The following is a 461,373-nucleotide window of genomic DNA, read 5'->3' as shown; positions in this document are numbered from 1 at the left end:
ATACGTTTTGAATCGGTTTTGAGTAAGTCTTCATTGGTATAGTCATAATCATAATTGCTTTTAAATCAATCAGAACGGCAGAGGATTCAAATATAGTGCTGCTACTGCAATTAAGATTTTAATACCAAGGGATTCTGAAAGGAAGTGATATATGTAAAAATTATAAGTTTTATATTTTGTTGGGAATGCATACCGTAAAAGTTGTTCCCATGTCGACTTCGGAATCGATATCCATCTGAGCACCTAATTTGTCCAGCGCATTTTTTACATTATATAAGCCAATGCCAGATCCCGTTCCGTGGGTAGTAACTTTAGAAAATAGATTGAAAATTTCATTAAAGTGACTTTTAGGGATTCCTATGCCCGTATCCTTAATGATGATTGTGACTTTTTCAACAAGAACCTGAACGGAAAGGGTGATGCTTTTATGCATTGAATCCTTTTTCTGATATTTAATAGCATTTGTGATCAAGTTATTTAAAATCATCTTGATCAAGGATAAGTCAGATCGAAACGGAAGTGTTTGATCCACCTTACAATCAAAACTAATTTTGTTAGTGGTCAGATAAATCTGGAAAAGAGAGCTTAATTCTTCCACCAAAACCTTAAAATCAATCTGTTCGATTTTGAGAGCCCCTTGGTGGAATCTGTAATAATCATGCATGCCAGCAATATAATCCTCCAGCTTAAATATGGATTTTTCAATTAAAAGCAGCATTTCCATGATTTCCGTCAAATCGGTCATTTGGGTCATTGCATCCACCGCTCCCAGAATGCCAGAAAGGGGACTACGCAGATCATGACTGACGCTATAAGCGAATTTATCCAGTTCTTTATAAGCCTGTTGCAATTCCTTGTTTTTTAAATGCAACTGGGAGCTGGCTAAAAAGAACTTATTCGCTTCCTCAATAGCGGAAAATATTTCTACTTCCACCCAGGGCTTTCGGATAAACCTAAAAATATGACTGTTATTTATGGCGTTAATCACCACATCAATATCGGTATATGCAGTAATTAAGATTCTAATAGGCAAAGGAAATTGCTCTTTAATCTCCTCAAAAAAGACAACACCCGTTTTACCCGGCATGCGTTGGTCACAGAAAATTATTCGAATATCTGAATTATCCTTTAAAATAGTGGTCGCCTGCGCTGTATTTATAGCTGTAAAGATTTCATATTGCTTACGAAAAGAAGCTTTAAATCCAAAAAGATTATCTTGTTCATCATCGATATAAAGAATTTTAATCTTGTTGTCACACATCAGTTGGGTTATTTTAAGTTCAAACTTTGTTTTAAGGGTTTTATCGCATTAAGTAGGGGTGTCTTGTCGCAGTGGCAAATTTATTATAAATCTGGCACCATCACCAGGACTGGATTTAATTTGAATAATTCCATTATGCTTCATAATAATGGTGTGGCTAATTGACATCCCCAGTCCAGTTCCCTCACCCACTTCTTTGGTGGTAAAAAAAGGATTGAAGATCTTATTGCGAGTATCTTCATCCATGCCAATTCCATTGTCTTCTATAATTATCTCCACATAATTGGCTTGGTGCAGGCAGGTGGTAATGGTGATTTGACCTCCAGGCCTTTTATCAAAACTTTTGTCAATCGCAAAAATTGCATTAGACAAGATATTCAGGAAAACTTGATTAAGTTTACCTGGATAACATTCAATAAGAGGAAGCGTACTATAATTCTTTACCACTTTTATATTCCCTAATTGATTGCTAATAATGATCATGGCAGAATCTATACCCTCATTTATAGAGGCATATTTTAGGCTATCTTCGTCCAAACGGGAAAATAACTTAAGTCCTTTAACAATTTCTGCAGTTCTAGAAGCCCCATTATGGATACCGCTAATGAGATATGCAATTTCTTCACGTAAATAGTCAGTCTCTTCCTTTTATGATGCAGTTCGATTTTAGCCAGCTTTTCTTCCTTTGGCAGCTCAGAGAGAGCAATTTGTTCAATATAGTTCAAGGTATTATAAAGGGCATCAATATCGCGCCTCAAAGGAGAAATATTAGAAGTAACAAAATTAATTGGATTATTGATCTCGTGGGCAATACCAGCAGTCAGTTGTCCAAGTGTTGCCATTTTTTCAGACTCAACCAATTGCGTTTCAGTTAGCTTAAGATCTTCTAATGCCGCGTTAAGGTCAGAAGTTCTTTGCTCTACCATTATTTCAAGTGTTTTATTTTGTTCCCGAATAATACGTTCATTCTCATGGGCAATTTTAATGGCTTTGGCCTGCGAGAGCTCCTTTTCTCTTTTAAGCACAGTAATGCGATCAGCAAGTGCGATTGACAATAGCGTAAGTTCAATGGCAGTTCCCAGACCCATGGTATATGACGTAAAGGCATTATAAGGTAAAAGACCTAAATTACGTAAAGAATAAAGGATGATGCCCACAAAAAATATAGTCCAGGCAATTAAAAAGTACTTTGCGGGTCTAAAACCTTGAAAAGATATTTTAATAGCTACAATATACATCAATAGGGTTGTAGCTAGTGCGGAAATATCTATCATTCTAAAACTAATCTCATCAAAGCCCGCCAAACGAAAGACTATAGCAAGCAAATATAAAGTTGCTGGGTAAGGAAAGAGCTTATGTAAAGTGGGCGTTCTGTTTTTCGTTTCTAAAAATTTTCTCACAAACAACATTGCAGTAATGCCAGCTAGTGCAGGGAATATAATAATAACTTTATTAATAAGCCAAGGATAGCCCCCAAATAAATAATGATACGTATAACCATTTAAGGTGGTTTGAGTAAGACCAATGAATAAACAATACAGTACATACCATAAATAGCTTTTATCCTTGGTAAAAAGAAAGAGTAAAAAGTTATAAGCTGCCATAACAGCTATAATGCCAATGAAAATGCCCCATAAAACTTGAGCATTCATTTTAGAACGTATTATATCCAGTCGACTACCCAAAATCAAAGGGATAATTAGCTGCTCTGAGCCTTTAATCTTCATATAAAATGTAGCCGTACTGTCGGGTTTAAGCTTAATATCAAAAAGGAAATCGGGTTGCTGATATTTGCGCTGACTAATCGGCCACCGATTGGACAAATATATAGATTTATATACGCCATCTTCAGGAAAATAAAAATGACAGTCCGTAACTGTTGGATTTTCCAGATCAAGAATTAACTGACTCAGTTGCGAAGCATTATTAATAGTAAATTTAATCCAAAAGTTGGATTTGCTTAAACCCAGATCAGGATTGGCCTGTTTTGAAGGCACAAATTTACCTGACGCTCTCACATAAGAAAAGTCAAGTTTACCTGACGGATCTTCAAAAATGCCTATATCCTTTCCAATTACTTCCGTCTTACCAGTGAATTGTATATTGTGTTGACCAAAAATTTTGGAACCTGCAACAGACAAAAGACAAAAGATCAGATAAAAAATTGATTTCATATAAGAAAAGGGTCACTTACAATTACTATAATAAGATGATAATATTAATTTTTGAGTATCACCTATTTATGCCAAAATTAAGGTTTCTTTGAGCGGTAAACGCAGACTTTTTATAGTTGGCTCAGGCGCAATAGCCATTTTTGCCAGAAAAACGCCCATCTCATATACATCGATACCCGTAATTTCAAGGAATCTTTTATGCTGGCGCCCTAATTGTTCAATAAACGCAGGGTCGAGTCCTTCCCCCTGGCCATTAATTAATCTTGAAAATAAATATAACGGAGAAATTAATGGATGTATTGCGATATTTAGACGAGTAGCGTCCAGCCAAAAACGTTCCATTGCCCGACCACCCATAAAGTAGCTAAACAAGTCCACATCCAATTTTGTATCATTATTTTGAACAGGCACAGTAATTAAACAAAGGGCAGAAGCGGACTTAACTGTTCGATCAGCAAGCATCTCCATGGCCTTACCACCATTTAGTGCATTCAAAGTTTTGATCACCTCTTCGCTTTTAATCACATTGAGTGCTGCTAATTGAGCACCTGTGAGTCCAAGTGTTTGAATATCAATGCCATCGCGCATCTGCTTAGTTTGCTCCTCTGTCCAGCGCATTTCCCTGTGGACAAAATCGAAATGACCATTTACATCTAATAACCGAACGCGGTCACAAAAGCCAATTACTTGCCCCAAAGAATGGATATCGTGTTCCTCTGTAAAAAAACGCACTTTAGCACCCTTGATAGTTTCTCCCATTTTACTCAAACCATTCAATAAGGATTCATCTAGTTTTATTTTAGTTGATTGGGTGCGGTTGGTGAAGCGCTGATTGATAAAACCGTCCAGAGATTGCAGCAGCTGATTTTCTTTAGACAATTGTTCATTAAGGTGACTGAAATAAATAAAGGCAACAAGAGGTGAATCTTTTTGATCCTGGTATTGCAAATGAGCTTTAAGCCCCATTTTTAAAGCGTGAATATTAAGATTTTCATAGGCGGCACCAAAAGAAATAAAAGAGGCTGTGCCCCGGAAATCTCCGAAAGAAAATGAACGATGGCGGTCATGAAATAAAAATAGAATGCCTTTATGATACAGCCACTTCCAGGGCTGATCGTTGCCAGTAGAAGGAGCTGCACATGCAGCCGAGACCAATTGCTCAATCTGTTCATCCGTTAATTTGATGTTCGTTAAGTCATTAATTGTACTTATATGATCAGCATCAACAGAGTTTGATATTCTAGTTACCAATTCGTGCGCAATACCCAACATTTGTATGGAATCTAACGGGGAATATGGATTGATATCAACTTTTCTTTCAGAAGAATCAGAACTTGACTGCTTTATTAATTTAACTGATACAGGATCTTGAATAATCTGCTCAAAATCAATATAGAACCTTCCAGAAACGTGAAGTTGATCCAGTAATATGCGTCTGCAAGTATCCGCACCTGCCGCTCCACCTAAAGCGACCGAACTGGCTAATTGAGGCCACGTATTAATGCTTTGTTCCACCTCAATCATGGAAGCTTTTGCTCTGACGGAAATATTGCCAACTCCCAACATCTGAAGCACAATAGGTACTTTATCTTCGTTGGATATTTTCTTGATATTCAATGGATTTAATCCCTCGGCCATACCGTGTAATATTGGACGCTCAGGTTCTAAATCAAACCTTTCAATATCAAGCATCCCCCTGTCGCTGGTATCCATGATAACCGGGATGCCAAGTTCCCTTGCCTTAAATCTGGCCAAAATTTTCACATCCAAACCATCACATTCATCGACTACTATATCCAGCTTTCCATCATTTGAAAAAAAATTGTCCATGTTACTTTCGGTAAGCCCCTCGAAAAAGCAAGTCACTTTTATAAAAGGATCCATTTCAGCAATTTCTCTAGCAGCAATCACGACTTTAGGCACTCCAAGATTATGGACACCGGTTCTAATACGGTTCAGATTACTTAATTCAAGGCTATCAAAGTCTGCCAGGCGTAGTTCACCGCATCCTCTTTCCATAGCCAAAGTTAGGGCAATTGACTGGCCAACAGAAAGACCGATAATACCAATTTTTTTGGTGGATAAAATCTCTCTTTCACGATTAGTTATTTTATATTGATTTCGGTTGGTGCGCACTGCAATGAATTCCTCCTTATCCAATAAATGCACCAACCGTTTATTCCAGGGATAATACACCCAAACGCCATAGTCATGAATATTCACACCATTTAAATGTTGATTGATGGCAGCTTCGTACATTTCAGGTTTTAATTTGACCGAAGGGTGCTGACTTTTAATAAGTTCCGACAATTGCCCTTTGATTTCATTAAAAACAAAGGGGTCTTCGTTTACAATCTGAGAAAATTTTTCTCTATCAGATTGATTATTAAGTCTAAGCAAAACGGGCTTATAGACTTCATTATTGTTTAATGGTGGATTAATGGTCGTGTCCATAATTAAGGATGAGTGAAAATTTGTTTCAAAATAATAAAAATGAAGTATTTACAGCAAGTAATTATCAAGATTGCCCAGAAAAAAGGTTTAAATCATGATTCTTCCAACCTTTTTTCAGGTATTTTCTTTTCGCGTGGTCAATTGTTTCCTTAATATTCCAATTTTCTAAATGTGGAATACTTAAATTGTAATGAATTTCAATAGACTTCTTACGCAATGTTTCAGATCTGACGTTATTAAAACTTTGACGAAGATTGAGAATTGCATGGCGATTCTCAGTGTCAGCAGAACTTAACTCCTTAATATCCAAATGTATCATGGCTGTAGCCAAAAGATCCATTTTTGGATAATAAAAGGTTCCATTATTACCAATTGTGGTCAATTTATGATAACCTACATTTTCGGCCATTACAATTGTATAGGGAGCGCATAACGCGAATAAAGAAGTAAGGCCAATTTGAGAGGAAATTGCAACCGCCGCTCTTGTCAGAAAGATACTGCCTATACCATAACCAGCTATTTCCCTTGAATTCCAAAGGCCGCATATTTCCCCGGTTCCTTGTTCAGCATATTGCCAAACAATGTCCGTTACCTTAGAATCCATTGCCACTGTAGCCTGTTCAATTGGCAAAGGTTCACTTCCTCCTGCTATATGTACCCGGGCGCCACCGTAGACCTTTTGCCCATCCATGGATTCCACTATTATGACAAATGCTGCGGGATTTTCTGTCCATCCATGTTTAGAGGAGGTGACATTGGTTACTCCAATGCTTGTTAGTACTTGCGTATGCCCCTCAACAAACCGTTCACAGGTAACCGGATCATCAACCGCTCTAAACGCCCTCAATCTTACGACTGGATTCTCTTTACTTAATTCTTGGTGCATTTTATATAAGATCCTTTTTTAATATTATTTGGTTAGTTTTTTATCATTTCAATTTCCATAATCAGGTGAGCATAGGCATCACCTAAAAAACTCATAATTCATCAATAAATCCAATCTTTAGCGATTTGTCCACAAATGTAATGCATAATCAAACATTCAATTGATCAAAATAGTATGGATGCGTCAGATTTTTATAGGCCGGGTCGCTTTCCTTACACTGGTTACTTAATAATGCAAGCATTGCAACCATAAATGGCCTATGTTACACAAGCCGGCCTACTTTAATGATAAAGATAGCACTCATGTTAGATCCGGGTCTAAGGATAGGAAGCCAGTTCTTGGGAGTACCTTAGTAAATTAAGCCTAGCCTTATAAAACTACGGATCCTGGAACATTTTGGTGATATTTACCGTCAACTGTTCAATAAAACGATTAAAATAGTTCTGATCCATCCGAACCTATACCTAAATTCCGCAAAACTAGGAAACCTATCCAAAGCATACAACCGATTAATCCGCCTTTTTAAAGAACTCTTTGCGTAAGCAGTAAAATCATACCCATAAATATCCAACAGATCATTTAATATAATACTGAGCTGCAGATCCCTGATCGGTGTTTCCATCTGTGACAAGTTTTGTTTAAGAAAACCACCAGTAATCCCCCAGTAAATCTACATCAATCGGCTTAGAAACATATGCATTGGCCCCTGCTGCCAGACATTTCTCCGCATCCCCAGGAATAGCCTGGGCAGTTACCGCAATAATCGGCAAGCTTTCATGTCCAAGAACCTTGCTAAGCAAATCGATGGCTATGAGGCCATCGACTTAGGAACTATCATGACAAGAAGTACAACAGTGAATCCCCGTCCATTTTATTTAAGGCCTGTCTGATACTATACATTGATAGTCAATACGTTCATTTGGGGATTATGGGAGAGTTTTGGGCTCGTAAAATAATAACAGTAACCTAAATATGGTTCAAACTTAATGCAATTGATATCAGCAATCAACAATGCTCCGTTTCGGTAAATAGTCGTGTTCCCCTTCGGCAATATTGAGCAATATCGGCTTTAGGAATTTCACTCTCAATAAATTGTAGGTCTAAGTCAAAACCTGGGTCAAATCCAAACTAGCATAGAGCCCATTAGCTACAATATGCTATTGGTACTAGAAGGACTGCTATGGGCGACTGTTTTTGTTTCAGCTTTTTGGGTACCTTGCTTTATGTAAGTGAGCAGATTGGATATCAATCTATAAGGTCAAAAACCAATTAATCAATACTGTGGTAATTGGCAGTCGTTATGTCAATGATTTAGCTTTTGGCTAGGTTTCTAATGGCCCTACTTGTCGTGAAGCATACTGGTAATTTTTGAATAAGCTTGATTGCAGATTACTGTTTAAATAAAGGGAAAGTAAATCAAAAATCTACATCCATGTTAATAGTGGTAATATTATAGTGCCTTGCAAGATTAAAAAGTTCAATTAAGTTATTAACGTCTAGTTTATTATAAATTCGTACCCGATAGGTACTGGCAGTTGATATTTTTAAATCGGTCATGGAAGCAATTTCTTTAATACCAATTCCTTTTAGCAAAAGAAGGAGAACCGAAAACTCTTGCTTTGATAAAAGGTTGAAGGGATTTTGAATATTTTTTTTGTCATTGTTTCCCATAGAACTGTCCAATAGGCATTGAGGGACAAATCGTTTGCCTAAATAGATCTGACTAATAGCCCTTTTAAATTCCTTTTCGCCTTCCGTGGTCCGTATAAAACCGTATGCACCCGCTTCCATAAACCTAGGAGCGAATATATAGCTCTGATTCAAGCTTATAAATAGAATTCGTAGATCAGGGGATAATAACAATGCTCTTTCAATCATGGTAAAGCTATCCATTCCTTCCATTGTCAAATCACTAATGAGCATGTTAAACTCTTTGGTTCCAATCTTATGGATAACTTCAATGAAATTTTGTGCTCGTTCTATTTTAGCCTTAATGCCTAAAATAGAACGAGCAAGTGCGTCCATCCCGTTAGCTATAGGGAAATGCTTACTTGCGATTAAAATATTGAAAGACATAATAGTATGGTTTGGCCAAGATTCTTATTGGTTGATAATCATTCATTAATTTTCAAAGAAACCATTTAAATGATTGATCTCTTCAGAAAATAATTGCCTAAAATTCGTGAATAATTAATCAAATTCCTATTTAAGGCTCAAATTAAATTTAAGCTGACGATTTTAGGATTAGTTTATCGAAGATGAATAATTGGTGAGCCCTTACTGGCATAATTATAATCGATTTAAAGTGATCTAATATTTCTTCAAAAAATTGTAGTAATAATACTATAATAAATTAAAATTGAATTTAATACTTTTGGACCATTAAATTAACTGGTATTTAAGAAGATGGCGGGTTGCCATTATTTTGTTATTAAGATAACGAAATATGGAATCTTCTGTTTTTAATAATTGGAATTTCGGGTGGCATTATTTTTTATTTAAAGTTTATGAGTCATAGTGATTGGTGATTTTGTTAGAATAGTCTTTGTTATATTTCAAAACATAAATGTGCTTAATATTGTCGTATCATAAAATGAAATTCTAATTGGATTTTCTAATATGAAGATTTAAAAATTAAATTGTGAACCATTTTACGAGTTTATCCGCAATTATCATTTATATAGCCGTATTTATTATTAATCTATTAGTTGTGTCATTTATTATACGGCAAATCTTGATTATGGATTTAAAGAAGCATATTTTTAAAAAGAAAAGCCATTATCATGGAGACACGGTCGTTTCTAATTTGGGCGGAATGGCTATTTTGGGTGTTTTTTCTTTTTGAATACTATTTTGAATCAATGGTTTAAAATAGCAGAGTGGCACTTGATATTAGCTGCTACTTGTTTTATGTTCTTTACGGGCTTAAGAGATGATCTTGTTAAATGGAAACCATTGACATTAACAATTATGGAATCGATACCCTTGTTAATGATTGTTTGGATGGCTCAACTTAAAGTGGTTTCATTAGGCGGGCTATTGGATATTTATGAAATACCAACATTAGGAGGCTACTTTTTGTCCTTTATTATAATTTACATAACGGTAAGGCTTGCCAACCGCCTTGATCAATTGGATGGACTTTTGGCTCCCATAGCAGGATTTACTTTTTTGATTTTCGGTCTTGCTTCGGCTTTATTAAATTTACATGGTTATGCAATTTTGTGCTTTGGAATGGTGGGTAGCCTCTTTGGCTATTTCAAATTTCAAAGTGCAAAATGTAAAATTGTTATTGGAAAGAATGGCTGTTTATTGATTGGTTTTTTATTAGGATTTATGAGTCTATATTTATTTAATGTAGCTATCATGAAGCAAGATCATGGTTATGGAGGTTTTAGAAATTTGCTTATAAATATTCCAGTAACGCTTTCATTTTTGCTATTTCCATTGTTCTATTATTTAAGGAGAATGATATTGTTTGTGTTTTTCAGAATTCCCTGGAATCATAATATTGGTTTTCAGCAGCTTTTATTAGAAAAAGGAATTAAAAAATCGCTTATTCCTTATTTGTTGGTAATGGTCCAAGCGGTTTTAATAGGCTTGGTTATAATATTTGTTTATTTGCATATTGGTATTAATTTGATTTTGGGCATACTTTTCCTGTTTTCACTATTAGTGATTTGGCTAATTGGATATGGATTATCTAAAACGAAATTTAAAGATAGAATAAAAATTAATTTATAAATTAAATACTGTTTTTTGGTTATGGCAAAATTTAATCAACTACCTGCTTTTTTGTATAGCCCTGTGGAAGTGTCTGGCTATAGTGATAATAAGGACACTGGCAATAATTTTAGAAACCCTTTTGTGAACCTGGGAGATAAAATTAAATTACATTCTAAATCAGGAACATATAAAATAGTAGAACTTGATGATTGGTCTTTTACTGTGACAGATATCAATCATAAATGGTTTATAAAAAGAATGAAACAATATAAATGTACATGGGATGATTTTAGATGTTGGGCCAGGAAAGTATAATACATGGTTTCCTAATATAATATATTAGTTTTATATCTGGAGGAAGTGTGGTTTGTTTTATGCAATCATTATTCAGAAATTAAGATGGTATACATTTTTTTGTAATTGGTAATGGTGACGCCATTCGTGTGTGAGTTGTTAAAGCTATTGTTTATAGTGGTTAAACAAAAATTGTTGAAATAAATTACTCTAATTTACATTTTGTCCCAAATGAATCTCCCCATCATTCAGAATAAAAGACTGAAAGATGGGGATTAGTCTTTAAGGAGCTTCAAATCTTTGTAATTCAACTTGTTTATAATTGAAAAGAGAGTTATTTTTGCCCAAATTTAGAATATGTCTAGAGTTCGTTTCCAGTATTTAACGCTTATATGTTCCATAGTTTTAATATTTTCTAGTTGTGCAACTAAAAGGAATTTGGTTTATTTCAGCAATTTACCTGATAGCGTATACCAGGAAGCGATAAACAATGCCGTAGAACCTCGTATTCAGCCAGGAGATGCGCTGGCGATAAAGATCACGACTTTGAATGCCGATGCAAATATTTTGTTAAATAGTGGATCTTTACCTTTAAATAACAACAATAATTTAAATGGTGTTAGCACATCTTCTGGGCTACCTGTAGGAGCGAGCCAAAGTGCCACCTTGCCCAATGGGTATATTGTAGACAAAGATGGTAATATTGAATATCCTTTGTTAGGCAAGATCGCGCTAGGGGGGCTGACGATTGAAGCTGCCCGGCAGAAGATTGTAGAACTAGCTGCCCAGACGACTAAGGAGCCCATTGTGAATATTAGCGTGCTAAATTTTAAGGTGACTGTGATAGGAGAGGTGGCGCATCCGGGTTCTTTTATCATTAACAACAATAAAGTAAATGTCTTGGAAGCCTTAGGGTTGGCAGGAGATATGACGCCTTATGCCATCAGAAATGATGTCTTGGTGATCAGGGAACGCAATGGAATTCGTTCTATAGATCATTTAAATTTAAATGATCGTAAAGTATTGAACTCTCCCTATTATAATTTGGAGCAAAATGATGTTGTCTATGTGCAACCAGAAAATAAATTGAAAGCGGCGCAGGCCGATACGCGTTATATCCGTTTGATTCCTATTATTACTGCAACGATTTCAGCGTTAGCTATTGTATTATCGCGTGTACTTTAATTTTATTAAAAGACAATCTCTGCATTAGACCTTATTTTACGTATATGAATGAACAAAGTTTTTCCGCCCAACCAGAATCCAGTTTTGATCTCAAGGCTGAGATTGGCAAATATACACGGAACTGGTACTGGTTTTTAGCTGGTATCATTGTGTGTTTGGCCTTGGCTTTTATTTACCTACGCTATGCAACGCCTATGTACCAGGTAAGTACAGAATTGTTGATTAGAGATGATAAAAAGGGTCCAGATATGGGTACATCCGGTGGGGCTGCAAGTGCTTTTGCAGACCTGGATATCTTTAAATCACATCAAAACATTGATAATGAGCTGGAAGTGCTTAAAAGTAAAAGTTTGTTACAGCGAACTTTTCAGGAAATGCCGCAACTCCAAACCTCAATCTTTATAAAAGGGACCATTAAAACTTCAGAAGTTTACGGAGATGATGCTCCCATAAAGGTAGAAGTCCTAAAGTTAGACTCCTCTGCCTTCCATTTAAAAGAGCTGGTCAACCTGGAATTGAAAAATACCAATAGTTTTGTTTTGACCGATGGATTTGAGACCAAGACTTTTCAGTTCGGGCAACCTGTTGTGCGTCCCTATGGAACTTTTATTATTAATTTAAATAAGCAGGTTGAATTTCACCGTGGTCTGGGGATCGTTTTAGTTTTCCATGATCTTCGCAAATATGCGGATGAAATAAATAGCAAAATGTCCATTGCTGCGGTAAATAAGGATGCGAGTGCCCTTACGATCTCCATGCAAAGTGCGGTCCCTAATAAAGGGATTGATATTATCAATAAACTGGTTAAAGTATATAATAAGGAAGCGATCAATGATAAAAACCAGATAGCCAGCAATACCATAGCTTTTATAGATAACCGCTTAGTAGGCCTAGTTGAGGAGCTAAGTGGTGTCGAAAAGAAAGTGGCGACCTTTAAGGAAAATAATCAAATCACGGATGTATCTGCTGATATTCAACAATATTTTGACCAGGCTTCAGATCTGTATAAGCAATCCGAAGCGTCAAAGCTGCAGTTAGAAGTGCTTCAATCGATCCAGAAGTATATAAATGCACCTGGTAATGAATATACTTTGGTACCCAGTTCTCTAGGTATCGAAGATCCTACTTTAAATGGGCTTGTCGCGAAATTTAATGAGTTGCAGCTAAAGCGTAAACAATTATTATTGAGTGTTGAACCAAGTAACATTCTAGTTAAGGGGATAGATTCAGATATTTTGAATGTGCGTAATAGTATCAAAGAGAATTTGAACAACTTGGAGCAAAGTATGAAGATGGCCAAAGCTAATTTGAGCCAGAATTATGCCCAGTTCCAGTCCCGAATACAAAATACCCCTGAGGTTGAGCGCCAATTACTTGAGATTAAACGCCAGCAAGGCATTAAAGAAGGGTTGTATAGCTATTTGCTCCAAAAGAAGGAGGAAGCGCAATTATCACTAGCCGCAACGATTGCTAATTCCCGTACGATCCAGGATACTATGTCTTCTGATAAGCCAGTGAGCCCTAAAAAAATGCTGGTTTATCTGGCCGCGGCTATTTTAGGGGTATTAATACCGTTTGGGGGTATTTATGCTAAGGATCTATTAGATGACAAAGTACGCCTACAGAAGGATATCACCGACAAGACAGATACACCAATATTAGGGGAAATTGCTCACTCAGATGACAGCAACCAGGAACATAGCCTAGTTATCAAGGATAAGGCGAGGACACCGGTGGCAGAAATGTTCCGGCTCATGCGCAGTAATTTGCAGTTTGCCTCTATCGATACCCAAAATCAGGTGATATTGACAACCTCCAGTATGAGTGGAGAAGGGAAAACCTTTTTCTGTACCAACCTGGGCGCCAGTATCGCATTAACTGGTAAAAAGGTGGTTATATTAGAATTTGACATTCGCAAGCCAAAGCTATTAAAAGGCTTAAATATGACCTCCAATAAGGGTATAACCAACTATGTTATTGATAAGAGTTTGACTTCTAAGGATTTAGTTGTACCGGTAGATGAAGTGGATAACTTATATGTAATTGGTGCTGGTCCCATACCACCGAATCCTGCAGAGTTAATACTGAGTCCGAGGATAAAGACCTTATTGGAGGAGTTAAGGACTAGTTTTGATTATGTTATCTTGGACACCTCTCCAATTGGGCAGGTAGCCGATGCCTTCTCTTTAAATCAGTTGGTCGACAGTTGTTTATATGTGGTTCGCTACAATTATACCTTTAAGGAGCAGATGCATATTATTAATGACATTTATATTAATAAGAAACTTAATCATATTATGGTTGTATTAAATGATGCCAAGAAGAAAAACACCTATGGGTATGGTTATGGATATGGGTATGGTTACGGCTATGGAGAGCATATTAAAAAGGGATTCTGGAAAAAGCTGAAAAGTTGATTTTCGAAAAGAACATAATCAAAAATTAAATAGAAAATAGATAAATAATGCAATCAATATTAATTACAGGGGGAGCCGGTTTTATTGGCTCCAATTTGGTGGAACATTTTTTAAATAAGGGATGTAGTGTTCGTGTTTTAGATAATTTCTCTACAGGCCATCGACATAATATTGAATTATATATGTCAAATGAATCGTTTGAATTAATTGAAGGTGATATAAGAGATCTGGAGACATGCCATAATGCATGTAAAAATGTGGATTTTGTATTGCACGAAGCTGCTTTAGGATCTGTTCCAAGATCAATAAATGACCCTATTACAACAAATGAAGTGAATATTTCTGGGTTTTTAAATATGTTAGTAGCAGCTAGGGATGCGAAAGTGAAAAGATTTGTTTATGCAGCGTCCTCCTCAACTTATGGTGACTCCCAAGGCTTACCTAAGGTTGAAGAAATAATAGGCAATCCACTGTCTCCATATGCTATTACTAAGTACGTAAACGAATTATATGCTGGTATTTTCAGTAAAACATATGGTTTAGAGACGATTGGATTGAGGTATTTTAATGTTTTTGGTAGGAGGCAAGATCCTAATGGAGCTTACGCTGCTGTTATACCAAAATTTGTAATGCAATTAATGGCTCATGAAAGCCCCATTATTAATGGAGATGGAAATTATTCAAGAGATTTTACTTACATCGATAATGTGATACAAATGAATGAATTAGCGATTTCTGTTGTTGATAATAATGATGCAGTTAATACTGTTTACAATACGGCTGTTGGTGACCGAACAACATTGAATGATTTAGTTGGTTATTTAAAAGATTTTTTATCCAGCTATGATGATAAAATAGGCAATGTGGAAATAAAATACGGCCCTAATCGCAATGGAGATATTCCTCATTCTCTGGCAAGCATAGAAAAGGCTAAGAGTCTCTTGGGGTACCAACCCTCACAGCAATTCAGAGTCAAATTTCTTTTTACTGGTAGCGTAGCTTTCAGAGGTCGGTAAAAATATTTTTCGCACTAATTTTATTTTGTTTCTTTGTATGGTCAGCAAATCGCAATGGCAGGGCTAGGCGTGTAAATTATGCATTAAAATAAATATTATATAATAGACACAGCATCGCCTAGGCGATGCCTCAATATTCTCCATAATTTTTATTGTTTATCAACATTCAGTTGACAGCCCGTTCCCTAGACGGGCCTTTTTTTACGTTAAGAGCTGCTACAAATATACAATATATATAAATTATAAACAAATAATAATCATTTAATTACAATTTTTCTTCACTGTTTTTGGCACTTTTTTTGCATAGGAGAATTTTCAAGATTTAAGCACCGCTGATTTGATTTATCAGCTAAATAAAGTGAGCCATCATTTCTTTCCTGAGTTGTCGGACTGGCTTGGCGAGGTGAAGGACCACCGGATTGATAACTGTTGTAAATATAGCATGTCTAACCTATTGACCCAGGTCATTCACATGTTTCAGGTTCAGGGTTCAACCCGTAATAACATGAACCAACTAAGGAAAGATGGGAGCTATTTTAAGGATAATTTTGAAGCATTACACGGCGACATGCAATTAGCGCACTTTGACACGGTGAACAATGTAATTAAAACAGTAGATGCTGGAGACCTGATATTGGTATTAGGCAAGATGATTAACGCTTTAATCCGATCCAAAGTGATTAATCCGGCAGAAGGTTATTATCATATTGTAATGGATGCTACTGGAGTTGCGAGTTATCACACCCCACCATTGGATGGAGCGCTTTCCAAGAAAAAAAATAATACAACTACTTATTATGCCAGTGTACTAGAAGCTAAAATCATAACGGATAATGGCCTTTGCCTGTCTGTGGCCAGTGAATTACTTAGTAATGAAGGAAAAGGGTTTTATGACAAGCAGGACTGTGAACTGGCTGCCTTCTCCAGGCTCGCAGACCAGTTACACAAACTGTTTCCCCGGCTGCCTATCTGTTTGCATTTAGATGGGCTCTATGCCAATGCAACGGTTATGAAAAAATGCGAGCAATATGGCTGGAAATATATAATTACTCGTAAAGACGGTAACCTTCCAAAACTGGACGAGCAGATTAAGGACACCCTAGAAAAAGTTAGTTTTGTGTACCCGGAAGTGCTGAATCCAGGGCAAAAGGAAGCAAACCTAGGAGATGTTCAATATCTATGGGCTGCTAACCTCCAACACCAAAACCACCAGTTAAACTATATGGAGGGGAGATTCCCAAAGCATAACAGTCAAGCAGTGACCAAGTTCGCCTATATTACCAACCTAAACATTAATTTAGATAGCCCACAGCTTCAATCAATTGTCAGACGTTTTATGTCTTCTGGCCGCAGCAGATGGCTAATAGAAAACAAAGGATTCAATGATCAGAAGAATAACGGGTTCAATATGGAGCACAAATTTGTTCGCAAAAGCATCATGAACCTGTATAAATACTATATACTGCTGCAAATAGCCCATATAATTCATCAATTAACTATAAAGTCAAAGGCGGTGGTTAAGCTTGTCAAACAGTCAAAGGTTACCATAAAAATGCTGTGGGACCGGCTTAAATCTGTTTTATTGGAACGGGTCTTATGCAAAGAAACGATCATGCAAAACAGGCAACGGTGCCAAATCCGCCTGGAATAGATAAAGAGGCGGGAGGATAAGCCCATAAACCTTACGAAACCAATTTCTTAACTCCAACTAAAACCAAACCTAAACCTACTAACTACGCTACTAAATTGACTCAGCTTGCTGGGCTGGCGGAGCTATGCCTAGTCTTGGAAATTAGCACAGTAACGGAAATTTTACTTAAATTGACTCTGAATTGCTGAACCCTCACACAATATTGAAACTGGATTAAAAGAAGCTGTAAATTGGTATTGGCAATATTTTAAGTCATAATATATATGTCAAATATAGAAAATTTTAAAAAATTAAAAGAATTTATTTATGCCGATTTATTTAGGTATACAGGTAGGCCCAAATGCACAAAACTTCTTTTAGAATGCTATCTTAGAAAGCCTGGATTTAAGTTTTTATTTTGGATGAGGTGTTGTGCATATTATTCAAAACACAAGTCACCTGTTTTTTATTATTGTAAATGGAGATATTTGCATTATAGTTATAAATTTGGATTACAGATTCCTTATATAACATTTATTGATAAAGGATTTTATATTGGTCATTTTGGAAACATTATTATAAATCAAAGAGCGATAATAGGTAAAAATTGTAATATCTCTCCTGGGGTGGTTATAGGCCAAAGTAACAGAGGTGTGAAGTTAGGTGTGCCAACACTAAAAGAGAACGTATATGTTGGCCCTGGTGCGAAGCTATTTGGTGAAATAACAATAGGAGAAAATGTTGCAATTGGCGCTAATGCTGTAGTTGTAAAAGATGTGCCCGATTGTGGAGTTGTTGTGGGAGTACCCGCAAAGGTAGTTTCTTTTTTGGGTTCGTTTGAATATATTAATAAAAAAATTTAATTTTATATGAAAATTGTAGTGATTGGTTTAGGTTATGTTGGTTTGCCATTAGCGAGGTTATTTGCGACTAAATACTCGGTGGTAGGGTATGACATTAATGTTAATAGGGTAAGAGCTTTAAATGAAGGAAGGGATGATACTCTTGAAATTGAGAAAGAAGCTCTTTCAAATGTACTGTCTAAGGTCAACCCATTTGAATCGAACCGTAATGGATTATACTGCACAACCGAAATTAACGAAATTGAAAACGGAGAAATTTATGTGGTAACTGTCCCTACGCCAGTAGATAAAAATAATCGGCCTGATTTAACGCCATTGTGGAAAGCTAGTGAGACAGTTGGGAAGGTTCTTAAGAAAGGCAATATTGTTATATATGAATCTACAGTTTACCCAGGTGTGACGGAAGAAGAATGTGTTCCAGTACTTGAAAGAATTTCAGGTTTGAAATTTAACAATGACTTTTTTGCAGGTTATTCACCTGAGCGAATTAATCCAGGTGATAAAACACATACGGTTGAAAATATAAAGAAAATTACCTCTGGAAGCACTCAGGAAATTGGAATAGTAGTAGACAATTTGTACAAATCTGTAATTACAGCGGGGACTCACATGGCTCCTAATATTAAAGTTGCAGAGGCTGCGAAAGTAATTGAAAATTCTCAGCGTGATATTAATATTGCTTTTGTAAACGAATTGTCAAAAATATTTAATTTGATGAATATTTCGACTCAAGATGTATTAGCTGCCGCTGGGACTAAATGGAATTTTTTGCCATTTAAACCGGGATTAGTGGGGGACATTGCATTGGTGTTGATCCGTATTATCTTGCACAAAAGGCACAAGAATTTGGGTACCACCCTGAAATTATCCTCTCTGGTAGGCGTATAAATGATAGTATGGGAGAGTATATTGCCAACGAGTTTGTTCGCTTATTAATTAAAAATGAAATTTTGGTGAAAAATTGTCGAGTACTTATTCTGGGAATAACGTTTAAAGAGGATTGCCCTGATGTAAGAAACACTAAGGTAGTTGACATTTTAAAATGCTTAAGTACTTTTGGGGTAGATTTGACTATTTTTGATCCATGGGCAGATCCAAAAGAAGTTAAGCGTGAATATAATATTGATTCAGAGAATTCAATAAATAAAATTGATGCGAATTATGATGGGATTATTCTAGCGGTTGCACATGCTGATTTTCATAATTTGGATTTTGGTACGCTTCTTAAAGAGAATGGTGTATTATATGACGTTAAGGGATTATTGAATAATAATAATTTAGTTTCTGGGATGCTATAGTTTTAAATTTATATTGTGAGCTTAAAAAAGAAAGCTATTAATGGAATTGCTTGGACATTTGGACAACAAGTCAGTGTTCAAGCAATTAATTTTTTAATTCAAATTGTATTAGCAAGGATATTGGTGCCCGAAATGTTTGGCATTATTGCCTTGTTGCAGGTTTTTATTGCTGTTGGCAATTCTCTTTTAGATGGCGGGATGACTTCTTCATTAATTAGGACGAAATCACCGACGCAGTCGGATTATTCAACTGTATTTATAATGAATTTGGCCTTTAGCGTTGCTATTTATATAATTGTATTTTGCATCTCACCGCTGGTTGCGAAATTCTATCATCAAAACATTTTAAAATCGATAATAAGAATCTATACCTTGGGATTTATTATCCAGGCTCTTGTTGCTGTCCAAACGACGAAATTGACTGTTGAATTAAATTTTAAATTACAAATGTTGATGGAATTACCTGCCATAATTATTGGTGGTATTGTAGGAGTCGTTTTAGCTGAATTTGGATATGGCGTCTGGAGCTTAGTTTATCTTTACCTTATAAGGACTTCCGTTTTTATGCTTTTGCATTGGTTTTGGTCCAATTGGAGACCTAATTTGAGTGCGTTTAAATTTGAAAGGTTTAAATTTCACTTTCATTTTGGTTATAAATTGACATTATCAAGTTTAATTACTAATATTTATTTAAATATCTACCCACTTATTATCGGTAAATATTTTACAATAACACAATTGGGGTATTATCAGCAGGCGAATAGTATTAGTTATTTCCCTGTTTCAAATTTTTCGGCTGCGTTATCAAAGGTCACATTCCCTCTATTTACATCAATTAATGAAGACTTAATAAAAGTTAGGCAATTATTTCTAAAATTTTCTATGCTAACTTTTTTCATTACTTGTCCGATTATGTTTATACTCTCCTTAAATAGCCAAATGTTGTTTCGTGTTGTATTGACTGATAAATGGGCGCAATCTGCTCCTTATTTTAAATTTCTTTCATTAGGGTATATTTTTTATCCATTTAGTTTATTTTCTATGAGTATTCTGCTTTCGAAAGGTAGAAGTGATTTACACTTTAAAGCCGAAGTAATTAAAAAAACTATTTCTTTGATTATGGTGATAGGCCTTGTAGTTGCGTATAGGAATATGTGGGCAATTATAATTGGGGCAATTTTTAGTTTATTATTGTTTTCTTTTGTGAATTCGGTATTTTGTTGTCGCTTAATTAATTTATCACTTTTGAAATTATTTAAGTCTATACTTCCACCATTTTTATATTGTATTATTGCGTATTTCATTGTTCAGTATGGTTTAGATTATTTAAGTGTTAGATATTTAATTTTAGGAATTATAGTAAATAGTTTGAGTTTTTTAATTATTTATTTTATTTTATGTTATATTTTTAAAAATAAGAGCCTTGAATATTGTGTAATACAAATAAAATCTTTTATAAAAAATAAGAAATGAATAATGTAATCAACTTGACTATTTCAGGGGATCTTGTTCCTAATGGTAGACTGCTTAAGGCAGATGATTTTGAATCTCTTGCAAATATTGTATTTGCTCAAATTGATCCATTTTTGATTGGTAATGATTTGAACATTGTAAATTTAGAATGTCCATTAACGGAATCTAATAAATCGATAGTAAAAACAGGTCCATTATTGAAAGCACCATTAAGTGCAATCAATTTATTGAAGAATAGATTTAATTTGGTGACTCTTGCTAATAATCATATTTTAGATTACGGTATAGATGGACTACAGGATACAATTAATATGTGCGAAAATCATAATATTGAATTTGTAGGAGCAGGGGTCCAATGTCCGGAAAATATTTTTTATTTTGAAAAAAATGGATTTAAACTGGGTATTATTAATATATGTGAAAATGAGTTTTCGACTGTGGAAGGTGGCAAAGTTGGAGCCAATGGTTTAGATTTAATTCGTAATACGAGGTTGATCAATGAGGCTAAAGATAAGGCTGATTTTTTAATACTAATTTTTCATGGAGGGAATGAATATTTTGAATATCCTAATCCGAGAATGGTTGATAATTGTAGATTTTTTATTGAACAAGGAGTAGATTTAATTGTTTGTCATCATCAGCATTGCTTTAGTGGATTTGAAAAGTATTGCAATGGTATGATATTTTATGGTATTGGCAATTTTTTGTTCGATAATGCAAATAAGCGTGAACAAGAATGGAATTATGGTTATTCTCTTAAAGTAGGAATAAAAAATGATAAATCTTTTGATTTTGAGATTATTCCTTTCAATCAATGTGATAAAGCAGCTATTATAAAATTATTAGATGATACAGAGTTGGCTAACTTTAATTTAAAATTGACTGAATTGAATAATGTTATTAAGGATACTGTATTGCTTAAACAAAAATGGCTTTGTTTTGTTAAATCTAAAACTAGGTTATATACGGATTTTTTGGTTATGCCTTATAATCCATTTTTATATTCGTTGAAGAATAAATTTAAGATTAAAATTGGAATTGGTAAAATGAAGAGATTGTTATTGAAAAATTTAATTCGATGTGAAAGTCACAGAGATGTTTTATTGGAAATTTTAAAAAAGCATTAATTATGAAAATTGCAATTCACCATAATATTGGTAGTTTTAGCGATAGGTGGATCGAGTATTGTATTGCTCATAATATTGAATTTGTAATTATTGACGCTTATTCGTCGAATATTATTAAAGAATTGGAGGATTTTGATTATTTTTTATGGCATTGGACACACACGGATTACAGGGATCTACTTTTTGCTCGACAATTGATTCAGAGTTTGGAACAAAATGGTGTCAAAGTATTTCCTAATGTTAAAACCTGTTGGCATTTTGATGATAAAGTAGGCCAAAAGTATTTGCTAGAAGCCTTGGGGGTTCCATTGATTAGATCATATGTATTTTATACAAAAGATTCAGCTAAAAGTTGGGTTAATAGTACAATCTTTCCTAAGGTATTTAAATTGAGAGGTGGCGCTGGTTCCGTAAATGTGAAATTAGTTGAGTCGCGAAGGGAAGCAAATAATTTAATTAAGATTGCTTTTGGCAAAGGTTTTACTTCAAAAAATTTAAAATCAAGGATAAAGGATGCACTTATTAAATTTAATAAAGATAAATCGCTTAAAAATTTTGGTCGAATTGTTTTTCGTCTTAAAGAATTAATTGTTCCGAATCTGTTAAATAAAATGGGTCCTAGACAGAAAGGATATATTTATTTTCAAGATTTTATTAAAAATAATAATTTTGATATTAGAATTGTTGTTATTGGGGATAAATGTTTTGGATTAAAAAGGTTGACTAGAGATGGCGATTTTAGGGCTTCTGGAAGTGGTAAAATTATTTACGACCATTCCTTAATAGATATTAATGCAATAAAGGTTGCGTTTGAAACAACAAGTAAACTTGATGTTCAATGTTGTGCATTTGATTTCGTTTTTGACGAAGATAATCAACCATTAATAATTGAAATTAGTTTTGGATTTTCACCTTATTCGTATGATAGTTGTGATGGTTATTGGGATAGTTCTCTTAAATGGTATAATTCCAAATTTAATCCACAATTTTGGATGATAGAAAATTTGATTAATATTTAACTTTAATTTGGTTTGAATAATGCAAAATCCCAAAAAACGTCTTATTGAATTAGATGCGCTAAGAGGACTAGCGGCTAGTATGGTTGTTATTTTTCATTATACATTTCAGTTCGATAAAGTGTTCCAATCTGATTTGATGAAATCAATCGAATTCGATGTAGGTAAATATGGTGTACAATTGTTTTTTATTATTAGTGGATTTGTTATTTTATGACTGTTGAAAAGGTTAAGAATGGAGGGGATTTTGTTTTTAAGCGATTTATTCGATTGTTCCCAACTTTTTGGTTATGTTTAATTATTAGTTTTATTTTTCTTCAAGTTTAAATATTGAACCTTTTAAGCGTACATTTGTTGAGTTTTTGATTAATTTTACAATGATTCCGTCTTTATTTCATGTCAGATTGGTTGATGGAGTATATTGGTCTTTATTTCCTGAACTTGTATTTTATTGCATTATTTATTTCATACTTGTTTCTAATAAAATTAAGAATATTAAATTTTGTTATTTGTTTGGGTTATTTTAAATTTTTTAATTCATTTCTTTTTTAGGTTCACGTTTTTAAATACCATTTTAATAGTAGATTATGGTTATTTATTTATTTCAGGAATATGCTTTTTTAAGTTGTGGAAGAGGGAAAATGCCAAATCTTATTTTTTTGTTTTATTTTTGTGTTTGCTTCAATGTGTAATTTTAAAAGTGAATCAGAGTCTTTTATTACTGTTTTTTATTTTTTTCTATTTTATTTAGTAATAAAAGAAAAATGATTTTCTTTCTAAATGGAAAATAATTTGTTTTTTAGGATATATTTCCTATCCGTTATATTTGTTGCATCAGGTTATTGGACTGTCAATTATTTTCTATTTAAATAAATATTTCAATATTAATAATGTTTATATTTTAGTAATAATACCCTTTGTAATTTCAATTATTTTGGCTTGGATAATTACAAAATATTTTGAAGGTTTATTTGTTTCAAAACTTAAAAATAGTCTTGTGGGCTTGTCGGCATTTATGGCAAGATTTAATTATTTAAAAAAATATGAATAGAAAATAAGTTTTAGCCCCGGCTGGTTTGTTTTTGTACTTTCTCCGCTATTGTCGATACCTTTTATTTTGAAGGACGTATACGATAGGCGAAGGGGCTCTATTCTTTTATTTTCATTATTATTTGGAGTATTTTGTTATTTATATTTACCAGATTTATCGCAAGATGCTGCTAGAAGATATTTATTATATGACGATTTTAAGAATTTAGATATTGATGGTTTTGTTTTTGGATACCTTTCTAATAGGAGCGATTTTTTGTTTTATGTTTTGATTTATATTTTTGCTTTTTTGAACATAAAATTTCAATTTCTCCTTTTATTTGGGATTTTTTAATGTTTATGTTCCGCTATTCTTATTCGATAAAATTATTGGAAATCGAAAAATTAGTAAGTCTAAATATTTTTCTTCTTTTATACTGGTTGTATTATCATTATCGTATGTTTTTATTTTTTCTGCGGTACGAAATACAGTAGGACTTTCATTTGTTTTGTTGGGATATTATTATCTTAGCATGCATAAGAGGAAGGCCTTGGCCTATTTTTTGTTTGTTTTAGGTATTTTTACCCATTTTAGTTGTGCGCTTTATTTGCCTATTTTTCTTTTGGAAATATTATAAATAGAAAAGTTTTGATATTCTTATTTATATTATTGGCCGTTGTTAGCACAGTGATACCTAGTTCTTTTATTCAAGATATTTTTAAAGGAATTGATACCTCTTCCGAAATTTATAATAATAAAATCGATTCATATTCTAGTACAGAAATTGGAATGGGGAAGTCGATTACAAGTTTTACTATAATTGCGCGTTATTTAATGGATACTTGGTTTTATATGAGTTTTGTTTATGTTTATGCTACTTTTAATAAAGAACGAAAAAATAAATTGTTAATTAAATCTTTTTTCTTGTTTTGTCTCCCAGTAATTGCAGTCATTGTTTTTCCTGAGGTTGCTATAAGATTTAAGTTATTATTGAAATTTGTTTTTATCTATTTATTGATTGACGATTCATTTTATTTTGATAACGTTTATTGGAGAAATTTGTTTATTATTTTACTAGTATTAGATCCTCTATATGATGTGTTGCGGCTCTTAACAGATAGTTTATTTATGGGTTCTTTCATCTTGATAATATTTCTTTAATTGGAATTTTAAATCATACATATAGTTACAAGGACATGTTGCCTATAAAATAATATGAAACATAAAATAACTTTTATACTTCCTTCTTTAAGGCGTGGTGGTGCTGAAAGAGTAGTCTCTTTTGTGGTAAATAATTTGGATCAAAGACTTTTTGACGTTTTTTTAATTGTAATTGAAAAAGAAAATTCTTATGATTTTAAAATAGATGATTCGATTAAATGTGTACATCTCGGGAAAAAAAGTACTTTTTCAAGTATAATTCCTATTTTAAAGTTGATTAAGAGATTTAGAAGTGATACAATATTTACATCAATTGTTCAGTTGAATATTTTGAATGGATTGTTTTCAATTTTTACTTTTAGGAAGTGCAAGTTTATTGCAAGAGAAGCGAGTATTTCTTCACAACTTATAATGCATCGGTCTTTTAAAGAAAAGTTATTAAACAAAGCTGTTTCCTTTTTTTATAATAAACTTGATTTTATTATTTGCCAATCATTTGATATGAAATTGGATTTGTTAAATATAATGAGGGTTAGAGAGGAATCATTGGTTTTAATTAGCAATCCTATTACAAAGATTAGAATTCGATATAATCCTCCTAAAGGTGAAGTTAGACATCTAATTACTGTGGGCAGGTTAAGTAAAGAAAAAGGTTACGATAGACTTCTGGAGATTATTAGCCATTTTGATTTTGATTTTAAATATACGATTGTTGGAACTGGGCCACTTGAAGAAAATCTTCGCCAATTGATCTATAATTATAAGCTTGAAGAGAAAGTAGAATTTGTTAATTTTATTGATGATACATATTCACTATTGAAGGATTCGGATTTGTTTTTACAAGGATCCTTTGTAGAAGGTTTTCCAAATGCATTATTAGAGGCTATTTCTTTAGGTGTCCCAGCTGTTGCTTTTGATGCACCTGGTGGAACGAGAGAAATTTTGAGAGACGGATTTAATGGATTTTTAGTTACTAATAAAATTGAATTTATATCCAAAGTAAAGGAGGCTTTATTTTCGGCTAATTTTGACTCTCGGACAATTAGTGATGATGCATTTAATAGATATTCTGGTAAAAATATTGTATCTAAATATCAAAATTTATTTTTGAAAAAATGAGAATATTATATGTGATTAATTCTTTGGAAGTTGGTGGTGCAGAAAAATTGACCTTAGATTTAATTTTGGGAATGAATAAGAAATTTGAGGTTCGTGTTTTCTTGCTTAAATCAAATTCATCCTATTTGTTAGATGAATTGAAAGCGGCTAATATTGAAGTTTTTTATTTTTTTAAAGGTTTTTTAAAATTTTTGATAGTGTTTATCGATTATTTAAAGCTTTAAGTTATGCTGATATTGTTCATGTACATCTCTTTCCGTCTTTGTACATAGTTGCAATTGTTAAGTTATTGTTTAGGACGAAAACTAGAATGATATATACAGAACATAGTACTTATAATAAGCGCAGAAAATATTTTTTAACAAGGTTTGTTGATAGAATTGTATATAATCAATTTGATTGCATTGTTTGTATTTCTCAATTGGTTTTGGATAAATTAACTATACATTTATCAAATTCACATGTTAAGTTGTATGTTATTCACAATGGTGTGGATCTTGCTAAAATTAAAGCGTCGAATCCTATTGATTTAGAAGATTTAGGGATTATTAATGACCTTAAATCTAAATATATTTTGCAAGTATCTAGTTTTCGTTATCCTAAAGATCAAGAGACGGTAATTAAGGCTTTGAGAGAATTACCAATTAATGTTAAGCTAATTTTTGTTGGAGATGGGCCTAATGTTATTGAATGTAAAAGGTTAAGTAAAGAATTAAATTTAGATGATAGAATTTATTTTTGGGAATTAGGGACGATATTTTTCGGATTTTGAAAAGTGTAGATATAGTTGTATTATCTAGTTTTTATGAAGGGCTTTCTCTTTCTTCTATTGAGGGAATGGCAAGTGGGAGTCCATTTGTAGCTTCGGATGTTCCAGGTTTGAGAGATATAGTAGAAGGTGGAGGAGTACTTTTTAAATCGAAGGACTATATAAACTTGGCTATGATATTTCATAAATTATTAGAGGACAGATTTTTTATTAATGAAACAATTAATAATTGCTTAATGAAAGCTGAATCTTACAGTTTGGATTTGTGTATTGATAATTACAAATATCTTTATTTAAATATTTCAAAATGAAACTTTATTTGTTTATTTTATTTTATTTTTATTTTGTCAACTTGACATATTCACAAACAGTATGGAATTATAAGATGCCACCTGTGGCTAGTGTTCTTAAATTTAAAAATGATAGAAGTGAGTTTTCTAAAGTAATTTTTAAAGATTTAAAAAATTATAAGAATTTGACTGACTTATTGCCAAAAAATTATGTTAAATCTGGAACGGTTGATTATACTGTTTATTTACAAAAGGGACTTGATCATTTTAATGAGGTAATATTTCCTGATTTCCCAATTTTAATCAATTCTAAAGGGTTATATATAAGTAGCAATTCTAAAATTGTATTTGCTTCTAATTCTAAGATTTTAATGAAAGGGAATTCGAAAGAACTATTTGCTATTTTTAACGTTATTGATAGCAAAAATATAAGTATTTATTTTCCGAATTTAATTGGAGATAAAACAACACATACAGGAAAAAAAGGAGAATGGGGAATGGGTATTATGATCAAAGGAGGGCAGAATATTAATATTTCTATCCCGAAATTGCTAATTCTTGGGGAGATGGAATATATATTTCGGATGGTAATATTTTGAAAACGAATAATGTTTTAATTAAAAGTGCGTATTTGAATAATAATCGTAGAAATGGGATTTCAGTAATTAGTGGTAACGCAGTTATTATTGATCATCCTATTATTTCAAATACTAATGGTGTTGCTCCAATGTGTGGAATTGATATTGAACCGAATAATATTAATTGTAGGATTGAAAATTTAAGAATTATTAATCCTTATACTTATAACAATAAAGGGTATGGTATTTCAATTGGTTTATCTAAGTTGCAAAGTACTAAATTTAAGTCTGTAGGAGTTGAAATTGATAATCATTTAGATGATTTTTCTGAATGTGGATTTTATTTAGGGGGTTATAATTTAAATCTGAATTTATACCTTTGGGAGGGTATATTAAGTTATTAAATCCAGTTTGGAAGGATAATCGATTACCGATCAAATTTCAATGGAATTATGATCTTGGTCCTATTGTGCAAATTATTTCTCCTAAAGTATATACTAATAAGACGTTGAATGATTTTCCATTTTCTGCTAACCAAAATATTTTCAAAAAATATAAAAGTCGAGTCAATTTTATTAAGAATGATTAATTTTCTAATGTTTTGTAATTTAGAATGTATTTTTAATTAGTTTTTATCTTTTTTAATTATTTTGTAATGAGAATAATGTTTATTGTAAACGTAGATAATTTTTTATTTCTCATCGTTTGAATCTGGCTTTGAAGATTAAAAACTGTGGGCATGAGGTATATATATTGACCAAAGATACTGGTCGATTTAATATGTTGAGAGATTTAGGCTTAATACCTTTAAATATTAATTTTGATAGGTCGGGCACCAATTTGTTAAAAGAATTGAACTTAATTAGAAGGATAAGACGCAGTATTTTAAAGTTTCAGCCCGATTTGATTCATAATGTTACTATTAAGCCAGTCATTTATGGAACTATTGCTGCTAGAGGATTATCTACGGTGAAAATCGTTAATGCAATTAGTGGTTTAGGGTATAATTTTATTGATGGGAGAGCAGGGTTTACTCAAAAAATTATATTAAAATTGATGAAGTTTGCATTTAAAAGAAAAGTAAATTTTATATTTCAAAATCCTGATGATTTATCTTTATTTAAATATTTTGGATTTTTGATCGACAATGATTATCGGATTATTAAAGGGGCCGGAGTTGATGAAAATTTGTTTCCGTATAATGATCCTAGTCTCAATGGAAAGTTGACTGTTTTATTTTTAGGCAGGTTATTAAAAGACAAAGGAATTGTTGAATATTTTGAAGCTGCAAAGAAATTACAAGACGAATGGGTGAATAAAGTTAATTTTGTTGCTATGGGTGATGTAGATTTTGAAAATCCTGCTTCTATTAGCATTAAAGAGTTAAATAGTTTTTTGGTTCCTGATTATATTATTTGGCGTCGATTTGAAGAGAATGTTGTTGATTCTTTAATTGAGTCTGATATTGTTTGTCTTCCCTCATATAGAGAGGGACTACCAAAGTCTCTAATAGAAGCAATGGCAGTTGGTCGGCCAATAATTACGACGGATGTTCCTGGATGTCGGGAATGTGTTGAAAATGGCTATAATGGTTTTTTAGTTCCATCGAAAGACATTAATTCTTTATCTATCCAATTATCGAATTTATTAAAAAATGACAAGCTTAGACTTTCGATGGGAGTTAATTCGCGACAAAAAATGATTAATGAATTATCTTTATCTCAAGTAATTCGTGAAACTTTTGATTTTTATTCTTTCATTTTAGGAGTTGATTTGGACCAGCGGATCTGAACTATAACATTTCCGATATAAAATGGTACTTCTCTTTTTTACTCAATTTTACTAATCTCTTTTTTTATACACTCTTTGCTACAGGAGGGCTTATTTTAATTGGTTCATAATTCATTGTAAACATAATTTTAGATTTGCTACCCTTGCTTCTATAATAAAGCAAGTCAACTGTTTGCCGCCAAGACGCGCGACTTAGGTTCTTTACGTGTTGTAAATCGAACCACTGAAAATCTAAAGGAATTAGCCAAAAAAACATGCTTTAGGATAATCGTGTAGTAAGTGGTTCAGAAGAGTGTGTCCGTTTTTGCCGTTAAAGTGGTATCTTCTATACTGGTATTGAAACACTTAATTTAAAGTAAACCTCGCTGTTTTCTTCATTTTCCAATTTATCCAGAATTCATTTTGTTCAATTTTTCCTCAAGAAAAGCAATTATATTTTTCTTGTCTTTAATCGTTTCTTCCTTTTCTATAATCTGTTTTTTTAAAATAGCAATTTCATTTTTTAATTGATTAATTTCACTATCGGCAATTGCTTTCAATGGTTCACTTTCAAGGTAGTATTTAAATAGATTGACCTTAAAATATTCTGAGAGAATTTTAAGTTTATCTACATCTATAGTCTCCCTATTATAAATACTATAAATATTTGAAACAGAAGTAGATAAGTAGTTGGCTATATCTGTTGTTTCTTTATTGTTAGTTTTTGCTAACTCTTTAATGATTTCACCTATATGTACTTCCATTTTACAAAATTTCTAAATTTAATTTTGTAAAATGATTATTTGGTTGTTATTTTGTTGTAGTAAATTATAATAATATTGTAATGTAATACTATTATATTGTAATTATTAAGAGCCATTAACAGGAGAAAGTATGCCATTCAGACTATATGGTTCTTAATCGGGTATAAACTATCAATATATAAAATTCGATTTCACATTTTAAAATTGTCAAGACATATGAAAAAGCTTTTATGCCTTATAGGCGGAGCCATGCTCGCCATGAGCGCTCAATCCCAAAAAATCAGTATTAAACCCTTCGACATCAACGACCGAATCCCTGATTTACCATTAACCAACGTCATCAACTATCAGGACACCGTTGCAAGTTTATCGTCTTTCAGTAATAAACTCATTATACTGGACTTCTGGACCACACACTGTGGCCCCTGCATTGCCATGTTCCCTAAAGAAGAAGCACTACAGAAAGCCAATGCCGGGAAATTACAATTCATTTTAGTAACGTTTGATGGAACCGAAAAAGTCAATAAATTCTTCCATACCTGGGATAGCACTCACAATATGCATCTCTCCATGCCAATCGTGACACATGACCGGCTACTTCGCAGGCTATTCAAGTTTAAATACATACCCCATTACGTATGGATTTCACCAAATGGTAAGGTATTGGCCCAAACCAGTGATAAATTTATTAATCAGGCTACCATTACAGATATACTAAACCAAATAGATACCGAGCATGCCCGTATGAAAAAGCAAAACTGGCCGGCAAATATGTATGGATTCCCTAGACCGAAGTTTGATTTCCTTAAAATACTTAAAATAGCAGAGTAGGAGGGAATTAAGAATCCAAGGTAAAGAATAGGCAGCCTATTTAAGAATACTGCCAATTACATGTATAACGATATGTAAGCCAATAAACTTTGGCCAGCAGGAGATCATTCTTTTGGTAAATCGAAGTCTTCTAAAACTTGTTTTATTAATTAAATTAATTTAAATATTCATATGAAAATACTGCTATTCGTACTATTAAATTTATTGGGTATGGCCACTTTAATTGCCCAGTCAAAATCCACCATTAAAGGCCAGGTTTCAGATTCAAAAGGGCATATTTTAACTGGAGCCATTATTCAAGAGGCCTCAGGTTATGCATACACCGTAAACCAGGAGTCAGGCTTTACCATTAAGATAAATCGCCTCCCGGATACCCTTATCATATCTTATACTGGGTATTTGACACAAAAGATACCTGTAAGCAAAAGTACAGGCTATTTAAAAATTGTTTTAGAACAGTCCATTAATGGCCTCCATGATGTAGAAGTCAATACAGGGTACCAGCAGGTACCCAAAGAAAGATCCACCGGAGCTTATGACTTCATTGACAATAAAACCCTCAATTTACAGGCGGGTTCCAATATTTTGCAACGCCTAAATGGCGTTGCAAGTGGGGTACTGGTGAATCCGCCTATAACAACCACCCTTACTGTCAGAGGTATCAGCACCATCAGCGCCTCCAAGGACGTATTAATTGTGGTGGACAATTTCATTTATGAAGGGGATATCAATAACATCAACCCCAATGACGTCCAAAATATCACCGTTTTGAAGGATGCGGCAGCCACCAGTATCTGGGGAGCTCGAGCTGGTAATGGTGTCATTGTTATTACCACCAAAAAGGGCCATTTAGGACAAAAACTAAAAATTGAGGCCAGTGTCAATGCTATTATAGTCCCCAAGCCAGATCTGTACGCACAACCGACCATTTCCTCGTCAGATTACATAGATGTAGAGCAATTTTTGTACAGACAGGGCTACTTTAATGGAGCCATTACAAATTCGATCAGGCGGCATTACCCATTAACCCCTGCAGTGCAAATATTTGTAGATAAAGCTAATGGTCTTATTTCTGCGGAGGATTCTGCCAAGCAGATTAATGCACTAAAAGCAATCGATACCAGGGATGAGTATAATAAGTACTTCATTCAACCTGCACAAACACAGCAATACTCCTTAAATATCAGAGGGGGTAGACAGGATATTGCCTATAACTTCGGAGCAAGCCTGGACAAATCAATCAATACTTATGATGCACCATCTCATAAATTAAACCTGCATTTTACAAATACTTACAAACCCTTCAAAAATCTAAGTTTACAGGTAGGTGTATATTTTACGGACAGTAAGACAGAAACAGGTAAACCTACCTACAATTCAATAGCTATTAATGGTAAAAAGTGCCCTATCTTCAATTTGCCGATAAAGACGGTAATGCCTTGCCCATAGATATGGCATGGCTGGGAGCCTATACCGACACCGCAGGTGGCGGTAAACTCCTGAACTGGAAATATTACCCGTTAGAAGATTATAAACATCAATATGCTACAACCAATCGGCAAGAATTTGTGGCCAATGCTGCCATAGACTATAAATTCTACAAAGATTTAGGTATCAGCCTCAAATACCAGTACCAAAAGCAACAAACAACGCAAAATGTCATGTATGACACGGCCAGTTATCATACCAGGGATTTGATTAACACTTATACTCAAATCGATCCAGAAACTGGTAAAGTGACTCATATTGTTCCTGTTGGTAATATATTGAACACTACTGACAAATACACGACTTCCTATAATTTCAGGGCACAATTAAATTTTAACCACGATTGGGCTGATAATAGTAATATTAATGCCATTGCAGGTTGGGAGGTAAGACAGGCAGATAATCATGGTAGTGGTAATTTGTTTTATGGGTATTATGAAGATCCATTAAGCTATGAAGGAGTTGATCCTACAAACCAGTATCCCAAATATACAGGAGGTTCCGGCAGCATACCTAGCGGTGGTAGCCTTACCCATACACTAAACCGTTATGTATCTATATATGGGAATGCAGCCTACAGCTGGCGCCGCCTATATACTGTCTCAGCCAGTGTTAGAAAAGACGCCTCTAATATTTTTGGTGTATCCACCAATGATAAGTGGAGCCCTTTATGGTCCGCGGGCCTTGCATGGAATATCTCCAATGAAAAATTTTACAAATCCGAGATTTTATCTTACCTAAAATTAAGGTTGACCTACGGATTTAGCGGCAATGTAGACCTAAGTAAATCAGCTGTCCCAATCGCGAAAATGGGATCTGCTGATTATTACTATTCTTATTATGCAAATGCAAGGGTTATTACCCTCAACAACCCTTCCTTGCGTTGGGAAAAGACAGGAATGTTAAATCTAGGAGTTGATTTTAGATTGAAAAAGATCTGATTTCCGGTTCTGTTGCCTATTATCACAAAAAAGGCACAGATTTGTATGGACCATCCCCATATGATTATACTACATATGGGCATGCCAGAACCCTTACAAAAATGTGGCAAATATGATTGGTAGAGGCGTGGATTTGCAACTGCGATCTTTAAATATCAATAAAGAATTCCGGTGGACGACAGATTTCCTCTTTAACTACAACACCGATGAAGTTACCAAATATTATAATACCAGTGGGGCTGTTTATGTGCCTACTTGGGGGAGTTCTATTTCACCAAAGGAAGGGAAGCCTGTTTATGCTTTATTAAGTTACAAATGGGGCGGCTTAAATAATCAGGGGCAGCCACAAGGATATGTTAACGGGGAATTGAGTACGGATTATAATGCAATAAGCCTTAATGCGACCAGTATTGATAGCCTAGTCTATGATGGACAGTTCATGCCTAAATATTTTGGTTCCATCAATAATACGATAACCTGGAAAGGGTTTTCCCTCACCGCAGCTATCAACTATAATCTGGACTTTTTCTTCAGAAAACAGGGCCTTAGCTACGCTGCACTTTTTAAAAGTGGTACTGATTACGGACTCTACACTAAAAGGTGGCAAAAACCTGGTGATGAATTAACCACCAATATTCCTTCCATGGTTTATCCAGTAAACTCGGCAGGTGAAAATTTCTATCAAATGTCCTCCGTGAATGTGGACAAAGGTGATAATATACGGTTGCAATTTATCAATCTCTCTTATGACTTTAAAGAGAATCGCCTGATGAAACGACTCAATTTCTCCACGATGCAGCTTTATATTATTGCGAGCAATTTAGGAATCTTATGGAGAGCAAACAAAGATCATCTTGATCCTGCTAACCCAACAGGTATTCCAAGCACCTATTCTCTCACCTTCGGTTTGAGAGCAAATTTTTAATTTATTAAAACATATTATTATGTATAAGATTATGAAATTTATTGTTATTTGTATTACGCTAATGGCTTCATTTTTTGCCTCAAGTTGTAAAAAGTACCTGGAAGCCAAATCTGATGACAAATTAGTAGTACCTGACAACCTGCCAGCCTTGCAGGCAATATTGGATAATGGACAATATATGAATGGTTCAAGCCCTTCAATAGGTTTGGCTTCTGCAGATGATTACTTTCTAACGCCAGAAGAGTATAATGCCGTCTCTGTATATTGTAGGGAGGCATATATTTGGGACCTGGCGGGGCAAAGTGACTATAATTATGGATTTGATTGGCCTGATATTTATTTTTTAGTCTATAATGCCAATCTTTGTTTGGACCAATTAACAAAAATTAAAAGAACTTCGCTGAATGCTGATGCCTGGGATTATCTCAAGGGTGATGCATTATTTTTTAGAGGGTTATCATTTCTAGAACTTTCGTGGCTGTTTTCCAAAGCTTATAACAAAGAAACGGCAAAACAGGATTTAGGTATTGTTTTGAGGTTAGGTTCTGATTTTAATGTGCCCTCCAAGAGAGCAAGTGTGGAAGAATCCTATCAAAGAGTACTTCAGGATTTAAAAAGTTCACTCTCTTTTATGCCTAATACTGTTGAGTATTTAACTCGACCAACTAAAGCGGCAGTATATGGTTATTTGTCGAGGGCTTATTTGTCGATGCGACTATATGACAGTGCCTTGGCTTATGCCAATAAGTGCCTACAATTTAATAGTAAATTAATGGATTTTAATGATCCTAATGATGTGGATATGACCAATATTTACCCCATACCTGATCAAAATAAAGAAATAATACATATAAATTATATAGGTTTGAGTGCCTTTTCCTCTGTTAATAACAAGCATGCTTCCGTGGATACTTTGTTATATAACAGTTATCAAGCTAGCGATTTAAGAAAAGTGGTATATTTTTCTCCGCCAGAAGGAAATAGCGCTCATTTCTACGGTAGTTATAAAGGTCGCAGTGTTTACTTTACTGGTATTGCCACAGATGAAATGTATTTAGTAAAGGCGGAATGTGAAGCTAGAAATAACCAGGTAGAGGATGCAATGAATGATTTAAACAAGCTCCTTATCAAAAGGTGGAAAACTGGCGCTTTCAAGCCATTCACCGCTAGTTCACAAGCCGAAGCCTTGAAGCTGATATTAAAGGAGCGCAGAAAAGAACTCGTATTTAGGGGATTGAGGTGGATGGATATTAAACGCCTAAATCTTGAAGGGGCAAATATTAGTATTAGACGGCAAATAGAAGGGAAATCATATATACTGTCTCCCAATGACAATCGTTTTGCACTGCCATTAGCAACAGACCTTTTAAGCCTTACAGGCATGCAACAGAATCCACAATAAAACTACTAAAAAGCCTGCCGAGTTTAACGGCAGGCTTCTTTATTCCTGGCATCCGAGCTATTGATCCTGGTTATATATGTGTTCGTATACACCAGAAGTGGCATCAGGAACTTCAAATAAAGCCTGCGACATGGTTGTTGGCAATTGAGGCAAAATTGTTGAATCGATAATTGTCTGAGTAGCTGTTACCTCCACATAATCCGCTGCTAACTCAATCTTACAACTTTTATCCTCACCATCGCACCCCGTTCTATCTGGCGAAAGTGTCCAGTTTGAGGGGTTAGATACTTCTGTGCCCGGCACATGTTCAAAGAAATAAGTCGGATCTGGGTCTTTTGCTGTTGTAAAACCACTGGTAAGACCGGCCAGTACTGTGCCGCCCAAGATTGCAAGGACGGTCAGGAATTTAGATGAAATTGTCATAGTTGACATTGTTTTAATTTTTGAACCCAACTTTAATTTCAGGCGATGGGTTCTTTGCCTGATTTTTGCGCAAAAAATATCTTTAAAAAGGTTAGATCGCTTGTTTAATTATTTTATGTTCTGGATACTTACCAGAACGGTCTGAGGTGCCCTCATTATTTTTTCTAATCAACCACCAGCCTAAAAAGGCCAAAATGGTAAAACAAATATTAAAAACCAGATGCTCTAGCCATCCAGCACCATTTAAAATGCCGCCACAACTACATGGAACTTTACTATATACATGGGCCAATCCAAACCCCACATAAAGCGTAAATGCCACCATCAGCAGAAAAGACAGCATAAAACCTTGCTTTAAGGATTTCGGGAAACTTAAAAGCACCACCGCCAGTAATTCAACGGTTGGTATTGCCCATTGAAGTATAGGCATGGACCAGGAGGGAAGAGGCTGCTTAGCTAGCTGATAGGCAAAAACATTAAAACCATCAGCTTGCTCATAGCAGCATACACCCACAGTAGGATCAAAAGCATGCTTATTATCTTTATGGTCTGCTGTTTTTTCATTTTTAACTCGTTTGATCCCTTAATTGATTTACTGAAGTCTTCTAATTGTAATAGGCTGCTTGCCCTCTTTTTGTTGTAATACATTATTGTTGCTTAAACGTTCAAACGTTTTGATTAAAATTGCAACGGAATACCTATTAAAACTTTTTTATTCGATGCTTGCTGTCTGTCTTTTTAGTTTTTTCGGTTGTTTGGAAATTCCTTCCATTCCTCTAGCTAGCTCCTTGCTACCTGCTACTAGTAATTGTCCAAGTTATTTTCGCTTAGTGATCAATTAATCTTCGATCTGCTCGACCCGGCTTTCTTTTACCTGAGGCCCATCCCGCCATCAAAGCCTTGTTGCTTCCTTTTACCGCTACTGTGACCTTAGTTTACTGCTGCGGGGCACTTTTGTTTCGTTTATAATTGCAGTAAGATGCTTATCCCTAATTCCAATACAAATGTCCTAAAACTCCAGGAACCTAAATGATCTTAGAACTACCTCCATAGGAGTGTTTAAACAACCTTGAAAGGTGCTTTAAAAAACCAGACAAAATGATAACTAATTGAAAATCAAATTATCCTTATTGTTTTCTTAGGTTTTATTTCAACCATCAGAAAATTTAAGCTCATAACGATTAAAAAAAACGTGGATTAATAAAAACTAAAATCATATACTCAAAGCCTTGTAAAAACAGAGACATTGCCCGCATGGTAAATCCTAGCGTCCTTAAATACACTGGAATATGTACTGAAAATACTGCATAGAACATCTGAACAGCTAGCTGTTCAGATTGGATGGTATGATTTTTCTTGTGTTACTGGTATAAGTTTTATTCAATATTAAAATGCAGGACGTATTCGTATATTTTTGCAGCCTATCTTGCTAATAAAATCGCCACAATACACGTGTTGTATAGGTTAGATTTGGATAAAGCTAAGCCTTAATATAAACCTTGGAGCGGTCCTTGACTGATATTTTTGAAGCGATCTTGATTAGCGTTTTTAAAATTTATTTATTTTTTTTCCATATTTTAGAATAAATTTTATCCGAAACCCTTATCTTTATTTTCTATGAATAAAAATAAGATTTTATTATTAGCGGCTCGTATGGAGAGATTAGAATTTGTTTTATTTAGCAAAGGCAGTGAAAGCTATGAACCGTTGGCCTTTCAAAATATGGACCAGTTTCGTCAATATTTTGCAGGTGTAAGGGAATTGCTAACAGATATGCCTCCTAAGAATTTTGATGTGTATGGCCATTATTTACGAATGATGGTAATACTTAAGCCCGTTATTATTGAATTGGCTGAAGAAGACGTATTTCAAAAGCTTAAAGCCAATGCGGTAAAAGAAGAATTTGTTGAATTTGGGCTAGGTTCTCTATGTGCAGACGGAGGTCCGATGTATATTCTCAAAATGAAAAAGTCTTTTGTGGAAAACACCAGGTTATGGATCTTATGGAAGATATACAATCAACAGCAAGGGTAGGAGCAGACGGGATTATTAACGTGAATATCATTGAAGAGGCCGAAGGTGAAGGCACAATAGCTACAGAAGAACATATTAGAAAAATTTTAAAAGATCGTGGTCTGCTTTAGGGTGTTTTGTGGCGGAGGGTAAATATTAAAATGCTGTTTATTCAGCTGGGAACTTTAAATAATACCAACCTGTATTATTATATTTAGCGGGTATTTTTAAAAATCAACCGCCCTAATTTCCCTCCCCCACAAAAATTTTAAATGGAGAAACGTCAAGCATAATCAAGTCATCATCCAATACCTGATTAAGATCATTTATAATTTTAATCAGTTACTGGATGATAGCCCAGTTTCTGAGCCAGAAAAGATGTGCTACTGTAATCAATTTAAATGATCAAGCTCCATAATTATTCTTTGAACCTGAATCCGCCAAGTACCCCTTTATGAGTGCTTTAAAAAGTCTTAAAAAAAAATTTAAATCGTTGAAAATCAAATCCTACTTGTTCTTTTCTCGATTTTGCTTCAAGATATCAGCTAATTTAATACCGTAACGCTGAAAAAAGCTTTGGCTAAATACCGGCTCGAATCATATCCACAGAGATTGGCAATACCTTTGATTGTTTTCTCACGATCCTCTGTTGCCAGTTTATAAGCTTTCTCCAGTCTTTTTTCCTGTAGATAATAACGCGGTAAGCAGCCAAACAGCAGTTTAAATCCTTCCCGAAACTTAGCTGCTTTTATCTTGATTTTCTTTAATTTGTTTGAAAGCGTATCTTTTTCATCCAGGCGCATACCTAACTGTAAATAAACCAGGTGTATTTTTTCTATTTCTTCATAGGTATAATTATTATCTGGCGCTCCATTATCTTCTTCAATGACCATACAAATGAGCCGTTCAACCATTTCTATGGTGGACGGCTCATTTTCAAGGCCAGCCCTTAATGCTATTCTTATCTGGACAATCAAATGAAACATTAAAGCAGTGGTTTTTATTCTAAGTTCATTCAAATTCGCATCCTGCTTTTCTTTAAAGGCCTTTAATAACCTGGCTATTTTGGGATATTTATCGACAAGTAAAGTAAACTTAGCTTCCGGTATATGGATATCTAAAGTAGAGGCGGGTATCGTTTTAAAATAGACTTCGGAATGGACCGAAGGGACAGTAGTTAAATTATGAGATCCGGCTTTGAGTAAAGTCCAGCCAAAGCCATTAAGGTTAATTTGAACCGCTCCGGTCAAGAGAAAATGAATTTCTATACAAGACTCCTCCGACTTTGCTTCCAATTTTCCGTTACCTGCCGTCAAATAATCGCTATTAGCTATCTCCACCTCACCTACTTTAATTGTTTGAAAGAGCAGTGGCAGCTTGCCAACCATCACATGAAACTTTTCAGCGCCCGGGAAGCCTAACTTGGCCATTTCCTCTGTCGGGAATCCTGCCTTAATTTCAAGGGGCTTGTGTTGGTCGTCGTATAAATAAAATTCTTTCATATCAGGTTTTGTTTTAAGGCCTTGTTTAAATAGAAATAAGTACCTGATTCCTTTTTGATGCCTTAGTTTGGCTTACGCAGTGTTTAAAGGGCAGTTTGAACTGTAACCTAAAATGATACCCAGATGAAAAATACTGGTACTCCTCTCTTAAAGCTCTTGCAGGATACCAGAATCATAAAAAGACAGCATAGCCTGCATACTTATGCCAATATCATATAATCGGTACTTTTCAATAAAGCCTTCCCGCACATCTAAGACAGCTTTTTTAGAATCCCGCATGCAATAGTCCATGAGCTCAGTAATTTCATCTGGATATATAACCCATGTATCCAATATTTGTTTTAGGTCTTGCGCTGGAAGCGCAAGACAGGCCGGCCGGGTACTTAAAAGAAAATCTAAATATGTCTTCTTGCAATCTTTTGATACCGCATTAATAATTTTTAATGTTATTGGTACTAGAGCATGGCCTTGGGCTGGAAAAGATTGAGTCTCTTTTATGTACCGCTCGTGTACATCTTGGTGAAGCTTATAATACTTTGGTTTAAATAACGAGCTTGTGAAGCCACCTGTGCCATAAATGAACTGTTTACCTCGTATTCTATAAACAATCATATATACCATCGATATGCTGTCTTTACTCATTATTTGGTGGTTTAAGTAAAAATGTAAATAAAAATACATTGTTGAATCATCCAGATTTAGTAAGCATCTGGATGAATAATTAATAATTGCGGCTAATTTCTGTAATAATTAATAAAAAGTGGTGTCAAAAATGATATTTTTTACCTAAATTTTTTGTGAATGGAGCAAACAATTTTGTTTTAATCGATTAAGCTAGAATAATAAAGATTGAAGTAATGCTGTATACCGCTTTATCTAGCCATAGACTTAGTGTGGTTGTATGGATTATTGGGTTATTTGTAACCCATTAAACCATCCAACCGCAGACTAGCTATTTAGCTGCCTATTATTTTCGGTATATTGTAAGCATTTCAGTGGGTGTAAAGCCGTAGAAAGCCTTAAAAGCCTTGCTAAATTGATGGACATTGTAATAATTTAATAATTTGGCAACCTGTGTAATGGAATGGGTCCCTGTTTGCAATAGAAATAAGGCCTTTTCCATTACACCCTTATTGATTGTATGAAAAGGGGACTCATTGAAGACCTCAATATAGGATTGTTTAAAGGAGGTCAAATTGGTTGTGGTAGTCGTTTTCACCAAATCTGCAATATTAGTATGCCTAATTGGATTATTTTTAAGCTGATCCCCAATTTCCAGGATTTTACTTTGGTTCTGACGACTTAGTTTAGGGAAGGTCATTGTTTTTCGACGACTTAACACCCAAAATAGTAATTTTTGGACATGGCTGTCCAGCATGATGGGATCAAAGGGTCGATAATCAAAGTAGAGGTAATTAATAATTTGTATTAGGGCATACCCAATCTCTTTAGAACAGTAGGGGAAAAATAGATAGAAGTGATGCGGCCTGCCAGCGTAATAATCATTAATGAGTGGATAGAGCGTATCCGGAAAGAAATGACAGATGCTTTCTAAATATTCTATTTTAAAATAGAAATCAAGTGTAGAACCCTGGCTATTTTTATCTGTTGTTACCTTGCTTTCAACAAAAGGCAATGAGGTTAAAAAATATTGCCAGGAATTTAAGTCTACTTTGCCAATATTTTTTAAATCTAATGTGCCATTATTTCCCAGGCTAAATCCCAGTTCTACCAGAGGACCTGGGATATAGGCTTCAGTCGTAAAAGAATTCCCTTCATTTAAGTATTGACTAGTCCAGATGTCAAAATTCGGCCTTGTAATACCGATAAAATCCATATCAAATAGATGGCCCGTTAAATTATATTTAACCGCAGGTGGGCCGTGCTTTCTGATTTGGTTAATAACACTAACTTCCTGCCAGTGTGCATCCCTTTGATGTAAAAACTTAACCTGAAATAGTTCCTTATGCATACCAAATAGCCATTTAAGCCATGCTTGCAAAGTTCAGGTAGGATAGAGGGCAATACTCATTATAATAATAATACAATTCATTACATCCTACAAGAACGCCTCACAAGCAAGTGGTGATGTAATCGAATTTATATGAGATTGACTATTGCTGCATATTCAGTAATGGCAGAAAGCCAATCTCTGAGTCAAAGATAAATAAAAAATTTAAATAACAATGTAACTTATTGCAAAACAATAGTATTTAGGCTAAATAAAGATAAATGCACAACTAATCAATTTGAGCGTTCATCGCAATCATTCAGAAATCTGGAAAATGGTAACGAACTGTAGTTACGTTTATGATCCCCATTTATTTAAAATAGATGGCATGTTTTATCTGTACGTTCATCTTCCCATCTATTATTGTCGCATTCAAGTAGAACTTGAAAAGCCACTTAAATCAGTTTTTGCCGGCCGATTTGTTTGTTGCAACGTTAGTAGCAATGCTAGCAGTTATGTTCGAGGCTACCTCTGTAGTACGTCTGTAGCCCTCTTTACGACCCTTTAGTAATATTGGTAGCAGTGCCTGCTGCAACGGCTGAATCCCTGTTTTGGGCAATGCCTGAAGCGTTCTCTCGATCAAGCCGGTTTAGAATGCCTGTTTCATAATATGCGATCATCTCTTCCATACTTCTCCCAATATCGTATATCCTGTATTTTTCAAAAAAATCCTCCCGCAGGTCCATCCTTACCACTTCTTTCTTCCGAAAGTGAATCATCCTAACATAGAACGTCTCATTCGGATAGATAAATCCTTCATTTATAATCTGGTCAAATTCCTGTACAGGGAGAGCAAGACATACTGGCTGCTCGGCTAAAAAATAACCCATCTGGTTCAAGCAGACAAACTTTCCCATTTTCTCTTAAAGCCAGCAAATAAACCATCTTTTGTTTATTCTGTTTCATATATTTGTATTTTTTGTGACTGTTTTATAAATTCAGTTAAGTCTGGAAAATAGCAAGTCTAAATGCCTGGAAGCCATATTGTTTTAAACGCTTATTTCCTGATTTATTTTAACGACAGGGCTAAATTCAGCAATCATTTTTTAAAAGTGGTGTCAAAAATGATATTTGTTTGCCTAAATTTTTAACCGGTACTCATTTACTTGATTGCTGTAGGATTAATTTGGACGGATTATAGGATTAATAATGCCCTGCTGCTGGTTGTCGGTGCTGGCACCGACAACCAGCAGCAGGGCAAAAGTTTGTCTGGATTGTGAAAAAGCCGGATAAGTGAGGATTTTCTACGATGTGGCCGTTATAAACCATCATGGGTACCGCACTTTTTAATAGTAAGGCAACAGGACTAATTAGATAGGATATTAATACCAGTCAGGAACAATACCACACAGGCAAAGTGAGATTCAACTTATTTACTGGTATATCTCTAATCGGATCTTAAGTATAAATTATGTTCTGCTAGCTTTGCTTGTATTTTTTTCATAGTCATTTCTCCCATACCATGACGATTTTTTAAATAGGAAATGGGAATTTCGAGTACATCCTGAACGGTTCTCAGCCTCATTTCATGTAAGATATTTGCAGCTCTTATTGGGAAATCGAGACAGGAAAAGTCGGAACCTAAGAGCTCCAGGTTCTCGGCGGTATCATCTAATTGATTTTTCTCTTTTAAATGTGTTATCCTTTTATATAAACTGGCTTTCAATTTTGTAAGGACCTTTACTTCATCAATTAATTTATCCCGCTTAATATCTAGGTCTTTTACATAATTTCTATAAATCCCGCTCTTACGTTTAATCTGAGCAAAGGTTCTTGAAATTATATTTTTTGTAGTCTCTATACATATACCATATTTTTTTGAAAATCTTTCTACAGCTTGCTTGTTCCCAAATTCTAATAAATAGAGGTGAAGCACGTCGCATTGCTGCTGATCCAGGCCGTTTTCAAGTATAGAAATAATATACTCATTGGTCTCTCTAAGGTTATTTAATATTGACTTATCATAAACGAGTTGCTTATCCAGAAAAGGTTCTAATTCGTTTCTGAATATAAACTTTTTAGCTCCTCGAGTTGCGGTATTTGAAAAACTAGAAATTAATTTCCCATCCATTAGCTTTTTTAATGTACCATTGGATATTATTTTCTCTTTCAAAAAAGCATCTATACTAACGGGATTCTCCAGGATAATCCTGGAACATAGTTGTTCATCTTTTAGGATGTTACTTACCCCGCTAAGGGTATTTAGCTTTAATTTGTCTAAAATTACGCTGGGATCTATCATATTGTAACTATATTATTTTTTTGTTTTCTTTTTGAACATACCTAGTAGACATTATGAATGTTGTTGTGTAATATGTGTTACTTATTTGAATTCCACTTTTCCAAAGCTTGATGCGATAATTACTTAAATCACCTCCATCTGCCGTTACATGGATTTTTTTAACTTCTTTACCACCACTTTCCCTTTTTTTAATACTGTTATTTTCCAAATATAACAGATTCAGATTTGTTTCATTGTCTTGCCGCATATACCAATCCAAGTTTATTGCTTGTGTCGTAAATGCCGAAAGGCGCAGCTTTTGTAATCTGGAAATTATCTACTTTGGCTGGTCGTGGGCTTTTTTTAGCCATAGCGCCTGATCTCCATTCTTGCGTTCCGTTACCAGCTTCTTTTTCTTTGTATCTACTGAAATTATAGGTTCCCCATTCTTTATATACTTTCCGTTTATATAATTATGTACATAAATTGTCCATTGCGGTTTGGAGAATTGCCGCTTTCAAGTTTATTTGAGTGCTTGCCTTATGACTTAATGCTGAACCGGAACATTTTAGACCAAGCTTATTGCATCGATTGGATGAGGTAATTCTAACTGCCAAAGAAGTCCTAGCTGCCTTAAAATATCCTTCGGATCTCTTGGAGTCATTTTGGTTCTTTATCCATATTATGGAAATTGACTTGGTTGAAGATGAATTTGCCATCACGGTCAACTGCGAAGGAAGATTGAATGTCCTCTATTATATCTAGTGCTAAATATTTTTCTATAAACCCGTCTTTCACCCTGATATACCACATAGGCCGGTCAAATAAGGTGGGGTCTTGCGCTTTTAACATATTGTCATTTGTTTTCGCATTGGTTAAAATTGTTTCTAATTCATCCGCTGGTAACTTGACGACTGCAGGTAGAAATCTGGCTAATCTTTTACATGCTTCCGTGAATGCTAACGGGTCATTGACTGGACCTGCTGATAAGACTCGGTAGAAGTCTGATAACCCGTGCCTGACTTGTTCTAAAGATTGGAACATAACGAACATCTTTTTTCCATCGAATTCACTAGTGGCAAGAAACTCTTGCTCATTTACTCGTACTACCAAAAAGTATATATTTTCTTTTCCATATCATGAAGTTAAGCAGGTTATGTTAATTGAACAAGAATTTTGGCGCGATTTGAAAAATTGACTAATTTGTGCAATTAGCTATGACCAGGTAGTGTCGTAAACCACCTTATTCTGGTCTTTTTTTAATGTATTCTTCCGCCGTCTGTTGGTTTTGGTTTTATTTTTTCCAGGGTTATATACGTAAATTATAAGAATAGCAAGGGGCAGATTAGTACCGCTACTTTAGTACAGACGGGTGCATTTTCTTATGCAGGAGATATCGATTTAGTGACTTTTGCCTTAGTGGACCCCAAATATGACAAGACTGCTCAGCATTAGTAATGCTATTTATCCAAAATCTTCAAGTTCATCATAGAAGTTATGACTTGTTGAAAAGTAATAATATGTTATCAATTAAATTAATGGAGAATTTATTGATTACTTATCTGATATCAGAATTGTAAAAGTTAATGGCCAGTGGACTATAGAAGCATTGGTCAAGGTATAGAAGAACCTTCTTCAAAAGCCGGGTGGGATTAGATAATACTTAATTATTGAGTTATAGCTTAATGCACAACTTAAATAAAGGCTATGGATTACTGCACTATCTCAATGCCGCCTAGTATTAGTATCCAAACACGATGGTTAAAACCTGGCTTGGGTTAATGCCTACACCAGGTCTGAAAAGATACTCAAAAGGACAGGGATAGGTACAACAAGGCATTTTTTTTAGTTGAACATGTGAAAGGAGTGCTAGTGTAACCATATTTGCCTCCATTATCACTTTGGTTACAGGGGGCAGTAATGGTATTGTGGGTCTGTATTGCATAATTGGCGAATAAAAATTAGCGCACATTAATATTATTATTATTATTATTGCTAATACTACTACACCTTCTTCTTTACTTATTATTATTTATTCATCCTCCTCTTCAAAATCTGGATTAGTTTTGGCCCTTTTGTCGAGCCATGCCAGGAATTCTACCAGGGGCGGGTAGGAGGCGCTGAGCGAGTCCTGCTGTAAAATATCTGTCAGTAGTATCAATATATGCTTTGTAATATTAATGTCCAGAAGATCAATTTTTTGAAGAATAGTCAGTGTATTCAAACTATGGGACTCGGTAGGAAAATCCAGTGCCAGCTCGTCCAGGTTAGCTTGTCCACGGATATTTTCCATAACAATGCTTACCTCCTTTCTAAATTCACGCATATATTCAATATAAGTGCTTAAATCCACCTCAGGCAGCTTTCGGATAAAATCTTGCATATAGTTCAGCCAGTCAAAACCAAGCAAGATGAGCTGCTCTGCGTCCAGATCATCAAAATACTTTTTAGCTTCCTGTAAATAAAATTCCTGTTCTTCTAACTCTTCGCCAATAATTTCCCACTTAAAATCTGGCTTTATAATTAGTAGGATCACGGGATTAAGGTCAATTACCTTAAATAAGCGTTGATGAATCCTTTCAAGTTTTTGGAGCCACCTTTTAATGATCTCCGGGTCGACGACTTTTTTCAGAATGGATCTTTTACCAGGATTGTATAAAGGGATTAGTTCAGGGGCGTGTTCCATAAAAGCCGTTGTATAATGCGTCTCTATGGCTTTTAAATAGCTATTTTCCAATTCCAGTAGCGTAGCCGCATTTTCTATTGCTGCCTTGTCAAACGAAATCCCGTTATATTCCAGATGATAAATAGCTTCCTCCTTTTGAAAGCCTAAATCATCCTGATAGTATTCTTCCAGCGTCTCATTATGGAGGAACTGATGGATTTCTTCTCCCAGTGGAAGCTGCTGCAACAAATTAATTTCAGTTGTCTCGTAATACCATTGGATTACAGACTGCAGTTGTCTTTTTGACTTCGTAGTCAGGCGCGATGGCTTTAAATGATACAGTTGGTAAAGTAGCCCCAAAAGGTCCGCATGCAATTGGTTATAGGCAGTTCTAGTGACACAAGACTGCGTTGTGTAAAAAGCGCTTAACCCGTCCATTTGCGTCTTGAGCTGTCTGAACTTAAATTCTAGTTTTTTGAGCTCCTGGCTGATTTTATTAAATTGATATTTACTCGTATTATTTTGTTTTGACATAATTATTAAAATTGACCTTAATATAAAGGATTGGTTTTTAATATAGCTTACCATGGCCTTCTATTTTGGCCATTATGTTTACCAAATTACCCAAGTATTGCCACTGGTGGCGAATAGTCTTTTTTACCTTTGAAAAAATGAGCCCCAAGCGGCGTCAGTCTGCAGGCAGTAAAGCTGGTCCAGGGATAGGTCTCATTTATGGAATCGCAGTATAAATTATAATCCTTTGGATCACAGGCAAGATCCAATAGCCCAAATGTGGCGGCAGTGAGCAGCACACCGGTAATAAAAGATTTGCGCAGATATGCCATTCGCACAGCCAAGTCCCCCTCATTATACTGCTCAAAGGCTGGGTTATTCTCCGCTATTTTTACAACCCACAAGATTTCGCCACATTTTAATGGGTTAAGCTTTTTCAGTAAACCATTTATATTAAGGTAGCGCATTAACTGACCCAGTTCTATCCATTCCCCTTCTGGGAAAAGCCTGAGTAGATCAAAAGCGTCCGCCATTGCATTAAAATTGAAGTTTTCCAGTTTTAATTCACGCAGGTTATTAAAAGGGAACAAGGTCGCATTCAAGATTTGCAAGTCAGGTTGTTTTAGTTTCAGTAGCTGAGATAAGGTATCCAGCACGGGTGCCGTGCTGGAATACTTTTTAAAATCCAGATGGGAGGCCAGCAGCATTGTTTTAATAAAGCCCCTGTCATACCCTAAAGGGGACAACTTAAGTTTACCATAAGAATTTTTAATGGAGCCAATTGCTATAAAGCCGCTTTTTGTATACTTAAACTTACCAAGCTCCATATAGGCTTTAACTTTTGGCAAATCCTCATATACCGCAGCTTCTGAGAGATATATTCTGCAACGCTCTGGAAGACCTACTGGTCTAAGATAATAGTCAGCTGATTTACGAGCAGCCTCCCTAAAACCCAGCCGTAAAAACTCCGGCAGTTCAAAGATCAGTTTAGTAGGATCAGCCCATAAGCTGGGTGCCTGCCTCTTATCATCATCACTTCCACCACCATCACTACTACTATCACCACTACTACTACTACTACTACTACTACTACTTTCGCAATGATCCTTATCAGGCTTCACTCCGTCCGCTTCAACGCTGTCAGGACCTTTATAGCTCTCTTCCACCTTGCCATCTTGCTCGTTGCCCTTGCGATCGTCGTCTTCCCCATGGTCATTGTTCAAGACGTCATATGGATTATTTTCATAATAATTCTCTGTCAGAAAATCCTCCCATTTGGCATAGGCAGCTTTAAGGACAACGCCTCCATCCTGGTCGGGCGCTTTTTCAAAAAGCGCCTTGCCATATAAATTCATGGCGTCAGGGTAGGGGACGTAGGTTTGCCAAATGAGCTTATCCAAAAAAGCCCAGTCCTTATCACTCTGCCCATAATAAATATAGGAAAGGCCTAATAGCAATTTGTCAGTATATAACAACTGAAATAGCTCGTTAATCCCCTTTTTGGTACTTCTCCTTGTTAATTTCTCCAGCATATCCGCCAGCTGTTTTTCTACAGCAAGACTGGTATTTTGCTTTTTCAGCCAGTCACAAAAGTGCCGGATTTTTAAAAGCCAGCCAGAAGAATGTTCGTAATACATAGCAGCACTTTTCTTAAAGCCCTTTAGTATCTGGCGGTGTATATCTTCCGGCAGACTGATATAGTTGTCAGGATCATTTAGAACCAGTTGGATGCGTTCCGCTATCTGGTGTTCAAATGGCCGAACGGTTTTGTGTTTGAGCTCAGTACTCCTTCCCATGCTCCCGTCATTACTATCCAAAGCCGGCCCTTCACCAGTTTCCTTACCATTGCCAATTATTTCTTCTTCCATTCTCTTTACCCATTTCTCCATCGTTTTCTTCTTCACTTCTCTATAATACGTTTTTAAATACCTTAGATTTATGCCAATTAGGCTTTATAACTGCTTAATAACGATCCCTTTAGTCCTTTTTTGTCGTCAGATTTTCTGACAAACTTACCAAAACTTATGGGTTTATAGGAAATGCGCGGACTATTAGGTGTTTTTTGGAATTCTTTGCATAAGTACTTAAAGTCAGGCAGCTTTGTAAGCTGGCTGACTTAGACCGTGCTGTTTTACAAAAACTTTAATGGGCTCAATTTGATTAAAATCCTCCGGTTGAAAGAGCTCTGCCTGCTCAATTTCTTTATATATTGCTAGATATTCGTCCTTATTGTCAGTCATATTCATTTAAAATTATCTATTTGTCTTGCTGTACAACCAGATGCGTCGCAAAGTTAATTAAATAATGACCGGACATACAGTGTATCGCTATTGCATAGACATCGAGGTTGGCTTCTGTGCATAACTTGTTGATACTTTGAAGCGGCATAGATAGAAAATAGTTAGATGAGTAAATTTTAACTTATAGCGCTAAATAATACCAGCCAACAGCAAAATAGCTTGGCCCATAAATCATTTGGCAAAAGAAGTCAAGCTGGTAATGCTTATTGGCGGGTATAGCGTTGTTTTTTATTTCCTTACAGAATAAATACTGCCAGTCTATGGAAACGGCGCTTCTTCGTTGAAACCATTGGAATGCGTTTTATGCAACGGCATGTAATATAAGGACGGGATTCAGAATAGTACATGGAGCTAAACTAATCGCATTCAATCTCATATAATTTTAATGAAAATTTCCCCATGGGGTTTCCCCCTGTTTTGACGAAGATCAGAGTACATCCGGCCCTGCCCATCAACCAAATCCATGGAAAATATTTTTTTCAGTTTCTAATTATATCTAAATCACCGGGTTGCGATTTTTATTAGTTTTAAGTAATATAATTTAAAAAATTAATCCTTATTTTCGCTAGCCTTGGACAGACTACAAAATAGTTGATTGACTACACCCTTAGATTTAGATAGTTGATAATCAATTGGAAGTCTGTAGAAATTATTAATCATTACTTATTGCGCATCAAAGGAGATCATTTAAGATCATCTCTTTTCTTGCGCATTTTTATTAAATAGTCACCTTAGAAATGAATTTGAAATTCAGTCAATTATTGGAAATCATTCGTTTATCCGCTTGGATTACCACTTTTCGATATCTGTTTTACCCCTTTGATTGTCCCTTTAGTATTCCACATACTGGTCATTCTATTTTCTCTAATCTATTCGCGTCAAACCAGCCCGAATTAAACGGGCTTTGAAATAGATAGAATCACCCCATTAAAAATTAAACCTAGGAAATTTTACTGATGAAACACTTTATATGCCTTTATTTCATTCTAATTTGCGCCATACCAACCCTTATCAGGGCACAATCTTCCGAAAATTTCGATGCAATAACCGTAGATGCCAATGGATTTGATCTAAGTACCAAGAGTTCCCGAATTATTGGCAATTGGAGCTTGAGTATTTTAGATAATACAGGGAAGGTTGCCGATCCAAGTTCAAACTATCTGGACGTAACCAATCTGGTTCTTAATAATGGAGGAACAAACATGGCAAATGGCACAAATGATAACGCCCTTAATGTATATGGGGAATATCATGTAGCTAAAACCTTCGTTATGAAAAGTGCAAATTCTATGACAGAACCCTTTGCGCTGTCTTCTTTTACAATTGATGGTGGAACAACCACCTGGCTGGCAGAAGGATACTTAAGAGGTAGCCGGGTGGTCACTCAGGCAATTAAGACCACTAACCTGACCCCATTGAAGGTCAATCTAACCGATCCTCAGTGGCAATACATCGATGAATTTAGAATAGAGCAACAAAATGGGGCAGCGGATATCTATTTCTTTTTAGATGATATTAAAACCACTACCGCTACGGCTCTACCTATTACATTTACCTTATTTAAAGGGGAGGTACTGACACAAGGAGTACAGCTCAAATGGGACCTGGGGTAAAGACCGGCGTACAATCATTTACCGTACAGCGAAGCTTGGATCAAAAAAACTTTGAAGACGTTGGTTCTGTGGACATTACAGCAAACAAAGACCAGCAAGGTTATACATTTCTGGACCCAAGTGCCAAGACAGGACTCAATTATTACCGGATAAAAATTGTAAAGTCCACTAGTGGTCCAGCTATTTATAGTAAGATCATCCAGGTCAATATTGCGAATTCAAATCCAAACCCTAGTCCAAATCCAGATTCAAACTCAGCGACAATCTGGCGTCTGTATCCTAACCCTGTTCAAAATCAATTGAATATAGCAGCACCAAAAACTGTTCAAAGTCCCGTCACCCTGGACATAATAACAGCCAGTGGTCAAATGCTTAAGTCTATTATATTACCCGGACAAACCGAGAAATGGCAACTAAATGTATCTTATCTGGCCCATGGTATTTATTTTTTAAGACTTCACCAAAATGGCCAGGTAATTGCCAAATTAAAAATGATCAAACAATAAATGTATAGCTATTCCTGCCGCGTTAAATGGTTAGGATAGCCACCTTATTTTAAACATTTTAGCCTTCTTAACTATATCATTATTGGAGAAAAGGATTGTACCCCATCCTTTTCTCCAAAAAATGGCCTATTTACTGCCTGCGGCAATTCTCTTGACGCGTTAAAACAGTACATGAATTGGGGCAGACGACTGCCACTTTTGACAAAACCACTCATGACAAGGTGTTAAAATTAAAAAGCCGCTCGCTTCCTTGCCTTTTAAAGCACTAGTGTGGAGTCAATACTACCTGAGCCAATACCGGTGGCCTAATGGTGGCATAATACATGAAATTACTATTGTATCCCGCAGTTTTGAGGACGCCATGGGGCTAGAGCAGGCCATTTTAGTGGCTGGTTCAAGGATTAAATTCCTCGCCTTTAGCCGAGACTTTAGTTTAAGGATGTTCATGTATCTTTGGTTATGCAAAATTATCGGAAAACGCCACATATTACCTACGACTGTAAGTATCACCTTGTGTGGCTTACGAAGTACCGAAAGAAGGTGATGACCGGAATAATTGCAGATAGGGCCCGCGAGATCATAAGAGGTGTATGTAAAGAAAACGAGGTCGAAATAATAAAGGGGCATATATCCAAGGATCACGTTCATCTAATTGTGTCAGTACCACCGTACTTATCAATCAATAAATTGGCCCAGGATCTGAAAAGTAAAAGTTCTTATAAGATGTTACAGGAAAACCGGGAACTGTCAAAAATATTTTGGGGTCGGCATTTATGGGCACGAGGCTACTTTGTGGCAACGTATGGAAACATTACGGATGAGATGATTATGGAATACATCGAAAACCAAGATGAGGCAACGGAAAATGATGACAGCTTCACAGTAACAGACTGAACCTTGCCATACTCCCAACCAACTCTCTTTAAATCTTTCACCTTACATGTGAAAGTTTGTTTATTGGCAGGCTTTCTTTTACATTTTTCGATTATTTTTCCAGCGAATAACTCCTTTTATACAAGAAAATATACCTGAAAAAATATCCCTAACTTACTGCTATATAATTCGATGAATACTATAAGCTGCCTATTCACTTATTCTATTAAAAGAAAAATTGAATAAAAATGCAAGAAAAGTTGTTTTTATGAAAAATGATATTATATTTGCAGTAAGATATATCGTTTTTGTTTCCAAATCGGAAACAAAAACGATAAAGGGTATATAATTACTGTTTAAAACCAAAATTAACGAGCACCTTATTGCTTCACTTTAATGCACAGGTTGGGGTAGAGAAAGAATATAGATGTTTTGTGAATAGGAAAAGGAATAACACCAGGAGTAAGACCAGAACCAAATAAGTAAAGGATAGACTGCATCTCTTATTTATATTTAAAGTTAGGCGTTTAGCAGGTTCGTTTGGGATTAGTTTTGTTTTACTGAAAATGGCTTTCTCTAAAAGTCATTGGATAACTGTTTATTGAGTAATCATCCATGGATATGCTGATTTGTATCTATAACGACAGGTTATAGGCTGTGTATTTGTGTTTATTGAATTTGAAATATGAAATACCAATTATTACTAATTATGGGGCTTTTGTGGATGAGCTCGCTCGTGTTTTTTACTGCTGGGGCGCAGCGTAATAATAGTTATAAAAATGTAGAAGATATGCTGGTTGGCTACTCTTTAGGCGCACACCTGGGAACCCAGGGATTTGGACTCAATGCAGCTTATGCCACCAGTGAGGTCTTTGCTTTACGGCTGGAGGGTTCAATAGCACCACTTGGATTTAGTAAAATTAGAAGTTGGGATAACAATAAATATAATATGGATATGAAAGGCCGGTTCTATAACGGATCATTAAAGGTGGAGGTGAAACCTTTTAGACGCGCTAGCAATTCCTTATTGATGCAAAAACTAGCTGTAATCGGAGGTGCTGCTTATTTTTTCAAGGCAGAGACGGATGCCACGGCACTACTCAAAGGGGATTATCATTATGGAGACATCGTGATTCCTAATTCAGATGTGGGCAAATTTAAGGCCAATATCAAGTGGAAACCCTGGGCACCTTATATGGGGGTAGGTATTAGAAATCTATACCTGGGCAGCCTCTTTAAAGGAGGGTATCTGGGACTTAATATTGATATCGGATCTTATTATATGAGCACACCGGATGTACAGGTAACGGCAGACAAACTCTTATCTGAAAATACTTCTAACGAAGGGATTATTGAACGAAATATGAGAAGTTATAGGTGGCTGCCTGTGGTTCAGGTAGGAATTAGCTATGGATTTTTAATTATTAAAACTTAGGCACAATGAAAAGAAATACCGTCATTGGGATCTGGCTGACCAGTCTGATGCTTTGTATGGGACTATTAATGTTCCGCTGCACCAATGCATTAAAAGATGTTGAGATTGCTGTTAATGCCAGCTTATTTAAGTATAAGACCTTGTTTAATATAACGAGCAGTTCAGGTGCCAAAATGGAGGATGCTACGATTACCTTAAGCGGAGAGGACGCCTCCAGAATCTTTGATCTGAATGGTCATAAGAATTTTAAGGTTAAAGGTTCGGTCCTTGGCTTAGCGGTAGACCCGAGCAATCCGCCTACTGAGAGTCACTCAATTGAATTTAACTTGATTATTAAAAAGTCAGGCTATTCGACGATAAATTTACCGGTAGAAATAACGGTGGCCGATAGTGGCAGTGCTTCACATTATGTGTTAATGATTAACCACGCCAAGCCACCAGAGGGCGTGGAAGTCAAAAACATCACCATGAAAGTAAATGACGGCAAGGTGATAAAAGATACAGTTATATATGTGGGGCCAGGCACTTGTACCTGTACAACAGGTAAAACAACCGTTAAATTTAAGAAGGGAGCCGCCTTTAAAGGATTGGATGGTTCGGTCATTGGTGGCAATAACGGTAATCCGCTATCAAGTATTCAGATAACCTCGCTATATGTAGAGGCGTCTATGAATGATGCACTTAAGGCATTCCCGGGTGGTGATTTAACACAAAAGAAAGTCAAGGTAGAAAATGGAAGTTTTCTGGCGGGGACTTTACTGCCAGCTGGGCTGATTGAGCTTTCAATGACAGCTGCAGGAAAGGAGATAAAGGGATTTACCACACCAATTGATATTACCATTCGCCTGAATCCTGATTTTATAAACCCCCAGACTAACCAACGGGTAAAGGTAGGCGACCAGTTAAAGGTATTCAGCTATAGTACAGATAATGGCTATTTTCAATTTGAGACCACAGGTAAGGTTGAGAAATATGATGAAGACCTGTATGTTCATTTTTTAGTAGATCATTTAAGCTGGTTTATGGTAGGTGATTTTACTCCGGCTTGTAATAGTAGTATTGCTACTGAGGCATATAATAATACAGCATTATCCAACTTAATATTTAAGATAAAAGCCGCCTGGTTGGCAAAAGGAGCTACAACGCCAGTAACCCTTAAAATATATTCGACCAAAAATGGGAGTACTGGCGGTGGTACAGAGACGGATCTGCTAATCTACAGTTTGAGTGGAACCGTTAAAGATGGGCAAGAGCTGCCTGCTAGAATCATTCCAGGCATGCCAATTATAGTACAGGTCTATGACGCAAGTGGTGATCTAATGTTTTCAACAAACATAAGTGACCCTTGCAGTCTGGCCAGTGGGATTGGCGGTGATGGCAGCGGACAAGTGCTGACGCTTAATCAAACTGCAGGATCGCAGTAATGTCAGGCGCCTGCATATTGGATACCAATCACTGTTTGGCTAGAGTAACCAGGCTAGCGCTGCTTAAAGAGAAATGTAATGGGCTGTTATGATTGAGTATAAAAGGCAACCAGGGAGGTACCTTGAATTCCGTCTCAGTTTATGGTATCCTCTCTGGATTGCTACTCTCTCAAGTTGATGTATATTTTTGGGATAGCGTTAAAACGCATTAGAATGAGTTTGATCAGTAAGGAAAAGGGGGGAAGGTTAATGGGTAATGGAAGAGGTTATAAAATTGGTAAAGGTAATGGAATGAGTATTGGTAAGGGAATGAGTATTGGTAAGGGTAAGGGGCGTAGCTTTCCCATTGCCTTCTTTCCAAGAGACAAAAATACCATTTAAGGCAATGAAAAGGGTGCCGCTATTAAAGCCTAAAGCATATTGTCAGGTGGCTGACAATATAATGAATGGTAATACTTTATTCAAGATGTATGCCACCACGAACTATAGCCATGCCCTTGATTTCTTCCCTGGAGATTTCAAATGTATGAAAGGAAGGGTTGTCACTACTCATTTTAAAATGGGTCTCATCTTTCCCTTCTAATATTCGTTTGACGATGACTCCCTGCCTAGTAGAGAGGACATAAATTTTGTTCCATTGAATAAAATCTGTTGATTCAATGATTTTGCAGGCAATAAAATCTCCGCTGTTGTATTGCGGAAATAGCGACAAATCGCGCACTCTGGTGAAAAAGTCGGCGTCGCTAAATTGGTTCTGAACATATTGGGTAGGGTAGTCTTTATTTTGGGTAAGCTGATCCTTTTCTAAAAATGGCGCTAGATATTCTGAGGGGATTAAAGGAAGGGCAATCGGTTCTTGGGTGAGATTTTGTTCGATATCTGGTCGCTTAGAGGCGCCTTTTAAAGAGGACTCCTCTTCAAGCATATCTCCCAGGCCAACAATTAGCCAGACAATGCTTACTTCTGGGTAGGAATGAATAAACTTTAAAATATTGCTTTCAGTAATTCCGTTATCCTGATCAAGAATGCCACGGGTGATTCCTGTAGTTTTATAAAATTCATATTTAGTAATACCCTTTATTGTAAGGTATTGTAAAATTCGTTTTTTAATGGATGTCATTTGTCGCATAAAAATATTTTGGTCTTTTCGATTCATTTCTTGTCTCTAAATTAGAAACAAAGGGTATGGCGGATCAAATAGAGATGCAATGATACACAAAATTACTTATGAAAATCATGGCAAATTTTTAAAAGTAATCAAGGTTAGTAAGATGGTCGGTGGATAACTTTCATAATTTCTCTTTATCATTTGGTTATATATTATTTTTTAGTAATATTTTAAATAGACAATTTTTATCCCACATAGTAAAGTGGTTATGAAAGCCTGCAATTGGCGTAAAAGCAATTTTTATTAAAACATAAAGTGGGTGCCCAGGGTGGATTGTATTGAGGCACAACCACAAAATTACAATAATAGACTTTTATAATACTTTACATGATGCTTAATGTTCAAAATTAATGGATTTAATTGAATTTAATAAATAAACTATGAGAATTTTACATATTATATTTTCATTTAATATCGGCGGAGCCGAAGCGATGTTGGCTGACATTATAAATAGCCAGTGTAAACATGTACAAGTTAAGCTTATTATTGTTAATTCAGGTATTAATACAGCTTTACTGGCTTCGGTTTCCAAAAATGTGGAAGTCATATGCCTGAATCGCAGGCCAGGTTCTGTTAATCCAATACCGCTAATTTTGCTAAACCGCGAAATACGTAAGTTTAAACCGGATGTCATCCATTGTCACAATCGTAATATGGTGAATGCTATATGGTGGTTGTCCTATAGACGTAAGTCCCTACTTACCATCCACGATACAGGCGGTACTTTTAAATATATCCACAAGTTCAAAGCCTGTATCGCTATTTCTGAGGCAGTAAAAACAGATGTACTTGAAAGAAGTAAGCTGGATATTGATATTATTTATAATGGTGTCAGGTGCACGGATATAAAGGCTAAAAGGACTGATGCCGCAAATGTACTTCCTGATCGGATTACAAGGGTTGTTCAGGTCAGCCGACTGCATCATGAAAAAAAAGGGCAGCATCTGGCGCTAATGGCTATTAGAAAAATGATCGACAAAGGGTACTGTCCCATACAACTTGATTTTATAGGTACTGGTAAATCTTTAGACTATCTGAAACGTTTGTCCAGTGATCTCGGTATAGGGGCGTACGTGCAATTTCTAGGGATAAAAAGCAGAGCATATATATATGAACATTTAAGTGAGTACGACCTCTTAATACAACCTTCCCTTTATGAAGGATTTGGCCTTACCATTGCGGAGGCGATGGCCGCAAAAGTTCCGGTCTTGGTATCTAATATTGAAGGCCCCATGGAACTTATTAAAAATGGTACTTATGGGGCCTATTTTGAGGCGGGCAATGCAGAGGGCTTGGCGCTTAAACTTATTGAATTTACCAACTTAATGGGGACAGAGCTTTTGCGAGAAAGAGTTGAAAGGGCTTATGTGTATTGTAATAAGCATTTTAATATATCAGTGACGGCTGATGCATATATAAGTAAATATAAAACCTTACAGATGGAAAGTGATTTGTGCGCATCCACATCCAGCTCCACCTCCAGCTCCACATCTACATCCACATCCACACCCTAAGGTTGCAATCATTTATGTCGCTGGTTTTAATGATGCTATAAATAATTATAGTGTTTTGAAGCGGTTTATTTGGATTAATTAGGGGGTATTGAGGGTTACTAAGTGAGTTATTAGGAGGATACTACAGTCTTACTTGGGATTTACTAATGGGTTATCAGTGGTTTATGAGAGAAACTGTCGTAAGTGAAATAGAAGTGAAATAAATCTCGGATAATAATACAAGAAAACTTGTTTTTGATTTAAATTTAGGTATATTTGTGCTGAAAATTTTTGTTTCCTTTTAAGAAACAGAAATTATAAGAATTGAGGAGAAATTAATTGAAGTTGAATTGACAGAATATATTTGTTAACCAATTGATTTAAGAGCGTTCATTAAAACCAAAATTAACCAGCGCCACTTTTAGGATGCCAATTAACTGCAGGCAACTAAAAAGGCAGCGTCAAATGAGTTCCTCTTTAAGTATTAAGATGTTATATCTGCTTTTATTATGGGAAAAGCAGCAAAGTCTCGGAATCTAAATGTTCATAAAAAGTGTTTTGAATGAGTGCGTAATTTAATTAAGGACTATTAGCTAGGGATGAATTGCTTTATTAGAGCTTACGCCTTGTATGTAATGCGGTATAACCTTGTGTAATAGGGGATAATGGTTTGTAATTGGGTATTTATATAAGGTACACAATAGGTTTACCTGGCACCGTTTATTGAAGGATTTCTTTGAGAGGTTAAAAGTTATGATTCATTGAAAGGCTGATTAGGATATACCTTGAAGCTATTAAAATTTTTTTTTAAAGAAAGCTATTACAACGCTTATCGCGTGTAATGGGTGGCGCACTGTTCGTTGCCACTTTTATAAAACCAAAACTCGTTAAAAATACCCAGGATAAGCCTTGAATGGTATCGCGGCGCTTTTCGCTAACATAATGAAGGACGTTTTTGGGGGCTTAATTTTAAATCATGAAAACTGCAACACTTATTCTAATAATGGCTTAATAATTACGTGAATGAAAAATTTAATTTTATTATTTTCTTTTTTTTCGCTTTTTGTATTCACCCCATTATTAAATAAACTAGGGTATTTGGGTGGGGATACAGGACCGGCCTATTTTAAGATACTTCCGTCAACCTACATAATTGCATTGAGCTTTGTCTTTGTGTTATTTGCTAAAGCGGGGGATTTCTGGAGTATACTATATAGGAAAAAATACGGTTTTACGCTACTGGCACTATGTTTAGTATTATGGATGTATGTTGTTTTGGAAAACAGAACCAATTCTATTTCCTTTATGGCGGATACCTTAATTGCTAGCGCGATGCTGGCTATTATCTTGCCTAAATATGATCGCAAGCTTAATATAGCCGTTCAGCGGCTTATTTTAGCCTTTTTTGTCATAGACTGTCTTTCGCAGTAGTAGAGAGGTTGCTTTCGCATAATTTTTTTCCACCACTTTATTTAAATGTGCTGACTATTTATTATGAACAGGCCTTTCGTTCTACCGCTCTCTTAGGACATCCTTTAAACAATGCGCTCAATTTGATTGTCATCATGGGGTTTATTTATTTAAGCCGCGTTAAATATAAGAACCTGCTATTATTACTGGGAATGGTTGGACTGCTCTGCTTTGGGTCCAGAGGTGCGATTTATGGCTTTATCTCCCTAACCTGTTTACATTATATTATTTATAGATATTTATATAACCGAAATACTTTTAATGTAATCGGATCTACCAATAAATTTTATACTTATCTGTATTTTATATTCGGTGGGTTAACTTTAATAGTACTACTGTTTTATACACATTTTGGGGATCGTTTACTTTCAGTGTCGGTGTATGATGAAGGTAGTGCTGGGGCCAGGGTGAGGATCCTTGCTATCTTAGACTATGTTAATGCCCATGAGATTTTGTGGGGTTTATCCAGTCATAGAATAGATATACTTAAAACCAGGTTAGATCTGGAAATTATTGAAAACTTTTGGTTACAATGGGTGCTACGCTTTGGATTGGTATTTACTTTTTTATTATTTATCAGTATCACAGCACTCTTATATAACAGGTTATATTATCTATATATAAATGAACGTTTATATTTGATTGCCTTGTTTTTTCTGGTGGCCTCAACCAATAACTCACTGGCGACCAGTACGGGGGCAATCAGCACGTTTATTTTATGCACAGCAGGTTTTAATCCCTTCAGGTACCTGGTAAAAATCAGCACTTCAGATGCCAATGGTAATCCTAGAGCGATCCATAGTGCTAATTCTTATCCGAATCCTAATCTTGAACTTATTTAAGCAAAGCTTTTCAAATGGAGGGTGAGAGAAGGCGGGTTCGTTAGGTGTCAGGTATTAGAATACAGGAATTGGCTTTCTCTTTTATTGGTCTAAGCTAACGCGCGGCTCAATATTAAAATGAAATTAATTATAACTACAAATAAAAAGAATGGGTGGAAGTCGAAAAATAGTTAAAAATACTGGTTTTTTATATTTGAGAATGGGTGTGATGATAGGCATTACCTTTTTTACGTCCAGAATTTTATTGAAAACATTAGGTATTAATGACTTTGGTCTATTCAGTGTCATTGTAGGCATCGTTGGCATGCTTGCCTCTCTAAGAGGCTCCTTTTCATCTTCTATTCAGCGCTTTTTAAATTATGAGATGGGCATGGAGGCTAAGGATAATTTGCGCAGAATTTATAGTATGGGCGTCAATATCCATATTTTGATTTCTCTTGTTTTTATTGTGATTACTGAGACGGTAGGTTTATGGTTTTTAAACTATAGATTAGTGATACCACCAGAAAGGTTAAGCGCCGCAAACTGGATATTTCAGTTTGCGATCGCCTCCAGCGTGGTAACCATTATGACCATTCCCCAGGATGCGGTGATCATCGCCAATCAAAAAATGAAGATATACGCCTATATCACCATATTGGAGGCAGCGCTGAAACTAGGTACCGTACTACTCTTGCCTTATTTTGGGATGGACAGGTTGATTCTCTATTCATTTTTTATTCTGGCCGTTTCCTTTTTGATAAGATTGGTGACCTCCGTGTATTGTATCCGAACATTTGATATATGTAAATACCGGTTTTTCTGGGATAAGACTTTGTTTAAACAGTTGGGGACTTTTGCTGGCTGGAACTTCTTAGGGACATCAGCCTATTCATTAACGACGGAAGGGCTAAATATCATCCTGAATCTTTTTGGAGGGCCAGTGGCCAATGCCGCCAGAGGTGTTTCTCATCAGATCAGAATTGCGCTGGGGCTATTTAATATGAATATTCAGTTGGCCAGCTCACCTCATTTAACTGAACTATACGCAAAAAAGGAACTAAAAAGATTTGAAGCGTTATTTTGTTCTATATCCAAACTGGCTTTTTTTATAATGGCACTGCTTTGTCTGCCTATTTTATTTTATACTAAATTCTTATTGGGAGTTTGGTTATATGAAGTACCGGACTATACAGTCGTATTTACCCAATTGACCCTTGTTTTTGTCATGATTCGGACTTTTCACTACCCGATTGATATGATTATTAAGGCCGCTGGGGATATTAAACATTACCAGATTCTTGAATGTTTTACTTTACTGATCCCGTTGCCTGTTTCTTATTTTCTGCTGAAGTATGGTTATCCGCTATACACCGCCTTTATTGTTGTGGCTTTTTTTGAACTGATTAATCTGGTGCTGATTTTAAGAATCGCTGGGCGGATTGCTAAAATTGACTTGGGGCAGTACCTGAAAACGGTGATACTGCCAGTGATATTTGTATTGGGTGTGAATATAGGGGTTGGCTATTTAGTCAGTAGAAGTTATGGACCTGGCAGTATCATTTATAATATCCTGGCTATTTTATGTATCTCCATTATTTCCTGTTTGGTGACCTGGATGGGAGGATTGAACATAAAAGAAAAGCATTTTGCCAGGAACTTTATACAAAAAGCCCTGACTCGGGTGGGGGTAATAAGACTCAGTAGCAGTTAAAATAATATAAGCACCAACCTAAATGCAAAATAGACGCTATTGATTTGACACTGCTCTAATATTGGCAATAAGGTTGATTTGGAGGCAGATTTTGAGGTATTGAGCTTTATTTGGTGCGCGTTATAGGGTTTGAGGTGCTATGAGCGGATTTATTATCTGATTTTCTTTCAGATTACAATGTCTGATTTTAAGGAAGGCATTACAGTAAAATTAATTGTTGAGCTTATAACAGAACTAATTATGGGATTTGAAGCTATTTTATTTGTTGGACCTAATTATAAGGCACATAAGGGTGGAATAGGTGCTGTATTGGATATTTATGCCAGAAATATTGACCCTTTTAAATTTACGCCTTCTTTTGATGGTAATTATAATGGGCTCCGTAAGGTCGGGTTATACCTGCTTTGCCTGTTTAAGGTGTTTTACCAGCTAAGTAGGGACGGGCAGATCCAGATTGTACATATACATGGCGCAAGCAAAGGTAGTTTTTACCGGAAGTATCTTTTGTTTTTGATGATAAAATATATTTTTAGAAAAAAGATCGCCTATCATATGCATGGAGGTGGATTTAGTCAATTTTATGCGCGTTCAAGCTTTTTGCAAAAAAAATTGATTGAGCATTTTGTAAATAATACCGATGTACTTATTTGCCTATCCAGAAGTTGGGAGCGCTATTTCAAAAGTCAATTTAATACCAAAAGTATCATAGTGCTCAATAATCCGATTGAGCAAGTAAATAATATTACAATAAATAAAATATCTACGGTCGAGTTCCTTTTTTTAGGTAAAATATGTGATGCGAAGGGCGTATTTGACTTGTTGACAGTTATTAAAGATAATCTTGACGTCTACAAGCAAAAGGCGAGGTTTCGATTTGGTGGCAATGGAGAAACGGCCAGGTTAGAAAAATTTATAAGGGAGCATCATTTAGAATCCTTTGTTTCATTTGAAGGGTGGGTCAGTGGCGCTGAGAAGCATCAGCTACTTTCAAGGGCGAATGTCTTTTTGCTTCCATCTTATAAAGAGGGTTTGCCGATGTCCATACTAGAAGCGATGAATTACGGACTACCGGTAATCTCTACTACAGTAGGCGGCATACCGGAAGTGATAAAACCGGGCACCAATGGGTTTTTAATCAGCCCTGGTGATAATAAGGCGCTCAAAGAAGCGATTGACTACTTTATAGAGCATCCTGAGGATATTTTTAAGATGGGGCGTCAAGGGAAATTACGCAGCAGGGATTTTGATATTCATTCAATTAAATCTGAGCTGATGGCAGCTTATGAATCTATTTACATTGAAAATCGAAATTTGAAAAGGGAGTTCTAGATTGGAAATTCAGGGTCTTGGATAATGAAAGTTAAATGTCCTAAGTGCAGCTAAATCAGCTCATTCAATTAATTTAAGTAAGAAGATGAAAAAAATAAGTTCCCATGCCCGTCATATTGCAAAAGCGTTAAGCTGGCGCTTATTAGGCACGCTTGATACATTTATGCTGGCCTGGTTGGTAACGGGAGATCACTTTTTAGGCTTCAAAATTGGCGGCGTGGAACTCTTTACCAAAACGTTACTGTTTTATTTACATGAACGCGGCTGGTATAGACTGCATTTGACTAGGAAGGGAAAGCCGATTTCCAGCAAAACAAGGCATTTATTAAAAACAGTCAGCTATAGGATAGTCGGTACGATTGATACCATCATTATCGCGTGGATTATTACAGATAATCCTTTTGCTGGATTGAAAATAGGCGTTTCAGAGGTCGGAACTAAAATGTTTTTGTATTACCTCCATGAAAGGCTATGGTACCATATAAATTTTGGTTTAGAGAAAAGGCAAGGGAAAGAGAAAGGAAAAGGATCAGTGCAAGTGGATGAAAAAGCACAGGCTAAAATAACTATTGATAAGAAAAAGATAAGTGAGGAGGTCATCTTTCAAAATTAGGTATTCTAAGTACAATTTTTAAAAAAGATATAATGGTAGAAAATATTGTATATCACGCTTACTCCGTAAACCAAAAATGCCGTATAGAACGCAATGGGCATCGACCTGTGGTATTTTGGTTTACAGGTCTTTCCGGAAGTGGTAAATCCAGTATAGCTTCTGGTGTAGAACGGCGCCTGTTTTTAAAGGGTATGCAGGTATACGCTTTAGATGGTGATAATATAAGAACTGGCTTAAATAAGGATCTGGGCTTTACCAGGGAAGACAGAGCGGAAAACCTGCGCAGAATTGCGGAGGTCGCCAAACTCATGTTAGATGCTGGTATGATCGTACTTGCCGCATTTGTTTCCCCTTTAAAATCGGACAGGGAAATGGTAAAGCTGATTATTGGCGCTGAACACTTTGTGGAAGTATTTGTAAATACTTCCCTTGAAGAGTGTGAGCGTAGGGATGTAAAGGGATTATATAAAAAGGCAAGGCTAGGAGAGATTGCCAATTTTACAGGTATATCCGCTCCTTACGAGGCGCCTGAATGTCCTGATCTGGAATTAACGGAAGCCTTAGATATAGAAGCAGCCATTGAGAAGGCTGTAAATTATATAACATTAAAATTATAATATGATGAAACAATATTTTTTAAATTACCTGGATGAGTTGGAAAGTGAGGCTATTTATATACTTAGAGAGATCTGGGCACAGTTTCAAAATCCAGCCATCCTGTTCTCTGGTGGTAAGGATTCTATTGTAGTGACGCATTTGGCAAAAAAGGCGTTTTTCCCGGCAAAAATCCCCTTTGCGCTGATGCATATTGACACGGGACATAATTTTCCCGAAACCATACAATTTAGAAATAGTCTGGTAGAACAGTTAGGTGTTCGTCTAATTGTGGGATCGGTACAGCAGTCCATTGATAATGGCAGGGTGATGGAAGAACGTGGCAGGAATGCCACCCGGAATGCACTTCAAATAAGCACTTTATTACATACCATTGAGGATAATAAAATTGACTGCGCGATTGGCGGCGGGCGCAGAGATGAGGAAAAGGCCAGGGCAAAGGAGCGGATATTTTCTCATCGGGACGAATTTGGTCATTGGGATCCTAAAAATCAGCGACCCGAATTATGGAACATCCTGAATGGAAAATATTTTGAAGGAGAACATTTTAGGGCCTTTCCTATTAGTAATTGGACAGAAATGGATGTCTGGAATTATATCACAAGGGAAAATATCAAGATCCCCTCCCTTTATTTTGCCCATCAAAGGCAAGTCGTCTGGCGTAACGGCTCATGGATACCGAATTCCCAGTTTTTGAGTCTGGACGCGTCAGATGAGATTCTCTGCAAAAAAATACGTTTCAGGACGCTAGGTGATATAACCATTACGGGAGGAATTGAATCTGATGCCGATACACTGGATAAAATTGTATTAGAAGTGGCAGCTATGCGTCATACAGAAAGAGGAAACAGATCTGATGATAAACGCTCTGAGACGGCAATGGAAGACCGTAAAAGGAAGGGCTATTTTTAATAGTTGGTCTGAAGTATAGCTTTTTCCCTGTAAAAAGGTAGATAAACGGAATATGATGCCTATGAGGGTAAGGATTTCCGAATAGGGAGGAAGTAGGGAGGACGTAAGGAAGGAGTAGGGGATTTTTTTAATTTATAAGTAAAGTGAAGTATAAAATAAAGTATAATATAATGAGTATGCAAATAGATAATAACCAGTTACTACGTTTTTCAACGGCAGGTAGTGTAGATGATGGTAAGAGCACGCTTATCGGCAGGTTGCTCTATGACTCCAAATCTATTTTTGAAGACCAGTTATTAGCCGTTGAAAATACGAGTAAAAGAAAAGGATATGAATCCATCGATCTGGCTTTGTTTACAGATGGCTTAAGAGAAGAACGTGAACAAGGCATTACCATAGATGTTGCTTATCGGTATTTTACGACCCCTGGTCGCAAATTCATTATTGCCGATACACCTGGACATATACAATATACCAGAAATATGATAACCGGTGCCTCTTCAGCTGATGCCATTATTATTTTAATAGATGCGCGCACCGGGGTGATAGAACAAACCAAAAGACATACTTTTTTGGCTTCTCTATTACAAATTCAGCATTTGATTATTTGTATAAATAAAATGGACTTGGTGGACTATTCTAAGGAGGTATTTGAAAAGATTAGGGAAGACTATGAGCAAATGGCAAGTACGCTATCCATCAAAAAAAGCCATTTTATCCCAATTTCTGCCTTACTCGGTGACAATGTGGTCAATAAGTCTGCATTCATGTTATGGTACGAAGGGGCGCCTTTATTAGAAATCCTTGAATCCTTACCTGTAGGTAGCGGGAATAACGAGCATTACGCAGTGGAAGCTCGTTTTCCGGTGCAAACCGTTATCCGGCCGCAACGGGAAGGCTATATAGACTACCGTGGATATGCAGGTCGCGTAGCCAGCGGAATATTCCGTAAGGGGGATGAGATAACTGTATTGCCATCCAGATTAAAGTCGAAAATTAAGCGCATCGATACTTTTGACGCTGAGTTAAACGAGGCTTTTAGTCAGATGTCTGTCTGCATTACCCTGGAGGATGATATTGATGTAGGTCGCGGCGATATGATTGTGCTGAGTAATCATCAACCGAGGTGTGCGCAAGAGTTTGATGTAATGTTATGTTGGCTTGGAAATCACACATTCAGACCTGGTAGTAAATTTATTATCATGCAAGCAAATAACGAGCAGACTGTTATTATAAAAGAAGTGGTTTATAAAATAAATATCAACACATTTGAGCGGGATTTAAATGATAAAACACTTAATATGAATGATATAGCAAAAGTTACTATTAAAAGTGCCAAGCCGCTTATGCTTGATGCATATGCGGGTAACAAGGTGACCGGTAGTCTCATATTGATTGATGAAGCAACCAGGGGTACGGTCGCCGGAGCAATGGTGCTCTAATAGGTTCTTTTTGAATCATCTAAGTATAATATAAAATTAAATCGTGCTAAATAGGGGCTTTTTTATTTAAGGTTTAAATTGTTTAATTACTCCGTTTATGAAAATTTTAAAGCTTTATGGGCATAAAAATAATCCGGGAGGCGTCGTTAATTTTCAAAATGCGCTCCAGGCTGTCTCGGGTAAATCAATGCACCGGTTTTATCATTACCGGACTGGAAAGGTTTTAAGCAATGCTTTTCTTTCCAATGGGTTTATTCGCTATCTAGATCAACTGTGGTCCTACTGTTACTTCCCTGTATTTTTATGTTTTTTAAATCCTGATGTGATTGAGATTAACTCTTCTTTAGTATCGAAGGCATTTAAAAGGGACAGGATCTATTTAAGAATTGCGCGGTTTGTTAAACCCTCAAAAAAGATCATTCTTTTTAATCATGGTTGGAGTGAAGAGTTTAAATTCTTTATGACCACCCATAATAAAGAGCGACTGGTGGCTTATTTTAAAACATTTGACTTTACCATTATATTGGCGAAGGCTTTTAAAGGGGAAATCGAAGCGCTGGGGATTGATCCCACCAGTATTCAAGTGATGACTACAGGGGTCAATACAGCAGAGTATGGTGGACTGCCTACGGTTGAAAGGCCCAGTAAGATTATTAATATTTTATTTCTTTCCAGAATCGAAAAGGACAAGGGGATAGCGGAATTCATAGCAGCTATTCCGGCCGTGGTGGCTAAAAATGAAAATGTTCGTTTTCTCATTGCGGGAACTGGCTCCTATTTGCCTATTATTAAAAAGAGTTCCATAGTCAGCTCCTTCCAGAAATATATCGTGTTCAAGGGGTATGTGCGGGGCCTGGATAAAATTGAGTTGTTGCGTAACTCGGATATTTTTGTATTGCCCTCATTTTATGAAGGTTGTCCTGTAGCCGTCTTAGAAGCACTTGCTTCTGGTTTACCGATCATTTATACACGTGTGGGGGCGCTCTCCGATATACTTACAGATGGAGTGAATGGCTTGTGTATTGAAATTAAATCAGCGCAAGCATTGGCTGAGGCCATTAATTTTCTGATAGAAAACCCACTTGTAATCAAACAGATTGGCGCAGCCAATCGGATTTATAGTGCCCAGTTTGATTTGGGGCATATTCAAAAGCAATTAGAATCTATTTATACGACAATATGAAGACAGTTTTTATAATCGGGCAGCACCGAACAGGGTCTACTTTACTTAGGAATATGTTACATGCCCATTCGGATGTCTCCATGGCTTTCGATGAGATGAATCTTTTTGAACCTTTTAGAAAAAATACGTTGGACAGACTTTTGCATAAAAGTAAAATGTCGGGCAATAGAGTAATGGAGCTAATTTCAGCAGGGTTCGTATATGGTACTTTCTGGAAGCAGTTTCTCAAAAGCGGCATCAGCCTTGTTGAACTGAAAATGAGATTAAATACATATAATAAAGTAAGTGCAGATATTGTGGTTAAATCTGTACTGGATATTTTACATGAAACCGAGGGGACCCAGTATGTAGGGGTTAAATATCCTTTACATATATCCAGGGCAGCAACACTGCGTGATTGGTTTCCAGGAAGTAAAGTTATTTTTATCACCCGCAATCCAAAGGCAATAATTGCGTCCAAACTCAATGACCCTGCTACTAAAATAAGGAAAAAGAAATCCTTTTTTCACCGCTTTGGTATTCACTATTTTACTCTGCTATATTTTTGCTTTGAATTTAAAAAATCGGTTTCCATATATTTTTCCAATAAAAATCATTTGCATTTAGTTAGTTATGAAGCCCTGGTTAGCCGTAAGCAAAATGTACTCACTTCAATTTGTGATTTTTGCGGGATTGGTTTTGAAGATGGCATGATGTGTGTTAGTGGCAAGCAGAGTAGTTTTCTGTCTCAAAAAGATTTCTCTCCAGCTATTGAGACTCGAAATCCTGATGAATATAAAAGAAGGCTGAGTCGTTTTGATCTTTGGTTAATTGGGGTGCTAACTGATAAATCCTTTAAAAAATTAAAAGATGAATATAGCACTAACCTTTGATTATGAGATTTATGGTGATGGCTCAGGAGATGTTTTTTCCCATATGATTTACCCGACTGAAAGGATTTTGTCCATCTGTGAGGCAAATAATATCAGGACGACCATTTATTTTGAAGTGATTGAATATCTTAAGATGAAGCGCGCGTGGGAAAAAGGAAATAAGATGGGGTACGTAAAAAATCCTATTGAAGCTATTGATCGTCAATTAAAAACCGCTGCGCTCGCTGGGCATGATATACAATTACATATTCATCCCCAATGGGTGGATGCTGAATATACAGACCGGTGGGTGGTGGATTTTAATAATTGGCGCATAGGAGATTTTGTTGGCAAGCAAAATTATTCGCTGGAAGATTTGCTAAGAGAGGGGAAAGAAGCAATTGAAGCGCTTATTAAACCAGTTGTTCCTCATTATAAATGTATTGCCTTTCGGGCAGGGGGATATAATATTATGCCTTCAGAAAAGGTATATGATGCGATGATAAATACGGGGCTTAAGATGGATAGTTCAGTTTATCCTGGAGGACATGAACAGGGCGCTTTGTCTCGCTATGATTATAGGAAGGCTGATATTGGTAAAGATTTCTGGTGGGTACAGCCTGATGATTTTTCAAAACAAGGCCAGGGTAGCCTGGTTATGGAAATCCCTATTTTTGCATTAGCGCAGTCCAGGTTAAATAAACTAAGTGTTGAGCGGTTTAAATCGGCTTTTCAAAATAAACAATCTGCCATTAATTCTTTAAAAAAGAAAACAAATAAATTGAGTCTAGCTGGCAGGTTAAAGTATATGCTGGAAAAGGAGGCATTTACCTGGGACTTCTGTTTATTTTCTACCAGGTTACATAAAAGGTTTTTAAGATATATAAAACGGCATTTAATCAGCCAGCGGCAGTATTTTGTACTTATCGGTCATCCTAAAAATTTTACGACTGATACCTGCTTTCGGCGTTTTATAAGGAATGCAAAAAAAGGTGGGGCGCAATTTATGACGCTTAGTGCGTTTTATGACAGGTTTAATCAGCCAGTGACGCTTCCATCAGCGTAAGAGAATTGCAATATTTTTATGTATTGATTATCATTATATTGTAAGGTTTTATTGGTTTAATTATTTGATTAATTTATTAAAATTTGTTACTTATGCTTAAGTGGATATTGATATTGGTGTTTTTTACGCAGGTTTATAGCGCTGCCCAAGCACAGGTCACTAACTATAGACTCTATGATAAAAATAGCGGGATACAGGCCGCAACAGCGGAATCTGTGCAGCTGTCTAGATTTGTCCCTTTTAATGGCAGGCCCTCTATCTGTTTTACCTTAAGTAAAACAGATAAAACGGTTGAAAACGGTAAAAGAGCGGAAGTCTTTTTTAAGGCAGAGAAAACTTTGCCTGTTGAAAGATGGTACGCATTTAATATCTGGCTTCCAGCCTCATTTGTATATGATTCTTTACCTGAAATCGTTGCACAATGGCATGGTACTCCTGATTTTGACTTAGGGGAAAATTACCGCTCTCCGGCAGTTGACCTGATGATTCAAAAAGGGGAGTGGCACTTAGAAACACGTTGGGCTTCTCAGCCGGTGAATGATAATAATAGCTTAACGGGTAGCTTCACAGGTAAGTCATCAATACCTTTTGGCAAGACAATTACTGAGAAATGGACACAGTGGATCTTTCATATTAAATTCTCGTACAATAATGATGGCCTGTTAGAAGTCTGGAAAGACGGCGCCAAAATTTATTCTAGAAAAGGCCCCAATTATTATAATGACAAACTCGGTCCCTATTTTAAATTCGGTATCTATAAGTGGGAGTGGATGAAGCCTCAAAACACCAAGGTAAATAAGCGCACTTTATATTTTGGAGACGTAAAATTGGGAGACAATAAGGCGACAATAAATGATTTTTTGGGCGATAAATAGTGTCTATTGTTTTATGTCCTATTTAATATAAATGGGATAGATCTAATCTCCAAGGGTACGGTCTATCCTAGTCATTTAAGCATTTTTGATTTTGTTGATTAATAGTGGTTTATGATCTTTTTTTGCGATTAGATGATTTAAATTGTCCTAAGTGAAAAATAAATTGAATAAAAATGAAAAAAAACTTGTTTAGTATTAAAACCTGCCTTATATTTGCTCTGACAAACGGGGGCGATAATAGAAAAAATAAAAACTAATAATATGCTTAAATGTGCCCCAATGTTATTTGCAGACATATTCACAAAAATATTTGCAGACAGATTCGTAAATATTGTTCATGAGATAAATAGGACGCCTAATAAAATGATTCAAACCAAACAGGTAATTGCACGTATCAAGAGGTTTTTTTTAGTGGAGTAATTTTAGTGGAGTATTTTAGGGATTTCTAGTTGTAATACATAGTGTGCGAAAATATAGTTCATACCATTTAAAAGCAACTTAAAAGCGACTTCCCTAATGACGTTGTAATTTAAGTTTTGAGCATTTAAAATTAAATTCTCTTTAAATATAAATTATTGAAATGCGAGACAAGACAACCAACCATACTCGTAGTTGATTTAATTTTAGCTTAATAGTGTACTGTGCATGTAATGCGTTTTATGGCTCCGTTTTACTTTTGGCCCCTTAAAATAGGTATCTTATTAAGTTAAATTAAATCACTCGGGGAAGTAAAGGCAATAGTGTAACCGTAGTAACGGTAGGTATTAATGGAAATTTGAAACTAATTTTTAATTAGACGTGTTTGTTGATAAGGATTGTGTGAACTACTATTGAATTATGCTAGACTTTAAGGATGGTAATGATCCTTATGAATTAGTAAATCTTTACCCCAAAAAAGGGGTATTGATTTTAAGGCTGCTTTTTTTGTTTCTAAATTAGAAACAAAAAAACAAAACGGGAAGATTTGAAAATGGTGCGATTTTACAATGGATGTGTTTTTAGCTTATGGGGTTTGTTGATAAAAAGTGGTGGTTTTGGTTTGTGAGAAAAGCTTTTTAAATAGAACGGATGAATTTTAATTAATCATGAAAATAAAGTGATCGGTAACTGTTCTGCTTATTGTTCTCGATTCATGTTATGAGTGATTTAATTAACCAACTTGATTTTTTTCTGAGTCGGATTTAGCGTAAAGATGATGGGGTATTAATTGGATTATAAATGGATTATAAGCCAAACTTAAAATTGAATACATTAAATGAAACTTATTTAGATTCATTTAATACCAAAGGAGTAAATAGAACAAAACTAATATAAACCGGTAGATCTTAGACTAACCGGTGAGGCCGCAACCAAAACTAATCCTCTAACCCGCCCTGAGAAAGCGGAAAGGATAATATAATTGAAACAGAAGTAATTGGGTAGTTAATCCGGGTATCAAGACCAAGATACCCTTATTGTATCACTACAGTCATTGAGCTGTTTTTATCAAAGAGGAATCTGCTATGAGTATAGGAATAAACAATATTGAACAATCTACAAGCTTCGGCTTTTCTCCGGCAATTGTCCCTGGTATAGGGATGGAGCGACTATTTACCAGTATGTTGGGATATGGGAAAATTGTCATGTTATTGCTGGATCTTATTTTATTAAATATTTGTTTTTTTGTTTCTGGTTGGCTACTGCTAGAGAAGGAGATGATATTTTCCGATACCTATTTGTCTGGTATGATTTACGCCTCCCTACTTTGGGTGTTTTTAAGTTATTTAAGAGGGATTTATAAAGATTTATTATTAATTGATACAGTGGATATCTTCAGGACCTTAGCAAAAGTGTTTTTTATTTTTGGGATTTGTTCCTGGTTTTTTATTCTGATTTTGCTGGATGGGTTTAATAATATCTCACTGTTTTTTTATTTTGTTTGCCTGTTTTATACTTGCTATGGCGGTACTTTGGCAATCAATCGATTGACTTTATTAAGTATTAGAAAAAACTTTAAAGACAAGATCCGTAAAAAGAAAAATATATTTATAATAGGGGATAGCTCCAGCTGCGAGCTTTTGGAAAGTTATATAGAGGAGAACCAGTGCGATTTAAGGTTATGTGGGTTTTTCTATGATGGGTATGGCAAACCTGGTGACTTTGAACAAAATGGGGACGAAACGAATAAAACGAAAGAGGCGGCTGTTGAGGTGAATGCCACCAGACCTTCAGATAATCCAGAAGCTAATCCAGCATCTAATTCATTTCAAAATATATCTGAGCTAAAGGGGATACTTACGTAGATACGCCTGAGTATGGCGCGGAATTTAGCGTATTTAATGCTGTGGGAACTGTGCCTAGGCAATATGCTGTTTCAGAAAGTAACGATTCTGGTGTAGCAATAGGAGTAGAGGCACGGGTAGAAGCGGGCAGAAAAATAGGTGAAGAAGCATTATTGTCAAATAGTCCTTATGCCTCTGCTGGGAAAGTGCCTGCTAGTCCTGTTGAAGCTGGGAGATTGACAGAAGATTTCCTGCCGACTAGTCAATTAATATCTGCTCAAAAGAACGCTTTTAATACCACGGCCTGGAATAAGGTTATCCGTGGACCCATACTGGACTGCGTTAAATACTTTGGGAAGATGCAAATAGATGAGATCTATTGTTCCATGCAAAATATGGAAGAAAAGATTGCCAGGTATTTAATTAAGCAGGCCGATAGTCACATGATCCGTATTAAATTTCTTCCTGATTTTTACCAGGTACTGAGAAGGCGCTCTACGATCAATTACATGGGGACAGTACCCATACTTTCTATTAGGCAAGAGCCTTTGACGGTTGACAGTAATCTTATTATTAAACGTGTATTTGATTTCTTCTTTTCCCTTTTTGTAATCGTGTTTATCCTTAGCTGGCTGATTCCCATCATTGGACTTTTGATAAAATTAGAATCTAAAGGCCCGATTTTTTTCAAGCAAGACCGTTCCGGAATTAATAACAAACCTTTTAAAGTGTATAAATTTCGCAGTATGCGAACGGTCAAAGGAGTTGGAGAGGATTGTCAGGCAGTGAAAGATGATATTCGGCTCACCAAACTTGGCGGTTTTTTACGCCGCACGAGTCTTGATGAACTGCCGCAATTTGTCAATGTATTATTAGGGAATATGACTGTTGTAGGGCCTCGGCCACATATGCTGTCTCATACAGATAAATTTAGTAAAGAAGTGGATACATATATGGTTCGTCATTTTGCAAAGCCCGGGATTACAGGTTGGGCGCAGGTAAATGGCTGTAGAGGGGAGACCAGAACGGTTGAGGCGATAGAGGAACGTGTACTCCATGACGTTTGGTATATAGAGAATTGGTCTTTGACCCTCGATTTGAAGATTATCTTTTTAACTGTTTGGAATATACTTCGTGGAGAAGATAACGCGTATTAGATCAATGAGTTAATAGCTGCTTTTGTATATATGTCATTGATTGATCGCATTTTATGATTTTTATTGAGTGGGAACTCACGCTGTGTTTTTTTCTGATTAACTAATTGCTTTCAAACTTAATTTTTATGGATAAGAGACGTTATCTAAAACTTTCTAAGGGTATCAAAACTAACTGCAATTTTTTTGAACCCCTCCGCCACTTCTCTGGTGGCTACAACTCAAAATTTAGCTTACTTATGAGGCCGATTTTGAATATCTTCTCTTGCTGCAAGGAGCAAAGTAGAGGCAAACAGACTTTTTCAAAAGTCAGCGCAGGAATCTGCGCTATAACACTTGTTTGCCTCTTTTCTTGTTCCAGCTATAAACAGGTTAGTTATTTTAAGGATCTGGGGATAATAATAGCATGTATACACAAGGGCAAAATATTGCCACTGCGGTTTATCATCCATTAACCATCCAGCCAGATGATATTCTTCAAGTGGTGATTTCAACAATTGATCCTGGGACCAATGAAGCCTTTAATGTGGATCAGGAAGATAATTCTGCGATAAAATCTGATGTTTTAAATGCCCCTAAAAGGCTGAGCGGGTATCTGGTAGATAAAAAAGGAGATATTGAGCTGCCCGTACTTGGTCGTTTCCATGTAGCAGGGGAAACAACGGAAGCAATAAAAGATTCCGTACAGCTTGCTGCTTTAAAGATCTTAAAGCATCCGGTGGTAAATGTTCGGCTGGCCAATTTTACGGTGAATGTGCTAGGGGAGGTGACTCATCCTGGTTCCTATGTTATTTCCGGTGAAAAGGCGAGTGTACTAGATGCGCTTGGGCTTGCGGGTGATATGACTATTTATGGGAAAAGAGACAATGTAATTTTGATGCGTACGGAAAACGGGGTCCAGAAAAAGGTAGCAAGGTTTAATTTGAATAACACCGAGATGCTTAGTTCGCCTTATTTTTATCTAAGGCAAGGGGATGTTATTTATGTAGAGCCTTCTAAATCAAAGGCCGCTTCCACAGATATGCGGGCTACCAAAACCTACGCAATAGCGGGATCCATTCTGTCGGTAATATTAATTGTGATTAGCAGGATGTAAATTAATGAATTCACCAGGTGCGTTGTAGCTTTTTCAAATTAAAGCCCTGGTAATTATCTGAAATGCAGCTATTTGCAGTGCTAACAATGTGTTTTTTGTGTTTTTATCCAATTTATCATGTCTAATTTCTTTTGAATATGCATACTAATACTTTAGATCGATTAGTCCCTATAAAGGAGTCTAAATTTGATTTTACCAAAGTCATCCAGCGCATTAGAGCTAACTGGCTTTACGCTGTTCTCTCAGCAATACTTATGGTCGTGCTGGCTGTCATTTATCTGTATGTAACCAGTCCAACCTATAAGGCCATGGCGACCGTCCTTATTAAGGACAATGATGGAAAATCTCCTGCCCCGCAAAATAATGGTATTGGTTCATTAGAAAGTCTGGGGCTGTATCCAAGATCCAGTACTGTAGATAATGAAAGAGAAATACTTGTCAGTTATCCATTGATTCATCAAGTGGTCACTGATTTACAGTTAAATTTGAGTTTTAGCACCTATAAAGACTTTAAAAGCGAGCCGCTTTATAAGGAGTCCTTGCCTTTTAAGATTTCTATAGAGGGATTTACGACGGATAATCTTGATCCAAAGCAACTTAGGTATGAGTTTCACATAATTAGCACCAGTGGATTTGAGATTAGCTCAGCTGACCATATATGGAAAGGCTCGTGGGATGAACCTATCCAATTGCCTATTGGTAAGGTTACTTTAGTAAAAAATCAGGCCATGAGTAGCTGGGACCCAGCTCGAAGCATAAAAATGGCTGTGGCTAGTATCAATGCTGTTGCGGATAGCTACAAAGAAAATATCAATGCAGACATTTCTGATAAACAGACCGGCATCATTAATCTATCCTTAAATACAACGATTCCACAACAAGGAATTGATATTATAAATGGACTGATTCACAGATACCAACTTTCAAATATAGTTGATAACAACCGCATTGCTGATAGCTCCATTGAATTTATCAATAACCGCCTGGTGACCGTCGGTGCAGAACTTGATTCCATTGAAGGAAATATTCAGCATTTTAAACAAAGTAATGACTTGGCCGATTTGCCTAGCCAATCTCAATCACTGATTAGTAATGCAGGTGCTAATGCAAAGGATTTGGCAACGCAGCAGGTACAGTTGAGCATTACGAACTCCCTAATTGGCTATATGTCCCAAAATGGGAATGATCGTGTGATTCCGGCCTCTTTGACAATTAATGACGGGAATCTAAATACCATTATAGATAGTTATAATAAATTATTACTGCAAAAAGAAAGAGCCCTGCTGAGCGCCACAGCTGACCATCCGGTTGTAAAGAACCTTGATAATCAGATAAGAAGCCTTAGAAGTGATATGCTTTCGGGGCTTAATTCAATTAAAAATTCTTTGGAAGCGGGTATTTCCAGTATGCAGCAAAATGAGGGCACATTAAATAGTAAGATTCGCAAAGTACCGGCCCAGGAACGCACGGTCATGGAATATAGCCGCCAGCAATCCATAAAACAGGAACTCTTTTTGTTTTTACTACAAAAAAGAGAAGAATCCTTGATTGCTAAATCTTCTACAGTGTCCAATGCCCGTATTATTGCACCTGGTCATGTAGCTGCCAAGCCCATAGCGCCCAACAAGAAACTGGTCATTTCTTTTGCATTTTTGCTGGGGTTGATGATTCCATTTGTGATTTCATTTTTTAAGAGCCTGACGAATTTAAAGATCGAAACCAAAGAAGAGATTGAAAGTAATACCCAGACGCCTGTTCTGGCTGAAATATTGCATAATGGAAAGCTTTTGGATAGTGGTTTCGTGGTAACGCATAGTTCCAGGGATGCAGTAGCGGAGCAGTTCAGGTTACTAAGGACAGATTTGAACTACCTGTTACCTGACTCGTCTCAAAAGGTAATCTTGTGTACTTCCTGCATGCCTAATGAAGGAAAGTCGTATGTGGCGCTAAATCTAAGTGCTATGCTGGCCTTTTCCGGGAAAAAGGTGGTGATTATTGATTTAGATCTGAGAAAGCCAAAATTGGCAGAAAGGTTAAATCTGCAGTATGAAAAAGGGTTTAGTCATTATGCAACGGGGGATGCCAGCATACATGAGATTATATATCCGGTAGCAGATAAACCCAATCTTTCTTTTATTCCAAGTGGGGCAATTCCGTCGAATCCCTCAGAATTACTCATTACAGATAAGACTAAAGATCTTTTTGACTACCTGAAGGAGAATTTTGATTATATCCTGATTGATTCAGCGCCCTGCATCGTAACGGATGCGCGGTTGTTATCCAAATATGCAGATCTGACCTTGTTTTTGGTCCGGTTAGGCACAACCTATAAGGACGTTTTAAAGCGGATTCAGGAGATGTATCAGCAAGAAAAATTTCCAAACCTGAACCTGGTGGTAAATGATCTAAATCGCAAAAAAGGCAAATATTATCAAGGTTATTATAACAGTAAAAAAGGCTATGGGTATTTTGAAAACTAACCACGAGTATTAAGACTTCTGATAAGTGTTATAGGAGAGTGGCATTTTGCATATTATAACTGATTAGCAACGCTATAATTAAAATAGAAATGTGTTTTAATCAAATTTTATTTATTGGTCCTGCCTTTAAAACTAAGGATAAGTTAGCGCAGATGGAATGCAACCCTGGAATGTCAAGCAAGGAAGGGGTAAGCCACGTTTTGGATGATTATGCCAGACATATATACCCCTTTAAATATGTCGCCTGTTTAAAGCAAGAGGTGGGTATACTCTTATCCTTATGGGGATATTTCATTGGGGCTGTCAAACTATTTTATTATTTACTGGCAGATCCGGAAATTAAAATAGTCCATTTTTTGGATGAAATCCCGGAACCTTATCAAAGAGATCATAAAAGGCGGTATTGGACATGTGAATTCTTTGGCAAGTACCTGCTGTGCATACTAATAAGGATTGTGTTTAATAAGAAATTTGTTTATCATATTAATGGTGATGGTTTTTCGCCTTGCTATGCGGCAAGGGGCGCATTTGGTAAAGCGGTGATCAGGCGATTATTTTTTCTGACCGATAAGGTGCTATGCCCCTCAGAGGAAGATCTTGCTTTTTTTAAGGGCAAATTAAAATGTAAACTGGTGTTTATCGTCTCTGAAGGTATTGAACTACAGCAGGATAAAGTAGATCACTGTATGGATCGTGGCCTGATTCACTTATTATATTTTGGTGGTTGGGCATCAGAAATGTCAAATAAAGGACCAGGGGAGGATGATCAATTAAAAAGTGCCCAAAATTACCTACAAAAACAGCTCTTAGATTTACTAAGTGTGATGGAAGAAAATAGAGGCCTATTCCAGGGTAAAATAAAGCTTTTAATTGCAGGGTTGCAGCCAGGTAATGGTTTTAAGGAAGCGCAGCAAAAGCGACTTAAGTATCAGCAATCCTTTGATAATAAGACTTATACTACGATCACAAATTCAACTGATTATACAACTGAATTTACAACTGATTTAGGGAAGAAATGTATTTGGGAGGTCATTCATCAAAAACATCTTGAAGATCTGGTGAGCTACGTAGACTGCAGTACACCTAGTTTAAAATCCAGCCTATTTAAAATGGCGAATATTTGTTTAATGCCCGCAGGGGACGGTAGAGGGCGTACCAGATATTTAGAAGCAATGAATTATGGGCTGCCTATCATTGCAACAGCTAAGGGCAGTAACTACGATATGGTTCTAAATGGTATTAATGGGTTTTTAATCCGTGGCGAACAAAAGGGTGGGGTTCGAAGCGCTATTAGGCATTTTTTATTGCATCCCACAGATGCATCTCTAATGGGAGCCGCATCCAAAGAATTAGTGCAAAAGTTTGATATACAAAATGTACTAGTAAAACTGAAATTTATTTATTCTAATCTTTTAAATTAACCTATAATGCTGGATTATATAAGGTATAAGGCTAGGCATAATTTTTTATTGGATCGAAAAATAAGAGAAATCCGTGCTTTCCATGAAATGGATGTCAAAGAGTTGCGGGAATATGAGAACAAAAGGTTTTTAAAAATATTTAATCATGCCTGCCAGCATAGTCCTTTTTATAAGAAGCACTATGGTGAGTATGGTGTGAATATTAAAAGTGTACAGTCCATGGATGATATTGGACTCCTTCCTGAAGTGGATAAAAATATGGTTCGGCGTTTTAAAAAAGATATTTTAACAGGACCAGCTTTTTATATGCTGAAGGGCTGTACCAGCGGAACCTGTGGAACCTCCTTAACGGTTTACCGTTCCTTTGAGTCCATTATTACCGAAAATGCCTATAGATGGCATTTTAGAAATATGCATCATGTCTATCAAGGCGATAAGATGGTGATGATCAGAGGTGATTTAAACCGGGATCAACTCTTCAGATTTGATAAGCATAGCAATATACTTTATTTGTCTAGTTATAATATTAATAAAGATAATATATATAAGTATATCAAATTGTTACTCGATTTTAATCCAAAATTTATTTCAGGTTACCCGAGTTCTTTGGAAATGTTGTCCAATGAACTGTGCAGAATTAATATCAATTTAAATATACCGGTCGCTATTACCTCCTCAGAAACACTTTATAGCTTTCAAAGGGAAAAAATAAAAAATTTTCTGGGAGCGGATGTATATGACTGGTATGGTAATGCTGAACGTACTGTGGCAATAGAACAGTGCCCGGATGGTGCCTATCATTTTGCACCAGGTTATTCTATCAACGAGGTGTATGATAGTCATATGTTAACGACTAGCTTATTTAATGATTCCTTTCCTTTAATCCGCTACAAGGTCAATGATGTAATTAAACTAAGTTCACCAGATTTGAGGGAGAAAAGTTGCAAAAAAGTGCCAGCCACTGCTAAAATTGAAAAAATCCAGGGGCGCGAAGATGATTATATTCATTTGCCAGATGGAACGAAAATAGGAAGGGTAAGTAAAGTGTTTAAGGGAGTTGATGATGTTTTATTCGCCCAGGTTTTACAAGACCACGCTGAATATATTATTATAAATATCGTCTCTGATAACCCCCATTTTGACAATAGAGAAGTCTTAAAAAGAATGCATTTGTTGGTGGGTGACCAGGTTGCTATCAAACTACATTTGGTTACAGAGGAAAAAATTATTAAGACACGCGCTGGTAAATATAGAATGGTCATTAATTCTCTCAATAAAAATTATAATCATGATAAGCAGTAATGATGTTATAATGGCGAGCTTTTTAAAATTAAAAACCTATTGTGAAAGAGAGCGATTTAAAGGTTGGGATCCTTATGACGGACTGAATAGTACTCTTTTTTCTAAAATACCCTTTTTAGCAAACAATAGAACGGCGAGGCTGTTTTGGATACAGTTTTTTAAGAGAAGTCCGATTAATTTTCGTTCTATCGCCAACGTGGAGAAGGGCTTAAATCCCAAGGGATTAGGTTTATTTTTAAGTGGATATTGTAATCTTTATAAGATAGATCCCAGTAGCGATACACTTGAAAATATCAATTTCCTGGCGGAGGCTTTACTATCACTTAGATCAGAGGGCTTTTCAGGGTCTTGTTGGGGATATAATTTTGCCTGGCAGGCAAGAGCTTTCTTTCAGGAGAAAAATACGCCAACTGTTGTGGCTACTTGCTTTATTGCGAATGCTTTAATGGATGCCTACGAAGTTACAGGGCAAAACGCTTATTTAGATGCAGCGATCGACAGCAGCAATTTTATCATTAGCGATCTGAACAGGACCTATAATAGTAATGGGGATTTTTGTTTTTCATATTCTCCAAAAGACGCTACGCAGGTTTTTAATGCCTCCCTTTTAGGTAGTAAGTTATTGGGACGAGTGTATAAATATACAGGCAATACTAAACTCTTTAAAACCGCAAAATCCTCGATTCGTTATTGCGCTGCTGCCCAAAACGAAGACGGCTCCTGGGCTTATGGAACGCTTTCATTTCACAAGTGGGTAGATAACTTCCATACAGGGTTTAATTTGGAGGCATTGATGTCCTTTCAGTTGGATACTGGTGAGGATTGTTTCAGTGATGTAATCCAAAAGGGGGCCACCTATTATTTGGATAACTTTTTTACAGCGGAAGGAGTGCCAAAGTATTTTGATAATCAACTCTATCCGATCGATATCCATTGTGTTGCCCAGCTTATGATTACCTTATCGAAGCTAGGTATGTTTCATAGTAAAAAGGCCTTGATTGATAAAGTTTTAAAATGGACTATAATTAATATGCAGGACAAAGAAGGCTTTTTTTATTATCAGCGTAGGAAATATTTTAGCAATAAAATCCCCTATATGCGCTGGGCACAAGCCTGGATGTTCTATGCTTTGTCCGAATACCTTTTGTGTTCTGAGACCGGCCCTAACAATCAAAAAAGCCAAAAATTATTTTTTGAAAAGAATGCGTATTAGATTTTTGATAATTCTCAAAATTAGTAGGCTTTCCTTCTTTTTATTTAAATGCTTAATATGCAACACAATATACCATCTATTCGGTTACTTAATTGTCCGATTCATGCCATTACCATGGATGAAACAGTAAATGTTATAGATAAAGCGATTAAAAATAGAAAGCAGATTCATCATGTAGTGGTCAATGCTGCTAAGCTTGTGAAGATGAAATCTGATCCTTTGCTCAGAAAGTCTGTGATTAATTGTGATATTATTAATGCCGACGGCCAGAGCCTTGTTTGGGCGGCCAGGCTACTGGGGTTGTATTTGCCCGAAAGGGTAGCGGGGATTGATTTAATGGAAAGGTTAGTCATGCTCGCTTATTATAAGGGCTATAAAATCTACCTTTTGGGCGCTAAGCCTGAAGTTGTTTCGGCTGTTGCCAATAAGTATGCAGCTGAATTTGACAGCTCCATTATTGCTGGTTACCGTGATGGTTATTTTAGCAAAGAGGAGGAAGGGGATGTTGCCAGGGCAATAGGAGAGAGCCAGGCGGATATTTTATTTGTTGCGATGAGTTCGCCCAAGAAGGAGGTTTTCCTAAATGAATATAAGCGCATTATTAATACTTCGTTTATTATGGGTGTCGGAGGTTCTTTTGATGTTGTTGCTGGAAAAGTAAAAAGAGCGCCCTTTTGGATGCAGAAAAGTGGTCTGGAATGGCTATACCGGGTAATACAGGAACCAAGAAGAATGTGGAAACGTTATCTTGTGACCAATACACTTTTCATTGGACGAGTTTTTAATGCTTTTTTGAGAAAGCGCATGTCTTTTTTTAATATTTTTTCTTGAGTGAAATTGTTGATTTTTAGCAATTTAAAACGATTTGACCTTGCAACTTTTTCTCTTTACCAAAATAAAGCGAAAAAAAATGATTAGGTAACTTAAAATGTCTATATTTGTCCTGATAAAATTATTAAAGCAATTACCAATAAATTTAACTGCTTAAAGACTGACCCATTTAATTATAAATAACCGAATTCAACCAACGATACATTGTTCGGGCATGACATGGTTTCTCTTTAATAATTTTATAAAATAATATTGGATAAAATATAATAAACTCATTTGGGTTGTAACTAAGTTCAATGAAACTGATTTGTTTTGTGACTAAGTTCAATGTTTAAAATTTTTATGTCCTGTTGGATGTATCATATTGTAGCACCTTATTATGTACTACTTTTTGATGATATCTGATTTGGCTAATATTATCCATTTTTATCTCGTTAATTATGAAACCAAAAATTTTACTAGCTTTTGGGACACGCCCTGAAGCAATTAAAATGGCGCCCCTGGCCATCCTGTTTAGAAATTTAAATGAATATTTTGAAATGCGCATATGCGTGACTGGTCAGCATCGTGAAATGTTGGATCAGATTATGGAATTCTTTGATTTGACTGCGGATTATGATTTAAATGTGATGCGGCCTGGCCAGAATTTATGCAGCCTTACCAGCAAAATCATTAATGATATGCGTCCTGTACTTGAAGATTTTAAGCCTGATTATGTATTTGTCCACGGAGACACGACTACTTCAACAGCCGTTGCACTGGCCTCATTTTATAATGGATGCAAAGTAGCCCATGTAGAGGCAGGACTAAGGACTTTTGATAAATGGGCCCCTTTCCCTGAAGAGATGAACCGAAATCTTACCAGTAAACTAGCTGATGTTCATTTTGCACCAACAACAACTGCAAGTGCCAATCTTATTAATGAAGGGATTGATAATAAGTCTATTAGTGTGACTGGCAATACGGTAATTGATGCTTTGCATCTGGGGCTGGAGATTATCGAAAGCCGTCCTTCTGAGTATATTGATAAGTTAAAAGAGACGATTGATTTTAGCAGGCCGATTATTTTGGTAACAGGCCATAGAAGAGAAAATCATGGAGATGGTTTTATAAATATTTGTGCGGCGCTTAGGGAAATTTCCTTAAATGAGGAGGTGAATATCATCTATCCTGTCCACCTGAATCCCAATGTACAAAAACCGGTTTTTGAGTTTCTTTCTGATTTACCTAATGTATTTTTAATCCCGCCGCAGCCCTATGAATCGTTTATCTGGCTTATGAGTATGGCCACCATTATTATAACTGATAGCGGTGGCGTTCAGGAAGAGGCTCCGGCGCTGGGTAAACCGGTTCTCGTCATGCGTGAATCGACCGAAAGGCCTGAAGCGGTACAGGCAGGAACGGTGATGCTCGTTGGGACCGATCAGCGGAAGATAGTGGATTTTACACATCAACTTTTACATGACAACGCTTTGCGGTTAAGTTATAGTGGCATTTCTAATCCATATGGTGATGGTCACGCCTCAGAGAAGATCATCCGATTTTTATTTCCAGAGGCGCTTAAGTCTTACGATGAAAAGAAGTTAATTAGCGTGGATGAATGATTTTGCAGTAAGAAAATTTTAATAATATTAACCTTAAACAACTACTAACTCTTTATATAGGATTAAACAATTAATCTCTCATCATTATTTCCTAACCAAAATAACAATTGTTTCAAATGAAAGCTGTATTTATGGGTCTAGGTTATATCGGTTTGCCAACAGCGGCCGTTGTAGCCAGTAATGGTATTGATGTCTTAGGTGTTGACACTAATTTGCTTGTGGTGGACACCATTAATGACGGTAAAATACATATCGTGGAACCAAATCTGGCCGCGGTGGTCAGTAAAGTCGTTTGCTCAGGAAAACTTAGAGCCTCGACGGTTCCGGAGGAGGCAGATGCTTTTTTCATCGTAGTGCCGACTCCCTTTAAGGTAAATCACAGAGCTGATATTTCTTTTGTGGAATCTGCTACTAAAGCTGTGATCCCCTATCTGAAAGAAGGTTCCTTATTTGTTATTGAAAGCACTTCGCCTGTCAGAACCACTGAAAGAATGGCTAATCTGATTTTTAAAACCAGACCGGAACTGAAAGATAAAATTTACATCGCTTATTGCCCCGAAAGGGTATTGCCAGGTAATGTACTTTATGAATTGGTGCATAATGACCGTGTGATTGGTGGCATTAACAGGGAAAGTACCTTAAAAGCAATGGAGTTCTATAATATTTTTACGAAAGGAGAATTGCATCCAACCAATGACCGTACTGCAGAAATGTGCAAATTGACTGAAAATTCCTCAAGGGATGCGCAAATTGCTTTTGCCAATGAGCTATCCATGATTTGTGATAAAATGGATGTAAATGTATGGGAATTGATTCGGTTGGCCAATAGGCACCCCCGTGTCAATATTTTAAAGCCTGGCTGCGGTGTGGGGGGCATTGTATCGCTGTAGATCCCTGGTTTATCGTATCTGACTATCCAGAACAGGCCATGTTAATTAAAAGAGTCCGTGAAACCAATGATTATAAATCTGATTGGTGTGCCAATAAAGTAATTGAGTCCTGCAACCAATTTGAAAAATTCCATCAAAGAGAGCCAGTGGTGGCCTGTATGGGACTGGCCTTTAAGCCCAATATAGATGACCTAAGGGAATCCCCTGCCAAGTATATCACCTCCAGGGTAATTAGTGAGGCAAGGGCAGAAATACTTGTGGTAGAGCCTAATATTAGTGCGCATGTTAGTTTTAATCTGGCAAAAATGGAAGAGGCTTATAAAAGGGCGGATATTATCGTTTGGCTGGTAAAACATGATGCATTTTTAGATATCCAGGCGGATGTCAGTAAAATTGAGTTGGATTTTTGTGGAATCCGGACGAATTAAAAAGGAACTTTTAAATGGGAAAGATACTGGATGATCATAACCTGCTTAAACGTATATTCGGGATTGGCTATTTTCTAATGCTGTTTTTTGCCGTTCTCGGGATCCGGCTATTTCCTGTATTTAACTTTCGGGTTTCGCATGGCTATAACCTGGATCTGCTTAAAAGTGTAAGTGATTTTGGCAATACAAAGGATAATATAAGCCTGCTTAGCAGGTTTGACTGGTGCATGAATATTATTATGTTCTTTTTTTCCCTTTTGCACTGAGGTCTTTGGTACCCGGGGCGCGTATTTACAAAATCATTGTGCTCGCTATTTTCTCCTCTATTAGTATTGAGCTCATGCAATACGTTTTAGATGTAGGTCTGGCGGACATTAATGATGTAATTGCCAATTCAATTGGTGGGGTATTAGTCAGCATGGTGATTTCGGTATTTGATAAATTCAGAAAGCGGCAGCCAATAAAACTTACCTAAGTGTTCTGCCTGGGTCATAATTACGGCCTTAAACTGCATTCTAATTAACTGGATATTGTTTATTCGGCTATAAGTTGCTGATGAGCAGAAGGTTTATAATCTTTGTTTATATTTATTTAACCAAAACTAAATTTATTTATGAAAGATCTTCAGAAAAAATACGATTGTTTAAAAACTTTGGTCATAAAGAAAATTGCCAATAATCATAATTGTACCACTTCTTTTGTCAGGCAGTGTATAAAGGAAAACAGTGATAAACATAGCTTACTGGCTGATGATATAAGAAAGGAATTTGATTTGACATATATGAAGGCAACAGAGAATCTTTTCTTAGGTACTTAACCACCAAAATATTTACCGGGTTTTTAATGTTACATTATAGGAGGAGGAAAGCCTAATTCTAATGTCCAAAAGCCAAACTATAATAATGGTTGGACATCACCAGTATGGTGGTATTATTATGTAGTGTAATTTGGCAATAGCACACTTCAAGATGGCGGAAAATGGGGGCGTCGGTTATTCAATTAACCGATTAATTAATCAAACAATCAATCAATTAATTAAGATAGGTCGTATTTGTCATTTCCCTGGTAAGGGGTAGTGGCAGATACGACCTATCTAATGTACGATTGCTCAATGCTGTAGTCGTATCAGTAAATCAACAAACATCTTTTACGACTAACCGGTGTATACTAAATCACCAATTTTGGGATATAATGCCATAAAGAGCGGTGAGCTTAGTTTTTAATAGTAATTTAAATATGAGCAGTTACCCAGCCTCCCTAAGTAAAAGCAGTCGTTTTTATTGAGTCTGTAATTTTGTGCAAATCCGCCCGCTTGGGCATTGAACTAATAAGTCTCCATGGCAATGGAGGCGCTATTAAAGGCCTTTATGCGCTATATGATCTCACTCATGCTGATTTGACAAAGGATATGATCTCGCAAAAAATAAATTAGAACAATAATGAGTTTGCCATAGTCGGTTACCCTGGCCTGCCCTGAATAAATGCTGCATTAATATTAAGGGAGGTCTGGTTATGTAACCGGCCTTTATTTTTGCCATTTTATTCAATTATTTACACCATCTATTCAGCTATTTTATCAAAATGGCTAAAATGCACTTCAAAGGACCCTACAAGTTTTTGAGATGCTGGAACCATTGCTTAGATTTACCCTTAAAGCAATGAATCGCTATAAGGAACATACAGATCTGGAGCTGATGGATCTCTTAAAAAATGGAGATGAAATCGCCTTTAACGAGATATACGATCGTTACTGGAAGTTGCTGTTTGCTGTTGCGGCCAGCAAACTCAATGATTTTACTGATGCAGAAGAAGCCGTCCAGGACATCTTTGCTGATTTGTGGAAAAGAAAAGCGAAGATTGTACTGACATATTCCCTTAAGTCCTACCTGGCAGGTGCGGTCAAATACAGAGTGTATGAGGCCTTGGGACTCCGCCAGCGTTTACTGGAGAAAAAAGCAGCGCTTATGGGAAGTACCGGGAGCTGATGACCAATAGTGTAGAAGAAGCCTACCGTCTGAAGATCCTGCAAGAAGAAATTCTGCAGGCCGCTAATCAGCTACCTGATAAATGCCGCCTGATCTATAAATTAAGCCGGGAAAATGGCTACTCAAATAAGAAAATCGCAAGCGTGCTCTCTCTCTCAGAAAAAACTGTGGAAAATCAGATTACCAGAGCCTTGCATTTTCTGCGAAAAAAGCTCAGCCCTCCATTCAGGGGCTGCCTTTCTTTTTGTATATCTTAAGCCAGCTTAAAGGCTAGTCTGGACCTATCCATAATCCTATATCGCAATAATGCTGACCTTAACTTCTGGCAATACCCCTAGCACGATCCCAATTTTCCTAACCCCAACCGCTATTTGCCTTGCTATCTGTTTTGCTTTTAGCAACTTAGAACCATATTGCTTGGTGATATTTTTTATTTAGTCGCTTAAAAACTAAGCTGCTATAAACGCCAACTAAGAATCACCTGTCTTTACTTAGTAAAAAGCTGCTGCATATATTTTTGCAACAAACCCACTATAATTTGCCGCAAATCGCAACGCTACTGGCCTGTTTTTAGATCAGTTCAACAAAAAACGAGGGAGGAACTTTGTCATTCAGAAAACTTTTTCAAAAAAAACAAATATTCGTTTGGGGGGTAAACACAATTTCTCCCACATGTATATAGCAGAACAAATTGAAAGAACAAAATATAAAGAACGCATTGAAAGCAAAGAGCAATAAGAGGGGAAAAAGAGGGTTAGATGCCAAGGCTGAAAAAAGCACTGGAATCAAATTAGTGGATAAACAAGCTGATAATCAAACTGATGCGCCGCTTAAAGATGTGGCTTATTATCAGCTGCTGGCTGGGAAGTTAACAGATGGTAGTATTACGCAGCAGGAGCGAAGGCTCCTGGACCAGTGGTATGATGATTTTCAGCAACAGGGTAATGTAAGTAGTGCAGTTGATCCGAATAGTATAGTTGAAGGCAGTACAGCTGCTGAGCAGAATGCTGATCAAAATGCTGATCAAAATGCGAATCAACTTAATGACCAGCACAATAGCCAAAGTGCAATGCTAGATCAAGAAGCTGTAGATAATGAACTCGTTTTAAGGTTGCCTCCAGCCATAGCCATAAGTGAGGCGGCACACGCTCGTAAACTGAAAGCCGGTATTGATAAAAGGATAAAAAGGGCAAATAGTATAAAAAAGGATACGGAAAATGAAGATTTTACTTCTGGCGATCTGAGTTATCCGAAGGGTAGGGGACAAATCAAAATCAACCGCTGGCTGAGCGCGGCAGCGGTTCTTCTCATACTAATTGCAGGTCTCTGGTTTTTAAGACCTTTGTTGCAAGGCGCTTCAGATGAAGTTGTTATCTCAGGTGGTTTACAGCATCAGGCGATGGCAGTGCCCGGACATACTGGTGCAGTGCTAAGGCTCTCTGGCGGTAAAACCATCGTGCTGGACAGCTTAAAAGACGGTGTTGTATTGCAACAAGGAGATGTAAAAATCGTCAAAGAAAACGGTGCCCTTAAATACATCGGCAAAAGTAATAAGATAGTGTATAACGATGTAGTTACTGATAAAGGAAGACAATGGCATATGTATCTTCCTGATGGTACCCAGGTATGGCTCAATGCAGGAAGCAGCCTTCATTTTCCGGTCTGCTTCAAAGGTCAGAAAGAACGTATAGTCACACTTACCGGTGAAGCTTTCTTTAAAGTTGTACATAACGATGCGCAGCCATTTAAAGTAATTGCCGGTACCCAGGTTATAGAAGATATTGGTACCTCTTTTAATGTCAACGCCTACCTGGATGAACCGCAGGTACGGACAACGCTTGTAGAAGGCGCACTACAGGTAAATAATATAAATCTCAGACCTGGCTGGCAGGCCAGCAGTGGCAAGGACGGTCAGATCCGTACGCATCAGGTGAATACAGATGAAATCACCGCCTGGATCAATGGGCAACTGTCCTTAAATAATGTAAGTGTAGAAGAAATTATGAAGCAACTCTCCAGATGGTACAATGTAACAGTTGTCTATGAAGGTGTCGTGCCACAAAGAAATCTTCGACTAGGAGGGCTGCTGGACAAAAACGCCGCACTGCCCGACATTGTAAAGTCCCTTCGGGATTTTAACATTGATGTCCGGCTGCAAAATCAACAGCTGGTTGTAGGTCCCTAATACCTCGTAGTATCTCATAATATCAATTAAAATCAGTTAATTAATTATTTAAAAACTGTATATAACAGGACTTGAGCAGTGTGAAGACTACGCCCTGACGATTCAGGGCATTAGATAAGCATCACCATAATAATAATAATCCTCACTACCAGAATCAACGTGATTGGTTTCAAGTCGTCGTTATAAGCTGCCTGGGAGCTTGCAGTTGATTTAGGCAAATTGGTATTAGAGACCTGCGGTGCATCAGAACCTGCTTTAAGTGTATCACCGCAATAAAAAGAGTAAGTGGTGCACAGATATTATTAATAATCGCATATTAAAAACCAAAGAACATAAAGTAACAGACCATTATTTAACCCTAATTGAAGAAAAATGAATCAAAGTAAATTTTACAGAGGTCCCTGGTTTAAAAAGGGCTGTCAACACCTGAGAGGGTCAATCTCACTGATCCGGCTTACAGCCATCCTTTTAATTGTCACCTGCCTGCAGGTGAGTGCCAGAGGGTTTTCACAAAAAATCAATTTGCACTTAAAAGGCGCCACGCTGAAAACGGCACTGGAGCAAATTAAAAAACAAAGTGGCTATTCCTTTTTATGGAATCAACAGCTAATTGACGGTAAACAACGAATCGATCTGGATTTGGAAGGAGCCGGCATCGACCAGGCGCTGTCCAGCTGCCTGGTAGGCACTGGACTTAGCTTTAAAATTAACGGCAATGTGGTCATTATCAAAGCTCAACCGACCCAGGCGGCGATGACTATTACTAAGAGTGAAGTAACTGCTTCTACCCAGCAGCAGCAAAGAACGATCCGTGGTACAGTTACCGACGCTTCTGGCAAGCCCGTTGCTGCGGCCAGCGTTGTATTAAAAGGCACGAAGACTGGGACAATTACCACCCAGGATGGCAACTATCATATTCAGGCAAATCAGGGCGATGTTTTGGTCTTTGGTTATGTAGGGTATGAGCCCAAGGAGATCACCGTTGGAGCAGAAAATACCATTAATGTTATTTTGCAGGAAAAAGCCTCTGATCTTAGTGAACTCGTTGTCGTAGGTTATGGTACACAGAAAAGAAGTGATGTCACAGGAGCTATCGTTAAAGCTGACCTTAAAGTACAGGAACAGTCTCCTAATGGAAGCGTGATGAGTAGCCTCAGAGGAACCGTACCAGGACTTACGGTAGGACAGGTGACCCAGGCGGGCTCCGACCCACGCTCATGGTTCGTGGACGTAATTCTATTTCTGGGACGACTTCACCCCTGATCGTAGTAGACGGGCTGATTTATAGGGGAGCCATTACCTCTATTAATCCTTCAGATATCGCCAGCATCGATATCTTAAAAGACGCTTCTGCAGCAGCTGTATATGGCTCCCAGGCATCCAATGGCGTTATCTTAATTACAACTAAGAGCGGTGCATCCGGTGTGGATCAACTAAATGTTAGCTATTCGGGTGCGTATTCCACTCAGGAGATGACTAAAAAGGATATGCGCCCTGCCGACGGTGCCCAGTATATCCAAAAACTTGGAGACTGGTATCTTTCTGAGAGCAGGGATCCGAGCGATATGACCAAGATGAATCCCGACTGGGATCCATCCACTAAACTCGGCACAGAAGAGGCGGAGAATTACAAAAACGGTTACCAGGCTAATTGGTGGGATCTTATGACGAGTGACCACCCACATATCCAGAACCATAATATCTCTATCAGCGGCCGGTCCAAAAAGACCAAGTTTTATCTGGGTTACGGTTATTTTGATCAGATGAACCTGATTATGAACGATACATATCGTAGAAATAGCCTGCGTCTGAATCTGGAAACCAAGCCTTTTGACTGGCTGACCCTGGGCGCACTGACCAGTCTTTCCATCAATGATTTCAGTGGGGTCTCTCCCAGCTTCTCCGATATTGTTTCTCTGAATCCTTTTACCCTGCCTTTTGACCCCGAGACCGGTCAGATGCTGGAATTCTATAAGAATACCACCACGCCAACGGCGCTCGAAGTACTTCGCCGCTCCAAGGATAGAGACCGCAATCTGAACTTCTCAGGCAACTTCTTTGCCAGCGTGGATATTCCATATATTAAGGGGCTGAACTATAGGGTGAACTTCGGCAACAACTATATTGTTACCAACCGGTTCAATTACGATGCACCTAATGAAGAGGCTACTGCCTATAAAACCTATATGAGCGATTACTTTATTACCCTGGATAATATCCTGAGCTATAAACGTGATTTTGGTATGCATGGCATCGACGTCACTTTGCTTTATGGTGCTGAGAAAAACATTCATGATGGCACCAGCGTGTCCGCTGGTGGTATCACTGACGGTTCTTTGTATTACAACAGACTGGATATCGGTGATCCTTCCCGTCTGACTGTTTCAAATAGTGCGGGTATACTGCCCTGGCAGGAACAGTCTTTGTATCAGATGGCCAGAGCTTCCTATACCTATAATAAAAAATACATTCTGACGGGAACAATCCGTAGAGACGGTTTCTCAGGTTTCTCCGCAGAAAATAAATGGGCTGTATTCCCGTCTGTCGCTTTTGCCTGGCGTATGAAACAAGAGAAATTCCTGGAAAATGCCAAAAATATGGACGATCTGAAACTACGTATCTCTTATGGTTCCACGGGTAACAGAACTGTGGGGCGGTATCAGACCTTGTCCCAGATGAATGTGGGCCTGTCCAGCGGTTATCTATACGGATCCACCGGCGGCGCCGAGTTGGGATCTTACTTAAGCCAGCTGCCGAACCCCAACCTTAAATGGGAAACCACACGTTCCTTCAATACAGGGGCTGATTTTAGTTTCTTTGGTAACCGACTGGCAGGAAGCCTGGATCTGTATTTCTCTAATTCTGTTAACCTGCTGAACTCCAGAGCCACCCCTACTATTACCGGATTTAACAGCTTCCTGATTAATATTGGAAAGATCCAAAATCGCGGTCAGGAACTGAATCTGAGTGGTGTACCTATTGATCACAAGGACTTCAAATGGGTCGTAAGCGCGAATTTTTTCAGAAATCGCAACAAGATCTTAGATATCGACGGTACCAAACAAGATCTGATCAACGGCGGGGATCCCATCCAGAGTTTCTTTATCGGTCAGCCTTATGGGGTCGTCTACGACTACAAGATTATCGGCATGTGGCAGCTCACAGACCAGATCCCGGACAAATTGGCCGCTCAAGGGTTCAAGGCCGGCCAGTATAAAGTAGAAGATCTTGATGGAGATGGCGAGATTACGCCGAATGACAAACAGATCCTTGGCCGGCTGGATCCTTCCTACAGCCTGGGGATCTCCAATAACTTTACTTATAAAAGCTTCGATCTGAAATTTACGGTAAATACCATCCAGGGTGGTAAAGACGGTTATCTTGGTGCGCCAGGCATCATGCTGCGTAATCCGGATAATACCAAATCCAAGAATGTCTTTGCTTACGACTATTGGACACCCAATAATCCAGATGCCCGTTACCGCTCCATAGCCGCTTACGTTGCGACCCTAGGTGAGAACTTTGGCCCTTATGTTGCCCGCAGCTTCGTTCGGCTGCAAGACATTACGCTTACCTATAATCTGTCCAGCGGGCTTTTAGAGAAACTTAAAATATTCAAATCTGCCAGCGTTTACGTGAATGCACAGAATCTACTAACGATTACCGATTGGGACGGCTGGGATCCAGAGTCTAATCCTGCTTCCAGTGAAAGGTCTTCCCTGGGGTATAAAAATCCGGGCGGCCTGGGTCTTGATCTGAACGGATATCCGGTCATGAAAAACTACACGATCGGCGTGAACCTGAACTTTTAGGATCCACAGGTTCTCAAAAGAGAATATAAGAAAACGAAAAGCAGGGTGCGTGAACCCCGTTTCCCTTGATGACAAAGAATATAAGTAAGTAAAAAATTAAAAAAAGCGCAATGAAAAAGTATAATAAATTATCAATATACCTACTGGCAGGTAGTATGCTACTGACCGCCTGTTCCAAGAGCTTTTTAGATGAAAAGCCACTGTCTATCTATACACCTGACAACTCCCTGCAAAATGCCAGTCAGTTCCAGCAGGCGATCAATAACGTCTATAACGGCGTTCGTAATGTCTATATGGGCAATATAAATCTGGATACTTATTTTGGACTGTATTACGCTACAGACTTCGCCTTCAATGCGACGGATTATTCTCCGGCAGCGAAGCTCAACGAATACAAAGCTACCATGGTGCCCACGTATTTTATCCCACAGAACATCTGGTCAGCCTTTTACAAGATTATCACCAATGCCAATCTGATTATCAGCAGGGCATCACAGTCTAGCATGACTGATGCAGACAAAAACAGTTTTCTGGGCCAGGCGCTGTTTTTCAGAGCCTATAGTTATGATCTGCTGGCTAATCTGTTCGGTGGGGTGCCATTGGAGTTAGACGAATTAAGTCAGCCTAAGTATGATTATACCAGAGCCACTAGAGAGGACGTTTACCAGCAGTGTAAAAAGGATCTGCAAGAGGCCATCGGTATGCTATCTGATATTGACAAAGTGCCCGACGGCGTTGTTAATAAACAAATAGCCCAGCATATACTCTCTGAAGTACTATTATCGCTTAAAGACTATGACGGCGCTATCGCTGCCGCCACAGCGGTGATTGACTACCCTGGGGTGTCGCTTATGACTGAGCGCTTTGGCAGAAGAGCAAATCAGCCGGGAGATGTCTACAGAGACTTGTTTGAATATGGAAATCAAAACTATAGTACCGGCAACCATGAAGGTCTTCTGGTAATCCAGACCGCACTGAATAACGCGGCCTCAGTAGGCGACCAGACTGCCTGGGCCGTGGTCCCCAGTCTGGGTGGGCTGAAGATTACTGAGACCAGTTCCAAGACCAAGATGCCGGTGCTTTATAATGGTAAATTTATAGACAGTCTTTCTTCTAATGGCATTGGCTGGATCCGGCCCACTTCCCATTTTCTCTATGAGATCTGGTCAGATGGTGATATGAGAAACTCCTCCTATAATATCGTAAGAGATATCAGGATATCAGGGGTGTCTGCTAGTTCTCCGGATTACGGCAAATGGTATGTAAAAGATGGCTACAAAGACAAGACTTTACCAGCGGACTTTAGAGATACCATCAGAAATTTCTATCCTATCATCCGTAAGACTTCGCCTTCCGCAGGAGATTTTGAAGCGGTAGCCGGACCTTCTATCCTGACAGATATGACCAATCCCTTTGGGGAACGATTCTAAACGGCGCCTCCAGGCTGTTTATGCAAAAATATATGGCCAGACTGGCTGAGACTTATCTATTCAGGGCAGAAGCTTACCTGGATAAAGGTCAGACCCAGAAGGCAGCTGATGATATCAATGTACTTAGAGCCAGAGCACACACCAAGCTTGCCAATGCCAGTGAAATCAATCTGGACTATATCTTAGATGAGCGCTTAAGGGAACTCTATCTGGAAGAGTTCAGAATGGCAACGCTTACCAGGCTTGGTAAGCTCTATGATCGGGATAAGATGTATAATCCTCTTTCTGGTAAAAGTATAGAGCCCTATCATAATCTTTGGCCAATCCCCGCTACAGAAATCACTAATAATGATGAAGGGGATATTGAACAAAACGATGGGTATACAAAATAGGCGCCCAGCAAAAGAAATAATAGGGTTTGGTTTAAACTAAACAGTGGGAATAGTTAAGTGGAGATCGGTGATGTGTCATACTTCCGTGTCCGGGCAGGTGAAAACCAGCCCCGGCCGCGGAAGTTTTTTTGTGCAGACAGGCCGTTAATGTTTCCCACAAAAAATAAATAGTGGACAATTAGCCTTTAAAGTAATTGAAGGAGGATTAGAGAAACTGACCGGCATATGGATTAGCTAAAAAACCTTAAAAACGCCAATAATAATGCTCCTGATACTTTGCCGCTGTAGATGGCGCAGCTACGTCCTAATAAAGTCGCATCAAATTCTAATAAGGTCGCAGAAATGCCCCTGCTATTTTTTACTTACCCGTATTACCCTCATATGGCCACAATTTTTAATAGATTTTCAAAAGCCAAGACGGATTAAGATGCAATAAATTGGATTAGAATATATTGTGCATTTATTTTCATTAGGTCGTAATTTATAGAGGCTTTTTAGTAGTCGTTAACCCTGGCGACAATAAAGTAAGTGGGTAGCTAATGGGCTGAATATTAATACTGAACATTTAGCTTGGAGTTATTATCTTTGCAACTCAATCATTTCTAAAAGCATTCTTATGAAACGTTTTTACAAACCCTTTATTGGTTGCCTAGTGGGTCTGGCAGCTAGCTCCTTTAGTTTTGCCCAAACCGTTCTTGACTTTGAGTCAGAAACAATTGGTGACTATACAGAGGTTCCTAATGTGAATCAGGCAACCTTCAGTAGTGCCGGTTTTGATATTACAGCCATATCCTCTGTTGCCAATGGTGTTTATTACGGTTTTGAAAAGGATAATCCTTCGCAATATCCCACCTCCATCGGTTATAACACCACTTATTTTTATATGGGCACCTTAGAGGGAGACCCTTTGACAGAAATGGATATCACCAGAACGGGTGGCGGGCTGTTTGATTTTGATAAAATCAGGTTGTCCCCTTATCCTTCCACCTCACCATATGATGTTCCTTTTGACGTTTCCGTGCAGGGATTTAAAAATGGGGCCGCCGTTACTTCTAAGGTTTCTCAGTCAACGCTCATTCATGGACAAGGTGGTTATGTAGATGCGGTCGATTTTGATCTGAGTGGTGATGCCACTTTCAATGCAGTAGATAAAGTCGTGATAACAACCAGTATTACAAACGATTATTTCGCGCTTGACAATGTGGTGCTAAGTCCTGTTGATGTTACACCTGTCTCAATTAATGGTTTTGTTGGGGTCTTAACCAGTAATAAGGCTAATTTAAGCTGGAACAGTGGGGTAGAAGCTAATTTTGGTCACTATACACTTGAAAAGAGCCTGGATGGCAAAACTTTTCAGGTGGTTAAAGAAATTGCCGCAAAAGGTAGCAACCAAACTTATAAGGCAAGTGTAACCCAGATAGAGCAAAAGGCCTATTACCGTCTAAAACTCGTGGATCAAAGTGGCGCTTTTTCTTATTATGAAAATGTGTTGACACTGGATAGAAAGCCAAGTGCCGAGCTTAAGCTTTACCCAAACCCGGCTATTGATTATATCAAAGTGTTTGCACCAGAAAAAGGTGAGTTGGTGATCTGTGACGGCGCAGGGAAGGTGGTATTATCAAGTCAGCTGAAGGCAGGTGAAACACGAGTAAATATTGCCAGCCTTTCTGCTGGCATGTATTACGCCACTTGTAATGGACAGAAAATCTCCTTTGTGAAACGCTAAACTACGCAGTGCATATCCCAGTTCATTTGGGGTAGAATTTTAATTATTTTTATTATCCGCAATAAAATTTGGATTTGGATATTTAATGTAATGCTTGATTTAAAACAGCCCTTGGTAAATTTGTAAATACGCAGGGGCTGTTTTAATTAAACTACTTTGAACTGAGGATGTCGCCAATAACTCCTAGTTATTTTATCGGCTAAATCTTATTTTGAGGTGCCAGTTATATTAAGAAAAATAGCCAACTAATCGGAAAAAGAAAAAACTTCGATCTCGGATTCCAAAGTTGTTAGCCATAAACCGCTGAATTTTGCCATTCATGTTCTCCGCTTTAGCATTAGTATGTCCTTCCCTAAAGTAGTTTATGATGTCATCATAATGCTTCTCCATCATCCTGCGAACGGCCCTAAATGCAGGAATTTTTGACGCAATTACGTCGTCAAACCAGTCATAAAGATCACGTTCTACGAAGTCCATGTCTTTTCTGATATTCTTTTTGTCGTACCAGTTTCTTATTTTTTCAGTTAACGCATATGCTTTCCCCAATATGGGGTAACGATCAAAGAGATAGCCCATGATGGCTTTATCTTCTAACTCCCAAACAGCTTCTCTTTTACAGAGTATATATCTGGATCTCTCCAGATACTCCAGTTCAGAAACGCCTTCAATGGGCCATTGGCTGTTGGCTCTTCTATGGACTCTTTAGATGGTACTTCTTTCATCTGAGATTCGTTTGAAACGGCCTCGGTTTTGCTATTGGCCGCTGACTTATTTTTCTGTTTTGCCTCTTCTTTCGCCTTTTGTGCTGCCGCAGCCTCTCGCTGCTCCTGCTCCAAAATTACTGCTGCTTTGACTTGTTTGCGGACCGTTTGTAATGCATCCAGTATGTGCATAATAACATGGAACTTATCAATCGATACAACTGCATTGGGGAATAATTCCTTGCTTATCCTTTTATAAGTTGGACTCATATCGCTACTGATGGAAGTGACTTCTTGCCGTTTGTTTTCGGGGAAATACTCGCGTATAGCCTGTTTCAGCTCTTCCCCGTTCTGACTTTCCGCTATAAATGCAAGTTTCGTTGACTTAAGATTGGTCATGACCGTATACATCTTTTTACCTATCATCTTCTCATCTATAGTCATATGAGTTCCTACGTTCTCTTGCTTGGCCAAAGGGACTTGCTTTTCCTTTATAACTTCTCCCGTAGATTTATCAGCAATCTTAATCGTCTTTTCCCACCAGGTTTTTGAGGCTACTTTTTCAGGAAAGCCACTAAAATAATGCTTGTACCAAAAATGAAGTGTCCGCGGCTTTATGCCAAACATAAAAGCAACACAACTGATGTTTATTGGGTGGGCTTCTATTCTACCTTTTAAAAAAGCCTGCCATTTCGTTTGTAATCTTGGCTGGTTTATCAGTAATACCATATTCATTACTGAAATGAGTATCTGTCCCTGCTACCTTCCATCGCCTACGACGTAAAACTAAATACACTGGCTTCAAACTGAACCCATGGCTCAATATGTGCAGTGGATTACAAAAACCATCAAGAACAACATGAAATTCATCTTTAAGAGCTGTTGGTATTAATTCCTTTTTCTCTTCAAGTAAGAGTTGCCATTCTGAAGGTAGTTCCTTTACTTCGACCACGTCGAAAAACTCTAATAGATCCCGGGGAACCATCATCCGGGTCAGACCCAAAAGAACTTCATTTGGATCTGAAGGACTTTTCGCTTTCATATGCCAAAGTTACATAATATAATATAACTGGCACCTCAAAATAAGATTTAGCCATTTTATCTAGATTATCAGTTTTGCTGGGGAAGTTCACCATGGCTGTTCCGCGCCTCCACTTTCTTAAAGAGGAGCTCCCTTATTATTACTACATTTTATTATATGCATACCTACCCGTTTGGGTAGAAATTACTGATTTACAGAATTTTGTAATGCATTTATAGGGCAGACTCCTGAAATTTCAGCAAATTTGCGGAGTGAATGGGTAGATCGGGATTAATTGCAATTTTATTAATCTGTTTTAATATAACCTGGATAATTGATATCCTTTAATCGATCCATTCATATATATTAATATATACTTGTATAAAGCAATAATCTAATGAAGCTGTTTTTACTTAGCATGTTATTTTTGGGTGGTTATATGTGTACTCCTGGGTCTGCACAAATTGTGACCAGAGATTATGATAATGTCGATGGACGGCCTGTTGCATATGTAAGTGACCGGCAAAATAATCTTTATATTTTGTCTACTGGGAGCGGTACGGGTTATATTGATAAAGTGTCCCCTAGTGGAGTGGTGAGCTCAAAATGGGCCACTTTAGGTTACATTGTCAATGATTTTACGATAGATACACAAGGCAATTTATATGTATTAAATGTCACGATTAGCGGAGCAAGTATTTTAAAGGTTACCCCTGATGGCAGCGTGACTTTGTTTGCTGATTTGGGAAAAGTAGCTGCACCTCATAAAGTCATCCTAGGGCCAACAGGAGATTTGTTTGTGATTGAATATAGTACCAACCAAGATAGCAGGATTATAAAAATAGCGCCAGATGGCACGGTAGATCTGAATTTTGCACAAGTATCAAAATTTTGCACCGGGATTGTTTCGGATAAAGCAGGAAATTTGTATACCGTTCACGAAAGCGGAAACGAAGTGTGTAAGGTAAAACCTGACGGTACCGCGATCAAAACCTGGGCTGTTGTTTCGGGTGCACCTTACAATATTACCATTGATGACGCTGGTAATCTCTATACAGCAAATATTGGCAATAGTACCATTAGTAAAATTACACCAGATGGAGTGGTTACACAAAACTGGGGTGGTGGAATAGCCGGCTCCAGACCCAGGTGTATCGTTATGGACCGGCTGGGTAATATATATACTGCCAATAGTGGCGATAGCACGATCAGTAAAATTACCCCTGATGGAAGAATCAATACGCATTACGTTCAATTGACAGATTTGGCAGGTCTTTTATATACGATCGGTATAGATAATAGCGGCAACTTGTTTGCTGCTGGTTCTTCTGGGACGGAGGTGATAAAAATCGCCCCTGTCGTTATTCAGCCAAATAATGGGACTGTTTATGTAGATAGTGCGGCACCAGTTGGAGGTAACGGCAGCAGCTGGGCTACTGCCTTAACTACCCTGCAGGATGCCCTCACTGCTGCAGATACGCTCAATTTGCGCGGCAATGATTCTGTGCATCAGATCTGGGTAGCGCATGGTACATATCGGTTGCAGCCAGGATACAGCTTTTCCATGCTCCCCAAAGTGAAAATTTATGGCAGCTTTGCGGGCACGGAGACAAGCCCCGAAGAGCGAATATTTAGTGTGACAGATACCAGTGTCTTACTAGGCAATCAGGCGAGCGTTATTAGAAATGATCGTAATGGTCTGGATACCAGTGCGTTATTGGACGGGTTTAAAATTACCGGAGGCAAGGCTCTGGAAGGAACATCCAATAGTAAATATGGTGGTGGAATTTATAACAGAGGGGTATCTCCTAGCTTTAGTCACCTGGTAATTACTGGCAATAGTGCTGCAGATATTGGAGGGGGAATGCTCAATGATAACGGTGCCGCTCCTTTGATACAGGACGTTGTATTTTCATTTAACACTGCGGGAGTAAGAGGAGGGCGGGGCTTGCTAACTTTAGCGGATCCAATGCCAGACTCCTGAACGTACTTTTCTATAAAAATACTGCAATCCAGGGTGATGGGGGCGCACTTTATAATAGTGGCTCCGTAACCACGCTGACTAATACAACCATAACAGATAATCTTACGACCGGCATAGGTGGCGCCGTGTATTCTACCGGGAATGGTGCCCAGGTAGAGGCCTATAATTCTATTTTCTGGAATAACCAGGCAGCTTCCGGTACTGGCAACGAGTTTGGTAATAGCGGCTCCCTTGCCATAACGCTTTCCCACTGTATCTACCGGTCGGGGAGCAGTGACATAATCGGTGCATTGAGCATGCTTACGGGTAACCAGCAGCAGGCTCCTGATTTTATAGATCCTGAAGCGGGAAATTATCAGTTAAGCGCAGGTAGTCCAGCTATTAACGCCGGCTCGAATGAATTTGTACCGCAACCACTCACAATGGACCTGGCTGGAGGTAACCGCATAGAAAGTGGCGTTATCGATATGGGCGCCTATGAATATCAGGCGTCCACTTTACCTGTAGATATCCTAGGCTTTAAAGGTTCCATTAGCAATCAAACAGCAACAATAAGATGGCAATCCGGTGTTGAAAACAATCTTAGTCGTTATGAGCTACAGCAATCAGAAAATGGGGTAGATTTTAATAAGGTTGCCAGCATGGCTACCAAGGGCAGCGGCAGTCATTATGTTTATATGGCGCCTCAATATGCTAAAAAGGCGTATTACCGCTTGAAATTAGTTGATCTGGACGGCAGTTTTAAGAACAGTCAGGTAATTAGGGTGGTAAATAATAACTTTACGGATAATTTGGAAGATACTAAAGCCGTAAAGCTTTTATTATATCCGAACCCGACCAACGTTTATATTCAGCTGCAGGCAAACCAACCAGGAAAGATCCAAATCTTCAACCTGCATGGACTAGAAGTGTTTAGCCAGCAGCTACCAGCTGGTTGGAACCAGATAAATGTTTCCAGGCTGAGCAGCGGGCTTTACTTTGTAAAGATAAACGGACAAAAAGGTCAGTTTGTAAAACAGTAACCAGGAATCGAGGCGGGAAGTTTTCGGTTTTGAACGGTAAGTACTATATTTTATAAATAGAAATCAAGCGAATAGCGCTAAGTACTTGGTACTTCGCGCTATTCACATAGTTACTTCACTGCTGGTTTGATGTTTGATTTTTTGATCCAGCCGTTACTATCCCCCCTTACATGAAACCAGCCCCGTTCTTCTTTGTCGATCACATTAAAGCTGGTACTGTTTGACAGGACAATTAGCCTAGCGTACCAGTGCGGTTTATGTCGGATTTTATAGGGTGCAGTCATATAAATGGCCTTAAAGATATGCCAGGTCCAGCGTTCGCTATCACTCAATTTTCCAATAGTTACCGTAGTAAAATCCGGCCAGGGTTTTAAATCCTGCTCTCATAAAGCAGTTTTATATAGGCTGTTGCCCTTAAAGCGGTACTCCGCTATACCGTGATTAGAAGGGCTGGCTCTGAAGCTGGTGCCGATAATACTGTCCACAATGTCAAACCATGGGTCGGTTAATGTAGCCATGGCCTCATTGAATACGAAGGTGCCTTTGTTTTGAAGCGGGGTGAATCATTTTCCCTTAACTGGCTGACCTTCGTTATTTACTCCAGTAAAAATAAGATTGTCCGAAGTGAAAAACTTTTTATAGATTGCATTAATTAATTGACTGATCGTTTATGAAAGTACTATCTGCAATATTTCTGTTTATTACCTTTACTTGTTGTAGTCACGACAAAAGTATGCCAGTTTTTGAAGGATTTGTTCTAGGATAAAAGCTGGACAAGAAAGAGATAGAAATAAAATTTGGAAAGGACAATACCCTTAATAAATATGATAAATTATTGGAAAGTAGAGGAATTAAATCTAGAATTGATGTAGGTGATTATACTTGGGATTATAAATTTTCAAATGGGAAAACTGGCTTCGTGACATTTTTCTGTATAAAATCGGTACTTACAAAGATTATTTTACAAATGGGTAGTTTTGAACAAATTTTTCCTTTAAAGCCTGGCTTTGATGACTTATACCACATTAAAGAGTTTGCAACAGCCTCTGATTTTAAATATTTAAAAGAAGCATTAATCCGAAAATATGGGCAGCCTAATGATTCAATTTCGTTTGAAACCCAACCAGGGCTTAAGGATCTTATTTGGGATTTTAAATATTATCAGGTGGATCTACTATATAATCACATTACAAAAGATCGTTGTGAGATTTGTTATAACCTTAGCACTGAAGTTAAAAAGGATATAGAACAAATGGGAGATAACAGTGAAGTAAATATGCAATCGAATCATTTATAATATCTATTCAAGTTATTTCTTTATGAACACTGTAAAAAAATACCTACTTGATGTATTTTGCTCAATTAAACAAACAGAATTAGTATGGCTGTTAGTTCAAAACAAAAATAATTTAAATAATCTGAAGGAAATAAATGTTTATCACAAATTTGATAAGGATACTGGTGAAATTTTAAAAAATGTAGGAGATGTGAACTCTTCTATTTTGGAGATGGAGTTGAAGCTTAAAGAACTTAAATTTTCTTATGGTGCTTTGATTGAAGAAATTAATAAAAATGATAAATCATACGACTTTGGATTGCAAGTGAGACTATCCGAGATTGCGGAAAAGATTGAAGATTTGAATAAATCATTAACTATTCAGAAAGAAAGATTTATTCCTTTCAAAGGTCTTGTTTTTTTGAAGTTGATTTTTTTATCCACCCGCAAATCCAACTGACGGAAAATGGGTAAGCGTTCACTATTGAGTTGGGAATAATCATAAACCCCTTGTCCGGTGGTAAGATAATTCTGGGTAGAAGTGGGAATGTCAAATGGCGTATAAGGTTGCCCGCCTGCCAAACGATATTTTGCACCAATCGTCCAATCTTTATTGAATTTATAACCCATTGTCGCTGAAAACAGAAAACCATAATTCCAAGTTGAAGGGCGGTAAATGCCTTTTATCCCCGAAAATCCCGAATTATAAAGCGTTGCGCTCGCTACATAATACAAATGCTTCACTAATTTTTGTTGCACATAGGCTTCAACACCATAAGTGCGTCCTTTACCGATGGAAGCATAATGGTCATTTCCAACGGCTTCGTAATCTGTTCCAATATTGGCAAAAGAAATCCCTGTATTTAAAGACACCGGATAATGGTTGTAATCTTTGTAAAATGCGTTGAATGTAAAACGTAAATCATTTCTCGGAATAAATTCCGTTCCGATGGTGTAATGGATAGCGTTAATATATTTCAGGTTTTTGTTAACCAAAGTGCCTGAATTATTTTCATAGCCGAGCATAGTGTAAACCGGAATTTTATAATAGCTGCCCATCGATGCTGAAATATTCCATTCGCTATTGATTGAATAAGAAAAAGACAATCGAGGGGAAAGGGTTTTCAACGGATTTGAGCCTTTCTTTGTATAAGAATTTATATCTGCACGAACGCCGCCCGAAGCCAAAATTTTATTATTGAAAAAATATTTTGCGACTTCTGCATAAGCGCCAAACTTGAAAAAATCTATCGCAGATTGGCTTGAAAAAGTAACCGCAGGGCTAATGATATTTCCGTTATTGTCCTTTATTTCCTGTTTTACGGTATTAAAAATATCTGCGTCATATTTTACATATTGTGCGTCCAAACCGTAGCTGTATTTCCACCCGTTGACATATTTGTTGACATTCAATCGAAGTTGATTTTCCTTCTGATGACTTTTTAAAGTGAATAATTTTTTACCGCTTTCGGTTGCATTATTTTCATAGCGTGTATTCCCGTTATAAAATACGTCTCTGCTCAGCGCAATCGTATAATAACCATTGTTAATCAAATGCTTTAGTGAAGCCCCAACGGTGTACGTCCATTGCCTTATCAAAGGATTTGCCCGAATAATATACGCATTTTCCGCATTGGCATTTTGGGGAACGGCTAATTCAAAATGGTCGAGCGCACCGATTCCGAGAATGGTCAGTTGTGTCTTTTTGTTGAATTTGTGGTGGATTTTGAATTGTGAATCCCAATAATCCGGACGGATAGGCAAGTCCAAGAGTTGAAATAAATATTTAAGATAAGACCTTCTTACGGATGCGATGAAAGTTGTTTTTTTGTCTAAAGGACCTTCCAAAGTCGCTGCAACCTCACTGCCCGAAAGCCTTATATTTCCACCCAAATGATTGGGATTTCCGTTTCTGTCTTTTATGACAATCGTTGATGAAAGTGAATTGTCATATTTGGCATCAAAAGCCGATGAAGTTAATTGTACACTATTTATAAAAGAAACATTCAAAATGCCTGTTGCCCCACCACTTGCACCTTGTGTTTGAAAATGATTTAAAACAGGGATTTCAATCCCGTCCAAATAATACACATTTTCACTGGGACCACCGCCACGAACCAAAATATCATTTCTATTGGGCGTTGTTCCGCCCGACACACCCGGCAAAACCGAAATGACCCTTGAAACGTCAAAGTTACCGCCCGGATTTTCTTTTATTTCTACCGAAGTAAGCCGTTGCGTAGATAGTGGCGTAACCATATCCGTTGCCCGGACAGAATTATTATAATCGATAACGACTGCTTTTAATTGATGTGCTTGTGGCGTCATTTCAATTTGCAATTCTGTGGCATTTCCTGAACTTACATTGATGTTGTACAAATATTTAGTAGTGTAGACCAAAGTACTGGCAATCACTTGGTATTTGCCTACGGGAAGAGTGATTTTATAATAACCCGTGCTGTCTGTTATCGCTACCAAAGTATCTTTACCCATAAACTTAACTGGGGTAAATGGAAGCGTTTCTTGTGTATTTTTATTCTTTACAAAACCATTTACCATCCCTTTATTTTGAGCATAAGCAGGTATGCCGGCAAGAAAAATAAGACAGAAAAATAGAATGTTTCTGATAAATTGACTACATTTGTACAAATGTACACTTTTAGAGAGAAAAAGTACAAATACATACCAAATAAAATTTGAGATGAATAGTTTTCAGCTATTAAAGGTCTTGATGCAAGAATTGGAAGCCTATCAGGATAAGGCTAAGGATAAGAACGCACTTTCTTTGGATGAATTTATTTTATCGCTTACGCCTAATGTGGATTTGGACAATTTAAAAAACAATTTTGTAAAAAGCGCCACCTTAAAACCGGAAGAAAACCACCAAAGGGTTGAAAATAATATCGAAAGGGTCATTTCGCAGCACATACTCTTTATGTACCGCTATATCAAGTTTTATTCTAAAATGGTTTTTGCGGATAGCAAGATTAAAACCATTGAAGATTTTAGTTTTCTGATTACTTTAATGCAACAACCTGCCCTGCCCAAAACTGAATTAATCCGCCGAAACATTTATGAAAAAAGCAGCGGTGTGGAAGCCATTAACCGATTGATAAAATCCAAATTATTGGCTCAAAAACAAAACCCGGATGACAAAAGAAGTCAGCTTATCTTCTTAACTGACAGAGGACGTGCTGCACTTTTTCAAGTTTTCGGCAAAATGAATGATTTGGGGATTATTGCTTCCGGTGATTTATCTGATGCCGAAAAAAATGAATTGGCTATTCTGTTGAAAAAATTAGACCGATTCCATTTTGACAATTACAACAATGTAAATTCCAACCAATTGACCGATTACCTTCCCGAAAAAAAGAAAGCGTAATTGTTTAGTACAAAAAAATACTAAAATTATCCCTTTTTCAAACTTTAAGTGTATATTTGTTCCATAACCTATTTTATGGTACTTTTGTGTACCAATTAAATTGGGTATAGAAATTGGAATAAAAATATGCACAAAAAAATCGCCATTATAGGTTCGGGGTTTTCAGGTCTTTCTGCTGCGGCTTATTCGTCCAAAGCAGGGAATGAAGTCCACGTTTTTGAAAAACACAGCCAAGCCGGTGGCAGAGCAAGACAATTTAAAACCGAAAACGGCTATACTTTTGATATGGGACCAAGCTGGTACTGGATGCCAGATATTATCGAGAGTTTCTTTGCTGATTTTGAAACTACCACGGCTAATTTCTTTGAACTAAAAAGTTTAGACCCGCAATTTGAAATGGTGTTTTCAGATGAAAAAATAAGCGTTCCAAAACCCTTTGATGATTTAAAAATCCTTTTTGAAAAGATAGAAAAAGGAAGTGGTCAAAAACTGGAAAAATTTATGAAATCTGCTCGCTATAAATATGAAGTGGGAATGCAGGACTTTGTTAACAAGCCTTGCGATAGTTGGACGGAATTTATGTCGCCAAAAATTGCTCGAAGCGCATTAAAATTAGACTTGTTAACGAATTTCAGAAGTTATGTTTCCAAGTATTTTTCCAATCCAAAGTTAAAAGCCTTAATGGAATTTCCCGTGATTTTTCTCGGTGCTTCACCAAAAGAAATTCCCGCCTTATACAGTTTGATGAATTACGGCGGTTATGTGTTGGGTACGCATTATCCGATGGGTGGTTTTTATCAGTTGGTGCTTGCAATGAAAAAGGTTGCCGAAGCGCAAGGCGTAATTTTTCATTTTGATAGTGCGGTTGAAAAAATCGATGCTGAAAACGGTAAGGTAAGTTCATTAGAAATTAATGGACAAATTGAACATTTCGATGCGGTCATTGCTTCTTCGGATTATCACTATACCGAAAGTTTATTGCCTGAACAGTATAGAAATTATGATGAAGAATATTGGAAAAGCCGAACCTTTGCACCTTCCTGTTTGATTTATTATCTCGGATTTTCTCAACGAATCCCCAATCTTCAACACCACACTTTATTTTTCGAGTACGATTTTGATGAACACATATCTTCCATTTATGAAAAGAAAAAATGGCCTGAAAAGCCTTTGTTTTATGCCTGTTGTCCGTCCAAAACCGACCCGAATGTAGCGCCAAAAGGTCACGAAAATATCTTTTTATTGATGCCGATTGCTACCGGATTGAAAGAAGAAGAAACTTACCGAGAGAAATATTTTCACGAAATGATTCAACGCTTGGAAAAGCATACAGGAACTTCCAATCTCTTATCCAAGATAGATTACAAAAGAAGTTATTGCGCTCAAGATTTTTATAAAGACTATAATGCCTATCAGGGAAATGCCTACGGATTGGCAAATACGCTCAAACAAACGGCTGTTTTAAAACCCAAAATCAAGAACAAAAAGCTAAAGAATTTATTTTATACCGGGCAACTTACCGTTCCGGGGCCGGGTGTGCCGCCGTCTATTATTTCAGGAAGAATCGTGGCAAAAGAAGTCAATAAACTTAAAAATGTACGCTATGAAAAGACTGTATGATGAATTGGCGTACGATGTGAGTAAGCGGACGACCAAAAAATATAGTACGAGTTTTTCTTTGGGGATTTTGGCATTAAAACCTACTATCAGAAACGCCATTTATGCCGTTTACGGATTTGTTCGATTAGCGGACGAAATTGTGGACAGTTTCCACGATTACGATAAAGCTGGATTGCTGAACCAATTCAAAGCCGAAACGCACCAAGCCATAAGAAGCGGTATTTCGATAAATCCGATTTTACAATCCTTTCAGGAAACGGTAAACAAGTATCAAATAGACCTGAAATTGATTGACGATTTTTTGTACAGTATGGAAATGGACTTGAATCCGATGGTTTATGATATGGAAAGCTACGATGAATACATTTTTGGTTCTGCCGAAGTAGTCGGGTTAATGTGTTTGCAGGTTTTTACGCAAGGCGACAAAGAAATGTACAAGCAACTCAAACCATACGCGCAAAAGTTAGGTTCAGCCTTTCAAAAAGTAAATTTTCTGCGGGATTTAAAAGATGATTATCAGCTTTTGGGGCGTACTTATTTCCCGAATGTAAATATGGAATGTTTTGACAATAATTGTAAATGTGAAATCGAAAGAGAAATTGAATTGGAATTTAAAGAAGCTTTAATTGGTATCAAAATGCTGCCCGAGTCCGCACGCTTTGGGGTGTATTTGGCGTATCGGTATTATTTGGCGTTGTTTCACAAAATTAAAAATACGCCTGCCCATAAAATTATAAACCAACGGGTACGTATTCCAAACAGTAAAAAATTAATGCTGACGATGCACACTTATTTACGTTTTAAAACAGCTTTTTTATGATGAAAAATACAGTTGTTCTACTATTTTTTGGATTAATCCTGTATTCTCAAACTGCTTTTGGGCAGAATATTAATTATATCCGTGCAAATTATGAAAAAGCAACGACCGATAAAACGGTTTGCCAATCATTAATTAAAGATTTGGGCAATGAAAAAATAAGTAATCTTGAATTGGCATATCTTGGAGCGTTGGAAACGATTTGGGCAAAATATGTCGGCAATCCCTTTTCCAAATTAAGTACTTTCAACAAGGGAAAAGAAAAATTAGAAAAAGCCGTAAAAAATGCACCCGATAATCTTGAAATCCGTTATTTGCGATTATCGGTACAGAAAAATGCACCTTCTATTTTGGGTTATGATAAGGCTATAAAAACAGATGTGGAATTTTTGAGAAAAAATATCGGAAGGGTCGAATTGGCTGCTTTAAGAAATCGGATTGAGCAATTATTAAAAGGTTGAAATGAAACAGTATTTGTACAGAACACAGCAACTGAGTTGCGATATTGAAACGGCTTGGAACTTCTTTTCTTCGCCATACAATCTTTCCAAAATCACCCCAAAGAATATGGGTTTTGTGGTGTTGACCGATTTGAAAGATGATGCAATGCAGGAAGGGATGGAAATAGAATATAAAGTAACGCCGTTGTTTGGTATTCCGATGAAATGGAAAACAAAAATTACACAAGTTGATTTGTACAAGAGTTTTACGGATTTTCAGGAGAAAGGACCTTACAAATTATGGAATCACCACCACGAATTTATGGAAAATAAGGATGGTGTTTTGATGAAAGATAACCTGACTTACGAAATGCCTTATGGTGTTTTAGGGCAGTTGGCTCATTCCTTAATCGTTAAGAAAAAATTGAAACGCATTTTTGATTACCGTTATCAAGTATTAGAAGAACTAATTAATAAAAAGGAAAACAAAATATGAAATTTCTAATTGTCATAGCGGTATTTATAGCGATGGAAGGCGCCACTTGGTTTATCCATAAATACATTATGCACGGCATTTTGTGGGTATTGCACAAAGACCACCACGACCACAGCAATACGGGGCCGATGGAAAAAAATGACTACTTCTTCGTGATTTTTGCCTTGCCAACCATTGCCTTAATGTATTTTGGTTCGCTGGAAAATTTTAATTACCTGTTTTTTATTGGCTTGGGCATTATGCTTTACGGAATGGCTTACTTCTTGGTTCACGATATTTTTATACACCAAAGAATGCACGTTTTCCGCAAAACAAACAATCCGTATTTTATGGCTATTCGGCGTGGACACAAACAACACCACAAGCACCTTGGAAAAGAAGATGGCGAATGTTTCGGCTTTCTATTTGTGCCATTCAAATATTTCAGGATGTATTTTAAGAACAAAAACGGATGATGCACTACACCTATATATTGATTGATTTTTTAACGGTTGTTGTCTGTTTCGCTTTTTCGTTTCACCCGAAAATACGTTTTGACAAACACTTTTTGGCGTTTCTGAAAGCAAGCGTTTTAGTCGCCGTTCCTTTTATAATTTGGGACGCTTTGTTTACCAAATTTGGTATTTGGTGGTTCAATACCGATTATACTTTGGGGCTAACTATTTTTGGCTTACCGATAGAAGAAGTGCTATTTTTTATCTGTATCCCGTTTGCGTGTGTGTTTACATTTTTCTGTTTGGATAAGTTTTTCAAACTGGATTGGGCAAATGCCTTTAACAACACAATCGTTTTTGTCGGTGTGATTGTTTGTGTTCTATCAGCACTTTTGTTTTACGATAAAATGTACACTTTCGTTACGGCAGTTGCTGCCACTTTAGTACTTGTTTATTTGCATTTTATAGCCAATGTCGAATGGATTGGCAAAGCTTCTTTGGTCTATCTTATTTTGATGTTGGGCTTTTTTCCCGTCAATGGCATTTTGACCGGAAGCGGATTGCCGTCTGCGGTTGTCAATTACAATCCGAATGAATTTTTGGTAATCCGAATGTTTACTATTCCGATAGAAGATGCGGTTTACGGTTACACACAATTTTTGCTCGTGCTTTACTTTTTCAAAATGTTTCAAAAAGAGAAAGTCAGTTTCAAATCTAAATATGCTATAAAATGAAAAAGACACTTCAAATATTGAATGGAATAGCGGCTGTTTCCACAATAGCAATGGGCTATTTGTCCAACACCGGAATTTTCAACGGAAAGACGATGGCAAGTGTATCTGCGGAATATCAAACCCTGTTTACCCCTGCGGGTTATGCCTTTTCGATATGGGGATTGATTTATTTGAGTTTGTTGGGCTTTGTGATTTATTACGGTTTCAGTTTATTTAAAGCCAATATAAAAGAAGACAACACCGTAAAAGAAGTTGGGTGGTGGTTTTTCATTTCCTGCCTTGCCAACAGCCTTTGGGTGGTGGTATGGCTTTATGAATACACGCTGATTTCGGTTTTTTTAATGATTGTATTGTTGTTTTCTCTACTGAAAATCGTGGTAAAAACGAAAATGGAACTGCATAATGCACCCTTAAAAAAGTTTCTGTTTCTCTTTTGGCCTTTTTGCATTTATTCCGGTTGGGTTTCTGTTGCGCTCATTGCCGACATTGCAGCTTATTTAACGAAAATTGGTTGGAATGGATTTGGGCTTTCAGAAACGATTTGGGCAGTTATTATGATTGTGGTAGCTGCGGTAGTGCATATTTTTATGATTTGGAAACGCAATATGCGGGAATTTGCTTTGGTCTTGGTTTGGTCGTTAATTGCTATTGCCGTTGCCAATCAAAACGGAAATACTACGGTAGTTTGGGTAGCGATTATTATAGCAATCATTGTGTTTATCAATATAGCCATTCACGGTTATCAGAATAGGAAAAGCAATCCATTTTTACAAAGGAGTTCAAAATGAAACAAAAAATCACGATATTTTGGTTCAGACGAGATTTGCGTTTGGAAGATAATGTGGGATTGTCAAAGGCATTGAATTCCGGATTTCCGGTGTTGCCCATTTTTATTTTCGACACGAATATTTTAGGGAAATTGGAAAATAAGAAAGACCGCCGGGTAGATTATATTCAGCAAGTTTTACAAAGTGTAAATGTTGAATTTAAAGAAAAAGGAAGTGCGCTGAAAACATTCTTTGATGAACCGATGATGGTTTTTAAAACTTTGTCTGAAAATTATAATATCCAAGCCGTTTATTGCAACCGTGATTATGAACCGGAAGCCATAAAAAGAGACACGGAAGTTTATCAATATTTCAAGGACAAACATATTCCGTTTAAAGCCTGTAAAGACCAGGTTATTTTCGATAAAAATGAAGTGGTCAAAAATGACGGAACACCCTACACCGTTTATACGCCGTATGCCAAAAAATGGCAAGAAAGGTTACAAAAGAAAGATTATGAATCCGTAAAAATGAATTGGAAAAACCTATTACAGCAGGGTTTTTCAACTATTCATTCTGTAGAAGTTATTGGGTTTGGAAAAACGGATATGGTTTTTAAAAGACCTACTTTGGAAAGTTCGATTATTGACAGTTACGGTAAAACACGGGATTTCCCGACTGAGAATGGAACGACACGTTTGGGTATGGCCTTGCGGTTTGGTACAATCAGTATTCGCCATTGTGTGGCTTTTGCTTTGGAACACAATAGAACCTGGCTATCGGAATTGATTTGGCGGGAATTTTTTATGCAAATTCTCTATCATTTTCCCAAAGTAGTTACCCATTCATTTAAAGCGAAGTATGATTTTATCGAATGGCGCAACAATGAAAAGGAATTTGAATTGTGGTGCAACGGGAAAACCGGATTTCCAATGGTGGATGCCGGAATGCGGGAATTAAACCAAACGGGATATATGCACAATCGGGTACGGATGGTGGTCGCAAGTTTTTTGGTAAAAGATTTGCTGATTGACTGGCGTTGGGGCCAAGCCTATTTTGCCGAAAAGCTCAATGATTACGATTTGTCCGCCAATAATGGAAATTGGCAATGGGCCGCAGGTTGTGGCTGTGATGCCGCCCCTTATTTTCGGATTTTCAACCCCACCTCCCAAATACAAAAGTTTGACAAGGATTTTGAATACATCAAAAATGGATTCCTGAATTTAATACAGAAAAATACTTTGCACCTATGGTCAATCATAAAGAAGCAAGGGAACGAACTTTGGAAGCCTATAAAAAAGCAGTAAAATGAACAACTCAAAACAAATGTCCATATTGGGCTGTGGTTGGTTGGGATTGCCCTTGGGCAAAAAACTTGTCGCTTCGGGTTATCAAGTGAAAGGAAGTATAAGGCAAGAAAAGAAAATTTTCGGACTTAAAAATGCCGGTATTCAGGCTTACCTTTTGGGTATTGGTGCTGAAAAAATAAAAGGCGATTTTGCACAATTTTTGGAAGGTACTGAAATACTCATTATTGCTATTCCACCGGGATTAAGAAAACAACCTGCCGAAAATTTTGTGGATAAGATAAAAGCAATTTTGCCCCACATTGAACAATCCGATGTAAAAAAAGTGCTTTTCATCAGTTCTACTTCTGTTTATGCCGACGATAATACCATTGTAGCAGAAGATACAATCCCTTTGCCGGAAACTGAATCAGGAAAACAGCTTTTGGCAACGGAGCAACTTTTAAAAAGCAACAATCATTTTCAAACTACCATTTTACGTTTTGGCGGATTAATTGGCTCTGATAGGCATCCGATAAATTTTTTGGCAGGAAAAAAAGATTTGAAGAATCCCGATGCCCCTGTTAATTTGATTCACCTTGATGATTGCATCCACATCATCAGAAAAATCATCGAAGAGAATATATGGAATGAGACTTTTAATGCCGTTGCGCCATTTCACCCAACGAGAGAAGAATATTATACTGACCAAGCGAAATCAAAGGGATTAAAGATACCCGTCTTTATCCAAAACATTCCTATTCAAGGCAAAACAGTAAGCAGTCAAAAGGTTCAGGATGTATTAAAATACCGATTTATCAGAAACGTTTTATAGATAAATTTCAAGAAATCATATTTATGGATAGAAATAAAGTAGTTTTGGTAGATGAAAATGATTTGGCACTGGGTGAAATGAACAAGCTGGAAGCACACAAAAAGGGAAACTTCATCGTGCATTTTCTGTTTTTATTTTCAATTATAATAACGAAATGCTGCTTCACCAAAGGGCTGATAAAAAGTATCACGGTGGCGGATTGTGGACAAATGCCTGTTGCTCTCACCCACAAATGAGCGAAGATATTAAAGAGAGCGCTTCGGAACGATTGCGATATGAAATGGGCTTGAAGTGTGAGTTGACAAAGCTGTTTTCGTTCGTTTATAAAAAAGCAGTTGAAAATGATTTGATTGAACACGAATTTGACCACGTTTTTATTGGTTTTACCAATCAAAGCCCAAAACCCAATAATGATGAAGTGAAAACTTATAAATGGGTCGAACCGGAATGGTTGCAAAGTGATATAAAAAGCAATCCCAATAGCTACACTTCCTGGTTTAAAATGGCATTGCCCAAAGTGCTTGTCCATTTAAAAGAATCCGTATGAAAAAAATACTATTGGCAGGCAGCACCGGATTTATCGGGAAACATTTAATTTCCTACTTAACGGAAAACGGATATGAACTTTCTGTATTGACAAGAAGAAGATTGAAAGACACGCCAAATGTAAAGTACTTTCAATGGGATGTCGAAAAAGGATTTATTGATGATAAGGCATTTGAAAATGTAGATACCATTATCAACTTAACCGGTGCAAATATTGGCGTTAAACGATGGATAGAAAAACGAAAAAAAGAGATTGTAAACAGTCGGGTTGATTCTATTAATTTGCTATATGACTATGTTTCCAAAGATCATTATCCGATAAAGAGTTTCATTTCTGCTTCTGCAACAGGGTATTATGGTGCAGTTACTACCGACCAAATTTTTACCGAAGAATCAAAATCCGGGAATGACTTTTTGGCTTCCGTAAGCCAAAAATGGGAAGATACGGCTCGGCAGTTTGAAAACATAGGTTGTCGGCTTGTAATTTTACGACAAGGCGTAGTATTGGGGAAAGATAGCGGTATATATCAAAAAATGACGTCGCTGGCAAGTAAAGGCATTAATCCAGCGGTCGGAAATGGCAAACAATATTTACCTTGGATTGATGTTAGGGATTTAGTCAGATTGTATGCCTTTGCGTTAGAAAATGAAGTGATTAAAGGTGTTTTTAATGCCGTTTCTTCCGAGCAGATTACGATGAATGAATTTGCTCAAAAATTGTCTAAATCAATCGATAAAAATAGCATTTTACCCAATGCGCCTTCTTTTCTGGTTAGGTTAGCTTTGGGCGAAATGTCGAGTATGGTCTTGGAAGGTTCAAGGGTAAGTAATCAGAAGATAAAGGAATCAGACTTTACGTTTTTGTATGATAATTTAGAAAAGTCTTTGCAGTAGTGCGGTTGGAAAAATTATCTTTTACCATTTGTGCTTTGTGCAATGGATTTGTACGAAATGCGAAACATTCATGAACACCAATAAAAAAAATCGTTTACGGCATTTCTTCCATTATTATGATAGGGGTAGTAAGGAGCCTAAAGCCACTTACGCACGAATTGCGCCCGGATGGTTCGGCGTATAATTCTTTTCCTTCCGGACATACCGTCACGGCTTTTTCGGCTGCCGAATGGTTGCGTATTGAATATGGATACAAATAGCCCTGGATTGATTTTGCAGGCTATGCCGTAGCCACTTTCATTGGTGTATTACGGGTTTACAATAACCGGCATTGCGTTCCTGATGTGGCAGCCGGATCTGCCTTGGGATTTTTGTGTACAGGAGTAGCTTATGCCATTAACTCGTGGATAAAAGCACACATTTTCCATAGTCATTATGATTACACCGCTGATTATTAATAGAAGATTTGACTCTTTCGTTCATAGCGTTTTATTAGTTGAATTCAGATATAGACAGTTTACTTCGAATCGAATTACTGCATTTTTTATACATATTATCCCTGCTGCACCAAATGCCGTAAGTTAGGGTCATTCTTTATCCGATCCATTTCGCTTATAACAATATTCAGGATGTCTGATTTTATCTGTTTGTAATTACTTTCAATTTCCTGCTTCATCTTATCCGCGCCGTGTTCATTTACAAAAGACAAGATTTGCGGTATTTGCTGATAGGCTTTTGTTTCGGTTTTAACAGCGGTTAAGAACGATACCACCTACCACCAAAAAACAATACCACCTGATTTTGGTCAATTGATGACATTCTTGTTTTCAGTGGTCAAAATGGCAGTATGATTGATTGACCTGCTAATAGTATTGCTAAAATGATCAAGCCATTTCGATTATATATTCAAAGTGTATTGATTGCCATAACCTTACAAATAACTCAATTAGCTTTCATGGTAAAAGAAAATTTAGTGACCTTACAGGTCACTAATGGCTGTAGTCATGATCAAATCCTTTATCTGTCAGCAATGCGGTAAATCTGCCGCCCGTAATCCCCGTTTAAAAAGTGAACAGCATTACTGTTCTGACCACGATTGTCAAAAGGCACGTATGCGTAACTGGAAGCACAGTAAGTATGCAACGGATGCGGCTTACCAAGAGAAGTGCAAAGAGCAACGAGAAGGCTGGCGGAAGGATCGTCATGCAGACCAGTACCAAAAACAATACAGAGAACAGCATCCTGCGTACGTCAGCCGCAACCGAGCCCAACAAAAGGCCCGTAACGTAAAACATAAAGAAAAGATAGCCTCCGCCGTCATCAAAAAATCGTCCCTGGTGCTCCAAGCCCGGGACGATGGGAGCCAAACGGTATCATTGGTCAATATGGACTTAATGATTAAGAGGAGCGCCTTAACTGCCTTAACTGGTTGATATATAAAATATTAAGTTTGTCTTCCAGAGGCAAAAAATTGTAAAGAGGAACGCGTTAGCCTCGTAACTGACTGATAAATAGCATATTAAAATTTGTTTGCTCAATGTTCAAAAATTGTAAAGAGGAACGCGTTATCACACAATTGACTGATATACAGCCCTTAATACGCATCTAATCTAATACCTCAAAAAAATTGTAAAGAGGAACGCGTTAGTTATTCAACTAATTGATATACTGTATGTTAGATACGATTACCGCTAAAATGCCCATTATTGTAAAGAGGAACGCGATTGTACAGTTTTTTTTACCTCCCTACTTTTACCAGCGTAAAATACACGCTCAATGAAGGCCCATTTACAAGACGTATCAATAGATAATTTTGACTTATCCCTTTCCAGACTGCGGATTAGCAAGCCTAATCAGGTAACTGATGTTGAGATACGAATGACCAAACAGGGCCAGCTTCAGCCATTGGCTGTGCGCCAGGCAAATGGCAGGTATCAGATTATTGATGGATTCAAACGCTATTATGCTGCCATGGAAATGGCACTTAATACGCTTCAGTGTTATATACTGGATGTCGATTTGCAATAGGCCAAGATCCTAGCATTGAGTTTTAACCAAGCTGGCCGATCCATGGATATCTGGGAAGAAGCTATGATATTGTCCGATCTTGCCAGCAGTCATGGCCTCAGTCAGAAAAGTCTCGCAAAGCTCACCGGTTATAGCCGCAGCTGGATAAGCCGCCGTCTATCCTTAATCGGTAAACTATCGGAAGCGCTTATTACTGAAATTAGAATGAATACGCTCAGTAGTACACATGCAAGAGCATTGATAAAGTTGCCGCGCGGCAACCAAATGGAGGTAGCAGATGTAATCACACACTGGAAACTCTCCAGTCGCCAGTGTGATCTACTAGTGGAAGCATACCTGAAAGCGACAGACCGCACTGAACAGCAACATTTGCTAGTCCATCCGGAACTGACACTTACCGAAGAGCCCCCAACCTTTCCCTGTTCACACTATGATCCAGAACTGAGTGACTTTGGCAATGAACTTATGAACGGGACCAGGGAGGCATTATCATTCATTGAGTTTATGCTTTGTGAGCTTGGAGCTGAGCAAATAAACAGATTGGTAGAAACCGAAAAGGCTATTGCAGTCTCAGAGCTGACTACGCTAAGTGGCGCTATTCAAAAGTTAATAAAGACCATTTCCGATTTACAAAAACATAAACCTATAGAGCATCATGATAGATGAGTATCTGGAAAATATAGTGATTACGCTCCATGCCAATAATGGCTGGCCTATCCGGAAGATATCGCGTGAACTTAGTATCTCTCGAAGTCGCATACGCCGTATGCTGCAATCCAATACAGCTCTCCGCGATAAGCCTACTGAAGTAAATATCCCTGTAAAAACCCATCGTGCAAGTAAACTTGATCCTTATAAGGACTTTGTTGTCTCACTGATGGAAAAACACCCAAAAATTACTGCGCAGCGGGTATTTGAGCACTTGGTAGAAAAAGGCTATGATGGAGGAATTTCCATCTGTAGATATCTTGTCAGAGCGCTCCGTGGCGCGGGAAGCAAAGAGCCGATTAAGATGGTTGAGACGGATCCAGGCCAGCTTGCCGTGCATGACTGGTCCGATTACAATATTTGTTTTACAGAAAACGTAAAAAAAGAGAAGGTCACCTTTTTTAGTTACATATTAGGGTACTCTCGCCGTCAGTACATCGCCGTGGTGGACGATAAGACGCAGCAGACACTCTTTCGATCTTTAATAGCAGCCTTTATCTACATGGACGGTGTCCCGCGTGAGATTAGGGCAGATAATCAGAAGGCCTGCGTAGACCATTGGGAGCCCGGAAGACCCGTCTTTAACCGTAAGTATTTGGAGTTTGCTACCTGGTACCGCTTCACCCCCAAGACGATTTCGCCCAGGCGGCCAGTGGAAAACCTCAAAATCGAACGGCCGTTCTGGTATCTGGAGCTGAGCTTCCTTAATGGGCGGGAGTTTAAGGATAGAGAGGATCTAAAGAATCAACTGCAGGAGTGGCTCACCCAGGTAAATGATGTCCGTATCCATGGCACCACAAAGAAAAGGCCTATAGACCTATATACCGAGGAACATCCTTATCAACAAACATTACCCACGGCCCACTTTGACACCGCACTGATTACCCATAAGGTGGTCAATCAGGAATCATGTATATACTGGGAGAGCTATCAGTATGTGGTACCTCCAAAATATATGTTTGAGCTTTGCTGTGTTCGCATTACAGCAGACCATATGATGGTTTATGCTCCAACAGGGGAACAGATAGCCTGTCATCCTTTGGCAGAGAAAGGCCGTAAGGAACGCTATGTAGGAGATCATAAACGCTCCCAAAACAAACCCGAACTGTCCGTCGTCGATGTAATCCACAGACTTGAAAGTTTTTCTCCGGATATGGCTGAGTATATCGAACAAATCAAGCGCCACAATCCCACATCCTGGCGGCATCATCTTAGACGCCTTTTAGCCCTAAGAGTTAACTACCGTGTAGAAGATATCCTGGTGGCTGTCAGACGAGCATCGGGCTACAAAGTTTTTGAATCCGGCGCCATCGAAAGATTCTTGGAAAATAACTCGGAACCACGTTACAGTATCAAGCTAACATTTAAACCCAACGATAATGAATAAAGGAAAAAATAAAACTCTTCAGCAGAAAGAGCAGTTCACGGAAAACTGTCGTTACCTTGGACTTAAAGTTCTTGCAGAGCAATATCAACAGATGGTTGACAAAGCTAATAGCGATAACAATATGGGGTATTTTGAGTTTATTCAGGCCATCATACAGACTGAGTCTGCAGCCAAGAAACAAAGACAAATTGAGTACCTGATTAGTGGTAGCAAACTCCCGCAGCCTCTGAAGTTGCTCGGAGATTTTGACTTCGACTTTCAGCCAAATCTTGATCGCAGGCTTATTATGGATCTCGCCTCTTTACAGTTCTTGGAAAAAAATCAATCAATCCTGCTCACCAGCACCAACAACGGTGTAGGTAAAAGCCATATCGCCAGAAGCCTGGCTTTGTTAGCCTGTCAAAATGGACATAAAACTTTATATACCACCTGTAGCGATCTTATATTAGATTTGAATCAGGGTGTTTTCGAAAAAACCCTGGAGAAGCGAATGAAAAAATACACGAATCCTGAGCTTTTGGTCGTGGACGAGATGGGCAACGATAGGCTTGAGCTTCAAATAGTTAAAGAGGCACATCTGCTTTTTAAAGTCATCGACCAACGCTACAATGATAATAAATCATTGATCTTTACCACCAATGTTGAAGAAGCAGACTGGGCAGAGTTTTTAGGAGACCCTATTACCACCTCTGCTATACTCGACAGGATCTATCATAATTCAGTTATCATAAGAATTAAAGGCGAAAGTTACCGTAGATTCCAAAGTGAGCAGCTGCAGAAGGAGTATGGTGTGCAAAATAACGAAGGCAAACCTGAGCAATAAGTCCTCAGATCGTTCAACATTGGGGCATGTCGAGTAGGCAGGTAGCGATTAGTTCGTTACCTGCCTACTCACACCTACAGTAGGTGCGAATCAGTATACAACGGCTCCATCGTCATTCTGTCCACCTCTGTGGACCTTTTGTTGCTGACAACATTCTAAAAGGCCACATTTAAGTTCTCTTTTGCCAGAACCTGCATAATAAATCGAGTGTCTTCAGGGTTGGGCTTATCCGTTATGGGAACTACAGGATTCTCCCCAGATGCGATGCACTTCTCCATCGGTGATTTTACTTGCACAATGGATGAAGATTTTGGTCTCTTCTATTATACTTCTTTGTGTTGTTTCTTAATAGCTCCCCCTTTAATTAATGATGCAGACCTTCGTCCCTTCCGTGAGTCCGCCCTTCGTTACCATCTATGGTTGACCGGCTCGCTTCGGGCTTCTACTGGCTTCTGCTATCTCTCTTTGATGTTGCCATCGGAATTGCTCCGGCTCAGTATACCTCCCGGTCCTAACACTGGCGGGATTGCAAATTTACGACGGTAAGATTAACCTCTTTCACCCTTATGCCCACCGCATTTACCACATACCTTTCCTTGTAAGTGTAGGACTTTAGAGTTATTAGCCTCCTCATCCAGATATGTGGCCTGACATACAGGAACCGTATGTCAGGCCAGCGTTTTGTCTTCACCTTACTTCAGATTCTCAGTCACCCGGGACACCCTTGGCGTTCGACTCATATTCCCAAGGGCTTACGAAGGCTTTTTACCTCATAGATTTGCACCACTCTGGGGTATAAAAAAGTCGACAACCTAGGTTATCGACTTTTTTATACCCCAGATATCACGCATAACCAATCATTTAGTCTAAATGCCTGTTCTTCCTGCATTGTTGCGTGTTTTACCCTAGGATTTGCACATCTGAAGATTCACCACAAACAGCCAAATTGGCACCTTCTAGAACACACGTCACATCAATGATTCAGAAGAGTGGTATCATTTATTGGTGTTTGGTGGTAAACTTTATGGCTGGTGTCTAAATACAATAAGAGTTTTTTAAGTGAAGTCTTTAATATTACTCCCAATAGTACTACTATGGCATCTCTTATTAAAGATTTAGGGCGTAACAGACAACCTATTGTAGATTACATGAAACAGATCTCGGGAGACGATCCGTTAGTTTTGATGGATGCAACCTCAATTGTGTCTTACTCAGATAATCTTACGAGAGTAAAAAATGGAATAACAACAGATAGCACTTTTGAGCCAATATTTAACCTGTTATATTTTTATTGCCCTGACAACTATATGCCAGCATATTATCGTCTTTTTGATGGGAATCTAAAGGATGTAACTATGGTCACTATGGCATTACAGGAGAGTGGCTACAAGAACGCACTTATAATCGCCGATAAAGGGTTCTACTCTGCAGCTAATATCAAATTACTTGAAAATGCCAATCTACAATACATCATTCCATTAAAAAGAAACAGTACACTTATTAAAAAGACAAGATTTAAAAAAATGAAAGACTCTATAAATAAATTTATATTTGAAGATAGGGTCATTTGCTTTGATAGTTATTCTGTTCCCGGTAAAAAGAAAATATATTTGTATATTGACGAAGTATTAATGATGGCCGAAAGTAGGGATTATACTAAAAGAATGAAAAATCACCCAGAAAACTACAACGAAATTAAGTTCAAGGAGCAGTCACTCAATTTTGGTAGTTTCGCTATAATTACAAACAGGTTAGACGACGCTGAAGAAGTATATATTAATTACAAAAGTAGATGTGGAGTTGAACTACTGTTTGATGGTGTAAAAAACATCCTAGGCAATGATTATACTTATATGCATGATGATCATGCCCTTGAAGGTTGGATGTTTATTAATCATTTGGCATTGCAGGTACACCATAAGATCTATAGGTTTCTAAAGGAGAAGCAATTATTATCCAAATATTCTATAAGAGACTTTATAGAATATTTGGTAGCTATAAGAAAAGTTAAGGTGAATGATGAATGGGTCCTTGAGCCGGCCATCGATAAACAGATGAAAATGTTAAAGGATTTAAGTATATCTATTCCCTAATAATAAAAGTTATAGTTTAATGAGCAATTCGACTGGTGGAAGCCCTACTGACCAGTGGATCGGAAACAGTTATAATATACGACCAGAAGTCGCAGATCAGCTGAGCGCCGGTTATTTTAAGTCAATCAATGGAAATGCTTATGAACTAAGTGCGGGGATCTATTATAAACTCATGCAAAATCAGATCGATTATAAGGATGGCGTAGACCTTAATACGACTCCTGATGTAGAACGTGAACTTCTGTTTGGCAAGGGTAGGGCATATGGCCTTGAGGTTATGTTATAAAAATAGACGGGAAGGCTGACAGGATGGGTAGGCTACACACTCTCTAAGACTGAGAGGAAATTCAAGGTATTAATGAAGGTCAATGGTATAACGCAAAACAAGACCGGACGCACGATTTGTCAATTGTCGGCATTTATAAGCTTTCCCCCCGTTGGGTACTGTCAGGCACGTTTGTATATAATACTGGCAATGCGGTAATTTTTCTTACGGGAAAGTATATGGTGAATAATATGGTGATTTATCAGTATGCCAAACGAAATGCAGATAGAATGGCCGCGACCCACCGTTTGGATTTTAGTGCAACTTATGAAAGGCCAAAGAAGGGCAAGGTGCACAGCTCCTGGAGCTTTGGTCTATATAATGTGTATGGTCGCCAAAATCCTTATAGCCTCACATTTAAAGAGAATAAAATCGATCCACAAAAAATTGATGCGGTACAAACCTCGCTGTTCCGTTGGATACCCAGTGTAACATATAATTTTAATTTTTAATTTCTTTTACTTAAACAATGATGAAAACAATCCTAAATATGCTGTTCATAGCCATGGTATTGGCAAGTTGCGAGAAAGTGGTCGCCCTGCGTTATAAAGATAATCAATCAAGGATAGTTATTGAGGGTAATATCACGGATCAAAAAAGCCCTTATTTTGTAAAGGTTATTAAATCCATCCGTTTACCCTCAACAGGAAGCTATCCGACTATTGATAACGCAACTGTGACCTTAAATGATGATAAAGGAAACTCAGAGGATTTAACGCCCATGGGCAATGGTTTATACCGTAGCAATAAGATTGATGGTCATCCAGGAAATACTTATAACCTGACCTTAAATGCTGAAGGGCAGGTCTATACTGCGCAAAGTAGTATGCCCCAGAAGGTGCCATTTGACTCTATTGAAATAGAGGAAGTTATGGTGACTGGTGAAACTGAATTTAATGTAATTCCAAATATCTGGATCCCGTCCGCAATGACAATAATTATAGATTCGTACTTTTAGTCAATGGCAAACTTATTAATCAACATTTTATCATGGATGATTTAATGAGAAATGGCCTTGAAAATACAGAGCGGCTTGAAATTAACGACGACGACCTGAAGTTAAAACGAGGTGATTCGCTCTGCATTCAAATGGAGTGCATAGATCAAAATGTCGCTTTATATTATAAAGCACTTGCCTTAATGGCTGACAGTGGCCCAGGTGGCGGGACGACACCTAACAATCCTCCCAATAACATATCCAATGGTGCACTTGGGGTGTTCTCTGCTCATACAGTAGAAACTAGAGCGGCGCAAATTCCTAAGCATTAATTTATTTTGGTTAAGATAATTATATTTTAAAATAAACTAATTTGAAGGATCGGCCTGCTGAAAAATACCCCGAAGTCTGATACCTGTTTGCGGCAAATCTAAAACTGGCTCAATCGGCGTGGCCAAGTGACCGAGATCCAGTTTGTAAAATTGCCACCTTCAGGTATTAAAGTGACTGTGTTTACTTTTCTTTTGACATTCGGAAATGCTAGAAAAAACAATTTTAATAATGCGTATTCTTTGTGGAAAGCCTAATTTATAATAATTTGTTTTAATATTTGACTGTGGCCTACTTTAACGGATATTCTTTGCATTAACAATTCGCTCGACTTCACCAGGCTATTTGCGAAGGGGTTGAGTGGTTGACAGCTTAAATATCTTTCTGCCTGATTTTTAATTTGCAGTGCTGCCTGTTATTTGTAATCCCAATTTGGCCAGTTTCAACAGCTTTTTTAAGTTCAAAAATATCTGATAATAATATATATGAACACTATCCAAACATGCTTTTTTGCTCGCTAATCAGCATAAAACGCAGTGAAAGGTGCTGGTTATTAAAGGGTTTTGTATTAAATTATCGTAATCAAACTATTAAGAAAGTTCATTTTATCTGGATTGGTAACATTAAGGTAACAGTCAGGTAATATTGGAGTAACACTGTGACGATTTCTTTGTATCAAATTTATGAATCGAATGAATCGAATAGGTATTTACCTAATGGTTAGTGTATTTTCTATCATAAGCGCCATTTCCGGTGTAAATGGCCAGATAATTAGCGGAAACGACTCCAGTTTTGCCGCAGGTATTCCTAAGACGGGGCATTTATGGGGTATGCCTTTGGGGACTATGCAACAAAAGCACATAGTGATTCTTTGAATAGAGGAGGTGCGAACCAATATACAGGCGTCGCAAAAAATGAAAATGCATTCGCCTTTAGGCGCATCTATCTTGGCTATGATTATAATATCTCCAAAAAGTTTTTCACAGAAATCCTTTTAGCTGCTGAGGATAATATTACCCACACTAGCGGTGATGGCGCTAAAACCGCGTCTGGAGACCTACTCAGCAATAATAAGTATACATTTTATATAAAGTATGCCAATGTTCATTGGAAGGACATTTGGACAGGTACGGAGTTGATTATCGGGCAGTCAATGACACCGGCATTTTCCGCTACTTCAGAGAAGGTCTGGGGCTACAGGAGTGTGGAAAGGACCATTGCCGATATAAGACGCACCCCTTCATTTGATTTAGGGGTCTCTTTAAGGGGGCGTTTTGATAAAGCTGCAAAGTATGGTTATGATCTGATGGTGGGCAACGGCAATGGGGCCGTACCCGAAAATAATAAGTTTAAGAAGTTTTACGGGGATTTATGGGCGAAATTATTGAACAAAAAACTAACACTCCAATTATACGCAGACTATGAAAGGTTACAGTGGACCAGTCAGTGGCACCACGAAACAAATATGATCAAAGCATTTGTGGGCTATACGGATAAAGCATATGCAGTGGGGGTTGAAGGGTTTTTAAATCACGGGAAAAACGATGTGGCTGGCATAAATGCAAGTAATCGTGATACGTTAAATGCAGATGCACTTGGCCTCTCTATATTTGGACGCGCAACCGTTATACCCGGCAAGTTAGCCGCCTTCTCAAGAATTGATTTTTTTAACCCTGATCGACATTATGAGGCAGATAAATATGAAAGCTATCAAGGGTTTTCTTCTCATTATGAACCTAATACAAAAGAGAAATTTGTAACAGCTGGCTTAGATTTTACCCCGGTCAGTAATGTCCATATCATTCCTAATATATGGTATAATAGTTATGAAGGACAACAGGCGGGCCTGGTGGGCGCTCGTAAACATGATTATGATCTGGTTTACCGGGTAAGTTTCAATTATGTATTTGGCAAATAATCCTCATTTAATGCGTTGTCACTGAAGGTAGAACAAGAATAAATAATAGAAGTAAACGACCAAATAAGAAAAAATAAAAAAAAGAAAATAAAAAAACAATGAAAAACTTAAAATTTAAATCAGCAAAATCGGCAATGCTAGCCTTAGTGGCAGCCGTTGCCCTTTCTGCTTGTGGTACAGGGAACTCAAGTTCAGGTATTATTGGCGCAGGTAGTTCCTTTGACAATCCTTTGTTCTCTAAGATGTTTTCCGTATATCATGATTCTACCAAAATACAGGTAAATTATCAATCTGTAGGTTCGGGAGCAGGTATATCTCAATTGACACACAAAACCATTGATTTTGGTGCCTCTGATGCGCCTATGAACGAGGAACAAATGAAAGCGGTTCAAGGCGATGTGCTTCATATTCCAGTGACCGCTGGGGCAGTAGTGGTTAGTTATAACCTTCCTGGCTTTACCGAAACGCTCAGGTTCACACCAGAAATCGTAGCCGCCATGTTTTTAGGCAAGATTAAAAAGTGGAATGATCCATTAATTGCAGCCGCAAATCCAGATGTAAAACTGCCAACAACCGATTTAGTGGTGGCTCACCGTTCAGATGGTAGTGGTACTACGGCTATTTTCACATCGTATTTGGCTAAAGTTAGTCCAGATTGGCTTAGTAAGGTTGGAACAGGTACGTCTGTTAACTGGCCAATTGGCTTAGGCGGAAAAGGCAACGAAGGTGTTTCTGGTCTTATTAAACAGACGCCGGGTTGCGTTGGCTATATTGAACTGGCTTATGCCATTCAAAACCATATGTCTTATGCGATAATTCAAAATAAGGCCGGCAATTATATAACGCCGTCGATTCAAAGCGTAACAGCTGCCGCTGATATTGAGATCCCTGCGGATGGCAAGGTATTACTTACTAATACAGAGGCTGCAACTGGTTATCCTATTGCTGGATTCTCATGGGTGTTGATCTATAAAGAGCAAAACTATAATAACCGTACCCAGGAGCAGGCCACACAATTATTGCAACTGGTGAACTGGATGATTCATAGCGGGCAGCAATATAGCAGTAAACTGGATTATGCACCGCTTTCTAAAGCAGCGGTATCTACAGGTGAAGCCATTTTAAAATCTGCCACTTATAACGGGCGGCCTATTTTAAAATAAAGGATGGCCTTTAATGTATAAGGAAGTAAACAGGGCCTTTATAAGTAGGTCGTATGCAGCACAAGCCACGCAAAAACAATTGAAAAATGGATTCAATTATTAAAAACACAAATCAAGCACCACAGGGGCAAACCATCTTCGAGGCTAAAGCGAATGCTAGGTCAAATAGCAAAAGGTTACTGCAGCCTAGTCGTATCCGTAGGGGCATCAAAGGAGAAACGTTTTTTAAACATACGTTGTCTTTTACGGGGATACTGCTTATTCTAATTGTCTTTGGGATTTTAGCGACCCTGTTTTATCAATCCATTCCAGCCATGAACGCCTTAGGAGCAAGGTTTTTTGGACCAGTACCTGGAATCCGGTGGCCAATATATTTGGCGCATTACCATTTTTAGCAGGGACACTCATCACTTCTTTTTTGGCACTCATTATTTCAATACCTTTTTCAATTGCCATCGCCGTTTTCTTGGGGGAATACTTTCCTAAGGGCGTTTTTTCCAATTTTATAAAAAATACAATTGATCTGATCGCCGCAGTGCCTTCCGTTATTTTTGGCTTCTGGGGATTTTTGTACTGGTGCCTATTATTCGGATGCTGGAAATGAAATTTGGGATCATGCCTAACGGAGTTGGTTTGTTTTCTGCTGCATTGATCCTGGCTATTATGATTATTCCCTATGCTGCCTCACTAGGGACTACCATGTTGCGCATGGTACCCGCTTCTTTAAAAGAAGGGGCGTATGCACTTGGCGCGACCAGATGGGAAGTTTTACGTAAAGTGATCATCCCTTATTCTAAATCTGGCCTGTTTGCCGGTATCCTTTTGTCCCTGGGTAGAGCCATCGGTGAGACCATGGCTGTTACCATGCTAATTGGTAACGCGAATTTTTTACCTAAAAGCATTTTCGCACCAGGTAATACAATGGCTAGTGTCATCGCCAATGAATTTACAGAAGCCGACAATCCTGTTTACGTATCGGCTTTGATCGAAATGGGTTTATTCCTTTTTTGGTAACTTTTGTGATTAACTTGATTGGTAAAAATATTATTAAAAGGGCGACCCGAAATAATGGATAATTTATCTTATACTATGAATGATCGTTTGAAATTCCGGATCATCAAAAATAAAGCCATGAAGTGGGCGGTGATCCTCTTAACCTTTCTATGTGCCCTTCCGTTGGCCTTTATTTTGGTGTATATCATTAAAGAGGGGATTGCTGCTATTAACTGGGACTTTATAATCCATATACCTAAACCTGTAGGTGAATCTGGGGGTGGTGTTGCTAATGCATTACTTGGTACGGTAATAATCATTGTGGTAGCTACGATTATCGCCGTTCCAATAGGGATTTTATGTGGGGTTTATTTAAGTGAGAATAAAAGTAATAAATTTGCTTCCTGGGTAGGTGTTAGTGTTGATATTTTACAAGGAGTGCCTTCTATCGTTATTGGCATAGTCGCTTATTTTTGGATAGTGCGTCCCATGGGAGGCTTCTCTGCCTTATCCGGCAGTATTGCACTGGCCATTATGATGTTTCCTATTATTATCCGTTCAACAGAAGAAACCCTGAAGTTGATCCCCGATTCCTTGAAAGAGGCCGCATTTGCACTGGGTATGCCCAGGCATAAGGTGATCACTAAAGTGGTCATTCCCTGTGGGTTTAGCGGAATTATATCCGGCGTAATGCTTTCTGTGGCCAGAATTGCCGGGGAAACAGCGCCACTCTTATTTACCGCTTTTGGCAATCCTTTTGTGGAAACCAACTTATTAAAGCCTATGCAAAGCCTGCCTTTGCTGATTTTCAATTATGCTACAAGTTCCTATAAGGACTGGCAGAGCCTCGCCTGGGGTGCTTCGCTGGTTTTATTGGTTTTTGTTCTGGCACTCAATCTTATTACAAAACTGATTACAAGAAAATGGAAAGTACAATTATAAAAGCTGTCAATTATAACGCTTACTTTGGGGACAACCAAGTTGTGAAAAATGTCAGTATGGATATTGCCAGAAATAGTGTGATTGCAGTAATGGGGCCCTCAGGTTGTGGTAAGACAACCTTTCTTAGGGGAATTAACCGGATGCATGAGCTGGTGCCTAGTGCACATGCAAACGGAAAGATCTGGCTGAATGATGAGGATATTTTAGAAATGCACCCTATTGTTGTTCGTTTAAAGATTGGGATGGTGTTTCAACGGCCGAATCCATTTCCAAATTTAAGCATTCATGACAATGTACTAGCGGGTTATAAATTAAATGGAATTAAATTATCCAAATCAGAAAGGGAAAGGATTGTAGAGGAATCACTCACTAAGGTGGCCCTTTGGAAGGAGGTAAAAGATTCTCTGATGAAAAAGGGTACATTTTTGTCTGGTGGGCAGCAACAACGGCTCTGCATCGCAAGAGCTGTGGCGATGCAGCCCGAAGTGCTCTTATTTGATGAACCGACCTCTGCACTCGATCCGATTTCTACGGCCATGGTGGAGGAGCTATTCAAAGAATTAAAAAAGAACTATACACTTATTATAGTGACGCATAATATGCAACAGGCCGCCAGGGTGAGTGATAAGACGGCATTTTTTTATATGGGAGAATTGGTGGAATATGATGAAACAAAATTAATGTTTACCAATCCCACTGATCAGCGCACACAAAATTACATTACCGGTAGATTCAGTTAAGGATCATTTACCTAAATAGCAGCATATGTTACAAATTGAACAAGAAATTAAAAGCCTCAAAGAAGAGCTGGTGAATATGGGTGATTTGGTCAAAGCTCAATTACATAAATCTAAGTTGGCACTTAAAAACTTTGACAAGAACCTGGCCCGGGAAATTGTTATTAAGGAGAGGCGGGTCAATGGTTATGAATTAAAAATAGACCGGGATTGCGAGAATGTCCTGGCACTTCGTACGCCAGTGGCCGTTGATCTGCGTTTTGTATTAGCGGTATTAAAAATCAACAGCAACTTGGAGAGGATTGGTGATATTGCAGAAGGTATCGCTAAATATATTATTCACACAGAGACAAAATTTGCGACAACCTTGCTGGAGCGCTCTAAAGTACTGCAAATGCTGGAAGTCGCTATTTCTATTTTGGAGGATGGGATGGCCTCTTTTGAACATGAAAATACGATTTTGGCTAGAAGTATTTTTTTAAGAGATGAGTTTTTGGATGAAGTGAATTCTCAGGCGATAGATTTTACAAAGGGGTATTTAGTCGAAAAACCCTCAGAAATTGATGAAGTGCTTTATATTCTTTCGATAATCCGTAAATTAGAAAGAGTAGGTGACCATGTGAAAAATATTGCAGAAGAAATTATTTTTTATATTGAGGCAAAGGTGCTCAAACATAATAAGGACCTGCAGCCATAGGAAACCTTGCAAATTAATTTGTTTAAAGTCTGGGCCTGGTTTTTATGCTCTATACTTTTGTATAACGTGGCCAATTGCAAATCCCAAAACCGCACCTTAAAATTCGCTTGCAGATAAGCGGCTTTTTAAGGCGCGGTAAGGATAAGTTCACCGATCTACTCGAAATAATAAATGGCTTTTTTTATGATGATGACCTTGTCTTAACACTTTAGGCCATTGTCCTATTGTATGCATCCTGACCACTAAACGTTTAGGCAATCAATTTTTTTTGATCAGATTGTTTGCGCTTATTTATAAAATAGCAACAATTCCTGGAGAAGAAAAGGCAAGCAAACTGCGTTTTTGCCGCAGGTGTATTAGTTGAAGATAATTTGCAATTCATGCACAAGGATAGGTGGCTCCAGGTCTTTTTCTGCATATTATATGGGCCCTGGACGATTAAGCGTATTATCTTACTTTGACCTCTGCAACCTGATTTGTTTTACTTTTGTGATTTGTTTTGTATCTTGTTGCTGTATTTGTGGGTTGTATATTGTAAATCAAGTAGATAGGTTCAGTATTTGGCTATTTATTTACTGTTTTATTTATCATATACCCATTTACCCGTTTAAAAATATAACTATATTTATGTTAAACAAGGGCCAGGTAAACATGCGTTTTTTAAAAAAACCGGTAAAGCTTCTGCATTTTTCTTTGATCCTAAGTGGACTCAATTTTTTGCTCTTCCACTTCCCTTTTTTCCGCTTTGTATTTGATCATCTTGAGTATAAAAGCCTGAACGGATTTGCCATCATTTCCAGCCTGGTCGTTTTAATGATTGTAGCAAATGCCTTTTGTTTTTATCTGTTACTGTTTGTTTCCCGCTACGTGGGCAAATCGTTGATAATACTGTTTTTTATAGCAAGTTCGCTTTGTGTATATTTTATTAATACTTATGGGGTTATAATAGATGAGAGTATGCTGGGCAATGTTATCAATACAAAATATGAGGAAGCGAGCAGTTTTTTTTCCTTAAAACTGATCCTATATATATTATTGCTGGGCGTAATCCCTAGTATTTACATTATCAAGGCCAAAATAATAAAGGTACCCATTAAAAGATTTCTGGTAACGACCGCACTTACTCTATTATTTATGCTCGTAATGGTCTTTGTAAATGCCAGCAACTGGCTTTGGATTGATAAGAACTCCAAACAATTAGGTGGGCTTGCAATGCCATGGGCTTATACTGTGAACATTCCTCTTTTTTATATTCACAAGGCACAAAAAAATCAAAAAGAAATTTTACTCCCCAATGCAACTATTGAGGATAGTATTAAATCTGTAGTGGTTCTTGTTATAGGCGAATCAGCCAGAAGGCAGGACTTTTCTTTGTATGGTTACCCTAAAAATACCAACCCATATTTATCCAGGACGCCAAATGTATATAGCTATCCAGCCAAATCCGCTGCCACCTATACGACGGCCGGGGTAAAAAGTATATTGGAGCATAAAAAATCCGGCAAATTATATGAAATCCTTCCTAACTATTTATACCGCAATAAGGTAGGCGTCATATGGAGAACCACTAACTGGGGCGAACCTCCTGTTCATATTAAAACCTATCAGAAAAGAAAGGATTTATTACCCCTGTGCAAAGGTCCGGACTGTAGCTACGATGAAATCCTATTAGCTGGCCTAAATGCGCAGATACTGGCTACCCACAAAAATAAAGTATTGGTGGTTTTACACACTAGTACTAGCCACGGACCAACTTATAGTAAGAAGTATCCACCCAGATTTGAGACCTTTAAGCCCGTTTGCAATAGTGTAGAATTAGGTGATTGCTCTCACCAGGAGCTTATTAATGCCTACGATAATACAATTGTCTATACGGATTATATTTTGCATCGGCTCATTGAGGATTTAAAAGGGTTAAAGCAATATAGAACTGCGATGATCTTTGTATCCGATCATGGAGAGTCATTAGGTGAAAACAACCTCTATATGCACGGCTTACCATTGAGTATAGCCCCTAAAGAGCAATATGAAATTCCATTTGTCGTCTGGACATCAGACAGCACAAAACAATTGAAGCCCGTTCAGATGGTTTCCCAAAACTATGTGTTCCATAGTGTTTTAAACTTCTTAGATATACAGAGCCCTATTTATAATTCAGATTTGAGCATTTTTAAATAAAGGTGGTGGAGGTAGAAAAACCAATGGTATTCATGTTGCTTATGTTGTGGGTATCCACCACCTCGGCCATTTAAATAAATTAAGCTTTTTTGAATTTTAGCAGGTTTAATAAAGTTGGCAATACGATTAACAGCAGCGGTAATGCGGCCAAAAAACCACCAATAACAGCGATGGCTAAAGGCTGATGCAATTGAGCGCCAGTTCCAATACCAAGAGCTAATGGTAAAAGCGCAATAATGGCACCGATGGCGGTCATTAACTTGGGGCGCAGACGGGTACTGATCGCATAAATGATTGCGTGGTCTTTGGTCATTGTGTTTATAGAGTCAAGGAACTGGGAATAGGTAAAAATAGCATTTTCCCCTATGATACCGATGATCATGATAATACCTGTATAACTACCCACATTAAGTGGCGTATTTGTCAGATATAAAAACAGGTAACTACCTGCTACTCCCAGAACGGAAACAAGTAAGATGATTAATGCCAGCCGCAGGTCCTTAAATAGAAATAGAATAGTAGTAAAAACCAGTAAACTGGATAAGGCGAGTATGAGCGCTAGCTCCTTAAAGGACTGTTGTTGCTCCGCATAAGCCCCGCCATACTCAATGGTATAACCATTGGGTAAATGAAGCTGGGCTTTAATCTTATTTTGGATCTCGAGCATCGTACTGCCTAGATCTCTGTTATCCAGCCTTGCACTAACAATGCCCATATTTTGTAGATTTTCCCGGTTAAGTTCGGCTACACCCTTGGATAGATCAGCGGTCGCAAATGTGGAGAAGGGCTTCCGCTGTCCATTTGGAAGGAAGATGCTTTCGTTGCGGAGGCTATTTAATGACATATTATTATTATTGGGGTAAACTAACCTAATAGGGGTTAATTGCAAAGGATCAAAGACATTGCCCACAACATTTCCTTCTAAATTGCATTGCAGCTGAAACTGAAAATCAGTCGGCGATATAGCGTACTGTGATAATTTGGTAAAATCAGGGTGCACATTAATTGATGGCCCGGCAACGGTAATGCCATCAAATACGTCGGCCGTCCCCTGCACGCCGTTAACAATAGCTGCTACCTTTTGACTGTAGGTATGTATTACTTTGGGATCCGTGCCGAATATTTTAATTTCTATGGCTTGCGCTGAAGTCATTAAATCTCCTAACATATCGCCGATCACTTGCCCGAAATCCACACGTAAGCCTGGCTGGGAGGCCTCTATTTTTTACGTAATTCATTGATTATCTGATCTGTAGACAAATCTCTTTTATCCTTTAATTGAATTAAATAATCACCCGTATTAGGCTCGGTGATAAAAAAGCCCATTTGTGTGCCTGTTCTACGGCTATAGGCCTGTACATATTTATTAGCGGTAATGATCTTTTCCACCTGTTGGAGCATCTTGTCGGTCTGCTCAAGGGTTGTCCCAGGTGGAGAGCTGTAGTCTAAAACGACACTACCTTCATCCATTTCCGGTAAAAAGCCTGTGGAAAGCTTAGGTAGAACCACAAAAATTGAAAGTATGAGCAAAAGGATAAAGACGAGACTAATAACGGGCCGGGTGATAAAAAAACGAACCCATTTTTTTTCTTTTATTTTATGGGCTTGTAACGTAGCCTTCTTTTTACTTTTAGTTTTTGATAACAGTAAGTAGATAACAGGTAGAAATATCCAGGTGGTAAAAAAGGAGCAAACAAGCGTTATAATCATTGTATTGGTCATAACCTTAAAATATGCTCCAGCTACCCCAGACATGAGCACAAATGGGATAAAAATAACAATGGTGCTGATTGAAGAGCCCAGCATGGCTTTAAACAAGTACCTGATAGCATTCCCTACGAGCGTGTGGGCTGCGTCACCTGGTGATTCTTCGTGGGCGCGCTGAATTTGCTCCACTACGACAATCGCATCATCTATGATCAGACCTATGGAGGCAGCCAAAGCGCCAAGCGTCATAATATTCAGATCCTGGCCTATAAGATATAAAACGATAATAGTCAGGCTTAGCGTTAAAGGAATGGTTAGTAAAAGCGTAATACTTGGTTTGATGGACTTTAAAAAGATAACCGCTACGATAACTGCCAGCAAAAGGCCTATCCATAGACAATCCGTAACACTGTGTACCGCACTACTGACAAAGTCAGCCTGGTTATAATAAGGGGTTATATCAACGCCCTTAGGTAAGGAGGCTTTTAGCTCATCTAATTTTGCCTGCATGGAGGCTGCCAGATCCACAACGTTGGCATTAGGCTGTTTAACAACAGCTATTAAGATGCTTTGCTTTCCGTTCGCATTAATTTTAGTGTACTGTTTTGCCGGGTGAACCAGGACCTCAGCGATATCTTTGAGTTGTATGACTCTATTGCCTGTATTTTTAACGACAATGTCAGCTATTTGTTGCAGACTTGTTAGTTGAGCATCTGTGAGCGTCAGATACATCGTCCGGTAATCCGACATATAACCGTTGGACTGGATGAAATTAGTACTCGCGAAACTTTGCGCAACCTGTTGCGGAGTTATGCCCAGTGCGCTCATTTTGTCCGCATTTAATTGCACCCAATACTCCTTTGTTTGTCCTCCTATAATACGTATATCGCTGGTCCCTTGGACCTGCGATAAAAACGGTTTTACGGTATAAATGGCCAATTCTTTTAACGCTATGGGACTGAGTGTATTACTACTAAGTGCATAACCGATGACAGGTAATATTGAAGGGTTCATTTTCTCGACGCTAATCGTTACGTCCTTAGGTAATTGATTACGAATCTCATTTATTCGGGACTCAATTTGCTGCTTGCTTAGATTGATATCGGCGTTCCAGTCCATATAGGCCGATATCTCACAACTCCCTCTACTGGTGGTGCTTCTTATGGTTGTCAGCTCAGGCACTTGTTTGATCGCATTTTCTAGGGGTCTGGTGACCATGACTGCCATTTGGCTGACAGGTTGCTGGCCGGCATCTACAATAATTTTAATCTTTGGAAAAGTGATTTCCGGAAAAAGGGCCACTTTCATCCTGGAGTAGGTGAAAATACCTGCGATAAGGGTGAGCGCAGCCAAAATGATGACAGGGAACTTATATTGTGCGCGCATAGATGCTTTCATGAGAGCGTTTATTGTTCATGTATAATAGATTGTGAGCTGACTAATTCAAAAAATCGCTGCCTTTATGTAAGGAGATCATTTAAGTAGCCACTAATGTTCAATTCTTATATGCGCCGTATCTGACAGGCCGTATCCACCTTGTGCTACAAATCTATCCGTCACGCTGAGTGCCGGAGCAGATGTGGCAGAGGAGGTGGGTAATGCAGATAAAACTACGCTTGAATCATTTTCAAATATCTTTGTGATAGGCATTTTGACGGCTGTGGAGTCATTCAATAATTTCATGACCCAGAATTGCTGCTGATTTTCATTGGTATAGATACATGTTTTGGGCAGGGTAAATCCAGATATTACATTTGTTATCAATACAACATTTGCCAATAGATTAGAAGGAATATTTCCTGAGGTGGATTTTAAAAAAACTTTTTGCGTTTGGGAAATACTATCCATTTGTTGCATTATCTTTGAGACGACGCCCTGGACCTTTGTATTGTCAGGTAGCTCAATACTGATTTGTTGCTGCATGTGCAGGAGTCCTCTGTACTGGAACGGGAGATTCAAGATAAATCCAAAGCTGTTTTTATCGGTAATACTAGCAAGGATCTCTCCATCCTGTACGTAGTCACCCACCTGGTGGTTGATCATGGTAATATACCCTGCGGTTGTACTTTTGAGCCGGCTGATGCCAGAAAACTTAAAGGAGGAATCCAGGTTGTTAATGGTATTGCCCAGGCTTTCAGATTCTTTAGTTTGCAATACAAAAAGCAATTGCCCCTTTTTAACCTGATCTCCAAGGTGCAGGTCGGTACTTTTAATATAGCCGTTTATATTAGCCTTTATATCCACACTCATCAGGTATTTAGAGAATGCATTTAGCACAATACTGTCCTTAAGTGACTGATAACTGCCAGTGCAAACGCTTACGGGGGTCACTACCAGTTGCTGTGAATCAGCGCCATTAGCACTATCCTCTGTAGCGGAATTGCTACACCCGACAGTCAGAAATGCAAATATGGAGGCGATGACCGGAAATAAATATCTCATTTTAGAATAATATGATGTAATTGATTTAATATTGAAAGCCGGATCATCTGATTTTGGATAACGGCAGATCTTAGGTTTAGGTAATTGTTTATCGATAAAAGGTAATCAGTCATGCGAATATCTCCGGTAGTTAGTTGTTTTTTATTGGCTTGCACCAGGGTCTGCGCATAAATTAATTGTCGTGCCCCCTCATTTATGATAGATTCATATTGATCCAGTTGTTGGGTTAACTGAATAATTTGCTGATTATATTGTTTGTGATAATAATCTGTGTAACCTTTTCTTGTGTTTTCCAATAACTTATTTTGAAGCAGCGAAAGTCGCCTTTGATGGCCATCATACAGCGGTAACGTAAGTGTTAATCCTATACTAGTACCTATATTCTTATAGGCTTGGGATATGAGGGAAGATTGATATCCACCATCCGCAAAAATGCTTATTTTCGGTTTATAATTTAATTTGATAATCTTCGCATCACTGCTGTTTTTTATGCTATCTAGCTTTGAGCCTCGAAAATAGGGTGTGTTTTCAAATGGGGTGAGTGCACTATCTGCTATTAGGGGTTCTTTGAGCACAGTCCATGATGAATCATCAATTCCGCATAAATAATTAAGTGTACCAATATCATTTTGGTAGAGCGCTCTGGCCTTTTGCACAGCTAAGCGCTGGCCCTGTAAAGCCACCTTAAAAGTGAGGTAATCGGTTTGTTTAAAAGTGGCTGCTCGAGTCAGCCTTTGTAGTACCTGGTCTTCATTTTGTAGAAAACTGTCAATTTCAAGGGCTAATAAATATTGTTGCAAGTTGCCGTAACTGGTGATATACTGATCGGTGATTGTCTGTTCCAGTGCTTTTTGGATAAATCTGCTTTATTATTTAATTGTTGTTTTTGAACGGTGAAATTGGAAAGTCTGGTTTGGAGGTTGTTTTTGCCAATAATTTCTTTGCTTAAGGTAACACCACCCACGATGTTTTGTCCATTGGTTATAGCCTTGTCATAGCCCCAACCATCAATAACCGGTGCATATAATAGATTGCTGTTGGCGCTAAATTGGGGCCCGTAGGATGCCTCTAATCTGGCGCTATCCAGCCCAATTGATTTGGCCTGATTTTGCAACTCCAAAAGATTTGGGATATTGTTGCCCGCCATTTTAAGATAATAGTCTAGCCCCTTTGGTTGCGCGATAACTGAGCCGCTAAGCAGGATTGTAAGTAATAATATAGACCCAAAGGCTTTTTTCATTAGACAAAGTTGAAGTCCAAATCTGAAGATATTTTGAATTAATCGAATGATATTTTAGTGATTAAGTGGGCCTTTAAATAGCTACTGATTATTCTTTAACTGAACAATTAAAGAATATTTACCTGGATTGATAGGTAGTGATTTAAAATAGGTGGTTGGAGTAAGGCGTAAAGCGAATAACTAGGGGCAACCTGAACATGAGATGTAGGTAGCAAAAAATAATTTGGAAATAGCGTTGGCCTGTAAGGGTAAGTATATATAAAATTTTGGATCTTTAAGTTCTAATTATCTTCAGTATGGGGTGTTAGATTTGCTATATCTAATAACATTTAAATATTTTAAAATGAAAACAATGATGGGGGCGTCCTTCGTAACGCTAATTGCATCGGCTTTTTTTACCGTAGCCTCAGCGCAAAATACTGCGCCCCAAAAGGTGAAAGATGCCTTTGCCAAAGATCATACTGGCATTATGCATCCAAAATGGGAATTAGAAGATGGTAATTTTGAGGGCAACTGGAAGGTCAATGGGACAGATCACTCAGCACTTTATAGTCCAGCGGGTAAATTTATAATGTCCGAGGCGGATATTGCTGTCAGTAAATTACCCAAGTCAGCGATTGACTATATGGCTAAATCTGCTAAAAAGAAAGTCAAAGAAGCGTCAAAGAATGTGGATGCAGACGGCATTGTAACTTATGAGGCCGATGTTAAAAATATGGCCTATGTTTTTGATGCGAATGGTAAATTTATTAAGACCGTGAAGGGAGATTAATCTTTAAGTATGATTTTGGATCACCGCTGAACAATAGGCTCTATTGCAAGGTTTCATTTTGATTCAATGGTGATCCATACTTTTTTTTAACATGCGAATATAACTGTTTGTATTTGCCTGTTATTGATAAGTTGAATTTGTCGTTAATTCTTTTTGGGAACTATGCTAAAAACCTGTTGTCCTTTGGTTATTATTCTGGTATCGAGTATAGGTGCGAATGTGTATCATTACAACCTTAGAGAAGAAGTGAGGGGTCGTATACCCGCTAAGCATTTGTCCTTTTGTGATAATTATTGAGAACTTACCGAATAAAGATTATGTCTCTGATCTAAAATGCGAATTTTCTATTGAAATTAAAGGGTCATTAAGCCCGCATTTGGATTTCGTTGGGTATGATCCCCAAATATTTTAATGCAACATCAGTAAAGACTCAGTGATGGTTTTTATCTGCAACCATTAGGTGAATCGCTGAGTCGGATCGTGGTAGCGGGCTGAAGCAAACGTTATTCAAATAAGCACAAATCTGAAGTGGCACTAATTAAAAAGGAGATTGCACATAAAGCGGAGAATTCCGTTAATTAATTTGCCACTGCACAGTATCAGCAATATGTAAAAATTAATTTATATATTCACCGATTTCCTAAATGGGTGGCTAAACGGAACTGGTTTAAAAAATATGATTTTATGATGAAGACTAGGGATACCAGAACGGTCGCCCGTTTAGCTATTGATTTGCGTCTCTATTTCTTTTCATGGCTAATTTAGTAGCCGTGTATTGAACAAGTCTAAAGGTGAAAATTGCGATGAGTACACCTAATAATGATCCCAGCCAGACATCTCGAAGAAAATGCTGTCCAAGGTATATTCTTGAATAACCTACAAGTGCCGCAGAGAAGAAACAAAGAACAGTTATGTTCCTGTAACGGTAAAAAGACAGTGAAAGGTAGGAGCCTAGGCAAAAAGCCAAGGCCGTATGCCCAGATGGGAATGCGTATTTGGTATGTAGTTTAATCCAGTGAGCCGTTCTGACAATATGTTCTCCATAACTTGCCAGCGGTCTGGGTAGGTCAAAGGCGTGTTTAAGTATGGAGACAAAAAGTGTATTGAGCAGGATCGCCAATAACACACCAATGAGCACCTCATAGTTCTTTTTCCAAATAAATAGCCCAGCTAATGGAATCAGAATAACGCCATTTCCCAGTATGGTAAAAAAGGTAAAAATGAGATCAGCAGGATAACTCCTAAAATGGTTGATCGCTACGAATGAGCCGTATTTGGTGGTTGATAGCAAGGCAATGAGTAAAGAGATCGCCCAAAAACCGAAAAATAAAAAAAGAGGTTCACTTTTGTTATTTTATTGTTGCTTTTAAAGGCAGTCAATAACGGTGTCAATTTTTTATCATGTATTTGTATTAGAAGGGTGGATCCCCTGGTTAAACCATTTTTTTGTATAAACTGGTCATTTCTGCATAGATATTGGAGCATTCTGAAAATATCTTGAATTTTGGGCCTCACTGTGAAAAATATTTTCAAATTTAACAAATAATCTCCCAAGCCTGGTGGCTTATTTGGGCTTAACAGGTGAAAAAGAACAATTTGTAATTGGTGTAATGGCTAATTACCCATAGCTGTTTTTTTAAAGCCATTGATTGAATGAAAATTTACCCTTTAATTTGGAAGGGTGCGTGAATTGGGAGGGCGAGGCTTTAGCTTCTAAAAATCTATTGTATATTAGAGGGATGGAAGAAAAAGTACGAAAAGGAGGCCATAGCATTAGTGTGCTTCACGTGCATTTGGTTTGGTGCACGAAATATCGTTATGATGTATTACGAGGTGACGTTCAATTGAGACGTCGGGATCTATTACGCCAAACCTGTGATGTGCTGGATGTCAGCATACTAAAGGGAGTTGTATCCAAAGAGCACATCCAACTCCAAGTCAGTTACCCAAGTAGTCTATCTGTCAAGGATTTAGTACGCCGATTAAAAGGTCGCAGCGCCAAGAAATTGTTAGAGGAGTTTCCTTAAGTTAAGACGACGTTACTATGGGGGACACCTTTGGGGGATAGGTTATGGAGCATGGAGTACGGGTGGGCATAACCGATGCTATGACTTAGGAGTACTTAGAACATCACAGAAGCGGCCCCAATGGGGAACAGAATTTTATTCTGGAGTAGCTTACAGTGAGCTTTAGCTTAGGGTTTTCAATCGGCTTTAGCCACTCCTTCTACCTATGGATTTTTAACCCATAGTGTGCGCATTTGCCAATACTGTAATAAGTAAGCAACAATGTACCACTTTATCGCAAATAAGGCGTACCATTTCGGCAATCAGAATTGATCCATTTCGGTATTCTATGTACCAATTTGGTAAGTGAAAAGTACCATTTCAGTAACGAAAAAACCATTTCGGTAATGAGAATTGATCAATTTCGGTAATCAAGATGTACCACTTCGGTATTCCATGTACCACTTCGGTATTCCATGTACCACTTTGGTAATTGAAAAGTGCCATTTCGGTAATTAGGATGTACCATTTCGGTAACGAGAAGCCCTTCGTTTGACATAATCATTTAATAATCAAGATATTTGTGGTTCATCAAAATCACGAATATGAATTTAAAAAAGAAGATTATGTATTACGAAGTCAAACAATTGCGAAAGCAAGAAGTAAGCTTAAGGTCTATAGGTAAGACCTTAGGCATTGACAGGAGGACTGTAAAAAGTATCCTAGCCATGTCCGAAGAGGAGTTTTCTAAATTCCTCAATACTCCAAAAGTCAGAAACAAATTACTTGAACGCTATGAGGATTATGTGGTATCCCGCCTGCGTAAAGCACCAGCAGCTTCGACTGCCCAAGTACATGATTGGCTAAAAGAAAATAAGCCAGACCTTCCCAAGGTAGCCCCCAAGACGGTGTATAATTTTGTTCATTACGTTAGGCAGAAGCATAATATTCCCCTTGTTCAATCAGTTCGAGAAATGATGATGGTTGAGGAATTGCCATATGGCCAGCAGGCTCAGGTAGATTTTGGTGAATATTATATGACTACAAAAGAGGGAAGCCGTAAGAAAGTACGATTCTTTGTAATTGTATTATCGAGGTCTAGAATGAAGTATGTGTATTTTATCGAAGCACCATTTACCGCTAAATCTGCAATTGATGCTCACAACCTTGCATTTGAATATTTAAAGGGGATCCCTCATCTGCTTGTTTATGACCAGGATTCTGTTTTTCTGGTTTCGGAAAATAAGGGAGAACTGATAATGACAAATGAGTTCAGAGGATATGTAGAATCACTTAAATTAATAGTTCACTTCTGTAAGAAATCGGACCCTCAATCTAAGGGATATGTAAAGTTTATTCTTATGTAAAGATATGCACTGAATAAATTGGTTATCAATGCATATCTTACAATTTACTTTACATAATTTTATTGTGGCTCATGTCTTTTAACCATTCCTTTATAGTAAAATCGGTTTCCCATATTGCATCCTCTTTTGGAACAATTTCTTTGCTCGCCGCTTCAATCGCAGCCCTACTTTTCGATGCTGATATTTTAGCATAAATCTCAGTGGTCTGCACACTTGAGTGCCCAAGTAGGTCCCTTATGGTTATTAAATCGACACCATCCTCTAAAAGAGACATTGCAGTAGAATGCCTAATTTTATGTGGACTACAATCCATAGGTATCAGCGAAGGCTCGATATCTCGGGCCAATTTCGCATATTTTGATACGGTGTAATTAATCCCCTGCCTAGTAAACTTGGCTCCTGTATGACTTTTAAAGATAAAATCAGCTAGGTTTTGAGGTTGCAGACATTTATTTTCCATTAAATACTTCTCAAAATATGGGGCCATCTGTTTAATGATTGGTATATGTCTAATTTTTCCATCCTTACCGTGTATAACCAATAATTTGGGGGCATTTATGGATACATCACAACCTCTAATTCCAATCAACTCACTTACTCTTATACCAGTTGTAAACATTAACGAAAGAATTATATAATCACGACGGCCATTGAGGCTATTTTGATTAACCTGGGATAACATCAACTTAATGGCATCTGGTTTTAAATAAGATATATCTCTACCATTATCTTTTTTAAGTTTGATACTCTGGATTTCAAGCATTTCCTTTATAAATTCCGGATATTCATATTTAATGAAAGTTGCAAAACTCTTAAACGCTGCCAGTCTCTGGTTACGAGTCGCTATAGAAACGTTCTTCTTATCCTCCAACCAATTAAGCATAGAAGTTATTGTATTCTTTGTAATATTTATTAATTGAATTTTGCCTGGGTGAATACATTTCACGTTTTCCATAAACTCAACTAATTGGATGAAACTATATCTATATGTTTCAATTGTCTTGTTTGCGCTACTTCGATCATTAATAAGATAATCGTTAAAATAGCGATTTAAAGCTCGAGCGAAATCTGTTACTATCATGGTTTTTCTCCTCCAAATATTTCATTAAGTGTTCTATCGAATTTTTTTTCTAAATATGGATACATACTGACCGCCAATCGCAAATAATGCTCAGTTGCCATTATAGTTTTATGCCCTAAATAGGTTGACAATATAGGTAGAGCGACATACATATCCAATCCCTTATCAATCATTTGCCTAAATGAATTAATAGCAAAAGAATGCCGCCAATCTTGCAATCTGGGCCCCCTTCCGTTAGACATGTATGGAATGTTTGCTTGATGTAGCATTTTAACATGAACCTCATTGATCCAATCACTGGAGAAGTATGTACCTCTATAGTTTCTGAAGATATATCCATTTTCTGGAAGGTCGTAAAATATTTTGTCAGCAAACTCTTTCATTAATCGCAAAAGGCTATCGGACATAACCACATAGCGCTCCTTTGCATTTTTTGTTTCTGAAAGCTTTATTATTCCACTAACTAGATCGACATCTTTTTTCCGGATCATTAAAGTTTCAGTGATACGAGTTCCGCAACAATATAAAATTCTGAAGAGTACCGGAAATTGAATACAATTTTTACGATGTATGCTGCATCTATAACTGTCAACAGCTTTAAAATATCTTTTAATTTCATCTTCCGAATAAATGTGGGGGGTAAAATTTGATTTAGGAGCTTTGATATCCCTGAACTGAAATACATTATAACCATTAAAAAACAAATATTCGAAGAATTTTTTAGTGAAATTTATTCTTTTGTATCTAGATGTTTCTGACTCCCCGTTAAGAGGTACTCTCCAAAGAGCAGCATGTTCTTTAGTAAAAATTATACTTTTAATTTCATTCTTTGTAATAAATTCGTCAAGTATCCTGTAAAACCGAAATTCATTTTCAATAAATTTCACACCGCATTGTTCTCTGTATTGCAAATATTTACATATTAAATCACTGTAAATTGAATGCAGCTCAATATTTTTCATTTTATTTTTTTTTGATGGGGTTATAAAATTCGCTAGTAAGCTGGGGAATAGGAAGACTACAAAGCTTTAATTTTTGTATATCAACAGTCAGATATGTCTTAGTTGATTGGGTATTCTGATGTCCCAATACCGTTTTTATTATGGGAATAGAAATATTTCGCTTTAGCATATTTGAAGCGAGACTATGGCGAAGAGCATGAGGTCCATGTTTTTTGGTTTTCCAGTTCGGGATATTTGCTAATTTCATAGCCTTTGAAACTATCGAATGTATTGTGGGTGATGTAAGCCTATTGCCCTTGTGTGTATTTTCATGATTGACTATTATCACATTATCACCACCATCCGGTCTCCCATATTTTAAATAGTCTATAATGGCATTGCCAACTGATGCCAGTAAAGGAAACTCTACAGGAATCCCGGTTTTTGTTTGAATAATTGAAATGATATTCTTACTCCAGTCAATTTCATCTATTCTGAAAGAAGTAATGTCAGATGCACGCCAACCATACTCAGCAGCCAGAAGCAGAATCAGATAATCTCTTTTTCCTTTTGCTGAGCTTCTGTCAACAGCCTTGATTATTCTTTTGATTTCATCTGCTGTATACGTAGTAGGTAAGTTGCTTCCTAGTGCAACTCTGGGCTCTTTTAAAATTAATGAAGAGTAATCTTTATTTAATATACCATTGTCAAAGCAATATTTAAATATATCTCTAAAGAACACCTTGTAGTGTCGACGGCCGTACCTTGAACAATGTTTCATTAGAAAGTCTTCAAATAGCTCATTAGAAGTATCTTCAATTGATTTTTTATTATTACTTAAGTAAACATCAAAACGAAACATCGCCGTTTTACGATTTGAAATTGAGGTGGCAGCATATTTGCGTATTGTGGCACAATAGTCTAGATACGGGGTAGCTATCTCTCCTAGGATTGTATTAAATTTATATTCTATTCTAGGAGTTCTAATTTCAAAATCTCCAGTCTGTTGTAAAGTTACCAACATACGAACTACACGCAATGTTGTTCGGTAATGATAGGTTGAGCCAGTTTTGCTTAAATGACCACCAATTACTTCATCGCAAAACTTATTGCCTACCTTCTCATTAAAATTATTAATTTTGTTCTTATTACACCACTCTAAAACTTGTCTGCATACCTTACGATATCTCCATTGTACGCATTGACCGTAATTTCTGAGGTCGAGCTCATTATAATACTCTGACACCAGTTCTTTGATTTTAAGATTTTGATTCATAATTTATATGTTTTAATAAAATATGATCTAAGTTCCTAAATAATTATGTAAAGTAAATTGTAAGATATGCATTGATAACCAATTTATTCAGTGCATATCTTTACATAAGAATAAACTTTACATATCCCTTAGATTGAGGGTCCGATTTCTTACAGAAGTGAACTATTAATTTAAGTGATTCTACATATCCTCTGAACTCATTTGTCATTATCAGTTCTCCCTTATTTTCCGAAACCAGAAAAACAGAATCCTGGTCATAAACAAGCAGATGAGGGATCCCCTTTAAATATTCAAATGCAAGGTTGTGAGCATCAATTGCAGATTTAGCGGTAAATGGTGCTTCGATAAAATACACATACTTCATTCTAGACCTCGATAATACAATTACAAAGAATCGTACTTTCTTACGGCTTCCCTCTTTTGTAGTCATATAATATTCACCAAAATCTACCTGAGCCTGCTGGCCATATGGCAATTCCTCAACCATCATCATTTCTCGAACTGATTGAACAAGGGGAATATTATGCTTCTGCCTAACGTAATGAACAAAATTATACACCGTCTTGGGGGCTACCTTGGGAAGGTCTGGCTTATTTTCTTTTAGCCAATCATGTACTTGGGCAGTCGAAGCTGCTGGTGCTTTACGCAGGCGGGATACCACATAATCCTCATAGCGTTCAAGTAATTTGTTTCTGACTTTTGGAGTATTGAGGAATTTAGAAAACTCCTCTTCGGACATGGCTAGGATACTTTTTACAGTCCTCCTGTCAATGCCTAAGGTCTTACCTATAGACCTTAAGCTTACTTCTTGCTTTCGCAATTGTTTGACTTCGTAATACATAATCTTCTTTTTTAAATTCATATTCGTGATTTTGATGAACCACAAATATCTTGATTATTAAATGATTATGTCAAACGAAGGGCTTCTCGTTACCGAAATGGTACATCCTAATTACCGAAATGGCACTTTTCAATTACCAAAGTGGTACATGGAATACCGAAGTGGTACATCTTGATTACCGAAATTGATCAATTCTCATTACCGAAATGGTTTTTTCGTTACTGAAATGGTACTTTTCACTTACCAAATTGGTACATAGAATACCGAAATGGTACATGTTAATTACCGAAATGGATCAATTCTGATTGCCGAAATGGTACGCCTTATTTGCGATAAAGTGGTACATTGTTGCTTACTTATTACAACTTATCAACTATTAAGGAAGCCAAAAGAGAAGGACCCGCAGATATTCTATCGATGGGACGCTGCAAGGCTGGAGCCTGATGGAATGTTTTGACGCCAGTCTCTTCGTCTTTTATAATATATTTATTACGAAAATGCGTTTCCACCCATAAAGTTGCGGGCGTATAATGAAGTACCTCTGTTTTGTCATGGCCGACCAGTGTTGCCTTACTTAAATCGATACCTTTGGGATCTTCATAAGTGTATCTGCGAAGCAAATGCTCTCCGAATGCTTGTCTGCCAGTTGGCTTGTAAGTAGTTTTCTTTTTCTTTTTCCCAGCCCCAGCCTCAATCTTCTCTTCAATTTCTTTTTCTCGTGCTTCGATTTCAGCTGCAATCCCCGCAAAATCTTCCCTGAGGCGTGCTTCAGTTGCAGCATCAAACATATCAATCACTTTGCCATGCTCTGTAGACTGCTCGGTAATGACGCTTGACCTTTCTGATTTAGACTGAAATACCATTCTCTTGAGATTGTCATAATGAAACTCCATCATAGCATGCTTGGTTTGCAACTCCTTGTAAGCCTCCTCTGCAGCAGCTCTTGCAAGCTGCTCTTTTTCCAAAGAGTCCTTCAAGGATTCAATCTCCTTTCGCAATGCATGTATGATTAGATCTTTATTCATTCAGTGCAAATATACATCATATTAGTATGAATACAAAATATTATCCAACATTTTTTAAATAAAAACGATTTTTTTTCTTGAATTTATCTACAACGATTCCACTTAGCATCAATTGAAGTTGAAATGCCTCAATCTCACCGCTAGCGGGGACTTCAAAAGTTCCTTTGGTGAGTTTCTTATGGTACAATTCAAATCCATCATCACAATACCGAAGTAACTTACATTGATTTTTACGACGATTGATAAAAATGAAAATATCTCCAGAGAGCAGATTTGCATCCATGTGATTATTAACTAAGCCGCCCAGTCCATTGAAGCTCATTCTCATATTGCAAAATTCCTGATAAACAAAATAACGACAAGAATTTGTTAGTGCGATCATACCCATAATTTTTATTAGGGCACTAAAGTAGGATGGGATTAGAAAACTACAATGACGGTCCGCGTCGAATGCTTACAAGGCTAACAAGGAATGTCGTGAAGTTCCGATTCACATGCATTGCCACCAAATAAGACACTCATCTGCAATCCACTGGCTCCAGGATAATATTAATATCGCACAAATATCCCAGTATCTAGGCCACGAAAGCATTGAAACTACAAGAATATATCTGGGTATCAGCAGAGAAGAGCTGGAACGAGCACTGGCAAAACGAGAAGTGCTTATAGGAAATCCAGAGAAAAAATACAAAAACATCAATGGAGGGCTGAGAAGTTATATTGGCAGAAAATAGAAAAATGTTATTCCGAATTTTATTAGCAATATGCCTTGTATATCAGTTGTATAGTGATATTATTCGGAATAATAAATAATTCGGCATAACCATCCTCAACAAGTTGTATCGCAGTATTGAGGGGCTTTTTGTAAGAACCTCCTTTTGAAGACTTGCTAGGTAGTTCCGGTTTGATGAGAACGTCTTTAATTCGTTCTAACTCCTTTAGTTGCTCAAAGTAAATCTTCTCGGTAACACCATCACCGACTACTGCAACCCTTCGTTTGAAATTTCGTTTTTTATCGCGCCTAGCCATTATTATCAGTTAAAAAGATGTTACCAAATTCAGGTTTTGCTCCCAATTTTCCGGTTTTATAAGAATTGATTATGGAAGAATTTTTTCTAATGGTAGAAGTATCAAAATCCGATAAAGAGAACAATTCTGTAGCTCCATCATCTTTTTTCTGTGTAAACCAAATGGCATCGTTGCGCAGTATTTCTCGTTCTTCCAACAGAAATAAATTATGTGTGGTAGTAATCATTTGTGATTTTTCGGCGTTAGCCAAAAATAACAAAAGGAAATGTTTCATCAGATCGGGGTGGAGAGAAGTTTCCAGTTCATCAATAGATACAACTTTATCGTCTTTAATAATAGTGGATAAAATTCCACTCATGCCATAATATCTTAAGGTTCCTCTGGACTCCTGTTCTCTGGGTAAACTATGTGTGCTTTCTTTGCCTTTCTTATCTCTGACTTGATGTTTAAAAATAAGGTCAACGGTTTTGATACTTTTTGTTTTTGATAAATCTTTCATTTCATCAGATGGTAAAATGGAAGATAGTCGGGAAAGCATTTTGTTGTCCAAATTTCGTTCTGTTTTGTTTACATCAATACCGCTGATTTGAATGTCGGCTTTTTTGATAATTTCAATAATAGATTCTTTGAATGAAACATCTTCATCTACTTTTTTTGTTGTCCAACCAGTCAAGTCTGTTCTTGGTTCTATTTCACTCATCAATGTTTCCCGGAACCAATGAATCACTTGTTGTAGCTCAGGAATATGTACATTGGTTTTGTTGAATGCTCCAATTACAGTCGTATTCCAGATCGTATTTCCTTCAATCAAATCAATATCTTTAACGCTTGCTTTTACTGTACTACCGAATGTTACTTTAGAAAGTTGGTTTTCTATATCAGTTTCTCTTAAATACAAGTCTGCCATTCTTCCTCTAGGAGCGTATTTTAAACTCTCCTTAACTATATAGTTCTTTGTGAACTCGACTTCATAGTTATACCTCACCTTTTTTGTTACGAAGCTTAATTTTAGTATAGAGTTTTTTTTCTTTGACTTGGTATCAAATAAGAAGGGCTCAAAGTCTAAGGATTCAAATTTTGCTTTAACTGGATAAATGCTTAAGTCTCTTAAAAACTCCAACGCTTTTAAAAAGGTGGATTTGCCCGAAGCGTTAGGGCCATATATTATTAATAATTTTAATAGTTTTAGTCCCACGATTGGTTCCACAACATAATAGTCATTTAGGCTGTCATCGGCGGTTGCTTCAAAAGAAATTACCTGTTCGTCACGTATAGGGCCAAAGTTGGTCACAGAAAAATCTACTATCATCGGTATACATTAAATCGATTGTAAAATGCGAAAATACTATATAAAATTGATTAAATAAAATATTAACTATTAAAAATGATATAATTTTGCAAAAAATGATACTAAAATACTATTTTCCCTTATTATAGATTATGTAGCTTTTAAAATTTTAGGTAATGAATAGCTATAAATCAGTCTGATGGAGGTGGGGTGTTCTGAAAACTTAAGTGCTTCCTTGGGTGAACCATGGGTTGGTAACACAGGTTGGGAAGACTAAACCAATGAGCAAGAACCTGGTCAGTGGCATTATAGATCGCTATTTCAATAACATTTTGCATGTTTTTATTACCACCATCCCCTAGAGGGTGATATTTTATTACGATTGGCGTCGTAATTTAGCTCTATGATTAAAATTGGTATAATTGAAGATGATGAGATCATCCGGCAGTCTTTGGTTGATTATTTTACCCGTGAGGCTGGATTTGAGGTAAGTTTACATGCAGCATCCGTTGAGACTTTTATGAGCACTTGGGGGAAGATCAGTATTTTGACATTATCTTGTCTGATATTGGCCTTCCAGGTATTTCAGGAATTGAAGGCGTAAGGCTCATAAAAAAAAGAGCACCTAAATGTCAGATAATGATGTTATCTGTATATAACGATACACCACGGATTTTTCAAGCATTATGTGCAGGAGCTTCCGGTTACGTCTCCAAGCAGACGGAGTTTGCTAAAATTAAAGAAGCCTTGCAGAGCATCTATAACGGGGGCGCATTTATGTCTCCGGATATTGCACGCAAAGTGACTGATTATTTTAATCCAATACACGGCTCTAAATTACAGGATCCACTTACCGCTCGCGAAGAGCAGGTTCTTAACGCTATAGAAGAAGGATTACCCAATAAAGTGATTGCTGAACGTTTAAGCATTTCAATTGAAACGGTAAAAACACACGTAAAAAAATCACTATTGTCCGGGAAAAATTCAAGTAAAAAAGTAGGGTGATTTCGAAAAATCACCCAAAATGGCTAATTTTGAAATAACCACAAATCAATTTTAACCATGAGCAAATCTAATTCATTTTCCGGACAGCCGATTTTATCACAGATATTAAATTTGATTAGCAGCAAAATTATTAATTCTGCAACTAGAAAGCATAAATCAAACAGATATTATAAGAAGCTTCCGTCGAGGGTGCATTTGGTCACATTATTATATGGAGTATTTAGTTACTGTAACGGACTCAGGGAGTTATGCGAAGGAATGCTAGGGTGTGAAGGCAAACTTGCTCATTTAGGTTTTGACAAAGCACCTGCGAGAAGTACTTTATCTGATGCAAATAATAAGCGGAGTTATCTATTTTTCGCTACAGTTTACGAGAAATTGCTAGAACAATATCACAGCTTTATCTCGGACAGCCGATTAAAGGGTCTAAGTATTAAAAATTTGAAAATTATCGATAGCACGACAATCAGTTTATTTAGCGACCTGTTGGCGGGAGTGGGAAGAAACCGGTTAGATGGTTCAAAGAAAAAAGGAGGGATAAAGGTTCATACGATGATGGATGCATTCAGTGGAGTAGCCGAGTTCGTTAGGATGACCGCTGCAAAGGAGCATGACAAGCACTTCCTGTACCATTTGGACCTACCTGCTAATAGCTGGTTAGTATTTGATCGAGCCTATAATCATTATAGTCAATTTGCAAAATTTATTGAACAGAAAGTGTGGTTTGTAACGAGAATGAAAAGTAATGCAGTCTTTCATGTAACAAAAGTTTTGGAGGATAAAACAAAGCGTAAAAACCCTAAAGGAGTCATTAAAGTTCAATTGATTACAATGGGTTATAAACAGAATGGAGAAGAAAAGCGGCTCAAACTACGCAGGATTACTTTTAAGGCAGACGATGGTAGAGAGTATGTGTTTATCACCAATGAATTCAATCTCCCAGCTGATCAAATTGCCGAAATTTATAAAAGTAGGTGGATGATCGAGCTGCTATTCAAGCAGATAAAGCAGAATTTCCCCCTGCGGTATTTCTGGGGAAATAGTACAAATGCAATAAAAATGCAGGTATACTGTGTCCTTATGGCTCAACTTTTAATGGTTGTCCTGAGGAAGAAATCTGAAACAAAGAAATCATTCGCAAATATGATTACAGTTATCAGATTACACTTGATGAGCTACGTTGATATAATGGAATTTATTAAGAATACATATAAGGCATGGAGAAAAATTCATGATGAATCAATTGCATTTCAAACCTAATAATTCATACAGGGAGCTCCCCCTTAGATTATGACAAGTATTTTTTTCGCTGTATCCTTTGCCAGATAATGGTTTGAGGAGTAAATTCCTATTTTTTAACCGGACAATAATGAAAAAAAATATATCTGAAGCTGGAAGTAAATAACCGGCTGGATATTGTAAGGGGCAAGTACAGATAGCCTTCTTTGTCACATACAAAACCGATCAGATAACACAGTACTATTTGCATCCCCGTCAGGGGATGTTTAGTTTATTTTATCGCTGCACCTTTGTATGGCGTATTTGAGAGGCGAATCTATAGACGGGTATATTAAGGCGGGTACTTTATTGTAGTTTTTATTAGAAGGGGGGCATGTATAAAAGGAGCGTGGAGTAAACTAGTAGTTTAAAAAGTGGTCACGCTCCAGGCAAATTGTGTTGCTGGTAATGATTTTGATAATCAATTACCGCGCGCGCAGGCTGTATTGTGGCACCCTTTACTGTGAGCCTTAATGCCATCCGTTAAATGCCCGCCTACAGTAAAGCACAATTGCCTTCCGGATCAATTACGTTTTTTGTATTGGATTATCCATTTTTAATATTTGTCATGAAAAGAAATTTACTTCTACTATTTTTTGCGGGTTTTATGGTACTTAGGACGATGGCAACGCCTTTGCATAAAGAAGCTGCTTCCAGCCAGGCAGCTACTGCCATCACCGATGGTTTTATTACCACCTGGAGGACGGACGCGGCTAATCAGGCCATTGTCATTCCGATAAATACAACCTACGCCGGGCAGTATAATTATACCGTCAACTGGGGAGACGGGAACATTATAAACAACCAGACAGCAAATGCTACCCATACCTATGCCAGTCCAGGCACACACAGCGTAACAATTACCGGGGACTTTCCTGCTATAGACATGTATAATACGATAAGCGTCAGTGGGAATAATCAACGATTATTAACCGTCGAACAGTGGGGTAATGGCAGCTGGAAAGGTATGGAAAATGCCTTTAGGTTCTGCCAGAACCTGACTACTGTTCCAAATGCCAATGGGCCTATTTTTGAACCAAACGCCTCGCTTAATAGTATGTTCTATGATTGCAATGGGCTTAATTGTGATCTGAACCTCTGGGATTTGACAAATGTAATCAACATCAGCCAGATGTTTCATGGTGCCACTGCTTTTAATGGCAACCTGGCAGATTGGAATGTGGCTAATGTGACCAATATGACCAATCTATTTGACAAGGCACTCGTTTTTAACAGAGATATTTCTAAATGGGATGTATCCAAGGTTAAACTAATGGACAATATGTTTACCAATGCCCGGGCATTTAACGGCGATATCAGTAAATGGAATGTAGGCAGTGTTACCAGTATGAATAATATGTTCGGTTTGGCACTCACTTTTAATCAGGATATCAGCAAATGGGATGTGTCCAAGGTAACCAACATGTTTTTTATGTTTTCCAATGCGCCTGCCTTTAATCAGAACCTGAATAGCTGGGATGTCTCAAGGGTTACAGATATGTCCTATATGTTTCAGGGGGACGGGGTATTTAACGGTGATATTCACTCCTGGAACGTCGGCAGTGTAACCAATATGATTGGCATGTTTAGCTCAGCCAGTGCCTTTAATCAGGATATCAGCGGTTGGGACGTAAGAAAAGTCGTTTCAATGTCGGGCATGTTCGCCAGTGCTTCTTCTTTTAATCAAAATATCAGTGGCTGGCAAACAAACGCTTTGACCCAGATGGATCATATGTTTAATTTAGCCAGCGCCTTTAACCAAAATATCGGCAGCTGGAACGTAGCTAATGTGACGAGTATGAATAGCGCCTTTAGCCAGGCGACTGCTTTTAATCAAAATTTGGGTAACTGGCAAGTGGGCAAGGTGATCGATATGGCAAATATGCTGGACGGTACTGGGCTGTCCGCCATAAATTACGAAAGCACACTGGCGGGATGGGCTACTGAGACGCTTAAAACGGGTGTCTCCTTGGGGGTAGCCGGCCTTAAATATTGTGCCATCAGTGCCCGTCAGCACCTGATAAATACCGACAGCTGGCAGATCGTTGGAGACCGGCCGGTTTGCTTAGTACCTGCTGTACCGGACGGCGCTGGTATTGTATATGTGGACAGCGCCGTAGTGACACCAGGAGACGGCAGCAGCTGGACTAGTGCCTTACAATATTTATCCGACGCAACGGAGTCTGCGAAGACCAATACTGCGATTAAAGAGGTGCATATTGCTAAAGGGACTTACTACCCGACAGGGGACAAGGATTTATTATATAGCGATAGTGCTTTTGTCTTGACGCGGCCTGGTCTGAAAATACTGGGTGGGTATGCAAACGGCGGCGCGGGCCATGATATTAATGCCTATCCGACCATATTAAGTGGAGATCTTGGTCTGGCGGATGACAGCGCAGATAATGCAAATAATGTGCTCATTATCAGAGACGTTGCGGGAACAGTAGATAGTTTGATTGTAGATGGCCTTACCATAGCGAATGGAAACGCTATTTTTGATTTCAATGATTTTGATAATGTTAATTATGCCGGTGGTATTTGCCTGAACCACGTATTTGCCAATACCGTCCTCAGAAATTGTATTATAAGAAACAATTATGGCATGTTGGGCTCGGCCTTGTCTATTTCTGGACCGTTGACAGTTTATACCGACCCAGGCCAAATATCTTCCCCACAGATTCAAAACTGCATTATTACCAATAATACCGTTGCACCCATACCTGGTTTGCCTTTAATGGTGGGAAGTACCTGCATTTGTACTGCGGCCTCACCTATGATTAGTCATTGTGATTTTACGGATAATAAGGCCATATTAGGCGGTGCATTTGAGAACTCAGGCGGGACGCCTGTGTTCTATAACTGCCGCTTTATGCGCGATACGGCCATAGGCTTGTGGGGGATTTATAATGTGCAAAATGGCGGTACCGTACTGATCAACTGCGCTATCCTGGATAATATAAATCTTGGCTACACCAGTACCGCAGATCCCAATACAGCCAGCCTAAACAGTAATGCAGTGATAGGCAATCTGATGGATGCCACCTGTCGATTAATCAATACAACCATAGCAGGGAATAAAAGTCTGATAAGTCCAACCACGGACAGACCCCTAATTTATAATATTAAGGAGTCGGCCTCATATATCACAAACAGTATTATTTGGGGCAATACCACAAATACCGTATTAGATTCCCTGACTTCTGTCCCTTCAAAAATTGCCTATAGCTTACTGGAAGGACAGGGGGCAGTGCCTGCTAATCATGTACTTGACGGCAGTTCAAATCCACCTGTTTTTGTGGATTTGACTGGCAGTGATTATCATTTAATGACCGGAAGTGTTGCCATGGATGCCGGGCTGGATGATTCATTAACGCAGGCATTGCAGCTGTATTTACCAACTATTACCGGCGGTGGCCTTGATCTGGCAGGTGCAGCTAGGTTCAATGGCGCCGCCATTGATCTGGGTGCCTATGAGTTTGCCAGCTCCGGCCCACTGCCTGTCACTTTACAGGTTTTTAAAGGCACCCTACAAAATGGGGTAGCTGACCTTAGGTGGACCAGTGGGGTAGAAGCGGGTCTGAAGGACTATACGGTTGAAAGGGGTACGGATGGCAAAAGCTTTAATAAGCTGGGCGTGGTTGCCGCCACTGGTAGCAATAGTCAGTATGGGTTTAAGACTGCCCAGGTTACCCCTACAGCCTATTACCGCCTGCAAATGACGGATCAAAATGGTAAGACCAGTTACAGTGCTATTATTAAAATAACCCAAAATAAAGCGCCGGAAGGTGGTTTTCTTGTGTACCCCAATCCAGCCAAGGATTATTTGCATATCCAGACGGATAGACAAGGTAGGTTGTCGATTTATAACGCATCGGGCAGGTTAGCGAAAGCCCTGCAGCTAAAAGCGGGAACTAGTACAATTGATATTAGCGGACTGGGTGCCGGTAGCTACTTTGCTGTTTTGGAAGCAGTGCATTTGAATGGGGAGAAGATGCAAGGTAAAAGACAGGCATTTATCATAAAGTAGTTACCAGCCAGTTGTAATTAGCTATCGGCTTTAAATGGATGTCAGGCTACCTTGTTATAAGCTTTGTAGCAAGGGGGCAAAAGAGGATAATATTGGTGTGCTTAATTGTTTTAACATCAGCAATTAAAATAATGAAAAAAAGATCAGGCGTATTTTTTCTACCGATGGTAGTACTTGTATTAAATCTACTGAGCACGGGGAGCCTTCTGGCAAAGGTGCTTTATGTGGATCAGCAGGCTACTGGCAATAATGCCGGCGTAAGTTGGGTAAATGCCTATACAGATTTGCAGGTGGCGCTGGACGCCGCTAGTAGCGGCGACAGTATATTTGTCGCCACCGGCATTTATCAGCCAGCCGCTGGAACCAGTTTTTTTATGCATGTGGACGTGAAGGCATTTGGTGGCTTTTCGGGTAAAGAGCATTTTTTTTACCAGCGCACTCTTGCAAATAAAGCGACCTTGCTGGGTAATGGCGCCACCGTGATCAATAACTATAATATCTCTGCTGCCGGCTGCTGGGATGGGTTTATTATTACCGGAGGCAACGCCTCCGTTGGTGGGGGCATGAAAAATACAAGCGCCAATATCACCATCAGTAATTGTATTATTGCGGGCAATACGGCTACTTCTGGCGGAGGAATCGAAAATTATAATTACGCTGCACCCAGGATCACTAACTGCTTATTTTCCGGCAATAAGGCTTCATCTAGTGGTGGCGGTGTGTATAACATGCATTATAGCTCACCCACACTTATCAATTGCACATTTGCCGGTAATACAGCTTATACAGGCGGTGGGATAGCTAATGAAGGTCATTCCACTAGTGATATTGTCAACTGCATTATCTGGGGCAATACAGCCTCTTATCAGGGCAATAGTATCTATAATTCGCAGTCCAGTGCCAGTGTTAGCTACAGTGATGTTCAGGATGCTATAACAGGAGCGGGTAATATCAGTGTAGATCCCTTATTTGTGGCGCCTGGCAGTGGAACTGCGCCATTTAGCGGCGGAGATTACCGGCTGCAGGCAGGATCGCCTGCCATAGACCAGGGCAGCAATACGGTTAATACTTTAAGGATCGATCTGGCGGGCAACCCACGGGTGAGATCCGCTGTCATAGAGATGGGGGCTTTTGAAAATACGCCCGACTTGAAGGTAGTATATGTGGATAGCAGTATTGTAGCGAGTGGGGACGGTTCCAGCTGGAGCAAAGCCTTTAAGACGCTCAGTGACGCACTGCAAGGTGCGGTAGTTGATTTTACAACGGTTGACAGCATATTAGTCGCCAAAGGGACGTATTACCCGACAGGACAGCAAAATTCTATTGATCGGGACAGCTCCTTTCTGATCCTGCGTAGTGGCATAAAAGTCTATGGTGGGTATCCATCCGGCGGGGTCGGGACTAGAGAGGCTATGGTAAATCCCACGATTTTAAGCGGTAATATCGGTAATGTCAATGACCCAATGGATAACAGTGTGCATGTACTGGTCGTGGCCGGGGTCTATGACAGATCGGATAATAGGGCAGACAGCGTTGTTTTGGATGGACTTAGTTTTAATGACGGCTCCACCAGCGCTATTGCGGGCACGACCAAGACCTATAACGGCATTGCCGTATTAAGGACCGCCGGCGGTGGTGTGAATACCTCTAGTAACACTAGTGCCTGTATCGCCTGTATCGCCTTTAGACACTGCCAATTCTCAAACAATATACTACACGTCAGCATAGGCGGTGGCGGCATGTTTAATAATGTGTCTTCCCCCTTTATCAGTTACTGTACCTTTAGTAATAATACTGGTAATGGCAGCGGTGGTGGGATCTTTAATTCGATTGCTGACCCCATCATTGATCACTCCGATTTTTTGGACAATGATGTTCAGGGCAGCGGGGGCGGGATTTTTAATATTAGCGGCTCAGATCCCCTGATCACCAATTGCCTGTTTCAAGGCAATAATGTCAGGGGCACCGGAGGTGCCGGTATATACAATAATCAATCAAATCCAAGTATCCTTAATTGCACCTTTACCTTAAATCAAACCAGTAATACAACCACTAATAATACAGGGGGCGCAGGTATGTACAACCTCAACTGTTCACCGGTCATTACCCAGTGTAGTTTTACCGGCAATGTATCTGCCGGCCTGGGAGGTGGTGGAATGTTTAATTTTGGGGGCGCACCTACCATAACAAGTTGCATTTTTTCCGGTAATAGAGCGCTCCATACTTCAGGCTCCGGTGCCGGTCTGTTTAGCTTTGCCGAATCGGCGCCGGTTGTGACCAACTGCGTTTTTTCCGGCAATTACGGGAACGGAATTTCTGGCGGTGCGGCCCTGGGGATTAATTCAGCGACCGCAACCTTGATTAACTGCACTTTTTCGGGTAATTACAGTACTTCCTATGCTGCGGCTATCCACAGCTATAATGCCACCGCAGATATTAATATCCAAAACACCATTATTTGGGGCAATAAGGCAGAGAGGGGATATCCGGATATTTTAGCGGACGCTTCTGCCTTCGCTGTGGTTATTCAAAATAGCGACATCCAGTCTTACGGGGGCGGCGTAGACGGGAATATAAATGGCGATCCCTTATTTCAAAGTGCGCCCTTAGCGGAGCCTAATCCCGTATTTGGGGGAGACTTTAGCCTGCAGCCTGGATCTCCTGCCATTAACGCGGGTAATACCTCTTTTAATGGGACTACGACAGATTTTGCGGGCAATCCCAGGGTCTTTGGTGCTGCTATTGATATGGGTGCTTATGAATCCCAGCTGGCTACGGTCCCGGTAACCCTGGTGGATTTTAAAGGTTTGATACAAAACGGCCAGGCCATGCTTACCTGGAAAACAGGTGTGGAAACTGGACTAAGTCGCTTTGAGGTAGAACGCAGCAGTGACGGGGCGACTTTTTTGACCGTTGCCAGGATTACACCTAAAGGTAGTAATAGTAGTTATGCAACTAGTCTGACGCAGACGGATGCGCGCGCGTTTTATAGGTTGAAGCTGATAGGGCCTGGTGGGAAGTTTCGTTATAGTGATATCCTGACCCTTACGCAAAAGCTGACAAAAGCACGAAGCGTCTATCCCAATCCGGCGACCAATTATATCCAGATAAATATGACCCTGTCTGGCAGGGCGCGTATTTACAATGCGGCTGGTACTAATGTAAGATCGGTTCAGCTAGCGCCAGGGCTAAACCGGATCGATATCAGCACACTCAGTGCGGGCATTTATTTTATAAAGATGGGGGTTGAGAAAATAAGCTTTGTCAAAAAGTAATTGAATAAACTGAAAAAATAGGATAGCAGGCAACAGGCAATAGGAATAGGTAACGGCAGCTTCTTGGGAGCGTTTTTATAAAATGTGCCTAGATCGTCACATGGTCAAATAACTAAAAAAAACATGCAATCTGGCACCTTTTTACAGATATTCACCTGGCTCAATAGAAATTTAAAGAAGTAAACTTTTTAAAAAATTGTTCGACGAGTCATCCATTGCTAATTCCTGGTAAAAAATTAATGATGAAAAAACTTCTTTTTTTCCTTTCCTTGATATTAATAGCCCAATTGCTGCATGGGCAAACTGCTAGCTTGTATGTTACAGGCATTAATCAACCTTCAATGGTCGCTTTTGACGGTTCAGGTAATTTATTTGTAGCCACTTACGCTGGCGATGACGTCTATAAAATTGATGGAAATGGTACTACTGTAGCCACTTATACTGGTTTTAATACGCCTTCCGGCCTTGCTTTTGACGCCGCAGGTAATTTATATGTAGCGAGTCATGGAGATAACAGGGTAGATAAAGTGGATGCATCTGGCGGCGTTACTAGCTTTGCTACGGGTTTTGCATCTCCCGAAGGTATTACTTTTGATGGCGCGGACAATTTATATGTCACTAATTTCGGGGTCAGTACCATTAGTAAAGTGGACCCGTCAGGAACCATTACGCAAACGTATACGGGTATTGCCCACCCTTTCAGCATCGTTATTGATGGCTCGGGTAATTTATATGTTGCAAGTTTCAGTGGTAATACGGTTACTAAACTGGATGCAAACGGCAATCATATTGCAACCTATACAGGATTTAATATGCCCTATTGTCTCGCCCTTGACCATTCCGGTAATTTATATATAAGTAGTTACGGCAAAAAAGGTATTGATATGATTGCGGCTGGTAGTGCCGACGGCACTACCCCAACGGCATTTATATCCGGTTTGTCCTTCACACCTTATATGATGGCCATTCATGATAACGCTTTGTACGCCTCAGATGCCGTGTCAAATGTCTACAAAATTACAGGAGGCATCCTGGCAAAAATTACACATTATTATGTAAAACTGGATGCCACGGGTGCGGGCAATGGCAAGACCTGGGAAGATGCTTATACTAATTTACAAACAGCTATTGATGGAGCCAGCTCAGGCGATAGCATTTTTGTAGCTGAAGGGATTTACCAGCCTGCCAGCGGGGTAAGCTTTACCATGAAAGAGGGCGTGAAGATATTTGGCGGCTTTTTAGGCACTGAAACGGCTTTTTATGAGCGTAACCTTGCCCACAAGGCTACACTTCAAGGTAATGGTACCAGCGTTATTGTCAACAATAATAACGGCTTAACTGCTACGACCGAGATAGACGGATTTATTGTCACAGGTGGCAATAATGGTGATAACGCCGGTGGAGGAATGGATAATACCGCTGTCAGTCCAACCATCCGTAATTGTGTCTTTACCGGCAATACGGCTAGTATCGGCGGTGCTATACATAACTATAACGCTTCCTCACCGACTATAATCAACTGTGTTTTTTCCGGGAATGCGGGTATTGGAGCCGGAGGAGGCGCCATTTACAATATGAATCACAGTAATCCATTCATTATTGGTTGTGTATTTTCCCAAAATACAGGGCCTTATGGAGGCGCTATCCAAAACAGGTTTCACTCAGCCCCGGTGATTACTAATTGCGTGATTTATGGAAATACATCCTTTCAAGGCGGGGGCATCTATAATTCAGCGTCTGATCCGGTCATTACAAATAGCATTATTTGGGGCAATGTTGCTAATGGGGAAGGTAATGGACTGTTTAATAATAGTGCAGTCCCTGTCATTAGTTATAGCGATATACAGGACGGTCTGGTTGGCGGTGCAGGCAACATCAGTACTGATCCTTTATTTACCAATGGCGCTGGTGGTGACTACACATTGCAAAGCACTAGTCTCTGCCTAAATGCAGGCATGCCGGATACAACAGGCTTATTTACCGGTAATATTGATATTGCAGGTAACCCAAGAGTGTCAGGACCAGCCATAGATATGGGTGCCTATGAATCACCTGATGGGTCCCTGCCTGTCCAGCTTATTAGTTTCACTGGGATACTTAAAAACGCTGTGTCTGAGCTTGAGTGGCAAACAGGTACGGAAGATAATCTTAGGGATTTTGAACTGCAAAAGAGTATGGATGGGAAAATATTCCATATCCTGTCTACTATAAAAGCCAATGGGAATAATAGTTATTATGAGATCAAAGCGCCGCAATTAATACGAACTGCTTATTACAGACTAAAGATGGTTGACGATAACGGAAAAATTAAGTTTAGTCCTGTCGTCATCCTTATTCAAAACGGGGCGGGTAGTGGAGAAAATAACGGCCTGAATAGCATACTTGTGTATCCAAATCCGGCAAAGGATTATATCCGTGTTAAGATCAGTAGTGTGACTGCGGCCACTACTAGCACAGCTACCACTACTACTAGAGCCCAAAATGGTATCTATATCTATAACGCCTCAGGGGTACTGGTTTTGAAAGCGTCTTTGCAAGCGGGTGTAAACAAAATAGATGTTCACAGCTTAAGCGCCGGTGTATATTATGCAAAATTCGGGGCAAAGCAAGTAAAATTTATAAAACTATAAAACAGTAACACAGTACAACAGTGCAATAACTGCAAAAATATCCCAATTGAACTATTTAGAATCCAATAATTCTTTTATGAAAAAAATACGACTCATTACAGGCCTGGTTGTTTCGGTCTTTACTTTTTCGGCGCTTATCTTTACTCCATCCGAACTGCAAGCGCAGACGGCCAGCTTATATGCAACCGGATTTAGTCAACCAAACAATCTTACTTTAGATGCTGCAGGTAATCTATATGTCGCTACCTATGGTGAAAATAGTGTCGTTAAGGTAGACCCCAGTGGCACTAAAGTTGTTACCTATACTGGTTTTAATGATCCCTTCGGCCTGGCCTGTGACGGCTCTGGGAATCTGTATGTAAGCAGTGAATTTGGCGGGGATATTAAAAAAGTAGACGCAGGTACGGGGTCTATAACGACTTATGCCACCGGATTTACAACCCCAACGAGTATTGCATTTGACGCTAATGGTAATTTGTTTGTGGCTAATTACGGTGCCAGTATCATTTGTAAGGTAGATCCTTCAGGCGCAATAATCGCTACTTATGGAGCAGGCATTGCCAATCCCACAAGTGTTGTTATTGACGCTTTAGGCAATTTATACGTCTCGAGCTATAGCGCCAATACCGTCACTAAACTAGATCCAAGCGGCAATCATATAGCCACTTATACAGGTATGACAAATCCCTATGGCCTGGCGCTTGATAAAGCCGGGAATTTATATATTACGCAATATGACAGTAATGCTATTGGGCTGATCAAGGCAGGCAGTGCAGACGGTACACAGCCAACAATTATTATGTCGGGGTTGTCATTTACACCTACCATGCTTGTCTATCAAAATTATACCCTGTATGCAACAGATGGTTTAAACAGTGTGTATAAGATCTCAGGCGGCATTTTAGCGCCTCAGACTCATCACTTTGTGAATCTTAATGCAACCGGTAATAACGACGGAACAAGCTGGTTAAATGCCTATACCAACTTTCAAACGGCCATTGACGCCGCTTCAGCAGGTGATAGTTTGCTTGTCGCACAGGCCAGTTATCAGCCTGCCAGCGGCAATAGCTTTATTATGAAAGAAGGCGTGGAGATATTTGGCGGTTTTCTCGGCACAGAATCCTCTTTTGACCAGCGCAGTGATGCAAATAAGCCCACCTTGCTGGGTAATGGTAATAGCGTCATTCGTAATGAAAATAACGCTTTAACCTCGGCTGCGCTATTAGATGGGTTTATTATAACGGAAGGGGGGAACTATTTTGCCAGTGTGGCAGGGGGAGGTATGTATAATGACGGCGCTTCGCCCACCATATCCAATTGTATTTTTACGGCCAATGGTACATTTGACAATGGTGGTGGCATGTGTAATTATAATGCAGCGCCTGTTATTACAAACTGCATATTTGTAAGCAATATCAGCCATAGTTTGGGTGGTGCTATATTTAATGCCAATTCTTCTCCCTTAATTACTAATTGTACTTTTTCCATGAATACGATAACTGGCCTTGGAGGCGGAGGTATCTATAATATTGGCTCCAATCCGACTATTAAAGGCTGTCTTTTTTCTGGAAATGGGTACGACTTCGCCTGGGGTGGTGGTATGTATAATGACGGCGGGTCGGCGCCCTTTATTACGAACTGCGTGTTCACCGGCAATAAAGCCGCCGCTGGTGGCGGTATGTATAATGTTGGTTCTTCGCCCACCATCCTAAACTGTACCTTTTCAGGGAACTACGGCAGTAATTTTGGAGACGGGATATTAAATTATAATGCAGCCTATCCGGTTATTAATAATACCATTATCTGGAATAACGGGACGACGGGTATTGTAAACCAAAACGGCGCCACACCCAGTATAACTTACAGCGATCTGCAGGACGGCGTGGCAGCAGGTATTGGCAATATTAGCATCGATCCTTTATTTTCTGCCCCCAATCCAAACCCTGCTCCTTTTGTTGGAGGAGATTACAGTCTGCATGGAGCAAGTCCTTGTATCAATACCGGCACGCCGGACACCACAGGTCTGCATATTGGCAATACCGATATAGCGGGTGGTCCAAGAATTATGGGTAGCCTGATAGATATGGGGGCTTATGAATCGCCCCAAGGTGCGCTACCTGTAAAGCTGATTAGTTTTCAAGGAAAACTTCAAAACGGGATAGCTGAACTTAGTTGGCAAACCGGCGTCGAGGATGATTTGACTCGTTTTGAACTGGAAAAAAGTACGAGTGGCAAAAACTTTGTAAGGGTAGCTACTATTACAGGCAGGGGAAATAACAGCACTTATGTCGAGCATGTAGCGCAAATGGAACCCATAAGCTATTACCGGTTAAAGTTAGATGACGACAACGATAAAAATAAATTTAGTAATGTCGTCAGGCTTGCTCAAACGGCCTTAACCCATTTATTTGTTTATCCTAATCCCGCAAAAGACTATATCAATATAAATGCTGCCAGCACGGGTACTATATATATTTATAATGCAACTGGGGTATTGGTCGCTCAAAAAGCTTTACAAGTTGGTCTGAATAAGTTAGATATCAAAGCATTAAGTGCGGGTGTTTATGTGGTGAAAGTAGGCGGGACAGCTTTGAGGTTTGTGAAGCAATAATTGGCTAAGGTAATGGTGGAAGTAGTGACATCGTTAGCTTCTTTTCATTCGTATTCATAACCGCATAAATCAATATAAGCCAGTTGGTAACAAGGGGATTGCAACTATGCATTGAGCAATATTATAAGGCTAACAGGTGGTTGCGGAACTGCTGGTAGTTGCATTGCCCTGGGTTAAACATGCCATGCAAGCCAGTTATTTAAGTAAGGTTATTTGTTTAACTTTTTAAATCTGACTGTACAGCTAAAAATTATTGAAAATATTTTTCATGTTGATAAGCTTGGCAATCAAAAATTTATTAATGGCTATTGCTAATAGCTTAACCGTTTTATTTTTCTTTTTGCCTCACTATCTTTTATCAGTTCATTAAGTCGTTTTATACTTGTTGCACGCTGTTTTGCAGTCATTACCCAGTGAATGGCTGACCTCTGATAGGATGGCGCTAAGGATTGAAAAAATGTCCAGGCTTCTTTATTGGCTTTAAATACTCCTGCAAATTCCGCTGAAAGAATTACTGGCTCTTTTTCGTAAGAATAAATTTTAGATTTATGTTCCTTTCTTTTCTCAAAGGCTAATACGCCCTTTGGGTGCATAAGGCCTTTCCCAGTCAGCTCCTCAACCTTTTTTATATTGATGGCGCTCCATATACTTGTCGGTTTTCTAGGGGTAAATCGAATAAAATAACTGTCCTTGTCAATTGATTTTCGAACACCGTCTATCCAACCAAAACATAAGGCCTCGTCAACGGATTGACTCCAGGTCATGCTGGGCTTACCGCTGTGTGCCTTGTAATAGCCTACAAATAATTCAGTTGCCTTTTCATGGTTTTTTGCTAACCACTTTCTAAAATCTGATTGGGAGGCAAAAAACGTGGGTTTGACTGCTAAATTCATTTTTCCACGAGCGTTTTAAGGTTGTTTAAAATACCGTTCCAGCTACCAATAGAATGATCCCTGGACTGTTCGTCTTTAAAGCCTTCCTGTGTTATGGTTACAACGGTTTGGCCATCGCTTTTTTTAAGATCATACGTAATCGTACTAGTATCATCTGGATCGTAGGCTGTTCCCCAAAATGAGCTCCAGTAGCTATGCCTTATCATCTTTTCCTTTTGGGTTTCCAGAATGAAGCCTTTATCCTCGTAAGAAGTCCCCTGCCAGGTTCCGGTAAAAGTAATAGGACTTCCTTTTTTCCAATCAGTATTAACTTCTGTCCCATAGAAGTATTGTCTAATCATTTCTTTGTCTGTTAAGGCGAACCATACTTTATCAATGGAGCTATTGATTTCAATTTGGTCCGTTACCTTTAAATTTTTATTCATTTTACTGTTTTTATTGATAAATATTATTTGGTGTTTTCTGATAACAGGAGCATTAGCGCCCTGTTAAATTCAGGTGCCTTTTCTCCAAGTGGGTTAAAGTAATTTTTATTGAACGATTCGACACTTCTTAATGCCTGTATCGTTAATTTTATACCTTCTTTACTAAGGATGACCAATTTAGCCCTTGTATCCGTTGCATGTTCCTTTCTTATGATTAATCCTTTTTTTTGAAGCGTCCTCAAAACAGTGGAGGTCGTCATTGGGTCAATATGTGCATGGGAGGCAAGTACAATTTGCGTTACTTCCCTTTTTTGTTGCGTAAGCCATAGGATGCTTGCAAGGAGTGTCATTTGTGGGCTGGTGAGACTATATTGTTCCAAAATAACATTCTTGCCTTTTTGCCATTGACTCATTACTTGCCACATGAGAAAATCGGGACTTTCCTCGGGTTTGCCAAATGTATAATCTTTAATTGTCATTAATGATCTTCTATTTTGTAAGTGTAAATATAATAAGTGTTATTATAATATACAAATTTATTTTAAGAGGCAGAACTTAAAAAGGCACCAATGCTTAAATTTCAATGCTTTAAAAACTTTTTTAAAGCAAGGCGACCTCCCTGGATAAGACAGAAGAGGTGACAATTTAGGCGGGTTTTCGCGTCTGGAGCATAACACTACCCTAATTAGAAAGGGTGGGGCAATAATATAACTAATGAACAATTTAGATGAATTAAGACTTAACCTGATTGGTATATATTATAATAAATATTTTTATGTCATAGGTTACCACTCTGATTTCGGTCCAGCGTTGTGTGATAAGAAGGAAGGTGGAGGGCATTGTGGCTGTTTTTATAAATACAAGTAAACTATCGCTGGCCCCCATTTTATGACCGCCAATGGCCTACCATGGTCATTGACAATATAAGCAAAGTTGTTCAAGATCCTTTATAGAATAGACGTAAGGCCATGTTTAATCTTTTGCAGGAAATGTAAAGCGTTATGTTGCTTATTCGGGGTTCGGTAATTTGCTTTTTAACAATTGTAGGGTAAACTTAAAATGGCGGTTGAGTAGTCTGAAGGGTACTTATATCCTGAAATATTACAACACATTCCAATCACCAAAGATGAACAGATTACCTTATTTATTGTCGATCATTATTTTACTGGCATGTTTTTCGGCAACGGCGCAGCAAAACAAAAGCTGGGCGGATTTTGAGCGTTATAGTCAACAAAATGAGCAGCTAAACCCCTCCAGTACACCAGATGCTGTATTTATGGGTAATTCTATCACCGATTTTTGGTATAATAATGATAGTGCTTTTTTATCGGACACAACTATATAGATCGAGGTATTAGTGGTCAAACCACTTCACAGATGTTAGTTCGGTTCCGGCGCGACGTTATAGATTTACATCCTAAAGTGGTCATTATTTTGGCTGGGACCAATGATATTGCTCAAAACACAGGATATATTTCGCTTGAAGATATTTTGGGGAACCTGATTTCAATGACAGAGTTGGCCCAAACCCATCATATTAAGGTGATATTATGCTCCCTTACTCCTGCCTACGATTATCCCTGGCATAGAGGAATCCAACCCAATATTAAAATTCCCAGGCTCAATGCCATGATTCGCAACTATGCAAAGAAACACCGAGTCACTTATGTTGATTATTTTAGTGCCATGACAGATGGCAATAATGGCATGCGTGCGCCTTTGTCTAAGGATGGCGTACATCCCAAATTAGCTGGTTACAAGATTATGGAAAAGATTTCCAGTGAAGCTATTGCGAAACTAGTGGGTAAATAGGAAGGACCGTCTAGATTGTTATTGCTTGAGTGAATGTGCATGAACGTGTGTGAATTGCCCCCTGCTGTTATTGGATAGAATCGGAAAAATGATTTTGAATCAATTATAAATCAAATAAAAACAGTTAAGAACAAAATCTATACTTTACACATAAAATTCAAATTTCAATAATCAAAATGAGAAAGCGTATATATTTTCTTTTAATGGGAGGTGTTTTGCCTTTATCAATGTTTGCTCAACAGATCCAGCGTCGGGAAAAATATGATATTACGAAAGATAAGGTGTTGTATACAATAGGCTATGCCCACCTGGACACCGAATGGAACTGGGACTACCCAACAGTAATTGATCAGTATATCAAAATACAATGGTGGATAATTTCAAACTTTTTGATAAATACCCTGATTATGTGTTCAATTTTACGGGCTCGCGTAGGTACAAAATGATGAAGGAGTATTATCCCGATCTTTATAAAAAAGTGCAGCAGTATGTTAAAGAAGGTCGTTGGTATATTTCTGGATCTTCTGTTGATGAAGCTGAAGTGAATACCTCTTCCTCAGAATCTTTAATACGGCAGGTACTTTATGGAAACCTCTTTTTTAAACATCAGTTCCATAAAGTAAGTGAGGATTACATGTTACCTGATTGTTTTGGCTTTGTAGCGACCACGCCTTCCGTATGGAAGCATGCTGGTCTGCTCGGGTTCTCCACGCAAAAACTTACCTGGGGATCCGCTAACGGCATTCCATTTAATGTGGGTGTTTGGGAAGGGCCAGACGGACAGGGACTTCTAGCAGCGCTAAATGCAACAAGTTATAATGGAAACGTTGTTCCAAGACTTGACAAGGATAAAGAGTGGACAGACCGGATAGAAAGTGATATCAGGAAATATGACATTCCCTTTGATTACAGGTATTACGGTATAGGAGATCAAGGAGGTGCTCCCAGAGAAAAAGACGTACGTAATGCAGTCGGTAGTTTGAAGCATGGAGACAGCAGCAATTTTAAAGTTGTATTGACTTCTTCTGATCAAATGTTTAAAGACATCACCCCAGCAATTCAAGCTAAGTTACCTATTTATTCAGGTGACCTTCTACTAATCCAACATAGTGCTGGCTCCATGACCTCGCAGTCTTTTATGAAAAGATCCAACAGAAAAAATGAACAACTGGCCAAGTCTGCAGAATTGCTCTCCGTTGGAGCGGATTGGTTAAAAGGAGCTTCCTATCCGCATAAAAAGCTCAACAATTCGTGGGATTTAGTGTTAGGTAGCCAAATGCACGATATCCTTTCTGGAACAGCCACTCCTAAAGCCTATACATATGCGGAAAATGATGAATTTATTGCCATGAACGGCTTCTCCGAAGTAGAAAAAAATGCAGCCAGTGCGGTAAGCCATCAACTGAACACGGCCGTTCAGGGCAAAGCAATTGTGGTATATAATCCAGTGGCTATGGACCGACAGGGAGTTGTTAGTGCGGATATTAGCTTTGCACAAAAGCCGGAAAATGTTGGTATATACGACAAAAGCGGCAATAGACTACCTTCCCAGATCATTGCTACCAATGGCAACAAGGTGTCTGTAATTTTTCTGGCTAAGGTACCCTCAGCAGGAATGGAGGTCTTTGACGCCAGAGAGACCAGTGATCAGCCCGGGCCAAGTGCTTTAACTGTTAAAGACAGTAGTTTGGAGAACCAGTATTTTAAAGTAAGGATTGATCACAATGGGGATATTGCCAGCATTTACGACAAAACTGCCAGAAGAGAAGTACTTTCAAAGCCTGCATCGCTACAGTTTCAAAAAGAGCACCCTCGGGAATGGCCTGCCTGGAATATGTATTGGTCAGACAGGAAAAATCCGCCTTTTGATTTTATGAATAAAAATGTCACCATAAAAATTGTGGAGCAAGGGCCCGTCCGGGTGGCTTTACAAATTACAAAAAAAGGCCAGAATTCAGAAATTACACAAATTGTCAGCCTGGCTGCAGGTGAAGCAGGCAAAAGGATTGAGGTAGCCAATAAAATAGACTGGCAATCCACGGGTGTAAGTCTAAAAGCTGCATTCCCTACGACGGTTGGCAATGAAATGGCTACTTATGGTTTGAACACAGCAGCTATTGAACGGTCCACAAATAGCCCTGTTAAATTTGAGGTGCCTTCCAGACAATGGTTTGATCTGACCGACAGATCCAATAGTTATGGGGTAACGATAGTAGAAGACTGCAAATACGGTTCAGACAAACCTGATGACAGTACCGTAAGACTTACACTCATGTATACGCCTAAGGCCAATTCTTATGTTTACCAGGGTTCACAGGATTGGGGTAGTCATGTGTTTAAATACGCTATTTATCCACACGTTGGTGGGTGGAGATATGCCAAATCTCCCTGGCAGGGACGCTTTATTAATGAACCGCTTGTCGCTTTTGAAACTACCAAGCACGCCGGGGCGCTAGGAGATAGCATTTCCTTATTAAAATTAAATTCCGATAAAGTCCATATTATGGCCTTTAAGAAAGCTGAGGAAAGTAATTATTACATTGTGCGGTTTAATGAATTATATGGCAAAAATGTCAAGGGTATTTCTGCTCAGTTTCCGGGTAAAATTGTAGATGCATACGAAGTAAATGGCCAGGAACAGAAGATCGGACCTGCAAATTTTTCCGGCAATTCATTGCATTTCGATATGACAAAGTTTATGCTTAGAAGCTTTGCTGTTAAATTTGACACCCCAAAACAGCCATCTTCTATCCCCGAACAGAAAAGTGTGGATCTTGCATATAATCTGGACGCCTTTAGTCTGGATGATAACAGAAGTGATGGACATATGGCGGATAGCTTATCGTATCCAGGAGAAATGATTCCTTCACAAATAACCAGCGAAGATATCCATTTTAAAATGGGGGCAGCTGCACCGGGTGAAAAAAATGCACTGGTGGCAAACGGGCAAACGATTCACCTTCCTGCAGGAGATTATAATAAGGTTTTTATCCTAGCGGCAGCTGATCGGGATACTGCAGGTGATTTTCTTATTGGAAATAGGCGAGTTAGAATAGGGATACAGGGCTGGACTGGTTTTGTTGGTCAGCATTACGGACGTAAACTCACAAATAAAGATAGGACAGTGACGGCGATTACGCCTGCCTATGCAAAACATGATGATATTGCCTGGTATAGCTCACATACGCATTCGCCAAAAGAAAACCTGGCCTATCAATATAGTTATCTTTATAAATACGAAATCGATTTGCCTAAAGGCGTTAAAAAGATTAAGTTGCCTAAAAATAGCAAGATTAAGATATTTGCAATAACAGTAGCAAATAAATTAAATGAAGATGTAACGCCTTTGCAGCCACTAAGTGACGACTATAAAGTCTTTCCATCGGTTCATCTACGACAAATTGCTGAGTAATCGAGTAAAAGCATGGTAGCCTATAAATAATCCTCATGTTTGATCGTTGAAAGTCGGCAGTCGTAATTCCAATTAGAATTTCAGCTGCGATCTTACAGCCTACTGATAAAGGTTGCTTCTTAAATTAACGCCTTTTTAAATCATTTTTTGCTGTTTTTATGTTCGCGATTAAGCGCTCTTTTTGGAGTAACACCTTGCTTCTGCCTCAAGATGCAGTCCGGGTGGGAAAGAGGGAGAATATAAAGGTGACCATTCCCTTTAAATTTAATAAAGCGCTGCGATGGCAGCAACGGCTTCATTTGAAAAATTTGGGCATTGTTTGTCAGTTACTTGTAAAACAAAAATGTCTCAATCCTGAAAAAAATCACCCATAACTACCTTATTATTATAGCGAAGTATGGTTTTTTAATTAATTTCCTAAATTTAACCACTTTGTTGAGTAAAATTTACCTATTATATGTGCGAAATGGCTATTGTTTAGGAAATAAGTGCTTTTTTCTAAAATTAAATTGTTTCCTAATAAGGAAACATGTTTCTTTGCGGAAAATTTGAATGGAACAGAATTTCAAGGTAGAATTCTTACCGGAAGCCCAAGAATTCTTAGAACATTTGGACGATAAACCACGAAGTAAGATATATTACAATATTAGAAAGTCACAGGTTGTTAATGATTAAGAATTGTATAAAAAGTTAAATGAATATATTTGGGAATTTCGTACGCAATTTAATGGAATGGCATATAGGCTATTGGCATTTTGGGACAAGGATGAAATGGAGCAAACACTTGTAATTGCCACACATGGCATTAACAAAAAAACGAAGAAAACTCCAAAAAAGAAATTGATAAGGCAGAAGATATCAGAAAACAATACCTAGAGTATAAACATAAAACGAAATAATTATGGAAAATAAATTTAAGACAGTACCCCTGGAGGCTATGATCGATAAACACATTGGCAAGCATGGTACGGCGAAAAGAGAAGAATTTGAAAAGGAATTACGGATTGATCTGCTTGGTCAAGCCATAAAGGAAGTTCGGCTGGAGCGTAATCTTACCCAGGAGCAATTGGGCGAGTTGGTTGGTGTACAAAAAGCCCAGATATCAAAGATTGAAAATAGTGTAAAAAACGCCAGATTTGAGACAATTCTTAAAGTGTTTGATGCCTTAGATGCTAAAGTCAATTTTAACGTCGTTTTTCAGCCCAAACCGAATGGCACTTCCCAATCCTTTGCTCGCCATTGACAAGGTCTCAATAGGCTAAAACATTATCAGAATGGGAATGATTTTGAACCCTTGTAAGATCTGCGCCAACTTATTTTGTATTCGAATCAGGTTGCGCACCCTTAAAAAATAATGCCTTTTTGGATGAACAGTTACAGATGGTGACCGGAATGGCACCTTAAAATGGCAGCCAGCCAGTTCTGACAAGGCGGATCTGAATGTCTGGATCTACGTTGATCGGGGTGAAGCCCATGATATGAATACAACCCAGATTTATTATACCAAAGATCCGAACAAAATCACCTATTATGAGGTGTGGTATCCGGTTGTGCTTAGCTGAGATGCCTTCCTTTTTTGATGGATTTAGAAGCTGGCGTATAGAAAATGTCGGAAACTTAAAAAAAGTAGCGCTTCATGTATAGATTAGGTGGACGGTTGCCCATATTTACCTATTAATTATCCAGCAATTTTATCCTAATCTATTTTTGGAATACACTGTATAGGTTAAAAAAAGAAATAGCCTATTTTAAATGATGAAGGATGGATTTTATAAAAATTTATAAAGTCTATAGAAAATTTTAATGCTGAGTAGCAGGTGAATGAAACGTTGATTGATTACGCATAATTACTCATTCAAACTTAGTCGATACGCTGAAGGCGTTTTTTGAACAATTTTTTTGAAAAACTTATTAAAATTAGTCAGGTTATTATAGCCGCATTCATAACAGATCTCAGAAATCGACTTGTCAGGATGCAAGAGCAGATTACAGGCGTGCTGTATACTCAGTTCATTTAAAAATAAAGAAAAGGTCTTCCCTGTATGCTCTTTAAAATACCTGCAAAAAGCGGTAGGCGCCATATTGGCTACCGCTGCTACTTCATCCAGTAATATATCACGAGAAAAATGCTGCATTAAAAAATGATAAACATTGTTAATTCGACTGGTATCTTTTTCGTTGTAGATATTGGAGAAACTTTCTCCAGATAAAAACTGCCAGTCCTCGGTATTTAAAATGAGATCCAGTATGGACAGTAAGCTAACCAACTGAGATAACCCTCCACTGGTATTGGCGCAGGCATTGCCAGAAAATTTGCGGTGGCGGGGGCTACGATCTGTGGTTGTGATCTTGGGGCAAAGGATGATGACTTTACGGCACTTTCAACTATCTATAAAGTGCCGGTATTGTATCATCAGTGTGATGTCACAGATAAGGAGGCCTTAGCAGTATTGGTACAAAATATTATATCAACTTTTGGTAGGCTGGATGTCCTGGTCTCAAGTGCAGGTGCGAACTTTTTTGAGGGTGCTGCCAAGTGCAGTGAAAATATATGGGAACAGAATATGCAGCTCAATTTAAAATCTCACTGGCAATTGGCCAAATATTGTAAACCCTACTTAGAAAAGAATAAGGGGGTTATCATCTTGATGGGATCCAATCATGGCAATGCAACGATGCCTGGATGTTTTCCTTATAATATCACAAAGTCAGCCGTTAAAAGTCTGGTCCAGACGCTCGCCATAGAGTGGGGGCCCGCCATTAGAACAGTGGGGCTTGCGCCTGGCTTTATAGATACTCCAGGGAATCAAAAATGGTTTGACAGTTTTGAGGATAGCGAGCAGGCCAGAAAAGATACGATCCGCTCCCATCCGGTAGGTCGCATCGGGACGCCAGACGAAGTAGGTGCCTGGTGTGTATTTCTGGCGAGTGATTATAGCTGTTTTGCCAGTGGAACTACCTACTTATTGGATGGTGGACGTAGTGCCTTGATGTGATTTGTAAATTTAGATCAAATTTGTATATGGCTTATAAGAAAAAGATCTGGTGCAATCCTTATTGATCGTTTAATTTCTACTTGGTTTTGCAGGCGTTTTTAAAGGGTTTTATTCCCATTTAATAAGGAATAATTTAAATTTTGTAAATTGATCTGGCATTTAATGATCAAGTGCAAAAGATGATATGAAAGATGTCCATTTGAATAAAAGGAAACTGGATACGAAAGGTTTGTTGTCATTTTGGACGAAAAATATAGTTCGTACTATTAAAAGGTGAATTGAGAAAATCAATATTAGCCGTATTTTGTTTTTGACACACCTCAAGGAACGTTTAAATATTGCATATTCAATTCAAAAATCAGTGGCTTATTTAAGGTAAAACCAAAATATACATACGTATTTAGATTGCTTTTGTTACAGGACGTAATTACCGCTATCCCCGCATTAAGACTATAAGACAGCAAGAGCGATATTTTAATGGTTGATATACAGCATAAATTCTCACAATCTTAAACCTTGAAATTGGTTATTAAAATATCTAACTTGGGATTTTAATTATGTTATTTGGCATTGAATTAGTTTTAAATGATGTATTTCTTGTGGGGCTTGGTGCTTTTTTTAAAATGATAATTGTATCTTAGAGAGGTGTTATTTAAACTCACTAGGACTATGAAATCAAAAAATGAATTTCTTGAAATGGTTTATGCATTAAGGGAAAGCGGGAAAAGAATTGCTAGTAAGACAAAGAAAGCTTTTTATTCTGGTTTTAGGATAGAAGGTGATAAGCTCCATTTCTATAGGGAAGGCCCTCAAACCGAGTGGACGTTAAATATTGAAGACCTCTGGAAAGTCTATTGCACACAAGAATTTATAAATACTTCGGTGGTTAAAAAGTTATAGGAGGGCATACTAATTCGCCTATCGTGGCTATATTGATCAATTTGCAGTGTATAGATGAGAATGGTAAAAGGATATAGGATTGGAGGGATCGGAGTGTTTTTATTAACAAAGATCACTAATATGATGTTTGTCACTCAAACATTATCCTGATATTTCCATTATAAATTATCATGATTTGCGCCTAGAAGTGTTTATTTTGATTTTGTTTTAAATTATTTTAGGTCTTAACAAATCACTATCCGCCCATTCTCAGTTTTTACCTTTCCCTGCAGCGTAGCTTCTTTTATTCCAAGTTGCATTGCATGTTCTACATTACCACCCACTCGGCCATATTGAAATAACTTAGCAGTCTCTCGCACAAGATCGTCTTCCGGCATACTTATCTGTGTTCTAAGGATTTCATGAACGGCATTGGCTACTTCAAAAGGCGGTAGATCTTCAGCACTGCGGCGTCCCGCTTCCCCAGCTGGTATCCGAAAATCGGAATACTTTCCTGGGATAGTTTCTTTTTTCCAAAAACAAGTATTCCCATCCTGGTCCTGGGAAGCTTCCAAGTCCATATCGTCTAATACCTGATTTAACCTGGCTTGAATACGTACCCCCATTTTTTTGATCCCCCAAGCAGCTAACACCCGGCGACATAATAGGGATTGCATAACTGGCGCTTCACAGTCAATTACCGCTTTGATTTGTTCCATTAAAACGGTCGTGCTGTTATAAGCCAGAAAGTCTTCGTAAGTAAGCCCTGTCATGACCGGCAATTCAGCTATATTATACACTGCGTGTAATGGATCTTGCGTTTCTGAAAGGGATACAGAATCAAGAATCTGCGATTCACTGGCCGTTGCGAGCTTATTATAAGAGGTTACGTCTTCCAGTTCCTGACTTAAGGCCAGATTTTTTTCGCCTGTTATTGTTTTTGAATCAGTCGCTGCTATTAGAGGAGGTATGTCTGGTGATGTGTCATGAGTATTAATATAGCCATCATTACAATCTCCAACTACTTTTTGAGTTTTATCGTCAATTACCGCTGCGTCTTCAACTTCCCCAGCATCTGAATTTTCCCCCTTCAGGCTAAGCATTTTTTGCTGCTCCAGATAGTCCAGTAAAGCTTGCAATACTTCATCCTTGTTTTCCCATAAGTCTAGCGCCCAGATTCTAAATAATTTCCAGCCTAATAATTTTAAGACAGAGGTTTGAACGACATTTCTGTCCCGGGCACTTTGCCCGGACAGATAATTATAGCCGTCAAACAAGACCCCGATCAGATACTGTTTTGGTTTATCCGGGTGAATAACAGCCATATCAATATGATAGCCAGAACAGCCAATATTGGTATCAACCTGGTATCCTTTCGACCTTAGAAAGGTTGCCACTGTTATTTCCATGGAGGCCTGTGTAACCTTATTTTCCATGGACGTATGTGTGGAAGGCAAGGCAATTTTACCTTTTTCGGCAAAAGCCAGAAACGCCTTTAGTCCCGCCACACCTTCAGAGCGTGTGCGACTTAGATCAATTTGGTCGGCTCGAAGCGTGGCATATATTTTCATAAGGTACCGAGCCCTGGAAACCGCAACATTTAGTCTACGCCAACCTCCATCACGGTTGAGTGGCCCAAAATTAAGCGAGACCTGCCCTGAGTCATCTGGCCCATAACAAACGGAAAAAAGAATAATATCTCGTTCATCTCCCTGGACATTTTCCAGATTTTTTATAAACAACGGCTCACCTGTAGTATTATTGATTTCCTCAAGCTCCGGTTTGCGCTCAAACTCGTCATTTAATAAGTCTTCTATGAGGGCTTGTTGTACAGAACTAAAAGTTACCACCCCGATACTTTTCCTGTCCCCCTCGGGCAGAGAAAGCAGTCTGACTATTTCTTTAACAATAGCCTCAGCCTCGGCCCTGTTTTGCCTGGTTTTTCCTTTATCATAAACGCCTTTAACTGGGACATAATGGACCCTGGTTGCCAGATCATCTGGTGAAGGAAATGTATACAGGCTATTGTCATAATATTTGGCATTGCTAAAAGCGATAAGACTTTCATGCTGGCTACGGTAATGCCATTGTAATTGTCTACTGGGTACGGAAAGTGCCTGACAGTCATCCAGGATGCTTTCCAGGTCTTCATTAAAATCTTCTTCATCAAAATGCACGGAAGAAAAGAAACTGGTAGGGGGCATCTGCTTTGGATCTCCCACAACGATAAGACTTTTTCCTCTGGCAATGGTGCCAACCGCTTCGCTGGTTGGCATCTGTGAAGCCTCATCAAAGAGCACCAAATCAAAGGGCTCACTATTAATATCTAGATACTGTGCCACAGATATAGGACTCATAAGCATGCAGGGCATCATTCGGGGTAGTAGATGGGGAATGTGATTGAAGAGCTGACGAATAGACATCCCCCTACCTTTACTTTTGATCGCCTTTTGTAGGATACCTGTCTCGGAAGTTGCTACTGCTCCCTGGGAAAAAAATGGCACACGTGAGGCTAGTTTTGCATATAACATCTGCTGCGTAAGCTTCGTAAATGTACTGGTAAGCTCCTGGAATTTAGCTATCTGTGCATTAAAATATTGCCCATTAAAAGCAGATAGGGATGGATTTACACTAATAATTTGGGAGGCAAGGCTGCGTACCAGACTCTTTTTAAAACAGTCAAGCATTTGATCGGTATTAAATGCTTCTGCCTCATAAGCAGCTATAAGACTGTCCAAGTGTACCTCCAGTGCTTTTTTGCGCACCTGAGTCCAATTAAACCAGTTTTTAAGCCCATCCAAGTGCGTAAGCCATAAGTAGGCCTGTTCAAGTCCCGGGTCTCTATTGCTTTTTCGATTAAATGGCAGGGGAGCACCTAATGCTTTTTCCAGGCCATGTCGCTGCACCTTTTCGTTTTGGATTACCTGCACCAAAGATTGTAATAAAGCAGCCTTCTTATTTTGAAAAGCAGCGCGGCCGTTTTGAAAGAGCTGACTGGTTGCCTGACAAGCTTTATACAAGTCGTCTGGCCCCTTGCTAAAGGGCAAAATGAGACTATTTAAGGTTTTTACCCCCGATAGCCCTTGTTCAAGCTGGTTCCATACAGGATGGCCATTGTTCCAGAAACGCCCAAGCGTTTCTTCCAAATAGGCATTGTGGGTTGCTAAGACAGCCTCGTTTTCCTGATAGGTAAGTGTATCCAGTAGGATTTGTGGTACTTCCTGGTTTTGAATAACACCTGTTTTCAGGTAAGCATATAATTGACGCTTTATTTTTTTCTGGCCAAAATACCTAGGCAACAGCCATTTTGCCTTGGTCAGATTCCACTCAGTGAGCAGTTCTCCAGCCGGAGCTGTTAATAGCGAGGCCTGGAATTTTTGACTGAGTTCACTACTTATTTTATCCCGCAATTGCCCGGCACTAATCAAAGGAGTGATTACTTTTTCAAATGCTGCTAGATCTTTGGTCTGAAAAAAGCTTTCTGGTATATCTGGTAACTGGACAATGTATTGGATAAGCTCCCGGAGCTTATCCAATTGCTCGCTTGACCAGTCATCATCTGGTAAATCTAGCCGTTGGGTGACTTGTTGCAGTAATTCATTGAGCTTCCCTCTGGTCTCAACAAATAATCCCAGTTCCTGCCGAGTCTGCTCCTTTTGCTGGTGACTATACTGGTCTGGCGCCAATCCATATAGTGGATTACTTTTGGCTGCGCCTCCACACAGGCCTGCAGCTATTTGCAATTCTTCTACCACAGCAGTCCACTGATTGCGCTTTTCCCTATCCAGGGTGCTTAACGCTTGCCCAGAAAAGGCAATATCGTCTTTTGTCTCAGGATACTGCATATATTCGTTGAATAACTCATAAAGGCTGTATCCATAAGTTTGTTTTTTATGTAAAGCGTCCACATACTGATTGAGTACCTCGCGCAATCTTCCAAGCCTTTCCGCCTCTGATTTAAAACTTTCCGGTGCTTGCGTGTGGAGTATATCCATCGTCTTTTGCAGTTGGGCCAACACTTCTGATTTCCTGGCTTTATTAGAATGCAACTCTAGGCAGAAAGGCCCTAGACCGATTGCGGCAAGACGGGACTGTACAACAGATAAGGCAGCCATTTTCTCCGCTACAAATAGTACGCGTTTACCCTGGTATAGGCTGTTGGCAATAATATTGGTAATTGTCTGGGACTTGCCGGTACCTGGAGGGCCATGTAAGACGAAGCTGTTTCCAGCTGTTGCTGCGCTAATGGCTCGCAACTGAGTTGCATCCGCATTTATTGGGAGCAAAAGATATTCATAACCGTATTTATTATCAAGTAGTTCTTCATGAATATATTCAAGTGGCTCCTTTAAATGGCCTTTTGTCAGCCCCTCAACAATGGGATTTTCTCTCATTTTATCAGCATTGGAATGGATATCGTTCCACATGATAAATTTACTGAAAGAGAAAGTACCCAAAAATATTTGCTCTTCTACATCCCAGCGGGGTATGGACATGACAGCTTGTCTGAGGATATTAAAAATTAGTTTTACATCAACCCCGCTCTCATCTCTAGGTAAAGGGTCGAGTCCAGATAGGGACAGTCCAAAATCCTGCCTGAGTTTCTCCAATAACGTAATGTTGAGCACCGTATCCTCTTCGCGGCTTCGGATAATGAAGCCTTTTTTAACAGATTTACGGATAATTTCTACAGGCATCAGTAGGATAGGAGCAAATCTAGGTCGTTCACTGGAAGGGGTTTCATACCAACGCAAGAGGCCGATTGCCAGATATAGGGTATTTGCACCATTTTCCTCCATGGCTTGTCGGGCACTACGGTATAGCGCAGTTAACCCGGCATAAAGGTTTTCTTCCGATACATAAACCCGAAGTCGCTTAAGCTTTAGTTCTTCTCTTACTAATTTAAGCATAGGGTCCTGACTGTTCAAAGACTGATACACGCCAGCACTGCGCAGCGGATTATCCCAGTCATTAGGTTTTGCCAGAATTTGAAACTCATCCCCACTAGCCATGCCGTCCTCTAATTCGTTAGGTGGCACTGGGATGAATTGCAGTGACGTCTTGGTAATACGCAGATTGAGTAAGTTATTGCGAAGGCTTAAGTCTAAAAGTTTCCTTTCCCATAACTGTTGCTTCCCAAAATGAATTTCCTTGACATGGGTTAATTTAACGCTTTGCTCTAAAGTTGACGGGTTGTTTAAATTCTCGTTTTGGATACCCGTATTTCAGGATCGATCATTTGCCACTCATTACCTATTTTTTTTCTTAGCGGCAACGGCCTTATACCACTGAAGCGGCTCCGGTGTACATCAATAAAATAATCAAAATCCCTGAGATTGGCCATATGATTACTAGCCAGCAGTATCGCTTCATCAAAATTGGCCTGCTGCCCCTCATTCATAGCAGTGGCTTCAATAAGCAGAATTTCGTTAATCCCACTGGCCATTCTTTTGTGAGCAATGAAGGATCATCATTTACTGCATCCGGGAACGTGTCTTCCACCAGCCATGCACCTACAAAGGCATGCCCTTTAATGAGTACCAGTATGGGGTAAAGCCCCATTGCCTCCAGGCAGGATGCATAGAGCAAGGACATGTCCAGACAATTTCCCATGCTGGTGGCCAGCAACGTATCCACCAGCCTGACCCGCTGCCCTGCACCGCCAAAACTGGCAGGCACACTACAATACGTTATTTTTTTCTCCTTAATAACAGCATATAGCGCTGCCAATTGCTTTTTACACGATCAGGATTCTGACTTTGATAGTCATTGAGCGCAGAATTGTCGGTCCATTTTCCAAGTATCCCGGCAGCAGCCTTTAGGATAGGGACTAGTTCGGGTAAATTGGGCATTACAAAAGCCGACAGCATTTCCGGGAGGATGCTTTTCCCTAACCATTGATCATAGGCCAATAGCTCAATGTCGTAATCCGCTGTATAAACGGCCGTTTCATCTGCCAAGACAGACAACTTTAAAGAAGCGGCCATTTTTTCCGTTAGACTATAAATAAAAATAGGCTTAAGCTTAAGTAAAATGATTTCCGGTTGGAAGGTGCTTCCTGGAAGTAATTGTTCACTATGAAGTTCTATTATTTCTGCAAAATCATCCGATGGTTCAATTTTGACAGTGAGATTATTCCACAGGGTATCTGTGGTATTACTAACAGACAAATATCTGATGATAGGAACATGATTTTGGTAAAGTGCATAATTTACGGAAGGAAGGTAATCAAAAACAATTGGTGCTTCGGTTTTCTCATTTACATGACTGGACATGGACATTTTGGTCTATTTTAAGTGGTAATAGCTGGTATTAATGAAAAACAGCTATTACAAATCTTGTTGCTTATGTTATGAGGCAAATTGGTAGTATACCTACTTTCCAACGCAGAAACTGAGATGGCTAATGATAATAAAATGCAATTTGCCTTAATAAATGTACGCCATAAATTACATATTCTACAAATCAAATTGACAATTATGTATTAATAATTATCAATATATCGTGTCCTTTATTGGGGTTAAGCTTATTTAAAAAAGCTGAATGAATTTCAAAATGTGAAGTTAGCGGTGTTAATCATAAAGTCACACTAATTGTCTTTACAGCAAACAAAAAGCACTTGGAAGGTCATATCTCAGGTACTTTTTTGAAAATAATTTAAAAAATTTGACCCTAGCTGAATTGAAAATCAGCACAAAATTTAATATTGCAAATAAGGAATTTAATATTTACAAAATGTAAATATGAAATATGTATTAAGTTTTAATAATGTGGAATATACATATGTTATAATAATAATTATTTATAATGTATCCTTTTTTGAACAATTTGGACGATTATGAATTGTTATATTTGTCCAAATTATGGAAATTTTGATGATTTTGGACAGATATATATCTTTATGCGTGTCCAGAATAGAATATTTTATAAGATTTTGGACGGTTATGTTGCTTTATTTTTGTCCAAAATGGAATAAAATAGGTCATTTTTAAACTCAGTAATAGCCTATGAATATTATTGGCCGACTAGCGGAACAAGAAATTTTAAGTTATAGATTATCAACCCAGGATCCCGAGTTGATTGCAATATATGGACGTCGTCGCGTAGGTAAGACCTATTTAGTACGGACGTTTTATGCAGATAATATTGTTTTTGAATTTTCCGGGATCCATCAAACTTCTACAAAAAAGCAGCTTGAAATTTTAGCGAAGCACTTCAAATGGTGACAGGAAGTGTTTGGGAATTAGCTGCCCCAAAAATTGGTTGAAGGCATTTACGATGCTTAGTAAATATTTGAACAGTTTGCCTGTAGAAAAAGCGGCCGTTGTTTTTTTTGATGAATTTCCCTGGATTGATACGCCTAAATCTGGTTTCTTGCAAGCATTTGATCACTGGTGGAACATATTTGCTTCTCGAAAACCCAATTTAAAAGTGGTTATTTGTGGGTCAGCAGCTTCATGGATGATTAATAAAATAATAAATGATCGAGGTGGGTTACATAACCGTTTCACCCAAACAATCAGGTTACTGCCTTTCACGCTGCTGGAAACACAAGATTTTTTGAAGTCAAAAGGTGTCATTTTGGATCATTACAGTCAGGTTCAATTATATATGGCATTTGGAGGAATACCGCATTACCTTCGAAATATTTTGCCTGGACAGAGTACGGCCCAGATAATTGATCTGCTTTGTTTCGCCAAAGATGGACCATTGAAAAAGGAATTCAAAATACTCTATAAGGCCTTATTTGCAAATTCAAGCCATCACGAAGCTGTGATGCGTGCATTAGCAGATAAAGGGAGCGGTTTAACCCGAAATGAGATAATTGAAGCATGCGGATTTACATCTGGAGGTACGACCACGCAAATATTAGAGGAGCTAGAAGAATCTGGTTTATCACGCCTTATATTCCATTTGAAAAAAAGACCTATGAAAGTATTTATAAATTATCAGATGAATATACATTGTTTTATTTTAAATTTATTGAACATGCGAAAGATAAACTAGAAGGTGCGTGGCTGAGAAAGTTCGGTACATCAACTTATTTAACATGGTGCGGTCTTGCTTTTGAAAGTGTTTGTCAAAACATGTTTTGCAAATTAGGCGTAAACTTGGTATTGAAGGCGTACTAACGAATACTTCTACCTGGCGCCATACTGGAGATAAAGGTGAGCGTGGTGCGCAAATTGAATTGTTATTAGAGCGACAGGACCGGTGTATTAATATTTGTGAGATAAAATTTACCAATGACCTTTTTGTTATGGATAAAAATTACAGCACCGATTTAAACAGAAAGGTAAATGTTTTTAGAGAGGTTACTGGCACAAATAAGACATTATTTTTAACGTTGATAACAACCTTTGGCGCTATGAAAAATGAATATTATTTAGGACAGGTGCAGGCTGAGGTATTGATGGAAGACTTGTTTAAATAGAAGTAATGATTTGTAAGTACGCAGGCGTACATAAATAACAAATCAGCTCCTGTAATAAGGGAGCAACTCCAAAGTTTAAAACCCGTTTAGCAAATGGATGCTCCTAATAATTTGCCATCGGACCATTGAGGGGTAAAAGTTTTGGGAGGAGATTGCGATTATTTATAACTATTGTGATTAAGCACACCTCATTCATGACTTTAAAGTCTTTTCAGGAATTAGTCCAGCGCACCAATTAAAATAAAGTGAATAATTAATTGATTTGCCCATAAATTTCTGTTTTTCAAATACAACTTAAAACTACTTAAAAGGTATGTTTTAGGGTTAGCAGGCACTTTTCTGCTGGTAGATCTTGTATGTGCAGCAAACCATTTCGCGCTTTATGGGTTCCAGCTTTATGGCCATTGATCAAAATAGCATATTGACCGGCCTGCTGCAAACCTTCAAAGGATAAATGACAGTTTTTGGAGATCTTTAGGTTGAATGAAATGGTGTTATTATCCCATTTGTTCATTTTCAAAAAGATACTGTCCGAACTTTTACAGGCTATAACTGCTGAACAGCTGTCTTGGTCACCAGGATAAAAGCGTAGGACGTGTTCCATTTGACTTATACCAAAAGACTGGTTGGCTCTGGTAACATGCTTATTTGTGCGCACCTGGTAATAATTGTCCTGTAAGGAAACGTTGTATTGAATGCCACGAAGCGTATAATTAAACTGTGTGCCTTGTAAGGATTTAGGGAGGTGTGGCTGAATAATCAGACGGTTCCATCTAGGCTGGATCCCATAAATGTCACTATACAATGCGGCAATCGTTGTCGCATTGCCCGCCAGTATATCGCTACCCATTCCCTGTTGATGAATTCTGTCATAACGCTGAAAGGACAAACCGTCCTTTTTATATTGGTTAAGAAGCTTATGGATATAATAAACAGCCAGGTCCTTATTATAATGAGCGTATGATTTTATTCCTAAATACCCCCAGGTGAGAAAGATATCTCCATTCTCGTACTTTGGGAATGGCCAGTTACCCGCAGACACTTCCGGCTTCCTGTAGGAATCAAAGCAGAGTGGCCAATGGAAAAGCTTTTCATTGGCCATTCTGCGCTGGATTTGCGTTAAAATTTTTGCGATTTTGGCTGGATCATCACAGACGCCATATCCAATAGCCGCAAATTGCACAGGAGTGACCAGGTTGTCCCCATGAATAGTGCCGTCTTTATCTCGCCAATAAATAAACTGATTTTTCTCCGGCATCCAGAACCCACCTTCCTTAACAGGTTTATTAAAGGCCGTTTTTAACCTTTGGGCAATTCGAGTATACCGCTTTGCTGCCTGAAGATTGCCAAGCAACCGTTCACAATCTGCCCATTTTACCAGTGCCCCATACATTTGTGCATTGACAAATGCATTTTCATAACTGGCCCAGACAATGTCCAGCCAATCACTACAGGTTTGATCGGCAATGCTATTGTTTTTCATCTCAAAAATGCCGTTGTGGTTGCTGTCACGACGAGTCAACCATTCTAATGCTTGCTCACAGGTTTTTGGTGGTCCTTTAACCAGGTTAATTTACCGGTAAGATTAAACAGGTCGGCAACGTTGATAACATAGCCTGTTTGAGCATCAATCGTATACCCCCATTTAGCCTCGTAATAGCCTGTTTTAGTATTATAGGTGCCCGGCATTTCATCTCCCGGCTCATTATGCCATCTTGACAACACCCGACCATCCGGTTGAATGGCTAGTTGCATTTCCCTATCTAAGGAGGCTTGTAGGTTTTTAGTATAGGCACTGTCATCAATTGCTAAGGCTAATTGTGCAAAAAACGGTTCATGTAGGCACTTCCAGTTGGTCAGCCAACCGTTTGCGCCGACAATGCTGTCATCAACAACCCCGTATCTGGCCGTTGTATTTAGTAAGTCCCTCACTGCATCCGCATCAATCCCTACCAAATGGCCTCTATTATATTGATCAAAATAATTAATCGATTGGAGTTCATAGACCTGACTAACTTCGGCTTTCTCCACTTTAAAAGGGCAAATACATCTGATTTACCAGACACAAACCTGTCCAGTCTGTAGCGCTGTTGTAGTGGCTGACTGGAAACATAACTGGCCATACTAAATTCATCTAAGGGCGTATGGGTGTATTTAGTGGCCACTTGTATTGCATTGGATGCAGCCAATGAATTTAATGGAGCTCCGTGTACGGCACTTATTTTACCTTTCACTGCTTGAATAGAGAGGCCAATGCCTGACTGCTTATTCCAAAAAGTGGTGCCACCAGTATGGACACCGTAGGTGTCCTTCTTGTTTTTCAGGTATTTGCACCAGACAATCCCGCCGTTACTTATGATCCCACCTTCCCATAGTGATAAGTCCTTAAATGTCCACTCTGGATACGACATGTCTTCTACGAACAATGATTTGCCATAACGGCGATCTATTTTCCAGCGGATTTTATGAAGGCCGGCCGTAAACGTCCAGTCTTCAGTGGTAGCGATAGCTGTTCTACCTTCTTTGGATGTCAAGGTAATGTCCGCAATGGTGATACTCGAATCTGTTATTTGGAGCCGCGGGGTATGCGTAGCATAAATGGAACTAAAAGTGTCTTTATCCGTTCGTATCCCTGTAAATGCACCCCTGGTAGATAGAACGTTAGATTGAATACGGACGCCTTTGACTGTCATGGATTGGACAAAACAACCCTTATCATATTGGATCCTCATTTGTAAATTGCCATCCTGGGTCCTGACTTCGATTATGCCTTGTCCCGAATAACGCTTATTCGCTGAGCGGTTAATTTAAAAAGTAGACTTGATGAGAAAATTAATAGAAGGATCCACTTTTTAGAGACTGACCTTGCATAGTATAATTTTAAATAATCAGGTGATTAAATGCTAGACGGAACTGGTTGAAGGCTTTGTGCCAGTTTTAAATCCTTCGCAATATTACGCCTAAAGTGGGTAAAAAAATGCTATTGGATAGATGAATTATGGCAAAAATAGCGTTGTTTATTATCCATATACTGCATTTGTATTTGCGTTTTTAATGGTAAAAGAACACTTTGCCGAATCACCCAGTAAATAAATTTGGGCTCTTTGGTGGCCAACATTGGCCTAGAGTGAATCTCTGAGTGTTAGGTAAAAAGGTACCGCTACATGCTGAGTAGACTTTTCCAGGATCATTTTGGCAGCTGTTTCACCCATCATTTTAAAGTCTGCGGATATCGTAGTAATGCCAATGAGGATAATCTCCTTGATGGGAGTCTCGTTATATGAAATGATCTCTACTTGCTGCCCTACAATTAATTTGGCTTGCAATAGCTTTTTAACCACCGTAACCAGGTTGTCCTCCATTAGGATAATGTATACCCTTCCTGTGGCAATTTCAATGTTATCCAGGTCTTTGGTGATTTTATAATCAAATGCATAATTCTGACAAGCATTGGTATCCGAAGATGACGATGAAACTTTAGCGTGGATTAAAGCACACAGTGCCAATATGCGATTTAGACGCGCAGCGAAAAATTTGCCAATTTAATTTTGAAACGCCTTCGTGAGTTAGGGTGGAGTCAAAATGACTTAGCTGAGAAAATGGAGGTGAGGCCTCGACTAGTTAATCAATGGGTGAAGGGGTTAATACGCTAAACTTCTAGGAATTCATGTAAAAAATTAAAAAAAGGGTAGATAACTTTCTTATAATTATCTACCCCTTCCTTATTGGATTTGGTGTTGGTTGTAATCCATTCTTTTAGGTGCTATTAGCATAAATGGTGCTAATTCACGTCCCAGAAGATCTTCGTGGTCAGATTATCCTTAGCTTTAACTTTTTCATAGTTGGCCGTATTGAAACTACTTTCATTTGTAGGATAGGTCCATCTATTAGGAGGCAGCTTCTGCAGAGAATTCGCATTATCCGGCAAAAAGGTAAATTCAGGTAGTTTTAACCTGCGTTGTTCTGCCCAACTCTCAATGGGTTCCAGAACACTATAATTGATCCATTTCTGAGTGGCAATTAAATTTAATTTGCCTTTTTGGGTACTCTGTGCGTCCCAGCTGATATCGCCGTCAGCTAAATAATTATTAATCTCCTGATTGGTTGTGGGCGTGACCGCACCTTCGGTATTATCACTGCTGATGGCCCTTAAATTATAATAAAAGGCGATGGACTGACGAATACCCGTTTCATAGGTAGCCTTTGCCTGGGCTGCATTGCTATTATCCAAGTAGTATTCTGATAACAGGAAATTGACCTCAGCAGCATCTATCAAAATCCCTGGTATATTCAGGTTATAGGTAAGCGTAGAGTAGTTATACCTGGACACCTTAGCTGCATTATAGGTATTCTGTTGCAAGGTCTGGTTCTGGGTAGGATCCAATCCGACGTATTTACCGTTAGTACTGTCTCCTGGTTGAAACATGACCCTCAAGCGGGGATCGCTGCTGCTATTCATCAGATCGATCATCGCCTTGCTGGGAACGTCGCCGCCGCCCCAGCCGTAAAGGCCAGTATAGAATGACGATTCTTGCCCTGTAGAAGATCCGTTATTGATCCCAGAAATCGTATTACCACCTACTGTTACACTGTTCAGATTATACACCCTGATCAGGGCATTGTCATCATTGGTCAGGATCAGCGGATATTTGCTCGGACTGGCTAGAATAGCCCCGATTTCCTGGCTTACCCTCGATTTAAACGCCGCTACACCTGATACACGCATCAGTAATCTAAGTCTCAGAGAATTGCAATATTTTGCCCATAAGGTAACATCACCATTATTGATAAAATCCTGGCTTTTGATGACAGTAGCCACTGCCGGAGCAAGGGTCATGGTACTTAAATCATCTGCGTAGCCTTTGAGTTGATCCAGCATCGTGGTGTAAATTGAATCAGCTGGGTCGTATTTTGCATAAGACGCATTGTAATCCCCTTTATTCGTACTCAGAAGTCCGGCCTGAGACCAGGGAATGTCCCCGTGTAAATCTACCTGCTTTTGGGTCATGTCATCATAGAAGATGGTGGCTGCTATTAAATAGATCTTTTTAGCTGCCTGATCCTCTGGACTTAAATTGTTATATATGTTGAGAAAGTCTTTATACTGGGCCAGAAATGTATAGTAATTCTGCCAGCGGCCGCTAACGGCTGCCGCACCTGGAACATATCTGCCATTGGTATTAATGACCCCCACAGCCTGTGTCCAGGGTAAACAAGTATTCTGTAAAGTGACAAAATAATTACTATACCGGTACATGGTATAATCCAGGTTTGCCGTCAGTACCCCCGCAAATTGCTTTTCAAGCGTGGTCTGATTCAGTGTGCTGGGTTGAGCGTAGGCGTCTGCAAAATCGCTCTTGGTGCAGGAAGTAAGTCCGGCTATCCCGCGATTAGACAAGACGATAGAAATAAAATATACTTTTTCATAATAATATTTTTAATGTAGGAGGTGTTGGGTTAAAAATTTGCTTTCAGGGTGATGCCATACGTTCTGGAAGCCGGCTGGCTTCCTGCATTATTGGCATTGCCATAAAAGTTATTTGAAACGGTCAACTGTTCTGGATCCAGATCTTTTAATGTCCGGTAGAAGAAAAACAAGTTTCTGCCGATCAAAGAAACAGATAAATGATTGGCCTTGATCTTAGAAGCGATCTTGTCAGAGAAATTGTAAGTCAAGGCAATTTCTCTCATTTTTATATAATCATTCTTTTTAATAAAATAATTATATAAAGCGTTGGGAGAATATTGTGGTCCGCCCCAGTTGTATACATTATTAAAATAAAAAGCCTGAGAGATGACATTGGAGTTTTGGTTACCATCACTATTCACCCTGGAAGCATCATGCCGTCATTATATACGGTTTCTCCATTAGGCCCTGCTGTCCCTGAAGTCTGTACGCCTTTGCCATTGGCATCTAAGTAATAGCTTAAACCGCCATGTGCTTTATCCATATGGTATAAACTGGCCTCGGTTATACCACGACTGTTCATCCAGAAAATTCCGGTAGGGATTACATGACCGCCATAACGGTAGTCGATGGAGAAATTGAGCTGGAAGTTCTTGTAGGTAAAAGTATTGATAAAGCCGCCGTAACCTTTAGATTGGATGGATCCATAAGACTCCATTTTGTTTGGATCCTGCTCGTATAAACCAGCGTCGTCCACAATCAGATTACCCTTATCATCTTTTAGTAATGGGTGCGCCATGATTTCCCCGGCAGGATGGCCGACTCTGGCGACGATTTGGTAGGCATTACCATCATAATCTCCATAAATGATGCTATTGGAGTTTTCAGAGATGGCTACTACTTTATTGGAGTAGTTGGCATAGTTCAGTATAAAGCTCCATTTAAAATCCTTCAGGTCTATTGGTGTTGCATTCAGACTTAGTTCAAAACCTTTATTTGACAACTTACCTACATTGTTTAATTGGGAAACAGCTCCTTGGCTATAGGCTAGCGCCAGGTTCAGGATCTGGTCATTGATGGTATTGGTAAAGAAAGTCGCATCAAATCCCAGTCTGCTATGTAGTAATTGTCCGGTCAGCCCAAATTCATATTCATTTTTCTTTTCCGGACGTATATTTAAATTTCCGTAAATATTGAAGTTGGTATTGGTCGTTAATACTGGACTAGTTCCTGGAGCCTGTGTGCCCCAGTTGGCCGGTAGGTAAGCCACATTTGCCTTATAAGGATCGGGATAATTACCCACAATACCCCAGGAAGCGCGAAGTTTTAAATAATTGATCGTTTCGGGTAGTTTAAAGGCATCAGAGATAATAAAACCGGCATTCGCAGATGGATAAACAAAAGAATTGTTATCCGGATTCATCGTAGAGGTTCTGTCTCTTCTAATCGTTCCTTCTGCATACAGGTAATTATGGTAATTGATATTAACGGTACCTATGATTGCATCTTTGACGATTTCAAGTGGAGGAGCACTAGGGTTGCTGATGGGGTTAGCGGTAGCAGCCAGATCAAACCAATTTTCAGAGCTTAGACCACCATTGGTATAAATGCTTGTATTCTGTCCTTTTTCCTTGTCGGCCGTGTAAAAAGCAGTAGCTGTCAGGTCAAAGTCGGGGCTTAGTTTTGTATTATATTCCATCATAACATCCGCATGCAGCATATTATAATACACGTTTTGCACCCCATAATTACCGGAGGCACCATAGACGATCGGCTGCGTGGAGCTTTGTTTGTCGTAGATATTGGTGTTGGTGTAATCAGTAGAGACCCTGCCTCTTAATTTAAGCCCTTTGGTAATGGTCCAGCTATCGGTAATGGACGCTATCAGGCGGTTCTCATACTCATCATAGATATCCTTATTGACATTCCACATATAATCCAGGATATCGGTCATATAACTCGGGATATGTATATTTTCATCTGGTGTCAGGCTCTGGGTGGTATTTAATACATATTTATACCCCAGACTGGTCTGGTACTTGTTGCGATACCAGTCCCCATTGTCAAATACAGGCATCATCCCTGTAAAGTTATTGATCATTCTATCGATCAAATAAGGCCGGTTATGTACATGCAGGTTATAATAGTTGCCAATTATCTGCAAGTCATTGTTTTTACCCAGGTGTAAGGTACTGTTTAAGCTAAAAGACATTTTATCATTTTTGCTGCCAATACTTAGTCCTTCTGTATGTTGATTGGTAACAGAGAACCGGGTAGACTGTACGGCAGAGTTGCTGCTGATGGCCACAGTCTGTGTACTATTGTTGGCCTTCTGGAACAGGTTTTTATATCTGTCCGGCTGGGCAGAGTAGGGACGAACCACCCCATCCCAGGCAATAATTGGTTTACCATCAAACACGGGCCCGAAGTTTAGGTTACCTTGTACCAGGGCTCTATACATATTGCCATTGGCATCCGCATACTGCTGGGTATTAAATCCATTGGCATCTGAGGTGTAATAACCGGGTACCTGGCTAGGAAAGCCGGTTCCTCTGGTATTTTGGAATCTGGGCAGATAAGCCACCTGATCCTGGAAGTAATTGGCATTTACGTCCACTGAAAAGCCTTTCTTATTGTTTTTGCCACTTTTAGTAGTGATCATTACCACGCCATTGACCCCTTCGGATCCATATAACGCTGCGGCAGCAGCGCCTTTAAGGACCGTAATATTTTCAATGTCTTCCGGGTTAATGTCTACGATACCGTTATTGCGCTCCCTTTGGTCACCCCAATAGTTGCCACTGTTAAAGGCGCCATCACGAATGGGGACACCATCCATAATGATCAGGGGCGTTGTTTTGCCCAGCATGGAGTTGACACCCCTTAATTGCATGTATACCCCTGAGGTGGAACCGCCTGGTGCAGCCTGAATCTGCAGACCTGGTACCTTACCATAAAGAGCCGTAGCAAAATTGGTCGTTCCTGTCCGGGTAATATCATCTGATTTTACCGTGGTGGCCGCATAACCCAGGGACCGCTCCGATCTTTTCATACCAAAGGCCGTCACCACGACATCGGTTCCCGCCTCATTCGTTTGGGCCGATAAGGAAACGTTTATTTCGTCTTGATTTACGATCACCGTTTTGGTCTCATAACCCACATACATAAAAGTGAGGGTCGTACCATCTTTAGCTTTGATCTGGTAGTGGCCATCTGTCCCGGAGATAACATTTCCTTTGGGATCATTGACGGAAACGGTTACACCCGGTAGGCCGGTACCTAAACTGTCGGTTATTTGTCCACTTACAGTGCGGACTGTCTGGGCAAAACTGCTGTTTTGCAGACATAAGGCAATGGTCATTAAGAGCAAAGCCTTAAAAAAGGATAGATTTGATTTTTTCATAGTCAAATTTTCAAGGTGAGTAGGATAATTTAATTTGCGTACGTAAATAAAAAAAATTGAGTTACGTGTTCATATTAAGTGATTGTGATTTTGAATTTTAATGGGAGATTTTAATTCGAGTTATTGATATTTAAGTGATTGCCGTAATTTTTTGGATGTCTGACTCCTTGATTTGATCTATGGCGAGAATAGATGCCCCTATGAGCTCTGCATTATGGCCCAAACTGGACATTTCAAGCGTTGTCGTCAGCAGCCTGGGAATGCAAAACTCATTTAAAGCGCGTTTAATAGGTGGCGGCCAGAGCGTGGCGCAACTGGAGCATCGACCGCTGAGAATCACACTTTCCGGATTGAAGAGGTGAATCAAAATAGCGATACCGCGGCCAATGTTATAGGCTACATCAGAGACGATCTCTACGGTCAGAGAATCTCCACGACGGGCAGCTTCCAGAAAATGACTGCTTTTGAGCTCATAATCGCCGCTTTCAAGTATGCTGGTATTGAGCAAAGAGGCCTACCGCTACCTATCTCCTGAAGTGCTTTTTTAATCATATATAACAGGGAGGTTTCTGTTTCCAGGCAGCCTGTTTTGCCGCAGCTGCATAGTTTTCCGTTTTTAAAGACAGGGATATGGCTGAACTCCCCTGCAAATCCATTGGCGCCTCTGAATATATGCCCATCGATGAGCATGCCCAGGCCAATGCCCCAACTAAGATTAATGACCATGACATTTTTTTTCTTTTGTGCTTTACCAAAATGATACTCTGCCAGTCCGATGGCAGTAGAGTCATTTTCAATAAAGGCAGGCAAGCCAATCTCATTTTGTAGGGAGGTCGTTATCCCTTCTCCCATAAAGGTATAATTGGCCCCCATTTGGGCATTGATAAACCCTGGCATGGCGATACCAATACCGATGATCTTTTCTTTGGCAATTGTTGCCGTTGTAATCGTTTTTTGAATGGCGGCAGTCAATACTTCGAGTGCGGCCCCGTGGTTACTGCCCTGGTTGTCTAATAAAAGTTCAAGTTTTTGGACTTTGCCAACCTGCTGCTTGAGCGCATTATAAATACAGATGCGGGTAACAAACTGATCCATGGCCACAGCAACTGTATAAAAACTATCTGCAGGAAGGCTATAGGTCATGGAGCGGCGCCCGCCGCTCGATTCTGCATAGCCCTTTTCAATGACAAGGCCGTCACTTAGTAATATTTCCAGTGTTTTCACCACCAACGTGTAACTCTTACTTATTTGCACGCTAAGCTCCGTACAGGAAAGCGTGCCTGCATAGTACAGCGCTTTAATGATGCTTTTTTTATAGAAATCGTTTTTTAAGGCCATTGTTTCAATGTTTCTAAGTAGGTTTTAAAGTTTATGTTTATTGTTAAACTAATAATTAAAGATATAATTACTTTTTGTTTTTTAGAATAACCTTTAAGAAAATATTTTATAAAATGATTCTACAAAACAGTTAAATATTTACAATGTATTGATAATCAATTAACATTCTGTTGGATATTTAAAAAGAAAAAAAGGAAAACTGTGTTTAAGATCGTTTTGGTCAAGATATCACTTTAGCAGTTTCATAAAGTTTGAAGGAATGCTTCTGCATTTTCGACTCACCTTTTCTAAGAATCATCCAATATCCGGTTAACTTGAATTACAACTTTTTCAAAGCATTGATTTTATTGATTGTTGAAGGGTTTTAGGTCGGTGATGATTTGAAGAGTCAATTTTTGTATATTATTGGTAATCAATAAAGTAGTGAATTTTATATAATTAGCCTTTTTCCTATTTAATTCGTGAACTTGAGCAAATGATTAGACAAAATCGATTTGAGAAACAGTGGAAACGTTGACATAAAAATGCGGTATTGTTGGATAACAGAGAAATTCTGGAAGGTTTACTTTTAACCTTATTGCTCATTTTGGCAAGATTTAAGTAGGTTGTAACTGTATTGCGGAAATTGCAAGGTAGGTGAAAAAGGAATGAATGTTTGAGTAAAATAAGGTTCAATCCATAGGATTCCTTAGCATGCCTTTTGCAAGAAATTCTGTCGTTTTAATAGCAGGCTTCCATGAAAAAGGCCACTATCATTGCAACCGATAAATGGTTATGACCACTTAGGCGAACTTTTACTTTATTTTTTTTTGTGAAAAAGGTTTTTAATTTCTTACGTTCACTATGACCGTCTCCTATTAATACTTGTGTGGTGGTTGCTAAAACGGGGAAATGGGAAATCAGCAAGGTAGGGGTACCTTTAGGCAATTTCTTCATCGTGCCAACCAACAATCCCTACTTCTCTTCATCGAGTAAGATTTTCTCATTATTCCCGTCCTGGGTAATAAAAAACCAGTTTTCTTTTTGGAAATTAAAATATCGATTAGGTGTTTTAAGCTGTTTGAAGGCATAATACTTTTCGTACATTGTATCCTGTCTTAAGTTGCCTTCCACCAGGAGCATGATTTACAATACAACTATGCACTTCATAATTTTCCAGGGTAGTCAAACAATTGCCTTTTAATTAAAATCTTTTGGTGTCGGTCATGATAAAATGAGGTTTTACTTAAGGTAAATTTAAGCCAATAGGCGCGGTCGGCAAAATACCATAAGTAAGAATCAATATAAGGGAAGTTCTTATGATTTAAATGGAATAGTTTTACCATTTGAAACAATTAATTGTGAAATGGACGAACAGTACGGATCAGATAAAACATTGGAACGCTATATATTAGGCACTGCAGGTTTAGGAGGTGTCTGGCGCCCGGTCGATCCAAGGGAGTCTGTAAAAGCTATTATTTATGCGCTCCAATCAGGAATAACGCAGATAGATACTGCCCCGGCTTATGGAGACGCAGAATCCTTTGTTGGTGAGGCGATCCGGGAGTGGAAAGCCGAAACAAAAACAAAAAGAAAAAGAGAAGGAGAAGCAGAAGGAGAAGGGGAAAGTAAACGTTTCAGGCCGCAGCTCAGTACGAAAGTGGGGCGCCTAAAAGGCTACGCTTCTGACCGGGGTAATTATGATTATAGTCATGGTAGAATGGAAAAAAGCCTGGAGAACAGTCTTTCAACCCTGGGTGTTAACTGCATTGATACTTTATTTTTACATGAACCTGCAGCTATTCCTTCCGGTGAAATCCAACAGGCCGTGAAAGCCATGGTTCGGTTTAAGGAGCAGGGATATGCCAAAAAAGTCGGACTGGGAGGAAATTATCCACCAGCTTTTAAAGGGTTTATTGAGGACGGCATTTTTGATACAGTCATGGAATATAACCGTTTAAACGGCTGCCACCTGGATGCATTAGAGACTAGTTTACTGCTATGTGTCAAGCAAGGGGTTGATTTTTGGGCGGCAAGTCCTTTACATATGGGGCTGCTCGGGAGTCAATTTGCCAAGTTTGTCGCCCAAAAGCCAGATTGGTTACCGTCAAAAGATATTGCAACAGCCTGCCGGGTTAAACTACTGGCCGATAAATGGGGTTTTAGCTTACCTGAACTGGCCTTTCAGTTTATCAAAAAAATCCCGCAACCTTTTAAGATCGTTATTGGGGCTTCTAATCAAACTGAATTAGACAACACCCTCGGCTATATAAAGGCGCCCCCGCTTAAAGAACCATTATACAGGCAAATGTTTGGTGCTTTACAAAATAAATACTGATATATATACATATATATATTAAAAAATAAATGAAAATGAATTTTAGACGCGTCCAAAAGGAAATAGAAACCATAAATTATTAAGATGCATCAGATAGACAAGGAGGTATTTAAAATCATGCGTGCTGAGATCAGGGTGCTGGCTCCCGTAAAAACGGTGTTGCCTTTTCAGGATTCAACAATGGGGCCATTTAATTCATTTGGTCTGTCTATTCTAACCTTGGAGGATGATCAAGGAAATATAGGCGAAGCGCCCGTTTTCAGCACCTATATTAATATTCTGGAACAGTGTTTATTTCCGATTCTATTTCACAGCGATAATATTGCCTATAAAGAACTGTATCATTTGCTGTACTGGTCCATTCGTAATGAGGGATTCAGGGGCCAGGCATCTGCCCTGTTAGGGCAACTTGATATGGCCTTATATGATCTGGCAGCCAGACGCAAAAAGCAACCATTATATAAGTATCTGAATGGTACCACCAATCAGGTAAAGATATATGGGAGTGGTGGTGGAACGAATTATAGTTATCAGGAACTTGAACAGGAGCTGGCCATGTTTATGAACATGGGTATTGATTGTGTAAAAATGAAAGTCGGGCGGCAATTTGGCCTTCAAATGGACGAAGACGTGGAAAGAGTAAGGTTTGTACGCAAGTATGTGGGCGATCAGATTCGTTTAGCTGTGGATGCGAACCAGATATGGACTTGCACGCAGGCCATGGAATTTATGCATAGGGTGGAGGATTTAAATATTGCCTGGATGGAAGAACCCGTTCATTCAGCCGCTTATGCTGACATTGAGCAAATTTGTAAAATATCGCCTATTAAAATTGCCTATGGTGAGTCCGAAAGAACCGCTAAAATGTTCCCAGCACTTATTAATGCAGGGGTAAAGCATTTGCAACCTGTACCTACACAATTGGGAGGTATCGCAGAATGGCTGGAGATTAAGGAGCTGGCGCAAAATGCAAAAGTCGACTTTAGCTCAGGTGGCTACTCCCTGTATACGGCCTCTTTAATGACGACCGCTCCTAATGGCTTTATGGTAGAATATTTACACCCGATTATGTACTGTCTGGAGCAGTATTTTATGATTCACCCCAAATGCGTCAAAGGTGAATTTGTCATCCCGGAAATAGAGGGGTTGCCCATTCGCATTGATTGGGCCTACTGGCAAAAACGAAATAAAATTATTATGAACAGAGTTTGGACCAGAGACCAGATGAGTGCCTACAATCCGGCAGTAACCATGTAACCGGTTCAACAGATGAACCTAAATAATAAAACAAAAAATATTCTGTGCATATAGCTTTAGACCGAATTGACATCATTGTACTTGCCCTGTATGGGGTCATATTAATGTTGACGGGCTTTTACTTGAATAACAAAAGTAAAAGTAATGACGCTGATATCTTTTTGGGCGGCAAATCACTCAAATGGTGGCAGATAGGCTTTTCGCTATTTAGTGCAAATGCTGGACCTACTATGTTAATTGGGTTTGCCGGTATTGGCTTTTCACAAGGCGTGGTTGGTAGTAATTTTGAATGGCTGGCCTGGATTTTTATAATGCTTTTGGCGATGTTTTTTTTGCCACATTATCTGGCTACAAAGGTCAGTACCATGCCACAGTTCCTGCGGCTACGCTTTGGCCAAAAGTCCTATAATTTTCTGATCATTTACAGCCTTATTTCTATTTTGTTTGTATGGCTGGGCAGTGCTTTATATGCAGGTGGATTAATTTTGTCGCAAATATTCAATTGTTCTTTAATGACAGCGATTATTGTGATCACTGCCATCGCCACTAGTTTTACCGCCGTAGGCGGTTTAAAGGCGGTCGTTCGAACAGGCATTTTTCAATCGATCATAATTATATTATCTTCCATAACCTTAACGTATCTGGGACTTAGAGAAATTGGCGGTGTAAAGTCCTTTGTGAAGGCCGTCCCGGATAATTATTGGAAGCTATTTCGTCCAGCCTCAGATCCAGAGTATTCCTGGATTGCAATTGTTTTAGGGTATCCGGTAGTAGGTATTTATTACTGGTGCGCCGACCAAACCATCGTACAAAAGGTACTAGCTGCCAAAAACATTAAACAAGGACAATACGGCGCCTTGTTTTTGGCCTTTTTAAAGATTATTATGCCGCTCATCTTTATTTTCCCGGGTATTATGTGCTATGTTTTATACAAGGATACTGCACAATCAGATAATGCCTACATGACACTGGTAGAAAATTTAATGCCCCATGGCCTGATGGGCCTTTGCCTGGCGGCAATTATCGCGGCCTTAATAGACACAGTTTCATCCGCCTTAAATTCTTTTAGCACGGTCTTTACCCTGGATGTCGTTGGCAGAATTAAACCTATGACAGTACTGGCCAACCGAAAAATGGGCAAATGGATCACCGTGGCTGCTGCCCTTATGGCCATTGGGGTGGCTTATTTATTTTCCCGTTCCGGCAAAGGTTTTTTTGAATTGACCCAAGGACTGGTTTCTATACTGGCACCGCCCTTATCTGTCGCTTTTTTAGCGGGCATATTTTGGAAAAGGGTCGGAAGCCGGGCCATTGAGACGGTTTTATATGGCGGCGGTGCCATTTGTCTTGTGGTAGGTCTTTGTCATGTACTCAATTATCCTTACCCAGGATTTTGGCCTCATTTTTTAATATTGTCCGTATACCTTTTCGTAGGTCTTTGTTTGGTGGTCGTAATTATGACACTGTTGACCAAACCGGTACCGGGCGGCCATACCTTTCCTTCTATATTGGAAACCAACATAAATGCGGGTCATAGAACAACTAAGGTGTGGTTGTGGTGGCTATTACTAGCTGTTATTATGACTATTATTTATTTATCTTCCGCTAAATAGGTGGAGACTTTTAGCATTGCAAGCAAGTAGCAATCTGGCAACAAACCGTCTGTTACAATTTAACTTTGGTTTTTATTTAATAGATTTGTCAAGTGTACTGGAAAAGTAAGACATATGGACAAACAACCTGAGGTATTAAAAACTTCGGGCAAAAGGCGTTCTTAAAAAAAATATAATGAAAACAGTAATACAAAAAGGGGTTTATGGATTACTACTGATAACGGGACTGGGCTTAATGGCCTGTAATCAGCGTACAAATACCGCCAAAGAAAAATCAGGTAAGGATTCAAGTGCTCAGTTAACTATAAATACAAGTATCAGAGAAGGTACGCAAGCCACAAAATGGGAGCAGCACGTATTTGTGGTAAATATTGTACCTGATTCAGCCAGACTTGCAAAATATCTAAGCTATCATCAGCATATCTGGCCCGAAGTGGAGGCTGGTTTTAAAAAGGCAGGTTATAAAGAAATTTCGGTTTCCAGGTTTAAAAATCTCCTTGTTATGACTGTAATTATTCCTCAGGGGGCAAATTTGGATAGCATGAGTAAGATTGCGGAAGCGTCTAATCCGAAATGTGCAGAGTGGAACCGGCTTATGGATCAATTTCAAAGAGGTGTATCAGGCACAGCGCCTGGTCAGAAATGGGTGGAAGCAAAACAGTTTTACCATTTTGAAAATAAATAAAGGATTATGCCTTACAATAGCCTTGCATCGCTGTACTTTATATGACTTTCATTTTTGGAGATGGTTAACCTGGCTGGTTTAATAATGGTTATGCATATTATTGATTGAATTTGGTTAGTCCTGTTCCACCATAAGGTAACTTTTGATAAATTCCTTTGGAGAGAGGCCTTTCATCTCCTTAAAATGCTTATTAAAATTAGAAATATTGTTATAACCGCTATTATAACAGGCCTCTGATACATTTAGCTTGCCCTCTAACAGCAATTTAGCCGCATGGCCGATACGGATTTCCTTTACAAAATCCGTCAAAGTCCGACCGGTTTTAAATTTAAAGAACCGGCAGAAGGCCGCTGGTGACATGGGCATAATGGCTGCCACCTCTTCGAGTGATATTTTTTCCTTGAAATTTTTGAAAATATAATCAAAAACTACGTTGATTTTATTCGCTTCACTGACGTTTTCAACGATATTGAACCCTGGCGAACCGAGCACCATACTGTTTTTTGAATTAGCCAGTAAATCAAGTAAGCGTAAAAACAAAGCGGAACGGGTCAGGCCTTTTTCATAGAGCATTTCCTGAAGAATTAATTTGGCCGAGCTGATGGTCTCGCCACTAAACCTGATGCCTTTGGCGGCGCTTGCCATCAGCCCCTGCAGATGTTTTGCTTCAGGGATTTGATATAAATCTTTACCTAAAAAGTCAGGAAAAAAATGAACGACGGTTGCATGTGGTTGTATGGAAGGATCCAGCGCCTGGTAGTATTGCCAGAGGTGAGGTAAGTAACTGGCCATGAGCACCAGTTCGGTACCTTTAAATTCTTCAATATGATCCCCGATAAAGCGTTTCCCGACGCAGTTTTCGATTAGTGCAATTTCATAATTGACATGACACTTAAAAGACTGATATTTTTTTAGTTCGATAAACTCGGACCGGACTGTAAATGACTGATCCGGTGGAAATGTGAAGTTTTCATAAATGAATTGCATAACATTAAATTTAGCAAATTATTACCTTACCCGTATACAATATTACAAAATATTGTTATCGATTGCAAAGAATTTTTAACGCAAACGATTGATCTTTTTGGTTAGCAAAAAAAATCAGTTCAATTCTACGGTTGAATTAATATTTTAGGATTCAAAAAAAAGGGTTTTGGCCTTTATTATAAAAGAAATCTGAGTTAACTTGTCCCAAATAAGCACCTATATAAATTACCCGGCTTGGCCTATAAACAGGGCGTTAGGTCTTTTTAGAAGATAGAAATTTTGCCATTAAGGAAAGCCCATCTGCTGTCTAGTCAGAATGAGGGCCACGATAGAAGAATATCCTATAAAACTGCCATACTATTTAGTTAAATTGGATGATTTTCTTTGGCCTGTTTTTCCAGGTCTATTCATATTTTCAAAAGAAAGATCAAAATAACTGAAGGGTGCTTTAAAAGATGAATATTAACACTTTATTGCATTTATTGCTCCTCTTGTCACCACTTTATAAGCAGCGCTGCCGAATATGCCGTACGGAACTTTTCATTCTCTTTTGTAGGCGCGGCCATTTGACTACACTTAGTTGCAGTCAGAGATGGAGTAAGATTGCGCTTTGGATCTGGCTGTCTACCGTTATTTTGATCATTATTTGTGTAATATTGATAAATTTAGACACAAGGAACATGGAAGAGGGAATCTTGCGTAAATTACCCCTCAATTTCATCAAAAATGAATGACCTAAAGCGTACAGTTTTCCCTAAAAGGTTTTTAAACCTGCTGACAGTTTTATTATTGCTATTGCTGTTTCAGTTAGGGCCAGGTAATTTAAGTGCGCAGCCTATTACCTACGGTACGGGTCACTGGGACCGTAGCCGTTTAGGCAATCACCGGGCTGTGATACAGGTATTTAGTAGCGACAAAGCGGTAGGGGTACATATTCCCTGGAGACGGGAAGATAACCCTACGGGTAAAAAGGTGATTCTTATTGATAGTAGTACGGGTACAATAATTAAGAATTTTACTTTTCAAGCAATTAGTGCAGCCTATGCTGATCTTGTCTTTCAGCCAGTTTCGGGAAAAGGCATTTATTATTTATATTATATGCCTTTTAATTCAACGGGGAGCACGTATTTTCCAAATACAGTGTATCCTGCTCAAAATGAATTAGACAGTTTGAGCGCTTCCTGGGAAAATCTAATGAAGCAAAATCCGCTGAAGGGAAAAGGCATATTGCAAAAAAGAGGCGCAGCCAGGACCTTGCGACTGGACGCAATCAATGAATTTAACCAGTTTTACCCCATGGAACTGGTGGCTAACCAAAATGAGGTGGATAAACTACGAACAGACAATCCAGGCAAAGATTTTCTGATATTCCCTGAAGATAGCAAGCATGCCATTCGCATGAAGGACCATATTCCATTGCGGTGGGCAAAAAAAGGGGATGATCCTGCCTTTTCAGCTGTGGCGCTCAAAAAACAATTTTTTGTCTTTCAGATCGGTGTATTTGCAGCCTTTAAGCCATTAAATCATCTGGAGCTACGTTTTCACGATTTAAAGGCTGCTGGAGGTAGTATTATTCCAGCCACAAGACTGCGCTGTTTTAACTTAGGTGGCACTAACTGGTTGGGTCAGCCTTTTACTAAAACCCTGACCCTGTCAAAAGACGAGGTACAGGCCCTATGGGTGGGCCTTGATCTTCCCAGACAACTGCCCGCCGGCCGCTATGAAGGGGTGATGGAGGTAACGGCTGATGACGCACAAACTCGGCAGATAAAACTGTCCATTCAGCTGAAAGACTCGGTACTGGAAGATAGAGGTTACTGCAATCTTTCCTCCATGGCCAGACTTAACTGGCTGGACAGTAAAATTGGCCTGGATGACAGCGTTTTTAAACCGTATAAGCCTATGCAAATTAAGGGTAAAACGATCAGCGTTCTGGGAAGAACGCTGCGCTTTAATCATTACGGCTTGCCAGAACAGATCACTAGTTATTTTACCGGCTCTAATGATCGCACAAACGGAGCGGCAAAGAAAATTCTCCATGCACCCGTTCAATTTATGGTGATTCAGGGAGGTAAGAAAATGACCTGGCAGGGAGCAGATCCGGTGGTGACCTCTAAGAGTCCAGGCGCCATTAGTTGGACAGGGACTTATACTGATCCTTTGACAAAGGCTAAATTGCAGATAGCCGCCAAAATGGAATGCGATGGCTATATCAATTACTTTGTTACATTACAGGCTACAAAGGATTTAGCGCTGGATGATCTGCAGCTGCAGATTCCTTATCGTCATAGCGCATCCAGATATATGATGGGACTAGGGGCTAAAGGCGGGTTTTGCCAGTCGCGGCTGGACTGGAACTGGAGCTGGGATAGCACCAGAGCCAATAATATGATTTGGATCGGTGATGTAAATGCGGGATTGCAATGCAAGCTAAAAAACCAGTCGCCAGACTGGTCCCTATATAATTTTAATAAGACCGGTCCTTATAAAGACTGGAGTAACAACGGTAAAGGCGGCTGCAGTGTGTCCAGACAAGCACCTGACAGCACTGTGTTGGTAAAAGCCTATACAGGTGCCAGAACCCTAGCAAAAGGACAGGAACTTCACCTGAATTTTGCTTTACTGATAACGCCAGTAAAGCCGTTGGATAATCACCATTTTACTGAGCGATATTTCCAGGCGGATCCGCCCATAAATCATTGGCAATCCGCAGCCCTGGAAAAAGGAGCCAATATTATGAACATTCATCAGGGGAATTCACTAAATCCATATATTAACTATCCATTTTTAACCGTGCCAGCCTTAAAAAAGTATATTGCAGAAAATCGCAGAAATGGAATCCGGACCAAACTATATTACACGGTTAGAGAACTCAGTAACCATGCGGCAGAAATCTGGGCATTAAGAAGCCTGGGTGATGAGGTTTTTACACCTGGGCTCGGAGCGCAGCTAGCCAATCAGTTTGAAGATGACGGCCTTGGCGGAAACCTTCATGCCACAGGCGGCAGTTGGATTGTTGAACACCTTAGAACTAAATATGATGCAGCCTGGCATACCCCATTGCCGGACGGAGAAAATGATATGGCTATCAGGACTGAGGGGCTTTCCCGTTGGCATAATTACTATTTGGAAGGCTTATCCTGGCTAATTAAAAATACAGGTGCCAGGGGTATTTATCTTGATGGGGTAGGTTATGATAGAGAGATTATGAAACGGGTTCGTAAAGTCATGGACAGGGCAGCTGACAGCTGTTTGATTGATTTTCATTCGGGTAATAATTTTTCGCCTTCTTACGGAATGAATAGCCCCATCAATCAGTATATGGAGCTATTGCCCTGTATCAATAGTCTATGGTTGGGTGAAGGGTATAATTATGACGAGTCTCCTGCCTATTATCTGACAGAAATCGCTGGTATTCCATTTGGGCTTTACAGTGAAATGCTCAATGGTTGTGGCAATGCATATCGAGGGATGATTTATGGGATGACTTCCAGATTAGGCTGGCTGGGCTGCGACCCATCTGCCCTGTGGAAGCTCTGGGACTATTTTGGTATTGAAAAATCAGAAATGATCGGCTACTGGGATCCGGATGTGCCCGTCACCAGTAGCCAGCAGGACGTAAAAGTGACGGTTTACCAAAAAAAGGATAAGATGCTGATCGCTTATGCCAGCTGGGCCAAAAAAGACGTACAGCTTGGCTTAAAATTACAAGGGCAGCACATGGACATGCATTCAAAAAATATCCGAATTTTTGCGCCAGACGTGCCGGGACTGCAAAGCTTCCACAGCTATAACGCTATTAAAGCCTTGCAATCCATCACTGTTAGCCCGGGGAAGGGTGGCTTTATCATTATTGAAAAAAGCAATGAAAAGGCAAGGCAAGGTAAAAACAATAAACAGGCAATAAAAGACAAAACAAAAAAACAAAAAGGCCATGCACCAGCAATGGATGCACCTCGTTTTAGGGGATATACTGCGTTTTGTCGGTTTATGGATGGATATGAATCGTTATAAATGGGTTTGAATGGCGTGGGGATATGAAAGGATTTATGGAGATTTCCGGGTAAAAACGGTTTTAATACCTGGAGGAATGGATTGGCCGAGATGATGCGTAAAAAAATTAAGGATAAAAGGTAAAAATTCAAACCAATGAAAAAGAGGCTATTTTTAAGGGGGCTGATGGTTTTTATAGCAATGATGCTGATACAAGCCAGGTCGCTGCAGGCACAAAAAACAAGTGAGACCCGGGTTTGGAGCGCTGATAATGGGGACGGCACTTATAAAAACCCCATTTTATGGGGAGACTGGCCTGATCCAGATATTATCAGGGTTGGCGATGATTTTTATATGGTATCCACCAGTATGCATTATGTACCTGGCTGCCCCATTATTACCTCTAAAGACCTGGTTAATTGGCAAATGGCAGGTTATGCAGTGGATCATTACAGGGAAGATCCGCGCTATAACCTTAAAGGTGGTGAAATGTATCTGCGCGGTTCCTGGGCGGCTACAATCCGGCACCATAACGGTCTTTTTTATGTCGGCTTCTGTACACCCAACTGGGGAAAAGAGAAAGGGCATTTTTCTATGTGTACCGCAAAAGATATTAAAGGCCCCTGGAAACGGACGATCTTTCCAGAATACTTATATGACCCAGGGTTATTTTTTGATGATAACGGGAAAGTCTATGTCGCGCATGGACAAGGAAAGCTTTACGTAACAGAGCTGGCCAGTGACGCGCTCTCTGTTATTGGCAAGCCCAGGCTTATTTGGGATAAAAGCATTGCGGTTCCAAAAGGTTCCACTGCTCCAAAGGGAGGATATGGCATGGAGGGCTCACACGTCTATAAAGTAAACGGATATTACTATATTACCTGTCCGGCCGGAGGAACCCAGGGTTGGCAGATGTGTCTGCGTAGTAAAAGTATCTATGGCCCCTATGAAAGTAAAGTGATTTGTCAGGATGAGTCTTCATATCCCGGCAATGGCCTGCATCAGGGCGGTATGGTACAGCTAAAGGATGGCAGCTGGTGGTTTATGATTATGCAGGACAGAGGGCCAATAGGCAGGGTGCCGAATCTGGTACCCGTCGTCTGGAAAGATGGCTGGCCGATGCTTGGAAAAGACGGCAATAGCAAAGGCGTCACTCGTTATCCAAAACCGATCACCCGAAAACACGCTGCGATCAGCCTACCGGCCACATCAGATGAATTTTCCAGCCCCAAACTGGGCTTGCAGTGGCAGTGGAATCATAATCCGGATAATAGCAAATGGAGTTTGAGCGCAAATAAAGGCTACCTGCGCCTTCATAGTTCCTTTGCCAAAGACCTAGTCTGGACACGTAACACTTTGACGCAAAGAGTACAAGGGCCTAGCAGTGAAGCTGTTGTAGAGTTGTCGCTTAGTGGATTAAAAGATGGTGATGTAGCCGGGTTTGGTATTTTTCAATCTCCCTACGCTTATATTGCTCTTAAGCAATCAGGCCGAGAAAGGATGCTGATAATGGTAAATAATGGGCAGGTTATAGACAGTGTGTCGCACTTTACAACCCCAAAAATCTGGATTAAAGCCCAGGCAACCGATCAGCAATTTATGGCCCGGTTTGCTTATAGTACAGATGGTACGCATTTTAAGTGGATGGGCACTCCGCTACACATGGGACTAGGCTATGCCTGGACCGCCAATCGTTTTGCACTTTTTAATTTTAATACCAAAAAGGGTAATATTGGCGGTTATGCTGACTTTAACTGGTTCCATTTTACGGGTGCCAACCCTTCCATCAAAGCCAGATAGGCAAAGCAATCAGCGTGTAAAAAAAAACAGCCAAACCAGCGAATCCAGCCAAGCCAGCGAAATTTCTAAGATGGGCTGCCTTGAAGGATACTGTGGCCACCAATAAGGGCGAACACAATGATGAACACAATGATTAAAGCATTTATTAATACATTAATTGAAGTAGTTATTTAAGTAATCCTTGTAATTAGCTAATTGTAACTGAAATAATTTAAGATATGAAGCCGATTCATCTTTTTTTGTCATTGACCTTATGTGTGCTAGCAAGTAGCTCGGTTGATGTAAAGGCGCAATCAGGCAAAAAACATACTACGGCCCTGCAAAGCGAGCTTTCTACCAAAAAAGTGCCTATGGCAAAGTTAATACCGAGTTCGCCCGAAGCTGCTTTCAGGAGTTTGAATCCGATTGCGCCACCGGGTTTATATATTGCAGATCCAGAAGTGAGGCAAGGGGCGGATGGTAGGATTTACTTATATGGTTCAAAAGATGAACCAGGCAACGCTTACTGTTCAAGATCCTATGATGTGCTCTCAACGACTGATCTGGCACTGTGGCAGGTGGATCAGATTTCCTTTGCAACGGCTGGAGTAGGCAAACAAACGAATTATACCGATCAGATTTTGTATGCGCCAATCAGGATGAAGGAGTTGCCGTGGCTAGTTCGCCGTTTGGTCCCTTTAAACATGGCCAGATCATAAAAGGGATTAAAGGCATTGACCCTTCTGTATTTATTGATGAGGATGGCCAGGGCTATCTTTTCTGGGGCCAGGGATATGCCAAAGGGGCAAAACTGACACCGGATTTAATGCATATCGAAGGGCCGGTACATGATAGCCTGCTTACCTATGAGAAAGATGCATTTAACGAAGGCAGTTCAATTAGAAAGCGAAATGGGATTTACTATTATGTTTATGCCAGTCATATCCGCCACGGGGAGTCCAACTGTGCAACGCTTTGCTATGCCACCGCCACCAAACCTTTAGGTCCTTATACTTATCGAGGTGTGATTATTGATAATTGGGGCAGCGGTAAAAACTTAGTCAATAACCACGGTTGTATTCAGCAGATAAATGGGCGTTGGTATGTTTTCTATCACCGCCCGACCCATGGTAGCCAAACCATGCGCAAAGCCTGCGTAGAACCGATTTATTTTAATGCAGATGGAAGTATTGATAAAGTAGAGATGACAACCCAGGGAGCCGCAGGACCGATCAATCCCCTGCAAAGGATGGATGCTGCAAGGGCCTGCCTGATGCATGGAAGTGTGATGGTTAATCTTCGTCGTCCCAAAAACGATATACCCGTTGAATATCTAAGTGATATTCAAGATGGAGATGATGCGTACTGGAAGTATTTTGACTTTGATCAAAAAAATGTAAAAACTTTTACCTGTAAATTATGGGGGCCCAACCAGCCGGCCACTATAGAGATCCACCTGGATAGCGCCAAAGGACGACTTATAGGAAAGCTAAATGTAGCACCCATGAAAGGTGAAACAGCTTTTACCATCCATAAAACCTCCGTTAAAGCCGTTTTAGGTAAACATGCGGTTGTATTGGTTTTTAAAGGGCATGGTCAGTCAGGCAGTCATGCAAACGCCCAGGCTGAGCCGGGTAGTAGCCTGTTGAGCCTGGAGTGGTTTGTATTTGGTAAAGATTAAAGCTGCTGCTAGCCCGTTTTTGCTTATTAAATAAAGTAGATTGAAAACTGACAAAACTTGGCTGATTGGATGATGAAAATGAGTCTCAAGAAGCGGATGGTGCATCTCCCTTAATTAATATCCCAATTCCAAGGCGCTTTGTCCAAGGTGTTTGTCGATCAAGGCGGATCACAAAATTGGTTAAGAAAACACCAGAAAAGGTCAATTTAGATCATATGGGTTACGGGGTAATCATTTATTTTATGCTCAGCGGTTTGAATAAAATGATTAATTAAAGAAGTTTAGTGATAATTGTGATTTAATGGAAGAAGGTTATCGTACGAAAATGAAAATCGAAATGGCAATCGAAATCGAAATGCATTATTTTATGCAATAGATGGGTAAAAGTTGGATAATGCGAACGGTATTGCTGTTTTTCAAAATACATTCGTTAATCTGTAATATATATTGGTTTATAGTTGATAGACTGTTTTCGATAAAATTTAAAAGGTAGGCGTTCTATGGAAAGAAGGAAATTTATACAACAAACTGCATTAAGCGCGATCGGCCTTACAGTAGTGCCACGCCATGTGCTGGGCGGCAAAGGCTTTCTTGCCCCCAGTGACCGGATTAATCTGGGCTATATTGGGACTGGTAAACAATCCCGTGGCTTGATGCAATATATCAATGGCCCCAAGGAGACCATTATCCAGGCTGCTTCAGACGTTGATGCCCGCAAACGGGACTATTTTATTCAGTTGGCCGGAAAACTCAATGAAAAAAAGGTGGCGACAGCAGTAAAAGGCTATAAGCACTACAGGGAACTTCTGGAAAGCAAAGATATTGACGCAGTAGTAATTGCGACACCTGATCATTGGCATGCCCAGGTAGCCGTAGACGCGGCCAAAGCCGGCAAGGATATTTACTGCGAAAAACCACTTTCTTTAACCATTGCAGAAGGCAGAGCGATGGTGGATGCCACCCGCAAATATAAGCGGGTATTTCAGACGGGTAGCATGCAACGTTCTTCTTATAATTTCAGGCAAGCAGCGGAACTAGTGATAAATGGTTATATCGGTCGGATTAAAGAAGTCAATGTCTCCATTGGAGAGCCGGTTAGACAGTGCGACCTGCCAACTGAACCAGTACCAGCTGACCTGGATTGGGATCTATGGGTGGGACCTTCTCTATTCAGAGGCTATAATGCCATACTTGCGCCGCCACTGGAGGCCGATGGATGGGCCTGGTGGCGCGGTTACAAAGATTTTGGTGGCGGCTATGTGACGGATTGGGGTGCCCATATGTTTGATATTGTACAATGGGCCTTGGGTATGGACCATTCAGGCCCTGTGCAATTTATGCCGCCCAAAGTACCAAGTGCTAAGGAGGGATTGTCCTTTATCTATGCAAATGGGGTAGTGGTCAATCATAAAAATTGGGGAGAAGGCAACGCTATACAATTTATTGGAGAAAAAGGTAAGGTGGAAGTCAGCCGTGGGTTTCTAAGGACAAATCCAGAAAACTTGGCCAAATTGCAGTTCAAACCGGGTGATAAACGTTTATATTATAGCGATAACCACTACCAGGATTGGGTGTCTGCCATCCAAAAAAGAACCCGACCCATATGTGATGTAGAAATCGGCCACCGCACAGCAACAGTATGTAACGCAGTAAATATTGCCTACCAATTGCAAAAGGACATTAGATGGAATCCGGTTACAGAACATTTTGATAATGAATATGCAAACGCTATGGTGGATCGCCCTTATAGAGGAAGTTGGGATTATAGAAGATTTTAGCTTTGATTTTTTTTGGACATTGCGTGATCATGTGTATAATTGAGCAAATTAGTAATAAGCAATCACATCAGGAAAATTGCAAAAAAATGCATAATAAACTATAGCAATGTCAAAGTTAACTTCAATGCACTTCACCGTTACCAATAGTGGATAAGGTGATTATTCTTTGATCTATTTGCAATTGGTTGATTGCTAGTAAGGTAAGTAGGTTCAATGGGGATAATAAGAATATAAAGATGAATGAAAAAGATGAATGAAAAAGATTTAAATAATTTAAATGAACAGCAAATTACAATGCTACGGATTTTGAGCAACCCTTTTCCTGACAAGTATTTTGAACAGCTCAAACAACTGGCCGGAGACCTGTTATTGCAACAACTCGATGATGCGATGAATAACGATATAATGGCATATAGCAATATTAGGAAAAGCAGAGTCAGGATAATGGCGAATGGCGGATATAAAGGAAAATAGGTGGAGTATTAGGCTAAATTGGGAATTACTGGCCCAAAATGGTCATTAATGTAGCATTTACAGCTGCCTTTTTTTCTGTCAATATTTATCGAAGAGGTCGCTCTTTAAAATACAGGGACTGTGCATCTCTTCCGCAGCTTTATTGTATACGTTTAAATACAATAAAAAGTGCAAAAAATAAATACAGTGCAATCCATTTTACTTTTAAAGCCTTGCGCCCTTTTTGTGCACAGGCGGACTCGCTAGCTAGGTCTTATCAGAACAGCTAAATAGCAACCAATGCACCTTCTTAGCAATGGTTACATTACTTCTTGATCAGCAAACTTATCAGATGGCAAATCTGTCGACTCAGCTGCTGATTATTTTAAGCCCTAAAAGAGCTTTGCCTGGTTTTAAGTGATAAAGCAAAAATAGTATCAGTGATGGTCAACTTAAGGGTTGTTGATTTCTTTAAGTTTTGGCATCTTTACCCCATGTTTATTGATTGAATTAAGTATTAATGATTAGTCTATGGTTATTCAAAAAATACTGTGATGGAGGTATATGGGTTTAATGGTCTTGATAGGATTTAAATTAGTAGCAAATTAGCCTCGAATTGACCTAAAAACGGCTTCAAAATACTTGACTTGTAGGGCCGTTAACTTTACTCCTCAATCTTGCCTATCAGATTAATCAAAAGATATTCAATCTGCTGTTTTTATTAATATCATGGGGAAATAAGAATTAAATACAAGTACTATGCCTGCAATAAAACGAATACGGAAGGTAAGGATAAGATTAAAACGGGTAATACTGCTAGGTAAGGTAATGCTGCCGCTTAGTTTGCTATTGATTTGCACCAACAGTTTTGCGCAGTGGGATTTTTCCACTGCTTATTTTAAGATTCATATTGATAATAAAGGGTTTATTACCAGTATGAAAAATATCAGTGTAGCACCTAACCGTGAATTTAGTCCTGCAGACAAACCTTCTCCGCTACTAAGATTATATGATGGACAGCAAAAGAAATATTATCAACCCCAAAAAGCCCGGTATAATAAAGACAATAAAATACTTTCTTTGGAATTCTCTAATGGCGCTCTAGCCAGGATCAGATTAACGACCCAAAAGAAATATATAAAGTTGCAATTATTGGCTCTTAAAAATGGCGCATCCATAGAAGCCATTGAGTGGGGTGCCTATCGTACCAATATCAACAATTTATTGGGAGAAATTATCGGTGTGGCCAGAGATACCAGTTCCCAGGTCAATTATGCCATCGGCATGATGGCGCTTAATGATAATACACTAGGTGGGCAAGCCACCACCATAGCCGATGCGGCCCCTTTTCAGTATATTATACATTCTCCCGACTCCAAGCGCTTTCCATTACCAGATTCTTTGCATGAAGGTCAGGTATTTTCTCTGGGGGGCAACGGTATTAGCGATGTTGCTTTTTATGCGCATAAAGAAGCCTATTACCGCATTATGTATGGGGACGCCGCCCAAGTGGATGATAAGGGAGATATCTCCATATCTTACCAGTCCAGAGATCGTCGTCCTAAAAGAGAGGTCTTTTTTCCTTAATACCACATATGGCAGCCAATGTGCCCAACCATATTGAGGTGGAACCATTGCCCGGGGTGGATTATATCGGCTCAGCTGTTGTCTTATGGGGTAGCCCGGATAGTACTGCCCTAATGGATGTGATCCAAAATATCGTTATGTCCGAAGGATTGCCCTATCCGACCATTAACGGCAAATGGGTAAAGGATCCCGCTGCCTTTGTTCCAGACGCCATGAGTAGCGGTAATTTATATGACAGTATTATCTCCTATACCCGGCAATTGGGCTTTAAAGCCATTAGTTTATATGATCAAGGTTTTCTAAGACCAGATCGTGGCAATCATGGATATATTGATGGTCCGCATTTTGAACATAAGACCATTAAAATGACAGCAGGGAATATTTCTGAGCTGGAGCTCTCTAAAAGAGCTGCCAAATATGGCATTATAATCGGCAGAACAACCATTACCAATTCTTTGGCACCGGGTACCCAGGACGTCAGTCCGGTACCCAGTGACAGTCTTTGCTATCAGCAAAAGCGGCTACTCACTAAAAATATTGGTCCAAAGGATACCATCATTACAGTGGATGACCCGAAATATCTAGACGAAATCGCCAGCTGGGAAGGGCACTGTGCAAACCTGAATATGATCAAGATCGGCAAAGAGCTCATCCATTATATGGGTGTTTCCAAAACGGCTCCCTACCGATTATTAAATGTCAAGCGCGGTTATTGGAAAACAAGGGCTGCCAGCCATGCATCCGGTGATACAATTTACAAACTGCAGGTAACGGTCAATTATGGCTATGACGGGTTAATCCCTAATATGGAATTGCAGGACCAGATCGCCAGGTATTACGCAGATGTATGTAAGATCAATGGGCTGGCCTATTATGATTTTGACGGTCAGGAATTCTTATTCAATAATGGGCATGGCTATTATTCAGCCAAGCGCTTTTTTAGAAAAATGTTTGAACACGCTAAGGCCATTGGGGTGCCTTATATTCGCTTTACCGGCGCTACGCTTTCAGAAGGATCCTGGAATTATCAAAGTGTCTGGAACGTTGGTGGTGGCAAAAATCTCTATGATGCTGATACCAGGGAGTGGGGGAGCACGACCAGTCAGGGGAAGGATTTAAGAGATGTTACCTATGCTAACTTTTTCCCAGTTGGTATGGGTGGTAATTTTCCGATCAACAAGGATTCAAAGGTTTCTACTTACGAGCATATAGAGGCGGTATCAGTGGGCATAGGTTCCACCTATAGCTTAAAGCTTAATCAAAAGGACGTTGAAAAATGCCCTGAAAAAGAGGCCATTTTTGGGGTAATTCGAACCTGGGAATCAGCCAGGGCGGCAAACGCCTTTCCCAGGTGGGTTAAAATGCAATTGGTGGATCCAAAAAGGAGTTGGACACTGCAAGCAGGCCAGGATGGGAATACCTGGACCCTGTTTGAGGTGGTTAATGGGGTAAAATCAAATCCAATTACACTAAAAAGAGCTGCTGGTTATTAAGTGTTATTTATTAATGAGTTATATAGGACTAGGCCAGGTGGTTTCAAAAAAAAGTTATAAACTGGCAAATCAGGCAAAACGCACTTATTAAAAAAAATTACCATGAAAATCTTCCATTCCATCATTATTCTGACGCTTAGTCTGGTAGCGACACTGCCTGTTCGGTCCCAAAATAGCAGTTTGCCTAAACACTATTTTGTGGCAAAAACAGGCAGCGATCAGGCTGACGGTTCAAAAGCCCATCCTTTTAAGACGATATCTGCAGCGGCTAGCAAGGCGATGCCAGGAGATGATATTACCGTTCATGCTGGTGTATACCGGGAGCAGATTACTCCTCCTAGAGGCGGCAATTCGGCTACAGAGCGAATTGTTTACCAGGCGGCTAAGGGGGAAAAAGTGGTCATAAAAGGTTCTGAAAAGATCAAAGGCTGGGAAAAAATTGCGGGCGATACCTGGGTGGTTAGAATCCCCAATAGCTTTTTTGGTAAATTTAACCCTTACAGTGATCTGATAAAAGGGGATTGGTATACCCCTCCCAAAGGTGCTAATTTTCACACGGGCGCGGTGTATTTAAATGGCGATTGGTTAATGGAGGCTATTGATCAAGAAGATGTAATGGGGCCGGCAAAGCCAAATGATCCTAGGTGGTATGGTGTAGTAGATAGCACCACTACAACTATTTGGGCGCAGTTTATCGGCGTTGATCCCAACAAGGAAAATGTTGAAATTAATGTTAGAAAAACGGTATTCTATCCAGATAAGCCCTTTATTAATTTTATTACGGTCAAGGGTTTTACCATGGAGCAGGCTGCTACAAACTGGGCGCCACCCACTGCTGAACAAGAAGGGCTGATAGGTACCCATTGGAGTAGGGGCTGGATTATCGAAGATAATAATATCTCCTATTCCAAATGCGTTGGCATCGCGCTGGGTAAATATGGAGATAGTCATGATAACAAGCAAACGGAATCGGCAGTAGGCTATGTGGGGACAATCAATAGAGCACTCGCCTTTGGGTGGAATAAAGGTACCATAGGTAGTCATTTGGTTCAAAACAATACCGTTTCTCACTGTGAACAAACCGGCATTGTAGGTAGTATGGGTTGTTCTTTTAGTGTCATCAAAAACAATATCATTCATGATATCCATGTAAAACAACTTTTTGGTGGTGCAGAAATGGCTGGTATTAAATTCCACGGCGCCATAGATGTACAGATCACAGGCAATAAAATATACCGTACAAATATGGGCGTATGGCTGGATTGGATGGCCCAGGGGCCCAGATAAAAGGCAATTTGTTTTATGACAACTTAGGACCCGATATCTTTTTGGAGGTGGATCATGGACCTATGCTGATTTGTAATAATATTTTACTCTCCAAAAACAATTTATTAATGAATTCCAGCGGCGCAGCCTTTGCTCACAACCTATTTGCTGGTGGGGTGCAGGTGATTTCATATGACGCCCGCAAAACACCGTATATGTTACCGCATTCAACCTATGTTGTGGGATTGCATGATAATCCAGGTGGCGATGTACAATTTATAAATAACCTGTTTACGAAAGGAGCCAATGTCAGTGCCTACAAAAAGGCGATCTTGCCTGTTATTTTCAAAGGCAACGTTTATACCAAAGGCGCCATAAGAGCTGTTAGCGGCAGCGCAGATAAACAAAGGAGCTATGGTGAGATCAGTAAGGAAGCCAAGGAGAAATTAAATAAAGCACAGGATCAATTGGCCAAAGAAACAGATTTTCTGGTAGCGGGCCAATTTGATGCAGCGCCCCAGCTAATCGCAAAACAAGCCCAGGCTGGTAAAGTTCAGTATCTTAAAATTAATTTGGATAAGCAGTGGCTTGAGCAAAGGCGTCAAACGGTGACAACCAAAAGGCTGCATAATGCGATTGTCCCTAATTTGCCTTTTGTCAACCCAGACGGCTCTTACTTACAGCTGGATACAGATTATCTGGGTAATAAACGAAATCAACAAAACCCCTCACCAGGCCCATTTGAAATTACTAAAACCGGGGAACAACAAATAAGGTTTTAAAATGCTGATTAGTGGCATTTATAATAAAATACCCCTGATTTGATAAGAAGCATGCACTATGTCGGCTTACAGCCATTTATTGCTGGATTATGCTGTGGCTGATTGCAAGTCATCGTCTGCCAGTTCAAATGGGGGAAGGTTATATTTTTATATCAGCAGTTACTTTCCCATGAAATTCTTACCATAAAAAAGTAAATAAACCGAATAGATGTATATTCGGTTTATTTACGAATAAGACCAGCCGATTTTATGGAATAGTATGTTCCATATTGGCTTTTATTTCTTCAATCTGATGCAAAGGAAGTTTTAATAATTCTGATATTTGCTCTAGCGAAAATCCGCGATTTTCAATCAGCTGTTCAACAACCTCTAAATTGCGTTTTTCAATGCCTTCTTCTCTACCTTTCCATTCCGCAGAATACAACTCAGCCTAATAATTTTCTTCTTGCTTATTAATCACATGGCATTTCTTCATCATTCATTTGTTTAAATAAACTTCATAGCTATTGAACCTTAGCATGCTCAAAATAAAATCAAGTTCAATAAACTTCACTACGCCAATTAAGCGCAAACAATCATCATAACTTTTATGGAATTGCATGCTCCATATTAGCTTTTATTTCTTCAATCTGATGCAAAGGGATTTCAGAAATTTTAGAAATCTGTTCAATGGTATAAAGATTGTCCTCAATAAGCCTTTCAATCATCATTACCTTCCCCTTTTCAATGCCTTCTTTTCTACCTTCTTCTCTACCTTGCAATTTTGCAGAATACAATTCAGCCCAATAATTTTCTTCTTGTTTATTAATCACATGGCATCTCTTCATCATTCATCTGTTTAAATAAACTTCATACCTATTGAACCTTAGCATGCTCAAAATAAAATCAAGTTCAATAAACTTCACTACGCCAATTAAGCGCAAACAATCATCATAACTTTTATGGAATTGCATGCTCCATATTAGCTTTTATTTCTTCAATCTGATGCAAAGGGATTTCAGAAATTTCAGAAATCTGTTCAATGGTATAAAGATTGTCCTCAATAAGCCTTTCAATCATCATTACCTTCCCCTTTTCAATGCCTTCTTCTCTACCTTCTTCAATACCTTCTTCTCTACCTTGCAATTTTGCAGAATACAATTCTGCATAAGCTCTTTCTTTTGTCTATTCAATGCGTTGTATCTTTTCATCTCTTCTTTATTGAAGTTAGCAATTCGAGCCCTTTCAAAAAGTGGCCTATATTTTTCATTGTCCAGGCTAGCTGGGATTTCAGTCAACTTTCCCATATTCGCCAGTAAAAACAAAAATACGTCTTTTTCTCCTTCTAACTCATCAATTCCTTTGTTAAATTTTGAAAGCTCAACGGTCAAAAGGTTCGTACAAACCAAACTTACTCTTTTTGTACTTCTGCTCACAATTTCATGTAAATCAACACATGGGCCATCTTTTAACTCAGGCATATTAAAATCAGTGATTACTACCCCAGTAATTGGCCAATGGTCATACTTATAGTCCTCGCCGGGGCGCATTTGGGTAGAATGATAACGGGAGGTATAACAAAATGCACGCTTCAGCATAAAAACGACATACTGTTGCTGCATTTCCAGATCAAATACCCGACTATGCTTATCATTGAAGCCAAAATCAAATATAACTTTTCTTTCATCCTTAATGCTGCCCAGCATTTCAGATTCATCAAAATCAATATCAAGCAAGGCTTCAATAAATCCGTCTCCTAATGCCGTGATCATCCTTTTTAAATCCTCCTTTCCTTCTGGCGATCTAAAAACTCTTTTAATACCAAAATCTCCTTTCAAACTTACAAATACACCACCTTCGGACAAAGGCCCAGTAAGCTTCATACGCCTTCCATTCTTAGAACGTAAAGCCTTCTTGCTAATCAAAGTATTTTCTCCACTTGGCACACGCAATCCCTCAGGGTTCATTTTCATAATTTACCTTTTTTCAAAATACAATAAAATATAAGGTCGCTAGCAATTGAACAAGCAACACCATTTAAGCAAACTGGTAGGTTTAATTTTTCACACACGCACCCAAAGACAAATCGAAATTCTAAAATTAATATTTGAAATACCTTTAAAATATCGTTGAAATATAAGTGCAATACAATCAGCAATGGCAGGTTCGTTTCACAAAATTAGAACGTTTTATTTTTACAAACAAAATAATTTAGAATAAAATTTAAAATAAAGCTTAAAAAAAACTTATCGTCATAATTAGAACAAAATATGATCAACTTCAATCGTCAATTTTTACTTTGGCGGCCGATAAGTAATTTGATTTTTTCCCCTGCGATAAAGAGGCCATACGCTTTATGGAATTTGGCGGTTGTATCCATATTGATCAATCAATGGTGGTTATAATTTGCCAATTGCAAACCTGGGAGGCAATTTTAGCAGTAGACGTCCTTTTGCACCGCATAAGTAATCTAAACTTATCAATTGGAAATTCAAATGGCATATGGGCAGTTTTGCCTTTTTGCAATGCAAAGTGACAATTTTAGCCTTTACAATATGCTGCCCTTAATCAAAATGCGTCAAAAAAGCATCAGTTAAAGTCAATTGTGGTTTATTATAGTAGGTTATAAATGGGTATTTTTACGGCTATGTTGCTGGTATAGACGTAAAATAAATTTTACCATCACTACTTTACCCATTTATAATGAGACGATATTTTGCTTTAATTGGTATGCTGTTTGTCGTTATATTACTGCACGGGCAGCCTGTAAAACCTGGGAATAATCTGCCAGCCTTTATAAAGGCCTTAAAATCTTCCCGTCCATATGCTGAGTCCCCTTCTGCAAACGAACTTAAAACCGAAGGGCTAACCATACATCGAAAGTGGCAGGGCAACGTTTGTCATTCCTATATTGAAAATAAAGGTGACCTGCCAGTTACGATAGGCAATATTGTCCTTTTTGAAATGAACGGGCATTTACTCGATCCTGATAGTAAAGTTTATGGTGAAGGATTTCAGATGCTGACCCAAATAACCGGAACATTAGCGCATCCGCTGCATGAAAGTTATACAGATGAAGGGCATTATCATATAATCGGCCCCCATAAAATGCCGACAGCCTATGGATTGTTCACCTTAACACAGGCGGATAATCAGTCGTTATTACTTGGATTTTCCACCTGCGAGCGCTTTATTGGGTGCATCAGTTTTACGCCCAAAAAAATAATGGTGTCCATTGACGCCGAAAACCTGGTTCTACAACCTGGTCAGCGGGTGCAACTAGAGGATTTTATGCTACTTAGCGGCCTGGATAAAAACAAATTGTATGACCAACTGACTAAACAAATAGCCATTAAACACCCGCCGATCTTCGGTAAACAGGTGCCTACCGGCTGGTGTTCCTGGTATTGTTACGGGCCGGAGGTAACCCAAAAGGATATCGAAGAGAATATGGATGGGCTGGCCGCCAGTCTTCCTGAAGTAAAATACATTCAAATTGATGACGGCTATCAACCCCATATGGGTGATTGGCTGCAGCCCAATCCCGCTTATGGATCCCTGGAAGGTACTTTAGAGGCCATCCGCAAAAAAGGCTTTGTGCCAGCTATTTGGCTGGCCCCATTTATTGCCGAGAAAGATTCAAAACTTTTCCAGCAGCACCCTGACTGGTTTGTTCAAGACAGTACGGGTAAACCCCTGGTTTCTTCCAGTGTCGGGTTTGGTGGCTGGCGTAACGCTCCCTGGTATGTTTTGGATGGAACCAATCCGCATGCGAAGGCCTATATTAAGCATGTTGTAAAAACCATGCGGGAAAAATGGGGCGTGGAATATTTTAAGCTGGACGCGAATTACTGGGGGGCGATTCATGGCGGGGTGCATTATGATAAATCAGCAACGCGTATTCAGGCGTACCGGGAAGGTATGAAAGCTTTGCTTTCTGCCTGTGGAAAAAATACAGTGGTTCTGGGCTGTAATCAACCTATGTGGCCGTCGCTGGGGCTTATTACCGCTGCCCGTACCAGTAATGATGTATCCAGAAACTGGGCCGCATTCAAATCAACAGCAAAAGAAAATCTGCAGCGCGGCTGGCAAAACGGCAAACTCTGGTATACGGATCCGGATTGTTTTTTAATTGGCGCCAATGGCGCGGAGGGAAAATCGCTTACCGCAAATGAATTCCTGTTTCATGCGACGGTTGTGCATGCCATTGGAGGCCTGGTTTTGCTGGGAGACAAGTATAATTCGCTTTGTAAACAACAATTTGCCATTATCAAAAAACAAATACATCCGACCGGTAAGGCTGCCCGATTTTCCGACGATTTCTTTCAAACCGGCATAACAGACTTAGGTAAGGTTCAGTATTATTATTTTTTAAATTGGCATGACGATACACCCACTACATTAAAAGTCAAATTAAAGGCCAAAGCTACCCTTGAAAATTATTGGCAGGGAACGCCACTTGGCATCCATCAAGGTGAATATACACTCAAGGATTTACCGCCCAGATCGGGACTGATCATCAAGGCGACTGATGTTGAGTAAGGGTCAAAGGAAGTAGTAGTAGAAGAAGAAGTAGAAGTAGTAGTAGGGCAAATCTGGATCTACCATTCAGTACATACACCATGGCTAAAATTTATTAAATTAAGTTAAGTTAACAGACATATCCTGTTTGCCCGATCCTTAATTAACAGGCTTTCAAAAATATTAAAAGTTCAAAAATAATGGCTACACCATTTCATAACCAGGATCCGAAAGTACCCACTCATGCATACGTACAGGCAAATTGCGCGCAAAAATTGAAATGTACTGTTTTTGATAGCCCTCATTCATCAGGTGCCTTAAGTTCCTTCAGGTATCCGTTAAGCATGCAGGGTAAGGGTGATTGCAAGGGTGCTTGCAATGGAAATTATAAAAATCGCCTTGTAACAAAAGCGATTCGTATTGTAACTGTGTTGTTGATCGCAACGCTATCCTCGTCGGCGCAGCCACTTGTAAATAAAAAATATATAGGGCATGCTCAGGCGAAAACATCGGCAGCAAAAGCGTTCCTGAAAACGGCGGTCGAGGTCACGCCGCCGTCAAAAGGGACCCTTTTAAAAACAATTTATGCAGAATTTTTGGTCAGTAACAAAGGGTTTATCACTTCAATTAAAGCCAGGGGAAGTGGCCAACAGTATTGCCCCGTTAAGGAACCTTCGGCCTTACTTAGTCTCTATAGCAAAAAAAAATATATCCTGCCTGAGGCTGCTCGTTATATTGCACCCGGTAAGTTTGTACTGAGCTATCCAAATGGATCTAAAGCCACTATACAGGTACAGCAAAAGGGCAGTTACCTGAAATTTACCCTAACGGAACTGACCCGTCGCACTGGTATTGATAACGTCGTCTGGGGACCCTATAAAACCACTATTTCAAAAAAGATAGGGGATTTGATCAGTGTCGTACGCAGTGATGATTTTGCCATAGGGATGCTGGGACTGGATGACAATACGACAAGCGGTCCGCCCAGTGAAGGAGATATGTCTTTTATGTATTATTATATTCATAGCCCGGACCCAGATAAGTATCCGCTGCCGCCTGATTTAAAAGAAGGCCAGACCTTTAGTATAGGCGGAGATGGCATAAGTGATGTCGCCTTCTACGCCAGACCAGAACAGTATTTTAGGATGAATTATGGCAACGGTGCAAAGCTGGAGCCTGAATATGGCTCCTGGATTTGTATGCATTCCAGAGATCGTAGCCATGAGCAGATGATTTATTTTCCAGATTATCCAGATAATATTGAAGGAAAGGCCAATTCTTCACGTCACCAGCTGGTTGAACCGGTGCGTGTCGGCTATATCGGCTCTTCTATTGCTTTATATGCCTGCCCCGATACCCTTGGGTTAAATACGATCGAAAAGGTGGTGCTGGCAGAAAATCTGCCGCATCCAACCATTGATGGTAAATGGGTGAAAGATCCTGCAGCCTTCCGGCCGGATATTGCCTGGTGGGGTGTACATGACTCTTTGGCTGCCTATGCAAAGGCCTTGGATATCACTGGCATCCAGGATGAAGGATGGGGAGAATATTATCCAAACCGGGCCAAACCCTGGCCCAAAAAAGGAATTAATTTTTCTAATGGCACTGTCATGACGATACCCGCCTATGGAAAACAATTGCAGCAGCAAGGATTACGCTATGGACTGCACACCTTATGTGAGTTTTTACAACCAGGTAGTAACAGCGATGTTACGCCTGTGCCCAGTGACAGCCTGTCTGTTATGCAAAGAACCGTCCTTACAAAGGATCTGGCTGTGGGGGACTCTATTATCACGGTTAAAGATACTGCTTATTTCAATGAGTATGGGGGCTGGGAAGGCAACCATACCAATGTGCTGAAAATAGGGAAAGAATTAATAGAATATGACGGCATTACAACTAAGCGACCCTACACATTTTTGAAGATCAAAAGAGGCTATCATCATACCTCTAAGGGCAGCTATAAAGCCGGTACGACCATTGAAAAATACAACCCAATTGTTACCGGGGTTTTGCACCCAATATGGCACTGCAGGACGTGTATGCTGATTACTATGGTAAATGGCTGACCGAAGGCTCCATGGATTATATAGACTTTGACGGTCTGGAAAGTTGTATGTATCAGGGCCATGGTCAGTATTCTTTTAAACGTTTTTTTAGGGGGTTATTTGACAGTTATTACCGCCATGGCGGTAAATACCTGAGAGTTATGGGCAGCGCCGTCCAGGAAGGTAGCTGGCATTATATGAGTGTCTGCAATGTAGGCGGTGGTGATCATATGTTTAATCCCGTGTACAATAAATGGGGTATTGAAGGCAAAGACATGCGCTACGTATTTGAAAGCAGTTATTTTCCGGCTACTTTCGGCATCCAAAGCTACCAATCAAACTGGAGCTTATATGATGCAGAGAACCTGGAGGCAAAATCCATTGGCTGGGATGCCACCTATATGTTGGGCCTAAGCCAGCAGGCGGTGGAAGCCAGTGGTGAAAAAGCAGCTATCTTTAAGGCCATCAATATCTGGCAGCAGGCGCGCAAAGCAGCTATATTCACCCGGACCATCAAAGCCCGATTGAAAAACCTTAAGTATAAATTCCACCTGGAAAGATCCGCCAGTGGCCGGTTCAGCCTGTTTAGCGTAAAAGAAAACAGGTTTACAGATACGCCACTTGTCGCTAAAGGCACCGTACTTAATTTACAAAATGAATTCGATACGCAGCCCATGGATCTGTCTTTGCAACTCCATATGCCAAAAGAGAAAAGCATTCAAGGCCTGAGTATACAGCTGGCTGGTGCTAAAGCCATTACCATTCATGAAACTTTGTTGAATGGACAGTATATCTTAATAAAAAAGGCGTGTTATATATGGCTGATCCAGGACGCAAACCACTGGACACCATTATGGCAAATACCCGGCAAAAAATCAGCAAAGGAAAAAGTCAAATTAAAATCAGTGCCATTCAACCAGATGCAGATTTGCAAGCGGTAAAATTTGAACTGGTGGTACCTGTAATTAGTAAAGCAGAAAATTTGTAAGAAAATGAATCGTACTATTCATCCAGGGATTATTCAATTAACAAAACAAATCAATGGAAAATAAAACAATCTATAATAATACAATGCAAAATAAAACAATGCCCTGCAAATTGGGGTAATATTCAGGTGTAATATTCAAAAATAATGGGGATTTTTACAGAAATTGATTTGTTGGTTTTGGTCGTTAAAGCGTTAATAAAATTTTTATTTGAAGGGGATATAATATGAACAGAAGCAAAGTATATACAATTTATAATAAACTGACCAGTCTGGTCGTCATCTTAGGAGGACTATTGGTGGCAAGCCCGATAACAGTGATCAGTCAGCCACTGAATAAATCAACTGCGGACGCCTTTCAGGTAGTGGATAATTTACTGCAACCGCTTCATGGGCGGTTAAAGGTGCAAATCGGCACCTATGATGGCACGCGTCTTATACATTCCTACAGCGCTACAAAGCAAGCCAGTGATTTGCCGGACGGGTGGCAGCTGGACTTAAAGGCCAGTCCGATCGCCAATCAGCCCGGTGTGATGGATCTGTCGGTCAGCTTTACACTTAAAAAAGGCATTTCCAGGCAAACGGCCGTAGGGCTGAGCGTTGATTTTTTAGATTGGCACCGGGAAAATTATGTTATGGTGCCAGCCATTGTTTATAACGGGAATCGATATACATCTATTGGCAAGGCCTACTCACCTGACTATCCGACTTCCATGTATTATAACCCCAATGTGCCGCTGACCATTTCCAATGACCCCCGCCTTCAAATTGAACCGGGCAAGCCGTCCTTAATTGAACTACAGACTGGCAATTGTGCGACCCCCGCTATGAGCTTTTATGCGCCGGGCAGTAATAGCAGCTTTATGATGTTGACCGATCAGCGCTCAAAATTTGGCAATCACGGCCTTTTTATTACAGAAAATGCTGCAGGTAATCAGAGCAGTTTTTCCATGACAGCCCCCGTTATGCGTAAACTAGCCACGGGCTTTGGCGATTTTCACCCCAGTGGGGACAAAGCACCCGACTGGAAGGCGGGTGACCAGCTTACGCTCCATGTTCGTCTATATGTACAAAATAAAAATGTACATAATATCCCAGAACTGTTACAATCCTTTATGGTACACAGAAAAGACCTGTCAGGACCAAATCATCCACGCAACTGGCTTCCCATGAGTTATAGTTTACAACTGGCCTCAACGATTTGTAGCAATAATTTTCGGGATTTGCCGGTAGGCAGTTACTATCTTCCCGAAAATAATAATGATTTTCAATTGGGTTGGGTCAGCGGCATGATCAATACCTTTCCCATGCTTGCCTTAAATAATGCAAAGGAAAGAAACAGGGTGATCAAAGAGCTGGATTTTGTTACCAGTAAACTACAGGGAGAAAGCGGCTATTTTTACGGCGGTATTACTGCTGATGGCAAATTACGGCCTGAAAAAATGAACCCGGCTTATCCTGAGCTGCAGGCGATGGTGCGCAAAAACTGTGACGCACTTCTATGGCTGGTAAAGCATATGATGCTTTTTAAAGCGGAGGGCTATGGCCAGCTGATTAATCCCCACTGGGAGCAGGCAACGAAAAAACTGGCTGCCGCTTTTACCAGGACCTGGAAAGCGCACGGACAGTTTGGTCAATATATCGTACCTAAAACGGGAGAGATTGCTGTGTATAACTCCACGGCCGGCGCCATTGCCCCAGCTGGCCTGGCGCTTGCGGCTGCTTATTTTAAGCGTCCTGAGTGGCTGGAAGTGGCTATACAGGCCGCTGATTATTATTATCAAAGAGATGTTGTTAGTCAGGGACTAACCGGTGGCCATTGTGGCGATATTTCCATGGACGCCGATTCAGAGTCTGCCTTTGGTTTTCTGGAATCGCTGATGGCCCTTTATCATTATACCAGAGACAAAAGCTGGCTTAAAAAAGCAGAAGTCCAGGCGGCGCTTTGCGCCACCTGGACGCTCTCTTATGACGCAGTATTCCCTAAAAACAGCCAAATAGCAAGGTTAAACTGCCATATGGCAGGGGCGGTCTTTGCCAGTATTCAAAACAAGCATGCCGCTCCAGGTATTTGCACTTCCTCCGGTGATTACCTGTTCAAACTCTACCGGGCTACCGGCAATCCGCTCTATGCAGATCTGATCCGAGATATCCAGCATGCACATGCAGAGGCGGTAAATGTTCCCCCCAGTCATATTACAACGGGTAATCTGCCCGGCTCCAGTATGGAACGTATTCAGCCCAGTGATGCAGAAGGCTGGGGGAGCGTGGGTAATTTTATCAATACGAGAAACTCGTGGACAGAGACCAATGGTATGTTGATGGATATTGAGTTACCCGGAATTTATTTACTAACCGATAAGCAAACACTCAGGGTGTTTGATCATGTAGAGGCTAAGGTGCTGATGTCTGACAAAAAAATAGTTAAACTGAGCATCCATAATCCAACAAAATTTGACGCCTCTGTGGCCGTATTTGCGGAGACCAGTCGGCAAGCCAGCCGGCCGCTAGCCTATACCGCCTTTGTAAAATGGCCTAAAGTGGCTGTAAAGGCCGGGGCAACGATTAGCGTTCAGGTAAATAAAGCCTCAGGAGCGGCCCAGGTGATCCATTAATATTTACAACGATGAAGGACTCAAAAAGATTTTCGGGCAATGCCCGCATCTGGCGGATTCAAAAGGTCGCTTTGTTTATCATGACCTGCCTGTTTGTACTAGGCAGGTGGCTTTATATGCCCAGGCGAGTCATAAAAGGGAAGTGATTAAAGCCCGGGAATATCAGATAAGGCCAAATACAGGGCAAGACCAGACAGTCGCCCTGCAAAAAGTGATCCGTAAAATCCAGGCCATAAATCATCCGGTTACCCTTGTCTTTGAACCTGGGCAGTATGATTTTTACTATAAGACAGCCACCCAGGCGCCCTATTATATCTCCAATACCTCCGGCAAAGAAGAGCTAGATACGGAGGTGAAGACCATTGCCATCTTGCTAAAGGATATCAAAGGATTGACTATTGAAGGTAACGGCGCTTTGTTTATGTTGCATGGCAAGATGACATCTTTGGTGGCGGACAATTGTAGAGACCTGACGATTCATAACCTGCAATTTGATTACGCAAGGCCCACCATGTCTGAATTTACCCTAACAGCCGTAACAAATGATTACATAGATGTAAAGGTTAACCCAGACAGCTGGTACCGGATCAAAGACAGTATATTGTACTGGTATGGTGAAAACTGGGATGGTGAAAAAACACCGCCTCGGCTATTTACCTGTGTATATACCCCTGTGGATAGTGCGCTTCATTTTGTAAATGCGGGCTGGAAGCGCCTGACGCAGGCTAAACGCGCCGCTGAAATCGGTGAAAATAAAGTCCGGTTTTACCAGAATAAACACACAGGCGACAAATTGGGCGGCGCGGTAGGAGATGTATACACGGTTCGTGATATTACCAGAGATGAAGTGGGGCTATTTTTGTTACAATCAAAAAATATTCGACTGGACAACGTGCAAATGCATTTTATGCATGGCCTGGGCATCGTATCGCAGTTTTGCACAAACCTCCATTTTAATCATCTGCGCTGTGCACCCCGTAGCCAAACCGATAGGATCTGTGCCAGTACAGCGGATATGGCCCACTTTAGCGGCTGTAATGGCAAGATTACCGTAGAGAACTCCTTTTTAGCGGCGCACATGATGATCCGATCAATATCCATGGTACCCATTTAAGAATTATGCAGCAACTGCCGGGAGATAAGCTTATTGTTCGCTTTATGCACCACCAGACCTATGGCATTCAGGTGTATGCCGAGGGAGACAGTGTTGATTTTATCAGCGCCAAGACGCTGCTGCCTTACGCAACCCGTGTGGTAACGGCTTACAAAAGGTTGAGTGAATATGAAATTGAATTACAATTAAATGAAGCCCTGCCTGCTAATATTGAGGCGCAGGATTGCCTGGAAAATACCACCAGAACACCTGGAGTCGTTATCCGTGGCAATTATTTTGAACGTACACCCACCAGAGGACTATTAGTTACTACCAGGAAAAAAGTGTTGATTGAAGACAATATCTGGTTTAAAACCGGGATGTCTGCAATCCTTATTGCGGATGATGCCAATAACTGGTATGAATCAGGGCTGGTCCGGGATATGACCATCCGGGGCAATACTTTTATTGGTTGCGGACAGCCAGTCATTCATATTGCCCCGGAAAATAAATTGCTTGTGCCAGGCAAATTTGTACACCACAACATACATATTACCCAAAATATTTTTAAGATAGAAGGAGGGGCTATTTTAAGTGCCAGAAGCGTGGGAGGCCTTCAATTCACAAACAATAAAATCCTACCCTTAAATGCTGCATTAAAGGCTGCGGGTGGCAGTCTTATTGCAGTTGACGGCTGCTCGGGCGTCGTCGTTCTGGGGAATAAGCTGCCCAAAGGAGTAGACGGTTCAGTAAAGACCGCTGAAATGGAGGCATCCAAGCTAAATTTGACTTCTGATTGGCAGATCATCAAAAAGAAACAATAAGCAGCAATGAGCAGCAATAAGTAGGCGAACTTTAAGGTATATTTGAATTTTAGATATCACCCTTAATAAGCGGCTGCGCGGTTTTATTAAACGGCGGTATTGATTATCTTTGGAGCAGGCTAGCAGTGCACGAGGCATTATTGGCGTTTTTCCGGTCAATTTATTACGACAAACAAGAAGCAGAAAACAAACGAGCAAGCAAGTAAAGAAAGAAACAAGCAGGCAAGCAAGCGAAGCTCATAATACTTACAAATACGCACATTCAATATGAAGCAATTATTATTAAGTACATTAATGCTCATTTTTAGTATTCCCATGCTTTATTCTGGTTATTCTGGTAATACAGGTAATAAGGGAAATTCAAATAATAAAAATCAAGATGGAACCCACCAGTTATGGTATAGCCACCCGGCCATTAAATGGGATCAGAACGGCCTGCCCATAGGCAACGGCCGCATGGGCGCTATGATGATGGGGGGATTGAAGATGATAATATTCAATTTAATGAACAAAGTCTATGGAGCGGGGATAATAATTGGGATGGAGATTATAAGACCGGAGACCATGGTTTTGGGTCTTATCGCAATTTTGGGGAACTAGGCGTTCATTTTGAACCGCCTGTTCAGCACTCGGACGCTGTAAGCGCTGCCTCGGATTATAAGCGCAGTTTAGACCTGCTAACCGGCATCTACCACCTCACGTTTCACCAGGGTGGGACGCTATATAAGAGAGAAGCATTTGCCAGTCATCCAGATCAGGTGATGGTCTTTCGCTATACGGCTAGCAAAAAAGGTAGATTATCCGGACATATAACGCTTTGGTCTGCACAGGGAGCCAGGGCAAAGATAAATGCTGCGGCAGATGGATTGACCTTTACAGGCATAATGCCCAACCAGCTCAAATATGCAGCAAAGGCAGTGATAAAAACAGTAGGAGGGCAAGTTATAAAGCCCACAACCGGCAGTAACGGCGCAGATAGTGTACTGCGCTTTAAGGATTGTCAGTCTATTACCATTTATTTGGATGCCCGGACAAATTATAAGCCGGATTATACGGCTGGCTGGCGCGGTGCAGATCCATTGCCTGTTATAGAAAAGGAGCTGCATGCTGCCCGGGAGAAAACATATAGTCAATTGCGCACTGCTCATATAAAGGATTTTTCGGCGCTGGCCGCGGATGCGCGTATTCAGTTTGGGCAAACAGCCCCGGCTGTTTTAGCGCTTCCAACCGACAAACGCAAAGAAAAATATGCCGCAGGCGGACAAGATCCTGATCTGGAACAATTGGTGTTTCAGTATGGAAGGTATCTACTGATCAGTTGCTCCAGACCGGGCGGATTGCCGGCTAATTTGCAAGGTCTCTGGAATAATAGCAATACACCGGCCTGGGCCAGTGATTACCATAATAATATCAATATTCAAATGAATTACTGGGGCGCAGAATCAACCGGGCTCTCCGCTTGTCAGATTCCCCTTATTGATTTTATTCTCGCACAGGCGGAGCCTTGTAGAATTGCGACCCGTAAAGCCTTTGGCGTTAAGACCAGGGGGTGGACAGCAAGAACCAGTCAGAGTATATTTGGCGGCAATGGCTGGGAGTGGAATATTCCTTCCAGTGCCTGGTACGCGCAACATGTATATGAACATTGGGCTTTTACCATGGATAAAACCTATTTAAAAGATACCGCTTATCCCATGGTAAAGGAGATCTGTAATTTCTGGGAAGACAGATTAAAGGAGCGTCCAGATGGTTTGCTGGTAGTGCCTAACGGCTGGTCACCGGAGCATGGGCCAAGGGAAGATGGTGTTATGATGGATCAACAGTTGGTCTGGGACCTCTTTCAAAATTATCTGGATATGGCTCGTGCGCTCAATATAGATAAGGATTATCAGATAAAAATAGCCGATATGCAACGCCGGCTTGCACCCAATAAGATAGGGAGCTGGGGCCAGCTGCAGGAATGGCAGGAGGATAAAGATGATCCCAATGATCAACACCGACATACTTCGCATCTGTTTGCAGTTTATCCTGGTCGTCAGATTAGCCCGACTAAGACACCTAAACTTGCCAAGGCCGCGATTATTTCCCTTAGAAGTAGAAGTGGCAATTATGGCAAAAATAAAAATACCAAATTTACGGTAGAGTCCACCATTGGCGATAGCCGCAGGTCCTGGACCTGGCCCTGGCGCTGCGCGCTTTGGGCCAGACTGGGAGATGGTAACAAAGCAGGCATTATGATCCGAGGCTTGCTAAAATATAACATGTTTGATAATTTATTCGCAACACATCCACCCTTTCAGATTGACGGCAATCTGGGCATAACAGGCGCTATGGCTGAAATGTTACTCCAAAGCCAGACGGGAGAGATTAATTTGTTGCCAGCTTTGCCAGACAGCTGGAAACCGGCTGGATATTTTATAGGCCTAAAAGCACGCGGCGGGTTTACGGTAGACTGTACTTGGAAAAATGGCAAAGTCACTCATTATAAAATCTATGCTAAAAACAGCCAAAAGGTAAAATTACGTATTAATGGAAAGCTGCAGGAAATTATGTCAATAGCCCAAAAATAAGTACCAAAGGCAATACTAGACAAAGGCCCTATACACATAATACTTTTCAATATACAATACCATACAATACCAAACAAAATAATATTATTTATGATGATACGTTCAAAACTTGTTAGCTGTTTATTTTTACTATTGTCCATAGGTCTTGTGTCGGCGGGGATGGCGCAATCTGTTTCACAGTCAACCATTTCGATCATACCGATACCTGCTCATTTAAGGCAGACTCCAGGCCTTTTTTGCTGGACGGTAGGGTTAAAGTGGCTATCCAGGCACCAGGGCATATAAAAGAGGTGACTGCAGTAGCCCGCTTCTTTACACATGCGGTAGACCAATTAAGCGGGGAACAACTCCAAATGGTGCAGACTGGTCAGCAGTCCTTAAATGGGAAAATTATTTATTTTAAACTTGCAAAGACGCCGTCTGTAGGAGCGGAAGGCTATCAACTCTTAGTAACGCCTGAAGCGATCCATTTACAGGCTAATCAGCCAAGAGGGCTTTTCTATGGCATCCAGTCGTTATTGCAAACAATGCCCAAGATTCGTACCAATCAGCTGCTGCGTATTCCCTGTATGGAAATAAAAGATTCGCCCAGTTTTAGATGGCGGGGTATGATGCTGGATGTCAGTCGCCATTTTTTTGCACCGGAATTGGTCAAAGAATTTATCGATCTGCTGGCTACTTATAAAATGAATACCTTTCATTGGCACCTGGTGGATGGTGCTGGTTGGCGTATTGAAATTAAAAAATATCCCAAATTAACTTCCCAGGCGGCCTGGAGAGTGGATGATTTTGATCAGGTATGGAACTGGTCAGATATAAAGTTTAACCGTAACCCGGACTCAGCCACCTATGGGGGCTATTATACGCAGGATCAGATCCGGGATATTGTCACCTACGCCGCAAAACGCTATATCACTATTGTCCCGGAAATAGAAATGCCAGGCCATTCAGAGGCTGCTATGGCAGCTTACCCTGAGTTTTCCTGTTTACCACATAAAAGCAGCTTTAAGCAAAGCGGCAATTTCTATGCGCACACAACCCAGTCTAATTACTGCCCGGGTAATGATAGTGCCTTTATATTTATTGAAAACGTACTTAAAGAGGTAATGGCTCTTTTTCCTTCCAAATATATCCATGTTGGAGGCGACGAAGTGGATAAAACAAGCTGGAAGAATTGTCCTTTGTGCCAGGCCAGAATGAAAAAAGAAGGCCTTAAAACCGAAGAAGAGCTACAGAGTTATTTTATGCAAAGAATCGAACGCTTTTTGAATGCGAATGGCCGTAAAATGATTGGTTGGGATGAAATTCTGGAAGGGGGATTAGCCCCGCAGGCAACGGTTATGAGCTGGCGCGGTGAATCTGGCGGTATTAAGGCCGCACAGATGGGCCACGACGTCGTCATGAGCCCGGGAACACCGCTCTATTTTGATCACTATCAGGGTGACCCAGCTAGCGAACCCAGGGCTATCGGAGGCTTTAATACCCTGAAAATGGTCTATAATTATAAGCCGGTTCCCGCACAGTTAAGCCAGGCAGAGGCCAGCCATGTACTCGGCGCTCAGGCCAATCTCTGGACAGAATATATTCCCACTTATGAACAGGTTGAGTATATGATACTGCCACGCATGTTGGCCTTGTCTGAAGTGCTTTGGAGCCCGGAGTCAGTAAGAAACTGGAAAGACTTTAACAGGCGATTAAGACCGCAACTGGTAGGCTTTGCACAAAAAGGACTGCATTACAGTAAGGGTAACTTTAAAGTAGATATTAAACCAGAAAACAAAAATGGCCAACTGATGCTCAGCCTGGAAACAGAGAATGAAAACGGGGTCATTTATTATACCACCGATGGTACTGAACCGACCACTGGTAGTACGTGCTATACGGCGCCCTTTTTAGTGGATCACTCCATGCGCGTAAAAGCTGGACTTGCCATTAATCACTCCATGGTCAAAGCCCCCGCGGCCACCCGTACATTTACTTTTAACAAGGCTACGGGAAAATCAGTTAAGTATGTGCATTTAAATAGCAAGTACTATCCCGCTAATGGACTAGCGACACTTACCGATGGCATGCGAGGTACAACAGAGATTGGTCATCAGTGGCACGCATTTAGCGGTCAGGATATGATCGCTCAAATTGATTTTGGGCAAACAACTACTGCCGGTTATATGGCGCTTGGTTGCCTGCAACAGTATGATCAATGGATATTTTACCCAAAATGGGTCAAATTTGAAGTGTCCATGGATGGTAAGAACTTTAAAGTGGTTGCTACCATAGATAATACGGTGCCAACGACAGATCGGGCTGGTCAATTTAAAGATTTTAGCGCAAAATTTTCTACGCAAAGTTTTAGGTACCTGCGGGTTACCGCCAAAAATCTGGGCGAATGTCCAGCCGGACATCCTGGTGCCGGCAAGCCGGGTAGCGCCTGGTTATTTTGTGATGAGATTATCGTGCAATAAAAAGCCAACACTTAAAAACTTGACAGGCCTAAAGAACCGGCCGTAATCGTCTTTCCAATAAAAAAATGAGAAAGCATTATTTTAAAACCAATAAAATGTTCAAGATCTTCCCCCTTTTAATTTCGGTATTAATGGTTGGCCCCTTAAGTGCGCAGTCTACTGAGCGGTTAAATTCACCAGATGGTAAGATTTCCTTTCAGTTAAAAATAACGGATAAAGGTGAAATGCAATACAGTGTGGCCTATAATCAAAAGGAGGTTATTAATAATGGCGTTATGGGCGTTAACGGTTGGAAAAGCGGCGTTTTAGTAAAGTCAGTCCGGCAAACAAAAAACAATAGTTGGTGGAAACCGGTTTATGGGGAAAGAAGCCGTGTGCAGGATCACTATTATGGCAAAACCTTTATTTTAGCAAAAACAGATCATTCAGGACAGCGCATGCAATTGGAAGTCAGGGCCTATAATGAAGGGCTGGCCTTTCGTTACGGATTTGCTGGTAAAAGCAAATCAGGTAAGGAAATGACCATTCAAAAAGATCTGACGACCTATACATTGCCAGCGGGTACCAGGGCCTGGTTTACCAGCCACGCGCAGGGTGCCTATACACTACTTCCCCTTACCAAATGGCCGTCAGAGGCGGAGCGCCCACTGACGCTGGAATTAAAAAATGGTGTTTATGCTGCTTTAATGGAAGCAGAAGTGGTTAATTATTGCCGTACAAAATACAAACTGGATAAAAACAGCGTAAATACCATTGCGTGCTCTATGTTTGAACCTGTTACGAAAAAAGAGCCTTTTACCACACCATGGCATGTCATTATGGTGGCAAACCGACCTGGGAATTTATTACAAAACAATGACTTGATCCTAAATCTGAACCCGCCTTGCAAAATCGCAAATACCAGCTGGATTAAACCCGGTAAAGTGATTAGAGAAACGACCCTTTCTACTGATGGCGCCCTAAAACTAATTGATTTTGCGGTGAAACGCCACTTGCAGTATATTCATTTTGATGCTGGCTGGTATGCCAGGGAGGAAGACCCGAACGCCGATGCCTCCAGGGTAAATGTGGATCCTCGTCGCAATCCTGTTAATGATCTGGATTTATTAAAAGTAATCAAATATGGTAAACAAAATGGAATTGGCGTGCTTTTATATGTCAATCATCTGGCCCTGGAAAAACAATTGGATACCTTGTTGCCACTGTATGAAAAGTGGGGTGTTGCTGGTATTAAGTTCGGCTTTGTTAATGTGGGGTCCTTAAAAGCGAATGAGTGGATAATACAGGCCGTTAAAAAGTGCGCTAAATACCATTTGATGGTGGATATTCATGATGAATACCGTCCAACCGGATTTAGCAGGACTTACCCCAATTTATTAACCCAGGAAGGTGTCCGGGGCAATGAAGAGATGCCGGAAGCCAGTAATAATGCAGTACTGCCATTTACCAGATTCTTATGCGGCGCAGCCGATTATACCATTTGTTATTATCACCGCCCGTCCCTGAAACCAGCCTTAGCTAAGAGCATGAATGCTCGTGTACTGAAAACGACCGCAGGGCAGCAACTGGCGCTCTCTGTGATCTACTACAGCCCATTTCAATTTCTGTATTGGTATGACAGTCCAAAAGATTCAAAGGATGAACCGGAATTAGCCTTTTTTGACAAAGAAGCGACTGTCTGGGACGACACTAAAGTGTTAGATGGCGCCATAGGTCAGTATGCGGTCATCGCCCGCAGAAGCGATAAAGACTGGTTTATAGGCGCCATGACAAATAATGATGCGCGAACACTCAACATCGATTGCCATTTTCTACCGGAAGGTAAAAAATATCTTGCCACTATTTATTATGACGATCCCACTTCACCAGTCAGGACAAAGGTTTCCATTAAGAAAATTATTGTGGATGCAAATACTAAATTGGAGGTTTCTCTATTAGCCTCTGGAGGACAGGCTATCTGGATGACTCCTGTTAAGGAAAAATAAGGCTCCATGGGGCATATAAATGCAGATTCAATGAAGACGTTAAAATAACATCGGTATCTGTCAATGTAGGACTTGTACGCTGAGACTATTTATTCAACCTTTACTTGGGTTTTAGGTAAGAATGGACCATTATAGTTTGTAATTTGAATAAAAGTAATCCAGTGTTGATGCAAAAAATAAAATGGATAGCCTGTCTGGTTTTTATGCTATGTGGCAGGTGGCTGTACGCCGTTGAATTAAAAACAAGTAATGTCAAAGTTGAACTAAATGACAAGGGTTATTACACCTCCATTGAGGTAAACGGCCAGCAGATTTTAAGTGCCGGTAACTATCCGATCGTTTCCGCGGTAGCGCATGATAAAATCATACTACCTCATCGCTTAACAGTTGTGGGTGACAAGTTTATGCTGGTGATGGACGACAATCAGGAGATAACCTTACTGATAAAGCAGCAAAAGGCGGCCATTACTTATGAAATCAGTGAGGTGCCTGCTGATTATAACGTTGTTGTATTTGGCCCTTTAAAAGTAAAGTTACATGAAGTGGTAGGGGAAGTCGTTGGTGTGGTGCAGGCAGGGACCATCGCTTTTGGTATGCAGGCCCTTAATATTAAAACAATTGGAGGCATCTTTCGACCCTATGCAGCTGCATATGGTTCTAAGTTTAGTTATGCAGGTGAGAATACGGATCTTTCTGTTGCCAGTGCACCTTATTACGATTTTGCGGTAGCTGACACCAAAGATGGCGCTGTTTTCCAACTCTCGGCTAAGAATCGTACTAAACGTAGCTATGAAAAGGTAAACCAGGTGGCCCATGCAATGGTACTGCCTCTACAGGGCAGTGACGGGCAGATTAAAGGTGCTAAAATTGCGCTATTCGGGGATCAGCGAAGCCAGATCTTAAATAGGATCGGTAAAGTGGAGATTGAACAAGGGTTGCCACATCCTATCATTGAAGGCGAGTGGGGGAAAATTTCAAGGGATGCCATGCGCTCCTATATGATTACGGATTTTTCTAAGGACAACCTGGATTTTGTCTTAGATAAAACGGCGCTTGCTGGTTTTAAAACCCTATATCACCCTGGTGCATTTAAGACATGGGGGCATTTTGAGTGGAATCCCTCTTTGTCTACTACAGGAGATGCCGGCATTAAGGCTTTGGTGGAAAAGGCAGCTAAAAAAGGCATTCAATTGGGTGTACATACCCTGTCAAATTTTATGACCACCAATGATTCCTATATTACACCAATACCCAGTAAGCATTTACTAAAACAAGGTATTCTTAAGCTGACTAGCGGACTGGATAGCGAACAAACATCTTTTGAGATAGCTACTACCGGTCTTTTTGATGTGCCACTTACCTTGAATGCCTTACAAATAGGAGATGAACTAATCACTTTTGGTAAAGCAGAAAAACGTGGGGCTGTTATAGAACTCAGCGGGTGCACCAGGGGGGCTTTTGGGACAACCAGAGCAGTGCACCAAAGCACAGAACCACTGTACAAATTATGGGATTATCCATACCGGACTTTGTTTTCGGATTTGGAACTACAGGACAGCTTTTCTAATCGTCTGGCAGATATCTTCAATCATACCGGGCTGAAACAGATTTCTTTTGATGGATTGGAGGGATGCACTTATACCGGACAGGATGATTATGCGACCTCCAGATTTGTTAGTGGGTTTTACAGTGCGCTTAAAGACAAACAAAATCTTATTAATGATGCCAGCAGGCTAAGCCATTACCTGTGGCATATCCATACAAGGATGAACTGGGGCGAGCCTTGGGGGGAAGAGATGCGCAAAGGTCAGGTGGAAAATCGAATTAAAAATCAGGCTTATTTTAAACGCAATTTGTTCCCAAGGATGCTGGGATGGTTTCTTATCCGGTTGGCTGATCGTAAATTTGAAGCAACTTCACTGGAAGATCTGGAGTGGGCATTATCAGAGTCGGCTGGATTTGACGCAGGATATGCAATGAGTATCAGTGTAGTAACCCTAAAAAAGCATGGCCAGATTGATACGCTGCTGGAGGCTATGAAAAACTGGGATTATTTACGCTACCATAACGTTTTCACAGAAGCGCAAAAGCAAAAAATAAAAGACCCAGACAGCGAGTGGCACTTGGAGAAAGTTGATGCCAAAAACTTTCTATTGTATCCAATGTTTATTTCTGAAAGGTATCAGCTTTCCCTCTCAGAGATGCAGCCTGGTCAACCTGGAGGTGCAGACTGGACCTGGAGGAGTCCCAATGAAAGTCATTTTGGCCTGCGGATTAAAGTAGAAGGTGAGGGAGGTATCGCTAATCCCTCCATTAGAACACCACTGGGCACTCTGAAAATTATCGGAAAAGCAACAGCCGGACAATACATATTACTTAACCGCCAAGGCAAAGCTATTTTGACTGATAAAAATTACAATACAATTTCTACTTTGGATGTCCAGGGTAAGGCACTACTGCCTAAAGGCAATTGTGCCGTTTCCTTTGGCTGCGAGGTGGAAGGCGATACCAAACCAGACCTGGTTATCAGATATGAGACCTGGCAGTCGCCTGAGAAAATAACCTGCCCATAAATTCAAAATAGGTAAAGAGAGCAGTTGATATGTATACGTAAAGATTAATGATCGTATTGGCTAAATATCATGTGTTGCCAGAAAATAGCTTTATTGAATGGGGTGGGCAAAGGTTCAAGTTGAATGGCAAATCCAACAATGTAAATTCAAATAAAAAATTTCAATGGTTGTGCAAAAATAACATTAGTTATTGTCAAATTCGTTGTTGGATATGGGGGCTGAGGAATTATCTTTGTTTAAATCTAAAGGGAATTATTGAGATGTAAAGTAATCCATACAATTAAAACTCAAAGATTAAGTAATTGCATTTCATTGTTTGTAAGTTTTAATAATTGTTAAGGAAAATGGTATAAAAGGAGCCTACTAGTTAGGCTCCTTTTTGTTCTTTGTTTTGCAGTTGTAAGCCATTATGTTGAAATTTATAATCAGCATAAACTTAGATTTGGTGGCTCGCGATTATCTGATCTTTAACTTCCAAATGATTGCGCTTAGTATGATCTAACAATACTCCAATAATTTATTAATTATTATTTTAAAAAAAAGGCCTATCATTTAATTTGATTGCATTGGGCAATAGTTTATTTGTGTAAATACTGTGTAATCAATTATTTACAAGAGCGAGCTGCAGTCAAAAAATCAAAAGTTAATAAAAGCAAAATAGCATTGGTAAAAATCAAATCTATTGTTGTTTGGCCCCTTGGTAGAGAATTACCTTTAACACGTCAATTAGAATTGATAAGATTAAACAAATTTTCCTAATTATTTAAAGTAAATACTATGACGCGGCTGCAAACTAAGTGTATTTTCTATGCAGTACTTATGTATTGCTTATTTTGCTTCTCTAATCAGACTTTTGCACAAACACAGTTGATTAAAGCAAGTGGAGTTGTCACTGGTAAAGATGGCAATATTCCACTTGCTGGAGCGACTGTTAAGCAAATTGGAGGGCAATCAGCTAAGACGCTTACTGATGTAAATGGAACCTTCGAAATGATGGTGCCATTAAAAAGTAAATTACAGATAACAATGGTGGGGTATAAACCTACTACTGTTGAAGTTCTTTCAACGGAGACCATGCATATTGTGATGGATTCAACCACAGAACTTTTAAATGACGTGGTGGTGATCGGTTATACCGAGCAAAAAAAGGAATTATTGACTGGAGCAGTGAGTGTTGTGGATGTCAAGCAATCAATGAAAGAATTGCCCCTGAACAGCGCTGCTGATTTATTAACGGGAAGGGTAGCCGGGGTGCATGTCAACACACAGCCAGGTCGGCCTGGAACGCAAAATTCCCTGTCCATTCGTACGGGATCGTCATTTAACAGTCAGCCAGTGCTTTATGTAATTGATGGAATGATAAGAGATGCGGGAACCTTCCAGACACTGGCACCCAATGAAATTGAGAGTATATCAGTGCTCAAGGACGCAGCATCTGCGGCTATTTATGGTGTTCGCTCAGATGGTGGCGTCATTGTGGTGACTACCAGCCGTGGTCATTATGGCACACCATCCATTAACTACAATTTTAATTATGCGGCTGATTTTGCAACCAGCAAAGTGCCGCTAACCAATTTATATCAATCTGGTTTACTGTCAAATCTGATGTATGAAAATTTAAATAGAATTGATCCCCGTATTTCAGCGACGCCACCGCAAGGAACTGCCTGGTCAGAAGATGAACTCGAATGGGCAAAGGCGCTTCCAAATCAGGGTTATGATGCACTGGACGCTGTATGGAATACCCCATTTATTATGAACCATGGCATTACTGTATCTGGCGGACAAAATAAGATTAAATATTTTGCGGCGGCTAATTATTATGACCAGGGCGGCTTTTTAAGTTCGACAGATTATAAAAAGTGGAATGTTCGCTTAAATGTAACCGCTGACATTACGCCAAATTTACAATTATATACGGGCCTTGCCATGTCTAATGCCTATACAGCATCTGCGCCCATCGAAGGTACAGATGCCACTTATACAAAGCTTAGGGCTTCTTTCAATAATATGCCGATTTATTCGGATGAGGGGGATCGGTATTTGACTTCTGGATGGGCCTATGGCAACCCATCAGCGGAAGCAAATGGATTAATAGGGTATCAACATAATAATAGCGTTGATCCACAGGCAAATATAAGTTTGACTTATAAAACCCCGTGGGTGGAAGGCTTAAGCTTTAAGGCCAGTTATATGGCCGACTGGGCCAGCTCGCATTATAAAGAGTATGATGCCCATGCCACCTTTTGGTTTCCTATATTTCAGGGGAAAATAATCATATCGTGAAAGCAGATGATGCAAGTCTGACAACGCAATTTACCAATACAAATTTCTGGGGATTATATTCGACCGCAGGTTGGAATAATAATTACCAGTTTGATTTACAAGCGTCTTATAATAGGGATTTTGGCAAACACCATGTAGATGCGGCGCTTGTTTTTGAAAACGCTAAGAGTACTCATAGCTCTATGTGGAATCAAAACCAGGGTTTCCCTGTTTTTCAGACGGATCAGTATTGGGCTGCCAATAGCGACCATAATGATATGTGGTCGGGAGGCGGTCCTGATTATACGACGGGTAGAGCTTCTTATATTGGACAAGTCAATTATTCTTATGCAGAAAAGTACCTGTTGAATTTATCTGTAAGAGAGGACGGCTCCATGTATTTTGCACCAAAGGAAAGGTGGGGCATATTTCCAGCTGCTTCTGCTGGCTGGATTATGAGCAAGGAGGATTTTTTGAAAGACAATAAAATAATCACAAAACTCAAATTAAGAGGATCCGTAGGTTTAACCGGTAATGACGCTGTGGTTTCCGGCTGGCAATGGCAACAGTCTTATCAATCAGGCAGTACCTATTTCTTTGGTGATCCGACACCATCAAACAATGTAGGGATTAAATATGGCTCACTTGTCAATCAGAATTTAACATGGGAGAAATCTCTAAGTTATAACATAGGATTTGATTATGAGCTAGTACATCACTTATCAGGATCTGCCAACTATTGGTTCAAACATACTTATGATATCCTGGGCTCCAGACAGAATTCACTGCCCACTACATTTAGCCTGTCTATGCCTCAGGAGAATTATGGTGTGATGAATGCACAAGGTGTTGATTTAACGGTGGGGTGGAAAGACAAAACCGGTGAGGTCTCCTGGTTTGCCATTCTAAATGCCTCTTACGGTTGGAATAAAGTTGTTAAAAAGGATTATCCTATCAGCTATCTGCCATGGCAGGTACCCGTTGGTAAAACCAGTAATTATATAGCAGGTTACACCTCTTATATTATTCGCACACAGGCGGATTTAGACCGATGGAATGCGGCCAATCCGGATTATGTCAATCCTGGTAATGGCAATACAGCCATTGGACTCGGTTCTATGGTATATGTAGATAGAAGTGGCCCCGATGGGAAACCTGACGGCGTGATCAATAATTACGATCAGAGCGTTTTATATAAAAATCCCAACCCTATTGTATATGGGCTTGATTTGGGGCTAACTGGAAAGGATTTTCCATCGAGGCCTTATTTAGCGGGCTGTTGCATAATCCCAAGAATTTCTCTGAACTCGCTGATTATTATGGCGGCCAGATGTGGAATATGAATTGGATGACTAATGCCTGGACCCGGAAAACCCAAATGCGCCGCTGCCGGCAGCCGTGCCTAGAGATTACCGGTCTTATTCCATTGGTAATAGCAGCTTTTGGTATCAGGATGCGAGCTTTATAAGGTTAAAAAGCTTAAATATTGGCTATACACTCCAATTTGATAACCCATTGGGCAATGCGATAAAATCAGTGAGGTTTTTCGCTTCCGGAACCAATTTGTTTTCAATTAGCAAATTCAAATATTGGGATCCTGAACTAAATCCTAGTTGGAGCGGTATAGGTTATCCAATTATGCGGACCATAAGTGGTGGTGTTAATGTTACTTTTTAGAAACGATAAAATTAATTTGACATGAATAATAAATTATTAAAAAGCGCAGCAATCGGTTTTTGTCTGGCGATTCTTATGGGATCCTCTTTTTGGGGGTGCAAACCAAGTCTGGACTTCCCCAATACTACGGCAATAAATCCAGACGCCGTATGGACTAGCGAGGCAATGATACAGGCCTATCTGGCGGATATCTATGCGAATTCGATGTCAGGCTGGAACTTTTATGCGGATAACAGTGATGAAGCCATGACACAGAATCCTACTGCCATGTCTTCTTATGATCAAGGAGTGAATATTACGGTATCCGGTGTGGGGATTTCGTTAAACTACACGAATATCGACAAGATAAATTTCATGTTGGCTCAGTTGGACAATGTTCCAGCCACCGTGTTGTCGCAGCAAAATAAAGATTTCCTAAGAGGGCAATGCCTTTTTTGGAGGGCTTGGGCCTATTGGGGCTATGTAAAAAAACTGGGCGGCGTACCGCTTATTACAAAACCACAGGACGTCACCAACCTTCCTTCCTTAAATGTGCCAAGAAGCCCAACTTCGGTTTGTATGGACACTATCATGTCAGATCTGAATACAGCCGCCGCCTTACTGCCACCCAAATGGAGCGGTAAGGATTATGGCAGAATTGACCAATCGGCTGCTTTGGCCTTTAAAGGAAGAATTGCATTATGGTATGCCAGCCCTTTATTTAACAGAAATAATGACAAATCTCGTTGGCAGGCAGCCTATGATGCCAATAAAGCGGCTCTTGATAAAGCAACTGCCTCTGGGTATAAATTGATGGCATCCTTTGATAAAATATGGCAGACAGCTGGTAGTGCCAATACGGAGGCCATTATTTTTAATAATTACTTTTATCCTGATCATGCCTATACGATGAATACACTAATGCCTTGGTGTGTGACCCAGGGAGATGCTTGTCGCTCCATGCAGCTAGCCTGGCAGGTATTAGCTTTCCCTCGCCTGGATGGTTCCTCAATGGCTATTGGTACACCAACTGGACTTGATACGACAAAATTGAAAACAGATCCAGCTTATAATGCGGCATTTTTTACTGACCTGGTTAAAAATATGGATCCGCGGTTTTATGCCTCCATTTTTGTTCCTGGAACCGCTTATCCAAGCATACAGGTTCCAGGTGGACAAAATCTTTGGATGGCCTACGGTGGTAGTTTTCCAAATTATAATGATTTAGGGAAATACCAGATGGGTAGTGCGAATGTGGGTATATACGGCGGCTTTTATCCGCTGAAAGCAGTTACCCCAGGTACCAATCAAATCACCTCCCAGCAACAAGGAGGGAATATCTGGATAGAACTCCGGTTTTCAGAAATTATTATGAACCTGGCAGAATGCGCAAATGAACTAGGTAACTACACCGAAGCGCTTAGTTTGATTGCTCAAATCAGGCAAAGGGCAGGTATTGCAAAGGGGGCTGGTACATATGGTTATGGTTTGGATGTTTATAACAATCAATCGGCTGTTAGAGAACTCATTATTAGAGAAAGAATGGCTGAGTTTGCACAGGAAGGCAAAAGATGGGGTGATTTAAGACGCTGGATGCGCTTTGATATATTAAACAAAGAGAAATATATGTCTCAGCTATTTTTCGTTCAAAACGCAGACCAACCTGAAGTGAATGCACAAACTGATTTTGACTGGACGCAAAATATTCAGACAGACGCGGTAAGAAAGAAATTTCACATAGAATTTGTGGCCAATGTTACTAATAATGCGATCAATACGTATAATTTGTCCCTAAATCATTGGTTTTATCCCATTGCCTTAAATGATTTTCAAAAGACCTTTAATAGTGATCCGAGTATGCAAAACAATGAATGGAATGGCACGTTTGATCCTTTGAAATAGCGGAGGTGATTTTATTTTGTTTACAATAATAATGGAAAAGAAGGAGCTAATGGAATTAGCTCCTTCTTGCTTTAAAGGTTGTTGTCTGATCATGCAACAGTAAAGTGAATTTGGTTAGAAGCGATTTTTCTTAGGAAAAGAGAATCAACGCTGGCTGGCTGTAAACAAATCGGGCGCCTTATATTTTGAATATATTTTTGATAATACGTAATTTTGAATCATGAAAAAAATCAATTTTTTTGCTGTTCTGACCCTATCGCTTATTACAGGCATTGCAATTGAAATCTTCTATTTATCCAGTTTGTTTGCAAAACTATTTCTTGCAATAGTCGGTTGTGCATTAATTCTATCGCAGCTAAAAGGAAAGATCCCCAATCGTATTTTGAATATTATTTCAATAATGCTGGTAATAATAGCATTGTTGTGTATGATTTTTTACATTTTTACAAAATAATTGAGGAGCATTCAGATTGAGCTGGTCAATGGTTTGAGGATTCACCGTAAAAGGTGGAAATCAAGTAGCTTCTTAAGGTGATTATTTGAGCGACTTTGAGAAATGCAGAGAATGGTAAAAAATGGTGTGTTAGAACCGGCGTATTTTTTTTAAATGACATTTAAGTTGTTTTGGTAAGGATTTTAAATTAAGGGCAGAGGCATTCTTTGATTCTTGTCCATTGATCTTACGTTTTGATAGCGTTGATTAGTGTGTTTTCTGAAACCTTTTGACCGGTGACAGAACCTTAGAATCTGAAGTCATACATTAGGTATTGGGTATCCTTTAGAATAAGATGGTTATTATTACTCATTCATTTTACTACCTTGTTTGAATTGACGATTGCATAGTTTTTTACAAGCAGGCGTTTAATGTGCCATAGGCACATTAAACGATAACAGCAGTAGTTAAATCCACCCTGTTGAGATTAATTACCTATTCAATCACCCACCAGGAATAGGATTTGGGGTCGAGCTTCACAGGAAGCTGTATGGTAAATTCCCTGTCTAAAGTATAGGCTTTTACCTGCCCTTCTTTTTCCCGGATTTGTGCTGTTTTAGTGAGTCCTGTGTAATATAGCGGAATTTTAATTTTGCGTTGCATGGGTTTATCCGTGGGGTTAAATAGCATGATCAAGCCTTTTACTTTAGAATCTGTATGACTCGCATTAACGTGCATCCATCCGTCCCAGTCCCTGCCGTCCGCCCGACGCAAATGAATAATATCTGAATTTAATATCTCCCTGTACTTTTTGTACCAGTTAATAACTTTAATAACGAGATTTTTGGTTATCTCTGTGTCATATAAGCGTGGACCACGGTAGCATGCCTGTACGCCAGCTCCATAATATTGCATCATTAGCTGTTCATAATCAGCCAGGTGTTCAGATAACGGCTCCAATACTGCATCTGGCCCACCGCCATGGTAGCGAGTGAGTGGTACAAATCCCCATCCCATGGAAGGTGTCTTGTCCCAGGTGCCATCGAAAATATTCTGCCTGTTTAGGATTTTTTGTTGATCTCTGGAAAGTGAGAAGTTCACTTCCCTGTAGCCTAGAGCGATTTTATTGGTGCCATCCAAAAAATACCAATCCGGTGCATTGATATAAATACCCCGGGCATTTAGCCAGTGGTATAAGCCCTTCTGTATTTCAATTTGGCGCCATTGACTATCCTCTACGTCCCGATGGCCGGGATGTGTAGTGGAAGCACAAAGGTCACCCGGGTAAGGGCCGTCATTTTCCCAAATATCAAACCCTGTTTTAGTAAAAAAAGTTTTTACCTTGTCCCGATAGGCCTGGCCCCACTTACTGCCAAAACAAGGGGCATTGCCAAAAAAAGCGCCACCGGTCTTGCCGGTTTTGGGATTAATTACATCATCTTGTTCACTAATCCGTCTGGAGCTAAATAAAGAGTAAATGCCAATGCTGATACCTTTTTTATGGGCATAGGCCGCTATATCGGCGCAACGCTTAATATTTTGTCGGATACATCTTCCATGTTGATGTGACTGCCAAAGCTTAATATAAGCGCTTCATAGCCAGTTGCAGCACATTGGTCAATTGCATGATATACTTCCTTATCGTTATTGCTAACCAGGTGCATAAATATGGGATTTGCGGTCGTCCATGGAGCAATGACTCGGTACATTTGTTGTACTTCCATACCTCTTCTTTGCCTGTCATAACTATCCATGGCAAGTTCATAAGTTCTGACAGATTTAAATTGCGCTCCTGGTTGCAAATCAATGCCAGGACCCTGGTCAGGGTAAATTTCTAATAAACAAGGTGTATTGTAATCATAATTTACTTGTGATGTATAGGATTTGTCCACCTTCCAATGTGTTGTCTGATCGCTCAGGTTATAGCGCATGGCATTATTAAAGGCGTAGTTAGTTTCTAAGTACAATCCGGAAGGCTTTTCCATTTGCTGAGGTGTTCCTACTACGGCACTTTGCTCCTCCACCATGCCTAGTATCTCGTTGACTACCCGGTTCAATCGGATTGATTTTTCTGAATGGTTGTTAATACTTATCCATTTTGCAATTAGCGGGATGCCATCATATAACTCATAATGCACCGTGACGGTGATGCCTTTAAGCGCTGGTAGTTTGGACGCAAAGACAAGATTTAGGATTTTGCCAGTTGCTGCTTTTTTATTGGTAGCCCAGAATTTTGAAGCTGGATTCAAATAGGGTGGTAACGGCTCTACACTATACGCCCTATAAATAAAGTCACTATCGCTGCTGGTATAGTGATCAATTTGTTCAGGTAATAAATAAGCCTGTTCCTTTTGACCATATAACCCGCCAATATTATAATTAATGCCGTCTATTCTAATCCTTGCTTCGGCTTTCACTGCTCTTAAGAACTCCCGACCGGTTGTCTTGTTTTTATAATCAAAACATACCAGGTTGGGGCCTAATCGAAAACGCCTTTCTACCAGACCATTATCCAATATTAAATCTTTTTGATGATTGGCGCTATAAACCTGCGCCTTGGCCTTCACGGGTTGAATCAGCCAATCTATTGAAACCGGATTGCCCATAGTATCAGGCCATACAGGCAAGTGGTTTTGAGCGGCGGAAAATTGATTTGTAAAACAAAACAAAAGGAGGCCAAACAGGAAATTGATCTTCATAGCTATATTTTTTACCGGGTACTAAGTTAGGCTAATTCAATATTGTCCACTATTAGAAAGGTAGTTTATTTTGACTTTTCCTTATAGTATTTTGATAAAAATAATTTGAATAATAGGGTAATGGATTGGATAAAATCAGTACCCTGTATTACTATTTCAATCTAATTCTAATTGCTTCAATTTACTTTCATGGTAATTGTTTGTTTAAAACCTAAGGCTTTAAGTTATATATACACGCTTTACCATCACAGCTTACATACATTTTTAGAAAGTAGAAAGATTGTTTTATAATAAGTATTTATTACTACAAATTTTATTTATTTGCCACATTTATTTGCTCATCTTTTAACCTAATTTAGATTGCAGCGGAGGCTGAGTTATTTTTTCATTTTTCTGATAATATTCAAAAAAGCTTTATCTTCATGTTCATACATAGGCACAATGGAGGCTTTAATCGTCTAATGATTGTCCGAATCCTTTTTATAAGAGCAATGTATTATAACCATAAATGAATGCAGATTATCAGAATAACATTAAGTGAATTTTTTATGAAGCAATCCAAATATATAATATTTAATTTTTTATGTTTTGTCATCGGTATGTTAGCTGTAACAGGTTTACTGGCTCAGCCGTCCACAGCAAATGGCCAAAATGACAGTAAGGTAACAGACATTTGGGTGGTCTTTAAAACTCATTTTGATCTGGGGTTTACAGACCTGCCGGCAAATGTCTTTAAAAGGTATCGAACAGAAATGATGGACAACGCCTTGGAGGTGATTGCAAAAAATGCCACACAGCCCAAGGAAAAACAATTTGCCTGGACGGTTCCAGGCTGGCCACTGTATGGACCAATATTAGGCCCTTTGCAAACAGCTGAACGCAGATCAAAAATAGAACAGGCCATCCGCAAAGGCACCATTGTCGTCCACGCACTACCCTTTACACTGCAAACAGAAGGACTGGATTATGAAGATCTGGTTCGAGGACTCGGGTATGCAGCTAAAATAGCCAGAAAATATGGTCAGCCCTTACCCATAGGTGCAAAGATGACGGATGTGCCCAGCCATAGCTGGATACTACCTACTTTACTGAGTCATGCGGGGATTAAATTCTTACAGCTAGGCTGTAACCCGGCCAGTCAATATCCCAGGGTGCCCCAGTTATTTTGGTGGGAGGGGGCAGACGGCTCCAAAGTGTTATGTAATTATACGCCCTTATACGGCTCAGATATAACACCACCCAGTGGCTGGCCCTGTAAAAACTACCTGGCCATGCAAATGACAGGAGATAACCATGGACCTCCAACTGAGGCGGAAGTCAATAAATTGTTGGATTTTGCCAAAAAGAAGATGCCCGGCGTAAGAATACATCTGGGCACCTTAGATGAATTTACCCGGGCGGTACTAGCGGAGCATCCTGAACTGCCCACTATTAAGGGGGATATGCCCGATACATGGATTCAGGGGCTGATGTCCAATCCTCGGGCGACCAAGATCGCCAAAAATGTCCGCCCACTTGAGTCGGCTCTTGATGGCTTAAATACTGAGCTTCAATTGTGGGGGCTAACAACTAAGCCGCTGGCTGATAGCCTGGCTAAGGCATATGAACAGAGTTTATTATATGCAGAGCATACCTGGGGGATGAATGCTGAATACGGCCCCCGCTATAGTTATGGCGAAGATTGGAAAAAGTGGAAGGCTGCAGCGGAGGCCGAACCGATTCCCAAAGATGGTGATTATACACAGCTGAAAAACAGTAGCGCCTATCACCCAGAGGTCGGAAGTAAAAGAAAATGGCTGCATTCATACGCCGTCAAGCGCCAATACATACAAAACACACATAGAATTGTTACAAGTGGTTTAAAAAAGCGGCTTGATCTACTGGCTAAATCTGTGCATGTTTCGGGTAAGCGCATGGTGGTATACAATCCGCTGCCCTGGAAAAGATCAGCCCTGGTGGAGAACCCTTGGGTAAAGGGCGCATTTTTTTACGCGAAGGATATTGCAGCCTCAGGTTATAAAACCTATACAGAACAAGAACTTAAAACTTTGACCGGGACTAGGCAAGAAATGGATACCGCGACCTCTTTTAGTACTCCCTATTTCAAAGTCCGTTTTGATTTAAAAAGAGGCGGCATCAGCTCTCTGATTGAAAAATCAACGGGACGCGAGCTGGTAGATCAGTCCTCCAAATATGTTTTGGGGCAGTTTTTACATCAGCGTTTTAGTACCCATGAGGTGGACAGTTGGTTTAATGCCTACAGTCGTATAAAGACAGGCTGGGGCTTAAATGACCTGGGCAAACCAGGCATGACTGGCCCGGATAAGGCGCCTTATATGGCTTATACGCCTGATAGTTGGCGGATATCGACAGGACACTCCGCAGTGGCAGATATCGTAACATTAACGGCCGAGACAACTAGTGGCCTGGCTAGTGGGTACCAAATTCAATTTATGTTTCCCAAAAATATGGCCTATGTAGAAGTAAAATGGGCTGTCACTAATAAAACACCCGAAAAGCAACCAGAAGGCGGCTGGTTATGCTTCCCATTTGCTGTATCGCAGCCTAAGTTTACTGTTGGCCGACTGGGAGGACCGATCAATCCCGCCACTGATATAATTAAAGGCACCAACCGATATCTAATGGCCGTCAATTCAGGGGTGTCTGTAACAGCGCCGGACAAATCCGGCCTTGCATTGTCTCCTATAGATGCGCCGCTGATTAGTATGGGGGTCCCTGGGCTCTGGAAGTTCTCTATGGATTATATTCCAAAAGAACCTGCTGTCTTTGTTAATCTGTATAATAATATGTGGAACACCAATTATCCACTTTGGCAACAAGGATCCTGGAGCGAACGCGTTAGGATTTGGCCAGTAGCGAGTAAGACCGCTACAGTGCCCAACCTGGTAAATAAGTCCTGGGAAGCGAGACTGCCACTATTGACAGGGGAGGCGCAGGGCGCCGCCGGGAAGCTGCCCCAGGAGCAGACCGGCCTTAGTTTGTCTAGAAAAAGTGTACTGGTAACGGCTTTTGGAGACAATCCGGAAGGGAAAGGACGTATACTAAGACTCTGGGAACAAGCTGGTATTGGCGGAGCAATAACCGTTCATTTGCCAAAAGGGATAAAGGCAAAAGCGGTGCAGCCCATTGATTTAAGAGGCAGTGTCTTAGGTAAACAAATTCGTATAAAAGACAATGCCTTCACATTTAATTTGCCTAAATATGCACCGGCGTCCTTTCTCTTTGTACAATAAAGGCATCCTAATAGGGATGGGTGCTTTAGGCATTGCTCCTCAAGATTATCGTATTTGAGGGTGCGAACCTAGTCGCAAATACAGGCGGTAAATACAGGTGGCAAAAATGCGATATCCGTTTAGATTTGAAACTGAAACTGAAACAGAAATTACAATCCATGATAAAACAAAGTGTAGGAAAATATTTGAGCATTCAGGCATTTAGCACAAAGATGCATCATTTAATCATCTGTCTGATTGCCGGAATTATCGGGTTTGCTAGCTGTAGTACTTCTCAGCAGTCAGCAGGAGATGAACAGCTAGCCGCTAATATTTTAGCTGATACTGGATTTTACAAGGTCGATAGTATGGCCAGGGATCTGCTAAAACAAGGCTTTAATGCAGGTAGCGGCTATTCCCAGGTCTGGGCCAGGGACCTAAATACCTTTATTGAAACTGCCCTTGAACTCCGGCCAGCCAGTGAGATAAAAGGAGCCATATTACTATTTTTTGCCTTACAGCAAAAAAACGGAGAAATGATTGATGGCTATGTTCTTAAAAAAGACTTTACCTGGAATGATACACACCCTTATTATTCAGCCGCGGCGCCAGACCATGTAGGTTTTAAGAACACTGTAGAGACCGATCAGGAAACCTCCTTAATACAACTGGTGGGTAAATATGTTCAAAAAACCGGAGACACCAGTATATTGAATGTACAAGTAGCCGGAAGCTCTGTTTACGGCCGAATGGTGCAAATGTTTGATTATCTGCTTAACGAAAGATATAATAAAAAATATGGCCTTCTGTGGGGGGCAATGACTGCTGACTGGGGAGATGTACAGCCAGGGGATGACTTTGGCTGTGACTGGGATAGTCTTTCCAATGAAGCCATTGATGTTTATGATAATGCCATGCTGATCATTGCCCTAAAGTATATGCAGCAAATGGCAACCAGTAAGCAGGATCAGCAAAGGTGGAAGCAATTGCAAGCCAGTATATTTGATAACGTAAGAAAATACTTATGGGATGTAAAGAACCAAAAATTTATACCCCATATTTATCCAGGAGCCTCACCCATCCCTGAGGGCTTTGATGAGAACAAGATTAACTATCATGGCGGTACAGCCGTAGCCATTGAAGCCGGATTGTTTTCTGACAAAGAAATTATAAATGTGAACAACCGCATGTTATCCGACGTAAAAGCCTCCGGAATGCCAAGTATCGGACTCACCCTTTATCCAACCTACCCGGAAGGTTTTTTTAGGGGTGGCATGTCAAAACCATATGTTTATCAAAACGGGGGAGACTGGACCTGGTTTGGTGCCAGGATGATCCAACAGTTAATTGAACATGGTTTTGTACAACAAGCTTACCAGGAAGTTCGACCAATGATTGACAGGGTCATCAAAAATGGCGGCTTTAATGAATGGTATGCCATGGGAGATGTACCCAACGGTTCTGGGAAATTCAAGGGGTCGGCTGGCGTTTTGGCAAAAGCCATTGCCCTGTTTAGGCAATGGGCTAAGACCCATCAAAAGCAAAATGAGCAATAAATCACTATTTTTACCACAAAACAAATAAAAGCTTAATTACATATGGATATAAAACTACAATTTTACTGCCCTAGGTGGGGGGCAGAGGATTTGCCCTGGTCTGCGTTTTGTAAAAAAGTAAAACAAAGCGGCTATGATGGTATTGAGGCCGCTGTACCTGAACAGGTAAATGAGCGAGCAGAAATGACGGCCGCCTTAAAGGCGAATGGACTCTTATTTATTGGTCAGTATTTTCAGTCTTTTGAAAAGGATTTTGATGCGCATCAGAAAAATTACCTCCGTTATCTGCACTTACTGGCTTCAGCTGCGCCCGTAAAGATTAATGCACAGACAGGCAAGGATTATTTTAGCTTTGAGCAAAATGCCTCTTTAATTCAGGTGGCAGCGGATTTTTCTGAACAGACAGGCATTAAAATTTGCCATGAGACGCATCGCAATAAAGCCCTTTTTGCTGCGCATGTCGCACACAGCTATTTACAACAGTTACCAAACTTAAGCATTACAGCTGATTTTTCCCACTGGTGTAGCGTAGCAGAGAGTTTACTGGAGGATCAAAAGGAGGCAATGGCGCTGGCCTGTAAGCGTGTTGAACATCTGCATGCCCGCATTGGTCATGCGCAGGGGGCACAGGTAATTGATCCACGCCTTCCATTGTATCAGAGAGCGCTAGCGCAACATTTAGGATGGTGGGATGCCGTCGTTAGTCATTACCGCAAAGAAGGGCGCCGTGTATTAACAGTTACGCCAGAGTTTGGGCCGGCTCCTTACATGGTGCAGTTGCCTTTTACGCAAATGCCCATAGCCAATCAATATGAAATTAATGTATATATGATGCAATTGCTGAAAAATAGATACGAAGCGTAATTCGCAAAAAAAAACAAATGCAGGTCCGCTAATTAGCCTTGTTTAGTTTTAGCAACGGACAATTTAGGATATAATGCTACCACCTAACATTGAAACGAAAGAGTAGATTATATATTAAAGTAAATAGTAAAATAAATCAGATTAGATATCAATTTTGACAACCAATATGACAATCAAAAGCAATAATAAAAGGAAGCTTATAAAGGCAAAAGCGAACCGTTGGGGTATTCAGTTTTTGCTGGTAACGGTTTTTGTGGGTCTATTTGTGACACATGCATTCACACAAAAGAAAATTATAAAAAGGATGGGTACGACCAATACTACATTATTTGATGACGGTTGGCTGTTTGCACGTTATGGATTACAGCCAGACGGTACTAGAAAGCCAGAGCCTTCAAATCTGGAAAAGATTACCTTAAATGACCGGGTGGCTCCCTGGAAAGAATTGGATCTGCCCCATGACTGGGGAATTACCGGGCCTTTCAGAATAGAATTAGAAGGTTCAACGGGTAAACTTCCCTGGAAAGGGATTGGTTGGTATAGAAAGCATTTTAAGATAGATGTTAAGGATGCGAACAAACAAATTTTTGTGGATTTTGACGGTGCTATGGCGAATGCCAAAATTTGGTTGAATGGCCATTATGTAGGCACCTGGCCTTATGGCTATAACTCCTTTCGGATGGACCTGACGCCATTTATTAAGGTGGGGGAGGATAACCTAATCGCTGTTCGCCTGGATACAGAAAACTGGGATTCCCGTTGGTATCCTGGGGCTGGCATTTATCGCCATGTCTGGCTGGTAAAAACAGATCCGGTTCATGTTGGTCATTGGGGCACCAATATTACGACACCCCAGGTTTCTGACGCATCCGCCAAAGTAAATATGGCTGTAACGGTTGACAATCAGGGGCTGGAAGCGGTCAAAGCAAGTATTCAGTCTGCCGTCTATGAATTAGACGGGCAGAACAGAAAAGGGAGAAGAGTTACCGATTTTAATAATACTTCCCTGGATATACCCATTGGAGGGAGCGCAACAGCTGGGACCAGTGCCCAAATCAACCGGCCTAAACGCTGGGATATTACTTCTCCTAATCGCTACGTCGTTGAGACTTCGATTATTGTCAATAGAAAAGTTGTGGATACCTATCTAACGCCTTTTGGTGTACGTACAATTGAATTTACAGCGACAAAAGGCTTTTTGCTCAATGGGCGTAGAGTGGAAATACAGGGTACTTGTAATCATCATGATTTGGGTGCGTTAGGCGCCGCCTTTAATGAAAGCGCGCTACATAGACAATTAGTCATCTTAAAACAAATGGGCTGTAATGCGCTGAGAACTTCTCATAATCCCCCCGCCCCTGAACTACTGGAAATGGCGGATCAGATGGGTTTTTTAGTCTGGGATGAGGCTTTTGACAGCTGGAAGCATGGTAAAAGGAAATTAGATTATAATAAACTATTCGACCAGTGGCATCAAAAGGATCTTACTGCCATGGTCCACCGCGACCGCAATCATCCATCCGTAATTATCTGGTCCATCGGTAATGAAGTGCTGGAGCAAGAGGATGTTCAGCTAACCAAGCACCTAGCAGATATAATACGTGGCGAAGATCCTACAAGGCCTGTCTCCAACGGGTATAATAATCCTGACGGCGGCCGTGCATCCGGTGCTGCCCAGGCATTGGATGTAATGGGTGTGAACTATTTTTTCAATAAACAAAGTGACTGGGATAAAGACCCTCGATATAAAAACATGCCAACTCTGGGCAGCGAAACCTCTTCCTGCGTATCCTCAAGAGGGGAATATTTTTTTGGTACAGATTATAAAAACTGGCAAATAACTTCATACGACCATGCCCATCCAGGCTGGGGGTGCACACCAGATGAACAGTTTCGCATCAATGCTAAGTACCCTAATTTACTGGGAGAGTTTGTCTGGACGGGGTTTGATTATCTAGGTGAGCCAACACCATATAATACAGATGCGACCAATTTGCTGAATTTTAGAAATGATCCGAGTAAAAAAGCAGCCTTAGCCAGGAAGCTACAAGAATTGAATGCCAAAACACCCCCTTCCAGAAGTAGTTACTTTGGCATTGTAGATCTAGCTGGTTTCCCCAAAGACCGTTTTTACCTGTATCAATCTCATTGGAGACCAGATCTTCCAATGGCGCATATTTTGCCACACTGGAACTGGCCTAATAGAATTGATTCCATTGTTCCCGTAGATGTGTACACTTCTGGTGATCAGGCGGAACTGTTTTTAAATGGCAAAAGCCTGGGCAAAAAGACCAAAAGGCCTGGCATTGACTTTAGACTCAGCTGGGATAGTGTGGTATATGAACCTGGAGAATTAAAGGTGGTGAGTTATAAAAATGGCAAAAAGTGGGCAACAGATGTTGTGAAAACAACTAGCCCTGCTACCCAATTAAAGATATCCACTGATAGGCATCATATTAAAACCGTAGGTAATGATCTGGCATTTATTACCGTAAAAATAACAGACAAGGACGGCTTGATGGTGCCGGATGCCAGTAATTTGGTACAGTTTTCAGTGGAAGGTCCAGGAGAAATTGTGGCAACCGATAATGGAGATGCAACCAGTTTTGCTTCCTTTCAAAGCCCTTCCAAAAAAGCATTTAATGGCATGGTGCTAGCCATTGTTAAATTTAAAAAGGGCAGCCAGGGCAAATTTAAGGTTATTGCCAAAAGTGGTGGACTCTCAAGTGCAATGGAGGTTATATCGGCCAAGTAGTTTATTTGGAAATAGGTTGGTCTTTAAAGTGAGAGTTGGCACGCAGCAATGGATCTAAATCCATGTATTTTTAATTGTGCTCCTGGCTATTTTAATACTAAAATAATATTCTATTGAGATTGTATAAGTGCTTATTTGCAGGGATTTTATGGTTATGGGGTACTGGCTTTGTTGGTGCGCAGCCGGAGCAGTATTTTAATATTTGGAATACAGCTCCAAAACATATGCCCAGTCAAGTTTCCACTGATGCTCCTTTAATGGGTAATGGAGATCTTACAGTCAGCCTGGGCTTTAAAAACAATACTTTACGTTATTATCTCTCCAAAAATGATTTCTGGCGGCTACGCTCTAAAGCGGACGGATTATCTGGCCCTAGAGTCGTTGGATTTGTTGATCTGAAAATAGATGACTTTGAACAGAGAGATTTTTCAGCCAGCCAACAGCTTGAAAATGGCATTACTTCCTGCTTGTTACAAAAGGGACAGCGGTCGATTCGGTTTAAATCATGGGTAGCCGCTACAAATAATTTGGTTTTTATTGAATTAACGGCGCTAAAAGGAACGGCTAATTGCAGTATTGGTCTATCGGCCCCTGAAAATAAACGTGCCGTTTTAAACAAAGGACAATCTCAGGACTGTTTATGGTTAACCAGGGCATTTAAGGATAGCGTGGATATTGCTACTGAGGTAGGGGTGGCTTTAAAAGCTGTAACTAAGGGCGTTTTTAGAGCCGAGCCGAATTTCAATGCTATCAGGTTAGAACCTGGTAAAAAAATAATTTTCGTCCTTGCGGTTGAGAGTAATTTTAAAAAACCCAACCCTTTGGGGTTTGTTCTTCGAAGGATAAGGGCAATAAATAAGGCAAAAATTGATAAAATCTCATTACATCATAACAACTGGTGGCGGCAATACTGGCATAAATCATCTATTCATATTGCAGATACAGTATTAATGAAGGCCTATTATCAAGGGCTCTATACAATGGGTGCCTGTAGCAGGGATAACCGGTTTTCTCCGGCCATATTTGGATGGGTGAGCACCGACCAGCCGGCGTGGAACGGGGATTATCATTTAAATTATAATTTTCAAGCACCTTTTTATGCGCTGTATGCTGCCAACAGGGTGTCGCAGGGGAAGACCCAAGATGCCCCTTTACTAGATTTTATGGATCGAGGAGCCTTGTATGCACGTCAAGTGACCCATACCAGAGGTATACTCTACCCGGTAGGTATTGGACCATTGGGTATTGAGACTACGCGTGATTTTCCCGCTTATCAAAACAGTGATAATGCTGAAAAGGAAGGACTGTTTTTCGGGCAGAAATCCAATGCAGTATATGGTCTTGTTAATATGGCTGAGGCATGGCGAACAACATATGATACTGCTTACGGTAAAAAGATTTACCCATATGCACTAGCCGTAGCTGATTTCTGGGAAGACTATTTGAAGTATGAAAATGGGCGTTATGTTATTTATAATGATGCAATCCAGGAGGGTTCGGGCAAGGACATGAACCCTATTTTGTCTCTTGGCCTAGTTCGTAATGCATTTGATTTAATATTGGATTTGAGTGCTACTTTACATATTGATATAGATCGTCAGGCAAAGTGGAAGGATATTTTAGCTAAAATTAGTGCTTTCCCACTACAGATTAGAAATGGTAAAACTGTATTTAGATACACAGAAAAAGGTGTTGACTGGTGGCCGGACAATGGTCTTGGAATCCAGCATATCTTTCCGGCCTCTGCCATTACATTGGATAGCCCGGAAGATTTGCTTATTGCTGCCAAAAATACGATCGATGAAATGCAACGCTGGGAAGATATGAATACATCCAATAGCTTTTTTATGGCAGCCATTAGAACAGGGTATGACTTTATGAGGACGCTGAAGGAGTTACATAAATATGCCTTGCATACCTATCCAAATGGGTTCCAACTTAATAATCCCCACGGGATAGAAAATAGTTGTACCGTAGCGGGCGCTTTGGATGAAATGTTCTGTATGAGTGTCGGAAATGTTATCCGACTCTTTGTTGGTTGGCCAAAAAGCCAGCCGGCTAGTTTTAAAAATATAAGATCGTGGGGAGCATTTTTGGTTTCTGCTTCGTTGAAAAATGAAGTGGTTGGCCACGTTAATATTTTTAGTGAAAGAGGACGTGATTGCACCCTTGTTAATCCATGGCCAGATAAAAAAGTTCGGCTTACCAGAAATGGACGGCGTTCAGAGGTTATTTTTGGCAAAAGGCTACACTTTAAAACCGCCGTTAATGAAAGAATTGGTGTTAGGCCTGTTGAAGGATCTAAATGATAGGTATATTCGAGATTCTGTAACGAAAGGAAAGAATTATTATCGTTTAGTAGAGGTAAAAAAGTGATCGAAACTACAACAAGATAAATTTAAATATGAAGGATAATTTTTAATAATTAAAGATTGTTTGAATATGTTTGTAATTTTGTTAACCTGCTATTTTTTGAGAATAGGTAAAAGAAGAGTTCCAATAATCTATTCTAAGGCAATACCAATATTAGTTCCCCTGCTGATTCGCGCAGGATCAAAAGATTTTCTATAATGTAAGGGCGTCATTTTTTTAATTTTTAAAAACTGTTTATGAAAATTGGCCAACGTATTATATCCACTTTCATAACAAATTTCCAATACAGAATTCTCCGTTTCTATTAATAATCGGCAGGCATAACCTACCCTGATTTCACTTAAGTAGGTGATATATGTCTTTTGCGTGCTTCGTTTAAAAAAATTGCAAAAAGCCGGAATACTCATGCAGGCTATATCAGCAACATCTGCAAGGGTGATACTTTCCTTGAAATTTTCGATCGTATATTTAAATACCTTGTCTATTTGGGAATTTAATTTGCCGGATGTTGGCTTTATTTCACCTTTGGAGACTATGTGGAATGCTTTGCTGCCAGCAATTAACTCAAGGCACTGACCTAACAGCAGTACTCTACTAAAGCCACTGGCTTTTTCTAGTGTTTCTATCAGGCTATTTAATTCAACTTTGATTTCGTTGGTAATTTTTAACCCTTGTCCAGAAATTGTAAATAGCTGACGTAGAGTGTCACATTCAGGCATTTGTAAAAAACCTTCACCCCAGAAATCCTCCCTGAATTGAACTACGATGGCACTAGTAATTAATTCAGAGGAATGTTTTTGAAACGTATGTGGAAGATTGGTGCCTAGAAAGTAAATATCCCCGGACTCAAACTCACCGACATGGTTACCGATAAAACTCAGACCTGAACCCTCTAAAAATAAAATAAGTTCAAATTCTATATGTTGGTGCCACCCCACCTCAAATAGGGGTGTTCTAAAGACTTCAGCTACAAATGAGTTGCTGGCTTTTATAGGAAGCTTTTGGATTTTGGGCTTCATAATTGAACGATATTGGGCAATTTATAAAAATTATTGTATAATAAATATTAAAATAGTTTATTTTTTACAGAAAAAAGTACAACGAATTGCTGATTGGCTAATCTAATTTAGTGTTTTGGAAGCAACGGCAACAATGTTTGTCGATTTACCCGGTATTTATCTTCCTTTACCACTTAAAATCCTATAAGTTCTTATGAATATTGATCATGCTTATCTTACAAATGGCCATGTAAGCGAAGAAAATCTTGTTTTTTATACAGTGTATGGCTTTCTGATTGCACCAGGTGTTCTTTCAACATCAGAAATTGACGCATTAAGGAAAGAGACATTGGCCATATTTAAGGGGCAAAGAGGCGCGATAGAAGGGCTTTTGCCTATAAATGAAAATGCGTCCGATAAAGAAGTGTTGAATCGGTATGTGGCTATCCATTTTCCACATAAAATTTCTGCGCTCATTTATCAATTATTGTTTCAGCCCAAAGTCGTAGATATTTTGACCAAAATTGTTGGCCCAAATTTAAAGTGCATGCAAAGTATGCTATTTGTAAAAGGTCCAGGAAAGGCTGGACAAAGTTGGCATCAGGATGAATATTATATCCCGACACGTGATAAATCCCTGGTAGGTGCCTGGATGGCCATTGACGATGCAACCGTTGAAAACGGCTGCCTTTGGATCCGTCCTGGAAGACCCGGAAGTATCCTTGCCCGCGTCCCAATTAAAAGTGAGGAGTATGCAGACGTAGACAGTGTGGATTTAACCCAGGTTAAAAGCGAAGCAGCATTACCCGTTGAAGTTAAAAGTGGCAGTGTCATTTTATTCAATGGTTATACATTGCATAGTTCATTGAAAAATAAAACATTAGATCGGTTCAGGTTGACGCTTGTTCTTCATTACATGAGCGCAGACTCAATGTTGCCATGGGACCAGGATGGTAAATTGCCGCCTACAGAAGATCTTAGGGATATTGTTCATATTGCAGGGTTGGATGCTTATGCTTGGAAGGGGACAGTAGATCTTAACCGGCCATATCTTCGACCTGAAATATTAAATATTAAAAAAGGAGGCACTGACCTTGAATAATAGTTTTTATTAATATAAATATCCGGCTATGGAAGCAGTACGCCCTATTTCTGGACAATTAAATGGAAGCCATCCTTATCAGATTCCTGGATTATTTGACCAACCCCAAAATGCGACGGACTGGGGAAAGTATATTATACCTGACTGGCAGTTAGCTTTTTTTGAAAGAAACGGTTTTGTTAGTGGGATTCAATTAATAGATGAGCAAGTATTGCACCTTATAAATCACTTGTTGGCAAATGTCAAAACAGTACAAGCCAGCTTCCTTCCCGAAATAGTTTTCCATTCCCCGGCTTATCGTATGGCGGCTTATCAGCTACTGGGTAAATCCTTTTGTTTTTTCCATGGAAACACGCTTAGTGGTATAAACTCTGATATAGAAGGAAGGCCCTTTCAACAGGATTTTAGTTATGGATGGTCTGAATGGCCGATGCGGCATTTAAGTTGTCAGGTTGAGCTGGAAGATGTAAATGAGCTTAATGGCTGTACCTATTATGTGCAAGGAAGCCATAAATTTGGTCTGCTGCCAATAAAAGCTGCCACATGTTCAATCGAAACCGTAAAATCGGTTTTATCCACTAAGCAGTTGACCAATTTTGACCGAAAATGCGCCAGTAAATTAAGAAAACGCTGCACCAGTTTTTATCACCCATTGACCCTCCACGGCGCTTATCTAAATATTACTAAAAAGGCTGGAGTTGTGATCGAAATAAACGCCACAGATTGTCAAAACAGGATGGTTATGCCAAAGTTCAAGGTGGCATCGAGCCGAAACGAAACCCATTTTCGTCAGGCAGTATCTAACTTATTTACTGAGATGGTAAATGAGTGCTCCTTTGAGCCGTCCTTAACACTACTTTTTGATGCAGACAAGCAGTTTTGGGATCTGGGCCTAAGTATTCCAAAGGTGGATTTACAGAGAATGTATGCACTAAACATGATGAGTCCTGCCTTACAGTGAATATGATTATTTCCATCCGCAAAGGTTACTTTAAGCCTAAAAGAAGGACTGGGTTATAATGCACTTAATGAGGTAAGAAAACCGTCCACTTAATTTTTTTGAACTAAAAATAACATGATGACCTTAGAAATTGATCACAAAAGTCCAATGCCATTGCATATTCAAGTGGAGGCTTTACTTCGTACATTAATCAATTCTCCAATGTATCAAGATGGAGCGCTACTTCCAAAAGAAATCGAGCTCAGCAATCGACTTGGCGTGTCTAGAAATACCATCAGACAAGCAACGAATAAACTAGTATTAGAAGGCCTGTTAACGCGCAAAAAAAGGGTTGGGTCAAAAGCGTCCAATAATAATAAGCCAACTAAAGGAAAAGCGCATTGGTATAGCTTTACCCAGGAGATGAATCAAAAAGGGCTAAAGGTAATAAATAGGTCATTAGTGGTTGATAGGGTAGCAGTGGACAACAAATTAGCCGCTTTTTTTAAAATAGACTTTGGCCAAAAGGTGCTAATGCGTTCAAAATTAATGGGTACTGAAAATCATCCGATTGTATATTTTGAAAGTTATTTTCATCCGAGTCTCCCTGTAAATGAAAAGGATGATGTTGTAATCCCATTTTACGATCTGCTTGAAAGTAAATACGGGATTGTTGTGGGCAGATCTACTGAACATATCCGTGCGCAAATAGCAGGTAAATATGCCAGAAAACTGAATATTGCTAAGGCAGATTCAGTTTTATTTCGGGAAAGGTTTGTATTTGATAGCAAAGGCCTGCCAATAGCTTATAATATCGGGTGTTTCAGCTCAGATAAATATGTTTATACATTGGACATTAAAAAGGTTTAATTTTTTATAAAATTGAGGAGTTAATAAGGATTAAATTGACTTTAAAGTGACCATTTTTAGCCTTTTATTTTGGTTGTTTTGCTTTGATTAAAGCATGAAAGATTGGAAATCCTAAAGCTGCATCACCGGATATTTGATATTCACCGGTGTGGATGGAATGGGGTTGTCCAGGTAGTTTTATTTGTCCCAATTCCGATGCGATTTTAACTGCACGGTTAATATCACCGTATTGATGGAAGCCATTGGCAATAACATCAGGGTTCTCATCCCAACCATCTGGAGATCTGGAAGCATTTAAAGTAAAAAATAACTGGTCAGCCTTAAAATAAGGTGCATAACGTACATACGCCTTTGTGATACTGGCGCTGTCATACCAATTGTAAGCCTGCATGATAACCTGGTCAAAATAAGGGTAGGTCGCCGGGATAATATAGCCAGGTTTTGGGCCTCTGTCTATGATCAATAATTTTCCAGATCCTGATTTTGGTCCAAAATATTTGCCAAGTGCTCTGATAAAGCCAGTGGCATGACTAATATTTTCAGGGCTAGGTTTGCTTATAGTATAGGCAGAACTATCCTCATTTAACTGTACATTGTATGCAGCGGCCTCCCCACCGTAGCCATCTTCTATATCCAGATCGATGCCATCCAAATGCCAGTCATCTATTACCCGTTTTTTGATCGTAGCAGCAAAGGTCGCCGGGTCAGTGATTGCTCCAAACGAAAAGGCTTTATGATAGACGCTTGGAGGAATATTGTATTTGCCTTTATGAGCACTAGTACCTCTCTGGCCCATGATGGTTGCAATAACTTTAATGCCTCTTTGCTGTAATCGATGTGCCTGATTCAAAATACTGTCCCAGCTGTAACCTTGCATGATGATATGCGTTGTGTCCAGAGCGACCTCAGGTCTTGCGTCCAGTTCAAGTAAAAACAAATGCACTTGATCTAATCCGTCTGGTAGGCTATCCAATGGTATTTTTATGGAATTGAATCCTCCCCACCAGGCCATTGTTCTTGATTTTGAAATTTGTGTCTGATTTGATTGCGTATTTTGGTCGTTTTGTTTGACGGCCTTTTTTACTGCATTGGCGGCCGAAGTATCTGAATTGTAAGTATAGATCATCATTCCACCTTTTGATCCTTGCTTGGGGATCCATTTGGCAACTTGGATATCTGATGCCAATGATTTGCCTCCTTCAATATAGGCTCCGAATACCATCTTGGCGGGGGGAAGGTGATTGCCTGAGACGATGTAATTCATCATGCGTTGCGTAACTGCTGTATCCCGGTCGTAGGATTGCAGCTGAAAATAATTAAAACATCGGCCATAATTCTCAACAATCTTATTCCAAGCTAATACATCCAGTCCAGAGGCAATTTGCAATTGTTGACCAGGTATACTGGCTTTGGTGCCAAAGTATTTGGTGAGGGATTTTATGACATTTAAATAGGATGTATTAGCTTCCATACTGCCGGTGTACCATCTTTTGTATCCTGTCTCATCATATCCTGGAAATGGGGGCAGTAGGTCAGGTTGCTTTCCTTTATGCTCCACATCCAGGCTAATACCATTTAAGTGGAGCTTATCAATCAATAATGATTTTAAAGTGTCGGCAAATGCAATGGCTGAGGAAAAGCCATCTGGTTTTTCGGTTTGCCAGCTAGCCTGATCATCAATATTTTGCAGAACAAGGATGCCTCTTTTTTGAAGTGATCTGATCTGCTCAAATAAATCCTGATAGGATTCAAAGCCTTGCATCATACCGGTACCTGCGGACAATTTAGTAGTATCCAATAAGTTGTAATACTTCAAACCAAATAAAATAACCATATCCACGCCTTCTGGTATATCCCTTAATTTGAACTCTGGATTTCTGCCATCCGTAATAAAATAGGCAATGCATACTTGGTTGGACCTGTCTGGTTGTTTCTTTTTGGTTTGTGTTAACATCAACGTATGTATTGGCAATAGCCTTTTAAAGCTAGCGGCCTTTACATTGTTATTGCAGGCTATTTTCAGCAAACTTATTATACAAAGTCCTAAGACAATACCGAAAAAGAGGGTGTACTTGGGTTTACGGTTGGGAGCCATTAGCAGATCGTTTTATTTTAGTCGTTAGTTGTTGTATTTCGTTTGTCTTTAATTGATGTTCTTGAGAAAAACATTGATTTTTTAGGGGTGCTTGTCGCTTCAAATATCGGTTTAAATAATAAAAAGACCAAGTGTTTTTTAGCAAGATAAATTGGCCTGTTTGATCGATTAAAACAAATCTGGTGTTTTGTTTAGTCAAGCCTAACCAAGTTCGTTGTTTCTGATCATGTTACTTCAATAATATGCCCTTGATCGGGCTCGGAACCTAAGTGCTATTGACCCTTTGCTAATTCCAAAGTATCCTAAATAGGTGATTTTGTTTTTAAAACGACTTTTCTAACAAATAATAATAATAGAATAATTGTTCTTCTTGAGTTTAAGTTATAAACGCACACTATAGGCAAAGGAATTGATTTTAAGTGAGTAATGATCAGCCATGGCCATTAAATATTTTTTATTGTTTTTAAATATTTCAAGAGAAATGTCAATGTGTAAGAATGTTATAATTGTTTTAAAGATCGTTATATAAGTTTTAGTAGGTGCTTATGGTTGCTTTTATCTTTGTGTTAACATTATAAAGAAGGACTATATTATGTAGGTCGACCATATAGTTTCATGAGGAAGGTGATAGTGATTGTCTTATGGAGGATATTATTTTTTCTAGATTAAATAATTTAAATGATTAGTATGATATGCCCTATTTTTTAATTTAAACATTGCGCTTATGTGGTAATCCATTTACAGATCTTTTGAAGTTCAATGTAGGACTTAGGATGAGTGAATTCAGGTTGCATTGCAAAGATAAATACGGTACAAATTCATGGCAATTCTAAAGCTGCAATCGCTATTAAATTTTTCAGGAGACTCGAAGAAAAGAGGCGCTTCTGGAAGGTATTAGGATATTATTTAAATAAAACTGAAATGAAACGAATGAAAAAAGGGACTATTGGTGTTCATTATAGCGCAGATAATTCTATACTGACCAAAAGTTTAGGTATTAGGCTGCTGTTGCTGCCTATTTTATTGTCCACTTCTGTCATCTTCGCTGAGAGAATACCCGCTTCTGGTGAAAATCTGTTTAATGTTGAAAATGTGCTGAACGGTTACGATGGATATAACGGGTATGCAGCATTAAAGGCGGACACGACGATTATTATTCAGGGGACAGTTTATGGACAAGACGAGCTTCCACTATCAAGTGCCACTATTGTAGATAAGCGCAGTCCGAATAAAGGAACCTTTACAGATAAAAATGGTAAGTTTAAATTATCTGTTGAGCCCAACAGCATACTGGTGATCAACCATGTAAATCACTTAAGCAGTGAAATTGTGGTTGGAACCCAGAGCCATATCTTAAATGTGTATTTGAAGGAAGGAACCCAACAATTGGAGGAGGTTGTAGTAGTGGGTTTTGGTACGACCAGTATCCGTAAAAATACAACTGCAGTTACCTCGGTGAATACTAAAGCTGTAAAAGATATTCCATTTGGAGATATGGGATCTGCTCTGCAGGGTAGAGTGGCTGGGGTAATCGTTCAGCAGGGATCTGCTGAGCCTGGGCAAAATGGTGCCAGCATTTCTATTAGGGTAATGGTGAGCCCCTCTATGTAATAGACGGGTTTATTTCCAGTAGAGCTCGTTTTTTAACCTTGAATAAAGCAGATATTAAATCAATGACTGTATTAAAAGACGCTGCTTCCACAGCTGTTTATGGGATGAATGCGGGCAATGGTGTTATTGTTGTTACTACTAAAAAAGGGGAGGCAGGTATTCTGATTGTTGATTACCAGGCCAATTTTGCTTTTAATACCCCTTCCTATGCGCCAAAAAGGATGAATGCTTATCAGTATGCGATGGCCATTAATAATTTGGACGATGCATTAGGTCAGGGAAAGTATGCTTTTAAGACTGCTGAGGAAATGCAGGAAATCGCACAAAACCTGAATAAATACACAAACTGGGAGAATACATTGCTTAGAAACTATGCACCGCAACAAGAGCATACCGTTTCCTTAAGTGGAGGTTCTGAGCGACTACGATTTTTTGGAAGTTTAAATGCCCTGAGTCAGGGAGGCCTTTATAAAGGCAATTCATTGAGTTATAATCGGTATAATTACAGGTCCAATGTTAGTAGTCGATTTGATAAAATTGGGTTGACGATAGATTTAGATGTAAATGGAACAGTTAGCGATGAGAAATATCCGCCAGCGGGAGCCTATACAATTTATTCCAGACTGGAAGATCGTAATCCATTTGAAAAACCATTTACCGATTCAGGGCTCATCTCCAATCAATTTGATAATCCTGCGCTACAGCTATTTAGTCCCGGTTATATAAAATTAAGGACGGTTTATAATCAACTTTCAGGTTCTTTGAAATGGGCGGTGCCCAATGTTACGGGATTAAGTTTTGCTTTTAATGGCAATTACAATATCCAGACCCAGGACAGGGTTGATTGGATACAGACGGCCACTTATTATGATGAAGCTGGTAATGCGACACATGAAGACCCTGGAAATATCAGCATTAACCGGTCGAGTTTTATGACCAGTCAATATGATTTTAATATTCGGGCTGATTATATCAGATCATTTGGTTCCATGCATAATCTAGAAGGGACCATTGTCCATACTAGACAGCATTATTATTCCAATTCATTGTCTTCAGGATCAAGGGGATTTAATTCCACTGAAATTCATCAGATACAAAATGGAGATGCTAGTACCATTACGGGGTCCAATTCGGAAGGTATGCAGGCCAGTATGGGGTATGTCGGAAGACTGCATTATGATTATAACAGGCGTTATATGGTAGAATTTGCTGGCAGGTATGATGGATCAGATAATTTTGCACCAGGAAAAAGATGGGGGTTTTTCCCGTCTGTGTCAGGAGGCTGGGCTATTTCAGAAGAAAAGTTTTTTGAAGGCATAAAGAGTAGTAAGATACTAAACTACCTTAAATTAAGGGGGTCCTATGGGGAGATTGGTTTAAACAATGTGGATCATTCCCTCTATGCCTATCTACCCACTTATAATTATAACGCCAATGGCTATGTCGTCGATGGAAATTTAGTCAATACGGTATCACCAGGACCTACGCCCAGTGTTAACATGACCTGGTATACCCGCACTAAATATGATATGGGAATCGACTTTTTTATGTTCAATAATAAAATAGAGGGTACGGTGGACTGGTTCTTTGAAAAGACCAAAGGCTACCTTTCTGCAAATAAGTTTCGCTATACAGCGCCTTTAGGCTATGATTTACCTTTAATCGTTTCACAGGCTGAAGACCGGTTACAGGGACTGGACGGTTCCTTGAAGTATTCAACCAAAATTGGTCAGATAAATCTATCTACAGGATTTAACTTTACCTATTACCAATCGATTGCCTTTAAAACCAATGAAGACAGTCTCACATTGCTAAATCCAAGAATCAGAAATCAGGGAAACGAAAGTCATTATGTGGGTACAGGTTATATAGGAACAAAGTTTTATACGACACCTGAACAAATACTGAATAATCCCAAACGAACCACCGCCAGAGATTTAAGACCAGGAGATTTATGGTATCAAGATGTCAATGGTGACGGGAAAATAGACGGACAGGACCAAGTGCGATTTGGTCATAATTCTTCGCCAACGTTTGTTTTTGGTTTTGACGTAGGAGCACAATTAAAAGGCTGGAATCTTTTGGCGAATATTCAGGGAACGGGTGCCAGGGAAACCTATATGAGTACAGTAGCCATGGGGGCAGAAGGGGAACGACGTCTGGACTTTCAATTTCAAAATGATAATTGGTCGGCTCAAAATACCCAGGCAACTTTCCCACGTCCAGGCAACGCTAGCATGAATGATAATAATAATTATGTCTCTTCGGATTTTTGGGCCAGAAAATCTAATTATGTGAGGCTCAAATCTTTGACACTATCCTATGACTTTAAATATGAAACATTTAGAAAATTAGACTGGCTGCACCATCTCAACATATTTGTTTCTGGTGTCAATTTAATAGCCATTGGGCCATCTGTAAAGTATGGTGATCCTGAAGCGAATAATTTTGATGGATACGCTTATCCGATGATGAAAACTTATTCCATTGGTTTTCAATTAGGTTTCTAACACTAATAATATGATAATGAAAAAAATATATTCTTTCTGATCTGTCTGAGCTTTCTAATTTCCTCTTGCAAACATTACTTGGATACGGAACCGTATGACAAAATTACCGGTGAACAAACCTGGAGCAGTGAAAACCTGACTACTGCCTTTATTTATCAACTATATGCAGATGTCTTGGGAAATGATTCATGGATGGCCGCCTATGCATCTCCTAATGCTGCTAGGTCAGAAAGCTGTACAAAAAATGCCATGACAGGGACTTTAAATAGTGCTTATTGGTCCCGTGACAGGGCAGAACTCATGAGTAAGACAGATAATTATGGTTGGTTGGATTACGGGCTTTTATGGCGTATTCATACGGCTATGGCCAATATTCAGGCCAGCAATACGTTCTCTGATGAATTCAAAAAAAGGGCAATGGGAGAACTGCATTTTTTGCGTGCAGCACATTATTTTATGTATGCGAAACAATATGGTGGTCTTCAAATTATTGATAAAATCCTTACCTTGGACGATGATCTGCAAATTCCTAGGGCATCCATAAAAGATACCTATGATTTTATTATATCGGATTTAGAGGATGCGGCTGGGACATTACCTGCAACTGCTGAGCGGGGTAGGGCTAGCTCAAGTGCCGCTAATGCATTACTAATGCGTGTTGGGCTACAGGCAGCGGCTTATGTCGATGGCGGAATAGCCAACAGTACCTATTATGATAAGGTCATTAAGTCTGGTCAGGCGCTAGGGCTAAATGCGGAAGGTTCACAGTTAAGCCCTTATGCGGATATGTTTCGGTCTTATGAAACGGCCATTGCTTCCAAGGAAATTATCTTAGGCAGGGAGCGCAATAAAACAAACTCTTCTCTGTACGATACGCCTATGCAATATCAGGGATTATGGTCTACGGGAAAATTTTCCGCCTATGCCCAACAACATTTTCCAATTAGTGTGACCATGAATTTCTGGGGAATGGATGGTGGTGCATGGCCAACACAGGATCTTGTGGATGATTATTTGGTGGCAGACGTTGATGGTACTATCAGGCAGTGGGATAAAGCCTCTTATGTTTCCACAGGGAAAAATGTCGATGAAAAAATGTATTTCAGCGATACAAAGAAAAGAGACCAAAGATTCTACGCTTCCATTTTGTACGATAGTTGTTTGTATTTTGATAATCAGGTGAGGGTCTTTTTCAGAAGAGACGGCAATGTGAGTAATGCGAACAGCAAAATTAATGAAGGATCCGAACAAGAATATGGCTATAAGGCGGGAAATACAGAAAATTATAATTCTTCCACAGGTTATTGCATGTTGAAATATTTCTACGATAAAGTCGTGAGTTTACCTAGCCCCTCAGATCAAAAACTGGATTATTTATATGTTGTCCTTCGATATGGGGAGGCTTATCTGAATATGGCGGAGGCCTATCTTATGAAAGGAGACTTTGAAGCTGCTAAAAAATATATTGCACCTACAATGATTAAGCATGGTGGTTTTAATGCGGATAAGGTAATGGCTTATCTTACTCCTTTGACAGGTAATAATTGGGGTAATACGCTATTTGAAGCCTATAAAAAAGAACGCAATGTAGAGATGGTTTATGAGGATAATGATTATTATTGGTCATTGTTGCGATGGGGTATGAGAACTTCCGGTGGAGTGAAAGACGGCCGTTATGTTAATAGTGGGTATGTCATCCCGGAACTCCAAGGTGCGCTACGAGGAATACGGATTTCAAGGGACGGCAAATCATATTCTTTTTTTACGGATAATAATGCGGTTGGTGAAGCTCGTTTCTCTCCTAAACGTTATCTTTTGCCCATTAATGAAACATTTCGGTTACAATCAGGTGTGGCGCAAAATCCAGGATGGGAATAGTTTTTAAATTTAAAAATAAATATATATGAATAAGTTTGTAAACGGATTTTTCTGCTCCTTGGTATTGGGGACCTGCTTACTTTTTTCAAGTTGTTTGAAAAGCGGCATGGAAAACCTGGTTAACTCCAGCGATAAATTGCTTACGACGGTTGATTATACCTATAGATTCTTGTATAACGATACACTGCAAAAAGGTACAGCCAGTGAGCAAATAATGGAAGGTAGAGTCTGTGAAGTGCTTTTCTATAAAAATGTGGAGAAAATTGACCAGGATGGAATGACTGGATTTAGAACAACCCTGACTTATGATCAAAATTCTGTTTTAAAAGCCGGGCCAACAGGTTCTGTATCCAAACAAATGCTTTTCAAGCAGTTTGAGAATTTAATTCAAAAGGATCAATTAAGTAAGTTATGGGTGTACATGACTATTTCCGATGCGGCGACGATCAGTCCCAAGGGAGATGCACCTACCTTAGGCGAAGCGGGGGATTTTACAAATGATCAGATTTACACAGTTAGGGCGGCAGATGGTTCTTCCCAGGATTATCTTATTGAGACGGTAAAAGGTTTTTAGAATTTAATTTATAAAATGAACAATGCTTTTGGAGATTTTTGAAAACAGGTTTTGTTCACCAGTTATTGTTATTTTTTCAACCTTACAATCCGAAAATAACCATAAATTATTTTATTGCATCTTACAAAAGATGATCCTTGATGTAGAGCAGAAATGTTTTTTATTTTAATGGTTCTAAAATTTGAATATTAAAGATGAAGTTTAGGTTTACAGCAATTATCGCTTTTATATTTTTGATCTTTGGGCATGTTGTTCGTGCTCAAATACAGAAAATAGATTATACCACAACGGATCATGAGACCTTAAAAATCAATCGGATATCACCAGCAGCTTCTTCTCAGTCGGATAAGTTGTCGCTGGATGGCCAATGGCTGTTTTCTGAAAATGTCAATAAGGCGCCTTGTACCAAAGATATACAAGTCCCCGGGGAGTGGGTCATGCAAGGCTTTGAAGTGGCAAAAGATGCTTATGCAGGATATCAGAAAAGCTTTATGCTGCCCAAAAGTTGGAAAAACAAGCGGATAAAACTGCGTTTTGATGGTGTGTACAGTGAATCTGAAATTTGGCTGAATGGTCAGAAAACGGCCAGTCACTTGGGTGGATTTACTCCCTTTGAAGTGGACGTAACTCAATTTGTAAAATGGAGTGGCAATAATCAGTTGGTTGTCAAAGTCAAATGCAGTAGTCTGGCCGATTCACTGGCAAGTGGTTCTCAATATGCGGCTCACCCAATAGGAGGTATCACAAGAAAGGTTTATTTGGTCGCGATACCCAAAATAAACTTTGCATATGCTGATTTCAAAACCCAATTTGACAAAGATTATCAGAATGCAACGCTAAGTGCGGATATTATTATCGCCAATGAACAAAAGGCAAGTGAAAAGGATTTAAGTGTCAGGATGGAGTTATTTATGGCAGATGGAAAGACTAAAGTAATGGCAAAAAGTGCGAACATTCAAGCAGGTATAGAAAAAGGAGGCCTCCTGCAGCAAAATATTTCTTTTGAGGTACAAAAGCCAGAAAAGTGGGATCCTGAGCATCCTAATCTTTACATGGTTAAGCTGAGCATTATGGATGGCGATAAATTGGCGGATGTTATTTATAAAAGGATTGGGTTCAGGCAAATTGAAGTCAGGGGCAATCAGGTGTTTGTCAATGACAGGCCGATCAAACTTCGAGGCGTCTGCCATCATGAGACCATGCCACTTCGGGGCCGCTCGGTAAATGATAACATGTGGGAAAAAGATGTGGAACTATTTAGGGAAGCGAATGTAAATTATATGCGGACATCTCATTACCCGCCGCCCGAGGAATTAATAGATGCCTGTAACCGGCTGGGGATGTTTTTAGAGGTAGAAGCACCCTTTTGTTGGGCACATAACACACCGGTTCCTCTGGGCACACCTCTGTATCACACCTTACTAGTTGACCAAACCCTGGATATGGTCAATTATTTCAGATCAAATCCGTCTGTCCTTATTTGGTCCGTGGGCAATGAGTCCGAAAAATATAAAGAATATTTTAAAGAAACGGCCAAGTTGGTCAAAGCATTTGATCCGACACGTCCCCGCAATTTTAGCCAATGGGGGCCAGCGGCAGACGATGGAGACCTGGAAATTACCAATTATCATTATCCAGGTCCAGAAGGACCGGAGAAATTCAAAAACAGTAAGCGTCCGATAGTATTTGATGAATATGTTCATTTAAATGCTTATAACCGACAGGAGTTGGTCACTGATCCAGGGGTGCGTGACGCCTGGGGAATTGGCTTTAAATCAATGTGGGAAAGTATGTATCGCACGCCTGCTATACTAGGCGGGGCCATTTGGGCTGGTATTGATGATAGTTTTTTTCTGCCAGACGGAAAAGCGGTAGGATACGGCACCTGGGGCCGCTGGATGGGTGGCGTAGAAAAAAGCCTGAGTATTGGCATGTCAAAAAAGTCTATTCTCCGGTTAAAATAAAGCAACTCAGCAATTGGCAAAATGGTCAGATAAGCTTGCAATTAGAAAATAGAATGCTTTTCAGTAATCTGAGTGAGTGTAAAATACAATGGAGTTTAGCGGGACAAAATGGCTTCATACAGGTGGATGCAAAAAGAGATGCCAAGGTGACAACAAAAATTGCCATTGCAAAACAACCTTCGTCCAATGAGAAACTAATGATTAAAGTCTATGATCCTAGGGGTGTAATGATTGATATATACGCATTTAATGTTGTACCATCCATTGCAGAAAAGGCGAGTACCCAGGCAACAATAGCCTCCTGGAACTATGAACAGAAGGGCAATATACTCATGGCTTCGACTAGAAATCTTCAGGTTCAGGTTAATTTAGTATCCGGTGATATTGAAAAGGTTCGCTTTAAGGGTGACCGAATTTGGAATCATGGTCCCAGACTTATGATTCTGCCATTGAATGGTTGGGGAAATGGAACCCAAATGACTGGAGACAATTTAGATATTAAGCCATACACAGATGTTTGCAAGAACCGGATTGTAGAAGAAATTAAATTGGATAAATCCCTTAAAGAATTTACAGTAAGCATTAAGGAAAGTTATACAGAAGCTAAAGGAACAATTAGTTACCAATTCTTATCTGACGGGACCTTAAATGTTGGTTATAAATACACCGTTCAGAAAGATGTCAATCCACGTCAATGGGGATTTGTGTTTTCTTTACCAGAAAGTTTTCAACAGTTAGATTGGCAAAGAAATGGCTTGTGGACCTACTATCCAAAAGATCATATCGGTCGCGAGACGGGTACAGCCAAGCTTAGGTCAGATACGAAGATATCTGGTCCCGCGGGACCTCCAGTCTTACCAACCACAGCTTGGCGACTAGATAGAAATGGCTTGGGTACCAATGATTTCAGATCTACAAAAATGTATATTACGCAGGCAGATCTAACAAATGATACATCCTTCTTTAGTGTAATCTCTGATGGACACCAACACATCAGAGCCTGGCAAGAGCAAGGATCCATCAAAGCGTTAATCGCTGGGTATAGTAATATGGGCGGTGAAGGGTTTTTTAGGGGGCATGCAAGGAAAATGGACAAACCCTTAAACTCAGGAGATTTAGTAATGGATCATATTCAAATCAAGCTAAATTAGTATAGAAAGTAAGATATAGCAATTAAAGGAGTAATTGGCAAGCGTAATAGAAGAAAAATTAAGGTTGATGTTTGGGGATGTAAATCGACCGAATATCAACCTTTAGTTTTCTATTTTTTTTTGCCTAAAACAAACTTTCAGCGATTTCGTTTTAAAGTTCAATTTCTATATAAACCAGCAATTTCTTTATCCAATAAACAATAGTTAGAATGATTGTTTTATGTTAAAATATTGGCAGTTATGGGTAATTAATCACTTTTTTATTTAGTACTATGACTATAGTTTTGTGGACAGGGGCTTTATCTTTAATTGGGTGAATCCTTTTTAGTTTGTTGAAGCAATTGGAGCATAAAAATTTTAATTTTTCTTTATCCATGTCCGGAGCAATTTCACGCCGTCATTTTGTCAAAACAGTCCTGGTAACAGGCGTTGCGCTGCAAATTCCTGGTTATACATTGAGTATGTTTAGTCAAGGGGCAAAGACGACTAAAATAGGGATCATTACAGATTTACACCACGATGTAATTCACAATGGCCTTGAAAGATTAAAAGTCTTTGTGGATCACATGAAATCTGTTAAGCCAGATGCACTGTTACAAATGGGAGATTTGGCTTATCCGGATGTTAAAAACAAAGCGGTTATTGATCTTTTCAATAATGCCCATCCTGTAAGGATGCATGTTATTGGCAATCATGATACAGATGGTGGTCACACCAAAGAGCAGTGTATTGAATATTGGGGAATGCCTGCCAGGTATTATACCAATGACGTGAATGGCATCCGTTTTATTATTTTAGATGGGAACGAAAAAGGACCTGCCTACAAAAGTGGTTACCCATCCAATATAAATCAAGTTCAGGCCGATTGGCTGGAAGCGCAACTTCAAATGGCTGACAAACCCGTTGTCGTCATCAGCCATCAACCCCTTGCCGGTGCACTGGAAGTCGATAATGCAAGACAAATTCAGGGATTACTTTCCAGGTATTCTAAAAGGATATTAATTGCCATTAACGGTCATACGCACATTGATAGTCAGTATTTTATTGACGGGGTTCATTATATGCATATTAATTCAGCTTCCTACTTTTGGATGGGGGGCAAGTTTAAACACAATAGTTATGGAACCCAGATTCACAAAGAACATCCTTATATTTGCTATACTTGCCCCTACAAAGATGCACTTTATACCACCCTTACGGTTCATCCCAGTTCAGGTATTATCACAATTGAAGGATGCAGGTCTGAATGGGTAGGACCATCGCCTGAGGAACTGAACTATTTTAATAAGGATGCCATGGCTTTGCCAACAGAAATTGTCCCTTGGATAAATAAAAGACATTTTAAACATAAAGTCAGAAACATTTAAATCTTCGCAGTTAGGATGAGTAGCAGCATTAAAGCATATATCCCATTATTATTGCTGGTTTGTTTTGGACATCGGTTAATGGCGCAGCTTTTACAATCGCCACAGCAGCCAAAACTTATATTACCTACTCCAGTTCAGTTAGCCTGGCAAGCGGCTGAAATGGGGGTTGTCTTTCATTATGATCTACATGTTTTTGACGGTAAAAAGTACAGCCAGCCATATAACCGGATTACACCTATTGCCGACTATAATATTTTCAATCCTACCCGTTTAAATACGGATCAATGGATCCGTACGGCAAAGGCAGCGGGTGCTAAATTTGCCATCCTTACAGTTACCCATGAAACGGGTTTTGCCTTATTTCAAACAGAAGTCAATCCTTATTCACTAAAGGCTTTAAAATGGAAAGATGGTAAAGGGGATATTGTACGGGATTTTGTCAATTCCTGCCATAAATATGGACTGAAACCAGGGCTTTATATTGGCATTCGCTGGAATTCTTTTTTCGGGGTATATGATTTTAAGGTCCAGGGGGAAGATCCTGCTTTTACAAAGAAAAGACAGCAATATTATAATAAAATGGTGGAATCGGAGGTGAAAGAACTTTGTACGCACTATGGCTCCTTATTTGAGATTTGGTTTGATGGCGGCGCCGCAAATCCTAAGGAAAATACGCCAGATGTACTGCCTATTGTTGAAAAATATCAACCGAATTGCTTGTTTTACTGGAATGCACAGAGAGCCGATGCCAGGTGGGGCGGTTCTGAGACCGGCACCGTAGGCTATCCCAACTGGTCTACTTTTACTTATCCGAATACCGTAACGAAGACTTATCCGCAAATAGAGGCTAATGACCTTTACTTACTCAAGCACGGGGATAATGCTGGCCAGTACTGGATGCCTGCCATGGCGGACGCCCCCTTCAGGGGCTATAACGGTCGCCATGAATGGTTCTGGGAGCCAGGTGATGATGCGCATATCTGGCCTTTAGAAAACCTAGTGCAGATGTATTATAATTCCGTAGGTCGAAATGCTACTTTGATTCTGGGACTTACTCCCGATACTTCAGGCTTAATTCCCCGTGCAGATAGTATCAGATTACAGCAATTCGGCAATCAGATTAGAAATCGCTTTTCCCATCCACTAGCCACAAAAAACGGTACTGGAAATAGCCTTGTTTTTAATTTTTCCAAGCAACAAAGCGTAAATCAAATACTGATTCAGGAAGATATTGCAAAAGGGGAACGCATAGAGTCTTATCAATTCCTGGTTAGAAAAAAGAATAAATGGGTCCTTGTTTGTGATGGAGCGTCAGTAGGGAATAAAAGGATACAGACATTCAATGCTGTAACGGGAAAAAACTTTAAACTCCTTATTACAAAATCAAAGGCAACTCCTTTAATAAAAAACGCCCAGTTATTCAATGTGCCAATAAAATAGTGAAACTTCTTGTGAAATATTGATTAGGCCTGTTGGTAAAACAATTTAATATTTGGTGGAACATAAAAGTAATAAAATGAGTCGTCGTAGAGAATTTATAAAGCAACTGAGTTTTGGAGGCCTTGGTATCTCTTTGGCCTCTTTACATTCCTTTACTTCAATTAAAGGGTTGGTTCCAGGCCCAAACAGCGGAAAATCATTGCGCATTCTTTTTCAGGGCGACTCTATTACGGATGGTGGTAGATGGCAAAATAGCCATGATTGGAACCATCTGGTAGGCCAAAGCTATCCATATTTAATTTCTGCAAAGATCGGTTATGATTATCCTGCGCGAGATCTGCAATTTTTCAACCGGGGCATTAGTGGTAATACGGTAAGGGATTTAAAGGCTCGCTGGCAAAAAGATTGTCTGGATATAAAACCAGATGTACTTAGTATTCTGGTGGGGATTAATGATATTAGCAAAATAATCCATGCGCAGCCCGACCCAAGTTCTATTGAGTCTTATGAAAAGGATTATAGGGAGATTCTTGACCAGGCAAGAAAGGCTAATCCCGATTTGGTGCTGGTATTAATGGATCCTTTTGTGTTTAATCTGGGGAGTACGGTAGCTGATTTTGAGAAGTATCATGAGTCGTTGACTGCCTATCAAAAAGTAGTAAAACGGCTGGCTGTAGCCTTCAAGGCCATCCATATCCCACTTGGGGAAAAGTTTAAACAAGCTGAAAAATTTACGTCCCCGTCCCACTGGAGCTGGGACGGCATACATCCAATGCCTGCAGGTCATGAACTAATCGCCCGGGGCTGGATCAAAGCAGTATCGAAAGTAATCGGCATCTATTAGGTATTGGAGCGAAGGCGGTGGCAACTTATTAAGTAATGTCAAAGCTGATCTTGTCTGATATTTTTCGATAATAAGACTTTTTGCATCAATAATTTAAATATTTATATGAAAAAGATATTGGTATTGGTTTTAAGCCTGTTACTTATCCTGCCGGATTTTGGTTTTACACAGAAAAAGGTCATAAGCGTTGCCTGCGTAGGCAATAGCATAACCTATGGCAGTGGTATAGTGCCTCGGAATAAAAATTCTTACCCTGCGCAATTGCAAGCCATGCTAGGCAGCAGCTATAAAGTAATGAACTTTGGTGTTAGCGGCAGAACCCTGCTTAGAAAAGGCAACCATCCTTATTGGATAGAAAAGGCCTACCATGAGGCGCTGGCAAGTGATCCGGATATTGTAACCATTATGCTGGGGACAAATGACAGTAAAGCAGTAAACCGCCCTTTTTATAGCGATTTTGAAAAAGATTATAGTGATTTAATTGATTCTTTTAGGGCCTTACCCTCGCACCCCCGTGTTATTATGTTGCTTCCCTTAGCGGCTTTTGTAAAAGACACCAATAGTATTTATGATCAGGTGATCGTTCAAAGGATTATTCCTATGGAGTGCCATGTGGCTTATAATAAAAAGGTAGAGATGATAGACTTTCATCCGATGTTTATCAATAGAAGTGATTTATACCACGATAGAGTCGTTCATCCAAATCCATTAGGAGATCAAAAAATTGCACAGCGTTTATATGAACAGATAATGTTAAAGCCTGTCATAAGTAGTGTGCTCAGTAAAATAAAAATCCCTAAAACTATTTCTAATTACCATGGTTATCAATGCGCTGATTTTAAATTTGCCGGAAGAAACTGCAAAGTAGTTGCACCCTATACGGCTGCTGCTGGCCATCCATGGATTTGGCGTGCCCGCTTTTTTGGCAATCAGCCTCAAACCGAAATAGCCTTATTGGAAAGAGGTTTTACCGTTGCTTATATGGACGCTTCTGAATTATATGGGAATAAGCAGTGTATTGAACTGTGGAATAAATTTTATGCCTATTTGCATACAAGGCTTGGACTTAATAAAAAAGCAGTATTGGAAGGGTTCAGTAGGGGTGGGGCTTATATTTATGACTGGGCAGCAGTAAATCCAGACAAAGTAGCCTGCGTTTATGCAGATGCACCCGTATTGGATTTTAAAAGCTGGCCAGGTGGGAAAGGAGGAAGTATCGGTAGTGCGAGAGACTGGGCTATATTTAAAAAGGACTATAACCTTTCTGAATCCCAGGCTTTGGCTTTCAGAGGAAATCCGCTAGACAAAGTAAGTGCGATTGTTCAAGGGCATTATCCAATGCTTCACGTAGTAGGTGATGCAGACACTTTGGTCCCGGTAAAAGAAAATACAGCGCTTTTTGAAAAGGCGGTCAAAACAGCCGGTGGAGAAATTCAGGTCATTCATAAATCAGGGGGCTATCACCATCCGCATAGTTTAGCGAATCCAGCGCCTATTGTCAACTTTATATTACGAGCTACCGGTCATTTTGTCAATCAGGCGACCATAGCAGCACCTGGTGCAGAATACCGGTCGCTTTCAGCGGGTTGGGTGGCAGCCACTACCTGGTATGATCAGGCAGATAATATTCAGCATACCCTGGATAGTTTAGGTAAGGTAGATGTCTTGATGCTGGGCAATTCTATTACCTTGGGTATTGGCGGTCGATCCCTGATAAGAGGAGGTGCCGGGAAAGCTGCTTTTGATCAGCAGTTTAATGGATATGTTTATGCCAACGGAGGTATATCTGGAGATAGAGTACAAAACCTCCTTTGGAGGGTAGAAAAGTACAATTACAATGTCTGTACCCCAAAAGTCGTAGTTATCACCATTGGTGTCAATAATTTTTTAGATGATGCTACCCCTGATGAAATTGCTGCAGGCATTAAAAAACTGGTGGCGCTTACCCAAAAGCGGTTACCACAGGCTAAAATATTGCTAACCGGCCCACTGCCGGCTGGAGATAGCACCGGTAGTGTGCTCAGGCAAAAATATATTGGGGTGCAAAAATCCATTGCTGCCCTGGCGGATAATAAGCATGTATTTGTGTATAAATATAACAAAGAAATGCTACTGCAAAATGGTCAGCTGAATCCAGATTTTTATACGGGTGATATTCATCTAAAGCCCGCAGGGTATGAGCAGTGGGCAAAGTATTTGTTTAAACAATTAAAGGAGACTAAGTTATTATAACAGGTAGCCCTAGGGTGCTAATTATCAACAAACCAGAAAAATTGAAAAGTTTCTATCCATGAAAAGACTCATATTATTAGCAGTAATCATAATAAGCTTGCTACAAGGCTGTAAATTACGTACCTATACGCTGGTAGACAACTACCAGTATATACAAAATCAAAAGCAGCATCAGAGACAAGTAGATAATAAATGGAAACTCGTTTGGAAAGATGATTTTAACGGCAATAGCCTGGATACGACTAAATGGACAAAGGTACCTGCTGGCAAAAGTGCCTGGAATAAGCATATGTCTTATGATCCCAGCTGTTATGCACTTTTAAATGGACTACTCCATTTAAAAGGCATACCCAATCCAGATACAAGCCTGGATAAACGCCCTTTTATTACAGGCGGTATATACAGCAAAGGGAAATTTGCCTTTCAATATGGCAAAATTGAGATAAGGGCAAAACTGGGCGCCGCTAAAGGTGCCTGGCCTGCTATGTGGATGCTGGCAGCGACCAATAAGCATGGCGCTTATCCTCGTAACGGAGAAATTGATATAATGGAACATCTGAACTATGACAGTATTATATATCAGACCATTCATTCCTATTACACATTGAACCTGAAACAAGATAAGCATCCACCACATTTTGGAACAGCCAAGTTCAATACCAATGATTTTAACGTATTTGGTCTTAAATGGTATCCGGATAGTATTGTGTATAGCGTAAATGGCCAGCGAACATTTACCTATCCAAGAGTAAAAGGTGTTGACTCCTCTCAATGGCCCTTTGATCAGCCATTTTATGTACTAATCGACCAACAACTCGGAGGTGATTGGGTGGGAGAGGTACAACCAGCCGATTTGCCCGTTGAGATGATTGTTGATTGGGTAAAAGTGTATCAATAAATTGGTGATACAAAAAATAGGTTCTACAAATAAAATTATATATAAATTAAATAATATGCGAAAAACACAAACTGGCAATATCTTGCTAACTTTTATGCTGCTAACCGGTTTTCTATTAATAAGGCCGATGGCAGTCCATGCTCAGAAAAGCAATACCTTTAAAGTAATGACCTACAATATACATCATGGTAATCCACCAGACAAGCCTGGTGTAATTGATGTGGATGCCATTGCCGCCATCATAAAGAAACATCAACCTGATATCGTCGCCTTACAGGAAGTGGATGTGAATACCAAGCGGGATGGACATATCAACGAAATAGCCACCATTGCATCGAAAGCAGGTTATAAGTCTTTTTATTTTGCAAAGACCATAGATCTGGAAGGTGGCCAGTATGGCATTGCTATCTTATCTAAATACCCATTGACAAACACTGCCACGCATAAACTACCTTCTAATAGTGCCAAGGAGGCTGAGCCTCGAGTATTGGCTACTGCCTTAGTGCATTTACCTAACAATAAGACGATCCAGTTTGGCTCAACCCATCTGGATGCTTATCACAGCGATAATCGGCTGCTTCAAATTAAAGAGATTATTCGTTTGACCGGTAAATCACCTTATCCCTTTGTTATTGGAGGCGATTTTAATTCAAAAGAAAGTAGTGAGGTGATAAAATTGCTGGACCAGACATTCACTAGGACCTGTCATCAGTGTGCACCTACATTTCATGAAGAGGCTTCGGCTGATGGCGCTATCGATTACCTGGCTTTTAGACCCGCGGGTAGTTTAAAGGTAATTTCACACCAAGTATTAAAGGCAGAGAATGCTTCTGATCATTATCCGCTAGTGTCCGTATTGGCCTTTGAGGATAAAAAATAATAAATTCTTATAAAAGGGGATATTTGCTGATCATATAAGGATTTTTGGGAAAAAAATATTTGCCAATGGTTGTTTAACTCAGGTTGTATGAATAAAAACCATTAATATCAGTACACACCTAAATGTATCATTGTTCTCCCAATCCGTACAAACTGTAGGGGAGAACAATGATGCAGGGTACACATGGCACCAATTATAATTTATTAATTACACCTTGGCTAAAAAATTAAGTTTATAAGAATAGAAGTATTAAAACAAATGCGCAGTAGTTGAAACGCCATATTATAAAGGAAATAGACGGCTATGCATATTTTGCCGAAGAAACCTGTGGAGGATCATTTGCCAAATGTGCCTTGTATCCAATTAGTTTTAGATAATCAAGTTAATCATTTTGAGCCGTCATTAAAAGAAACATGCGGCACTTTAGGGGCCAGGGTATTTTTAAAAAGAGTGAGGATCAAAAACCTTCCAAAGCGTCTATATAGTTATTGAAAAGTGTACTCTTTATAATTTTTAACTGTTTCTTTGGGGCAATGTAAATAGGTACAAATCATATTAGACGTAGGTAAAACGCAAGAAGTTGCGTTATTAGGCCTTTAGGAAGGGAAGATTATGAGAGAGCTCCCGTAAATTGGGTGTTCTTTTAATACCGGACTTATATGGAACCAGGTAGTGGCTATATGCTGTACAGGACAACTGACGACCAGACCAGTTTCCATTATGGTGCATTAGGCGGCAGCCTCGGCCTGAGCCGGGTTCAGAACCAGAATCTACATCTGAGCAGGCTTAATGGTAATCGTCGCCTATTGAATACGAACCAATTGCGATTAGCGGCTAACTTTAAGTATGCAGAGAATATGACGATTCTCGCAGCCGTGGATTCCAGCACGAAAATACAATCTGGAGATATCGTCCTGGCTTATGTGGGCGGAGAATTAAGGGCCAAGGCTGGTGCATACACCCTGCCTGCAGGGGCAGGAAAGGGAGCGCAACCTGTGTTCTTATTCAATATTGCGGGTAACAGCCCTGATCCTGTAATCTTTAAACTGCAACGCCAGGGCAGGGTGATCGCCAGCTCACCAGCTGTCTTTAATTACGCAGTCAATGGCCAATTGGGATCTATCGGGCAGCCTTATGTCCTGCACTTTGGGACGGACGGAAAGCAAAAAGTTACGCTATTCCCGAATCCATTTAAAAATGAAGTCCAGCTGACCATTGATCTGGCTAGCAGCCAGCTCAGTCACAGCATTCAATATAGTGTCTTTGATATCGGCGGCAGGCTAGTTTACAAGAGTCCTAATGCGCAGGTGACCGGCCTGTCGTATCATACTAGCTGGAAACCTGGCACCGGCTCGGGATCCAGGTTAGATAAACATATTGCACCAGGTGTCTACCTGATACAGGTGACCATTGATGGGCATTCTGAGACTTATAAAGTGATCAAGCGGTAAAATTGAACAGCAGCAGAAGGGCTCCGAAGAGAAAATATTTGACAAACAGCCTAGAGGATATGATTAGGGTTTTAATAAAGGTATTGCTAGGGTATTGTGTGTTTAATTGTGCTTTGGTCGATATAATGGAAAAGGTACTGTTAAGTGTTGTAAAATGAGTTTCTACTGCTTGGCAAGCAGTAGAAGTAAAAGCAGATGTAGAAGTTAAATAGTAAAGGCATTAATTGGACTTTTGAAAGTTGGCCTTTACTATGAATAATTGGATTTAATCTTAATCTTATGCGTGGCATACCTTTAGTACTTAGTAATAGATTTTGATCTATTACTAAGTACTAAAGGTATACATAAAAATATTTTATTATGACAATGATTATGACGAAAATGATGGTGACAAAATGATGAGTGTGATGAAGACCGTGGTGACGAAAAGAAAATTTGTAGGGCATATTTTTGTGGCCTTCTTGCTGATTTGTGGTACAATTGCCAGCTGTAAAAAAGAGCCAGCGGTCAGAAAAGAGGCGCCCAATTGGTCGATTACCTCAGCAGGGGACTACCCTTATACGATGACGGCGGTGGTTACCCTGCCCGAAATGTATGGAGCTGCACCAACCGATGGTGATCAGATGGCAGCGTTTATGGGGGAGGATTGTAGGGGCATCGGGACCTTAAATGTCGTTGGTGGTCTACCCCTTTATTTTATTATGATTCATGGTACGGCTGCTGAAAACACATCGGTGTATTTCTTATATTATAATGCGACCAAAGGAGCTATTTACAAGTCAAAGGAAGGCAGTAAATTTGCAGTGGATAGCAGCTTTGGGACAGTGGATAGCCCCGAGATGCTGAGATTGTTTAAGTTGCCTTAGGCTCAATATTGTTGAAATATCTTTTTGCTAGAATATGCAAACATTCAGACGGTATAAAAACAGGGTACCTGCCTTGGGAAGCCAGTTTCTCTGGTATTCTGAAACTGGGGGCAGATAGGATGCCGATTCTGGAAGTAATTGGCATTCACATCTACAAAGACACCCTTTTGGTTGTTTTTACCACTTTTGGTTGTAATTATAACAACACCATTGACTCCTTCTCGACTCCTGCTGATCCATATTGGACTGTGGCGGCAGCGGTTTTAAGGACGGTGATATTCTCAATATCCTCTGGGTTGATTTCTGCAATGCCATTATTTCGTTCTGCTTGGTAGACCCCAATGTTTAATCCATCCTTGTTAAAGGTTACTGTTGGGTCTTATAACCTAAATACATAAAAGTAAGGGTCGCGCCATACCAAAAGCGTCGGATTGATCTTACTTTACTGGGAAAGTTGGAAAGAAGATGGTTGCCAGGTTTATCATTCTCTGGCAAAGATTTTAAGTGGTGCGTTGTCCCTGTTGATTGGATTGTCGCCAAAATGATTGGGTGATTTGGATTTGCTAGTTATTTTTTTTGTTCCTTTGCTATATACCAGGTAGTATTTTATGAAAAAATCGGCAGAAACCAGACGCAAAATATTGGAAAAGGCATTTGAGCTGATTTATATCAGGGGATATCAGACAACCAGCGTTGATGATATTATTGCCACCACGGCCGTAACTAAGGGCGCTTTTTATTATCATTTTAAAAATAAAGATGAAATGGGAGTGGCGATTATAAACGAAATATTGAAACCAACACTTGAAGGAAGTTTTATTGAGCCACTTATAAATACAGAAAACCCATTGGAGGCAATTTATAAGCTGATGTATAACTTATTAATTGAAAATGAGTTTTTAAAGGTGGAATATGGGTGTCCGGCATCAAATTTTACCCAAGAAATGACCCCTTGGAATACCGATTTTAATCAGGCACTTGATGTACTTATCCAAAAATGGATTAAAGTCATGACAAATGCTCTTGAGAAAGGAAAGAAAAATGGGCATGTTGCTAAGCAGGTGAATGAAAAACAGGTTACAATGTTTATTATGTCTGGTTATTGGGGTATACGGAATTTTGGTAAACTAGCTAATAGCAAGAAAGTATATTTTGTTTATTTACAGGAACTTAAAAACTATTTAAAGACGCTGGAATAATTTTTTCTCCAAAAACATACTATCTAGTATGTTTTTGGATTATCTTTGCTGCAAATACTAAAACATTCAATAGTATGAATGCTCATCAACTTGTAATCCCGGGATTTACCTTATTAAATGCCCTGGCAGCAGTTTTAATCGCTTTTGTTTTTATTAGCTTAATGTCTACGGTCAGTCAGCCAGGAAGGCAAAAATTAAATGCAATACTGATTGCTGGCGCAGGAAGTGTATATTGGAACGGAGGCCTAGGTATCTGGGAATATGTATTCGGGGCTGTGATGTTGGCGTTAGCCTACAAAGGATTAAAATCCTATTATTTTATTGGAATTGGTTGGTTACTGCACTCAGCCTGGGATATTCTGCATCACCTAAGCGGACAACCAATTATAATTTTCGCACCTAATTCTTCAGCTGGATGTGCTGTTTGCGATCCTATCCTTGCCTTATGGTTTTTCATGGGTGCACCCACAATCTTGAACTTTAAAAGGATTTGGTTGAAAAATCGGAAACCTTGAAGAATAAATGATGACCATAATAAAAATTACCTAAATGTATTCAATATTATTGCCTTTGCATTCTTTGTTTCGCTGGATTGTTTTAGCCTTCTTACTGGGTGGTATTTTTAGGGCATTTATTGGTTTTATTAAAAACCGTGTATTTAGTAAAACCGACAATATTTTTCGGCATTGGACAGCGACTGTAGCCCATATTCAGCTATTGATCGGTATGGTTTTGTATACCCAAAGCCCGTTTGTACAGTTATTCTGGAATACAAAGGGCAGCGATAAGTCAAGTAAAGATTTGTTCTTTTTCGGTGTCATACATATTGGCTGCATGTTACTAGCTATAACACTCATTACGATTGGATCGGCACTTGCTAAGCGAAGGGACTTAGATACTGATAAATTTAAAACGATGCTAATCTGGTTCTCTATCGCTCTAATTGTAATATTTATGGCTATCCCATGGCCGTTTTCGCCGTTATCAAGTAGACCCTTACTCTAAACTCTACATTTATTTATGAAAAAGCTTTTATTTTCCTCAGTAGGCCGCTTAAGAATGCTGGCTGTTTTAGAAGGCATTTCTTTACTTGTTTTGGTTTTTATTGCCGTACCATTAAAATATATTAATGGAAATCCTGCCTTGGTTAAATTACTAGGCCCCATACATGGTGGCTTATTTTTATTATTTGTCTTTAACGCACTGCGGGTTGGTGTTGAACAAGGTTGGAAGTTCAAAGTGACCACCTGGAAAGTACTGGTAGCTTGCTTTATTCCTTTTGGAACCTTTTATGTTGACTACAAATTACTGCGTCATTTGTAATATTTGTTTGGTTAGTGATTATATTATTTAATTTATTTTCATTTGTGACATGATTATTATCCAGATCATTTTAAATTGTTACCTCTTGGCCCTTTCTTAATTTGATTTTTTAGACGTATCAGCAATTCAGAGTCAAATTTCTTTTTACTGGTAGCGTAGCTTTCAGAGGTCGGTAAAAATATTTTTCGCACTAATTTTATTTTGTTTCTTTGTATGGTCAGCAAATCGCAATGGCAGGGCTAGGCGTGTAAATTATGCATTAAAATAAAATATTATATAATAGACACAGCATCGCCTAGGCGATGCCTCAATATTCTCCATAATTTTTATTGTTTATCAACATTCAGTTGACAGCCCGTTCCCTAGACGGGCTTTTTTTACGTTAAGAGCTGCTACAAATATACAATATATATAAATTATAAACAAATAATAATCATTTAATTACAATTTTTCTTCACTGTTTTTGGCACTTTTTTTGCATAGGAGAATTTTCAAGATTTAAGCACCGCTGATTTGATTTATCAGCTAAATAAAGTGAGCCATCATTTCTTTCCTGAGTTGTCGGACTGGCTTGGCGAGGTGAAGGACCACCGGATTGATAACTGTTGTAAATATAGCATGTCTAACCTATTGACCCAGGTCATTCACATGTTTCAGGTTCAGGGTTCAACCCGTAATAACATGAACCAACTAAGGAAAGATGGGAGCTATTTTAAGGATAATTTTGAAGCATTACACGGCGACATGCAATTAGCGCACTTTGATACGGTGAACAATGTAATTAAAACAGTAGATGCTGGAGACCTGATATTGGTATTAGGCAAGATGATTAACGCTTTAATCCGATCCAAAGTGATTAATCCGGCAGAAGGTTATTATCATATTGTAATGGATGCTACTGGAGTTGCGAGTTATCACACCCCACCATTGGATGGAGCGCTTTCCAAGAAAAAAAATAATACAACTACTTATTATGCCAGTGTACTAGAAGCTAAAATCATAACGGATAATGGCCTTTGCCTGTCTGTGGCCAGTGAATTACTTAGTAATGAAGGAAAAGGGTTTTATGACAAGCAGGACTGTGAACTGGCTGCCTTCTCCAGGCTCGCAGACCAGTTACACAAACTGTTTCCCCGGCTGCCTATCTGTTTGCATTTAGATGGGCTCTATGCCAATGCAACGGTTATGAAAAAATGCGAGCAATATGGCTGGAAATATATAATTACTCGTAAAGACGGTAACCTTCCAAAACTGGACGAGCAGATTAAGGACACCCTAGAAAAAGTTAGTTTTGTGTACCCGGAAGTGCTGAATCCAGGGCAAAAGGAAGCAAACCTAGGAGATGTTCAATATCTATGGGCTGCTAACCTCCAACACCAAAACCACCAGTTAAACTATATGGAGGGGAGATTCCCAAAGCATAACAGTCAAGCAGTGACCAAGTTCGCCTATATTACCAACCTAAACATTAATTTAGATAGCCCACAGCTTCAATCAATTGTCAGACGTTTTATGTCTTCTGGCCGCAGCAGATGGCTAATAGAAAACAAAGGATTCAATGATCAGAAGAATAACGGGTTCAATATGGAGCACAAATTTGTTCGCAAAAGCATCATGAACCTGTATAAATACTATATACTGCTGCAAATAGCCCATATAATTCATCAATTAACTATAAAGTCAAAGGCGGTGGTTAAGCTTGTCAAACAGTCAAAGGTTACCATAAAAATGCTGTGGGACCGGCTTAAATCTGTTTTATTGGAACGGGTCTTATGCAAAGAAACGATCATGCAAAACAGGCAACGGTGCCAAATCCGCCTGGAATAGATAAAGAGGCGGGAGGATAAGCCCATAAACCTTACGAAACCAATTTCTTAACTCCAACTAAAACCAAACCTAAACCTACTAACTACGCTACTAAATTGACTCAGCTTGCTGGGCTGGCGGAGCTATGCCTAGTCTTGGAAATTAGCACAGTAACGGAAATTTTACTTAAATTGACTCTGAATTGCTGAGACGTATGCGTATTTTTTATCTTTGGAGTTCAAAAGATTATTTTTGCTAATTGTTCCTAAATTAAAGCATTCGGGTTTTATAAGAAATATGATTCGAGGAAGGAAGTTGACATTATAAACAGCAATCAAGTAAATTAAAATGACAAATAGCAATGGAACTAAATAAAATTATTAATGCTGAAAGTCTTAAGTATCTTAAGACTTTAAAAAATGGCATCGTTGATCTGATTTATTTCGACCCACCTTTTTTTACACAAAAAACACACAAACTAATTGGTTCAGATAGTCAAAAGACCTACCAATTTGACGATAAATTTGAATCTTTGGAACAATATTTAGCCTTGATCAAGGCTATATTGACCCAATGTCGGCGAGTATTAAAAGATACAGGAAGTGTATTTTTGCATTGTGATAAAACGGCCTCTCATCATATCAGGCAGGTTTTAGATGTAGTTTTTGGTCCTCGTAATTTTCAAAGTGAAATTGTTTGGGCATATAAACGTTAGTCAAATGCCAAAAAGGGGCTATTAAATGCGCATCAAATTATATTTTTTATGCGAAGACTGAAAATTTTAAGTTCAATCTTATTTTTACGGATTATGCTGCTACCACGAATCTTGATCAGATTTTACAAGAAAGGTGTAAATTCCTAAATAAAAAAGCCATAATCCTATGTTTATTCGGCCGGGGTAAATGGCCATACTGTCATGACATTTTAAGCTATTCCATAAATTTTGATAGATTCTCATTTTAAAACCGACCAATAATTCTTATAATCATAGACCATTTAAACGCACTTGTTCCAAGCCAAAATGCAATTTTGCCAATTACCTTCTTTTATCGGAAGCAGTGGCATTGGGATGCAATCCAGAGTGGAGCGAAGGCTTTGCCGTAGCGAAACGAAGGATTGCATCCCAAAAGGCCCTAAACATCAATAAATGCTCTATCTGAGATCTCTATAATTGGCAACTAAAGATGAGATAAAGTGGCTCATTATAAAATAGGAATATTTGGCCAGATTTAAATAGGTGAAAAAAATAAGCTGTTAAGATGGCAGAAAAAAGTCCAAAAATGGGTGGCCGAATAAACGTAGGATTTTGGCCCTCATCCGTGCGATTTTACAAAAGGGCACGTAATGAATTTGGTAAGTCGACATACAAAAGGGATAAGAATGGAAATGTGGTCATCGGAAAAGAGAAAAAAGGCGTGCCACTATCTGATATATGGGAAATACCTTATCTGAATCCAAAGGCAAAAGAATGAGTAGGATATCCGACACAAAAACCAGTACAGCTATTAAGGCAAATCATCAGTATTTCTACAGATCCGGGAGATCTTGTCCTTGATCCATTTTGTGGAAGTGGAACAACCTGTGTTGCAGCAAAATATTTAAATAGAAATTTCCTAGGCATTGATATTTGTGCTGAAGCAGTTAAGCTAGCAAATACTAGATTAAAGGATATGGTGATCTCTGAATCCAAACTACTAAAAAATGGAAAAGAAGTTTATGCTGTTAAATCTGATGAAGAGCTAATGATTCTGCAAAGTATCAACGCCTTTCCTGTTCAAAGAAATAATGGGATTGATGGATTCCTGAAGGATTATTATAATGGAGAACCAGTACCCGTAAAAATTCAAGGTTCTAATGAAAGCTTAGAAGACACATTTAAGAAACTTGAGCGGGCTTCATATAATAAAAATTACCATCTAAAAATAGTTATACAGACAAAAGAAGAGACTAATAATCAACTTTTTAATTTAGGAACAAATATTAAAATAATTAAATCATTAGCGTTGCAAGCGAAGGCGTTATTGAATGTTAGACTCCCTCAAAAAACGGCAGGAGTAAAAGCGGTTGTTTAATGCGTTTTAAATCGCGACTGGAAACAAAGATCAATGGGATTCGTATTCTAATTTCGTATTAACTTTTTGGACAAAACGCAAGGAAGACCAATGCAGATGGAAGGAAGAGGCGGAGATAAAGGCAATGGAATGGTTATTCAAAAGCATTTACTATTCTTAAGTAACCTTTAGTAACCATTGCCATTCCTGCCCTTACTAAATTCACCCCTACAAATAAAAGAAAATAGCGCGTGATTTTATTGCGCTAATTCTGTTTTTTAAAATTATAGCTCTTTTGTTACCTACATATTGTAACATTTAATTGTTACATTTAATTGTTACATTTAATTGTTACATCTATGTAAACTCATACAGAACTTCTTCAAAACGCCTGACCATCTTTATAACACGCATCACCTTTATTTTTTAATAATTCTAAATCTTGCATCATGCACCCCGTCCGCATATTTCAATAAATAAACCCCAGTCGCTAATCCAGCCATATCAATTTTTGTATCAGTCGCTGTAATTACTTGCGTTTTTATGACTTTGCCGGATAAATCAATGATAAAAACCTTTCCTTTAGGCGAGCTTACTCCATTTAGGTGAAGGTTGACAAAGTCATGGGCAGGATTGGGATATGCTTTTATGCTAAATATTGAACTTATTGCTTTCAACTGGATAATATTAGAATATTAGGGAGTTCCCTTGAAATCCAATTGCTTCAACCGGTAGTAACAGGTACCTGTAAGTAAACCCGCATTAACAGTATCAGAGTTTCTGACCTCATGCCGTCATAATTAATTGTTAATGGCTATTAGTGTCAATGTTTACGGGGCTTTGATAATTTTGTATCTTTGAATCGCTTTTATACACTGTGAACTAAAAAAGATACCTGGTATGACTGAAAACCCTGTTGGATCGGAAAAATCAAAGGAGCCTAAAAACTTATTAAAAAATAAAGGTATACAGTTAAAGATACCTGTTTTCCCTACTGATGCAACTTTGATCAGTGGTCGTGTTGCGGTTAAAATGATGGGTGATTTTGTCTATTACATAAACGGTGGTATGCCGATTTTTCAGCACCATAAGGATGATCGTGACAGCTTTAGGTTTATTGCGGTCCAGTTATATTTGACAGGTAATTGTAAGCAGTCAGAAATCGTAAGGTGTTTTGAAATTAGTGATGTAAGTTTAAAACGTTGGGTAAAGCAGGCTAAGGAAACAAATAAACTAAGCGATTTTGTTTCAAAAAAAAAGTCGGGAACAATCAAAAGTTAACAGAGGACCATAAGCAGGAAATTAAAATAAGGTATAGCAGCGGAGAAGATTTAAAGGATATTGCCAGTGACTTGGGTATTAAGAAGAATACGATAGATAAAGCCATATCACAAGGCCGGCTAACATTGCCTGCTTTGCAAACAACCCTTACGGCAAATGAGCCATACAGCACTAAGCCATTAACCAAATCTGAACGAGTAGTTGAAGACGATAGTGCCCCGATGGGCAAAGGCTGTAACAATACGATTGACCGTGTACTTGCTTCCACTAAAGGATTTCCAGCACCAATTAGCTTTGATCAACAAATAGATCTCAGTTGCGCCGGTGTTTTGTTAGCCATCCCTGCATTGCTGAGTAATAGACTACTTTCTTATACAAAGATGTTTACCAACGGGGAGAACAAGTATTATTCGGAGCAAAGTATTTTTTTGGTATTGGCCCTCTTATATTTATTAAGGATTAAGAATATCAACCAAAGTCTTATGATATCTAGCGGTGAGCTGGGAAAAGCTTTAGGCTTGGACCGTATTCCGGAAGTCAAAACACTGCGCAAACGTATAAGTACCTTTTCTGAAGGCGCCGCCCTGGATCAATGGAGTGAATCGCTGGCTAAAGACTGGATGTATAACGACCCTGAGGTAGGCTCCTATTATATAGATGGTCATGTAATATTATACCATGGTCATAAAACTGAGATGCCTAAGCGTTACGTTACCCGGTATAAACTTTGTTTGAGCGGCAGTACTGACTACTGGGTCAACAACAAGATAGGAGAACCCTTCTTTGTTGTAAATGAGACGATCAACACCGGTATGATTGACGTAATCAATCAACGTATTTTACCACAATTAGAGAAGGATACGCCAAACCAGCCAACAGAAGAGCAATTAAAAGCAGATCCCAAATTACACAAAATGATGATCATCTGCGATCGAGAGTGCTATAGCATTGAATTCTTTGCTGGTCTATGGGAGAAGCGCGTTGCCATTTGCACCTATAGAAAGAATGTAAAGACGAAATGGCCTGAAGAAGAATTTGTCGACTATGAACTGGTGGATGAATATGGTAATATGGAAAATGTTAAGATGTCCGAACAGGTGGTCACTTTAAATAAAAAAAACGACCAAAATGAGAATATATCGATTCAATGCAGAGAAGTGCGCAAGCGGAATAAATCGGGCCATCAGACCGCTATAATTACCACAAATTGGAAACTATCTGTGGTTGAAATAGGCCAATTTATGTTCTCAAGATGGTGTCAGGAAAATTACTTCAAATACATGGCTGAGAACTTCGGTTTAAACGCAATTGCGAGTTACGCTAAGGTAGAGATTCCTGATACCAAAACCATAGTAAATCCTGCTTACCGGGATTTGACCAGCAGGAAGAAAGCAGTCAGTTCAAAACTAACAAGGGCAGAAAATAAATTAGGCCGTTATTCCTTGAAAATTGGAGAGGCAAACGAGGAGGACAAGAATTATAAAAAGTATTTGAAGCACCAATCAGAAGCGCTCCAGGATATAGAACTTTATAAAAAGAGAAGGAGGAGTTGACCGCTGCAATAAAGGACGTAGACCAACATATTGAGTTCTCTGAATTGCCTAAAGACCAGCAATTTTTAAGCTCGGTGAATGCGAGAAAGAAGTTTTTGGACAACATAAATATGATCGCTTACCGTGCTGAAACAGGAATGTATAATATTATCCAAAAGTCAATGAAACAGCCTGAACAAGGCAGGAGTTTATTGCAACAAATATTCAGTTCAGATGCGGACCTTTATCCTGATTTAGAAAACAAAATACTAACAGTAAAAATACATAACCTAAATACAAATAGGCATGATGCGGCCCTAGGATCGCTATGTCAGGTCTTAAATGAAACAGAAACAATATTTCCGGGTACAGATTTGAGGCTGGTTTACCAGTTGGTGGCTGAATAATGACATATTTCTGCCTATTCGGAAATGTCAACTTTTCTAATTTTAGTATCACTCTACTTCACAAGAGGTCAGAAACTCTGAAGTTGATTACCTAAAAAGACCTTTTGGCAAATAGCTGTAGTGTTTTTTGGCATGTCGCTGAATTAATGCAATTTGAAGAGCAATATTATATATGGAAGCTACATTATAGGAAACTAATAAATTTATCTTTTTTTAAAAATAATAGTATTATTTTTGGTTTTTAATATTTTTTTGTTTTACCTTTGATCTATCAGCGAGTAAGTTTCGTTATTGCCATTAATTGAAATTGGTTTGCTGTATTGTTTATGCCTGCTATTATTGCCGGAGTTATCATTTTTTATAACAATAAGGACTTTGGAGGTCTCTTATTAAAAATTTATTGAGAAATGGATCATGTAAATTTAATTGCGGGTCAACCGTCATTTGTTTCTTATGCTATGTTTGTGGACAGGCATGGCCAGTTGGCAGATCAGGAGGTTTGTGAAAATAAAATCCGTGAGCAGTCGACTGGTTTTAGAAAAGAAGATGCATTAATTCCAGAATCTGATTCCGGTTTGTCTGAAAAACAACGTGAGGATCTCAGAAAGGATTTAGTATTTAAAATGTTTTTGGGGAAAGAAGAATATAAGGAGGAGGTGGCGATTCCTTTTCACAAGGCCTTCTGGGGACATAAAACTAAAATCAATAATCTGGAGTTGAAAACAGCCCCGATTGATGGAAATACACTAGATTCCAGGAAAATTGACCCTGATGTTGTCTGGCAGGATCCAGACAATGGAAATATCTTTTTGACCGAAATGCAAAGAAACGCCCAGCCATTTTACGCACAAAGAATTTCCTTATATGGTGGTAAGACTTTTGCGACACTTGCCGTAAAGGGTAGTGCCTGGAATTTTGACCTGGTATCTGCATTTGTCCTGGGATTGGCAAATTTTGATTTGAACCGTGAGGGACCAATGGATTACATTCATGAATATGCCAGTATTAATGTTAATTGTAAGGAGGATTTTCTAACAGGACAGGACTGGAAGATGCTTACTGATCTAAAAAAAGCTAGGGCTTTTCAACCAGAAATTTTTTCTGAACGGGATAAATGGATTTTTTTATTAAATAATTTTCATCATTTCGATGAGTTGGAAAATATGCCAGCGTTTATGCTGGATGGTTCTTTTGATAAAGTGTTAGATATTGCTAATAAAATAAAACGAGAAAAAATGGACGAATTAATGGATTTTATCAGTGAGCTGCACCAGGGGATAGGGAGAGAGCAGCAAAGGAGGAAGGAATAGAGGAAGGAATGGAGAAAGGACTAGAGAAAGGAATGGAGAAAGGAATAGTTACAGCCATTCGAGCTTTTATTGCCCAAAATTCAACTGAGAATCGGATGTCTCCCCAGAAAATTGCGGCAATGTTTAATATTGATGAACTGCTAGCTCAATCAATAATGACTACGTAAGTATTGGAACGTTTTTGTTTTGTGTTGTTTTTTTTTATAACTCATTTGTGAGCCTGTAGGTTACATGTTTAAATTTCCTACAGGCTTAACAATGAATTTGTCGTTAGAATTTTTTGCGGGAATAATTTTGAATAAGTAAAATTTTAAAAAGTAAATTATGGATAATGCATTCGACGACTTAATGGATTTTATAAGTGAGCTGCACCAGCGTGATAGGGAAAAAGCAGCAAAAGAAGAGAGACGAGAAGTAGGCAGAAAAAAAGGAGTAGAAATGGGAAGAATGGAAGCTATTAAAAGTTTCATCGCTAATAACCCCAAAGATTTTGAGATGACTTGTCAGGAGATGGCGGAGTCGTTTGAGGTGCGCGAAAATCTTATTCGTTTTTTATACAAGAAAGTTACAGGTCGGCGTGCAAGAGGATTGAAATCTATGTATAATTGTGGTCGTTATTTGAATCATAATTGCCATTCTTGAAGTATAATCCTTTTGAGACAATAAAGGGGCCTTTTGTTATAACAAATGGTATAAAAATGCAATGTGGATATTGCAATTGAAGCCTTGTGAATGATTTTACCAGTGATCGGTGTCAGCATAACCGGATAATAGCTGCAATTAATGGCGTATTGCTTCTTTAATAGAAAAAAACACTGCCAGCCAAAGATAAAAGATATGACCACCTTGGCACCCCAAGGTGGTCTCATTTATTTTTTAATTATTTTTAAATTTGCGTAGTGGTCGCCATCCCTATAGTTCAAAATATATTTACCAGCAGCTAAACCAGATAAATTTATTTTGGTGTCTGTGTTTGTGATTTCCTTTTGTATTAATATCCTGCCAGAAAAATCAACAATTAATAACTGTCCCTTTGGTGACGTTACACCATTTATATGAATACTGAAAATACCCTGGGTTGGATTTGGATAAGCCTTTAATGACTGCAGTATTTACTAAAATATTTAATTTTAATAGTCTAAAAGTCAATGACACAATATACAAATTACCAGATGGAAAGTCTACAAAGGTTATGTGTTAAATACATGATGTTATTACAAGTAAAAAAAAGTGAGCCAAATTAAATAAAATCGAATAAAAATAAATTAAATTGCTGGCTGATCTTAAATTGACTAGGAGTGGGGATTTATAATTTATAACTTAAGCGTCGGTTTGAATTCCCCCAAAACCATGGCAAATAGGTTGTAAATAAGTTTGGTCAATTTTGTTATTAAAAACAAAATTCATTTTAACTGTAAAATTTTTATCAAATGGCAAGGCAAATTTTTATTAATCTGGCGGTGAAGGATCTTCAAAAGTCAATGGAACTATATACGGCCTTAGGATTTACAAATAATCCACAGTTTTCTGACAATAACGGCAAGTGTATGGTTTGGAGTGATGATATCTATGTAATGCTGCTGACCCACGAGAAGTTTGCAGGTTTTGCCACTAAGCCGATTGCTGACACAAAGACCAGTCTGGCAGGTCTTTTTTCGTTATCGGTAACGAATATTGACGAAGTGAATGCCATCATTGAAGGTGGATTACAGGCAGGAGGTGTTGAAGTCAACGAAATGCGTGACTACGGTTTTATGCAACAACGAACTATTGAAGATTTTGACGGGCATACATGGGAAGTCTTTTGCATGGATATGTCAAAGTTTCCAGGTGCCTAACCTCCTATGGGATAGAGACAGAGATGATATAATAACGGTCAGTAGAAAATATATCTCCGGGAAGGATATTTATATATACTTCATTGCCCAGTTGTGGAAATAAACAAAATACTATACGATTCGGATCTGATTACCTCTTTTTTTTTCGAACTTCATAGAGCACTCTTTGTTCTTTCATATAATAAATAAGCATATATATCTATTTAGGTTAGGTCTTTAATATATATAGATTCCACGCTTATAATTATTTAAAACATGGATATTTTTCATTTTTATTTAGCCAGAATTTTGATGCAAATTTTGGAATTCTGATATATAATGCTCAATTTTGCCAATGTGAATGGACTTTCAGATTTGCGGTTAAATCAATTCTGAATCTTTTCATGATTATAGTGCATGCGAATAAATAACCTAACTTATTTGATGCAGTAGTTTGCCACCTTCCATTTACTGTTTTAAAATTATTGGAAATATGTATGGTAACCAATACCTGAAGGTATTGGTTTATGCATTGCTATGCAATTAAATGAATTATACTAAAGATTGATATATGCTATATACGCACTTGAATTTTAATATAAGCTGGGTCCCCAACACCATTAGGATAATGGTGCGGTGAAGCGCACAGCTTTTAAAGAAAGATATACCTGTGAGCGTCTCACATTATTTTAGGGAATAAATAAAGCCCACAATAGTGGGCTTTAAAGCTTTTTTTGAGTCACTAATTAAACGATTGCATAATTAGGCGGGAATGACATTTCCTCTTTGATATTACAAAGATATATAAAATTTTAAATAAATATCGGATTTTTATTATGCTACATTTTCCATTGCTTGTTAGGTATGTGAGTTATACGAATACCATTAATTTTCCAAAAAAAATAGGTAGTTCATTAATTCATCATTTTTCCAGTGCCATAAATATTATGAAAAAAACGAATTTCGATAAAATCGAATCGTTTATTTGAATTTCTCAGCTGCTGAGCGCGTATATTCGAGTGGCATGTTAGGTATTATCGCTATTATCCAAAAACTAATATCTGAAGGATATTGCTTTCAGGTTATTTTACCCAAAAATGGAAAGATGGCTGCTCTTTATCAAAATACCAATTGGGCACATTTTATGGCACCGACTAATTATAAATATAGTATAGGGACTGACAGACTGTTATGTACCAGAAATTTTAAGGATGATAAAGATATCGCCGATTTAACCAATGAGTTTATGGATCTTGTATTAAGGACTATGTATATGCCTAAAGACGTAATATCCGCATTAGAATGGTCTATCTATGAGATTTGTGATAATGTCATCAATCATGCTGATTCAAAATTGGGCGGTTATATTGAGGCTAATGTCTTTTTAAATGAAAAAGAGTCGGATTTACTGTGGCTGATGCAGGGCGTGGTATTTTCAATACACTAAAGGAAAGTTATCCTGATTTGCATACCAGTTCCGCTGCTATTTCTGAAGCAATTAAGGAGGGTGTCACCAGAAATACAAGTATTGGCCAAGGAAATGGCCTTGCGGGATCCAGCCGGATTACAACCATGACGGGCGGATCTTTTGATATAACCAGCGGATCGGGCAGAGTTTTTCTGACACCAACACAATTTAATAAAATTGAACAAGAACCAAATTTCGCTTTTGAGGGGACATGCGTCAGTGGTTGCATTATGATGAATAGCGACTTTTCAATTGGTAGTGCCTTAGTTTTTAAGGGTGTGGAGTATTTTCCTTCAAATATAGTTGATTTGCAATACGAACATCCAGATGAAGACCTTTTTATATTAAAACTAAAGCAAGAGCCAGCGGGCGTGGGGACCAGAAAGGCGGGCAGGCAAATGCACACAAAGGTTTTAAATTTAATGAATTCTAATCCAGATTACTCTGTACATATTGATTGGGAAGGGGTAAATATAATTGCCAGTAGCTTTGCCGATGAATTTATCGGAAAATTATATTTAAAAATAGGGCAGGAGTTGTTTTTGTCAAAAATTAAAAACATCAACTTGAATCCAACTGTTGCACAGCTGCTTGGAAAAGCGATTGAACAAAGAACTAGCGTTGGAAAAACAGATAGCTAACTGTGACTTCGGTCACTGCAGTCATACATTAATTGTGATTACTTATATTTTGCGTAATTAATTTTTTTAGTTAATCCATTGCTGTCGACTGTGTGTTTTTTTAATAATTTGGTTTAAAAACAAATTTCTGTTTTTGATAATAAAGAGGAGAGGCTAGTAATCAAATTAGTAGCCTCTCTTACTTTGGGGAAGTCTGGCACAACAAAAAAGTTGCATTAAATATTTCAATTAACTTACAAAATTAAACCTCTTCGCCTAAGCTCTTCCTTGGCCTTTTCTTCTGTAAGCAGGTCGATGTGCTGGATATTATTATCCGGTTCAATGACGTTGAATTTATTGATAATAATTTTACCTGTGGCATCGACGGACGGTATTGATTCGATATCTTTCAAGATATCTAACGCGAGATAGCTGTCTATAAATCCCCTTTTTACTTTGAAATAGGTAAAATGGAATTGTAGTAAAAGTTGTGGACCATCAAAATCCAATATAAACGTATCTAATTTCGCATCAGTTAAAATCTGTAGCGCTGTGGATGCAGGTAGCTGTAGAATTACTGGTCTATGAATAGCCAATCTTTGAAATTCAAGGGCAAATGCCTGAGTGTTTTCCATTGGCCTCGCCGGCATTATTTTATAGGCCATGAAAAATAGCTCTTTTGCCTCTTTCAATGTGTGAAAGGCTACAACTTGTGTCGGGTCGATTGGTTGGTCGAAATTTGCGATATGTTCTTCGCCGTTTACACGGGATGCCAAAAGATAAATGTGTTCGCTAGTCATATTGATAAAGTTTAAAATGGTAGAGGTGTCTATTTGAATTTACCAGCCTCCTTTGTCTTTAGGAGCCATTGTATTTATTATGAATTATGAAAAATTTTAGCCCAAAATTATTAATGATTAAATATGCCAAATAAGACCCCAAAAAAGGTATCCAATAAGACAACTTTTTTAAGATTATATATTGTTACGTGATTATCAGTTGATATGAGATGTCTTTATTGCTTGCGCTTATTGCTTATTTTATAAGACAGAGATGCAACTGCTCTTTTTCTCTAGAAAATTTTAATTATTACCCTGCCATCTGAGGGAAGTAGTTTACTCCATATTAGTAATGAAAATTGAATAAAAAGATTATTAGCTAATACCAAAGTAACAAATTGCCCATTCAGGTAATACCATCTTTGCATTGCTAAGTCAGTCATAAAGGCCTTTGTGGTGGACATAAAGTTCGGCTATCTGGAAAGAGGTTATTTCTATTACCATTAATGCGTAAGTGGCTCTGTTCGTTACGCCTTTGGTTACGTCTCAACCGAATTTAAATCAATGCAGGTAGTGTATATGTTTCGTTTTAATTGTTGAAGATATTAGTAGTGGTGGTGATGGTAAGCTTAGGTAAATAGCTGAACGAAGCAGGCAAGTTAAATCTTTAAAGATAATGTTTGGATCAATAGACTTTTTATAAAGAAGTCCATCTAGGTGGGTTTGTTGGCAGTTTATTAAAAATTTTAATTATAAAACAATTTTTCTATGAAAAATGCAAAACAAAAAAATGAAGCGCAATTGATGAAACCGATTAAGTTTTCAATTACAGCTCAATTGTATGATGAGCTACAGGAATTGTTACCTGCAACCAATTGTAGGAATTTCAGTGAGCTATTACGCCTGATTATTGAAGGCAAGAAAATATTTGCCAGATATTATGATGATTTGCCAGATGAGTTGCATCAACAACTTAAAGAATACGGCAGTCGGATATCTAAATTAAGCAAAGAAATGGTACAGATTGTCCACCGCCTACAATTTCGTGTTCCTACGGACACGGAGGTTATATTAGCAGATTTAAAGGCTATACAATGTATTTATGATCAAGTGGATGTGATGTTGGTGCCATTACAAGTGCTCTTAGAAAAAATTGCCTCCAGGTGGATAATAGGTGATGCCGTTAAGGATAACGAATGCATAAACCAGCAGCCATCATCTTTATCTTGACTATTTGTTGGGACAATTGGCCTTTGAATCTTTATAATTCCACCTAAAATATAAATAATCATGCAGTTAGATAACCTACAATCAAATAACGCGTCAAAAACAGACAATTTACAGTCTGTGGCGAAGCCACGGACTGTAAATGTAAGATTACCCAACGAAATTATTCAAAAATTAAGTGCCCTGGTTCAGCCGTGTTGCTTTTCCTGCTTGACAGATGTTATACGACACATACTTGACCACCGAAAGGTAGTAATCAATCAGGAACCCTACAACCTGGATACTTTCATGTGGATTCTCTCTGATATCCGGCAGTCATTAGAAATGATATTTCTAAATATGGGTCAGGTGCACAAATTAATAACTCAATTTAAATTAATGTGCTTCAACAAAGAAAATAAGGATACTGTCAGGGGCATAGAAAAGGAGGAACCTGTTAATAAAGAGATGAACCCAGGAGTCATACTTAATGAGTTATATCAACCCATTTTTGAAGTGATTACCAAACTATCCTACATATGGTTATCAAAGTAAATAGGACAAAATACATGCGTCAGGTGCTAAATTACAATGAGAAAAAGGTCGCGTCTTCTGATGCAAAAATCCTGTTTGCAGCAGGATTTCCCAGAGATCCGGCGACCATGAGTCTTAAAAACAAAATGGACGTTTTTACCACGCTCACCCGGCAAAATCAAAGAACAAAGGCCAATACCTTGCATATTAGTTTAAACTTTTCCCCAAAAGACAACTTGGATAAAGTCACTTTGATCAATATTGCCAGGGATTACCTTAAAGCCATCGGACTAGAAAAACAGCCATATCTGATCTATCAGCACCTAGACGCAGGTCACCCTCATCTACATATAGCTTCCGTTATCATTGATCATGCAGGTAAACGAATAGAAACCTTTGACATTGATATCAGAAAACCAATGGCCTTAAGGGATGCATTAGAAAATAAATATAAACTGACCAAAATGAAGTCGCACCGGATCAATCAAAAAGACCTGGGTGGTGGCATAACGTCTTATGATACCAATTATTCCTTAAATAGAGATGCTGGTCAGCCGCTTCAATTAGAGCGGATTGCCTATGGGAGTGTGGAGACAAGAACGGCTATTTGCTCAATTGTACCCAAAGTAGTTAAAAACTATAAATTTGGCTCCCTAGGCGCCTTTAATGCAATTTTAAACCAATTTGGGGTAATGGCTGACCGGGGCCGGCCCGGTAGCCATTTATACCAGGTAGGTGGCTTGCTCTATCGCTTATTAGATGAAAAGAACCAACCTATCGGTACACCGGTTAAAGCCAGCAAAATAAATAGCAGGCCAACTTTGAAGAACCTGGAAAATCGCATCGTCCTAAATGAATATCAAAACGGCTCAAACAAGCAGCGTATCCGATATTTACTGGATAAAGCATTACTTGGTCAGAACCCGGGAGTGCGTCAAAATCCAGACAGGCAGCAGGAAGACTTAGATCCGGAAGCATATTTAAGGAAAAACGGCATCCGAATAATATTCAGAGAAAATCAATCTGGTAAAATTGTAGGGGTTACCTATATAGATAATGCAGCGTATGCTGCTTTCAAGGACGAAGAGTTAGGAAAGGAGTACAGCGCTGAAGCCGTTTTAAAGGCCTTGCATCAAAAAGTTTTACTAAAACAACAAATTCCTATTCAACCAGCATCTGAAAACACGAATCGGACAGCTGCCCATTTAAATATACAACCTCCTTGGATCGATCCAGGTAGTCAAAGTGTATCACCAATTGGGAAGGCGGATGAATATAAAAACCAGCCAGTACATGAGACCCCAATAACACTCATTCAAAGTGCTTATCCGGCAAGTACGCTGCCCGTAATTCAAATCAGCACTGATACGACTTACAATGAACTTACAGAGTCGAACAGTCAGGACCTCACCCAACGACAAGGGTAGAAGATGAACAACAACAAGAACAACAGCAGCAAGAACAACAGCTACAACAGCAACATACACGTGTCCGGTTGTCCAGATAAGAAACAACTTAAACAAATAAAACCATACATCTCATGCAAACCGGCGAAAATACCCAAGGATTACGCAAGATCACCGACATGATCAGAAATTTCGGCGTTTTAGTGCTTGTACTACATTACTACGTTTTTTGTTATGGTGCTTTTGAAAGGTGGCATCTAACGCACCCTGTCCTAGAAAGACTATTGATTAATATTCATCATACAGGTCTTTTTAACCATGTTTATACCTCAAAATTATTGGCACTTATTTGCCTGCTTATCTCACTGCTTGGTACCAAAGGTAGAAAAGAAGAAAAACTATCAAAAATGAGGATTACCACTTCTTTTATGGCAACAGGCATTCTGCTTTATTGGGGTAGTATATACTTATTAAAAAGTATTAGTACTTTCAAAATACCCATAACATCTTTAGCTTTAATATATATTGTTATAACCAGTCTTGGATTTTTATTGTTGCTCAGAGGTGGAGCTTTACTAACCAGGCTAATCACCCTTAAGCTGGAAAAGGACGTATTCAATCAACTGCAGGAAAGCTTCCCGCAGGAAGAAAGGCTGCGCAGCAGCCCTTTTTCCATCAATTTGCCAGCCATCTATCAACTGGATGGTAAAAGTCGAAAATCCTGGATCAATATTATCAATCCGTTCAGGGGAACCCTGGTCGCCGGTACACCGGGGTCCGGCAAAAGTTATTTTGTGATCCGCCATGTGATCACTCAACATATTCAAAAGGGTTTTACCATGTTTATTTATGACTTTAAATTTGATGACCTGACAAAGATCGCCTACAATACCATCTTAGATAATACAGATAAGTATCCTGTGCCCCCTAAGTTTTATTTGATCAATTTTGATGATCTGCGCTTCACGCACCGCTGTAATCCGCTGGACCCCAAATCCATGACCGATATTATGGATGCAACAGAATCTGCCCGTACGATCATGTTAGGTCTGAATAGGGAGTGGATAAGGAAGACGGGAGACTTTTTTGTAGAATCACCCATCAATTTTGTAACCGCCATCATCTGGTTCCTTAGAAAGTATAAAGACGGTGCTTATTGTACACTGCCCCATGTAATTGAGCTGATGCAGGTGGACTATGAAAAGCTGTTCCCTGTACTGCGCAGTGAACCAGAAATCGAGGTCTTGATCAACCCCTTTGTGACGGCTTTTACCAATAAAGCCATGGAGCAATTAGAGGGACAGGTAGGCTCTGCCAAAATAACCATGGCCCGACTCAGTTCTCCCCACTTGTATTATGTTTTATCCGGCAGTGATTTTACGCTGGATCTGAATAACCCGAAGGATCCAAAGATTATCTGCGTAGGCAATAACTATATGAAGCAGCAGGTCTATGGAGCCGTATTATCTCTCTATACCTCCAGAATGATCAAACTGGTCAATAGAAAAGGGCAGCTAAAATCCAGTTTGATCTTTGATGAGTTTCCGACGATTTATTTTAATGGCATGGACAGCCTGATCGCTACTGCCAGAAGTAACCAGGTGGCTACTTGCCTGGGTGTGCAGGATTTCTCGCAACTACGTAAAGATTATGGCCGGGATCAGGCAGATGTAATCGCTAATGTCGTCGGCAATATTATAGCGGGCCAGGTGACAGGCGATACCGCAAAGTTACTTTCTGACAGATTTGGCCGTATTATGCAGGATAGACGCAGTATGTCTGTAAATTCTATGGATACCTCGATTAGCCGGTCAATGCAGCTGGACGCTGCAATCCCGGCCTCTAAAATAGCCACACTCTCCTCTGGCGAGATGGTCGGCATTGTAGCCGACAACCCAGACGAGAAAATAAAACTAAAGATGTTCCATGCAGAGATCCAAAATGATCATAAAAGGATTAAAGCAGAGGAAGATCAGTATCAACCCATACCTCAAATCAGAAATATAAAGGCCGAGGACGTACAAAATTGCTATCAGCAGATTAAAAATGATGTTCAGTTAATTATTGAAACAGAAATGGAAAGAATATACCAATCACCTGAACTCACTAGATTAATATTAACGTCAAAAAAGACCAGAAAAGGTGTCGTTCAGGGAAATTAACGCAACTAAATGGCCCTAAAAAGATCAGTGATCCCATAAAACAATAAAATTTTAATCTATAATTCATCCTAAATAAGGCTATAATATATTATTCTATAAAGATTGTCTTTAAGGACAATAAAAACTGTGCTGATTATTTGGCCTTTTGAAAACAATTTTAGGCAAATAAGGAAACGGGTAAATTGCTAGTCAAATCTATAAATAAAATATTGATAATAAAGATGGTATATATTATTCTATAAAGATTGTCCTTAAGGACAATAAAAACTGGAGTGATTATTTGGCCATTTGAAAACAATTTTAGGCAAATAAGGAACGGGTAAATTGCTAGTCAAATCTATAAATAAAATATTGATAATAAAGATGGTATATATTATTCTATAAAGATTGTCCTTAAGGACAATAAAAACTGGAGTGATTATTTGGCCATTTGAAAACAATTTTAAGCAAATAAGGAAACTGGCAGATTAATCATTAAATTATTGATAATAAATATAGTATATATTACTATATAAAGATTATCCTTAAGGACAATAAAAACTGGAGTGATTATTTGGCCATTTGAAAACAATTTTAAGCAAATAAGGAAACTGTCAAATTGCTAGTCAAATCTATCAATAAAATATTGATAATAAATATAGTATATATTATTCTATAAAAAGTGTCTTTAAGGACAATAAAAACTTGGCTGATTATTTGGCCTTCTGAAAACAATTTTGAGCAAATATGGAAACAGGCAAACTGTTAGTCAGATTAATCAATAAAATATTGATAATAAATATAGTATATATTATTCTATAAAGATTGTCCTTAAGGACAATAAAAACTGGAGTGATTATTTGGCGTTTTGAAAACAATTTTAGGCAAATAAGGAAACGGGTAAATTGCTAGTCAAATCTATCAATAAAATATTGATAATAAATATAGTATATATTATTCTATAAAAAGTGTCTTTAAGGACAATAAAAACTTGGCTGATTATTTGGCCTTCTGAAAACAATTTTGAGCAAATATGGAAACAGGCAAACTGTTAGTCAGATTAATCAATAAAATATTGATAATAAATATAGTATAAATTATTCTATAAAGATTGTCCTTAAGGACAATAAAAACTGGGCTGATTATTTGGCCTTTTGAAAACAATTTTAGGCAAACAAGGAAACTGTCAAATTGCTAGTCAAATATAAGAATAAAATATTGATAATTAATATAGTATATATTATTCTATAAAAATTATCTTTAAGGACAATAAAAACTTGGCTGATTATTTGGCCTTCTGAAAACAATTTTGAGCAAATATGGAAACAGGCAAACTGTTAGTCAGATTAATCAATAAAATATTGATAATAAATATAATATATATTATTCTATAAAGATTGTCCTTAAGGACAATAAAAACTGGGCTGATTATTTGGCCTTTTGAAAACAATTTTACGCAAATAAGGAAACTGTCAAATTGTTAGTCGGGTCTATTTGATAAATGATTGATATTAAATTGCGTATATATTATTCTATAAAGATTGTCTTCAAGGACAATAAAAACCGGACTGATTATTTGGCCTTTTGAAAACAATTTTAAGCAAATAAGGAAACTGGTAAACAGCAAGTCAGGTCTATTGATAAATTATTGATAATAAATATGATATATATTATTCTATAAAAATTGTCCTTAAGGACAATGAAAACTGGGCTGATTATTTGGCCATTTGAAAACAATTTTAGGCAACTAAGGTACCCCTTTACAATCACTGGTCATATGTTAGGATTGTGATGCTATGTTTTGTATATCAATCTATTATATAGGTAGCGCGTCTCTCTTTACAATTTTTTGAATCTGTTCCAGTAAAACAGTGTTATCTTCTATGTATCAATCACTTGTGGAATAACATGTACACATTTACAATCACTGGTTATATGGTGGGAGTTTGATACTACTTTCTAAATATCAATCTATTATAGAGGTTACGCGTATCTCTTTACAATTTTTTGAATCTGTACCAGTAAAACAGGGTTATCTTCTATGTGTCAATTACTTATGGAGTAACACGTACACCTTTACAATCACTGGTTATAATGGTGGGAGTTTGATACTACATTCTGTATATCAATCTATTATAGAGGTTACGCGTATCTCTTTACAATTTTTTGAATAAGTACCAGTAAAATAGAATTATCTTCTATGTATCAATTACTTGTGGAGTAACGCGTACACCTTTGCAATCACTGCTCATATAGTGGAGTGTGATGCTACTTTCTGTATATCAAACTATTATAGAGGTTATGCGTGGCCTTTTGTGATTTTTAGCAAAACTTTTTCTTATGTATCAATCAGTTAGGAAGGTGATGCATCCCCTTTTACGTCGCCCAATTATTTGATTTTTGCCAAAGATCAGCTTCCATCGACGTCGCGTTAGAGTACAAGGTCCTCACTTTCGGTTTCGGGTTACATACTTTTCTTTTAAACGGGGGATTGCCGCACACATCTTTAGCGCCAGCTTGAAATAATGTACATGTTTGATCATAGCTAAAACTTTTATCCTCAGTAAGATAGCTAATATCGTTTCGGTTACGAACAAGCAATTTGCTAGAAGTGCCAATGAGTAAATTGTTGATAATAAATCGTGTATATATTATCCTGTAAAAATTGTCTTATAGGACAATAAAAACGAGGTTATTTGGCCTTTTAAAAACAATTTTAAGCAAATAAGGAAACTGGCAAATTGCATGTCAGACCTATCAATAAATTCCTGATAATAAAAATGGTATATATTACTCCATAAAGATTGTCTTCTAGGACAATAAAAACCTGGCTGATTATTTGGTACTTTTAAAACTCCGGTTAAGGCAATCAAATTAAATGTTCATAAATATCTGTCTTTGATTGAGATTGGAATGGTATGGTGTGCATGTTGCTTCAACTCCATACACACCGTCCACAAGTCAGGCACCCATCTTCTAAATTTATAGCTGGTAATTAATATCGTTACCGTATTATTTAAACCTCGGATGCTCATCCGCATCATCCATTCGCTTTTCCAGCGCTCCCATTAATTGTGAAAGATAGTCAGTCCTGTTTTTCTTTCGGAGCCGGATATTCTGATTATATACCGCATAGTAGTTGCCGAGGTCAATTTGGAAAAGATGTTGCAGGCCAGAGATAATTGTTTTTACATCGGAATTCCCATTGTTCAATGCGCCCTTGGATTGTATTGCATAAGCTAATTCAATTAAGGCTACCTTTGAATCCGTCCACCTGAGTTCGCTGGATTTAACAAGCTCTAGCTGTGGATGATTCAAGCAGTGTATATCAAAATGTATCTGCTCTATAAGCCTTTCCAGGGCAATAAACTTAGCCCGTTTAAATGAATAAACTGAACCTATAAAGGAGGCGCTGTCACTGTCAATGATTTCCTCAGGAGGCAGCATTTCTTTGTCTGCTGCGCTTTTACTAAAATATGCCAGGTCATGATAAGTCTTTTCAGTTCTGTAATAGTTATAGAACTGTTGATGTCTTTCAAAATATTGACGGTAAAAGTTTAGAATATCCTTTAAATAACTTTCAATTTTCTCATTACCAGTCAAAGGCCTTTTTAGTTCCAGAAAATACAATTCCGTATAATAAATCAAATCAGCCCATAATTTAGGCAATGTGTGTTTAAAAAAGTGAATTTCTTCTTCAATACTGCTAAAAGGAAACTGACTACCTGTTTTGTTTAATTGTATAAATACGCGTTTTACAATCCTATGTGATTTTAACGCCTTTTGTAAGGGGTTCTCAGCAGTCATAGAAATTAATTCCATATCCATTTGTGTACATAACGCATCGGCGATTGTTTCTATTGATGGTGTTCTGTTTGTTTGTGTCATTGGTATGATATTTAGATTACAATTTCATTTAGATTATTCATTAAGATAGGGTGTGCATACAAGCCCTTAGTTTATTGCCGAGCTGGCTCTGATTAATATATGTAGCGTGGAATAGCGTATAGTAGCGTAGAGCAGAGTAGAGTAGGGGATTGCAGCGCAGTACAATGAGCAGTATTGTAAAGAATCCGGCCAAAAAAATGGCGGCCAGCGAATGCTCGCCTGCAAGCCAGAAAACCACTGCTAATAAACAATTTTCTTCTACATAAGGCATAAAGAGGGCGTTAGGTGTACTGAACGGTCATTTACAGCCACCATTAGGCGAACATTTCTTTAACGCTTTATTCTAACGCCCTTTGTTCATCCCCTTATTTTATTCCCATATTTCATCCTTATCCCTGCATTTTTATGGGCAATTGAAGTGAATTATCACAACATACCCGGTTTACTTATAATACCGGCCAGGGCTGATCCTTGCAAACCACGTCACCTATATTTGGAATTGATAATAAAAAATCTTGAACATATAAAAAGGAAAAGGGTTGGTTTGATTGTAGCCCTGCATTTTAAATTATTTAGCCGATGTTGGCAGCTTGGTCGGATATAATAATGGAAACGCTTATTATAGAAGTCCATAAAACGCCGCCCAATTAGCACAAAACAGAGTAAGAACGGGCAATTGATATTAAGATTATAGAAAATCATTTTTAAAAGAGGAAGAAAAGTAATGCTATAACACATGTGGAGAAAAATTAATAAGTGAATGCAGCCTGAGGCACTGAATCTATTGGCCTATTTTGCAAAATAGCTATGTATACTTATTCAAAGCTGCTGTTTTATATTAGGCGTCCTCAATATAACACTTACGGAGCTGCACGATATTGCCCTTTGATAAACGTTATAGGTAATGCCATGGTCATTGCATTTGCCAATATTTGCATATAAAATCGAAAAATGAATAAAAAAAACACTGAGCTTTTTTATATGATTTACTTATGAATTTCATATCTTTAAGTCTTATACTACGTTTGTAATCCAATTGCAAGCTAATTATTGTTTCTTATAAAAAGGTATCCAATAGGACATAAAAGGTATCCATTAAGACACTTTTTGAATTTTATCCGTTTAACACTATAATTAATCCTATGAACGAATTATTTGGTTTTAAGGCAGACAAATTTCAGTATTTCGATTGGCAGGACAGCCCATACAAAGGTTATAATGGAATAATATTACCGGATGCAAAGGTCGCCTCCTTAAGTGGAGGGTTTGGAAATATGTTATTCCAAGGCATCTTATCGCCCGTTGCTTCTTATGGAAACATATGGAAAAGTGATTACGATATAGTAGAAGACTTTACCGGTCATGCAAGCTTAGATTACAGGAGCATTGAAGTAAGCCTGGTACTCAAAAGCAATATAGCACATTTTCACCCATCATCCGGATGGAAAATATGCAAGGAGAATTACATTAATCTAACGCACACCATGGCAATGGACAATAAAACAAAATTTGAAAAGAATGTTCATTATCAAAGCTACGATTGCCACTTAAATCCAATTATTTTTGATCAGTTGATGCTTTTTATGCCTGAGTTGGTCAGCCCTTTTTTGAATGATTATAATGCCGGTAGAGAAATCTCATTATTTGAAGGAGGCATGAATCCCAATTCTGCCATATACTATATAGCGCATCAAATTATTACCAGTACAAACAATGGAGGCTCTGAGGCCCTGAATAATATAAATTTACTGCTACTTGTCGCACAGATTTTTCTTGCTAAAGCAGAAATGGTTCAAAGAAGAGGTGCACGCCCCGAACATAAAGAGGCTTTAAATACAATAAACGGGATCAAAAATTTGCTTATAACAGATCAGTTAGCCTTCCATGGCATTAATCATTATGCTAAAATAGCTCATATGAGCAACACCAATTTTAAAAAGCATTTTAAGCAGCAAACAGGGCTTTCCACCTTTCAGTTTATGCAGGATGAAAAACTAAAACAAGCCATCGTTAAATTACTCAATACAAAGGAATCAATCACCTCCATCTCCCGTGACCTTGGGTACAGCGATCACAGAGCCCTGGGCAAAGCCTTTAAAAAACAGTTTGGTATGTCACCCAAAACTTTCAGAAACAATAATAAATGCTAAAAAGTGGAGGCCCGATAAAGAAAACGACAAGAAAAAGGACGAAAGAGACCTGGTATAACAAGTCACAGCCAAGTACACGGCTAATACAAGGTGAAAATTCACCCTTCAGCCCGAGCCATAGAGACAGCCTTAATAATAAAGAGCCAGGAGATAGTGCATTAGGCGCAAAGTAAGCCAGTCAAATTTTGTATATTTCACTACAGAGGCTACTTTTAAAATTGCCTTATTAATGATTGACCTAAAAGGTATCCAATAGGACAGCAAGCATTCCTCGCTTGGTGTCCTATTGGATACCTTTTCTAATTTTATAAGCCACGTTGCCCACATAGAATATCAAAATAGCCACATTCATCCAATCTGAATGCTTTTTAAGATTAAAAAGTAGCCAGTAAGCCGTTTTTTTCAGAAGCATTGCTGTCCGCTTGGACACCTTTTTTTAGGAATAGCCATTAAAAATTAGCCTTCCTTATTCAATTTGTAGCTGCCTCTACCCATCTGCGCCCTTGAAGAGGCGCTTTATTTTGAAAATAAGGGAAAATAGTCCCCAAAAAGAAACCGATAATGTGGACAATTTTAACCTGAATGATAAAATAATTTTGTTAGCTAATACCAAAGTAACAACTATGGGTCGCAAACAATAGCAATTTTGTCCTGTTGAAAATATTAACCCTCTTAAAAAACTTTAATTATGCTTAGATCGATTAGTTGGGGACAGTACCTGCAAATGCTATTGATGGCTTTGCCCGCCTATTACTTAATTATACTGGCCCTATTTTTTAAAAAGGACTTGCAACACCTGCTAGCGGACCTTACCCGTAAAATGACCAAAAATAAGGCCACCAGCCCTGAGCTAAGTCCAGCTGCTAACAAAACGCCAAAGGATTCTCCACATCAACATCAACATCATCTACCACCTGCCAATGCTTTATTAAATAATCCTCCACTAACCTGTAATGCAATAAAGCTTAAAGAGGTGTTGAAAGCTCATTTAACCACGCAACCAACTGTGGCGAGTGTTCCAAAAGAACCAGAAAGCTAGACCATGAACATCAAATTAATAAATAGCCTGAACCAAGGTTTGAGCAGATTGGCACATTAGCAGATTTTCAAAATTAAAGCCTGTGCTTATATACGACAATGCTTTTTGAAATAACCTTCATTCTAAAATTGATTATTGAGAAGTGGTAGCGAGAAGTTATAGCATGAAGGTGCAGCAAGAAGGCGCAGGAAGCGGAAATAGCAGAAGAATTTTAAAAATTGGTAACCATTTAAAACATAAAAATTAAAAATCATGAGAAGGAATCCTTCGGGTAATAGAAGAAAAAAAAATTATCAGACCTATTTAATCAACAAAATTAATAAATCCATGAAAAAGGCAAATCAAATGAAACGCCATTTAAAAGTAAGCACTGGGCGTAAATTCTACACCTGCATTCTGTTAACAGGTGCACTCCAATTCTGGGCAAAAGTGTCCCTAGCCCAGGCAGATGGGAATGCGGGGATTTCAGAGGCTACCGGACTCATCAAAGGATATTTTAGTACTGGTGTAAACCTTATGTATGCCATCGGTGCTGTTGTCGGACTTATCGGCGCCATCAAAGTATATAATAAATGGAGCGCCGGGGAACCTGATACAACTAAAGTCGCCTCTAGTTGGTTTGGCGCCTGTATTTTTTTGGTAGTCGTCGCCACAGTGCTTAAAAGCTTCTTTAGTGTTTAACCTCACTAGTGTCGCAGACAAAGGCGGGGGACTGCTACAAAAACAGAAACGATAACTATAACGAGGTTTAAAATACATATTTTATGCAAGGTTCAGAAATTCAATACGAAATAAACAAAGGCGTCAACAGGGCAATAGAGTTCAGGGGGTTAAAGGCCCAATATATCTACTATCTGGCCGTTGGACTGGCGGTTTTGCTGCTGCTTTTTGTGTGCTGTATATCAGTGGTATCCCCATATATCTTGGCCTGGCGCTTATTTTGAGTTTGGGTGGTGGTCTGTTTATCGTGGTGGCCAAAATGAGCCGAAAGTATGGCCAGCACGGTCTGAAAAAACAGATGGCAGCAAAAAAGCTGCCATGGGCAATTAGACCGGGGCGACCTAGCCAGCCAGCCTCACTGCAGCTTTTTCGTCTGCTCACCTCGTGATCGTCCCTGAAAGGCTTCCCTACAGGAGTCCAATTACAAGTCTATTACAAATCCGAGCCCCAAATATCCTTTTTAGCCTTCTTGCAAAAGACGTCACTTTTCCAGTACGTTTTAAAAAATTAAACCAATGATCCCATTTATCATTTTAACTGTCCTGGTACTAGCTATAATCCTAATACGCCTTCGGCCCGTAGCGGATAATCATGCACTTCTTGAACAACACTTTCCTATCTGGAAAGTGCACGAGGATTGCATTTTGTCTAAATCCGGCGATGTTACCGCCTGTTTTAGACTCATACTGCCAGAAATCTTCTCTCTTTCCAAGCAGGAGTATGAGACGCTGCACGCCTCCTGGCTCAAAGCCATCCGGCTTTTGCCTCCAGGCTGTATCCTGCACAAGCAGGATTGGTTCAGAAAGGTAAAATACCAGGGAGTCGGCCATGACCCGTCTGCTAATGGTGTAGCTGGGCGTCACCCGGATCTAACAGATGATTTATATATGGCAGCAGTGAACGCTTTTTCCATGAAAGGCCCTATTTGGATCATGATTGCCTGCTATTTATCACCCTGCCAGCTGCAGGGGGAGCCTTAAAGCAGTCTGCCGCGGGGAATCTTACAAGCAAATCCATTATACCTAAAAATGCAAATTCCGGCAAACAGCTGCAGACATTACTAGAGACAGTGGGTAAATTCCAAAAAATCTTAACGGAAGGCAACCTGATTGAGTTATCCAAAATCAACTCAGCCGAGATTACCGGAGATGGTAATACCCCTGGTATACTGGAACGCTATTTATTTTTACTGGAAAAATCGTCGGACGCTGTTTTAAAAGACCTGCAGTTTAAACCAGACTTTAAAATCGGCCATCATTATCCACAGCTTTTTACCCTGGCTGATGCACAGCATCTGCCAGCAACCTGCGGCCCGAGGATCAATTTTGAAAAGTATAGTGCGGGGGGCAGAAAATTCCCAGTAGGGTTTGCTGCACCTCTTGGATTGCTCTTGCCCGTAAATCATATCTATAACCAGTATATCCAGATACAGGACACCCCAAAAACCTTAAAAAGACTGGAAGCCAGACGCAAAAGGCTGCAGTCCTTATCTGCCTATAGCAGGGAGAATGCGATTAGTCGGGACGCCACATCCAGTTATTTAAATGAGGCCATTAGTGAGAGCAGACTACCGGTCAAGGCACATTTTAACCTCCTTGCCTGGACGCAGGAAGAGGATAAAATGGAACTAAAAGACATACGTGCCAGCGTTTTTGCGGCCATTTCACAAATAGGGGCCGTACCCTATCAAGAACGTGTCCAGGCACCACAGATCTGGTGGGCAGGGATCCCCGGTAACGGGGCGGCATTACCAGAAAACGAATACTTTGACAGTTTTTCTGAGCAGGCCAGCTGTTTTTTTAATCTGGAATCTGCATACCGGTCTTCAGATAGTCTTTTTGGAATCCGACTGGGAGACCGCCTCAGCGGTCTGCCCCTTCATGTAGATATCTCTGATCTGCCCATGAAAAAGGGGATTATTACCAACCGCAATAAGATTGTAGTAGGCGGCTCTGGTAGTGGGAAAAGTATGTTTATGAATCATTTGCTCCATAGTTATGTACGCCAGGGCGCCCATTGCATTGTGGTAGATGTGGGGCATAGCTACGAAGGCCTCTGCCAACTACTGGGTGGTTATTACTATACCTATACAGAGCAACATCCCATTGCTTTTAATCCATTTTATGTACCCCCAACTGAGGTGTTGGATACAGAAAAGAAAGAAAGCATCAAGACTTTGCTTGTCGCACTCTGGAAACAAGGCGATGAATCGTTTCGGCGCAGTGAATATGTTGCCATCTCCAATGCGCTGACAGGGTATTATGCCTATTTGGAAAATCAGGCTAAAATAATAAGAGGTAATGCAAATGAGCAGACTGCGGCATTAGTTAATGCAAGGCATAAGGCGGCTGCGCAGCAGGTAAAACAATGCGCTACAGGCAAAAGCAGCGAAAAAAATAGCCAGGAAGAGATACCAGAAGAGCAGACCTCCCGGGCATTCAAAGCTAAAACCACCTGCGGTAAGGATTCACTTATTTTTCCCTGTTTTGACAGCTTTTATGAATACCTGCAGACCGATTTTGTCGCGGAGCTACAAAGAGACGGGGTAAAAGACCGTGATTTTGATATTCATAACTTTCTCTATGTACTCAGACCTTATTATAAAGGTGGTGAATTTGATTACCTGCTCAACGCACGGGAAAATCTGGATGTTATGAGCCAACCCTTTATTGTCTTTGAGTTGGATAACGTAAAGGACCATCCCATTTTGTTTCCAGTGATTACCCTGATCATTATGGAGCTCTTTATCTCCAAAATGCGAGGGCTTAAAGGCATCCGCAAGGTCATTGTCATTGAGGAGGCCTGGAAGGCCATCGCCCGAAGTGGTATGGCTGAATTTATGAAGTATCTCTATAAGACTGTACGCAAATATTACGGGGAAGCCGTAACGGTTACCCAGGAAATCGATGATATCATCAGTTCCCCCATAATTAAGGAGGCGATTATCAATAATGCCGACTGCAAGATCTTGCTGGACATGAAAAAGTTCCAAAACAAGTTTGAATCCATCCAGCAGGTGCTGGGCATGACAGATAAAGGCAGGGACCTGGTGCTATCCATCAATAAAGCCAATGATCCCACCAAAAGATACCGGGAAGTCTATATTGAGCTGGGCGGTCAGCTTATGAAAGTCTACCGCTATGAACCTAGCCCCGAACAATACTACGCTTATTCCACGGAGCAGTCCGATAAACTCCTGGTGCAGCAATATACAGCGCAGTGTGGTGGGGATATACAAAAAGGCCTGGCAAAGCTAATTGCAGACATCAACAGAAAAGCTAAATAGCAGGGGCGCTTTATCATGGATAAAGCGCCATATCCATAAATCTATAAATCAAATAAAATGAATCAGCGGTTTCAAAAAATTGGTCCGAGCACAATCATTCGGCTAAAAAAGCAGATCGTTTGCTTTTGTTTACTGCTACTACTGGCTCATGGCGGCGGTTCCAACCGGTTACATGCACAGGATATTCCAGGAATTGGCAGCGTTGCCGGGCTGGTCAGCCGGGCTATCAAAGCCATAGATTTAAAAATACAGCGGCTGCAAAACAAGACGATCGGACTGCAAAATGCCCAGAAAGTTATCGAAAATGCCATGACCAAACTCCATCTGCAGGATATTGCTGAATGGACCCGGCGCCAAAAGGAGCTATATAGTCAATACTTCCAGGAACTGTGGCAGGTAAAAAGTGTACTCAGTACTTATTGGAAGGTGAAAGACATTATCCAAAGGCAGGTGCAGTTAGTCAGTGAGTATAACCGGGCCTGGGCCCGGTTAAAAAAAGATCCACATTTTAGCGTTGGCGAGCTAAGTCAAATGTACCGCATCTATTCAGGGATCCTTGAGGAGAGCCTGCGTAACCTGGATCAGTTGACCATTGCCTGTAGCGCACTAACGACTGAGATGTCAGATGGCAAAAGACTGGCGCTCATTACAAAAGCAGGAAAGCTGATTGAAAAGAACCTGGCTGATTTAAGACGGTTTAATACCCATAATTACCAACTTAGTCTGGGCAGAGCGGCAAGAATAGCAGATGAACTCATTACTAAAAAAGTTTATGGAATGCAGTAGCGGAAAGATTAATGCGCCCAGATAAAGTAAACAAGCAGTAACAGCGGATAATCATTACAGTTAGCAATCGTATAAAATATCACTAAAAATAGAAACAGTGGAACTAAGCAAAATAATAAAGCAAACAAATAAAAGGCAGCCGCTGCTAAAAACAACCGTAAAAATGCACCACTATTTTAAAATAAGCAGCCTTAGAAAGATTTTACTGCTGGTCAGCCTCTTTGGGATCGCTGCCGCCATGAGCCAGGTGCAGGCACAGACATTCAGTGAATGGTTTAAGCAGAAAAAGACCCAGAAAAAGTACCTGCTGGCACAAATTGCCGCGCTTGAAACCTATGCCATCGCCGTAGAAAAGGGCTATCAAACGGCGCGCTCTGGACTTAGTACTATCTCTGATTTAAAAGAAAGTAATTTTTTACAGCATGCCATTCATTTTAATACAATGACGATGGTCAGCCCAGAGGTTAAGAATAACCCCAGGGTGGCGGCCATAGCCGCCATGGAGGACAGAACCGCAGGGATGCTGAAGCGACTTATGGCACGTAAAGATTTAAATCGATGGCTAACCACTAAAGAAAATGCCTCACTAAAATCGTTTCAGCAACAAACAACAAAAGAAGCAGCCAAAGAGCTTAACTACCTGGAGCTATTGGTGACTGACAATACGCTTCAAATGACAACCGCGGAGCGCATCCAGCAAATTGAAACACTTTATGGGAAGGTGAAGCGCGACTATAGTGACATCCTGGTTTTTATCAGACACAGCGAAGCCTTGCTCCAGAGCAGACAGCACCAGGCTGCTGAATCAGTGTGGCTAAGGCAACTATATGGAATTGAAGCGGATTAAACAGCTAAGAAGAAAAAGCACGGCTTAACAGAATAGATAGGGGAGCTGATAACTTTTGTCGAACAATGCTCCAAAGCAGGTAGGTATAATGAAAATTTTAAATAAAAGGATTATGCAAAAAAAATATTGGGCAAAGTACTTATGCTCGGGCTGTGCAAAACAGGCCTTTTATTAATGGGTGGTTGCTGCATGACTACTGGGATAAAAGTAATGGTCAGATCCGGGGCAGAAGCACCTGACGCGTATATTATTGAGGAAAATTCTAATCTGATCCTCTCTTTAATTGAAGCATTTACTCCTAAAGTATATGGACAGTCAGCAGCCGTCCAGCAACTTTTGCTGGACGTAACCAAACTCTCCCAGTTTAAGCAGCTATTAAGTGATTTGCAAACGTCCTATGAGATCCTGAATAAAGGGTATAGTACAGTGAAACAAATTGCTTCAGGTAATTTCAGCCTGCATGAAGCCTTTATAGATGGCCTTTTACTGGTCAATCCCTCCATTGCCAGATATCGCAGGGTGCCGGATATTATCACAGATGAGCTTAGCCTTGTGAAGCAGTACAAAAATGCCTTTACCTATTTTAAAAGTTGTGGAAAGTTCAGAACCGCTGAATTGAATTATTTAGGTAAGGTTTATAACAACTTGGTAAACAAAAGCGTAGATAATATAGATGCACTTGCTACCGTATTAACGGGGGGTAAACTTCGGATGTCCGATGATGAACGTATTACAGAAATTAACCGACTTTATAAGGACACCCATAATATGCTTCGATTTCTAATGGATTTTAATCGCCGGGTGAGCAGTTTAGCGCGTATGCGAGAAAATCTGACTAAAGATCTCAATAAGTACCAGCAAATGCAGGGACTGAAATAATTCTATGCGCAAGATGAGCCATATGGAAATTAACTATACACCTTAAGTAAAAATAGAATGAACAGGTTCATAAGCATTAAAAAGCAAAGGAAAATGAATGCTACTTTAAAATAAAAATCAACCCTAATCTTAAAAAAGGCTGGAGTAGCAAACGCATTCAATGGATAGCATTGTGGCTACTCTTAATAGGGCTAAGCTTTTTCCCGACGACAGGTCACACTGCAGACAATGTCAGCAGCAGCAGCGGTGGGGGCCTGACGGGTCTTTACGGTGTACTGGACGGCCTCTATGATGAGATGATCCCGATGGCGGAAAGGCTTATCGGAGTCGCCAGAGTGCTGGCCGGCTTTGCAGCTCTCTGGTATATCGCCGTTCGGGTCTGGCGTCATATCGCCAGGGCAGAGCCTATTGACTTTTATCCGCTGTTGCGCCCCTTTGCGTTGGGCCTGGTCATTTTGTTTTTTATGCCCATGATAAGCCTTATGAATGGGATCTTAAGACCCATTGATGTGGCCACAAGATCACTTGCGGGGGACAGTAAGCGGGCCATCCTGCTCCATATTGAGCACCAGCAGGCCTTGGCAAATAATCCGGCGCCGGCCGGATTAGTCCCCACAGACAATCATCTGAGTGAATACGAACAGCCTGATGGAACTGGAGAAATACCCATAGATAATACTGACAGCACCGGCTTTTCAGCGGGGCTAAAATCATCCTTTTCTTTTTTAAATATCCAGCTCACTTTCAAGACGGTAGTTGTTTCTCTTGTAAATATTATTTATGAAGCGGCAGCTCTTTGTATTAATACAATAAGAACCTTTTATCTGATTATCCTGGTGATATTAGGTCCCATTGTATTAGGCTTAAGTGTATTTGATGGATTTAAACATACGCTTTCCAACTGGTTTGCACGCTATATAAATATCTATATGTGGCTACCCGTAGCCAATATATTTGGAGCAATCACCTCTAAAATCCTGGAGCATATGTTGACAATCGATCAGGATTTTTTTAGCAGCTCAGCCTACGTCATTTTTATGTTGATTGCCATTGTGGGATATACCACAGTGCCCAGTATTGCCAGCCATATTGTACATGTGGCCGGCCAGCATAGCCTGCTTACCCGGATAAATACCATTACCATGGCCTCTTCTGAAAAAACGGTAAGTATGGTAAAATCGGCTGGCACCGAAAGTAACCACAGCGTCCGCAGCGCAGGTGGCCAAGGATTTTAAGATAAAAAAGTAGGCATTGAGTTTGGATAATAGGTTATCTTTTTATATAAATTAAATATTCAAATAATAGTTATAATCTATTTAATATCAATACAAAATTTAAAAACTAAAACCCCCTATAATATGTTTGAGCAGTTAAAAAACATCGATAAGGCCTTTCAGCATGTCAAACGTTTGACGATTATAGTTGTTATTGCCTCCATGGCAACTTGCTGCTATATGGTGGCCAAGAGTTACCAGATGGTCAGCCGTGCAGCGTCCCGAATCTATCTTGTAGCGAATGGTAAAGCCATTGAAGCCTTCTCTGCTGAAAGAAAGGAAAATATACCTGTTGAGGCAAAAGATCACATTAAGATGTTCCATCATTATTTTTTTAGCCTGGATCCAGATGAAAAGGTGATTAATGCCCATATTGCCGAGGCACTTTATCTGGCTGATGGCTCCGCCAGGTCCAAATACCAGGACCTGAAAGAAAGTCATTATTATGGTGAAATTATATCCGGCAATATCAGTCAGGAAGTTACAGCGGATAGTATACATTTTAATATGAATCAGTATCCCTATTATTTTAAGTATTACGGTACAGAGAAGATCATCCGCCCAACCGTTATTGTTACCCGCAGTTTGGTTACAGAAGGCTTTTTGCGCAACATAACCCGAAGTGATCATAATCCACATGGTTTTTTAATAGAACGCTGGCGCGTTCTTGAAAACCGGGATCTGCAAACAACCAACAGGGGCACAGGTCGCACTGGGTATTAAAGCAACCCCGAATGCGTAACACTTACAAGTGGTAATTCAGGTTGGTACAATAAAATTAAATATTCATCAATTAAAATTGTATTTAAATTATGGAAAATATTGATAAGCAATATGTAAACAAAAATAAAAATAATATTGAAAAGCCAGATTTATGGCAGGATATACGTCAATATTTGGAACAGCCTCGATGGTCAAATACGGAAGAATCCGGTAAGCAACTCGGAAATGATTCGAGTCAAGATCTGCAAAATGGTCGGGAAGATTTGTGCAAAGTTAATCTGGGTGGAGAAGAGAATCAATTCGCTCAACAGGGTCAGAACATGGACCAGTATCAGAAACAAAATTCCGATCAAGACCAGTTACCAATAGTAGAATTTGGGTCGACTGCCCATAATTCTACCAATAAAACTGATTTTAGCCCATCTTCTGATAATTTATTTAGTTCAAATAAATGTTATAATACTACTAATTATCAGACAGATAAAGAATATAATTTAATGAATAAAACCTTATCTTCTAATACTAAACTAAGGCAAAACTCATCTATTGTAATTACTGCTGAGCTGAAAAAGAAGCGGCAGTTACTTTTGGTATTACCACTACTTGTCCTGCCTTTTGTTTCTATGGCTTTCTGGGCACTGGGGGGTGGTGGACTGGCGGCAGTGAACTCGGATGGAAATAATAACGACAAAAGCAAGGCAACAGGAGCCGGTATAAATACCACAATTCCAAAGGCGGATTTAGCCAGTGGTATGTCAGATAAGATGACGGCCTACCGTGAAGCAGCAAAGCTGGGTGCTGACCGGTATAATGCAAAGCAGCAGGATGGTTATTACCGAGGCAGTGATAGCCTAGACGTTTTAGGAAGTTTTGCCTATCCAAATGCTACTGATAGTCTGGGGCATGCCGGGGGTAAATCCCAGGATTTGATTTTGGGCGAGGATTGCTATGAAGATCCCAATACCTTAAAGTGGAACAAAAACTTGCGGCTTTACAAAAAATAATAGCAAGCGCTGGAAAATCCATGGGCAGATCCAGCTGGCCACCTGAACAAGGAAGCTATCCAGCAACTTATGGGCTACATCCAGGAGCAGTAGCGACTGGAGCGGCCGACAATGCCAACAAGCTGATTGAATTGAACCGACTTAAGACAATGATTGCTGCTTCAAATGACCTGGGTGACTCACAACAGACCAATCAGATTAATAGCATGTTGGATAAAGTACTGGCCATTCAGCAAGGGTATCCGTATGGTAAAAATCAGGCGGGAGGGCAAAAAGTGGTGCAAGCAGAGGTTGAAAGAAATGTTGCAGGAAGTGAGGAAGGAGCGCCATTAAGTAAGGCAGACTTATTAGTTAAGGGTGCCGGCAATAATGTTGAGCGTAGCCAGTCGGGCATTATCTACCACCTGACCCCGGACAAGACGGAGACTAAAGTGCCGCTATTGTCTATACCTAATAAGGATATATACGCACGTAGTCAGCTTGATAAGGAAGAGCCGATAAAGAAAAGCGAGTGGGTGGATAAATTGGATGGGCAGAAGCAAAGGATGGACTGCGAGATGGAAAGCCCAGGTTTAAATACCGTTCAACTTGCTGATTATAAGTCTAATAATAATCCAACCAATAACAAAATTAAAGAAAAATTACCGGCTGGGTCTATAAAAGGCGCCTTTTATGATATTGATGGTAATGGTAGCAATGATAATGGTGGAGATGAAAGCTATGATGATCCTGCTTATGAGGATACTTATACTACTGATAACAGAAATGGCATTGATAAAAAAGCCAAGCATCAGAAGGTTACGGCCCTTACAATCCCTGCATCCGTGGCTACTAATCAGACCATTGTTAGCGGTGGCACCGTAAAGTTACGCCTGGATAAGGATATCCACTTAAATGACATGCTGATTCCTAAAGGAAGTTTTGTCTTTGGTAACTGCCAGGTAAGAGGTGAGCGGTTGCGTGTGGCCATAAATCATATCAGGTATAAAAAACAGTTGTTACCGGTGAACCTTACCGTATTTGACTTGGATGGTTTGGAAGGAATACATATTCCGGGATCAATAAACCGGGATGCAGCCAAGCAAGGGGTAGATAGAGGACTTAGTAGTGTAGAGCTGATGTCCATGGATGCCAGCGTGGCTGCTCAGGCAGCCTCAGCTGGCGTTGAGGCCGTTAAAGGCTTATTCTCCAAAAAAGTTCGACTAATAAGAGTTACTGTTAAAGCAGGTTATCCCATTTTACTAGTCGATGGTAAGGGGTAGTACCGGATAATAATATTTGCCCGAATAAGCCGCTTGTCCGGTGAAAATAAACATGATTAAAAAATAGAAATGACCTATAGAATAAATAATTATGAACAACATTAAGTTTAGGAAAATGAAAAAGAATGCAAAAAGGCCTACGAAAAAGGCTTTAAGTAACTTGCCCGCAGGTTTATACTGGATGGCCATCATATGGGTGCTGGGTTTGATTATACCCTGTAGGATTTGGGCGCAAAATAGGGTGGCAATTGAGCAGGCCTGGTCGACACCCATTGTGGCTGCCAGAAATTTAGCGGTTAGTTGTAATATGACCTGCATGTTAATTTTCCCCGCAGCCATACAGAGTGCGGATAGAGGAGCAGTCTATGTACTGGCAACCCGGGTAGCGGGGGCGGAGAATGTTTTAAAAGTAAAAGCAGGTAGATCCGGATTTGCGCCGTCCAGCCTGACGGTAATCACCAAGGATGGGCAGGTGTATGCTTTTAATGTGTCTTATAAATCCGACCCCCTTATCTGGTATTGGATTTTAGGCACGAAAAGGAAAACCAACAATTGCCAGAAAATGTGCGCGTAAATGACCAGCAACAGCAGCAATTTATTCCCAGAAATAGTATGAATGCTGAATATTCAAAGGTTGGCAAATCAGGGAGTGTCCAATTTTCGGGGGTAGCACTTAATAATGCTGAAATGGGTATGTGTATGGAAACCATTAAAGATGAACCCGCATTTATTAAAAGTGTTCATAAAAGCAAATTTGGCGTTGCTTTAAAGTTGGAAGGCATATATTTTAATAAGGAGGTGTTGTTTTTTAAGTTTAGATTGCACAATAAGGCTGGTATTCCATATAAATTTGAATCTCTTCGTTTATTTATACGAGACAATAGACAGTCGAAGCGAACAGCAATCCAGGACCAGGAAATGGAAAGTTTGGCCATAAAATCATGGGGTTTACCTGAACAAATAACAACAGCGTAGGTACAATTGTAAATGGACAGCAAATTATTGTGGCTGTACCTCGCTTTACAATAACAGACGGCAAACAATTGGCGATAATCTTGAGGGAGGAGAATGGTGATCGCAATATGACGTTAAAGGTAAAAGAGAGGATATTTAGGAAGACAAAGGATCTTCAATTGTCAAATTTGGCAAAAAGAAGGACAAAACTTTAGTTAGTAAAAGAGATTTGCCTTAAAATTAGATTTTATTGTACGAAACCTCATGGTAGCTAAGCGAAGATTAATCTTCACTTAAACTTACCCCTTCGGTTTATCAGGCTTCACAGACTCCTCCAATGAAGACGCCTCCACCTGTTTGGGTTTACCCTCCGACTGAGTACCGCAGCCGGACATTATTTTTAAGCCTTCGGCTAATATATTTTTAGCGGCATTAATATCCCGATCATGATGTGCTCCACAAGACTGGCAGGTCCACGACCTGTCAGCCAGGGTCAGATCCTGCTTAATCCAGCCACAGCCAGAGCAGGTCTTACTGGATGGATAGAACCGGTCTATTTCAATATAGACCCGGTCATGCCATGCACATTTATACTTCAGTTCTGTACGGATCCTTCCTAAGGAAACATCCGCCAGGGATTTTGCCAACTTATGATTTTTGATCAGATTTGCAACAGCTAGATCCTCTACACACAGAATATCATGGTTCTTAACAATCTCTGTAGTTATTTTGCTGATAAAATCCTTTCTCATATTGGCTATCCGCTCATGAAGCAACGCCACCTTTTTTCTTTGGCGTTGCCTGGAATTACTTCCTTTTTGCTTCTTTGCAAGCTGTCTTTGTTCATAGGCAAGCTTTTTCTCAAGTGATTTAAATGCTTTAATATTTTGTATATGGTCCCATCTGATAAGATAACCGCCTCTTTTATGCCCAAATCAATTCCAGCCTGTTTACCGGTCTTCTCAAATGTTTTTTTTGTACCTGCTACAGTAAGAGATACATAATATTTATCCGTAGGTGTTTTGGAAATGTGCATGTACAGGATCTTCCCTTCTACCTCCCGGCTCACATGCACCTTGATCCAACTATCAAGCTTAGGTATCTTTATTTTACCGTCTTTAAATTTAAAGTTTTGGGGTATTTTAAAACATTGCCTGTCATATTTGGATTTAAACGTTGGGTGCGCACTGACCTTTTTAAAATAACGGTTAAATGCACTTTCTAAATCCTTAACTGACATCTGCAGTGATTGGGCAATCATTGCGCCCAACCACTTGGTTTCCTCCTGCTTTTTCAATACAGGTAGCATAGCGTTCATTTCCTTAAGGTGCAGGCATCTTTTTTCGTTCTTATATACTTTATTATGCCATTCCAGCATGTAATTATAGACATAGCGGCTACAGCCAAATTGATTGGCCAAAAAGCGCATCTGCTCCTTATTGGGGTAGATGCGAAACTTATAGCCTTTTATGTAGGGTTTAGTCATTGTCTATTCATTCATTTTCTAGTAGGCATAAAATGCCTATAACAACACAGTGGTAATCATCTGCTGTATTACCCTGCTGTATCACCTTATTGATTATTTAAACTACTTTATTGAGCTTGCTTTTTGGCAAAGCGGCAAAGCTTAATTACTTACTTTAGAAAAGAGCGGCTGTATTATATTAAACCTGTTAAAACAGTTCTTCTGCTACAAGCGCTACTGATTTCTAATGCAAAGATGAGAAAAATGAAATGAATCACCAAGAAAATTACCAAAAAATTGGTGGAGAAAATTCCCGTTTTTTAGCATTTCTAAAATGCGCTGGTGGCGGGTATTACAGAGGATTATTTTATTTTTGGAGCAAATTCCCATTTTTTCGCGAGCTGATTTTGCGGATTTTTATTGATAAATGCGCTTTAAAAAGCTGCCTGCCTACAAAATTGGTATTCTTGTATTTCTAAGCGAGTGTTAACATAATGTGGATAATAACCAGTAGTGTAAAGCACTCCATTTTCAATGGAGTGCTTTTTTTGCTTTTTTAACTCTAATTAAATATGCAAAATTACACTACGGTTAGCCCTATTAGGCCTAAAAGAATTACTATTGTTGGTGAGCTACCAGAAATGTAGAAGGTTTTTGTGATCTTAAGGTCAAACTAGAGAAGAATTTAGTGATTAATGGCAAGTCCGATAGCACCTGCGTTAACTATATTCGGCATTTGGCGCATATGGCACTGCATTTTAATGAAAATCCACTTCGACTTTCAGCTGATCAGGTGACCGATTATTTGTACCTAAAGAAAAAATCCAAGAACGTCTCCAAGACTTTTTTTATTTTAACCGTCCATGCACTGCGTGCCGCTTGCAAAGTTTATGACCTTCCTTATGAGCATTTCAAATTGCCAAAGCTTCCAAATGCAAAAAATTACCAGTCGTGCTGAATATGAAGGAAGCCAAGGCCCTGCTTATTGCAGTCGCTCATTACAACAAGGTATATGCCTTAATAATCGCCTTAATGCTTGACTGCGGTTTACGTATCAGCGAAGTTCCTGCCTTGGAAGTTGGTGATATTGACTTTGAACGCTCCAGGCTTCATGTACGAGAAAGTAAGCGAAACAAGGATCGGAGCATCCCTACCAGCAAAGGAGTCCTTGGATAGTTAAAGACACACCTTGATTATTGGAGTCCCCAAAAATTTGTATTTGAAGATCTTAAATATTCAGGTTGTGCTATTCCTATTGCAGGAATCAATCAGGTGCTTAAGGCAGCCGTTAAGGCTGCTGGGATCACTAAAAAGGTGACTCCGCATAGCTTACGCCACAGCTATGCCACCTTACTCGTTGAAAACCATACACCTTTGCCCTCCGTTCAACAATATATGGGACATTCAGATATTAAAACAACCATGATTTATCTTCAACTAGTTTCCATCCCCGTCCAGAAAGAGGTTTCTCCTGTTGATCTAGTCTTCAATCTTCAGTAATTATGGTTCCCAAATATGTAATGGCGGATATTCTAAATAAATATTGGTCACAGATACGGCAAAAGAGTCATCTTAATAGCTGGCAGCTAAGAGCGCTTAGTGCTATTAAAAGATGCAGGACAGCATCCCTTGGAGGGCATATTGATGGATGTACTAATTGTGGGCAATTAGTAGTGTCCTATAATTCGTGTAGGAACAGGAATTGCCCGAAGTGTCAGGGACAAAAAAGGGAAGAATGGATTCAGGCTCGGGAGGAGGAACTCTAGCCAAAACGGGTGCCTTACTTTCATGTTGTCTTTACGATTCCAGACACTTTAAACAGATTTTGTCTGTTTAAAGGTAGGGTATTGTATGATATCTTATTCAAAACAGCCTGGAGTGTTATTAATACCTTCGGACATGATAAGAAATGGTTGGGTGCACAGACGGGCATGATCGCTATTTTGCACACTTGGGGGCAGACGTTAAACTTACATCCACATTTGCATTGCCTGGTACCTGGCGGTGGGCTCACTAAGGATGGAAGATGGATTATGTCCAAAACGCAAAGCAAATACTTGTTTAATGTCCAAGCCATGAGTAAAGTATTTCGAGCCAGATTTATAAGCGAACTGAAAATTCAAATCCCCGATCTATTAACGCAGGATCTAATAAACGAACTCTATGGCAAGAACTGGTTGGTGTATGCAAAACGACCATTTGAATCTGTACACTCCGTGATTGAATACCTGGGAAGGTATACGCACAAAGTTGCTATTAGCAACCACCGGCTGCAGGATGTCAGCGGAGGTAAAGTAAGTTTTTCATATAAAGACTACAAGGAACAGGGCAAAAAAAAGGTGATGACACTTGAGGCTACTGAATTTGTCAGGCGTTTTGCAATGCACATTTTAGACCGGGGGCTCGTTCGCATACGCCATTACGGTTTTCTTAGCAATGCCTCAAAAAAAGATACCATTCCTTTAATCAGATCGTTACTACCGGAGAAGAAAGTCAAAAAGAAAAAAGGCCCAAAACCTGAATTCTTTAATCCACGAAAATGTCCATGCCCAAGGAAGAGAGACGCTTGAAAAGCTGGTCAGCGTAGATCATAGAGGACCTCCTATTGAAAGTCAGAAGGAAAGGGCGGAGGATTTACTGAAAATGGTCGTTTAAAAACCCGTCCAAGCCGGCCTAAGGGCGGAGCTATGCCTAATCATATAGAAAATAGCCATTTAGGGCTTAAAAAACGGGTAGAAATAACTGAGATTGCTTACCTAAAATGATAAAATATTGATTGCTATATTAGTAAGCAGGTCAAGGCCTGCCGGGGCGTACGACAAATATCCCTTTAAGATGCCTTTTTGATTAAATCTATTAGCAACGGCCATTCCCCGCTTAAATATGCCACGCGCAGGGTGACCATCGCTTGCAATCCGGCCATAGTCCATCGTTGTCCAGAAAGTTTTAGACGCTGTTGAATTACTTTTCGATGAGCACTTTCTATTGGTCCTGATCCGATCAGATAGCCTTTTTTCCGAAAAGACCCGTACTGCATTCGGTGTTCATGTTTTGTGAAATAATTGATTTCGCGTTCCAGTAAATCTTCTTGCTTTGGTTGGATTTTTTTGAGTCGATTTAATTCTTTAATGACTGCCTGCACGTCATCTTGAAATAGATGAGCTTCTTGCCCCTTAAGCCATCCGGATTTTTCTTGTTTTGTCAATATGGGGCTAACCACATCTGATAAGTGTTCCTTCGCATGAAAGTAGTCTACGATTTGAACGCTGTCTTGATAAGAATCTTCTACTCGATTCCAGATCCAGGTTGCGCCGTCGCACAAGAAGACTCTTTTCTTTTTAGGGATTTCATCTATATGGGCTTCCATTTTGTCCCAGAATTCTTTATGATTCCCTAAATGAGCCACATATCTTAAAGGGATGGAACAAGGGCAAATCAGACCATTTGAGCCGTTGAAACTTAATTATGATAAATGGGCAGAAGTTGATCATTATGTAAACTTTATTATGAAATTCGAGGATGCTCAACGGGTGAAGAGTCTAGGACAATTTTTGTCTGATTATAACTCCGAACTTTCCTTAGAGATTTTGGCAACTGTTGATTATATTATCGCTGAAAATCCAGGTTATTCATTTGATGAAGTTATGGAGTGTATTGCAAATTGGAATTTACGCAAGAAAGAGTTGTTTAAGAAGGAATTTGTTCAGACCTCCTATAATTATTTAAAAAATTACGCTTCTGAATTTTCTTTTTGATTTGTAAAAGATAATGCCTGTAGTAACAACAAAAATGATTATTTGGACTATTTAATTTATTCGTTTTTTGTTTTAATTAGGAGGTTATAATTTTAAATTCTTCTGCAATTTGTTTTAGATAATTCCTATTTAAACCTAACGCTCAAAATAATGATTTCTAATTCAAATCGAATCCATTTTGCGTAAACTACTTTGGAGTGTGGTGAAACAATAACTATCAATATTCTGTTGATAATTATTTGAAGCTAACAAAAGGTATTTATGAATTGATGATTGACTGGCAAAATGCTGCTTTTAGTGTCTTAGAGAAATCCATTCATTTTGACCTCCAAAATAAGCAAAACAATATAATATAATATAATAGCTTTTCATCTTAAAGATAGATCGCGAGCTGTAAATGTGCATGAGTTTTAAATATTGCTGTCAATGTTCCTCAATAGTGTCAATTTTTCGGATAATTGCCTAACTTAGAGACCACTGTTATTTGGACAAGTTAAAGGAAATCCTTTTTTCTTATTTTAGAATGGGAAAGGATGGTAAATATTTATCTATATACCAAATAAAGTTTTTTAGGTAACTAGTGGTTCATAAGGACTTATGTGACTAATAGTGGGAGTTTAAAACAAAAATTGAATTATTTTGTAGGAGTTAGTTTATTTTTAGGCAAATATTCAGATGCGCCTGAGTGGTATCAGGCGGATTCATGTTAAGTCCAGCCTGAAGTTTTTAAGAGGGACGTTGCGACTCGGAAGTTTTGGCTTATACTTTAAATTATGGATAGGGAGGAGCCTCCAGATTTTAGACGGATTTGAGGCGGATATGAGTGGGAATTTGAGTGGGAATTTATGAGGAGGTTACTTTGTAACTTAAGTACTGTATACAGAATCAGGTTTATTTCAGGTCAGGGTTATACATTAAATTAGCGTATCGACAGCATTATAAAAACTATTTTAATCATAAGTTTATAATTCAACTATGCAATTGCAAAAGAAAATCACGTTATTACTGTTTTTATTATTGGGACTCTACTTCCAGAGTAATGCCCAAAGTAAAAAGTTGGATCTTGTCTCCCCAAATGGACAGCTGAAAGCGTCCATTGAGTTGGGCAATAAAATTTATTACTCCGTCTTTGCAGCAGACCAGTTGCTTTTAGACAAAAACCACATGGGCTTAGATCTGGGCGACGGTGTATTAGGGGAAAATCCTCAGTTAGTATCCGCCAAAAGATCCACCGTCAATAATGTGATCAAACCGTATGTTTCTTTGAAGTTCTCCAGCGTGACCAATCATTATAATGATCTGCTACTGAGCTTTAAAGGTGGTTATCAGGTAGAATTCAGGGCCTTTGACGATGGCATTGCCTACCGGTTTATTACAGACAAAAAAGGGACTATTCAGGTGCATAATGAGGATTTTACCCTAAACTTCCCCAAAGACTATGAGCTGACATTACAGGAGTGTGGTGGCTTTAAAACCTCTTATGAAGAAAGGTACCAGCAGGTAGCTTCCCTTACCTGGAAGCCAACGGATAAAATGGCGCATCTGCCGGTATTAATTGATACAAAATCACCCTATAAAATTCTGATCAGTGAATCAGATTTACACGATTATCCCGGTATGTTTTTAAAGGGTAGCGGCCAAAATGGTGTCAAAAGTGTTTTTCCACCGGTTCCCTTAAAGTTTGGCCCGGATGGTGACCGCAGCCTGAAAATATTACAATCAGCAGATTATATTGCTCAGACAACAGGAACGCGCAGTTTTCCCTGGCGTTATTTTGTAATTACCTCAAGTGATGGCCAGATCCTTGAAAATACCATGACGCTACGTCTGGCAGGTAACAGCAAAATAGCTGACCCATCCTGGATTCAGCCAGGACAGGCCAGCTGGGAATGGTGGAACGGTGCTACACCTTATGGCCCAGATGTAAACTTTGTATCCGGTTATAACCTGGATACCTATAAATACTTTATTGACTTTGCTGCTAAATACGGAGTGAAGTATATTGTAATGGATGAGGGTTGGGCCAAAAGCACAACCGATCCATATACCCCCAACCCGAACGTAAACGTGAAGGAACTGATCCGTTATGGTAAAAGCAAAGGCGTGGGCATAGTACTTTGGCTGACCTGGCTTACGGTTCACAACAACATGGATCTGTTTAAAACCTTCCATGAATGGGGCGTCAAAGGCGTAAAAATTGATTTTATGGACCGTAGCGACCAGTGGATGGTCAATTATTATGAGGATGTAATTAAAGAAGCTGCCAAATACCACATTTTTGTGGATTTCCACGGGGCATTCAAGCCTTCCGGTCTGGAATACAACTATCCCAATTTGCTTTCTTATGAAGGTGTCCTTGGGCTAGAGCAAATGGGTAATTGTACACCTGATAATAGCACCTTTCAACCCTTTATCCGCAATGCAGTTGGACCAATGGATTTTACCCCGGGTGCCATGATCAATATGCAACCAGATGTGTACCGGGCAGAAAGGCCCAATGCGGCGGCAGTCGGTACAAGAGTCAATCAAATGGCACTCTATGTTGTTTTTGAAAGCGGTATCCAGATGCTCTGTGATAATCCAACCCTGTATTATCGTAATCCCGACTGTACGGCCTTTATTACCAGTGTACCCACCACCTGGGATGAAACCAGGGCCCTGGAAGCCAAGGCGGGTGAGATTGCAGTAGTCGCTAAGCGTAAAGGCCAAAAGTGGTTTATAGGTGGCATTACTAATGGCAAGGAAAAGGAGCGGGAAGTTACCCTCCATTTTGATTTCCTGGCAAAAGGCAAGACTTATACCATGACCTATTTTGAGGATGGCATCAATGCAGGCCACCAGGGGATGGATTACCGCAAAAAAACAAAGCAGGTAAAAGCCGGAGATACAATGACCATTAAAATGGTGCGTAATGGTGGTTGGGCAGCTGTATTGCAGTAATCAGACTGATACAGCTTGTTAATAATGAGGTGTTTAAAATGGGAAAGTTAAAAGTTAAAAAAGACGACAAAAGAAAGAGAAGTCAATTGTATTATAGCTCCTATTTTACTTTCTTAGAAAAATAAATAAGTGTCAGTGATATGTACAACAGGCTTTGAGTGCTAGGCATAGCCTTCAAGGCCTGTTGTCGTTTTATGGATGATGGAAATAAATTAACTTGTTTATTTTAACGGGTGCATCCGTAAATGTGTGAATCCGTAATAGATGCACAAACAGACAGATATATTGTTTCTATTCGTATCATTTCTCTGAACGATTTTGTAAATACTGCGAACGTCTTTGCTTTAAATCATTAGGAAGGGCTAAGTCCCCCCCCCCAAGAATTATATTAAAAATAATCCTAAAGTAGTTTGTGACACGTTAACCTTGTTTGGCGCGAGTAATTGGGCGGGTCGTTTTAAATTAAGATGATGAATGGACAAATAAGAACTTGCTCACACTTACCGGTCACATAAAATCCAAAATAACCACAATTGGATGATCTCCTGATAGATACATGATGTTGCAATGATCCCCGATACGAGGGATAAGGTGTTTGTTAACTAAAGTGCAGGCTACTAGCTTCAGCGGAGATTTCCCCTTTTGGTTAATCAGTAAATGTAGTTTTAAAAAGGGGTGACGGCCAATAAAGGCCCCTGTATAACCCACTCCTTGAATGGTTGCCTGTCCCATTTTACCCAATTCAAATAACACTAACAGTCTTTGTAAAAAATCAACAGCCTGATCTGCATCCTGATTTTGATGACTCGTCGGGATGGAGCTGGCTGGAGTAGTAACTGATGTCGCTTGTGCGCTCCCATTAATCCGCTCTTTTACTAAGTTGGTCTCGCCAAGGTCAGGAGATTCAGCGACTAATCTGTTAGTTGGATTTTGTTTAATTACTGCTTTTGGTCGCATAATGCAATAAATAATAACCAGAGCTGTAACCCCCAAATAAATAAGACTTAGAAACTCAACCAGCTGCCTGAGCCAGGTAGTAGGAGATGGGGTGGACTCCCCCAAAAATATATTGTCTGTAGGGTAAGGCATATGATGCCATAGATTACCCATATTACCCATACCACACTAGCTTTTGGTCTTTTAATATATTTACGTCTCGCACTTGCCTTCATCTGCTTATCATTAAAAGAATAATAAGGACAAAATTAGGACACTAATGGAGGCAAAATAGCATCATCTATATTGCGCTGGATATTATTTAGCCACCGTGAGATGTTAGCAGATTGCCGCAGTTAGAAGCTTGCTTAACCTTTCATGATTTTTAAAAAATCAGCCTTTTTTCTATAAGAAATCTCAATTTCCACATTGTTGATCATACTAACGGTCAATTCAGGGCCTTTATTTAATTTTTTAATATGATCCAGGTTAATCAAATAGGATTTGTGTGCCCGAAAAAAGCGTTCCGGAGGTAGTAAAGACTCATATTCTTTCAAGGTTTTAGATACAACAATCTCTTTCCCATCGATTAAATAAAAAGTACTGTAGTTATTAGAACCACCAATATACAGGATTTCTTCTTGTGAAACATAATAGGTTTCAGAAACGCAGCTTAAGGCAATCTTTTTAGGTCTGGAATTTATCTGCTGTAATAGCTCTTCAATATCTAATTTAGCGCTACTTAGATGCCTGTCCTGGCTTTTGGCCTCCACTTTATGCACTAATTTTTCTAGCGCAAGTTCCAGCTCATCCATATCCACTGGCTTCATTAGATAGTCCAGGGCGCTGGCTTTAAGTGCTTTTAATGCATATTCACTATAGGCTGTTACCAGGACTACCTCAAAATTGCGGTTTTGAAGATTTTCCATAAGGGTGATTCCATTTAAACCAGGCATTTCAATATCCAGGAACAACACATCAATATCATACTGATCTAAAAGCGGTATTACCCCTCTTGAATCAGTCATGGTGGCAAGGACCTCCACTGGTGTCTGACATTCAGCCAGTTTGAGCTGCAAGGCTTTGATGCTTTCCTGTTCATCGTCGATAATAATGGCTCTAAGCATAATCAAGAATTTAAATATTTAATTGTTTAATGGGGTAGGATTTTGGGGATCCAGATCTCTACAATGGTTCCCGATTGCTCACCTTCCAGATCCGTATAGCGCAAATACTGATCTGTGATCTTGCCACCATTGAGATCCGCCAATCGACTGGCTGTGATTTTCATTGCCCTGGAATTGTGGGTCTTTTGTTGCTCATTTTTGATTAACTGAGCCATTTTTCGACCAATTCCATTATCAGATACCGTAAACTTAATCTGGTTATCCACAGCCACAGCAGTGATTTCAATCAGGCCACCACCACCCACGCGGTTTTTAATGCCGTGTACCACGGCATTTTCAGCAAAAGGCTGGATTAGCATGGGCGGCATTCTACAGGCACGAATGGACTGGTCGACCTGTACCGTAAAATCAAAATGCCCACTATATCTGGTCTGTTCAATTTGTAGATACACCTGAATCAGGTCCATTTCTTCTTTAACAGCAATATCGGTTTGAGCGGTAAACTCTAATACCTGCCGGGAAAGTTTGGAAAACCGTTGAATTAACCTGGAGGCTTCCGTCTTTTTATTCTGCAGCACAAATGAGTCAATTGTATTGAGACAATTGAAGATAAAGTGGGGATTCATCTGGCTTCGTAAAAGCTTTTGCTCCATTTCCTGTTGCAATTTTTGAGAAAGCAACCTTTTTTGCTCACTGATAATACTACGTTTAGCCAGCATCCTGCTTCTGAAAAACCATAAAATCGCAAGAACCCCTGTGAGTACCAGTAGTAATGCCGCAATTAGCAGCCGGTTGCTTGCCCGAAGGGACTTTTGCTCAGAAGTTTCGATCCGAAGCTTCATTTTAAGGCTGTCCGCTTCCGCTTTTTGTTTAAAATCATAGCTTACAGCAAATTTTATCAGATCCAGATTCTTGGACTGCTTAACCATGCTGTCTCTAAGGTCATGGCTCTTTTCATAGGACTTAACTGCCTTGGGATAATCACCTGTTTGCCAATAAAGCTTCCCCCCAATCCTATACAATTCAGCCCAATAACTTGTTTCGCTAACGACTTCATGGCAATTTTCGCAGGCTTTTAGGTAACTGGCCGCTTTTTCGTAATCTTTTAAATCCAGCCAGGTGGCGGCAAGACCGGCAAGTATCAGGCAACGACCATAAACTTCGCCCACCTGGTCATGATAGGCCAGGACGCTATCAAAGTATTTAAGTGCACTGTCTGGCTGATGCAATTCATAAAATACATTACCGATATTGCCCAGGGTCTGCATCTTACCATAATCTTGCCCAATGGCAGCAGCAAGGACGGCTGAGGCTTTAAAATAGTACATGGCACTATCCAGCTTATTTTGATCAAAAAAGGTATTGCCCATATTATTCAGGGCCCTGGCCATGGCGGAGGTGTCCTTGCGTTGCCTGTTGATACTCAGGTATTTTGTTTGATATTTCAGGGCGTTATCAAAATCACCGATTTGTTCATAAACTAGGCTTGTATTCCCTAGGAGTCTTGAATAAATAAGCAGATTTGAGCTATCCTTTCCATTGTTCACTAATTGAAGCCCTTCAAATAAGGCATTTAAGGCCGGTTTAAATGCACCTTCATATAAATAAGTAAGCCCCAGCTTACTTAAAGTATTGGCGGCTTCAGGAATTCTACCCGCTTTTTTGAAAATACCAACAGATTGCCTTAGAGATTGCGTTGCCTTGGGATAATCTGCCACGTAATAATAATATATCGCCTCTGTATTCAAAAGACGTGCATATTCATAGGTGGATGGGCTGTCTTGAACCATCAGCCTGGCCTGCTGTAAAAATTGGTAGGCCAGGGGTTTATTGTAATCTACACTGTCCTCCGCAGCCTGCAGCAGGTCTAAGAACTTTTGGTAATCATCTGCGGATAAATAATGGCTGGTATCCGTGAAATTTTCATTATCAGCAATAGCGGCTTTTTGTTGCAGCTGATGGCAACTGATCATGCAAATACAGCAAAAAGGCAATAGGGCCAGCCAAATTAACGTATGACGAAGTGTTTTGCAGATCCCTGATATGTTGAAATTAAATGAAAATTGCATTCGTCAGATATTTGGTAGCACATACTGCTCGTTTATAAAACAAAGTTTTAATATTAAGTTTTGTCGTCTGGTTTTAACTTCTGGTTTAGTCGTCAAGTTTTAAAAAAAGGCATTATGAAGGCTTTAAAACTTATCATAATTAAAACAATATGTAATAGACGCTCTTGTGCTATCGTCTTGATATTGTCGTTTAGCTTTTGTTTTTACTTTTTTTGGAGGCATTAGAGATGGGGTTGAATACTACTAGTCAAAGATACTAACATTCTGCTAATACGACTGCTTACGTTCCCTAATTCATTTCGGCCGTTTACTCATTGAATTGGCCTATTTAGACTTTGGGTAGGTGTGTGCAGGGCGTCGTTGCGGCTATTTGTTATTTTGCCAATCCATCGACATTCTGCGCATCATATGTGGCGTATGAAAGGTTTTATGGAAGATATAACCTGTCCAAGGTCCAAAACTGAAACAAGCTATTTCAGTTTTGTCACCGGCAGGTTAGAATATTAATTAATCGGATATATGAAAATGATGAGACTTATTGGCATACCCAAAAGTCCATTGAATTTGGTTGGAGATACAACATCCTCCATAACTAAATAAAAGCCGGCCGCTACCGCAATGAGATTGATTTACCCGGAACTATACGAGTGCCAGGCTGGCAGCAGCCATGTTATCAGCTATTTTATTTAAAATAGCTTTATTTTGTATATGGGTTTCACAGATCTCTTTATAAATCACATAGGCCGGCGTGAAATAAGAGGCGCTCCACATTGTTTTAATTGTTTCGTTGTTGTCGAGGCCCGGACTGTTAATAAACCAGTTCATCAATCGCCAGGCTTCCTGCCAGTGGCCAAGCTGAAAGAGAAATCTATCGAGTTCAAAATAATAATAGTGGTATTGCCCCAGTTTAAATTTATATTGACTGGGCACGTGATCCTCCAATAGGAAACCGTTGGACAGCAATTGTTTAATTAGATTGTTTTTATTTTGTGCCATTAATAGGCTCAAATACTGGACAATTGCTTTTGAGTTACTGGGCATTTTATGGTAACATTCTGAACTCAATTGGTAAGCCTTATTGGTATAGCCTAAATAATTATAAGCGTCCAAAAGATAAAAAGGCACGATTTCATTGCGGGGAAATTTCTCTATAAATTCTTCACAGCGCTTTTGAATGGTTACCCATTTCTTCCTGCTGTCCGCCGAGTCTAACTCAATTTGTATCGATTGCTGTAACAGCACTTCTTCCTGCTCCATTTCATAATCGAAATTTATATCTGTCAATTCATTACCTGTTAGATCTGGAAGACTTTTCTCTAATCGATCAAGATCTGTCATGATCTGCTTATTGGCAAAAAGCTGTGGCAGGTAGTGTTTTTCTAAGATAAACACGAGCGGTGTCCATATTTCAAATTCATCAAGGTCCTCTTGCGGATCTAAATCTAATGTTTTTTCCAGAAATTTCTCCCAGTGTTGCTTTGTCCAGCCTTTTACCAACTGTGGGTCATAGGAGTGCCACTTGTTTTTAAGCTGCTTTTTCGGTTTGGACTGCTGAGCTAATTGCTCCAGGTCAAAATCTGGATTCTGAAATGGAAAAAGTTGGATCGCCTTGGGGCTGTTTTTCAAAAAGTCATAATCCCAGCTTAAAATGTTTTTAGCGAGTAGCGTCCCTTGGACGGATGGGTAACCCTCACTTTGGTGCACATTTAAGGCGTCATAAATCAATAATTCGATCGATTGTTTCTCGGCAAAGGGTTTTAATTGAAACTCTTCTATCAACTCCTCAAAGAATTCCTTTTTTATATTGAATTGATAATCACAATCTTTAATTTCCCCTGTAAACATCGAGATGCCAAAATAAGCAAAAGATAGGCAGTCATTAACGTGCTCTCTGGTAACAAAAACGCAGACAGCTGCCTCTTCAATTTTTGTTATGGCCGTATAATAATGACCACGTGGTAAATGTTTTATTCTATCCGTTGCAAAATATGTATCCCGATTGGCTTTTTGCGCCAATGGTTTGGCATTTTTCTTTTTCTTTTTCTTTTTCGAATGCTTTGCCCCCATTTTATATGCTTAGTAGGATTGATGATTCAACAAGTGTTTAAATGTCAACTTGTTAAAGCCGATTTGAATTCTTTTTCCTTCTTTTTCTGATTTTTATCTACTGGAACGCTGACGATTTACGTTACCCTTTATCTGACATGTTTTGCCGTGTTTTCCAGGTCAAATTGATGGGTATCCCAGGTTTCTCCATTTTCTAATCCCAGCCACTCCCGCATGGATGCGTAATCTGGATGCTTTGGATTGCTAATGGTATCTAGCAAGTCCTTATATCCCCAAACGCCACCACAGTCATCAGGCGGGCATTTTCCTTTGCCGCCGATTAGCTCGGCATGATTAATTTTACCTTGTTTAACGGCCTTTACCAAAATAGTATGTTCCCAGTCGTCTCCAAAGTCATAAGTATAGCTGAATTTCACTCCTGCTGTACCAAGGAACTTTGAGAGTTTCGTTTTCCGGCTATCCATATCTGCTTCTTCAGATTTGTAACCGTAGTCATCTATTGCCTGTTCGATGCTCGGACGACTACCCAGTCCGTTAGGCGTAAATGCATACAGGTGACCACCGCCCCAACCAAAAGACCGCAAAATAACCTTGTGGAGCGCATCAAATGTATAATCAGCCGGTACGAAAACTTCTCTCCATACAGGTGGCTTAGAAATTCCCTTAATTTGTATTTTTAACTGCAAGTACATGTGATATATGTATTATATGTAAAAAATCATAAAAGGTGTCATATGCCTAAAATCAAAAATAAGAAAAATTGCCCCTAATTTACCAAACTTTATGCTAAACGCATCACTAGATTGCCCAAAGTTTGTAAAGAGAATCAATAGGTCTGCCTAGCGCTAATAAATCCCAAGTAAACAACCTGTCCTCAAAAAAAAGTTTCCCTCCTTGTATAACCGAGTTAACTCTTGCAAGAATACGTACTATCAACAACTTTTGTCGCTGTTTACCGTCGAGAACGCATCATATATGGCATTGTTATGCTTACTTGTTTAGAGGCCAGGTCACCTTGTTTTCCTGACCTCCATAAGTTATCCTTCAATTCACATCATCGTTTTGCCGCCCAGCAAACAAAATAATGCTTGCTATTAGGCTTATTAAAGCTTACACAGTTAATCAATCAACTTCATCGTCAATGTCATCGTCAATATCATCGTAAACGTCATCGCTGAACTGCATATCAGGGATTTGCCTTGTTGGTTGAATTTCGTTATGGACAGGGTATTTTTCATAAAAGTCCATCCTTAGGTCTGTATCACTCAAAATTGACTTTAAACATTCAAGGGACGCCTGATTGCAATTTGATAGCGAGCGGCTGGCTTTTAGTTTAAAATCTGTCTTCTGCTTTAAAAACTGTGCTTTGATCTTTAAAAATTCACTTATTTCACTTTTTGGTTGATTTTGATGATTATCTGGATCAATCAGTGGTAGGTAATATCTATCAGTATAGACATACTCTGCAGATAGATGCTTCATCAGTAAATTGTGGTCACCAATTAGCTTGTTTAGTTCTTCCATGTCCTTATCCAGGATTAAATCCTGGTCAAAAAACTGTTTTAGTGTCGCAGCCTGATAGGAAATAAGTGGATCAATGTCCCAGTTGAGTAAATATTCAGCGATGTCTGTAGTGCTGTAAGAAAGTTTTTTGTTACCTTTTTTTTCAATCCGGTTTTGGGATCTTTTAAGTTGTCAAAACAATGCAGGATAAAATTGTGCAGTCGCCAGGTAATATCTCTACACTGCAAGTTTCTCAATGAAAACGTATGGAGTCTATGGAGTTCAGTTCTAAGCAGTGAGTGCGTTAATGGCCCTTGTGGCCATTGCTGCATACTGTTACTCCTTGGGGCAATAAAATGACCGGAGACCAATTTTTGAATTACCTTCTCAAATTTTGCCTCGTCTTTTATCTGGCTAATAACCTTATAATCTACATAAATACCTGCATTGTAAAGCTGGATATAAGCCGCCTGTTTTCGTTTGTCAAATAATTTATCCGCGACCAATTTGAGGTTCAAGGGTTCAGGCAAGTCCATGAGGACATATATTTGCTCATCAGAGATATTCGGATCCTTAAAATAGATCCGAATCTGTTGGATAAATAGTGCAACAATATTAATGGCGGGTTCATAACAAGATTTTTCATCAAGGAGTTTAACGAGCCCATTATATAAACGATGCAATGCTTTAATATAGCCCGCTGTTGCTATATCATATTTGTCCTCTAAAGGGGCCACTATTGTATCGTAATATTCAAGTTGGGTATCAGCGATGGCTATATTGTTGTTGTAAATGTTTACATATAAATACAGCATTTCTATCAATAGATTGTATTGGATTTGCTGCTGCGTTAATGGCTTTCCTTTAAAAGGGGTGATAATCCATGGGCAATCCATATGGGGCGTCGCAGCATTGTTATTATCCTGTTTGGTTGGGTGGCTGGCATTGTCAATTGAACTGTCTGTACCGCTGTTTGAAGCGCTATATTTTGAACCATTTACATTATTGTTAAAACTTGACATTAGGTGTTATTATGTAATTATTATTGCTTTTGTCGTTATTAATTTTGAAAATTAATTATAGTGATTTTCAAAATATCTATTTTGTTTTTATGTGCGTTGAATCCATTCAAAATCCCATCTAATTTTTCCCCTAATTTTTCCTTAAGTCTTCTCGTCGTCTGCTTTTCGTCGTCTTCTTCTTAATCCACATTTATCTTTTACGCTGTAAGGATAAGTAATAAAGCGGTATCAAAACTTACTAATCAGTGTTCAGTCTGGAATATTCAAATGGTAGTTTCAAAAGCTGCCTGCAATAATACAATAAACTTACAACTATTTGTTAGAAAAGTATTTATACTTCTGCCCATTTTGCTTGTTTTGCCTATGAATCAAACAGCCTAAAATGCCACCGGAAAGAGGCAAAGATATATGCTTTGGAACACTTTTATCGCACACCGCATAAAAGGGAGGCAGCGCCGCTAACTGTTATTGCAATCTCAATGACTGATTGCTTAGCCAATTCAAGTTTTGAACTAGCTGGCTTGGTTATTTGCGCTTTTTTTTCTTCATTAACGCTTTAAATTCCTCGCATAGTTCTTCCTCTTTAGGTTCAATACTTGCAAACTCAAAATGGACAGGATCTCCCTGGCCACCATCTGAAGGTACATAGCCCAGTTGGGCTAGTCTACGAATAAACAAGTGATGTTGATCCTTAAGGACAATCAGCATAAATTGCGCAGCTTTCAGGCAGTATTTATTAAGTTCGGCATCCTGGGCGACGAGCGCATGGAGTCGCTGATCATAAGGGGAGAGCTTATACACCACTGCAGCTTGCACCTGTTGAACACGGTCGGCACGTCCAATGAGTTGCATTAGTTTAGCCTGCCAGTAGTCCGGCAAAGGCAGGGCAACGGTGTCTTTAAACTCCCTGATTTGTTGGACCAAGTCAGATTTATTTTTAGAACGCGTTATGATCCTTGCTTCATCCAGCTCTAACAGATTGGGATGTACAACAGAGGGCTTTGTCCATGCACGCAGCATTTCTTGTGCAATCTCCATACTGCCTTGAACTTTTATATGTAACTGATCGGTTGCAAGTTCTAATTGCAAAGGGCCCGATACCGCCCCGGGCGCAACATAATCTTTTTTGTACTGGAATATATGCGCCCCCAGCGGTGTCAATCTACAAGCAGTAAAGCTTGACCAGGGAAAGGACTCCGAGGGATATCCACCTGCCAGCTGCTCCATATTGTCGGGATCATAGGCTAGATCCAGTAATCCAAAGGCTGCTGCCGTAAATAATGCACCCGTGATAAATAAACGCTCAATGTATGCTCTTTTATCCTTTATGTCAGATATCCAGAAAATTTCACGCGAGGGGTTTTTATTGGACAGCCTTAAGTCGTAAAGTGCATATTCATGAATGGGGTTTAATCCATTTTGTCTTGCATTTAGCATGACAAAACTCAAAAGTGATTTTAATTCAATCCATTGCCCCTCAGGAAGCAGTTTCAGCAAGTCGAAGGCTTTTGTAAGTTCCTTAGGGCGAAAGAAATGATTGTAGATATGTTTGATATTTTCAATCGGAAATAAAGTAGCTGCTGTAACCAGCTCATTAGGTTGTTGGATATTAAAGACTGTGTTCAGGATATCCAGTACAGGCGTTGTCGGTTTAAATTTAGTATTGCATAAATGCGTGGACATGAGCAGGAGTTTAATATAGCCCGTGTCGTTCATGAAATTATGGAGCGGTAGTTTTTTAGCTGCATTTTTTAAAGAGGCAACGGTAAAGCTGCCAGCTTTCGTGTATTGTAGTTTACCCTGCTGTAAATATATGAGTATTTGGGGTAAATCCTGATAAACAGCCAGCTCTGCCTGGTAGACCAAGTAATTTTCGGGAATTTTTACTGGGTTGATCATCGCACCCTCGGGCTTATTAGCGACGACTTTAAATGCAGTTTGAATAAACTCCGGTAGTACATAGATTAAATCTTCGCGTGGAATACAACCGTCCTCATCATAATCCTCGTCATAATCTTCGTCAAAATCTTCGTCGTAATCCTCACTATCGTCCTCAGCAAATAGGCCGTAATAATTATGCTCCAAGTGGTCTTTTATTCCATTTGATTTAGGGGCCCGATCCTCAGCGTTTAAATCGGGCCTTCGATTTTCAACGATTGAGGGATATAGCGAAACAAACTGGTCGCTTTCCATCAGAAAGCTATCCCATTTTCGATAGGCTACCAAACTAACCAACTGGCCTAATTCATTGTACTCGTCTTCAATCATTTCCTCGCCAAAATGTTCTTTTGCCTGTAAATAAGGTACATCTTTTGACCAGATAAGCTTGTCGAGAAATTCACCGTCTTTTTGTATTTGAGTGGTATAAATATAATAAAACTTCAATAGCCATCTATCCGTAAAAAATAATAAACAAAGCTTTCGGAACCATTCTTGTTGGTCTTCTAAATGGTAGCGCGCGAATAAGGTTTCCAGCTGCAAGGCCTGCTTAAAACTATTAAACTGATGCGCAATGAGCCAATCAGAAAAATCTTTTATATCTTGGACAAAATAACCAGAATGTTGACTAAATTCGATGATATCCTTGTCCATCAATATATGTATTTGGCTAAGCACAGGGGCGTCTATTTCATGTGGATATTGTTTGTCCTTTCCCAGCACTTGGCCAACCGCTTCCAACAGCCATACGCCGGCGCGCCTATTACGCGCCTGCGGTTTATTGGAGGAGCGGTTGGAAGACTTATCCAGCGGTGTTTTCTTATTATTTTTTTTCATGGAAACTACTATTTAGCTCAAAATGAGCACTTTTTCTTTTACAGGTATGGATGGTTCGCTACATTGCTTGTCAAAACTGCGTGTCAAATAAATCCCGCAACTCCCCAGTCGTTTTAGCCAACTGGTCAAACTGCATGTTATTTATAGGTATATTTGTGGGTGTATCCAGTAAATACCCCAAACTAGACATTCTGTTTAGAAATTTAAGGGCGTTATGCATCTCCACAATTATCGTGAAATTTTGCCCTTTTATGGTGATTTCACGCAATACCTCGTCCTGGCTGATCAACTTGTGGAGGTGTTGATCAAAAGCAGATAGCTTAAAGACTTTGACTTGCCCTACCGTTTTTACCTGGTCACTATTTTGAACCAGCTGCATTAACTGTTCTTTCCACCGGTCAGGCATTGGGATTTCAAGGGCCGATTTTAAGCGTTGAATACTGTTTCGTAAGTCGCTTTTGTGGAGACAAGTATGCAGGATCTTATTTGTGTCAAGTTTTAACTGCTGCCCCGAAATAGTTGTGGTCCAATCGCGCAGCTTTTCCGCCACCAGGTCAAAGTTACCTGTTACATTCAAAAATTGACCAGTTTCATCCAGCCTATAAACCGTCTTGACGGCCGTATCCGGTAAGGTGTACTGCTTTTTATCCAAAAATAAATGTGCGCCTAATGCGGTCATTTGACAGGCAGAAAACCGGCCCTCTGTTTCCCCCTTTGGGCCAGCTGCATATAATTCAGGCTGATTGGGATCATAAGCTAATTCAATAAAACCTAGAGAGGCTGCCAGTAATAATATACTGGTTATTGTTTGGCGCCTGATTGATTTTTGTTTTTGAATGTCTAACCCATTATGGAATTGCAATTGATTGGGCCCACTATAATGTGGACACAAATTATTGATTAATTCCGCTGAATAAACATTCATATCAAAATGAATGCAGTCCATAAAGAGGTGAATGTTTTCCAGTGTTATCCAGCCTTTTTCCGGAAGCTTCAAAATGACTTCTCTAAATGTAAGGTAGGCATCCTTGTCACAATAATACTGCTGCTTGAAATTCCTAAAACCAAAGTAAGGAAAGATAAGGCACTCAAGGAGGCTGAGCGTTATTTGCGTGCTATGAAAAAATAATTCTTTTAGCACGGTCGGTGTAACCTCCTGGATTTGGCTATGGCTGGATAAGTTTACAAAACTTGCCAGCAAAAAAGCTTTGACGTAACCTGGGTCATTGGGGAAACTAACCAATCCCAGCCTTCTTTGTGTGGTCTTAAGCGACGCAATATTTAAAAAACCATTCTGATTTTTTCGGATGTTTCGCTGTTGCAGGCTACTGATAATGAGTGGTAATTCCTTAAAGATGGCTGCTTCAAAACAATACCGCTTCCAGTCAGCTGGTATGTCAATGGGCACAAACCTATCGGCGCGCTTATGTTTGGGTAGAATGGCCATATACGCCAACCGGATATAGCTGGGAAAATAAAAGCCCGTCCGGCGATGGGTAATTTTATCTTCCAGACGCTCAATTTGATAGGACATATAGACGCCTGAATCAAATTTTAGAAAAGCAGATAGATGCTGGTAATTGGCCCTAAGTCGTAAATCACTGGTAGTTTCAGGGACCAGGTACAACAATTCCTTTTGATAAATTTGTTTAACTTGTTTATAACTAGCTACTTGTTCAAAGGTTAGCAGTGAAATAAAAGCCTGATCTTCTGCTGTTTGCAGCTCATAATAATAGCGCAAAAGATCGGCGTCGCTGTAAAATTTTGCCAGCAGCGTTGCCCGGTCATTGTATTTAAGCTTTTTCAACCCCACTTGCAACTCCTTGGCAATAAGTTTAAAATTCGCTAATTGACCAATGTCCTTATCTTTATGTTGCTGGTTAATGAAGGTGACAATGGGTTCCAATAATGTATATAAATAATCATTATACGGCTTGTCAACTATTATCTTTTTGTATAAAATATTTTCTATGACCATGCTTTAAGGACGCTTATTTGTTTTATTATTGCTGTGTTATTTAAAGGTTGGTATTGATGCCAGCACCTAACTTTATCAGTACTTTGTGTCATTTTCAAATAAGTTAATAGCCACTTATGCGACTACAATGCGCCAGATGAAAGCTAAAATCAGTACTAAATGAACACAATGCCGATTATTTTTGCTCATCAGTCTTAATAACTGTTTGATAACTAGACAGTTCACTAGCCTCTTTTAGTAAACCCACGGTTAATTCAGCAAAACTAATCAATTATTAGGGTCGTTTAAATTTATCGACCAACTATCAAATGGGCTGTGAATATTTTGTTGATAAATCAATTGTGACTCCTGCAAATTTTACAGAGTTGGTGCACTGATCGCGTTGACTTTTTGAGCATGTATGCCCAGAATCCTGCTAAAACTCAATTTTATAAGGTATTTTATACCCGTTTTATACGATTTTAAGCCTTTTAAACCTATAAAGCCTGGTAGCTCCCCAAAGCCACTATGTTGATGTAGACGACGTTGCCTCAATCAATCCATACGTTAACTAAAACTAAAAATTTCGATTAAGGCAACTCAGTAATTTTAGTCATTGATTTAATCATTCTCAAACCTAAATATTATGAAAAAGGTTGCTGTTTTTCTAATTATCTGTAGTATTTGTGCTTTACTGGTCTCTTGCGGTAAGGAAGGTCCGATAGGTGCTTTGGGACCCGAGGGACCACAAGGCGAGGCAGGCGCAGCCGGCCCGGCCGGTCCGGCTGGCGCAGATGGAAGTGTTATTTATAGTGGCAGAACTGCGCCAGTACTCACTGTTGGTGAACCAGGGGATTATTATATTAATATCAACACGGGAGAATTCTACGGACCCAAAACAGAAACTTCCTGGGGCAGTGCATTTAACTTAAAGGGAAGCGATGGCAAAGATGGAACCAACGGCTCTAATGGTCAGGACGGCCAGGATGGCGACAAAGGCGACAAAGGCGACAAAGGTGACAAAGGTGACAAAGGTGATAAAGGTGATAAAGGTGATAAGGGAGATAAGGGAACTGATGGGAAAGATGGTACCAATGGTACAAATGGCAAAGATGGTGATAAGGGAGATAAGGGTGATAAAGGTGATAAAGGCGCAGATGGCACAGATGGTAAGGATGGCACTAGGATCCTGGGTGGTAATGGTACGCCTTTGCCAACACTGGGAAGTGTAGGTGACTTTTATCTGGACAGACAAAACTTTGTTTTATATGGCCCTAAATTATCTGCCACAGATTGGGGGGCGGGCCTTCAATTGCAGGGCCGGGATGGCAATGCAAACGTCAAGAGTTTTATTAAGGAGAATTTTGTCATTGACGGTGAGAACTTTAGTCTGGAGATACCAGCCATTACGCAGGATATAATTAATACTGGTGCTGTGCTCGCGTATGTGCGTACTGCGGTAGATGCACGCAGTAATATCTGGAATTTTTTCCCGGCAGACATCCGCTATTATATAGACACCCTTAGTTATATCAGCAGCGTAAGACTGCAATATTTTAGTTCGGGATCCATCCATTTTGCGACCGACCCACAGATGTGGTCCTATCTGCCTCCATTAAGTTTTAGGATTATCGTTATAGAAGGCCAGGATGGGGCTTCTGGGCAAAGTGGACAGGTTTTACATTTAAAAGGAAGGCCGGTTGATTTTGCCACGATTAGAACCTTGTATGGATTGCGAGATTAATAGCATTTAAGGTATGGCATGGCGCTTATTTAGTTGTCATGCAAGGTTAATAAGGATCTTAAGCTGACTAAATCACCTAAACGCAGCGGGCGGCCAACCCTCAACCGTTCAGCTCACTTGCATCTTTTGTAAACTAAGGTAAAAAAATGAAAAAATGTATTGTTTATATATTCGCTTTAGCCCTGCAGGCAAGTACCGTGCTTTTTGCCCAGGATTTAAGTAATTTGTCCAGTCAAAAGCCGGTGACATTATCTGGAGGTATTGGAGCCGGCACGCAGTTTTACACATCCAATGAACCTTATAAAAGCCGCGATCCTTTTATCTGGAATCTCAACGGCAATGTTACTGCCAATATCTACAGCGTTTCACTGCCTTTTTCCTTTGTGATCAATCAATACAGTAAAAGCTATAGCACGCCATTTAGTCAATTTGGGCTGAGTCCCACTTATAAATGGGCTACCCTGCATTTAGGCTACCGTAGTATGGAGCTGTCCCCCCTTATTTTGGTGGACAAAGCTTTTTAGGTGCGGGCATAGAATTACATCCGGGTAAATTCAGTTTCACCGGGTTTTATGGCCGCCTGAATAAGGCCATCAGTGAGGATACCACCTTTGACCACCGTATAGAACCCCAGTATTCCAGGGTAGGTTATGGATTTAAATTTGGGTTTGGGAAACCTGAGGCCAGCATAAACCTCAGTTTCTTTCATGCCAGCGATAAGGAGAAATCCATCGCTGAAATTATGGACACATTAAATACCCTAAGACCACAGGAAAATAGCGTGCTTGGCCTTGGCTGGGCCTATACTTTTTTTAAAAAACTGTCTTTTAATGGAGATTTGGCCTTAAGTCTACTGAACCGCGATAAAACATATGGAGCATTAGACAGTATTGGTCATTACGAGGTGCCAAAATTTGTCCGGTCATTTACACCCATCAATGAAAGCTCTGTGCTCAGTTATTCGGCAAGAACGGAGCTCTCCTTACAGTTAACTGATTTTAATGCCAGTACAACTTATCAGCGAATTCAACCGGATTATATTTCTCTGGGTACACCTTATACGGTCAATGACCTGGAAACCATATGCCTTGCGGCAGGCGGCAACCTGCTTAAAGGCCACTTGAATCTTTCAGGTGCCTATAGCACCCAGCATAATAACCTGGAACACGCCCTTTCAACTGAACTCTTGGCCCAATCCGGCAACCTTTCCATTAATGCCAACGTAAATAAGCACCTCAATCTAAATGTAAATATCAATGGGGCCAAGGTGCTACAAAAAGATGGCCTAATTGTACTAAATGATAGTCTTCGCATGGATCAGCTAATGCTTAATTACAGCTTTTCCCCGTCTTATGTAAGCTCAACAGATATCCAGCAGCATACGCTCAGTGCGAGTATCAACTATACAGATTTAAAAGATAATAATCCAGCCACAGCAGTAGCCGCTGCCGGTAATAATATTAATCTTAGCGCAAGTTATGGCCTGCAGTTTATAAAGGCCTTCAAAGGTATTACGGCTGGCCTAAACTACAGTGTATACGGCCAAAAAGACTACCGGTATTATTCCACGGGCTTACATATTGGAGGAAACGCCCAGTTTTTAAAAGCGCATAACTGGAACCTGCAAGGTGATATTGGGTATTTTTTTAATAGAACCAATGGCGCAACTGTTAGCAATAATACCACATTTTCCCTAAGCAGTGGCTATAGCCTGCATAAGCATAGCCTGAGTCTATATAGTAGTTATACAATTACCCCACCGGTCTATCTAAATCCGCTGGATAAGGTCAATTTGAACCGCATTCCCTATGCGGTCAATACCCGCAATTTATCCGGTGGTATTACTTATGGTTATCAATTTTAAAATAAGAGCAGCAATGAAACTTCAAAAGTCCCTTTCTAATACCTATAGCAATCCATCTTTACTAGACTGGCTAAAGCTGCAATTGATATGCCCCGCATTGCGGTTTTTTGTAGGTCCGCTTGTTCGCCCCTTATCAAGACCAACGATACGCCCTTACATTCAGTCATTACTATTAGCGCTTTGTTTGCTATTTGCTTCAGGTGCTTCATTGGCTCAAATGCCCGTTCAGGTTCAGGTCACCGTGATGCAGCCAGTCTCTCCTTATCTGCCACAGTTAGCGGCAGATATTACGGGCGGTCATTACGGACAGGTAGAAGAGAGCCTTACCAAAAAACTATTGATCCAGGTCATTAATACGGGACAATCACCCAGACGCATTAAATTAAGTGCAAAAATAGAAAGATTGTCACCCACGCCGGCCAGCGTTACACTGCGTCCCGATTACCAACCGTCCCAACCAATAACACTGGCGCCCAATCAGGTTTTACAACTGAATCGCCAAAATATTGAAGACGCCTTCGGTAATTTCTCTCGCAGACAACTGCAGTTTAATAATTTAAGCCTCTCAGAACTGCGACAAAACGCTGTCAATTATAAACTGCCAGAAGGAATTTACCGGGTTTGTGTCACGGCATACGACTATGATAAACCCGGTCAGTCTGTGCCACTTTCTGCGCCCGGTACAAGTTGCGCCGTATTTAGAATTTGTTACACGGCAGCCGCACCACAGTTTACCATGCCAGTATCCACTTTGATGGCCAGCGGCAAAGGTCGCGGTATGAGTAACGCAGGTGGTTTTAGCAGCTTTACCCCTAATTCCGCTCAGATACAGTTTGCATGGACACCACCTAGCAGTACCTGTGGACTGCCATTAGGTATGCTTAGCTATGATTTTGAAATCCGCCAGATGTTCCCGGGGCAGGCACTTAGTGACGGGAAGCGCAATCCTGTGGTCTTTCAAAAGCGCGGGCTCACCACCAATATGTTTTTACTAGATACGCTCAGATATCCACATGTATTACAGGCCGGGAAAAAATACATTATTAGGGTCAGGGCTATCGCCCAAAATATTCCAGGTAATCCAATTGAGATCGCCAATCAAGGCTACAGCGAAATCGCCGCCATCACCTATACACCAAAAAGTTCATTTACAGATTTTTCCAGGACAGCCGTTGCTGGTAAAGTAGTGCCTGCGACGACTACTACTATTAGCGGCCAGACTGATCTGCCTTCGCCCCCTAAGGCCGTGTCTCTGGCCTTAACTGCACAAAACGGTTGCACTTTGCAAAATCCACTAGACCCCGATAGTCCGGTTTACTCGGGAGATTTACTGCCGGGCGACAGCGTTCATGTGGGCGACTTTGTCATGGTGGTCAGTCAGGCGACGCGCATAGTCCCTAATGAAACCCTATTTAAAGGATCCGGCATTATCATGTGGCAACCCTTTGGTCATCCTATTATGCTGAACGTTGTTTTTGAAAGTATTCGTATCAATGAAAAAAGACAACTGCTGGCGGGCACTGTCACCACCAACTGGGACAAGACCGCGGGAGCGGACTGGCTGCAGCTTTCTTTGCCAGACTATCAGAACAAGGTGAAAAACCTGACTGGCCCCATTATCGATCCTATTTTGAAAAGAGTAAACGAGGTAGCACATCTGGACAAGCAATTTGAAGGCAAAGAAGCCGTAGATTTTCCTTTGGGATTAAATAACCAGGACTTTGCAGGTGTAGCGGCCACACTGGCCATTACAGGTATCATCTTCAAACCAAACGGAACCGATATGCGCATGCTATTCAGCATGAATATTCCAGGTGCCGGCATGGGCAATCAGTGGCTTTCTCTATGCGGCGCCGGATTCTGTATTAATCCCACCGGATTATCCATGGAACATGGCCTGTTATATCTGCCCTCAGACAGAAGTATTGATTTTGGAGAGGTTGCCTTCACCTTAAAAGGGGCTGTTCCCAGCGGGGAGATGTCCGAACTGGATACCACGCAAACAACGTACTTAAAATGGAATGGCAAAGACGGGTTTGAAAAACTTTTTGTCAAGGCAGAGGTGCTGCTACCTGCTAAACTAAAGGCCGTTAATAGCCTGGGTGTAGCAACAGCAGAAAGAGTGAAAATGAAAACAAGCTTTTCCTTTAGGGAGTGGAACGACTGGATGGCCAAACTGGAACCTTCCGAAGACTTTGAGATTGAAGGCCTGAAAGGATTTACCGTGTCTGCCAAAGAAGGGCTGTATTATGATCATTCCTTATTACAAAACCCCACCGTGCAAAACTGGCCAAAGGATGAAAATGGCCATACTTTTCTGCATAGAGACCAGCCGGCCTATCAAGGACTGTATATGGAAAAACTAAGTATGCAGTTACCAGCTGACTTTATCAGTTCCGGCAGCACCCGGCCAAGCGTAGAATTCGGTGATTTGTTCCTAAGTGAAGATAACGGCCTTTGGGTGGATATCCAGGCCAAAGATCTGCTGGAAAAAGGATCTATCGGAAAATGGGCCTTTACGATAGACCAGCTATCCATTCCCATTAAGGAGTGGATGCCGCAAAAAGCGAACATGACAGGAAAAGTCGGACTACCCATCAGCACCGACCAGCTGAGTTATGAATGCCTGCTTAGCACGACTGAAGAGGACGGACTCAGTTATGCTTTCTCCATAAAACCACCTTCAGGCGGGGTACATATTCCATTTTGGGCAGCAGACTTTAACCTGGAACCCAACTCTTTATTTACCATACAAAAAGATCCGCTGGGAGCCGCCATACAGATGGAACTTAACGGTAAGCTAAATGTAACCATCAATAATCCGGTCCATATCGTCTTTACGGCGCTTACCATACAGGGCATGCAAATGGGCAACCGCAAAGAAGGACGCAATGAATTTTATTTTATGCCAGGCAACATCCATACGGGCAGTGAACCTAGCAGCAGCACCGCTTTTATGCAGCGGCCACTAGAACAATCCCTGGATGAATACCAAGAATTAAAAGGTCGTTACGCATTGTCAGGCCCTAATCACGAACAGCCCTTTTATGTACCTGAGGGCTTGCCTGGAGCGGTAGGTGCTGGTGCCAGTGAAAACGATCGTGGTGTGGGTGGATTTAGCGTTAGCCTGAAATCCCCCAAACCGCTGGTCGGTATGGATGATAATGGAATCAAGGTGGGCATGTCCTTTGAACTGGATATGAATCTTGGATTTGGATCCATAGGTCTAGGTGGCAAGTCCATTTTAAATCTCTACGGTTATATCGATCCCGCTGATTATACGCCTAAGCCCGAAGTGCATTGTAAGGTGGATTCTATTGCCATTAACGGCAAGTTCGGACCTGTGGAAGTCAGTGCTTCGCTTGGATTTATGCATGATGACATCTGGGGCGAGGGCATTATGGGAGCAGGATCCGTATCCTTCCCGCCGGGTATTAATATTAAGGCCAATGTTGTTTTTGGTACGGCGGTAAAAGGATTTAAATATTTTGGTTTCGGGGCCAGTGTGTATGACGGCACCAAAGGCATTGCCCAAATTGGTCCGTTAATCATTAACGGCTTTGGGGGCGGCTATTACCATAATCTGGAGATAGATCAGTCCATTGGTGGGGGGTGCCTAAAATGAAGCCCGTAGAAAATGCCGAAGGCATCCAGGCGAGCTTAACGCTGTCTTATATTCAGGCCACCGTCTTAAAGGCGAAGGCCACCTTAACGGTCGGTATTCTAAATGGTGCACCTATTAACATTGGGATTGTAGGGCAAGCTGATGTGGTCTCAGACGGCAAAGAAGGTAGTGCGGGACTGGTGCATACTGATCTTTTGATGCAATATGATATACAAAACGATCAATTTGACGCGTTTTTAAAAGCAACTGTAAAAGTAATCATTGCTGAGGCTAAAGTCCCGATCTGGTTATATTTTGGTGCTAACACGCCTATACCTATTGGTGAAACAGCGGCTGAGCAAAAGACACGTCAAAGCCAAAACAGCAATTTTGATTATTACTTATATGTAGGCTGTCCGGATGGCAATGGCGCCAGCCGGCTAGGGGATGCCTTCTCTAAAGTTAAAGTAACGATTTGGAAAATGGATGCGGGTATTGTCTCTGGATCGTTGTATGGAGAGGCTTATTTCTGTATTGGTTCGATATTGCCTAAGTTTCCACCACTACCGGACGAAATCAATAAATTTCTTGGCTATAGTACGCAAAGCAGCAATGAAAACAGCGTTATTAATATGATAAATCAGGGGGGTAGTGCCAGTGGGTTTATGTTTGGTGCCCTGGTGCACGGTAACATCAATGTGGACCTGGCTGTTATACGCGCTTATGCGAAGGCTACGGTTGGTTTTGACGTTGCTTTACTACATGTTACCAATCCGGGTAGCTGCCAGGTGGGCACTTCCTTTGGGATGAATAACTGGTACGCCGTTGGACAGGTCTTTGCATACTTTGCCATGGGGGTAGATCTGCATATAGATGTCGGTCTGTTCAGTGGTAATGTAACCCTAGCCAAATTACAGGTAGGAGCAGCCATTAAAGCCGGATTGCCCAATCCTACCTGGATGAATGGCCGCATTAAAATTGTAGGAGAAGCCCTGGGTGGTATGGTGCATGTCAATAAAAGCATGAAATTTGAAATTGGCGAAGTCTGTGTGCCTGAGATGGATCCACTGGCGTCCATTAAACTGATTGCCGAGGTGGGACCGGGTACCGATAATGTTAGCGTCTTTGCCAAACCTTATGTGATCTTTAACCTGCCCATGGATAATAAGCCATTTAAATTTAATGTAATGGATAAAGAGGGCCATGAGACGACCAGAACCTTCCGCTTTAAGGTGGATCATTATACAGTCAAAAGTGAAGATAACGGTTATGTCGGTCAGGGCACCAAACAGTTCAGTGCTGATGGTTACACCATGACCCTTTGGTCAGATGAAGCTTTTAGAGAAAAAATGAAATATACCATTACCATTCATTGCAAAGCAGAAGAGTTAATTAATAACAATTGGCAAAAGCCGGCAGGGAAAAGTGAAGAGGAGGAATCCATTGCCTTTACCACCGGTATAGCACCAGATACCATCAGTGAACGTCACGTCGTGATCAGCTATCCGATCAACGGTCAAAACTACTTTTTGAAAAATGAATTTAAGGGTAAAAAATCCATGGTCGTCGTCGATCAGAGAAACGACAAGTATTTTAAATTAGAGAATGATTCTAATCCAATTAAGAAACTAACCATTATTGAAGCCGATGGTGGTCAGGTCATTAATACCAATTTTTCAGTCAATGGTAATGATATCCTGTTTGATTTGCCGGGTAGTCTGAAAAACAGTACGACCTACCGGATGTACTTTAGCATCGAGTCCAGCAAGACCCAAGAAATCAAGACAACGACCGAGCTGGTGGATCTGGAAAAGACAGCAGGGACGGGTACAGTGTCTATGGCAGATGTGGATTTCAGTACAGTATCTATCAATACTTCCGTCAATATCTTAGGCGCATCAGGTAGTGGAAATGCCATACAATCACCGACTACTACCTCCGCCTCCGAGCGTGGTATCCGAAATAAAGCGAAGCAAGAACAAAGTCATCGCGATGCCATTGATAGGTTTAGAAAAGGTGAAACACCGGTCATGACGGTTATTAATGAGGGGATTGAAAACGGGACGGTTGATCCAACTAAGATTCAGGACGGCACCACGGCCCAAGGCAAGGAAGTGGCTGTTTATCAGCCAGCTACCGGCCGGATTATTTACCAGATGATTTTAGAACCAGTCAATTTAACACCTTCGCCGATAAAATGGCTTCCTTTGGAAGTGAGTTGACCAGTGGAGGATTGATCAAAGAAAGTGGTACAGCAACAGAAAACCTAATAAAGGTTGAACAGGCTAAGTATACGACCGCAACACTTTATACCAAGCAAGGCCCTGAAGGTTTTGATGAATGGGAAATCAAAGGTCAGGTGCGCCAGGTAGGAGAGGCGGCAGAGGGTAATAATCCTTATACCTATACCATACCGCCCTTACTTTACGTTAAAATGGGTTTTGATAAAAACATCGAAAATGATAAGCATATGAACGTGCTGTATAGCTTGCAATCCAGACTGGAGAATGCCAGGCTGAATGTAGATTATGGGGCGGCTACGATTCGCGCCTTAATCCAACTAGGTGGGGACCAAGACCGGATGGGGCTATTAATATAGATGGTACCCTCGCCTCAGGACATATTGACTGGACAACCGGAAAGATAACAGGCAGGCCACACTTGGGCACTATAAATGGCGGCCCAATAGATAAAACGAACCTGTCCATCGGTTATGAACGCGACAAGTATTATGCTTACGATCTTGTGCTGCTTAAAAATGCTGCAGATGCATACATTTATTATCAAAGCCAGTTCAGTAGTAATTATGCGGCCCTCCAGAAGTTAATTGATGAGACGAAGAAAAATCGCAGCATTTTATCGGACCTTGGCTTTTCGGCGACCTTTATTAATGATCTTGTAACCAATATTACGAATAATTCTAATGAAAAATATGTGTATGATAAGTTTATTACAGATCGGCACCTGCTGGCCAAGACTAAATACGGAACAGTGCAAATACAACCGGGGCAGGATGACTATTTCTGGTTAAACGGTGCTTTGGATAAAGATCTTAAAAACCGAATTCAGGCATTGACGTTTAAGTCTTTACCTAGCGGTAGCCAGCATCCACTGATATTCACCTATGGCATAAATCCTATCAGAACTCTGCAGTTTCAGCAAGACAGGAGTAATACGCCATGGATGAAGGCCGTAGGGGATATCAGCAGAGGGGTACAAAACAGTAAATCCATGCGGATAACGACGCTGGCAGAGGAAATTCAGGCCTCCAGGACCAAAACGATTGTTTCCGAGGTGCCTGTGCCCTTTATCATTTTTCCCCAGTAGGCTATTTATTATTCAATAAAGTAAAGTTATAAACAGTGAAGACCTTTCAGACATAGTAACTCGTTTAACGACTCGTCACTTAATCTTACGTTATGAAAATACTATTTAATAAAACAAAAATGAATTTATCCCTGAAGATAAACTTTAACACCAGGAACCGCATTTGGTTGATTAGCCTAGGCAAGATTTTGTGCATGGTATTGGGGCTGACGATAATCGTAATAATCAGCTGCCAGTCCTTACTGGCGCAAAGTGCGCCTCTTACAGACAGCAGTGCACCTTTTGGAATTGCCCTTAAAGCAAAGGCCTTTGGCGACTCTATTGTTTTAAGGTGGGCGCCTACAGACGGGATCGCCTGGGGTGTCAGCCGGCGTAAAGGGTATACGGTTTATCGGATAACTTATGGCTTTAACGGCAAAGTGGACACGACACTTCTGACACCTACACCTATTTTGCCCTGGACATTAGAAAAGCTCAATACCCTGGCGGCAGGTAAAGATCCTTATGTCGCCATGGCGGCGCAGGCTCTTTATGGAAAGGACTTTACGATGACAAGTAAGGCACCCCGCAGTCTGGTGGAAGAGATTGAGCAGCAAAGTGATGCGTATAACCTACGTTTTTTCGTGGCCATGCAGGCCGCAGATCTTTCCAAAAAGGCTGCCGAGGTAATGGGGTTCAGGCTGGTGGATAAAGCGGTCACTAAAGGCATGTATTATGGGTATATTGTCCAAAGTGACACGGCCAGTGAAGGGGAGCCTTTGAAGGCAGGCATTACAAAACTGGTGAATGCAGTTCCTGCAAAACCATTGACGCCCCAGGGCCTGGAGGGTATGGGTAATGATATGAAAATTGAACTCCAATGGAACCGGCAGCAAAAAGGCGGATTTGATTACTTTTTTATTCAGCGCAGTATAGATGGCGGAAAAACCTATCAGTTATTAACTCCGGAACCTTATTTCAGCTCCTATAATCCAGCCCTGGATAAGGGCGGTGATAGTTTGCAGGGAAAAGTACAGGCTGTACTCAGAGACCGGCAGGTGTTTTTTGATAGTATCCCGGAAAATTATGTGGATTATTATTACCGCATTGCTGGTATAGATCCTTTTGGTGACACAAGTCCCTATAGTGAGCCCATTAAAGTCCATGGGGTGGACCGAACACCACCCAGTCGGGTCATTGTTGACAGTGTGGCCAATATATTTCTAAATCATATATTTATCAGGTGGAGGGATCCCGAGAAAGCAGGTGATCTGGTGGGTTATTTTGTGGCCAGAGGCAGTGAGCATGATGGCCCGTTTTATCCTGTGCATGATAAACTACTTCCCAAAAGTGCAACTTCCTTTATCGATACGACGGCTAGCGCAGGGGATAAGATATTCTACGTGGTAGCCAGTGTAGACACCGCAGGCAATTATGCTTATTCTATGCCTCGCATGGGGCTACTCACCGATAGTATTCCACCAGCAGCGCCTACTGGGCTTAAAGGCATGATGGACGCAGCAGGGATGATTGTACTACAATGGGATGCCAATAAGGAAAAAGATATGAGTGGCTATAAGGTTTACTATTCTTATAATCCTACCTCAAATTTTATTCAAGTCACGCAGTATCCTGTCAAGTCTACCTTGTTTGTGGACAGCATTAGCCCTACTACACTTGACCGGCATGTCTACTATAAAATCGTAGCCCTGGATAAACAAGGCAACCATTCAGACTATTCTGAAGCCGTTGATATCCAAAAGCCGGTGGTGACTCCACCTTCTGCACCGGTAGCCAAAAGCATATACTCCACCCAAAATGCCATCATTACGGAGTGGATCGGCAGTAGCAGTGAGGGTGTCTTAGGTTATGAAATTTACCGAAAAAAGTCAGGCGATGCGCCGTGGGATACCTTAACTGTTATCCAGCAACAGCCCTTTGGAGTCCCCTTTCAGTTTGAGGATAGTACCGCTTGTCAGAACCAGACTTATATTTATGCGGCGGCGACAGTAGATAGTACGGGACCACGAAGCAAGTTATCGGCTAAAGTCTCTGGCTACTTACATAATGGGTTTGTACTGCCAAGGCCTGACAAGTTAAAGGCCGTTTACCAAAAAGAAAAACGATCTATTGTCCTACAGTGGGCTGGGCCCGCTATAGCGCAGCCTTATTACATCATCATACACCGCGGCGTAGGGGATGGTATATTAGCTCCCTGGCGTTCGCTGCAGGTGTCAGCAGCGGAATCTGTGGATGGTTCTACCAAAGATGGAAAGGCATTAGCTGTCAAAAACAGTTTTGAAGATATAGGCGTGACCAGCGGCAAGCACTACCAATATGCCATTGAATTTCATGAAATGAATAAAGATAATAAGGCTGTGGGTAAATCAAGCGGTAAATCACCCCTAAGTCAGGTAGTCAACGTTCAGACAAACTAATTATGGCGTATAGCAATTTATCTTCTATATAACTAATTTTTTTAAGCAATGCCAGAAGTCCTAGTTGTACTACAGAAAAGTGATTTTGCTGAAGTTCAAAAACAAAAAGATCGGATGCACAAAATGCGCATCCGTGGCAAATATTGCTTGTTTTTGCTCTTACTTTTGCAATTAGTCACCAGTAATAGCTGCGTATTTGGGCAGCGCGATAGCGCTGCCGTCCTCGGCTTTACCAGTGGGTATGATATTGTCAGTATCTCCGGACCGGGTTGGGCATCCGGCGCCGATTCTGGGGATCTGTTGGTTGAACTGCAAAGTAAAAGCACTGGTGATGAGCCACCTGATTTTGAGAAAATATTGCTGTTGCGGGTTCATAAGGGTGCTTATCAACTAATTGCAGAAAATGAGGGGCTTGTTATGGATCCTGCCATGCTTGGATCAGCTGGCAGCTCATCCATTTATCTGCTGGACAGTGAATTGCATGTTGATTATCATTTGGGGAGTAATAGCAGTTTTAGCAGAATATCTATAAGCTTTAAAAAAAATGCGAGGGGACAATATCTATTTAAGGAATACCGATCTACAACCAGTCATTACGGAGAGGAAGACCTTTTTGCAAGAGTGCTGATCCAGGCGACCCCAACCGGTCCATTGACATTTTCTGAGGCGACCGAGGCGGTAATATTAAACAAGCTTTCAAAGAACCGCTCTGGGATGGAACCTGAAAATATCGCTAATAACAATCTTTCTATTAATGACGCTGCTAAAAAGTTCCAAAAAATGATCCCTGAAGCCTATCAGCTCATTAGCTTTGTCATAGGAGATCTTAACGGTGACGATTTTGTTGCAGATGCGTTGTTACTTGTGCAAAACGATGAGAAGGTCTCGCTGATGCTTCTTTTGGAAAACAGCGATGGAACTTATCGGTTACAATCAGAAAACAGAAAGCTGCTTTTACCTTATTATCCCACAGAAGGTAGACCTATTCAAAATATTCGCCTGGTTATTAAAAATACCTATTTTACGATTGAACAGCGTATAGCCACCTCAGAAATGGACTATGAACATCGGTATTTGACTTTTCATTTTAACCCTGGTCATGCGCAGTTTTTATTGCACCGATATGACGTAGCCTATTTTGAAGGATTTAAAAACAAGCCTGTTAAGGTTATTGAACAAAAATATCCGGATGATTTTGGTGACTTATATTTTGCAGACATTGCCAGCCCACCCAATACATTTATTTATGAAACCCCAAATACCTTGTTATCTGGTTTGGTTAAACAAAAGGTAGGTGGCATTGGCAATGAAGGTGCTGGTCTCGGCTCTGGAAACAATGAGACTGATGTTTCCAATATAAATATACCCTTCACCGTAACCACGCTACAGTTGGATCATCCTATAAGCGTCCAGCCGCCACCCTTTAGCGTAGGCGCCTCATTGGAACAGCCTTTGGTCAGTAGTATTGCTAGCGTACAGCTGTTAACAGAGAACAGATCCATCGCTTTGCAAGAATATTATGGTAAACAGGTACTTGTAACGGGGACATTTTTGCCTGGCACTTCAAAGCAACATATTACCCCTGTTGTATTTGTTATTCATACGATACAGGTTCAGTAAGACACTTTTGGGTTACTTTTTCTATGTGTTACTTCCAGGGAATCAAAGTGTAGATATAGGTTTAAGGATAAAAATGTTAGCGGTGTAATTGAAGGAATTGATATTATTTAAAACTCGTATTAACGCGCTTAAATTCAGATAAATATGCGACTTGTGTTCCATCCCTTTATACTTCAAAAAAAGGTGTTTATTTCCTTTTTTGTGCTTGTTTCCCTTTTGGGGCTGCAACTATTGACTGGCTGTAAATTGGGTAGCAAACAACCCAAATTTGAGAGTGCGCAGTTTGACCCGTCGGGTCATATACTTGCCTGCACCTATAGCAGTATATTTATCTTACAATATTCAAGGAAGGGCAACATGGTTCGTCAACAAGGTATTATCAGCTATTACCTTACGTTATTAGAACCAGTGAGTGGTAAAAACTTACTTGCTAAGCCCTATAAATCCAAAATGAGGCTTGAGGTGCTGTATAATGACGGCGTAAATGTCTGGTTACAATCAATGGATACGAAAAAGGGTGAAATTGGCCTGGCTATTTTTCATATAGCGAACCAGAAAATGGCCTTTACTATGGAGGAGCTGGATCATCTAAATCCAGGTATTAAATTAAATACAGGAAACAGTATATATGTGGATGAAAAGGAGGGCAGGGTGGCAGCCCTTGCGACAGATGGCAGGTATTACATAGTTAATGCACAAAGCGGAAAATACACTTTATTGGAAAACGAGGACCTGGTAAGGAATACAACACGCTCTAAGACCGAACAAACGGGGTTTAAAGCGTTTTACGCACCTATTGTACTGTCTCAACTTGCTGATGATATAGAGGGTTATCGTTGCACAAGCAGTGAGAGAGGACAGATTACTAATGGGAAACAACTTTCTTCCAAAGAAACATTTCTGGATCCTGGTTTTGTTTTGGCAGAACCTGGCTTCTCTAACGTGACACATAACGAACTGATGGATTACAAGCATCATTTATTTGTTTGCAGCAAGATTACCACAGATAATAATAGGGATCTGTTATTAACCATGGTGCGACGCTCAGATCTAAATAGCGTTTGGACGTTGACATTACCGCAATTACCCGATGATCAAAATACGTATACCAAACCTATTTTCCAGCTGGCGGGCGACACACTGTATGTGGTAAATTCGAGTTATTTAATTTCCATAGATGCGACTGCTGGGAAAATAATAAGTACCCAGCTATTATTCAAGTAATCGTTATGATTTTGCTGTACGGCCAAAAAATTAATCAACTTTAAAATCAGTGTCAAAATCAAAGTAATATAAAAGTAAAATCAAAATTATGCATATCAAAATCAGAAACAATATCCAGTTGGAAACGACTGGTGGCTTGCTTGTAGAGCAAGTCTGGTTACAATACGCCAGTGGTTCTTTACTGCGTGAGCTTAAGTCTGATTAATTTGGATGAAAAGATTCAGCTGCATCTTATCATTCAAAGATGGCTGGGTGAAGCGGAGGCAATGCAGGAACAGATTCGTGTTGGTGCGGCGCAGCGCATTACCACTGATGAAGGTCAAAGCTTCCTCAATGAAGCTGATCTATTTGCGGCCTATGGTTATTTTCCACTAAGAGCGGTGGAAAAGATTTCTCTTTCTGCTTTCGTTGAAAATATTGATCGCCTGGTCGATGAATTTAGCGTCGATTTTCACATTTGGAGCAAAATTCATCCTGATCAGATCATACAGGGATATTATAGTTGTCATTTGTAATGCTGCTAAAGATCATTATAGGACAACAAATTGGATTGTAAAGGGCCTTTGACAAAAGAAAATAGTGCCTTTTTAATTTACGCTCTACGCCAAACTCATTTTTTTTTAAATAAACTAAATATTATGAAACTACAATTATTCAAGCAACAGCGGATGTTGTGGATAATACCCGTCTTAACCCTGTTTTGCTTTTACAGCTGCCAGGTCAGTGTACGTCACGAAAGTGGTAATAAAACAGTCGACCATTTAAAAACCGTACTAAATAGCCCGGACAAAATCCGTAATCAGATTCAGTGGGAGGGAGATGGGGGCTTACAGGTGGTGGCGGCTTTTTTAATGACCGAAGAAGGGGCCTTAATTGATAATAATAATCTCATTGAACCGGGTGAAAGACTACAGCTTATTTTGAGACTTTCTGGCTGGGAACAACAAGAAGGTAAGGTTCAAGTAGGGGTGGGGCAACAACTCACTAATAGTGACGGCAAGTTGCTTATGCGCAATAATGATCTTTTTGAAGGAAGTGCACCGGTATCAGCAGAAGACGCAAAAGTATTCACCCTGGAAATGGAAGTGCTCAATAAGACAACCATTTATCCTTATTATAAAGCGGAATTCAAAATATGGAATAAAAATGCCCGGCAATATGTTCGTGGTTCCTATCAGTTTAGGTTGAATAAAAATTAGCTTAGACTAAGATATTATCGATAATAATCGACAGGCACGTGATAGATAGTCAGCGGTTTGAATACTTTTTCTTTCGGGGAGCACCATATTTTATATTTTGACCCCTAAGAAAATGTAATTCTTTAGCGCTTCGATAGGATCCCCTACAATTAAGGTCGCCTTATCTCAGGCTGATAAAGTTCGCGCTCAAAGCAAAAACCTGAGCCAAACGGTTAGGGAATGGCCAGTCAATATGGACAATATGGATAATATATTCAAAATAGCCGCCCCATCTACTTCTAATACCATTGCTATATCGGCTTGGTGGGTCCAAATGTATGTTTGGCCTGCGGCTTATAAAAACACCTCCTTAGCAAAAGACAATAAGCACTGATTAAAAGCTTCAGGTTGGTCCAAATTGCATAAATGTCCGGCCCGATCAATTAAATGGATTTTGTTTCGCCATTTAGGTAGCGGAACCGTTAAAAGATAATCCTTATTGATGATTTTTTCCTGGCTTCCATACACAAATGCCAGCGGTTTTTGAGATTGACAGAGCAACTGCGCCTCATCAGACAATTGTCCTTGCTGAATACACTGACCCATAAATTTTCTGTAGGCACTGTCTGTTCGCTCAAAATCGTTTAATAACGGCAATAAGATTTGCGGGGCGTCGGTTACAATCAAATTGCTGGTGTAATTTTCAAGTCTTTGCCTGGCAGGTTGTGGGGTAAAAAGCACATCCCCATATTCAAACGGTTGCAGGATCTCTACTGGTGTAATATTTTTGGCTGTTATTGGCGCGCCGGCCATAAAAAATCCCCGGCAATTTTCTAGTTGAGGGGCGACCTCTGCTATAAAATTAGCCGAAATCGAAAGTGTGACAACAATATATTCATCAATATCAAATTCAGAAATAAATGTTCTTAGTCGGGCACCAAATGATTTTAAGGTATAATCCTTTTCTGGATGCTGGCTATGGCCGGACCTGCCATGGCCAGGCAAATCCAGAGGGATACAACTAAAAGGGGCAAATGCTGGCGCCAGCCACTGTTGCTCCCAAATGGTGCATGAACTGGAACTTGGGTGCAAAAATAAAAGGGTCTTTGGGCCTCTGGATATTTTTTCGGAGTAAATTTTACTGTCATTTATCTGCATTAACGCTTTGGTTTGCATGGGGCGTGTTGGTTATAATCAGTAAAGCCAATTAAATAAGTTGATTAAATTATACTGCTTTTACAGGCATAAGCAATCAATTGAGCCACATTTCCTGTACTGGTTTTTCGGAGCATATTTTTTCGGTGATTGGCAATGGTGTTTTCGCTGATATGAAGATTTCCTGCAATTTGTTTGCTGCTTAATCCATCCGCCATCATGGTAAGAATGCATTTTTCCCTGCGACTCAGGATCTTGTCTTCCTCGTAAGGATAGAAAAAATTTTCTACTAGTCTGTTTTTCACGATGAAAGACGAATCTTATCTATTTCTTCTATTGTAGGATAAATCAGCCGGTCTCTTTTAAAAGCTGATATATCAATAACATAACCTAAACTAAAAAGAGGCAGGCCTGTATTAGGGGAGGTAATATAGGAACCTCTTTGCAAGACGGTTACAAATTGGCCATTTTTTGCTTTGACTCTGAAGTTATAGGAAAAAACAAATTTATCGCTGGGTTGATCCTTATGTTGTTGCAAAAAAGCAATATTGGCTGGAAATACCAAAGTATTGTAGACTTTGAAATCATCTGGCTGGAAAATATCAATCAATTGAGGGATGCCCCCATCCAGAAAATCTCTGGGATCATATGAGGTAATTGCTTTGGTGGCGTCCGTCATCACCAGATAAGAGGATTTGGTATAGTCAATCAGATATAAAAGCGGTGGCGAAGTAAGTAGATTACTGCTTAGCATTTCAAATTTTGATAAAAGGTCGTAGATGGACTTTTCCTCCACCAAGTCCCTGCTGTAATAAATATTTTGAAGATGCCCTTGAAAACTCACGGATAAGAATCGATTGTTTCCCATCTTGTTACGAATTTTGGATTTGCTTTTATTATCAAAAATAGCCCGCCAGAATTAATTTTACAGTCTATATGACAAAGGCAAACTGCTTTAATAAATAATGTCTGCTAAATCATTAACCCTAAAATCAACGAGATCACTATGGACTAATTAATTCAAAATAAATCAATATAATATACATGCGGCCGCAACCAAAACTGATTTTGTGGAGAAAATATTTCAAAAGTGCCATTAAAATTAGCCTCTATAATATGGTCCCATTCATCAAAATATTTGAAAAAGTATCAATGCAAAGCAGTAGTATCTTATGATTGCATTGCCAGCCAAGTCCAGCATGGGGGCGACTTCAATCGTCCCCTTGTCTGTTTTAAAGCCTTTTTAATGCTTATTCAGGAATTGTAGCCTGTGATCGACTGCTATTGAGCATCCATACATTTAAAGTATATTGGAAGTTCATGCACATGCTTTGAGACATTTTTCCCTCTACCACTGCCCCCGTAAATTGCTTTTTTCGATTTTCTAAATTATTGTATCTTAGCGGCTCGTAACCAGGCCATTAAAATGACCAGATTTTTATTAAACCTACTAATGCTGCTTTTGCCCCTGTTCACCATGGGGCAATATCAATCGCTATTACACAAAAGCTATGCTGAAAATATAGCCGGATATTCTAAATTATACGTTTCGCTGATTGATCTGAAAGATTCCGCAAAGATTGAAAACAGGGTCGATTCGATCAAGACCTATGCGTTAAACCATAATGATCCGGCCCTCGCCCTGGAAATGGATCTGTTTATGTGCTACCATAATATAGAATTCAAGGGGCACAGAGGGCAAAAATGCATCGACGACTTAAAGGCCTTAATTGATCGCAGTGCAAAAGCCCATGCTCCATTTGTCAAGATCCGGGCCATCCGGGTACTGGCCAATTTCTACTGGGTTTACGAGAAGAACTATGAACTGGCCTTCGAGCAATATTTATTGCTGGAAAAGGAAGTGGATCAGGTCTCCGCTACTGCTTACCCGGAAAAACCCCGGGACTTAGTAAAAATAGGGGAGTCCTATTATTATTTTCAGGACTATGACAAAGCCATACAGTACTTCAAAAAGGCGCTTGCGGTCCCCGAAAATGAATTCAACACCATGGTGCTCAATTCAGCGCGCAATACAATGGGGCTTTGTTACCAAAAACTGAATAATTTTCAGTTGTCCAATGACTATTTTAATCAGGTGATTCATACCCGGTTTAAAAAGCCCCAAAAGGAATGGGTCAGGATTGCCAAAGGCAACCTGGGGTATAATTTTTATTTACAAGGCAAATTTGAACAGGCCACCAGTTTACTCATTATTGACTTTACCGGGGCGGAGCAAATAGGGGATTACGGGCCGGCAGCAGGCGCTGCCATACCGCTGGCTGATATTTACCTAAGACGGGAGGATTTAAGCAAGGCCTGGTATTATCTGACCCACGCAAAAGAAAATATTACGAAGTCTGAGCAAACAGATCGCCTCAGATTTTGGTATCCGCTGGTAAGCAAGTGGTACGCAGCGGCAGGTAAACAAAAACTGGCAAACATTTATTTAGATTCGGCCATCACCTCTATAAATGATTACCAGCAAAAATTCAGCGGTCTTAAAATGATGCGTGCCAGTCAAAAATCAACCTTAGGGAAGAAGCCCTGAGAAATGCAGGGCTGGCGCTGGCGGCACAAAGGAAACAAAATGAGCGCAATCTACTGATGGCACTGGCTGTTTTTTTGGCCGTAGCCAGTCTATTGGTTTACCGTCACCAGAAAAGAAAGCGCCAGGCCGCAGAGCTGGCCCAGCAGCAGACGGCTCGTGAGCTTCAGCGCGCCCAAAAAGAAATCAACCGATTTATTCAAAAAGTAAGCGAGCAAAATAGCCTGGTTGAGACTTTTCAAGCTGAACTACATAGGTTTAAAGATGCAGGATCCAATGAAAAACAGATTTTGGAGAAAACCTTGAGTGAGCTTCGTTCTTCTACGATCCTTACTGGCGAAGATTGGCTCTACTTTAGGCAGCACTTTGCCACCGTTTATCCAGATTTTGAACGCTTACTAAAAGGTAAATATCCCACCATGACCGAATCGGAACTCAGGTATCTGATGCTGACCCGTCTGGGTCTTTCTCATAAAGAAATGGCCCAGATGCTGGGAATCTCCACCGACGGTGTAAGGGTAACCTGGAACCGGGTACGCAAAAAAATGGGCGGAACACTAGCGCAGTCAGCCCAGCAGCTATTGGTAAGTGAAGGTCTTTAATCTATTGATTTTATTGTAGTTGTAATCTGTTACGCTTTTGTTACGCCCTAATTTTTAAGGTGATTATCAAGGAGTTTACTTTTGAGTTATTACCCATAACTTAATGTCTTTAGCATGAAAGCCTTTCGCCATTCCCCTTGTTATAATGTACCTATTCTTTTATTCTTTTTATTAGTATTTGCCTTAACAAGTAAGTTGTATGCTGAGATACCAGACGCTTCGGGCAATATCTATGTGAATATCAATGTAGTTGGCGGCGATGGTAGTGGAAATAGCTGGAGCAATGCTACCAAGAATTTACAGGCAGCCATTGATGCGCCTGGGGTCATTCAAGTATTTGTGGCGCATGGTACCTATGAAGTGCCTTCACCCAATAGTTTTGTGATGAAAGATGGTGTGGCTATTTATGGCGGGTTTGCGCCTGAAAAAGGTGTTATCCTTTTAAATATGGGGGGCAGAATCATGCCCGGGACCCTTGAGGATGCTACCATTCTCAGTGGCAAAAATGAGCGGCCCGTTATCTGGAATTATAATAACGCGCTGACCAGGTCAGCCATACTGGATGGCTTTGTTATTACTGGCGGCAAAGCACTGAACGGTGTCTCTGGAGGGGGTATTTATAACCGAAACGTTTCTCCTACACTCAGAAACTTGGTCATAAAACGCAATGCTGCCGTCAATGGCGCCGGAATTTATAATGAAAATTCCGCGCCTTCCTTATTTGGGATAGCCATTGTAGATAACTCCGCTACCGGACAGGGCGGTGGCATATATAATCTGAGCGGTACCCCTGAATTGACCAATGTAACTATTGCTGGCAATACGGCCCAGACCGGTAAGGCGGTATACAGCCTTGCTGGTACCCCGGTTATCAATAATAGCATCGTATTTGGGGATATTAACGGTAATTACAGTGCCAGTTACTCATTGATAGAAAATAGCCTGAATACGAATGACCATAACCTGAATGGCAGCGGTATTAAGGATGCACATGTCTTTGTGAACCCAGCGCATGGTAATTATACATTGGTCATTGGATCCCCTGCGATCAATCAGGGCTATAATGCGTATTCGTCTGGTTTAATGAGCACGCCGTTGGATCTGGCTGGACATCCCAGAGAAGGTGCTGGAGCTAATTCTACTATCGATTTAGGTGCGTATGAGTATATGGGTGCTCTACCAAGTGCGGAAGGTATCGTGTATGTGCGGCCAGGTGCCGTGGGCGGGGGAGATAGGTGGGGGGAGGCTACTGGCGATCTGCAGTCGGCCCTAGCAGCTCCCGGCGTCAGGCAAGTCTTTGTTGCAATAGGAAACTACGAGGTCTCCGCCAGCAGTTTTGTTATGAAAAAAGGGGTAGCTATTTATGGCGGATTTGATCCGGATAATGGCATTGATGATCTGACAAAGAGCAGGGTTCTACCGGATCAACTGACAGAAGGCTCGGTTTTAAGTGGCCGGGGTGAGCGGCCGGTTATCTGGAACATTGCAACCATAGATAATCCCATGGACACCACGGCCGTCCTGGACGGGTTTACCCTGACACAGGGCAATGGAAGTGATGGTGGGGCCATTTACAATGAAAATGCCTCCCCAAAACTTTTGCATTTGGTAATTAAAAATAGCACCGCAAATAATGGCGGCGGGATCTATAATAACGGCGCTAGTCCAAAACTGGTTAGTTGCCGGTTTTTTGACAATCATACTACCCAGCTAGATGGCCAAGGTGGGGCAATCTGTAATAAAGGCGCCAGCCCCAGGCTGATTAATTGCCTGTTCTATAATAACCGTGCTTATTTTGGAGGTGCCATAGCCAATATACATAACGCCTATCCAAATCTAATTAACTGTACACTGGCCAGCAATCGGGCAGATGGATACGCAGGCGCTGTTTATAGTCTGGATATGTCCTATCCTGTTTTTATCAATTGTCTGGTCTATGGCAATACGGCAAATCTAGGTAGCGCAGGTATTAGGGCAGACGCCACCACCACACCCATCTATGCTAGTCTGATACAAGAGGCGACGACTTTTGACGCCAATGAAAACGTGTTTTATAATGGTGCTTTGACGGATCTTTTTAATGACCCGGCAAGTAATGATTATACCTTAAAAGTGGGTGGTCCGGCTATTAATATGGGTAGAAATAATAGTATTGCCACCCAAGGGGTAAACACTGATTTATCGGGGCATCCCCGTATTCAGGCAAATTCTGTAGACTTAGGCGCTTTTGAGGCCGACGCATGCGCCACTACGCCCATTATTTATGTGGACGCCCATGTAAATGGTCGTGGTTCAGGATCTGGTCCGGTCCAGTTATCCTCATCCACCGGTAATGGTGCCAGTTGGGCGACAGCCTACAAAAATTTAAGCGATGCGTTAAGTCTGGCTAATAGCTGTCCTAATGTAACCGAGATCCGGGTGGCCGCTGGCGCTTATTATCCCACAGGTACGCCTGGATTTTCAACAAACAGAAATCAATCTTTTGTGCTAACCAGGAGCAACCTGAAAATCCTGGGCGGGTATAATGCCAGTACAGGTTTTCGGGATGTAGCTGCCAATCCGACCTTTCTCACCTGCGAGCCAACCGCCCCCAGCTATCACCTGGTCATTATGGCCGAGGTTCCTGGTACAGATAGTTTAATTCTGGATGGTTTTCAATTAACAGGCGCCGTAGCCGATAATGAGATTGATTATGAACAAATAGGAAGTGCCAGTTTTGTCTTTAACGACGTTGGGGCTGGCTTATATATGACTAGTGTGGGCGCGAATGTCGTTATCAGAAACTGCAGCTTTTTAAACAATAATGCCGCTACTGGTGCCGGCGTTTATAGCGAAATCGCCTCCGTTACCTTTGATCATTGCACCTTCACAGGCAATAGTGTTACGCCAGATACCTATTATCCTGGATTTGGTGGTGGTATGTATGCAACAGGCTCAAATATCAAGATGACTGGTTGTCTATTTGATAATAATAGCAGTGCAGGTGATGGCGGTGCTTTATTTGGGGACAATGCTACTATTGATCTAACCAATTGCAACTTTACCCAAAATTTAGCCGGCGGTAACGGCGGCGGTCTTTACAATAGTTTTGGCAATTCAGCGTTGTTGAATTGCCTGTTTTCTAAAAATACGGCTGCAGGTAGTGGAGCTGCTATTTATAATAGTAGTGCCAGTCCGGTTTTAACTAATGTGGCGCTTGTGGACAATCATGCAACTGGAAATGGTGGCGCTTGCTATATCGAAAATGGTGCGCCTATGTTGACTAATATAACAATAGCAGGCAATACTGCTGGTACCGGGGCGGCAGCATTTTTTACCAATGGTTCCCTGAAACCCACTTTTTACAACAGCATCGTATATGGAGATTTAAGTGGCGGGTATACGGCCAGTTATAGCTTAATGGAAGCAGACCCAGGCGGCGCCTCAGGTAATTTAGACGGTACAAAATATAAGGAAGCGGCAGTATTTGCCAATCCGATTGCTGGCGACTATACCCTTTTTGATGCGTCTGCTGCTGTAAATAAGGGAAGCAATCTGTTGTATTCAGGTCTGGGTCTGGAAACAAAGGACCTCCAGAGTAATCCAAGGGTCTATAAAGGGCTGACCATTGATCTGGGCGCTTATGAATATCAGGGAGAGCCTGCAGCGCTTCCGGTTACCCTGATTGATTTTAAGGTCACAAAAGTAGGAGCGCAAGCCAGGCTACAATGGCAGACTGCTAATGAGCTGGCTACCTATAAATTTGAGATTTACCGCAGCGTCAATGGGTTGGATTATAAAAAGCTAGGAGAGTTGGAGGCGAAAGGGAGCGCTCAAAGCGGAGCCAGTTACGTTTGGGAGGATCTTCAACCAATTAGTGGTGCCAATAGTTACCGTTTAACGCAGGTGGATCAAAACGGTCAGGTTCATAATTTGGGTGTTAGAACACTTACATTTAGTAAGGTAAATGCGACCATTCACTTGTACCCCAACCCAACAAGGGACAACCTGGTCGTGAAATTTCCAGCAGATACCTATACAACCCTTGAATTGTGGAATGCAGCCGGCCGAAATTTAAATGGGATTCATATTGCTGCAGGTGTCCATCAATTACAAATGGGTTTGGCCGCGTATCCAGCTGGTGTTTATCTAATGAAGCTAAGTGGTAAGGGAGGATCTGTCACCCAAAAGATAATCAAGCAATAATTGGTTTATAATCGACCAAATTTACGCTTAAAGACTTACTAAGAACAACTAATCAACCATGGTAGATTCCTGACACTAAATGCAGTGATTTGCCATGGTTGTTTGTTATTAAAAGTAGTGGACTTGTCAATATCCAAGTTACCCATATTTTTTCCCAAATGTGTCTAATAGCAAACGTTATTTGTAAATATTTTACGACATAATTACAATCGTCCAACTACATGAATGTAATTAGTTTTCTGCATGAATATTCATGAATTGCTACAATTCTCCTGTTGTTGAATGGGTAATTTTGTTTAAGCGTTTCAGTATGCGTTAAATCTGAAAAAAGGAACGCTGAAAAATAAATATAATAACCTTTTTAACCTTAAACTATGAAAAACAAATTTACTTTTATCTTGACAATTGTCCTGCTTTTAGGAAGCTACTTTGCGCTAGAGGCACAGACGGCTTTTTCTCCAAAATTATATGTTGCTATAACAAAACCAGGGATGAATACCGCTGCTAAAAACTATACAATTTATACAAGTAGCAGTCCGAGCAGTGGCTACACTTCAACAGTATCATTTACGCCATCCCAGGATATAAACGGCATGGGCTTAAACCCGGTGGATAACTTTGTTTATGGTGCAGCATTTATTGGTGCCCAATCGGCCTCCTCAGATATTGACGTAGCGCTTTATCGCATAGGCGCAGATGGCAATTATGTAGATTTAGGCTTATTACCGCTAATAGGAAATGACCCGATGCGTTTGGTTAATTATAATGGAGGGACCGTATCGCAAGATGGTAAATACTATTATATAGCCATTGGGGTAAAATCAAGCGGATTATCAAAATTTGTGTCCGGCAATATAAATCAAATCACAACAGAAGATATTGATTTTTATATAGCCTGGGTGGACGATGTGTCCAGCTTACCGGCAAACAGCGGCAATAAGATAACCAATACTGGAGGCTCTTTTCTACTGGACGTTTCAGATCCGTCTGTAAAAGCGGCATATAATCAGTATTTGCAGGCAATGCTGGCAAGTTACCCAAATGTTCAGGATGCCGATGGCGGCATCCAGGATTTGGCAATTAGCCCGGTAAATACAAACATATATGGCTATATAACCTATCCAGATGGCAATGGAAACACGGTTGGCAGACCTGTTCGTATTGCACCTCCTGCCAGTGGTGGCTTGACGGTACCTGTGACTATCGTTGGTACGACCATAAATACGCAACCCGGCGTAGAAATGGATGGCGTTACTTTTGATGAGAATAATATTTTTTATGGCTTTTTTGTCAATGGAGATTTTACTCAGATAGATTTGACAACCGGGGCTATTTCTGCCTTGACACCAAGTGGGTTTACCACAGCAAGCGGTAACCTTAGAGGGGACTTAACCGGATATGTTACAAGCATTGCTTTGCCTGTAAAATTAGCTGACTTTTCGCTAGAAGCAATTGGTAATACGGTTCGACTAAATTGGATAACAGAAAGTGAATCCGGGAATGCCGGATTCGATATACAGCATAGTACAAATGGCATTAATTGGCGTAAGATAGGTTTTGTGTCCTCTTACGCGAACAATGGCAATAGCACTGCGCCTATTCACTATAAATTCACCGACACACATCCAATTGATGGAAAAAATTATTATCGCTTGAAACAAATAGATAAAGAAGGGAAAAGCCATTTTTCGGACATAAAAAATATTAGTTTAGACACAGTGGCAAAAGTTAGACTTTATCCCAATCCTGCAACGACTATACTCTATGTACAATCAAATTTTATTAAGACAGTTCAAATCTTAAATGTTGCCGGCAAAACGGTTTACAAAGAAGAAACCGTTACGAACAATGCAGTTAATGTAAGCAGCCTTCCTGCAGGTATATATTTTGCAAAAATAATACTTACAGATGGTTCTATTATCACACAAAAAGTGATTATTAAAAAATAGGCAGGAAAAGCAGCGTCCGTGGTACAATTGGGATAGTATTTAAACATCTTTACTGATTATTAATCTAAAAATCAGCGGGGTAGCGAATAATTCGCTACCCCGCTAAATATATAATGAGTGCAACGCTGATTTAAAAAAGATCTATCACATTATTAATAATTATAATACAAGTACTGTTATTTTTTAATTGGGTGTAATTCGCTATGTAAATTAAATTACAGACACGATTAAATAATTTTTAAAATATGTTAAGGGATTTACAATAAAATAAATGGATTTTAGTATTTTGGCCTCCAAACTGAAATTATAATTGTTGATGGATAAGGTGATTCTAAAAAGGGCGGGGGAAATATGGAAAGAAATTGGGCAAAACAAAAAACCAGAGGAATTACAAGTTGAGGTAGAAATATATAAAAAGATGCTCAACTTGTTTCAGGTGGGTGACTATTGCTATTTTATTTTTAGTCCACCACAAATGCAGATGGAATATACCAATCCTTCCATTACCAAGCTAATGGGTTATACACCAGAAGAATTTACCCTGGAACTGTTCTTGGGCGCGATCCATCCTGAAGATTTACAGCAATACCTGAATTTTGAAGCAACTATTACAGCGTTCTGGCAGAATCTGCCGCCAGAAAAGGTCTTCAAATACAAAACGCGTTATGATTTTCGTATACGCTGTAAGGACGGTAATTATAAAAGGCTGCTCCAACAAGTAGCGGTTATTCAAAGTGATGATCAGGGTGCAGTACTTAGAACTTTTGTGATATTTACCGATATTTCGCAGTTTAAACAAAGCAGTAAAATGGTGCTTTCTATCATGGGACTGGAAGGAGAACCTTCTTATATTGATATCCAGCCCGTTGAGACCATGCTGCCACATAAAAATATCCTCACTAAAAGGGAAATAGAGGTCTTTCATCTGCTTATAAAAGAGCTTCAAACGAGCCAGATTGCAGAATTATTGCATATTAGTCCGCACACGGTGGCTCAGCACCGCAAGAATATTTTCAAAAAAACAGGCACTACTTCTGTATTGCAATTATTAAAACTGGGATTAGAAAAAGGCTGGATATAATCAATAGCATGTACCCATTTGGCAATATAGCAATATGTTGTCTTATCGGTTAATTTTTAGACCTATAATATAAATTCCTTGCGGACACTTTTGCTTGATCGACTTTACCATCCTTGCATACGGCAATAAATAAAAGGATTCAGCTTAACTATTCATCGGATATTGGATTGCTTCAAATCCTGTTACTTTTTTTTCACTTAGTCTAAATTGGTAATTTTAGATTTCATCAATACTTCTTAACTTTGCTGAAAGCATTTTTAATGATTAAAACGGCTATTCATGACAAAAGTTATAGCAGCAATCAATATGACCCTGGATGGATATTGTGATCATACAGGAGGAATAGCAGACGAAGCATTACATGAACATTATAGCCAATTGATCCGTCATGGTGGCGCCATTTTATATGGCAGCGTTACCTACCGGTTAATGCAATACTGGCAGGATTTGATACATAAGCCTACTGGCAATAAGTCGATAGATGATTTTGCACTGGCAATAGACAACATTCCCAAAATCGTCTTTTCAAAATCATTAAATACCCTTGATTGGGACACGGCAAAACTTGCATCGAGCAGCATTAAAACAGAAATTTCAAGGTTAAAAAAAGAAATGGATAGGGATATTTTAATTGGAAGTCCGAGCCTGATCATCCAGTCAATGAAGTTAGGCTTAGTAGATGAACTGCAACTATGCGTTCACCCGGTAATTCTGGGAAGCGGCCTGCCGCTATTTAAAGACATAACAAATCGTACCTTATTGAAACTACTTAAGACTAAAACATTGCCTTCAGGTGCAATAATTCTTTATTATGCACCGAATTAAAAATGGGGCAATAAGTAAACTTAAAGGTGAAAAGGCTTTTATACATTAAAGAATTGCGACCCGCGGTCATTAATTCGTAACATATATGTTGATTGTTTTATCGATGAATGCAATAACTCGATTATATTTTTAATTTCTAAGCTCCTTATTTTTAGTTTAATTCGGGTAGTGCATTGATAATAACTGGCCATTTTTTTCAATTCAACATACAGAAATTAAATAACGAGTTACTACGTGTAATACTTTTATGGAATATTTGCCTCTTCCCATAAACTAATTTTGAAACTTCATCTTGGTCCTCAAAATAGATAATTCTGGTTATCAATAGGCTACTTTATTTAAATGTAAATGAATATTAAATTCACTTAAATTTATCCAAAATAATTATAATTTGCTGGGCATTTAACAGTTTGTAATATTTTTAAATGGGTAATTATGCAGGATCTGAGTGCTTATGACGATCACGAATTAATGGATTTGATTAAGAGGGACAATCAGGTGGCATTTGAAACGCTGTTTGATCGTTATGGTGCGGTTTTAATCAGTCACACCCACCGTAAGCTTTTGGACATGGCAGCGGCAGAGGATGTTGTCCAGGATATATTTATTAAACTGTGGGAGAGAAGGAAGGAAATTAATTGTGATAATATTGCCGGATATTTGTTTACCTCTGCCCGCCATATGGTTTTGAACGTGATAAAACACCGCCAAGTCATTGTTCGATATGAAAAAGATTTTAAGCATTTTGTTGAAAATCACCCTATTAACTCCACAGAGCATATTATTCAGAAAAAGGAACTGGAAGCCATTTTAATGGCGGAGATTGATAAACTCTCACCTAGGATGCGGCAGGTATTTATACTGAGTCGTCAGGAAAATTTGAGCCATCAGCAGATTGCGGACCGGTTAGGCATTTCCAAATTTACAGTAAATGATCATATAAAGGCCTCTCTTAGAATCCTCAAAACCAAAATAGGCCTGATCCTTTTGCTTATTTTATGGTCCAACCATTTTAATGGTTAATCTTTTTTTTGAGTTTATATCCCTATGCCCCTTATTTGAATTGTTATTATAATAGCAAACCCATACCATGGAACCAATAGATTTAAAAGAACTGATTCAAAAATACCTTGATGGCCAGTGTTCTGAAAAGGAGAAGGCCTATCTTGAAGCATGGTATGCGGATTTTAATGCTGAGAACGAACTACCATTGCCAGGTGAGTTGAGCGAGGAGTTATTGTTGCGCACGACAAAAAAGATAAAGCAATCTGTTTTTCAAAGCATCAATAAAAACCAGGCAGGTGCCAAGCATAATGGGAAAGGTTTTGATTTCAGGATGCTTGCCGCAAGTATTGCGGCGCTGATTGTTCTGGTGGGCGGCATTTTTTTATATCTAAGCCATGCTAATTCTAACAAGATGATGGCAGATGTGCCGCCTGGTGGTAATAAAGCTTTTTTGATTTTGGGTGATGGCACTTCCTTAAATCTGGATTCTGTAAGTAACGGTCAGATTGGCCTTCAATCCGGGAGCAATATTGTAAAGCTTAGTAACGGCAAAGTGATATATCAGGGGGGCGGTTTAAAATCACCCCTAACTAGTACAAGAAAAGCGGATCAAAAGATCACCTATAATACCTTAAAAGTACCATTAGGCGGTCAGTATAACCTGACCTTACCTGATGGGACAAAGGTGTGGCTGAATGCAGGATCGAGTCTTAAGTTTCCGGCTTCCTTTGCGCAACTCTCCAATAGGCGGGTATATTTAACCGGAGAAGCTTATTTTGAAGTGTTTCATGATCCAAAACACCCTTTTTATGTCAAAACCAAAGGGCAAGAGGCCCGGGTGCTTGGAACACACTTTGATATTGAAGCCTACGATGACAGTAAAGCGGTTAAAACAACACTGTTAGAGGGTAGTTTAAAGGTTGTAAGTGAAAGCAAAAAGGACAGCTGTTTATTGGTGCCTGGTAAACAAGCCGTTTTAACAGACCAGTTAAAAGTGAGAAATGTTGATCTGGATGCCGTTATTGATTGGAAGGACGGTTATTTTATTTTTAGTAATGAATCATTGCAAGATATTTTAACGAAGGTAGCCAGGTGGTATAATGTATCGGTGGTATATCAAAGCCATGCGGAGCATATTAAATTGGACGGTATTATTTCCAAAAATACGCCGCTCTCAGAAGTGCTTTCGCTATTATCGGCAACCAATAAAGTGAATTTTAAAATTCAGGGCAAGGTTTTATACGTCGTGAAATAATTTCAGGTATATATAGAGTATTCCAGGCATGCAAAGCGTGCATAAGGCAACCGGCAAAAAAATCTTTTTTGCCGGACAGGCAATGGATTGCCTGTAGGGCCCCCATGCTATTATTTATAATGTTTATCAGTTAATTGGCTTTTCTCAAAAAGTAAATATTTAATCACAATGAAATTGAATCGCTTGAAAAAAAACAAACAAAGGTGGTCCAGACGAGGCAAAATGAAAATCAGGATGCGGTTAACCTCGCTACTCATTTTTGCCGGCCTGATGCATGTTTATGCCCTTGGGCTTGCCCAAAATATTAATTTACATAAAAAAGGCATCAGTTTATTTGAAGCTTTTAAAAGTATCGGGAAGCAAAGTGGGTATAACATTATTTATAATGCAGGTCTGATAGGCGGATCAGAACGCGTGGATCTGGATTTAAACAATGCGACGATCAACACAGCGCTTGCTGATTGTCTGAAAGGCAGAAAGCTGAGCTATACCATTAAAGGTAAATCCGTGATCATAAAGGCCGCAGAAAAGAAGCCGCAGATTGCAGTTGACAAAATTAGTCCCGCTCAAAAGCAAGTGCCCGATGCTACCATTCAGCAAAAGGTGATTACCGGAAAAGTAACCGATGATCAGGGCAAGCCAATGTCAGGGGTGAGCGTCATTGTCAAGGGTACAACCCAGGGAACCGCTACAGATACGCATGGTGTGTTTCAGATTATTATACCAACCGGATATAGTAGATTGGTATTTAGCTACGTAGGATACGAGCAACTGGAAATAGAAGTGGGCGATCAAAAGATAATCGATGTTGCCTTAAAACCCGCTATCGCCGAAAAAAATGATGTGGTCGTGGTGGGGTTTGGTACCCAAAAAAGAGAGAGTATGGTCAGTGCCATCACAACAGTGGATGTACAAAAGATCCGTCAGCCATCCAGTAATCTAACCACCATGTTTGCAGGCCAGATCCCCGGGATGATTGCCTATCAAAGAACCGGCGAGCCAGGTAAAGACAATGCTTCCTTTTTTATTCGTGGTCTCAGTGCATTTGGATCCGGCAAACAGGATCCACTTATCCTGATTGACGGCATCGAATCCAGTACCAATGATCTGGCCAGACTGCAACCCGATGATATTTCCAAATTCTCCGTATTGAAGGATGCTACAGCGGTTGCCGTATATGGCGCTCGTGGCGCAAACGGTGTACTGTTGATTACAACCAAGGCAGGGGAAATCGGATCTGCAAAATTTTTCTTCAGAATGGAAAATTCTATCAACTCCAATACAGAACATATTAATTTTGCTGATAATATCACCTATATGCGCCTGGCCAATGAAGCGGCGCTTACCAGAGATCCACTGGCAGCCACGCCTTATAGCCAAAATAAGATAGATCAGACCATAGAGGGGGCCAATCCCTTACTATATCCCAGCAATGACTGGATTCATACCATGATAAAATCCTATACCTATAATCAGCGGTATAATTTAAATGTTATGGGAGGGGGCAAGGTTGCCAGGTATTATTTATCAGGTACCTATAATGTAGATAACGGCATCCTGAGATCCAATCCAATTAATAATTTTAATAATAATATCAAATTAAAAAACTACAATATCCGCTCCAATGTGGATTTGAATGTGACACCTACCACCAAGGCTGCCGTAAGAGTCTATGCGCAGTTTGATGATTATAATGGTCCTAATAATGGAGACGGGGGACGCATCTTTAATAATGCGGCCTATTCCAACCCCGTAGCCTTTCCGGCCATATATCCTTCCGATTATATGCCTTATGTTAATCACCCCTTATTTGGAAACGCCGTCATACCTGGCAAACAGGATCTGTATGTGAATCCCTATGCCTATTCCGTTTCTGGCTACTTTCAAAGCTTCGGATCCACCATCAATGTTCAGTTTGATGGTTCTCAGGATCTGAAATTTATCCTGCCGGGCCTTAATTTCAATTTTATGGCCTATGTAAAAAGGTATTCTTATTATTCAATCAATAGAAATTATAATCCATTTTTTTATAATGCTGAGAGTCTGGATAATAAAAATATATCCAGCCTATACGTGCTCAATGACGGAGGACCAGCCTCCATTGGCACCGTTGGCTCAGAATACCTGAGTTACACAGAATCCTCCAAGGACGTTAGTTCCATGTATTATGCACAGGCGACATTAAATTATAATAAAAACTGGGGAGCGCATACGGTCTCCGGGATGCTGACAGGACTTATGCAAAGTCAGACGCAGGGTAATTCCGGTAGCCTGGCTAAGTCCTTACCTCATAAAAATGAAGGCCTATCCGGTCGTTTTACTTATGGGTTTAAAGAGAAGTACCTGGCCGAGTTTAATTTTGGTTATAACGGTTCAGAAAGATTTGCGGAAAACAAACGATTTGGCTTTTTCCCCTCCATAGGTGTTGCTTATAACATATCCAAGGAAAAATTCTTTGATCCATTACTGGACGTTATCAACAAAATGAAATTAAGGTTTACCTACGGGGTAGCTGGTAATGACCAGATTGGTAATTCAGATGACCGCTTTTTCTATCTGTCAGATGTCAATATGAATGATAATGATTACGGATCCACCTTTGGATTGGATTATGGTTATTCCAGGCCAGGCATATTTATTAACCGGTATCCCAACCAAAGCATTACCTGGATGCATACTCGCCAATATAATCTGGGAATGGATCTGACCCTCTTTAAAAATCTGGATATGGTTATAGAGCTATATAAGAGAAGTACCGATAATATCCTAATGAGCAGAAGCTATATTCCTAATTCCATGGGGCTGATGTCTACACCTGAGGCCAATACCGGTAAGGCTGAAAATAAAGGGATAGACTTCCTGGCTAACTATAATGCACACCTCAGCAAAAACACCTGGTTGCAGACCCGAGTCAATCTGACTTATGCCACTTCTAAGACCTTGGTTTATGATGAGCCGATTTATCCGGATAATATTGCTTACCTGAGCCGTGTCGGCTACCCGGTAGATCAGGTATTTGGTTATATCGCCGATCATCTCTTTATTGATGACGCCGAGGTGAGAAACAGCCCGACACAAACCTTTGGTGAGTATATGGCTGGGGATATTAAATACCGGGATGTGAATGGAGACGGTTCCATCAACCAAAATGACCTGGTACCGATTGGCTATCCGACTACCCCTGAAATCATCTACGGGCTTGGGTTTTCCTTTGGTTATAAACGTTTTGATATCAGTTCATTTTTTCAAGGCTCTGCCCGTTCCTCTTTTTGGATAAATCCGGAAAATATTTCCCCATTTGTCATTAATGGCAGCTATCAGAACAACCTGCTAAAGGCCGTTGCCGAGGATCACTGGTCTGAAAATAACCGCAACAGTTATGCCTTCTGGCCCAGGCTCAGCGACCGCTTTATTGGCAATAACAATCAGACCTCCACCTGGTGGATGGAAGACGGCACCTTCCTTAGGCTTAAGACACTGGAATTAGGTTATTCATTTCAGGTGCCATCCTTAAAATCCGTCGGGTTCAAAAACGCCAGGGTATATGTAAATGGCAATAACCTCTTTGTATGGAGCAAATTTGACCTCTGGGATCCGGAAATGGGGGGCAATGGGTTGGGATACCCGATTCAGCGTACTTATAATATTGGGATTAATTTTAATATTGAGTAGCCTGTAACCCGTTTGCTACACCTGATTGTTCGAACAAACAGAAAAACTTAAGAAACAATGAAATTAATAAACATACAAAAAATCACAACCGCTATCACCCTTTGCTTGGTTTTGAGTAACATACTCAGCAGTTGTAAAAAATTTATGGACGTAGTGCCCGATAATGTGGCGACTATTAATAACGCCTTTACCTTAAGAAATGAGGCCGAGAAATTTTTGTTTACCTGCTATTCCTATGTGCCCCATGATGGAGACCCGAATAGTAATATCGGTATGCTGGCGGGCAATGAAATTTGGCTGTCCACTTCCAAAAGAGATCTGAGCGTTCAGGCCTGGGATATCGCCAGAGGCTATCAGACTTCTTCTACCGTTATCTGTGATTATTGGGGTGGTGGCAACGGTGGCATCAGACTCTTTCAAGGCATCTCCAATTGCAATATTTTTTTAGAAAATATTGCCGATACCAATAAGGTTAAAGATTTGTCAGCCACGGAAAGAGCCAGATGGATCGGAGAGGCCCTGTTTTTAAAAGCTTATTATAACTACCTTTTACTTAGGTCCTTTGGCCCCATTCCGATTAATGACAAGAATCTGCCTATTTCTGCGTCTCCCGCTGAAGTAAAGGTCTATCGGCAACCTTTTGATTCCTGTGTAAACTATATTGCAGGCCTATTGGATTCGGCCTATACCTTACTGCCGATGACCATTTTAAACAGAGGAACGGAACTAGGCCGGGTAACAAAACCCATTGCCGCAGCCATTAAGGCCAAGCTCTTGGTGCTGGCGGCCAGCCCTTTATTTAACGGCAATCCGGATTATGCTAATGTAGTGGATAACAGAGGTGTGCACTTATTCAATAGCCAGGAGGATAACAATAAATGGATACGCGCTGCAGCTGCCTGCAAGGCAGCCGTTGACGCGGCTAATACAGCTGGCTTTCATCTGTATTATTATCCAAAATCTTCTTTGACCAATTTATCGGACGCTACCATTACCCAACTAAATATACGTCAGGCCATTTGCGATAGGTGGAATAGTGAAAAAATCTGGGGGTTGTCTAATTCCAGGGTGGGATATCTGCAAAACGTCACCATGGTAAAACTTGCCTCGCAGTATTCAAATATATCGGGTGCCAGGGGGCAATTTGGGGCTACCCTAAGAATGGCCGAGTTGTTCTATACTTCCAATGGTGTTCCCATTAGTGAAGACAAGACACTGGATTTTAATCAGATCAATCAGTTAAGAACCGCCACCCATGAAGAGCGTTTTGACGTAAGCGAGGGATATACGACTGCCAGACTCAATTTTGACAGAGAGAACCGGTTTTATGCTGACCTGTGCTTTGACGGCGGGGTATGGTATTTACTTAGCAGCCCTTCCGGCAGTGATGAAGATACTTATACGCTCCAGGCAAAACTTGGCCAATATGGGGGCAATAACGAAATCGGTTATGAGAACCAGACGGGTTATTATATTAAGAAGTTTGTCGATTATAATTTCTCCTACAGCTCTAACGGCGTTAATGTAAGAGAATATGAATGGCCGGAAATCAGGGTAGCGGATATTTACCTTCTTTACGCTGAAGCGCTTAATGAAAGTCAGGATCAGCCCACCAGTGAAGTATACCGGTACATTGATTCAGTACGCAACCGGGCCGGACTTCAGGGGGTTGCGACCTCCTGGACAAATTATTCAAAAAGTCCTAATAAGTATAAGACCAAAAATGGCTTGAGAGAGATAATCAAGCAGGAACGTCGCATAGAAATGGCCTTTGAAGGCACGTCTTACTGGGATTTAAGAAGGTGGAAGGATGCGGCCGCTGAATTTAATACAGCAGTTGTTGGATGGACTACCAATCAGTCATCTGCTATTTCCTATTACCAACCGCGTACCCTGTTTCAGCAATCCTTTGTGGCACCCAGAGATTATTTGTGGCCTCTGTGGATTAATGAATTGAGAACCAATAATAATCTAGTACAAAATCCAGGATGGCCTAAGTAAAAAAATCAAAGTATATGAAAAATCGATTATATAAATTAAAAAGTTTCGGATATCCAGTAGGGATATTGCTGCTATTGCAGATGCTATTTTTAAACTTAAACTGTAAAAAAGATGGGGTGGTACATGCTTCGCTCAGCCAAAATGAGACAATCCCCAATTAATATCCAATATCACCATAGACAATGGTAAAGGAACGGCCATTTTACATTACACAGTCCCAGCCGACCCCAACCTGTATTACGTAAAAGCCGTCTATGAGACTAAAAAGGGTGTTCAAAGGGTGGTAAAGGCGTCTTATTATGAAAATCAACTAATACTGGACGGCTTTGCTGATACACTTGAACATACGGTGGAAATCTTTTCAGTCAACCGTGCTGAAAAGCCTCTAAGCCTATTGAAGTCAAGGTGAGACCGTTAATCAGTCCAATTTGGGAAGTCTATAATTCCTTAAAAGTATCCCCTGATTTTGGCGGGATAAATATAAAAGCCCTCAATGACGAGAAAGCCGATGTCGCCATTCAGCTATTAACCAGACAAAAAGGGAATTGGGCACTTTATTCTGGTATATATACCTCTACGGATTCCATTGATAACTCGATCAGGGGACTGGATACAAACGCCATTCAGGTGGCCGTGTATGTTAGGGACAAATACCAGAATACAACAGATACGCTTTTTACAGAAATATCGCCTCTTTACGAAGCCTTACTGGATAAAAGTAAATTTAGCAGAACAAATTTACCTGGCGAACCTACCTATGATTTTTACAATCAAAATTCCAAAGGGCTTACGTCTCTGTGGGATGGTAAAACCAGGGGCGACGCCTGGCCGGATGTTGTCTGGACCAACTCCAACAGTATTGAAGCGCAGCACGTGACCATTGATATCGGCGTAGCGACCAAGCTTAGCCGAATGGTAATTTTTGAATATTCAGAAAATGCGACGCCGAGTTCCAGTGGATTAAGGAATTACTTTTATGGAGGTAACTTAAGGAAATTTGAAGTCTGGGGCGCTACTGAGCCTGCCAGTGACGGTAGTTTTAACGGCTGGGATCTATTGGGTAGTTATGAAGTCAAAAAGCCTTCAGGATTACCATATGGGTATCTTACCCAGGATGATTTTAATCAGGCAGCGGCTGGATTTAACTGCACCTTCCACTCCGGAGATAAAAAATACAGGTATTTAAGGATCAATTCTCTTCAAAACTGGTTGGGTACCACTTATATGACCCTTGTAGAAACCAATGTATATGGTGATCCCAGAAATTAAACCCACTTAGAAGCAAAAAAAATAAATGTTATGATTGGTAAATTGAATATTAAAAATAGCCATTTCGGGGCCCTGGCATTTCTAATTATGCTGTTATGGGCCGTAGGCAGCTGCACTAAAATGGATGATTATAAAAGGATTTTGTAAAAGGAGATTTGGTTTATCCCGCCAAGCCCGATACGATTTTGGTTTATTCGGGCGATTATCGCGTTTTGCTTAAGTCTGTACTGAGCTCCGACCCCAATATTGTAAAATCGCATATCTATTGGGACAGTCGTACGGATTCTGTGGATGTGGATGTACATAGAACCGGCGCCTCAGATACCACCAGCCTTGTGATCAGCAAACTGCTGGAAGGAGCGCATACTTTTGAGCTCGTAAATGAGGATGCAAGCGGTAACCGGTCTGTTCCGGTCTTTGCCATCGGAACGGTCTATGGGATAAATACCGCGCCTCACTCAATAACAGGCCAATTGAATCCTCCTTTTTGGATACCGGTCTGCAGGTTCATTTAAAATTTGCAGATTTGGATTTGAGTGCAGGGCCAATCCTGACAGAAGTTCATTACCTTACATCTGATAATGACTCTGTCAGCTTTAAAATAGGGATGGAGCAACAAGACACGCTGCTAAAAGATTATAAAAAGGGGAGCGCTGTTGTTTACAGAACTTATTACAGACCCGATAGTCTTTGCATTGATACGTTTAAAACGGCATATGATACCTATACACCGGCCATTGAGAATGTATGGGTGGATCTTACGACCAAGTATCTGTTAAATGCGGGCAATCCGTTTTATTACGACACATGGGACGGCGGGAGATGGGGTAATCTTGCCGATTGGACAACCACGGATAATGTAAAAAATGCAGGCGGATACGGTGGATATGAGGTTAAAAATCATTCGATGATTGCCATGGAGTCCGGATGGGGGAAGCCTTCCATCACCAATGGCAAAATCTACCAGTCTTTATATTTACCCTATAGTGGCAAATGGAGAATGACCGTTAACATGAATGACCTGAACGATCAGGGCAGAAAATATATAGTAGCCGCACTTGGCCAAAATTTCCCAGATATTGAACATGCAGAGGATCAGAGTTTGGCTTATTACGAGTTCTCTTCTAATCACGGCGGAGATAATATCAGTATTACTTTTAGCATTGATACACCTGGTTATGTGACGCTAGGCTTCTTAGCCAGTATGACAGATAACGGCTCCTTCTATGAGGTTAATTACCTGAAACTAGAATACAATTATAGTAATTGATGCTAGAAAAAAGACCGCTACAATCAGATTAATTTTAGGATAGATAGTTGTTTTAGGGTTTGACTGTTAAATGGCCTTCCTGTAGCATACAGGAAGGCTTTTTTTGGGGGGTGCCTTTCCTGTTTAAATTGGTTAAAAACTAAATATTATAAGAGGTCTTTTTGTAATTCACTAATAAGAAAGTAGTATATCCGATCCGATTGGAATGAAGGATAGTTGGTCCTTGTTAAGTATTCTAAAAGGCAAACTTGCTACTCGTTTTAATGAGTATATTCCAGGGGATCACCTTATTTAAAACAACCGGACTATTTTAAGATATGCCTTACCTTAAAATATCCTCATCACCTGCATAAGAAATTGAACGATATTAAAAGAACCTAAAGTTTTATTAGGTATACAGGCCTCTTGTAGAATAAAAATCATTACCTGAATAAAGACAGTAGGATAACGCTAATGTATTGGTGTTGGTGCTGCAACTGAATATTTAACATTAAATATATCTCAGGTTATTTAAATTACTAGGATGATATAGAACAGATTCAATGTCAAATGCGTAGGTAAGCTAGCGTGCTTTATTCAATGGATCAAAAAAGAGATTACGGCTTTTATATGGATAGTTTCCAAGAAATGTTATTATCTTGCATTTAGCAAAATATTCATCAATTATGCAACAAAAGGCTTCAGGTACTGATTTACAGATAAATTCAGAAGATGTACTTGAACAGCTTTTTAATGAACTATTCAGAGAATACGAGCATCGCCTTTATTTGTTTGCTTTCAAAATGCTGAAATCTGACGCAGTTGCCAAAGATGTGATTCAGGATGTGTTTTTAAAGTTATGGATGATCAGATACCGATTGTCTGAAATTGAAAATATCAATTCCTTTTTACACCGACTTGTGGAAAACCGAGTTATTGATTATCTGAGGACCGCTGCAAAAGATCAGCGCAAAAAAGATCAGCTCTGGCAAAATATGTTGCAGGCCAATAATTTAAATCAAGAAGAACTGCTTATCAAAAAGGAATTTCATCAAATTATTCAACAAGCCATTGAACAGCTACCGCCACAAAGGAAAGCCATTTATATATTAAGTAAAACAGAGGGCAGGCGCCGTAATGAAGTGGCTTCCTTATTACATATATCTCCCCATACAGTTAGAAACCAACTTGTTAAGGCCATGGAGCACATTGTAAGCTTTGTAAAAAGGCAAGTAGATTAGTGCTTATTATTCACCTATACCACCACCAATTTATTTAATTAAAAAAAGTACTTACTACAGTAGTACAATTTTTATTTGCCTACGTCTTATATAGTACATTATGTCCCGCATTAATTATTTATTAAATAAGTTCGCTCAGGGTACTTGTTCAGCTAATGAATTTGAAGAACTTATGCATTTATTGCAGCGAGAGGATCTGGATCAGGAGTTAAGAAATGCCTTGCAGAAAATTGAAACGACACTTGAGAGCGAATTGATCTCAGATAGTCGGATTAATAAGCGGGGGCATATTGTTAATAGTGGTCAGGTAAACAATACTTTTAAGATATTAAAGCTCCGAAAAGTTGCTGCAATCGCTTTGATAATACTAGGTATACCGGCCTTGATTTTTATAATAGTCAGATCCGTTGGCAATCATCAAAAGGGGTATCAAAAAAGTGTCGTATCAACGCCGGCTGGATCCAAAACGAGCGTTACATTACCTGATGGGACAAAAGTCTGGCTGAATGCCAAGTCAACCTTGACTTATACAACAGGATTTGGAGATGGGAAAAGAGAAGTTGCTTTAACAGGGGAGGCAATGTTTGATGTCAAGCATGATTCATTACATCCTTTTTGGTGCATACAGATGGTTTTGATGTAACAGATTTGGGAACGGTTTTTAATATACGGGCCTACCCGGAGGACAAGATTTCTGAAGCTGCTTTAATAAGTGGTTCCATTGAAATTTCATTAAATAAAACAAAGGCAAAAAAGATCCACCTAAAACCCAGTCAAAAGTTGATATTACATAATGACAGTGTTTCGCTTGAGTCCAACTCGCAAATGAGCATGACGCGTATTTTGCCGATTGTCCCAGACCCACAAACTCAAATTGCAGCGGACACTTCCTGGATGGTCAACAAACTAATTTTAAGGAGGAAACTTTTGGGACACTGGCCATGCGGTTGCAAAGACGTTACAACGTCGTGATTATTTTTGAAAAACAAAGTTGCAGCCAATATAAGTTTACAGGTCGCTTTGAGGATGAAACGATTGATGAAGCACTGCTTGAATTACAAGCTATAGCTCCATTTTCTTATAGAAAAAGAGGCAATAAGATATTTATCTCCAATTAGGTATTGATTGATTCACACATTTAAAATTGTAAACTATGACTTAAGTAAAAACAGGTATAAATTTATAATTGGCTATTAGAAGGATGGGAAATGCTGCTACATTCCCCATCATCGCTTAACTGTAAACCCTCGTCCAGATCATAGGGTAAGGGGTTCTTTTTTTCACAATCAAACGCAATGCAAATGTATGATTTTTTTTGCTAGTATATTGCTTTATCGTTAAAAGGCGCAAAAAACCGTTTTTTTATATGAAACTGACAATTGCCATCCTTCTTGCCTGTTGCCTGCAAGCTTCAGCCCATGTCTATTCACAAAAAAAGATATCCATAACGTTATCGAATGTCAGGCTCAGTAAAGCATTTGAAACGATAGAGAGAAACTCAGATTATCGCTTTTTGTATAATGCAAAGGCTGTTCCAGATAACTTGAGAATTAGCATCCAGGCCACAGATTTGTCCATTACGCAGATTCTGGATAAGATTGTAAAGGGTAATGGCTTGATTTACAATATTGTAAATAGCAAGGTAATTGCTGTTACCTCCGCCAAGGAAATGATGCGTCCGGTGCATGTTACTGGCATGGTAACCGATCGGGATGGACACCCGCTGGCCGGAGTGACCATAATGATCCAAGGGCTTAAAAGGGGTACTGTTTCGGATGAAAACGGGCACTTTGAGATAGAGGCCCCCGATAATGGCGTACTTGAACTTAGTTTTATCGGCTATCAAAGGCAGGAAGTACCCGTCCATGGTGGCCAACCACTGTCTATTGTACTAAGAGAAGCGACAAAAGGACTGGATGAAGTGGTCGTGATAGGCTATGGAACCCGGTTACGCCAAGGTGATCTTACTGGCGCTGTAACGAAACTTTCCGCTGATAAAATTGAGTCCAGGCCCGTAACGGGAACCATGGACGCTATTCAGGGACTGATACCAGGCGTTACAATAACACGCCAAAGTGGTCAGCCTGGCAATCAAGGTTACCAACTAGCCATCCGTGGCGCTTCATCCGTCAATGGCAATGTGCCACTTGTATTAATTGATGGTATCCCAGGGGATTTAAGTCTTATTAACCCAGAGGATATCCAAGATATTACTGTTTTGAAAGATGCCACAGCTGCCATTTATGGTGCAAGGGCTGCAGATGGTGTCATACTGGTGACCACAAAAAAAGGAAAAAGCTCCGATAAGCCTCGTGTTTCTTATAGCTATAACCTTGCTATGAAGACCCCAGGAATTATGAAAAAGGCGACTACAACGGCTCATTTTGTGGAAATGTTTAATGAAGCAAATAAAAATGACGGCGATCCGCCAGCATTTTCAGATTCAACCCTGGCCAAAATTGCAGCGCATGATCCAGGCGTAGGTAAAGGTGAGAACTGGAGCCTGCAGTCTTATCCTATGTTTTATGGGTCCAAAGACTGGTATGGAGATCTGTTTAAAACCGCGCTTAGGCAAACACATAATATCAATGTATCGGGCGGTGGAAATAACTCAACTTATTTACTCTCCTTTGGAGATATGCGCGATAATGGCAATATTTCTGCTGGAACCAATGCTTCTTCCAGAGATAACCTACGGTTGAACTTTCAAACGAGAATTTTAGACAACCTGAAGCTCGATGCCAATGTGTCTTATGATTATCTGGATACCAAGACGCCATCAGATTTAAATGATGCTATTGACAACGGCCTTAAGGTCTTTTCATATGTTCCTGTGCGTAATCCAGAAGGCAACTATTATGGATACCAGGGCTATGAAAATCCATTTCAGGAACTGGAACAAGGTGGCAACAGAAGAACACGTGATTCCAGATGGGGAAATAATTTTAAATTGGAATGGACACCCATTGAAGGATTGGTTTGGACAGGCCAGTTAGGGATAAATCTGGAGAGATATGATGATAAAGCCTATTATTCGACCAATATAGAACATAACTGGGATAATAGCGATAACCTGTTGATCCGTAATAACCCTAATTCTGCCTACTTTAATAGCTGGAGTTCTGTTTATAAAAATTATAGCACCTATCTGAATTATGATAAAACCTTTGGAAGGCATTCCATAAAGCTTATGGCAGGTGCTTCCAGAGAGAAATTTACCAGAGAAACCGAAAATATGTCGGGAGCAGATTTCTCAAGTAATGTGATTTTTACCCTGCCCTTGTCTGATCCGAAAAATCTCAGTGCAGGTGATTATTGGGATGATAATTCCTGGGCATTGTTATCCTATTTTGGTCGCGCTGGTTATTCTTATGCGAACCGCTATTTTCTCGAAGGTACCTTAAGAAAGGATGGTAGTTCAAAATTTGCACCAGAAAAACGTTGGAGTGATATTTATCCAAGTATTTCTGCTGCCTGGAAATTGTCAGAAGAATCCTTTTTCAAAAATACAATTGATCCCCATTTGGTCAATTTATTTAAAATTCGGGCCTCCTGGGGCAGGACTGGCAACCAGGATATCCCCGCCCTTGGCTTATTTGATTATATTCAGTTGATCTCAATTGGCGGCAAATATCCAATTGACGGAAGCACCGTTTCCAAAATGGCTTATTTAAATGGTATTGCCTCACCTGAGCGAACCTGGGAAACCATTGAATCGAAAAACCTGGGGCTAGACCTGGCACTCTTTGATTCAAGACTCAGTCTCTCATTTGATATTTACCGGAAAAATAATAACAATATGCTGGTCAGCGTATCCTATCCTTCTACACTGGGCGCTGTGGCCCCAAGCTCCAATTCAGGCAAGCTGCTAGATAAGGGTTGGGAATTTACAGGGGGATGGAACAGCAAAATCGGTAAAGTGCAGTTCAATTTAGGTTTTATACTTAATCATAATTCAAATATCGTCACAGATCTGCAGGGCCAGGATTCATACAATTTAGGACTGACAACTGCTAGACAGGGATATCCACTCAATTCATATTTTGGTTTTAAGGGAACGGTTATTAGAACTAAGCAGCAATTAGACGACTATGCGGCTAAATATGCCGGCAAAGGCATTGTGCCTGGTTTGCAACCTAATGGCTTTGGAGGCTTAGGCATTGGAGATATCATGTATGAAGATATTGATGGTGATGGGCAGATAACCACTTATGGAGATAAGTCCAAGGGTTACAGCGGGGATGCGGTTTTTCTGGGCTCTCAGGATCCCAAATTTACCTATAGCCTAACCGGTGGATTGAAATTTGATAATTTTGATTTTGCATTTATATTACAAGGGACTGGTAATAAGTATGTTTGGAGAGGTAATGGTAATTTTGGTGTGCCATTGAGTCAGTTCTGGTTTCAGCCGCTGGATTATTTTTATGGAAAAACTTATACCGAGCAAAATCAAAATGCCAGGTATCCCAGATTGTCCAATAATGCGACAGTGAAAAATAATAACTATCAGTTTTCCTCTGAGTGGCTGGAAAATACAAAATACCTCCGGGTGAAAAATGTCACCATTGGATATACATTCAAGCAGATCGTCTTGAAAAAGTTCAAACTTGAAAGCCTTCGGCTTTATTTTAGCGGACAGGATATATTTGAGTGGGCCAAAGGGACCTGGGACGGGATGTATGATCCCGAGGAAGCTACCCCTGATGTTAATAACCCAGCCTATTATGAGAATAACTATCCGATGTACAGAACTTTCTCCTTCGGCATTAATGCAAATTTTTAAACTCTTGACTATGCTATTCACAAAAAATAAATTCAAATATTTTAAATATGGGGCCTTTTTAGCACTGTTAGTAGTGAGTATCTCCAGCTGTAATAAATTTCTGGACCTCAAACCAGCATCAGAAATAACAGACCCCACTTATTGGAAAACGGCCAATGATTTCAAGTTGGCAGCAAATTTCTTTTACCAGAACACCTTAGATGATCCTCATTACAGCGGAACGAATAACAGCGATAATATGTCCGATATCGCTTTTGGCACCCAGACTGACGCCGTCAGTGCCGGTACCTATGTTGCCCCAGAAACAGACGCAGTCTGGGACAATGCATATAGCTGGATCAGAAATGCCAATAAGCTTATCCAGGAAGGCAGCAACGCTGAGCTTGGTCAGGATATTCAACCCTATTTAGGGGAAGGTTATTTTTTTCGGGCCTACAATTATTTTACATTGGTAAAATTATATGGTGGCGTGCCCATTATAAGCAAGGTGCTATTACCGAGCGATCCAGAAGTTTTCAGTAAAAGAGCGGACCGGGCCGTGGTATTTGACTCTATTTTAAGGGACCTGAATTTTGCGATCGCCGATCTGCCCGTAAAAAAAGACGCAGAAACAGGTAGAATCTGTAAAGAGGCTGCTCAGGCGTTTAAGGCGCGGGTCTGCTTATTTGAAGGCACCTGGCGTAAATTCAGGGGGCTTACCGGTGCGGATTCTTTGTTAGAACAAGCGTATTCCGAAGCGAACAATGTAATAGCAAGCAATGCTTACTCATTATATGAGGCAAAAGGCGCTGAAAGCTACCGGTATTTATTTATTGATGCAACCAGCATTGATAATCCGGAATCGATCATCGTTAAAAAATACCGAACCAATATTAATGTCAATGGATGGGCTTATGGTGTTTCCTGGGGTAATTTAAATCCTACCAAAAAATGGCCGATGCCTACCTTTGCAAGGACGGCTTGCCGATAAATAAGTCGCCCGAATTTGAAGGTTATGATTCCTGCAGATCCGAGTTTTATAACAGAGATCCAAGAATGACTCAATCCATTATTATGCCTGCAACAAAAATAATCCGGCCGCAGTTTGATACTTATCAACCCCAGTGGCCTGGTGTGGATAACAACCGCAACGTAAATTCTGGTTATATGCTGTATAAATTTATTTCAGAAGAGCCTACACCTGGTGATGGCGGTGGTGAATTCGACTGGAATATCTTACGGTATGCGGAAGTGTTGCTTATATATGCAGAGGCCAAATTTGAGCGTAATAATCAGATTTCTGATGCGGATTTAAATATATCTATTAATGCCTTAAGAAGCCGTGTGGGTATGCCTGCCCTTACAAACAGCTTTGTGCAGGCCAACGGATTAGACATGCGTACAGAAATCAGACGGGAACGCATGGTGGAACTGGCATTTGAAGGATTTAGGTGGGATGATTTGAGAAGATGGAAAACAGCGGAAACGGAGTTGCCCAAATCCCAACTCAGCATAAAAGTCACGGGCACACAGTGGGATTCAAAGAAAATAACGCTTGATGGCAGCAGTTATACAAGTTATTTTTATGATCTTGGCGAGGGGCAGCTTGAAAATGGGTGCAAAGTACTCCAACCTGCCTCGCAAAGAACCTTTGATCCAGAAAAGAACTATTTGTTGCCCATTCCTACCAAACAAATCTCCTTAAATGACAGCCTGGAACAAAATCCTAAATGGTGAGGCGGGAAATTTCAATAATTTTTCTTCACAAGTAATCAGACAATAATCAGATAAAAATCAGATAAAAATTATCCAATGAGAAAAGTTGTTTTATTAGGGTTACTTATTTTTTTTATTTTCCAGCTCACGATAATGCAGGCTACGAATGCCCAGCAGACAGAAAGTATCCCACTCATGGGTAACCGGTTTTTAACCTTTAATACGGTGATCAGAGTCAACCAAATTGAAGCCGGCAGAAATAAAAGCATTGGCCAGGATGAAAGGGCGCTACATACGCCTGATCGGGTCAAAGCCTTTCGCGAAGCGATTGAAGCTGGTTTTCCAGGAGCGCACATAACGTGGGCATTCAGTTGGTTGGCTTTAAATGACACTTCTGCCAATTACAGCAAAATCAGAAGGATCGTCGCACGCTATCATTATAAATACGGTGACGAAGTTACTTTTATTCCAGGTGCTTACTTTGCCAACGCCTATAACAGCACCCAACAAGTCAATAATGATATCCATGACGGTTTGGTTTTGGTGGGAAAAATGGTCGGAAATAACTACAGGCCTCAAAGCCTGGTGGCCGGATTCTTATCTGCCAAAAATCAGCAATATCTGGCGGAAAAGGAAGGGATTCATGTCTGCCAGGGCAATATATGGAGCCAGTATTCTATAGATAACCAAGATGGCGATGGTTCGGTGTCCTACCCGTATTATCCTTCCACAGCGCATTTCTGTAAGCCAGCACAAGGCAAATCAGATTTTATTGATTGTGTGAACCTGGATGGCTGGACGGTAGATTTTCTAGCCGCCAGAAGAGCTGGGTTTACAGGTGGATTTAATAGCAGGATGGGGGTAGGGCCCATTGAAACCCTGGGTAAATTTGGCCCTACTGTTGGCCTTAATGAAATGATGCATACAACGGCTATTCATTTTGATCAAGGTTTCGCCTTAAACGGATTTGGATGGGTTACCAATTGCTGGGAACTAAGCCTTCCTTATAATTTTGATTACCTGACAAAGTGGTTGCAACAGATTAAAAGCCGCTGGCCAGATACCAAATTTATTACGCAAGGTGAATTTGGCCTGATCTGGCGAAAGCATTATAAACGCAACACCTTTAATTACCGCTTTGTTGAGACGGGATCAGGCATTGGAGGATCTGATAAGGATAAGAAAATCAGCTGGTTTATGAATAAGCATTTTAGGTTAGCTTTGCTGAGTGATGTTAAAGGCAATGATAAACAGGTAATTGACTTTACCAACTATCAGAATACGGCTAAGGAGCCAGTTTCTGGCAGTACCAGAAACTGGAGTCTGATGGGGGAAATTAATCAAAAAGGCATTCGGCCACAAGATAAGCCCAGGTCCATTGAAACACTGTCCACTAAAGACAAATCGCTTATACAGGCTGAATATCCTGAACTTTTTAAGACAAAGAAATAGTGATAAACAGATTACTTTATCAATTCGACTATTTAATCGGATAGAAAAAACACTTTAACTTATGCAAAGACGCAGTTTTATTAAAGATGTAACAGTTTGTGGCGTGGGTGCCCTGGCTGGGATAAGCAAAATAAAAGCGCTCACCTTGGGCACGGCTGGACTACAACCAATGCATTCCTTACTCGGCAACCGCTTTGTGACCATGTGTATTATGATCCGAACCTCTCCCTGGGAAGTATCTAGGGATGTTAAACTGCATCCCAGAGATGAATCCACCTGGCATACGCTAGCAGGGGTGCAGGCCATGAGGGAAGCTTTCGCTTTTCACAATCCTTCCGGCAAGCTTACCTGGGGTTTTACAATGAATGCCTTGGAAGATAAACGTAAAAACTACCAACAGATCAGAGCATATGCAGCGGCGTGTCATGAAAAGTATGGAGATGAAGTTACGTATTTTCCCGGGTATTTTCCAGCGATGTATTTGCCCAGGGAGCGCGTTAACCGAGAGATTTCTGAGGCATTACAGGAGATTACAGCTTTTGTAGGTAATCATTATAGGCCCCAATCCATTATCGGCGGTTTTTTGTCAGCTGACAGTTTAAAATATCTGGCAGAAAAAGAAAATATTCATGTGGCGCAAGCAGTTATCTGGAGTCAGCATAATATAGATGGAGGAGGAGCCGACGGCTCCCCCTCTTATCCATATTATCCTTCCACAGAACACTTTTGTAAGCCCGCACAAGGTAGCAGTGATTTTATAGATTGCGTCAACCTGGACGGCTGGACGGTAGATTTTATCTGTGCCAGGCAAAGCGGATCAAATGGTCATGCCATAACCGGCTATAACAGCAGAAGAGGTGTAGGCCCAATTGAGACCTATATTGGCTGGGGGCTGGATTTAGGCAATAGGGAAGTCATGCATACACAGTCCATTCATTTTGATAAGGGTTTTGAGTTGAATAAATTTGGCTGGGTAACCAATATTTGGGAAGCTCAACTGGTTCATGAATTTGGGCAGAATTTTATTTGTGACGCTTTAAAAATGTGGGTGGGGGACACCTTGAAAAGGTGGCCGGACACTCAATTTGTTACTTTTGGTGAATTTGGTATGATTTGGCGGGACCATTACAAAAAAAATACTTGGGATTACAGGTTTGAAGAAAGAGGCGCTGGCCTTGGGGATTCTTATAATAATCTGGAAATAAAATGGTTTATGAATAAGGATTTTCGCTTGGCACTGCTTAGAGACTGGCATAAAAACGGCAGGGAGCATGTGATTGACTTTACTAAATACAATATCCCTGCGCACGAACCCATGGATGCGACCCCTAAACATCCTATCAAGGACTGGAGTCTGATTAACAGAATTAACCAAAAGGGTTTAAGACCACAAGACAAACCTGTTTTGCTGAGTCAACTAACCAGCAATGAACAGGCACTCATTTATCGTCATTATCCGGATTTAAGTTCTTTGTAAATGCTGGGCGCCGCCTTCATTGTGACAGCCTGCTAAATAATCATCTGCCAAAGAGAGGTTGCGGGGCCCATCGAAAATAGATAATCAGCCTTAAACCTGATTTAGAAATGGTCAAAACGCAGGCTGCAGGCACGTTTTGACAATTAGGGAACGATCAGCTCCTTTGTACGAACAGTATTGGAGCAAGTCAATAACGATTGGTTAATAATTGAATTGAAAGCTTCTTATTAGATTCGCTGATATATAACCAGATAAGGAAGGAAAAAAGGATGTATAGAAAAAGTAATACTATTTTTACGCGGCTTGCCGCCAGAATAAAAAATAATAGGAAGTGCCGTCAGCTTATGGTAGCCATGATCATATTTGTCAGCGGCATGCTAACCGTTCAATTCAGCTCTAGCCAGCCTGTCAAGCATCATATGCCTAAAGCAGATTTACCCACTAGGTGGACAGACACGGTAATGCATACAGCTGTGCCCTGGGCGGAGTATCCACGACCTCAGTTAAGGCGCTCTGAATGGCAATGCCTGAATGGATGGTGGGATTATAAAGGCGGAAAGCAGATAAGCTCAGCTAAAGCGCCAGATAAGCCCATTTCCTTTGATTTAGATAATGAAAGCATCCATGTTCCTTTTTGTCCAGAATCCGTTCTTTCCGGGATTAAACGTGATCAGGAGGTCAACATGTGGTATCAGCGTAAATTTTCCTTACCCGCTGATTGGAAAGGGAAAGATCTGTTGCTACACTTTGAAGGCGTACTGCATAAAGCCACTGTTTTTATTAATGGTCAAAAGGTAGGCATGCATGAAGGCGGATATGAAAGTTTCACTTTCAATATCACTTCTTATCTCCATAAAGGAGAAAATACAATTACAGTAGCCGCTTATGATACCAATGACGGTACGGCCCCTTCAGGAAAAAATAGCCCCAGAGGGGATTATACCTTTACTTCTGGTATATGGCAGAGCGTCTGGCTGGAGCCAGTCAGTCATATACATATTCAAAATATCCGGCTGACACCAAGTGTCCAGCAAAAGAGATTGGCACTCCAGGTAACGGCCAAAAATGGCTTAAATGTCCTTGCTGTTGCCTTAAAAGGAGATAGTATTGTCGCAACAGCTAGCGGACAGGCCAATAATTTGTTTTATCTAAATCTGCTTCATCCTAAAACCTGGTCCCCCGACCATCCTTTTTTGTATGACCTGAAGCTAAAGCTGGTTAATCAAAAGGGTCAGGTGGTGGACAGCGTATTAAGTTATTTTGGTATGCGGGATATCCGGCTAGGAAAGGTAAATGGTGTTATACGGCCACTGCTAAATGGTCAATTTGTGTTCCAGATGGGACTATTAGATCAGGGCTATTGGCCAGATGGTATCCTAACCCCGCCTTCCAGCGAAGCCCTACAATACGATATGGAAATCACCAAAGCCGCCGGTTTTAACCTTATCCGCAAACACATGAAAACAGAATCCAAGCGTTTTTATTATCTAGCAGATAAATTAGGGCTGCTGGTCTGGCAAGACATGCCAGCCATCTGGTATCAGGACAAGGATACGGCCGTCAATCGTAGCAGGTTTAGAAAAGAATTAAAAGGGCTCATAGATGATCATTACAATTCGCCCAGTATTGTCGCCTGGGTGCCGTTTAATGAAAACTGGGGCGCCTTTGATGTAAAGCAAATCACCGATTGGGTCAAAAATTATGACTCGACCCGGCTAGTCAATGGCAATTCAGGCTACAATAACAACCCATCCTACCAAAAGGCATATGGCGATCCTGGTAACGGCGATTTTGTAGATACACATTTATATGGCGTTCCATTTAAACCAGTTGAACCAGATAGCCACCGGGCCGCTTCGCTGGGCGAATTTGGAGGGGTAGGGCTTTTTGTACCCGGGCATATGTGGCCGGTTGAAAATAACGCCTACCGGTATGTTGCCACCAAAACAGCACTGACTGATGATTATATATTCTCCATTGAACATATTTACCAGTATATGCGTTATCACGGCCTAAGTAGTGCCATTTATACACAGACCACCGATGTAGAACATGAAGTAAATGGCATTTTGACTTATGACAGGGCGGTGAAGAAAATGAATCTCAAAAGAATCAGGAAGATCAATAGATGGCTGATTAATTCCAGTAAGGATATCAATCCCGATAACCGTTCTGATAGTTTGAGGTAAAACATGTTATTATATCCTTGATTGTTTTTCAGGTACTGCACAAATCAATCACTTATACGGCGATCCATAGGATTGCCTATAACTGTAACCCAAGCACGAACTCAAATCTTAACCAATGTCTTAAGCCATGCATCCTAAATACCTTCCGGTGGAAATTTAAACTGTACTGAGTGCGGTAATCCACTTTGTCTTGTATTAAAAAATACCCTCCAGAGGGTATTTTTTAGTACAGGACTCCCCTTTAATTTTGTCATCAGTTAACAGGCTTATTATTTTTAGGGTACTGTTTTTTATTTACTATTCAGTGCCGTATTTACACAGTTAATGCCAGGTTCTCCAAAGGGTTCATAAGTAACCCTTTGGGTATTAAAATAAATTAAAGGATATGCTTTTGCTCAACCAACAACGAACCTTAAATGTCTATCCGAGAAATGGCTTGTTTTTATTAAAAATCAGCAGCTTACTTTTATCATTGCTTTTCCTGATAATGCATGGCAGAATGGTCATGGCTCAGTCCACGCACAGAGATATCGTTATTTATAATGGGGATAACGGCAATTATGGAGATGTTACTTTTGATATTGTCTATTATTTTAAGGGAGAAACGGTGTTTTTTGAGGTAAAACAAATTATAGTTGAGGAGAGTTTCAAGATGAAATCTACTGAAACCGAGCTTTTTAATGCGGTCAAACGTCAAGGAATCTGGAGCAGCTCAAAATATCATAAAAGTCTTAATGGAAAAGTAACGGCAAAAGTATCCTTTGGTTTAACCAAACTTAAAAATGCCAATGCGCAGATTTCCAGTAGCCTTTATGGCTTGGGACAAAATAACTTTACGTCTTTTAGGCCTCCCTCTGGGGCAGATAAAATCGTCAGTGAATATTCCCAAAAACACAATAGCAATCTTTATACGGACAATTGCGGTCTATTTGAATGGAAGATTATCAGTCTGGAAATGTATGAATTGGATAGAGCCGTTAAGGATTTGCGAGAAAAATTAAAAAGGGAAAAAGCAGCACATCAAAGGGAATTTGATTCAAAAATAACCCAAGCCAGTTTAAACGGCAACCTTGGTAAATTTGACCAGGCAGATGATTTTCTAAAACAGGCATGGGATCTAATCAATGCCAATAGAAGTCGTCAGCAAAAATACGACGAGACTAAAGAAGCCATACAACGGCAAAAAGAATCCGCAGCGCAAAAACAGGCTGATTTAAAGCGGCAAGCCGCAAAAAAAGAGGCAGATAAAAAAGCAGCCGCTTTACAAAATGAGCAGGCAAGGCAAAAAACGACCACATCTACTGCCCGAAACCAGACAACCCAACAAAATCAACCATCCAGTCAGGGGCAAGCGCAAAATAAACAAACAGGCTATTCAAATCAACAAACGCAGTCTCAGTCTCGGTCGCAGTCGCAAAGTCAGCCAGCTGCTCCCAGGACGCAACGTGAACAAGCCATGGCTAATGCCAAGATGCGCTACCAAAATAGGGTAGCACAACAACTTCAGGCGCAACAGGCAGCTGAAGCGCAAAGAGAAAGGCAGGAAGCAGCACGCCTACAGGCTAAAAGGGAGCAGGAAAAGGCCATGCGCCATAAAATCGCCCAGATGAAGGCGCAACTAGAGGAAACCAACAGACAAGCGGCAAGAATAGAATCAGCCAAGGATCAGTTTGTATCTGGGCTTACTTCCAGCAGTAGTGATCCTAATCAAATACTAAATTCTGCCAAACCCCTGGTCAATGAATTTGCCAAGGCGGGTAATGCGGGCGCTGCTTATGGCACTGTGGGTGTAGCTTTAGGTGCTTCCATTTTTAAAATGGCCAGTGCCAATAAAAAACGCAAAGAAGCCGAAAAGGCCGCTGAGGAACAAAGGCGCAAGATAGAAGCGCAAAGGGAGGCTGAACGCAAAAGAATTGCCGCCGAAAAGGAGCGGTTGCGTAAAGAAGCCTTTGAACTCTTAATGACCCAAAGACGCACTATTTTGGAGACATTTAGCCAAAGCGATCCCATTCCACTTTCCACAACCCCTATTGCAGAAAATACGATTTATTATTTTGTTTATGCAATTGACAGCAATAGCTATGATCAAAAAAGTCAGACTACCGTCTATATCTCCAATGTATTCGCCATTGAAAAATATAAGGATGGAACCTGGCCCTATCAAAGCAGAATAGAGCAGGAAACAGCCAAATTAACGCCATTCAAGGAGCAGTTACATGGCTATTATACTGATCTGGAACAGGCGCAACAGATGCGTACGGAGCTAGTCAGCAGCCTTGAAATCAATGAAGGTGTAAGTATTAACGAAGTTGCCTATAGGGCCGAATCCATAACTGGCACTTCCGACGATCTGAGTGCTGATAATAGTAGCACAGCTTCCATGTCTGGCGGTCTGGGCATACCCCTGGGAGCTGTTATCAAATCAGCTACAGGGAATACCCCTCAAAAAGACGCTACTATGACAACTTCTTCAACCACTGCCAGATCTGATGAAGCGAATCAAAAAAGCACCAAAAAGTCTACAGGCCTTGGTATCCCACTGGGTCCGCCACCAACAACTAAAAGTGTGCAAAAAGCCAAAAAAGATTCCGCTGATACGGAGGCCAAAAAATCGACCACAGAAAAATCGACAAAGGCTAAGCGGGCTAATACAGGCAAAGCAGCAGCAGTTAAATCAGATGGTGGGCTGGGAATTCCTATAAAGTAAAACGGGTTAAAAACAGACAATCTAATAAAGGTTACCGGTTCATAGAAGTAGCATTAGGCATAACTGTTATTGCTAAAGTACCGACAAGGCATATCCTAAATACCACCAGTCTAATCCTTCAGTAAAAAATTAGGCATAAGTGGTCAAGCAATACAATAAAATATTTTATATGAAATTATTTAAGCGATTATATATCAGTAATTTACTCTTTTGGCTGATGTTTTTAGCCACCGTCTACCAGGCAAATTGCCAAACAGCTAATCCAATCGCCCAGCTCAAATTTGAAGACGCCGAAAAGGCCTTTAATGCGGGACAGCTCCAAAAGGCTTTGGATTATATTCAACAAACCGAGGAGCTGGCAGGTGTCACCTCTAAGACGCTCTACTTAAAAATTGTCACACAGGACAAGATGCTGGCTACAGCAGTAGGAGAGCCAGGACTAAAATCAACCTTAAAAACAAATGTGCAAAGCTATCTAAAGGCGCTGGAAGATCAGCCCATTGATGATAAATACAGAACTGTATATGAGATCAGCAAACGAGTAGATCAATATGGGACCAGCGCTGCCTATTCCTTAAATAATAATAACAGTGGCACAGCTGCAACGGCTGACGTTTCATCTGATCAAGGCACTTCAATCCATAGTTTTAAGATTACAGGAGCGAGTGGCAGTTCGGCGAGCGCTATATTACAGGCATACTATAAGATCGCCAGTGGCAATGTTGCGCCTGGATCTGTCAAAACAGTCAAAATTGAAAAAGAGAATATTGTCAACGGCCAGGCCTCGAGCAAAGTGTTACTCCAAAAAGCCGTAAATAAGATTCTGAGTATCACTGAAATCGGGAAAATAAAATCTAAATTGGTTTTTAAGGATGGAATAGCCTATATAGAAACAGGTAAAACGAAAATATCCATGCCCAGTACTACTGGTTTCGCAAGTCAGGTATCCAGTTCAGAAGCGCTGGTTAAAAGTTTACTCTTAATAAATGCAGAGGGACTGGACGGCGCACAGGCATATGCAGGCGTATTTGAAGGTCAACCAGTGGGTATACTCTCAAAAGATAATATCCAATACTTTTTTAGTCAAAATACCCATTTGCTCGTTGGACAAGAAGTATTGCTTACTAATGGGACAAGGACAGTGAGCCAGTTTTTGGGTTATACGAATTATTCAGGGCTGCTTATGCCGGCGACGATTGTCACAAAGGTCTATTTTCAGGCTGCAAACGCCAATCCAGCAGGCACTGCATTTTCTCAGATACAGGCTAATACGAAGCCTGAATCTCCATCTGAAACTAAGCCAGCATACGAGACAGAACAACAAACAGCAAATAGTGCGACTGGCGCATTTACATTGATCGATGCCAATCGTAATAATAAAGCCCGCACGCAAGCGGCCACCCAATTAGGTGGCAATGCTTTGACTGGAATAGGTGTGGGCAAAAAAAAGAAATCTAAAGAGTCGCTCATGTCGTCTCCCGCACTTATTGCTGCCCTGGCCAGTATGCAGCCCAAAGGACAAAGCAATCAAAGTGCTGGTAAGGCGTTACAGTCTGCCCTCAGTTTGGCGGGAAATACCACTACCACAGTAACTAAAATAATTTCTGTTAAGATAAATGAACCACTTGACGAAAAGGATTTTAGGTAAAACAGGCTGATTAATTATATGCATGAATACTTTGTCCGCAAGGGATGAAGACAAAACATGAAAGGAGGCTATAAATATAAATAAGACTGGGCATACATTTACGACGAATTGCCTATTAGGTCAGAAAAAAAAGGAATAAAATAAAAAACGTAAAAACGTAAATTGATAATGAAAAAAGTGATGATAAGAACCGTTTTTTGGCTAGTCATCTCCCTTTTAGCTACAAAAGGCTTTGGGCAAAATGCAGTGGTGATGCTTAAATTCGAGGACGCAGAAAAATCGTATAATAATCAAGATTATCAACAAACCATTGCCCTATTGGATGAAGTTGAAAAGGAGGCAGGCGTAACTTCCAGGACCTTATATCTTAGAATAGTTACAGAAAATAAGCTTTTTAATGAGGGGCACGACCTTTTCCAAAATATTATAGAATATGACAGACTAGATAAGCTCCGTCAACTTAGTAGTAATTATTTAAAAGCCCTGTCGGATCAAGGCCTTGACGACAAATACAGGGAAGTATATAGGATTTCTGAGTCACTGAGCGACTATCCCAAAAGCAAAGAGGATTGGAAGGTTGCGCGGGAAGCCTTCAAAAAAGACCAAGAAGCTGCACAGCAGGCTCAGCAATTAGCCATTGAAAAGGAGGCGGCTCGTAAAAAATCCTTAGAGCTAATGCTACTCAAAAGAGGAACACTTACTATGGACAGGATGCAATTCCACAAGATTGCCAGTTTAAGAGAAGCAGCGTCAGCTGAACTTGTTACCCTTTATATTATCCGACCTGAAGAAGGTACACGCAATATGAATCAGATGCTCTATCTAAACGATGAGCTTATTGAGAAAAAAATGAAGCCAGGAGCGTATATGCAATTTCATTTTACACCTGGACTGGTGAAAATTGGTAAACTCTATGCAAAAAATAAACGTAAAGTGAGCACAGGTGCTGCTTTATTAATGGGTGGGGTAGTGGGCCTTGCTGCAACATCTGGAAAAACAATCGCTCAAAATGAACATCTTTTTTTTCTGGAAATGGAGCCTGGAAAAACGTATTATGTGTCTTCTGTTATTACCAAGGATAAAAAAATACTGTTTAAATCTATAGAGGAAACCAAAGCGAAAGCCCTAATGAAAGCAAAATAACCGCTTTATCAATCAATAGAACAATCAGGGACTTTAAATTTATTTTGGGCAGAAGTCAATTTAGTCTTAAGGTAATTTTAGTTATGGGTTGAATGTTTTAACTATTGCATTTTATTGATCTTATGAAAAAAAGGTGAGTCCTTAAGGACTCACCTTTTAGTCGAAAATGACTAGTTATATATTACGCGTGGGCTAAAGATGCTTCAATTTCCTTAATCTGAGATAAGGGTAAGCCAAAATATTCTGCAATCTTTTCTGCTGAGAATACATTCTCTTCTAAAAGCTTCTCTGCCATTTCTAATTTTCCTTCGGTTCGACCTTTGTTCAATGCATAATCAATTTCTAAACGCTGTTTTTCAGCAAATTTGTAGGCGACTTTAAAATTTTTCATATCTTTGTTATTAAAGATTTGCAAATCTAGCCCTTTCAAATAAAGGCCTGTATGTGTCATTGTCTAATTGCGGAGGAATTTTATCTAATTTCTCCATATTCGCAAGTAGGTACAAAAATACATCTTTTTCTAAATCCTACAGTAGATAATTTCAGGATGCTTTGTTATAGACTTACATTCTTTATTTTTTGATCAATTCAAGTGTTGTTATATGGCCACTTTCTCCATGAATGTTTAAATAATAGATGCCGTGCGCAATGGCTGGCAAAGAAAATAGCCAAGCGCTATTGCCTGGTTGTAGTTGTTCTGTGTGTACTTTTATGCCACTACTATTAATAACATCGGCTGTAACGGTCGTTTTTTGAATGCTGGGCGCTGTAATGGTCACTTGAGATTGCGCCGGATTAGGAGAAACTTTCCAATTTTTAGCCGTCTGGGTTTGTATTAGACTAATAATTTGACTATAATCATTGCGGCCTTCCATATTACTGATAAGTTTTATTCGGTAATAAATTAACCCAACTGCTGGTGTTTGATCCAGATATTGATAGCTGTGTTGATTGGCTGCAGTTTTAACTGCAATAGAAGCAATATCCGTAAAATTAATACCATCCAGACTCCGTTGGATAGTAAAGGATTTGATTGTATTTTCTACTCCCATTTGCCAGGCTAATTGAATACCGGACCCCACAGCTGTTGCCTGAAAATGAGCCAGTGTAACTGGTAGTGCGGAACTGATTTCGATGTCGTCCAGGTATAAATCGATATCTGCAGATCCATTTGCCTGTTCTATTCTGAATTCGTCTATGTTGTTCCATTTGCTGTCAGTAAGCGATATTTGATAAATTTCACCGGCGATGGTTGTAAAATCGTAGCTGACTACCTGAGCTCCATTTAACCAACCTTCCGCTCTCCAAGTGGCATTTTCACCATCTACAGCAAACGATGCCAAAGCAAAGGGAGTGGGGGTGGCATCCGTGCTTTTCATGATGAATGTTTTTGACACATTTAGAAAGCCTGTAATATGAAGTGCTTTGTCATTTGTTCCGTTTGCAAGGTTTGTTCCCCCTGCATCGAACTTCTTATTAGTGACATCCACATAACTGCTGTTAGGATCAGTATAATTTCCATCCGCATCTATTAAACCCAGGCTCCAATTGCCAAAAATCCTTGGATTGGAGGACCCAAAACTGTACCCGTTCTGGTCAACGGTTATTTCATCAAAATTCTCTGAACTCTGGGCGTAGGTAAAACCACTCTGTAAACAGGCAACTATCAAGCAAAATATACCAATTTGGCGTTTCATATGCTTTAATTTCGTCATTTGAATAACAAAAGGTACATAATATATCGTATTCATAGTTTATTTTTAATCGCATATTGAGGGCGTTGCATCCTAGGCAAGAAGTCTTTTCGGGATTCTTTGAGGCATCGCGCGCCCGTTTTTTTGCTTATTATAGTTATCTTTGGAAGGCAGTTCCATTTAGTCGGCTCCTTTCATAAGTGGTTGTTTATTCATTAATTTTAAGCAATTTCCAACCAGATTTTAACTCAGAAGCTGGCAGTTTCAGAGTTCCGATGAAGGTAATACTTGGGTAACGGTGGATTCCAGAGAGAATTATACCTTTACCGACAGGTTAACAGAGGCTTACTTTGAGATGGATCATGCAGACGAAAAGCGTACCTTTAAATATTACCGGATTCATATAAAGGAAAATAATGGGACAGGAGTGCAGTTCCCAGTTAGCAGAATTCAGATTATTACAGTACTATTAATCAATATATAAATAAGAAATATGGCTAAAAAACAAAAAATCTTTTTTTCATTGAGCCGACCGGCGGTAGGTGTATTATCGTTCTGCTCTTTATTGATGCTCTCTATACCACGTGCAATAGCCCAACAGGGGATAAAAAACAAACCAAATGTATTAATTATTTATACTGATGACCAGGGCTATGCCGATCTGAATATATATGGCTCTAAGGATTTGTACACCCCAAATTTAGATAGCCTTGCTAGAAGCGGAGTTCGCTTCACGCAGTTTTATTCTGCTTCACCCATTTGCTCGCCTTCCAGAGCCACACTAATGACAGGCAGGTACCCTCAAAGAGCGCAACTACCCAATATGGCCTCTTCTACTCCGGGCGACCCAGGAATGCCAGGCAGTCAATTTACCATGGCAGAATTCTTTAAAAAATATGGGTATGAGACCTATCATCTGGGTAAATGGCATTTAGGTTATAGTACAGCTACTGAGCCAAATGCACAGGGCTTTGATTATTCTTTTGGTTTTATGGGTGGCTGCCTGGATAATTATTCTCATTTTTTTTATTGGTCAGGTCCAAACCGTCATGACTTATGGAGAAACGGGAAAGAAGTTTATTTGCAAGGACAGTTTTTGCCCGATATGTTGGTGCAGCAGGCTGATTCCATTTTTGAAAGCAAACAACATGACCCCAAGCCGTTTTTTATGTATTGGGCCATTAATTTACCACATTATCCCTTGCAGCCTTTTCCTAAATGGCTTAATTACTATAAAATCTACCTTCTCCCAGGGATAAATATGCAGCCTATATCTCAACAATGGACGAAGAGATTGGCCGTTTACTCAAAAGTCTGAAAGATCATGGACTGGCAGATAACACAATTGTTGTATTTCAGTCCGACCAGGGCTTTTCCAAAGAGGAGAGGACCTTTGGTGGAGGTGGTTCAGCAGGAATCTACAGAGGGTCAAAGTTTAGTTTATTTGAAGGCGGCATCCGGGTTCCAGCTTTCATTTCCTGGAAAGGAAAATTAAAACAGGATCAGGTCAGAGACCAATTGGTTTCTAATACAGATTGGTTCCCTACTTTAGCCAGTTTATGCGGTCTGCCGGCCCCTAAGGTGTTGATTGATGGCAAAAACATGGTAGATGTTCTTAAAAACCCCAAAGCAGCCTCTCCCCATCAAGACCGTTTTTTCTGGCAAAGCCGCGGAACGAAAAAAAATCCACAATGGGCCGTTCGTGATAAGGACTGGAAATTACTACACAATCCTATGGAGGCAAAAAAGCAGGAATTGACCAATGAAGGATATTTTCTAGTCAATATAAAGACCGATCCTGCAGAAAAAATAAATGTTGCAGCCCAGCATCCGGATATAGTGGCCAGATTAAGAGACCTATATGATCATTGGATCTCTACAGTTGACAGGCAGCAATAAAAATTTTCCGTTACGCTGAAATGGTTTTTAGATAAACTTACAATTGAGCCTTATAAAATAGGCTGGGGCCCTTCAAATGCGTGATTTAATTTAAAATAAATTAAAAAGGCTTATCAGGTTTAGTGATGGTGTTTTGGTTTGATGCGAAAAATAATGCCCACAAGAGTGGGCATTATTCGTTATAACCGTATCATTTGAGCCCCATGTCCGTTGCCATTAACCTTTGTTGCCCACATATAGATTTAGGTTTCTTCTCGTTATTTTGGGTATTTTACCCAAAATAACCACGACTTTCCTACAAAATAATCAGCATTGTTTCTGCATTTATAGGCATCCAGTTTATAAATCATTCTGGTGGAATTCTGTGAATTGACTGTTGAAATTGCCTTTGACAATTCCAACAGTCAATTTTAGAGCCTAATAATTATTTTCCTATAATTTTTTTCTGTGCTTAAAACCCCATTCGGCAATATTAATGGTCAGATTTTTTAAGGTTTCACCATATGGTGTAAGCTGATATAAAACAGTAATGGGTTGCGTATCCAATATTGTGCGTTTAACCAACTGATTCAATTCTAAATCCTTCAATTCGCGACTGAGCATTTTCCCGGAAATCCCATTAACTTCCCTTAATAATTCTGAAAATCGCATCGGCTGAAAGGTTAAACAACCAATGATAGAGATTTTCCATTTTCCGCCAATGACATCCAGGGTATCGTGGATGGCTTGAATCGTAGGTTTACACACATGATGAATACCTTTAACTTTTAATTCTTTCTCTTCCATTACGTTTATTTCTTAGTTACCTAAATGTTACCATTACTTATTGTCACCAAGTGAATAAAGGTAACTTAATTTTGTAACTTTGTGATCTAAAATATTATTAAAATGGACTTATTGAAAGATTTACAATGGAGGTACGCTACCAAAGCGTATACAGACAAAAAAGTAAGTGGTGAAAAGTTGGATTTTATATTGGAAGCGATAAATCTAACGGCATCTTCCTGTGGTTTACAACCTTACCGGGTTTTCGCCATCGAAAACAAGGAGATCAGGGCAAAACTTGGAGAAGGTTCCTTCAATAAACAAATTACACAGGCATCCCATCTACTGGTTTTTGCTGCCTACAATAATGTGACCACCGAGCATATTGAAAAATTGATAAAGTTGGTAGCTAAAAATCGTGGCGTTGCTGAGGCCGATCTAAAGGACCTTTTTACAAAATTGGACGGTTATTTCAATTCCAGAAGTGTTGAGAGTAATCGGCATTGGTCAGATAAACAGGCTTATATAGCCTTGGGTACAGCCTTAATTGCGGCTGCCAACGTAAAGGTAGATGCTACACCAATGGAAGGATTTGATCCTGCTGTCTTTGATGAGTTATTGGGCCTGAAAGATAAAGACTTACATACGACCGTCATACTTTCTTTGGGCTTTCGGGATGAAACCGCTGATTTTTTAGCTGCCGCGCCAAAAGTCAGGATCCCCGTTCATGAGATGGTTACTATGATTTAAAGACAGGTAGGGGCGAAAGCCCCTTTATACAAAACCATATTTTAATTCTTCGTCTTGACCATATCTTGTTTGATCAATAATTCGCTAGCGATGAACCTTATAGTATTATTATTTATCGTGAGTTAAGTGACTCTTCAAAAAATTGATTTATAGATGGGCACGTTATCGTTTTTATATAATATCCATAATTAGTTAATTGGCCATATTGCGGATTTGGCTCTTCCTATTAATTCATCCAATCTTCGTCGGGATTAAGACATGAATTATGTTCAAGGCATCTCTCCTAAAAAAGCCAACGCTAACTATACGAAATAAACGAGCATGTACCTTTATTTCTTTAGATAATTTTCTTCTATATAAAAAACGGTACATGCGAACTTCCTAACTAATGATTTTACCGTAAATTAGCATTTATTATACAAATTGAAAAATATTTATGGATAATAACAGTTAATTATTTATATATTTGTAATAATAATTCAAATTATTAAAAATGATAGTAGAGTTTAGCGTTAAAAATTTCAGATCATTTTCCGATTTGCAGACGATTAGTTTTGTTGCAACCAGTTTAAAAAGTTCGAAGGATAACCAGTTTGTAGATTTAAATAATGTTGTTGTTAACAATGGAATGAGGTTATTGAAAACTATTGGCGTATATGGCGCAAATGCTAGCGGGAAAAGCAATATTGTTCATGCGTTAGAGTTTTTTTGTAGGGCAGTTAAAGATTTGCCTAGCCCAGAATCAAGGCTTTCAAAATTAGCGCAACCCTTTTTATATAACGAAAATTCCTTAAATGAAGATTCATTTTTTCAAATAGTTTTAATTGTTGAAGGTAAAAATACAGATATGGGTTTACAGTTAAGAAAAATGTGAACACAAATTCTATTAAAAATACAACTACCGGTAAAGAAATAATCACAAATGAATGGTTGTTTGGTCCAAAAAGCACAAACCAAGTGAAGTACTTTTTACGAAAAAACTTAGAAGTTGATAAGTCAAATTTACCTGGGAGTACAAATATTGCCCCATTAGAATATGAGCATACGTTATTTCTGACACATGCAGCTTCGTATAATAAAGATATTTGTGCGAAAATACGGCAAGTTATTAGTGGGTATATTACATCTAACTTTAGTTTAGGTGGAAGTTTTTATCGATTTCATTCTATTAGACAGATAGATAATCCTGAATTAAAACCGAGATTTATTGATTTTTTGAGATCATTCGGTTTAGATTATAAAGATATTTACTTCAAAAAGGATGATGATGCTTTTACAAAAAACAAGTATGCTTTAGAAAATTTATTTCTAATAAAAACCGCATGCCATGATGAAAATTTAAGTGTCACCCTAAACATGATGGAAAATGAATCGGACGGCACAAAAAAGCTATTTGATATTGCTGGATTACTTTTATTAGCATTTAATTTAAATACAAGTGGTCTAATAATATTGGATGAAATAGATAGCAATTTTCATCCTTCATTATTAATTAAACTAATTAATTTCTTCAATGATTCATCAATAAATAAATCAAATACACAACTTTTATTTTCGAGTCATGATACAAATCTTATGAACCCTTCCTTGATGCGTAGGGACCAATTTTATTTTGCGGAAAAAGGAAACAATGAAGCAACTAATTTATATTCATTAGCCGAGTTAAAAGGAATAAGAAATGATGCTGATTTTGCCAAACAATACTTGGCAGGCTTTTATGGAGGGGTACCTGTTCTTACAGATTTCTTAAATGATCAAAACTTAAATATTGATGGAACCTTGGGAAATTAGAGAAGATGAAACGAGAGATGAAGATTCCAGGAAGGTATTTATCATTTTTTGTGAAGATGGTGCTATAGAACCTGCGTATTTTGAAACCTTTAAACGAAAGGGTGTTCAAGTGTCTCCTATAGGGAATGCAAAACAGCACCATGCCCAAATTGATTTTGCAACTGAGTTTTTTAGAAAGAATGGTTTAATTGAAGTGGACAACGAGGGTAATGAATTCTTGAAAATAGATGACGGAGCTCAAGTCTGGAGTATATTTGACAGAGATAAAAGCCCGGATGATGGTAAAGATACTGCCTTTAATGATTCTATAAGATCAGCTAAGGCAAAAGGGATTAAAACTGGATGGAGTAATGATGCTTTCGAATTGTGGATTTTGTTACATTTTGAAGATGTAGACATTGAAAATTCTGAATATTATCATAGGTCGAAATATTATGAACGCTTGACTGAGATTTTAAAGAATCGTTTTCCTGATGAAACTATTTTCCAAAATCCAAAATTCGATTATTACGAGACAATGAAAACAAAGAAAAATTTTATTAGATTCACCTTTCAATTAATGAAAGGTAATTTAAATAAGGCAATTGAAAGGGCTGAAAGTTTAGATACAATTCATTGTACTGAACCTCCGAAGGCATTGCATCAACATTGCCCTTGCACAAAAGTCCATTTATTAATAAAAGAATTAATTGGCTAAATTATATAATTGAACAAAAATGACTTGTTTTATTTATCAAAATTTTGATATATTATATCCTGTCTTGCTGACAGAAAGAAATTAAATAGACAATTGAGCCCTAAATGAATAGGACGCATAATAAATCGTACCAAATTGTGCAAGTGGATTACGGAGGGTTTACTTATCATACGAATTTTAAAAATATAAAACCATATAGGTAGTTTCCAATTTGAATATTTTGCACAAGGGGTAATAAATATAAGAATTGAAAAGTGCTAAGTGGTTATCTCTTTTTTATCTTTATTTAATAGAAATAGAAAGGGCAATCCTTATCTATATTTCAATCTTTTGGTCATTAGTGGCAATTGCCTGCTTTTAGCAAATTTTAATACCAAAGCATAAATAAATCCCATTTTTATTTGTTTGTTCAAATTTTATTAACTTATTTTGGAAAACGGAATAATTGTATAAAATACAAATAGTGTTTGAGTTTCAATGGGTTTAAGCAAAGTATAGAATTCTAATCAATTGTAAAACAGTTATTTATTAGATTTAAATCACTCGAAGATGTCTGCACTTGGTACATATACGGACAATCAGCTCCTTGAATTACTCTTGCAGGGCAGTGAGGAGGCTTTAACGGAAATTTATGGACGTTATTGGGCAGCGTTAATTGAAATCGGATTTAAGTTCACGTCGGATAAACAAGCCGTTGAGGAAATTGTCAATGATATTTTTTTAAAATTATGGGCCAATCCGGAGAAATTTCAGGTACGTTCATTACCTGCTTATTTTCATACCGCTATTAAGTATGGCGTATTTACTATGCTGCTAAAAACCAAAAGACGTAAAGCATTACTCAAAAACTACCAGTTTAATACATTGAGCTCAGAAGAAGAGCAGCGCATCGAGGCTAAATTTATGGAAGCCTATTTAAACGAAGTCATTGAAACACTGCCTGCAAAATCCAGACTAATTTATACTTATAGTCGACAAGATGAAATGAGCATTGCTGATATATCGGAAAAAATGAATATGAAGACTAAAGCTATTGAATATCATATTACTAAAACGCTCAAGCTGCTTCGAAGCGCATTAGAGCATGCGCATAATCCTCGTTTATTATTAATAGCCTTATTATTTATAAAGAACCTCTTTTAGTCTTTTTCTCATTTATTTAACAAATATTTCCTTTCATTTATTTTTTTTTATTTTTTTTAGGGTTCGGCTTCACTTATGGTGTCATCTTATCAAACGGCACCACATTAAAGATGGAAAAAGAAGCATTAGAAGACCTTATTGAAAGATATATTATGGGCTTAACCTCAGTGGAGGAAGATGCAAAACTTAAGCGCTGGTATGAAGATATCAGTAAAAAACAAGCGTCTTTGCGCCAGCTTTCTGAAGCTGAAATGGAAGCTTTAAGAGAGAAGATGCTGCAGCGTTTATTATCTGATGCCAAAAAACAACCCAGTCTCGGGGCTCAAAAGGACAATACGGATCATGGAGTGAAAAATATGCACCTAGTTGACAACAAAGAGGTCAATAAATTTCGCTCCTTATTTAAGAACAACGCCTGGGCAGCAGTGATTTTGCTGTTAATTTGCTGTTCCACTGCAGCTTATTTTTTCATAGCAATCGGGCTAGATTCAATAAAACAGTGGTAAAGGCTCCTGTAGTCATTTTGCCAGGTGAAAATATTGCGCCTGGACAAAGTGGGGCCACCTTGCATTTAGCCAACGGAAAGGCTATACCGCTGGATAACTTGCAAAACGGCCTGGTGGCAGAGCAAAATGGTGTCAAAATTCTAAAGGACAAAAACGGTGTGACCTATGTTGGTAAAGCCAATGCTCCCCTTTATAATGATATCACAACGGGTAGAGGACAGCAGTGGCAATTAACGCTTCCAGATGGCACCAAAGTCTGGCTAAATGCCGTTAGTTCGATTCATTATCCATTGGCATTCAGCGGACAGCAGCGAATGGTAAGTATAACCGGTGAGGCTTATTTTGAGGTTGTGCACAATGCAAAGCAGCCTTTTACGGTAAAAGCTGGCAATACAGTTATTGAGGATATTGGAACGGCATTTAATATTAATGCTTATGCAGATGAACCGTTCATAAAAACCACCTTAGTGCATGGTAGTGTAAAAGTTTCCACCGAAAAAAATTCCAGCTTGCTTAAGCCAGGACAACAAGCAGCCACAAGTGCTGCCAACAAGATCAAAGTAATTAAAGTAAATACAGAAAATATAACCGGATGGATGAATGGTGCATTGAACTTTGATAATGAGGATCTGGGTGAAGTAATGAAAAAGGTCGCCAGATGGTATGATATTGATGTGACATATGCTGGAAAAATCCCCAAAAGAACATTTGCCGGAAGTATTTCCAGAAAAATGAACTTGTCTGAATTTCTAAAACTGCTTGAGTTTGAAAATGTTGACTTTAAGCTGGATGGGAAAAAAATAACAATACTCCCCTGAAATTAAATAAAAAAATCATTTATAAAAACAAAATAATATTATGGCATAATTCGACAGAACATATATAAAAGCAATATAAAAAATACCTCAAATAAAAACCGGAAGTGCTCGCAACACCCCCGGTCATAGAGAATTTGAGTTAACCAAACCGCTAGGTTGGTTGGAACAATTTACGTTTAACCCAAACTATTACAAAGATATGGATTTTTACGCTTTCAGGAAGCTGATGCCTAATAAAGGCAGAAAGCTTTATAAATCGTTGCTGGTTATGAAGTTAACAACCATCTTGATCATCGTTGCCTGCATTGGAGCTCATGCAGCTGCTTTAAGTCAAAAGATTAATCTTGACGCAAAAAATGTTTCCATCGAAGAAGTCTTTACCGTTATTAAAAAACAGACAGGCTATCATTTTTTTTATGAGAAAAATGTGCTTAATGATTTACCTAAGGTAAGCGTACACGCCGTAAACGAAGATATCACAAGCGTATTGAAAGATTGTTTTAAAACACTTCCGATTTCTTTTTACATCTCTGACAATACCATAGGTATTAAAAGAAAAGTTATTGCACCTGCTCAAAAGTTGTCCCCTGTCATTGTACTGCCAGAGCAAACGGTGATTAAGGGGACAGTAACAGACTCCCTTGGAAAACCATTAACGGGCGTCAGCGTATATCTTAAAGGAACAAAGATTGGAACAACGACAAATAATCTGGGGCATTATTCCCTGGCATTTTCAGCGCAAAATGCTATTCTCGTCTTCGCTTACATCGGCTACGAAACCCAACAGATCCCGTTGACAATAATGCAACCTTAAATATAATCCTTAAACAGCAGGGCAACGATTTAGAACAAATGGTGGTTGTTGGTTATGGCTCCCAAAAAAAGGAAAGCGTGGTTGCAGCCATTTCACAAACGACTGGAGCTGTACTGGAAAGAGCGGGAGGTGTATCTAGTATTGGGGCAGCACTCACGGGTAATGTCCCAGGCCTTATTACCACTTCCAGTACCGGTTTGCCAGGTGAAGAGGATCCCAATATTGTTATTCGAGGTAATAATTCATGGAATAACTCTTCTCCTTTAATACTCGTTGATGGCGTTGAAAGGCCAATGAACAGTGTGGATATAAATTCAGTGGCCACTGTTACTGTCTTAAAAGACGCCTCTGCCACCGCCGTTTTTGGATCCAGGGGCGCCAATGGTGTCATATTGATTACCACAAAAAGAGGGCAGTTGGGCAAGGCAGCAATCTCGGCAAGGGTGAATACCATTATGAAGCAACCTTCTAAATTACCCCAGAAATATGATTCCTACAATACGCTTAAGTTAAGAAATCAGGTAATAGAAAATGAGCTGAACGTGACGCCTGACAGCTGGAATAAATATTTGCCGCAGGCCATATTGGATAAATATCGCAATCCTATTAATGAACAGGATAAGGAAAGGTATCCTAATGTAGATTGGAATGATGTACTTTTTAAAGACTACACTATGAGCCAAAATGCCAGTGTAGATATAAGTGGCGGAACCAAATTCGTCAAATATTTTGCCAATGTAGATTACTTGCACGAAGGGGATATTTTCAAAGTATATGATAATGGGCGGGGATACAAACCCGGATTTGGATTCAACAGGATAAATGTAAGAAGCAACCTTGATTTTCAACTAACCCCAACCACTATTTTTAAAACCAACCTAAGTGGATCTTATGGCGTGCAAAAAACACCTTGGAACTTCTCACAAAGCGACTATGTAACCGGTCTAACCCTATGGCTGTCTGCATATTCCACCCCACCTGATGCATTTTTACCTATCTATCCGGATGGCTCCTGGGGTTTTAGCCTTCCCAATAGTGGGTTAGCGAATTCCGCATTGAATATCTCTGTAGGCGGCATCCAGCAGATTACCACTGCCAGGATGACAACAGACTTTATATTGGATCAGGACCTTCGTATGATAACCAAGGGACTAAAAGTATCCGGGACAGTTTCTCTGGATAACACCTTTATCGAAAACAATCGAGGAATTAATGACTTATATAATGGTGTCCAGATGAAATATGTAGATCCAGAAACAGGAGCAGTCACCTATAAACAAGCTTATGATGGGGTAACTGATTTTGATTTTCAACAAGGCATCAACTGGTCCACCAGTGCTGGAAATGTGGGCTCCAATTACAGACGCATTTTCTATCAGTTACAATTAAACTATAGTCGAACCTTTGCCCGTGATCACTATTTTACGGCAATGGGGCTTATGAACAGAAATCAATATGCGACTGGCAGTGAAGTACCTCATTCCAGAGAAGACTGGGTATTTAGAACAACCTATAGCTACAAGAATAAATATACCATTGAATATAATGGCGCCTATAACGGTTCTGAGCAGTTTGCCAAGGGCAGTAGGTTTGCTTATTTCTCTTCCGGTGGTGTCAACTGGGTAGTCAGCAAAGAGAAATTTATGCAGTCTCTTGATTTTATTGACGTTTTAAAAATCAGGGCATCTGTTGGACAGACAGGTAATGATAATATCAATAATCTCAGGTGGCTATATCAGGATCAGTGGGCACATACAGGCAATGCACTACTGGGTACATCAGGAGTAGATGCCGAGCCCAGTACCTATACCTGGTATTCACTGACTTCTTTAGGCAATGCCAAAATCCAATGGGAACAATCATTTAAAAGCAATATCGGTGTTGATTTTGAACTATTCCATGGACTTCTGAAAGGAAAGTTTGATTATTTTGAAGATAAACGAACCAAAATCTTTATTGCAGGTTCCAACCGATCCGTTCCTTCCTATTTTGGATTTTCTGCCCCCGCCGCCAATCTGGGAAAAGTTAATGCGAAAGGTTATGAATTAGAGTTACATCTTAACAAGAGCTTTAATGATGCATTCAGAGTATATATTGATTTTAATATGAGTCATACTGTCAATAAAGTAATTGAAGAGGATGATGCGGAACTCTTGCCTGATTATCAGAAAAAAGCAGGTAAATCAGTAGGCCAGGCCTATTCCTATGTCAGCGCAGGCTATTATAACACCTGGGACGAACTTTATGAAAGCACCCCTTATAACACCAATGACGTTAATAAGCTACCGGGAGATTATAATATTATTGATTATAACGCAGATGGCGTGATTGATCAAAATGACAACATTCCTTATGGGTATACAGGCTGGCCACAAAACACCTACAATACTACCGTTGGATTTGACTGGAAAGGGTTCAGCGCCTTTGTACAGTTCTACGGTGTCACCAATGTTACCAGACAAGTTGTATTTGGCAGCCTTGTAGGGCAGGTAGATATCGCTTATGAAGAAGGGAATTATTGGAGTAAGACGGCTACTGCCGGAACAGTTCCGCTTCCCAGATGGCTCTCAACGCCGCCTGATTATTACCGGGCCGATCAGTATATGTATGATGGATCTTACCTGAGACTCAAAAACGCGGAGATCGCCTATACGTTTGGTAAAACCTGGAACTTTATTAAAAAGGCCGGTCTGGAAAATATCAGGGTTTATCTAAATGGGGACAACCTTCTGCTCTGGACCAAAATGCCAGATGACAGGGAATCCAATTTTGCCGGTAGCGGCTGGGCCAGCCAGGGTGCATATCCAACGCTCAAAAGATATAACCTGGGTTTTAATATCACCTTTTAACCCAAAAAATATTGCAAATCATGAAAAGATATTTTAAAATATTTATGTTACTTAGTTGGCTCGCAGTTAGTGTTGTCTTTTTGTCATCCTGCGAGAAATATTTGGACAAGAGTCCAGATTCTACCATCAGTGGAGTGGATGCGTATAAGAATTTTACAAATTTTCAGGGATTTACCGAAGAACTCTATCATTGTGTTCCCGACTTCTCCAATGCCTATTGGACCAATTCCTGGAATTGGGGAGAAGATGAGATCTCGTCCACTTCACAAGATTTTCACTTTGTCAACAAAATTGATTTGGGCAATTTCTGGGGTTGGCAGTCTGAGTTTGACGGCTGGCAGGGTGGCTGGATGGACCGCTCAGCGACTTCCACTGACAACGACCGCTTTCATAAATCCCTGTGGCCACTATGCTGGTATGGTATCAGCAAAGCCAATTTAGGCCTGGCCAATATGGATAAACTAACAGATGCTACAACCGAGGAAAGAAACCTGATTAAAGGGCAACTGCTGTTTTTCAGAGGTTGGTTTCATTTTGAACTCATGCAGTATTTTGGGGGGTTACCTTATATCGATACCCTTTTACCCAGTGATCAGCGTTTAACACTTCCCAGGCTAAGCTATGATCAGTGTGCAGATAAGGCCGCCGCTGACTTTAAGGCAGCAGCAGAACTATTGCCCACCAATTGGGATAATACAACTGCCGGGAAAAATACCTTAGGTAAAAATGAACTCCGCATCAATAAGATTATGGCCCTTAGCTACCTGGGCAAAGACCTGCTATGGGCGGGTAGTCCCTTAATGAATTCTGTATCCACAGGTTCAACGGATTATAATAAAGACTATTGCAAAAAAGCTGCAGATGCCTTAGCCGAAGTACTACAACTTTGTGAAAGCGGTGAGGCGCCTTATAAGCTCCTGCCATTTGGCAAGTACTCAGATAATTTTTATACCACAGGACAGAACTGGTTGATGCCAGGAGGAACCGAAGCTATTTTCAGATCCCCATATTATAATGCCAATTCATCCAATTGGGGCACCAGTAAACAATATACACCCAAAATTATCGGTGAGAGTGATATTGTATTTGCACCGACGGCTAATTATGTAGATTATTACGGTATGGCCAACGGGTTGCCGATTCCAGATATCACAAAACCTGACCCAGTATCCGGATATGACCCTGAGCATCCCTGGAAAGGCAGAGATCCTAGATTCTATAATGATATTGTTTATGACGGTGTCAAGTTTGTACAAGGTTCAACAACAGATGAGGCTAATCGTTATGCCAATCTTTATGGAGATGGAACAATTAATGGTAGGGGCAGCTACAGAGACCCAAGTACCGGAAGTCGTACTGGCTATTTACTTAGAAAGTTCATTCCCATCACCTGTAATAAATACGATGATGGTTATGGTTATTCCCATAGTTTAAATGTTCATATTCCTTATATGCGGTTGGCAGGCGTTTATTTAATGTACGCAGAAGCCGTGGCTGAAGGCTATGGATCTCCTTCAGCTGCCGTCTCGGCTTATGGAAAGTCAGCCATAGATGCAGTAAATGTGATCAGGGATCGGGCAGGCGCGGGTCATGTAGCGGCAGAGTTTACCGGCTCCTTGGACGCATTTATGGGGGAACTGCGCCGGGAAAGAGCAGTAGAACTCTCTTTTGAGGGACACAGGTTTAATGATTTAAGGCGCTGGTTACTTCTGATTAAAAGTCCATATACACTCAAAAAGACGGTTTATTTTGACCGTGCAGGAACCTTTAGTACCACAGCCCCTGAGGATAACGAGGTTAAAAATCTGCGTGAATCCACAATTTTAGAAAGGCATTTTACCGAGAAGCACTACTGGCTGCCTTTAAAAACCAGTGATGTCACCCTGTACCCGAGCTTTTATCAAAACCCTGGATGGTAACATTGTCTAAGGGGAACTAAATCTTTACATAAACTGCAATCTGCAATTTAAAACCATATTCGATGAGATTATTAATAATTTTAATAATATATATAATTTGCGCCTTTGGCTCCAAAGCGCTTTTGGCGCAATCAGGACTAAGCATACTGGTTAAGGCTAAGGTGTATAATAGCAAAAATGAACCGGTTCAGGGTGCTTTGGTGCAAAGCCAGGAGCGGGATAGTATTTTATCCTATACTGATGACCAGGGCGCGTTTTCCCTAAATGTCTTGCCTGGGGAAAACTTAAAAGTGGCCGCGCTGGGATATAAGGCAAAATTCTTACCAGCTTCAAATAGTTTGAGTATTATTAGGCTGACTGCCAGTGATTTGGATACCATTTTCGTAAAAACCCCATTTCAAAGGATCAGCAAGGCAGATGTTTTTGGTGATGTTTCCGTTGTGGACGAACAGGCGCTTTTAACCAAGAATTATACTACCGGCAGTCTGGATGGGCTGGAGGCTTTTGTTCCCGGCTACAATGGCAACAGCATCTGGGGGATGGGCACTTATTTAATGTTGGTAGATGGGGTGCCTCGGGATGCCAATAACGTAATGCCTTCAGAAATAGATCAGATTTCAGTACTCAAAGGAGTTGGCGCTATTGCCTTATATGGCAGCAAAGGTGCCAAAGGTGTGATTAATATAACCACCAAGCGCGGACAACCCTTTGATAACAAAATAGCCGTCCGGGCCAACATGGGTGCATTTGTGCCCGTCGCTTATCCAAAATATCTTGGCTCCGCTGAATATATGACCTTATATAATGAGGCAAGAAATAATGATAGCCTGCCTGCGCTTTACGATCAGCAGGAAATTTATCATTACGCCTCTGCAGAAAATCCCTATAGGTATCCAAATGTGGATTACTATTCAGATAACTATCTTAAAAGGGTGTATAACCGTTATGATGCAACGGCGGAGATTTCTGGGGGTAACGATAAAGCCAGATATTATACCAATATGGGCTTTTATACGGAAGGCTCCTTGCTGGATTTTGGTATGGCCAAACAAAACAGGAACAACCGTTTTAGCCTGAGAGGCAATGTGGATATAAAGATCAACAGGTTTATTAAAGGCAGAATTGATGCTACAGCAAGTTTCTATGACGGTCGGGGAATTAATGCTGATTATTGGGGGCAGCAGCTACTGTAAGACCAAACAGGTTTATTCCGCTGATTCCCATAGATTTTATTGAAGGGGATGATCAGAGTTCCTTATTATATGTAGAGAACAGCAATCATATTATAGATGGTAAATATTTACTGGGGGCACGCAACTCGATCAGACCAACACTTTGGGCACCATTTATGCGGGAGGGTATAATAAATATATATCCAGACAATTCCAGTTTAGCTCTGGTATTGATGCTGATTTAAAGGATATTTTACCCGGACTTAAATTTAAATCCAATTTTGCCGTGGACTATGCTACGGCCTATTCTCTGTCTTACAATTATGACTATGCTACTTATGAACCTATCTGGAATAGTTATTCAGGAGTAGATCTGATTAGCAGCCTGAATAAATACGGCAACGACGCTACTTCTGGTACCCAAAATGCCAGTAATAGCTGGTATCGTCAAACGATTGCCTTTTATGGGCTTTTTAGCTATGATCAAACATTTGGCAATCAAAACAATATATCCGCCGAGTTGGTCGCCAATGGTTACCAGCAATCAGAATCACAGATATATCATAGAGTCAGTAATGCAAATCTGGGGCTCCACCTAGGCTATAATTACGATGAAAAATACTATGTGGATTTTAATGGCGCCTACGTGCATTCAGCCAAGCTGCCAGAAAAGCATCGGGAAGCCTTATCCCCAACCTTATCTCTTGCCTGGCGAATCAGCAAGGAGAAATTTATGCACTCGGGAACTGGCTTCATAAATGATTTAAAATTAACTGCAAGCGCCGGCATACTTAATACAGATTTGGATATCAGTGATTATTACATTTACCAAGGCTATTACACCGTAAATGGCTCCTGGTATGGTTGGAAAGACGGCGTTGGATTTCAGGCGACAGAATCCAGAAGAGGCGATAACCCAGATATGCGCTTTCCAAAAAGAAAAGAGATTAACCTGGGTTTCGAAGGACTCTTTTTTAATAGTAGTTTACAGCTAAATGGCCATTTTTTCCGCAGTTCAAGTGAAGGCAATATTATTCAAGCGGCCTCATTATTCCCATCTTACTTTACCTCTTATTGGCCAGTGTCCTCTTTTATTCCTTATGTCAACTATGACAATGACCTGAGAACAGGTATTGATTTTGGTATGGACTATCATAAAATGCTGGGTAAACTGGATGTAAATATTGGGCTGAATGGCACCTATTACAATACAAAAGCCACGCAAAGGGCTGAGGTTTATGAAGATGATTATCAATACCGCCAGGGGAAAAATATTGATGGTATCTGGGGACTGCAAAATCTTGGCTTTTTTGAAAGTCAGCAGGATATTGATAATTCTCCCACGCAATCCTTTGGAGAGGTGCATCCAGGTGATATAAAATACAAGGATCAAAACGGTGACGGCGTGATCAATAGCCAGGATGAGGTGTTTTTAGGCAAAGGTGGTTGGTTTGGGGCACCCTTTACCATTGGCATGAATCTTACACTCACTTATAAAAAACTGACCCTATTCTTATACGCAATTGGAAGATACGGCGCCTATGGGATAAAAAACAACAGCTATTACTGGGTCTATGGGGATGGTAAGTATTCAGAGGTAGTTAGAAACAGATGGACCGAGGCCACAAAAGCTACCGCAACTTATCCTCGGTTGACTACTGGTTCCAGTGACAATAACTTCAGGACATCAGATTTCTGGATGTATAAAACAGACCGCTTTGATCTCTCTAAAATACAGCTAAATTATGATATGACTGATTTATTAAGACGCAAACAGTTTGTAAAGGCTCTTTCGGTATATATAAGCGGCTCCAATATTTTGACTTTGGCCGGGCAAAATGATGTATTGGAATTAAATATTGGCAGTGCGCCTCAAACTAGGTTTTATAATATTGGTGTCCAGGCAAATTTTTAAAATCGAAAAATTATAGAAATGAAAAATAAATTCCTCATATACCTTGTCCTGGTGGCTATACTGTCCAGCGGCTGCAAGGACCTCATTACGCCACAAATTGAAAATAACCGCCAGTTACAGGAATCTTACAATCCCAGTGACGCCAAGTTTCCATATGGGCTTATTTTAAATGGTTATACTAGGATCCCTATTAACAGCTGGTCCTTTAATGATGTAGCTACTGATGATGCCGTTACCAACGATAAATCGAGTAGTTTTTTAAAAATGGCTACCGGACAATGGGCGGCCAACAACAATCCGGTAGAGCAGTGGAGCAATTGTTTTGCGGCCATACAGTATATTAATCTGACGCTGGAGCAAATTGATAAAGTAAACTGGGCCGTGGATACGACAGTTTCCAGGCTCTTCAATATGCGCATTAAAGGGGAAGCTTATGGATTGAGGGCCTTGTTTTATTATTATCTGCTACAGGCACATGCCGGTTATGGTCAGGACGGCTCCTTATTAGGGGTGCCGATCGTACTCCATTCACAGGCCGTTGGTGATGATTTTAACCTGCCTCGGTCAACTTTTAAGCAGTGCCTGCAACAAATTGAGGCAGATCTGGATCTGGCGGCCACATACTTGCCAGTGGATTATAAAGATCTGACAGACAATAGTCAGATCCCCGACAAATATGGCACCGTTTCCAAGGAACAGTATAACAGGGTAATGGGTAAAACCATGAGTGGGTTGTTGTCAGGCAGGGTTGCTATGGCTATCCGGGCAAAGGCAGCACTATTGGCCGCAAGCCCTGCCTATAGCAGTGCCAGTGGAGGCTCATGGGCCAGCGCCGCAGATGATGCTGCAAGCATTATCGATTTAAAAGGAGGTGTTGCTGGAATGGCTGCAAATGGGCTGACCTGGTATGGTAATGCCAGTGAAATCGCCGCGCTGGCTGAGGGCCAAAATCCAGACGAGATTCTTTGGAGATCCAACTATAGTGAAAGCAATGATTTAGAAGCCGATAATTTTCCCCCTTCACTTAATGGCAAAGGCCGGGTTAATCCAACCAAGAATTTGGTGGATGCCTTCCCGATGGCAAATGGCTATCCGATTGGCGCCACAGGTAGCGGCTATGATTCCAATAATCCGTATAATTCCAGAGATCCCCGGCTCAGTGATTTTATTTTGGTTAATGGCGATAAGGCTGGCGTAAACAACACGGTTATCAAAACGGCGGCGGACGGTGGAACCAATGATGGCCTAGATAGGACTGAGACCTCTACAAGAACTGGCTATTATTTAAAAAAGCTGCTCCGTCAAGATGTCAATTTGAGTAGTACTTCTACCACCACCCAGCGTCATTATAAGCCACTGATAAGATATACCGAGATCTATTTAATTTATGCAGAAGCAGCCAATGAGGCCTGGGGGCCAACGGGCACTGGAGGGCATAGTTATTCGGCATATGATGTGATTAAGGCCCTTAGGCAAAGAGCAGGCATTGGTACACAAAATGGGGACGCTTATCTGGAGTCGATTAAAACGGATAAAGATAAGATGAGAATCCTAATAAGAAATGCACGCAGACTTGAACTTTGTTTTGAAGGATTTAGATTCTGGGACTTAAGAAGATGGAAGGCCCCTTTAAACGAAACCGCCACGGGTACCAGCATTAAAAATAATCAATATTCTACAATTAATGTGGAAAATAGGTTGTATCAGGATTATATGGAATATGGCCCCATCCCGTACAGTGAAACTTTGAAATTTTCAAATCTGGTTCAAAATAAAGGCTGGTAAAAGGATTCTTTATAGGCAACAACATAATAAAAAGAAACAAATGAAAACGAAGGTATTATTTATACTGCTTGCAGTACTTGGCTTAAGCGCTTGTCATAATAAGGATATTGTCTTTAAAGACTATAAATTCCAGACAGTTTACTTTTCCTATCAAAGGCCGGTACGCACCATTACTTTGGGAGAAGATATTGTCAATACAGACTTAGACAATCAACATAAATGTAAGATCTATGCCACCTTGGGCGGTGTATATAAAAATAGCAAAAATGTTCAAATAGCCATTGCCGTTGATAATGACCTGGTGGATGGTATAAACTTTACAGACGGTTCTAGCGTTCAGGCCATGCCCAGTGATTATTACTCACTTGGCTCAAGTTCTATACAAATTCCAAAAGACAGCATTACTGGTGCAGTAGAGGTCCAGTTGACCGATGCTTTTTTTAAGGACCCGGGTGCCATTAAAAACACCTATGTTATCCCACTTAAAATGACCGGTGTTACAGGAGCTGATTCTCTTTTAAGCGAAAAAGATTATACCCTTTATGCTATTAAATATATCAACCCCTGGCATGGTTACTACCTGCGCCGTGGCGTAGATGAGATCACCGGAAAAAATGGACATACAGAACTAGATGCGACCCAAAGCAGACATCAACCTTATGTAGAAAAAGATGATATCCAGCAACTCACCACCAGTTCCTTACAAGATGTCAATTTCCCTTTAATCTTTAAAGATAAAGACGGTTATAATGTTAACTGTAATTTACTGCTACATTTTGACGACCAAAATAATTGCACCGTCAGTTCTTCGACCACAGGAATAAGTGCCACTGGCAGCGGAAAATTTGTCTCAAAAGGGGAAAAGAAAAGCTGGGGGGATCAAGATCGAGATGCCATTTATTTACAATATGAAATTGATTTGCCAGATATTCATATCGCTACAAAAGATACGCTGGTGATGCGCAACAGAGGTGTTACTTTAGAAACATTTTAGGCAAAAACATGGCAACAAAAAACTATTACTTTATGAAAAAGCATAATACAAATATCCATATAAAGGGCCTACTTATGGTCGCCTTAACCGCAACACTGCTACTTAGTGCCTGTTCAAAATATAAACCCCTGCTTTTTGAGGTAGCCAAACCAGATGAAGTGGCCGCCCAAGAAGATATCAATAGCTATCCAGCCCTTAAATCATATATAGATTCAACTAAATATTCGGATTTTCATCTTGGAGTTGGGGTCTCTTTAGGAGATTATATAAAAAAAGGTGTGTTTTACCGCATGGTCAACCGAAATTTCCAGCAAATTGTACTGGGTTATGCTATGAAGCATGGGGCGGTCGTACAAGCAGATGGTAGTTTAAACCTGGATAATGTCAATACACTAATACAAACCGCCAAAGAGGCGGGTATGTCCCTATATGGACATACCCTGTGCTGGCATGCCAATCAAAATGCGACTTATTTAAAAAGTTTGATTGCTCCCCAAATCGTAGAATCTAATAGTAACCTTTTTGACCTTTCTGGTTTAAAGGCTGGTGATTTAAACGGATGGAACGTGAGTGGAGCGGCTTCTTCGGGCATAGAAGCAACCGGTGGAATGGCAGGTGGTGGTGCTATTAAACTGGTCAGCGCTTCCTCGGCGGTCAATGCCTGGGATATGAGCCTTCATACGCCGGTTATTCCAATAGAGCAGGGGCATCAATACGTAGTTAGCTTTTATATTAAGTCCGATAAACCAGGTAAGGGCAGAATTTCTTTTAGTGAAGATTTGAATAATCAATATCCATGGACAGATTGGATGGGCACAGGTAGTGAAACTGAAGCTTTTGAGACCAACTCAGGCTGGCAGCAAGTTAAAATTATAGTAAGGGATTTTAAAACTACTGCCAGTTCTTTTAACTTGAACATGGATTTAGGATATATAGGTGACGTAAGTTATATGATTGATATTAATAGTCTTTTAGTGGAGGACAAAGATGTCAGCTCTGGGCTGGAGGCTAATTTATTTGAAAATGGAGACTTTGAGGCAGAAAATATAAATGGTTGGTCAGGTTGGGGCAATAATTCTGTCAGAAGCCTTTCAGGGCCATCTGAAGGTTATAACGGAGGAGCTGCACTTGAGATGACCAATCCCTCAGTGGTGAACAGCTGGGAAGCACAAACCGCTTATGATTTTTCTACTCCATTCCAAAACGGCTCTACTTATAAACTAAGTTTTTATATTAAAGGTAGCACGGCTGGCGTCATCAATGCCTCGTTTCAGGAAACAAAAAATTATGCCAGCGATAATTTTCCTGATTTTAATATTACCACAGATTGGACGAAAGTTGAAATAGAGGCTACGGTGAGTGCGGCAGATAGAACCCGGTTTTTATTTAGTTATGGCAATTATGCTGGGACGATTTACATTGATAATATTGCGCTGCAAAGAGAGAACCCTGATTTAGGAACAAAGACTATTGAGAAAACAGCCGAAGAGAAAAAGGATATTATATCTGGTGCTCTAACGGACTGGGTTTCTAAAATGGTGACCAATTGTAAGGATTATGTGCATGCATGGGACGTGGTTAACGAACCTATGGATGATGGCAATCCCTACAACTTGAAAACAGGCGTTGGCAAATCTCAAAGCGAGGATGAGTTTTACTGGCAGGATTATATTGGAAAAGATTATGCAGTATTGGCATTTAATCTGGCGCGTAAATATGGAAACGCCACCGATAAATTATTTATAAATGATTATGGCCTGGAAGCCAATACAGAAAAATGTAAAGGATTGATTGCCTTTGTGGATTATATCGAAAGTAAAGGGGCCAAAGTGGATGGTATTGGCACACAGATGCATATTGATATTCATGCAGATAGTGCGAAAATAGTCCAGATGTTCCAGTTACTTGCAGCTACCGGTAAACTGATTAAAATTTCCGAATTAGATATTGGCCTGGGTGAAAATACACAAACAGCAGACGCTACTAAAGAGCAGTATCTAAAGCAGGCTGAAATGTATAAATTTGTGATTGATCAATATTTTAAAAATGTCCCGGCTGCCCAAAGATATGGCATCACTTTTTGGAGTTCATTGGATAGCCCCGCTAATTCAAGCTGGAGGCCAGGCGAACCCATTGGTCTTTGGACCGAGAGCTATGTCAGGAAACTGGCCTATGAATATGCCGCAAAAGCTATTGAAGAAAATATGGGGCATTAGTTAGGAAAAGTGCTTTTTAATGGCAAGTTAGTTGCCTATTGGCCAAAAGTCAGTCAGACACTAGCTTTTTTGCAGGTTATTAGAAAGCAACATAAAAATAGATTCAGTAACCCAATTAGCAGCTTGCTGGCCTGAGGAGCAATAGCTCACCAGGGCCAGCAAGTTGCTAGTTGAATAAAAGAAAGAATTAAGCAATGATCAGACAGGGGTGGAAACGGACTGGGCTTGTATTGGTACAATTGGGAATGCTTTTTCCCTTGGCAGCTATTGGACAGCAAAGTAAACAGGATTTGCAGCAGTTATATAGTGGCAAGTTAGCGCAGCAAAGGTTTAAGCTATCTGAAGTACAGCTTTTGGAAAGTCCTTTTTTGCAGGCAGAAAAGACGGATTTGCATTACATATTGCAACTAAACACCGATCGATTATTAGCACCCTATCTTAGGGAAGCCGGACTGCCAGCGAAGGCACAGTCATATGGGAACTGGGAAAGCATGGGGCTGGATGGGCATACGGCAGGCCATTATCTGACTGCGCTGGCGCAAATGTATAGATCCACCGGTAATATTGAATGTAAAGATAGAATGGATTATATGATCAGGGAACTCCACAGGTGCCAGCAGCAGTCCCTGGAAGGGTATGTGGGCGGCATACCTGGAGGTAAAAAAATGTGGCAGGCGCTCGCTCAAGGAGACTTTAGTTTATTTGATAAAGAATGGGTTCCCTGGTACAATCTGCATAAACTATTTGCTGGTCTTCGCGATAGTTATTTGATCGGGGGTAACAAGGAGGCCAAAGAAATACTAATCAAACTTTCTAATTGGGCTGACCGGTTATTATCTAAATTAAATGATGCACAAATAAGACAAATGCTCCGTACAGAATATGGTGGCATGAATGCAGTGCTCGCAGACGTAGCCCAGATTACCGGCAAACAAAAATATCTAACCCTGGCCAAAAAATTCTCATCGCCCCAATTTGTCCATCAATTGGAACAGAAGAAAGATAGTTTAACCGGTCTGCATGCCAATACACAAATACCAAAAGTTATTGGTTTTGAGAGAATTGCACAAGTTAGCTTAGCAGACAGTAGTTATGATCTTGCCGCCAGATTCTTTTGGCACACCGTGGTAGAAAACCGATCCATTAGCTTTGGTGGCAATAGTGTCTATGAGCATTTTAATCCAACAGATGACTTTTCTTCTATGATTGAGTCGGTTCAGGGACCAGAGACATGTAATAGTTATAACATGCTGAAATTAACCGAGGACTTATTTTTATCCCGTCCTCAAGGTGATTATATGGATTATTATGAGCGGTGCCTTTATAATCATATTTTGTCCACCCAAAAACCTGGTACAGGCGGTTTTGTTTATTTTACGCCTATACGCCCCTCAGCTTACCGGGTATATTCTGCCCCCAAAAGGATTTTTGGTGTTGTGTAGGAACAGGTATGGAAAACCATGGGAAGTATGGTGAAATGATCTACACCCATAGTGGAGATAGCCTTTTTGTGAATCTATTTATCCCCTCTAAGCTTCGATGGACGGCAGAAAACAGGGTGATAACGCAGCAAAATAATTTTCCAACAAAAGCGCAAACGGAACTTATCGTAGAATTCCCTTTGGACAAGCCTGGCGCAAAAGCGATTACTAAATCGGGTACAAATAATGGGGCAAAAACATTTTCTATCTTTATCAGAAAGCCTGGTTGGTTAAAAGGACGTATGCCCAAAGTAAGTGTAAACGGGGTGCAGATACGTCCTATATTAAACGATTTTTCATATATAGAGTTGCGTAGGGATTGGCATAGCGGTGATCGGATAATGGTGCAGTTGCCTATGAAAGATCGACTGGTAAATCTCCCAGACCATTCAGACTGGGTGAGTATTATGCATGGGCCAATTGTGTTAGCTGCCAAATCAGATACGATGGCGATGATAAAGCCAATAGGAGATGGAGGGCGTTTTGACCATATTGCCAGCGGTCCATTACGCCCATTAGAAAAAGCGCCAATTTTACTGATCAGTGATCACACAGAATTGACAAACGCTTTATTACCCGTTACGGGTAAAGATTCAGTCAATAATCATCCTTTGCTTTTTACCATGCCTTCCTTAATCTGGCAAAATAAGGATAAAAACATGGTGCTGGAACCCTTTTCACAGATCCATGATAGCCGATATATAGTCTATTGGCCTGTGGCTAGGCCTGGAGATGCGCCAAAAAGACAGGCAAGCCTGGCGGCTGCTGATAAAGAGGTACTTCGCATGGCCATGAAGACTGTGGATCAAATCACCCCAGGAGAACAGCAGCCAGAGGTGGATCATTTAATGACCAGTCAAAACGCTTTTGGGGGCGTTTTTAAAAATAAACACTGGCGGGCAGCCAGCCAGGGGTATTTTGCTTATACTTTGAAGATGATGCCAGAAGTTCAGTATTTGCGCATTGGTTACTATGGAAAGGATAATAAGGCGGACGATATGGTAGTGGACGCTGCAAACAAGGACCCTAATAAGGTGGTTGATTTTGATATTTTTATAAATGACAAGAAAATAGCCAATGTGAAGAGGCCAAAAGAAAAGGAAAAGGGCTTTTTTTCAATAGATTATCCCATTGCCAAAACCCTAAAAAGGGGCAATTCAATTGAGGTCAAGTTTGTAGCCAATAAGGGATGTACAACTGCCAGAATATTTGATGTTCGACTGGTAAAATAAAAAGATTACCTTATTTTACAGTTTAATTTTATATTTTTATTAAAATATTTGTTAGTTATACAATTAATGTTTAAGTTTGATCTACGAAATTGAATAACATCCATACATATAATAAGGCATAAGATTAAATAAATTTAAGCGACAATAACCTTTAGTATTAAATAACATTAATTCCTTTAATAAAAAGATTAATCAGCAGCATGCACCAGGCTAGATAAGCATTTTTATACATATTTAAATTTCTGTAAAGTATTGCAATCGATTGTAATAATTACAAATTCTAAATTAAAATTTAATTGTACTGATAAAGTATATTTTGTATAAAATTACTTTCAATTAAGAAGTTTTACGTATCTGAAAGTTATATAAAAGGCAGTGAAATCAGAAATACAGGTGGGCGGCCAGCAGCAATTGCTAATTATTAGCCAGCTGGACACAGTGAAAGCTTATAATTCAATGGTGGGATAATAGGAAATCATAGTAGGATCGAATATGAAAATCAGGTAAATCATATTGTTTTTATCGCGACAACAGGGCTGTGAAAAATGCCCTATTAATAATATTAAATAATATTTCCCTAAACGTACAAAATTAAATAAATTTTCAAAATGCATACAAAATTAAAATGGATCTTATTTTTTTTATTGATGCTTACATTAAGAGCCTCCGCCCAAAATGGCATGATTCAAGTGCCAAATGATTTTGACATTTATCAATCAGACATTATTCATGGTCATTTGGATACAATTACGTATTATTCAAAGTCAGTTGGTACCCACAGAAATGCGCTCGTATATCTGCCACCTGGTTTTACAAATACTCAAAAATATCCAGTTCTTTATTTACTGCACGGTATCGGTGGAGATGAATTTGAATGGCTGCATGGCGGCCATCCGGATATTATTTTTAATAATTTATATGCTAATCACCAAATGGTGCCCATGATTGTTGTTATGCCCAATGGTCGGGCTATGGCAGATGACAGAGCTATAGGCGATATTATGGCACCTGATAAAATAAGGGCTTTTGCACAATTTAAAAAGGATTTGCTTTTGGATCTAATTCCTTATATACAGACGGTTTTTCCAGTACTTAATGATCCATCAAAAAGAGCCATCGCAGGGCTCTCCATGGGTGGTGGTCAATCACTTAATTTTGGGCTAACACATCTTGATCAGTTTGCCTGGATAGGCGCTTTTTCGGCTGCTCCTAATACCGATAAGCCTGAGCAGCTTGTGCCGAATGCAAAGACAGCAAAGGCTGGATTAAAATTACTTTGGCTATCTTGTGGTAATAAAGACGGATTGCTACCAGTTACCAGACGTACACATGAATATTTATTAAAGGTTGGTGTGCCTCATATTTATTATCTGATGGACGGCATACATGATTTTCATGTCTGGAAACGCTCATTGTATCTATTTTCACAGCTGTTGTTTAAGTCTATAGATCCTGCAGTATTGGCAAATTATCAAAAACTAAATACGGAGGACGCGGCTAAAGGGGCAAAAATACATCTTTAGTCGTTCTGTGCTTTATAGTCATTAAAACTAGGTTGAATCGATAGGTGAAATATGTTTGTATTTGAATTACCTGTTTGGTGATGGATTAATGCACGTATGATAGCTATATATTAAAAAAAATAATTAATTAAGTAAGTAAGTAAGTAAGTAAATAAATAAAGAATAGCCGAATGAGTTTTAGAAAGTATTTTAAAAGAAGTTTTCTCCAAAAAACGTTAACGATCTTGTGTGGATTTTTGTTTATCCATGCCCTTCAAAGCGTTTCTGCACAAAACAGGACCGGAGATAATGGAGACGGTACTTATACCAATCCTGTAATTGCAGCTGATTTTCCTGATTTGGATGTTATAAGGGTAAAAGATTGCTATTATATGGTGAGTACCACCATGTTTGTCTTTCCAGGTGTGACTATTTTAAAATCACATGATCTGGTAAATTGGTCTTATTGCAGTAATGCCGTGCCTCGATTTGATTTTGCCAAGCAATATAATCTTTTAGACGGCAACCGATATGGCCACGGTCAGTGGGCCACCAGTTTGAAATACCATAATGGAAAGTTCTATTTACTTTTTATTACTTTGGATGAAGGCGGTTTTATGTGTACAGCAGATAAGGCAGAAGGTCCCTGGAAAATCACGCATTTACCCAAAGGCTTCTATGATCCCGGACTGTTTTTTGACGATAACGGGAAGATATATGTTGCACATGGTAATAGTAAGATCATGATGACCGAAGTGGATGAAAATCTCCGCCCAATTGGTCCTGATTCTTTGGTTTATACAGGGGATATAAGATCCGGTCTGGAAGGGACACATGTGTATAAAATTAATGGATACTATTATCTCTATTGTACCTATGGGGGCCTGGATGGGATACAAGTCGCACTTCGTTCTAAAAATATTTATGGACCTTATGAGCAAAGGGTTGTTATTAGAGACACCACAAAAGGCGTTACTTTTGGGATTCACCAAGGAGCACTGATCCAGACCACTACCGGTCAGTGGTGGACGATGCTTTTTGTAGACAGTGGCCCCTTTGGCCGTTTCCCATCACTACAACCAGTCAAGTGGGTAGACACCTGGCCAGTGGCAGGAGAAAATGGTCATGGTGTGATTACTTATAAGAAACCGGATGTTGGTAAAAATTATAACGTGGAAGTATTACCAACAAATGATGAATTTAAGGCACCCATACTTGGTATGCAATGGGGCTGGAACCATAATCCAGATTCTACCAAATGGTCATTAAGTGAGAAAAGTGGTGTACTGAGGTTACATACAGTTCGTGTAGTGGATAACCTAACAGAGGCCGTAAACACCCTGACCCAGCGACCTTTTGCTAAGCGCAACCACCTGCTGCCCACCATTGCAACCACCAAAGTGGATATTAGCCATATGCAACCAGGTGATATAGCAGGTCTTGCAGTTTTTCAGGACCCTTACGCTTATATTGGGATAAAGCGGGAAGCCAACAAAGATCTTGTGATTATGGTCAATAATGGCAAGATCATCGATTCCGTACAGATCAACCAAGGCGTAGTCTATCTTAAAACCCTGGCCTCTAATGCCACCAAAAAAGCCAGTTTTGCTTTTAGCTTGGACGGCGATAAGTACAAACCTTTGGGCAATGACCTTGAAATGGCGTTTAATTTGAAAATCTTTACAGGCAATAAATTCTGTCTGTTTAATTACCCAACAAGAAAGCTTGGCGGTTATGTTGATTTTGATTGGTTCCACACAAATTATTAATGATGAAAAGCAGTAAAAGTCAGTTAAGGAGGGTAATTATTAATTTATATTATGTTTTATTAGCCTGTCTTTATGGCGGCAGCATTATGGCCCAAAATCCACTCATCCGAGATCAGTTTTCTGCGGATCCGACAGCCCGTGTTTTTGGAGACCGGATCTATATTTATCCTTCTCATGACATACTAGCAAAGCCAGGTCATGGTCAGCCGGGATGGTTCTGTATGCAGGATTATCACGTTTTTAGTTCTGAGAACTTAACAGAATGGAAAGATCATGGTGTAATATTGTCTCAATTTACCGCACCCTGGGTGGATAGTGGATCCTATAGTATGTGGGCACCTGATTGTGTTTTTAAGGATGGCAAGTATTATTTTTATTTTCCAGCAAAGAAAAAGCACGCTGAGGTTGGTTCTAACAAGGCAGATCCAGCTGTCCAAAACCCTTCTAAGCCGCTGGAACATCCCATGACTGGTGTGCATGGGCAAGCAGTACAGTCTAATGCCTTATTTTAGTGAGAATTTTGATGAATTACATGAGAATAACGCAGAATCTGTTTTTGAAGTACAGATGCACAACGGCACTGGTTGGCTAGGGGATGATATGTCAGATTCTTGGCGCTGGCAGGAAATTGGGATGTTTGATGGGACAGGAGGTGCCTGGTGGAATTTGGCCCCCAATAAAAAAACCTATAATGAGTTTGAACAGGGAGATCCACGTAAGTATATGACCTTATGGTGTGATGGAGGCGCTAAATATACCCAGGTGGATGGTACGGTTACAGATTATGCTTATTGGATGGCACACCTAGCCACCAATAAAGATTTATATGGAACCAGAAAGTATTGCCCTGATGTGCAGGTATCAGATTTTGATGATGGCATCAATGACAGGCTGATGCGTTATGCGGATGTTTTATTAATGTATGCAGAGTGTTTAAATGAGGCTGGCGATATTGAAGGTGCCAAAACCTATATCAATATGGTGCGTACCAGGGCAAATAATATAGTCCCTACTGAACAGCCACAGCTTTGGTACCACTCCTCCAAAGGAACAATCCCTGATGTGGATGGATTACTGGCTGAAAATATAACCATTAATGGAGTAAAGATGAACAGTATTAAAAATATCATTGAACATGAAAGATATGTAGAACTCTGCGGAGAATATGACCGGTATTTTGATTTGCTTCGTTGGGGTATGGCCGATGAAACCTGGCTTGAACCCTTAAAGGCAATAGGATGGACGAAGCGGGCAATGTATTATCCATTTCCGCAGGTTGAATTAGATAATAATAAGCAGTTAACAGGTAATGAGATGAATAACAGTAATTAAGTTTTTGATTTTAAGTTATTATTGAAGAAAAATGATTAAAAACAGTTTGGAAATGCGAATTAAGTATAAACATCAGATGGTTTTTATGTTTTTGTTTTTGGTGGCCATGGGAGGCAATCTTGACGCTCAGTCTTTCATTAAAACGAACACCGGCATAAAAACATCCATCAATGGCTTGAATTATGAGTTGGAGATATTTAAACCGGATCTAATTCGTGTAAATAAGCGCCCTGCTGATTTAAAATTAAAAAACAGCAGCCTTTCCGTAATCAGGCAGGCTGATCCGAAGGTGTATTTTGAAGTATTGGATCAAAATGATCTCCTTACCTTGAAAACAGATTCTTTAAAAATCAACCTCGATAAGATCAATGGAAGTATATCCTTTTTTTCAAATAATGGACAGTTGCTGTTAAAAGAATCACCTGGCAGTATAAGGATGAAAAAAGATGAAGGTGCAGATCGAGGTTATTACAATGCCCGTCAGGGTTTTGAGTTATTGCCTAGTGAAGTGCTTTACGGCCTGGGGCAGCAACAAAATGGAAATCTGGATCAACGCCATCAAACCAATTTATTGGTTCAGGGCAATACCAAGGTGTCCATTCCGTTTTTTCAGTCTACAAAGGGTTATGGCCTATTCTGGGATAATTATTCACCGACTGTTTTTAAAGATACCTTAAATATTGTCAGTTTTACATCGGAGGTATCCAGTGGAATTGATTATTATTTTATGAAAGGCAATACAACAGATGCTGTTGTCCGGCAGATGCGATTTTTGACTGGCAACGCGCCTATGTTGCCACTTTGGGTCTATGGTTACAATCAATCCAAAGAAAGATATAAAACCCAGTTTGAATTATTGGATGTTGTAAAAAAATATCGCCAACTAAAAGTACCGCTGGATGGCATTATTCAGGATTGGCAATATTGGGGAGATGACCAGCATTGGAACGCCATGCAGTTTGATTCAACAACTTACCCTCGACCTAGGTCGATGGTAGATAGTGTCCATCAGTTGCATGCGCACTTATTTGTGGTGGCATGGCCAGGTTTTGGGCCAAAAACAAAGCAATATAAGGAATTTGGCCAAAAAAATATGTTACTTAATTTTGATACCTGGCCACCAAAAGCTGGTGCAAAGATTTATGATGTATATAATCCCAAAGCGAGGGATTTGTATTGGTCCTATTTGAATAAAGGCGTATTTTCCTTGGGGGTTGACGCCTGGTGGTTGGATTCCTCCGAACCGGATCATTTAAATGAAAAAGAATCAGATTTTGACGAAAAGACCTTTTTAGGTACTTATCGAAGCGTCAGAAATGCATTCCCTTTAGAACATATTAGTGGCATATACGACCATCAAAGAAAATTGTCAGATAAGAAAAGAGTGGTTATCCTGACTCGCTCGGCTTTTGCTGGTCAGCAGCGCTATGGAGCCAATACCTGGAGCGGAGATATTACCTCCAATTGGCCCACATTAAAGAGGCAGATCCCAGCCGGATTAAATTTTTCTTTAACAGGATTGCCCTACTGGAATACGGATATTGGAGGCTTTTTTGCCGGTGAATTCCAAAAGGGGGGTGGCGCGAAAAATCCTGCATTTCAGGAGCTCTATACCAGATGGTTACAGTTTGGAACTTTTATGCCGATGATGCGCTCTCATGGGACCAATATCCCCAGAGAAATTTATCAATTTGGTCACAAAGGGGACCGCATTTTTGACATACTGGAAAAATACATTAAACTTCGTTATCATTTATTACCTTACATCTATGCCACAGCCTGGAACGTAACGAGTAATGGTGGTTCATTTATGCGACCACTGCAAAGTGATTTTAAATCAGATCCCAGAGTGGCCAAAATTAGTGATTCATATTTGTTTGGCTCCTCCATACTGGTTGCTCCCGTAACTGAAAAGAGAGAGATTACAAAAGATGTTTATTTACCTAAAGGAATTAATTGGTATGACTTCTGGACCGGAAAACAACTTCCAGGAGGAAGTGTTGATAAAAGGGCTGTACCCCTTGATATTATGCCTATTTATATAAAAGCTGGAAGTATTCTCCCCTGGGGACCTGATGTACAATTTGCAACTGAAAAGAAATGGGATGACCTGGAAATCAGAATTTATCCAGGAGCAGATGGAACTTTTGTTTTGTATGAGGACCAAAATGATAACTATAATTATGAAAAAGGAGCCTTTTCAGAAATATTGATGGATTGGGATGATCATGCAGGGACGCTTACTATTGGCGTCACAAAAGGAAACTACCCCGGAATGCTCAAGACTCGGCGCTTTCATTTGGTCATCGTAGACGGCTCAGCAAAGGGGACAGGTGTTGAGAGAAGTCCTAAATTTAATAAAACCGTTATTTATACTGGAAAAAAAATTGTTGTAAAACTGCGCTAATTGCTACTTAGATAATTAAGCAAAACGATTAATTTTTAAACATGAAATTTATGACACACAAACGATATAAAATCTTACTAGTTTTAGGTGTGCTTTTTTGTCTGGCGAAAACATTTGGCCAGAATCCCATTATTCAAACCAGGTATACGGCTGACCCGGCGCCTATGGTTTATCATGATACAGTATTTTTGTATACGAGTCATGACCAACCAGATGCCGTAGGGTTTAAAATGACAGATTGGCTGTTATATACTTCAACTGATATGGTCAATTGGACAGATAGAGGCACAGTTGCCAGTCTGAAGGATTTTAAATGGGCTGGAAAAAATGGTGCGTGGGCTCCCCAGGTAATCAGGCGTAATGGTAAATTTTATATGTATTGTCCTATTCATTTAGGCGGCATTGGTGTGCTTATTTCTAATAGCCCTACGGGCCATTTATAGACGCGATCGGTAAGCCGATCATAAATAATAGTCCCGACGATATTGACCCCACCGTATTTATAGATGAGGATGGTCAGGCTTACCTATATTGGGGTAATCCTGATTTAAATTATGTAAAACTTAATCCCGATATGATTTCTTATACAGGGAGTGTTCATAAAATCCAAAAAAGAATAACAGACTATCAGGAAGGTCCTTGGTTTTACAAAAGAAAAGGACATTACTATTTGGCCTTTGCCTCGAGCTGTTGTCCTGAAGGCATAGGTTATGCCATGAGCGATAAACCTACAGGGCCCTGGGTCTACAAAGGTGCCATTATGGACCATAACCCATTATCCAACGGAAATCATCCCGGAATCATTGATTATAAAGGAAAATCCTATGTTTTTGGTTTTGATTATGCTTTACTGAAACAAACCACTACTCAGCATTTTGAAAGAAGGTCAGTATGTTTGGATGAAATGCATTATAATGAAGATGGTACCATTCAACAGCTTCCCTTCTGGTCTGAGGCTGGGCCAGCACCTGCTGGTGCATTAAATCCCTTTATCTGGCAAGAGGCAGAGACCATTGCCTGGTCCAAAAACATTGGAACAGCCAGTAGCCCTCAGACAGGCATGTACGTGACGGATATCGAAAATGGCAGCTATATTAAGCTCAGAAACGTGGATTTTCAAAAAGGCTGTCGCCGGTTTGAAGCCAGGGTTGCCAGCGCGGCCGGCGGCACAATTGAACTTCGCCTCGATTCACTTACGGGCAAGCTAATCGGAAAATGCAATATAATAAATACAGGTGGCCCACTAAAATGGAAAACCTCAGCCTGTAAACTGACATCTGTATCAGGCAAACACGACCTATTCTTTATTTTTAAGGGAGCCAAAGCGGCCGCTGGAAATAAACGAACCCTGTTTAATTTTGACAAGTGGCGGTTTCAGTAAGAATAGAACCATAGAATTGTCGCAAAATGACAAGGAAAACGCCATTAAAAATCTAATTCAAAAATCAATTTAAAATGAAAGCTATAATAAGAGTACTTATCGTTTTTTTATTATTCAATGCCTTGATCATTCCTGCAAAACTATGGGCGCAGCAAAACGTACAGTTAACATTGAATTTAGATAAAGCAGACCGCAAAGTAAGTCCAATGCTCTTTGGGTTGATGACCGAAGAAATCAATCATTCCTATGATGGAGGACTCTATGCAGAGCTTATTCGTAACAGAACCTTCCAGGATGACAATCAAAAGCCAGTATTTTGGCAATTAACTGACTCCACCAGCAAATCTGCAATAACACTGGATAGAAATGAACCGCTGAATAAGTATTTAAAAGTGTCCCTTAAATTTGAAGCAAACAAGGATGGTACATTACCTGGTTTAGAGAACCTGGGTTATTGGGGCTTCCCCATAAGAGCTGCCACACTTTATAAGGGTAGCTTTTATGCCAAATCCATAAAAGGTGGGGGGCACTTAGAATTGGATTGCGTGCTAAGGACGGCAAGCATTACTATGCCAAAACGACGGTTCATTCAATTGGAACGGACTGGCAAAAATACACTTTTGAGTTAAAGACTGCACAGGATATAACCCGGACAGCGGAGGCGGTATTTGTAATTACTCCCTCACAACCAGACACTTATTGGTTTAATCTTGTTTCAGTTTTCCCGCCAACCTATAATAATCGTCCTAATGGTAACCGTCCGGATATTATGCAATTACTATTAGAGATGAAACCAACTTTTTTACGCTTGCCCGGTGGAAACTATCTGGAAGGAGGTAATTTTGCCAATCGGTTTGCCTGGAAGCATACCATTGGGCCTTTGGAAAACAGAAAAGGACACAAAGGCACCTGGGGATACAGGGCTTCTGATGGTATGGGCTTACTGGAGTATTTAGAGTGGTGCGAAGATTTGCATATTGAGCCAGTACTTGCCGTATTTGCTGGCTATACATTAGGAGGAGATCACCTGGAAGGTGATCTGTTAACACCTTTTATCAAAGAAGCCTTGGAAGAAATTGAATATGTTACAGGAGATATTCATACTAAATGGGGAGCCGTTCGCGCTAAAAACGGACATCCTAAGCCATTTCCATTGCATTATGTAGAAATTGGCAATGAAGATTTTTTTGACAGATCCGGAAGTTATAAGCAGCGATTTGCACAGTTCTATACGGCTATCAAGGCAAAGTATCCAGCACTTCAAATCATTTCTACTTTTGGAAAGCAGTTTGATATTGCAGGCGGCACGGCAGAAATAGAAGATGAGCACTATTATCGTAATGCAGAGCAGATGGAGGCAGATGCGACACATTATGATAATTATGACAGAAATGGCACCAAGGTGTTTGTAGGGGAGTGGGCTACAAGAGAGGGGAGTCCTACAACTAATTTTAATGCCGCTTTGGGAGATGCCGCCTGGATGACAGGTATGGAACGTAATGCTGATATTGTGGTAATGTCCTGTTATGCGCCACTGTTTGTCAATGTTAATCCTGGCGGGATGCAGTGGGAATCTGATTTAATTGGCTATAATACCTTAAATAGTTATGGTTCGCCATCCTATTATGCGCAAAAGATGTTTAATACTTATTTGGGAAATAGGGTTGTACCAATTGAAGCAAAGGGTGTCCCCTTAAAAGCGCAAACACTTTCCAAAAAAGATTCAATAGCTGGGAAGACCCCCAATCAAATACCTGCAGTTTTTTATGTAGCCACTAAAGATACTGCTTCAGGGGCGGTCTTTCTTAAATTGGTTAATACAATCGGTAAATCCCAGAAAGTCTCCATCCAATTAGAGGGAAAGGCAAAAATCAACAACACCGCAAAAACAGTTGTGTTAAAGGCCAACAGTCCATTAGATACAAATAGCATTGATGACCCATTAAATATCGTCCCGGTTGAAAAAGAAATTAAAGGGATAAAGAAAAATTTTACTTACACAATGCCGCCCTATTCTATCCAGGTTGTTCAAATTCAAACAAGATAAATCGGGCGCATTCATTGCACATATTTCAATAAATAAGAGTTTTATGAATCGACGCAATAAAAAAGCAGTCATATTTGTTAGTATGTTCCTAATGGTTTGTATGGTCGGATTTGGACAGAATCCGATCATACAAACCATATTTACTGCAGATCCTGCGCCAATGGTGTATCAAGACACGGTCTATTTGTATACAGGTCATGACCAGGATGGTGCAGGCTACTTTGATATGAGGGACTGGCATATTTATTCAACAACTGATATGGTTAATTGGACAGATAGAGGTATTGGTTTATCAATCAAGGATTTTAAATGGGCCAATAAAGATGCCTGGGCCGGGCAATGTATTTATCGAAATGGGAAATTCTATTGGTATGTACCTATCAATAAAGAGGGGGCAGGCATGTCCATCGGCGTAGCCATCTCGGATCACCCGACCGGTCCATTTAAGGACGCAATTGGGCAGCCATTGATAGAAGGAGGCTGGGGGTATATAGACCCAACTGTTTTTATAGATAAGAATGGACAGGCTTATCTTTATTGGGGGAACCCAACACTCTATTATGTAAAGCTAAATAAGGATATGGTCTCCTATGATCATAAAGTTGGTATTGTAAAAGTGCCGCTAGACAGGACTGGATTTGGTATAAGGGTAATTGACGCAGATAAAACTTTTTCTTGGGCAGATACTGTTCTAGTAGAACAATCTGAATGTTTTCAGGAGCCCAAAACAAATAAGTTTTATTGGTATACGGCGGCAATTGATCATTCAACTGGCCAAAAAGTGATTGGTGTGGCTGTTGCTGACAAAATTATTGGCCCTTATAAGGATGTCCTTAATAAACCCTTGATAACTGAAAATTGCGATACCGGAAATATCAATCCCACGGTTGTTGTTGACGATCATAATGATACCTTGCTTTATTGGGGTAATAAAGCGCTGTACAGTGTAAAATTAAATGCAGACCGGATGTCTTATTCCAGCAAGCCAGGTATTCAGGTTGTCTCTAAGGCTGATTTAGGAAAAATCCAGCAAAAAATTACTGCTGCTAACAGCAGTAACGGCAAAAGGGTATCTGCCTATGAGGAAGGCCCGTGGTTTTACAGACGAAAAGACCGCTATTATCTTATTTACCCGGCCGGAGGGGTACCGGAACACCTGGCTTATTCCACTTCTCTAAATCCAACCGGGCCATGGCAGTACCAGGATACAATTATGGCCGTTATTGGCAAAGGTGGCGCCTTTACCAATCATCCGGGTGTTATCGATTTTAAAGGGAAATCTTTTTTCTTTTACCATAATGGGGCATTGCCTGGTGGTGGCGGATTTGACAGATCTGTTTGTGTGGAACCTTTTAAATATAATGCAGACGGTACCATTCCTAGAATTAGTCCCACAAAGCAAGGGGTTAAGCATAGCTTAGCGCCATTGGATCCCTATATTCGCCAGGAAGCGGAGACCATTGCATGGGAGCAGGGGGTTAAGACAACCACTTCTACGCTCAAGGGGTCTATGTAACGAATTTGCAAGATGATGCATATATAAAAGTAAGGGATGTAAATATTAATAAAGGGGCAAAGGATTTTAAAGCGGAAGTCTGGGCAGCAAAATCAGGGGGCAGCATAGAAATTTATGTAGATAGGATAGATGCGGACTGCCTCATTGGAAACCTAAAAATTAATCCAACGGGTGAAACAGAAAATTGGCAGGTTCAATCCACTAAATTGCGCCCTGCGCAAGGTCTTCATGAAGGACTACATGATTTATATTTTGTATTTAAAGTGCCTGATAAAAACACAGTCCATTTCAACTGGTGGCAGATTAAAGGCACTAAATAATGGTAATAAATACAAGGGGCAATGCAGCAGTGCATGTATAATTCACTTTATACAGCTCTGCTGTGGCACCTTTAAATTGCTGCCAATTAACCATTTTTCGGCCCTGAATCAATTCTAATTCAACGCTACTTTTCTAATTATTGCGCTTGCGTTAAATATTCGACCACCTGTTGGTCTTTAGTGGAGAACGCAATTCCCATATTAATTTCTTTCTGCTATCACCCTGATAAGGTGCGAGATACGCTTTGTCCTTAACCTGTTGTAAAGCTTCTATTGCTGACTGGTCTATTAGCAATTGAATACCATAAATATAGAGATCTGTTTAACGATCATATGGACTTCAGGGGGCTTATCGGTACAATGTACTTCAGTATCTAAATGTGCACTTAATAGCTGAAATGCAAGCACAGTGGTTGCCTTAAAAAGAAAGTCCGCTCTTTGCTTCCAGTGTTCACAGCAGATGGGTGCAATGAGCTTATTTAATAGATTCATAAGTTCCGGTAAATCCTTCTTTTGCAATGCTGAACTAATAGCTAGGGTCAGCATCGTGGTGTCCTGAATATTGCCATCGCGGTATAGATTTAAAAGCTCTGATAAAAGCCCAATTTTAATTTCTCTATTCGGCAAACCCAGACTAAATGCGCGCCAATATTCTGAGATCGCCTTTATAGTCAAATAACCCGTCTGGTACAAAAGTGAGCCAATGCTCGGGTCCACAGCATAAAAGGCTTTTACGCCACTACTTCCCAAACAAATCCCTTCCAGATCATAAACATTTTGCGCTTTAAGGCGTTTTGACAAAATAGAGACATTTCCAGTTAGCAACCAGTAACCGTGAAATGTTTGATCCCGCATAAAACTTAATATTGAAAAAGGGCCAGTTTACCTGGAGCTCATCGCTCACATTTTCAGCAAATAAAGAACGCATCACCAAATTGGCAGAAAAAAGCAATACCCCAGTAGTAAATAGAGATTATGCGTTGCTGGTTGGAGAGCCTGTAAATACCTATTATAGTTATAAGATACTGGGCGTATGGCAAAAAGGAGAGGAGGACCAGGCTGCTGTGTTTGGCGAGGCACCGGGCGATCTTAAAATTGAAGTGCCTGGGCTAATCAGTTCCGGAGACAACAGTTTTTATAAACTAGATGCTAATGGGAACCCGTAGTGGATGATAATGGTAACAAGATTATCTATAACGCCAATAATCCTTATGCGATTAGCGACAATGATCGCCAGATCATCGGGCATAATTCACCTGACTGGTCACTAGGCTTCCAAAATAGCTTCTCCTATGCAGGTTTTGATTTGACTGTATATGCCTATATGCGTTTTGGGCAGATGATCAATTACTCCTTCCTGACAGATTACGATCCCAGTGGAGGTGATAATTTTGGGTCCTATTTTAATTATTGGACCGCTTCCAATCCTTCCAACGATTTTCCAGCACTTAATGCCTCCAGGCAGCGCCAGGATTATGTCGGTTTTGGCGGCCTTTCCTATATAGATGGCTCATTTTTTAAGATCAAAAACATTACCCTTGGATACACGTTGCCAGCGAGTACATTAAAAAAGCTGCATATTGACCGATTACGCTTTTACGCTACTGTCACCAATCCTGTGGTCATCGCCAAAAGCCATCTGATTCAAGATTATGATCCTGAACAAAATGGTAGCCTGGACTTTCCACTGACAAAACAAATGGTGCTGGGACTAAATCTGAGCTTTTAACCAGCACTGATCTTATAAATAAAATGTTCCACACGCATAAAATCAATAAAAATGAGCAAGTTTAATCATAAAAAACCGAAGCAATTCCAGATAAAAAGGCTTTTTAGCCGGGCGCTTTTCGCGCTCTGCTTCCTGCTGGTACTTTTTTGCTATTCATGTAACCTGGATGAGTATAACCCCAGTGCAGGAGATGCCACGAAGTCCTCCTTTCATACCTGGAGCGGCTTATTAGTGCAATGTTATACACCCTTATATGACCAGTTGTTTTCCGCTTCAGATTTTTTATATGTTTCAGAGGCGGGTACAGATCTATGGCTGAGTCATAATGATAACGATAATACCAAAGAACTTTATTATTATGAATCGCTCACAACCAGCACCAATGCTACAAATAAGCTTTTTAAACAGGCCTATTCCGTTATTACCACCTGTAATTCTGTGATTAGTGGTGCAGCAAATGTGACGGATGGATATACCGCTACTGTAAATGAAATGGTGGGCGAGGCCAAATGTCTGCGCGGGTATTATTACTTATTACTGGCCACCTATTATGGCCCCGTCACTTTAAACTTAAACCCAGTTGGTCAGACACCGGACCTGACACCAAAACGTAATACCATAGCGGAGATCTATACGCAGATTATTAAAGATCTCTCTGAAGCCTCCAAGGCACTTGGCGTAACGCCTTATGATGGCAATCCCAGCCGGGTCACTAAAAAATCGGCGCTCGGCTTGCTAGCCAGGGCTTACGCACAGGGTGCAGGAGAAGGACTCACAGAAAACGGCGTGTCTTATTGGCAAAGGGCCAAAGAAGTATCTGAGGACCTGATCACCAATGCCAGTTCCTACAACGCTATGTTATACCCCGATGTTGCAGATGTATGGTCTGATAATAATAATCGCAACAATAAGGAGGCCTTGTTTATCGCCTCCGGCCCGGTGAGTGGTGAAAGCGACAGCTGGAATTATGCATCCAAATCCAACAAGCTGTTTTCCTATACCTATTGCGACCCAAATGCACTGCCCGAACTAGTCATTACCAAAAATAAACAGAATTATTTCTATGGCCGGGTCAATAATAATAATTTTGCCCCTTCCAAATACCTGATTAATTGTTACGATGCGAGTTGGGACAAACGCTGGGAAAACATTTTCACCACCGCTTTTGCTAATTTCTCCATGGTTCAGCCAGGCTGGATGGCCTATCTTGAACACGTGGCCTCCTTCCAGATTTATCCTTATCTTTCAAAACGCTAATATCTCCATTTGTTTTATTAAAGGCGTGTATCCATCGTGCAATTGTTTGTGGTGTCGTCCCATGCAGCTGGGCGACATCATCACAACTTAGTTTACTGTCTTGGATGGTACCTTTCAATTCTTATTTTTTATGATGCAAAAGTGGCATCAAAGGATGCAAGGCGTTCATCCGCATTAGACTTAACCGCGTCAAAACTGATTTGACTCAAAGCAGTATTATTTGAAAAATGTGGCAAATAACCCAGTTCAGCTAATCTGTCAGTAAATACCACCAAATTGGAAGATTCCACAATGATTGTATAATCAGCCGCTTTTAGTATGATATTTTTCAGCACCGCATCTTGAACAAAGAGGCGGTGCAATTGCTGGTTATCAGGAGATAGCTTAAATACCAGCAGGTTGGTAACCTGTTGAATACATTTTGATCTATCCAAAAGCGCCATTATTTCAAATTTCCAATAGTCTGGCAATGGTATTTGGATGGATTTTATAAACTGGCGGATGGATTTTATCAAATCAGCAGTTGTCTTGGCATTACGGATGATTTTTTGGCTACTGAAAACTAATTGGTCGTGATTCAGGGGGATCGTCCAGTTTTTGAGCAGTTCTACGGCTATTTGCATGTTGCCCTTCACTGTGATTTTAAGACTATCTGGTGCGAGCTCAAAATGGATGCGCTCAATATGCGTTGGTACATGATAGGTATCACCGTCCTTATACTGGAATACATAAGCGCCAAGGGATGTCAACCTGCATGCGGAAAAATTCACATCCTGTTGCAATGACTGGTCATAATAATTAATATCCGGTTCTTCCTTGTCGTATGCCAGATCCAATAGGCCAAATGCTGCCGCACTCAGCATCGCATTTGTAATCAATCGTTTGCGTATGATTTTTTGTTTTTGTAAATAGGATCCATAAGTGAATGCCATATGATCAGGTGAATTATGATCCAAAGATAATTGATTGAGCACATATTTATCTAACGGATCTATTCTAAAAAGGTTTAGCTCAGCATATTGAATAATCGCGTCCAAACTAGTCCACATGCCTTGAGGTAGGTATTTCAAAATACTGAAAACTTGCCCCAGGGCTTCGGGATGAAGATACATCTCGTTTAATTTTCTAACCCCCTGAATCGGTGCCACCACCGCTTCTATAATCGTTTCAAAGAAATTTGGGGATAAAAAAATACTTTGAATGGTATCAGCTAAATCTGTAAAGGGATAATGTTTAGGTGTACCATGCAGTAAATTGGCCATTAAATAGGCCCTGAAATAAGCTGGTCCGTCTGGGAAAGTTTGTAGTTTAAGTTTTTTCTGAAATCCTTTTATAGAGGCCATATTGATATAATCGTCCAGGGTCAGTTTGAGCTGCCCTTGTTGGATCATGGCTGAAATAGCCGGCAATTCCTGGAATATGGGAACTTCCGTATGGTATTGTAACCAGGTTTTGGGCAGTTCAAAAGGTTGAATCTCTTTTTCCTGGTCAGAAAGCAATGCATCCGCAAAGGCTTTCTGCATGAACGCAGGTAGGGCGAAACAGACGCGTAACCGCTTTATCTTGGCGGCCAAGTCTTCCGATCTAAATCCATAATCCAACCCTTCTGATTTGATAAACATAGTCCATATCCTAAATTTATCCTTGCATTCGATTTGCAAGCTAGCAAAATTCGCGCTTTCTTTAAATAGGTCTTCCCCAAAGTATAATTTGGCCTCTTTGTAAGGCACTACGACCTCTTTAACGAGTTTGATCAAAAACGTTTGATCCTCAGTAGTCATCGACTCAAAATATAAGCGCAATAACTCCCTGTCTCCATAAAACAATTGGCACCTTTCTGCCATTTCCGTTTTAACTGGTGCTGGCGTGGATTTTATCCGTTTTATCAGGATGTCAAAAGTTGAATTCCTGATTCCCTTGAAAAGGTTTTTTGAAACAAATCCCACAACCGTATTATACCAATCCTTATAGCAACGCCTTTCGTTGGTAAAATCAATCATTACCTGTTCCTTAAAACATGCCAAATCCATCATCGTAATTTCTCTTTGTTCTATTATAATACTATCTTCCTCAAAACTATAAAATTATTAATATCAGCAGCCTGTAATTTAGATAATCCTGCGTAATAAATTGAAAATCAAAATGTAAATTATTGTTTACAGGATCCGGCACCTCAAATAACGGCAATCTGATCGCTGCCTTTTATTATCCATATGATTTTAAATTAACGTCCACTAATTTTAATGTTTTTATCCATTTGTGCTCAGGTTACCGGTGAATAGGTGTTAGATTTACCCGCTTTTGTACTTTCTTTGGTTCTCGATGCTTAAAAAATGAAGGAAACTGCGCTATTGATAGTGCGTTTTGACACAAATTTAAATCTTCAGGTAGTAAAGACGCCCCCGCAATCTCTTGTTTTTTAAATGTCCAAATCACCAAAATTGCCAGATTTTAATTAAAAAAACTGTTTAATCTAGTCCTTAAAAATATATTTTTTATTTTAATGTCTAAAAATCCCATTTTTTTTCGGCTAAATTGGCTGAATTCAGACCATTTAGGATTTGCTGTAGGTGCCGTAAACATTGAGTTTTATAGCCCAAAAAGATTATTTTGAATTTACCAAATATTTTGCTGGTTAAAAATCCCATTTTTGAAAATAATTATGTTCCAAATTTTTCAAAAATCTTTGGTTAGAATTTCCTGTAATCCTACCTTTATGTCCACAATTGCTGATAACCAATCCAAACCGCCATTTTAATCTGTGTTTAAATATAGCTTTCATAAGCGCAATTATATAAAAATGATGGTTAACGTGAATTAGAAGTTGAGGGATGCAAATGAATACGGTATAATTTCAATAGACTAAACAAGTAAAGTGATGAATATAGGTCAAAATGGGTTAGAAGGGTCAAGAAGACCTTGGAGGGAGGGAGACACCATTACAGATGATCCCGGGCTAAAGCAATTATTGCAAACACTATGGACAATGGTTCAAGGTCCCGCCTTAATTGATAGCTATGATGTTTTTTTGGACCTTAGAATCGTTACTAGTTTCGACTTGGTATTTGGTGGAAAGGCCGGTCGTGTTTTTTTAGTAGACATGATCAATGCCTTTTTACCATCAAATGTAGACAGTATTAATAGCCTTACCAAAATTCAGCAGCCAAAAGGATCCTCATCTGGAAAGCAAGGCCATAAATTTGATTTTTGCTTTGAAGATGATTTGGGACGATTAATCGTAATTGATATGCAAAAAACCTTTTTGAATAATTATCAAAAACAAATTGAAAAGGAATTAAATAATGTCACAAATGCATGGCTGCAGCAAACATCTGCCAAAAACCAAAGGAATGATTTTCCGGTTATTGGTTTAAGTATTGTTGATTTTTTAGTTGGTGGACAACCTACAGGCAATTGTATAAAAGTAGCAGATGATAATGATGACCAGTTGCAGGTACTGGATATGACAAAAGGTGAACCGTTATTATTGTTGACCGAGTTAAAAAAAATAGAGACTGAAGCAGAGGATTTATATGATACAAAAGAAATGTTTTTGTTTCTTCTGGCTAATTTAGGCAGAATTGGGGAAGTCCCGAATATATTCAATACGGAATATTATCTGCCATTATTTGACTTGGCGAGATTCGCAGATCGAAATAAGGAGGAAAAGGCGAGATATGAACAAGCCGTATACGACCAGGTTGTATTGGAGGATAGGGCACAAAAATTTCCCATTGAGTTATTTAAATACGGCTTAAAGGATTCGTTTACAAGAGACGTTGAAGAAACTGGGAATAAAAGAAAAATTCAGGAATTTACCTGTGGTCGTTTATATGTGTATAGTCATCTAACGATAGAAGAGATTGCAGACATCGTTGAACTTTCTGAGGACGAAGTGAAAGCAATTATAAAAGCAGAGGGAATGAAGCTGATTAGTAAAAACTAGTCTTAGGTTAAGTATAGGGGCTTTCGTGATGTTACTGCGTATTATAAGAGGGCAGATAAAGGAACAAAAAAAACAGCAACTTAACGAAAGGGTTAAAATTAATTGGTAGAAGAAGGAGAAGGCTGGGGTACTTATATATTAAAAGTTGTAGCGTATTTAGACTGGGAGGTAATATTAATAGATTGATTTTGCAGTGTGAATGAAGATTGCTTTTGCTTGGAAGGATTGGAAGGTTTATTTATAAAGAAAATGTATTAGCTATTATGAAAGAGTACAATATAGATGATGCTTGTCAGAATTTGGCGAGTGCGGTGTTTGAAGGGCATCAGAATTTTGAAACCATCGATTGGTCCTTGGTAGATCCAGAGGTGATTTTGAAGGAAATCAAAAGAAAAGGTAAGGTATTTATGAGTCTGCTGACGGATCACGGATTCAAAAAGGGATTTTGTGATGATAATATCGCAACACCTGAATTGACCGCCCTGGTGGATGGAATCCTTGAAGAAATTGGTCAACCACTGCTTGGCGAAGCTAAGTTTTTAAATACTGAGCTCAAAGGAGAATCACACAAAGAACGCGATGCGATTTTTGACGCTAGATTTATAGATGCAAATGGTCGCTTTATATCTATGGAGATGCAACAAAGTCGATTAAAGTTCATGTTGGATAGAACTAGCTTTTATTTATCTAGGGCAGAAGTTCTTGGTGTTAAAAAGGGTAGGGCAGGCAATAATTTTAAGGGGGGGCCGTTTATGGCAATCTCTATTATAAATTTTGTGCTTTTCGATGAGTACCCCAGTGTGGTAGAGGTCGTTGAAACTATTAAAGGTACCAATACACAAGTTGCCGACCGCAGAAACAGGATTTTTATCCAATTGCCAAAATTCAATAAAAAAATTGATCAATTGGAAGGGGATTTAGATAAATTTTTGTATCTATTAATTAATATGGGTAATATGCACGAAGTGCCAGAGGTCTTTGATAATGATTTATTTCGACCTGTATTTGAGAAAATGAGAATTGCTAATTTAAATATTGAACAAATGAGAAATTACATTGCAACAGAGCAAAAAGGAGAAATTATGCGACTTCGCATTGAAGGTGCGGAGGAATATGGTATTGAGAAAGGCCGAAAAGAAGGTCTCGAAGAAGGCATCGAAAAAGGCATCAAAAAAGGCATCGAAAAAGGCCGCAAAGAAGAAGGTGAAAGAAAAAGCATTGAGTTTATTTGCAATTTGTTTTCAATGGGCATTAGAAAAAAGGAGAAACTTGCAAGGGCTGTAAATGTCCCTTTAGAATTTGTGGAGCGCGTTTTAAATGATATAGATTCTGGTAAAATACCATCGGCATAATTTAAGAACGAACATTATATCGCTCTGGGGAACTCCAGAGCGATATAGTGTTTTGTTATAGGTTAAGGTTATTCGCAATTGCACACAAAGAACTAAAAATTAATTTAATATTTTTTATTCACCCAACTTTTGAACAAATGAGAAATTACATTGAAACATTTCAAAAAGGAGAACTATTACGACTTCGCCTTGAAGGTGCGGAGGAATATGGTTATGAAAAAGGCTTCAAAATGGGCCTTGAAGAAGCCCGTGAAGAGGGCCGAATGAAAGAAGCCGAAAGAAAAACCATTGAAATTATTTGCAATTTGTTTTCAATGGGTATTAGACAAAAGGAAGAGCTTGCTAAGGTTGTAAACACTTCATTAGAATTTGTGGAGCGTGTTTTAAATGATATAAAATCTGGGAAAATAACATCTGCATAAAATTGGGCCGTCTTTTATTGCTTATTAACACCATAATGGCATAATAATTTATTATGAGCGTTGCCAAGCTTATTATATTAAATTTTTTGGCCTAAAAGTTACATGGGGAACCATTATGGTGTTTTTTTTCAAAATTTGTGTAGATAAACTAAATATCGCAATGAATGCTTTCGTAGTATCCGAAATTTCAATGTATTAAAAGCAGATTTATGAAAAAATAGCACATACGCTGAATTAGTCCTCAAAATCTTTAAAAAGGACATTTACCGTTTTGTTGTTCTGCTATTACTGGAAGTCCTCATAAGATCATCAAAATTTTGCGCAAGGTCGGTTTGAGTCTGACTTTCTGTTATAAATTGAATCGCATTTATATCCTCGGATACACCAATTGAAGGAACATAACCTAATTCTGAAAGTCTGCGAATAAAAGCGGCCTGGTGAGGCTTACTTACTATCAAAGTAAAGTTTTCTCCTTTGAAACAAAGCTTTTTGAGTTCCTTGTCCTGGGCAATTATTTTATGGAGTGCGAGGTCATGGGGAGAAAGCTTGTAAACTATCGGCTGCATAATTTCTTGTACGTTGTTTGTTTTGTTGACCAGCTGCGCCAATGCTGCTTTCCAGTTTACCGGAAGTTCTTGATAGATGGCGTCTTTAAATTCTCGAATGTTCTGAATTAACGCCGTTTTGCTTTTACAACCTGCTACAATAGCGGCTAAGTCAAGTTCTAAAATATCATCCCGCGATATAGAACGTTTGGTCCACTGATGAAGTAATTCGTGGGCAATTTCCATATCACCTATTACTTTAATTTTTAATGCTGCATCATCTAAGGTAAAACCCACTGTGTCTTTAATGGATTTCTCCGTATCATAGTCATTTTCATTTTTAAAAAGGCGTGCACCCAATGGTGTTAGTCTAAATGCAGTAAAACTAATCCAAGGGCTCGTTTCATACTTGTAGAACCCATATAACAATTTATGATCATGTGTGTCATATGCCAAATCAAGTAGTCCGAAAGATGCTGCGGTTAACAGCACTCCTCTGATGAACAATTGTTCTACGATCTTTTTCCTCGTATCTATTTCAGCCCTCTCAAATGCGTCAAAATCGGGATTATGTTTGTCCAATCTTAATTCTTCGATTGCATAATTGTTGACAATCGGCTCAAATTTCCATTCCTTTTCATGGAGTTCCAAGTAACGGTTAAATTGATGCAAAAGAATCCATTTTCCTTTGGGTAATATCCTTAGCAAAGATAAGGCTTTAGTAATCTCACCAGGATTCAGGCAGGTGACATAAAAGTTTTTGAGATTTTCAATTGGAAATAACGTGGCAGCCAGAGCGGCTTTGCCGGGTTGCTGTTGATGGAAAATTTGTTGCAGGATTTCTAAAACAGGAGTCATTGGTCTATACCTTTCCATTTCCAGATTACTGGCAATCTGCAGTATCTTTACATAGCCACTATCATTTGGAAAATTGTGCAATTTTAGCTTTTCGGCTGCAATTCTTAGAGACGCAATACTTAAATAACCATTTTTATTACGTTTGATTTTCCCTTGTTGTAAATAGGCCAGAATGACAGGCAGCTCTTTGAAAATAGTCGCCTCCGATTCAAAGACCTTAAAACGTTGATTAATTTCTATCGGTTCAAGATAATAGTCTTTTGGTTTGACTGCGATTTGCCTAAAGGCTATCTGCATAAATTCAGGGAGCACAAAAATATAGATTTCTGGGTGAGAATTTAAATCACCTTCTTCAACTTCTTCTTCTTCGTTACCATACCAATCCCCTTGCTCACCATCATAATCGTCCTGATCCTCGAATCCTTGGAAACCAAATGGATCACTAAATTTCTCATAATCTAAATCGAATCGTTCTGAGGGGAATTCCGCTTCATCGTAAGGGTTATCGGCAAAATAGTTTAAGGTTAAAAAACTGCCCCATTTTGCAAATGCTGGTGAGATGATCGGGTCGCCTTTTATATCGGGTTTATCCAGAATCATTTTATCGCCAAAATATTGCATGGCCTCAGGATAAGGAATATACTGCTGCCAGATAAGCATATCCAAAAATCCCCGATCGTTGTTATTGTAAAAATTATAATAACATTGCAGTAGTTGAAGGTTTGTAAATAGTAGCTTACATATATTGTAAATATCCTCCTCTGTGGGAAGTAAAGCGCTGTGCAGTAGTAAGTTTTCCAGTTCGCTGGCGGCTTTTGAACCGGTATTTTGATTGTTCAGCCAATTAGAAAATAACCGAACATCCACTAGCCAGAGTTCTGCGTTTTCATAAAATTCGCCAGATTCTTCTAAGGAATCCAGGATTTCAGAAAGGATTTCTTTGCTAAATTCCAGTTTTTTTTCAGGGTCATTCATTTGGCCTTTTTGCCCATTATTTGATTTTATTGAATTGTCCTTTTTTGAATGTTCTTTCATAGAACCGCCATTTATTAATTATAATGCCTAATTTTTCCTATTTTCGATCAATTCGTCAAAGTCGGTTAATAGCTCATTTTCAGAAGCAGTACGCCCTACAAAGTGGATATCTTTTAGTCGGTAAGTACTGGGTGTCTCTAAAACATATCCCAATTCAGCCATTCGCTTTATAAAAGGATCATGATTTATACATTCTACGATTATCGTATAATTTTCCCCTTTTATTATGAGCTTACGAAGAACTTCATCCTGGATAACTAGTCTGTGAAGTTGTTTATCGTATGGAGATAACTTATAAACCTGGGTTAACAACAAAGGACGAACTTGCTGACTATTATAGACAAGTTGCATAAGTTGTCTTTTCCAATCCTCTGGCATGGGCACCGTAAGACTTTGGTGAAATTTGCTGATGGAATTCAATAAGTCTTCCTTATCTTGGCAAGATTTGATTATTTTTTCTACATCCAGAAGTAGTGCATTGTCTGTTGCAAATTCACTGGTCCAGTGCCTAAGCCTGTCAGCAATTAACCTAAAATTCCCTATTACTTTTAGGCACTGCTTTTCCGTGTCCCACTCACAGGTGGTTGGCCTGGCCGCCGCCGGCGCCGTATAGTCACTTCGTCCCAAAAGTATGTGCTCCCCTAACGCTGTCAGCCGGCAGGCGGAGAAACTCCCTTCATGCATATCTTTCGGATTGTCAGGGAATAAATCTTTATTAGCCGGGTCATAGGCTAGTTCTACTAAGCCCAGTGACGCGGCGATCAGTAAAACACTTGTAATGGCCTGTCTGGTAATAATTTTCTGTTTTTCTATATTGTGGCTCCTGGTATATTGAAAGGCAGTCAAATTAGAGAAATTAGGTTGTAACTCATGTATAATCCCCTCGCTTAATAAACTAAGGCCTACTAAATTACAACTGGCATTTCGCTGGATATTGTCGAGTGTCACCCATTGGCCTGGCGGCAATGTTTTAGGAATATTCAATATACTGTCATAGGCAGGGCCATTACAAAAGACATTATGCACTTTTCTAAGACCAGTATATGGAAAAATAAGGGGTTCAAGCATCCTAAAGCTGATTCTTTTCGTATTCAAAAATACTTCCCCAATCACCTTTGGGGTTATTTCAATAGTGGTTTCTTTTGTTGGTCTTCTAGTAAAGCCCGCCAGCATCATTAACTTTATATAACCGCAGTCATTGGGAAAGGTTTTTAACTGAAGTTTTTTTTGCGCAGATTTTAAGGAAGGGATATTTAAGATGCCCTTATCGTTTATTTTTATAATATCTTGCTGCAAATAGCTGATGACATGTGGCAGTTCTTCGTAAACAGCCGCTTCAAAATTAAAAATTAGCCAGTGTTTTGCAATGGTTATTGGGACTAATTCGCCTGCTTTAGGCATCTCCAAAATGACACTAAAGGCGCGGCGCAGAAAATGAGGCATACTAAAACAAACCTTACGAAATGCAATATCTTCTGTTAGCGTTTTGATATAACCTGGTGCAATACCGTACGGATACCAATGAAGAAATGGCTTCAAGCGACTAAATGCCTGTTTTATGTAAACAAATCTGTTTTGTTTATCACGATACTCAAATAAATCTGTTTTGTAGATAGCTTGTGCCGCCTCATAGCTAACAACACCTTCCCAGGTAAACAACGAGAATAATTGCTGGTCCTGAAAGTTTAGCTGATCGTAATAACAGCGAAGCAGCTTTTCATCAGCATAAAATCTGGCGACTAGCCGAGCCTTATCTTTTTCGCGGACCATTGATGTTCCATTTTTTAGAAAATTATGGAGTGTACTAAATGCGGGAATTTGTTGCAGTTCACTTTTATGGTGGTTAGCCTGAACAAATTCAGCTATCGGACCAAGTAAAATATCCTGCATTTCTGTTTCGTTGACAGCAAATTCAATTAAATTGTATAGATCAGTTTCCTGGTTCATCATTTGTTTAAGATTCTTGCTACTTGAAAATATTGGCAAAATCCAAAATCTTTCGAAAGGAGCTTTTAGTAGTTTCTTTTAATTATATAGCCATTATTCTGAGCGCCTTCGGTTCCTAAATGCCACTTTCAAATTAGCACTTTTAACTGCTTGTTATATTGTTTAGTCTTGTGTAATTGAGCCAACACTAACCAAGAATAAACTGGATATCCTCCTCTGTCATTAATTTGATGGAGCCGCTTCCGCCCTGTGAGTCAGCTGCTATCAAATCATCTACCAGATTGCTTTTTAGCTCTTGTAATTGCAGTATCTTTTCCTCAATGGTGCCTAGTGTAATCAACTTATAACTTTGAACCTTGCTAGTCTGGCCGATGCGGTGAGCACGATCAATAGCTTGATTTTCAGCCGCCTTATTCCACCAAGGATCAAAAATAAACACCATGTCAGCAGCGGTCAGGTTCAGACCTGTCCCACCTGTCTTAAGTGTCATAATAAAGACCCTGATTTCTGGGTCGTTTTGGAATCTGTCCACAAGCGATTGCCGATCTCTGGTACTTCCAGTCATCGTAAGGAATCCAACACCTTGTTTATCCAGTGCTTCACTGATACTTTCTATGGCATTCAGATAATTGACAAAAATCAAGATTTTATGGTCGTTGGCGATAGCCTCTTCTAGTTGCTCCATCAGTGCCTCCAATTTAGGAGAGGGAATACGTCCTTCAGAACGAGCTTCAGGAATGGAAGCTATTTGGCGGAGCTCATTCATAGCCTGAAATATAAAAAACTGTGCCTGCTTGATGCCCTTTGCCGCCACCTGTTGGTCAATGGCGTCTTTATAAAACAGCCTTCGTTGTTCATAAAAGCGAGCCTGAGCACTGTTCATCTCCACATAAATCGTCTGCTCTTGTTTGTCAGGTAGATCTGTGAGCACATCTTTTTTTAGTCTTCTAAGGATAAATGGATATATTTTACGTCTGAGTTCTGCCACAGCTTCCCGGTCGTTGTTTTTCTGGATAGGGTAAAGGTAATCACTATTGAACTGATCAGCCGTTCCAAGCAAAGCTGGGTTCAAAAAGCGAAACAGTGCAAAGAGTTCGCCCAGGTTGTTTTCCACGGGTGTACCGCTGAGCGCCAACCGGTGGCGGGCACTGAGTAGCAAGACTGCCTTATGTACCTGGCTGTTGAGATTTTTAATGGCCTGCGATTCATCTAAAATGCCATATAAAAAGCTTTGCTCTTTCCATAGTTCAATATCGTTTCTGAACATGCCATAAGTAGTCAAAATAATCTGATGATCCATGGCTTGATCTATATCCCTGTTTTGACCGTGCCAGGTATAAATTGTAAGCCAGGGCGCAAATTTATTCAGTTCACTGCGCCAGTTAAAAAGTAGCGACCTGGGCATGATGATAATTGAGGGAGGAAGTGCCTGTTCATCTATCGATTCAGATAACTTTTTGTTAGTTTTTGATTTAGTTTTGGTTTTTGTTTGAGCCTTTTCAACTTTCTTTTTTCCATTTGCTGCCTGGCTATCTGGAGCGCCGCCGTAGGCGGCTGCTAGAACTGCAATAGTCTGAATGGTTTTACCCAGCCCCATGTCGTCTGCCAGGCAGCCTCCGAGTTTATGCTGCACCAAATAACTCATCCATTGAAAGCCCTGTACCTGATAGGGACGCAGTGCTGCTTGGATTTTTGGTAAAACAGCTCCGTCTTCATTGATCTTGTTTAATCCCTGGTAAACTTCTCTAGCCTGCTTAAAATGATGGGAACGTTGTTTTTCCTCAATTAATTCTTCAATGGCTGGTAGGTCAAAGAAGGAAACCGAGATCTCTCCTTTTTTGTTCTTATTTTTTTTAAAGAGACGCTTTAATCGGTTCATATATTGCTCGTTGACCAGCGCATGTGTACCATCAGTTAGCCGAATATAACGCTGTTTTTCGTATTGTTGCAAGGCGTCCAATATGGAGACTTTCTGGCCATCAAAATCCAGATTAGCTGTACCGGTGCCTTCCAGAAAATCAATATTATGCCCTAGCGTTAGATCAAGTTTTGGCATGTCGACCTTGATTTTATATGCCTTAAGCTTTTCGCTACCAATAAGATCGTAATCAATAATGAGGCTCGGCAGTTCATTATATATAAAGGGGCCGGCCAGACTTTCGTGTAAATAAAATTGCTGTCCTTGAATATCAAGAAATTCTGAAGATTTCTTTTTGCCTTTGGGTGCGTGTTTTTTTAAGCTTTCCACTACTCTTGAAACATAATGTTGAATATCAAGTGGTGCTATTGGTGAAACACTGATCGTTTTCTCCATTTCGTTGATAGTGGCCATATGGCTGACATTATACTGATCCAAAAAACCAATGGGTGCACTATGGAGGTTTTGTCCGATGCGCAAGGTTAAATTTTGGTTTTCATCAATTTTTTCAAAAATGATCGCAGGTCTGGTTTGCAAAGGCTCATTTTCCAATTGAACGCGAAAATCAGGAAGTTCCAATTGAAAACCCTCCAGATAAGTATACAATAAGGATAAATATTGAGTGAGGTCCTGTGGAACAATCCGCTCCGCATTGAAAATGCGGACCTGATTAAAAAAAGAACCAATAGGTTGAGTCTCTATAATGATATTATCCTTGGGTAATAAGGCGTAGTTTTCTGTTATAAACCAGAAATGGTGAATTCGTCCTTCTATTGTAGATACTTTGGATGATATTCCTGCCGCTGGTTGTAATAACAAATTAGATTCATAAGCCTGAATTTCAGACTCACTTGCAGAATTGAGCTTTTTTGCTTTTTCTGCATTAATTTCATGGTCACTGCTGTTGTTCTCCTTTTTGGAAATGCTATTATTTGATTTTTTGGGATTAGCCAGCTGAGGATTTAGTACAACTTTAAGTATAGCAGGAGAGGGTTTATTAGTTTTGCTTTCCCAAGCAGACATTATTGGGTTTAAGTCTATATCCACCAAAAGACCACTACGGAGTATTGGCTCTACTAAATGGGGATATTCATGTAAATAGAGATGATTGCCAGGATTCTCCCAGTCAATCAGAAATGCATTTTTATCAGCGATAGAATTAATGGATTTTATCAGATTGCGGAGTGAACCTGTAAAGGCTGTATAATCTGGTTGGATTTCCTGACCCTGTTTATCTGTAATTTGAATAAAGGTGCCTTTATCATCCGTATCTAATTTAATGTATATATCGCCAGGACCATAACCTGATTGGTGTTGCTGTAATTCAAGCTCCTTTTTTTGTTGACGGAGGATTTCAAATAAAGACATAACTGTTTATTATTATATATTCAAATCCGGGTTTGGATAAAATTTCAATTCTTTTGATTGGCCTTTTACAACTAGTTGAAGAATAATATATTACTAATCAACCCTTTAATTGAAAAAAGCAAGGCAAAAATAACAAATATTGAGTTGGATATAAAATTGTGGTGCACTTGGATGGGATCTGTGAATAATTTGTGAATAATAATTGAAAGGTAGATTAGACAAAATGCCCCTTTTAGAAGGCTACTTCATTCCGATAAGCTGCCAAATCTATCTTTTTTTAGGCACATTTGGCGGATAATTTTTTAAATAGCCTGCCAAATCTATAAAACCGGGCAAGTTATTTTCGGTATAAAACCCTAGAAGTTACTAATACTATTTGGTAGTTTCTAGCCATCTTTCATGCGCTGGCCCTTATATAAGAATAGGATGAACCGCTAAAAATTATTTATAGCGATAATGTCAATAATATTTCCTGGCTTAGACAAAAGATTTGCAAAACCAAATATCAAAAGGCGGAAATCAATATAAAACTATTTGATAATATTTAAAGAGCTGCAACTTGGCTGGAGATGAATAAACATGGAACGAAGGTGCTACAATGGAATACGGGATCTTGGGGCAGATGCCATCTGGTTAAGGAAGAAAATAAGTTATAAGCCTTTAGCGAAATTTAGAGAAAGCAATGTTCATCCCTTTCTTTTAAACTTGGCTGATTTGACCTTTTGTTATTATGAATTCTGTACAGTGAATATGCCTTTTAAAATTAAATTGGTAATCACTAGCGAACAAAAAATTTCTAACTAATTTATTTGCGATCCTGAATAAACAGGTGAATTTATTCTGCTTTTTATATATTTTTATTTGTAAAATAAGAAAATTCAAATTATCATTACAAAAAAACAATGAAATTATCACTGGTTAAACACAGATATAAAACAGCACTTCAATTAAGTATCGTCTTCTTTTTACTGTTGGCTCAAAATAAAAGTATTGCCCAAAAGGTGCAGCACAGTGTTGAAATACAATCTCCTGATAAAAAATTGCAAGTACATATTGTTCAACTGCCTGATGAGCATATTACATATAGCTTTAAGGCAAATGGCAAAGAACTGATGACGGATTCAAAATTGGGTTTGCAACAGGCAAAATCCAAGTCTGAAGAAGTGCATTGGGTAAATTTTTTTAAAAAATCTGTAAAATCTGTCTGGAGACCTGTATGGGGCAAGAGATTGGTTGTCCCTGATGTCTATAACGAAGCCACAATCGATCTCTCAGCGTATCAAATAAAATTTAGGGTATATAATAACGGTTTTGCCTTTCGTTACGAAGGAGCCAAAATCGATAGTGAGTTTACAGAATTTAAATTTGCAGGTGATTATACCGCCTGGTATTATAACGGTGAAAACGCAAATATTGGCCCCGAAAAACTAAGCAAAGCTACTGGGTTACGTAGACCAGTAGTGACAATAAAGGCAGATAATCGTAACTTTATGGCAATTCATGAAGCAGATTTACAGGGCGGTCAACCACTAATTTTGCAAGTGGTCAAAAATAATCCAAACACTTTTGCAGTTGATTCTAAGCGAGGCCAGGCTTGGCGTGTATTGATGTATGGTCAAACACCGGGTGCACTCGTCGACTCACATCTTATTGAACTTTTGAACCCACCACCTGCAGTTGATAAGAAAACAGGGAAAATTATTGACTTCTCCTGGGTAAAGCCAGGCGTTGCACTTTGGGATTGGCGGATCAATGGAGCAGTAACTGACAAAGGCTTTAAATATGAGATGTCCTGGCCTTCCTGGAAGCGCATGGTAGATTTTGCCAGCGAACAGCATATAGGTTCTTTGGTACTCGATGCAGACTGGTATGGCCCCGAATTTAACAAGGATTCAGACCCTACCAAGGGCGGCAAGGTGGAACAAGTGCATCATCTTATCAATTATGCCAAAGAGAAAGGTGTTGGCATCTGGCTCTATTTGAATGATGTCGGCGGAGATGCATACCCATTAGAGCAAACACTGCAGCAATATGGCAGATGGGGTGCTGTAGGAGTGAAATATGGTTTTATGAAAGGAAGCCCTGAACAGAAAAATGTCCGTACACGCATGATTACCCGTTTATGTGCAGAAAATCATTTGATGGTGGATTTTCATGACGATCCTGTGCATCCTTATGGGCAGATGCGCACCTGGCCTAATGCAGTTACAAGGGAGTTTTGCCAGGCACAATCTGATGGTCACCAGGTATTTCAGCCAAGTACTTTTGTTACTTCCGTTTTTGTGAATATGTTAGCAGGTCCTCTGGATATGAGTAATGGGGCGATGGATATGGCGCAAAAGGGTAGGGTCGACAATTCAATGCCAGTCCCTACTACAATTACTGCCGAAGCCGCAAGAACGCTGATTACATTTTCTGGAGCTACTATTATACCAGATATCCCAGAGAATTACAGAAAATATCCGAGTTTATTGCAGTTTATCAGTTCGGAGCGCATGCCTTGGAAGGAAAGTAAGACCTTGGACGGCGTAATTGGGGAGTATATTGTAATGACCAGACAAGCCTCAACAGGGGATTGGTTAATTGGTGCCGCCACTAACGAGCAAGGAAGAGAGATAAATATTTCGTTAGAATTCCTGCCCAAAGGGACTTATAAGGCGATGATCATTCAGGACGGTCAGGACGCTGATTTTCGTTCAAATAAGGAAAGTTCCAGAACTACTCATCTGGAAGTAACCCCTAAGTCACATATTACCTTAAAATTGGCACCAGGAGGAGGTGGCTGTGTATTACTTCAAAAAAAATAGATTTCTGCTTTTTAGTCGCTATAGATTTTAAGAAAGACACAGGAACTAAAAAAATAAAGTTGACATTCCTGCGCAAAATGGTGAAAAGTATCGCCAAGGAGGTATAAATAACAAAAGCCTGGCAACAGCGCTGATTTATAAGCGCTGTTGGCCTTTTCATTCCTAATAGTTGAAGACAGATCCAAACTTGAATCATGTTAGGATCTGTTTCGCATATTACGGATACCTAGTAGGCTACAATAATTTTCCCTTATAACAAATTTATAAATACATAAGGCAACCACGTTTCTATTAAAACCATTTAAGCTTGCGTGCTAGCCATTTGCGTATAATTTTAAAAATTAATTTTTTCTCTAAATTACTTTGCCTATAATGCTTCTGGAGGCAATTCCCGGCAATAACGCTAACCTAAGACGCTGAATCCAGGCAACAAGCCCCGTTTTGTAATCACTTATATCTGTCTGTTTATTTTATATTCGTCTATTAAACTGTGCAGTAGCGGCTGGAGAAAATCAAGCTTTCATCCTAATGTATTGCATGCTGCTCCTGACTTTTATTAAATTTATCTACTGCTTTTTTCCTGCCTTTTCTTATACTTTTCCGATGCATACATATTTATGGCAAAACAGTAACCCGGTTAATAGATACAAAGAATTCAGTCGGACAATTGCTGCTGCTCCTTTTGTAGCAATTAAGCGAATTTATTTTACAATAGTTAATTTACCTGCTATTGTAGGCTGCTGATAGAATACACTTTATCCCTTCGCCCTTAAAAAACTAATGCGCAATGTTATAATTAATTCTCTGCCATATTCAATATATAAGAACCTAAATACAAAAAGCCATTGGAAAAAGTATTGCGTTAATAAAATTAAAACAAATATCAAAATCTATAAAAAATTGCCTGTTTTTCTGAACCAGGTTAGTTAACGTGCATCTAATTTCGAGTTATGAAAATGTAATAAAATCCAATAAAAAAACGATGCTTGGGGCAACCAAATTGACTATAGTCATTTTTCAATCCCAACAATATTTTACAGTGATATTGATGATTGAAAATCAATTACTAAGAGGATTAATTGCATATTTAACGTAGCGTAATTTGGTAAGGCAACAAAACTATTATGTCATTAAAAAACAAAAAAATCAGGATGAAATCACATTTGAGATACATCAAAATTTTATCTATTTCGATTGCTGCCGTTTTTATAATGTCCTTTTTATGTATGGGCAAAGCAAGCGCCGCATATAATTATCAAAAACCTGGACAGCAAATTACTGGACTGGTAACGGATACGACGGGCACCCCTTTGGCTGGAGTAAGTGTGTATGCAAAAGACGATAGCCGTCACGGTACGATTACAGATCCAAATGGTAAATTCGTACTAACCATTTCACAGGGATCGATTATTGTTTTTAATATGACAGGTTATGATAGTCAGCAACTACAGGTCACTGATAGTTCTAATTATCATATTGTTCTTCGTGCCTCCACCAATGATTTACAGGACGCCGTCGTTATCGCATTTGGCAAAGAGAAAAGGGCGGATGTTGTTGGTTCTGTAGTCTCCGTAAATCCAGCTGACTTGAAAGTGCCTGCAAGTAACCTGACTACAGCACTCGCCGGTAAGATTCCAGGTATGATTGCCTTCCAAAGAAGTGGCGAGCCTGGTGCGGATAATGCCAATTTCTTTGTACGTGGTGTTTCCACTTTCGGAACTGCGTCAAGTCCTCTGATTTTGATTGATGGTGTCGAATCAAGTACAACAGATCTGGCTCGTCTGCAGGTAGATGATATTGCCAGTTTTTCAGTGTTGAAAGA

389 protein-coding genes and 8 pseudogenes (1 of these 397 running past the window's edge) are annotated in these 461,373 nt (G+C 39.5%); 297 read left to right on the top strand and 100 right to left on the bottom strand.

Features of this window, described 5'->3' with window-relative positions:
• Positions 1-169: 169 nt before the first annotated feature.
• The 8 genes from FSB73_RS22170 to FSB73_RS22135 form a co-directional block, all read right to left on the bottom strand.
• Complete coding sequence (locus tag FSB73_RS22170; protein WP_146787417.1) at positions 170-1,261, bottom strand: hybrid sensor histidine kinase/response regulator; 1,092 nt, start codon at positions 1,259-1,261, stop codon at positions 170-172.
• Positions 1,262-1,309: 48 nt separating this feature from the next.
• Positions 1,310-1,798, bottom strand: a complete 489-nt coding sequence (locus FSB73_RS22165; RefSeq protein WP_146787414.1) for a sensor histidine kinase — start codon at positions 1,796-1,798, stop codon at positions 1,310-1,312.
• Positions 1,780-3,435, bottom strand: coding sequence for a 7TM diverse intracellular signaling domain-containing protein (locus FSB73_RS22160; protein WP_146787411.1), 1,656 nt, complete (start codon positions 3,433-3,435; stop codon positions 1,780-1,782). Before FSB73_RS22160 ends, FSB73_RS22165 begins: the two co-directional genes overlap by 19 nt.
• Positions 3,436-3,501: 66 nt before the next feature.
• The gene (locus FSB73_RS22155) at positions 3,502-5,889 is read right to left on the bottom strand and encodes an Rv1355c family protein (protein WP_146787408.1); all 2,388 of its coding nucleotides are present in this window, start codon (positions 5,887-5,889) and stop codon (positions 3,502-3,504) included.
• Between the two features lie 64 nt (positions 5,890-5,953).
• Complete coding sequence (locus tag FSB73_RS22150; RefSeq protein ID WP_146787405.1) at positions 5,954-6,775, bottom strand: hypothetical protein; 822 nt, start codon at positions 6,773-6,775, stop codon at positions 5,954-5,956.
• Positions 6,776-7,187: 412 nt separating this feature from the next.
• The gene (locus FSB73_RS22145; RefSeq protein ID WP_225974275.1) at positions 7,188-7,397 is read right to left on the bottom strand and encodes a hypothetical protein; all 210 of its coding nucleotides are present in this window, start codon (positions 7,395-7,397) and stop codon (positions 7,188-7,190) included.
• Positions 7,398-7,413: 16 nt separating this feature from the next.
• Positions 7,414-7,575: a response regulator gene (locus FSB73_RS22140; RefSeq protein WP_225974274.1), complete on the bottom strand. Its 162-nt coding sequence runs from the start codon at positions 7,573-7,575 to the stop codon at positions 7,414-7,416.
• 616 nt (positions 7,576-8,191) lie between these two features.
• The gene (locus FSB73_RS22135) at positions 8,192-8,851 is read right to left on the bottom strand and encodes a LuxR C-terminal-related transcriptional regulator (RefSeq protein WP_146787400.1); all 660 of its coding nucleotides are present in this window, start codon (positions 8,849-8,851) and stop codon (positions 8,192-8,194) included.
• A 777-nt stretch (positions 8,852-9,628) separates the two neighbouring features.
• Between FSB73_RS22135 and FSB73_RS22130 the strand changes: the two genes are divergently transcribed.
• The 21 genes from FSB73_RS22130 (at position 9,629) to FSB73_RS22035 (ending at position 29,558) form a co-directional block, all read left to right on the top strand.
• Positions 9,629-10,519, top strand: coding sequence for an MraY family glycosyltransferase (locus FSB73_RS22130; protein ID WP_146787397.1), 891 nt, complete (start codon positions 9,629-9,631; stop codon positions 10,517-10,519).
• 21 nt (positions 10,520-10,540) lie between these two features.
• Positions 10,541-10,816, top strand: coding sequence for a hypothetical protein (locus FSB73_RS22125; protein WP_146787394.1), 276 nt, complete (start codon positions 10,541-10,543; stop codon positions 10,814-10,816).
• A gap of 417 nt (positions 10,817-11,233) precedes the next feature.
• Positions 11,234-11,980, top strand: coding sequence for a polysaccharide biosynthesis/export family protein (locus tag FSB73_RS22120; protein ID WP_225974273.1), 747 nt, complete (start codon positions 11,234-11,236; stop codon positions 11,978-11,980).
• A 44-nt stretch (positions 11,981-12,024) separates the two neighbouring features.
• Positions 12,025-14,397, top strand: coding sequence for a GumC family protein (locus tag FSB73_RS22115; protein ID WP_146787388.1), 2,373 nt, complete (start codon positions 12,025-12,027; stop codon positions 14,395-14,397).
• A 47-nt stretch (positions 14,398-14,444) separates the two neighbouring features.
• Positions 14,445-15,413 (top strand): SDR family oxidoreductase, encoded by a 969-nt coding sequence (locus FSB73_RS22110; protein ID WP_146787385.1) that lies wholly within the window; start codon positions 14,445-14,447, stop codon positions 15,411-15,413.
• A gap of 337 nt (positions 15,414-15,750) precedes the next feature.
• Positions 15,751-17,064, top strand: coding sequence for a transposase family protein (locus FSB73_RS22105; protein ID WP_146784473.1), 1,314 nt, complete (start codon positions 15,751-15,753; stop codon positions 17,062-17,064).
• Positions 17,065-17,327: 263 nt separating this feature from the next.
• Positions 17,328-17,906, top strand: coding sequence for a serine acetyltransferase (locus FSB73_RS22100; RefSeq protein ID WP_225974272.1), 579 nt, complete (start codon positions 17,328-17,330; stop codon positions 17,904-17,906).
• A 6-nt stretch (positions 17,907-17,912) separates the two neighbouring features.
• Positions 17,913-18,794, top strand: coding sequence for a nucleotide sugar dehydrogenase (locus FSB73_RS22095; RefSeq protein WP_262712423.1), 882 nt, complete (start codon positions 17,913-17,915; stop codon positions 18,792-18,794).
• A complete protein-coding gene (locus tag FSB73_RS25930) occupies positions 18,692-19,204 on the top strand; it encodes a UDP binding domain-containing protein (protein WP_317132887.1) in 513 nt (170 codons plus the stop codon). The genes FSB73_RS22095 and FSB73_RS25930 overlap by 103 nt, the downstream gene beginning before the upstream one ends.
• A gap of 15 nt (positions 19,205-19,219) precedes the next feature.
• On the top strand, positions 19,220-20,677 hold the full coding sequence (locus tag FSB73_RS22090) for a lipopolysaccharide biosynthesis protein (RefSeq protein ID WP_158639669.1): 1,458 nt from the start codon (positions 19,220-19,222) through the stop codon (positions 20,675-20,677).
• Complete coding sequence (locus FSB73_RS22085) at positions 20,674-21,804, top strand: CapA family protein (protein ID WP_146787379.1); 1,131 nt, start codon at positions 20,674-20,676, stop codon at positions 21,802-21,804. Before FSB73_RS22090 ends, FSB73_RS22085 begins: the two co-directional genes overlap by 4 nt.
• A gap of 2 nt (positions 21,805-21,806) precedes the next feature.
• Entirely contained in the window at positions 21,807-22,823 is a 1,017-nt protein-coding gene (locus FSB73_RS22080) for an ATP-grasp domain-containing protein (protein ID WP_146787376.1), read from the top strand.
• Positions 22,824-22,842: 19 nt separating this feature from the next.
• Complete coding sequence (locus FSB73_RS27855; protein WP_146787373.1) at positions 22,843-23,037, top strand: acyltransferase family protein; 195 nt, start codon at positions 22,843-22,845, stop codon at positions 23,035-23,037.
• Positions 23,038-24,498: 1,461 nt separating this feature from the next.
• Positions 24,499-25,011, top strand: a complete 513-nt coding sequence (locus tag FSB73_RS22070; protein ID WP_146787369.1) for a hypothetical protein — start codon at positions 24,499-24,501, stop codon at positions 25,009-25,011.
• A gap of 54 nt (positions 25,012-25,065) precedes the next feature.
• Positions 25,066-26,130 carry a glycosyltransferase gene (locus FSB73_RS22065; protein ID WP_146787366.1) on the top strand — a complete coding sequence of 355 codons (1,065 nt, stop codon included), beginning with the start codon at positions 25,066-25,068 and terminating at the stop codon, positions 26,128-26,130.
• A complete protein-coding gene (locus FSB73_RS22060; protein ID WP_146787363.1) occupies positions 26,127-26,354 on the top strand; it encodes a hypothetical protein in 228 nt (75 codons plus the stop codon). The genes FSB73_RS22065 and FSB73_RS22060 overlap by 4 nt, the downstream gene beginning before the upstream one ends.
• Positions 26,318-26,902, top strand: a complete 585-nt coding sequence (locus FSB73_RS27130) for a glycosyltransferase (RefSeq protein WP_394344862.1) — start codon at positions 26,318-26,320, stop codon at positions 26,900-26,902. The genes FSB73_RS22060 and FSB73_RS27130 overlap by 37 nt, the downstream gene beginning before the upstream one ends.
• The gene (locus FSB73_RS27125; protein ID WP_158639668.1) at positions 26,899-27,210 is read left to right on the top strand and encodes a glycosyltransferase; all 312 of its coding nucleotides are present in this window, start codon (positions 26,899-26,901) and stop codon (positions 27,208-27,210) included. The genes FSB73_RS27130 and FSB73_RS27125 overlap by 4 nt, the downstream gene beginning before the upstream one ends.
• Positions 27,207-27,788, top strand: coding sequence for a hypothetical protein (locus tag FSB73_RS22045; RefSeq protein ID WP_146787354.1), 582 nt, complete (start codon positions 27,207-27,209; stop codon positions 27,786-27,788). The genes FSB73_RS27125 and FSB73_RS22045 overlap by 4 nt, the downstream gene beginning before the upstream one ends.
• Before the next feature lie 32 nt (positions 27,789-27,820).
• Complete coding sequence (locus tag FSB73_RS22040) at positions 27,821-28,171, top strand: hypothetical protein (protein WP_146787351.1); 351 nt, start codon at positions 27,821-27,823, stop codon at positions 28,169-28,171.
• A 301-nt stretch (positions 28,172-28,472) separates the two neighbouring features.
• Positions 28,473-29,558, top strand: a complete 1,086-nt coding sequence (locus FSB73_RS22035; protein WP_146787349.1) for a glycosyltransferase family 4 protein — start codon at positions 28,473-28,475, stop codon at positions 29,556-29,558.
• Between the two features lie 386 nt (positions 29,559-29,944).
• On the opposite strand, the gene FSB73_RS22030 is transcribed toward FSB73_RS22035, so the two are convergent.
• Positions 29,945-30,301, bottom strand: a complete 357-nt coding sequence (locus FSB73_RS22030; RefSeq protein ID WP_146787347.1) for a hypothetical protein — start codon at positions 30,299-30,301, stop codon at positions 29,945-29,947.
• Positions 30,302-30,517: 216 nt separating this feature from the next.
• Here FSB73_RS22030 and FSB73_RS22025 point away from each other — a divergent pair, with 216 nt between their 5' ends.
• From FSB73_RS22025 to FSB73_RS22005, 5 genes are all read left to right on the top strand, one after another.
• Positions 30,518-31,132: a TlpA family protein disulfide reductase gene (locus FSB73_RS22025; RefSeq protein ID WP_146787344.1), complete on the top strand. Its 615-nt coding sequence runs from the start codon at positions 30,518-30,520 to the stop codon at positions 31,130-31,132.
• 171 nt (positions 31,133-31,303) lie between these two features.
• On the top strand, positions 31,304-32,581 hold the full coding sequence (locus FSB73_RS22020; RefSeq protein ID WP_146787342.1) for a TonB-dependent receptor plug domain-containing protein: 1,278 nt from the start codon (positions 31,304-31,306) through the stop codon (positions 32,579-32,581).
• On the top strand, positions 32,533-33,561 hold the full coding sequence (locus FSB73_RS22015; protein WP_146787339.1) for a SusC/RagA family TonB-linked outer membrane protein: 1,029 nt from the start codon (positions 32,533-32,535) through the stop codon (positions 33,559-33,561). Before FSB73_RS22020 ends, FSB73_RS22015 begins: the two co-directional genes overlap by 49 nt.
• A gap of 112 nt (positions 33,562-33,673) precedes the next feature.
• Positions 33,674-34,486 carry a hypothetical protein gene (locus FSB73_RS22010; protein WP_146787336.1) on the top strand — a complete coding sequence of 271 codons (813 nt, stop codon included), beginning with the start codon at positions 33,674-33,676 and terminating at the stop codon, positions 34,484-34,486.
• 19 nt (positions 34,487-34,505) lie between these two features.
• Complete coding sequence (locus FSB73_RS22005) at positions 34,506-35,888, top strand: RagB/SusD family nutrient uptake outer membrane protein (RefSeq protein ID WP_146787333.1); 1,383 nt, start codon at positions 34,506-34,508, stop codon at positions 35,886-35,888.
• Positions 35,889-35,945: 57 nt separating this feature from the next.
• On the opposite strand, the gene FSB73_RS22000 is transcribed toward FSB73_RS22005, so the two are convergent.
• A complete protein-coding gene (locus FSB73_RS22000) occupies positions 35,946-36,311 on the bottom strand; it encodes a hypothetical protein (RefSeq protein WP_146787331.1) in 366 nt (121 codons plus the stop codon).
• 91 nt (positions 36,312-36,402) lie between these two features.
• Positions 36,403-36,825, bottom strand: coding sequence for a MauE/DoxX family redox-associated membrane protein (locus FSB73_RS21995; protein ID WP_146787328.1), 423 nt, complete (start codon positions 36,823-36,825; stop codon positions 36,403-36,405).
• 1,103 nt (positions 36,826-37,928) lie between these two features.
• Here FSB73_RS21995 and FSB73_RS21990 point away from each other — a divergent pair.
• On the top strand, positions 37,929-38,345 hold the full coding sequence (locus FSB73_RS21990; protein WP_146787326.1) for a hypothetical protein: 417 nt from the start codon (positions 37,929-37,931) through the stop codon (positions 38,343-38,345).
• A gap of 524 nt (positions 38,346-38,869) precedes the next feature.
• Here FSB73_RS21990 and FSB73_RS21985 read toward each other — a convergent pair.
• The 10 genes from FSB73_RS21985 to FSB73_RS23430 form a co-directional block, all read right to left on the bottom strand.
• Positions 38,870-39,826 carry a helix-turn-helix domain-containing protein gene (locus tag FSB73_RS21985; RefSeq protein WP_146787324.1) on the bottom strand — a complete coding sequence of 319 codons (957 nt, stop codon included), beginning with the start codon at positions 39,824-39,826 and terminating at the stop codon, positions 38,870-38,872.
• Between the two features lie 147 nt (positions 39,827-39,973).
• Positions 39,974-40,468 carry a hypothetical protein gene (locus FSB73_RS21980; protein ID WP_146787321.1) on the bottom strand — a complete coding sequence of 165 codons (495 nt, stop codon included), beginning with the start codon at positions 40,466-40,468 and terminating at the stop codon, positions 39,974-39,976.
• 325 nt (positions 40,469-40,793) lie between these two features.
• Positions 40,794-41,798, bottom strand: coding sequence for a helix-turn-helix domain-containing protein (locus FSB73_RS21975; protein ID WP_146787319.1), 1,005 nt, complete (start codon positions 41,796-41,798; stop codon positions 40,794-40,796).
• Positions 41,799-42,331: 533 nt separating this feature from the next.
• Entirely contained in the window at positions 42,332-42,694 is a 363-nt protein-coding gene (locus tag FSB73_RS21970) for a hypothetical protein (RefSeq protein ID WP_146787317.1), read from the bottom strand.
• 530 nt (positions 42,695-43,224) lie between these two features.
• On the bottom strand, positions 43,225-44,079 hold the full coding sequence (locus FSB73_RS21965) for a DNA-directed RNA polymerase subunit alpha C-terminal domain-containing protein (protein ID WP_146787315.1): 855 nt from the start codon (positions 44,077-44,079) through the stop codon (positions 43,225-43,227).
• Between the two features lie 7 nt (positions 44,080-44,086).
• Positions 44,087-44,326: a hypothetical protein gene (locus FSB73_RS21960; RefSeq protein ID WP_146787313.1), complete on the bottom strand. Its 240-nt coding sequence runs from the start codon at positions 44,324-44,326 to the stop codon at positions 44,087-44,089.
• A 392-nt stretch (positions 44,327-44,718) separates the two neighbouring features.
• On the bottom strand, positions 44,719-45,171 hold the full coding sequence (locus tag FSB73_RS21955; RefSeq protein ID WP_146787311.1) for a hypothetical protein: 453 nt from the start codon (positions 45,169-45,171) through the stop codon (positions 44,719-44,721).
• A gap of 919 nt (positions 45,172-46,090) precedes the next feature.
• Positions 46,091-47,257 carry a hypothetical protein gene (locus FSB73_RS21950; protein WP_146787309.1) on the bottom strand — a complete coding sequence of 389 codons (1,167 nt, stop codon included), beginning with the start codon at positions 47,255-47,257 and terminating at the stop codon, positions 46,091-46,093.
• An 86-nt stretch (positions 47,258-47,343) separates the two neighbouring features.
• Positions 47,344-49,140: a hypothetical protein gene (locus FSB73_RS21945; protein ID WP_146787306.1), complete on the bottom strand. Its 1,797-nt coding sequence runs from the start codon at positions 49,138-49,140 to the stop codon at positions 47,344-47,346.
• Positions 49,141-49,326: 186 nt separating this feature from the next.
• Positions 49,327-49,476 carry a hypothetical protein gene (locus tag FSB73_RS23430; protein WP_158639667.1) on the bottom strand — a complete coding sequence of 50 codons (150 nt, stop codon included), beginning with the start codon at positions 49,474-49,476 and terminating at the stop codon, positions 49,327-49,329.
• Positions 49,477-50,492: 1,016 nt separating this feature from the next.
• Here FSB73_RS23430 and FSB73_RS21940 point away from each other — a divergent pair.
• The 6 genes from FSB73_RS21940 (at position 50,493) to FSB73_RS23425 (ending at position 55,768) form a co-directional block, all read left to right on the top strand.
• Positions 50,493-51,149 carry a hypothetical protein gene (locus tag FSB73_RS21940; RefSeq protein WP_146787303.1) on the top strand — a complete coding sequence of 219 codons (657 nt, stop codon included), beginning with the start codon at positions 50,493-50,495 and terminating at the stop codon, positions 51,147-51,149.
• Complete coding sequence (locus tag FSB73_RS21935; protein WP_146787300.1) at positions 51,134-51,655, top strand: T9SS type A sorting domain-containing protein; 522 nt, start codon at positions 51,134-51,136, stop codon at positions 51,653-51,655. Before FSB73_RS21940 ends, FSB73_RS21935 begins: the two co-directional genes overlap by 16 nt.
• A gap of 459 nt (positions 51,656-52,114) precedes the next feature.
• The gene (gene tnpA / locus FSB73_RS21930) at positions 52,115-52,549 is read left to right on the top strand and encodes an IS200/IS605 family transposase (protein ID WP_146787297.1); all 435 of its coding nucleotides are present in this window, start codon (positions 52,115-52,117) and stop codon (positions 52,547-52,549) included.
• A 664-nt stretch (positions 52,550-53,213) separates the two neighbouring features.
• A complete protein-coding gene (locus FSB73_RS21925) occupies positions 53,214-53,963 on the top strand; it encodes a hypothetical protein (protein WP_146787294.1) in 750 nt (249 codons plus the stop codon).
• A gap of 5 nt (positions 53,964-53,968) precedes the next feature.
• On the top strand, positions 53,969-55,387 hold the full coding sequence (locus FSB73_RS21920) for a hypothetical protein (protein ID WP_146787291.1): 1,419 nt from the start codon (positions 53,969-53,971) through the stop codon (positions 55,385-55,387).
• Between the two features lie 213 nt (positions 55,388-55,600).
• Positions 55,601-55,768, top strand: a complete 168-nt coding sequence (locus FSB73_RS23425) for a hypothetical protein (protein ID WP_158639666.1) — start codon at positions 55,601-55,603, stop codon at positions 55,766-55,768.
• Between the two features lie 76 nt (positions 55,769-55,844).
• On the opposite strand, the gene FSB73_RS21915 is transcribed toward FSB73_RS23425, so the two are convergent.
• Positions 55,845-56,516 (bottom strand): S24 family peptidase, encoded by a 672-nt coding sequence (locus tag FSB73_RS21915; protein ID WP_146787288.1) that lies wholly within the window; start codon positions 56,514-56,516, stop codon positions 55,845-55,847.
• 419 nt (positions 56,517-56,935) lie between these two features.
• On the opposite strand from FSB73_RS21915, the gene FSB73_RS21910 reads away from it, so the two are divergent.
• From FSB73_RS21910 to FSB73_RS21755, 35 genes are all read left to right on the top strand, one after another.
• Positions 56,936-58,069: a glycosyltransferase gene (locus tag FSB73_RS21910; RefSeq protein WP_146787286.1), complete on the top strand. Its 1,134-nt coding sequence runs from the start codon at positions 56,936-56,938 to the stop codon at positions 58,067-58,069.
• Positions 58,070-59,071: 1,002 nt separating this feature from the next.
• Positions 59,072-59,479: a hypothetical protein gene (locus tag FSB73_RS21905; protein ID WP_146787283.1), complete on the top strand. Its 408-nt coding sequence runs from the start codon at positions 59,072-59,074 to the stop codon at positions 59,477-59,479.
• Positions 59,480-59,526: 47 nt separating this feature from the next.
• Complete coding sequence (locus tag FSB73_RS21900) at positions 59,527-60,360, top strand: hypothetical protein (RefSeq protein WP_146787280.1); 834 nt, start codon at positions 59,527-59,529, stop codon at positions 60,358-60,360.
• A gap of 205 nt (positions 60,361-60,565) precedes the next feature.
• Entirely contained in the window at positions 60,566-62,053 is a 1,488-nt protein-coding gene (locus tag FSB73_RS21895; RefSeq protein ID WP_158639665.1) for a lipopolysaccharide biosynthesis protein, read from the top strand.
• A gap of 177 nt (positions 62,054-62,230) precedes the next feature.
• Entirely contained in the window at positions 62,231-63,382 is a 1,152-nt protein-coding gene (locus FSB73_RS21890) for a glycosyltransferase family 4 protein (protein ID WP_146787275.1), read from the top strand.
• Positions 63,383-63,467: 85 nt separating this feature from the next.
• Positions 63,468-63,995, top strand: a complete 528-nt coding sequence (locus tag FSB73_RS21885; protein ID WP_146787272.1) for a DUF2061 domain-containing protein — start codon at positions 63,468-63,470, stop codon at positions 63,993-63,995.
• Positions 63,996-64,027: 32 nt separating this feature from the next.
• Positions 64,028-64,612 carry an adenylyl-sulfate kinase gene (gene cysC, locus FSB73_RS21880; RefSeq protein WP_146787268.1) on the top strand — a complete coding sequence of 195 codons (585 nt, stop codon included), beginning with the start codon at positions 64,028-64,030 and terminating at the stop codon, positions 64,610-64,612.
• A gap of 1 nt (position 64,613) precedes the next feature.
• Complete coding sequence (gene cysD, locus FSB73_RS21875) at positions 64,614-65,522, top strand: sulfate adenylyltransferase subunit CysD (protein WP_225974271.1); 909 nt, start codon at positions 64,614-64,616, stop codon at positions 65,520-65,522.
• Between the two features lie 170 nt (positions 65,523-65,692).
• Positions 65,693-66,964, top strand: coding sequence for a sulfate adenylyltransferase subunit 1 (locus FSB73_RS21870; protein WP_225974270.1), 1,272 nt, complete (start codon positions 65,693-65,695; stop codon positions 66,962-66,964).
• 97 nt (positions 66,965-67,061) lie between these two features.
• Entirely contained in the window at positions 67,062-68,147 is a 1,086-nt protein-coding gene (locus tag FSB73_RS21865; RefSeq protein WP_146787263.1) for a glycosyltransferase family 4 protein, read from the top strand.
• A complete protein-coding gene (locus tag FSB73_RS21860; RefSeq protein WP_146787260.1) occupies positions 68,144-69,019 on the top strand; it encodes a sulfotransferase family protein in 876 nt (291 codons plus the stop codon). Before FSB73_RS21865 ends, FSB73_RS21860 begins: the two co-directional genes overlap by 4 nt.
• Positions 68,997-70,064 carry a polysaccharide deacetylase family protein gene (locus FSB73_RS21855; protein WP_146787257.1) on the top strand — a complete coding sequence of 356 codons (1,068 nt, stop codon included), beginning with the start codon at positions 68,997-68,999 and terminating at the stop codon, positions 70,062-70,064. The genes FSB73_RS21860 and FSB73_RS21855 overlap by 23 nt, the downstream gene beginning before the upstream one ends.
• Before the next feature lie 92 nt (positions 70,065-70,156).
• Complete coding sequence (locus FSB73_RS21850; RefSeq protein ID WP_146787254.1) at positions 70,157-70,939, top strand: polysaccharide lyase; 783 nt, start codon at positions 70,157-70,159, stop codon at positions 70,937-70,939.
• Between the two features lie 1,502 nt (positions 70,940-72,441).
• Complete coding sequence (locus FSB73_RS21845) at positions 72,442-73,221, top strand: hypothetical protein (RefSeq protein ID WP_146787251.1); 780 nt, start codon at positions 72,442-72,444, stop codon at positions 73,219-73,221.
• Between the two features lie 50 nt (positions 73,222-73,271).
• Entirely contained in the window at positions 73,272-74,357 is a 1,086-nt protein-coding gene (locus FSB73_RS21840; protein ID WP_146787248.1) for an exopolysaccharide biosynthesis polyprenyl glycosylphosphotransferase, read from the top strand.
• Between the two features lie 403 nt (positions 74,358-74,760).
• Positions 74,761-75,450 (top strand): polysaccharide biosynthesis/export family protein, encoded by a 690-nt coding sequence (locus tag FSB73_RS21835; protein ID WP_146787245.1) that lies wholly within the window; start codon positions 74,761-74,763, stop codon positions 75,448-75,450.
• Between the two features lie 137 nt (positions 75,451-75,587).
• Positions 75,588-77,930: a GumC family protein gene (locus FSB73_RS21830; RefSeq protein WP_146787242.1), complete on the top strand. Its 2,343-nt coding sequence runs from the start codon at positions 75,588-75,590 to the stop codon at positions 77,928-77,930.
• A gap of 89 nt (positions 77,931-78,019) precedes the next feature.
• A complete protein-coding gene (locus tag FSB73_RS21825) occupies positions 78,020-79,351 on the top strand; it encodes a glycosyltransferase (protein WP_146787239.1) in 1,332 nt (443 codons plus the stop codon).
• A gap of 6 nt (positions 79,352-79,357) precedes the next feature.
• The gene (locus FSB73_RS21820; RefSeq protein ID WP_146787236.1) at positions 79,358-80,653 is read left to right on the top strand and encodes a phenylacetate--CoA ligase family protein; all 1,296 of its coding nucleotides are present in this window, start codon (positions 79,358-79,360) and stop codon (positions 80,651-80,653) included.
• The gene (locus FSB73_RS21815) at positions 80,640-81,866 is read left to right on the top strand and encodes a delta-aminolevulinic acid dehydratase (protein WP_146787233.1); all 1,227 of its coding nucleotides are present in this window, start codon (positions 80,640-80,642) and stop codon (positions 81,864-81,866) included. Before FSB73_RS21820 ends, FSB73_RS21815 begins: the two co-directional genes overlap by 14 nt.
• 57 nt (positions 81,867-81,923) lie before the next feature.
• Complete coding sequence (locus FSB73_RS21810; RefSeq protein ID WP_146787230.1) at positions 81,924-82,697, top strand: WecB/TagA/CpsF family glycosyltransferase; 774 nt, start codon at positions 81,924-81,926, stop codon at positions 82,695-82,697.
• A gap of 440 nt (positions 82,698-83,137) precedes the next feature.
• Complete coding sequence (gene wecB, locus FSB73_RS21805) at positions 83,138-84,301, top strand: non-hydrolyzing UDP-N-acetylglucosamine 2-epimerase (RefSeq protein WP_146787227.1); 1,164 nt, start codon at positions 83,138-83,140, stop codon at positions 84,299-84,301.
• A gap of 116 nt (positions 84,302-84,417) precedes the next feature.
• Positions 84,418-85,191: a nucleotide sugar dehydrogenase gene (locus FSB73_RS25920; protein WP_225974269.1), complete on the top strand. Its 774-nt coding sequence runs from the start codon at positions 84,418-84,420 to the stop codon at positions 85,189-85,191.
• 38 nt (positions 85,192-85,229) lie between these two features.
• Positions 85,230-85,619 (top strand): UDP binding domain-containing protein, encoded by a 390-nt coding sequence (locus FSB73_RS25915; protein ID WP_225974268.1) that lies wholly within the window; start codon positions 85,230-85,232, stop codon positions 85,617-85,619.
• Between the two features lie 14 nt (positions 85,620-85,633).
• Positions 85,634-85,885: a hypothetical protein gene (locus FSB73_RS21795; RefSeq protein ID WP_146787224.1), complete on the top strand. Its 252-nt coding sequence runs from the start codon at positions 85,634-85,636 to the stop codon at positions 85,883-85,885.
• Positions 85,843-86,094, top strand: coding sequence for a VanZ family protein (locus FSB73_RS21790; RefSeq protein WP_225974267.1), 252 nt, complete (start codon positions 85,843-85,845; stop codon positions 86,092-86,094). The genes FSB73_RS21795 and FSB73_RS21790 overlap by 43 nt, the downstream gene beginning before the upstream one ends.
• A 138-nt stretch (positions 86,095-86,232) precedes the next feature.
• Positions 86,233-86,436: a hypothetical protein gene (locus FSB73_RS21785; protein ID WP_146787219.1), complete on the top strand. Its 204-nt coding sequence runs from the start codon at positions 86,233-86,235 to the stop codon at positions 86,434-86,436.
• 805 nt (positions 86,437-87,241) lie between these two features.
• The gene (locus FSB73_RS21780) at positions 87,242-87,604 is read left to right on the top strand and encodes an RNA polymerase sigma factor (RefSeq protein ID WP_146787215.1); all 363 of its coding nucleotides are present in this window, start codon (positions 87,242-87,244) and stop codon (positions 87,602-87,604) included.
• Positions 87,604-87,861, top strand: coding sequence for a sigma-70 family RNA polymerase sigma factor (locus FSB73_RS21775; protein WP_146787212.1), 258 nt, complete (start codon positions 87,604-87,606; stop codon positions 87,859-87,861). Before FSB73_RS21780 ends, FSB73_RS21775 begins: the two co-directional genes overlap by 1 nt.
• A gap of 461 nt (positions 87,862-88,322) precedes the next feature.
• Positions 88,323-89,789, top strand: a complete 1,467-nt coding sequence (locus tag FSB73_RS21770) for a FecR family protein (RefSeq protein WP_158639663.1) — start codon at positions 88,323-88,325, stop codon at positions 89,787-89,789.
• 372 nt (positions 89,790-90,161) lie between these two features.
• Entirely contained in the window at positions 90,162-91,052 is an 891-nt protein-coding gene (locus tag FSB73_RS25910; protein WP_225974266.1) for an STN domain-containing protein, read from the top strand.
• Complete coding sequence (locus FSB73_RS21765) at positions 91,007-93,601, top strand: SusC/RagA family TonB-linked outer membrane protein (RefSeq protein WP_225974265.1); 2,595 nt, start codon at positions 91,007-91,009, stop codon at positions 93,599-93,601. Before FSB73_RS25910 ends, FSB73_RS21765 begins: the two co-directional genes overlap by 46 nt.
• A gap of 110 nt (positions 93,602-93,711) precedes the next feature.
• Positions 93,712-95,031 carry a RagB/SusD family nutrient uptake outer membrane protein gene (locus tag FSB73_RS21760; protein WP_225974264.1) on the top strand — a complete coding sequence of 440 codons (1,320 nt, stop codon included), beginning with the start codon at positions 93,712-93,714 and terminating at the stop codon, positions 95,029-95,031.
• Positions 95,032-95,063: 32 nt separating this feature from the next.
• Positions 95,064-95,423 (top strand): RagB/SusD family nutrient uptake outer membrane protein, encoded by a 360-nt coding sequence (locus tag FSB73_RS25905; RefSeq protein WP_262712421.1) that lies wholly within the window; start codon positions 95,064-95,066, stop codon positions 95,421-95,423.
• A 616-nt stretch (positions 95,424-96,039) separates the two neighbouring features.
• Positions 96,040-97,149, top strand: a complete 1,110-nt coding sequence (locus tag FSB73_RS21755) for a T9SS type A sorting domain-containing protein (RefSeq protein WP_146787206.1) — start codon at positions 96,040-96,042, stop codon at positions 97,147-97,149.
• A 228-nt stretch (positions 97,150-97,377) separates the two neighbouring features.
• Here the strand turns inward: FSB73_RS21755 and FSB73_RS21750 are convergent, their stop codons facing one another.
• The 3 genes from FSB73_RS21750 to FSB73_RS21740 are packed head-to-tail and all read right to left on the bottom strand — an operon-like array spanning position 97,378 to position 98,892.
• Complete coding sequence (locus FSB73_RS21750; RefSeq protein ID WP_262712675.1) at positions 97,378-97,773, bottom strand: transposase; 396 nt, start codon at positions 97,771-97,773, stop codon at positions 97,378-97,380.
• Positions 97,740-98,477 carry a transposase gene (locus FSB73_RS21745; RefSeq protein WP_158639662.1) on the bottom strand — a complete coding sequence of 246 codons (738 nt, stop codon included), beginning with the start codon at positions 98,475-98,477 and terminating at the stop codon, positions 97,740-97,742. Before FSB73_RS21745 ends, FSB73_RS21750 begins: the two co-directional genes overlap by 34 nt.
• A 40-nt stretch (positions 98,478-98,517) precedes the next feature.
• Positions 98,518-98,892 carry an ISAon1 family transposase N-terminal region protein gene (locus FSB73_RS21740; RefSeq protein ID WP_146779832.1) on the bottom strand — a complete coding sequence of 125 codons (375 nt, stop codon included), beginning with the start codon at positions 98,890-98,892 and terminating at the stop codon, positions 98,518-98,520.
• A 376-nt stretch (positions 98,893-99,268) separates the two neighbouring features.
• Here FSB73_RS21740 and FSB73_RS21735 point away from each other — a divergent pair, with 376 nt between their 5' ends.
• Both FSB73_RS21735 and FSB73_RS21730 read left to right on the top strand, forming a co-directional pair.
• Positions 99,269-100,855: a Vgb family protein gene (locus FSB73_RS21735; protein ID WP_146787198.1), complete on the top strand. Its 1,587-nt coding sequence runs from the start codon at positions 99,269-99,271 to the stop codon at positions 100,853-100,855.
• Positions 100,856-100,980: 125 nt separating this feature from the next.
• Entirely contained in the window at positions 100,981-101,877 is an 897-nt protein-coding gene (locus FSB73_RS21730; protein ID WP_146787195.1) for a T9SS type A sorting domain-containing protein, read from the top strand.
• Positions 101,878-101,987: 110 nt separating this feature from the next.
• Here the strand turns inward: FSB73_RS21730 and FSB73_RS21725 are convergent, their stop codons facing one another.
• Positions 101,988-102,209 carry an SH3 domain-containing protein gene (locus FSB73_RS21725; RefSeq protein ID WP_146787192.1) on the bottom strand — a complete coding sequence of 74 codons (222 nt, stop codon included), beginning with the start codon at positions 102,207-102,209 and terminating at the stop codon, positions 101,988-101,990.
• 51 nt (positions 102,210-102,260) lie between these two features.
• Positions 102,261-102,395 (bottom strand): hypothetical protein, encoded by a 135-nt coding sequence (locus FSB73_RS27120; RefSeq protein ID WP_262712420.1) that lies wholly within the window; start codon positions 102,393-102,395, stop codon positions 102,261-102,263.
• Between the two features lie 317 nt (positions 102,396-102,712).
• Between FSB73_RS27120 and FSB73_RS21720 the strand changes: the two genes are divergently transcribed.
• Both FSB73_RS21720 and FSB73_RS21715 read left to right on the top strand, forming a co-directional pair.
• Complete coding sequence (locus FSB73_RS21720) at positions 102,713-103,174, top strand: hypothetical protein (RefSeq protein ID WP_146787189.1); 462 nt, start codon at positions 102,713-102,715, stop codon at positions 103,172-103,174.
• A 22-nt stretch (positions 103,175-103,196) separates the two neighbouring features.
• Entirely contained in the window at positions 103,197-103,613 is a 417-nt protein-coding gene (locus FSB73_RS21715) for a hypothetical protein (RefSeq protein ID WP_146787186.1), read from the top strand.
• Here the strand turns inward: FSB73_RS21715 and FSB73_RS21710 are convergent.
• A complete protein-coding gene (locus FSB73_RS21710; RefSeq protein WP_146787183.1) occupies positions 103,535-105,712 on the bottom strand; it encodes a TonB-dependent receptor in 2,178 nt (725 codons plus the stop codon). The two genes, FSB73_RS21715 and FSB73_RS21710, sit on opposite strands and share 79 nt — an antisense overlap.
• 142 nt (positions 105,713-105,854) lie before the next feature.
• Here FSB73_RS21710 and FSB73_RS21705 point away from each other — a divergent pair, with 142 nt between their 5' ends.
• The 19 genes from FSB73_RS21705 to istB all read left to right on the top strand — a co-directional run bounded on the left by FSB73_RS21705 (position 105,855) and on the right by istB (position 120,350).
• Positions 105,855-106,535, top strand: a complete 681-nt coding sequence (locus FSB73_RS21705; protein ID WP_146787180.1) for a MarR family winged helix-turn-helix transcriptional regulator — start codon at positions 105,855-105,857, stop codon at positions 106,533-106,535.
• A 126-nt stretch (positions 106,536-106,661) separates the two neighbouring features.
• The gene (locus FSB73_RS21700; RefSeq protein WP_146787177.1) at positions 106,662-108,155 is read left to right on the top strand and encodes a phytoene desaturase family protein; all 1,494 of its coding nucleotides are present in this window, start codon (positions 106,662-106,664) and stop codon (positions 108,153-108,155) included.
• Complete coding sequence (locus FSB73_RS21695) at positions 108,139-108,975, top strand: phytoene/squalene synthase family protein (protein ID WP_146787174.1); 837 nt, start codon at positions 108,139-108,141, stop codon at positions 108,973-108,975. The genes FSB73_RS21700 and FSB73_RS21695 overlap by 17 nt, the downstream gene beginning before the upstream one ends.
• Positions 108,972-109,433 carry a hypothetical protein gene (locus tag FSB73_RS21690; RefSeq protein WP_146787171.1) on the top strand — a complete coding sequence of 154 codons (462 nt, stop codon included), beginning with the start codon at positions 108,972-108,974 and terminating at the stop codon, positions 109,431-109,433. Before FSB73_RS21695 ends, FSB73_RS21690 begins: the two co-directional genes overlap by 4 nt.
• Position 109,434: 1 nt before the next feature.
• Complete coding sequence (locus FSB73_RS21685; protein WP_146787168.1) at positions 109,435-109,908, top strand: SRPBCC family protein; 474 nt, start codon at positions 109,435-109,437, stop codon at positions 109,906-109,908.
• Positions 109,905-110,363, top strand: a complete 459-nt coding sequence (locus FSB73_RS21680) for a sterol desaturase family protein (RefSeq protein WP_146787165.1) — start codon at positions 109,905-109,907, stop codon at positions 110,361-110,363. The genes FSB73_RS21685 and FSB73_RS21680 overlap by 4 nt, the downstream gene beginning before the upstream one ends.
• A complete protein-coding gene (locus FSB73_RS21675) occupies positions 110,360-111,076 on the top strand; it encodes a lycopene cyclase domain-containing protein (protein ID WP_146787162.1) in 717 nt (238 codons plus the stop codon). The genes FSB73_RS21680 and FSB73_RS21675 overlap by 4 nt, the downstream gene beginning before the upstream one ends.
• Positions 111,073-111,864 (top strand): tryptophan-rich sensory protein, encoded by a 792-nt coding sequence (locus tag FSB73_RS21670; RefSeq protein WP_146787159.1) that lies wholly within the window; start codon positions 111,073-111,075, stop codon positions 111,862-111,864. Before FSB73_RS21675 ends, FSB73_RS21670 begins: the two co-directional genes overlap by 4 nt.
• Complete coding sequence (locus tag FSB73_RS21665) at positions 111,861-113,150, top strand: cryptochrome/photolyase family protein (RefSeq protein WP_225974262.1); 1,290 nt, start codon at positions 111,861-111,863, stop codon at positions 113,148-113,150. Before FSB73_RS21670 ends, FSB73_RS21665 begins: the two co-directional genes overlap by 4 nt.
• Position 113,151: 1 nt before the next feature.
• Positions 113,152-113,964: an SDR family oxidoreductase gene (locus FSB73_RS21660; protein ID WP_146787155.1), complete on the top strand. Its 813-nt coding sequence runs from the start codon at positions 113,152-113,154 to the stop codon at positions 113,962-113,964.
• A 23-nt stretch (positions 113,965-113,987) separates the two neighbouring features.
• Complete coding sequence (locus tag FSB73_RS25900; RefSeq protein ID WP_225974261.1) at positions 113,988-114,200, top strand: hypothetical protein; 213 nt, start codon at positions 113,988-113,990, stop codon at positions 114,198-114,200.
• Positions 114,119-114,511, top strand: coding sequence for an isopentenyl-diphosphate Delta-isomerase (locus FSB73_RS21655; protein ID WP_262712419.1), 393 nt, complete (start codon positions 114,119-114,121; stop codon positions 114,509-114,511). Before FSB73_RS25900 ends, FSB73_RS21655 begins: the two co-directional genes overlap by 82 nt.
• Positions 114,508-115,404 carry a TIGR01777 family oxidoreductase gene (locus FSB73_RS21650; RefSeq protein ID WP_146787151.1) on the top strand — a complete coding sequence of 299 codons (897 nt, stop codon included), beginning with the start codon at positions 114,508-114,510 and terminating at the stop codon, positions 115,402-115,404. The genes FSB73_RS21655 and FSB73_RS21650 overlap by 4 nt, the downstream gene beginning before the upstream one ends.
• Positions 115,405-115,670: 266 nt before the next feature.
• On the top strand, positions 115,671-115,862 hold the full coding sequence (locus tag FSB73_RS27850) for a phosphatase PAP2 family protein (protein ID WP_394344861.1): 192 nt from the start codon (positions 115,671-115,673) through the stop codon (positions 115,860-115,862).
• Between the two features lie 534 nt (positions 115,863-116,396).
• Positions 116,397-116,837, top strand: coding sequence for a hypothetical protein (locus tag FSB73_RS21640; protein WP_146787147.1), 441 nt, complete (start codon positions 116,397-116,399; stop codon positions 116,835-116,837).
• 343 nt (positions 116,838-117,180) lie between these two features.
• The gene (locus tag FSB73_RS21635; RefSeq protein WP_146787144.1) at positions 117,181-117,432 is read left to right on the top strand and encodes a ParB/RepB/Spo0J family partition protein; all 252 of its coding nucleotides are present in this window, start codon (positions 117,181-117,183) and stop codon (positions 117,430-117,432) included.
• Positions 117,433-117,447: 15 nt separating this feature from the next.
• Positions 117,448-118,098 carry a ParB/RepB/Spo0J family partition protein gene (locus FSB73_RS21630; protein ID WP_146787141.1) on the top strand — a complete coding sequence of 217 codons (651 nt, stop codon included), beginning with the start codon at positions 117,448-117,450 and terminating at the stop codon, positions 118,096-118,098.
• Positions 118,088-119,527: an IS21 family transposase gene (gene istA / locus FSB73_RS21625; RefSeq protein WP_146787139.1), complete on the top strand. Its 1,440-nt coding sequence runs from the start codon at positions 118,088-118,090 to the stop codon at positions 119,525-119,527. The genes FSB73_RS21630 and istA overlap by 11 nt, the downstream gene beginning before the upstream one ends.
• Positions 119,520-120,350 (top strand): IS21-like element helper ATPase IstB, encoded by an 831-nt coding sequence (gene istB / locus FSB73_RS21620; RefSeq protein WP_146787136.1) that lies wholly within the window; start codon positions 119,520-119,522, stop codon positions 120,348-120,350. Before istA ends, istB begins: the two co-directional genes overlap by 8 nt.
• A gap of 155 nt (positions 120,351-120,505) precedes the next feature.
• Here the strand turns inward: istB and FSB73_RS27115 are convergent, their stop codons facing one another.
• The gene (locus tag FSB73_RS27115; RefSeq protein WP_262712418.1) at positions 120,506-120,628 is read right to left on the bottom strand and encodes a hypothetical protein; all 123 of its coding nucleotides are present in this window, start codon (positions 120,626-120,628) and stop codon (positions 120,506-120,508) included.
• A gap of 753 nt (positions 120,629-121,381) precedes the next feature.
• On the opposite strand from FSB73_RS27115, the gene FSB73_RS21615 reads away from it, so the two are divergent.
• The 7 genes from FSB73_RS21615 to pstS all read left to right on the top strand — a co-directional run bounded on the left by FSB73_RS21615 (position 121,382) and on the right by pstS (position 127,116).
• On the top strand, positions 121,382-122,443 hold the full coding sequence (locus FSB73_RS21615; RefSeq protein ID WP_146787133.1) for a transposase: 1,062 nt from the start codon (positions 121,382-121,384) through the stop codon (positions 122,441-122,443).
• 19 nt (positions 122,444-122,462) lie between these two features.
• Entirely contained in the window at positions 122,463-122,729 is a 267-nt protein-coding gene (locus FSB73_RS23420) for a TonB-dependent receptor (RefSeq protein WP_158639661.1), read from the top strand.
• Positions 122,730-122,947: 218 nt separating this feature from the next.
• The gene (locus FSB73_RS23415) at positions 122,948-123,220 is read left to right on the top strand and encodes a hypothetical protein (RefSeq protein WP_158639660.1); all 273 of its coding nucleotides are present in this window, start codon (positions 122,948-122,950) and stop codon (positions 123,218-123,220) included.
• 17 nt (positions 123,221-123,237) lie between these two features.
• On the top strand, positions 123,238-123,726 hold the full coding sequence (locus tag FSB73_RS21605; protein ID WP_146787130.1) for a DUF4249 family protein: 489 nt from the start codon (positions 123,238-123,240) through the stop codon (positions 123,724-123,726).
• Positions 123,727-123,758: 32 nt separating this feature from the next.
• Positions 123,759-124,037 carry a hypothetical protein gene (locus tag FSB73_RS21600; RefSeq protein WP_146787127.1) on the top strand — a complete coding sequence of 93 codons (279 nt, stop codon included), beginning with the start codon at positions 123,759-123,761 and terminating at the stop codon, positions 124,035-124,037.
• Positions 124,038-124,858: 821 nt separating this feature from the next.
• Positions 124,859-125,953: a hypothetical protein gene (locus FSB73_RS21595; RefSeq protein ID WP_146787124.1), complete on the top strand. Its 1,095-nt coding sequence runs from the start codon at positions 124,859-124,861 to the stop codon at positions 125,951-125,953.
• A 98-nt stretch (positions 125,954-126,051) separates the two neighbouring features.
• Positions 126,052-127,116, top strand: coding sequence for a phosphate ABC transporter substrate-binding protein PstS (pstS, locus tag FSB73_RS21590; RefSeq protein WP_146787121.1), 1,065 nt, complete (start codon positions 126,052-126,054; stop codon positions 127,114-127,116).
• 258 nt (positions 127,117-127,374) lie between these two features.
• On the opposite strand, the gene FSB73_RS25895 is transcribed toward pstS, so the two are convergent.
• Entirely contained in the window at positions 127,375-127,617 is a 243-nt protein-coding gene (locus FSB73_RS25895; protein WP_225974260.1) for a hypothetical protein, read from the bottom strand.
• A 114-nt stretch (positions 127,618-127,731) separates the two neighbouring features.
• Between FSB73_RS25895 and FSB73_RS25890 the strand changes: the two genes are divergently transcribed.
• From FSB73_RS25890 to eptA, 5 genes are all read left to right on the top strand, one after another.
• Complete coding sequence (locus tag FSB73_RS25890; protein WP_394344812.1) at positions 127,732-128,130, top strand: PstC family ABC transporter permease; 399 nt, start codon at positions 127,732-127,734, stop codon at positions 128,128-128,130.
• Positions 128,131-128,184: 54 nt separating this feature from the next.
• Positions 128,185-129,051 carry a phosphate ABC transporter permease PstA gene (gene pstA / locus FSB73_RS21580; protein WP_225974259.1) on the top strand — a complete coding sequence of 289 codons (867 nt, stop codon included), beginning with the start codon at positions 128,185-128,187 and terminating at the stop codon, positions 129,049-129,051.
• Positions 129,033-129,791: a phosphate ABC transporter ATP-binding protein PstB gene (gene pstB, locus FSB73_RS21575; protein WP_146787117.1), complete on the top strand. Its 759-nt coding sequence runs from the start codon at positions 129,033-129,035 to the stop codon at positions 129,789-129,791. Before pstA ends, pstB begins: the two co-directional genes overlap by 19 nt.
• A gap of 25 nt (positions 129,792-129,816) precedes the next feature.
• Positions 129,817-130,485 carry a phosphate signaling complex protein PhoU gene (gene phoU, locus FSB73_RS21570; protein ID WP_146787114.1) on the top strand — a complete coding sequence of 223 codons (669 nt, stop codon included), beginning with the start codon at positions 129,817-129,819 and terminating at the stop codon, positions 130,483-130,485.
• A 651-nt stretch (positions 130,486-131,136) separates the two neighbouring features.
• On the top strand, positions 131,137-132,663 hold the full coding sequence (gene eptA / locus FSB73_RS21565) for a phosphoethanolamine--lipid A transferase EptA (protein WP_146788718.1): 1,527 nt from the start codon (positions 131,137-131,139) through the stop codon (positions 132,661-132,663).
• Positions 132,664-132,742: 79 nt separating this feature from the next.
• On the opposite strand, the gene FSB73_RS27110 is transcribed toward eptA, so the two are convergent.
• The 5 genes from FSB73_RS27110 to FSB73_RS21545 form a co-directional block, all read right to left on the bottom strand.
• Complete coding sequence (locus tag FSB73_RS27110) at positions 132,743-133,831, bottom strand: efflux RND transporter permease subunit (RefSeq protein WP_262712415.1); 1,089 nt, start codon at positions 133,829-133,831, stop codon at positions 132,743-132,745.
• 50 nt (positions 133,832-133,881) lie between these two features.
• Entirely contained in the window at positions 133,882-135,768 is a 1,887-nt protein-coding gene (locus tag FSB73_RS27105) for an efflux RND transporter permease subunit (protein WP_262712414.1), read from the bottom strand.
• A 90-nt stretch (positions 135,769-135,858) separates the two neighbouring features.
• Positions 135,859-136,812 carry an efflux RND transporter periplasmic adaptor subunit gene (locus FSB73_RS21555; protein WP_146787109.1) on the bottom strand — a complete coding sequence of 318 codons (954 nt, stop codon included), beginning with the start codon at positions 136,810-136,812 and terminating at the stop codon, positions 135,859-135,861.
• Positions 136,809-137,612: a TolC family protein gene (locus FSB73_RS21550; RefSeq protein ID WP_158639659.1), complete on the bottom strand. Its 804-nt coding sequence runs from the start codon at positions 137,610-137,612 to the stop codon at positions 136,809-136,811. The genes FSB73_RS21555 and FSB73_RS21550 overlap by 4 nt, the downstream gene beginning before the upstream one ends.
• A complete protein-coding gene (locus FSB73_RS21545; protein WP_146787099.1) occupies positions 137,594-138,052 on the bottom strand; it encodes a hypothetical protein in 459 nt (152 codons plus the stop codon). The genes FSB73_RS21550 and FSB73_RS21545 overlap by 19 nt, the downstream gene beginning before the upstream one ends.
• 343 nt (positions 138,053-138,395) lie before the next feature.
• Here FSB73_RS21545 and FSB73_RS21540 point away from each other — a divergent pair, with 343 nt between their 5' ends.
• Entirely contained in the window at positions 138,396-138,824 is a 429-nt protein-coding gene (locus tag FSB73_RS21540) for a hypothetical protein (RefSeq protein WP_146787095.1), read from the top strand.
• Between the two features lie 724 nt (positions 138,825-139,548).
• Here the strand turns inward: FSB73_RS21540 and FSB73_RS21535 are convergent.
• Positions 139,549-140,115, bottom strand: a complete 567-nt coding sequence (locus FSB73_RS21535; RefSeq protein ID WP_158639658.1) for a phosphatase PAP2 family protein — start codon at positions 140,113-140,115, stop codon at positions 139,549-139,551.
• 448 nt (positions 140,116-140,563) lie between these two features.
• Between FSB73_RS21535 and tnpA (FSB73_RS21530) the strand changes: the two are divergent.
• Together tnpA (FSB73_RS21530) and FSB73_RS21525 are read left to right on the top strand one after the other, a co-directional pair.
• Positions 140,564-140,937, top strand: a pseudogene (gene tnpA / locus FSB73_RS21530) (IS200/IS605 family transposase); the annotation flags it as partial.
• A gap of 498 nt (positions 140,938-141,435) precedes the next feature.
• Positions 141,436-142,197: a DDE-type integrase/transposase/recombinase gene (locus FSB73_RS21525; protein ID WP_146787083.1), complete on the top strand. Its 762-nt coding sequence runs from the start codon at positions 141,436-141,438 to the stop codon at positions 142,195-142,197.
• 49 nt (positions 142,198-142,246) lie between these two features.
• Here FSB73_RS21525 and FSB73_RS21520 read toward each other — a convergent pair whose 3' ends face one another.
• From FSB73_RS21520 to tnpB, 6 genes are all read right to left on the bottom strand, one after another.
• Complete coding sequence (locus tag FSB73_RS21520) at positions 142,247-143,278, bottom strand: tyrosine-type recombinase/integrase (protein WP_225974258.1); 1,032 nt, start codon at positions 143,276-143,278, stop codon at positions 142,247-142,249.
• Positions 143,275-144,240, bottom strand: a complete 966-nt coding sequence (locus FSB73_RS21515) for a tyrosine-type recombinase/integrase (RefSeq protein ID WP_146787089.1) — start codon at positions 144,238-144,240, stop codon at positions 143,275-143,277. The genes FSB73_RS21520 and FSB73_RS21515 overlap by 4 nt, the downstream gene beginning before the upstream one ends.
• 1 nt (position 144,241) lies before the next feature.
• Positions 144,242-145,495: a site-specific integrase gene (locus FSB73_RS21510; protein ID WP_146787086.1), complete on the bottom strand. Its 1,254-nt coding sequence runs from the start codon at positions 145,493-145,495 to the stop codon at positions 144,242-144,244.
• A 100-nt stretch (positions 145,496-145,595) separates the two neighbouring features.
• Positions 145,596-146,357: a DDE-type integrase/transposase/recombinase gene (locus FSB73_RS21505; RefSeq protein ID WP_146787083.1), complete on the bottom strand. Its 762-nt coding sequence runs from the start codon at positions 146,355-146,357 to the stop codon at positions 145,596-145,598.
• A gap of 338 nt (positions 146,358-146,695) precedes the next feature.
• On the bottom strand, positions 146,696-147,361 hold the full coding sequence (locus FSB73_RS21500) for a hypothetical protein (protein WP_146787080.1): 666 nt from the start codon (positions 147,359-147,361) through the stop codon (positions 146,696-146,698).
• A 40-nt stretch (positions 147,362-147,401) separates the two neighbouring features.
• Positions 147,402-147,743 (bottom strand): IS66 family insertion sequence element accessory protein TnpB, encoded by a 342-nt coding sequence (gene tnpB, locus FSB73_RS21495; RefSeq protein WP_158639657.1) that lies wholly within the window; start codon positions 147,741-147,743, stop codon positions 147,402-147,404.
• 91 nt (positions 147,744-147,834) lie between these two features.
• On the opposite strand from tnpB, the pseudogene FSB73_RS21490 reads away from it, so the two are divergent.
• Positions 147,835-148,095, top strand: a pseudogene (locus FSB73_RS21490) (tyrosine-type recombinase/integrase); the annotation flags it as partial.
• A gap of 22 nt (positions 148,096-148,117) precedes the next feature.
• Here the strand turns inward: FSB73_RS21490 and FSB73_RS21485 are convergent.
• Both FSB73_RS21485 and FSB73_RS21480 read right to left on the bottom strand, forming a co-directional pair.
• Positions 148,118-148,390, bottom strand: a complete 273-nt coding sequence (locus tag FSB73_RS21485; protein WP_146787071.1) for an RloB domain-containing protein — start codon at positions 148,388-148,390, stop codon at positions 148,118-148,120.
• Positions 148,383-149,699, bottom strand: coding sequence for an AAA family ATPase (locus FSB73_RS21480; protein WP_146787068.1), 1,317 nt, complete (start codon positions 149,697-149,699; stop codon positions 148,383-148,385). Before FSB73_RS21480 ends, FSB73_RS21485 begins: the two co-directional genes overlap by 8 nt.
• A gap of 382 nt (positions 149,700-150,081) precedes the next feature.
• Between FSB73_RS21480 and FSB73_RS23410 the strand changes: the two genes are divergently transcribed.
• The 7 genes from FSB73_RS23410 to FSB73_RS21450 all read left to right on the top strand — a co-directional run bounded on the left by FSB73_RS23410 (position 150,082) and on the right by FSB73_RS21450 (position 164,507).
• Positions 150,082-150,282 (top strand): hypothetical protein, encoded by a 201-nt coding sequence (locus FSB73_RS23410; protein ID WP_158639656.1) that lies wholly within the window; start codon positions 150,082-150,084, stop codon positions 150,280-150,282.
• The gene (locus tag FSB73_RS21475) at positions 150,207-150,683 is read left to right on the top strand and encodes a response regulator (protein WP_146787065.1); all 477 of its coding nucleotides are present in this window, start codon (positions 150,207-150,209) and stop codon (positions 150,681-150,683) included. The genes FSB73_RS23410 and FSB73_RS21475 overlap by 76 nt, the downstream gene beginning before the upstream one ends.
• Positions 150,684-150,740: 57 nt before the next feature.
• Complete coding sequence (locus FSB73_RS21470) at positions 150,741-151,943, top strand: IS4 family transposase (protein WP_146787062.1); 1,203 nt, start codon at positions 150,741-150,743, stop codon at positions 151,941-151,943.
• A 586-nt stretch (positions 151,944-152,529) separates the two neighbouring features.
• Complete coding sequence (locus FSB73_RS21465) at positions 152,530-155,991, top strand: BspA family leucine-rich repeat surface protein (RefSeq protein ID WP_158639654.1); 3,462 nt, start codon at positions 152,530-152,532, stop codon at positions 155,989-155,991.
• A 131-nt stretch (positions 155,992-156,122) separates the two neighbouring features.
• Positions 156,123-159,266 (top strand): choice-of-anchor Q domain-containing protein, encoded by a 3,144-nt coding sequence (locus tag FSB73_RS21460; RefSeq protein WP_158639653.1) that lies wholly within the window; start codon positions 156,123-156,125, stop codon positions 159,264-159,266.
• A 239-nt stretch (positions 159,267-159,505) separates the two neighbouring features.
• Entirely contained in the window at positions 159,506-161,896 is a 2,391-nt protein-coding gene (locus FSB73_RS21455; RefSeq protein ID WP_146787053.1) for a T9SS type A sorting domain-containing protein, read from the top strand.
• Between the two features lie 76 nt (positions 161,897-161,972).
• Positions 161,973-164,507 carry a right-handed parallel beta-helix repeat-containing protein gene (locus tag FSB73_RS21450; protein ID WP_146787031.1) on the top strand — a complete coding sequence of 845 codons (2,535 nt, stop codon included), beginning with the start codon at positions 161,973-161,975 and terminating at the stop codon, positions 164,505-164,507.
• A 311-nt stretch (positions 164,508-164,818) separates the two neighbouring features.
• Here FSB73_RS21450 and FSB73_RS21445 read toward each other — a convergent pair whose 3' ends face one another.
• The 3 genes from FSB73_RS21445 to FSB73_RS21435 are packed head-to-tail and all read right to left on the bottom strand — an operon-like array spanning position 164,819 to position 166,304.
• Entirely contained in the window at positions 164,819-165,400 is a 582-nt protein-coding gene (locus tag FSB73_RS21445) for a YdeI/OmpD-associated family protein (RefSeq protein ID WP_146787028.1), read from the bottom strand.
• On the bottom strand, positions 165,397-165,825 hold the full coding sequence (locus FSB73_RS21440; RefSeq protein WP_146787025.1) for an SRPBCC domain-containing protein: 429 nt from the start codon (positions 165,823-165,825) through the stop codon (positions 165,397-165,399). Before FSB73_RS21440 ends, FSB73_RS21445 begins: the two co-directional genes overlap by 4 nt.
• 23 nt (positions 165,826-165,848) lie before the next feature.
• The gene (locus tag FSB73_RS21435) at positions 165,849-166,304 is read right to left on the bottom strand and encodes a MarR family winged helix-turn-helix transcriptional regulator (protein ID WP_146787022.1); all 456 of its coding nucleotides are present in this window, start codon (positions 166,302-166,304) and stop codon (positions 165,849-165,851) included.
• 647 nt (positions 166,305-166,951) lie between these two features.
• Here FSB73_RS21435 and FSB73_RS25885 point away from each other — a divergent pair.
• From FSB73_RS25885 to FSB73_RS21415, 5 genes are all read left to right on the top strand, one after another.
• On the top strand, positions 166,952-167,170 hold the full coding sequence (locus FSB73_RS25885) for a hypothetical protein (protein WP_225974257.1): 219 nt from the start codon (positions 166,952-166,954) through the stop codon (positions 167,168-167,170).
• Positions 167,152-167,637 (top strand): GDSL-type esterase/lipase family protein, encoded by a 486-nt coding sequence (locus FSB73_RS21430; protein ID WP_225974891.1) that lies wholly within the window; start codon positions 167,152-167,154, stop codon positions 167,635-167,637. The genes FSB73_RS25885 and FSB73_RS21430 overlap by 19 nt, the downstream gene beginning before the upstream one ends.
• A 367-nt stretch (positions 167,638-168,004) precedes the next feature.
• Positions 168,005-171,049 (top strand): alpha-mannosidase, encoded by a 3,045-nt coding sequence (locus FSB73_RS21425; protein WP_146787019.1) that lies wholly within the window; start codon positions 168,005-168,007, stop codon positions 171,047-171,049.
• 732 nt (positions 171,050-171,781) lie between these two features.
• On the top strand, positions 171,782-171,925 hold the full coding sequence (locus tag FSB73_RS25880; protein ID WP_262712673.1) for a type II toxin-antitoxin system RelE/ParE family toxin: 144 nt from the start codon (positions 171,782-171,784) through the stop codon (positions 171,923-171,925).
• A 25-nt stretch (positions 171,926-171,950) separates the two neighbouring features.
• Positions 171,951-172,292: a helix-turn-helix domain-containing protein gene (locus tag FSB73_RS21415; protein ID WP_146787016.1), complete on the top strand. Its 342-nt coding sequence runs from the start codon at positions 171,951-171,953 to the stop codon at positions 172,290-172,292.
• A 604-nt stretch (positions 172,293-172,896) separates the two neighbouring features.
• Here FSB73_RS21415 and FSB73_RS21410 read toward each other — a convergent pair.
• Positions 172,897-173,316 carry a helix-turn-helix domain-containing protein gene (locus FSB73_RS21410; RefSeq protein ID WP_146787013.1) on the bottom strand — a complete coding sequence of 140 codons (420 nt, stop codon included), beginning with the start codon at positions 173,314-173,316 and terminating at the stop codon, positions 172,897-172,899.
• Between the two features lie 21 nt (positions 173,317-173,337).
• Here FSB73_RS21410 and FSB73_RS21405 point away from each other — a divergent pair, with 21 nt between their 5' ends.
• Positions 173,338-174,045 (top strand): SDR family NAD(P)-dependent oxidoreductase, encoded by a 708-nt coding sequence (locus FSB73_RS21405; protein WP_146787010.1) that lies wholly within the window; start codon positions 173,338-173,340, stop codon positions 174,043-174,045.
• Between the two features lie 669 nt (positions 174,046-174,714).
• Positions 174,715-174,945, top strand: coding sequence for a hypothetical protein (locus FSB73_RS21400; protein WP_146787007.1), 231 nt, complete (start codon positions 174,715-174,717; stop codon positions 174,943-174,945).
• 224 nt (positions 174,946-175,169) lie between these two features.
• Here FSB73_RS21400 and FSB73_RS21395 read toward each other — a convergent pair whose 3' ends face one another.
• From FSB73_RS21395 to FSB73_RS21380, 4 genes are read right to left on the bottom strand one after another with little or no spacing between them, the layout of a single operon-like run.
• Positions 175,170-180,071 carry a DUF3320 domain-containing protein gene (locus tag FSB73_RS21395; RefSeq protein WP_225974890.1) on the bottom strand — a complete coding sequence of 1,634 codons (4,902 nt, stop codon included), beginning with the start codon at positions 180,069-180,071 and terminating at the stop codon, positions 175,170-175,172.
• 50 nt (positions 180,072-180,121) lie between these two features.
• The gene (locus tag FSB73_RS21390; protein ID WP_146787001.1) at positions 180,122-180,325 is read right to left on the bottom strand and encodes a hypothetical protein; all 204 of its coding nucleotides are present in this window, start codon (positions 180,323-180,325) and stop codon (positions 180,122-180,124) included.
• Entirely contained in the window at positions 180,322-180,603 is a 282-nt protein-coding gene (locus FSB73_RS21385; protein ID WP_146786998.1) for a hypothetical protein, read from the bottom strand. Before FSB73_RS21385 ends, FSB73_RS21390 begins: the two co-directional genes overlap by 4 nt.
• 11 nt (positions 180,604-180,614) lie before the next feature.
• Positions 180,615-181,205: a hypothetical protein gene (locus FSB73_RS21380; protein ID WP_146786995.1), complete on the bottom strand. Its 591-nt coding sequence runs from the start codon at positions 181,203-181,205 to the stop codon at positions 180,615-180,617.
• A gap of 726 nt (positions 181,206-181,931) precedes the next feature.
• Between FSB73_RS21380 and FSB73_RS25875 the strand changes: the two genes are divergently transcribed.
• From FSB73_RS25875 to FSB73_RS25865, 3 genes are all read left to right on the top strand, one after another.
• The gene (locus tag FSB73_RS25875; RefSeq protein WP_225974255.1) at positions 181,932-182,150 is read left to right on the top strand and encodes an ATP-binding protein; all 219 of its coding nucleotides are present in this window, start codon (positions 181,932-181,934) and stop codon (positions 182,148-182,150) included.
• A gap of 76 nt (positions 182,151-182,226) precedes the next feature.
• Complete coding sequence (locus FSB73_RS25870) at positions 182,227-182,931, top strand: AAA family ATPase (protein ID WP_225974254.1); 705 nt, start codon at positions 182,227-182,229, stop codon at positions 182,929-182,931.
• A gap of 85 nt (positions 182,932-183,016) precedes the next feature.
• Entirely contained in the window at positions 183,017-183,358 is a 342-nt protein-coding gene (locus FSB73_RS25865) for an ATPase (RefSeq protein WP_225974253.1), read from the top strand.
• A gap of 304 nt (positions 183,359-183,662) precedes the next feature.
• Here the strand turns inward: FSB73_RS25865 and FSB73_RS21370 are convergent, their stop codons facing one another.
• The 4 genes from FSB73_RS21370 to FSB73_RS25860 form a co-directional block, all read right to left on the bottom strand.
• Positions 183,663-184,841: a glucosidase family protein gene (locus tag FSB73_RS21370; RefSeq protein WP_146786992.1), complete on the bottom strand. Its 1,179-nt coding sequence runs from the start codon at positions 184,839-184,841 to the stop codon at positions 183,663-183,665.
• Between the two features lie 44 nt (positions 184,842-184,885).
• Positions 184,886-185,314: a hypothetical protein gene (locus tag FSB73_RS21365; protein ID WP_146786989.1), complete on the bottom strand. Its 429-nt coding sequence runs from the start codon at positions 185,312-185,314 to the stop codon at positions 184,886-184,888.
• On the bottom strand, positions 185,308-186,090 hold the full coding sequence (locus tag FSB73_RS21360; RefSeq protein WP_146786986.1) for a hypothetical protein: 783 nt from the start codon (positions 186,088-186,090) through the stop codon (positions 185,308-185,310). The genes FSB73_RS21365 and FSB73_RS21360 overlap by 7 nt, the downstream gene beginning before the upstream one ends.
• Before the next feature lie 390 nt (positions 186,091-186,480).
• The gene (locus tag FSB73_RS25860; RefSeq protein ID WP_225974252.1) at positions 186,481-186,864 is read right to left on the bottom strand and encodes a substrate-binding domain-containing protein; all 384 of its coding nucleotides are present in this window, start codon (positions 186,862-186,864) and stop codon (positions 186,481-186,483) included.
• Positions 186,865-186,906: 42 nt separating this feature from the next.
• Between FSB73_RS25860 and FSB73_RS27845 the strand changes: the two genes are divergently transcribed.
• Positions 186,907-187,011: a helix-turn-helix domain-containing protein gene (locus FSB73_RS27845; protein ID WP_158639652.1), complete on the top strand. Its 105-nt coding sequence runs from the start codon at positions 186,907-186,909 to the stop codon at positions 187,009-187,011.
• 128 nt (positions 187,012-187,139) lie between these two features.
• Here the strand turns inward: FSB73_RS27845 and FSB73_RS21345 are convergent, their stop codons facing one another.
• From FSB73_RS21345 to FSB73_RS23405, 6 genes are all read right to left on the bottom strand, one after another.
• Complete coding sequence (locus tag FSB73_RS21345) at positions 187,140-188,756, bottom strand: SusD/RagB family nutrient-binding outer membrane lipoprotein (RefSeq protein ID WP_225974251.1); 1,617 nt, start codon at positions 188,754-188,756, stop codon at positions 187,140-187,142.
• A 59-nt stretch (positions 188,757-188,815) separates the two neighbouring features.
• Positions 188,816-189,187 carry a hypothetical protein gene (locus FSB73_RS21340; RefSeq protein WP_146786981.1) on the bottom strand — a complete coding sequence of 124 codons (372 nt, stop codon included), beginning with the start codon at positions 189,185-189,187 and terminating at the stop codon, positions 188,816-188,818.
• Positions 189,184-192,168, bottom strand: coding sequence for a SusC/RagA family TonB-linked outer membrane protein (locus tag FSB73_RS21335; protein WP_146786978.1), 2,985 nt, complete (start codon positions 192,166-192,168; stop codon positions 189,184-189,186). Before FSB73_RS21335 ends, FSB73_RS21340 begins: the two co-directional genes overlap by 4 nt.
• 130 nt (positions 192,169-192,298) lie before the next feature.
• Complete coding sequence (locus FSB73_RS27100; protein ID WP_262712413.1) at positions 192,299-192,676, bottom strand: ROK family protein; 378 nt, start codon at positions 192,674-192,676, stop codon at positions 192,299-192,301.
• Positions 192,589-193,506 (bottom strand): ROK family protein, encoded by a 918-nt coding sequence (locus FSB73_RS27095; protein WP_262712412.1) that lies wholly within the window; start codon positions 193,504-193,506, stop codon positions 192,589-192,591. The genes FSB73_RS27100 and FSB73_RS27095 overlap by 88 nt, the downstream gene beginning before the upstream one ends.
• 954 nt (positions 193,507-194,460) lie before the next feature.
• Entirely contained in the window at positions 194,461-194,619 is a 159-nt protein-coding gene (locus FSB73_RS23405) for a hypothetical protein (RefSeq protein ID WP_158639651.1), read from the bottom strand.
• 232 nt (positions 194,620-194,851) lie between these two features.
• On the opposite strand from FSB73_RS23405, the gene FSB73_RS21325 reads away from it, so the two are divergent.
• The 4 genes from FSB73_RS21325 (at position 194,852) to FSB73_RS21310 (ending at position 199,378) form a co-directional block, all read left to right on the top strand.
• Positions 194,852-195,823 (top strand): aldo/keto reductase, encoded by a 972-nt coding sequence (locus tag FSB73_RS21325; protein WP_146786975.1) that lies wholly within the window; start codon positions 194,852-194,854, stop codon positions 195,821-195,823.
• An 84-nt stretch (positions 195,824-195,907) separates the two neighbouring features.
• Positions 195,908-197,080 (top strand): mandelate racemase/muconate lactonizing enzyme family protein, encoded by a 1,173-nt coding sequence (locus FSB73_RS21320; RefSeq protein ID WP_146786971.1) that lies wholly within the window; start codon positions 195,908-195,910, stop codon positions 197,078-197,080.
• 44 nt (positions 197,081-197,124) lie between these two features.
• Entirely contained in the window at positions 197,125-198,693 is a 1,569-nt protein-coding gene (locus tag FSB73_RS21315; protein WP_146786968.1) for a sodium:solute symporter family transporter, read from the top strand.
• Between the two features lie 175 nt (positions 198,694-198,868).
• The gene (locus tag FSB73_RS21310; RefSeq protein WP_146786965.1) at positions 198,869-199,378 is read left to right on the top strand and encodes an L-rhamnose mutarotase; all 510 of its coding nucleotides are present in this window, start codon (positions 198,869-198,871) and stop codon (positions 199,376-199,378) included.
• A gap of 114 nt (positions 199,379-199,492) precedes the next feature.
• Here FSB73_RS21310 and FSB73_RS21305 read toward each other — a convergent pair whose 3' ends face one another.
• Positions 199,493-200,365 carry an AraC family transcriptional regulator gene (locus tag FSB73_RS21305; protein ID WP_146786962.1) on the bottom strand — a complete coding sequence of 291 codons (873 nt, stop codon included), beginning with the start codon at positions 200,363-200,365 and terminating at the stop codon, positions 199,493-199,495.
• Between the two features lie 726 nt (positions 200,366-201,091).
• On the opposite strand from FSB73_RS21305, the gene FSB73_RS21300 reads away from it, so the two are divergent.
• The 11 genes from FSB73_RS21300 to FSB73_RS21260 all read left to right on the top strand — a co-directional run bounded on the left by FSB73_RS21300 (position 201,092) and on the right by FSB73_RS21260 (position 215,177).
• Complete coding sequence (locus FSB73_RS21300; protein WP_146786959.1) at positions 201,092-204,379, top strand: glycoside hydrolase domain-containing protein; 3,288 nt, start codon at positions 201,092-201,094, stop codon at positions 204,377-204,379.
• 135 nt (positions 204,380-204,514) lie between these two features.
• Positions 204,515-206,158 carry a glycoside hydrolase family 43 protein gene (locus tag FSB73_RS21295; RefSeq protein WP_225974250.1) on the top strand — a complete coding sequence of 548 codons (1,644 nt, stop codon included), beginning with the start codon at positions 204,515-204,517 and terminating at the stop codon, positions 206,156-206,158.
• 350 nt (positions 206,159-206,508) lie between these two features.
• On the top strand, positions 206,509-206,856 hold the full coding sequence (locus FSB73_RS25855; RefSeq protein ID WP_225974249.1) for a glycoside hydrolase family protein: 348 nt from the start codon (positions 206,509-206,511) through the stop codon (positions 206,854-206,856).
• Positions 206,811-207,818: a family 43 glycosylhydrolase gene (locus tag FSB73_RS21290; RefSeq protein ID WP_225974248.1), complete on the top strand. Its 1,008-nt coding sequence runs from the start codon at positions 206,811-206,813 to the stop codon at positions 207,816-207,818. The genes FSB73_RS25855 and FSB73_RS21290 overlap by 46 nt, the downstream gene beginning before the upstream one ends.
• Before the next feature lie 65 nt (positions 207,819-207,883).
• Positions 207,884-208,093 (top strand): hypothetical protein, encoded by a 210-nt coding sequence (locus FSB73_RS21285; RefSeq protein ID WP_146786956.1) that lies wholly within the window; start codon positions 207,884-207,886, stop codon positions 208,091-208,093.
• A gap of 225 nt (positions 208,094-208,318) precedes the next feature.
• Positions 208,319-209,596, top strand: a complete 1,278-nt coding sequence (locus FSB73_RS21280; protein ID WP_146786953.1) for a Gfo/Idh/MocA family protein — start codon at positions 208,319-208,321, stop codon at positions 209,594-209,596.
• Positions 209,597-209,836: 240 nt separating this feature from the next.
• Positions 209,837-210,070: a hypothetical protein gene (locus FSB73_RS21275; RefSeq protein ID WP_146786950.1), complete on the top strand. Its 234-nt coding sequence runs from the start codon at positions 209,837-209,839 to the stop codon at positions 210,068-210,070.
• Positions 210,071-210,808: 738 nt separating this feature from the next.
• Positions 210,809-211,636: a hypothetical protein gene (locus tag FSB73_RS25850; protein ID WP_225974247.1), complete on the top strand. Its 828-nt coding sequence runs from the start codon at positions 210,809-210,811 to the stop codon at positions 211,634-211,636.
• 8 nt (positions 211,637-211,644) lie between these two features.
• Entirely contained in the window at positions 211,645-213,129 is a 1,485-nt protein-coding gene (locus tag FSB73_RS21270) for a hypothetical protein (protein WP_225974246.1), read from the top strand.
• 102 nt (positions 213,130-213,231) lie between these two features.
• Positions 213,232-214,416 (top strand): DUF1565 domain-containing protein, encoded by a 1,185-nt coding sequence (locus FSB73_RS21265; RefSeq protein WP_146786947.1) that lies wholly within the window; start codon positions 213,232-213,234, stop codon positions 214,414-214,416.
• A complete protein-coding gene (locus FSB73_RS21260; protein ID WP_146786944.1) occupies positions 214,383-215,177 on the top strand; it encodes a hypothetical protein in 795 nt (264 codons plus the stop codon). The genes FSB73_RS21265 and FSB73_RS21260 overlap by 34 nt, the downstream gene beginning before the upstream one ends.
• Positions 215,178-215,424: 247 nt before the next feature.
• On the opposite strand, the gene FSB73_RS23400 is transcribed toward FSB73_RS21260, so the two are convergent.
• The 4 genes from FSB73_RS23400 to FSB73_RS21250 all read right to left on the bottom strand — a co-directional run bounded on the left by FSB73_RS23400 (position 215,425) and on the right by FSB73_RS21250 (position 217,129).
• Complete coding sequence (locus FSB73_RS23400) at positions 215,425-215,601, bottom strand: hypothetical protein (protein ID WP_158639650.1); 177 nt, start codon at positions 215,599-215,601, stop codon at positions 215,425-215,427.
• A 163-nt stretch (positions 215,602-215,764) separates the two neighbouring features.
• Positions 215,765-216,007 carry a hypothetical protein gene (locus FSB73_RS21255; protein ID WP_146786942.1) on the bottom strand — a complete coding sequence of 81 codons (243 nt, stop codon included), beginning with the start codon at positions 216,005-216,007 and terminating at the stop codon, positions 215,765-215,767.
• A 109-nt stretch (positions 216,008-216,116) separates the two neighbouring features.
• A complete protein-coding gene (locus tag FSB73_RS27090; protein ID WP_262712410.1) occupies positions 216,117-216,239 on the bottom strand; it encodes a hypothetical protein in 123 nt (40 codons plus the stop codon).
• A complete protein-coding gene (locus FSB73_RS21250) occupies positions 216,239-217,129 on the bottom strand; it encodes a PD-(D/E)XK nuclease family transposase (RefSeq protein WP_146786939.1) in 891 nt (296 codons plus the stop codon). Before FSB73_RS21250 ends, FSB73_RS27090 begins: the two co-directional genes overlap by 1 nt.
• Before the next feature lie 730 nt (positions 217,130-217,859).
• Between FSB73_RS21250 and FSB73_RS21245 the strand changes: the two genes are divergently transcribed.
• The 14 genes from FSB73_RS21245 (at position 217,860) to FSB73_RS21185 (ending at position 242,655) form a co-directional block, all read left to right on the top strand.
• A complete protein-coding gene (locus FSB73_RS21245) occupies positions 217,860-219,698 on the top strand; it encodes a glycoside hydrolase family 36 protein (RefSeq protein WP_146786936.1) in 1,839 nt (612 codons plus the stop codon).
• A gap of 179 nt (positions 219,699-219,877) precedes the next feature.
• A complete protein-coding gene (locus FSB73_RS21240; protein WP_146786933.1) occupies positions 219,878-221,746 on the top strand; it encodes a hypothetical protein in 1,869 nt (622 codons plus the stop codon).
• Complete coding sequence (locus FSB73_RS21235) at positions 221,701-222,666, top strand: hypothetical protein (RefSeq protein ID WP_146786930.1); 966 nt, start codon at positions 221,701-221,703, stop codon at positions 222,664-222,666. The genes FSB73_RS21240 and FSB73_RS21235 overlap by 46 nt, the downstream gene beginning before the upstream one ends.
• Positions 222,667-222,937: 271 nt before the next feature.
• Positions 222,938-225,325 carry a hypothetical protein gene (locus tag FSB73_RS21230; RefSeq protein WP_146786927.1) on the top strand — a complete coding sequence of 796 codons (2,388 nt, stop codon included), beginning with the start codon at positions 222,938-222,940 and terminating at the stop codon, positions 225,323-225,325.
• Between the two features lie 106 nt (positions 225,326-225,431).
• Positions 225,432-226,439 carry a hypothetical protein gene (locus FSB73_RS21225; RefSeq protein ID WP_146786924.1) on the top strand — a complete coding sequence of 336 codons (1,008 nt, stop codon included), beginning with the start codon at positions 225,432-225,434 and terminating at the stop codon, positions 226,437-226,439.
• Positions 226,440-226,444: 5 nt separating this feature from the next.
• Positions 226,445-227,242 carry a right-handed parallel beta-helix repeat-containing protein gene (locus FSB73_RS21220; protein WP_146786921.1) on the top strand — a complete coding sequence of 266 codons (798 nt, stop codon included), beginning with the start codon at positions 226,445-226,447 and terminating at the stop codon, positions 227,240-227,242.
• A 267-nt stretch (positions 227,243-227,509) separates the two neighbouring features.
• Positions 227,510-227,842, top strand: a complete 333-nt coding sequence (locus FSB73_RS25845; protein WP_317132815.1) for a glycoside hydrolase N-terminal domain-containing protein — start codon at positions 227,510-227,512, stop codon at positions 227,840-227,842.
• Complete coding sequence (locus FSB73_RS21215) at positions 227,737-229,812, top strand: glycosyl hydrolase family 95 catalytic domain-containing protein (protein WP_225974888.1); 2,076 nt, start codon at positions 227,737-227,739, stop codon at positions 229,810-229,812. Before FSB73_RS25845 ends, FSB73_RS21215 begins: the two co-directional genes overlap by 106 nt.
• Before the next feature lie 236 nt (positions 229,813-230,048).
• Positions 230,049-232,274: a glycoside hydrolase family 20 protein gene (locus tag FSB73_RS21210; RefSeq protein WP_262712409.1), complete on the top strand. Its 2,226-nt coding sequence runs from the start codon at positions 230,049-230,051 to the stop codon at positions 232,272-232,274.
• Between the two features lie 65 nt (positions 232,275-232,339).
• Entirely contained in the window at positions 232,340-234,259 is a 1,920-nt protein-coding gene (locus FSB73_RS21205) for a glycoside hydrolase family 97 protein (RefSeq protein ID WP_225974245.1), read from the top strand.
• A 167-nt stretch (positions 234,260-234,426) separates the two neighbouring features.
• Positions 234,427-236,832 carry a hypothetical protein gene (locus FSB73_RS21200; RefSeq protein WP_146786918.1) on the top strand — a complete coding sequence of 802 codons (2,406 nt, stop codon included), beginning with the start codon at positions 234,427-234,429 and terminating at the stop codon, positions 236,830-236,832.
• A gap of 777 nt (positions 236,833-237,609) precedes the next feature.
• On the top strand, positions 237,610-239,118 hold the full coding sequence (locus FSB73_RS21195) for a TonB-dependent receptor plug domain-containing protein (protein WP_146786915.1): 1,509 nt from the start codon (positions 237,610-237,612) through the stop codon (positions 239,116-239,118).
• Positions 239,115-240,440, top strand: a complete 1,326-nt coding sequence (locus FSB73_RS21190; RefSeq protein ID WP_158639649.1) for a TonB-dependent receptor domain-containing protein — start codon at positions 239,115-239,117, stop codon at positions 240,438-240,440. Before FSB73_RS21195 ends, FSB73_RS21190 begins: the two co-directional genes overlap by 4 nt.
• A gap of 355 nt (positions 240,441-240,795) precedes the next feature.
• Positions 240,796-242,655, top strand: coding sequence for a RagB/SusD family nutrient uptake outer membrane protein (locus FSB73_RS21185; protein WP_146786909.1), 1,860 nt, complete (start codon positions 240,796-240,798; stop codon positions 242,653-242,655).
• 928 nt (positions 242,656-243,583) lie between these two features.
• Here FSB73_RS21185 and FSB73_RS25840 read toward each other — a convergent pair.
• Complete coding sequence (locus tag FSB73_RS25840) at positions 243,584-244,228, bottom strand: hypothetical protein (RefSeq protein ID WP_225974244.1); 645 nt, start codon at positions 244,226-244,228, stop codon at positions 243,584-243,586.
• Between the two features lie 374 nt (positions 244,229-244,602).
• Positions 244,603-245,787, bottom strand: a complete 1,185-nt coding sequence (locus tag FSB73_RS25835; RefSeq protein ID WP_225974243.1) for a hypothetical protein — start codon at positions 245,785-245,787, stop codon at positions 244,603-244,605.
• Between the two features lie 548 nt (positions 245,788-246,335).
• On the opposite strand from FSB73_RS25835, the gene FSB73_RS21175 reads away from it, so the two are divergent.
• The 5 genes from FSB73_RS21175 to FSB73_RS21155 all read left to right on the top strand — a co-directional run bounded on the left by FSB73_RS21175 (position 246,336) and on the right by FSB73_RS21155 (position 256,504).
• Positions 246,336-249,041, top strand: coding sequence for a hypothetical protein (locus tag FSB73_RS21175; RefSeq protein WP_158639648.1), 2,706 nt, complete (start codon positions 246,336-246,338; stop codon positions 249,039-249,041).
• Positions 249,042-249,199: 158 nt separating this feature from the next.
• Positions 249,200-250,576 (top strand): GH36-type glycosyl hydrolase domain-containing protein, encoded by a 1,377-nt coding sequence (locus FSB73_RS21170; protein WP_225974242.1) that lies wholly within the window; start codon positions 249,200-249,202, stop codon positions 250,574-250,576.
• Positions 250,577-250,618: 42 nt separating this feature from the next.
• Positions 250,619-251,440, top strand: a complete 822-nt coding sequence (locus FSB73_RS21165) for a sugar phosphate isomerase/epimerase family protein (protein WP_225974241.1) — start codon at positions 250,619-250,621, stop codon at positions 251,438-251,440.
• 166 nt (positions 251,441-251,606) lie between these two features.
• Positions 251,607-254,195, top strand: a complete 2,589-nt coding sequence (galB, locus tag FSB73_RS21160; RefSeq protein WP_146786903.1) for a beta-galactosidase GalB — start codon at positions 251,607-251,609, stop codon at positions 254,193-254,195.
• A 113-nt stretch (positions 254,196-254,308) separates the two neighbouring features.
• A complete protein-coding gene (locus FSB73_RS21155; protein WP_146786901.1) occupies positions 254,309-256,504 on the top strand; it encodes a glycosyl hydrolase family 95 catalytic domain-containing protein in 2,196 nt (731 codons plus the stop codon).
• Positions 256,505-256,699: 195 nt separating this feature from the next.
• Here FSB73_RS21155 and FSB73_RS21150 read toward each other — a convergent pair whose 3' ends face one another.
• Positions 256,700-257,587: an AraC family transcriptional regulator gene (locus tag FSB73_RS21150; protein WP_146786899.1), complete on the bottom strand. Its 888-nt coding sequence runs from the start codon at positions 257,585-257,587 to the stop codon at positions 256,700-256,702.
• Positions 257,588-257,780: 193 nt separating this feature from the next.
• Between FSB73_RS21150 and FSB73_RS21145 the strand changes: the two genes are divergently transcribed.
• The 3 genes from FSB73_RS21145 (at position 257,781) to FSB73_RS21135 (ending at position 260,478) form a co-directional block, all read left to right on the top strand.
• A complete protein-coding gene (locus FSB73_RS21145) occupies positions 257,781-258,668 on the top strand; it encodes a phytanoyl-CoA dioxygenase family protein (RefSeq protein WP_146786896.1) in 888 nt (295 codons plus the stop codon).
• Positions 258,669-258,696: 28 nt separating this feature from the next.
• A complete protein-coding gene (locus FSB73_RS21140; RefSeq protein WP_146786893.1) occupies positions 258,697-259,629 on the top strand; it encodes a phytanoyl-CoA dioxygenase family protein in 933 nt (310 codons plus the stop codon).
• A gap of 114 nt (positions 259,630-259,743) precedes the next feature.
• Complete coding sequence (locus FSB73_RS21135; protein WP_146786889.1) at positions 259,744-260,478, top strand: GntR family transcriptional regulator; 735 nt, start codon at positions 259,744-259,746, stop codon at positions 260,476-260,478.
• A 64-nt stretch (positions 260,479-260,542) separates the two neighbouring features.
• Here FSB73_RS21135 and endOF3 read toward each other — a convergent pair whose 3' ends face one another.
• The gene (endOF3, locus tag FSB73_RS23395; protein ID WP_158639647.1) at positions 260,543-262,432 is read right to left on the bottom strand and encodes an endo-beta-N-acetylglucosaminidase F3; all 1,890 of its coding nucleotides are present in this window, start codon (positions 262,430-262,432) and stop codon (positions 260,543-260,545) included.
• Positions 262,433-263,494: 1,062 nt separating this feature from the next.
• Here endOF3 and FSB73_RS25830 point away from each other — a divergent pair.
• The 14 genes from FSB73_RS25830 (at position 263,495) to FSB73_RS21065 (ending at position 282,239) form a co-directional block, all read left to right on the top strand.
• Positions 263,495-264,184, top strand: coding sequence for a carboxypeptidase-like regulatory domain-containing protein (locus FSB73_RS25830; protein ID WP_225974240.1), 690 nt, complete (start codon positions 263,495-263,497; stop codon positions 264,182-264,184).
• Between the two features lie 38 nt (positions 264,185-264,222).
• Complete coding sequence (locus tag FSB73_RS21125) at positions 264,223-266,694, top strand: SusC/RagA family TonB-linked outer membrane protein (RefSeq protein ID WP_262712407.1); 2,472 nt, start codon at positions 264,223-264,225, stop codon at positions 266,692-266,694.
• Positions 266,695-266,772: 78 nt separating this feature from the next.
• Positions 266,773-268,572, top strand: coding sequence for a RagB/SusD family nutrient uptake outer membrane protein (locus FSB73_RS21120; protein ID WP_225974239.1), 1,800 nt, complete (start codon positions 266,773-266,775; stop codon positions 268,570-268,572).
• A 25-nt stretch (positions 268,573-268,597) separates the two neighbouring features.
• Complete coding sequence (locus tag FSB73_RS21115; RefSeq protein WP_146786883.1) at positions 268,598-269,146, top strand: DUF5018-related domain-containing protein; 549 nt, start codon at positions 268,598-268,600, stop codon at positions 269,144-269,146.
• Between the two features lie 194 nt (positions 269,147-269,340).
• The gene (locus FSB73_RS21110) at positions 269,341-271,110 is read left to right on the top strand and encodes a glycoside hydrolase family 2 protein (protein WP_146786879.1); all 1,770 of its coding nucleotides are present in this window, start codon (positions 269,341-269,343) and stop codon (positions 271,108-271,110) included.
• 35 nt (positions 271,111-271,145) lie between these two features.
• Entirely contained in the window at positions 271,146-272,261 is a 1,116-nt protein-coding gene (locus FSB73_RS21105) for a hypothetical protein (RefSeq protein ID WP_146786875.1), read from the top strand.
• A 374-nt stretch (positions 272,262-272,635) separates the two neighbouring features.
• Positions 272,636-273,628, top strand: coding sequence for a metallophosphoesterase family protein (locus FSB73_RS21100; protein WP_146786872.1), 993 nt, complete (start codon positions 272,636-272,638; stop codon positions 273,626-273,628).
• Between the two features lie 15 nt (positions 273,629-273,643).
• Positions 273,644-275,068: an alpha-L-fucosidase gene (locus FSB73_RS21095; RefSeq protein WP_225974238.1), complete on the top strand. Its 1,425-nt coding sequence runs from the start codon at positions 273,644-273,646 to the stop codon at positions 275,066-275,068.
• 76 nt (positions 275,069-275,144) lie between these two features.
• Positions 275,145-275,912 (top strand): SGNH/GDSL hydrolase family protein, encoded by a 768-nt coding sequence (locus FSB73_RS21090; RefSeq protein ID WP_146786869.1) that lies wholly within the window; start codon positions 275,145-275,147, stop codon positions 275,910-275,912.
• 105 nt (positions 275,913-276,017) lie between these two features.
• A complete protein-coding gene (locus tag FSB73_RS21085) occupies positions 276,018-278,144 on the top strand; it encodes a GDSL-type esterase/lipase family protein (protein WP_146786866.1) in 2,127 nt (708 codons plus the stop codon).
• 58 nt (positions 278,145-278,202) lie between these two features.
• A complete protein-coding gene (locus FSB73_RS21080) occupies positions 278,203-279,042 on the top strand; it encodes a glycoside hydrolase family 16 protein (RefSeq protein ID WP_146786863.1) in 840 nt (279 codons plus the stop codon).
• A gap of 55 nt (positions 279,043-279,097) precedes the next feature.
• A complete protein-coding gene (locus FSB73_RS21075; protein ID WP_146786861.1) occupies positions 279,098-279,922 on the top strand; it encodes an endonuclease/exonuclease/phosphatase family protein in 825 nt (274 codons plus the stop codon).
• Between the two features lie 659 nt (positions 279,923-280,581).
• Complete coding sequence (locus tag FSB73_RS21070) at positions 280,582-281,373, top strand: T9SS type A sorting domain-containing protein (RefSeq protein WP_146786858.1); 792 nt, start codon at positions 280,582-280,584, stop codon at positions 281,371-281,373.
• 404 nt (positions 281,374-281,777) lie between these two features.
• Positions 281,778-282,239: a hypothetical protein gene (locus tag FSB73_RS21065; RefSeq protein WP_146786856.1), complete on the top strand. Its 462-nt coding sequence runs from the start codon at positions 281,778-281,780 to the stop codon at positions 282,237-282,239.
• A gap of 196 nt (positions 282,240-282,435) precedes the next feature.
• Here FSB73_RS21065 and FSB73_RS25825 read toward each other — a convergent pair whose 3' ends face one another.
• Positions 282,436-282,549: a hypothetical protein gene (locus FSB73_RS25825; protein WP_394344860.1), complete on the bottom strand. Its 114-nt coding sequence runs from the start codon at positions 282,547-282,549 to the stop codon at positions 282,436-282,438.
• A gap of 298 nt (positions 282,550-282,847) precedes the next feature.
• Here FSB73_RS25825 and FSB73_RS21055 point away from each other — a divergent pair, with 298 nt between their 5' ends.
• From FSB73_RS21055 to FSB73_RS25805, 9 genes and pseudogenes are all read left to right on the top strand, one after another.
• On the top strand, positions 282,848-283,438 hold the full coding sequence (locus tag FSB73_RS21055; protein ID WP_146786853.1) for a TetR/AcrR family transcriptional regulator: 591 nt from the start codon (positions 282,848-282,850) through the stop codon (positions 283,436-283,438).
• A gap of 74 nt (positions 283,439-283,512) precedes the next feature.
• Positions 283,513-283,953, top strand: coding sequence for a DUF6010 family protein (locus tag FSB73_RS21050; protein ID WP_146786850.1), 441 nt, complete (start codon positions 283,513-283,515; stop codon positions 283,951-283,953).
• Positions 283,954-283,987: 34 nt separating this feature from the next.
• A complete protein-coding gene (locus FSB73_RS21045) occupies positions 283,988-284,443 on the top strand; it encodes a hypothetical protein (RefSeq protein WP_146786847.1) in 456 nt (151 codons plus the stop codon).
• Between the two features lie 15 nt (positions 284,444-284,458).
• On the top strand, positions 284,459-284,761 hold the full coding sequence (locus FSB73_RS21040; protein WP_146786844.1) for a DUF3817 domain-containing protein: 303 nt from the start codon (positions 284,459-284,461) through the stop codon (positions 284,759-284,761).
• Between the two features lie 513 nt (positions 284,762-285,274).
• Entirely contained in the window at positions 285,275-286,588 is a 1,314-nt protein-coding gene (locus tag FSB73_RS21035) for a transposase family protein (protein WP_146784473.1), read from the top strand.
• A 340-nt stretch (positions 286,589-286,928) separates the two neighbouring features.
• Complete coding sequence (locus tag FSB73_RS25820; RefSeq protein ID WP_225974237.1) at positions 286,929-287,282, top strand: DNA methyltransferase; 354 nt, start codon at positions 286,929-286,931, stop codon at positions 287,280-287,282.
• 544 nt (positions 287,283-287,826) lie between these two features.
• Positions 287,827-288,039 carry a hypothetical protein gene (locus FSB73_RS25815; RefSeq protein ID WP_225974236.1) on the top strand — a complete coding sequence of 71 codons (213 nt, stop codon included), beginning with the start codon at positions 287,827-287,829 and terminating at the stop codon, positions 288,037-288,039.
• A gap of 18 nt (positions 288,040-288,057) precedes the next feature.
• Positions 288,058-288,210 (top strand): annotated as a pseudogene (locus tag FSB73_RS27335) (DNA methyltransferase); the annotation flags it as partial.
• Between the two features lie 27 nt (positions 288,211-288,237).
• On the top strand, positions 288,238-288,639 hold the full coding sequence (locus tag FSB73_RS25805) for a hypothetical protein (RefSeq protein WP_225974235.1): 402 nt from the start codon (positions 288,238-288,240) through the stop codon (positions 288,637-288,639).
• 398 nt (positions 288,640-289,037) lie between these two features.
• Here FSB73_RS25805 and FSB73_RS21020 read toward each other — a convergent pair whose 3' ends face one another.
• Positions 289,038-289,295, bottom strand: coding sequence for a T9SS type A sorting domain-containing protein (locus FSB73_RS21020; protein ID WP_158639646.1), 258 nt, complete (start codon positions 289,293-289,295; stop codon positions 289,038-289,040).
• Between the two features lie 223 nt (positions 289,296-289,518).
• Between FSB73_RS21020 and FSB73_RS21015 the strand changes: the two genes are divergently transcribed.
• The 5 genes from FSB73_RS21015 (at position 289,519) to FSB73_RS20995 (ending at position 293,790) form a co-directional block, all read left to right on the top strand.
• The gene (locus FSB73_RS21015) at positions 289,519-289,899 is read left to right on the top strand and encodes a transposase (RefSeq protein ID WP_146786840.1); all 381 of its coding nucleotides are present in this window, start codon (positions 289,519-289,521) and stop codon (positions 289,897-289,899) included.
• A gap of 134 nt (positions 289,900-290,033) precedes the next feature.
• The gene (locus FSB73_RS21010) at positions 290,034-291,452 is read left to right on the top strand and encodes a putative transposase (protein WP_146786837.1); all 1,419 of its coding nucleotides are present in this window, start codon (positions 290,034-290,036) and stop codon (positions 291,450-291,452) included.
• Entirely contained in the window at positions 291,449-291,838 is a 390-nt protein-coding gene (locus FSB73_RS21005; RefSeq protein WP_146786834.1) for a putative transposase, read from the top strand. Before FSB73_RS21010 ends, FSB73_RS21005 begins: the two co-directional genes overlap by 4 nt.
• Positions 291,839-292,245: 407 nt before the next feature.
• Positions 292,246-293,148, top strand: coding sequence for a PD-(D/E)XK nuclease family transposase (locus tag FSB73_RS21000; RefSeq protein ID WP_146786831.1), 903 nt, complete (start codon positions 292,246-292,248; stop codon positions 293,146-293,148).
• 324 nt (positions 293,149-293,472) lie between these two features.
• The gene (locus FSB73_RS20995; RefSeq protein WP_146786828.1) at positions 293,473-293,790 is read left to right on the top strand and encodes a hypothetical protein; all 318 of its coding nucleotides are present in this window, start codon (positions 293,473-293,475) and stop codon (positions 293,788-293,790) included.
• 227 nt (positions 293,791-294,017) lie between these two features.
• On the opposite strand, the gene FSB73_RS27840 is transcribed toward FSB73_RS20995, so the two are convergent.
• Positions 294,018-294,257 (bottom strand): T9SS type A sorting domain-containing protein, encoded by a 240-nt coding sequence (locus FSB73_RS27840; protein WP_225974884.1) that lies wholly within the window; start codon positions 294,255-294,257, stop codon positions 294,018-294,020.
• A gap of 321 nt (positions 294,258-294,578) precedes the next feature.
• On the opposite strand from FSB73_RS27840, the gene FSB73_RS20985 reads away from it, so the two are divergent.
• The 3 genes from FSB73_RS20985 (at position 294,579) to FSB73_RS20975 (ending at position 297,074) form a co-directional block, all read left to right on the top strand.
• Positions 294,579-294,986: a VOC family protein gene (locus FSB73_RS20985; RefSeq protein WP_146786825.1), complete on the top strand. Its 408-nt coding sequence runs from the start codon at positions 294,579-294,581 to the stop codon at positions 294,984-294,986.
• 964 nt (positions 294,987-295,950) lie between these two features.
• Complete coding sequence (locus tag FSB73_RS20980; protein WP_146786821.1) at positions 295,951-296,412, top strand: hypothetical protein; 462 nt, start codon at positions 295,951-295,953, stop codon at positions 296,410-296,412.
• On the top strand, positions 296,376-297,074 hold the full coding sequence (locus tag FSB73_RS20975) for an STAS-like domain-containing protein (RefSeq protein WP_146786817.1): 699 nt from the start codon (positions 296,376-296,378) through the stop codon (positions 297,072-297,074). Before FSB73_RS20980 ends, FSB73_RS20975 begins: the two co-directional genes overlap by 37 nt.
• Positions 297,075-297,307: 233 nt before the next feature.
• On the opposite strand, the gene FSB73_RS20970 is transcribed toward FSB73_RS20975, so the two are convergent.
• Positions 297,308-297,853 carry a hypothetical protein gene (locus FSB73_RS20970; RefSeq protein WP_146786814.1) on the bottom strand — a complete coding sequence of 182 codons (546 nt, stop codon included), beginning with the start codon at positions 297,851-297,853 and terminating at the stop codon, positions 297,308-297,310.
• A gap of 747 nt (positions 297,854-298,600) precedes the next feature.
• Between FSB73_RS20970 and FSB73_RS20965 the strand changes: the two genes are divergently transcribed.
• The 4 genes from FSB73_RS20965 (at position 298,601) to mobC (ending at position 303,140) form a co-directional block, all read left to right on the top strand.
• Entirely contained in the window at positions 298,601-299,062 is a 462-nt protein-coding gene (locus FSB73_RS20965) for a hypothetical protein (protein ID WP_146786809.1), read from the top strand.
• A 60-nt stretch (positions 299,063-299,122) separates the two neighbouring features.
• Complete coding sequence (locus tag FSB73_RS20960; protein WP_146786805.1) at positions 299,123-299,593, top strand: hypothetical protein; 471 nt, start codon at positions 299,123-299,125, stop codon at positions 299,591-299,593.
• Positions 299,594-299,607: 14 nt separating this feature from the next.
• Positions 299,608-300,999 carry a relaxase/mobilization nuclease domain-containing protein gene (locus FSB73_RS20955; protein ID WP_158639645.1) on the top strand — a complete coding sequence of 464 codons (1,392 nt, stop codon included), beginning with the start codon at positions 299,608-299,610 and terminating at the stop codon, positions 300,997-300,999.
• Between the two features lie 113 nt (positions 301,000-301,112).
• The gene (gene mobC / locus FSB73_RS20950; RefSeq protein ID WP_146786798.1) at positions 301,113-303,140 is read left to right on the top strand and encodes a conjugal transfer protein MobC; all 2,028 of its coding nucleotides are present in this window, start codon (positions 301,113-301,115) and stop codon (positions 303,138-303,140) included.
• Between the two features lie 2,991 nt (positions 303,141-306,131).
• On the opposite strand, the gene FSB73_RS20945 is transcribed toward mobC, so the two are convergent.
• A complete protein-coding gene (locus FSB73_RS20945) occupies positions 306,132-307,007 on the bottom strand; it encodes an RteC domain-containing protein (RefSeq protein WP_146786793.1) in 876 nt (291 codons plus the stop codon).
• A 1,142-nt stretch (positions 307,008-308,149) separates the two neighbouring features.
• On the opposite strand from FSB73_RS20945, the gene FSB73_RS20940 reads away from it, so the two are divergent.
• The 15 genes and pseudogenes from FSB73_RS20940 (at position 308,150) to FSB73_RS27070 (ending at position 321,952) form a co-directional block, all read left to right on the top strand.
• The gene (locus tag FSB73_RS20940) at positions 308,150-309,157 is read left to right on the top strand and encodes a helix-turn-helix domain-containing protein (RefSeq protein WP_146786789.1); all 1,008 of its coding nucleotides are present in this window, start codon (positions 308,150-308,152) and stop codon (positions 309,155-309,157) included.
• 688 nt (positions 309,158-309,845) lie between these two features.
• On the top strand, positions 309,846-310,196 hold the full coding sequence (locus FSB73_RS20935; protein WP_146786786.1) for a hypothetical protein: 351 nt from the start codon (positions 309,846-309,848) through the stop codon (positions 310,194-310,196).
• A 252-nt stretch (positions 310,197-310,448) separates the two neighbouring features.
• Complete coding sequence (locus FSB73_RS20930; protein ID WP_449371688.1) at positions 310,449-310,877, top strand: DUF4134 domain-containing protein; 429 nt, start codon at positions 310,449-310,451, stop codon at positions 310,875-310,877.
• Positions 310,878-310,960: 83 nt separating this feature from the next.
• Positions 310,961-311,304 (top strand): annotated as a pseudogene (locus tag FSB73_RS27835) (DUF4133 domain-containing protein).
• Positions 311,305-311,431: 127 nt separating this feature from the next.
• On the top strand, positions 311,432-311,896 hold the full coding sequence (locus FSB73_RS20920) for a DUF3875 domain-containing protein (protein ID WP_146786783.1): 465 nt from the start codon (positions 311,432-311,434) through the stop codon (positions 311,894-311,896).
• A complete protein-coding gene (locus FSB73_RS25800) occupies positions 311,842-314,202 on the top strand; it encodes a TraG family conjugative transposon ATPase (protein WP_262712404.1) in 2,361 nt (786 codons plus the stop codon). The genes FSB73_RS20920 and FSB73_RS25800 overlap by 55 nt, the downstream gene beginning before the upstream one ends.
• A gap of 57 nt (positions 314,203-314,259) precedes the next feature.
• The gene (locus FSB73_RS20910; protein WP_146786780.1) at positions 314,260-314,988 is read left to right on the top strand and encodes a conjugal transfer protein TraI; all 729 of its coding nucleotides are present in this window, start codon (positions 314,260-314,262) and stop codon (positions 314,986-314,988) included.
• A gap of 97 nt (positions 314,989-315,085) precedes the next feature.
• Positions 315,086-315,835: a hypothetical protein gene (locus tag FSB73_RS20905; protein ID WP_146786777.1), complete on the top strand. Its 750-nt coding sequence runs from the start codon at positions 315,086-315,088 to the stop codon at positions 315,833-315,835.
• Between the two features lie 126 nt (positions 315,836-315,961).
• Positions 315,962-316,714: a TerB family tellurite resistance protein gene (locus FSB73_RS20900; protein WP_158639644.1), complete on the top strand. Its 753-nt coding sequence runs from the start codon at positions 315,962-315,964 to the stop codon at positions 316,712-316,714.
• Between the two features lie 170 nt (positions 316,715-316,884).
• Positions 316,885-317,949, top strand: a complete 1,065-nt coding sequence (locus FSB73_RS20895; protein ID WP_225974234.1) for a conjugative transposon protein TraJ — start codon at positions 316,885-316,887, stop codon at positions 317,947-317,949.
• A 123-nt stretch (positions 317,950-318,072) separates the two neighbouring features.
• Positions 318,073-318,711 (top strand): conjugative transposon protein TraK, encoded by a 639-nt coding sequence (gene traK / locus FSB73_RS20890; RefSeq protein WP_146786768.1) that lies wholly within the window; start codon positions 318,073-318,075, stop codon positions 318,709-318,711.
• Between the two features lie 89 nt (positions 318,712-318,800).
• Positions 318,801-319,715: a hypothetical protein gene (locus tag FSB73_RS20885; RefSeq protein ID WP_146786765.1), complete on the top strand. Its 915-nt coding sequence runs from the start codon at positions 318,801-318,803 to the stop codon at positions 319,713-319,715.
• A complete protein-coding gene (traM, locus tag FSB73_RS20880; RefSeq protein ID WP_146786762.1) occupies positions 319,682-320,977 on the top strand; it encodes a conjugative transposon protein TraM in 1,296 nt (431 codons plus the stop codon). The genes FSB73_RS20885 and traM overlap by 34 nt, the downstream gene beginning before the upstream one ends.
• A 115-nt stretch (positions 320,978-321,092) precedes the next feature.
• Positions 321,093-321,551 carry a DUF4138 domain-containing protein gene (locus FSB73_RS27075; protein ID WP_158639643.1) on the top strand — a complete coding sequence of 153 codons (459 nt, stop codon included), beginning with the start codon at positions 321,093-321,095 and terminating at the stop codon, positions 321,549-321,551.
• Positions 321,542-321,952: a DUF4138 domain-containing protein gene (locus tag FSB73_RS27070; protein WP_146786756.1), complete on the top strand. Its 411-nt coding sequence runs from the start codon at positions 321,542-321,544 to the stop codon at positions 321,950-321,952. The genes FSB73_RS27075 and FSB73_RS27070 overlap by 10 nt, the downstream gene beginning before the upstream one ends.
• Before the next feature lie 278 nt (positions 321,953-322,230).
• Here FSB73_RS27070 and FSB73_RS27065 read toward each other — a convergent pair.
• Positions 322,231-323,390, bottom strand: a pseudogene (locus tag FSB73_RS27065) (RNA-guided endonuclease TnpB family protein); the annotation flags it as partial.
• A 966-nt stretch (positions 323,391-324,356) separates the two neighbouring features.
• On the opposite strand from FSB73_RS27065, the gene FSB73_RS27830 reads away from it, so the two are divergent.
• The 3 genes and pseudogenes from FSB73_RS27830 (at position 324,357) to FSB73_RS20840 (ending at position 326,051) form a co-directional block, all read left to right on the top strand.
• Complete coding sequence (locus FSB73_RS27830; RefSeq protein WP_394344859.1) at positions 324,357-324,572, top strand: tyrosine-type recombinase/integrase; 216 nt, start codon at positions 324,357-324,359, stop codon at positions 324,570-324,572.
• A 96-nt stretch (positions 324,573-324,668) separates the two neighbouring features.
• Positions 324,669-324,896 carry a tyrosine-type recombinase/integrase gene (locus tag FSB73_RS27825; RefSeq protein ID WP_158639641.1) on the top strand — a complete coding sequence of 76 codons (228 nt, stop codon included), beginning with the start codon at positions 324,669-324,671 and terminating at the stop codon, positions 324,894-324,896.
• A gap of 2 nt (positions 324,897-324,898) precedes the next feature.
• A pseudogene (locus FSB73_RS20840) lies at positions 324,899-326,051 on the top strand (IS91 family transposase).
• Between the two features lie 175 nt (positions 326,052-326,226).
• On the opposite strand, the gene FSB73_RS20835 reads toward FSB73_RS20840, so the two are convergent.
• Positions 326,227-326,802 carry a UPF0236 family transposase-like protein gene (locus FSB73_RS20835; protein WP_225974233.1) on the bottom strand — a complete coding sequence of 192 codons (576 nt, stop codon included), beginning with the start codon at positions 326,800-326,802 and terminating at the stop codon, positions 326,227-326,229.
• A 13-nt stretch (positions 326,803-326,815) separates the two neighbouring features.
• Between FSB73_RS20835 and FSB73_RS20830 the strand changes: the two genes are divergently transcribed.
• Positions 326,816-327,151, top strand: a complete 336-nt coding sequence (locus FSB73_RS20830) for a hypothetical protein (protein ID WP_192904079.1) — start codon at positions 326,816-326,818, stop codon at positions 327,149-327,151.
• 975 nt (positions 327,152-328,126) lie between these two features.
• Positions 328,127-330,091, top strand: a complete 1,965-nt coding sequence (locus FSB73_RS20825; protein ID WP_146786738.1) for a glycoside hydrolase family 97 protein — start codon at positions 328,127-328,129, stop codon at positions 330,089-330,091.
• Positions 330,092-330,598: 507 nt separating this feature from the next.
• On the opposite strand, the gene FSB73_RS20820 is transcribed toward FSB73_RS20825, so the two are convergent.
• The 9 genes from FSB73_RS20820 to FSB73_RS20780 all read right to left on the bottom strand — a co-directional run bounded on the left by FSB73_RS20820 (position 330,599) and on the right by FSB73_RS20780 (position 343,568).
• Positions 330,599-331,210: a hypothetical protein gene (locus FSB73_RS20820; RefSeq protein WP_146786735.1), complete on the bottom strand. Its 612-nt coding sequence runs from the start codon at positions 331,208-331,210 to the stop codon at positions 330,599-330,601.
• A 185-nt stretch (positions 331,211-331,395) separates the two neighbouring features.
• Positions 331,396-332,154 carry a LytR/AlgR family response regulator transcription factor gene (locus tag FSB73_RS20815; protein ID WP_146786732.1) on the bottom strand — a complete coding sequence of 253 codons (759 nt, stop codon included), beginning with the start codon at positions 332,152-332,154 and terminating at the stop codon, positions 331,396-331,398.
• Between the two features lie 26 nt (positions 332,155-332,180).
• Positions 332,181-334,223, bottom strand: coding sequence for a histidine kinase (locus FSB73_RS20810; protein ID WP_146786729.1), 2,043 nt, complete (start codon positions 334,221-334,223; stop codon positions 332,181-332,183).
• Between the two features lie 639 nt (positions 334,224-334,862).
• Positions 334,863-336,290 carry a hypothetical protein gene (locus FSB73_RS20805; protein ID WP_146786726.1) on the bottom strand — a complete coding sequence of 476 codons (1,428 nt, stop codon included), beginning with the start codon at positions 336,288-336,290 and terminating at the stop codon, positions 334,863-334,865.
• A gap of 128 nt (positions 336,291-336,418) precedes the next feature.
• Positions 336,419-336,982, bottom strand: coding sequence for a plasmid pRiA4b ORF-3 family protein (locus tag FSB73_RS20800; protein ID WP_146786723.1), 564 nt, complete (start codon positions 336,980-336,982; stop codon positions 336,419-336,421).
• 430 nt (positions 336,983-337,412) lie between these two features.
• Entirely contained in the window at positions 337,413-337,814 is a 402-nt protein-coding gene (locus FSB73_RS20795; protein ID WP_146786720.1) for a hypothetical protein, read from the bottom strand.
• A 38-nt stretch (positions 337,815-337,852) separates the two neighbouring features.
• Positions 337,853-338,815, bottom strand: coding sequence for a hypothetical protein (locus FSB73_RS20790; RefSeq protein WP_146786717.1), 963 nt, complete (start codon positions 338,813-338,815; stop codon positions 337,853-337,855).
• Positions 338,816-339,340: 525 nt separating this feature from the next.
• The gene (locus FSB73_RS20785) at positions 339,341-341,590 is read right to left on the bottom strand and encodes a hypothetical protein (RefSeq protein ID WP_146786714.1); all 2,250 of its coding nucleotides are present in this window, start codon (positions 341,588-341,590) and stop codon (positions 339,341-339,343) included.
• 70 nt (positions 341,591-341,660) lie between these two features.
• Entirely contained in the window at positions 341,661-343,568 is a 1,908-nt protein-coding gene (locus tag FSB73_RS20780) for a hypothetical protein (RefSeq protein ID WP_146786711.1), read from the bottom strand.
• Positions 343,569-344,193: 625 nt separating this feature from the next.
• On the opposite strand from FSB73_RS20780, the gene FSB73_RS20775 reads away from it, so the two are divergent.
• Complete coding sequence (locus FSB73_RS20775) at positions 344,194-345,291, top strand: hypothetical protein (RefSeq protein ID WP_146786708.1); 1,098 nt, start codon at positions 344,194-344,196, stop codon at positions 345,289-345,291.
• Positions 345,292-345,437: 146 nt separating this feature from the next.
• Positions 345,438-345,815: a hypothetical protein gene (locus FSB73_RS20770; RefSeq protein ID WP_146786705.1), complete on the top strand. Its 378-nt coding sequence runs from the start codon at positions 345,438-345,440 to the stop codon at positions 345,813-345,815.
• Positions 345,816-345,829: 14 nt separating this feature from the next.
• Here FSB73_RS20770 and FSB73_RS23390 read toward each other — a convergent pair whose 3' ends face one another.
• The gene (locus tag FSB73_RS23390) at positions 345,830-346,000 is read right to left on the bottom strand and encodes a hypothetical protein (RefSeq protein ID WP_158639640.1); all 171 of its coding nucleotides are present in this window, start codon (positions 345,998-346,000) and stop codon (positions 345,830-345,832) included.
• A gap of 33 nt (positions 346,001-346,033) precedes the next feature.
• On the opposite strand from FSB73_RS23390, the gene FSB73_RS20765 reads away from it, so the two are divergent.
• From FSB73_RS20765 to FSB73_RS20720, 10 genes are all read left to right on the top strand, one after another.
• Positions 346,034-347,155 (top strand): hypothetical protein, encoded by a 1,122-nt coding sequence (locus FSB73_RS20765; RefSeq protein ID WP_146786702.1) that lies wholly within the window; start codon positions 346,034-346,036, stop codon positions 347,153-347,155.
• Positions 347,156-347,168: 13 nt separating this feature from the next.
• Complete coding sequence (locus tag FSB73_RS20760; protein WP_146786699.1) at positions 347,169-350,780, top strand: hypothetical protein; 3,612 nt, start codon at positions 347,169-347,171, stop codon at positions 350,778-350,780.
• Positions 350,777-352,981 carry a hypothetical protein gene (locus FSB73_RS20755; protein ID WP_146786696.1) on the top strand — a complete coding sequence of 735 codons (2,205 nt, stop codon included), beginning with the start codon at positions 350,777-350,779 and terminating at the stop codon, positions 352,979-352,981. Before FSB73_RS20760 ends, FSB73_RS20755 begins: the two co-directional genes overlap by 4 nt.
• Positions 352,957-353,358 (top strand): hypothetical protein, encoded by a 402-nt coding sequence (locus FSB73_RS20750; protein ID WP_146786694.1) that lies wholly within the window; start codon positions 352,957-352,959, stop codon positions 353,356-353,358. Before FSB73_RS20755 ends, FSB73_RS20750 begins: the two co-directional genes overlap by 25 nt.
• A gap of 62 nt (positions 353,359-353,420) precedes the next feature.
• Positions 353,421-354,086, top strand: a complete 666-nt coding sequence (locus FSB73_RS20745; RefSeq protein WP_146786691.1) for a hypothetical protein — start codon at positions 353,421-353,423, stop codon at positions 354,084-354,086.
• Between the two features lie 92 nt (positions 354,087-354,178).
• The gene (locus tag FSB73_RS20740) at positions 354,179-356,503 is read left to right on the top strand and encodes a fibronectin type III domain-containing protein (protein ID WP_158639639.1); all 2,325 of its coding nucleotides are present in this window, start codon (positions 354,179-354,181) and stop codon (positions 356,501-356,503) included.
• A 48-nt stretch (positions 356,504-356,551) separates the two neighbouring features.
• Positions 356,552-358,123 carry a DUF4431 domain-containing protein gene (locus FSB73_RS20735; RefSeq protein WP_146786684.1) on the top strand — a complete coding sequence of 524 codons (1,572 nt, stop codon included), beginning with the start codon at positions 356,552-356,554 and terminating at the stop codon, positions 358,121-358,123.
• 144 nt (positions 358,124-358,267) lie between these two features.
• Positions 358,268-359,347, top strand: coding sequence for a hypothetical protein (locus FSB73_RS20730; RefSeq protein ID WP_146786680.1), 1,080 nt, complete (start codon positions 358,268-358,270; stop codon positions 359,345-359,347).
• A 206-nt stretch (positions 359,348-359,553) separates the two neighbouring features.
• Complete coding sequence (locus tag FSB73_RS20725) at positions 359,554-359,862, top strand: hypothetical protein (protein WP_146786677.1); 309 nt, start codon at positions 359,554-359,556, stop codon at positions 359,860-359,862.
• A gap of 123 nt (positions 359,863-359,985) precedes the next feature.
• Positions 359,986-360,546: a hypothetical protein gene (locus tag FSB73_RS20720; RefSeq protein WP_146786675.1), complete on the top strand. Its 561-nt coding sequence runs from the start codon at positions 359,986-359,988 to the stop codon at positions 360,544-360,546.
• Between the two features lie 333 nt (positions 360,547-360,879).
• Here FSB73_RS20720 and FSB73_RS20715 read toward each other — a convergent pair whose 3' ends face one another.
• The 3 genes from FSB73_RS20715 to FSB73_RS20705 are packed head-to-tail and all read right to left on the bottom strand — an operon-like array spanning position 360,880 to position 362,548.
• Positions 360,880-361,701: an alpha/beta fold hydrolase gene (locus FSB73_RS20715; RefSeq protein WP_146786672.1), complete on the bottom strand. Its 822-nt coding sequence runs from the start codon at positions 361,699-361,701 to the stop codon at positions 360,880-360,882.
• Between the two features lie 44 nt (positions 361,702-361,745).
• Complete coding sequence (locus FSB73_RS20710; protein WP_225974232.1) at positions 361,746-361,985, bottom strand: response regulator transcription factor; 240 nt, start codon at positions 361,983-361,985, stop codon at positions 361,746-361,748.
• Positions 361,982-362,548: a PAS domain-containing protein gene (locus tag FSB73_RS20705; protein ID WP_146786669.1), complete on the bottom strand. Its 567-nt coding sequence runs from the start codon at positions 362,546-362,548 to the stop codon at positions 361,982-361,984. The genes FSB73_RS20710 and FSB73_RS20705 overlap by 4 nt, the downstream gene beginning before the upstream one ends.
• A 558-nt stretch (positions 362,549-363,106) precedes the next feature.
• Here FSB73_RS20705 and FSB73_RS20700 point away from each other — a divergent pair.
• The 28 genes and pseudogenes from FSB73_RS20700 (at position 363,107) to FSB73_RS20570 (ending at position 401,653) form a co-directional block, all read left to right on the top strand.
• On the top strand, positions 363,107-364,228 hold the full coding sequence (locus FSB73_RS20700; RefSeq protein ID WP_146786666.1) for a tetratricopeptide repeat protein: 1,122 nt from the start codon (positions 363,107-363,109) through the stop codon (positions 364,226-364,228).
• 56 nt (positions 364,229-364,284) lie between these two features.
• Entirely contained in the window at positions 364,285-364,827 is a 543-nt protein-coding gene (locus FSB73_RS20695) for a helix-turn-helix transcriptional regulator (RefSeq protein WP_146786664.1), read from the top strand.
• Between the two features lie 114 nt (positions 364,828-364,941).
• Positions 364,942-369,012, top strand: coding sequence for a choice-of-anchor Q domain-containing protein (locus tag FSB73_RS20690; RefSeq protein ID WP_146786661.1), 4,071 nt, complete (start codon positions 364,942-364,944; stop codon positions 369,010-369,012).
• Between the two features lie 374 nt (positions 369,013-369,386).
• Positions 369,387-370,961, top strand: coding sequence for a T9SS type A sorting domain-containing protein (locus FSB73_RS20685; protein ID WP_146786658.1), 1,575 nt, complete (start codon positions 369,387-369,389; stop codon positions 370,959-370,961).
• Positions 370,962-371,277: 316 nt separating this feature from the next.
• Positions 371,278-372,042, top strand: a complete 765-nt coding sequence (locus tag FSB73_RS20680) for a LuxR C-terminal-related transcriptional regulator (RefSeq protein WP_146786655.1) — start codon at positions 371,278-371,280, stop codon at positions 372,040-372,042.
• Between the two features lie 279 nt (positions 372,043-372,321).
• Positions 372,322-372,867: a dihydrofolate reductase family protein gene (locus tag FSB73_RS20675; RefSeq protein ID WP_146786653.1), complete on the top strand. Its 546-nt coding sequence runs from the start codon at positions 372,322-372,324 to the stop codon at positions 372,865-372,867.
• Between the two features lie 435 nt (positions 372,868-373,302).
• Entirely contained in the window at positions 373,303-373,890 is a 588-nt protein-coding gene (locus FSB73_RS20670) for an RNA polymerase sigma-70 factor (protein WP_146786650.1), read from the top strand.
• A 67-nt stretch (positions 373,891-373,957) separates the two neighbouring features.
• Positions 373,958-375,127 carry a FecR family protein gene (locus tag FSB73_RS20665; protein ID WP_146786647.1) on the top strand — a complete coding sequence of 390 codons (1,170 nt, stop codon included), beginning with the start codon at positions 373,958-373,960 and terminating at the stop codon, positions 375,125-375,127.
• 183 nt (positions 375,128-375,310) lie between these two features.
• Positions 375,311-378,799: a TonB-dependent receptor gene (locus tag FSB73_RS20660; protein WP_225974231.1), complete on the top strand. Its 3,489-nt coding sequence runs from the start codon at positions 375,311-375,313 to the stop codon at positions 378,797-378,799.
• A gap of 144 nt (positions 378,800-378,943) precedes the next feature.
• A complete protein-coding gene (locus tag FSB73_RS20655; RefSeq protein ID WP_225974230.1) occupies positions 378,944-380,800 on the top strand; it encodes a RagB/SusD family nutrient uptake outer membrane protein in 1,857 nt (618 codons plus the stop codon).
• Positions 380,801-380,814: 14 nt separating this feature from the next.
• Positions 380,815-380,961, top strand: a complete 147-nt coding sequence (locus tag FSB73_RS23385; RefSeq protein ID WP_158639638.1) for a hypothetical protein — start codon at positions 380,815-380,817, stop codon at positions 380,959-380,961.
• On the top strand, positions 380,961-381,209 hold the full coding sequence (locus tag FSB73_RS27820) for a DUF4959 domain-containing protein (RefSeq protein ID WP_146788663.1): 249 nt from the start codon (positions 380,961-380,963) through the stop codon (positions 381,207-381,209). The genes FSB73_RS23385 and FSB73_RS27820 overlap by 1 nt, the downstream gene beginning before the upstream one ends.
• Complete coding sequence (locus tag FSB73_RS20645; RefSeq protein ID WP_146786641.1) at positions 381,206-382,069, top strand: DUF5000 domain-containing lipoprotein; 864 nt, start codon at positions 381,206-381,208, stop codon at positions 382,067-382,069. Before FSB73_RS27820 ends, FSB73_RS20645 begins: the two co-directional genes overlap by 4 nt.
• Positions 382,070-382,224: 155 nt before the next feature.
• Positions 382,225-382,715 (top strand): annotated as a pseudogene (locus FSB73_RS20640) (DUF4998 domain-containing protein); the annotation flags it as partial.
• 105 nt (positions 382,716-382,820) lie between these two features.
• Entirely contained in the window at positions 382,821-383,339 is a 519-nt protein-coding gene (locus FSB73_RS20635; protein WP_225974881.1) for a DUF5013 domain-containing protein, read from the top strand.
• Between the two features lie 665 nt (positions 383,340-384,004).
• On the top strand, positions 384,005-384,559 hold the full coding sequence (locus FSB73_RS20630; protein WP_146786631.1) for an RNA polymerase sigma-70 factor: 555 nt from the start codon (positions 384,005-384,007) through the stop codon (positions 384,557-384,559).
• Between the two features lie 100 nt (positions 384,560-384,659).
• Complete coding sequence (locus FSB73_RS20625) at positions 384,660-385,202, top strand: FecR family protein (RefSeq protein WP_146786629.1); 543 nt, start codon at positions 384,660-384,662, stop codon at positions 385,200-385,202.
• Entirely contained in the window at positions 385,178-385,531 is a 354-nt protein-coding gene (locus FSB73_RS23535) for a FecR family protein (RefSeq protein ID WP_146786626.1), read from the top strand. Before FSB73_RS20625 ends, FSB73_RS23535 begins: the two co-directional genes overlap by 25 nt.
• Positions 385,501-385,677: a FecR domain-containing protein gene (locus FSB73_RS27815; protein WP_146786623.1), complete on the top strand. Its 177-nt coding sequence runs from the start codon at positions 385,501-385,503 to the stop codon at positions 385,675-385,677. Before FSB73_RS23535 ends, FSB73_RS27815 begins: the two co-directional genes overlap by 31 nt.
• A 248-nt stretch (positions 385,678-385,925) precedes the next feature.
• Positions 385,926-389,342, top strand: coding sequence for a SusC/RagA family TonB-linked outer membrane protein (locus FSB73_RS20610; protein WP_146786620.1), 3,417 nt, complete (start codon positions 385,926-385,928; stop codon positions 389,340-389,342).
• A 10-nt stretch (positions 389,343-389,352) separates the two neighbouring features.
• Positions 389,353-390,312, top strand: coding sequence for a RagB/SusD family nutrient uptake outer membrane protein (locus FSB73_RS20605; protein ID WP_158639637.1), 960 nt, complete (start codon positions 389,353-389,355; stop codon positions 390,310-390,312).
• Positions 390,273-391,058 carry a RagB/SusD family nutrient uptake outer membrane protein gene (locus tag FSB73_RS20600; RefSeq protein WP_146786614.1) on the top strand — a complete coding sequence of 262 codons (786 nt, stop codon included), beginning with the start codon at positions 390,273-390,275 and terminating at the stop codon, positions 391,056-391,058. Before FSB73_RS20605 ends, FSB73_RS20600 begins: the two co-directional genes overlap by 40 nt.
• A 75-nt stretch (positions 391,059-391,133) precedes the next feature.
• A complete protein-coding gene (locus FSB73_RS20595; RefSeq protein ID WP_146786611.1) occupies positions 391,134-392,489 on the top strand; it encodes a DUF3863 domain-containing protein in 1,356 nt (451 codons plus the stop codon).
• 61 nt (positions 392,490-392,550) lie between these two features.
• Positions 392,551-393,966 (top strand): DUF3863 domain-containing protein, encoded by a 1,416-nt coding sequence (locus FSB73_RS20590; protein ID WP_146786608.1) that lies wholly within the window; start codon positions 392,551-392,553, stop codon positions 393,964-393,966.
• 269 nt (positions 393,967-394,235) lie between these two features.
• Entirely contained in the window at positions 394,236-396,155 is a 1,920-nt protein-coding gene (locus tag FSB73_RS20585; RefSeq protein ID WP_225974229.1) for a glycoside hydrolase family 2 protein, read from the top strand.
• 385 nt (positions 396,156-396,540) lie between these two features.
• Positions 396,541-398,862, top strand: a complete 2,322-nt coding sequence (locus tag FSB73_RS20580; protein WP_146786605.1) for a hypothetical protein — start codon at positions 396,541-396,543, stop codon at positions 398,860-398,862.
• A 169-nt stretch (positions 398,863-399,031) separates the two neighbouring features.
• Positions 399,032-400,510 carry a hypothetical protein gene (locus FSB73_RS20575; protein WP_146786602.1) on the top strand — a complete coding sequence of 493 codons (1,479 nt, stop codon included), beginning with the start codon at positions 399,032-399,034 and terminating at the stop codon, positions 400,508-400,510.
• Between the two features lie 168 nt (positions 400,511-400,678).
• Positions 400,679-401,653, top strand: coding sequence for a hypothetical protein (locus tag FSB73_RS20570; RefSeq protein ID WP_146786600.1), 975 nt, complete (start codon positions 400,679-400,681; stop codon positions 401,651-401,653).
• Between the two features lie 181 nt (positions 401,654-401,834).
• Here FSB73_RS20570 and FSB73_RS20565 read toward each other — a convergent pair whose 3' ends face one another.
• Together FSB73_RS20565 and FSB73_RS20560 are read right to left on the bottom strand one after the other, a co-directional pair.
• Positions 401,835-402,044 carry a hypothetical protein gene (locus FSB73_RS20565; RefSeq protein WP_146786597.1) on the bottom strand — a complete coding sequence of 70 codons (210 nt, stop codon included), beginning with the start codon at positions 402,042-402,044 and terminating at the stop codon, positions 401,835-401,837.
• 181 nt (positions 402,045-402,225) lie between these two features.
• Entirely contained in the window at positions 402,226-403,404 is a 1,179-nt protein-coding gene (locus FSB73_RS20560) for a T9SS type A sorting domain-containing protein (RefSeq protein WP_146786594.1), read from the bottom strand.
• 241 nt (positions 403,405-403,645) lie between these two features.
• Between FSB73_RS20560 and FSB73_RS20555 the strand changes: the two genes are divergently transcribed.
• From FSB73_RS20555 to FSB73_RS27055, 3 genes are read left to right on the top strand one after another with little or no spacing between them, the layout of a single operon-like run.
• On the top strand, positions 403,646-403,831 hold the full coding sequence (locus FSB73_RS20555) for a hypothetical protein (protein WP_146786591.1): 186 nt from the start codon (positions 403,646-403,648) through the stop codon (positions 403,829-403,831).
• 9 nt (positions 403,832-403,840) lie between these two features.
• Positions 403,841-404,665 (top strand): sulfatase-like hydrolase/transferase, encoded by an 825-nt coding sequence (locus tag FSB73_RS27060; RefSeq protein ID WP_262712402.1) that lies wholly within the window; start codon positions 403,841-403,843, stop codon positions 404,663-404,665.
• Positions 404,629-405,246, top strand: coding sequence for a sulfatase family protein (locus FSB73_RS27055; RefSeq protein ID WP_262712401.1), 618 nt, complete (start codon positions 404,629-404,631; stop codon positions 405,244-405,246). Before FSB73_RS27060 ends, FSB73_RS27055 begins: the two co-directional genes overlap by 37 nt.
• Before the next feature lie 432 nt (positions 405,247-405,678).
• Here the strand turns inward: FSB73_RS27055 and FSB73_RS20545 are convergent, their stop codons facing one another.
• Positions 405,679-406,032: a winged helix-turn-helix transcriptional regulator gene (locus tag FSB73_RS20545; protein ID WP_146786588.1), complete on the bottom strand. Its 354-nt coding sequence runs from the start codon at positions 406,030-406,032 to the stop codon at positions 405,679-405,681.
• Positions 406,033-406,134: 102 nt separating this feature from the next.
• Between FSB73_RS20545 and FSB73_RS20540 the strand changes: the two genes are divergently transcribed.
• The 29 genes and pseudogenes from FSB73_RS20540 (at position 406,135) to FSB73_RS20425 (ending at position 440,367) form a co-directional block, all read left to right on the top strand.
• Entirely contained in the window at positions 406,135-406,761 is a 627-nt protein-coding gene (locus FSB73_RS20540) for an NAD(P)H-dependent oxidoreductase (protein WP_146786585.1), read from the top strand.
• 493 nt (positions 406,762-407,254) lie between these two features.
• On the top strand, positions 407,255-407,635 hold the full coding sequence (locus FSB73_RS25780) for an AAA family ATPase (RefSeq protein WP_225974228.1): 381 nt from the start codon (positions 407,255-407,257) through the stop codon (positions 407,633-407,635).
• On the top strand, positions 407,632-408,552 hold the full coding sequence (locus FSB73_RS20535) for an AAA family ATPase (protein WP_225974227.1): 921 nt from the start codon (positions 407,632-407,634) through the stop codon (positions 408,550-408,552). Before FSB73_RS25780 ends, FSB73_RS20535 begins: the two co-directional genes overlap by 4 nt.
• Positions 408,533-409,249 carry an RloB family protein gene (locus FSB73_RS20530; RefSeq protein ID WP_146786582.1) on the top strand — a complete coding sequence of 239 codons (717 nt, stop codon included), beginning with the start codon at positions 408,533-408,535 and terminating at the stop codon, positions 409,247-409,249. The genes FSB73_RS20535 and FSB73_RS20530 overlap by 20 nt, the downstream gene beginning before the upstream one ends.
• Positions 409,250-409,798: 549 nt before the next feature.
• A complete protein-coding gene (locus tag FSB73_RS20525) occupies positions 409,799-410,392 on the top strand; it encodes an RNA polymerase sigma factor (protein ID WP_146786579.1) in 594 nt (197 codons plus the stop codon).
• A gap of 110 nt (positions 410,393-410,502) precedes the next feature.
• Complete coding sequence (locus FSB73_RS20520) at positions 410,503-410,898, top strand: hypothetical protein (protein WP_146786576.1); 396 nt, start codon at positions 410,503-410,505, stop codon at positions 410,896-410,898.
• On the top strand, positions 410,892-411,716 hold the full coding sequence (locus tag FSB73_RS20515) for a FecR family protein (RefSeq protein ID WP_146786573.1): 825 nt from the start codon (positions 410,892-410,894) through the stop codon (positions 411,714-411,716). Before FSB73_RS20520 ends, FSB73_RS20515 begins: the two co-directional genes overlap by 7 nt.
• A gap of 268 nt (positions 411,717-411,984) precedes the next feature.
• The gene (locus tag FSB73_RS20510; RefSeq protein WP_158639636.1) at positions 411,985-412,530 is read left to right on the top strand and encodes an STN and carboxypeptidase regulatory-like domain-containing protein; all 546 of its coding nucleotides are present in this window, start codon (positions 411,985-411,987) and stop codon (positions 412,528-412,530) included.
• A gap of 38 nt (positions 412,531-412,568) precedes the next feature.
• Positions 412,569-415,379 carry a SusC/RagA family TonB-linked outer membrane protein gene (locus FSB73_RS20505; protein WP_262712399.1) on the top strand — a complete coding sequence of 937 codons (2,811 nt, stop codon included), beginning with the start codon at positions 412,569-412,571 and terminating at the stop codon, positions 415,377-415,379.
• Between the two features lie 20 nt (positions 415,380-415,399).
• The gene (locus FSB73_RS20500; protein ID WP_146786564.1) at positions 415,400-417,298 is read left to right on the top strand and encodes a RagB/SusD family nutrient uptake outer membrane protein; all 1,899 of its coding nucleotides are present in this window, start codon (positions 415,400-415,402) and stop codon (positions 417,296-417,298) included.
• A 62-nt stretch (positions 417,299-417,360) separates the two neighbouring features.
• The gene (locus FSB73_RS25775) at positions 417,361-418,491 is read left to right on the top strand and encodes a TonB-dependent receptor plug domain-containing protein (protein ID WP_225974226.1); all 1,131 of its coding nucleotides are present in this window, start codon (positions 417,361-417,363) and stop codon (positions 418,489-418,491) included.
• Positions 418,470-418,715 carry a hypothetical protein gene (locus FSB73_RS25770; RefSeq protein WP_225974225.1) on the top strand — a complete coding sequence of 82 codons (246 nt, stop codon included), beginning with the start codon at positions 418,470-418,472 and terminating at the stop codon, positions 418,713-418,715. The genes FSB73_RS25775 and FSB73_RS25770 overlap by 22 nt, the downstream gene beginning before the upstream one ends.
• A 41-nt stretch (positions 418,716-418,756) precedes the next feature.
• On the top strand, positions 418,757-420,385 hold the full coding sequence (locus tag FSB73_RS25765) for a SusC/RagA family TonB-linked outer membrane protein (protein WP_225974224.1): 1,629 nt from the start codon (positions 418,757-418,759) through the stop codon (positions 420,383-420,385).
• Positions 420,386-420,403: 18 nt separating this feature from the next.
• Positions 420,404-422,170 (top strand): RagB/SusD family nutrient uptake outer membrane protein, encoded by a 1,767-nt coding sequence (locus FSB73_RS20490; RefSeq protein WP_146786561.1) that lies wholly within the window; start codon positions 420,404-420,406, stop codon positions 422,168-422,170.
• A gap of 40 nt (positions 422,171-422,210) precedes the next feature.
• Positions 422,211-423,164, top strand: coding sequence for a DUF5627 domain-containing protein (locus FSB73_RS20485; RefSeq protein ID WP_146786558.1), 954 nt, complete (start codon positions 422,211-422,213; stop codon positions 423,162-423,164).
• 32 nt (positions 423,165-423,196) lie between these two features.
• Positions 423,197-425,380 carry an endo-1,4-beta-xylanase gene (locus FSB73_RS20480; protein WP_225974223.1) on the top strand — a complete coding sequence of 728 codons (2,184 nt, stop codon included), beginning with the start codon at positions 423,197-423,199 and terminating at the stop codon, positions 425,378-425,380.
• Between the two features lie 194 nt (positions 425,381-425,574).
• Complete coding sequence (locus FSB73_RS20475) at positions 425,575-426,822, top strand: beta-L-arabinofuranosidase domain-containing protein (protein WP_146786555.1); 1,248 nt, start codon at positions 425,575-425,577, stop codon at positions 426,820-426,822.
• Positions 426,823-426,830: 8 nt separating this feature from the next.
• On the top strand, positions 426,831-428,093 hold the full coding sequence (locus tag FSB73_RS25760) for a DUF6805 domain-containing protein (protein ID WP_146786553.1): 1,263 nt from the start codon (positions 426,831-426,833) through the stop codon (positions 428,091-428,093).
• Between the two features lie 608 nt (positions 428,094-428,701).
• Positions 428,702-429,616: an alpha/beta hydrolase gene (locus FSB73_RS20465; RefSeq protein WP_146786550.1), complete on the top strand. Its 915-nt coding sequence runs from the start codon at positions 428,702-428,704 to the stop codon at positions 429,614-429,616.
• A 170-nt stretch (positions 429,617-429,786) separates the two neighbouring features.
• Positions 429,787-431,364: a glycoside hydrolase family 43 protein gene (locus tag FSB73_RS20460; RefSeq protein ID WP_146786546.1), complete on the top strand. Its 1,578-nt coding sequence runs from the start codon at positions 429,787-429,789 to the stop codon at positions 431,362-431,364.
• Positions 431,364-431,876 carry a family 43 glycosylhydrolase gene (locus FSB73_RS20455; protein WP_225974222.1) on the top strand — a complete coding sequence of 171 codons (513 nt, stop codon included), beginning with the start codon at positions 431,364-431,366 and terminating at the stop codon, positions 431,874-431,876. The genes FSB73_RS20460 and FSB73_RS20455 overlap by 1 nt, the downstream gene beginning before the upstream one ends.
• A complete protein-coding gene (locus tag FSB73_RS20450; RefSeq protein ID WP_225974221.1) occupies positions 431,842-432,696 on the top strand; it encodes a RagB/SusD family nutrient uptake outer membrane protein in 855 nt (284 codons plus the stop codon). Before FSB73_RS20455 ends, FSB73_RS20450 begins: the two co-directional genes overlap by 35 nt.
• Positions 432,697-432,748: 52 nt before the next feature.
• Positions 432,749-435,103, top strand: coding sequence for a glycoside hydrolase family 31 protein (locus tag FSB73_RS20445; protein WP_225974220.1), 2,355 nt, complete (start codon positions 432,749-432,751; stop codon positions 435,101-435,103).
• A gap of 41 nt (positions 435,104-435,144) precedes the next feature.
• A pseudogene (locus tag FSB73_RS27810) lies at positions 435,145-435,974 on the top strand (family 43 glycosylhydrolase); the annotation flags it as partial.
• A gap of 33 nt (positions 435,975-436,007) precedes the next feature.
• Positions 436,008-436,484, top strand: a complete 477-nt coding sequence (locus FSB73_RS27805; protein ID WP_225974878.1) for a carbohydrate-binding protein — start codon at positions 436,008-436,010, stop codon at positions 436,482-436,484.
• A 74-nt stretch (positions 436,485-436,558) separates the two neighbouring features.
• Positions 436,559-437,113, top strand: coding sequence for a hypothetical protein (locus FSB73_RS25745; RefSeq protein ID WP_225974219.1), 555 nt, complete (start codon positions 436,559-436,561; stop codon positions 437,111-437,113).
• On the top strand, positions 437,026-438,531 hold the full coding sequence (locus tag FSB73_RS20435) for an alpha-L-arabinofuranosidase C-terminal domain-containing protein (RefSeq protein ID WP_225974218.1): 1,506 nt from the start codon (positions 437,026-437,028) through the stop codon (positions 438,529-438,531). The genes FSB73_RS25745 and FSB73_RS20435 overlap by 88 nt, the downstream gene beginning before the upstream one ends.
• Positions 438,532-438,574: 43 nt before the next feature.
• Entirely contained in the window at positions 438,575-440,047 is a 1,473-nt protein-coding gene (locus FSB73_RS20430) for a family 43 glycosylhydrolase (RefSeq protein ID WP_146786543.1), read from the top strand.
• Positions 440,048-440,052: 5 nt separating this feature from the next.
• Positions 440,053-440,367 (top strand): carbohydrate-binding protein, encoded by a 315-nt coding sequence (locus tag FSB73_RS20425; RefSeq protein ID WP_146786540.1) that lies wholly within the window; start codon positions 440,053-440,055, stop codon positions 440,365-440,367.
• A 288-nt stretch (positions 440,368-440,655) separates the two neighbouring features.
• Here the strand turns inward: FSB73_RS20425 and FSB73_RS20420 are convergent, their stop codons facing one another.
• Entirely contained in the window at positions 440,656-441,222 is a 567-nt protein-coding gene (locus FSB73_RS20420) for a hypothetical protein (RefSeq protein ID WP_146786537.1), read from the bottom strand.
• Between the two features lie 11 nt (positions 441,223-441,233).
• Here FSB73_RS20420 and FSB73_RS20415 point away from each other — a divergent pair, with 11 nt between their 5' ends.
• Genes FSB73_RS20415 through FSB73_RS20405 form a run of 3 tightly spaced genes read left to right on the top strand, consistent with a single transcriptional unit; the run spans position 441,234 to position 443,353 of the window.
• Positions 441,234-441,533, top strand: a complete 300-nt coding sequence (locus tag FSB73_RS20415; RefSeq protein ID WP_146786534.1) for a hypothetical protein — start codon at positions 441,234-441,236, stop codon at positions 441,531-441,533.
• Positions 441,533-442,096 carry a hypothetical protein gene (locus FSB73_RS20410; protein WP_146786531.1) on the top strand — a complete coding sequence of 188 codons (564 nt, stop codon included), beginning with the start codon at positions 441,533-441,535 and terminating at the stop codon, positions 442,094-442,096. Before FSB73_RS20415 ends, FSB73_RS20410 begins: the two co-directional genes overlap by 1 nt.
• Before the next feature lie 51 nt (positions 442,097-442,147).
• On the top strand, positions 442,148-443,353 hold the full coding sequence (locus tag FSB73_RS20405) for a RagB/SusD family nutrient uptake outer membrane protein (RefSeq protein ID WP_146786528.1): 1,206 nt from the start codon (positions 442,148-442,150) through the stop codon (positions 443,351-443,353).
• Here the strand turns inward: FSB73_RS20405 and FSB73_RS27800 are convergent.
• Together FSB73_RS27800 and FSB73_RS20395 are read right to left on the bottom strand one after the other, a co-directional pair.
• On the bottom strand, positions 443,265-443,471 hold the full coding sequence (locus FSB73_RS27800; RefSeq protein ID WP_146786525.1) for a helix-turn-helix domain-containing protein: 207 nt from the start codon (positions 443,469-443,471) through the stop codon (positions 443,265-443,267). The two genes, FSB73_RS20405 and FSB73_RS27800, sit on opposite strands and share 89 nt — an antisense overlap.
• A 10-nt stretch (positions 443,472-443,481) precedes the next feature.
• Positions 443,482-445,386 (bottom strand): hypothetical protein, encoded by a 1,905-nt coding sequence (locus FSB73_RS20395; protein ID WP_146786522.1) that lies wholly within the window; start codon positions 445,384-445,386, stop codon positions 443,482-443,484.
• 845 nt (positions 445,387-446,231) lie between these two features.
• Here FSB73_RS20395 and FSB73_RS20390 point away from each other — a divergent pair.
• The 3 genes from FSB73_RS20390 (at position 446,232) to FSB73_RS20380 (ending at position 449,073) form a co-directional block, all read left to right on the top strand.
• Positions 446,232-447,299: an Rpn family recombination-promoting nuclease/putative transposase gene (locus tag FSB73_RS20390; RefSeq protein ID WP_225974877.1), complete on the top strand. Its 1,068-nt coding sequence runs from the start codon at positions 446,232-446,234 to the stop codon at positions 447,297-447,299.
• Positions 447,300-447,562: 263 nt separating this feature from the next.
• Positions 447,563-448,651, top strand: a complete 1,089-nt coding sequence (locus FSB73_RS20385; protein WP_146786517.1) for an Rpn family recombination-promoting nuclease/putative transposase — start codon at positions 447,563-447,565, stop codon at positions 448,649-448,651.
• A 137-nt stretch (positions 448,652-448,788) separates the two neighbouring features.
• On the top strand, positions 448,789-449,073 hold the full coding sequence (locus FSB73_RS20380) for a hypothetical protein (protein ID WP_146786514.1): 285 nt from the start codon (positions 448,789-448,791) through the stop codon (positions 449,071-449,073).
• Positions 449,074-449,336: 263 nt separating this feature from the next.
• On the opposite strand, the gene FSB73_RS20375 is transcribed toward FSB73_RS20380, so the two are convergent.
• From FSB73_RS20375 to FSB73_RS20365, 3 genes are all read right to left on the bottom strand, one after another.
• Positions 449,337-451,511 carry a hypothetical protein gene (locus FSB73_RS20375; protein WP_146786511.1) on the bottom strand — a complete coding sequence of 725 codons (2,175 nt, stop codon included), beginning with the start codon at positions 451,509-451,511 and terminating at the stop codon, positions 449,337-449,339.
• Positions 451,512-451,538: 27 nt separating this feature from the next.
• A complete protein-coding gene (locus FSB73_RS20370; RefSeq protein WP_146786508.1) occupies positions 451,539-453,461 on the bottom strand; it encodes a hypothetical protein in 1,923 nt (640 codons plus the stop codon).
• Between the two features lie 184 nt (positions 453,462-453,645).
• The gene (locus FSB73_RS20365) at positions 453,646-456,744 is read right to left on the bottom strand and encodes a DEAD/DEAH box helicase (protein ID WP_225974217.1); all 3,099 of its coding nucleotides are present in this window, start codon (positions 456,742-456,744) and stop codon (positions 453,646-453,648) included.
• A gap of 902 nt (positions 456,745-457,646) precedes the next feature.
• Here FSB73_RS20365 and FSB73_RS20360 point away from each other — a divergent pair.
• Both FSB73_RS20360 and FSB73_RS20355 read left to right on the top strand, forming a co-directional pair.
• Positions 457,647-459,551: a glycoside hydrolase family 97 protein gene (locus FSB73_RS20360; RefSeq protein ID WP_146786505.1), complete on the top strand. Its 1,905-nt coding sequence runs from the start codon at positions 457,647-457,649 to the stop codon at positions 459,549-459,551.
• A gap of 1,226 nt (positions 459,552-460,777) precedes the next feature.
• Positions 460,778-461,373, top strand: the start of a protein-coding gene (locus tag FSB73_RS20355) for a SusC/RagA family TonB-linked outer membrane protein (protein WP_225974216.1). 1,603 nt of this gene lie beyond the right edge of the window; 596 of the gene's 2,199 nt are visible here — the first part of the coding sequence; its start codon is at positions 460,778-460,780; its stop codon lies off the right edge, out of view.

The sequence above is a fragment of the Arachidicoccus ginsenosidivorans genome (assembly GCF_007971385.1).
In the GTDB taxonomy this organism is placed as follows: Bacteria; Bacteroidota; Bacteroidia; order Chitinophagales; family Chitinophagaceae; genus Arachidicoccus; species Arachidicoccus ginsenosidivorans.
The sequence above is the reverse complement of the archived record's forward strand: the minus strand, read 5'-3'. Positions and strand labels throughout refer to the sequence as shown.

Coding starts and splice junctions, on each gene's coding strand:
- FSB73_RS22000 (WP_146787331.1), bottom strand. CDS start 36,311: ATGACAATTTCATCTAAATTCCTGACCGTCCTTGCAATCTTGGGCGGC.
- FSB73_RS21975 (WP_146787319.1), bottom strand. CDS start 41,798: ATGCATAAGGAACTATTTCAGGTTAAGTTTTTACATCAAAGGGATGCA.
- FSB73_RS25845 (WP_317132815.1), top strand. CDS start 227,510: ATGAAGCAATTATTATTAAGTACATTAATGCTCATTTTTAGTATTCCC.
- FSB73_RS25830 (WP_225974240.1), top strand. CDS start 263,495: ATGAAACGAATGAAAAAAGGGACTATTGGTGTTCATTATAGCGCAGAT.
- FSB73_RS20540 (WP_146786585.1), top strand. CDS start 406,135: ATGGACTTATTGAAAGATTTACAATGGAGGTACGCTACCAAAGCGTAT.
- FSB73_RS25805 (WP_225974235.1), top strand. CDS start 288,238: ATGGTGATCTCTGAATCCAAACTACTAAAAAATGGAAAAGAAGTTTAT.
- FSB73_RS21745 (WP_158639662.1), bottom strand. CDS start 98,477: ATGTTTGGCATAAAGCCGCGGACACTTCATTTTTGGTACAAGCATTAT.
- FSB73_RS21775 (WP_146787212.1), top strand. CDS start 87,604: ATGACCAATAGTGTAGAAGAAGCCTACCGTCTGAAGATCCTGCAAGAA.
- FSB73_RS20930 (WP_449371688.1), top strand. CDS start 310,449: ATGAGAAGGAATCCTTCGGGTAATAGAAGAAAAAAAAATTATCAGACC.
- FSB73_RS20720 (WP_146786675.1), top strand. CDS start 359,986: ATGAAACTACAATTATTCAAGCAACAGCGGATGTTGTGGATAATACCC.
- FSB73_RS22085 (WP_146787379.1), top strand. CDS start 20,674: ATGAATAATGTAATCAACTTGACTATTTCAGGGGATCTTGTTCCTAAT.
- FSB73_RS20970 (WP_146786814.1), bottom strand. CDS start 297,853: ATGACTAGCGAACACATTTATCTTTTGGCATCCCGTGTAAACGGCGAA.
- wecB (WP_146787227.1), top strand. CDS start 83,138: ATGAAACCAAAAATTTTACTAGCTTTTGGGACACGCCCTGAAGCAATT.
- FSB73_RS25815 (WP_225974236.1), top strand. CDS start 287,827: ATGGCAGAAAAAAGTCCAAAAATGGGTGGCCGAATAAACGTAGGATTT.
- FSB73_RS21055 (WP_146786853.1), top strand. CDS start 282,848: ATGAAAAAATCGGCAGAAACCAGACGCAAAATATTGGAAAAGGCATTT.
- FSB73_RS21320 (WP_146786971.1), top strand. CDS start 195,908: ATGCATCAGATAGACAAGGAGGTATTTAAAATCATGCGTGCTGAGATC.
- FSB73_RS21640 (WP_146787147.1), top strand. CDS start 116,397: ATGGCTGTAGTCATGATCAAATCCTTTATCTGTCAGCAATGCGGTAAA.
- FSB73_RS21830 (WP_146787242.1), top strand. CDS start 75,588: ATGCATACTAATACTTTAGATCGATTAGTCCCTATAAAGGAGTCTAAA.
- FSB73_RS21555 (WP_146787109.1), bottom strand. CDS start 136,812: ATGAGATATTTATTTCCGGTCATCGCCTCCATATTTGCATTTCTGACT.
- FSB73_RS20595 (WP_146786611.1), top strand. CDS start 391,134: ATGAGAAAAGTTGTTTTATTAGGGTTACTTATTTTTTTTATTTTCCAG.
- FSB73_RS21445 (WP_146787028.1), bottom strand. CDS start 165,400: ATGAATTTAGCAGTCAAACCCACGTTTTTTGCCTCCCAATCAGATTTT.
- FSB73_RS21915 (WP_146787288.1), bottom strand. CDS start 56,516: ATGCGACAAATGACATCCATTAAAAAACGAATTTTACAATACCTTACA.
- FSB73_RS20805 (WP_146786726.1), bottom strand. CDS start 336,290: ATGGGGGCAAAGCATTCGAAAAAGAAAAAGAAAAAGAAAAATGCCAAA.
- FSB73_RS21860 (WP_146787260.1), top strand. CDS start 68,144: ATGAAGACAGTTTTTATAATCGGGCAGCACCGAACAGGGTCTACTTTA.
- FSB73_RS21240 (WP_146786933.1), top strand. CDS start 219,878: ATGGCTACACCATTTCATAACCAGGATCCGAAAGTACCCACTCATGCA.
- istA (WP_146787139.1), top strand. CDS start 118,088: ATGATAGATGAGTATCTGGAAAATATAGTGATTACGCTCCATGCCAAT.
- FSB73_RS25920 (WP_225974269.1), top strand. CDS start 84,418: ATGAAAGCTGTATTTATGGGTCTAGGTTATATCGGTTTGCCAACAGCG.
- FSB73_RS21325 (WP_146786975.1), top strand. CDS start 194,852: ATGGACGAACAGTACGGATCAGATAAAACATTGGAACGCTATATATTA.
- FSB73_RS20530 (WP_146786582.1), top strand. CDS start 408,533: ATGGAACCTTGGGAAATTAGAGAAGATGAAACGAGAGATGAAGATTCC.
- FSB73_RS20705 (WP_146786669.1), bottom strand. CDS start 362,548: ATGGGAAACAATCGATTCTTATCCGTGAGTTTTCAAGGGCATCTTCAA.
- FSB73_RS25880 (WP_262712673.1), top strand. CDS start 171,782: ATGGCATATAGGCTATTGGCATTTTGGGACAAGGATGAAATGGAGCAA.
- FSB73_RS20460 (WP_146786546.1), top strand. CDS start 429,787: ATGAGTTTTAGAAAGTATTTTAAAAGAAGTTTTCTCCAAAAAACGTTA.
- FSB73_RS21500 (WP_146787080.1), bottom strand. CDS start 147,361: ATGAATAAAGATCTAATCATACATGCATTGCGAAAGGAGATTGAATCC.
- FSB73_RS21705 (WP_146787180.1), top strand. CDS start 105,855: ATGAATAGTTTTCAGCTATTAAAGGTCTTGATGCAAGAATTGGAAGCC.
- FSB73_RS21885 (WP_146787272.1), top strand. CDS start 63,468: ATGAAAAAAATAAGTTCCCATGCCCGTCATATTGCAAAAGCGTTAAGC.
- FSB73_RS27110 (WP_262712415.1), bottom strand. CDS start 133,831: ATGTTAGGAGATTTAATGACTTCAGCGCAAGCCATAGAAATTAAAATA.
- FSB73_RS20910 (WP_146786780.1), top strand. CDS start 314,260: ATGAATCAGCGGTTTCAAAAAATTGGTCCGAGCACAATCATTCGGCTA.
- FSB73_RS20480 (WP_225974223.1), top strand. CDS start 423,197: ATGAAAAAGCATAATACAAATATCCATATAAAGGGCCTACTTATGGTC.
- FSB73_RS21245 (WP_146786936.1), top strand. CDS start 217,860: ATGAGACGATATTTTGCTTTAATTGGTATGCTGTTTGTCGTTATATTA.
- FSB73_RS21485 (WP_146787071.1), bottom strand. CDS start 148,390: ATGGCTAGGCGCGATAAAAAACGAAATTTCAAACGAAGGGTTGCAGTA.
- FSB73_RS21465 (WP_158639654.1), top strand. CDS start 152,530: ATGAAAAGAAATTTACTTCTACTATTTTTTGCGGGTTTTATGGTACTT.
- FSB73_RS20965 (WP_146786809.1), top strand. CDS start 298,601: ATGAAAAATGCAAAACAAAAAAATGAAGCGCAATTGATGAAACCGATT.
- FSB73_RS27060 (WP_262712402.1), top strand. CDS start 403,841: ATGGCTAAAAAACAAAAAATCTTTTTTTCATTGAGCCGACCGGCGGTA.
- FSB73_RS20715 (WP_146786672.1), bottom strand. CDS start 361,701: ATGCAAACCAAAGCGTTAATGCAGATAAATGACAGTAAAATTTACTCC.
- FSB73_RS23410 (WP_158639656.1), top strand. CDS start 150,082: ATGATTAAAATTGGTATAATTGAAGATGATGAGATCATCCGGCAGTCT.
- FSB73_RS25855 (WP_225974249.1), top strand. CDS start 206,509: ATGGCAAAGTTAATACCGAGTTCGCCCGAAGCTGCTTTCAGGAGTTTG.
- FSB73_RS20475 (WP_146786555.1), top strand. CDS start 425,575: ATGATCAGACAGGGGTGGAAACGGACTGGGCTTGTATTGGTACAATTG.
- FSB73_RS21515 (WP_146787089.1), bottom strand. CDS start 144,240: ATGAAAAATATTGAGCTGCATTCAATTTACAGTGATTTAATATGTAAA.
- FSB73_RS21780 (WP_146787215.1), top strand. CDS start 87,242: ATGCTGGAACCATTGCTTAGATTTACCCTTAAAGCAATGAATCGCTAT.
- FSB73_RS20375 (WP_146786511.1), bottom strand. CDS start 451,511: ATGAAAGAACATTCAAAAAAGGACAATTCAATAAAATCAAATAATGGG.
- FSB73_RS21370 (WP_146786992.1), bottom strand. CDS start 184,841: ATGAAAAACAATAGCATTGCCGATCAAACCTGTAGTGATTGGCTGGAC.
- FSB73_RS20500 (WP_146786564.1), top strand. CDS start 415,400: ATGAAAAGATATTTTAAAATATTTATGTTACTTAGTTGGCTCGCAGTT.
- FSB73_RS20625 (WP_146786629.1), top strand. CDS start 384,660: ATGTCCCGCATTAATTATTTATTAAATAAGTTCGCTCAGGGTACTTGT.
- FSB73_RS20575 (WP_146786602.1), top strand. CDS start 399,032: ATGAAATTATTTAAGCGATTATATATCAGTAATTTACTCTTTTGGCTG.
- FSB73_RS20600 (WP_146786614.1), top strand. CDS start 390,273: ATGGCCGATGCCTACCTTTGCAAGGACGGCTTGCCGATAAATAAGTCG.
- FSB73_RS25915 (WP_225974268.1), top strand. CDS start 85,230: ATGTTAATTAAAAGAGTCCGTGAAACCAATGATTATAAATCTGATTGG.
- FSB73_RS20920 (WP_146786783.1), top strand. CDS start 311,432: ATGATCCCATTTATCATTTTAACTGTCCTGGTACTAGCTATAATCCTA.
- FSB73_RS20735 (WP_146786684.1), top strand. CDS start 356,552: ATGCCAGAAGTCCTAGTTGTACTACAGAAAAGTGATTTTGCTGAAGTT.
- FSB73_RS27805 (WP_225974878.1), top strand. CDS start 436,008: ATGCATTATAATGAAGATGGTACCATTCAACAGCTTCCCTTCTGGTCT.
- FSB73_RS21470 (WP_146787062.1), top strand. CDS start 150,741: ATGAGCAAATCTAATTCATTTTCCGGACAGCCGATTTTATCACAGATA.
- FSB73_RS21270 (WP_225974246.1), top strand. CDS start 211,645: ATGGCAGCCAATGTGCCCAACCATATTGAGGTGGAACCATTGCCCGGG.
- tnpA (WP_146787297.1), top strand. CDS start 52,115: ATGCAAAATTATCGGAAAACGCCACATATTACCTACGACTGTAAGTAT.
- FSB73_RS21085 (WP_146786866.1), top strand. CDS start 276,018: ATGAAAAAGATATTGGTATTGGTTTTAAGCCTGTTACTTATCCTGCCG.
- FSB73_RS22110 (WP_146787385.1), top strand. CDS start 14,445: ATGCAATCAATATTAATTACAGGGGGAGCCGGTTTTATTGGCTCCAAT.
- FSB73_RS21305 (WP_146786962.1), bottom strand. CDS start 200,365: ATGCAATTCATTTATGAAAACTTCACATTTCCACCGGATCAGTCATTT.
- FSB73_RS21820 (WP_146787236.1), top strand. CDS start 79,358: ATGCTGGATTATATAAGGTATAAGGCTAGGCATAATTTTTTATTGGAT.
- FSB73_RS21665 (WP_225974262.1), top strand. CDS start 111,861: ATGAAACAAAAAATCACGATATTTTGGTTCAGACGAGATTTGCGTTTG.
- FSB73_RS27095 (WP_262712412.1), bottom strand. CDS start 193,506: ATGGCCTTAAAAAACGATTTCTATAAAAAAAGCATCATTAAAGCGCTG.
- FSB73_RS21700 (WP_146787177.1), top strand. CDS start 106,662: ATGCACAAAAAAATCGCCATTATAGGTTCGGGGTTTTCAGGTCTTTCT.
- FSB73_RS21195 (WP_146786915.1), top strand. CDS start 237,610: ATGACGCGGCTGCAAACTAAGTGTATTTTCTATGCAGTACTTATGTAT.
- FSB73_RS20695 (WP_146786664.1), top strand. CDS start 364,285: ATGGCACTGGCTGTTTTTTTGGCCGTAGCCAGTCTATTGGTTTACCGT.
- FSB73_RS25890 (WP_394344812.1), top strand. CDS start 127,732: ATGCCTAACGGAGTTGGTTTGTTTTCTGCTGCATTGATCCTGGCTATT.
- FSB73_RS21265 (WP_146786947.1), top strand. CDS start 213,232: ATGAAAATCTTCCATTCCATCATTATTCTGACGCTTAGTCTGGTAGCG.
- FSB73_RS21295 (WP_225974250.1), top strand. CDS start 204,515: ATGAAAAAGAGGCTATTTTTAAGGGGGCTGATGGTTTTTATAGCAATG.
- FSB73_RS20690 (WP_146786661.1), top strand. CDS start 364,942: ATGAAAGCCTTTCGCCATTCCCCTTGTTATAATGTACCTATTCTTTTA.
- FSB73_RS21150 (WP_146786899.1), bottom strand. CDS start 257,587: ATGAAGCCCAAAATCCAAAAGCTTCCTATAAAAGCCAGCAACTCATTT.
- FSB73_RS20445 (WP_225974220.1), top strand. CDS start 432,749: ATGCGAATTAAGTATAAACATCAGATGGTTTTTATGTTTTTGTTTTTG.
- FSB73_RS22080 (WP_146787376.1), top strand. CDS start 21,807: ATGAAAATTGCAATTCACCATAATATTGGTAGTTTTAGCGATAGGTGG.
- FSB73_RS25780 (WP_225974228.1), top strand. CDS start 407,255: ATGATAGTAGAGTTTAGCGTTAAAAATTTCAGATCATTTTCCGATTTG.
- FSB73_RS21080 (WP_146786863.1), top strand. CDS start 278,203: ATGAAAAGACTCATATTATTAGCAGTAATCATAATAAGCTTGCTACAA.
- FSB73_RS25900 (WP_225974261.1), top strand. CDS start 113,988: ATGGATAGAAATAAAGTAGTTTTGGTAGATGAAAATGATTTGGCACTG.
- FSB73_RS21655 (WP_262712419.1), top strand. CDS start 114,119: ATGCTGCTTCACCAAAGGGCTGATAAAAAGTATCACGGTGGCGGATTG.
- FSB73_RS20670 (WP_146786650.1), top strand. CDS start 373,303: ATGCAGGATCTGAGTGCTTATGACGATCACGAATTAATGGATTTGATT.
- FSB73_RS27815 (WP_146786623.1), top strand. CDS start 385,501: ATGCGGTTGCAAAGACGTTACAACGTCGTGATTATTTTTGAAAAACAA.
- FSB73_RS20360 (WP_146786505.1), top strand. CDS start 457,647: ATGAAATTATCACTGGTTAAACACAGATATAAAACAGCACTTCAATTA.
- FSB73_RS23415 (WP_158639660.1), top strand. CDS start 122,948: ATGGTGAATAATATGGTGATTTATCAGTATGCCAAACGAAATGCAGAT.
- FSB73_RS22095 (WP_262712423.1), top strand. CDS start 17,913: ATGAAAATTGTAGTGATTGGTTTAGGTTATGTTGGTTTGCCATTAGCG.
- FSB73_RS23425 (WP_158639666.1), top strand. CDS start 55,601: ATGAGTTTGATCAGTAAGGAAAAGGGGGGAAGGTTAATGGGTAATGGA.
- FSB73_RS21260 (WP_146786944.1), top strand. CDS start 214,383: ATGGCTGGATTGGATGGCCCAGGGGCCCAGATAAAAGGCAATTTGTTT.
- FSB73_RS22005 (WP_146787333.1), top strand. CDS start 34,506: ATGTATAAGATTATGAAATTTATTGTTATTTGTATTACGCTAATGGCT.
- FSB73_RS25745 (WP_225974219.1), top strand. CDS start 436,559: ATGAAAGCTATAATAAGAGTACTTATCGTTTTTTTATTATTCAATGCC.
- FSB73_RS20700 (WP_146786666.1), top strand. CDS start 363,107: ATGACCAGATTTTTATTAAACCTACTAATGCTGCTTTTGCCCCTGTTC.
- FSB73_RS21600 (WP_146787127.1), top strand. CDS start 123,759: ATGGATGATTTAATGAGAAATGGCCTTGAAAATACAGAGCGGCTTGAA.
- FSB73_RS21825 (WP_146787239.1), top strand. CDS start 78,020: ATGTGTTTTAATCAAATTTTATTTATTGGTCCTGCCTTTAAAACTAAG.
- FSB73_RS20465 (WP_146786550.1), top strand. CDS start 428,702: ATGCATACAAAATTAAAATGGATCTTATTTTTTTTATTGATGCTTACA.
- FSB73_RS21965 (WP_146787315.1), bottom strand. CDS start 44,079: ATGATAGATCCCAGCGTAATTTTAGACAAATTAAAGCTAAATACCCTT.
- FSB73_RS21235 (WP_146786930.1), top strand. CDS start 221,701: ATGGCACTGCAGGACGTGTATGCTGATTACTATGGTAAATGGCTGACC.
- FSB73_RS20780 (WP_146786711.1), bottom strand. CDS start 343,568: ATGGTCATAGAAAATATTTTATACAAAAAGATAATAGTTGACAAGCCG.
- FSB73_RS22125 (WP_146787394.1), top strand. CDS start 10,541: ATGGCAAAATTTAATCAACTACCTGCTTTTTTGTATAGCCCTGTGGAA.
- FSB73_RS21450 (WP_146787031.1), top strand. CDS start 161,973: ATGAAAAAAATACGACTCATTACAGGCCTGGTTGTTTCGGTCTTTACT.
- FSB73_RS21165 (WP_225974241.1), top strand. CDS start 250,619: ATGGATATAAAACTACAATTTTACTGCCCTAGGTGGGGGGCAGAGGAT.
- FSB73_RS25905 (WP_262712421.1), top strand. CDS start 95,064: ATGGCCAGACTGGCTGAGACTTATCTATTCAGGGCAGAAGCTTACCTG.
- FSB73_RS21710 (WP_146787183.1), bottom strand. CDS start 105,712: ATGGTAAATGGTTTTGTAAAGAATAAAAATACACAAGAAACGCTTCCA.
- FSB73_RS20450 (WP_225974221.1), top strand. CDS start 431,842: ATGGGCAAGCAGTACAGTCTAATGCCTTATTTTAGTGAGAATTTTGAT.
- galB (WP_146786903.1), top strand. CDS start 251,607: ATGACAATCAAAAGCAATAATAAAAGGAAGCTTATAAAGGCAAAAGCG.
- FSB73_RS22160 (WP_146787411.1), bottom strand. CDS start 3,435: ATGAAATCAATTTTTTATCTGATCTTTTGTCTTTTGTCTGTTGCAGGT.
- FSB73_RS20815 (WP_146786732.1), bottom strand. CDS start 332,154: ATGCTTAGAGCCATTATTATCGACGATGAACAGGAAAGCATCAAAGCC.
- FSB73_RS20370 (WP_146786508.1), bottom strand. CDS start 453,461: ATGATGAACCAGGAAACTGATCTATACAATTTAATTGAATTTGCTGTC.
- FSB73_RS21435 (WP_146787022.1), bottom strand. CDS start 166,304: ATGACAATTAAAGATTATACATTTGGCAAACCCGAGGAAAGTCCCGAT.
- FSB73_RS20545 (WP_146786588.1), bottom strand. CDS start 406,032: ATGGAAGAGAAAGAATTAAAAGTTAAAGGTATTCATCATGTGTGTAAA.
- FSB73_RS21940 (WP_146787303.1), top strand. CDS start 50,493: ATGAAACACTTTATATGCCTTTATTTCATTCTAATTTGCGCCATACCA.
- FSB73_RS25760 (WP_146786553.1), top strand. CDS start 426,831: ATGGAAAACCATGGGAAGTATGGTGAAATGATCTACACCCATAGTGGA.
- FSB73_RS21200 (WP_146786918.1), top strand. CDS start 234,427: ATGCAAAAAATAAAATGGATAGCCTGTCTGGTTTTTATGCTATGTGGC.
- FSB73_RS20585 (WP_225974229.1), top strand. CDS start 394,236: ATGTATAGAAAAAGTAATACTATTTTTACGCGGCTTGCCGCCAGAATA.
- FSB73_RS21280 (WP_146786953.1), top strand. CDS start 208,319: ATGGAAAGAAGGAAATTTATACAACAAACTGCATTAAGCGCGATCGGC.
- FSB73_RS21985 (WP_146787324.1), bottom strand. CDS start 39,826: ATGAAAGAATTTTATTTATACGACGACCAACACAAGCCCCTTGAAATT.
- FSB73_RS21735 (WP_146787198.1), top strand. CDS start 99,269: ATGAAGCTGTTTTTACTTAGCATGTTATTTTTGGGTGGTTATATGTGT.
- FSB73_RS21045 (WP_146786847.1), top strand. CDS start 283,988: ATGTATTCAATATTATTGCCTTTGCATTCTTTGTTTCGCTGGATTGTT.
- FSB73_RS21425 (WP_146787019.1), top strand. CDS start 168,005: ATGGTGGATAATTTCAAACTTTTTGATAAATACCCTGATTATGTGTTC.
- FSB73_RS22155 (WP_146787408.1), bottom strand. CDS start 5,889: ATGGACACGACCATTAATCCACCATTAAACAATAATGAAGTCTATAAG.
- FSB73_RS21795 (WP_146787224.1), top strand. CDS start 85,634: ATGGGAAAGATACTGGATGATCATAACCTGCTTAAACGTATATTCGGG.
- FSB73_RS27105 (WP_262712414.1), bottom strand. CDS start 135,768: ATGAAAGCATCTATGCGCGCACAATATAAGTTCCCTGTCATCATTTTG.
- FSB73_RS21525 (WP_146787083.1), top strand. CDS start 141,436: ATGAATTTAAAAAAGAAGATTATGTATTACGAAGTCAAACAATTGCGA.
- pstB (WP_146787117.1), top strand. CDS start 129,033: ATGGAAAGTACAATTATAAAAGCTGTCAATTATAACGCTTACTTTGGG.
- FSB73_RS21695 (WP_146787174.1), top strand. CDS start 108,139: ATGAAAAGACTGTATGATGAATTGGCGTACGATGTGAGTAAGCGGACG.
- FSB73_RS20675 (WP_146786653.1), top strand. CDS start 372,322: ATGACAAAAGTTATAGCAGCAATCAATATGACCCTGGATGGATATTGT.
- FSB73_RS21950 (WP_146787309.1), bottom strand. CDS start 47,257: ATGTCAAAACAAAATAATACGAGTAAATATCAATTTAATAAAATCAGC.
- FSB73_RS21660 (WP_146787155.1), top strand. CDS start 113,152: ATGAACAACTCAAAACAAATGTCCATATTGGGCTGTGGTTGGTTGGGA.
- FSB73_RS22115 (WP_146787388.1), top strand. CDS start 12,025: ATGAATGAACAAAGTTTTTCCGCCCAACCAGAATCCAGTTTTGATCTC.
- FSB73_RS27120 (WP_262712420.1), bottom strand. CDS start 102,395: ATGGCTACATTAACCGACCCATGGTTTGACATTGTGGACAGTATTATC.
- FSB73_RS21540 (WP_146787095.1), top strand. CDS start 138,396: ATGAAAACAATGATGGGGGCGTCCTTCGTAACGCTAATTGCATCGGCT.
- FSB73_RS20520 (WP_146786576.1), top strand. CDS start 410,503: ATGGAAAAAGAAGCATTAGAAGACCTTATTGAAAGATATATTATGGGC.
- FSB73_RS21675 (WP_146787162.1), top strand. CDS start 110,360: ATGATGCACTACACCTATATATTGATTGATTTTTTAACGGTTGTTGTC.
- FSB73_RS27075 (WP_158639643.1), top strand. CDS start 321,093: ATGAAAAAGAATGCAAAAAGGCCTACGAAAAAGGCTTTAAGTAACTTG.
- FSB73_RS20490 (WP_146786561.1), top strand. CDS start 420,404: ATGAAAAATAAATTCCTCATATACCTTGTCCTGGTGGCTATACTGTCC.
- FSB73_RS21185 (WP_146786909.1), top strand. CDS start 240,796: ATGAATAATAAATTATTAAAAAGCGCAGCAATCGGTTTTTGTCTGGCG.
- FSB73_RS22150 (WP_146787405.1), bottom strand. CDS start 6,775: ATGCACCAAGAATTAAGTAAAGAGAATCCAGTCGTAAGATTGAGGGCG.
- FSB73_RS20820 (WP_146786735.1), bottom strand. CDS start 331,210: ATGGGTAATATGGGTAATCTATGGCATCATATGCCTTACCCTACAGAC.
- FSB73_RS21380 (WP_146786995.1), bottom strand. CDS start 181,205: ATGTCCATGTCCAGTCATGTAAATGAGAAAACCGAAGCACCAATTGTT.
- FSB73_RS20680 (WP_146786655.1), top strand. CDS start 371,278: ATGGATAAGGTGATTCTAAAAAGGGCGGGGGAAATATGGAAAGAAATT.
- FSB73_RS21740 (WP_146779832.1), bottom strand. CDS start 98,892: ATGAAAGCGAAAAGTCCTTCAGATCCAAATGAAGTTCTTTTGGGTCTG.
- FSB73_RS20570 (WP_146786600.1), top strand. CDS start 400,679: ATGAAAAAAGTGATGATAAGAACCGTTTTTTGGCTAGTCATCTCCCTT.
- FSB73_RS20485 (WP_146786558.1), top strand. CDS start 422,211: ATGAAAACGAAGGTATTATTTATACTGCTTGCAGTACTTGGCTTAAGC.
- FSB73_RS21810 (WP_146787230.1), top strand. CDS start 81,924: ATGCAACACAATATACCATCTATTCGGTTACTTAATTGTCCGATTCAT.
- FSB73_RS20775 (WP_146786708.1), top strand. CDS start 344,194: ATGAAAAAGGTTGCTGTTTTTCTAATTATCTGTAGTATTTGTGCTTTA.
- FSB73_RS20800 (WP_146786723.1), bottom strand. CDS start 336,982: ATGTACTTGCAGTTAAAAATACAAATTAAGGGAATTTCTAAGCCACCT.
- phoU (WP_146787114.1), top strand. CDS start 129,817: ATGTTACAAATTGAACAAGAAATTAAAAGCCTCAAAGAAGAGCTGGTG.
- FSB73_RS21715 (WP_146787186.1), top strand. CDS start 103,197: ATGAACACTGTAAAAAAATACCTACTTGATGTATTTTGCTCAATTAAA.
- FSB73_RS21545 (WP_146787099.1), bottom strand. CDS start 138,052: ATGAAAAAAGCCTTTGGGTCTATATTATTACTTACAATCCTGCTTAGC.
- FSB73_RS21115 (WP_146786883.1), top strand. CDS start 268,598: ATGAATAAGTTTGTAAACGGATTTTTCTGCTCCTTGGTATTGGGGACC.
- FSB73_RS20430 (WP_146786543.1), top strand. CDS start 438,575: ATGAATCGACGCAATAAAAAAGCAGTCATATTTGTTAGTATGTTCCTA.
- FSB73_RS20785 (WP_146786714.1), bottom strand. CDS start 341,590: ATGAAAAAAAATAATAAGAAAACACCGCTGGATAAGTCTTCCAACCGC.
- endOF3 (WP_158639647.1), bottom strand. CDS start 262,432: ATGTTAACACAAACCAAAAAGAAACAACCAGACAGGTCCAACCAAGTA.
- FSB73_RS21135 (WP_146786889.1), top strand. CDS start 259,744: ATGATGACCTTAGAAATTGATCACAAAAGTCCAATGCCATTGCATATT.
- FSB73_RS22020 (WP_146787342.1), top strand. CDS start 31,304: ATGAAAATACTGCTATTCGTACTATTAAATTTATTGGGTATGGCCACT.
- FSB73_RS21785 (WP_146787219.1), top strand. CDS start 86,233: ATGAAAGATCTTCAGAAAAAATACGATTGTTTAAAAACTTTGGTCATA.
- FSB73_RS22170 (WP_146787417.1), bottom strand. CDS start 1,261: ATGTGTGACAACAAGATTAAAATTCTTTATATCGATGATGAACAAGAT.
- FSB73_RS21480 (WP_146787068.1), bottom strand. CDS start 149,699: ATGATAGTAGATTTTTCTGTGACCAACTTTGGCCCTATACGTGACGAA.
- FSB73_RS20790 (WP_146786717.1), bottom strand. CDS start 338,815: ATGTCAAGTTTTAACAATAATGTAAATGGTTCAAAATATAGCGCTTCA.
- FSB73_RS22145 (WP_225974275.1), bottom strand. CDS start 7,397: ATGGAAACACCGATCAGGGATCTGCAGCTCAGTATTATATTAAATGAT.
- FSB73_RS21460 (WP_158639653.1), top strand. CDS start 156,123: ATGAAAAAAAGATCAGGCGTATTTTTTCTACCGATGGTAGTACTTGTA.
- istB (WP_146787136.1), top strand. CDS start 119,520: ATGAATAAAGGAAAAAATAAAACTCTTCAGCAGAAAGAGCAGTTCACG.
- FSB73_RS27055 (WP_262712401.1), top strand. CDS start 404,629: ATGGACGAAGAGATTGGCCGTTTACTCAAAAGTCTGAAAGATCATGGA.
- FSB73_RS22045 (WP_146787354.1), top strand. CDS start 27,207: ATGAAACTTTATTTGTTTATTTTATTTTATTTTTATTTTGTCAACTTG.
- FSB73_RS25885 (WP_225974257.1), top strand. CDS start 166,952: ATGAACAGATTACCTTATTTATTGTCGATCATTATTTTACTGGCATGT.
- FSB73_RS25820 (WP_225974237.1), top strand. CDS start 286,929: ATGGAACTAAATAAAATTATTAATGCTGAAAGTCTTAAGTATCTTAAG.
- FSB73_RS22135 (WP_146787400.1), bottom strand. CDS start 8,851: ATGTCTTTCAATATTTTAATCGCAAGTAAGCATTTCCCTATAGCTAAC.
- FSB73_RS21400 (WP_146787007.1), top strand. CDS start 174,715: ATGAAATCAAAAAATGAATTTCTTGAAATGGTTTATGCATTAAGGGAA.
- FSB73_RS22060 (WP_146787363.1), top strand. CDS start 26,127: ATGAGAATATTATATGTGATTAATTCTTTGGAAGTTGGTGGTGCAGAA.
- FSB73_RS21845 (WP_146787251.1), top strand. CDS start 72,442: ATGAGTATAGGAATAAACAATATTGAACAATCTACAAGCTTCGGCTTT.
- FSB73_RS23385 (WP_158639638.1), top strand. CDS start 380,815: ATGAAAAATCGATTATATAAATTAAAAAGTTTCGGATATCCAGTAGGG.
- FSB73_RS21850 (WP_146787254.1), top strand. CDS start 70,157: ATGCTTAAGTGGATATTGATATTGGTGTTTTTTACGCAGGTTTATAGC.
- FSB73_RS20685 (WP_146786658.1), top strand. CDS start 369,387: ATGAAAAACAAATTTACTTTTATCTTGACAATTGTCCTGCTTTTAGGA.
- FSB73_RS27090 (WP_262712410.1), bottom strand. CDS start 216,239: ATGATGATTGAAAGGCTTATTGAGGACAATCTTTATACCATTGAACAG.
- FSB73_RS21015 (WP_146786840.1), top strand. CDS start 289,519: ATGACTGAAAACCCTGTTGGATCGGAAAAATCAAAGGAGCCTAAAAAC.
- FSB73_RS20940 (WP_146786789.1), top strand. CDS start 308,150: ATGAACGAATTATTTGGTTTTAAGGCAGACAAATTTCAGTATTTCGAT.
- FSB73_RS21390 (WP_146787001.1), bottom strand. CDS start 180,325: ATGAATGAGGGGCAGCAGGCCAATTTTGATGAAGCGATACTGCTGGCT.
- FSB73_RS20740 (WP_158639639.1), top strand. CDS start 354,179: ATGAAAATACTATTTAATAAAACAAAAATGAATTTATCCCTGAAGATA.
- FSB73_RS20380 (WP_146786514.1), top strand. CDS start 448,789: ATGAGAAATTACATTGAAACATTTCAAAAAGGAGAACTATTACGACTT.
- FSB73_RS22025 (WP_146787344.1), top strand. CDS start 30,518: ATGAAAAAGCTTTTATGCCTTATAGGCGGAGCCATGCTCGCCATGAGC.
- FSB73_RS21100 (WP_146786872.1), top strand. CDS start 272,636: ATGTCCGGAGCAATTTCACGCCGTCATTTTGTCAAAACAGTCCTGGTA.
- FSB73_RS21760 (WP_225974264.1), top strand. CDS start 93,712: ATGAAAAAGTATAATAAATTATCAATATACCTACTGGCAGGTAGTATG.
- FSB73_RS21275 (WP_146786950.1), top strand. CDS start 209,837: ATGAAAAAGATGAATGAAAAAGATTTAAATAATTTAAATGAACAGCAA.
- FSB73_RS27830 (WP_394344859.1), top strand. CDS start 324,357: ATGAAGGAAGCCAAGGCCCTGCTTATTGCAGTCGCTCATTACAACAAG.
- FSB73_RS20510 (WP_158639636.1), top strand. CDS start 411,985: ATGAAGTTAACAACCATCTTGATCATCGTTGCCTGCATTGGAGCTCAT.
- FSB73_RS20565 (WP_146786597.1), bottom strand. CDS start 402,044: ATGAAAAATTTTAAAGTCGCCTACAAATTTGCTGAAAAACAGCGTTTA.
- FSB73_RS21145 (WP_146786896.1), top strand. CDS start 257,781: ATGAATATTGATCATGCTTATCTTACAAATGGCCATGTAAGCGAAGAA.
- FSB73_RS21960 (WP_146787313.1), bottom strand. CDS start 44,326: ATGCGGCAAGACAATGAAACAAATCTGAATCTGTTATATTTGGAAAAT.
- FSB73_RS22100 (WP_225974272.1), top strand. CDS start 17,328: ATGTCAAATATAGAAAATTTTAAAAAATTAAAAGAATTTATTTATGCC.
- FSB73_RS21040 (WP_146786844.1), top strand. CDS start 284,459: ATGAAAAAGCTTTTATTTTCCTCAGTAGGCCGCTTAAGAATGCTGGCT.
- FSB73_RS21680 (WP_146787165.1), top strand. CDS start 109,905: ATGAAATTTCTAATTGTCATAGCGGTATTTATAGCGATGGAAGGCGCC.
- FSB73_RS21075 (WP_146786861.1), top strand. CDS start 279,098: ATGCGAAAAACACAAACTGGCAATATCTTGCTAACTTTTATGCTGCTA.
- mobC (WP_146786798.1), top strand. CDS start 301,113: ATGCAAACCGGCGAAAATACCCAAGGATTACGCAAGATCACCGACATG.
- FSB73_RS20655 (WP_225974230.1), top strand. CDS start 378,944: ATGGACGTAGTGCCCGATAATGTGGCGACTATTAATAACGCCTTTACC.
- FSB73_RS20955 (WP_158639645.1), top strand. CDS start 299,608: ATGCGTCAGGTGCTAAATTACAATGAGAAAAAGGTCGCGTCTTCTGAT.
- FSB73_RS20395 (WP_146786522.1), bottom strand. CDS start 445,386: ATGATGGATTTGGCATGTTTTAAGGAACAGGTAATGATTGATTTTACC.
- FSB73_RS21910 (WP_146787286.1), top strand. CDS start 56,936: ATGAGAATTTTACATATTATATTTTCATTTAATATCGGCGGAGCCGAA.
- FSB73_RS21855 (WP_146787257.1), top strand. CDS start 68,997: ATGAATATAGCACTAACCTTTGATTATGAGATTTATGGTGATGGCTCA.
- FSB73_RS21095 (WP_225974238.1), top strand. CDS start 273,644: ATGAGTAGCAGCATTAAAGCATATATCCCATTATTATTGCTGGTTTGT.
- pstA (WP_225974259.1), top strand. CDS start 128,185: ATGGATAATTTATCTTATACTATGAATGATCGTTTGAAATTCCGGATC.
- FSB73_RS21455 (WP_146787053.1), top strand. CDS start 159,506: ATGATGAAAAAACTTCTTTTTTTCCTTTCCTTGATATTAATAGCCCAA.
- FSB73_RS20750 (WP_146786694.1), top strand. CDS start 352,957: ATGGCTTCCTTTGGAAGTGAGTTGACCAGTGGAGGATTGATCAAAGAA.
- FSB73_RS25875 (WP_225974255.1), top strand. CDS start 181,932: ATGAATATTATTGGCCGACTAGCGGAACAAGAAATTTTAAGTTATAGA.
- FSB73_RS21310 (WP_146786965.1), top strand. CDS start 198,869: ATGAAAACAGTAATACAAAAAGGGGTTTATGGATTACTACTGATAACG.
- FSB73_RS21935 (WP_146787300.1), top strand. CDS start 51,134: ATGGGACCTGGGGTAAAGACCGGCGTACAATCATTTACCGTACAGCGA.
- FSB73_RS20825 (WP_146786738.1), top strand. CDS start 328,127: ATGCAATTGCAAAAGAAAATCACGTTATTACTGTTTTTATTATTGGGA.
- FSB73_RS20420 (WP_146786537.1), bottom strand. CDS start 441,222: ATGCGGGATCAAACATTTCACGGTTACTGGTTGCTAACTGGAAATGTC.
- FSB73_RS20985 (WP_146786825.1), top strand. CDS start 294,579: ATGGCAAGGCAAATTTTTATTAATCTGGCGGTGAAGGATCTTCAAAAG.
- FSB73_RS25910 (WP_225974266.1), top strand. CDS start 90,162: ATGAATCAAAGTAAATTTTACAGAGGTCCCTGGTTTAAAAAGGGCTGT.
- traK (WP_146786768.1), top strand. CDS start 318,073: ATGTTTGAGCAGTTAAAAAACATCGATAAGGCCTTTCAGCATGTCAAA.
- FSB73_RS27115 (WP_262712418.1), bottom strand. CDS start 120,628: ATGGAGAAGTGCATCGCATCTGGGGAGAATCCTGTAGTTCCCATAACG.
- cysD (WP_225974271.1), top strand. CDS start 64,614: ATGATGAAACAATATTTTTTAAATTACCTGGATGAGTTGGAAAGTGAG.
- FSB73_RS21765 (WP_225974265.1), top strand. CDS start 91,007: ATGGTTCGTGGACGTAATTCTATTTCTGGGACGACTTCACCCCTGATC.
- FSB73_RS21230 (WP_146786927.1), top strand. CDS start 222,938: ATGAACAGAAGCAAAGTATATACAATTTATAATAAACTGACCAGTCTG.
- FSB73_RS20665 (WP_146786647.1), top strand. CDS start 373,958: ATGGAACCAATAGATTTAAAAGAACTGATTCAAAAATACCTTGATGGC.
- FSB73_RS20390 (WP_225974877.1), top strand. CDS start 446,232: ATGAATATAGGTCAAAATGGGTTAGAAGGGTCAAGAAGACCTTGGAGG.
- eptA (WP_146788718.1), top strand. CDS start 131,137: ATGCGTTTTTTAAAAAAACCGGTAAAGCTTCTGCATTTTTCTTTGATC.
- FSB73_RS21835 (WP_146787245.1), top strand. CDS start 74,761: ATGTATACACAAGGGCAAAATATTGCCACTGCGGTTTATCATCCATTA.
- FSB73_RS21865 (WP_146787263.1), top strand. CDS start 67,062: ATGAAAATTTTAAAGCTTTATGGGCATAAAAATAATCCGGGAGGCGTC.
- FSB73_RS20995 (WP_146786828.1), top strand. CDS start 293,473: ATGGATAATGCATTCGACGACTTAATGGATTTTATAAGTGAGCTGCAC.
- FSB73_RS21205 (WP_225974245.1), top strand. CDS start 232,340: ATGAGAAAGCATTATTTTAAAACCAATAAAATGTTCAAGATCTTCCCC.
- FSB73_RS21890 (WP_146787275.1), top strand. CDS start 62,231: ATGTCTGATTTTAAGGAAGGCATTACAGTAAAATTAATTGTTGAGCTT.
- FSB73_RS21050 (WP_146786850.1), top strand. CDS start 283,513: ATGAATGCTCATCAACTTGTAATCCCGGGATTTACCTTATTAAATGCC.
- FSB73_RS21300 (WP_146786959.1), top strand. CDS start 201,092: ATGAATGACCTAAAGCGTACAGTTTTCCCTAAAAGGTTTTTAAACCTG.
- FSB73_RS22065 (WP_146787366.1), top strand. CDS start 25,066: ATGAAACATAAAATAACTTTTATACTTCCTTCTTTAAGGCGTGGTGGT.
- FSB73_RS21755 (WP_146787206.1), top strand. CDS start 96,040: ATGAAACGTTTTTACAAACCCTTTATTGGTTGCCTAGTGGGTCTGGCA.
- FSB73_RS21650 (WP_146787151.1), top strand. CDS start 114,508: ATGAAAAAAATACTATTGGCAGGCAGCACCGGATTTATCGGGAAACAT.
- FSB73_RS20960 (WP_146786805.1), top strand. CDS start 299,123: ATGCAGTTAGATAACCTACAATCAAATAACGCGTCAAAAACAGACAAT.
- FSB73_RS20455 (WP_225974222.1), top strand. CDS start 431,364: ATGATGAAAAGCAGTAAAAGTCAGTTAAGGAGGGTAATTATTAATTTA.
- FSB73_RS21925 (WP_146787294.1), top strand. CDS start 53,214: ATGAAATACCAATTATTACTAATTATGGGGCTTTTGTGGATGAGCTCG.
- FSB73_RS21815 (WP_146787233.1), top strand. CDS start 80,640: ATGATAAGCAGTAATGATGTTATAATGGCGAGCTTTTTAAAATTAAAA.
- FSB73_RS20935 (WP_146786786.1), top strand. CDS start 309,846: ATGCTTAGATCGATTAGTTGGGGACAGTACCTGCAAATGCTATTGATG.
- FSB73_RS20610 (WP_146786620.1), top strand. CDS start 385,926: ATGAAACTGACAATTGCCATCCTTCTTGCCTGTTGCCTGCAAGCTTCA.
- FSB73_RS21605 (WP_146787130.1), top strand. CDS start 123,238: ATGATGAAAACAATCCTAAATATGCTGTTCATAGCCATGGTATTGGCA.
- FSB73_RS23390 (WP_158639640.1), bottom strand. CDS start 346,000: ATGAAAGAAACTGAGGTTTATGCTGGCCTCAGGTTTCCCAAACCCAAA.
- FSB73_RS25850 (WP_225974247.1), top strand. CDS start 210,809: ATGCCTGCAATAAAACGAATACGGAAGGTAAGGATAAGATTAAAACGG.
- FSB73_RS20560 (WP_146786594.1), bottom strand. CDS start 403,404: ATGAATACGATATATTATGTACCTTTTGTTATTCAAATGACGAAATTA.
- FSB73_RS21520 (WP_225974258.1), bottom strand. CDS start 143,278: ATGATAGTAACAGATTTCGCTCGAGCTTTAAATCGCTATTTTAACGAT.
- FSB73_RS21505 (WP_146787083.1), bottom strand. CDS start 146,357: ATGAATTTAAAAAAGAAGATTATGTATTACGAAGTCAAACAATTGCGA.
- FSB73_RS20630 (WP_146786631.1), top strand. CDS start 384,005: ATGCAACAAAAGGCTTCAGGTACTGATTTACAGATAAATTCAGAAGAT.
- FSB73_RS20365 (WP_225974217.1), bottom strand. CDS start 456,744: ATGTCTTTATTTGAAATCCTCCGTCAACAAAAAAAGGAGCTTGAATTA.
- FSB73_RS21870 (WP_225974270.1), top strand. CDS start 65,693: ATGAGTATGCAAATAGATAATAACCAGTTACTACGTTTTTCAACGGCA.
- tnpB (WP_158639657.1), bottom strand. CDS start 147,743: ATGATCGCACTAACAAATTCTTGTCGTTATTTTGTTTATCAGGAATTT.
- FSB73_RS21000 (WP_146786831.1), top strand. CDS start 292,246: ATGGATCATGTAAATTTAATTGCGGGTCAACCGTCATTTGTTTCTTAT.
- FSB73_RS20605 (WP_158639637.1), top strand. CDS start 389,353: ATGCTATTCACAAAAAATAAATTCAAATATTTTAAATATGGGGCCTTT.
- FSB73_RS20730 (WP_146786680.1), top strand. CDS start 358,268: ATGCGACTTGTGTTCCATCCCTTTATACTTCAAAAAAAGGTGTTTATT.
- FSB73_RS27855 (WP_146787373.1), top strand. CDS start 22,843: ATGCAAAATCCCAAAAAACGTCTTATTGAATTAGATGCGCTAAGAGGA.
- FSB73_RS21070 (WP_146786858.1), top strand. CDS start 280,582: ATGGAACCAGGTAGTGGCTATATGCTGTACAGGACAACTGACGACCAG.
- FSB73_RS21510 (WP_146787086.1), bottom strand. CDS start 145,495: ATGAATCAAAATCTTAAAATCAAAGAACTGGTGTCAGAGTATTATAAT.
- FSB73_RS25835 (WP_225974243.1), bottom strand. CDS start 245,787: ATGAAGATCAATTTCCTGTTTGGCCTCCTTTTGTTTTGTTTTACAAAT.
- FSB73_RS21415 (WP_146787016.1), top strand. CDS start 171,951: ATGGAAAATAAATTTAAGACAGTACCCCTGGAGGCTATGATCGATAAA.
- FSB73_RS21110 (WP_146786879.1), top strand. CDS start 269,341: ATGAAGTTTAGGTTTACAGCAATTATCGCTTTTATATTTTTGATCTTT.
- FSB73_RS23420 (WP_158639661.1), top strand. CDS start 122,463: ATGAGCAATTCGACTGGTGGAAGCCCTACTGACCAGTGGATCGGAAAC.
- FSB73_RS20755 (WP_146786696.1), top strand. CDS start 350,777: ATGAAGCCCGTAGAAAATGCCGAAGGCATCCAGGCGAGCTTAACGCTG.
- FSB73_RS21685 (WP_146787168.1), top strand. CDS start 109,435: ATGAAACAGTATTTGTACAGAACACAGCAACTGAGTTGCGATATTGAA.
- FSB73_RS20945 (WP_146786793.1), bottom strand. CDS start 307,007: ATGACACAAACAAACAGAACACCATCAATAGAAACAATCGCCGATGCG.
- FSB73_RS21250 (WP_146786939.1), bottom strand. CDS start 217,129: ATGAAAATGAACCCTGAGGGATTGCGTGTGCCAAGTGGAGAAAATACT.
- FSB73_RS21690 (WP_146787171.1), top strand. CDS start 108,972: ATGATGAAAAATACAGTTGTTCTACTATTTTTTGGATTAATCCTGTAT.
- FSB73_RS20505 (WP_262712399.1), top strand. CDS start 412,569: ATGGTGGTTGTTGGTTATGGCTCCCAAAAAAAGGAAAGCGTGGTTGCA.
- FSB73_RS20795 (WP_146786720.1), bottom strand. CDS start 337,814: ATGGAAGAACTAAACAAGCTAATTGGTGACCACAATTTACTGATGAAG.
- FSB73_RS20525 (WP_146786579.1), top strand. CDS start 409,799: ATGTCTGCACTTGGTACATATACGGACAATCAGCTCCTTGAATTACTC.
- FSB73_RS20885 (WP_146786765.1), top strand. CDS start 318,801: ATGGAAAATATTGATAAGCAATATGTAAACAAAAATAAAAATAATATT.
- FSB73_RS20830 (WP_192904079.1), top strand. CDS start 326,816: ATGGAACAAGGGCAAATCAGACCATTTGAGCCGTTGAAACTTAATTAT.
- FSB73_RS21175 (WP_158639648.1), top strand. CDS start 246,336: ATGAAGCAATCCAAATATATAATATTTAATTTTTTATGTTTTGTCATC.
- FSB73_RS21920 (WP_146787291.1), top strand. CDS start 53,969: ATGAAAAGAAATACCGTCATTGGGATCTGGCTGACCAGTCTGATGCTT.
- FSB73_RS21220 (WP_146786921.1), top strand. CDS start 226,445: ATGCAGCAACTGCCGGGAGATAAGCTTATTGTTCGCTTTATGCACCAC.
- FSB73_RS21635 (WP_146787144.1), top strand. CDS start 117,181: ATGAAGGCCCATTTACAAGACGTATCAATAGATAATTTTGACTTATCC.
- FSB73_RS21670 (WP_146787159.1), top strand. CDS start 111,073: ATGAAAAAGACACTTCAAATATTGAATGGAATAGCGGCTGTTTCCACA.
- FSB73_RS20810 (WP_146786729.1), bottom strand. CDS start 334,223: ATGCAATTTTCATTTAATTTCAACATATCAGGGATCTGCAAAACACTT.
- FSB73_RS21990 (WP_146787326.1), top strand. CDS start 37,929: ATGAATAAAAATAAGATTTTATTATTAGCGGCTCGTATGGAGAGATTA.
- cysC (WP_146787268.1), top strand. CDS start 64,028: ATGGTAGAAAATATTGTATATCACGCTTACTCCGTAAACCAAAAATGC.
- FSB73_RS23430 (WP_158639667.1), bottom strand. CDS start 49,476: ATGACTGACAATAAGGACGAATATCTAGCAATATATAAAGAAATTGAG.
- FSB73_RS20580 (WP_146786605.1), top strand. CDS start 396,541: ATGCTTTTGCTCAACCAACAACGAACCTTAAATGTCTATCCGAGAAAT.
- FSB73_RS25775 (WP_225974226.1), top strand. CDS start 417,361: ATGAGATTATTAATAATTTTAATAATATATATAATTTGCGCCTTTGGC.
- FSB73_RS21440 (WP_146787025.1), bottom strand. CDS start 165,825: ATGAATAAAAATTTAAAGGTAACGGACCAAATTGAAATCAATAGCTCC.
- FSB73_RS22010 (WP_146787336.1), top strand. CDS start 33,674: ATGATTGGTAGAGGCGTGGATTTGCAACTGCGATCTTTAAATATCAAT.
- FSB73_RS21595 (WP_146787124.1), top strand. CDS start 124,859: ATGGGGTATGCCTTTGGGGACTATGCAACAAAAGCACATAGTGATTCT.
- FSB73_RS20760 (WP_146786699.1), top strand. CDS start 347,169: ATGAAACTTCAAAAGTCCCTTTCTAATACCTATAGCAATCCATCTTTA.
- FSB73_RS20765 (WP_146786702.1), top strand. CDS start 346,034: ATGGACACATTAAATACCCTAAGACCACAGGAAAATAGCGTGCTTGGC.
- FSB73_RS21970 (WP_146787317.1), bottom strand. CDS start 42,694: ATGGGAAAGTTTGTCTGCTTGAACCAGATGGGTTATTTTTTAGCCGAG.
- FSB73_RS21255 (WP_146786942.1), bottom strand. CDS start 216,007: ATGATGAAGAGATGCCATGTGATTAATAAACAAGAAGAAAATTATTGG.
- FSB73_RS21090 (WP_146786869.1), top strand. CDS start 275,145: ATGAGTCGTCGTAGAGAATTTATAAAGCAACTGAGTTTTGGAGGCCTT.
- FSB73_RS20770 (WP_146786705.1), top strand. CDS start 345,438: ATGAAAAAATGTATTGTTTATATATTCGCTTTAGCCCTGCAGGCAAGT.
- FSB73_RS22030 (WP_146787347.1), bottom strand. CDS start 30,301: ATGGAAGTACATATAGGTGAAATCATTAAAGAGTTAGCAAAAACTAAC.
- FSB73_RS21980 (WP_146787321.1), bottom strand. CDS start 40,468: ATGAGTAAAGACAGCATATCGATGGTATATATGATTGTTTATAGAATA.
- FSB73_RS21140 (WP_146786893.1), top strand. CDS start 258,697: ATGGAAGCAGTACGCCCTATTTCTGGACAATTAAATGGAAGCCATCCT.
- pstS (WP_146787121.1), top strand. CDS start 126,052: ATGAAAAACTTAAAATTTAAATCAGCAAAATCGGCAATGCTAGCCTTA.
- FSB73_RS20405 (WP_146786528.1), top strand. CDS start 442,148: ATGAGCAAGTTTAATCATAAAAAACCGAAGCAATTCCAGATAAAAAGG.
- FSB73_RS21905 (WP_146787283.1), top strand. CDS start 59,072: ATGAAAAATTTAATTTTATTATTTTCTTTTTTTTCGCTTTTTGTATTC.
- FSB73_RS20385 (WP_146786517.1), top strand. CDS start 447,563: ATGAAAGAGTACAATATAGATGATGCTTGTCAGAATTTGGCGAGTGCG.
- FSB73_RS21360 (WP_146786986.1), bottom strand. CDS start 186,090: ATGAGGATCCAATATGATAAGGGTTGTTTTGTCCAATCCATGACAGTC.
- FSB73_RS21335 (WP_146786978.1), bottom strand. CDS start 192,168: ATGAAAAAATCAAATCTATCCTTTTTTAAGGCTTTGCTCTTAATGACC.
- FSB73_RS21170 (WP_225974242.1), top strand. CDS start 249,200: ATGATAAAACAAAGTGTAGGAAAATATTTGAGCATTCAGGCATTTAGC.
- FSB73_RS20590 (WP_146786608.1), top strand. CDS start 392,551: ATGCAAAGACGCAGTTTTATTAAAGATGTAACAGTTTGTGGCGTGGGT.